Origin of the sequence: Sphingobium sp. AntQ-1 (assembly GCF_028538045.1) — a bacterium.
Lineage (GTDB): Bacteria > Pseudomonadota > Alphaproteobacteria > Sphingomonadales > Sphingomonadaceae > Sphingobium > Sphingobium cupriresistens.
Map to the genome: position 1 here is coordinate 2717815 of NZ_CP117158.1, position 444013 is coordinate 3161827.

The following is a 444013-nucleotide window of genomic DNA, read 5'->3' on the forward strand; positions in this document are numbered from 1 at the left end:
GTCAGCACCAACTGGCGCGCGCCAGCACCCAGCGGGAGAAGTTGCAGGCGGTCGCCTTCCCGGCCGATCAGCCGACCGAACAGGAAACGGCCGGCTGGCCGGGGGAATAATATGTCGCGATTGAGTGCTGCGGAAAACTCTTCTGGCGCGATGCGGCGGCACCAGATCGCGTCCCCGCTGCGATAATCGCCGATGCTGGCGCTGACATGCACCCCAACCATTCCGTCGGAGGCGATTGGGGACGGAAAGGCGAGCGGCCGGGTCGGCGCGCGCGCGCCGTCGGGGCCGAGCAAGGCGGCGACCGCTATGTCGGCCTGTCCCGGCAGCGCCACCAGTTCGGCGATCGTGACGCCCAATGCCAGCGCGATCCGGTTGAGCCATTTGACCGATACGGTGCGCGTGCCTGTTTCCAGTCGTCCGATCGTCTGGGCGGTGGTCGGTGGATCGCACAGCGCGCCAACCTGTTCCAGCGTAAGCGCCTTCGCCTTGCGGACCTCGCGGATGCGGGTAATCATCTGCACCTCGAAATAGAACCTATTTGGTTTTCTCTTTCCTACAAACTATCCCACATGGCAAGGCTTTCCGTATCGATTCCCGTCAGGCAGGAGAGGCAGATGGCCGCCACCCATATCGAGCAGATGATCGAAGACCCCGAAGGACAAACCCAGGCCGTGCTGGTGCATGTCGGCGAATCGCCCCTCGCCTGGCTGCATGCGCGGGGGTTGTTGAGCGAGCGCCACTATTTGGCCGGCGATATGCTGCGCCGTGATTGGGAAAGGGCTGGATTGGGTGCGCGGGTCACCATGCGTTGGGATGCCGCGCCACGCAGCGCAAATAGCGGGGGAGGGGCGGGCGATCCCACTCTGGCGCAATTGTCGGCGCGCGAACGGTTCCACGGTGCGATCGCGGCGGCCGGGCCTGGCCTGGCCGACATATTGTGGCGTGTCGCCTGTGCGGGCGAGGGGCTGGTTGCTGCCGAAAAAGCGCTCGGCTGGCCCAGTCGGGCAGGCAAGCTGGTTCTGACGCTGGCGCTCGACAGGGTGGCCGGATGGTATCGCGTGTCGTGATGCGACGCCGACACTGATCCGCGGCCCATGCGACTCTGTCAGGCGATCATGCCCGCGCCCAATAGCAAAAGCAGTTTCACATCCATCGCATAGCCCTGTTCTCGCCAGAGGGCGATCTGGTCTGGCAGGGTGGCGATCTGCACGCGATGGACGTGGATGTCTTCACCGTCCACCCCGCCGCCTTCGCCGGTCTTCTCCAGGCCGCGCGCGCGGAACAGGGTAAAGCTTTCCGACACCATCCCAGGGGAGCTGTAATATTGCCCAAGCGATTCGAGACGGTCTGGGCGGAAGCCGGTTTCCTCCTCCAATTCGCGCGCCGCCGCGATACTGGCCTCTTCGCCTTCCTCATGATCGCCGACCAGGCCGGCGGGCAATTCGATGCAACGGCGACCCAGAGGCACGCGATATTGATCGACCAGCAGGACATGCGGGCCGTCGTCCGCCTCGTCGATCGCCAGAATGACGGCAGCGTGAATGCCGCGTGCCCGCCCGACATATTCCCACTTGCCGCGCCTCTTAGCAGTGATGAAGCGCCCCGCCCACATCACTTCTTCGGGCGCGCTGTGGTCGGGGTCGGTCATAATTCGATCAGCCTGTCGGGCAATTCGTTGATGTCGTCATCGGCGCGCGGGAAGTGGCCGGCAAGCACGACGCCGACCTGCCGCACCGCCTCGGCCAGACCCTCGCCCGCATGACCGGCGCGGATCGCCTCTATGAGCGCGGCCATCGCATCGCCCCAGGCTTCGCCCGACACCTTTTCGTTGATCGCGCGATCGGCGACGATTTCGGCGCGATGCTCATCGAGCGACAGATATATAAGCACGCCGGTGCGCCCATGCGTGCGCGCTTCGGCGGCGGTGCGGAACAGCAAGATGGCGCGCCGCCGCACCCGCCGCGCCTTGGTCGCGCGCGGGGTCATGACCATGCGGAGCGGCATGATCGCCAACAGATAGCGCACGACCAGGAATTTGAGGGTGAGGATGCCAAGTAACCCCGTCAGCAGCTTCCAGTCGGCCAGTTCATGTTCCCAGTCGAGCAGCAGCGCGGACAGGAAGGCGCGTAGAGGCGCGGGGAAGGCGGCTATCACCGCCAGCGCGATGAATATGGCCGCTGCTGCCCAGCTCAGGCCGACGTCATGATAGCTGTCGGATCGCCGCGCGACGATGGTCATGATTTCGCCCGACGTATGCGCTTCCGCGCTCGCCACGGCGGCCGAAACAAGGTCATGGTCGGCTTTGGTCAAATGAAGCTGCATCACCAGTCCCCCGATGCGCCGCCGCCGCCGAAGCTGCCGCCGCCCGAAAAGCCGCCACCGCCGTCGCCGCCGCTCCAACCGGAGCCACCGCCTGATCCCCAGCCTGAATTGCCCGCACTTGGCCCCCAGAGAATGATGGGCGCGCTTCCGCCGACGCGAGCATAACGCTTCCCGCCGCGAGCGCGCGACAGGAGGGGAAGGGCGACGAAGAAGATGATGAACAATATGATCCAGAAGCCGATGATCGCGCCGCCCTCGTCATCCTGTTTTCGGGCATCCGCCTCGGCGGCGGCGGCGCGCGCCTTGGCCTGATCCGGTGGCAGGGCCAGCAGGCCAGAGATCTGATCGACCCCTGCATCGATACCGCCCGGCATGTCCCCAGCCTTGAAACGCGGGGCGATGGCGTTGCGAACGATCTGCGAGGACAGCGCGTCGGTCAGCACGCCCTCCAGGCCATAGCCGACCTCGATCCGTATCTTGCGCTCGGCCGGCGCGACGATCAGCAGCGCGCCGTTGCTGTCCTTGTCGCCGATGCCCCAGGCGCGACCCAGGCGATAGCCATAGTCGGCTATGTCATAGCCCTGAAGATCGGGAATCGTCGCCACGACGAGCGAGCGGCCGCTCGCCTTTTTCTGCGCGATCAATTTCTGACTGAGCGCCTGTTCCTGCGCCGGGTCGAGCAGGTTCGCGGCATCGACCACGCCCTTGTCATCGAAGGTGGGAAAGCTCTGCGCCCACGCCGCCGGCGCGAGCGCCAGCAGCGTGAGGATCAGGACCAGGCGGCGAAGCATCCGATCAGTTGCCGAAGTCGACCTTCGGCGCCTCCTCCGCGCCCGGCGTAGTGGCCTGGAACGGGGTCATGGGCTTCGCGCCATGGATCAGCTTGGCGCCGATCGCGTCGGGGAAGGTGCGGATGCGGGTATTATAGGCCTGCACCGCGCCATTATAGTCGCGAATGGCTACGGCGATGCGGTTTTCCGTGCCTTCCAACTGGGACTGAAGTTGCAGGAAATTCTCGTTGGTCTTCAACTCAGGATAAGCCTCGACCGTGGCCAGCAGACGTCCCAATCCCTGGCTCAACTGCGCTTGGGCCGCCTGGAATTGCGCGACCTTGGCTGGGTCGGACAGATCGTCGGCGCTCACCTGCACCGACGACGCCTTGGCGCGGGCTTCGGTGACGGCGGTCAGCGTCGCCTGTTCCTGCTTGCCCGCCGCCTTCACCGTCGCGACAAGATTGCCGGTTAGATTGGCGCGGCGCTGATATTGCGCCTGGACGTCGGCCCATTTGGCCTTCGCCTCTTCTTCGGCGGTGGGAACGCTGTTGATGCCGCAGGCGGACAGGGCAAGCGCCCCGAACAGCGGCAGCAGAATTTTAGAGAAGCGGCGCAGGAGCGTCATGGAACATCCTCGGCTTTTTGTTTCGCTTGTGGAAATAGGGCGTTGTCCTTAACGGCGCAACGGGCCATCCTGATATTATCATATATAAGGCAAGGAGTTCCCGATGGGGCTGATTTCCGAATTCAAGACCTTCATCAACCGCGGCAATGTGATGGATCTGGCCGTCGGTGTGATTATCGGCGGCGCCTTCGCCACCATCACCAAGTCGCTGACCGACGATCTCATCATGCCGGTGGTCGGCTATATCTTCGGCGGCGCCGACTTTTCGGGCTATTTCGTGCGGCTGGGCGAATTGCCCGCAGGCTTCAAGGGCAATCCCGAAAGCTATACCGACCTGAAAGCGGCGGGCGTCGCGATGTTCGGCTGGGGGCAGTTCCTGACCGTGCTGGTCAATTTCATCATCCTGGCTTTCATCATTTTCCTGCTGGTCAAGGCGATGAACAAGCTGACGACCAAGCCGGAGCCGGAAGCCGCCGCACCCGCGCCGACGCCGGAGGATGTCCTGTTGCTGCGCGAAATCCGGGATTCGCTTAAAAAATAATCGTTTTTGCGACGAAACGAGGCGTCTATGGGAACCATCGCGTCGGCGGCCGGTTGATCGGCGTCAGGGTTTCAGGTGGCTTCGCACCATCTGTACCTGTGCCGAATGACGTCAGCCCCTGGGGGCGCAAACAGGAGAACACGCCGTGAAAACTTTCGTCACAGTCCTTGGCCTTGCCAGCCTTGTCGCGCTCGCCGCGTGCGATTCCGCGAAGGAAAATAAGGTCGAGAATGCTTACGAGAATCAGGCGGACGCACTCGACAACCAGGCCGACAACATGGAAGCCATGGCCGACAATCTGACCGGCAATGCCGAAAGCGCGGCTGAAAATGCTGCCGACGCGCTGGAGAACAAGGCCGACGCCACCCGCGAAGCGGGCGACAAGGCTGAGGATGCCGTAGAAAAGCAGCAATAAGCAGCAGGTCTAGATTATCGGATTTTTGCGATTTCCGTGTTTTCAGATGGTATCATCCGATTGGAAATCACTCTAGCCGAGCCGACAAGGGCGTCGCGTCTGTGCGCGACGCCCTTTTTGCGCGTAATCCTTGCGCGTTTCGTTGCCCCTTTAACGCCCCTTTAACCACGCCCCGCCATGGTGCCCGTGCGCGCATCCGTGGGGCCGATTGGGAATGGACGAACTACTTCAGGAATTCATATCCGAGACGCAGGAAACGCTGGAGGCTCTCGCAGGCGAAGTGGTCGCCTGGGAAGCCGACCCATCGGACCGGGACCGGCTGGATGCCATTTTCCGCTTTTTCCACACGGTAAAGGGCAGCTGCGGCTTCCTCAATCTGCCGCGTTTCGAGCGATTGAGCCACGCGGCCGAGGATGTGCTGTCCGAAATTCGCGCGGGTAAGCGCGGGGCGGACCCTGCGACTGTCAGCGCCGTGCTGGGCATCATGGACCGGATCGGCGAACTGACCGAGGCGGTGGCCATCGGGGCGGCCCTGCCCAGCGAGAATGACGATTTTCTGATCGGCGCTCTGAGCATTTCGTCCGCCGATGTCGCTGAACCGGCGGTCCAGGCGGTGGCCGCCTCGGTCGCGGTGGCTCGCCAGGGCGGAGTGCAATCGGGGCCGCGGACGATCCGCCTGCCGCTCAGCCTGATCGATCAATTGATGAACGGCGTGTCGGACATGGTGCTGGCGCGCAATGAATTGTCGCGCAAGCTGCGCGAACGATCCGCCGATCCTGAATTGGACAATGTGTTCGAACGCCTGTCGACCTGCGTGGCCGACATGCGCGATGTGATATCCAAAACGCGGATGCAGCGGGTGGATCGCCTGTTCGCCGCCATTCCGCGCATGGTGCGCGATCTTGGCCGCGATCTTGGCAAGCGCATCGACCTGACGTTGGAAGGCGGCGATGTCGAAATGGACCGCGAGATGGTGGAGATGGTCGTCGACCCGCTCACTCATATCGTGCGCAACAGCATCGATCATGGCATCGAGACGCCGGAAAAGCGCCGCGCCGCCGGCAAGCCGGACGCTGGCCGATTGCGGCTGGAGGCGCGCCAGTCGGGCAACCAGATCGTCATCGCGATCGCCGACGACGGGGCGGGCATCGATACGGCGCGTCTGGTGGACAAGGCGATCGCCGCAGGCCGGTTGACCCCGGAGGCGGCCAAGCGTCTGTCCGAAGAGGACAGGCTCGACCTCATTTTCCAGGCTGGCCTGTCGACCGCCAATCAGGTGACTGCGATTTCAGGCCGCGGCGTCGGCATGGATGTGGTGCGCGCCAATGTGGAGCGTATCGGCGGGGTTATCGCGCTCGACAATCATCCGGGGCAGGGGCTGTGCATCACGCTGCGCGTGCCGTTGACCCTGACCATCATTCCGGGGCTCATCGTCCGGGCCGGCGGCCAGCATTTTGCGATTCCGCGTTCGGCCGTGGTCGAAATCCTGCACGACAATAATGAGACGCTGTACATCAGCGAAGTCGGCGGCGCGAAGATCGCGACGATCCGTGCGATCCGTCATTCGATGGTCGATCTGGAGGATGTGCTGGGCATGGAAAAGCCGGTGCAGCAGGGACCGCGCGCCATCATGGTGGTGCGATCGGCAACCGGCGTGCCCTTCGCCATGGGCGTATCGGCGGTCGACAATCATGAGGAACTGGTGATTCGCCCGGCTTCTCCGCTGGTGATGGCTACGGGGGTCTATGCTGGCATGACTCTGCCTGACAATGGCAAGCCGATGCTGTTGCTCGACGCGGCGGGTCTGGCCAATGCGGCGCGCCTGCCCAACATTATCGATGATCGCGCGGCGCGGCAGCAGGGTCAGGAAGCGGACGCACAAGCCGGCGTCGAAATGGTCGCGGCGCTGCGTTTCGAGGAGTTGTCGGGCGAACGCCGCCTATTAAAATTATCGTTGATCGAACGGGTGGAAGATATCGACGCGGGCCTGTTTGGCCGGTCGGGTGGCCGCGCCTTCGTGCGGCTCGACGAGCGATTGGTGCCCGTCGCCAACGGACTGTCGCAGTTCGATCGGGCCAAGGTGTCCGCGCTGCGTTTACGCGACGATCGGCGAGAGGCTTGCTATCCGGTGGCGGCCGTACTGGACATCGTCCAGATGCCGGCCGTCCCCGACATGGTGGCGATGCATGGTATGTTGAGCGGTGTCGCCGTGGTCGATGGCGAGCATCTGGAAGTCATCAATCCGTTCGCGCTTTTCGCCGGACTTCCCGAAGAAGCGCTGGTCGAACGTGCGCGGGGACGGTGCGTGCTGGCCGACAGTGGCGATGGCTGGACGCGCGAGATATTGGCACCCTTGCTGCGCCAGGCGGGGCATGAGGTGGTTTTGGGCCTGCCCGGCGACTGCGCCGTCGATCCTGACGACGTGGTGCTATGTACGGAAGCGGACGCCGCGCAGGCGGCGGAAATCATGGGATGCCGTGTCGTGCATCTGCGCGCCTCGCCTCGTCCGACCGGGCCACAGGACGGCAGTATTTATCGCTATGACCAAGATGCGCTGATGGCGGCGATCGCCGGTCGGCGGGCATAAGGAACGCGGCCATGGATCAGCTCTATCTTCTCGCGACGCTGGCCGACACGCGAATTGCGGTCGAAACCGGCGAGGTCGAGGCGGTCGTTCGCCTGACCGACATATCCCCCGTCCCCGGCATGGGCGCGCATGTGGCCGGCCTGTCCGCGCTGCGGAGCCGGGTGCTCACTATCATCGATGTCGCTGCGCTGATCCATGGTCGGGCGACGCCGGCGGCGCGGCGCGGCCTGGCCATCATCGCCAATATCAGCGGCCACAGCTATGGCCTGATGGTGGATGGCGTGTCCGATATCTGTCGCGTGCCGGAAGGGGAACTGCCGTTGCGCGGTCAACTCGATCCGGCCTGGGCGCCCTATGCCCGCGCTCTGGTTGAACATGATGGCCATCCCTGGCTCCTGGTGTCGCTGGCTGCGTTCATCGAGGGCGGGGCGCTCGCGCAGGCGGCGTAAAATATGCCCGGCTCGTTTACCAAATACTTGGCTTTGCCGGTTAAGCCCGCTGAAACGGGACGCAAAAACCTAAGGGACGCTTCATGAAGAATTGCCTGGTCGTCGACGATTCAAAGGTCATCCGCAAGGTTGCCCGTCATATTCTGGAATCCCTGGACCTGACGGTCAGCGAGGCGGTGGACGGGCAGGACGCGCTCACCCAGTGCGAAGCCTCTCCGCCCGATGTGGTGCTGCTCGACTGGAACATGCCAATCATGAGCGGGATGGAATTCCTGCAGGCGCTTTCCACCGCCAAAATGGCGGCGCGACCCAAGATCATCTTCTGCACCACGGAAAACGGGATCAGCCATATCAAGGCGGCGGTCGAGGCCGGCGCCGACGAATATGTCATGAAGCCGTTCGATCGGGAGACATTGGAAAGCAAGCTGGCGATCGTCGGGGTGATCTAGCGGCGCCTGCCCGCTGACCCATGAGTGCCCGATTTCCATCTGATCCTTCCGCGCAGAAAGCCCATGATGAACGCGATCATGCCGATACCATCCAGCCGCATCAGTGAACAACATGCCGTTCGCACGTTGGTTGTGGATGATTCGGTAGTCGTGCGGACGGTCATCGAACGCATTCTCAATGGCGATTCAAGCTATAGCGTGGTGCACAAGACGAACAGCGCCGAACATGCGCTGGGCTATCTGGCCGAACATGCGGTGGATCTGGTGCTGCTCGACATTGAATTGCCGGGCCAGAGCGGCTTGGCTGCCTTGCCGCAGATACTGCGGGCCAATCCGGCCGTGAAGGTCGCGATCCTGTCAGGCAAATGCGAGGAAGGCAGCGCCGCCGCGATCGAGGCGCTGGCGCTGGGCGCCAGCGACATCGTGTCCAAGCCCGGCAGCGGCAGCTTTGGCGAACAATTCCCCCAGGCATTGATCGACCGGTTGAACCGGTTGTTTGGCGATCGACCGGTGGCTCCGCCCTTGCCGCGTCTCACCAGTTCTCCGCCCATTAACCCGGCCGCCGCGCCGCTTGCCTGTATCGGCATTGGGGCATCGACCGGCGGCATCCATGCCCTGGGCCAGCTGTTTCAGGGATTGGCCGCGCCGCTGGGCGTGCCGTTGCTGTTGACTCAGCATCTCCCCGCCAGCTTCACCGTCTATTTCGCGCAGCAACTGTCGCGCATGACCAGCCTGCGGGTGAAGGTCGCGGAAACCGGCGATCTGCTGATGCCCGATATCGTTTATGTCGCGCCCGGCGACGCGAATATCCAATTGCGGCGCGGCCTACATGGTCGAGCCATGATCATCCTCAATCCTGAACGCACGCCAACCGGCAACCTGCCCGGCGTCGATCCGATGTTCGCCAGCATGGCGGAGGTTTACGGTGCCGGTGCGGCCGGGATCGTTCTGACCGGCATGGGGCGCGATGGTACGCTGGGCGCGCGCGAGATTGTCGCGGCTGGTGGCTGGATCATCGCCCAGGACGAGGCGAGCAGCGTCGTATGGGGTATGCCGGGATCGGTCGCGGGAGCGGGGCTCACCTGCGCAGTCATGGAGCCGCTGGCGATGATGCATTTTGTCGCGCGTCGCGGGAAGGTCACCGCCTGATGCCGTTGCCACCAGCCGGAGCCGCCATTTTCCAGGGCGCCGCGCGGATACTCTCCGGGCTTCTGGAGGCGCGAACAGGCCAGATATTGTCGGAAGGCCGGGCATGGCGGATGGAGACCGCCCTGCGGCCGATTCTGCGCGCGCATGGGTTGCAGGATATCGACGATCTGGCCGCGATGCTGTTGCGCAAGCGCGACCCGCGCCTGGACGAGGATGTGGTCAATGCGCTGCTCAACAATGAAAGCAGCTTCTTCCGCGACCTCCAGATTTTCGACATGATCCATCGCCAGATACTGCCGCGTATCCAGGAGGATCGGCAGGATCGCACATTGCGGATCTGGAGCGCGGGCTGCTCGACCGGACAGGAGGCTTATTCGCTGGCGATCCGCCTGCGTAACGACACGGCGCGCTGGCAGGGGTGGCGCATCGAGATATTGGCGACGGATATTTCCACGGCCGCGATCGAACAGGCGCGCGCCGGCATCTTTTCGCAGATGGACGTGCAACGCGGTCTGGCTGTCGGCGACCTCATCAAATGGTTCGAACCGCATGGCGAGGATTGGCGCGCCAGCCCCGATCTGCGCCGGATGATCGATTTTCGGCATGACAATCTGTTCGATCCGCGCGCGCCATCGGGCGAATATGACTTGCTGCTGTGCCGCAATGTCTTGCTCTACTTCACGCCGGAACGGCGCGGGGACGTGTTGCGCCTGCTGGCCCGACACAGCCATGCCGGGTCGGTCCTGCTGCTGGGCGCGGGGGAGACGGTGATCGGGCAAGGCGACGATTTCCTGTCCCATCCCGAATTTCGCGGCGGCTATGCCCGCAAGGCGCTAACGCCCAATTGCGCCGGTGGGCCGATGCGCCGGACGGGCTGACGCGGCTTCGCTCATATTAACCCTGCTTGATTGCCGGGCCGGTCTAAGTCATTGTCGCGTTCAGGGCGCCAAAGAGGCGCGCCGGAAGGGTGCGATGATCGAGCAGCTGCAAGTGACTGGCCTTTCCCGATGACCGACATGCCGATGATCGAAACGCCGTCGCCCAATTTCGACGAGCGCAGCCTGCCCATCTCCATGTTGGTGCTGCACTATACCGGTATGCCCGATGCGGCGAGCGCCATCAATTGGCTGGCCAATCCCGAATCGAAAGTATCGGCCCATTATGTCGTGACGGAGGACGGGCAGATCATCCGCATGGTTGATGAAGCCAAGCGCGCTTGGCACGCGGGTCGATCGCACTGGCGCGGCGTTGATGACGTCAATTCTGCGAGTATCGGCATAGAGATTGTCAATCCGGGGCATGAATGGGGCTATCGGCCTTTCCCGGAAACGCAGATGGGATCGCTGATCCCGCTGGTCCATCAAATCGTTCAGCGCCATCGCATCACCCGCGGCAACATCGTGGGCCACAGCGACATCGCGCCCGCGCGCAAGCAGGATCCCGGCGAACTTTTTCCTTGGGGGCAACTTGCGCGCCTGCGCCTGGCCCTGCCGCGGCCCACCAAGAATCTGATGGACCCGCACTGGACCGACGGCGGCTTCATGCTGGCGCTTGAGCGCTTCGGTTATGACATTGCCGATCCGCAGGCGGCGGTGGTGGCTTTCCAGCGTCGTTTCCGTCCCGAACTGATCGACGGCGTGGTCGACGGCGAATGTCGCGCCATCCTGCTGGCGCTGCTGCTGCCCAAACCGCGCGGCGATGAATAAGCGGGATGACGAAGCCGGAAAATAGGTCTAAGGCCCGTTTCGCCAGAGGGCCGGGCGGCCGCGGCGTGGCGGGTAACCGCCACGGCGAGGAAAGTCCGGGCTCCACGAAATAACGGTGCCGGTTAACGACCGGCTGGAGTGATCCAAGGGACAGTGCAACAGAAAGCAGGTCGCTACAGCTTCGGCTAAGCGAAATTGAAAGGGTGCGGTAAGAGCGCACCGCGTCTGCGGCAACGCAAGGCGGCACGGTAAACCCCACCGGGAGCAAGACCGAATAGGGGCGGCGCGCGGCTTGACCGCTAGGCCTGTTTCGGCCGAGACCGTCCGGGTTGGTTGCTTGAGGAGCGGAGCAATCCGTTCCCTAGAGGAATGGTCGCCTATCCTTGGAAACAGGGTGGACAGAACCCGGCTTACAGGCCCTCTGGCATTTTCCTGTTCGAAATCCCCAGGCGGGGTAGCGTTTCTCCCGCTTATTCCCTAATTCGGCAATATGGCACGACACAGCCGATCCAATGACTGGGGATTTCCGCGATGGCGCGCCTATGGCGCGGCGCGTGAAGCGCAGCGCGTGCGCATGTGCGATCGCTTCGGTTGCGACAAGCCAGGCGACTGCCCTGCGCCCAAATCGCCCAACAGCCCGGAGCGCTGGTATTTCTGCGCTGACCATGCCGGCGAGTATAATCGTAATTGGGATTATTTTCAGGGGTTGGACGAGGAAGAGCGGGCGGCCCGCGAGAAGACAGAGCGGCGGGCGGCGGGCGGTTACCAGTCAAGCGCCTATCATGGCTGGGGCGGGCCGGGCGATGGGAGCCGATCCCGCGACGAACTTCATGCGCTTAAGGCATTGGAGCTGGAAGACGACGCCGGTTTCGAGGATGTGAAGAAGAACTGGCGGCGGCTCGCCAAAGCCTATCATCCTGATGTGAAGCCTGGAGACAGCGACGCGGCGGTCCGGTTCCAGGCGATCCAAGCCGCTTACGAGGTGCTGCGTGCGGCCGAAGAGCGTCGGACCTGGAAACCGCGCGGAGCGGAGGCTTGAAGGATCAGGTCCGGTCGAATTGGTCCAATGTGGCGCTGGTCTGCCGCAAATGTTCCAAGAAGCTGGACGGTGGCTTCGGTCCGGTGGGGGCGAACGACTGGCCAAGGCGCTACGCAAGCATCTGTCCTTGAAGACGGGGCGCAAGGCGGCGGCAGGCGTGCTTGAGGTGAAATGCCTGGGCATATGTCCCAAGGGCGCCGTGACCGTGGTGGATGGTGCGGCAAGCCGCGAATGGTTGTTGGTCCGGCCGGGCGCCGACCTGGATGAACTGGCGGAAACTCTGGGTTTGAACGCGTCCGAACATCCTTAACATTTTCCTTACCAATATATCCTATTCGGGTGGAATGAAGCTGGTTGCCCCCTATCGCTGCATCCTGCCCTTGGCGGGGCAATGCGGCCTGATCCTGTTTGGTCTTCTGGGGCTATATGCTGTTCCGCCGACGAGCGGCCGGATGGTCCTGCTGCCATTGACCGACGGGGCAAGGCGCGCGCTAGCGTCCATCGCTATCGCCAATGGCGCCAGGCTGGTCGCGAAAGGCCCTTGGACAGGCTCCTTGCTGGTCGAAGGCAGGCGGGGCGAACTGGCCCCTGCGCTGCTGCGCCGCGGAATAGTCGCCTTGTCGACGCAAATGAGCGGTTGCGGAGCACCGGCTCGGTGAGCGCGATGACCAGCCTGGATCGATTGCGACTGCAGGGGCTGCGCATTCTCCTGTTCGCCAACTGGATCTGGACCGTGGCGATCGGCCTCGCGGGCCTGTTGCTAGGGGGGGAACATAGTGGCCGCGCGCTGTTCCTGTCCGCACTGGTCAATGCGCTGCCGACCATCCGCGTGATGCGGGAGCGGCGCGACCTCGAAGCGCGTCTGGCCATGGGTACGCTGGCCGCCGTGCAACCGGCGATCGGGCTGTATCTGCTGTCTGGCTATGGCTGGCAGATGGACGGCCATATGTTCTTCTTCGTGGCGCTGGCGGGGTTGGCGCTGCTCTACGACTGGCAGCCGATCCTGCTGGCGGCTTCGCTTACGGCTGCCCATCATCTGGCGCTCAGCCTGTTCCTGCCGACCTGGGTATTTCCGGACAATGCCAATATCGGTCGCGTCACGATCCACGGCGTGGCGGTCGTGCTGCAAGCGGCCATATTATGCTACCTGACCGTTCGGTTGCGCGCGATGCTGCTGGCTCTAGACGGGCATGTGGCGCAGGCCGGGCAATTGGCCCAGCAAGCCGAAAAGGGGCGTCATGCTGCGGAAGCGGCGATGACGGCGCGCAGCGAGTTGGAGACACGCGCTGCGCATCTGCGCGAACAGCAAGAGGCGGAAAAGGCCCGCATGGCTACGGATCGGCGGGCGGCCACGCTGACGCTGGTCGGAGATTTCCGCCATTCAGTGGCGGAAATCGTGGGCGCGGTTGGTGCTGCTGCCCAAGAACTTGACGATTCGGCCCGGCAACTCAATCAATTGGCCCAGCGTGCGAGCGAGGGCACCGCAGAGACGGTGGCGATCGCCGAACAATCTTCCGCCAATGCGACCATGCTGGCCCGACGGATCGACCAGTTGTCGGAATCGATCACCGCCATCGCATCCGCCTCGCACCAGCAGGCGATGCTGGGCGGCGAAGCGCAGCGCGTATCGACTAAAGGGCATCAGGCCGTGCACGATCTGGAGGATCGCACCACATCGATCACTAGTTTCGCCAATTCCATCACGGATATTGCCGCGCGCACCAATCTTTTGGCGCTCAACGCCACGATCGAAGCCGCGCGTGCCGGGGAGGTCGGCCGCGGTTTCGCCGTAGTGGCCGGAGAAGTGAAGCAATTGGCGGGTCAGGCCGCCAACGCGACCGGCGAAATTCACGCTCTGGCTTGGTCCGCCCGTGAGGGGGCTGGCGTCGCGCGCGAGGCGCTGTCCGACGTCGCCGGCGCCGTCGAACAACTGGCGGACGCGGCGGAGGACATCCAGCGGGCGGTCGTCGATCAGCGCGATGCGACCAGCGCTATCGGTGAATCGGCGCGTGATACGGCGCAGGACGCCGCCATCATGACGCGGCAGATGGAAGGGGTGGCCGATGTCGCGCGCGACACGGAAAGCCTGTCGGGGCGCGTTTCCAGCGCCGCATCGAGTTTGTCGCAAACGGCCAAAGCGTTGCAGCGAGCGGCGGAACAATTTGTCGCGCAGTTGGAAGCGGCCTGACCAGATCGCTCCAGCCACACGCCGCATAAAAAAGGGGGACCGGTCATGCGACCGCCCCCCCTTTTTTTCAATCAGCCTGGCTGGTCGGCGCGGTCGGCGCCTTCGCCGTCCAGGTTCAACGCTGCGAAGTCCCAGTTGATCGCTTCCTTGAGGATGCGATCGGCATAGCTGGGGCGCAGGTTGCGATAGTCGATATAATAGGCATGTTCCCACACATCGACGATCAGCAGCGGCGCATGGCCTTCATGGGCGACAGGGGTGTCGGCGTCATGATAGCTGGTCACTTCCAGTTTGCCGTCCTTGAGGACCAGTGCGGCCCAGCCGCTGGCGAAATGGCCGACGGCCTCCGCCTTCAGCTTTTCGATCAGCGCATCGACCGAGCCGAAGGCGTCTTCGATCTTGGCCAGCAGTTCGCCGGTCGGCGCGGTCTTGGTCGGCGAGAGCGACTGCCAGTAGAATGTGTGGTTCCAGATCTGGCCGACCTGGTTGAACAGGCCGCCCTTGGCCGACTTGATCAGTTCGACCAGCGACTTGCCCTGAAGGCTGGCGTCGGCGGCGACCAGTTCATTGGCCTTTACCACATAGGCGTTGTGATGCTTGCCATGGTGGAAATCGAAGGTTTCGACGGACAGGATGTCGCCAAAAGCATCCTTGGCATAGGGCAGGTCGGGCAGAACAAAAGCCATGGCGGAACTCCTCGGGTTCGTTATGGGGCGGCCGCACGCGGGTCGGAGCGGCCGATTGGTCATATGGTCCATGCGGGGCGTGGACGCCTCCGCCGCTTCCCATATGCTCCCCCAACGCCCAAGAAAACAGATATGTGCCTATTGCGAAACGATCGCAGAAATAAGCGCTTATCCCTGGGGCGGGGTGGTTTCGCCGACCTCGTCGCTGTCGAGGCTGTCGCCCAGCGTCAGGCCGTGGCGCATCAGCATCGGAATGTTGGCGGCGGCGAAGACGATCGACACGATGGTCACGCCCCAGACCTTGACCGCCAGCCAGCTGTCGAAGCTCATTGACCGCCGCATCAGCTCGTTCGCGATGGCCATGGCGACGAAGAAAAGCGCCCAGTTGCGCGACAGCTTCAGCCAGCCGGTTTCGCTCAGGCCGTCATAGGCGGCCTGGAGCAGATATTTGAGTAGCGGCTTGCCACGTAACAGGCCTGCGAACAGCATCAGCGCGAAGAAGCTGTAGATGATCGTGGGCTTTAACTGGATGAAGCTCTGATCATGGAAATAGATGGTGAGGCCGCCGAAAAACAGGATCAGCAGCGCCGACAGCCACAGCATCGGCGACACCCGGCCCAGCTTCACTTTCGAGAGGATCACCGCAATCACGATCGCCGCCATGAAGGCGGCCGTGCCGAAGGTCATAGCGGTGATCGGATTACCCGCCCCCATGAGCCAGCCGGCGCCCTTATAGGTCAGGAAGAACACCAGCAGCGGCCCGAAATCGAGCGCCAGGCTAAGCGTGCCGCCATGGGCAGGCTTTGCGGCGGGCTTGGCGTCAGCGGGCATAGGCCGTCCCTGCAATGGCGCGCGCCATGTCGCCCGCATCGAAGGGGCGCAGATCCTCGATCTTTTCGCCAACGCCGATGGCGTGGATGGGTAGACGAAATTTCTCCGCCGCCGCGACCAGCACGCCGCCGCGCGCCGTGCCGTCGAGCTTGGTCATGACCAACCCCGTCACCTGCGCGGTTTCCTTGAAGACTTCGATCTGGTTCAACGCATTCTGTCCCGTGGTGGCATCCAGAACCAGCACAACGTCGTGCGGGGCGGCCGGGTTCAATCGGCCCAGCACGCGGCGCACCTTGGACAGTTCGTCCATCAATTCGGTCTTGTTCTGAAGGCGCCCGGCCGTGTCCACGATCAGCACGTCGATGCCGGTTTCCGTCGCCTGCTTGACCGCGTCGAATACGATGCCCGCCGCGTCGCCGCCTTCCTTGCCGGCGACGATGGGGATGCCCAGACGCTCGGCCCAGACCTTGAGCTGGCCGATGGCCGCCGCGCGGAAGGTATCGCCTGCGGCCAGCATCACGCCATAATCCTGCTCCAGGAAATTATTGGCGAGCTTGGCTATGGTGGTGGTCTTGCCTGATCCGTTGACGCCGATCACCAAGATGACCTGCGGCCGCGGGAAGGCTTCGATCTCCAACGGGCGGGCGACCGGGGCGAGCACCTTCTCGATCTCTTCCGCGATGATCGCGCGCAGATATTCCTCGGTCAGCTCCTTGTTGAAGCGCCCTTCGGACAGCCGTTCGCGCACGCGGGCGGCCATGGCGGGGCCAAGGTCTGAAACGATCAGGGCTTCTTCGATCTCGTCCAACGTCTGGTCGTCGAGCGCCGCCTTGGAGAAAAGGCCGGTGAGGTTGTCGCCAAGCCTGTCGGATGTGCGCTTCAGCCCGCCGAAGAGGCGGTCGCGCCAGCTGGTGCCGGTGTCTGTCATTGCTGCGCCTCTTGCGCGATCAGCGCGCCATTCTCAAGCGCCGTGATGGTAGCAGGGACGATGGAGGAGGAGGACTGTGCCGTCATGAAGCGGACTGGCGCGAAATTTTCGGCGTGGCCGCTTAACCCGCTGCGCTCGACCAGCACCGATTGGGTGGTGCCGATCAAGCTGCGCAGCCAGGCCTCGCGTCGCGCGGCGCATGCGTCACGCAGGCGGGCAGCGCGCGCCTTGATCGTCGCGCGATCGACCTGTGGCATCCGTGCGGCCGGCGTGCCGGCGCGCGGCGAATAGGGGAAAATATGGCCGTGCACGATGTCGCATTCATCGATGAGGGCCAAGCTGTTTTCGAACATCGCCTCCTCCTCGGTAGGGAAGCCTGCGATGATGTCCGCGCCAATGCTGATGTCGGGGCGGGCGGCGTTGAGCCGTTCCACGATGGCAATGGCGTCGGCGCGGCTATGACGACGCTTCATGCGCTTGAGGATCATGTCGTCGCCCGCCTGTAGCGAGAGATGCAGGTGCGGCATCATACGCGGGTCATGCGCGATGAGATCGAATAGCCGATCGTCTATTTCCACGCTGTCGATCGACGACAGGCGCAAGCGGGGGAGGTCGGGCACGCCCTTCAGCAGGCGTTCGATCAACAGGCCGAGCGAGGGGCTGCCCGGCAGGTCGGAGCCATAGCTGGTGACATCCACGCCGGTCAGCACGATTTCGCTATAGCCGGCATCGACCAGTTGTTTCGCCTTGTCCACCACCGCGCCGGCGGGGACAGAGCGGCTGTTCCCCCGGCCATAGGGAATGATGCAGAAGGTGCAGCGATGATCGCAGCCATTCTGGACCTCCAGAAACGCGCGGGCATGGTCGGCAAAAGCGCTGGCCATATGCGGGGCGGTGTCGCGGACGGCCATGATGTCGGATACGCGGACCTTCTCGGTTATCGCGGCGAAGCTGCTCGCCTCCATCTTCTCCCGATTGCCGATCACGCCATCGACTTCGGCCATGGCGGCGAAGGTCTCCGGCTCGGTCTGGGCGGCGCAGCCGGTGACGAGGATGCGGGCGTCGGGCCGTTCGCGGCGGGCGCGGCGGATCGCCTGGCGGGTCTGGCGCACCGCTTCGGCCGTCACGGCGCAGCTATTGACCACGATCAGATCGTCCTGGCCGGCCGCCATGTCGCGAATCGCCTCGCTCTCCGCGATGTTGAGGCGGCAGCCCATGGTGATGATGTCCGGCGCTTTGGTTGAGGCAGGGGGCATCAGAAGCGGTCCCAGTCAGCCTCACCGTCGAAGACATGGGTGGCGGGTCCGGTCATGCGGATCGTGCCGCCCGGCGCCCAGTCGATCACCAGATCGCCGCCCGGCAGACTGACCGTCACCGGCCCCGTCACCAGCTTGCGGCGGACGGCGGCGACGGCGGTGGCGCAGGCGCCCGTGCCGCAGGCGCGCGTCAGCCCCGCGCCGCGTTCCCATACCACCAGACGGAGATGATCGTCGCCCACGACCTGCGCGAAATTGACGTTCACGCGCGCCGGGAACAACGGATCATGCTCGATCAGCGGGCCGAGACGGTCGAAGTTCACACCGTCCAGATGGTCCACGAAGAAGATGACATGCGGGTTGCCGACATTGACCGCGGCGGGGGCGGGCAGCTCTTCCCAACTCGCGCTCATGGTCAGCGTGTCCATGGGATAGGCGAGCGGGATCGCGTCCCAGTCGAAACGGGGTGCGCCCATATCGACGCTGGCGCCGCCATCCACGCTCTTGGCGTCGAGCAGGCCGGCCTTGGTGCGGATCAGCACGTCGCGGCCGACGAACAGGGGCACGCAGCGGGTCGCGTTGCCGCAAGCTTCCACTTCGCTGCCGTCGGCGTTGAATATCTGCATCGACACGTCCGCGTCGGGGGCGTTGCCGATCAGGATCAATTGATCGCAGCCGATCCCGGCGTGTCGATCGGCGACGGCGCGGGCGCGCGCTTCCGTCATCTCGACCGCGCCATCGCGCGCGTCGATCACAACGAAATCATTGCCCAGGCCGTGCATTTTGGAGAAGCGTCCCATGGGCGGGCATGTAGTGGGGGTGGAGGGAAAAGGCGAGTCCGTGGTTATTCTGCTACCTTGAATAATATGCTCAGGCCTCGCACTACTGAGATGGAATTGCCGTCCTTGTCCTTGGTGATCTCCACAGGCATGGCTTTAGCTTGCTCACAGGCAACTTTGGCGAGTTTTATCTCTTTAGGATTGCTCGGACCTGGTCTCACGCGACCATCTGTCCTGCTGTATCCAATCTGGTGACAAGCCGAACAATTTTTCGCGCGTGCCGTCAGGCAATTTCTGGACTGTCAATTCCATGTCGGGCTGAGGTGGCGCGGGCTTTCTAATTCTGATTGATCCAGAGCGACCGGGTAAAATCCATGTCAAATGCCCGTCATAGACATTATAGCGTCGCTGACCGGCTTCATCGATTGCTGGCGTGAACGTCGAATGTGCAGGAATTATTTCGTTCGATCTCCCTACGCCGCGGTCGCCCGCTTCTGCCCGTACAGAAAATAGACGAGTAAACCGATCGCATTCCACACCAGACAGGCGAGGATCGTCTTCATCGGCAGGCTGACGAACAGATAGGCGCAGCCGCCGATCGCGCCCACGCCGACGAACCAGGCGGCCGGCGTGCGGAAGGGGCGGCGGAGGTCTGGGCTGCGGCGGCGCAGGACGAGCAGGCACCAGCCTACGGCGGTGAAGGCGATCAGCGTGCCGGCATTGGCCAGCGCGGCGATCTCGTCGATCGGCAGCAAACCGGCGATGACGGCGACCAGCGCGGCGGTGACGGCAGTGATGCGCGCGGGCGTACCGCGCTTGGAAATCTTCGCCAGGCTTTGCGGCAGGAATCCGTCGCGCGCCATCACCAGGAAGATGCGGCTCTGGCCGTAGAGGAAACCCAGCAGCACGGTGGGCAGGGCGATGACCGCGGCGATGGCGACGATGCGGGCAATGCCGCCCTGGCCCATTTCGCGCAGGATCAGCGCCAGCGGTTCGGGACTGTCGGCAAAGCGGGTGAAGGGCAGGGCGCCGATCGCGGCGGCGGCCACCAGAACATAGATGAGGGTGCAGATGATGAGCGATCCGACGATGCCGATGGCGAGATCACGGTCCGGGTTCTTGGCTTCCTCCGCTGCGGTCGAAATCGCGTCGAAACCGTAGAAGGCGAAGAAGATAATCGCGGCCGCCGCCATCACCCCGCGTTCGACCCCGTCCGGCCCCATATGCTTGGCGAAGCCGAAGGGCATGAATGGTTCCAGATTTTGGGCGTCGAAGGCGGGCAGGGCATAAGCGACGAACAGGCTGAGCGTCACGATCTTGATGAGTACGAGAATGGTGTTGAGGCGCGCGCTTTCGCGCGTGCCGAGCATCAGCAGTCCGGCGACCACGGCGATGATGAAGATGGCGGGCAGGTTGATAAGGCCGCCCAGTTCCGGTCCCTGCGTCAACATCTTCGGGAAGCCGATCGCAGTGAGCAAAGGCGCGGCATAGCCCGACCAGCCCACCGCCACGGTGGACACGACCAAGCTATATTCCAGGATCAGGCTCCACCCCACGACCCAGGCGATGCCTTCGCCCAGCGCGACATAGCTATAGCTGTAGGCGCTGCCCGCCGCGGGCATCATGGTCGACAATTCGGCATAGGCGAGCGCGGCGCAGGCGCAGATCGCGCCCGCTATGGCGAAGGAGAGCAGGACGGCCGGTCCGGCGCGGTCCGCGCCAACGCCGATCAGAGTCAGGATGCCGGTGCCCACGATCGCGCCGACGCCCAGCGCCAGCAGATGCGGCCAGGACAGGGTGCGCGCCAGTTGATGGCCCGCTTCCTTGGGTGTCATCGCCTCCATGGGCTTGCGGCGTGTCCAGCTCATGATCCTAGGCTCCCCGATATTCAACTTGGGCTGTTGTGCTGGCGTAAAGCAGCGCATTGTGCAAGCTGTGGCCAAATTTGCATCCGGCTGCCGTCCGCGTGCCTCGCCCCGGATCGCTTGCATCATGGACGCCCTTGCGCTAAGGGCGCCGTGCAATCGGGCGGTCTGCCGTCCGGTCCCTGACAAATCCAGGACGCCCATATGGGGCATCGGATGGACGCTGGTTGGCGAGGTTTCGCCCACCGGCGATTTTGTCGTTTGGCAGGGATGCGGGATTTTCCGGGCCTTTGTGGCCCAAATGAGGTGATGATGTTCGATTCGCTAAGCGATCGTCTGAGTGGGGTATTCGACAAACTGCGTGGGCGCGGCGCGCTGACGGAGGACGATGTCCGCGCCGCGATGCGTGAAGTGCGAATCGCGCTGCTGGAGGCCGACGTCGCGTTGCCGGTCGTGCGCCAGTTCGTCGATCAGGCCACCGAACGGGCGGTCGGCAGCGACGTGCTGCGGTCGGTCACGCCGGGGCAGATGGTCGTCAAGATCGTCTCCGACACGCTGACCGAAACGCTGGGTTCCGAAGCGTCCGACCTGCTGATCGACGTGACCCCGCCCGCCGTCATTATGATGGTCGGCTTGCAGGGGTCGGGCAAGACAACCACGACTGCCAAGATCGCCAAGCGCCTCAAGGAAAAAGAGCGCAAGAAGGTACTGATGGCGTCGCTCGACGTCCAGCGTCCGGCCGCGCAGGAACAGTTGGCCGTGCTGGGCACGCAGATCGACGTCGCCACGCTGCCGATCGTGGCGGGCCAGCAGCCGGTGGATATCGCCAAGCGCGCGCTCCAGTCGGCGAAGCTGCAGGGCTTCGACGTGGTGATGCTCGACACCGCCGGTCGGCTGCATGTCGACCAGGCGTTGATGGACGAGATGAAGGCGGTCGCCGACGCCTCCAACCCCGCTGAAATCCTGCTGGTGGTCGATTCGCTGACCGGCCAGGATGCGGTCAATGTCGCGACGAACTTCTCAAGCCAGGTGCCGCTGACCGGCGTGGTGCTGACCCGCATGGACGGCGATGCGCGTGGTGGTGCGGCACTGTCGATGCGGGCCGTCACCGGCCGCCCGATCAAGTTCGCCGGCACCGGCGAAAAGCTCGATGCGCTGGAGCTGTTCCATCCGCAGCGTGTCGCGCAGCGCATATTGGGCATGGGCGACGTCGTCAGCCTGGTCGAGCGCGCCGCCGAGACGATCGATGCGGAGGAAGCCGACAAGCTGGCCAAGAAAATGGCCAAGGGTCAGTTCGACATGAACGACCTGCGCAGCCAGTTGAACCAGATGCGCCGCATGGGCGGTCTGGGCGCGCTGGCGGGCATGTTGCCGGGCTTGAAAAAGGCCCAGGCGGCGATGGCCAATAGCGGCGCGAACGACAAGACGCTGGTGCATCTGGACGCCATGATCGGCTCCATGACGCCCAAGGAGCGGGAGAAGCCCGCCCTGATCAACGCCAAGCGCAAGATTCGCATCGCCAAGGGCGCGGGCCGCACCGTGCAGGACGTCAACCGTCTCCTGAAAATGCATCAGGAAATGGAAGGCGCGATGAAGAAGATCCGCAAGATGGGCGGCCTGAAAGGGCTGGCCAAGATGTTCACCGGCGGCGGTGGCATGGGCGGATTGGGCGGCCTTGGCGGCCCGGACGGCGGCGCAGGCGGGGGTGGACCCGATCTGTCGGGCCTGGGCGGATTGGGCGGCAACATGCCCAAGCTTCCACCCGGTTTTCAAAATTTCATGAAGAAGTAAGCAATTCCCACATTTTTGGTTTGAGTAGAAAGGTCAAATTCCATGGCAACCTCCATTCGTTTGTCGCGCGGCGGCTCCAAGAAGCGTCCCTATTATCGCATCGTCGTGGCCGACAGCCGCGCCCCGCGTGACGGCAAGTTCATTGAGCGCATCGGCAGCTACAATCCCGTCCTGCCCAAGGGCGACGAGAAGCGCGTCGTTCTGGACGTCGAGCGTGCGAAGCATTGGGTTGCCGCCGGCGCCCAGGCGACCGACCGCGTCGCCCGCTTCTTGGACGCCGCCGGCGTGAAGGAGCGCATCGTGCGCAACAACCCCAAGAAGGCGGAGCCGGGCCAGAAGGCCAAGGATCGCGCTGAAGACCGCGCCACCAAGGCCGCCGAAGCGGCTGAAGCCGCCGAAGCCGCCAAGGCGGCCGCTGCCGAGGCCGCCGCTGCTCCGGCTCCGGCTGCTGAAGAAGCGCCGGCTGCAGAAGTCGCTGCCGAACAGGCCGAAGGCTGAGCCTCTTGACCGACAAGCCCGTCACTCTCGCCGCGATCATCGGTGCGCATGGAGTGGCGGGCGATGTCCGTCTGAAGCTCTTTGGCGAAGGGGCCGAAAGCCTCAAAAGCTACAAAAGCTTCAATGCGGCCGGGCGCATATTGACGTTGAAGTCGGTTCGCCCCGGTCCCAATGGCGCGGTCGCCCGTTTCGCCGAGATCGGGACACGCGGTGAAGCCGAAGCCTTGCGCGGCACGGCGCTGACCGTGCCCCGTTCCGCCCTGCCGCCGCTGGGCGAGGGCGAATATTATCATGCCGACATTATCGGCCTGTCCTGCCTGTCTAGTGCGGGCGAGGCGCTGGGCGAGATCATTGCGATCGAGAATTTCGGCGCGGGCGACATCATCGAGGTCGAACGGCCATCGGTGGAAGGCAAGAAGGGCAAGCGTTTCATGGCGCCGATGCATGCGGTGACGCTGGAGGCGGGCCGCGCGATCATTGACGCGATCTTCGTCGAATAAGGGGTAAATGTCCCTTGCGGCCATGATGCAGCGTGGCATGGTTGATCCTCCGTTGCTGGAGGGATGTTTCGATGCGCCTTGCCGCCTGCCTGCTGTTGATGATCGCTGCCGTGTGTCCGGTCCACGCCGCCGACGCGCAGAAGATCGCGCAGGCGATTCCCGCAATTGATCGCCTGTTCGCCGATTTCCAAGTGGATAGCCACGCGCCCGGATTGGTGTACGGCATCGTCGCCGACGGGCGACTGGTCCATGTGAAGGGGTTGGGCGTACAGGATCTGGTCCATAAGCGGCCGGCGACGCCGGACAGCCTGTTCCGCATCGCGTCGATGACCAAGGCCTTCACCGCGCTGTCGATCCTGAAGCTGCGGGAAGAGGGCAAGCTCTCGCTCGATGATCTGGCCGAAACCTATGTGCCGGAGATGCGCGCCTGGACCTATCCGACCAAAGATAGTCCGCGCATCCGCATCCGCGACCTGCTGACCCATAGCGCGGGCCTGGTCGACGACAATCCCTGGGGCGACCGCCAGACGCCGCTGCCGGAAGCGGACTTCACCCGTATGCTGCAACAGGGGGTGCCGTTCAGCAGCGCGCCGGGCAGCCATTATGAATATAGTAATTTCGGCTTCGCGCTGCTGGGCCGGATCATCGCCACTGTCTCCGGTCGGCCCTATCGCCGCTATGTCGAACAGACGTTGCTGATGCCGCTGGGGATGGCGTCGAGCGGCTATGCGGTGGACGAATGGCCGCTCGATCGGCGCGCGATCGGCTATCGCTGGGAAGAAGGGCGATGGAAGGCGGAGCCGACGATGCGCGACGGCGCATTCGGCGCGATGGGCGGGCTACAGACCAGCGCCAATGATTATGCGCGCTGGGTCGCCTTCCTGCTGTCCGCCTGGCCCGCGCGGGACGATCCCGATGCCGGACCGGCGCCGCGATCGGCGGTGCGGATGCTGGCGGAGGGGAGTAATTTCGTTAGCCTCGCCCCGCGATATGGCGCCAGTGGCCCGTCCGCCTGTCGTCAGGCGGCTGCCTATGGTTTTGGTATGCGGGTGGCGCAGGATTGCGACCTGGGCCTGACGCTGGCCCATGGCGGCGGCTATCCCGGCTATGGCAGCCATGTGATGCTGATGCCCGACCATGGCGTTGGCATCTTCGTCTTCACCAACCGCACCTATAATGGCGGCGCTGGCCCCGCCTGGGACGCGGCCATGGCGTTGCAGAAGGCCGGCGTGCTGGTCGAGCGGACGCAGGCGGTGTCGCCCCTGCTGGCGGATGGCTATGCCGCGACCGGGCGCATCTATGCCGCTGGCGGCGTGCAGGGCGCGCAGGATCGGCTGGCGATGAACTTCCTGATGGACAGCGACATGGACAGTTGGCGCAAGAAGCTTGCCGCGTTGAAAAGCGAGGTCGGGGCGTGCCGCACCGACGCGCCGATCAAGGCCGGCGGCAATCTGTCGGGCAGCTTTACCTGGACCTGCGAAAAGGGGCGCGTGGCGGGGTCTATCCTGCTCGCGCCGACGCAGGGTGCGCAGATTCAGGAACTAAAACTGTCCGTAAAGACCCCCTGAGCGACAGGCAGGCGAGGCGAAACTGGACGAGGCGGCGCGCTTATCCTAAGCGCGGGTCATGGCGCAAATACTCACCGCTCTTTATCTTCTGGCAATGCTGGCCGCCGGTTGGCGCCTGTTCAGCGTCGACTGGTCGCGCGGCGTGAAGGTCGTCAGCGCGGTTGCGCTGGTATGCCCGATCCCTCTGCTGGTCCTGATCCCTGGTGTGCTGCACCCCGAACGACCCTTTGCAGGGCTGCTCCAGAGCATCGGTGTCGCGCTGTTGATCTGTGGCCTGTTGTGTATGGGCGGAGGAGCGTCCGCGGCCTGGTTGCGGTCGCGCCGGAAATGAGCTTCGCTGCGCAGATATTGACCCTCTATCCAGAGATGTTTCCGGGGCCGCTGGGCGTTTCGCTGGCGGGGCGAGCGCTGAGCGAGGGGAAGTGGGCGTGCGACCCGATTCACATCCGCGATTTCGCCGCCGACCGGCATCGCACCGTTGACGATACGCCCGCGGGCGGCGGCGCGGGCATGGTGCTGCGTGCGGACATCATGGCCAAGGCGGTGGATCACGCGCTGGAGAAGCGGCCCGACCTGCCCGTGCTGGCGATGACGCCGCGCGGCGCGCCCATCACCCAGGCGCGCGTGCGCAGCCTGGCGGAAGGGCCGGGCGTGACCCTGGTCTGCGGCCGGTTCGAGGGGTTTGACGAGCGTATCTTCGACGCCCGGCCGATCGAGCAGGTCAGCATGGGAGACATCATCCTGTCGGGCGGGGAAATGGCGGCTTTGCTGCTGCTCGATGCTTGTGTTCGGCTGCTTCCCGGTGTAATGGGCGCGGCTTCCAGCGGAGTCGAGGAATCCTTTGAAACGGGATTGCTCGAATATCCGCATTATACCCGCCCGGTAGAATGGGAGGGGCGCGCGATCCCGCAAGTGTTGCGATCGGGGGATCATGCGAAGATCGCCGCCTGGCGGAAACAACAGGCGGAGGATGATACACGGCTAAGGCGGCCGGACCTTTGGGAACGTCACATCGGCGTTCGGGTCCAGTCGCCCTCTGGTGCGCAACGAACGACCAAGGACTGAGTTGACATGAACATCATCCAGCAGATCGAGGCGGAAAACATCGCCGCCCTCGGCAAGGACATCCCCGAATTCCGCCCTGGCGACACGCTGCGCGTCGGCGTGAAGGTCATTGAAGGCGAGCGTAGCCGCGTTCAGAACTATGAAGGCGTGTGCATCGCCCGTTCGAACAAGGGCATGGGTTCGAACTTCACCGTGCGCAAGATTTCGTTCGGCGAAGGCGTGGAGCGCGTATTCCCGCTCTATTCGCCCAACCTCGATTCGATCACCGTCGTCCGCCGTGGCGTCGTGCGTCGTGCGAAGCTTTACTATCTGCGTGGCCGTACCGGCAAGCGCGCTCGCATCGCCGAGCGCCGCGACAACCGCGAAGGCTGATCACGGCAAGATTGAGCGTCTAACAACGCTTCTTGACAGTTGTAAAAAAGATACAGGCGGCGACCCCCAAGGTCGCCGCCTTTTTCGTTATGTTACAAGGATTTGACAAAATTTGACGATCGTCCGGCTTTGTCCCGTGCGAAAGATTTTGCGCTGCGGCAAAAAGGGCCATTTTGTTGATGGTGGATTTATGTCAGCCTTCCGTTTCCAATTGTTACGGATTGTAGTTGCACTGAAACTTTCAGTTTCGGTCGGGGAATTTTGCAACTTCATGACGTTGAAAATAAAATAAGGTGGGGGATGTCGAAAAGGCCTCTGTAAAAGAGAAATAGGGGGCTTTTTTGATGAAGTATAAGGGTCTGATTTCACGCAGCGCAATTGCTGTTTCTCTCTGTTCTTCCATGCCTGTTCTTGCGCAGGATGCGCCGCTGCAGACTGCTGCCGCCGAACCGGGCCAGACCATCATCGTGACCGGCACCCGCCGCACCGATCGCACCGTGGCGGAATCGCCCACGCCGATCGATGTCTATTCCGGCGTTGAACTGCAAAAGCAGGGCACGGCCGACATGAATCAGGTGATCCAGAACCTCGTTCCCTCCTTCTCGGTCGCGCGCTACGCCATTGGCGATGGCTCGTCCTTTGTGCGTCCGCCCAACCTGCGCGGCCTGGCGCCCGACCAGACGCTGGTGATGATCAACGGCAAGCGTATGCACCGTTCCGCGCTGGTCCAGATCGGCGCCAACGCCCAGTCCGCCGGCGCCCATTCCGCCGATTTGGCGCAGGTGCCCGCCATTGCGGTCCGCGCGGTCGAAGTGCTGCGCGACGGCGCATCGGCGCAATACGGATCGGACGCCATCGCCGGGGTCATCAACATGACCCTGCGCGACGATACGGACGGCATTTCGGGCTATGCCCGCTACGGCCAATTTTATCGCGGCGATGGCGAGGATTATCAGCTCGCCTTGAACGGCGGGTTCAAGCTGGGCGACAGCGGCTTCATCAACATCAGCGGCGAATATGTGAATGCGGCCAAGACCAGCCGCGGTGTCACGCGCGCCGGCGCGCATCTACTGGCGCAGGAGCAGCCCACCATCGGCGTGCCGGCTCTGGCGCAGCGCTACGGCAATCCGGCGATGGAATCCTACCGCTTCTTCGTCAATGGCGGGTTTGACCTGGGCGATGACAGCAGCGTCTATTTCTTCGGCAATTATGGTCACAGCTTCCAGGAAGAAAGCTTCAACTATCGCCAGTCGGTCAATACGTCCGGCGTCGATATCGAAGGCAACAGCTTCGGCAAGAACGGCATCTTCAACGATTACTTCACGGACTTCGACAACACGCTGCCGGGCATCCAGACTGGCGCTGCGGGCGGGAATGTCTATGCGCCCAACGATTATGAAGTCACGACGCGCGACTATACCCAGGTCGCGACCTGTTCCGACCCGCTGGTCCAGAATTGGAGCTGCGTCTATCCTGGCGGCTTCACGCCGATCTTCTTTGGCAAGATCGACGATATTTCAGGCACCGTCGGCTATAAGGGCAAATTAGGCTTCGGCCTGAACTATGACATTTCTGGCAGCTATGGCCAGTCGACGCTGCGCTACACGATGAACGGCACGATGAACCCGTCGCTGGGCATCACGTCGCCGAACGAATTCTACCTGGGCAAGCTGGAGCAGCGCGAAACGCTGATCAATGCGGACTTCAGCTATCCCTGGGAAGTCGGCTTCGCCAGCCCCGTCACCATCGCCTTTGGCGGCCAATATTTCCGCGAATCCTATGAATTAGGTCTGGGCGACGCGGCCTCCTACGCGATCGGGCAATATACCGGGAACCTTGTCTTCCATCAGGACGGCACGCCGGTATTGAACGCCGACGGATCGCAACTGTCGGTCACGCTGCCGGTCGGCGCCAATGGCTTCCCCGGTTACGGCCCGGCCATCGCCGGCGAAAGCAGCCGCAATTCCAAGGGGCTGTATATCGACATCGAAGGGGACGTCACCGAACAACTCTCCTTCGGCATCGCTGGCCGCTATGAGCATCTGTCCGACTTCGGCAATTCGACCACCGGCAAATTTTCGGCCCGTTACGCGGTCGTTCCCGATATCGTCGCCCTGCGTGGCACGGTGGCGACGGGCTTCCGCGCGCCGACGCCGGGCCAGGTCAACAGCAGCAGCATCGCAACTGGCTTCAATCCCGGCAATCCCAACGCGATCGAATCGATGACGCTGCCGGTCACCAGCCCGGTCGCGGCCTTCCTGGGGGCAACGCCGCTCAAGCCCGAAGAGTCGGTCAGCTTCTCGCTCGGCAGCGTGTTCACGCCTGCGCCGGGCTTCACGCTCTCGATCGACTATTACAACATCAAGGTGAAGGACCGGATCGGCACATCCGGCACGTTCGAAATCACCAATGACCAGCGGCCCACGCTCCAGTCGCTGGGGCTGGCCAACTATGCGACCGTCAACGAAGTGCAGTTCCTGACCAACGCCTTCGATACCCGCACCCAGGGTGTGGACGTCGTCGGCAGCTATCGCTTTGCGACGGACACCATGGGCAGTTTCAGCACCACGCTGGCGTTCAACTATAACAAGACCAAGGTCATCGCACGCGATCCCGACATCGTATCCGATGTTCGCGTCGCCCAGCTGGAAAAGACCCTGCCCAAGACCCGCGTCATCCTGACCGAGAATTGGAACAGCGGTCCCTTCTCCGTGCTGGCGCGCATGAACTGGTATGGCAAATATACCCAGACGGATGACGGCCCGGTGTCGCAGACGTTCGGCAGCGAGTTCGTGTTCGACTTCGAGAGCAGCTATGAAGTGAACGACAATTTCACCCTGAGCGTGGGTGTGCAGAACCTCTTCAGCAACTATCCCGACAAATATTCCAACACCAAAGGGACGTTGGGTCCGGTCTATGGTTCGACCGGCGGCCGATTCACCGGCGACATCTATCCCGACGTGTCGCCCTTCGGCTTCAATGGCGGCTTCTGGTACGGGAAGGTCGGTTTCAAATTCTGATCCCTGCATAACAGCGACGATTGACGGCCGGTCCCTTGCAGGATCGGCCGTTTTCGTTGCAGGACATAATATGCCGCTGACCCATCGCCTCGCCATCCTGGCCGACGAACCGCGCCTGTCGGCGCTGATGACCCGCGCCATCGAAGATTTGCAATCCGCCTGGCTGACCCCCGGCCAGGTCGCGGCCAGCCACGCCTTCATGGGGCTGGACAGCCGGCTGATCGCGGACGGCACCTATTTCGTCATCGAGGATGCGGGCGCCATCGCCGGATGCGGCGGGTGGAGCCGTCGGGCGACACCCTATGGCGGCAATCATAGCGCGGGGCGGGACGACCGGCTGCTTGACCCGGCGACCGAGCCGGCAAAAGTGCGGGCGATGTACACCCACCCCGATCATGTGCGCAAAGGCGTGGGCACGCTGATCCTGTCGCTGTGCGAGGCGGCGGCGAAGGGGGAGGGCTTTGCCGCGCTGGAACTGACCGGCACGATGGCCGGGGTGCCGCTCTACCGCAGTTTCGGGTTCGAGGGGGTGCGGCCGTTCGAGGATAGCGGCGTGCCGATGCTGCTGATGCGCAAGCCTATCTGATCGCGGACGTCCGGCTGGTGAACCAGAGACCGACGAGGCTGAGGAGCGCGGCCGCCGACATGTAGAGGCCGACCCAAGCGACGCCCTGTGCGCCGATCAGCCAAGTGGCGACGATCGGGGCGAGCGCGCCGCCGACAATGCCGCCCAGGTTGAAGGCAAAGGACGCGCCGGTATAGCGTAGCTGGATCGGGAAGAGGGCCGGCAGATATGCCCCCAGCGGGCCGTAGATGAAGCCCATGACGAACAGCGCCAGGCTGAGCGCCACGAAGATCGGCAGCAGCGCGCCGGTGCCGATCAGCGGGCCGAAGACGAGGCCCATCGCCACCGTGCCCGCGCAGCCCCAGGCCAGTGCGGTTGTGGGGCTGGTGCGATCGGCCCACCAGCCGGCGATGACGATGCTGATCGCCATGAACAGGATCGCGCCTAACTGGATGGCGAGGAAGCTGCTGCGGTCGATCCTGAGCGCGGTGGTGCCGTAGCCGAGCGCGAAGGCGGTCGCGATATAGTAGACGGCGAAACAGGCGGCGCAGGCGAAGGTGCCGGCGATCGCCGCGCCGAGGTGCGAGGAGAGGAGGGTCGCCAGCGGCACGGAGGGCGGTGGGGTTTCCTTTTGCGCGGCGGCGAACTCCGGGGTTTCGGTCAGCTTGAGGCGGACCCAGAGGCCGAGAATCACGAGCACTGCGCTGCCCAGGAAGGGCAGGCGCCAGCCCCAGGCGAAGAAGTCTTCGTCGGTCAGGAAGGCGCCCAGGATCAGGAACAGGCCGTTGGCGGCGATGAAGCCGACCGGGGCGCCCAGTTGCGGGAACATGCCGAAGCGCGCGCGCCAGCCCGGCGGGGCGTTCTCCACCGCCAGCAGCGCCGCGCCGCCCCATTCGCCGCCGAGGCCAAAGCCCTGGCCGAAGCGCAACAGACACAGGATCAGCGGCGCCCAGTAACCGATCATCTGATAGGTGGGCAGGAAGCCGATCAGCAGCGTGCAGCCGCCCATCAGCATCAGCGAGGCGACCAAAGTGGCCTTGCGCCCGATGCGGTCGCCAAAATGGCCGAACACCGCGGCGCCGACGGGCCGGGCGAAGAAGGCGAGGGCGAGGCTGCCATAGGAGGCCATCAACTGCGCCGAGGGCGAGGAGGAGGGGAAGAAGAGCGAGGGGAAGATCAGGCTGGCGGCGGTGGCGTAGATGTAGAAGTCGTAAAATTCGACCGCCGTGCCGATCAGGCTGGCCGCCAGCACGCGCTTGTGCCGCCACATTTCCCCGATGCCGCTTGTGTTGGTCATGCCCGTTCGCCCCCTGTCGCTTCTTTTCTTTGTCATTCCCGCGCAGGCGGGAATCCATCTCCTGCGCTGTCCTTGCCGCAAGGCCGGAGATGGTTTCCGCCTGCGCGGGAACGGCGTGATATTATCGTCGTCGCTTCTGGTTCAACAATTCATAGGCCATGACGGCGGTGGCGACGGCGGCGTTCAGGCTGTCCGCCTTGCCCAGCATCGGCATCTTGACCAGTATGTCGCATTCCGCCTCATAGCTTTCCGGCAGGCCCTGCGCTTCGTTGCCGACCAGCAGGAAGCTGGGGCTTTGATAGGTTGGTTCCTGATAGTCCTGCGTCGCCTTCAGGCTGGTGCCGATCAGTTCGCCCGGTCCCTGCCGCAGCCAGTGCATGAATTCGCCCCAGCGCGCCTGGGTGATCGACTGGGTGAAGAGCGCCCCCATGGAGGCGCGCACCGATTCGACCGAGAAGGGATCGACGCAATCGTCGATCAGGATCAGGCCCCCCGCGCCGACCGCGTCGCCCGTGCGCAATATCGTGCCGAGATTGCCGGGATCGCGCAGCGACTGGGCGACGATCCAGATGTCCGCCTTGGTACGGTCCAGCCTGTCGAGCGGGGTAAGCCGGTCGCGATAGACGCCGACCACCGCCTGTGCATTGTCCTTGCCGCTGATCTTGGACAGGATGTCGGGCGTGGTTTCGATGACGTCGCCGCCGGTCGCCTCCATCGCGTCGATCAGGTCCAGCGCCAGGGGATGGGTGGAGCCGGCGTGGAACAGCATTTCGGGGAGCACGCCTTCCTCGCGCGCTTCGGTCAGGATGCGCAGCCCTTCGGCCAGGAACAGTCCCTCGGCCTTGCGATGCTTTTTTTCCCGCAAGCTGCGGACGCGCTTCACCAGCGGGTTGGAAAATCCGGTGATCTCGCGTGCCACGTCTGTCGCTGGTCCCAAATGAGCGGAAGGAAGCGGCTTCCTTAGCCATGGAAAGGTGAAAAGGACAGGGGGAAGCCGATGCGCATCTTCCACGATGGATTTGAATCGCGAATTTTGCGAAGGGTCGCCGATGGACGCCAAAACACCCCCGCCACCCGTCACGCTTGCCCCGGTGCCGCCGCTGCATGTCTCGCCCCGCATCGAGGACGGATTTTTCCTGGGCGTCGTGCTGGTCGTGTCCATCGCGTTCGCGCTGGTGATCGAGCCTTTCTTCGCCGCCGTGCTGTGGGGCGTGATCGCCGCGATCCTGTTCGCGCCGCTCAACCGGCAGATATTGTCGGCCATTCCCACGCATCGCAATGGCGCGGCGCTCATCACCCTGTTCCTGATCCTGGGGGTGGTGATCGTCCCGGCCTTCGTGCTGGGTGCGGCGCTGTTGCAGGAAGGGGCCTATTTCTATGCCAAGATCCAGTCGGGCGAGATTAATTTCGTGCGCCTGTTCGGGCAGGTGCTGGCGGCGCTGCCCGATTGGGCGACGCCCTATTTGCGGCGATTGGGCCTGACCAATTTCTATGCGGCGCAGGATATGGTGACCAAGGGCGTGACCAGCAGTTTCCGCACGCTGGCGGCGCAGGCGTTCCAGATCGGGCAGAGCGCGTTCAGCTTCTTCGTGGCGCTGGGCGTCATGTTGTACCTGACCTATTTCCTGCTGCGCGACGGGGAAATGCTGTCGCAACGCATCGCGGCGGCGGCGCCGCTGCGCGCCAGCCAGCGCCAGGCGCTGATCGATCAGTTCGTGGTCGTCATCCGCGCCACGATCAAGGGCAGCATTGTCGTCGCCATCGTGCAGGGCTTGATCGGGGGCATCGTCTTTTGGGCGCTCGACATAGAGGGCGCGTTGCTGTGGGGCGTGCTGATGGGCGCGCTGTCTTTGTTGCCCGCGGTCGGCACAGCGATCGTCTGGGTGCCGGTGGCGATCTATCTGTTTGCGACAGGGGCGATCTGGCAGGGGGGCGTGCTGGTGGCGTGCGGCGCATTGGTGATCGGGTCGGTCGACAATGTGCTGCGCCCGATCCTGGTGGGGCGCGAGACGCGGATTCCCGACTATGTCGTACTGATATCGACGCTGGGCGGGCTGGAGATGTTCGGCTTCAACGGCATCGTCATCGGCCCGGTGATCGCGGCCCTGTTCATCGCGACCTGGGATATCTTCACGCGGATGCGGAGCGCGGCGGAGGGGTGACCATTGCGCGTCACGGCGAAGTTCACACCGTTGTCGGGTTAATCGGGCGATAGTGCCGGTAAAACCACGGTAACGTAAGGCTGGGGCCATGGCGACGATGCTGTTGCGTAACGGATGGGTCACGCGGACGCGCCAGTGACGCGACGCCCGCGCGACGGGCGCTGGGGCAGCGCGCGGCGGGGCTGGCCCATCTTTCAGGATAGATCAGATAAAATCCTACATCGGAAGGAGTTTGGCAGGGGCGGCTTTGGCGTGAGGGTTGCAGGCTCGCTGCGCTCGCCACCCATCCTGTAAAGGGAGGAGGATGACAGGAAATCACCCCATCCCCAACAACCGCAGCCTCACTCTTCCCCGAACTTGTCCTCGACCAGGCCGACCAGCTTGCCCAGCGAATCGGCGGCTTCGGGTCCGGTGGCCTTGATCGTGATATGATCGCCCATCGCGGCGCCCAGCATCATCAGGCCCATGATCGACGTGCCGGTGACATGGTTGCCGTCCTTGCTCACCAGGATGTCGGCGGGCAGGCCGCTGGCCAGGGTCACGAATTTGGCGCTGGCGCGGGCGTGGAGGCCGCGCTTGTTGCTGATACGGACTAACTGGCTGACTTCATTCATGTGGTGCTGCCCAACAGTTCCGACGCGACGCTGATATATTTCTGCCCGGCTTCGCGCGCGGCGGCCACCGCGGCGCGCACGTCCATCACCTTCCGCGCGCTTTCCAGGCGGATGAGCATGGGCAGGTTGATGCCCGCGATCACCTCGATCTCGCCGGCTTTCAGCAGCGAGATGGCGAGGTTGGAGGGGGTGCCGCCGAACAGGTCGGTCAGCAGGATCACGCCCGATCCGTCCTGCACGCGGGCGACCGCCGTCGCGATGTCGGCGCGGCGCAGTTCCATGTCGTCTTCCGGCCCGATGCAGATCGTTTCGATCTGCTGCTGGGGGCCGACAACATGTTCCATGGCTACGACAAATTCGGTCGCCAGCGACCCATGGGTGACGAGTACGAGTCCAATCATGTGCTTCTGCGGCCCACCTGCTTCATGATATTGCTTTCGGGCCTCCCGGACGGCGCTTCTCCAGACTATCCTGGGGCGTCGATTCAATATTGCGGTGCAAGACCGTGGGCGAAAAGCCCGCATCTTGCAAGTAGTTCGCGACACGTTCCGCCACATGGACGGAGCGGTGCTTGCCCCCGGTGCAGCCGAAGGCCACGGTGATATAGGCCTTTCCGCCTTCCGAATAGCGCGGCAGCAGGGTGGCGAGCAGGTCCTCGATCTTGCCGACCGCTTCCTCATAGGCGGGATCGGCCTGGATATAGGCGGCGACGTCCGGGTCTTGCCCGGTCTTGGGCCGCAGGTCGGCGTCCCAGTGCGGATTGCGCAGGAAGCGCATGTCGAACATCAGGTCGGCATTGCGGGGCACGCCGCGCGAAAAGCCGAAGGAGAGAATGGTCAGGACCGGGTCCGACAGCCGTTCGCGCGAGAAGCGGCTGCGAATTTCCTGCTGTAGCGAGTTGCTGGTGAAGCCGGTGGTGTCGATCACCTGGGTCGCCCAGCGGCGCAGCGGTTCGGTCAGTTCGCGTTCGCGGGCGATGCCGTCGGCGGCCGGGCGATCGAGCGCGAGGGGATGGCGACGGCGGGTTTCAGCGAAACGGCGTTCCAGTTCGGTGCCGGAGCAGTCGAGGAACAGGGTTTCGATGTCATGGCCATGGCGTTCGCGCATCGCCTTGATCCGCTGGACGATGGCGTTGGCGTCGAAATCGCGGGTGCGGGCATCGATGCCCAGCGCCAGCGGCCGCTCGTCCGCGCCAGCATGGCCCGCGGGCAGGGGGGTGTCGAGCAGCCGGTCGAGCAGGACGAGGGGGAGGTTGTCGACGACTTCCCAGCCCATATCCTCCAGCGTCTTGAGCGCAGTGGTCTTGCCCGCGCCCGACAGACCGGAGAGCAGGAGAATGGTCTTGGGCGGGGTCATGGCGCAAATCCGAGGGATTTCAACGCGAGTTCGACCTTGATCGGGGCGGAGGCTTCGAACGGGGCGATCTTGATGACGGGCACGTCAATGCCCGCGACGGCGCGAAACAGCGGCTCCAGAGGCATACGGTCCACAATGTCGAACAGATCGGCGAGCAGGGCCACCGGCGCATCCTGCGCCACGGGCAGGGCGATAATGCCGAGGCCGCGCACTTCCATCTTGCCCCGGATCGTGTCGGGGGCGGTGGCGACCAGTCGGCCGTCGATGCGTTTGACCAGCGTATAGTCGTCGCTGACGAGGATGCCGCCACGGTCGATCAGGCGCAGGCCGAGGTCGGACTTGCCGCTGCCGCTGGGGCCGCACAGCAGCACGACACGGCCAGCAATGGCCACGCTCGTTGCGTGGAGCGTCTCTGATGAAAGTGCGCGCGCCATATCCCCGACACCCCTCTTAACCTGTGTTGGTCGTGATGGAAATGCCGCTGGGACGGCCTTTCGTCCTATTCCGAAACGATGCCCGGATCGCGCTCCACCGCCATAGGCAGGCGCAGGATGAAACGGGCGCCGCTTTGCGCGTCTTCCCGGTCGCCGATGCCGATCTTGCCCTGATGCCCTTCGATGATCGAGCGGGCGATGGCGAGGCCCAGGCCCGAATGTTTGCCAAACGCTTCTCCTTCCGGGCGGACGCTGTGGAAGCGGCGGAAGATATGCTCGCGTTCGGATGGCGGGACGCCTGGCCCTTCATCCTCGACGCTGACCAGCACTTCATGGTCGGCGACGGTGGCGATGATCTGGACGAGGCCGCCGTCGGGGGAGAAGGAGATGGCGTTGTCGATCAGATTGTCGAGCACGCGGATCAGCCGCCCTTCCTCGCCCAGCACCACCGCGACATCCTTGCGCGGACGGGCGAAGGCGAGGCGGACGCCGCGCGGCACGCCGCGCGCTTCGCGCGCGATCACCATCCGTTCGATGAGGAGACCAAGGTCGATCGGCTCGAATCGGGTGCGGGACAGTTCAGCATCGACGCGCGAGGCTTCGGCGATGTCGGTGACGAGACGGTCGAGGCGGCGGACATCGTCCTGAGCGATGGCCATCAACTGGTCGCGCAGGTCGGGCCGCTCCGCCCCGACCCGGTCGAGCGCGTCGAGGGCGGAGCGCAGCGAGGCGATCGGGTTTTTGAGTTCATGACTGACATCGGCGGCGAAGGCGTCGGTCGCGTCGATCCGCTGGCGCAGGGCGTGGCTCATGTCGGACAGGGCGCGGGCCAACATGCCGATCTCGTCGCGTCGTTCGGGCAGGCGCGGCACGGTGACTTCGCGCGCGCGGCCGAGGCGCACCCGCACGGCGGCGCGGGCGAGGCGCTGGAGCGGGCGGACGATGGTGCGCGCCAGGAACAGCGAGAGCAGCACCGAGGCGAGCGCCGCTACGGCCAGCACCATGCCCAGGCGCAGCCGTTCGGCGCGCACGATGCGGGTGATGTCGCGAGCGTTTTCGGTCGCCAACAACGCCGTGCCGTCGCGCACCTGCGTCGCGGCCGAAATCATGAAGGTGCGGTCGGGGGCGTAGCGGTTCATCGCCTGCGGCTGGCCGGTCTTGCGGGCTAGCAGCAGTTCGGGCCAGGCCTCGGCGCGGTCGACCGTGGGCTCGATGAAGTCGGGCGGGCGGTCGGCCGACACGATCCGGTCCACCGCCTTGTCGAGGAAACGGGCGACATGGCGCTGCCATTCCTCTTCGGATGGCAGGCGCAGGCGGTAGCGCGGCGCATCCATGGTGAAGCTGTCGGCAATCAGGCCACCGCTGGCCGCATAGCGGCGCACCCGGTCGCCGGTCTGGCGCGAATAGGCGGCGATCAGCGCATCGTGCCGGTCGGCAGGCGCATTTTCGAGGCCGATAGCGAGCAGCTTCAATTCGCGCGCGGACTGTTCCAGCCGGGCGTCGACGATGCGCGTGCGATAACTGTCGAGATAGAAGAAGCCCCCCGCCAGCAGCGCCAGCGCGAAGACGTTGACGGCCAGGATGCGCGGGGTGAGGCTGATCCGGCCAGACCAGCGCAACCCGGCATCGCCGCCTTCATTCCTCCGAGAAACGATATCCGGCGCCATAGAGGGTGTCGATTGCATTGAAGTCGGAATCCACCTCGCGGAATTTGCGCCGCAGCCGCTTGATATGGCTGTCGATCGTGCGGTCGTCGACATAGACGTCGTCCTGATAGGCGGCGTCCATCAACTGGTTGCGGTTCTTGACCACGCCGGGCCGCTGCGCAAGGGTTTCCAGGATCAGAAATTCGGTGACCGTCAGGGTGACGTCCTGGCCGTTCCATTTCACCCGGTGGCGCGCCGGGTCCATTTCCAGCCGGCCGCGGATGATCGGGTCGGCGACCGGCTGGTCGGGGGCGTCGGGGATCTTGCTGACCTCGGCGCGGCGCAGGATGGCGCGGATGCGCGCCAGCAGCAGGCGCTGGGAAAAGGGCTTGGCGATATAATCGTCGGCGCCCATGGCGAGGCCCAGCGCTTCGTCCAGCTCATCCGCCTTGGACGTCAGAAAGATGACCGGCATCTGGCTCTTTTCGCGCAGGCGGCGGAGCAGTTCCAGCCCGTCCATGCGCGGCATCTTGATATCGAAGACGGCGAGGTCGGCCGGGTTGTCCAGCAGCGCCTTGAGCGCGCTTTCGGGATCGGAATAGATGCGCGTCAGAAAACCTTCGGTCTGCAGCGCGATCGACACCGATGTCAGGATATTCTTGTCGTCATCCACCAGGGCGATGGTTGCGGTCATGCGGTGTCCCATGGTCGTGAAAGGGGGATGGAAGGAGCGTTAGACCATGGCGGCCGGGCTCGCAAGGAAGGCGGGCGGCGGTTCCACTGACAGAGGTGATGAAATTCGAGACATATCGCTGCGCACGGGGATTTGACGCTTTCGGCGCAAAGCCCTATGCCTTTGATTGTCAGCAGCAAGGGACGCCGTGCGATATAAGCGGCGCCCAAGGGGCGGATCGGTCGCGAACAAGACGAATGACGCGATACGAGCACAACATATTCAGGAGCAAAGGCGTGCAGGCCAAATCCTCAATCACCCTGGCCGACCAGGGCATCAAGACCAATGCCACCCAGTTCTGGAATCTGGGCACGGCGCCGCTGGTCGAAGCGGCGGTTCGTAATGGCGAGGGCATATTGTCCAAGGACGGCCCGCTGGTCGTCAAGACCGGCAAGCATACCGGCCGCAGCGCCAAGGACAAGTTCATCGTCCGGGACGCCGAAACCGAATCGACCGTCTGGTGGGGCGACACCAATCGCGGCATGACGCCCGACCATTTCGCCGCGCTCAAAGAAGATTTCTTCAAGGCGCTGGGCGAGAAGAACACGCTCTATGTCGCTGACCTGTTCGGCGGGTCGCAGCCCGAACATCGCGTCAATGTGCGCGTCATCAACGAGCGCGCCTGGCACAATTTATTTATCCGCACCCTGCTCGTGCGTCCCGGGGCAGAGGAACTGAGCAGCTTTGCGCCCGAATATACGATCATCGACCTGCCGACCTTCAAGGCCGATCCGGCCCGCCATGGTTGCCGCAGCGAAACCGTGGTCGCGGTCAATTTCACCGAGAAGCTGATCCTGATCGGCGGCACCGCCTATGCCGGCGAGATGAAGAAGTCGGTCTTCGGCATCCTCAACTATCTGCTGCCGACCAAGGGCGTGATGCCGATGCATTGTTCCGCCAACATCGGCGCGAACGGCGACACGGCGGTCTTCTTCGGCCTGTCCGGCACCGGCAAGACGACGCTGTCGGCCGACGCCAGCCGCACGCTGATCGGCGATGACGAGCATGGCTGGTCGGACACGGCGGTCTTCAATTTCGAGGGCGGCTGCTATGCCAAGATGATCAACCTGTCGGCCGAAGCCGAGCCTGAGATCTTCGCCACGACCAAGCGGTTCGGCACGGTGCTGGAAAATGTTGTGATCGACGAGGAGACTCGCGAGATCGACCTGGACGACAACAGCCTGGCCGAGAATAGCCGCGGTTCCTATCCGATCGATTTCATCCCGAACACGTCGGAGAAGAATCTGGGTCCGGTGCCCAAGAATATCATCTTCCTGACCGCCGACGCTTATGGCGTTCTGCCGCCTATCGCCCGGCTGACCCCGGAACAGGCGATGTATCACTTCCTGTCTGGCTATACCGCGCGCGTCGCGGGGACAGAAATTGGCGTGACCGAGCCGACCGCGACCTTCTCGACCTGCTTCGGCGCGCCGTTCATGCCGCGTCATCCATCCGTCTATGGCAATCTGCTGAAAGAGCGGATCAACAAGGGCGGCGTCACCTGCTGGCTGGTCAATACCGGTTGGGCGGGCGGCAAGGCGACCATGCCGGGGATCAAGCGGATGCCGATCAAGGTGACGCGCGCGCTGCTGAACGCGGCGCTCGACGGCAGCCTGAACCAGGCCGAATTCCGCACCGATCCGAATTTCGGCTTCGACGTGCCGGTGGCGGTCAATGGCGTGGAGCCGACCATCCTCGACCCGCGCGCGATGTGGGCGGACAAGGGGGCCTATGACGCGACCGCCGCGACGCTGGTGAAGGCGTTCGTGGACAATTTCGCCCAGTTCGTGGACCATGTCGATGACGGCGTGCGCGACGCGGCGCTGGTCGCCGCCTGATCCACGGCGACAGGCTGCGCAAAGAGCCGGGGGAGCGATCCTCCGGCTCTTTTGCTTTGGGTTAAGGGCGCAAGCTGCTATTCTGCACGCCAACCTTCATGCGGGAGTTGCGGGCATGTTCGAGAATCTGATTGGCAAAATGGGCGGGCTGGAAGCCATTGCGGCGCAGATCGGCGTCACGCCTGAGCAGATGCAGGGCCTGATGAGCGAGATCAGCGCCAAGATCGGGTCGGGCGAAACCAGCGTGTCGGCGCTGGCCGAAACCGCGGCCGAACACGGCGTATCGGCGGACAAGTTGCAGGAATTGCTCGGCACGTTCGGCGGGCCGGAAGCGATATTGGGCAAGCTGGGCGGCTTTTTCGACAAGGATGGCGACGGCAATCCGATGAACGAACTGGGCGGCATCGCCAAGGGCCTGTTTGGCTGACCAGGCGGCTGGGGGTGTCTGCGAAAACGCGCGCCCTGCCGGTAGCAGGTTTATGCTCCCCAAGTTTTTTTGGCCTTGCCTTCGCACGGTGGACGGGCCATTCGCAGACTTCAATATTATTGCGAGCGATCCGCAAGAAACATCGCCCAACTGCGGTGCTTTGCGTAGTGCAAGGATAGACTGTTGACCGACGAGACGATCGAAAAGCCGGTTTTGGAACCCACCGGCGCGCTTTCCGTGGAAACCGTGCTGTCTGTGAAGCACTGGAACGAGCATCTGTTCAGCTTCCGTATCACGCGGCCTGCAAGCTTCCGTTTCCGGTCGGGCGAGTTCATCATGATCGGCCTGAAGGGCGACAATGGCAAGCCGCTGCTGCGCGCCTATTCGATCGCCAGCCCCGCCTGGGACGAAGAGATCGAGTTCCTGTCGATCAAGGTGCAGGACGGGCCGCTGACCAGCAAGCTCCAGAAGATCGAGCCGGGCGACCAGATATACCTCGGTCGCAAGCCGACCGGGACTTTGGTGACCGACGCGCTGTTGCCGGGCAAGCGGTTGTTCATGCTGTCGACCGGCACGGGCCTCGCCCCGTTCCTGAGCCTGCCGCGCGACCCGGACGTGTATGAATTTTACGAGCAGGTCGTGGTGGTCCATTCGGTGCGCCGGGTGAGCGACCTGGCCTTCCGCGACGAGATGGAAGGCAAATGGTCGGAAGACCCGCTGGTATCGGAGCAGGCGCCTAACCAGTTCCATTATGTGCCGACCGTGACCCGCGAGCCGTTCGACGGCCATACCGCGCGGATCGACAAGCTGGTCGAGAGCGGCGCGCTGTTCGAGGGGATTCCGGGGGCGGCGAAGTTCGATCCCGAAACCGACCGGATCATGATGTGCGGCAGCATGGAGATGATCAAGCAGTTCGGGGCTTATTTCGAGGAACAGGGCTTTACCGAAGGCTCCAATGCGGCGCCGGGGCAGTTCGTGATCGAGCGGGCGTTCGTCGGGTAAAGGCTGACGCAGCGATAATAGGGAAGGGCCGGGGGAGTGATCCTCCGGCCCTTTTTCATATGGGTAATAGCGTTGCGTGTTTCCGCGCGGGAACATGTAGCGAGGCTGTTGATTGCGCCCTCCTCCGTTCCGCCACCCAGACGTCGATGCTCTGGCCCAGCACGGTCATTGGGACGCCGCCGCTCTTGACCACGGCGTCGTTGAACAGGCGGAAGTCGAACCTGTCGCCCAGCGCCTGTTGCGCTTGTGCCCGCAGGCGGACGATTTCGCCATGGCCGACCTTGTAGCCGCAGGCCTGGCCCGGCCAGGCGCAGTAGCGGTCGACTTCGCCCTGAACATCCTCGACCGTCGAGCCGTTGGTGGTGGCGAACCAGTGAATCGCCTTGTCGCGGGTCCAGCGCTTGGCGTGGAGACCGGTGTCGACCACGAGGCGGCAGCAGCGATAAGCGATCGACTGGAGATAGCCCAGCCGCCCGGCGATATCGCCATCATAGGCGCCCAGTTCGTCGCCCAGTTGCTCGGCATAGAGCGCCCAGCCTTCGCTATAGGCGTTGAAGGCGAGGAGCGAGCGGATCAGCGGCAGTTTATAGCTATATTCGCCCTGCCAGATATGGCCCGGAATCCCTTCATGATAGCAGAGCGTCGGCAGCGCGTAGCGCGGCCAGATGCTGGTGTCGCGCAGGTTGATATAATAGTTGCCGGGCACCGAGCCGTCGATCGACCCGGCCCCGGCATAGGCGCCGGGCGCGCCCGCTTCGATTTCCACCGGCACGCGCTTGACGATCAGTTTTGCGGGCACCAGCGTCGCGAAGGCGCGGGGCAGGCGGGTGCGGATGTCGGCGAGGCGGCCGTCGATGAAGGACAGGATCTGCGCCCGGCCGGCGTCGTCGTTGGGGAAGAGATAGCGCGGGTCTTTGCCCATCGCGGTCATGCGTTCGCCCACCGTGCCTTTGGTCATGCCGAGCTTGCCGAGCAGCCCGTCCATTTCGGACTGGAGCGCGGCGAGCTGGTCGAGGCCGAGCCTATGGACCTCGTCGGGCGCCATGGTCGTGGTGGTCCCGGCCTTGAGCGCCCAAGCATAATAGCCATCCCCCTGCGGCAGTTTCCACACGCCCGCGTCCATCGTCGCGGTGGCGCGCTGGCGGGTGAGTTCGGCAACCTGGGCGGCGAGGGCGGGGGCGACCTGATCATGGACGATGGCCTGCGCCTTCGCGGCATAATCGCCGGGCATGTCCTTCGTGCGGCGGGCGAGCGAGGCGACCGGCACCCACTGGTCGAGGGGGAGCGCTTGCACCGCCTTCATCTGGCCCAGTGTCTTGTCGAGCAGGAAGGCGGGGGCGGTGACGCCGATGCCGGCGTCATGCTTCAACCGCTCGGTTTCGCCGGCCAGGTTCGCGGCATAGGCGGACAGGCGGGCGAGATAGGCGTCGGCGTCGGCTGCGTCCTTGACGCCATGGTTGCTGTCGAGGAAATCGGGGGTTTCCACGAAGCTGCCGGTATTCTGGGCGACCGCATAGGGGCTGTTGCGGTAGGACCAGTTGCTGTTCATGATCGCCATGTCGCCGAAGGGAAAGGCGAAGCCTTCCGCCGCGGTGTTGTGGGCGGTGCGGACCACCTCCACATCGATGCGGGTCGCGGGTGAGAGCGGCGCGAGATCGATGCCGCGCAGCCGGGCGAGGCGGTCCTTTACATGCGCGGCGATCTGCGCCTGGCCGGCGGGCGTCTTGTTGCCGAGGCGGCTTTTGAGCGGGGCGCGTGCGCCGGTGTCGATGCCCAGGCCGCTGGCGGTTTCCGGGGCATCGGCCAGCATCGCTTCGGCCATGTCGGCGAGCAGCGCCTGCGCGGCGGCGTCCGGGCCGGTGGCGGCGCGGGCGGGGAGGGCGGTCAGGCTGAGGGCGGACGCGCCGGCGGCCAGGAAATCGCGGCGATTGGTGCGCATGGAATGTGGGTCTCCGGTAGATCGTGGCGGTCAGCTTGGCATATTTTCGCTGGGCATATGGCAGTTTATTTGCGGCCGTCGTGGCGCGTGCGAAAAGCCTGCGAAGTTCACACCATTCTGGCCGACGCCTTTTTGCGGGTCACGAACCGGCGGCGTCGATGTCGCAAATAGGCGCCGGAAAGAGCGCCTGAACCTGAACGAACGGCCGCCTCCGGAGAATGGAAATAGGACGTCGGATGGCGGCAAATCCGCCTAAACCCCCTCCACCCGTAGCATCGTCCCGTCCGCGCCCACGATCCGCACCCTGGCGCCAGCGTCGGCATCCGCGCCGGTGGCGGTCCAGACGCTGTCGCCGACCCTGACGCGGCCTTCGCCGCCGACGATCGGTTCCACGACCGTCACGATCTGGCCGATCAGGCGGGCGGTGCGGTCGTTGAGGAGGGGATCGGTGGAGGCGACCGGATTGTCGACATACCAGCGGCGGCCGGCATAGACCGCCGCGATGCTGAGCGCTGCGAAGAGCAGGAACTGGAGCGGGAGCGCGATCGGCAGGGCGAGCGCGACGAGGCCGGTGATGGCGGCGGCGATCGCGATCCAGATCAGGAAGACGCCGGGGATCATCACCTCCGCAATGCCCAGCAGGGCCGCGAAGACCAGCCAGCCCCAATGATCCTGGAGCAGGGAGAGAGTGGCAGTCATGGGTGGATGGTCCGATTACGCATTGGGGAGGTTGGTTTAAAGGACGTCGCAGCGATGTGGAGAAGGAAGGGAAGGGGCTTCGACAGGCGCGGGACGAACGGCCGGGCGCTTGTAACCGTCCAGCGTGATGTGGCTGTCACCATGCCCATCACCCCTGGCTCTGGCCGAAGGGGCCGCGGCGGGGCGGTGCCGGCGGGGTGGGCGCGGGGGTGCCGTCGGCGCCCAGCGCTTCCTTCGCCAGCGCGCCGATGCCGCCCAGCGTACCGATCAGCTGGGTCGCTTCGACCGGGAAGAGAATGGTCTTGGCATTGGGGCTGGTCGCGAACTGGCTGACCGCCTCGGTATATTTTTGCGCGATGAAATAGTTGAGCGCCTGCGGATTGCCGGCGGAAATGGCGTCAGAGACCATCTGCGTCGCCTTGGCTTCGGCCTCCGCCTCGCGCTCGCGGGCTTCGGCGTCGCGGAAGGCGGCTTCGCGGCGACCTTCGGCTTGTAATATCTGGCCCTGCTTTTCGCCCTCGGCGCGCAGGATTTCGGCGGCGCGGGCGCCTTCGGCATCCAGGATGTTGGCGCGCTTCTCGCGCTCCGCCTTCATCTGGCGGCCCATGGCGTTGACGATGTCGGCGGGCGGGCGAATGTCCTTCAGCTCGACGCGGGTGATCTTGATCCCCCAGGCGTTGGTGGCGTGATCGACCACGGACAGCAGGCGGGCGTTGATCTCGTCGCGCTTGGAGAGGGTCTCGTCGAGGTCCATCGAGCCCATGACGGTGCGCAGGTTGGTGGTCGCGAGCTGCATGATCGCGACATAGAGTTCGGACACTTCATAGGCGGCCTTGGCGGCGTCGAGCACCTGGAAGAAGACCACGCCGTCGACCGACACCATGGCGTTGTCCTTGGTGATGATCTCCTGCCCCGGAATGTCGACCACCTGCTCCATCATGTTGATGCGGCGACCCACGGCGTAGAAGAAGGCGGGGTAGAAATTGAGGCCGGGCTTGGCGACTTCGGTGAACCGGCCAAAGCGTTCGATCGTATATTGATAGCCCTGCCGCACCACCTTCACGCTGACCGCGAGGTAGAAGAGGACGAGGCCCGTGAGCGTCAGTGCGAAGGTCGTCAGCATATCCATGTCTCTCCCCCGGATGTGGGCTTGGATTATGCGCCCTAATCGTTAACGGGGAAAGGCAAACCGCTACCCAGGAGAATATCATGTTGCTGCGTCACGCCCGTTCGCTGCTGTTCCTGCCCGCGTCCAACGCGCGCGCCATCGCCAAGGCGCGGACATTGCCGTGCGACATGGTCATATTGGACCTGGAAGATGCGGTGGCGGACGACGCCAAGGAAGAGGCGCGGGCCGGCGCGATCGCGGCGCTGGGCGAGGGTTTTGGCGGGCGGATCGGCGCGGTGCGGATCAATGTCGCGGGGACGCCTTGGCACGGGGCGGAGATGGTGGCGGTCAAGGCGTCGGCCGCGGACTATGTCGTGCTGCCCAAGGTGGAGGCGGGGCGGCAGGTGAAAGACGTGTATAGCGTGTGCGGCAAGCCGGTGATCGCGATGATCGAAAGCGCGCGCGGCGTGCTGGCGGCGGTGGAGATCGCCGCGGCGGAGGGCTGCGCCGGGCTGTTCATGGGCAATAACGACCTGCGCCGCGACCTGGGCATACCGGCGGGCGTGGGGCGCGAGGGGCTGAGCCATGCGATGCAGGCGGTGGTGCTGGCGGCGCGGGCGGCGGGCATCGCGGTGTTCGACGGCGTGTATAACCGGCTGGACGATCTGGGCGCGCTGGAGGCGGAATGTGTGGCCGGCCATGCGCTGGGCTTCGATGGCAAGACGCTGATCCATCCGAGCCAGGTGCCGGTGGCGAACCAGGTGTTCGGGCCGGACGCGCAGGCGGTGGCGGACGCGCGGCGGCTCATCGAGGCGGCGACCGGCGGGGCGGAACGCTATGAGGGGCGGATGATCGAGGCGATGCATGTCGGGGAAGCGCGCGCGCTGGTGGCGCGGGCTGAGGCGGTGGGGCAATAGGCCTATGCCGTAGCGGAAGGAGCGGCGACCTGCCGTTTTCCGCAGTCAGATTTTCGCGGGACTGGCCGCGGATGGCGCGCTGGTGTCGCGCGACAATTTCGACATGGGCGTGCGCGGCGAGAAAAATGAGCGCGAGACGATGCGTTTCGTAGGCGGGTTCGAGGGGGAAATTTCCGACCATGCCCGCTATGAACTGTCCTATACGTTCGGCCAGACCAAGTCGAAGGTGCTGCTGACCGATTATCGCATCGGCGATCGTTATTGGGCCGCGATCGACGCGGTGCGCGACCCGGCCACCGGACAGATCGTCTGCCGGTCCGACCTGGACCCCACGGCCAACATCAATCCCGACAATTATGACGCGCCGGCCACGACCTTCACGCCGGGCGCGGGCAGCGGTTGCCGTCCGCTCAACCTGCTGGGCAACGGGTCGCCCAGTCAGGCGGCGCTCGACTGGGTCAATGCCGACATATTGAACCGCGCCAAAATCCAGCAGCATGTCGTGTCAGGTTCGATCTCTGGCGATTTCGGCCAGTTCTTTGAATTGCCGGGCGGTCCCATCGGCTTCGCCATCGGCGGCGAATATCGCAAGGAGAAGAGCAGCTTCGTGCCCGACGACCTGTTGCAGCAGGGCGCGTTGGCGGACTTTTCGCTGCAATTGCCTGAAAAGGGCAGCTTTGACGTGAAGGAAATTTTTGGCGAATTGTCGGTGCCGGTGCTCAAGGAAGTGCCCTTCGCCTATAATCTGAGCTTTGGCGCGGCGATCCGGCTGTCGGATTATTCGACCATCGGCAAGACCACGACCTGGAAGGTGGACGGCACCTATGCGCCGATCCCCGACATCACCTTCCGCGGCACTTGGTCCGAAGCGGTGCGCGCGCCCAACATCACCGAACTGTTCGCGCCGCGCAACGGCGGGTTCGATTTCATCGGTGATCCATGCGACCCGGTCTATATCGGCGAGGGCACGCAATATCGCGTCGCCAATTGCCAGGCGACGCTGGCGGCCGCGGGCCTGACGCCGGAACAGATTGCTGCGTTCAACCCGGAAAACGATCCGACCGCGACTGTCAGCCTGCCGGGCTTTTCCGGCGGCAACCGCAATCTGAAGGAAGAAACGGCGCGGACGTGGACGGCGGGCGTGGTGCTGCGCCCCAGCTTCATTCCGGGCCTGCTGGCGTCGTTCGACTGGTATGACATCAAGCTGAAAAATGCCGTCAACACCGCCACAGCGGAAGAAGTGGCGGAACTGTGCGTCGATCAGCCGACGCTGGACAATGTGTTCTGCCAGAATATCGGCCGCGACACGACGACTGGCTATATCAATAGCTGGTACGTCCAGCCGCAGAATGTGGCCAATTTCCGAACGTCGGGTGCGGACTTCAAGCTGAATTACGGCTTCAACACCGCCAAGACGGGGTCGTTTGCGATCACGCTGGTCGGTGGTTACCTCAACAAGCTGGAATTCATCCCGACGCCGGGCGCAAGCGTCGATGTGGACCGCGAGGAAGCCTATTATCCCAAGTGGAACGCGACCGGGGACATCACCTGGAAGATGGACAAGCTGACGATCAACTATGGCGTGAGCTGGTTCAGCAAGACGCGGCGATACGAGTTGGAGCAGACCAACGCCAACCCGGATATCGCCGAGAGCAAATATCTAAAATACAAGGAAAAGTGGCAGCACGACCTGTATGTCGCCTATGATGTGGACGAACGGTTCCGCTTCTATGTCGGCGCGAACAACCTGTTCGACCAGCAGCCGTCGATCGCGTCGTCCAACTATCCGATCAGCTATGTCGGCCGGTACATGTATGCGGGCGCCAAGATCACGATGTAATTGGTTGGTGTCCGATCACGCGGGAGGAGGGGCGGTTTTCCGCCCCTTTTCTTTTTGGAGAGGCGGGTGAGCCGCGCCTATTTTCCGCTCGCGCTTGCCTTTGATGGGAACGGACGTCCTGCCGGCGCATTGGCCGTGCGACAGGGAGTATGGCATGACCTATGACGACAGGATGACCCTTTTGGCGCGGATCGGTTTTGCCGCGCGGGGGCTTGTCTATATCCTGATCGGCTGGTTCGCGCTCGACGTCGCGGTCAATGGCGGGCAGTTGAAGGATAATCAGGGCGCGCTCGGCACGCTGGCCAGTGCGCCGTTGGGGCATGTGCTGCTGGCGATCTGCGCGATCGGATTCGTCGGCTATGCGATCTGGCGGCTGACGGAGGCGATCACCGACCCGGAAAATCGCAGCCGCGACATTAAGGGGCGGTTTGCGCGCGCGGGATATGCGGTCAGCGGGATCACCCATCTGGCGCTGGCGACGGCGGCGGCGCGTCTGGCCCTTCGCCAGACACCGGCGCAAGGCGGCAGTCCGGGCGACGAGAGTGCGCAAAGCTGGTCGGCCTGGCTGCTGGCGCAGCCGGGAGGGACGTTGATGTTGATAATGGTCGGCATCGGCTTTTTCGCGGTGGCCGCCGCTCAGGCGGTCAAGGCCTATAAGGCAAGGTTCGACGAATTGGACGCCCAGGTTCCGGCCCCGCGCTATGTGCGGTGGGTGGGGCGGTGCGGCTATGCGGCGCGTGCCTTGATTTTCGCCATCATCGGCTGGTTTCTCATCATGGCGGCGACAAACCATGACGCCGACCGCGCCGGTGGCCTGGGCGAGGCGCTCCAACAGTTGCGGTCGCAGTCGGAAGGCGCGGCAATCCTGGGCATCGTTGCGTTCGGGCTGGCTTTGTTCGGCATGTTCAGCCTGATCGAAGCGCGCTATCGCCGGATCAGGGTCAAGAAGCCGGGTTTCCTTTAGGTAATGGCGGCCCACCGACCTCCGGCCTCCTTGCGGACCAGGGTGAGCGAGCGCGGGTTGATTTCCGGTGATTCCTGGCCGAGGTCGAAATGCCAGACATGGCCCTGGCGGATGCGCCAGTAGAGTTGCGACCCCTGGTCCAGGCCGAGCGGGCCGCAGGCGGTGCGGATTTCGTCCTGCCGCATAGCGGCGGCTTCGGCGGCCGGGATATCGACCACCAGCGCGTCGGCGGGCCAGCCGGGGATGTCCGCCTTGCGCACATGGCAACCATGGTCGTCGGCCTGATCGGTGATCGCGGCGCGGGTGAGCGCCAGGATCGTGGATTGGGGATCGTGGTGGTCGGCCGGGGCGAAGGCGACCAGCGTGGCGCCCTTCGCCTGATCGCCGCCCATGGGCGAAAGCGCGTAGACGAGGCGGGCGAGCGGCCGGGCCGGCGCATAGGCGAGGGCTGTGGTTTTTCCGGCGCAGCGGGCGGCGCGATAGAGCAGCCAAATGTCGTCGGGCAGGGCGGCTTCGTTGACCGACCAGGCGCAGCCGTCCGGCAGCGAGGGATGATCGTCGGCGGGGAGCAGCGCGGCGGCGTCCGCCGGGCACAGGCCGGTGCCGGGTAGGCGGGCGGCCTTGTCCGGGCAGGCGGGGGCGCTCGTCATGCTGACGACAGGCGCGGCATTGGATGTCTGGGCGTTATTGGCTGACTGGTCGGCGGGCGGGGGCGCGCAGGCGGTCAGCGATGCGAGCAGCGCGCAGAAGAGCAGGTGTCGCATCATGGGTCTATTCTGATCGGAAGGGCGGTCAGGCCTGTCGGTGCCGCGCGGTCAGCAGATAGTTGATCGCGCTGTTGGCGGACAGGGTGAAGCCGCGGCCGGGATCGAAGCTGAGGCCGCTGCTGTCGATGACAGTCAGGCCCGCCTGTTCCAGCAGCGCGGTGAGTTCTTCGGGCGTGATGAATTTGTGCCAGTCATGCGTGCCCTTTGGGATGCCGCCTATGCTTTCGCCGATGGTGATCATGGCGAGGCGGGAGAGGGGCGTGCGGTTGGGGGTCGAGAGGATCATCAGGCCGTCGGGGGCGAGTTTGCTGGCCAGCGCGGCTATGAAGGCGGCGGGATCGGCGACATGTTCGATCACTTCCATCGAGGTGACGAGGTCGAAGCCGGTGTCGGTCATCGCTTCGACCGGGGTGGCGCGATAGTCGATGGAGAGGTGCTGGCTCGCCGCATGGGCCTGAGCGGCGGCAATATTTTCAGGGGCTGCGTCAAGCCCGGTGACGGTCGCGCCGAGGCGGGCGAGCGGTTCGGCCAGCAGGCCCGCGCCGCAGCCGACGTCGAGCGCGCGCTTGCCGGCGAGCGGGCGGAAGCCGTGCGCATCGCCCGGCCAGCGCTGGTCGATCGCGGCGCGAATATAGGCGAGGCGCACCGGGTTGAGTTTGTGCAGCATCGCGCTGGAGCCGGCAGGGTTCCACCAGTCGGCGGCCATATCACCGAAATGGGCGGCTTCCTTCGGGTCGATCGTGGCAGTGTTTTGGGTCATGATGCGCCTTGGTCTGCAATCCCCGAAAAGAAGAACAGCCCTTCGACAGGCTCAGGGCGAACGAGGAGGGGTGGTTTCGATTATCCTGTATCGGCTTTTAGCAGGCCATGGACGGGAGGCAAATGGACCTATGCCGTTGAACCGAAAAGAGCGGGCCTTTCATACGATAGCGCGAGCGGCAGGATTGCTTGCCATATGCGCCCGCGCTGCTAATAGGAGCGCCGTTTGGCCCTTTTGGGACATTTTCTTTCATAATAGTGGATAAGGTTCGACACACACATGGCGCGCATCGTGATGAAATTCGGCGGCACCTCCATGGCGGGGATGGAGCGAATTCGCAACGTGGCCGCGCGCGTCAAACATGTCGTGAGCCAGGGCCATGAAGTCGCCGTCGTGGTGTCGGCCATGGCGGGCGAAACGGACCGGCTGGTGGGTTTCTGCAAGGAAGCGTCGGCGCTGTACGATCCGGCCGAATATGATGTCGTGGTCGCCGCGGGCGAGCAGATCACCAGCGGGCTGCTGGCGATGACGCTCAAAGCCATGGACGTCGATGCGCGCAGCTGGCTGGGCTGGCAATTGCCGATCCGCACGATCGAAGCCCATGCCAAGGCGCGGGTGAGCGATATCGACACGCTGGACCTGCTGGCGTCGATGCGGTCGGGCACGGTGGCGGTGATCCCCGGTTTCCAGGGCATGATGGCCGATGGCCGGGTGTCGACGCTGGGCCGGGGCGGGTCGGACACGTCGGCCGTCGCAGTGGCCGCAGCGATCAAGGCGGATCGCTGCGACATCTATACCGACGTGGACGGCGTCTATACGACGGACCCGCGGATCGTGGCGCGCGCGCGCAAGCTGGACCTCGTCACCTATGAGGAGATGCTGGAACTGGCCTCGGTCGGGGCCAAGGTGTTGCAGACGCGCTCGGTCGGCCTGGCCATGAAGGAGGGCGTGGTGGTGCAGGTGCTGTCGTCCTTCGACGATCCCACGCAGGATGATTTGCCCGGCACGCTGATCGTCAGCGACGTGGAACTGGAAGCCAAGCTCAAGGAAGACAAGATGGAACGTCAGCTCATCACCGGCATCGCCCATGACAAGAATGAGGCGAAGATCATCGTGACGCGCGTGCCCGACAAGCCGGGCGCGGTCGCCAACATCTTCGTGCCGCTGGCCGATGCGGCGATCAACGTCGACATGATCATCCAGAATGACAGCAAGGACAATGAAGAGACGGACGTCACCTTCACCGTTCCGCGCGCCGACCTGGCCCGCAGCGTCGACATTTTGGAAGCGAACAAGGATGCGATCGGCTTTCGCCGGATCATCACCGACACCGAAGTCGCCAAGATCAGCGTCGTGGGTGTGGGGATGCGCAGCCATGCGGGCGTCGCAGCGACCATGTTCAAGACGCTGGCCGATCGCGGCATCAACATCGAGGCGATATCCACCAGCGAGATCAAGGTTTCGGTGCTGATCGACGAGGATGAGACGGAACTGGCGGTGCGTGTGTTGCACACGGCCTATGGGCTGGACGCGCCGATGGCTTGACCTTTTCTCCCCTCCCCTTCAGGGGAGGGGCCGGGGGTGGGGGATTGCCCCACATGCCGCGTCAAGTGGACAGCCCCCACCCCAACCCCCTCCCCTGAAGGAGAGGGGCTTTTTGTGATTCTAGAGGCTAAGTTCATGACCCACGCAAAGCTGAACTCCCTGATGGCCCGCGGCGCCGCCTTTTTCGGGTGCGAGAGCGCTATCCTGTGCGGGGCGATGAGCTGGGTCAGCGAGCGCAACCTGGTGTCGGCGATTTCCAACGCCGGCGGGTTCGGTGTGATCGCGTGCGGCGCGATGACGCCCGAATTGCTGGACGCGGAGATTGCAGCGACCAAGGCGCTGACGGACAAACCGTTCGGCGTGAACCTGATCACCATGCATCCGATGCTGTTCGACCTGATCGATGTGTGCGCGAAGCATGAGGTCAGCCATATCGTGCTGGCCGGGGGGCTGCCGCCCAAGGGCAGCATCGAGGCGATCAAGTCGAAAGGGGCCAAACTGATCTGCTTTGCGCCGGCGCTGAGCCTGGCCAAGAAGCTGGTGCGGTCGGGCGTGGATGCGCTGGTGGTCGAAGGGATGGAGGCGGGCGGCCATATCGGTCCTGTCGCAACCAGCGTGCTGGCGCAGGAAATCCTGCCGGAAATGGCGGAGCAGGTTCCCGTGTTCGTCGCCGGTGGCATCGGCCGCGGCGAGGCGATCGCCGCCTATCTGGAAATGGGCGCGGCCGGCGTGCAGTTGGGCACGCGCTTTGCGTGCGCGACCGAGAGCATCGCGCATCCCGCTTTCAAGAAGGCGTTCTTCCGTGCGTCGGCGCGCGATGCGATCGCCAGCGTGCAGATCGATCCGCGCCTGCCGGTGATTCCGGTGCGGTCGCTGAAAAATGCCGGGATGGAGAATTTCACCGTCAAGCAGCGCGAGGTCGCCAATTTGCTCGACGAAGGCGCGGTCGACATGATGGAAGCGCAGTTGCAGATCGAACATTATTGGGCGGGCGCGCTGCGCCGCGCGGTGATCGACGGGGATGTTGAGGGCGGGTCGCTGATGGCGGGCCAATCGGTCGGCATGGTGACCAAGGAAGAACCGGTCGCGAACATCATCGCGCAACTGATGGATCAGGCCGCCGCGGCGCTGGAGCGGCGAGCCGCCTAAAGGCTTGCGGCGAACCGAGCGTTAGGCATATTTCCTCCGCACAAAATGCACGGCATGACCGGCGCACAGTCCCATCGGAGAATTTGATGTTGTCATCGCGCCGTCTTGGCCGTCTTTCGCTTGCGTCGCTTGCGTCGCTGGCCGTGTTGGCGGCCTGTTCGACCCCGCCGCCACCGCCGCCGACCCCGCCGCCGCCGGTGGTGCCCACCATCCGCCCGATGCCGCCTGCGAATGCGGTCGAAGGCATGAGCATCCCGACGCAGGGTGCGGACGGCAAATATCTGACCGCCAATCGCGGCGTGACGTCGAATACCGCGTTGTGGCACCTGCGCATGGGACTGAACGTCGCGGCGCTCAATTGCGACAAATATGGGCCGACCGCGCGCAACCAGTATAATCAGTTGCTGGCGGTGCATAAGGCGGCGCTGAACGGGGCCAATGCGGCGGTCGATCGCAACTACAGCGTCGCCTATGGCAGTTCAGGCATGGCGTCGCGCGAACGGTTGAACACGGTGGTCTATAATTTCTTCGCGCTGCCGCCGGTCATCAAGAGTTTCTGCCCGGTCGCGGTGACGGTCGGGGCGAAGATGATCGCGATGCCATCGGACCAGTTGCTGGAAGCCGCGCCGGCCTTGCTGGCCGAACTGGAAAAGCCGTTCCAGGAATTTTACGCCGCCTATGCGGATTATCTGCGTCGTCTGGCCGAATGGCAGTCGCGTTTCGGTGCGACGGTGACGGTCGTCGTGTCGCCCACCCCGCTGCCGCCGCCGCCGATCCCGCCGGGGGAGGCGCCGCCCAAGGGATGGACGCCCAGTTACAAGAGCGCGCTGGAGGCGACCCCGCCGCCGCCATCGGACGGGGGCGTTGCGCCAGCTGTCGCGCCCGCCGCCTCGGTATCTGGTCCGCCGGCCGCTACACGCACTCTGCCGGACAATAGCCAGCCCAAGCTGATCGTGCAGCCGCTGCCGACCACGAGCGAGTAAGGACACGCCGCTCCGCTAGAACGACCGCGCCGTGAATCAGTCGCGCGCGTCAAAGGTGGCGCGGGCGGCTTCGACGATGTCGAGATGGCGTTCGGCCCAGACCCAGACGCCGCAAAAGGCGGCGCTGAGGCTGTTGCCGAGCGGGGTGAGCGCATAGTCGACGCGCGGCGGCACGACCGGATGGACGGTGCGGGTGAGCAGGCCGTCGCGCTCCATCTGGCGCAGCGTTTGCGTCAGCATCTTCTGGCTGATGCCGTCGATCTGTCGGCCGATTGCGGAGAAGCGCAGCACGCCTTTCTCCTCCAGCAGTTCCAGCACCAGCAGCGTCCATTTGTCCGCGATGCGGCCGATCAGGTCGTTGACGAGTCGCTCCACCCGCGGGTCGAGTTCGGCGGGGGGATCGGTCGCAAGATAATGTTCGGCCTGCGCGATATCGTCGGCATGAAAGCGGGTTTGGAGCGGATTCGCCATTTCTTACCTTTGGGTGACTACAGCACTTTTTGGTGCCTACTTTCCAGAAGAGAGCATAAGCCTAAATGGCCTTTCAAGCCAATTGAAAGGAAAGATCCATGCAACCCACAGGCAACAGCATCCTCATCACCGGCGGCGGTTCGGGCCTTGGCGCGGCGCTGGCGCATGAATTTCATGAAGCAGGCAATCAGGTGATCATCGCCGGGCGACGGCAGGCGGCGCTGGACTCGGTCGTGGCGGCGCATCCTGGCATGGCCGCGATGGTGCTGGACATGGCGGATGCGGCGGGGATCGTCGCCTTCGCGGAGAAGCTGATTGCGGACTTCCCGGCTTTGAACGCCGTGCTGCTCAACGCCGGGATCATGGTGGCGGAGGAGAAGATCGACTTGGCCACAGCCGAAGCGACGATCGCAACCAATTTGCTGGGGCCGATCCGGCTGGCCCATGTGCTGCTGCCGCATCTGGAGGCGCAAGCGGCATCGACGATCCTGACCGTGTCGTCGGGCCTGGCCTTCGTGCCGCTGGCGGCGACGCCGACCTATAGCGCGACCAAGGCGGCGATCCATAGCTGGTCGGTCGCGATGCGCGCGCAGTTGAAGGCGACCAGCGTGGAAGTGATCGAGATCGTGCCGCCGGGCGTGCAGACCGACCTGATGCCCGGCCATGCCGAGAATGACCAGATGATGCCGCTCGCCGACTTCATCGCCGAGACGATGACGTTGCTGCGGCAGGAACCGGCGCTGCCGGAAATCCATGTCGCGCGGGTGAAATTGCTGAGCGAAGCCACGCAGCGCGGGGAATTTGCGCAAGTGTTCGGGATGCTCAACCAGCATTGACGGTAGAGGGCGCCCTGGGGGGTAGGGGGAAGAGGGTGGCGAAGCGGTCGGCCAGCGCCTCATCCCCCTCCACGCTCAGGGCGCCTGCCATGTCGGCATAGCGCGCGCCGCCATAAAGGACCGCGACCAGCGCATTCTGGTCGCCGCTGATGATCGCATCCGCGCCCGCCGCCGCGCCGCGATCTATTAGGACATCGCCGTCTTTGAATGTGGCGCGAAATTCCTCTTCGCCGAAGCGGAAGCCGATCGTCGCGTCCATGGCGCCGATGCGGCTGCGGTCGATCATCGTGCGCATCGACAGGATCACCGACACCTGGCTCATCGGCTTGCCCGGCTCCATCGTGGGAGAGCGGCAGGCCCATCGGCCCAGCACCTGAAACAGGATTTCCGATTCGCGGCCCCAGTCGGTCAGTTCGTAAATCTGGCTGGCCGCGGGCGGGGGCAGGCGGCGGCGGCTCAGGATGCTGGCCGCTTCCAGCTCCTCCAGCCTTTGCGTCAGCACATTGGCGCTGATTCCGGGCAGGCCGGCGCGCAGGTCGGTGAAGCGCTTTGGCCCCAGCATCAATTCACGCATGATCGGCATCGCCCAGCGATCGCCGATGATGTCGAGCGCGTGGGCGACGGCGCATCCGTCCTGATAGGCGCGTTTCTGACTCATTGGTTATCTTTTATAACTTAACAGTTGTAATAGATAATGACGAGGCGCAGAAAGTGCAAGCGATGAGTCGCCTTCCGCAGGGAAAGAGCGCCGCGGCGTGGACAGAAGAGGAGAGAGACGATGGCCTATATGGACGGTTTCGTGATCCCGGTGCCCAAGGGCAATAAGGAACGCTATAGGGAGGTGGCGGCCTTTGCCGCGCCGATCTTCATCGAATATGGCGCGCTGCGCGTGGTCGAATGTTGGGGCAATGATATCAAGATCGGCAAGACCAACGACTTTCGTACCGCGGTGATCGCGGAGGAGGACGAGGAGGTCGTCTTTTCCTGGATCGAATGGCCCGACAAGGCGACCCGCGACGCCGGGGCCGAGAAGGTCATGAAAGATGAACGTATGCAGCCCAAGGAGGGCGAGGACATGCCGTTTATCGGCGCGCGGTTGATCTATGGCGGGTTCGAGATGTTGGTGGACGCGAAGGGTTAGGGCGTGCGTGTTCCCGCGCAGGCGGGAACACCCGATGATGCAGGAGGAAGACCATGACCGATCTGACCGGCAAATTCTTCTGGTACGAGTTGATGACCAGCGATCCGCAGGCGGCGCTGGCTTTTTATGGCGATGTGATAGGGTGGACGAACGCGCCCTTTGGCGGCGATCTGGGCGAACCTTATCATGTCGTGTCGGGCAGCGCGGGCGCGGTCGGCGGCGTCATGGCGATCCCGGCCGAGGCCCGGACATGCGGCATGACGCCCTGGTGGGGTGGCTATGTCGGGTCGGCCGATGTGGATGCGGACGCCGCGCGGTTGAGCGCGGCGGGCGGCACGGTGAAGCGCCCGGCCGAGGATATTCCCGGCGTCGGGCGCTTTGCGGTTATGAGCGATCCGGGCGGAGCGATCTTCATGCTGCTCAAGGGGTCCAGTCCAGACGGGATGCAGGCGGCTCCGCCGATGGCGTCCGGCCATGTCGGCTGGCATGAACTGTATAGCGGTGATTTCGACGCGGACATGGCGTTCTACACCGGCGCGCTGGGTTGGACCAAGGGCGAGGCCATGGATATGGGCGAGATGGGGCTGTATCAGTTGGTGTCGCAGACCGGCGGCGCGGACTTCCCCGACATGACCGGCGGGATCATGCCGGCGCCCAAGGAAATGCCGGGTCCGGCATGGCTCTTTTATTTCACCGTCGGCGATATCGACGCGGCGGTGGATCGGGTGAAGGCCGGAGGCGGCGCGGTGCTGAACGGCCCGATGGAGGTGCCGGGCGGTGCTTGGATCCTCCAGGCGGCCGATCCGCAGGGCGCGATGTTCGCGCTGGTCGGCAGCAAGGGAGACGCATGATGAGCAAAATATCGCCCTGCCTCTGGTTCGACGGCCAGGCCGAGGAAGCGGCGCGTTATTATGCGGGCGTGTTCGGCGGTTCGGTCGATCATGTCAGCTATTATCCACAGGAGAATCCCTCGCCGTCACCGATGGCGGGCGGCAGCGTGCTGCTGGTCGAGTTCACCCTGTTCGGGCAAAGCTATCAGGCTTTGAACGGCGGCCCGCAATTCACCTTTGACGAGGCGATATCGCTGTCGGTCGAGTGCGCGGATCAGGCGGAGCTGGATCGATATCATGACGCGCTGATCGCCGATGGCGGATCGCCGGGTCCGTGCGGCTGGGTGAAGGACAAATATGGCCTGTCCTGGCAATTAGTCACCAAGGCGATCATGGCGAACTATCACAGCGACGACAAGGTGGCGATCGCCCGCATGATGGCGGTGATGATGACGATGCAGAAGCTGGATACCGCCGCGATGCAGGCGGCCTTTGACGGAGAGGCGGCATGAGCGAGGCCGAGCATGAACTGTCGGTGAGCTGTCATATCGCCGCGCCGCGCGCGATCTGCTGGAAGGTGTGGACCGACCTGAAGGACGAATGGTTCTGCCCCAAGCCCTGGCGCGCCGACGTGATCGAGGAGGATTTGCGGCCCGGCGGGCGCAGCGCGGTGCAGATGTTCGGACCCGACGGCGAGGAGACGGGGCCGATGGAGGGCGTCTTCCTGGAGGTGGCGCCGGGCGAGCGGGTGGTGACGACCGACGCCTATGCCGCAGGCTGGGCGCCGCAGACGCCGTTCATGTCGGCGATCTGGGACTTTGCCGACGAGGATGTGGACGGCGATGGCGGCACGCGCTTCACCGCGACCGCGCGCCATTGGGATGCCGAGGCGAAGGCGCGGCATGAGGCGATGGGTTTCCATCCCGGCTGGGACCAGATGATGGCCCAGTATAAGGCGCTGTGCGAGACGTCGGCGGCGAGCGCTTAGCGTCGCCTTGCGATCGATGGGGCGGCGCAAGAGACGATCGCGATCGAGCATGAAAGGAGAGGGCGCCCGGTTTCCCGGACGCCCTCTCCTTCGTGACGCTATGTCGGGCGTTTACGCCTTGTAGACCTTGTCCACAGCGGCGCGGAACTTGGCCATGTCGTCTGCGGAACCTACGGTCACGCGCGAGACGTTGGGCCAGATCGCCCAGCTGCGGCCGATCTGCACCTTTTCTGGCGCGGCGATCAGCGCGGCCTGCATCTCCTTGGCCGGCTTCTTCCAGTCGACCATGAACATGTTCGCCTGACTGCCGGGATGGACTTCGATACCCTTCTTGGTCAGCCATGCGATGGTTTCGTCACGGTTGCCGATCATTTCGGCGCGGCGCGCCTTGATGAGGGCGGCTTCCTTGTAGACCGCGTTGCCGCAATGCATGGCGGTGATCGCCAGGCCGCCGGCCGAGGGACCGAAGAGCGAAATGCGCTTTTGCACTTCGGGGTCGGCGAAGGTGAGGCCAAGGCGCACGCCGGCCATGCCGAACAGCTTCGAGAAGGTCCGCATGACAATGATGTCCTTGCGGGCGCCGATCAGCGAGGCGGCGCTGGGGGCTTCGGAGAAGTGGATATAGGCTTCGTCCACCAGCAGCATGGAATCGGCCGGCTTGTTGTCCAGCAGCCACTTGATGTCGGCCAGTGGGGTGATGGTGCCGGTCGGGTTGTTGGGGGTGCAGATATAATAGAGGCCGGCATTGGGGTTGGCGGCGAGCATCGCCTTGACGTCATGGCCCTTGCCGATCGCCTGGGGCGCCTTGGCGATGGGGGCCTTCATGTAATCAGCCGTGCGCCACGCGGATTCGAAGGTCGGGTCGGCGGTGACCAGACCCTTGGTCGGCGAGCAATAGGCCGCCACGATGCTGACCAGCGGGCCGCCTGACCCTGGCCAGGGCATGACCTGCGCTTCGGGGATGCCTTCGACGGTGGCGACGGTCTTGATGAGGTCGCCCTTATAATTGTCGGGGTCGTACCAGTTGCCGAACGAGGCGGCTTCGGCGGCGGCCTGAACGCCCGAAGGGAAGGGGCCGGCCCAGCATTCGTTGGAACCGATGCGCACCGCGCCCTTCACGCCGCGCGCGGCCTGCTGCTGCGCCATGGCACTTCCGCCCAGCAGCGAACTGGCGGCGACGCCCGCGCCGAGCAGCGCGGTGATTTCACCCAGTTGGCGGCGGGAATAGCCGCGCTCGATCATGTCGTCCTTGGCGTCTTTGGTCAGCATCATGGTCATGTCGTCCGTCCCCGTCTGATTTCGGTTTCAAATCTCATGGGGGAAAACGAAAGAGCGGCGCATTTCCACAATGCGCCGCCCCGTATTTTCGCAATTTTTATGCGTTTTTGGCCGATCATATGGCCGTGTCCTACGTGGCGTGTTCCCGCCTGCGCGGGAACACGCTATTCTTGCTCAATCCGTATTTCAGGCCTTCCAGACCGTGTCGACGGCGGCGTTGAACGCTTCCATTTCCTCCATCGAGCCGACCGACACGCGCGAGACGTTGGGCCAGATCGGCCAGCTGCGGCCGATCTGCACATTGGCGGCGAGCAGGGCGGCCTGCATGTCCTTGGCGGGCTTGCCCCAGTCGATCATGAACATGTTCGCCTGGCTGCCGGGAATGACCTTGATCCCCTTGGCCTTCAAATGGCTGACCGACTTTTCGCGGGCGGCGTTCATTTCGGCGCGGCGCGCCTTGATGAGGGCCGCTTCGGTGACGGAGGCGGTGCCGCAGGCGACGGCGGTCATCGGCAACATGCCCGTGACCTGGCCGCCGTCATAGCGCATCATCTTTTCCATCAGCGAAGGCGCGGCGAAGGTGAGGCCGAGCCGCATCCCGGCCATGCCGAACAGCTTCGAGAAGGTGCGCAGGATCAGCACATCGTCGCGGGTGGCGGCGAGCTTGGCGGCGTTGGGGCCATCGACCCAATGAATATAGGCTTCATCCACAACCAGGATCGAATCCTTGGGCTTGTTGTTGGCCAGCCATTCGATGTCGGCGATCGGCGTGACGGTGCCGGTCGGGTTGTTGGGCGAACAGACATAATAGACGCCGGCATTGGGATCGGCCGCCAGCATCGCCTTTACGTCATGGCGGTAGTCGCTGGTCAGCGGCACCTTCGTCACCTTCGCGCCCAGCCAGTCGCCGGTGCGCCAGATCGCTTCATAGGTGGGGTCGGCGGTGACGATGCCGCGCGTGGGCGAGGCATAGGCGACCGCGACGCGGCTAAGCGGGTCGGACGATCCGGGCCAGGCAACGATGCGGTCGGCCGGAATGCCCTCCACCGATGCGACGGCGTCGAACAATTTCTGATGTTCATTGTCCGGTTCGTAGCGATTGCCTTCCTCCACCAGTTTGAACGCCGCCTTGGCCGCGACGGGGAAGGGGCCGGTCCAACATTCGTTGGCGCCGATGCGCACCGCGCCCGCAACCGCCTTTGCCGCCTGCTGCGCGCCCGCACCCGTCACGCGGATGGCGGCGGCGCCCGCGCCGAGCAGGGCGGCGACCTTCGCCAGTTGGCGGCGCGAATAGCCGCGATCGATCAGATCCTGTTCCATTTCTGGTTGAAGTCGCGTCGCCATGATCCCGTTCTCCCTGCGCGCCCGGTGACGGGCTTTCCACTTGATGGACGATTGTACAGAATGTTTCCGCCATGCAAATATGGCCTGTCGAACAATATTGCCGGCGCGGTGAACGGAAACGCCTTGGAAAGCCGGGCTTCAATCTGATAGCGCAATAATATGCCCAGCACACCCGCCGCCGCCGCCCGCCAAATTCTCGTTCGCCTGCAGGAGGTGATGGCCGCGCGCAATAGCGCCCAGGCCAAATTGAACAAGGTGGTAGAGATTATCGGCGAGTCGCTGTCGAGCGAGGTCTGCTCCATCTATCTGGTGCGCGAGGGCGTGCTGGAGCTGTTCGCGACCCGCGGGCTGAAGCAGGAGGCTGTCCATGTCACCCGCATGGCGATGGGGGAGGGGCTGGTCGGCCTGATCGCCACCAATGTCGAGACGCTGAACCTGGACGAGGCCGCGTCGCATCCCGATTTTTCCTATCGCCCCGAAACCGGCGAGGAATTGTTCCACAGCTTCGCCGGCGTGCCGATCGTACGGCGCGAGCGCGCCATCGGCGTTCTGTGCGTGCAACATGCCGATCCGCGCAAATATGAGGAAGTGGAGATCGAGGCGCTCCAGACCGTCGCGATGGTGATGTCCGAGCTGATCGCCAATGCTGAGCTCGCCGATGACGGCCCGGCCGACCAGCGGGTGACCGACACCGGCACGACCATGTTGCACGGGTTGCAGCTGGTGATGGGCATGGCGCGCGGCCATGTCGTGTTCCACCAGCCGCGCGTCCATATCGAACATACCGTCGCGGAGGATACCGAGGCGGAGCGGCAGCGCGTCATTTCCGCCTTCACCAAGATGCGCGAACAGATCGACCGGATGACCGGCGCGGCCGAGTTCGGCATGGAGGGCGAGCATCAGGAGGTGCTCGAAACCTACAAGATGTTCGCCTATGACGAGGGCTGGACGCGGCGCATCAACGAGGCGATCGACAGCGGCCTGACCGCCGAGGCGGCGATCGAGCGGGTGCAGCAGCGCACGCGGATGCGGATGCGGCAGATCGACGATCCGCTGCTTTCCGACCGGATGCACGATCTGGAGGATCTGGCCAACCGCCTGCTGCGGATCGTTTCGGGGCAGTTGGGTACGGCGGCGCAGATGGGGCTGCGGCAGGACGCGATCCTGATCGCGCGCAATCTTGGGCCGGCGGAGCTGCTGGAATATGACCGCCGGCGGCTGAAGGGCGTGATCCTGGAGGAAGGGTCGCTGACCGCGCATGTCACCATCGTCGCGCGCGCCATGGGCGTGCCGGTGCTGGGCCGGGTGCGCGACATTCGCCATCTGGTGAATGAAGGTGACCTTGTGCTGATGGACGTCGGCGCCAATGCGCTGTTGATCCGCCCGACCGCCGACATGGAGGAGGCGTTCGAGAATAAATTGCACGTGACGCAGAAGCGCCGCGCCGAGTTCGTCGCGATGCGCGACCTGCCGTCGGTGACGGCGGACGGGCAGCGGGTCGAGCTGATGGTCAATGCCGGATTGCGCGAGGATGCGCAGGCGCTGGACATGGTGGGCGCAGACGGGATCGGGCTGTTTCGCACCGAGTTTCAGTTCCTGGTGTCGGCCACGTTGCCGCAACGTGAGAAGCAGCAGCGACTTTACAAGGATGTGCTGGATGCGGCGGGCGACCGGCCCGTCATCTTCCGCACCGTCGATATCGGCGGCGACAAGGCGCTGCCCTATATGCAGCGCGACGATGACGAGCATGAGGATAATCCGGCGATGGGCTGGCGCGCGCTGCGGCTGGCGCTGGACCGCGACGCCCTGATGAAGGCGCAGGCGCGGGCGTTGCTGGAGGCGAGCGCGGGCAAAATGTTGCACGTCATGTTTCCGATGGTGTCGGAGCCGTGGGAATATGAGGAAGCGCGCGCGCTGGTCGAGCATCAGCGCGAATGGTTGCAGGCGCGCAAGAAGAAGCTGCCGATCGCGGTGCGTTATGGCGCGATGCTGGAGGTGCCGGCGCTGGCCGAAGTGCTGGATATCCTGCTGCCCAAGCTGGATTTCCTGTCGATCGGGACCAACGACCTGACCCAATTCCTGTTTGCCGCCGATCGCGCCCATCCCAAGCTGGCGGAACGCTACGACTGGCTGAGCATCGCGATCCTGCGCTTCCTGGACCGGGTGGTGCGAACATGCCACGACTATCAGGTGCCGGTCGGCGTGTGCGGCGAAATGGGCGGGCGCACGCTGGAGGCGATGGCGCTGGTCGGGCTGGGCGTGCGCCGGCTGTCGATCACGCCCGCGTCGGTCGGGCCAGTCAAGGCGATGATCCGCGCGATCGATGCGGAAGAGTTGCGCACGCTGATGCGGGAGTTGCTGGACGACGGGGTCATCGACATTCGTGGACGGTTGACCCGATGGGCGATTGAACGGAACATCGAACTGAGCTGAAATGGGCGGACGCGGCGTTGACAACGCCCGTCCCGCAATGAGACAAGGCCGGCCATCACAGGTCGCGGAGCAGCATGGCAGACGAACCAGAACTCGAAACCGGCGCACAGGGCGCGCCGGAAGCGCAGCCGTCAACCCCCGGCGCCAAGCTGCGCGCCGCGCGGGAGGCGCGGGGCCTTTCGATCCAGGATGTCGCGACCCGCACGCGCATCGCCCAGCGTCAGTTGGAAGCGGTCGAGCGCGACGATTATGCGGCCCTGCCGGGCATTCCCTATGCCGTCGGGTTCGCCCGCGCCTATGCCCGCGCGGTCGATCTGGACGAGGTGGCGATCGCGGCGCAGGTGCGCCATGGCGTGCATAATAGCGACATGGGCGCGCGGTACGAGGCGTTCGAGCCGGTCGATCCGGCGCGCGTGCCGCCCCGCCGATTGGCATGGGTCGTGCTGGCGATCGTCGTCGTGCTGATCGCGGGCTACACCATCTGGCGGACCCAGTTGATGACGTTGCCGACCGGCGAAGAAATCGCCCAGGAGCAGGCCCAGCCTGCGGCCGCGCGTCCCGCCGGCGCTGACCCCGTCGCGCCCGCCGCCCAGCCGGTAGTGTTCACCGCTATCGACGACGTCTGGCTGCGCATCTATGACGACGCAGGCGAGCGGTTGAAGGACGGTCTGCTGAAGAAGGGCGAGAGCTTTACCCTGCCGTCGACCGCCAATGGGCCGATGATCCTGACGGGTCGCCCTCAGGCGCTGAGCGTGACAGTGGGCGGCAAAGTGATGCCGCCGCTTGGTGCGGCCGATCGCACCATCGCCGACGTGCCGGTCAGCGCCGAAGCGCTGCTGGCGCGGGGCGAAGCCCCGGCGGAGGCCATGCCAGCGCGGGGAACGCGCCCGTCTGCGGCGCCGTCACGTCCTGCGCAACGGCGCACCGCTCCTGCGCCTGCGTCCAGCGAGATCAGCGCGCCGCCTGCCCCAGCCGCGGTTGCGCCGGCGGGCGACGGCGCCGCTGCGCCGCAGCCCTGACGCGCGCCGCCGGGGGTGACGGGCGACGTCGCGCTTTACCGCGCGAAATATCGCCTTATGGTTAAGCCAGGAATATCAGTCGGGGATCATCATGCGTAACGCCCTTCTTGCGACAACGGCGGCTTTGCTGGCCGTTGCCATGCCTGTCATGACCCTGCCCGCCGCTGCGCAGAACGCGCCGGTGGAGGTGCGGGTCGACCGGCTGGAAAAGGAAATGCGCGCGGTGCAGCGCAAGGTGTTTCCAGCCGGAACCCCGATCGAGGCGGAAATCAGCCGTCCGGCCACGCCGACGATCGCGCCGGGATCGCCCGCCTCCACCCCGATCGCGGACCTGACCGCACGGGTCGGCGCGCTGGAATCGCAACTGGCGTCGGTCACGGGGCAGGTGGAGCAGAATAGCTATAAGCTGCGCCAGTTGGAGGAGGCGTTCAACAAATATAAGGCGGAGACTGACGCGCGTATGGCGCCCGCCGCCGAAGCGCCGCCGGTGCCGGCGCCTGTGGCGGCAGAGGTTGCGCCCGTCACGCCCCGTTCCGCAGCGCCCAAGCCAGCCTCCAAGCCGGCTCCGGTCGCCGCACCGCCGGTCGCGAGCGACGCGCGCAAGACCGCCGTCGCAGCGGTCGAGCACCCCGACACCGGCGATGCGGCGGATGACGCCTATACTTATGGTTTCCGTCTATGGGACGCGAAATTCTATCCTGAGGCGCAAGGCCAGCTAAAGGCGACGGTCGAGAAATATGGCGACAGTTCAATCGCCAGCAAGGCGCAGAACCTGCTGGGCCGGGCCTATCTGGACGATGGCAAGCCGGCGCTGGCGTCGGTCGCCTTCTATGAAAATTACCAGAAGCGTCCGCGCGGCGACCGTGCGCCCGACAGCCTGGCCTATCTGGGCGACGCGCTGATCCAGCTCAAGAAGCCGGCCGATGCGTGCAAGGTCTATCAGGAACTGGAGCAGGTCTATGGCGAGAGCCTGTCTTCCTCCCTGCGCGGCATGATGACCGCGGGTCGCGCCAAGGCGAAGTGCAGCTGACCAACGAAGCGACCGCGCTGGTGGCGCGGCTGGACGCGGTGACGCGGACGCTGGTCGGGGACGACCCGGCGGCGCGTTTCGGCGTCGCGGTGTCGGGCGGGCCGGACAGCATGGCTTTGCTGTGGTTGGCCGTGCGCGCCTTTCCGGATCGCGTGGCGGCGGTGACGGTCGATCATCGGTTGCGCGCAGACTCGGCGGGGGAAGCGGCCATGGTCGCGCGCTGGTGCGCCGATCAGGACATCGCCCATGCCACGCTGACGCCCGACCGGCCGGTGGCGGGCAATGTTCAGGCTTGGGCGCGGGCGCTGCGCTATCGGTTGATCGAGGCGTGGCGGGCGGCGCAGGGGATCGATTGGATCATGACCGCCCACCATGCCGACGACCAACTGGAAACCATGCTGATGCGGCTGAATCGCGGGTCGGGCGTCGGTGGGCTGGCCGGCGTGCGGGCGCGGTCGGAGGCGGGCGCGGGCCGGGTGATCCGTCCGCTGCTGGGCGTGCGCAAGGCGGCGCTGGAGGCGCTGGCGCAGGTCGAGGGGCTGCCCCATGTCCATGATCCGTCCAACGCCGATCCGCGCTTTGACCGGGCGGCGCTGCGGAAGGCGTTGGCCGATGCGTCCTGGCTGGACGTCCAGGCGGCGGCGCGCAGCGCGGCGGCGCTGGCGGAGGCGGACGAGGCGATCGACTGGAGCGTGGCAGCGCTGGCGGCGGCGCATGTGCGGGCCGACGGGGCGGGGTGGCGGCTCGCGCGCACCGATGTTCCGCGCGAATATCTGCGGCGGTTACTGTCGCTTATGCTGGAACGGGCCGGGTGCAGGCCGCAGCGTGGCGATAGCCTGGATCGCGCTATTGGAGCCGCCATGGCGGGCAGGCAGATCAGTTTGGGCGGCTGGCTATTGAAGGGCGGGGCGGTGTGGACGCTGCATCCTGCACCGCCGCGGCGGACGTTCTAGAGATCGTTACGGAAAGGTTCCGCGGATTGTCGCGATCCCCCCACGCTTCGCCGATTTGACGCGGCGCAATGACCTTTCCTTAATCGCTGTCATGGCTATCCTGCGCGCTTTATAGCGGGGAATATGGTGCATGGTGGAGTTTGCGGCACTGACCTATGGCCTGTTGGCCAGTGTCATTCTTTCGGCGGCGCAGCGTAATCGCAAGCGGGGGCGCCCGCATCCGCCGCTGCTGCTCTATGTCGGCTATCTGCTGTGCGGTCTGTCGGGCGGCGTGGCGTTGGCGCTGTCCTATGTTGCGCTGACCTTGCTGGGCGCGGTCTGAACGACGGCTAACGGCGCATGAAATAGCGGGCGGAACGCGGCGGCGCGCGCTTGCGCTTTTGTCGGCGCGCCCTATCTTGGCCGGTGAAAGCGAGTGATGATGAACGACGAAAAAGACCCGCAGGGCAATCCCTGGATCAAGAGCGCCATGATTTGGGCGGGCGTGATCGTCGCCCTGCTGATGTTCGTGTCGCTGTTCGACAGCCGGACCGCGTCCAGCGCGGGATCGGGCATCGCCTATTCCGAATTTCGGTCCAAGGTGCAGGAAGGCCAGGTCAAGGACGTCGCGATCGCGCCGGACAAGATCAGCGGCACCTTGTCGAGCGGGCAGAAGTTCACGACCGTGCCGGTCAATGATCCGGGCCTGACCAGCCTGCTGGACGATAATGGCGTCAAATATTCGGGCCAGGCGCAGGACCAGCCCAGCTTCTGGCAGATTCTCATCTATCAGTCGCTGCCGTTCCTGCTGATCCTGGGCATCGCTTTCTTCGTGCTGCGCCAGATGCAGAAGGGCGGCGGCGCGGGCGGCGCTATGGGCTTTGGCAAGTCCAAGGCCAAGCTGCTGACCGAAAAGCATGGCAAGGTGACGTTCGATGACGTCGCCGGTATCGACGAAGCGCGCGAGGAGTTGCAGGAAATCGTCGAATTCCTGAAAGATCCGACGAAGTTCGCGCGCCTGGGCGGCAAGATCCCCAAGGGCGCTTTGCTGGTCGGTTCGCCCGGCACCGGCAAGACGCTGCTGGCCCGCGCGATCGCGGGCGAGGCGGGTGTTCCCTTCTTCACCATTTCCGGTTCCGACTTTGTCGAAATGTTCGTGGGCGTGGGCGCCAGCCGCGTGCGCGACATGTTCGAACAGGCGAAGAAGAACGCGCCCTGCATCGTCTTCATCGACGAAATCGACGCGGTCGGCCGCCATCGCGGCGCGGGCCTGGGCAATGGCAATGACGAGCGCGAGCAGACGCTGAACCAGTTGCTGGTCGAAATGGACGGCTTCGAGGCCAATGAAGGCATCATCATCGTTGCGGCGACCAACCGCCCCGACGTGCTGGACCCTGCGCTGCTGCGGCCGGGCCGGTTCGACCGTCAGGTCGTCGTGCCTCGTCCCGACATCGACGGGCGCGAGAAGATTTTGGCCGTGCATATGAAGAAGGTGCCGCTGGCCCCTGACGTCGATCCCCGCGTGATCGCGCGCGGCACGCCGGGCTTTTCTGGTGCGGACCTCGCCAACCTTGTCAACGAAGCGGCGCTGACGGCGGCGCGGCGCGGCAAGCGACTGGTGGCGATGGACGAGTTCGAATCGGCCAAGGACAAGGTGATGATGGGCGCGGAACGCCGTTCCATGGTCATGACTGACGACGAGAAGAAGATGACCGCCTATCATGAAGCGGGCCACGCTATCGTGTCGGTCCATGAAGCCGCGTCCGACCCGATCCACAAGGCGACGATCATCCCGCGCGGCCGCGCGCTGGGCATGGTCATGCGCCTGCCGGAACGGGACAGCTACAGCTATCATCGCGACAAGATGCACGCGAACATGGCCGTCGCCATGGGCGGGCGCGTCGCTGAGGAAATCATCTTCGGCTATGACAAAGTGTCGAGCGGCGCGTCTGGCGACATCCAGTACGCGACCAAACTGGCGCGCGACATGGTCACCCAATGGGGCATGTCGGACAAGCTGGGGCCGCTGCAATATGAAGAGCAGCAGGGCGAGACGTTCTTGGGCTATTCGCAGAGCCAGCGGGTCCATATGTCCGACGAGACGGCCAAGCTGATCGATGCGGAAATTCGTGGACTGGTGGAAAAGGGCTATGCCCGTGCGCAGGAATTGCTGACGGGTCACGAGGACCAGTTGCACCTGCTGGCCAACGCGATGCTGGAATATGAGACGCTGAGCGGCGAGGAGATCAAGGCGCTGCTGGAAAAGGGCGAGATCACCCGCGACGACGGCACGACGATCAAGCCTTCGGTGATTCCGGCGGCGGGTTCCTCCATCCCGCGGACACGCAAGCGCAAGGGACCGTTCGGTGAGGCGAGCCCTGCTGGGGCCTGAGGGCTGTCATTGGGTCAGGGAAAGGGGCGTGGCTGAGGCTGCGCCCTTTTTCGTAGTCGGGTGCTGACGGCCAGAAGCGGACCTTGTTCCCCCTTGCGCCGGCAGTAAGGGGTTAGGGGGTGGGCTTGCGCAACGAGCGATTGCTCATCCCGGCGTGACTAACGCGCTCCGCGCAATACTATAATCGCGCGAAGAGGCAGAGGCGCGGAGAAGGTTGGATGGGGGTCTTGCGGCGGCTCTCCTATCGCTGCCAAGATGGCAGACATATCGCCGCTCGCGACTTTCGCCGGTAATGGCGCGGCGGCCTTCGGCCTCCACAATAAATCCCCCAAAGGGTCTGGCCGTGCGCGCCCATAGTGGTTACATGGGCCGCCACAAATCCCCCGGAAGCGCCGTCTTTTTCGGCGTCGGTTCCGCAGCAGAAAGTGGCTTTTTCCATGGATATCCGCCTCGGCCTCACCTTTGACGACGTGCTGTTGCAGCCCGGCGAATCCGATGTGCTGCCCAGCCAGGCGGACACGTCCACTTTCGTCACGCGCGAGATCAAGTTGAACATCCCGATCCTGTCGTCGGCGATGGACACGGTGACCGAGGCCGACATGGCGATAGTCATGGCGCAGTTGGGCGGGATTGGCGTGTTGCACCGGAACATGACCGTCGAGGAGCAGGCGGACGCCGTGCGCGCGGTCAAGCGGTTCGAGAGCGGCATGGTGGTCAACCCGATCACCATCCTGCCCACCGCGACGCTGGCCGACGCGCAGATGCTGATGCAGCGGCACAAGATCAGCGGCATTCCGGTCGTGGAAGCCAATGGCAAGCTGGTCGGCATCCTGACGCATCGCGACACGCGCTTTGCGGAAAATCCCAAGCAACCGGTCAGCGAGCTGATGACCAAAGATAACCTCGCCACGGTCAAGGTCGGCGTGGGCCAGGAAGAGGCGCAGCGGCTGCTGCACCAGCGCCGGATCGAAAAGCTGCTGGTGGTGGACGAGGGCTATCATTGCGTCGGCCTGATCACGGTCAAGGATATCGAGAAGGCCGTTACCTATCCGCAGGCGACCAAGGACGGGACGGGCCGCCTGCGCGTCGCCGCCGCGACGACGGTCGGTGAAACGGGGCTGGAGCGCAGCCGGGCGCTGATCGACGCGGAATGCGACCTGATCGTCATCGATACCGCGCACGGCCATAGTACCCAGGTGTCGGCTGCCGTCGAGGCGGTGAAGAAACTGTCCAACCATGTGCAGGTGGTCGCGGGCAATGTCGCCACCGCCGAAGCGACCAAGGCGCTGATCGGCGCGGGCGCGGATTGCGTGAAGGTGGGTATCGGGCCGGGGTCCATCTGCACCACCCGCGTTGTCGCGGGCGTGGGCGTGCCGCAGCTGACGGCGGTTATGGACTCCGCCGAGGAAGCCGCCAAGCAGGGCGTGCCGGTAATCGCCGATGGTGGACTGCGCACTTCGGGCGATCTGGCCAAGGCGCTGGCGGCCGGCGCGGGTTGCGTCATGGTGGGATCGCTGCTGGCCGGCACCGCCGAAGCGCCGGGCGAGACGTTCCTATACCAGGGCCGCGCGTACAAGAGCTATCGCGGCATGGGCAGCGTAGGCGCGATGGCGCGCGGGTCCGCCGACCGCTATTTCCAGGCGGACATCAAGGACCAGATGAAGCTGGTGCCAGAAGGCATTGAAGGCCAGGTGCCGTTCAAGGGACCGGCCAAGGATGTCATCCACCAGTTGGTCGGCGGCGTAAAGGCGGCGATGGGCTATACCGGCAGCGCCACAATCAAGGATTTGCAGGAGCGCGCGCGCTTCGTGCAGATCACCAATGCCGGGCTTTCGGAAAGCCATGTCCATGACGTGACGATCACGCGGGAAGCGCCCAATTATCCGACGCGGTAAATCCTCCCCGACACGGGGAGGGGGACCGCTGGCGAAGCCAGTGGTGGAGGGGGATAGCCTTTCCTCACGACCTTCGTTGAGTGACTTTTTACGACTTTTCATGCAGCTATTTCCAGAAATGTCGCGTTTGCCGCCCGCCCCCTCCACCAGCCTCTGGCTGGTCCCCCTCCCCGTGTCGGGGAGGATATGACCCCGTCCGCTCGTATTCAGGCTGCGATCGATCTGCTGGACGCCATCATTGCGTCGGCGCGCGATGGCGGGCCGGCGGCTGATACGCTGATCGCGCGCTATTTCAAGGAAAGGCGCTATGCCGGGTCGCGGGATCGGCGGGCGGTGCGCGACCATGTCTATGACGCGATCCGTCGCGCGGCGGAGCGGCCGGAGACAGGGCGCGCGGCGATGATTGGCGTGGCGCTGGAGCGGCCGGACATGGCTGCGCTGTTCGACGGATCGACCCATGCACCCTTGCCGATCGAGCCGGGCGAGACGGGGGCTGAGGCGGGCGCGGTGCCAGAATGGCTGCAAGGCTTGCTGGCGGACAAGGTGGAGCAGGATGCGCTGCTGGGCCGCGCGCCTGTGGATTTGCGCGTCAATCGGCTGAAGGCGACGCCGGAGGCGGTCGCGCCTGCGCTGCCCGATGCGACGTCGATCGCCGGCCTGCCCGACGGGCTGCGCCTGCCCGAAGGCTTTCCCGTCGAGCAGCAGGCGGCGTGGAAGGACGGGCTGGTCGAGGTGCAGGACGCCGGCAGCCAGTGGATCGCGGCGGCGTGCGGGGTGCAGCCGGGCATGACGGTGGTCGATCTGTGCGCCGGGGCGGGTGGCAAGACGCTGGCGCTGGCGGGCGCGATGGCGCGGCGCGGGACTTTGGTCGCCGCTGACACGATCCGGTCGCGGTTGGCGCGGCTTGAACCGCGCGCGGCGCGTGCGGACGCGACCTTCATCGAGACGCTGTTGCTGGACCAGAGTCATGAGGCGCGGGGGCTGGAGAGTTTGAACGGCCAAGTGGACGTGGTGCTGGTCGATGCGCCCTGTTCGGGCACTGGCACCTGGCGGCGCAACCCGGAGGCGCGTTGGCGGCTGACGCAGGCGCGGCTCGACCGGCTGGTCGCGGAACAGGCCCGCATCCTCGATTTTGCGGCGCCCCTGTTGGCGCCGGGCGGGGCGCTGGTCTATGCGACCTGCGCGCTGACCGAGCGCGAAGGGCGCGGGCAGGTCGACGCCTTTCTGGCCCGCCATGCGGGGTGGACGGCGGAGCCGATCGACCTGCCCGTCGGCCGGGCGCATGGCGCGGGGCTGCTGCTGACGCCGGGGCATGACGGCAGCGACGGCTTCTTCTTTGCGCGGCTGCGCCGGGAGGGATGAAACAGGCCATGGACAAGCGCCCGCAAAATCGCGACACTTGGGGCGTGGGCTATGGGCCGAAATCAGCGCCTGAAACATGGCTGGAGATATTAATGCGTTTTACCCCCGCCTCGATTGCGCTCGCTATCGTCCTGACCACCGTGTCGAGCGTAGGCCTGAGCCAGAAGCCGGATAGTCAGATCAGCCCCCAGTCGGTCGAATGGCAGAAGGCGGGCGAGGCCGCGCACAAGGCCGGCAATCTGGAAGGCGCGACGGATGCGCTGGAAAGCGCGCTGGCGATCGATCCGCGCAACCGCGCCGCCTTTGTCGAACTGGCCGAAGTCGCACGCGCGCAGGGGCTGCAGGGCAAGGCGATCCGCCTTTACAAAGAAGCGCTGCTGCTTGACCCCACCGATGTCGCCGCGCTGGCCGGGCAGGGCGAGGCGATGGTCGAAAAGGGCGCGATCGCCAAGGCGAAGGATGTGCTCGCGCAGGCGCAAGCCTTGTGCAAGGGCGACTGCGCGTCGGTCGGCAAGCTGGCCGCGGCGATCCAGAAAGGGCCGCCCGCCGTCGCGATGACGAGCAAGGACGCGGTGACCGTGCCCAAGGCGGCGCCGACGCAAACGCCTTAACGCGCTTTGACTTCGTCGGGTTAGCCCGGCAAGGCCGTTGGGCGGGCGCATGAGGCGCGCCGCTGAACCGCGGGCAGCCCATGCACTTCACAGATTTCGACGTCGACCTGTTCCTGCGCGATTATTGGCAGAAGAAACCGCTGCTGATCCGCAATCCGTGGGCGGCGTGGGTGAACCCGCTGGAACCGGACGAACTGGCGGGTTTGGCATGCGAGGAAGGCGTCGAGTCGCGGCTGATCGGCCAGGGCGACGGGCGCTGGATGGTCGAACATGGGCCGCTGCCCGAAGACCGGTTCGGCGCGATGGGCCGCAGCCCCTGGACATTGCTGGTGCAGGCGGTGGACATGCATGTGCCGGCCGTCGCCGCGCTGGTGGCGCCGTTCCGCTTCATCCCTAACTGGCGGATCGACGACGTGATGGTCAGCTACGCCACCGACGGCGGCGGCGTGGGCGCGCATTACGACCAATATGACGTGTTCCTGATCCAGGGGCTGGGCCGGCGGCGCTGGCAGGTGGGCGGGCGGTGCGACGCCGATACGCCGCTGATGCTGCATGAGGATCTGCGCCTGCTGGCCGATTTCCAGTCCGAAGCCGAATGGGTGCTGGAGCCGGGCGACATCCTCTATGTGCCGCCGGGCGTCGCGCATAATGGCGTGGCCGTAGGCGACGATTGCATGACCTATTCGGTCGGCTTTCGCGCCCCGTCGCGCAGCGAACTGGTCGAGCAATTTTGCGCCCATGTCGTCGGCGGCATGGATGATGACGACCGCTATGCCGACCCGGATCTGATGACGCAGGCCAATCCGGGCGAGATCGGCGCGGCGGCGCTGGCGCGGTTGCAGGCGATGGTCGGCGACGCGCTGAGCGATCGCGCGGCCTTCGCCCGCTGGTTTGGGGAATATAGTAGCGAGCGTAAATATCCCGAACTGGACTTCCGGCCGGAAGAGCCGATCGCGGTCGAGGATGTGCGGGAACTGGTGGAGGAGGGCGTCGCGCTGTGCCGCAATCCGGCGAGTCGCTTCGCCTTCGTGGCGGCGGGGGAGGGCGCGGTGACATTATTCGTCGATGGCGAAAGTCATGATTGCAGCGGCGATGTGGCGGTGCTGGCCCGGCAGATTTGCGCGGCGGACAGCGTCCTGATCGATCCAGTGCTGATGGAGGCCGATGAAGCGATGGCGTTGGTGGTCACGCTCTATAATGAAGGTAGCGTCAGCTTCCTGACCGAGGATTGAGCGATTCGCACGCGACTCAGCATTTGCGCGCGCAAGCGGCGGTTCGGCTCGCAGGAGGCGGCCCTGGCGGCGGCGTTGGAGGGGAGCGTGCCGCTGCGGACCTATCGTTGCGACCGGTGCGACCAATATCATCTGACCAGCCGGACCAAGGGCAAGCGTTTGTTACGCCTGCCCGGTAATGCCGATCAGCCGACCTGAACCTCGCGCCATTCGCCCGGTTGCAAGCCATCGAGCGTCCAGTCACCGATGCGCCAGCGGACGAGGCGCAAGGTGGGATGGCCGACCGCGGCGGTCATGCGGCGGACCTGCCGATTGCGGCCTTCGCGGATAGTGAGGCTGATCCAACTGTCGGGAATCGCCTTGCGCACGCGGATCGGCGGATTACGGGGCCAGAGGTCTGGCGCGTCGATCCGTTCGACATCGGCCGGTCCAGTAAGACCGTCCTTGAGGCCCACGCCGCGGCGGAGCGTGGCGATCGCGGCGTCGGTGACGTCGCCCTCGACCTGCGCCAGATAGGTTTTCGCGGTTTTATATTTGGGATCGGCGATGCGCGATTGCAGCCGGCCGTCGTCGGTCAGCAGCAACAACCCCTCGCTATCGCGGTCCAACCGGCCGGCGGGATAGACGCCCGGCACGGCGATGCAGTCGGACAGGGTCGCGCGCGCCGTGTCGGTGCCGCGATCGGTGAATTGCGACAGCATGTCATAGGGCTTGTTGAACAGGATCAGGCGGGACATGGGGTTTCCAGACAATGCTTCGATACGAGCCTTCGACAGGCTCAGTCTCTACTCAGCACGAACGGATGGGCTGAATATCGGCTTGGGATTTAACGGCTCAATATCCGTGCGATGGCGACAAATTCCTCGACGCTGACGGTTTCGGCGCGGCGTTGCGGGTCGATACCGAGATTGTCCAGTGCGTCGAGTGCGCCGGGCAGGCCTTTCAGGCTCTGGCGCATCATCTTGCGGCGCTGGCCGAAGGCGGCGGCGGTGAGGCGTTCGAGATATTTGAGCTGCACCCCGTCGGGTGCCAGCCTGGGGGTGATGTGGACCACGGCGGACATCACCTTGGGCGGGGGGGTGAAGGCGCTGCGGTGGACCTTCATCGCGATCTTCGCGTCGCTGCGCCATTGGGACAGGACGGCCAGGCGGCCATAATGGTCGGATCCGGCCTTGGCGACGATGCGCTCGGCGACTTCCATCTGGAACATCAGCGTCAGGCTGGACCACCAGGGCAGCGGCCCCCATTCGGCGGATAGCCAGCCGACGAGCAGCGGCGTGCCGACATTATAGGGGAGGTTGGCGATGATATGGGCGCCGTCGCCCGCCTCGGCATGGGCGTCGACCGCCATCGCGTCGCCGGAGATAACGCGGAGCTGGCCGGGGAAGGCCTCCTCCAGTTCGGCGAGCGCGGGCAGGCAGCGGCGATCGCGCTCGACCGCGACCAGCCGCGCCCCGGCGCGCAGGATCGCGCGGGTCAGGCCGCCAGGGCCGGGACCGACTTCGAACGTCGGGGCGTCGGCCAGCGCGCCGGGAATGGCGGCGATCCGGTCGAGCAATTGTTCGTCGAGCAGGAAATTCTGGCCTAGCGCCTTGCTGGCGGCAAGGCCGTGGCGCGCGATCACGTCGCGGAGCGGCGGCAATATGGGGCGGGTGTCAGCCATGGGCGATGCGGGCGCGCGCGGCTTCGGCCGCCATCTTGAGCGCGGCCATCATCGCGCCGGGATTGGCGCTGTCGGTGCCGGCGATGCCGAAGGCTGTGCCATGGTCGGGCGATGTGCGCACGATCGGCAGGCCCAGCGTGATGTTGACGCCTTCGTCGAAATAGAGCGTCTTGATCGGGATCAGCGCCTGATCGTGATACATGCAGAGCGCGGCGTCATAGGCTTCGCGGGCGCGGGCATGGAACATGCCGTCGGCGGCGAGCGGGCCGACGATATCGAGGCCGTCTTCGCGGAGCAGATCGATGGCGGGACGGATCACGTCGATCTCTTCCCGGCCCAGCGCGCCATTTTCGCCGGCATGGGGGTTCAGACCCGCTACGGCGAGGCGCGGGCGGACGATACCGAAATTGCGCTGCAATCCCTTGGCGGTGGTCAGCGCACGCGCGCGGATCAGGTCGATGGTCAGCACCGACGGCACATCGGCCAGCGGGATATGGATGGTGATTGGCACGACTTTCAGCGACGGTCCGGCCAGCATCATCACCGCATTATGGAGCGACACGCCGCAGCGTTCGGCAACGAATTCGGTCTGGCCCGGATGGGTGAAGCCGACGCCATATAGCTGTTCCTTGCCCACCGGCGCGGTCACGATCCCGGCGGCGGACCCTTGCCGCGCGAGGCCGACCGCGACTTCGAGCGCCTGGAACGCGGTGCGCGCGCCGTCGATGCTGGGGCTGCCCGGCACGATTTCGCCCGCGTCGGCGACCTGAAGGCAAGGCAAGGCCGTGCCGAACGCGTCGGCGGCTTCCTCCGGCGCGCCGATGATCGTGATCGGTCCCAGCCATACCGCGCGGAGCGACGCGGCGTCGCCCACCGCGAAGAAGGGCGGCAGGCCGCGCGCTTCGCGCATCACCCAGCTTTTCGCGACGATCTCCGGCCCAATTCCGGCGGGATCGCCGAGCGACACCGCAAAGGGCGCGAGAGGCGCGACGTCAATTATATTCGATGACCGCATCACGACGAAGGTCACGCAGGTAGATGCGCGCGCGCTTGTTGACCCGTTCTTCTTCCAACTGCGCCTGGATTTGTTCGGCGTTGGGGGCGTTGGCTGACACCGGATCGTCGCGACCGCAAACCACCAGCACGCGCACGCCATCGTCGATCGAGCCAAAAGGCGGAGTCGATTCGCCGACCTGCAGATTAATCAATATGTCCTGCAACTGCGGCGGCAGGTCGCGCACCTTGACATTGTCGTTATCGACCACGTCGGCGCCGATCTTCGCCCCGACCTCATTCGCCTGGCCGCACCCCTTGATCTCCTTGATCGCGGCGGCGAAGCTGGCGGCCTTGGCGCTGGCCTGTTCCTTGGTCGTTCCCTTGGGGAAAAGCACGGAAAGCTGTTTCAAGCTGAGCAGCGAATCGCGCGGATCGGCGGTCAGGACCTTCCGTTTGTCCATGACATAGACCAGTGACACGCCGCCCACGGTTTCGATCGGCCCAGCGATCTGGCCGACCTGCATTTCCGCAGCGGCCTGCGCCAGTTCGGGCGGCAACTGCGCGGGGCGGACCCAGCCCAGATCGCCGCCGACCGCTGCGGTCGAGGCTTCGGAAAACTGTCGGGCATAGGCCGGGAAGCTGCCGCCCTTTTGAATCTGCTCGATGATGTTGCGCGCGTTGGCGACGATCTGCGCGCGATTTTCCGGGGTCGCCGACAGATAGATTTCGCCGATCCGATATTCATCGCTGCCCTTGGCGGCGTTCAGGCGGTCGACCACCGACTTCACTTCGTCTTCCGACACGTTGACGAACGGTTGGATGTTGCGGCGTTGCAGACGGCTCCAAGCCAGTTCGCCCTCGATCTGGCGCTTGATGCTGGCGGCGGAGCTGCCCTTTTCGCGCAGATAAGCGTCGAACTGGGTCGGCGACTGGCGGAAATTGGCCGCCACGCGCTCATAGCTTTGCTGGACTTCTGCCGGATCGACCTTGATGTCGTTGGCGGCGGCTTCCTGGATCTGGAGCGTTTCGTCGATCAGGTTGCGCAGAACCTGGACGCGCAGTCGCTCCTTCTCCGCTTCCTCCACCTTGCCGCCATTGGCGGTGATGATGAGCGCGAGGCGCTGGTCAATGTCCGTACCCGTGATGATCCGGCCGTTGACGATCGCCGTCGCCTTGCGGACATTGGGGTCGCTCTTGCCAAAGACGGTCACGTCCTTGGGCAGGTTAAGTTGCTGCGTCGCGACATCGCTGCCGTCATCGACCGTCTGGGCGAGAAGCGGCTGGACGCCGACACTGATCAGCGCCGAAGACAGGAGCAGGGTGCGAAGGCCCGAACGGACGCCATGAAACAGGCTGATGGGCGAGGAAGCGACAGGCAGCATCGTCGGCAAAAATCTCCAATACGAACCGGCGCGTGATGCGCTGGTCCGCCTTAACCAGTCCTGACGGTAGGCGGGAGCCTGTTCCTTATATGCCAATATTGCGGAAAGCTAGACGTAGCTGGAAGCCATTGCCCTTTCGCGCGTCGCCATTGGCCTGATAGTCGCGGCGCCAGGTGAGGCCGAGGGTCAGGCAATCATCCTCATAGGCGACGCCAAGGCGGTGGCGAACGGGTTCGTAGCCGTCGGACGTGCTGTTCGGCGCTTCCTTCGCATCGGTTAGATCGATAACGGTCGAACCGAACACCGACCAGAAGCGGGCGAACTGGATGCGACCGCCCAGGCGCAGTTCCTCGCGGTCCTGCAAATCCTCCAGCCCCGACGCCACATCGCGGTTCAGGCGCAGATAGCCGACCATCGCATAGGTTTTCTTGGTGCCGACGGTCGCGTCGATCTCATTGCGGCGGACGGCCAGATTGTCCTTGTCCACGCGATAGCGGTGAGTGAGGGCAAGGAAATCCTTATAGCGGACGGTGGTGCGGCCGACGATGTCGGACGTGCGGTCGGACAGGCCGGTGCCGTCGGGCAGGATGGCGGGGCGATTGTCGATCCGGTAACTCTGGCCGACATTGGCGTCGAGCGAGAAGTCGGGCAGCGCCAGGCTATATTCCAGCCCATAGGTGATGCGGGTTGAATCCTCGAACCGATCATAGCCCGCGAAACGATTGAGCGCGAAGAGGTTGCTGTCCTCCAGATCGACGGCGCGGGCGTCCTCATTGGGCAGCGACAGGTTGGCCAGATGCGGCGCGGCGACGATCTGCACGCGCGGGGCGATGCGCTGCACGCCGCCAAATGCTTCGCCGACGAAGGGCCAGCGCATGTCGACCGCGGCGGCGGCGATCCCGCGCGCCTGCCAGCCGGGATCGCCGGCATAGCTGACCACTGATGTCAGCGCGTTGTCGCTGCTGTGATAGACGTCGCCGCGCAGATAGCCGGTGAAAGTGACTTCCTGCCCCAGCCCGGTCAGCGTGCGGAGGCTCCATTCCGCCGCGGCGAAGGCGCGCTGCGTATCCTGACCGCTGGTGCGGGTGATGGCCAGCGTATTGGCCTGCAACTGTAGCACGCCGCCCAGCAGCGGGTCCTTGAGCCGCAGGCGATAGTCGATGACCGGCAGCGCGATCGGCGTTTGCCCCTGCGAATCGCCTTGGCGCAGGGTCTGCACCGTCCAGCCGCGAATCGAGAAATAGCTGTCATCGCCAATCCGCTGCGCGCCCAGCGTCGAGCGCAGCCGATCGTCGCGGCTGATGTCGTAGCGGCGCAGGAAGGTGCGGTCTGTGGCGAAGCGGATCGACCCGTCGAGGCTCCATTCGGGCGACAACTGCATCTTGCCGCTGGCGTCTAGATAGCCGCGAATATCCTTTTCGGATGCGGCCGGGGTCGTGCCCGCGCTGCTGTCGCTGGTGGCGACGCGGCTGCCATGGGTGATGAAGCCGGTGACCTGATAGGCGCCGCGATCGTAGAGATGGCGGTAATTGGCCTCCAGCATCGGCAGCGTGTCGGTATAGACATGCGGCGTGACGGTGATGTCGCGATTGGGCGCCAGCTTGAAATAATAGGGCAGCGCGACTTCGAAGCCGTTATTGCGGTCATAGCGCAGATTGGGCACCATCAGGCCGCTGCTGCCGCCATCGCCGACCGGGTGGGACAGGCCGGGCAGCGGGATCAGCGGCAGACCGAACAGTTCGATATTGGCGTTCTTGTACGTCACGCGCTGCCGCACCGGGTCGTAGATCACACGGATGGCGTTGATCTGCCAGGTGGGCTCCTTGGGACAGCCATGGCTGTCCTCCACCGCGCAGCCGGTATAGGTGGCGCGGTTGAGCGTGTAGACGCCGTTGGCGCGCGTGCCCTTGACCGACGCCAGGCGGCCGCCCGACTGAAGCACGAGCAGCATATTGTCGACCGCGCCGTCCTTCAGCGTATCGGTGACGTCGATGCGGTCGCCATAGGCGATATTGCCTTCAGGATCGATGATCGACACATTGCCGATCGCCTCCACCTTGCCGCTGGTGCGGTTCCACACGATCTTGTCGGCGCGCAGGCGGTTGCCGTCGCGCAGCAACTGCACATTGCCGTCGGCGGTCACGATTTCGCTGTTGCTGTCATATTGCAGCGCATCGGCGGCAAAGCCGATCTGGTCGTCATTTTCCGGCATCGGCGCGTCGGGCGCGCTGATCGGGGCGGCAGGCTCGTTCAGCTGCTGCGCCAGCGCTGCGGGGGCCAGCAGGAAGCCGGGCAACGCCGCGCCAGCCAATAAGGCATGGCGGACAGGGAAAGGGAACAGGACGGTTTGCAAGCGGTGGGGCCTCATCAACGGGGCGCATATTGCCGTCCCGCCTATCGCACTGATTGCCGGTCCGCAATCGCCCGTCGCGCATCTTTGGCCGGAAATCGGTCGAACGGCTTTGCCAGACGGGGAAAGGCGCACTATCTGACGGGTAAGAGCGCGGCTTCGCCCGCCCAAGAGACAAGAGGACAAGAACCCCGATGGATATCCAGTTCAGCCCGACCCGCCCCGATGCCGACACGCTGGTCTTCGCCGTGCCCAAGGGCGGGTTCGACACGCTGCCCCTGTCGGCGGCGCCGATCCTGGCGGCGGGCGCCGCCGCGTCGCGCTTCACCGGCGAGACGGGGACGAGCTTTGAAAGCTTCGTGGCCGAAGGCGGCAAGACGCTGCGCGTGCTGTTGCTGGGCATCGGCGCGGGCGGCGAACTGGACGTGGAAAAGGCCGGCGCGGCGCTGACCGCCAAGCTGTCGACCAGCGGCGCAATCCATGCCGCGGTGGAGTTTTTCGGTGGCGCGAGCGGCGAACTGGCGGCGCATCTGGCGTTTGGCGCATTGCTGCGCGGCTGGCGGATCGATACCTATCGCACCCGTCAGCCCGAAAAGGCCAAGCCGACGCTCAAGACGATCACGCTGGTCGCGGCCGGGGCGGACGCGGCCTGGGAGCGGCTGTCCGCGGTCGCCGCCGGTGTCGCCTTCACCCGCGAACTGGTGTCGGAGCCAGCCAACATCCTCTATCCCGAAAGCTTCGTTGAACGCTGCCAGCGTCTGGCCGAACTGGGCGTGAAGATTACCGTCCTCGACAAGGCGGCGATGGAAGAACTGGGCATGGGCGCGCTGCTGGGCGTGGCGCAAGGGTCCGTGCGAGAGGCGCGGTTGCTGGCGCTGGAATGGGACGGCACCAATGGCGCTGTCGAAAAGCCGGTCGTCTTCGTCGGCAAGGGCGTGACCTTCGACACGGGCGGCATCTCCATCAAGCCGGCGGCCGGCATGGAAGACATGAAGTGGGACATGGGCGGCGCGGGCGCGGTCGCCGGCGCGATCAAGGCGCTGGCCGGGCGCAAGGCGAAGGCGCGGGTCGTGGGCATTTGCGGTCTGGTCGAAAATATGCCGGACGCCAATGCGCAGCGCCCCGGCGACATCGTGACGTCGATGTCCGGACAGACGATCGAGGTGCTGAACACCGACGCCGAGGGGCGGCTGGTGCTGTGTGACGCCATCACCTGGGCGCAGAAGACTTACGCGCCCGAAGTCATGATCGACCTGGCCACGCTGACCGGCGCGATGATCGTCGCGCTAGGCGATCAATATGGCGGCCTGTTCGCCAATGACGACGGCCTGGCGGAAGACCTGACCGCAGCGGGCAAGGCGAGCGGCGACCAGTTGTGGCGCTTCCCGTTGTCCGACGCCTATAACAAGATGATCGACAGCCCGATCGCCGACATGAAGAATATCGGCGGGCGCTACGCCGGATCGATCACCGCGGCGCAGTTCATCAAGCGGTTCGTGGACGAGGGCGTGAAATGGGCGCATCTCGACATCGCCGGCATGGTCTGGTCCGACAAGCCGGGCGCGACCTGGGACAAGGGCGCCACCGGCTATGGCGTGCGCCTGATCGACCGGCTGGTCGCGGACAAGTTCGAGTTCTGATGCCAACCCGATAAGGGAGACTGTCGTGCAGGTCGATTTCTACCAGCTCAGCCGCGATCCGGTGGACCAGGTGTTGCCCGCGATCGCGGCGCGCATCCTGGGCCTGGGCGCGCGGCTGCTGGTGGTGGCGCAGGAGCCTGATCGGCTGGAGCGAATTTCGGCGGGGCTTTGGGCCGGGCCTCCCGAAAGCTTCCTGGCGCATGGCCGGGCGGGTGAGGGCGGCGAGGCGCAGCAGCCGATCCTGCTGAGCGAGGCGTGCGAGGCGCTGAACGGCGCGGCGCATATCGCGCTGGCGGACGGTATCTGGCGCGACGCGGCGCTGGGGTTCGAGCGGGCCTTCTACTTCTTCGACGATGATACGGTCGACGGCGCGCGGTCCAGTTGGCGGGTATTGTCGAAGCGCGAGGAGACGGTTTCGCGCTACTTCAAGCAGGACGGCCGCAAATGGGCGCAAATGGCCTGACGCACGGTCAGGGTTAAGCCCCTTGCGGCCTGGCCCGGCCGCGTCTAAAGGCGCGCCCAGCATTTCCAACAATTCGGAGTTTCGAGGGCCATGGCCGTCACGCGCACCTTTTCGATTATCAAGCCCGACGCGACCCGTCGCAACCTGACCGGCGCGGTCGCCAAGATGCTGGAGGAAGCAGGGCTTCGCATCGTCGCTTCCAAGCGCATCCGCATGAGCCGCGAGCAGGCCGAGGGCTTCTATGGCGTTCATAAGGAACGGCCTTTCTTCGCCGACCTGGTCGCCTTCATGATTTCCGGCCCTGTCGTCGTCCAGGTGCTGGAGGGCGAAAATGCCGTGCAGCGCAACCGTGACGTCATGGGCGCGACCAACCCCGCCAACGCCGATGCCGGCACGATCCGCAAGGAACTGGCCGAATCGATCGAAGCCAATTCGGTCCATGGTTCGGACAGCGAAGAAAATGCCGCGATCGAGATCGCCTATTTCTTCAAGCCGGAAGAGATCGTCGGCTAAAGCCAGGATCCTTTCGAGCGGAAAAAGCCCGGTCCTCACACATGAGGGTCGGGCTTCTTCATGTCGGCAGCCTGTCCGCTTCCGTGTTCCTGCGAAGGCGGGAATCCAGTCCTGCCGTTTGCCCTGGTCTCCTGCCTTCGCAGGAGCACGCGGCGCAATGGCTCAATGCTGTGCTTTCGCCATAACCGGCGCTTCGACCTTCACCGGGGCGGGCGTGCGCGCCTTGACGAAGAGTTGCCAGGAAGAGATGGCCAGCACCGCGGCGAGCAGGGGTTGCAGCACCCGGTCTGGGGCATGGGACGACAGATAGCTGCCAACGATCACGCCGGGTATCGACCCGATCAGCAGGGTGATCAGCAGGATGAAGTTGACGTCCCCCATCAGCCAGTGGCCGGTCCCGGCGATCAGCGCCAGAGGCACGGCATGGGCGATGTCAGACCCCACGATGCGCGCCATGGGCAGGCGGGGATAGAGGAACAGCAACACCGTCACCCCGATCGCGCCCGCGCCGACCGAAGAGAGCGAAACGGCCGCGCCGATCAGCGCGCCGAGCGCCGTCGTGCCATAGAAGGTGGTGCCGGCCGAGTGGGTCGCCCCCAGGTCGCCGCGATGACGGAACAGCCATTTGCGGCCGATCACCGCGACCGACGTCAGCGCCAGCAGCGAAGCGAGCGCAATCAGGATGAGATTTTCGGTCGACTGGCCGACATCGCCGATCCAGCCAAGCGCCAGCAGCGTGATGAGCGCGGCCGGCACGCTGCCCGCCGCCATGCGCCGCACGATCGGCCACTCGATTGTGTCGCGCTTGCCATGCACGGCCGATCCGACGATCTTGGTCAGGGCGGCGAAGAGCAGGTCGGTGCCTACCGCGGTCTTCGCGCTGACGCCGAACATCAGCACGAGCAGCGGCGTCATCAGCGAGCCGCCGCCCACGCCAGTCACGCCCACTAGGACGCCGACCAGCAGGCCGGCACTGGCATGGAAAATGTCGATCGATCCCATCAGGCTCATGGCGCCCGCTTGTCCTTATTATGATATGCAACGACCCTGCGCGGGTCTTGCACCCGTTTCATCGCCGCAAGACAAGTGGTTTTGCGGTTTCAGGCGACGAAGCAGGACTTGGGCTATTTACCGCTCAGGCGCGCCCAGCGGGCGTCGACCATGGCCTGGGCGCTGTCCGGCTTGAGCGTTTCGACCCGCGAAAGCCCACGCAACGAAAGGCTGTGGCCGGCGATCCAGCGACCTGCTACGCCATAGCCGATGTCGTAGAGCGCGATATTCTCATGCGTGTCGCCGCCCACCACGAAGCGGGTGGTGATGGCCACTGGCAGCCGTTCGTCGCCCACGCTGTCGTCGGGCAGCTTCGCCTTGGCCCGCGCTGTCTTCAGCGCGTCGCTGAACCAGTCCGCCTCGATCCGCGGATCGCCGGTGGTGTCGACCGGCGCGATGCCGAGCGCGCGGGGGAAGAGGATCGTCTGGCTCTGGACGACCTGGTCGGGGTCGGTGGTCTTCAGCGCGATGCGATCGTCCTTCACCGAATCGGCGTTCAGCACCAATATCGCGGCGCGGCCGGACGCCTTGCGGCTTTCCGCCGCTTTTTCGGCGCGCTGGTCTTTCTTGTCCGCCCAATTGAGATAGAGGGTGAGGGCGGAAATGCCCACCGCCAGAACGGCGAGTATCTCGCCCAAGGTGATCCAGCGACGGCGAATTGCGGCTGCTTCGGCCGCGCGCGCTTCCTTGGGCGTGTCGGTTTCGGGCGTTTCGCTCATGATCGTCAGGCCGTCTGCGGCGGAACTTCGAATCGGTCGATCACCCAGTCTTCCGCTTGCGCGCCGCCGATCCATTCCTGCATCCAGGGATGGGCGATGATCGCGCGCATATAGGCGTTGGCGAAACGGGCGACCGGCAGTTGATAGGTGATGAAGCGAGTGACGACCGGAGCGAACATCAGGTCCACCGCGCCGAACCGTCCGAACAGGAAATCGCCATCGCCGCCATAGCGGGCGCGGGCCTGCGCCCATAGCTGCATGATACGGGCGATGTCGTGGGCGACAGGTTCGGACGGCGGCACCGCGGGGTAGATTTGCCGGATGTTCATGCTGTGTTCGCGGCGTAGCGCAGCGAAGCTGCTATGCATTTCGGCCGCCATCGACCGGGCCATGGCGCGGGCGGCGGAATCGGTCGGCCAGAACAGGTCGCCATCCGTCTTTTCGTTGAGATATTCGACGATGGCCAGGCTGTCCCACACGACGACGTCGTCGCCATCCCACAGGATCGGCACCTTGCCGGAGGATGGCGCGAATTCGTCGCCCTCGCGCCGTTTCTCCCAGGCTTCGTCATAGAGGGGGACGACTACCTCCTCGAACGGGAGAGCGGACAATTTGCACGCCAACCAGCCGCGCAGGGACCAGCTCGAATAGGCTTTGTTGCCAATGAACAGCTTCATCATGCCGCCTTCTTAGACGGTAGCGGCGGAACAAGTCGAGCGGGAAGAAATTGGAGGCCCGAGCCGGAATCGAACCGGCGTGCAAGGATTTGCAGTCCTCTGCGTAACCACTCCGCCATCGGGCCTCGACAAGTGGGTGGCCGCAAATGTGCGGCTTTGGATGCAAAGTCAAGCGGGGGATGGGGCGGGCGCCGCAAGATTCTTATCCACCGTCGCGCAAAGCCGCTTGGCGCGGGCCGCGCGCTGATTTAGAGGTCCGATGATCCCCTTAGTGTATTGCATTGCCAATACAGTTGTGCCAAGCCCACCGGACAAGCGAGGAACTATCGTGACCGAGCAGAACTATTCTTCGATGCGGGCCGCCATGGTCGAAAGCCAGTTGCGCACCAGCGACGTGGGCGACCAGCGTGTCATCGCCGCGATGGCGAAGGTGCCGCGCGAGGATTTCGTGCCTGCGCAGCGCCGCGCCATGACCTATATCGACCGTCCCATTCCGCTGGCGGGGGGGCGTTCGCTCAATCCGCCGCTGGTGACGGGGCGGCTGCTCGATGAAGCGCATGTGGTTCCAGGCGACAAGGTGCTGCTGATTGGCGCAGCGACCGGCTATGCCGCCGCGCTGTTGTCCGAACTGGGCGCGCAGGTGACGGCTGTCGAGGAAGAGGGCGGTGCGGAGATCGCGCTGTCCGGCGTGACGGTCGTTCGCGGCCCGCTTAACGCCGGCGCCGCTGATGGCGCGCCCTATGACCTGCTGTTCATCGACGGCGCGGTGGAGGAAGTGCCAGCGACGCTCGTTCAGCAGCTTGCCGAGGACGCCCGCGTGGTGACGGGGGTCGTCGATCGTGGCGTTACGCGCCTGTGCGGCGGCCGGGTGGTTGCGGGAGTGCTGGGCCTGAGCAGCCTTGCCGATATCGAAATGGTGGCGTTGCCCGGTTTCGGCGCGCCCAAGGGATTTGTGTTCTGAAAATGATGGGCGGGGACAGATGACGGCGAAGCGCACCTCTTATCGGCATCGTGCCGCAGCCGCTTTGCTGTTGCTGTCCTCCGCCCTGACCAGCGGCGCGCAGGCCGAGACGTTGCAGAGTGCGCTGGCCAAGGCCTATGCATCTAACCCGACGCTGACAGGCGCGCGCGCGGGGCAGCGCGCGACCGACGAAAATGTGCCCATTCAGAAGGCTGCGGGCCGGCCCGGCGTGGACGTGACGGGCAGTTTTTCCGAAAGCATCCTCAAGCCCACCATCAGCTTCACGTCGCCGCAAAGGACGGTGAATGCGCAGGCGCAGCTGAACGTGCCCATCTATTCGGGCGGCGCGGTGCGCAACGGGGTGAAGGCGGCCAGGACGCGCGTGGAGGCCGGGCAGGCCAATCTGCGCGGCACCGAAGCCAGCATCTTTTCGCAGACCGTGGGCGCATATATGGATGTGATCCGCGACAGCGCGATCGTGTCTCTGAACCAGTCCAACGTGCGCGCGCTGGAGGTTAATCTCCAGGCGACCAACGACCGGTTCGAAGTCGGCGACCTGACCCGGACCGACGTAGCCCAGTCGCAGTCGCGCCTGGCGCTGGCGCGGTCGGACCTGCAGATAGCGCAAGCCAATCTGATCGCCAGCCGTGAAAATTATATCGCGCTGGTGGGTGACGCACCCGACGTGCTGGAGCCGCCGCCCGCGCTGCCGGGGCTTCCCGCCACACCGACCATCGCGGTGCAGGTCGCTCTGAACGACAATCCAGACATAGTGGCGGCCAAGAAGGATCGGATCGCCGCGGGCTATGATGTGAAGGCGGCGCGCGCCGCGCGTTTGCCGACGCTGTCGGGCTTCACGACGGCAGGCTATACCAATTATCTGCATACGCTGGGCGGTAGCGCGCAGGATGTCGATGGCAATTCGGTGGAGGGGCCGCAGATCAACAAGCAGGCCACCGCCGGCGTCCAGCTGACCATCCCGCTCTATCAGGGTGGTCGCCCCGCCGCGCAGGTCCGCCAGAATCAGGCGCGCGAATCGCAGGCGATCGAGCGCGAGATCGAGGTGGAGCGCAGCGTTATCTCCCAGACGCGCGCCGCCTATGCCAGCTGGAAGGCATCGCTGGAGAGCATCGAATCGAACCAGAAGGCGGTCGAGGCCGCCAATCTGTCGCTGGAAGGCGTGCAGGCGGAAAATTCGGTCGGCAGCCGGACCATTCTGGACATCCTCAACGCCGAACAGGAAGCGTTGAACGCCAAGGTCCAGTTGGTGACGGCGCAGCGCAACGCCTATGTCGCCGGTTTCAGCGTCATCGCCGCCATGGGCCATGCCGAAGCCGACGATCTGGGCCTGGAAAGCGGCACGCTGTACGACCCGATGGTCAATTATGAACGGGTGAAGGGCAAGTGGCTCGACTGGAGCTTCGATTCCAAGCCAACCCCCGTCGCTACGCGGACCGTTGACACGCCCGCGCAAAACGCCAATGTCGGACCCGCTGCGCAGCAGCCTTAACCGCTTGTTAACCCGGCCGGGTAATCTTGGCGTTTAAGGATGCGCAATGGATTTTGGACGGGGACTATCCATGGGTGACATGACCAAGGAACCCTCGATGGAAGAGATACTCTCGTCCATCAAGCGGATCATCGCCGAAGAAGGCGAGGAAGCGGTGCAGGCCGCCCCGCGCCGCACGCGCGCTGAGGCCAAGGCGGTCGCCGCGCCAGCGCCCGTCGCGGTAGAAGAAATATTGGAACTGACCGACGAGGTCGCGGAGGAGATTGCCATGCCTGCTCCCAAAGCCGCCGCCGCAAACGCACCCGCCGACGACTCGATTCTATCGGTCGAGAGTGAAGTCGCCGCGCGTCATTCGCTGTCCGCTTTGTCCTCCATGCTGGTCGCGCCCAAGGATGGGCAGGACAATACGCTCGACGGGTTGGTTCGCGCGATGCTCAAGCCGATGCTGAAGGACTGGCTGGACCAGCGCCTGCCGGCTTTGGTCGAAGAGATGGTCGCCAAGGAAATCGCGCGCATCACTGGCCGCTAATCCAGGTCCGCTCCCTTTTTTGCGTCAGCCCGTCCGATATTCCATGATGGACAGGCGCACCCCTATGCCCGGATAGAATGCCGGGTTTCAAAGGGGTGATGATCGATGTTCAGCAGGCGCGCGGTAATCCATGGCCTGTTGGGCGCCCCTTTGGCCGCCTGGATCAACGCCGCCCCGGCATGGGCAGCGTCTGACGACGTCGCTGGGGCCGACATGGCCCGCTTCATCGCGGCGATGCCCAAGGCGGAATATCATGTCCATCTGGAAGGCACGCTGGAAGCGGAGATGAAGTTCGCGCTCGCGCAGCGCAACGGGCTGGACCTGCCCTTCGCCGATGTCGCCGCGATGAAGGCCAGCTATCGCTATCATGACCTGCCCAGCTTCCTGGCCATCTATTATGACGGCATGAAGGTGTTGCGGACGCAGCAGGATTTCTACGACCTGGCCTATGCCTACCTGGCCAAGGCGGCGTCGCAGAACATTCTCTACGCCGAAATTTTCTTCGACCCGCAGGAACATCTGAAGCGCGGCGTGCCGATGGCCGCGGTGATCGGCGGCATCACCCGCGCGCGCGCGGCGGCCGCGGCGCAATTGGGGATAGTGTCGCAACTCATCCTCTGCTTCGTGCGCGACCTGTCGGCGGAGTCGGCGATGGCGGCTTTGGACGCGGCATTGCCGTTCCGCGATCAACTGGTCGCCGTCGGGCTGGATTCGGATGAGAAGGATCATCCGCCGGTCAAGTTCGCCGCCCATTTCGCCAAGGCGCGCGCCGCGGGGCTGAAGGTCACGGCGCATTGCGACCTTAATCAGAAGGATATTGTCGAGCATCTGCGCCAGGCGATTATCGACCTGCGCGTCGACCGGATCGACCATGGCGGCAATATATTGGAATCGCCCGAACTGATCGCGGCGGCCAAGGCGCGGAACTTGTATTTCACCGTCTGTCCGACCTTTTCCGGCACCGTGCGGGGCGATGCGCCGCCGATCGACGTGGTGCGCGGGATGATCGACGCGGGCCTCAACCTCACCATCAATTCCGACGATCCGGCCTATATGGGCAGCGAATATCTCAATGAAGTGCTGGTCAAGGCGCAGGCGCATAGTGCGTTGACTAGGGCGGAACTGGTGCGGTTGCAGCGCAACGCCTTCAATGCGGGCTGGATGGACGAGGGGCTGCGCGCCGCCTGCCATGCCAAGCTGGACGCCTTTGCCAGGGCGGAGGGTGTCGCCGCTTGACCCTATCACCGCACGCACCATTTGGTCGGGATTGTCGTTGAAAGTGATGGATAGCCCGGTCTGAAGCCTCGCCTCTCTTGCGTGTCGTGCGGCAGGCGTTAAAGCGCGATCATGACCGAATTGCCGAAAATCTTCGACCCCGCCGAGATCGAATCCCGCTGGTACGCCCATTGGGAGAGCAACGGCCTGTTCCGGCCGGAGCGGCCGGATGCGACGCCCTTCACCATCGTGAACCCGCCGCCGAACGTCACAGGCAGCCTGCATATCGGCCATGCGCTCGACAATACGTTGCAGGACATCGTGATCCGATACGAGCGGCTGCGCGGCAAGGACGCCTTGTGGGTGGTCGGCACCGACCATGCGGGCATCGCGACGCAGATGGTGGTCGAGCGCCAGCTCAACGCCAAGCAGCAGAAGCGCACTGATTTCACCCGCGACGAATTCGTTGCCAAGGTGTGGGAATGGAAGGCCGAGAGCGGCGGGACCATCACCAGCCAGTTGCGGCGGCTGGGCTGTTCGATGGACTGGGCGAACGAGCGCTTCACCATGGACGAGGGCTTTTCGAAGGCGGTCGTCAAGACCTTCGTGGAGTTGCACAAGCGCGACCTGCTCTATCGCGACAAGCGGCTGGTGAATTGGGATCCGCATTTCCGTTCCGCCATTTCGGACCTTGAGGTCGAGACGGTCGAGACGAAGGGTGGTTTCTGGCGCTTCCGTTATCCGCTGGCGGACGGCGTGACGCTGGCGGATGGCAGCGACCATATCGTCGTGGCGACCACGCGGCCTGAGACGATGCTGGCCGACATGGCGATCGCCGTGCATCCTGACGATGAGCGCTACAATGCGGTCATCGGTAAGGAAATTCTCCAGCCGATCACCGGTCGCCGGTTCAAGATCGTGGCCGACGAACATGCCGATCCGGCGCTGGGCACTGGCGCGGTGAAGATCACGCCGGGGCATGATTTCAACGACTTCGACGTGGGCAAGCGCGCGGGCTTCAAGGCTGGCGACATGCTCAACATGTTCGATGCCGACGCCAATGTCGTCCAGACCGCAGACGGGCTGATCCCCGATCGCTTCCTGGGCCTGCACCGCTTCAAGCGCGATGGCGTAGACGGCGCGCGCGAAGCGGTGGTCGCGGAGATGAAGGCGCTGGGCCTGCTGGTCCCGCACGTCACGAAGGACAAGGAAGGTGAGCCGGTCGAAGCCGATTTCGAGCCGCGCACGATCCAGACGCCGTTCGGGGATCGCTCCAACGTCGTGATCGAACCCTGGCTGACCGACCAATGGTATGTCGACGCTGAAAAGCTGGCGGTCGCCCCTATGCAGGCCGTGCGCGACGGCGCGATCGAGATTGTGCCCAAGACATGGGAAAAGACCTTCTTCAACTGGATGGAGAATATCCAGCCCTGGTGCGTGTCGCGCCAGCTCTGGTGGGGGCATCAAATCCCGGCATGGTTTGATGAGGATGGCAACAGCTATGTCGCTGAGAGCGAAGCCGAAGCGCAGGCGCTGGCGGGCAACAAGGTGCTGACCCGCGACCCCGACGTTCTCGACACATGGTTCTCGTCCGCCCTCTGGCCCTTCGGCACGCTGGGCTGGCCGGAGCAGAGCGACAAGCTGTCGCGCCATTATCCCAACGACCTGCTGATTTCCGGCTTCGACATCCTGTTCTTCTGGGATGCGCGCATGGCGATGCAGGGGATGGAGTTCATGGGCGAGGCCCCATGGAAGAAACTCTATCTCCACGGGCTGGTCCGCGCGGCCGATGGGCAGAAAATGTCGAAGTCCAAGGGCAATGTGGTCGATCCGCTGGGCCTGATCGACAAGTTCGGCGCGGACGCGCTGCGCTTCTTCATGGCGGCGATGGAAAGCCAGGGCCGCGACGTGAAGATGGATGAAAAGCGGGTCGAGGGCTATCGCAACTTCGCGACCAAGCTGTGGAATGCGGCGCGCTTCCTCCAGTCGAACGGCGTCACAGCCTCGACCAGTCATGAGGCGCCCGCCGCCGCGCTCCCGGTCAACCGCTGGATCATCGCAGAAACGGTCGCGACCGTGCAGGCGATCGACACGGCGATGACCGAACTGCGGTTCGATGCGGCGGCCAACGCCATCTATCATTTCGTCTGGGACCAGTTTTGCGACTGGTATATCGAACTCACCAAGGGCGCGATGGACGACGAGACGCGCGCCGTCGCGGGCTGGGCGTTCGACCAGATATTGGTGATGCTGCATCCCTTCATGCCGTTCATCACCGAAGAATTGTGGCATCTGACCGGTGCGCGTCCCAATGAACTGATCGTCGCGCAATGGCCGCAGGCGTTGGCCGCGGTCGATAGCGAGGCGCAGGCGGAAATCGACTGGCTGATCCGGCTGGTGAGCGCGATGCGCACGGCACGGACCGAACTCAACGTGCCGCCGGGCGCTAAACTTCCGGTGATCGTGCGCGATGCATCCGAAGAAACGCATCGTCGTCTCGATCGTCAGGGCGTGGCGCTGGCGCGGCTTGGCCGGGTCGAAAGCCTGACCTTCGGCGAACCGCCGGCTGGCGGCGCGGCGCAAATCGTGGTGGACGAAGCGACCTTCATCCTGCCGTTAGTAGGCGTGATCGACATTGCGGCGGAAAAGACCCGCCTGGCCAAGGCGCTGGCCGCGGCGGAGAAGGAGCGGGATAGCCTGGGGGGTCGCCTGTCCAACCCCAGCTTCGTCGAGAAGGCCAAGCCCGAAGCGGTCGCCAAGGCGCGTGAGGATCATGCCGAAAAGGCCGCCGAGGCGGAAAGGTTGAAGGCGGCGCTGGAACGATTGGGATAAGTCGATAGATGTGTTCCCGCCTTCGCGGAAACACGGATATATAGGGAGAGGCAGGCGCGTGGCAGCAAGCAGATCGGGCGCAAAAGACCTGACGCAGGGGCCGATCGCCGGCGTGCTGCTGATGTTCGCCATTCCGACGCTGGCGTCCAACATCCTCCAGTCGCTCAACGGGTCGATCAACGCGATCTGGGTCGGCCGCTTTCTGGGCGCGCAGGCGCTGGCGGCAACCGCCAACGCCAACATCATCATGTTCCTGATGTTTTCGGTCGTGTTCGGTTTTGGCATGGCGTCCACCGTGATGATCGCGCAGGCGACGGGCGCGCGCGACCTGGATGCGGCGCGGCGCGCCTTTGGATCGGCGGTCGGCTTTTGTTCGATATTGGGTCTGGCCGTCGCGCTGGCGGGCTGGATCGGCGCACCGGCGCTGCTGCGGTTGCTGGCGACGCCGGCGGAAGCGTTCGACATGGCGCTGATTTACCTGCGGGTCATTTTCTTCGCGATGCCCGCGACCCTGCTGGTCGTCATGATCATGATGGGGCTGCGCGGCGCCGGGGACGCGCGCACCCCGCTGATCTTCATGATCGTCAGTGTGGCCGTGGACCTGATCCTCAATCCGGTGCTGATCCTGGGGCTGGGGCCGATCCCGGCTTATGGCATCGCCGGATCGGCGGCGGCGACCGCGGCGGCGGGCTTTGTCAGCCTGATCGGCGTCGTCGCCTTCATCTATGCCAGGGATTTGCCGCTGCGGCTGCGGGGGCGCGAATTGCGCTATCTGTGGCCCGCCGCCGACCAGATGCGCGTGCTGCTGGCCAAGGGCTTTCCCATGGGTTTGCAGATGATCGTCATGTCCGCTTCCGGGCTGGTGATGATCGGGCTGGTCAATCGCGAAGGCTTGCTGGTGACGGCCGCCTATGGCGCGGCGCAGCAGATATGGACCTATCTCCAGATGCCGGCGATGGCGATGGGCGCGGCGGTCAGCGCCATGGCGGCGCAGAATATGGGCGCGGGCCGATGGGACCGAATTAGCCGCATCACCGGCTATGGCATAGGCTATCTGCTGGCGATCACAGGGGCGATGATCGTCGTCATCCTGCTGTTCCACGGATCGCTGCTGTCGCTGTTTCTGGGTGACAATGCGGTCGCGATCGCGGCGGCGTGGAACATGCAGTTGCTGGCGAGCTGGAGCTTCCTGCTGTTCGGCTGCACCATGATCCTGTTCGGCGTGATGCGCGCCAATGGCGTCGTGGTCGCGCCGTTGCTGATCCTGATTTTTACGCTGTTCGGCGTCCGGCTGGGCTTTTACCACATGGGCTACCCGCTGTGGGGCGCTGACGCGCTCTGGCTCAGCTTCCCGGCGGGGTCGTTCATGTCGCTGCTGCTGGCGTGGATCATCTATGCGCGCGGCGGCTGGCGCAACGCGCGATTGCTGGTCCCGGTGCATGAAGAACAATGCCGCGAAACGGCCAATAGCGACGCTGAACCGGCCGGCCGGATCGCGCCGGCGGGCTGAAGCCGTTTACCGCCCCTGGTTGCGCCAGCGGGTGATGGTGCGTTCCAATATGTCGGCTTCGCTGCCGGACTGACGCCATAGCTCGGTGAAGCTGGGGTCGCCCGATGCGGGGCGGCGATGCTCCTCCAGATTGTCGAGCGCGACGCGGATCGGCACGGCAACGCCTTCGCCGCAGATGATCGCCTCCCGATTGCGTAGGGCGGGGATCGAATCGAGGAAGCCGCGGGCGCCTTCGGGCATGGCGGCCTTCACGAACGCCTGATCGCGGTCGTTGTTGAGGCGCATCGAGATGATCGTGCCGCATTGCGACAGGACGCCTTCGGCAAGGTCAGACGGGCGCTGGGTAATGAGGCCCAGCGAAACGCCGTATTTACGGCCTTCCTTGGCGATCCGCTCCAATATCTTGCGCACGGCCTGACCGTTGCCGGTGGTCGTGTTGGGGATGTAGCGATGCGCCTCTTCGCAGACCAGCAGGATCGGCCGCTGCGGCTCGTCGCGCGCCCAGATGGCATAGTCGAACACCAAACGAGACAGCACCGACACCACGGTCGAGGTGATGTCGGAAGGCATGGCGGACACGTCGATGATAGAGATCGGCTTGCCGTCGGAGGGCAGGCGGAAAATCTTGGCCAAAAACGCCTGCATCGTATCGGCGACCAACATGCCGGAGAACATGAAGCTGTAGCGCGGATCGGCCTTGATCTCGTCGATCTTGGTTTTCAGGCGCATATAGGGCAGCGAATTGGTGCCCTTGTCGAGCTTGCCCATCTCATTTTGCAGGATCGTGGTGAGGTCGGACAAGAGATAGGGGATCGGCGAATCGACGGTCAGCCGCCCGATGCTTTCGGCCAGCCGGTTCTTCGTCCGCGCGGCGAGCAGGCATTTGGCGAGAATATCGCAATCGACCGTGCGTTCGGAACCGGAGGAGGTCACGAACACCTCGCAATGCTCCTCGAAATTCATCAGCCAATAGGGCAGGGCCAGGTTGTTGACGTCGAACACCGCGCCGTTGGTGGCGAAGGCCGCGCCATATTCGCCATGGGGGTCGATCATGACGATATGGCCCTGCGGCGACAGGTCGCAGATGCGGTGCAGGATCAGGGCGGCGCTGGTCGATTTGCCGGTGCCGGTGGAGCCGAGCAGCGCGAAATGCTTGCCCAGCATTGAATCGACATAGAGCGCCGCGCGCGTGTCCGTGGTGGGATAGACGGTGCCGATCTCCACATTCGCGCGGTCGTCCGCGGCGTAGATCTGGCCCATGTCATGCCCGGACACCGGGAAGATGTCGGTGCCTGGCGTGGGATAGCGGGTTACGCCGCGGCGGAAGCGATAGATCCGCCCGGTCAACTTCTCCTCATCGCCTTCGCCCAGGAAATCGATGTCGGCGACGATGCCCTTACTCGCCTGATCCAGCGTCATCGCGCGGACGCTGGCGACCAGCCAACTATTGCCGACGCGCATCTTCACTTGGCTGCCGACCTGGCCGGCCATGGCGGTGCAGGGATCTTCGTCCTGCTCCAGCAGCGCCAGACGCTGGGCATCGATCAGCACTTTGGAACTGGACCCGGCGATCTGGAACACCATGCCCATCGACTGGACTGACGTCAGGTGCACAGGCGCTGATGCAGACGAGAAATGTTGTGCGCCCGGCATATGGGTCATGAGCCTTTTGTCGTCCCTTGGACCGGAACGGCTTCCGGTTAACAGGATGCTTCTAGGCAAAAGAGGTAAAGATTGGCTTAGCTTCTGTCGCCGGCCTGGCCGTAAAGGCCCGCTTCAGGGTGGAGGGTTAAGGTTAAGAGACGCTGAGCCGGGGTCCGATCTGGACCAGTCGTTTGGTTTACAGGAACATGGATCAAGTTCGGGCATTGGGAATAGGCAACAAACAGGATGGCCGCGTGTCCGATATCTCGAAGATTCATGGCCATACAGATGGCGGGCGTCGGTCCGCCGCGATCGCCATCGCGCGCGTGATCTGCATATTGGGCGTCGTCTATGTTCACGCCTGGACCGGCTTGAATGGCGAAGCGCTCAAGGCGCTGCGCGGCAGCGGGCAGGATAATCTGCGCTGGCTGCTGATGGAATTGTTCGGCCGCAGCGCGGTGCCATTGCTGGGCCTCATATCCGGCTGGCTAGTGGCGCAGTCGCAGGCGAGCCGCGACTGGGGCCGCCATGTGCGGCGCAAGGCGCGGACCATTCTTCTGCCCATGCTGTTGTGGAACATCATCGCGATCATCCTGGTGTCGGGCGCCGCCTGGCGGCTGGGCCTGTCCGCGCCGATGCCGCAATCGGGATGGTGGGTGGTCGACGAGATACTGATCCTGACGCGCAACCCCGACATCAATGTGCAGATGCCGTTTCTGCGCGACCTGTTCCTGTGCATGGTCGCCGCGCCCTTGCTGGTGCGGATGCCGGGATGGTTGCTGGCGCTGATCGCGGCCGCGGCGGCGGGATGTCATATCGCCGGTTTCGGGCCTCCCGTGCTGATGCGGGCGTCGATCCTGGTCTTCTTCACGCTGGGGATATTGGCGCAGCGCGGCGGTTGGGCCGAGCGAGTGGCGGGCAAGCCGATGCTTCTGATGGCGATACCCTTCGCCTTGCTGATGGGGGTGCAACTCTATCATGCCGTCACGGTCGGCGACGACGCCTGGCCGGTGGCGCAGCGGGCGCTTGACCTGACGCTGCGGATAGCGGCGGCCGTCGCCTTCTGGCGGATCGCCTGGGCGCTGGCGGACAGTCCCGCGCGGCCGATGCTGCTGCGGATCGAACCTTATATGTTCTTCCTGTTCAGCGCCCACCTGATCCTGATCTGGCTGTTGGGGCCAGTATTGGGCGGACTGTTCGGGAAAATGGGCACGCCCTTCTATCCCTTCTACCTGATCGCGCAGCCACTGATGGTGCTTGGCGCGGTGGCCGCGATCGGCGCGGGATTGCGCCGCGTCGCGCCAGGCGCGGCGGCGCTGCTCAGCGGCGGGCGGTTGAAGCGGCCGGAGCCTCAGGCGGCCTCGCAGGTCGTGACCGTCTGAGCCGCCGCCATGGCGATGGCGAAACTATGCTTGCGCGCGGCGGGATCAAAAATCTGGCCGGTCAGGATCAGTTCGTCGGCCTGGGTGCGGCGCAGGAACGCCGCAATGTCGCTCTCCACATCCGCCTGCGTGCCGATGCTGGAGACGCTCAGCACATCGGACAGCATCGCCTGCGCTTGCGCGGGCAGGGCGTCATAATAGCCCGGCACCGGCGGTTGCAGCTTACCCGGCTGGCCGGTGCGCAGCCGCACGAAGGACTGCTGCATCGAACTGGCGAGCAGATGGGCCTCCTCCGCCGTGTCGGCGGCGAAGACGTTGTAGCCGGCCATCACATAGGGATATTGCAGCTGGGCCGAGGGGCGAAATTCGCGGCGATAGATGGCGATCGCCTCATCCAGCGCGGCGGGCGCGAAGTGCGAGGCAAAGGCGTAAGGCAGGCCGAGCATGGCGGCGAGTTGCGCGCCATAGAGGCTGGAGCCGAGTATCCAGAGCGGCACATCCGCCCCCGCGCCCGGCGTCGCCTGGATGCTCAGCCGTTCGTCCTTGCTGAAATAGGCCTGCAACTCCATCACGTCGCGGGGGAACTGGTCCGCACCGCCGGACAGGGTGCGGCGGATCGCCTGCGCCACCCGCTGATCAGAACCGGGCGCGCGGCCCAGGCCCAGGTCGACGCGACCGGGGAAAAGGGCGTCGAGTGTGCCGAACTGCTCGGCTATCACCAAGGGGGCATGATTGGGCAGCATGATGCCGCCTGCGCCGATGCGGATGGTCGATGTCGCATGACCGATATGCGCCAGCACGACCGCCGTCGCGGCCGACGCGATGCCCGCCATGCCATGATGTTCGGCGACCCAGAAGCGGTGATAGCCCTGCGCTTCGGCATGGGCGGCAAGATCAGCCGCGTGGGCGAGCGCCGTGGCGACAGTGTCGCCTTCACGGACGGGGACGAGGTCGAGCAGGGAGAAACGGGTCATGCCTGCCATATGGGGGCATGGTCGGTTTTACTTCAAGACCTATTAGATGGTCGCGCAGCAGTTTGCGATCGACGACTGCAGATCAGACCGCCCGGCCAAATCCCTGTGCGGGGACTTCGGCGCGGCGGCCGAAGGTGGTGGGCCGGCGGGCGACCAGCGGGTTGGCGTCGCGATCGAGCAGCGCCATCGTCTCAGTGAAACAAGGGCGCAGCGCGACGACCACCTCGATCAATTCGTCGGGCCCTTCATGCGTTTCCACGCAACGGCGGGCGACCATCTCAATTTCTTCGGCCATGGCGCTCAGGCGATAGGCGCCGAACTGCGCCGATTCGCCCTTGAGCGTATGGGCGGGCGTGACCAGCGCGGCGGCGTTGCGCGCGCGAAACGCTTCTTCGACAGCGCCGATGGATTTGGCGCCATCTTCCCGGAAATAGCCCAGGATACGAAGAAAGGCGGTCCCCAGCTCGCTGCGGGTCCGCGTAAATTCGCGCCAACTGACCAGTTCGGTATCGTGATAGGACACCCACGCCGCTCCTTCATTCTAACGAAGCCAAAATAGACGCGGCGCGTAAACAGCAGGTTAAAGCGTGGCGGAAAGCCACCCATTGTGGAGGATAATCACTCGGTCCGGGATAGGACGAAATGGCGATCGCCCAGCGCCGCGAAGGTCCAGCCCTGCGTCTGGGCGAGCGCCTCCAGCTCGGTGGCGGCGATCGGGTCGTCCGCTTCGATGACGATGGCGCCGGCGTCGCGCATCGCCCGCGCCGCACGCAACGCGGGCCAGGGGCATCTCATGCCTCTGGCGTTCACGAAAACGGGATCGGCCGCCATTGCTCTATTTGGTCGCGTAGGGGTTCTTCTGGCTGCGCAGCGTCAGGCGCACCGGCACCGCGCCGAACCCCAATTCGCGGCGGATGCCGTTCACCAGATAGCGGCGATAGCTTTCGGGCAAATCGTCCAGCCGCGTGCCGAACAGAACGAAGGTCGGCGGACGGGTCTTGTTCTGGGTGATGTAGCGCAGCTTGATCCGCTTGCCGCCGGGCGCCGGCGGCGGATTGGCCTCCAGCGCGGTTTCGAACCAGCGGTTGAGCACGCCGGTGGAGACGCGCTGCGACCAGGCGGTGCGGGTTTCGAAGGCGACATGGATCAGGTCGTCCAGACCCTTTCCGGTGGCCCCGGAAATGGTCATGATCGGCACGCCGCGCACCTGCGCCAGGCCCTCGTCCAGCGCCTTCTTTATGCCCTGGTAGAGCGCTGAACCATGTTCGACCGTATCCCATTTGTTGAGTGCGACGACGAGGGCGCGGCCCTCCTCCAGCACCCGGTCGGCGATGCGCAGATCCTGCGCCTCCAGCCCGCGGGTGGAATCGATCATAAGGACGACGACTTCGGCGAAGTTGACCGCGTTGATGCCGTCCGACACGGCCAGCTTTTCCAGCTTTTCCTGTACTTTGGCGCGCTTGCGCATCCCCGCCGTGTCGATCAGGCGGACGGGGCGTTCCAGCCCGTCGCGGCTGGTCCACATCCAGTCGACGGCGATGCTGTCGCGGGTGATGCCCGCTTCCGGCCCGGTCAGCAGGCGGTTTTCGCCCAGCAGCCGGTTGATCAGCGTGGACTTGCCCGCATTGGGACGGCCGACGATGGCGAGCTTGAGCGGGGCGCTCTCGTCATCCTCGTAAAATTCCTTTTCATGCGGCTCTTCGCCCTCGCGCTCCAGATGCGGGAGCAGCGCCTGGAACAGGTCGGCCATGCCCTGGCCATGTTCGGCGGAAAAAGGGACAGGTTCGCCAAGGCCCAGCGAAAAAGATTCCATGACGCCATCGTCGGCCGCTTTGCCCTCCGCCTTGTTGGCGACCAGTATCACCGGCGCGTCGTTGGCGCGCAGCCAGCGGGCGATTTCCTCGTCCAGCGGGGTGATGCCCGCACGCGCGTCGATCATGAACAGGGCGACGTCGCAATTTTCCACCGCCGCCTCGGTCTGCATCCGCATCCGGCCGGGTAGGCTATTGGCGTCCTCATCCTCATAACCGGCGGTGTCGACGATCGTGAAGTCGAGGCCCAGCAGATGCGCCTCGCCCTCGCGCCGGTCGCGCGTCACGCCGGGCTGGTCATCGACCAGCGCCAGCTTCTTGCCGACCAGACGGTTGAAGAGGGTGGACTTGCCCACATTGGGACGCCCGACAATGGCTACGGTGGGCAGCATGGTGGCCCGTTTCCTTCTTAAGATTCAAAATCGATAAACGCCGTGCTCCCGCTCAGGCGGGGGGCCAGTCCAGACGAAGGAACTGGACCCCCGCTTGAGCGGGAGCACACTTAGCATATTCGCGTCGCTTAACGGAACGCCGTCAACTTCCCGTCGTCGGCCAGGACGTAGAGCATGTTGTTGGCGACGATCGGCGAAAGCGACATGGACCGATCCATGTCTACCGTCGATTGGACCGATCCGGTGGCGGGATCGACATAGACCATCTCGCCGCGGGTCGATACGACGATCAGCCGGCCGCCAGCCAACACCGGGCCGGTCCAACGGATCGCCTTGTCCTTCTTCTTTTCCTTCTGCCAGCGGCGCAGCTGGCTGACCCAGCGGATCTTGCCGGTGGCGCGCGCGACGCAGAGCAGTCGGGCGTCGCTGGTCACCGCGAACACCCATTCGCCCACCACCCAGGGGGTCGAAATGCCCGCAATGTTGATTTCCCACAGACGCTGGCCGCTGGTCAGTTCATAGGACGCCATGCGGCCGCCCTGGCCGATCGCAAAGACGCGGCCGCGATCGATCACCGGATCGGCGTCGATATCGGTCAGCGATGCGACGGCGGTCGAAATGCTGGTGCGCGACAGGGCGTCGCCCCACAAGGTACGGCCATTTTCATAGCGATAGGCGTTGATTTCGCCCGAACTATAGCCCGCGATCACGGTGCCCTGCGCGGCGGCCGGCGCGGCGACGCCGAAAATGCCGGTGACCTGCAAGGTGCCGCTGTCGGTCCACTGGGTTTCGCCGTCGGACTGGTTGAGCGCGAACACCTGATTATCCTGGCCCATCACATAGACATGGCCGTTTTCCAGCGTCGGTGCGCCGCGCAGCGGGCCGGACAGATGCTTTTTCCAGAGGATCGCGCCGTCGACGCCATTCAGCGCGAAGACGTCGCCAAAGCCGGTGCTGGCGAACACCCGGTCGCCCAGGACGCTGACGCCGCCGCCAAACAGCACGCGGCCATTGCCCTTGCCTTCGGACGGCAGGTTGGTCTGCCACAATTTTCCGCCGCTGGCGGCGTCGAAGGCGATGACATGCGCGCCCGCGTCGGTCACGAACAGCTTGCCGCCCGCGACGACCGGCGATGCGGCCAGCCGCGCCTGGGGCGAGCTGCCCTCGATCGAGGCGGTCCACACCTGCGAGGGCGATCCGCCCAGCGAGACATGGCCCATCGCCTTGGATGGGTCCCCGCCCGGCTGCGACCAACTGTCGTTGACATAGGGGGCGGGCAGCGTGACCGGCACATCGGCCAGGCTGGGTTCGACCTCGACACCCTGTTCGTTGTTCAGGATCGATGTGCGGTTGCCGACGACCGGCGTCTTGGGGCCACCCTTCTTGCCGCCGATCACGCCGCAGCCAGCGAGCAGGGCGACCATCGCGGCCATCGTTACGACACGGCCTATCGGCGCGAATTTCATGCTGGTCATTCCCATCCGCTCGGTCATCCTTCGCTCGGCTCGGCCGGAATCTCGACCGCGTCGATCCCCATTAATCCTGCCATCTGTCGCGCGCGTGAACGGATCGACTGCGGCACATTGGCGTCCTTCGCGATTCCGGCGAACATAGGCCCGGCCAGGTCGGTCTTGCCCATCTTCATATAGGCGATCGCCACCAGTTCGCCGGCGCTGCCGAACCAGGGCGCGCCCTCGATCGCCAGCGGCTTGAGCCGATCGACCACCTGCTGGGGCTTGAGCGCCTCAAACTCCAGCGCGGTCTGGCGGATCAGCGCCAGGTCGCGATAGGGCTGGTCCAGCTTGGCGTCGGCGACCATGGCGGCATAGAGGGCGATCGCGCCCTTGGCGTCGCCCTTGCGCGACGCCGCGCCGGCCTGAGTCAGCAGGGCGGATGCGCGATAGCCCGGCTGGTCGGCCTTGGTCAGCGCGTCGAGCTGCTTGGCGTCGGGCGTGCCGCCACCAGCCGCCGTCGTCAGCACCGCGTCCATCTGCTCGGACACGATTTCCGACTGGGTCTTGCTGTAATGCTGCCAATAAAGCCAGCCGCCAAAAGCGACCAGGCCCAATACGACGGCGACCAGAATCCAGCGGCCATAACGCTGCCAAAAGCCCAGAAGCTGGTCCTGGCGGACGGCGTCGTCCACCTCGCGCATGAAGGCTTGGCTATTTTGCGGCGTCAGGGCCACGATATTCTCCGAGAAATGGATCAGAAACTAAGCGCAGAAGGCGCGATCAATAGCGGCGCTTATGCCACAGGCAAATCAAATTTTGGCCAATTAGATTTTAGGCCGATACACCTGATCGTCGGTGGGAAAGCTGCGGGCCCGCACTTCCGCGGCGTAGCGGGCGGCCGCGCCGTCGATGGTCTGGGCGATATTCTCATAGCGTTTGACGAAGCGCGGCACCCGATCGAACATGCCCAACATATCTTCGGTCACCAGCACCTGCCCGTCGCAATGGGCCGATGCGCCGATGCCGATCACCGGCACGTCGACGCTGTCGGTGATGGCGACCGCCAGTTCCTCCATCACCCCTTCCAGCACCATGGCGAAGGCGCCGGCCTGCGCCACGGCGCGCGCGTCGGCCATGATCTTGGCATGTTCCTGCTGGCTCTTGCCGCGCGCGCCATAGCCGCCCAGCGCGTTCACCGCCTGCGGCGTCAGGCCGATATGCGCCATCACCGGGATGCCGCGCTGGCTGAGGAAGGAAATCGTGTCCGCCATCGCCTCGCCACCCTCCAGCTTGACGGCGGCACAGCCGGTTTCCGCCATTATCCGGCTGGCGCTGGCGAAGGCCTGTTGGGGTGAGGATTCATAGCTGCCGAACGGCATGTCGACCAGCACGACGCTGTGATAGCTGCCGCGCACGACCGCCGCGCCATGGGCGATCATCATGTCGAGCGTGACGGCGAGGGTGGAGGGCAGGCCGTAAATCACCTGACCCAGCGAATCACCGACCAGCAGCATGTCGCAATGCGGGTCGAGCAACTGCGCCTGGCGCGCGGTATAGGCGGTCAGCATGACCAGCGGTTCGGCGGTCTTCCCCTCGAACTTGCGCCGCTGGATGGCGGGCACGGTCAGGCGCTTCATCGGCGCGGGCGTGGGGTTGGCGCGGCTGGTCGCGGTGTCGATCGTGAAGGTCGTGGACATGGACGCGCTCTACCGCAGCGTGGCGCGGGGCGCAAATGCCAGACGGGCCGGAGCGGTATGACGCGCCGACCCGGCTCGCGCCGTCATGGTCAGAACAAAACTTTGATCGTGCCGCCCCAGGTCTGCGGATCGCCGACCTGGCCGGCGATCAGGCCGGTGTTGCCCGGCGCGACCTGCAGATTTTCGATATAGTCGACGTCGAAGGCGTTGCGGACCCAGCCGAAGATGTCGAACCCTTCGCCGCGGAACCCGGCGCGGAAGTTGGTGAGGGCATAGCCCTTCACGTCGGTATAGATGGACGGCGAGGCGTTGCTGTTCCAATGGGAACGGTAATTGCCGTCCACGCCCAGATAGGCCTGGCCTTCCTTCGCCAGCAGCGTGACCGGAATGTTATATTCTGCGCCGTAGGAGAAGGCCCATTTCGACACGCCGGGCAGGGTCTGGCCGGAAATGTCGCACTGGCGCGGGCTGAGCGCGCCGGGGACGCCCGGCTGCGAATAATCCGCCGGCTGTCCCGGAGGCTGCAACGTGCCGCCCGACAATTCGGGCGGGCAGGGGGCGTTGGTGAACTTCTTATATTGGGCGTCGGTATAGGCGGCATTGGCATAGGCGGTGAAACGGTTGCTGGCGACGATCTTGAAGTCCGCCTCGATCCCCTGCGAGCGCACCCTTTCCGCATTGGCGAGATAGCCGCGCACCGTCCCGAACTGACCGCCATTCACCGTCGCCTGGAAATTCTTGATGTCGGTGCGGAAGGCGGAGAGGTTGAAGGTCGCCCGGCGATCCCAGAACTGCGTCTTCAGGCCAATTTCATAATGGTTGACCGATTCCGGCTTCACCGTGCCGGCGTCGTAATTGACTGTATTGTCGGCGTTGAGCGGCAGGCCGTTCTGGTTGATGCCCAGCGTCTTGAAGCTCTTGGCGTAGGTCGCATAGGCGAGGACGTCGCGGGCGACCTTGTAATTGACGTTGAGATCATAGGTAAAGTTCCACGCGCTGTCTGACGGCGCGCTGACCTGCGGCTGATAGACGCCGCACTGGGCGGCCAGCACCGATCCGGCGGCAGGCGTGGGGGTGCAACTGATGATCGCGCCGGCGCCATTGGTGACGATGCGTTCGTAGAAGCCCGACTTCTTGTCATAGTTGAGGCGCGCGCCCGGCTGGATCGTCAGCGCGTCGGTCGCCTTCCAACTGACCTGCCCGAACAGCGCGACGCTGGTGCTTTTGAGCCATTGGGTGTTGCTGGCGGTCAGCCCTTCCAGAACGCTGGGATCGTTCGCCAGCGCGCCGGTCAGGCTCCATTGGCTGGCGGCGCTGCCCTGCTGTTCGGTGCCCTGGGTGTCGATCCGCTGCTTGAAGCCGAACAGGCCGACGACGAAATCGACCTTCTCGCTTTCGTAATTGTAGCGAAATTCCTGGCTATACTGGTCCTGCTGCGACGGGTTTTGCGATTTGGCGACGATCGACAGGCCGGTGAAGTCGCGGTCATTTTCCGGCTTCCAATCCCAGAAGCGCCAGGCGGTGACGGACGTCAACGTGCCGGGGCCGACATTCCAGACCGCCTTGGCCGACACGCCGCCGATCTTGTTGCCCGCATTCAGGTTGGAATCGAGGTCGCTCAGGCGATCATAGGGGTTGCGGCTGGGCGCGACATAATTTTGCGCGACGGCCAGCGCATCATATTGGCGGGCGAGCGCGCGCTGGGTCTTGCCGACGCGCACGAAGGTCGTGCCGCAACATTCCGGGTCCTGCTTGCTATAGTCGCCCGACAGGGTGATGCTGAAATCGTCATTGGGCTTGAACAGCAATTGGCCGCGAATGCCCAAATTATCCTGTTCGTTGATCCAGCGCTGGCTGGTGACATTGTAGAGCGTGCCGCGGCGGGTGGTCGCGGCGATCGCGATGCGGGCGGCGATCGTGTCGGTCAGCGGACCGGACACGGCGGCCTTGGCCTGCTTGTAATTGAGGTTGCCCACGGTCAGTTCGGCGCGCCCTTCGAAATCGAAGGTCGGCTGGTTGGTCGTGATGTTGATCGCGCCGGCCGTCGTGTTCTTGCCATAGAGCGTGCCCTGCGGCCCGCGCAGCACTTCGACCTGGGCTACATCCAGAAAGTCGAAGGTCGCGGCGGCGACGCGGCTGTTATAGACATCGTCGACATAGATGCCGACGCCCTGTTCGAAGCCGTCGCTGGTCAGGCCGAACGGCACGCCCAGGCCGCGGATGTTGACCGACGTGTTGCGCGGGTTGGTGGTATAGACCTGCAAGGTGGGGGCGAGCTGTTGCAGCTTCACGATGTTGAAATTGCCCGTCGCCTCGATGCTGTCGCCCTTCACGACGGAAATGGCAAGCGGCACTTCCTGCGCGGTTTCCTGTCGGCGACGGGCGGTGACGACGATCACTTCGCCGCGCACATTGGGTTGCTGGACGTCACCGGCGGCCGGCTGAACCGCATCCTGCGCGAAGGCGCCGGGCGTGATGATGGAAACGCCCGCGACGCTCGCGAGCAACAGAAAACGCGCAATCATGATATTCCCCTTTATCCGGCTGTCCGGTGGTTTCTGATCGCGGCGTTTCCGGTCGTCCGGTCAAAGCCGATAATAAGGGATGAAATGGCAATGCGGCTCACCCCCTGCCGCCTGGACCGCTTGTCGCAGCCCGAAATTCCGTTTCGCCCCCGCCTGATCGCTCAGTTGGTCAGGCGGGTCTTTTCCGTCACGTCGATCTGGACCACCCGCGCGTCATGCACGGTCAGCGTGATCGATCCAAAACGCAGCGCCTCCAGCACGCTGCGCACCTTGTCGACGCTGGCGACGACGTCGGGACGCAGCTCCGGGCGAGCGCCGTCGATGCGGGAGTGGCGGAGTTCGATGGGTTTATGTTCGCTCATGGGCACCTCTGGTTCCGTCTAATATCTCAACTGTAAAGATAGACAAAAAAGCAAATATTAGGGGCGCGCAAGTTTGCCTTGTCGCGCCCCTGTGGGGTGAGCTTTAGGGATGCAGCGTCGGGCGCACAGCCTGCGCCATGGGCAGCGCCGGGCGCATCTGGCGCATGGCCGACGCCTGTTCCTGCGCATTGTCGATCAGCCGTTCGAGCAAGCATTGCCCGAACTGCCAGTCGCCCAAACCCGACTGGGCGTTGATGTGGCCGGCATGACCGGCATCGACAAATTGACTGCCCCAATATTTGCCAATGCTATGGGCGCGTTCGAAGAAGATATAGGGATCGTCGCGACTGCCCACCAGGATAGAGGGGAAGGGCAGTTGCGCGCGGGGTGTTGGGCCGAATCCGCCGATCGTCTCTGGCGTTTCCATCCGGTCGCAATCGGGCGGCGCGACCAGCAGCGCGCCGGTCACCGGCCAGCCATAGGCCTGGCTTTGTAAGGCGCCCCACCAGGCGACGGCCAGGCAGCCCAGGCTGTGCGCCGCCAATATGACCGGTCCGTTCGCTTCGCGGATGGCCGCGTCGAGCCGCGTCACCCAGGAATTGCGGTTGGGGCTGGCCCAGCTGCCCAGGTCCACCCGCTCGCAATCGCCGCGCGTGTCTTCCCAGATTGTCTGCCAGTGGCCCGGCCCGCTATTGTTGAGGCCGGGGATGGTCAGCACGACCGGTTGGCGCGTGTCACTCGAAAAACCGAATCGCTCCATGGTCTGATCCTCATCCTTGCTATCGAGGCTCCGACAATAATTCTATTAATCTGGTAGACAATAGGCAAGCGGCGAAATGTGGTGAAATCTAGGCAGCCGGAAAGACGCCATCACAGCGGGATCGTCAACAGCAATGCGGCCGGGCCGGCTGATGCCGGCCCGGCCGATCGGTCACGCCTCAGGACGCCTTACCAGGGGTAGATCAGGCCATAATATTGGTAGACGTTGCGACCATAGCCGTCGTCATAATCGGGACGCTGGTCCGCACCATAACGTGGGGCATTTTCGAGCAGTTGCTTGTCGAGATCGACGACATAGCCATGCTGGCCGGTGTCATAGGCCAGCATCGACCAGGGCAGGGGATAATGGTCGTGCCCCATGCCCAGAAAGCCGCCGAAGGACAGCACAGCGTAACGCACCTGGCCGCTGCGCTTGTCCACCATGAAGTTGGAGATCTTGCCCAGGCGTTCGCCCTGGCGGTTATAGACGGCGGTGCCTTCGACCCGGTCGGAGGCGATAAGGTCGCCATGATTTTCCATAGTCAGGTCAGTCATTGTCATGCTCCTGTGAGAAATGACGCTATGATGATGCAACCATGGGGGACCGCTGGGGTTCCTTTGGCTCATCACAAGGAGCATCGCCCATGAAAATCAATCGCAGCGGTTCGGCAGTCTGGACGGGCGGCCTGAAGGACGGGAAGGGCGCCATCTCTACCCAGAGCGGCGCGCTGGACGCCTATCCCTATGGTTTTGCGACGCGCTTCGAAGGACAGCCGGGCAGCAACCCGGAGGAATTGATCGCCGCCGCCCACGCCTCCTGCTTCACCATGGCGCTGTCGCTGATCCTGGGCGAAGCCGGTTTGACGGCCGAGAAGATGGAGACGACAGCGGTCGTGACGCTGGAGAAGCTGGACGACGGTTTCGCCGTGACCGCGAGCAAGCTGACGCTCAAGGCGACCATCCCCGGCACGGACGATGCGATCTTTCAGGAACTGGCGGGCAAGGCCAAGGCGAATTGCCCGATCTCCAAGTTGCTGAAGGCCGATATCAGCCTTGAGGCGGAACTGCTGAACTGACGACCGGACGCCTGGCGCGGATATGTTCGCGCCAGGCGATATAAAGGCCGCTGACCACGATCAGCGCCGCGCCGGCCCAAGTGGTCGCCATTGGCCAATTCTCGCCGATCGCCACGCCCAGCAGGCTGGTCCAGATGATCGTCGTATAATCCATCGGCAGCACCACCGACACCGGCGCCCAGCGCAGGGCGGCGGTCAGGCACAGTTGCGCGATGCCGCCGAACAGGCCGATCAACATCAGCAATCCCCATGTCAGCGCATCATGCGCCTGCGCGACGAAGGGCATGGCGATGCCCAGCGGGATCATGGACAGGATGGTGAACCAGAACACGACGACGCCCGCCGCTTCGGTCCGGCCCAGTTCACGCAGCACCAGGCTGACGCTGGCGGTCACCAGCGCGGCGGCGATGGCGACCGCGACGCCCTGGATCGGGAAATGGCCTGCGTCGGGTCGAACGATCACCAGCACGCCGAGGAAGCCGACCAGCACCGCGGCCCAGCGATGGATGCCGGTCGCTTCCCGCAAGATCAGCGCCGACAATATCGTGCCGAAGATCGGCATGGTGAAGCCGATCGTTGCGGCTTCGGCGGGTGGCAGCAGGATGTAGGACAGGAAATTGAGCAGCATCCCCGTCAGGCCCAGCATCATGCGGCTGGCATGGACGCCGATCCGCCGGGTGCGCACGGTGCGCAGGCCGCCCGCCAGCGCGACCCACAGGAGGATCATAGGCAGCGCCAGCGCCTGCCGGTAAAAGAGCGATTCGACGACATGGACGCCATGTTCGCTCGCCACCCGCACGGTCACGAACATCACCGACAGGCACAGCACGGCGATCAGGCGCAGCCCGATGGCGAAAAGCGGGCGATGGGGACGGACAGATGCGGTCACGCCGCCGCCTTAGCCCGGTTGCGCCGTGACGCAACCGGGCCTTTGCTTATTTAACCGGCTTGCGGAATTTCAGCGTCATCCGGTCGCTTTCGCCGATGGCCAGATATTTGTCCTTGTCGACATCCTTCTGGCTGAGCACCGGCGGCAAGGTCCATACGCCCTTGGGCCAGTCGGCTGTATCCTTGGGATTGGCGTTCACTTCGGACGCGCCGACATAGTCGAAGCCGGCGGCCTGCGCGATGCGGCGGATGGTGGAGACTTTCAGATAGCCGCTGCTCTTTTCCAGCGCGCTGTCGCGATCTTCGGGCAGACGATGATCGACCACGCCCAGCGTACCGCCGGGCTTGAGCATGTCGAAAAACGCCTTGAAGGTCGCGGCCTCGCTCCCGGCCATGACCATGTTATGGACGTTGCGGAAGGTCAGCACGGTGTCGACGCTGCCGGCCGGAATGCTGGCGGCCGCTTCGGGATGGGCGACCAGCTTCACCTTGTCATAGGCGACCGGATTGGCGGCGAGGAAGCTCTTGTAGCCGTCCAGATAGCGGCCGGTGGGCTGGAGCGCATAGAAAGTGCCATGGTCGCGCAGCAGCGGCGCCAGGACTTCGCTGTACCAGCCGCCGCTTGGGCTATATTCCACAACTGTCTGACTCGGTGTCACACCGAAGAAGGCGAGCGTTTCGGCCGGGTGGCGATATGGGTCGCGGGCGACATTTTTGGGCGTGCGGCTGGGCGCAGCGACGGCGGCGGCGATCGGATCCGCCTGGTGGGCGGCGTGATCGGCATGTTGCGCGGCGAGCGGCGGCAGCGGCATGGCAAGGCCGGTCAGCAACAGGGCAACGCGGGCGAGACGATTCATCGGGGGCATCCTCTCTTTTCAGGGAGAGGGTGATGTGCCGGTCCCTTGCGCCGGGCGCAAGAGGGCGGCGGGGACAAATCCCCGCCAGCCACATAATCTTACAGCCAGCCTGTCAGAGACAGGCTTCCAGGAACGGCTGGTCGAAGCCGAACATGCGCGCCTTGTCGAGCGTATAGGGACGCAGGCCCATCGAACGATATTCGCCGATGATCTTCCCGCTATCATCCTCATCATGATATTCGAATTTGAACAGTTCCTGGGTGACGATGACGTCGCCTTCCATGCCGATCACTTCGGTGACGTTGGTGATGCGGCGCGACCCGTCACGCAGGCGCTTCACCTGGATGATGAGGTCGACCGAATCGGCGATCTGTTTGGAAATGGCTTCCTTGGGGATCTTGATGTCGCCCATCAGGATCATGTTTTCCATACGGCCCAGACATTCGCGTGGGCTATTGGCGTGGAGCGTACACATGGACCCGTCATGGCCGGTGTTCATCGCGGCGAGCAGATCGAAACATTCCGCGCCACGAATTTCGCCCAGGATGATGCGGTCGGGCCGCATACGCAGGGCGTTCTTGACCAGGTCGCCGATGGTGATCGCGCCATGGCCTTCCAGGTTGGGCGGGCGCGTTTCCAGCGGCAGCCAGTGCGGTTGTTGCAGACGCAGCTCCGCCGCGTCCTCGATCGTCAGCACGCGCTCGCCCGGATCGATCATCTTCGACAGGGCATTGAGCATCGTCGTCTTGCCAGACCCCGTACCGCCCGAAATGACCACGTTGAAGCGGCACGCGCCAGCGATCTTCAGCGCCGTCGCCATCTTCGGGCTCATCGCGCCCCATTGGGCGAGCATGTCGATGGTGATCGGCTTGGCGGAGAATTTACGAATCGATATCGCCGTGCCTTTCAGACTGAGCGGCGGCACGATGACGTTGACGCGCGAACCGTCGGGCAGGCGGGCGTCGGCCAGTGGCGTGGTCTGGTCGACGCGGCGGCCGACCTTGTTCACGATCCGCTGCGCGATCTGGAACAGATGCTCCTCGTCGCGGAACTTGATCGGGGCGATGACCAGCTTGCCCTTCTTTTCGATATAGGTCTGTTCCGGCCCGTTCACCATGATGTCGGTGATGTCCGGGTCGTTCAGCAATTCTTCGAGCGGGCCAAGGCCCAGCAATTCGTCGACCAGCACCTTTTCCAGCGCGAACTGTTCGCGGCGGTTGAGCGTCAGCTTAAGTTCCGCCAGCACTTCCATGATGATCGGGCGGAATTCCTCCGCCAGTTCATCCTTGGTCAGTGTCGCCGCAGCTTCCGGGTCGACGCGCTCCAGCAGGCGGGGCAGCACCTGCTCCTTGATCTTGTGGACGCTCGCTTCAAATCCCTGCGGCCCGGCGTCGGGCACATGTTCGGCATTGGCGCGGTGCGACAGGCGGGCCATCGCGTCGGAATTGCGCTGCATCTGGCTGGTTGGGGCCGCCAACGGGTCGAAGGGGACTTCGCCCGGCAGCGACGCGATGTCCAGGGGCGGGAACTGGTCGCCGCCGCGCGGGGCTTCATCTTTCGGGCTGCCGCCCTGCATCGGGCGGGCAACGCCAAAGCCGGGCTTGATGCCGGCGGGTCCATTTTTCCGTCCAAAGGCGCTCATATTTCTCCGCCACTATGTTCGCGACAGGCCCGGTCGAAAGGATGGGGACCGGTCCTTGGGATGATGAAGGTGAATAAGCTGGAAACTTTGATAAATGCCTAATGGCGCGGCGGAGCAGGCTGCGGCGCTGTCACGAAGCGCGGATCGGCCGCAAACCAACTGCCGATCCGCCGTGCGCTCGACAGCAGTCGGCGGCCCTGCGGCGTCAAGGCGATGCGGCCATCGTCATGCTGGACGATATTCCCCGACAGCGTCTGTTCGCTCATCCGCCGATCGATCTGATGCAGATCGCCCAGATATTCGCGCACGAACAGTTTCTCCAGCATGGGCGGCGTCAATTGGCCGTCCTGCCGCTCGATTCGGGCCAGCAGAAACATGGTGATCGATCGGTCGAACGTGACCGGGAAGACGATCAGGAAACTGATGTTAAACGCCAGCGAGAGCGCGACAGCGCCGACCCCGGTGGACAGGTCGAGCGCGGTTATGCGCCGCGCCGCGATCGCCAGCAACAGGCCCAGCAGCAACGCGCCGATGAAGGCGATCAGCACGCCGCGGTAGAAGAGCAGCGGGATCGCGCCTAGCAGCGGCGACGCGATCAGCGCCAGATAGAGGAGGAAACCGCCGATCAGCACCAGCAGATAGATGAGGGCCAAGCCGCCCAGACGACGCAGAGTTTCCGTCATGATCCGATATCCTTGACCGATACGAGACACGCGAGCGGCTCCCTGATCCGGCAGCGCAGGCCAACCGGCGGGCCGCCGTCCGCGCGCCAGATCGGATCGACCGACGCGAAGAGCAGATGGTCGATTCCCTCGGCCTGCGCCCGGCGCCGCATGTCTTGGGGATTGAGCGCCGTTTCGAAAATCGGCCGCAGCCGGGCGATGCGCCGCTGGACGGCATCCTGGGATGCGCCGAACAGATTGGCTTCCCGATCCGCGACGCCGGTGCGCTGCACGCCATAGAGGCCGAAATTAAAGATGCGCCGATGGAGCGCGGGATTATGCTGGATCACGGCGTTGGCGGGGAGCAGGCGGGCGGCCCGTTCATAGACCCGCCGCTGGTCGTCGTCATCGGCGCGCGGGCTGATCAACTCGCTCGACAGCAGTCGGCGGCCCTGCGGCGTCAAGGCGATGCGGCCATCGTCATGCTGGACGATATTCCCCGACAGCGTCTGTTCGCTCATCCGCCGATCGATCTGATGCAGATCGCCCAGATATTCGCGCACGAACAGTTTCTCCAGCATGGGCGGCGTCAATTGGCCGTCCTGCCGCTCGATTCGGGCCAGCAGAAACATGGTGATCGATCGGTCGAACGTGACCGGGAAGACGATCAGGAAACTGATGTTAAACGCCAGCGAGAGCGCGACAGCGCCGACCCCGGTGGACAGGTCGAGCGCGGTTATGCGCCGCGCCGCGATCGCCAGCAACAGGCCCAGCAGCAACGCGCCGATGAAGGCGATCAGCACGCCGCGGTAGAAGAGCAGCGGGATCGCGCCTAGCAGCGGCGACGCGATCAGCGCCAGATAGAGGAGGAAACCGCCGATCAGCACCAGCAGATAGATGAGGGCCAAGCCGCCCAGACGACGCAGAGTTTCCGTCATGATCCGATATCCTTGACCGATACGAGACACGCGAGCGGCTCCCTGATCCGGCAGCGCAGGCCAACCGGCGGGCCGCCGTCCGCGCGCCAGATCGGATCGACCGACGCGAAGAGCAGATGGTCGATTCCCTCGGCCTGCGCCCGGCGCCGCATGTCTTGGGGATTGAGCGCCGTTTCGAAAATCGGCCGCAGCCGGGCGATGCGCCGCTGGACGGCATCCTGGGATGCGCCGAACAGATTGGCTTCCCGATCCGCGACGCCGGTGCGCTGCACGCCATAGAGGCCGAAATTAAAGATGCGCCGATGGAGCGCGGGATTATGCTGGATCACGGCGTTGGCGGGGAGCAGGCGGGCGGCCCGTTCATAGACCCGCCGCTGGTCGTCGTCATCGGCGCGCGGGCTGATCAACTCGCTGAACGAGGTACGGAACCAGGGCGGCCGGATCAGACGCAGGCCGACCACGTCCCAGACGACGGCTGCGATCCCTAGCGCCAGCAGCAGGCGGAAGGTCAACGGCTGGCCGCGCAATGTCGGGGTCGGCCCCTGCAGCCAGGCGGCAGTCCACAGCATCGCGGCGCACTGGGCGAACCAGATCGAGCGCCAGGCCAGATCGTTGTTGATGATCGTGGATTTGAGGAAGCTGGCGATGAGCAGCGAGCAGGCTGCGCTCGCCAGCAGCAGCATCTGCACCGGCTCGCGCCGGTCGAAGCGGCGCGACCGCAACCAGCCGATCGTGCCCCAAAGGAAGATGCCAAACTCCATCGCATAGTTGAACGGCAACAGCGCGAGGTGAAGCCAGATCCAGCCGCCGCCTTCGGGCAGCAGCACGGTGAAGGGGCGGACGGCAAACGCGATCGGCAATCCGCTGTCGTGGCGATAGCTGAGGAGGTCGGACAATTGCACCGACGCGGCGACCAGTGCGACCAGCCCGGCCAGCGGGAGCAGCGGTTCGCGGCGCCGCAGGGCAAGGACGCCCCAGCCGACGAGGATGGGTGCGGCGGTGATCATGATCCAGACCGAGGAGCCGAAGCAGGTGGCGATGCCCAGCCCCGCAGCGCCGGCCAGCACCCAGCGCGCTGACGTCGCGCAATGCTGCGCGCGGGCGAGAAGCAGAAAGGCGCCCCATGCCGCGATCATCGCGGTCATGTGATGGGGCACCCACAGGGTCGATCGCAGCGCGAAGACGATCTCCGTATTCCACCAGTCTGACTGCGCCTCTATCTTGCCGCTGGCTATCAGCCGCACGATCATCATCAGCAGGTCCGCGCCGGAGGTGACGCAGAAGAGCAGGAGGAGGTTGAGAAAGGCGCGTTCTCGTCCGATACGGATCAGCCGGGCATCGACCGCAATCCGCCACAGCAGCGCGACCAGGGCAAGGCCCGCCCAGAAATCCGCCGCAGCGAAGGCCATGCGCGCGTCAATGACGCCGCCGCCGGACCAGAGGAGCGCGGCCGGCCAGAGGTAGAAATAATAATAATAGCCGACAAAGCCGGGGCGGGCGAAGAAGGGATCGGCGAAAGGCAGCCCCTCCCGCGCGATCGCGCCAGTGACGGCGGCATGTTTCACCAGGTCGAGATCAAGCAGCGACTGGTTGAGCGTGCCGCCGACGCTGAAATCGACAAAGACGAAGGCGACGACGATCGCCCAGAGCATGATGAACGGCGCTGCGAGCATCCAACCGGATCGTCCGGCAGGCATGAACTGGCGCGGCTGCATCAGGGCGATGAGGGCGAGCGCGCCATGCAGGCACGCCATCAGCGCCATGCCGCCGACCCGGACCAGCAGAGCATCGATCGCAGGGAGCAGAGTCACCGCCAGCAGCAGCGCCCAACTCAGCCTGTCCCAACCCCGGCCGCAATCGACCCCGAAGCGATCGAACAGGCTGGCGATGCCGACGCCAGGCAGCAATAGCCAGCCGATGCCGAGCAGAAGGCCAAGGGCCAGCCCGATGATGTCCGCCGCGAACAGGCTATCCATGGCGGACGCCATGGTGGCGGGCCGGGCCGAATCGGATCGGGTAAGGGGCTATTATCAAAAGTCGCATCGACCCAATGCCTAGGCGATCGGGGTAAATGGCTGTTTAACCGTTGCGATCGGCGGAAACGAAAAAGGCGGCCCGTATAGACGGGCCGCCCTTTTTGCACATGCGTGGCCAGTTGGCCTGTCAGCCGGCCTTTTCTGCCAGGACCGTCAGGCCCTTTTCATTCACTTCGGCAAAGCCGCCTTCGACCGGGATGATTTCCGGCGCGGCGCCGGCCGACGCAAATATCTGGATGCTGCCGTCGCGGACCGTTGACATGAAGGGCGCATGACCCTCCAGCACGCCGAAGTCGCCATCGGTGCCGGGCACCACGACCTGCCAGACTTCCGCCGAGCGGACGAGCTTTTCCGGGGTTACGAGTTCGAAATGCAGTGCCATTGTCTAGTCCTCAGAACCCCTCTCCCAACGGGAGAGGGAGGGGCCCGCCGCAAAGCGGTGGGAGGGTGAGAGCTATCGCAATGCCTTGCGCGCCCTCATCCAACTTCGACTAGCCGGCAAGCCGGCAAGTCTGCTTGTCCTTCTCCCACAGGGAGAGGATGGTTTTACGCGGCTTCCGCAGCCAGCTTCTTGGCCTTTTCGACCGCTTCGTCGATGCCGCCGACCATATAGAAGGCGTTTTCCGGCAGATGGTCATATTCGCCATCGACCACGGCCTTGAACGACTTCACCGTGTCTTCGATCTGGACGAACTTGCCGCTGATGCCGGTGAAGACTTCGGCGACGTGGAAGGGTTGCGACAGGAACTTCTGGATCTTGCGCGCGCGGGCGACGGTCAGCTTGTCCTCTTCGGACAGCTCGTCCATGCCCAGAATGGCGATGATGTCCTGCAACGACTTGTACTTCTGCAGGATCGACTGGACGGCGCGGGCGGTGTCATAATGTTCCTGGCCCACGGTGCGCGGCTCCAGCACGCGGCTGGTGGAGTCGAGCGGATCGACCGCAGGATAGATGCCCAGCTCCGAAATGGCGCGGTTGAGAACGGTCGTCGCGTCCAAGTGCGCGAAGCTGGTCGCCGGCGCCGGATCGGTCAAATCGTCTGCGGGAACGTAAACGGCCTGCACCGAGGTGATCGACCCCTTGTTGGTGGAGGTGATGCGCTCCTGCAACTGGCCCATGTCGGTCGACAGGGTCGGCTGATAGCCCACGGCCGAAGGAATACGGCCAAGCAGAGCGGACACCTCTGCGCCTGCCTGGGTGAAGCGGAAAATATTGTCGACGAAGAACAGCACGTCCTGATTTTCGACGTCGCGGAAATATTCCGCGATGGTCAGGCCCGACAGGGCGACGCGCGCACGGGCGCCCGGCGGCTCGTTCATCTGACCATAGACGAGAGCAACCTTGGAGCCTTCGGTGATGGCATTGCCATCGGCATCCTTGGCGATGACGCCCGCGTCGAGAAATTCATGGTAGAGATCGTTGCCCTCACGGGTACGTTCACCCACGCCGGCGAACACCGACGTGCCGCCATGGCCCTTGGCGATGTTGTTGATCAGTTCCTGAATAAGAACCGTCTTGCCCACGCCCGCGCCGCCGAACAGGCCGATCTTGCCGCCCTTGGCGTAAGGGGCGAGAAGGTCGATGACCTTGATGCCGGTGACCAGGATCGCGCTTTCGGTCGACTGGTCGACAAATTCCGGCGCCTTGGCATGGATTGGCGAGCGCAGTTCGGTCTGCACCGGGCCACGTTCGTCAATGGGTTCGCCAACGACGTTGAGGATGCGGCCAAGCGTGGCCGGACCGACGGGCACGCTGATCTGCGCGCCGGTGTCGGTCACTTCCTGCCCGCGGGTCAGGCCTTCGGTCGAATCCATCGCGATGGTGCGAACGGTGTTTTCACCCAGATGCTGAGCGACTTCCAGCACCAGGCGCTGGCCGTTGTTGCTGGTTTCCAGAGCCGAGAGGATCGACGGGAGCGCATCGGGGAAGGTCACGTCGACGACGGCGCCGATGACCTGCGAAATGCGGCCTACATTGTTGGTGGTTGCCATGACTGCTTCCTTGCGTGCGTGTGCTTAGAGGGCTTCCGCGCCCGAAATGATTTCGACGAGTTCGGTGGTGATCGCGGCCTGGCGGCTGCGGTTATACTGGATCGTCAGCTTGCTGATCAGGTCGCCGGCGTTGCGCGTTGCGTTGTCCATCGCGGTCATCGACGCGCCCTGTTCTGATGCGTTATTTTCCAGCAGCGCCTTGAACAACTGGATCGAGATGTTGCGCGGCAACAGATCGTCCAGGATCGCTTCCTCGCTTGGCTCATATTCCACCGTGGCGGGAATGGCGTTGCGGTCGGCGTCGGCCGGGATCTTGACCGGGATGATCTGCTGCTCGGTCGGGATCTGCGCCAGCGCGGACTTGAAGCGCGAGTAGAAGAGATGCGCGACGTCGAACTTGCCGTCGAGGAACATCTTGCTGAGTTCCTGTCCGATCGCCTGCGCCTGATCATAGCCGGGCTGCTTGGCGCCGGTGGTGTCATATTGCGCGACGATCTTGCCCGGATAGGCGCGGTTGATGACCGGGCGCCCCTTGCGGCCGATCAGGTAGAATTGCACCTTCTTGCCGTCCAGCCCCAGCGCGCGTGCCTTGGCGAGCGCCGCCTTGACGATATTGGCGTTGAATGCGCCGGCCAGGCCCCGGTCGGAGTTGGCGACGACCAGCAGATGGACTTCGTCCTTGCCAGTGCCGGCGAGCAGCGGGGACGCGCCTTCGCCGGCGCCGCCCGCGATCTTCGACGCCAGGCTGGCGACGACCGCTTCCAGCCGGCTGGAATAGGGGCGGGCGGCCTCGGCCGCGGCCTGCGCCTTGCGCAGTTTCGCGGCGGCGACCATCTGCTTCGCCTTGGTGATCTTCTGGGTCGATTTCACCGACCCGATGCGGATCTTCAATTCTTTGAGGCTAGCCATGACGAACCCTTCAGTTCGTCATCCCAGCCTTTGCTGGGATGACGAAATTTATCTTATGCGAACGTCTTGCCGAAGCTGTCGAGCGCCGCCTTGAGCTTGGCCTTGGCGTCGTCGCCCAGATCCTTGCTGTCGCGGATCGTGGTCAGCACGTCGGCATGGTCGTGGCGCAGATAGGCCAGCATCAGCTCTTCATAGCGCGTCACATCTTTGACCGGGACGCTGTCCAGATAGCCGTTGGTGCCCGCGAAGATCGACGCGGTCTGCTCTTCGAACGGCAGCGGCGAGAACTGGCCCTGCTTGAGCAGCTCGGTCAGGCGCGCGCCGCGGTTCAGCAGCTTCTGGGTCGAGGCGTCGAGGTCCGAACCGAACTGGGCGAAGGCGGCCATTTCGCGATACTGGGCCAGTTCCAGCTTGATCGAGCCGGATACCTTCTTCATCGCCTTGGTCTGCGCGGCGGAACCGACGCGCGACACCGACAGGCCCACGTTGATGGCCGGACGGATGCCCTGGTAGAAGAGGTTGGTTTCCAGGAAGATCTGGCCGTCGGTGATCGAAATCACGTTGGTCGGGATATAGGCCGACACGTCGCCCGCCTGCGTCTCGATGATCGGCAGCGCGGTCAGCGAACCGGAGCCGTTTTCCTTGTTCATCTTGGCCGCGCGCTCCAGCAGGCGGCTGTGCAGATAGAAGACGTCGCCCGGATAGGCTTCGCGGCCCGGAGGACGACGCAGCAGCAGCGACATCTGACGATAGGCCACGGCCTGCTTCGACAGATCGTCATAGACGATGACCGCGTGCATCCCGTTGTCGCGGAAATATTCGCCCATGGTCACGCCGGTATAGGGCGCGAGATACTGGAGGGGTGCGGGTTCCGAAGCGGTCGCGGCGACGACGATCGAATATTCCATCGCGCCATTTTCTTCGAGCTGCTTGACGATCTGTGCGACGGTCGAACGCTTCTGGCCGATCGCGACATAGATGCAGTAGAGCTTCTTGCTCTCGTCATCGCCCGCGTTGGCGGCCTTCTGGTTGATGAAGGTGTCGATGGCGACGGCGGTCTTGCCGGTCTGGCGATCGCCGATGATGAGTTCGCGCTGGCCGCGGCCGACGGGGACGAGCGTGTCGATCGCCTTGAGGCCGGTCTGCACCGGCTCATGGACCGAGGTGCGCGGGATGATGCCGGGCGCCTTGCGCTCGACGCGCATACGCTGGTCGGACACGATCGGGCCCTTGCCGTCGATCGGATTGCCCAGGCCGTCCACGACACGACCCAGCAGACCCTTGCCGACGGGCACGTCGACGATGGTGCCGGTGCGCTTGACGGTGTCGCCTTCCTTGATCTCGGCGTCGGAGCCGAAGATCACGACGCCGACATTGTCGGCTTCCAGGTTGAGCGCCATGCCCTGCACGCCGTTGGCGAACTCGACCATTTCGCCCGCCTGGACGTTGTCGAGGCCATGGACGCGGGCGATGCCGTCACCCACGGTCAGCACGGAACCGACTTCGCTGACCTGCGCTTCGGTGCCGAAATTGGCGATCTGGTCCTTGATGACCTTCGAAATTTCTGCGGCGTTGATATCCATGACTTAGCCTTTCATCGCCTGGGCGAGCGTATTCAAACGTGTGCGGATGGAGCTGTCGATCATCTGGCTGCCGATCTTGACGACCAGCCCGCCCAGGATCGCGGGGTCGACCTTCGCGTCGAGCATGACGTCGCGGCCGACGCGCGCCTTCAGGCTCTTGGTCAGAGCGCCCATCTGGGTCTTGGTCAGGGGGTGGGCGCTCGTTACTTCGGCGCGGACCTCGCCCTTGTGATTCGACAGCAGCGTTTCATAGGCGCGGATGACCGCGGGCAGTTGGCCCAGCCGACGATTCTCAGCAAGGACGCCCAGAAATTTCGTCGTCAGCGGGTCGGTGCCCATGGAGGATGCGACGGCGGCGATCGTTTGGCCACTTACATCCCGGCTGAGTACGGGGCTGTTGATCAGGCCCTTGAAATCGGGGGATTGGGCGACGGCCGCCTTCAACCCGGCCAGGCTGCCTGCCACCGTGTCGAGTGCGTTCGCGTCGCGGGCCAGATCGAACAGCGCCACCGCGTAGCGGCCGCTGAGGCTAGCCTGAATGCCGCTGTTAATCTCCACGCGCTTGCCGTCCTCCGTAATTGCGGGTCATGCAAAAAGAGGGCGCGGTCTGATCCCGTCCCGTGCCCCTGTTGCCCGGCCGGTTAGCAGCGGGATTATGACTATGCAAGTCATGTGACGCGATTCCATCGATAGTGCGAAATCGCATCTATTTGCCTGAGTATTTCAGCCGCGACGAATCGGTTATTCGGCAGGATCGGCCGGGGCAAGCCGTCCCTTTTGGCAATGATAGACAATCCGCTCGTTGGGCTGGGCGGGCAACAATGCGCCAAGGTCGCTCTGGAGCGTGGCGATCCGGGCGAGCAGGGCGGAGTCGGCGCCGCAGCCCTTGATCGTCCCCTTACCCGTCTCGTCCTTCAAAAGCGCGCGCGCCTTGTCCATCGTATCTAGATCGGGCAGCCAGCGCTGCACCCGCAGCGTGCCGGTCGCCGGGTCGAACTGGCTGGTGGACACATAATTGGCCTCGTCGGGCACGCTCGCGCGCTGCCACAGGGTGCCGGACGCGACATATTGGGTGTCGCCGTTGACGCAGCCGCCTTCCGCCCAATTGAGGCCGATATCGTTGGGCTGTGATATCGTCAGCCTGCTGCGCGCCAGGTCGATCTTGCAGACATTCTCGCCGCTCCAGGCGAAGGCGCTGTTGCCCACGATAGACTTGTCCGCAGGCAGCTTCACTCGCTCGTCGATGCTGGCAAAGCTGGGCTTGAGGAAGAAGAGGCCCAGCGCCGCGAACAGCAGCACGCCGCCGCCCGCCAGGAACCAGGTCGACTGTTTTTCCTTGCCCTGTGTGTAGAACAGCCCGCCCGCGCCCAAGCCCAGAACCGCGAGCGCCAGCAGGACGGCGGCGCCCGCCATCGCATTCTCGCGCGCGGTGATGACGTCGCGTTCCGCCGCATCGCGGGCGCGGGTCATGGCCTGTTCGCGCGCATCGGCGCTGGCCCGGCTCTTCTGCTCGGTCGCCTGCGATTCGCGCTGGGTGATGCTGGCCTCCGCCGCATCGGCCTCCGCCATGGAGCGGCAGGGCACGACGGTATGGAGCGACGACACACCGGCTTGGCGCAGGAAGGAGGCGACCTCGCGCCAAGACACGGCGAAGCCGAATTCCGCATCATTGCCGTCCGATACCGACCCGAAGCTGTTGACGCCCAGCACCCGGCCGCAATCGTCGGTCAGCGGCCCGCCGCTGTTGCCGGCCGCGAGCGGGGCGGTGTGCAGCAGCGTGTCGAAACTCTGGCTGGCGCGGCCGGACGAGATATTACCACTGGTCTTCACCGTCGCGAGCGGCTCGACCATCTGCTTGAGACCCAGGCCCTGCGCCCGGTCGACCGTGCCGGGATAGCCGATCGCTGTCACATGCTGCCCGTCGGTCACGGCCCCGGCGTAGAAGGTCGACACCGGCAGGCGGCCTTCCTCCAGCTGGATCAGGGCCAGGTCGTTGCCCGGCGAATAGGCGATGATTCGCCCGCCATAGGTCTTGCGCCCTTCCGACGGTATGACGCCGATGACGAGATTTTTCTCCTCGCGCGCCAGTTCGACGACATGGGCGTTGGTCAGCACCTTGTCCGGTGCGACGGCAAAGCCGCTGCCATGGCCGACGAAATAGGCGTCTGATCCATCTGTCGCGACCAGCGCGACGCGCACGACCCCGCGTGCGGCGGCGGCGATGTCCTGCTGTTCGGCATGGAGCGACGCAGGCGCAAGCAAGGCGATCAGGCAGCCTAGGGCAGGGGCGAAGCGGCGGAATAGGGCGATCATCGTGGCGCATTCATATGCGATGCCGGGCGCGGCGCAATCGGGAAATGCCGCGGCGCCTTTGACAGCAAGGCGCGGGAAGCATGGTCAAGCGCGCCGGGCTATCCCATATGCATGAACCAGATGACTCGCTTTAAACCCGCCCCAAACCGCGTTGACGCCGCGATGCCGGACGATAACGCCTGCTGGGACGCCTTCGTGGCGCGCGACCGGGCGATGGACGGTCGCTTCGTCGGCTGCGTCGCGACGACCGGCATCTATTGCAAGCCCAGTTGTGCCGCGCGGCACCCCAAGCGGGAGAATATGGCCTTCTTGCCCGATCCGGCGGCGGCGCGAGCGGCGGGCTATCGCGCCTGCCTGCGCTGCCGTCCCGATGCGGTCGGGCGCGACCGGCTGGCGGTGGCGGCGGCGATCGCCTTTATCGAGGCGGCGGAGGAAACGCCCCGGCTGGAGGCAATCGCCGTCCATGCCGGCTATGCGCCGCATCATTTCCACCGCCTGTTCAAGCGCGAAACGGGGCTGACCCCCGCCGCCTATGCCCGCGGCGTGCGGGCTGGGCGGCTCAGGGCGGCGCTGGCGCAGCCGGGCAGCGTGACCGCGGCCATCTATGACGCGGGCTATAGCGCGCCGAGCCGGGCCTATGCTGATGCGCGGCAGCATCTGGGCATGACGCCGAGCGCCTGGAAGGATGGCGGGCGTGGCGCGGCGATTCGTTGGCGCGTGGTGGACACTAGTCTGGGGGCGATGCTGGTGGCGGCGACGGACAAAGGGTTGTGCCGGATCAGCTTTGATGAAGGAGAGGCGGACTTGCGCGCGCGCTTCCCCCACGCCACGCTGCTGCCTGCGGACGAGGCGCTCGACGCGATGGCGCAGCGGGTGGCGGCGCTGGTCGATGATCCCGCGTCTGGCGCCGACCTGCCGATCGATGTGCGCGGCACGGCGTTTCAGCAGGCGGTCTGGGCGGCGCTGCGCGCGATCCCGGCTGGCGAGACGCGCAGCTATGGCGCAATCGCCGCGGCGATCGGACGCCCCGGCGCGGTCCGGGCGGCGGGGAAGGCGTGCGGCGGTAATAATCTGGCCGTGCTCGTCCCTTGCCACCGCGTTGTGCGCGGGGACGGCAGTATCGGCGGCTATGCCTGGGGCATTGAAAGGAAGCAGGCGCTGCTGGCGCATGAAAGGCGCAAGTGATGGATTAAATTCATCTTTTCATTTCCGTCGCGCTCCGCCACCTTGGACCGGGACTTTGGGGGAACATGGGCGAATGATGCGAATCTGCGTGAAGGCGCTGGCTGGGTTGGCGCTGGCGCTATGCGGGATGGGAACGGCGCAGGCGGCGTGGTGGCAGGCGCAGGGCCGGCATTTCACGGTCTATAGCGAAGGCAATGACGAGAAATTGCGCGACTTTGCCGAACGACTGGAGAAGTTCGACTTCCTCCTGCGGCGATTGACCGGCGTGGCCAGTCCGGAAGCGGGCAGCCCGGTGAAGGTCTATATGCTGTCCAGCGAGGCCAAGGTGAAGGCGCTGGCGCGCAACCCCAATGTCGCGGGTCATTATACGACCTCGCAACGGACGGCCTATGCGTTTCTGTCGCGCGGCGGCAAGGACAGCAAATTCGACGTGGGCGCGGAAGAAGTCCTCTTCCACGAATATACCCATCATTTCATGCTGCACCATTTTCCCGCCGCTTATCCGACATGGTATGTCGAGGGGTTCGCGGAATTTTTCTCGGTCGTTAAGTTTCCGAAAGATGGCTCGATCCAGTTCGCCCATGTCCCCATGGCGCGGGTGCCGGGGCTGGTGCTGGGCCAGCCCTATCCGCTCAAGCAGCTTTTCGCCCGCGATACCGAGGGGCTGAACCTGCGCGATGGCGATCGCTATTATGGCACGGCATGGCTGCTGACCCATTATTATTTTCAGCAGAAGAATGCGCGCACAGCAGAAATTACCCAGTATCTGCGCGATCTGGCCAGCGGCGCGGGTGACGTTCAGCCGGACCGCTATTTCAATGGTGGACTGGATGCGCTCGAAAAGGATCTTAAGGCCTATATGCGCCATCGGCTGAATATTTCGGTGCTGACCCCCAAGGAGATGGTGATTGGGACGATCGCCGTCAGCCCAATCGATCAGGCCCAAGGCGCTCTGATGGAAGATGAGCTATGGCTCATCCACCGTCCGCCTGAAGATGAACTTCCGGGCATTGCAGCGACGATCCGCACCAAGGCGGCGCAATATCCCGACAGCGCTTATGTGCAGGCGCTGCTCGCCGAAGCGGAATGGGCGGTCGAACAAAAGGACGCTGCGCTAGCCGCTGCCGACCGGGCCATCGCGCTCGACCCTAAATCGGCGCGCGCCTATGCGGTGCGGGCGAATGTGCTGCTGGAGCGGGCGCAGGACAGTGACGAGGAAGGCGACTGGAAGGCCGCGCTCACATCCATCGTGCGCGCTAATCGGGCCGATACCGAAGATCCGGTGCCGTTGGCGCTTTTCTATCGCTATCACGCCATGCGCGGGGGCAAGATGCCGGATTTGGGCTATGACGGCCTCTACAAGGCGTTCACCCTGTTGCCGCAAAATCCCAATTATCGCTTCAACATGGCGCAGGCTATGGCGTTTCGCGGCGAATATAAGGCCGCATCGATCCTGCTCGATCCGATCGCCTTCTCACCTCATGGGTCGGGGATGCGCGACGCGGCGTTGAAGATGAAGGCGCAATATGAGGTGCGAGGTGAGAAAAAGGCCGCTGCTAAGCCCGATGTTCAACCGGCTGGAAATCCCGCACCCGCTTCATGGCGGCGGCGCGCGCCGCACCGCTCATGCTACGCCAATGGACGATCTCCTCTATCGTCCGGCCGCATCCGGTGCAGCTTTTCCGCTCCCGGTCCAGCGCACAGAGGTTTCGGCACGGCGTTTCCATCACATGAAGCTGTAGGGATCGACGTCCACCGCGACGCGCGTCCCCGATTTCCACGCCAGATTGCCCAGCCATTCGCGGATCGCCGTCTGGACATCCACCGATCTCGTCGCATGGATCAGCAGCCGATGGCGATGGCGCCCGCGCAGGACGGACAGCGGCGCAGGCGCAGGGCCATAGACGCGCATCCCCTCGATCACCGGGGCCGACTTGCCGATCAGCCGCGCGGTCTGCGCGGCGTCGTCCGCATTTTCGCTGGAAATGATGATCGCGGCGAAGCGGCCGAACGGGGGCGCGTTGGCGCGCCGCCTGTTCTCCGTCTCGACCGCGTAGAAGCGTTCGGTATCGCCCTCGATCAGCGATTCGATCACCTCGCTGGTAGGCATCCGGGTTTGAATGAAGACCTTGCCCGGCTTCTCGCCGCGCCCGGCGCGCCCCGCGACCTGCACGATCTGCTGGAAGATCCGCTCCGCCGCGCGTAGGTCGCCGCCCTCCAGCCCCAGATCCGCGTCGATCACGCCGACCAGCGTCAGATTGGGGAAATGATAGCCTTTGGTGACGAGTTGCGTGCCGACGATGATGTCGATGTCGCCGGCCTCCACCGACTTGACGAAATCGGCGACGCGGGCTGAGGAGGATAGCGTATCGGACGTGGCGATGGCGGTGCGCGCCTGCGGCCACAGCGCCTTCACCTCGTCGGCGATCCGCTCGACGCCGGGGCCGCAGGCGACCAGGCTATCCTCCTCCTTGCAATCGGGGCAGCGGCGCGGGGCGGGGATCACATGGCCGCAATGATGACAGGCGAGGCGGTGGGTCAGCCGATGTTCGACCATCCAGGCGGTGCAATTGGGGCATTGGAAGCGATAGCCGCAATGACGGCAGAGCGTCAGCGGCGCATAGCCGCGCCGGTTCAGGAAGAGCAGGCTCTGCTCGCCCTTGGCCATCACCTCGTCGATCGCCTTGACCAGAGGCGGGGCGATCCAGCGGCCGCGTTCGGGCGGGTCGGTCAGCAGGTTGATGCCCTCGATCGCGGGCATCACCGCCCCGCCATAGCGCGCAGGCAGCTTGATCTCCGCATAGCGGCCCAGTTCAACCTGGTGGCGCGTCTCGATCGCGGGAGTGGCGGACGCAAGGATGACCGGGAATTTCTCGATCAACCCGCGCATCACCGCCACGTCGCGGGCATGATAATGAACGCCGTCCTCCTGCTTGAAGCTGGCCTCGTGCGCCTCGTCCACGACGATGAGGCCGAGATTGGGATAGGGCAGGAACAGCGCCGATCGCGCGCCCACCACCACCTGCGCCTGTCCGCTGGCGATGGCGCGCCACGCCCGCCGCCGCTCGCTTTGGCGCAGGCCGCTATGCCAGTTGACCGGTATGGTGCCGAACCGCTTCTCGAACCGCTCCAGAAAGGGTTCGGTCAGAGCGATTTCGGGCAGCAGCACCAGCACCTGTCGATTCGCCCTGATGGCCGCCGCGATCGCCTCGAAATAGACCTCGGTCTTGCCGGACCCGGTGACGCCGTCCAGTAGGAAAGGCGCGAAATCTTGGCGCAGCACCGCGTCCGCCATGGTCGTCGCGGCACTGGTCTGCGCTTCCGACAGCACGGGCTGCGCATGGCCGGGGTCGGGCATGGGGAAGGGGGTGTCGATGCTCACCTCCACCGGCTCGAAAATATCCTGCTTGATGAGGCCGCGGATAACCGCGTCGCTCACCCCGCCGATCATCGCCAGTTCGCGGATCAGCCCCTGCCGTTCGCCGATCCGCTCCAGCGCCTGCGCGCGCTGCTCGGTCATCCGTTCGGGCACGGCCCCAGTGGCGCGATATTCGATCACCGTCCGCGTGCCCTCCAGCGCCGCCATGGACGACAGCGCCATGCGCAGCACGGCGGCGGGGGGGCTGAGATAATAGTCCGCGGTCCATTCGATCAGCCGGCGCAGCGTTTCGGGCAGCGGCGGGGCGTCCACCACCTCCAGCAGATTGCGCAGCCGATTGTCGCCGACCGTCTCGATGTCCGGGAAGCTGTCCTCCTCCCACACCACGCCGATCAACTGGCGCGGCCCCAGCGGCGCGATGACGATGCTGCCGGGCGTGACGGTCATGCCATGGGGCACGCGATAGTCGAGCGGCCCCAGGGCGGCGTTGAGAATGAGGACACGGGCGCGCGAAGACATGGGCCATCCTTAGCGCGCCGGGCGCGGCTGGCAAATCGTCACAGCCGCCAACTGAGTGTCAGCCAAGGAATATGGGCGACCGTATCGGGCCGTCCGTCGCGAAAATTCTGCTGGCGCATATAGAGCAGTTGCGCGTCCACCATGCCAGTGATCGGATGGCGCAGGCCGATCTGATTACGCATCGTCGCCAGCCCGGTCTGGTCGCTCGGCCGCGCGCGGTTGAGGTGGAAGAAGATTTCGGTCGCCGCGATCACGGTCCATCGCTTCGCTCGGTCGATCGGCGCCGCCGCCTGCACCCGCTGGCGCAACCGCCAACTGGCTTCATCCGCCGTGCTAAAGAAACGCTGCTCGATCCGGGTGCGGCTTATCCAGATGCCGCTGGTCCACGTCGCCTGTTGGAACAGGCGCATTTCCTGATCCACCTCGCTGCGCAGATAGGCGATGCCGCCGCCCAGCTGCAGCGCGGGGGTAATCCTGTGGTCGATCGCGACGCGGGCGAGAAACTGTTCGCCGCCGCTCTGGCCGTCGGATCGGATACGCTGGCTTGAATCGATGGTGACGATATTTGTGTCGCCGGCGTGCAGGATCGCCTGCTCGGTAATCCATGCCTGTGTTTCTTCGGTCGCGGCCCCCGCCGGCGATGCGCCCCATAGAGCCATCGGAATCGTCAGCAGACGGGCGTCGCGCTTCATATTGGGTCCTTTGAAAAGGTGCGTCGGCCTTAGTCGCGCGGGGCAGGGGATGCAATTCATGCCGTCACCATGGCGAATCCGACCGCCAGCGGTTAAAGGAGCGCGATTCGCCCTATCCCGGAGTGCCCCATGAAATTCTTCGTCGACACCGCCGACACCGCCGAAATCCGCGAACTGGCCGCCACCGGCTTGCTCGACGGCGTCACCACCAACCCCTCGCTGATCCACAAGTCGGGCCGCAAGTTCCTGGAAGTGGTCGAGGAAATCTGCGGCATCGTGGATGGCCCGGTGTCCGCCGAAGTCGTCGCGCTCGACCATGAGACGATGATGAAGGAAGCCACCGTGCTGCGGAAGATCGCCGACAATGTGTGCATCAAGGTGCCGCTGACGATCGACGGCCTCAAAACCTGCAAGGCGCTGACCGACGACGGCGCGCTGGTCAATGTCACGCTCTGCTTCTCGGCCAATCAGGCGCTGCTGGCGGCGAAGGCCGGCGCCAGCTTCATATCGCCCTTCGTCGGCCGTCATGACGATAACGGCTTCGACGGCATGGCGTTGATCCAGGATATCCGCCTGATCTACGACAATTACGGCTTCGACACCGAAATTCTGGTCGCCAGCGTCCGCCACCCGATCCATGTGCTGGAAAGCGCCCGTATCGGCGCCGACGTGATGACCGCGCCGCCCGCCGTCATCAAGCTGCTGTCCAAGCATGTGCTGACCGACAAGGGCCTCGAAGGCTTCGCCGCCGACTGGGCCAAGACCGGCCAGACGATCCTGTGACTTTTCCGGGCCGGGCGCAGGAACCTGCGCTCGACCCGTTTATTCTCCTTGAATAAAAGGAGAAAAGCGATGTTCGTCGCGGTCTATTGGTGGCGGGTCCATCCCGGCAAGGAGGATCAGTTTCGCGCCGCCTGGAGGCGCGGGACCGACCTGATCCGGGAAAAATATGGCAGCTATGGCTCCCGTCTGCATCGGGACGCCGATGGTCGGTTCGTCGGCTATGCCGAATGGCCCGACGAGGCGACGTGGCGGGAGGCGTTCGAACAGAAAATGGTTTATGACGATGCCGCGACGCGCGCTGCCTTCGTCGATGCGATTGCGCAGGTGCCTCCCGATGCCGATCCCATCTTCACCATGACGGTGCTCGATGACCTGCTGGAGCGTTCGCAATGAGGATGGGCGCTATGAAGACGGGCGCAAGCAAGAAGGAGAGGCGCGATGAGAGACCCTGACAAGCCGGATTTCGGATTTCTCGGCTTCGCTTTCATTCTGACGCTGTTGGGTCTGGCGATGCTGATCTTGAACTTCTGACAGCGCTCGTCGTTGGTGACCCCGGCTGGATTCGAACCAGCGACCATTCGCTTAGAAGGCGAATGCTCTATCCAACTGAGCTACGGGGCCGCGCGCGTGTCGCGATAGCGGGCGTTGCGCCAGCTTGCAATCACCTGACCACGCGATATGCAGGTGCGCATGAGCGACGGGGCGGTTCACAAGGTCGATGCAGGGGCGCTAGGTGCGCGGCCGCTGCGCTATTACGACTTCTTCATGGCGGCCTTCGTCGCGATCCTGCTCCTCTCAAACCTGATCGGCGCGGCCAAGCTGTCGACGCTGGGCGGCTTCACCTTTGGCGCCGGCATCCTATTCTTCCCCCTGGGCTATGTCATCGGCGATGTCCTGACGGAAGTCTATGGCTATGCTCGTGCCCGCCGCTGCGTGTGGGCGGGGTTCGGCGCGATGCTGTTCATGGCGCTGATGAGCTGGGTGGTGGTCGCGCTGCCGCCTGCGGACGGCTGGCCCGACCAGAAAGCTTATGAGGCGGTGTTCGGTAGCACTTGGCGCATCGTCTTCGCCTCGCTCATCGCCTTCTGGGCGGGCGAACTGGCCAACAGCTTCGTCCTCGCCCGCATGAAAATACTGACGCAGGGGCGGCATTTGTGGATGCGCACGATCGGCTCCACCGTCATCGGCCAGGGCGCGGACAGCCTGCTCTTCTACCCGCTCGCCTTCTGGGGCGACTGGAGCAATGCCCAGGTGCTGACGGTGATGGTCACCAACTGGGCGATGAAGGTCGGCTGGGAAGCGTTGCTGACGCCGGTCACCTATCTGGCGGTCAACGGCCTCAAGCGCCGCGAAGGGCTGGACGTCTATGACAGCGGCACCGACTTCACGCCGTTCCGCACCCGTCTCTGACAATTTTATGACCGCGCGGTGGCGTAACCACCTGTTTACCATTTTCCGTGCAAGAGCGGACGATGAGCAGGCAGTCGCACCGGCAGTTCACCGGACCATTTTCAGCCAAATCTTCCCCCGCACCGGCTCAGCGCATCGCGCGGGACGGAGCGATCGCCGCAGCCCTCGCGCTGGCGCAGCGTCGTTTCGAGGCGACCTTTCTCCATGCGCCGGTCGGCATCGCCCATGTCGGGCTGGACGGTCGCTTTTTGCTGGTCAATCCGCGCTTTTGCGAGATCAGCGGCCATGACGCGGAAACGCTGATTCGCACCGGATTTCAGCAGATCACCCATCCAGACGATCTGAACGCCGACGAAGCGCTGCTGGCGCGGCTCAATGCGGGCGAATTGCCGCGTTACGCGATGGAAAAACGCTATATCCGCGCCGACGGAACGATCATCTGGATCAACCTGACCGTCGCGATGGTGCGTGACGATGCCGACCAGCCCGAACTTTACGTGGCGGTGATCGAGGATATGTCGGACCTGCGCCAGGCCAGTTTCGAAGCGGTGCATGATCCGCTGACCGGCCTGCTCAACCGCCGCGGCTTCGCCTGTCGGGCCAAGGATGTGCTGGCCCATGCGGCCCATGCACGGCTTGGCGCCAGCCTGCTGTTCCTTGATCTCGATGGCTTCAAGCAGTTGAATGACGGGCAGGGCCATGCCGCGGGCGATGCCTGCCTGGTCGATATCGCCCAATTGCTCAAGGCGCAGGCCGATGCGGGCGATGTCGTCGCGCGCATCGGCGGCGACGAATTTCTGGTCCTTTTGGCCGACCGGGATGCACAGGCGGTCCGGGCTTTTGGCGAAGATGCGCGCCTGGCGCTCGCCGCCTATGGCATGGGCATCAGCGGCAGCTTCGGCCTGGTCACTGCCGACACGCCCGATCCGGCCGATCTCGACCGGCTGATCGCCTGCGCCGACGATGCGATGCGCGCCGCCAAGCGCGCCGGCAAGAATCAGGTTTGCGCCGCCGCCTTCATCTGACGGCGGCGCCGGGGTAGACCGCCTGCACGAAATACAGCCCGTCCGGCGGCGCGTTGAGGCCAAGCGCCGCGCGATCCCTGGCCTCCAGCGCGGCGCGTAGATCGTCCGCACGCCATCGACCCATGCCGACCATCGCCAGACACCCCACCATCGATCGAACCTGATGATGCAGGAAGGAGCGCGCCGCCGCGTGGATCGCGATGCGGTCGCCGTCACGCTCGACATCCAGCCGGTCGAGCGACTTGACCGGGCTTTGCGCCTGGCAATGGGCCGACCGGAAGGTGGTGAAGTCGTGCCGCCCGACCAGCAGCTGCGCCGCATCCTGCATCGCTGGGACATCAAGCGGCTGGATCACCCGCCACGCCAGCCCCCGCTCGAAGGTCAGCGGTGCGCGGCGATTGGCGATGCGATAGATATAGGATCGCCCGATACAGGAAAAACGGGCATGCCAGTCGTCCGCGACCGGCTCACACGCCACGATGGAGACGGGGGCTGGTCGCATCCGGGCGTTGATCGCTTCCATCAGGCGGAAGGGCGCGATGGCCTTGTCGATCTCCGCATGGGCGCGCATGGCCAGGCCGTGGACGCCAGCATCGGTGCGCCCGGCGGCATGGACCACGGCGCGCTCGCGGGTCACGGCGAAGATCGCATCCTCGATCGTCTGCTGCACGCTGGGGCCATGGGCCTGACGCTGCCAGCCCATGAAGGGGCGGCCGTCAAATTCGACGGTGAAGGCGAAACGGGTCATATCCGGGCTGCGTCCCGCCTATCCATCCACCCGGCTCCCGGCCGGCATCTCATAACCGCGCAGCAATTCGCCAGGCGACATCGCCGCCTTGCCAGCGCGCTGGATCAGCGTCGGGCGGATCGCGTCATGGCCGCAACCGATCAGCAGGCTATCGTCCAGCAGTTCGCCTGCCGGTCCGCCATGATGTTCGACATGGGCGGCCAGGATGCGAAAGCGTTCGCCGCGATATTCGAAGAAGGCGCCGGGGAAGGGATTGAAGGCGCGCACCTGCCGTTCGACCTGATGCGCCGAATGGCCGAAATCGATCCGCGCCTCCGCCTTGTCGATCTTCGACGCATAGATGACCCCGTCTTCCGGTTGAGCGAGGGGGGGGTGCTGCGCGATATCGTCCAGCACCTCGACCATCAGCGCCGCACCTGCCTGCGCTAGTTCGGTGGTCAGTTGGCCTGCGGTCTTGTCCTCGATCGGCGTGACATGCTTGGCGCGCATCGGCCCGGTGTCCAGGCCCGCCTTCATGTCCATGATCGTGACGCCGGTGACATTGTCGCCCGACAGGATCGCCCGCTGGATCGGCGCCGCGCCGCGCCAGCGCGGCAGCAGTGAGGCGTGGATGTTCATGCAGCCATGGCGCGGCGCATCCAGCACGGCGCGCGGCAGGATCAGGCCATAGGCCGCGACCACCGCTACATCGGCGTCTAGCGCAGCGAAGGCGGCCTGCACGTCGCCGTCCTTCAGCGAAACCGGCGTGCGCACCTCTATCCCCATGTCCCCGGCGCGGGCGTGGACGGGTGAGGGGCGCAGCGCCTTGCCACGGCCGGCGGGGCGGGGCGGCTGGCTATAGACCGCGACGATGTCATGACCCGCTTTCGCCAGCGCGTCGAGCGCCGGAACGGCGAAATCGGGGGTGCCCATATAGATGATACGCATAGTCTGTGTCCAGTTTCCGCATGGATAGGGCCGGCGCCGCATCCGAAATGCGCGTTAAGGCGCATTTCCAAAGAAGCTGCTCAAACCCCTTGTCTCTCCCGGTTGCAACCCTTTATCTCACGATATGGCTTCACCTGAAATCGAGACGCTGACCCAGGCGCTGTCCCGCCTGCCCGGCCTTGGCCCCCGTTCGGCCCGGCGCGCGGTGCTGCACCTGCTGAAAAAGCGCGAGGGCGCGATGGAGCCGCTGCTGCGCGCGCTGGAGGCGGTGAACGACCGGCTCGTCACCTGCCATGTCTGCGGCAATGTCGATACGATCGATCCCTGCGGCATCTGCGCCGATCCGCGCCGCGACGCCCGCGCCCTGTGCGTGGTGGAGGATGTCTCGGATTTGTGGGCGCTCGACAAATCGCGCCTCTTCCCCGGCCGTTTCCATGTGCTGGGCGGGCGGTTGTCAGCACTGGAAGGGATAAGGCCCGAAGACCTGACTATCGACGCGCTGGTCGCGCGGCTGGAGCCGGGCGGCGTGGACGAAGTCGTGCTGGCGATGAACGCCACGCTGGAGGGGCAGACGACCGCTCATTATCTGGCCGAACGGCTGGAGCGGTTTCCTATCCGCCTGACCCAACTCGCCCATGGCGTGCCGGTCGGCGGCGAACTGGATTATCTGGACGAAGGCACGCTGGCGCAGGCGCTGCGCGCGCGCAGGCCAGTGGGTTAGCGGCTCTGAGTGCGGTGCGATGGCTTGAAATATCGGGCCGTTCCGTCTATGTTCGACACATGGCAATCCTACCGATCCTTGAAGCGCCCGATCCGCGCCTGCGCACCATCTCTACCCCTGTCGATACCATTGACGACGACCTGCAAAGGTTGATCGATGACATGTTCGAGACGATGTATGACGCGCCGGGCATCGGTCTGGCTGCGATTCAGGTCGGCGTGCCCAAGCGGGTGCTGGTGATCGACCTGCAGGAACCAGAATCGGATGCAGAAGACGCCAAGCCGGTCAGGAAGCCGATGGTCTTCATCAATCCGCAGATTCTCAAGGGTTCGGAAGAACTGTCGATTTATCAGGAAGGCTGCCTGTCGGTTCCCGACCAATATGCCGAGGTGGAACGGCCCGCCGTCGTCCGCGCGAGTTGGATGGACCGCGACGGCCGTATCCATGAGGAACAGCTTGAAGGCCTGCTCGCCACATGCCTCCAGCACGAGATGGATCATCTGGAAGGCGTGCTGTTCATCGATCATCTGTCGCGCCTGAAACGCGACATGCTGCTCAAGAAACTGAACAAGGCACGCCGCGCGGCGTAAATCTTTTGACATCGCGATATCGAACCGAATGTCGCTGCGCATATTATTGCTGTATCCAAGGACGTTCTGACTTGGTCAGGGCCGGAGAAAACTATGCGTGCTTGGTTCGAACGCCGCTATCTCGATGTGCTGGGCAGCATATATATCTACAATGAGCATCGCGGATATACCGCCATCGACCGGGTGATCGAATCTGTCGTGAAGCGCTCGCCTGACGATGTTGTCCTCATCGCGCGGCTCCAGGCGCATCGGGCGGACGAGCGCAAACATTATCTCATGTTCCGCCGCTGGTTCGAACGGCGGGGCATCATGCCCTTCGCTGTGGGGCGGACCTTCGGCCATATCGACCGTTTCGTCGAGATCATGTTCGGCACGCCGATAGCCCGGCTCAAGACGCAGGACGTCGTCGAAAGCGACAGGCTGTTCGCGCGCCTGTGCCGGGTCATCGCGCTGACCGAAAGGCGGGGATATGTGCAGGTGGAAACCCTGCTCACCAACCGGATCATCCTGTCGGACCCGATTCTGACGCGCATCTTCAGCATCATTCGCAAGGACGAACCCAGCCATTGGGCGCCCTATGAAGATTGGCTCGATGCCTACGCGCAACGCGGGCCAATATGGTGGGAGCGTATCGTCGACCATGTCGTGCATGCCGAACTTCTATTCTTGAAGCTGCCCTTTTTGTTTCTCAATCCATGGGCCAGACCCCGTGGCCGCTGGCCAGACGAGGCAGACCGGAACGCCATGTCGGGCGATGGCTTGCACAATGCGCCAGTCCCAGGCGGTCCTGCATAAACGTCCGTGCCGGATGACGATCGCAACTGACAAAAACCGCTCCAAATATCGTTGGAGAGGTTTTCGTTTGAACCACGACAGGTGCGTTGCGGGGCCTATCCGATCCCGTCGGTATCCAGCGCATAGCCCGCCGACCGCACCGTGCGGATGATGTCCTGATATTGGCCATCGCCATTGATCGCCTTGCGCAGGCGGCGGATATGGACATCGACCGTGCGTAGCTCGATATCGCTGTCCTGGCCCCACACGCTGTCGAGCAGTCGTTCGCGGGAGAAGACCCAGCCGGGATGCTCCAGGAAATGCTTGAGCAGGCGGAACTCGGTGGGGCCGAGCGGGATCACCTGGCCGCTGCGGCGGACCTTGTGGCCGACCGTGTCCATCTCCACGTCGGAGAAGGTAAGCGTCTCGCCCGCCAGGGCCGGGCGCACGCGGCGCAGCACCGCGCCGACGCGCGCCACCAGTTCGCGGGGGCTGAACGGCTTGGTCACATAATCGTCCGCGCCGGTTTCCAGACCCCGGACCCGATCCTCTTCCTCGCCGCGCGCGGTCAGCATGATGATCGGAATGTTCGCGGTGCCGTTCATGCGGCGCAGGCGGCGGCAGACCTCGATCCCCGACAGGCTTTCGACCATCCAGTCGAGCAGCACGATGTCCGGCACATTTTCCTGCGCCATCAGCAACGCCTCTTCGCCGTCGACCGTATGGGCGACTTCGAAATCCTCACGCTTGAAATGCCATATCAGCAGTTCGGCCAGCGCCGCGTCATCCTCGACCAGCAGCATTTTCGCTCGTGCCATGGTCTAGTCCTCCGGCTGCATGTCGGCGCCGCGCTCGCGCTCTGGCAAGGTCTGGCCGGTGGCAGCATAATAGACCATTTCCGCGACGTTGGTCGCATGGTCGCCGATCCGCTCGATATTCTTGGCGATGAACAGCAGGTGCGCGCACTCGCTGATCGTCTTGGGATTCTCGACCATGAAGGTGACGAGCGTGCGGAACACGCTGTTGTAGAAATCGTCGACCACCGTGTCGCGCTCGACCACCGCCAGCGCCAGGTCGGCGTCGCGCGCGGCGAAGGCGTTCAGCGCATCATGCACCATCTCGCCCGCGACCTGCCCCATGGAGGGCAGCAGGGAAATGGGTTCGAGGATGCGGGTGTTGGTCGCGATGAGCGGCACGCGCTTGGCGATATTCTTGGCATAATCGCCGATGCGCTCCACCACGCTGACGATCTTCAATGCCGCGATCACGTCGCGCAGATCATTGGCCATCGGCGCACGGAGCGCAATCACCTGGATCACCAGCTTTTCGACCTCCGCTTCGATCGCGTCGATGCGCTTGTCGCCTTCGACGACATCGGCGGCCAACACTTTGTCCTGCCGTTGCAGCGCCAGCATCGCATTTTCGATCGCCGCTTCCGCGCGCCCGCCCATTTCGGCGATCAGTCCGCGCAGCCGGTCGATTTCCTCGTCAAATGCCTTGATCGTATGTTCAGCCATGATGTCTCTCCCCCGGCTCAGCCGTAGCGGCCGGTGATATAATCCTTGGTCCGCTCCTGGCGCGGATTGGTGAAGATGTCGCTCGTCACGCCATATTCGACCAGGTCGCCCAGATGGAAGAAGGCGGTGCGCTGCGACACGCGCGCGGCCTGCTGCATGTTGTGCGTGACGATGACGATCGCGTAGCGGCCGCGCAGTTCGTGGATCAGTTCCTCGATCTTGGCGGTCGCGATGGGATCGAGCGCGGAACAAGGCTCGTCCATCAAGATCACTTCGGGTTCGACCGCAATGGCGCGGCCGATGCACAGCCGCTGTTGCTGGCCCCCCGACAAAGCGGTGCCGCTGTCGTGCAACCGATCTTTCACTTCCTCCCACAGGCCCGCGCGGCGCAGCGACTTCTCGACGATAACGTCCATGTCCGCCTTGCCCGCGGCCAGGCCGTGGATGCGCGGCCCGTAGGCGATATTCTCGTAGATCGACTTGGGGAAGGGATTGGGCTTCTGGAACACCATGCCCACCCGCGCGCGCAGCTGCACCACGTCCATCGACGGAGCGTAGATATTCTCTCCGTCCAGCGTGATCTCACCTTCCACCCGTGCCGAGGCGACCGTGTCGTTCATGCGATTGAGCGTCCGCAGGAAGGTCGACTTGCCGCATCCCGACGGGCCGATGAAGGCGGTGACATGGTCCATGCCGACGTCGATCGACACGCCCTTGATGGCCTGCTTTTCGCCATAGAAAACCTTGACGTCGCGAGCTGACATCTTGGGGTTGTCGATGGTCAGGTTGATTTGCTCTTCTGTCATGGGTGTCATTACCACCGTGTTTCAAACTTGTTGCGCAGATAGATGGCGAGGCCGTTCATCGCGAGCAGGAAAGCCAGCAGAACGATGATCGCGGCGGAGGTCTTTTCGACAAAGCCCTTGGAAACTTCGTCGGACCAGAGAAATATCTGCACCGGCAGCACGGTCGCAGGATCAGTGATGCCGCCCGGCGGGGTCGCGATGAAGGCGCGCATGCCGATCATCAGCAGCGGCGCGGTTTCGCCCAGCGCGCGGGCCATGCCGATGATCGTGCCGGTCAGGATGCCGGGCAGGGCGAGCGGCAGCACATGCTGGAACACGACCTGCACCGGGCTGGCCCCGATGCCGAGCGCCGCGTCGCGGATGCTGGGCGGCACCGACTTGATGGCATTGCGGCCGGCGATGACAATGACCGGCATCGTCAACAGCGCCAGCGTCATGCCGCCGACCAATGCGGCGGATCGCGGGAGATGCGCCAGGTTCAGGAAGATCGACAGGCCAAGCAGCCCGAAGATGATCGAAGGCACCGCCGCCAGATTGTTGATCGACACTTCGATGATGTCGGTCCACCAGCTTTTGCGGGCATATTCCTCCAGGTAGAGCGCCGTGGCGACGCCGATCGGGAAGCTGAGCACCAGCGTCACGATCATCGTCAGCAGCGATCCCTTGAACGCGCCCCAGATACCGACCTGGGTCGGATCGGTGCCGTCGCTGGCGGTCAGGAAGCTGGTGTTGAAGCCGGTCGACAACACGTCCTGCTGCTTCAGCCGCGCGACCGCGGCCTCCATTTCAGGCGAACCCTGGCCCTTGGCGGCCAGGTCCAGCCCGGTCGAGGCCGGCACGCTAATCGTTTCGGTCCGGCTCAATATCTTGGGATCGGCCTTGATGGCATCGCGGATGCTGATCCAGGCGGTGGGCGACAGCAGTGTGTCGGCGTCCGCGCCCAGCAGCTTTTTGGCGACCGTGTCGGTCACCATCGGCAGATTGGCCTGGTTCAGCGATTCATCGGTGATCGCGGCGGGATCGAGCAACAGCGGCGAGGCCGGGAAGTCGATTTTGAGCGCGATTTCGGTCCGGGTGAAGCCGCGCAGGCCATTGCCCATCATGGTGACGAGCAGGAAGGCCAGGAAGGAGGCGGACAGCAGCACGGCGAACAGGCCGGCATATTTGAAGCGGCGCTCGGCGGCATAGCGCCCTGCGATCCGCTTGCGCATGGCGTCCGACTTCCAGTCGGTCGGGAGCCTTTGCGGGGGCGTGGGGGGGACGCTCATTCGTAAGCCTCGCGATATTTCTTCACGACCCGCAGGGCCACGATGTTGAGCAGCAGGGTGACGATGAACAGCACCAGGCCCAGCGCGAAGGCGGCGAGCGTCTTGGCGCTGTCGAATTCCTGGTCGCCGGTCAGCAACTGGACGATCTGGGTCGTCACCGTCGTCACGCTGGCGAAGGGATTGACGGTCAGGTTCGCGGCGAGGCCCGCGGCCATGACCACGATCATCGTTTCGCCGATCGCGCGGCTGACGGCCAACAGCACGCCGCCGACGACGCCCGGCAGCGCGGCGGGGATCAGCACCTTGCGAATCGTCTCGCTGGTGGTCGCGCCCATCGCCAGGCTGCCGTCGCGCATCGATTGGGGCACGGCGGCGATGCTGTCGTCGGCCATGGACGAGACGAAGGGAATGATCATCACGCCCATGACGAGGCCGGCGGCCAGCGCGCTTTCGGACGAGGCGCCATGTATGCCGATCGCGACGGCGAAGTCACGAAGAGCCGGAGCGATGGTGAGCGCGGCGAAATAGCCATAGACTACCGTCGGCACGCCCGCGAGCATCTCCAGCGTCGGTTTCATCCACTTGCGGACCGTCGGGCTGGCATATTGGGTCAGGTAGATGGCGCTCATCAGGCCCAACGGAATTGCCACGATCATGGCGATGATCGCGCCGATGAAGATGGTGCCCCAGAAGAGCGGCACCGCGCCGAAGGCGTCGTCATTGCCATAACCCATGGCGGCCGATTGCGGCGACCATTTGGTGCCGAACAGGAAGTCGATGGGATTGACCATCGAGAAGAAGCGGAAACTTTCCCACAGCAGGGAGGCGACGATGCCGACCGTCGTGATGATCGCGATCAGCGACGCGATCAGCAGCGACGCCATCACCAGCCGCTCGACGCGCGTGCGCGCCCGGAAATCGGGGCGAATGCGGGTGAAGGCGTAGGCGCCGCCGGCAAAAGCGAGCACCAGCGCCAGCACACCGCCGGCTACGCCATATTTGTTGAGCGCTTGCGCGTACGGCTCGACCAGACCCTGCGACAGGGGGTTGAATGCGCCTGCCTGATCCCCGCTGGCGATCGCCCGCGCCTCGCCAAGGATGGCGGAGCGGGAGAAGCCGTCGAGGGGCAGGCTTTGGGCCGCCGGATCGGCAAGCACGCTTTGCGTGACGAGGCCCGGCACGACATTGGCCCAGACCGCCAGGAAGATGGCGGCCGGGATCAGAGTCCATAGCGCGACATACCAGCCATGATAGCCGGGTAGCGAGTGGACGGCGTCGCGCCGCCCCGTCGCCCGCGCTACGGTCTGGAGCCGCAGGGCGCGGGCGCGAGCACTGACCCAGGCGATCGCGCCCAGGCCCGCCAGCAGCAGGAGGATGGCTGGTCCGGTCATGTCGCCCTTACTTCAGTTGCGAACCGTCAAGGACGGTCAGCGTCTTGACCGTTTCGGCGTTCGCCTTTCGCACGTCTTCGGGCGCTGCGACCATGCCGCGCTTGGTCAGTGGGCCGTCGGGGCTCCAGTTGGCCGCGAAAGCGTTCAGGAAGCCCTGGAGGCCGGGGATGGCCGTCATGTGCGCCTTCTTCACATAGATGTAGAGCGGACGCGCGCCCGGATATTGGCCGGTGGACACGGTCTCATAGGTCGCCTCGACGCCGTTGATCGGCACGTCCTTCAGGCTGTCCTTATTTTCCTCCAGGAAGCTGAAGCCGAATACGCCGACCGCATTGGGATTGGCGCCCAGCTTCTGCACGATCAGATTGTCGTTCTCGCCCGAATCGACATATTTGCCATCTTCGCGAACGCGGGTGCAGGTCGCCTTATATTCGTCCTCATTCTTTTCCTTCAGCGCCTTCATCGCCTCGTCCGACTGGCAGCCCTTTTCCAGGATCAGTTCAGCGAGCGAATCGCGCGTGCCACTGGTGGACGGCGGACCGAACACGGAGATGGCGATCGCGGGCAGGCTGGGGTCCACATCCTTCCAGGTCTGGGCCTTGTTTGGCCCCTTGCCATAAGGATTGGCGGCCAGCGCCTCATAGACGATCTTGGGGGTCAGCTTCAGGCCCGGACCCTGCTTCGATTCGGCAAAGGCCAGGCCGTCGACGCCGATCTGCACTTCGATGATGTCCTTCACGCCATTGGCGGCGCACATGTCGAATTCGGCCTTCTTCATACGGCGCGATGCGTCGGCGATGTCGGGATGCTGCGCGCCAACGCCAGCGCAGAACAGCTTCATGCCGCCGCCGGTGCCGGTTGATTCGATGATCGGCGACTTCATGCCGGCATTGCTCTGCACGAACAGTTCGGCGACCGCGGTGGCGAAGGGATAGACCGTGGAGGAGCCGACCGCGCGGATCTGGTCGCGCGTCTGGCCTGCGCCGCCGCCGGACTGGTCGCCGCAAGCGGCAAGGCTGAGAACGCTCACGGTCGTCGCGGCGAGCAAGGCGAATGTCTTCACGGGAACCTCCAAACAACAGAGCCGCGATTCGCTTGTCGCCGCCCCCCTGGGAAGCGCCCTAGTCGCGGACCATCGCGCCTTTGTGACAGTCAGGTTTCATTTTCATGACATAGCACCCGAAAGCGCCGAAGGGCGCCTTTTCTCGTCGCTTTTATTTGGCGCATCTTCCATCGGCGGGGGCAACAGGACGGTGATGGTGGTGCCCTTGCCCAATGTGCTGGCGATGTCGAAGCGGCCGCGATGCCGCTCGACAATATGTTTGACGATGGCGAGGCCCAGGCCCGTGCCGCCCATCGCCCGGCTGCGCCCCGAATCGACCCGATAGAAACGCTCGGTCAGGCGGGGCAGGTGGTCCGGGCCGATCCCTTCGCCTTCATCGGCGACCGTCAGGCGCGTCATGCTGCTCGGCCCTTCGTTCAGCGTGACGCGAATCGGCGTGCCGGGCCGGCCATATTTGATCGAATTGCCGATCAGATTGTGCAGCAACTGCGAGAGCTGCGCCCGGTCGCCCTGCACGCTGGGCAATTGCGGCGCGATCTCCATCTCTACCTCGCGGCCGCGCTCGCCATGGCTGGAGCGGAAGACGCCGACCACTTCGGCCGCCAGTTCGGACAGGTCGACCAGCGTGTCGGGCGCGCGATATTTCTCCGCCTCGATCCGGCTCAAGGAGATGAGATCGTCGATCAGCCGCTGCATCCGCCGCGCCTCGCCATCCATGATCTTCAGGAAGCGCTGGCGGGTTTCATCATCCTTGCCCAGTTCGGGATCGGCCAGCGTTTCGATGAAGCCCAATATCCCGGCCAGCGGCGTGCGCAGCTCATGGCTGGCATTGGCGACGAAATCGACGCGCATCCGCTCCGCCGCATGAGTGCCACTATGGTCGACCAAGTGAACCAGACGGCGCATGTCGGCGACCTGACCGACCGGCGCGATCCGCATCTGCCAGCGCTGGTCGCGGCTGCCCAGGCCGACCAATTCGACCATCACCGGCTCGGCCAGCGGGGCGGTGCTGGCCAGCCGTTCTGCGGCGGCGGGGTGGCGGATCGCGATGCGCGCATCCTCACCCTCGATATGCGTGCCCAGCAGGCGTTGCGCGGCGCGATTGGCGCGGGCGATGCGGCTGCGCTCGACCAGCATCAGCGGGTCGGAAATGCCTTCCAGCAGGCTGGCGAAATCGGGATGCCCGATCAGGTCGGGCGCTTCCTGCGGGACGGGGGCGGACTGCCGCGTCGCCACGCCCTGCGCGCAGATGAGCAGGACGAGCAGGCCGCCCAATATCGGCAGGGCGATGGTGATGGGCGACGCGCCCAGCAATAATGCGCCTCCGGCGCCAAGCAACAGCATGGCGAGGGAGGCGGTGATTTGCGAAGTTGTCAGTCGATTCATGGTTACCGCGCTGGATTTGTCGCGCAATTGCTGCGATGGCTTATCCCAATAGCGTGCAATCTTTACGCTTTGGCAAGCGTGACGAGCGGATCATGACGATATGAGCGACCCTAGGCCCGAACAGGATAGCCCCGAAGCCCGCGATGACGCGCCATCGCTGGCCGTCCCGTCGCGTCGCCAGTTGCTGATGGGCGGCGCTGCCGCGGCGTCGGCGATCGTGTCGATCCGCCCTGCGCTGGCCAACACCGCTGCGTCGGTGCTCAACTGCACCATCCCGGTGCCCGACCAGAGCCGGGCGGGCAATTTCGTTGCGCCCAACGGCCAATTGGTCCCGGCCGGCACGCCCGGCGCCTATCCGGGGACCGGCCGCAGCTTCACCGGCGAACAGGTCAAGCAGGCGCTGCGCGGCCGTCCGCTGCCCGGCACCGGCTATGAACAGAACCAGGCCTATCTCAACTATATCCGCCGGCTACAGCGCGGAACGAGCGGCTTTACCTGCTACGCTTCGCTGCAAATGCCGCGCTGAACCGATCGTCGCACCCGTAACGGTTTGAACGGATACGGATCGTCCGCGTTGACGACGTCGAACCTGAAATGGTTCGATGTTTGGCGAGGCACAGTCCATGTTTCAGTTCGGCCGCCCTGCGGAGCGTGCTTTTTCGGTGGCGGTCTATCTGTACCAGCCGGGCGATGGCGGTCTGGATCGCGTCGCCATATTACTAGCCAATCATCTGCTTCAGCGCGGCGTGCCGGTCGAATTGTGGATGGCGCGTACCGATGGTCCTGCCGCGCACCTGATTGATCCCGCATTGACCGTGCGGCGCGTGCCCGCGCCCGGCGGCGTCCGTCGTCTTTCCATGATCGCGCAATTTCCCGCGCTCGCCGCGATGGTCCGGCGGCATCGGCCGGATATCCTCTATTCGGCCGGCAACCAGAGCAACATGCTGGTCGCGCTCGCCGCGCTGGGCACCAATACAAGGGCGGTCGGTCGCATCTCCAACCCCATCGTGCGACCCGGCCAGCGCGGTCCCGGCGCCTGGGCCCGGCTGATGCGTTTCCGCAGTATCGCGCGCCTGAGCGACCTCACCATCGTCATGGGCGAGCATGACCGCACCCTGCTGGCGCAAAGCGGCGACGTTCGCCTGCTGCCCCGCCCGACAGTGACGCCCGCGATGGAGTTGGCCCGCGCTTCCCGGACGCCGCGCGGGTCCGGCGATCCCTGGCGGTTGCTGATGGTCGGGCGACTGACCCGGCAGAAGGATCAGGCGACCGCGCTCGCCGCGCTGGCGCGCCTGCGCCATATCGACTGGCGATTGACCATCGCCGGACAGGGGCCGCTTCGTGCGAATCTGGAGCAGCAATGCGCGGCGCTGGGCATTGCCGATCGCGTGGATTTCGCCGGCTATGTCGGCGATCCCGACGCCCTTGCGGCGTTGATGGCCCGCACCGACCTGCTGCTCCAGCCGTCGCGCTGGGAGGGGTTGTGCGCCACGCTGATCGAGGCGCTGGCCTGCGGCGCGGGCGTGGTGGCGACCGACAGCACGCCCAATATCCGCTCGCTTCTGCTGGAGGCCGGCCAGCATCCGGCGGTGCGCGTAGGCGATGCGGCCGCTTTTGCACGGGCCATCGAACGCGCTTTGGCGCATTCGGCGTCGCCTGCGCTGCTGGCTGCGGCGACGCGCGACCATGGCGTCCAGCGCGCGCTCGATCGCTATCTGCGCACGTTCGAGGGTCTGGTCGGCGCCCCTGCGCCGCAATCCGTCCGGTCGCCAGCGATGTCCTGATGCGTTAGGCACTTGGCTACGTCTTTCGCGCTACAGCGACATGGACAGTAGTTTGGGATGCCGGATTTGGACGGAGCGACAGCCTATCGCCGGGACGAGACGGACGCGGTGGCGACCTGCGTCCTCGACGATCTCGTCCTGCTCTACCATCATCGATCGGGCCAGACGCATATGGTCATCAGCCCCGTGCCGGAGATTTTGGCGCGCATGGCCGACGGCGCGCCGGTGAGCGCGCAGGCGATGCACGACCGACTGGCGCGCGACTATGATCTGGAGCCGGTGGACGACGCCGTGGCGGAGATCGGCGCGCATCTCGACGCGCTCGTCGCGCTGGGACTGGTGCGCCCGGCATGAGACACGCCATTACCTTGCGCATCGGTCCGGCGACCTTCCGCATCGGGTCCGCCTGGCGACAGCCGATCGCGGAACTGGGCCGGCTCTATGCCACCTATCCCGATATGGACGGGGCGATCGCCGACTTCACCGTTCGGCTCCAGCCCACCAGTCTGGCGCGGCGCTGGGTGCGGCCATCCATCTTCATCACCGGCGACCATGGCCTGGCGGACGCCGCGCCGATGAGTCTGGCCCACGGCCTGCTGGCGGCCGAAATGGGCATGAACCTGCAAATGGCGCTGGGCTGGCGCCGTCACCTGCTGCTCCATGCGTCGAGCGTGGAGAAGGACGGGCGCGTGCTGGTGATGACCGGAGAATCGGGGTCGGGCAAATCGACGCTGGCGGCTTTGCTGGGGGAGCGCGGCTGGCGCTTCATGGGCGACGAGTTCGCGCTGCTCGACATGGACAGCGGCGCGATCCTGCCTTTTCCGCGACTCGTCAGCCTCAAGAACCGGGCGATAGACGTGGTGACGCAGGCGGTCGGCTTAGCGCGCATGGGACCGCTGCTGGCCGCAACGGCGAAGGGCGACATCCGTCATATGGTGCCGCGCGGGGACGCGGTGGCGCGCATGGGCGAGGGGGGAATGCCCGCTTTGCTGCTGTTCCCCCGTTTCGGCCATGACGCGGCGGTGCGGCCGGTGGGGCAGGGCGAAATCTTCATGCGACTGACCCAGGCATCCACCAATTATGTCGCGCTGGGCGAGCCGGCCTTCACCGCGCTCACCCGCTTCGTCGCCAATGTCCCGGCGCGGGCGATCGATTTCCCCTCCGGCGACGATGCCATCGCCATGGTCGATCGGCTGTGGGAGCAACTGGCATGAGCGCGGCGCTGCTGGTGCGCACGCTGCGCGATCCGGCGTCGGCCGGGACGCTCGACGCGGACGGCTGGAACCGCCTGCTCGCCGCGGCGCGGGCGGAACGGCTGATCGGGACGCTCGCCTATCGGCTGGAGGGTGTCGCCCTGCCAGACGCGGTGCGGCCGATCCTGGACGACGCCCGGCGCGACAGCGGGCGGGAGGCGCAGCAGGCGCTGTGGGAGGCGGATCGGGCGGGGCAGGCGCTGCGTGGCCTCGACGTCAAACTGGTGCTGCTCAAGGGCGCGGCCTATGTGGCGGCGGACCTTCGCGCCGGGCAGGGGCGGTTCATCGGCGATCTCGACATTCTCGTGCCGCGCGACGCCATGCCTGCGGTCGAGCGCGCGCTGATCGCGGCGGGATGGGAATGGGTCAAGGAAGACCCCTATGACGACGCCTATTATCGCCGGTGGATGCATGAACTGCCGCCGATGATTCATGTCGAGCGCGACCGGATGATCGACGTCCATCATACCATATTGCCGCTGACTGCGCGCCAGACCCCGGATGCGGCGGCGATGATCGCCGATGCGCTTCATATAACCAGTGGATTATATATACTTTCGATTGAGGATCGGATCGTCCATTCGGTCGCGCATATGCTGGCCGATGGGGATATGCAGGGCGGGCTGCGCAACTTGTGGGACATATATTGCCTGCTGCCCGATGCCGATCCTATGGCGCTTGCCGCGCGCGCGACGCGCCACGGTCTTGTTCGCCATGTGCGGCAGGCGCAACGACTGGCGGGCGCGATCTATGGTTCGGGCGCGGGCCTGACCCTGTGGGACAAACTGGTGCGCGCGCGATTGCTGGCGCGCGACGGATGGGGCCGGGAAAGCCGCAAACTGCTGGTCTTCGCCTTCTTCGTGCGGTCGCACTGGCTGCGGATGCCGCCGCTGATGCTGGCGCGGCACCTGCTTATCAAATGGCGCAAGGGGCATCGTCCGCAATAAGAGAATGAGTCAGACGCGCGATCAGCCATCGTCCAACATGGCCGCGATCGCCAGCCCCGCCATGTCCGCGACAGCCACCAGTCGATCCGTGGGCGTCCCCGCGCGCGCGTCCGCCGACAGGCCCGACATCACCGTCACCATATAGTCGGCCACGACCGCCGCCTTGTCTGCATGGGTCGGGATCAGGAAGTCGCGCACCCGCTGCGCGCTTGCGGCCTTCCAGTTGCGGGCGCAGCAGGCCGCTTCGGCATCCGCGCCGCGCGCGCCCTCCAGCACCATGCAGCCAGCCGTCTGCGGATCAGCGGCGTAGATATGCGCGGCTTTGCGCAGCAGCGTGCCCAGCGAGGCGGCGGGCGGCGCGCCGGGCGCCAGCAATGCGTCGATCGGCAGGCCGTTACGCGCATAACGGCCCAGCACCTCATCGAACAAGGCGGCCTTGCTGCCGAAGGCGGCATAGAGGCTGGGCGGATTGACGCCCATCGCCTGCGCCAGCGCGGCCACGCCGACCCCGTCATAGCCCTGCGCATGGAACAGCGCCTGTGCCTGATCCAGCGCCGCTTCCCGGTCGAAGGTGCGTGGGCGGCCGCGGCTTTTCGATTTTTCTTTAACGGTCACTACAAAATTCCTTGACCCAATCGATCAGCAATTTATATAGCGATCATTACAAAAATACAAGGAAGACCGACATGACTGATTTCACCTCGAAGAAGGCCCTCGTTCTCGGCGGCAGCCGCGGCATCGGCGCCGCCATCGTACGGCGTTTCGCGGCCGACGGTGCGCAGGTGGCCTTCACCTATGCCGGGTCGCATGACGCCGCGCAGGCGCTGGCCGCAGACTCCGGGGCCAGCGCGATCCGCTCCGACGCGGCCGATCGCCAGGCGGTGATCGATGTCGTCGCAGCGCAGGGACCGCTCGACATATTGGTGGTCAATGCCGGCGCCGCCATTCTGGGCGACCCGCTGGAACAGGATGCCGACGCGATCGACCGGATGATCGACATCAATGTCCGTGCGCCCTATCATGCCGCGGTCGAGGCGGCGCGGCACATGCCCGACGGCGGCCGCATCATCGTCATCGGATCGGTCAATGGCGACCGGATGCCGTTCGAGGGCGGGGCGGCCTATGCGCTGACCAAGTCTGCGTTGCAGGGCATGGCCCGTGGCCTGGCCCGCGATTTCGGCGCGCGCGGCATTACCGTCAACATCATACAGCCCGGCCCGACCGATACCGACATGAACCCGGCGGATGGCCCGATGAGCGGCCTGATGCACGGCTTCATGGCGATCAAGCGCCATGCGACGGGGGAAGAGATTGCCGGCCTGGCCGCTTATCTGGCGGGACCGGAAGCCGGCATCATCACCGGCGCGATGCACACGATCGACGGCGGTTTCGGCGCCTGAGATTCCGCGATCAGACGGCGACGATGCCCGGCGGCCGCAGGTCGTCGGACATCAGCCGCATTTCCGTGGGCGGTTGCGAGGAGAGGGCCGCGACGATCGCCTGGCCCAGGCGGGCGCGGACATAGAGTTTGTCCGCGACATTGGCGACCAGGATAGCGGCCCGGTCGGTGGGCAGGTCAGTGCGATCCATATGCCACAGGATAGGCGCCTCGATATCGGGCGCCTGCCGCTCCGCTTCGGTGACGTCGGACAATATGCGGATCGGCCACCCGTTACGACGCCGATCATCCGATGTGAGGGTGAGATGGCTATAATGACGATAGATGTCGGCGATCATCCATACGCCGGTGGCGTGCACGAAGATGATTCCGTCCGGATCGTCCAATTCACATGCGATCAAGGCCTTGACATAGGGTGCTTTCACTTTGACTGGCAAATGACTTTCGAGAAAGGATCGCGGAAAAATCTGTTCCGCCATCCTTTCTCTTTGATTTACGGCTTCTTCAATATGTCGAGCGCCAAAACCGTCATCGCCTCGCTCGCGGTGGCGATCACCTTGTCGGCTTCCGGCGCCCAGAAAGGACTGTGCAGCGATGGCAGGCTGGCCTGGCCCGTCTGCGCCGCCGCCATCTTTTCGGCCGGCACGCCGCCGACCCAGAAGATGAAGCTGTTGATGCTCTTGTCGGCGCGATAGAAACGGCTGAAATCCTCGCCGCCCATAACCGCGCTCGTCTTGATCACGCGGCCGTCGGGGAAATGGTTTTTGAGCAAACCCGCCATCTGTTCGGCGAATTCGGGCGGGTTGAAGGTGGAGGGGGTGAATTCGTCCTTCACGCTCACCACCGGCATCTTGTCCTCCGACACGCCAGCCGCGATCGCCTCGCCGCGGCTGATCCGCCGTATGCCCTCGATCAGCTTTTCGCGCGTCTCGTCCGAATAGCTGCGGACGGTCAGCAGCAACTTCGCCTCGTCGGGGATGATGTTGTGCTTGGCTCCGGCCTGGAAGCTGCCGACCGTGACGACGGCGGGGTCTTGCGGGTCTTGCTCGCGGCTGACCAGCGTCTGGAGCGAGGTGACGATCCGCGACGCCAGCACGATCGGGTCGCGGGTCGTCTGCGGATAGGCGCCATGACCGCCAAGGCCTTTCACCAAAATATCGACGCTGTCGACATTGGCCAGCGCATAGCCGGGCGTATAGCCGATCTGTCCCGCCGCCATATTGGCAGCGTCGTGGAAGGCGATGGCGTGGGTGGGCTTGGGGAAACGGGTGTAAAGCCCATCCTCCAGCATCATCCGCGCGCCCTTGCCCACTTCCTCGGCGGGTTGCAGGATCATGACCAGCGTGCCCTTCCACACGTCCTTGCGGGCGGCGAGCAACTTGGCGGTCTCGATAAAGGCGGTCATGTGCGTGTCATGGCCGCAGGCATGCATGACGCCGGTCTCGACCCCTTCGGGTGTCTTGGTGCGGACTTTGGACGCGAAGGCGAGGCCCGTCTGTTCGACCACCGGCAGTCCGTCCATGTCGGCGCGGATCAGCAGCGTCGGGCCGGACCCGTTCTTCATCACTGCGACGACGCCGGTGCCGCCGACCTTCTCGGTCACGTCGAACTTGAGCGCCTTCAGGCGCTTGGCGAGTTTGGTCGCGGTGTTGACTTCCTGCAACGACAGTTCGGGATTGGCGTGCAGATCGCGATAAAGCGTCATCAGACCATCCATGTCCTTTGCGACCGCAGCGCCGATGACGCTCTGCGCGGGCGAGGGGGGCGGCGCGGCCGGTGTTGTCTGGGCGGCGGCGATGGACGAAAGGCTGGCGGCGGCCAGAACGGCCGTGAGCGCGTGGCGCATAGTGATAATCTCCCTTGCTGGGCGGAAGCATAAGGGGATTTTACGACTGTTAAAGGGGGAGTTTCGCCCGCCGCGCGCGCTGCTGCCAGGGCGCTTTCTTGAAATCGCCATGCCGAAGCACCATTTCACAAGCGAAAGGAACGATCCGGCGCGTCATGCGTCTCTATGATGGTTCAACCTGTTGCGGCGCGACCGCGTCTGCGCTGATCTTCACGCACCCCCTGCCGCCGCTTTATTTCAGCCCCATCGCTCGAAAAATAAGGAGCCTGTCCCATGGCCCAGACATCCGCATTCTGCCTTGCGCAGCAATCGTTGCATCAGGCGCGCGCATCGTCCGAAACCCTGCCCAATGCCCGCCAGATCGCGCAACGGGCGGCCAATGCCTGGGGACGGGAAGCGGAACTGGCCGCCGGCGCCGAACGCCGCCGCGCCACCCGCGCAGTCCTGTCGGAGGACGAGGCGATCGTCGCCGAATTCCGCGCCGAAGACGACGCTGCGCGCGCTGCGCTTTGAACGACTGATTTTCAGGAAGGACCGACCATGGCCAAGGGCCAGAAGAAAACGAACCGCGAAGTGCGCAAGCCCAAGGCGGAAAAACCACCCAAGGGCAATGCGTCCAACCCCTCGACCAAACCGGGCGTGGTCGGCATCGTGACGTTGAAGAGTTGAGCATGGCGGACGATATACCTGCCGATCCGACCCAAACTCCCTCCACCGGAGGGCGCAGCATGTCCGGACGGCGCTTCATCCCGCGCAACGCCGTGCGTCTGGCCCCCGATGCCGCCGAACGGCAGGGGCGCATCACTCGCATGGCGATAGAGACGCTGGGCGCCTCGGACGCCATCCTGTTCCTCAACAGCCAGCATGACGGGCTGGCCGATCGCCCGCTGGCGCTGGCGACGACCAGCGAAGACGGGTTGCAGTTGGTTCTGCGCCTGCTGACGCCGGCGGCGACCTGATAGCCATGACGCCCATCGGCCGGTCAACGGCCGATGGGCATTTTTCTCCTACTGCGCGGTCCAGCCGCCATCGATGCTCAGATTCGCGCCGGTGATGTTGGCCGCGGCATCGCTGCACAGGAACAAGGCGGTGGCCGCGACCTGCTCGGCCGTCACGAACGTCTTGGTCGGCTGGCCGGCCAGCAGCACGTCGTTCATCACCTGCTCGCGCGTCATGTTCCGCGCCTTCATCGTGTCGGGAATCTGGTTTTCGACCAGCGGCGTCCAGACATAGCCGGGCGATATGCAGTTGGCGGTGATGCCATCGGTCGCCACTTCCAGCGCCACCGTCTTGGTGAAGCCCGCCAGTCCGTGCTTGGCGGTCACATAGGCGCTTTTGAAGGGCGACGCGACCAGAGAATGGGCCGACGCGGTCTGGATGATGCGCCCCCATTTCTTCGATTTCATATAGGGGATCGCCAGCCGACTGGTGTGGAAGGCCGCGTTCAGATTGAGCGCGATGATGAGATCCCATTTGTCGATCGGAAACTCTTCCACCGGCGCGACATGCTGCATCCCGGCATTGTTGATCAGGATATCCACGCCGCCGAATGTGTCGGCGGCTTGGCTCATCATCGCCTCGATCTGATCGACCCTGGTAAGGTCATGGCCGCAATAAAGCGCCTTGGCGCCGCTCAGCGCCTCCAGCCCGACGCGCTCCTTTTCGATCGCATCGGACTCGCCGAAACCGTTGATGACGATATTGGCGCCTTCGCCGGCCAGAACCTTGGCATAGGCGAGGCCGATGCCGGATGTGGACCCGGTGATAAGGGCCGTCTTGCCCGCCAAGCTCTTGCTCATGCCTTCTTCTCCTTCAGGTGATCCGGTGCGTCGAGGTCGAAGGTCGCGCTCTTGCCGTCGAGGATGTTGCGCGCGATCAGATCGCCCTTGTGCATCACTTCCTCCACCGCATCGCGGCCCTGGCTCCAATGATCCAGCATGGTCGAGCGGGAAAATTCGAAATCCTTCGCTCCGCTTTCCCAGGCGCGCGACCGATAGATCAGGTGGACGATGTTGACTGAACCCTGATCCAGGCACTGGCGCAGCGCCTGCGCCTCGCTTTCGTCCTGCAATTCGGGCGGCAGCTTGTCGAGCAGCGCCTTGATCGCGCCATGCTCGCGGCGCAGACGCAGATATTGGTCCGTCACCTGCCGGGTGCGGCTGCTATACTGGATGTCCTTCATGCGCGAATAGACGTCGGTCATCTGCCGCGGCATTGGCCCTTCGGCGGGGAAGAGGTCGACCTGGAACACCAGCATATCCTCGGTCTGGTGATTGAGGACATGGGCCAGCGGCGTATTGGACACAATGCCGCCGTCCCAATACCAGCGCCCGTCAATCTCGATCGGGGGCAGGCCGGGGGGCAGGGCGCCCGACGCCATGATGTGGCGCGCGTCGATCCGGGTATTGCCGCCGGGACCGCGCGTGTCCCAATAGGCGAAATTGCCCGTTTCCACATCGACCGCGCCCACCGACAGGCGGACGGGGCCGTCGTTCAGCAAATCCCAGTCGACGCAGGCGTCCAGCGTGTCCTTCAATGGCGCGCTGTCGTAGAAACTGATCGCACCCGGCGTGCCTTCCGGCATCAACGGCGCGGGCCACAGGCGCGGACGGAACATGCCCGGCACGCCGAAGGTGGCGACAGCGCTCGCCGCCCCAAGATGCATCGCTTCGCGGATATGGTCGATTTCCGGCAGGATCATGTTGGGCATCCCGCCCGATACGGTATACCAGAATTTCTTCAGCCGGCTGAGTCGCCGATGCGGCAGGTTACCCGCGATGATCGCCGCGTTGATCGCGCCGATTGATATGCCCGCGACCCAGCTGACATCGACGCCCAGTTCGTCCAGTCGTTCATAGGCGCCGGACTGGAAAGATCCCAGCGCCCCGCCGCCCTGCAACAGCAACGCGACCTCGCGGGGGAGGGGAAGGGGTGTGCGCGCGCGGCGAAGCGGTTTCGCTTCCGACGCCTTGGGTTCCATATCAGCCATGTCGCAGTGCAATATAGTCTTTGGCGTCATGATTCCAACTTAATGTCTCGTAACAAATCACTTGTCGCCGCAACCTTCATGTCGGCGGACTGTTCCCCGAAGACATTGAATCGCGTAGGCAACGATCAAGAGAAAAGGAGGGCGCCATGCGGCTCGACGACGAACAGGAAAGCAGCCATTACGAGGTGCAGGACGGCCGTGGCGGCGGCGGTTTGGGCGGAGGCCTAGGCGGCGGGCTTGGCATGTTGCTGCCGTTGGTCGGCAGCCGTTTCGGATGCGGCGGGATCGTCGTGGTCCTGATCATCATGGTCGTCATGGGCATGAACCCATTGAGCCTGATCGGCGGCGGCGGTGGACAGCAGGTGCAAACCGAACGACCCGCGACCGGCGCGCTGAGCGACATACAGCGCACTTCGCTCAAGGTGCTGGGATCGACCGAACGCCGCTGGACCGACATCTTCAAGGCGGAGGGGCAACAATATCCCCCGCCCACCCTGGTCTTCTATAGCCAGAACGGCCAGTCGGGCTGCGGCGCGGCGCAATCGGCGATGGGGCCATTTTACTGCCCGGCCGACCAGCGCATCTATATCGACACCGATTTCTTCAACGAGATGGAAAGCCGCTTCAACGCGCCGGGCGATTTCCCGATCGGCTACATCATCGCGCATGAGGTCGGGCATCATATCCAGACCATCACCGGCGAGTCGGACAAGATTCGCAGGGCTCAGCAGCGCGCCAGCGAGGCGGAAGGCAATGCGCTGCAGGTGAAGATGGAGTTGCAGGCGGACTGCTATGCCGGCGTATGGGCCGCGCGCGACACGAATTTGATGGAGGCGGGCGACCTGGAGGAAGGGATGCGCGCGGCGCAGGCGATCGGCGACGACACGCTCCAGAAATCGGCCGGGCGACGGCCTGTGCCCGAAAGCTTCACCCACGGCACCGGCGCGCAGCGGACGGAATGGCTGCGCAAGGGGCTGTCGACCGGCGATCCTGCCCAGTGCGATACGTTCCAGGGCGCGATCTGACCCTTATTCCGAATTGGGCGATCCGGCGGGGGCGTCCTGCGGCGAAAAGCCGGGTGCCATGCCGCCGGTCATCGGCGGGGCCGATGTGTCTGGCAGGCCGGCGCCCGGCGCCAGCGCGGGCTGATCCGCACCGGCCATGGGCTGGCCGAAGGATGTTGCAGCCTCTACCGAAGGCGCGCCCGGCGTCACGACCGGCGCAGCCGGCACGGGGGGCGGCGGCGGCGGCACGTCGGGCTTGATAGCGGATTGGTCCTGCTGCGGGGCGTTGGGCTGGGGCAGGAAAGCCTGGGTCGCCATGACGATCAGCGGCGCGGCCAGCAGCGTGGCGATGGCGAAATTGCGATAGAGCATGAGCGTGCGACTTTTCTGGAAAGATAAGCGCCGACTTCTATCCGCTATGGGTAAATAAAACCCTGCCATGCCTTCGGCCTGGTCGAACAGGCCGACCTGAGCAGGATCAGTGCCGGTCCAGCTTCGTCAGCAACGCCAACATATCATCTGGCACCGCGTCTCGGCCGGGCGCAAAGGTTGCACGCAATGCGTTGCCGACACCTTCATAAGGCTCCGGCAAGGCGACGGTCACGATGTGACCGGCGCCGCTTTTGCGGTCCGGCGCCGATCGGCCGACAACTTTGTGCTGGATGTCCATGAAGGACTGAACGGCCTTGTAGGCCAAAAGTTTCTGGCATTCGTCGCAAGCCCAAGCGATAGCGCCCGAAGATAAGGGAGAGCAGACGTGACCGACTGGCTGGAAACGCAAGCCCGGATCAGGGGCCATTCGCCTTTTCTGGCGCGCGCGCTGGACCGTTTTCCTAAGGTGACCGAACGGCTGGCGGCGGGCGACCATGACGGCGCGCTGGGCGCGGCGCTGGCGGCGGGCAGCCCGGAGGACGGCGTCGCCCGGTCGCTGCGCCGCCGTCGCGGGGCGATCGCGCTGGCGGTGGCCGCCGCCGATCTGGCGGGCGTCTGGGACATGGATCGCGTCACCCGCACCCTCTCCGACTTTGCCGACCAGGCGCTGGAGGAGGCGCTCGCCGCGGCGATGCAGGAACGCTATCCCGATGCCGAGCATCGCGGTTTCGTCGTCCTTGCGCTGGGCAAGCATGGCAGTCGCGAGCTGAACTACTCGTCGGATATCGACCCGATCCTGCTCTACGATCCCGCCACCCTGCCGCATCGCGAGCGCGAGGATGTGGCCGATGCCGCCGTGCGCATCGGCCGCCGGATGAGCGAATTGCTCACCGCCCGCGATGGCGACGGCTATGTCTTTCGCGTCGACCTGCGCCTGCGGCCCTCGCCCGAAGCGACGCCGATCGCGCTGCCGGTGGAGGCGGCGATCGGCTATTATGAATCGACCGCGATGGGATGGGAACAGGCCGCCTTCATCCGCGCGCGCCCGGCGGCCGGCGATATTGCGCTGGGCGACTATTTCATGCGCCAGATCCGTCCCTTCGTCTGGCGGCGCAGCCTGGATTTCGGCGCGATCGACGCGATTGTCGATATCAGCCGCCGCATCCGCGACCATTATGCGCAGGGGCAGGCGTTCGGGCCAGGCTATGACCTGAAACGCGGCCGCGGCGGCATTCGCGAGGTCGAATTTTTCGCGCAGGTGCATCAACTCATCCATGGCGGCCGCGACCCGTCGCTGCGATCGGGCAACACACGCGAGGCGCTGGCTGCGCTCGCGGCGGCGAACGTGATTGAGGCCGATGTCGCCGCGCGGCTGGACGAGGCCTATATTCTGTTTCGCACCATCGAACATCGGCTCCAGATGGTGGAGGACCATCAGACCCATCAACTGCCCAAATCGCCCGCCAGTCTCGACAATGTCGCCCGCTTGCATGGCCTGCCAGACGCGGCGGCGCTGCTCGACCTGCTGCGCCCGCATGTGGAATGGGTCGGCCGCAACTATGATCGCCTGAGCCCGCAAAAGGACGATGCCGGGCTCTCCCAGGACGAGGAGCGGCTAAAGGCGCAACTCATCGAGATCGGTTTCGTCGACCCCGACACCCCGCTCGCCCGGATCGCCCACTGGCGCGGCGGCACGATCCGGGCGCTGCGCAGCGCGGCGTCGCGCGAGGCGCTGGAGGCGCTGATGCCTGACCTCATGCGCGCGCTGGCCAAAGCGCCCGATCCCAGCCGCGCGCTCAACCGGCTGGACGACATGATCGGCCGACTGCCCAGCGCGATCAACTTCTTCAAACTGCTCGCCGCGCGCCCCGCTTTGGTCGAACTGCTGGCCGAAATATTGAGCCATGCGCCGACGCTCGCCGACGCGCTGGGGCGCCGCGCGGAATTGATCGACGGCCTGATCGACGCCACCGCCTTCGATCCGCCGCCGCCGGTGCCGCAACTGGCGCAGCAACTGGGCGCGCTGGAGCCGGGCGAGGATTATCAGGCGCTGCTCGACCGGGTGCGCCAGCGGGTGGGCGACCGCCGCTTCGCGCTGGGCGCGCAGATCATCCGCGGCGGCGATCCGCTGGAGGCGGGCAGGGGGTATGGCCGCGTCGCGCAGGCCGCGATCGAAGCGCTGGCCACCGCGACCGTGGCCGAATTCGAAATCGCCCATGGCAAGGTGCCGGGCGGCGAAATGGTGATCCTGGCGCTGGGCCGTATGGGCGGCGGCGTGCTGACCCACGCCTCCGACCTCGATCTTGTCTATCTCTTCACCGGCGATTTCTCGACCGAATCGGATGGGCGCAAGCCGCTGGGCGCAACCCAATATTTCAACCGCCTTGCCCAGCGCATCACCAACGCTCTGTCAGTCGCCACCGCTTTCGGCCCGCTCTATGAGGTCGATACGCGATTGCGTCCATCGGGTGCCCAGGGGCTATTGGCGGTCAGCCTCGACAGTTTCGCAAAATATCAGCGGGAGGACGCCTGGACGTGGGAGCATCTGGCGCTCACCCGCGCCCGGCCTGTCTTCGGTTCGCCCGCCGCGCGCGCGGCGACCGACGCTGTCCTGATAGAAACGCTCCGACGTCCGCGCGATTTCGACGAGCTGGCGCGCCAGGCGGTGAAGATGCGCGGCGACATCGCCAAACATAAGCCGCCGGCCAGCGACCTCGACGTCAAACTCGTGCCGGGCGGCCTCGTCGATCTGGAATTTCTAATCCATGTGAACCAGTTCCGCCACGGCATGGCATTTGACCCGGATTTGGGCCAGGCGCTGGCCGAATTGGTCTCGTCCGGCCATCTGCCTGCCGACTTGATCGCCGCGCATGACCTCATCACCCGCTATCTGGTGGTGTCGCGTTTGGTGTCGCCCAAATCGACCGAGCCGGCAGAGGCGACGCGGCCGCTGGTCGCCCGCGCCTGCGGCGTGGCCGATTGGCACGGGCTGCTTGCAAGCTATGCCAAGGCGCGGCAATGCGTGGGCGAGGCCTGGGCCGCGCTCGCCGCGCCCTATCAGGAGGAACTATGATGCTGGAACAGGGTATGTCCGTCCCCGCCGTGACGCTGACCGACGCTGATGGCGTGGATTTCACGCTGGACGCTTATCAGGGCAAGCCGCTGGTCGTCTATTTCTATCCCAAGGCGGACACGCCCGGCTGCACCAACGAGGCGAAGGATTTCACCGCGCTGGCCGATGATTTCGCCGCTGCTGGCGTGCCGATCGTGGGTATTTCTAAGGACAAGCCGGGCAAGCTCAAGAAATTCGCCGACAAATATGGCTTGCGCGTCATTCTCGCCTCCGACGAATCGGGCGCCGCGTGCGAGGCGTTCGGCACCTGGGTCGAAAAGTCGCTCTATGGCCGCAAATATATGGGGATCGAGCGCGCGACCTTCCTGGTCGGCGCGGACGGCGCGATCCTGCGGATCTGGCCCAAGGTGAAGGTCAAGGGCCACGCCGCAGAGGTGCTGGAGGCGGTACAGGCGCTTTGACCCTGCCCATTGTCGTGACGAGCGTGGGCGCGGGGTGCGCCCATGTCCTGCTGACGCCCGATCCGCGCGCCAAGCTGATGGCTGCGCGCGCGGTGGCGCGGGCGTGGCGGCAGGGACGGTTGGCGCACCGGTTCGACGTCGTTTTGCCGGATCGGCCCGCGCGGCCCGCCACGCCGATCCTGTTGCCGCCCGGCCAGATACCCCGGCGCGGCAAGATCGGTTCGGATCGGGCGCGGATCGCCATGCTCCATGCGATCGCCCATATCGAATGCGTTGCAATCGATCTCGCCTTCGACCTGATCGGCCGTTTTGGTGGGCAGTTTCCCGCGGTCTTTACCGACGAATGGATGCAGGTCGGGGCGGAGGAGGCGATGCATTTCGCGCTGCTGGAGCGCCGTCTGCGCCAGATGGGCAGCCATTATGGCGCGCTGCCCGCCCATGATGGCCTGTGGCAGGCGGCGGAGGAAACGGCGGGCGATGCGCTCGCCCGGCTCGCCATCGTGCCCATGGTGCTGGAGGCGCGGGCGCTCGACATCACGCCGGCCACGATCGAACGGTTCGAAATGGTGGGTGACATGGCGTCCGGCCGGATGCTGCGACGCATTATGATGGACGAGATTCGTCACGTCGCGGCCGGGACGAAATGGTTCATCGCGGCGACGAACAGATTGGGCGTGGATGCGGCCAATCATTACCAAATGCTTGTGAAACGCCATTTTCGCGGCAGCGTTAAGCCGCCGTTCAACGACTCGGCGCGTCGACAGGCCGGTCTGACGGAAGAATTCTACGTCGCGCTTGCAACATGACCGGCGATTTGCAGTTTGCATCCGGCGGGGGCGATCCAGGTCGCCAATAAATTAAACACGGGAAGCGCCGAGGGGCATAAGCCTCCGGTGACATAGTCGGGGTCTGCATGTCGGTTCTTCACACTGTAAATGCTCGCGGTTCGCGTTGGTTCCAAACGAGCAAGGTTAAGACAATTTTTGCCAATATCGGGGCCAGCATCGGGATCGTCGGCGCGCTCTGCGCGACCGCCCCGGTCCAAGCTACCGAAAGCGACGACCCCTATGGCGACGCTTCGGAAATCAACACCAGCGCGCTCGGCCCGTCCGACGTCGGCTTCTCCAACCTCTTCTCCAGCCTGCAGCGCCTTGATGGCAATGCCAAGACCGCGGCCTATATCCCGTCGGGTCGCCCCGTCGAAAAGCTGATCCTGACCTCAAATTTCGGCGTGCGGTCCGACCCGTTCAACCGCGCCGCCCGGATGCACAAGGGCATCGATATTCCCGGCCCGATCGGCACGCCGATCCACGCGACGGCCGACGGCATCATCAGCCGCGCCGGCTGGGCCAGCGGCTACGGCAACCTGGTCCAGATTTCGCACGGCAGCGGCATGGAAACGCGCTACGGCCATATGTCGAAGCTGCTGGTCGCCGAAAATAGCTATGTGAAACGCGGCCAGATCATCGGCCTGATGGGTTCGACTGGCCGCTCGACCGGCAGCCACCTCCATTATGAAGTCCGCGTCGATGGTGCCGCGATCAACCCGCTGCCCTTCGTCGCCGGCCCCGACTATCTGGTCGCGATGAACACCAAGCCGCCGCTCGCGATGGGCGGCCCGACCAAGGCGCAGGAACAGGCCGCAGACTAAGGTCCGTTTTGCCGACATTCGTACAAGGCCCGGCGCCCTATGGGTTGCCGGGCCTTTTGCTTGACCCTATCTAGGCAGCATGGCCGACATTGATCTTACCCCTTCCGCTGCCGCGCGTGTCGCTGCGATCGCCGCAAAGCAGGGCAAGCCCGCGATTTTGCGGCTGGCCGTGGAGGGCGGGGGATGTTCCGGCTTCCAATATCGCTTTGGCTTGGCCGAAGGCGTCGAGGTGGACGACCTGTCGGTCGAGCGCGACGGCGTGACGCTGGTGGTCGATGATGTCAGCCTGGACCTGGTCCGCGGCTCGGCCGTCGATTTCGTGTCCGACCTGGGTGGCGCAGCCTTCAAAGTGACCAATCCCAACGCGACCGCCGGCTGCGGTTGCGGGACCAGCTTCTCGGTCTGATTTTCTCATTGACGGGCTCTCGCGAAGGCGGGAGCCCGGTTCGGCGGTTGAGACTGGGCTCCCGCCTTCGCGAGCGCCTATTTCATGCTATGGGCGGGTCAGTGAGATAAGATTCGAAACGGATTGCCAGCCATGCGCATCGCCACCTTCAACATCAACGGCATCAAGGCGCGCCTGCCCCGCCTGCTGGAATGGCTGGACGAAACGCAGCCCGACATCGCCTGTCTTCAGGAAATCAAGACCAGCGACGAAACCTTCCCGGTCAAGGATATCGAGGCGGCCGGCTATGGCGTGATCTGGCACGGGCAGAAGGGCTTCAACGGCGTCGCCATCCTGGCGCGCGGCGAAACCCCGATCGAGGTGCGCCGCGGGCTGGAGGGGGAGCCAGAGGACGAGCATAGCCGCTATCTGGAAGCCGATGTGAAGGGCGTGCGCGTCGCGTCCATCTACCTGCCCAACGGCAATCCGCAGCCCGGTCCCAAATTCGATTACAAGCTGCGCTGGATGAAGCGCCTGCGCGACCGTGCGACCGAAATCTGGGCGGAGGAAATCCCCGCCATCCTGGCTGGCGACTATAATGTCATCCCGCGCGATGTGGACACGTTTTCGGTCAAGGCGATGCAGGACGATGCGCTGATGCAACCTGAAAGCCGCGAGGCCTATCGCCGTCTGCTCGGCGACGGCTGGACCGACGCGCTTCTCGCCCGCCATCCCGCCGGCGGCGTGTGGACCTTCTGGGACTATCAGGCGAACAGCTGGCCGCGCGACGCCGGTTTCCGAATCGACCATCTGCTGCTCAGCCCCACCGCCGCCGACCGCCTGGTCGATGCGCAGGTCGACAAGGAATTTCGCGGCCGGGAAAAGGCCAGCGACCATGCCCCGACCTGGGTGGAACTGCTTCCGGCGTAATTATACCCGGATTATATTGACGCAATTAATGCCGGGTAATAATGATCATGTCGAAGGGGATTCGGCATGGAACGGACATTGACGGCTTTTGCAGGCGATCTGTGGATCGCGACCGGCGACGACGGCGAAGTGCGCGAGGCGCTGCGCGCCATGGGCGACGACCACCAGTCCGTCCTGCTGTTCGACGACGCCACTGGCCGACAGGTCGATATCGACCTGCGTGCTGGACCAACGGTCGCGCCGCGGGGCAGGGGGCGCCCGAAACTGGGGGTGCAACCGCGTGAGATCACATTATTACCGCGCCATTGGGACTGGCTCGCCACCCAGTCAGGCGGCGCATCCGCCACGGTCCGGCGACTGGTGGAAGCGGCGCGCAAGGCCGATGCGGACAAGCCCGGCCCGCGTGCGGCCATGGATGCGGCCTATCATTTCATGACGGCGATGGCGGGCGACCGGCCCGGCTATGAAGCGGCGATCCGGGCGCTCTATGCAAAGGACGAACACCTGTTCAACTCGCTGTCTCAGGACTGGCCATCGGGCATCCGCGACCACGCCCGCGCGCTGGCGGCGCCGGCGTTCCTGTAGGCCTGTCGAACCGTTCGGGCACGGTTGGGCGAACGGATGTGGACTTTATAGAATCTACGCCGCCAGCCGCAAAAACGGCACGGGCTGGGTCGACCGCAGCACGATCGGCTTGCCTTCCGACGCCTCGAACAACTCGCCGTCCAGGATCACGCTGCTGCGATCGCCTTCGATACGGATCGTGTCGCCCTGTTCCAGATGGATGCCCTGCATCTTGTGCTTGCCCACCCGTTTGAACAGGCTGCCCCAGACCAGGCGCAGCAGAGCGGGGAGATTCTGGTCCACCGCCATCAGCTTCATATTGCCGCTTCGGCTGTCGCCGGGGTCCACGCCCAGCAAAAGCCGTTCCAACGTGGTCACGATCAGCACCGCAAAACGGCCGACCAACTGGCCGTCGCGAATCAGCGATATCCGCACCGGATTGCCCGAAGGCGGCAGGAATTTGGCGCGGATGCCGAAAAGCAGCGAAAACACCACCGCAAGGGCGGTGATGACATGGCTTAACCCGTTGGATAGGCCCAGCGGATAGATTTGGTTGCGGCAATAGAGCATGTAATCGGCCAGCCCCGCGCCGCCCAGGAACATGCCCAGCACCGGGCGGCTGCCGACCGCGCCATCGGACAGGGCAATCAGTTCGCGCGCGACGACATGATCGTCCACGCCCGCCTTGGCGATCGCCACGATCCGCTCCAGCGCTTTGATCGGGTCGCCATGGATGCCCAGGTCCAGCGCGATCAGGTTGGTCTTGCCATTGGGCAGCACCGCGATCGGCGGCACCCGGCCTTTGAAATGTTCGCCCTGATAGAGTTCGGTCAGCGAGGCCTGCACCGTCCCGTCGCCGCCATTGATGACGATGACGACCGGATCGACGCGGGCGATCGTCTGGAACGCCCGGCCGATCTGATCGACCTGCTCCACCTCATAATGGAAGATATCGGGGTTGCTGGCGCAATAGCTGCGCACCAGCGGAAGGGTCTGCCGGTTGCCCGTGGACTTGGGATTGGACAGGAGCGCGACGCAGACCATGGCTTTGGATCACATATATTTGAGGTTGATCGTGATTTTCGTCACGCCCGGTCCAACATGGAAGGCCGCCTTCTCCACGCCCGGTTTCCCCAGGTTGAAGATGCTGATCGATGGATTGTTGGAAAATCCACCGCCATCGCGCGAAATGTCCGTCTTGCCATTGCCGTCGCGGTCATGCCGCACGGCGATGCCATATTCGCCCGTCTTGGGCACCGGCACGCAAAAGCGCATCGCGCCATTGGCCGGCCGCACCGCCGTATCGATACGGTTCAGCCACTCGCCCTTCGTCAGCCAAGCGGCTTTGGTGGCGGGATAGGACTGGACGCGCACCTTGCCGGTGGGGGCCGCGAAACCGCGCACATCGACCAGCACGGCCGGTCCCTTGGCGCTGCTCTCGCACCGCCCCAGATCGTTAGCGATTTCCTCGCCATGGGCCATGGCCGGTATCGCCGCGACCAGCGCTGCGACCGACATCAGACCCATTGCAACTTTTACCATGACCATCAGACTCCTGGAAGCTATAGCCGCCGATATCGACCGGCGGACAAACCCCTGTTCGCCCCGCTTTTCTACCTGACTCGCATATGAGATGGGTTTGCGGCCAAAACATGGTGATGGGACGACGACTTAGAGAATGCTGACCGCCACCGACCGTTATCTCGCCCGCCTGATCGCGGTGCCCATGCTGGGCACGCTGGTGATCGCCGCGATGCTGCTGGTGCTCGACAAGATGCTCAGCCTGTTCGATTTCGTCGCGGCGGAAGGGGGCCCGGTCAGCGTCGTGTGGCGGATGCTCGCCAATATGCTGCCCGAATATCTCTCGCTCGGCATCCCGATCGGCCTGATGCTCGGCATCCTGCTCGCCTTCCGCAAGCTCGCTTTGTCATCGGAACTGGACGTGATGCGCGCGGTCGGCCTTTCCTACGGCCGGTTGCTCCGCGTCCCTTATATGTACGCCATTGCGCTGGCCCTGCTTAATTTCGGCATCGTCGGTTTCGTCCAGCCTTTGTCGCGCCACGCCTATGAAGCGCTGCGATTCGAGCTGCGCTCCGGTGCGCTGGGCGCCTCGATCAAAGTCGGCGAATTCACCAATCTGGGCAAGCGCATGACCCTGCGGATCGAGCGCAGCCTGGACGAAGGCCGCAATCTCCAGGGCATCTTCGTCCGCGCAGTCAGTCGCGACGGCCAATCGGTCGCGGTCACTGCGGCGCAGGGCACCTTCCTCGCCACTGACGATCCTGATGTCATCATCTTCCGCCTGCGCAACGGCGTGTTGGTGAACGACGCGCCCAAATATAAGACGCCGCGCATCCTCTCCTTCTCCAGCCATGACCTGCCGATCGACCTGCCGCAGATCGAGAATTTCCGCGGCCGCGATGTCGATCGGGAAAAGACGATTCCAGAACTGATGGTGATCGGAAAAAATCCCGCGACGCCGGAAAAATTAAAGGATGAAGTGCGCGCCAATTTTCATTTCCGCATGGTGGAGGTGGTGTTCATGTTCCTGCTGCCGCTCGCGGCGCTGGCCTTCGCCATCCCGCCCAAGCGATCGACCTCGGCGCTGGGCGTATTCCTCTCGATCGTGTTCATCGTGACCTATCACAAGGTGAACCAATATGGCGAAGGCATCGGCGCGCTGGGGAAGGTCGATCCTATCATCGCGCTATGGGGGCCGTTCCTGCTCGCCTCCGGCCTGGTGTTGTGGATGTATCATGTGATCGCCAATCGACCCGGCGGCCAGCCGATCGGCGCACTCGAAGTCGCCTTCTCCAAGCTTGGCAAGCACATCGTGCGACTGCTGCGCTTCGGGCGGCGACGTCCTGCTGCGCAAGGAGCGGCCTGACCCATGCAGCTAAACTTCTTCCCGTCGCGCCAGATCAGTTGGTATATGGCGCGCCTGTTCCTGACCCGCACCTTCGCCGTGCTGATGTTGCTGGTGGTCGTCCTCCAGACGCTCGACCTGCTCGGCAATTCGGGCGACATATTGTCCTATCCCGGCAATGGCGACCCCGAATTGTGGCATTATGTCGGTCTGCGCGCGCCGCAGATCGTTGCACGCTTCCTGCCGTTTTCGGTTCTGCTCGGCACGCTGGTGATGCTGGCGACGCTCAACCAGAATAGCGAAATCATCTCGATGAAGGCGGCGGGCCTGTCCGCGCATCAGATATTGGCGCCGCTGATCGCGACGGCGCTGGGCGTATCGGTCATCAGCTTCGCCTTCAACGAACGGATCGTCGCCCGCTCGACCGCGGCGCTCAGCGCCTGGCAGGCGGTCGACTATGGCCCGATTCCGCCCGACAGCGGCGTAAAGAGCAATCCCTGGGTGCGCGACGGCAACAACCTGGTCAACGCGGCGATCGTGGCGGGGCGCGGCACCGAAGTCCAGTTGCGCAAGGTCCAGATCTACAATCGCATCAATAATAGTCTGACGACCATCGTCCAGGCGCCCAAAGGCCATTATGACGCCGCCAGCAAGAGCTGGCTGCTGGAAGATGCGCGCCAGTTCGACGTGGCGCGTGGCACGGTCCGCAATGTCGGCACTGTCCGTTTCGGCCGCGACATCCGCCCGGACCAGTTCACCCTGGCGAAGGTCGATCCCGACGCGCTGACCTTCCGCGGACTGGAAGCGGCGATATCGGACTTGCATGACGCCGGCCGGCCGACCGCGGAGCTGGAGGGCAGCCTGTGGCACAAGCTGTCGGGGCCGCTGTCTGCGCTGCTGATGCCGATTCTGGGCTCGGTTGCCGCTTTCGGCCTCGCCCGGTCTGGCCAACTATTCATGCGCGCGGTGCTGGGGATGGCGCTGGGCTTCGCCTATTTCGTCGCCGACAATTTCTCGCTCGCGATGGGGAGCCTGGGCGCCTATCCGCCGGTGCTGGCCGCCTGGGCGCCCTTCTTCCTGTTCCTGCTGGTCGGCGAAACCGTGTTGTTCAGGACTGAAGAGTGATGGCCGCGAGGCGGGAACCGGCGGCCAGATAAAAAGGCCCCGGCGACCAAGGGACGTCGCGCGGGGCCTCCAGAGGGGGCGTTCCGATCCTCATAGGGGGAGGGGAAAGAGACCGGAACGACCCCGATATAGGCCGCGCCAAATCAGGTTTCAACAGGCAACGGAAATTAATCGATCCGCCTCAGCGCGCCGCCATCGTGCTGCGCGCGATCTTGCCGACCAGCGGCAGCATCCCCGGATAATTGCCGCGATGATAGGGCGATTCCCCGTCCAGCGTGGCGATCAGCCGGGCATGCGCCTTGCCCAGCGCATGATAGGGGACGCTGGGCAACAGATGGTGCAGCGCATGATAGCGCAGGCCCACCGGTGCCCAGAGCGCGGGCAGCGTGCCGGGCGGGGGCACGTTGACCGAATCGAGATATTGCGCCGTCACCGTCATCGGCTCGCCCTCATTCTCCCACAGATGCGCGACCAGCGTGCGCAACTGGTTGATGACGGTCATCGCCGAATGGATCGCCATATAGACGAGCAGCGGCTTCCAGCCGAAGGCGAAGACGCTGCCGACCAGCGCCAGCGCGAACAGGGAAGCGCCCGCTTCCTGCCACATCCACATGCGGGCGAAATCGCCTTCGGGCGCGCGGCGGCGATAGGCGGGATTGATCGACAGGGCTGACAATTCCGCCACCACCTTGGCGCGCAGCGGCGGGATCAGCAGCGAGAGCGGCGTGATCAGGCCGAAGCGCAGGATCAGGCCGACCGGCGCCAGCGAGGCGACGAGGATGAACAGTGGCAGCGACCAGGGTTTCATCAGCGCCAGCGGCAGATATTCGGGGTCTTCCGTAGTGCCATAACGGGTACGGGCATGATGCTGGGTATGGACGCCCTCATACATAAAGGACGGGATCATCAGCGGGATGCCGACGATCAGGTTCCAGACGAAGCGGAAGCCGGGGAGCGCGCCCTTGCGGATATGAGTCAGTTCATGGATGAAACTGGCCGCGCGATACAGCGCCAGCATGGCAAAGAACGCGCAGCCGATCGCCACGGCCACATTCTCCGCCAGAATCGCGCCGGCCATCGCGCCCCAGCCCAGCAGCGCGGACGCCAGCAGGTCGGGCCAGTAGATGCGCGGATTGGCGACCGCATAGTCGCGCGTCAATTCGGCCGCGGCGCGGAGCATCGCCGTGTCGTCGGGGATGGCGGCGCGCGCGCGCTGGGCGGCGGCCAATATGGGATCATGCACAGTCATGCGGGCGGTCCTAGCCTCCAAATGCGCTGAGATCATGGCAGCACCATGACATATTCGCTTGCGGTACGCGCCCGTTTCCCCCGCATGATTGACATTGCGCAAACAAGGGGCGAACTGCACCGCACTTCTTTTTTGTTCAAGGCGGCACCCGTGGCGCACACTGATCTGGTTATTACTCCCGTTTCCGGCAAGGCCGACTTTAAGGCCTTTATCGACCTGCCCTGGCGGCTCTATGCCAATGATCCCAACTGGGTGCCGCCATTGAAGGCGGAGGTGAAGGAATTGCTGACGCCGGGGAAGAATCCCTTTTTCGGCCATGCCGAGGCGCAATATTTTCTCGCCCGCCGCGGCGGGACGGTGGTCGGCCGCATTTCCGCCCATATCGATCATCTCGCGCTGGAACAGCCGGTCGCACAGGGGATGGGACCGGGCACCGGCAATTTCGGCCTGTTCGAAGCGGAGGACGCGGGGACCGGCAAGGCATTGATCGCCACGGCGGAGGATTGGCTGCGCGCAAAGGGCATGACCCGCGTACTGGGGCCGATTTCGCTGTCGATCTGGGAAGAGCCGGGCCTGTTGATCGCGGGGCATGACCATCCCCCCACGGTGATGATGGGCCATAACAGCCCGGCCTATCAGGCGATGATCGAGGGGGCGGGCTACGTCCCGGTCAAGCAGCTCAAAACCTATGAACTGGACATCACGCGCGATTTTCCGCCGCTGATCCAGCGTATCATCAAATCGGGCGAAAATAACGACCGCATCCGCATCCGCCGGGTCGACAAGTCGAAATTCGACGCCGAAGCCGCGATCATCCTGGCGATCCTGAACGACGCCTGGGGCAACAACTGGGGCTTCGTGCCGATCACGGACGCGGAAATCGCGCATACCGGCAAGAAATTGAAGCCGATCGTGTTCGAAGACCTGATCATGGTCGCCGAACTGGACGGCGAGCCGGTCGCGTTCATGATGACGCTGCCGGACCTCAACGAAGCGACCAAGTCGCTCAATGGCGCGCTTTTCCCCTTCGGCTGGATCAAGCTGCTGCGCTGGCTGCGCAAGCCTCAGGCGCGCACCATGCGGGTGCCGCTGATGGGCGTGGTGCAGCGGCTGCAAAGCTCGCGCATGGCGGGCCAGCTCGCCTTCATGATGATCGAAACCATCCGTCGTCAGGCGATTGCCGATTATGGATCGACGCGGGGCGAGATCGGCTGGGTGCTGGACGACAATCAGGGCATGAACGGCATCGCCGAGGCGATCAACAGCACCGTCAACAAAATCTATCAGATTTACGAAAAGCCTTTGTAAAAGCTTCGTTTCGCCTGCGTATCGTCGGCAACCCTTTGTGCGGTGCATCGTTGAAACTTGCAACCACCCTGAAGGAGTAACGACATGGGCGAAGCAACCGACAAGCTGAAGGCCGCTGGCAACAAGGCGGCTGGCGCCGTCAAGGAAAGCGTGGGCAAGGCGACGGACAATGAGCGTCTGGAAGCCGAAGGCAAGGCGCAGAAGGCCAAGGGCACGGCTCAGGATGTGGCCGGTTCGGTCAAGGGCGCGCTTGGCGACAAGATCTGATCGCCGGCCGTTGAAAAAAGGCCCCGCTCCGAAAGGCGCGGGGCCTTTTCGTAGATGGGGTCATGTTAGCTATCCGCGTCCCTCGACAGATAGGCTTTCACATCCCGGCGCAATTCCCCGGCGCATAGATAGAGCGCGATGACGTTGGGGATGGCCATCAGGAAAAAGCTGCTGTCGACGATGCCGACCACGCGGCCCAGGTCGATCGCGGCGGCGGGGGGCAGGGCGACGACATAGAGGATCTTGTAGGTCCATTGCGCCCGCGGCCCGTTGCCGAACAGATAGCCCCAGGCCTGCAAACCATAAAAGCCCCAGGCGACCAGTGTCGAATAGGCGAACAGGAACACGACGACCGCCAGCAGCCAGGGGAACCAGGGCGACACCTGGGCGAAGGCGGCCGATGTGATCGCGATCCCTTCCAGCCCCGTATTCCACGTTCCCGCGACCACCAGCGCCAGGCCGCCCAGCGCGCACACGATCATCGTGCCGAGCAGCGGCTCCAGCAGCGCGACCAGCCCTTCCGATACCGGATGCTGGGTCCGCGCCAGGCTGTGCGCCATGACGGCGGACCCCACGCCCGCCTCGCTGGCGAAGACAGCGCGCCGCATCCCGGCGACGAAAGCGCCGACCGCGCCGCCGGTCGCGGCCTGTCCGCTCCATGCGCCTTTCCAGATCAGCGCCAGCGCGCCGGGTATCTCGCCAAGATGCAGGATCAGGATCGCCACGACGCCCAGCAGATAGACGCTGACCTTGAGCGGGGTCAGTCGCTTCGCCACCTCGCCCAGCCAGGCCGCGCCGCCCAGCGTCACCAGCGCCACCGCGCCGGCCAGGAACACGCCATAGGCCCAGCCGTTGGTCAGGCCGGTGACGACCTTCACCTGCGCGAAGCTCTGGTTGACCTGCACCATCGGGATCGCTCCGAACAGCGCGAAAAAGGCGTAGGCGCCGCCCAGCGCCAGCCCGACCTTGGGCCAGCCGCGCGCCGCGCCCACGGCTTTGAGCACATACATCGGCCCGCCATGGACATGGCCCTGCGCGTCGAACACGCGATATTTGAGGCCCAGCGTGACCTCCGCCATTTTCACCGTCATCGCGAACCAGCCGATGATGAACATCCACAAGATCGCGCCCGGCCCGCCCATGGTCAGCGCCACTGCGACGCCGGCGATATTGCCGAGGCCGATCGTACCCGACAGCGCGGTGGAGAGCGCTGCCCACTGGCTGACATCGCCCTTCGCCTCGCCTTCCTGCGGCTGCGTGCGCAGGATATGGATCGCGCGCCCGACCTGCCGGATGTTGGGAAAGCCCAGCCAGAGCGTGAAGAACAGCATCGGCAGCGCCAGATAGAGCACGATCAGTTCGATCTGCGCGCCAAATAGCGGCACCTTGAAAAAGACGGCGGCGGAGAGGCCGTCGATGAAGGCGTTGAAATTTTCCATCGCCCCCGGATGCCGCCGGATCGCGGGAAAGTCGATTAAAGATTGCTCATGCGATCGCGGCGGGTTGATCGGGCGGCCCCGATGGGTGCAAGGAAGGGGCATGAGCAGGCAATATTTCGGCACCGACGGCATCCGCGGCCGCACCAACCAATGGCCGATGACGGCGGAACTGGCGATGAAGGTCGGCATGGCCGCCGGCACCCATTTCCTGCGCGGCAGCCATCGCCATCGCGTAGTGATCGGCAAGGATACCCGCCTGTCGGGTTATATGGTGGAAAATGCGCTGGTCGCGGGCTTTACCGCCGTGGGCATGGACGTGGTCCAGTTCGGGCCGATCCCGACGCCTGCGGTCGCGCTGCTCGCCCATTCGATGCGCGCGGACCTGGGCGTCATGATCTCGGCCAGCCACAATCCCTATTTCGACAATGGGATCAAATTGTTTGGGCCGGACGGCTATAAGTTGTCGGACGAGGATGAGCTGAAGATCGAGGCGCTGATCGGGCAGGACATCCCGCTCGCCGCATCCAAGGATATCGGCCGCGCCCGCCGGGTCGAGGATGCGCGCGGCCGCTACATCCATGCGGTCAAGTCCAGCTTTCCCGCCGACCTGCGCCTCGACGGGCTCAAGATCGTGGTCGATTGCGCCAATGGCGCCGCCTATCAGGTCGCGCCGTCGGCGCTGTGGGAACTGGGCGCGACGGTCGTGGCGATCGGGGTGACGCCCAACGGCACCAACATCAACGACGGCTGCGGATCGACCGCGCCTTTGCTGTTGCAGGAAACCGTGGTGTCGTCCGGTGCCGACGTCGGTATCGCGCTGGACGGCGACGCCGATCGGCTGATCGTCGTGGACGAACAGGGCCAGATCGTCGATGGCGACCAGATCATGGCGCTGATCGCCGCCAATTTCATGGCCGAAGGCACGCTGCGCGGCGGCGGGCTGGTCGCGACCGTTATGTCCAATCTTGGCCTCGAACGCTTCCTGGCGGCCAGGGGTATCGCGCTTGAGCGTACCAAGGTCGGCGACCGCTATGTGCTGGAACGGATGCGCGAGGGCGGCTTCAATCTGGGCGGCGAACAGTCCGGTCACATGATCCTGTCCGATTACGCCACCACCGGCGACGGCACGGTCGCGGCGTTGCAGGTGCTGGCGGCCTTGGTGCGTTCGGGCAAGCCCGCCAGCGAGACGCTGCACCAGTTCGATCCCGTCCCGCAACTGCTCAAGAATGTCCGCTTCTCCGGCGGCAAGCCGCTGGAGCATGACGAGGTCAAGCGCGTGATCGCGCAGGCGGAAGCGGAACTGAACGGCACCGGCCGCCTCGTCATCCGCCCGTCCGGCACCGAGCCGGTGATCCGCGTGATGGCCGAAGGCGACAAGGCGGATCAGGTCAAGGATGTGGTGGAGCGCATCTGCGCGGCGGTCGAGAAGGCGGCGGCGTGATGCTTGCGATGCGCCCAGATTGCGAACGCTGCGGCACGGACCTGCCGGCCGACGAACCTGGCGCGTTCATCTGTTCGTTCGAATGTAGCTTTTGCGCGCCCTGTGCCGAGGCGCTGGACGATCGCTGCCCCAATTGCGGCGGCGAACTGATGGACCGGCCCAGCCGCGTGGGCAAGGCGCTGGCGAACAATCCCGCCTCGACGGAGCGGCACTTCAAGGGATGAAGCCTGCGCGCATCCTCATCATCGCCGGTTCCGACAGCGGGGGCGGCGCGGGTATCCAGGCGGATATCAAGACCGTGACGATGCTGGGCGGCCACGCCATGACCGCCATCACCGCCATCACCGCGCAGAACACGCTGGGCGTGCAAGGCGTCCATCCAGTGCCGACCGCCATGGTGCTGGCGCAGATCGAAAGCTGCCTCAGCGACATCGGCGTGGATGCGGTGAAGATCGGCATGATCGGATCGGCGCAAACTGCCGCAGCGGTCGCGGATCGCCTGGCGCAATTGCAGGATGTCCCTATCGTTTTCGATCCGGTCATGGTCGCGACCAGCGGGTCGCTGCTGGCGGATGCAGCAACCATCGCCGCCTTCGAGAGGCTGATGGCCGTGGCGAGTGTCATCACCCCCAATGTGCCGGAGTTGGAAGCGCTGACCGGCAGGACGATCGGCGATGTCGAGGCGCTGGAGGCGGCCGGACAGGCGCTGCGCGATCGCACCGGCGCGGTCATCTTCGCCAAGGGCGGGCATCTGCCGCAGCAGGCCGACGACGATCGCCCGTTGATCCACGATCTGCTGATCGATGAGGATATGGTCGCGGACTATGCGGTCGCGCGGATCGAAACCCGCAACAGCCATGGCACCGGCTGCACTTTGGCCAGCGCCATCGCGACCGGCTTGGGCGGCGGCCTGTCGCTGGCCGACGCGGCCGACCGGGCGGAAGCCTTCGTTGCGGCGGTTCTGGCCGCGGCGCCGGGGCTGGGGCAGGGCCATGGTCCGATGGGCCATACGCTGGGTCTGACGCCCTTCTACCATCTGTTGGCGGCGGTCGACCCGACCGGCTGGGACGCAGCGGCCTTGGCCGCGCGCTATTCCGACCATGCCTGATTTTTGCCACGAGATGCGCCATCATCCAGGCTTGGTCGCCGGCGTGGACGAAGCGGGGCGTGGTCCGCTGGCGGGACCGGTGGTCGCCGCCGCCGTCATCCTGCGCGCGGAGGATTGCCCCGACGGCCTCAACGATAGCAAGCAATTGACGGCCAAACGCCGGGCAGCGCTGGAGGTGGAGATCAAGGCGCGCGCACTCTGCTGGGGCGTCGGTGTCGCCAGCGTGGAAGAGATCGACCAGATCAACATTCTCTGGGCGACGATGCTGGCCATGACCCGCGCGGTGGAAGCGCTGGGGCACGATTGTGCGCATGTGCTGGTGGACGGCAATCGCTGCCCGACATGGCGCTGGGCCTCGACAGCGATCGTGGAGGGCGACGCCAAATGCCTGTCGATCGCGGCCGCCTCGATCATCGCCAAGGAAAGCCGCGACCGGATGATGGTGGAGGCCGCTGCGCAGCATCCCCATTATGGATGGGACACGAACAAGGGCTATGGCAGCGCCCGCCATCTGGCCGCGTTGCGCGAACATGGCCCGACCCCACTGCACCGCCGCAGCTTCGCGCCGGTCGCGCAATTGATATTGCTTTAAGCCGGCTGCACCGTCGGCGCGCCCATCAGCAGCCGCTGCGCCATCACCATCCCGCCGCCCAGCGCCAGCCAGCCGAGCATCAGCCAGATTTCGACCGGCATCCCGTCGCTGACGCCGAACGGCGTGGCGATGGCGGCGCTCGCCACCACGGCGGCGCCGATGCTGATCGCGACCAGCAGCGGACTGCCCCCTGCCAGCACGAAAGCGGGCGGAGTCGCGCCCTTGTCGCGGCTGCGCAGCCGCATCAGCGCGAGCATCGCGACCGCGGCGATGGCGGTGGTGCACATCGTCCCCATGGAGATGATCGGGCCGATCGCCCCGCGCCCTGCCAGCACGCCAAGGCAGGTCCACAGCCCCACCAGCAGCGCGGCCCGCCGCGGCGCGCCGGTGCGCGCGTCGATAAGGGCGAGGCTGGCGGGCAGGAACCCCGCCCGCGCCTGCGCCAGGATGACGCGCGTCGCGGACAGGTGCATCGCGTTCCACGTCTTGAGCAGGGACGCCATGGCGACCAGGATGATCGCCTTGGTGGCCAGCCCTCCCGCCAGCGCATGGTCGAAGGCGGCAGTGACCGGCAGCGCGCCGGACGTCAGGTCGCGCCATGGCGCCAGCGACGCCGACGCCAGGATGATGAGGCTGTAGAACAAAGCCGCGACCGCCACCGCCGCCATCATGGCGCGGGCGACGGTGTGGAAACTGGTGCCGGGCGCGCGTTCCTCCACCGCCGACGCGGCGGTCTGGAACCCCGACAGCCACATGCCCGCAACGCCCAGCATCACGAACATGCCGCCGGCGAAGCTGCGATCCTGCGCCGATTCGAACAGCGGGTGCCAGTTCCCCGTATCGCCCTGCGCGAAGCCCAGCAGCACCAGCACGGCCGACGCGGCGAGGAAGGCGAAGGTCACGATCTTCTGGAAGCCCACCGCGATCGTCGCGCCCGATGCGTTGAGGATGGTCATCACCACCGCGCCCGCCAGTCCGACGATCAGGTCCATCGCCGTGATCGGCCGGCCGAGCAGCGTATAGAGCGGGGCCTGCCCGCTGAGCGACGGCGCGAGATTTTCCAGGAACCAGGACAGGGCCAGCCCCTCGAACGCAGCGATACCGACGAAATAGAGCGTCAGATACCATCCGGTGACGAAGCCGGACCATGGTCCGAACGCCTTTTCGACGAACACGAACTCCGCCCCTGCGCGCGGCACGCGGGCGACCAGTTCGGCATAGGCGGCCGCGACCGGCACCATCAGCAGGGTCATGCCCAGAAAGGCCAGCACCGCGCCGCCCGGTCCCGCGGGCGCGACCCATTCGCCCATCAGCACCATCCAGGCGGACCCGACGATCGTGCCGAAGGCGAGCGCGAAATAGCCCGGTCCGGTGACGCCGCGCTTCAGCGCTGGCTCCGCCGCAACATTCATCGGCGCAACTGCACCAGGCAGAGCAACTGAAACAGCATCTGGGCAGCGGCCTGCGCCGTCACCGTGGTCGGATCATATTCGGGCGCGACCTCCACGACGTCGCCCCCGATGATGTCGATCCCCGCCAGCCCGCGCAGCAGGTGCAGCGCCTCGCGCGTCGACAACCCGCCGATTTCCGGCGTGCCGGTGCCCGGCGCATAGACCGGGTCCAGCCCGTCGACGTCGAACGTCACATAGGTCGGCCCGTCGCCGACGACCTCCAGCGCTTTCGCGACGACGGCGTCCATGCCCATCGCCGCGCAGTCCTCGGCATGGATCACGGTCATACCGCTGGCGTAGGAAAATTCCCACAGATATTCCGCCCCGCCCCGGATGCCGATCTGGATCGATCGCCTTGGGTCCAGCACGCCTGCCAGCACGGCTTCGCGAAAGGGCGCGCCATGGTGGAATTTGGAACCTTCATAAATGCCGCCGGTGTCGCAATGGGCATCGAAATGGACCATGCCCATAGGGCCTTTGGCAGCGGCCAGTCCCTTCATGATCGATCCGGTGATGCTATGGTCGCCACCGACCGACAGCGGGATCGCGCGAGTGGCGCCGATCATCGCGTAACATTCTTCGATGTCCGCATGGCAGAGCGCCAGGTCGTAGCGGCTCTGCATCGCGACATCGCCCACGTCCGCGACCTTGAGCGCATTCATCGGCGCGACGCGCAACTGATGTTCATAGGGACCGATCCGGTCGATCGCCCGCACCGCCCGCGGGCCATGGCGTGCGCCCGGCCGGTTGGTGACGCCCAGGTCCATCGGCACGCCAACCAGCGCGACGTCCAGCGTATCGAGCGTTTCCGGCGCCAGCCCGCCGGCGATATAGGGCGCGTCCAGCAGCGTGGACGGCTGGGCGAAGGGCCAGCGCCGCTTGTCGCCGCTCTTGAATTGCAGTCCCGCCACCTCGCGGAAATGGGGATCGTGAATGTCGGCCCCGCCACCCCCGGCATAGAGGCGGCGGAGTTCTTCGAGGTCGATCGGATCATGGGCCATGGGCGTCAGTCTGGACGGCGGCCAAGGGGCGGCAATGGGGCGAAGGACGTATGGCCTGTCGCGCGCAGGCCGTTGCGCCGCAGGGCAAAGCGGGGGAGGGTGGTGACCATGACCCATATGGATTTCGACGCGCTGGTGGCGCTGCTGACCCGCATCTTCATCGCCAACGGCGCGTCGCCCGGCGTGGCGGATATACTCGCCCGCAACTGCGCCGGGGCGGAGCGGGACGGGGCGATGAGCCATGGGCTATTCCGGATGCCGGGTTATGTTGCGACGCTGCGCAGCGGCTGGGTCGATGGGCGGGCCGAGCCGGTGGTGGAGGATGGCGGCGCATCCTTTCTGCGGGTCGATGCCGCCAATGGCTTTGCCCAGCCTGCGCTGGCCGTTGCCGCGCCCTTGGCGATGGACAGGGCATGCGCGACTGGCGCCTGCGTCGTCGCGATCCGGCGATCGCATCATTTCGCCGCACTATGGCCCGATGTCGAACCCTTTGCGGAGGCGGGGCTGGTTGCGATCGCGATGGTGGACAGCATGGCCGTCGTGGTCCCGCCCGGCGCGGGAAAGCCCGTTTATGGCACCAATCCGCTGGCCTTCGCCGCGCCGCGTGGCGGGGGCAAGATCATCGTGTTCGACCAGGCGGTGAGCGTGCTGGCCCATGGCGATGTGCAGATCGCCGCGCGCGAGGGGCATGACCTGCCGGAAGGGGCGGGCGTCGATGCGGCGGGGCGGCCGACCCGCGATCCGCGCGCGGTGCTGGATGGCGGCGCGCTGCTGCCCTTTGGCGGGCATAAAGGGGCAGCGATCGCGATGATGATCGAGATCATGGCCGCCGCTCTGACCGGCGGGCTTTATTCGCATGAGGTCGATTGGTCGGGGCATCCCGGCGCGCAGACGCCCTGCACCGGGGAGTGTGTGATATTGATCGACCCGGCGCGAGGCGGATCGGCGGCGGGGTTTGCGGCGCGGGTCGAGCAACTGGTCGAAGCGTTGCGGGCGGCGGGGCAGGAGCGGATGCCCGGCGACCGTCGTTTCGCCGCGCGGGAGAAAGCGTTGCGGGTGGGGGTGGCGGTGCGTGCCGAGATGCTGGCGCGGCTGGAGGGGCTTGTTGCGAACGGAACGTCGCCTTCCCCTCTCCCGACGTCGCCTGACGCGCTGCGCGATTAAGGCTGCATATCCTTCTCTCTCTGGGTGAGAAGGGGGCTCAATGCGCGATAACCCGCACCGCGAAGGCGGCCGCCGCAGCCCGCGTTTCCACGCCCAGTTTCTCGAAAATCTGCTCCAGATGCTTGTTCACCGTGCGCGGGCTGATGACCAATATCTCGCTGATGACGCGGTTGGGCTTGCCGTAGCTGATCCACAGCAGCACTTCGGCCTCGCGCTGGGTCAGGCTGAAATGGCTTTGCAGCCGGCCGATATCGGCCTGCGGGTCGATATGGTTGAGGCGGATCAATATCTCGTCGCGGCGCGGTCGCCCGACGATGATGAGTTCGACCGTATCGCCCTGGCCGCTGTCCGCCTTCGCCGTCGCGCCGGGGGCGAGATCGTCGGCCAGCAGCCGTCCGACGGCGTTGCGCAGCAGCGCAGGCGGCGCGGCGTCGCCGCGCGACCAGCCCGGCGCCAGCGCCTCCATCAATTTCTCCGCACCCGGCGTGCTCCAGCTCAGCCGCCCGTCGGTTGCGACCGCGATCAGGTTCCGCCCGGTGGCGTCGAGCGCGAACTGGCCGCCCTGGGTCTGGCGCGCATTGGCCATATGCACGCGCACGCGGGCCAACAGCTCCTCGACCACGATCGGTTTGCGCACATAATCGACGCCGCCCGCCTCCAGCGCATGGACGACATGCTCGCTTTCGGTGAGGCCGGTCATGAAGATGATCGGAATCGGCGCGCCCGCGGGCATCTGCTTGATCGCGCGCGTCGTCTCGAACCCGTCCAGCCCCGGCATCACCGCGTCCATCAGGATAAGGTCGGGGGCGACATGGTCCAGCAGTTCGATCGCCGCGTCGCCGCTGGTGGCGATCAGCACGGAGATATTGGCCGCCTCCAGCGTGTCGGTCAGGAAGCGCAGCGATTCGGGTGTGTCGTCCACGACGAGGACGGTATCGGTGTGGGAAGGCGTGGTCATCGGGCGGCCCTTATGGTTCTGATCAGCCCCTTGAGGTCGAAACGGTCGAGATGGGCGAGGAGGCGTCGGGTCAGCGGCGCGGCGTCGGGCACGGTTTCCTCCAGCGTGCGGATGCTGGATTCGATGCCGCGGACATGGCCGATGATCGCCTTCTGCTCGATATCGGCCAGGATCGGCGCGGCTTCTTCCGGCAGGGGCGGCATCGCTTCGTCTTCGATGGCGGGAACAGGCGTCGGCAGCAGGTCGCCGGTCCAGCGGATGCGTAGCTGATCGGCGATTGCATCGAGCAGCGCGTCGAGATCGACCGGCTTCATCAGGAACATGTCATGCGCCGCGCGCCCGTCGCCGCCGCGGTGAAATTCATGCGCATTGGCCGACACCATGACGATGCGGACCGCGCCGCCCAGCGTCTCGCGCAGCGCCCGGCACACGTCCCAACCCGATTCGCCGGGCATGGAGATGTCGAGCAGGACGATGTCGGGCTGTTCGCGTGCGGCGATCTCCATGCCGGTGCGTCCGTTCAGCGCCTCGAACACGATGAAGTCGAGCGGCTCCAGCAGCCCGCGCAGCACCGCCACCTGGACGGCGTCATCGTCAATCAGCAATATCTTGCGCCGGTCGCCTTCATAGCCCTTGATCGTTTCGACCGGCTGGCTGTCGGCCACGCCCGCGACATGGCCCAGCATCAGCCGCACGGTGAATTGCGTGCCTTTCTCCGCCGTGCTGACCACGGACAGGTCGCCGCCCAAAATCTGCACCAGCGCCTGGGTGATGGCGAGGCCGAGGCCGATCCCCTTCTGCTTTTGCGCATCGGGATTGGAGCCGCGTTCGAACGGATCGAAAATGCGTTTTAGATCATCGGGCGCGATGCCGATGCCGGTGTCGATGATGTCGAACGTGGCCATCTGGCTGCGATACTGGACGCGGAAGGTGACCGATCCGCTGCGCGTGAACTTGATCGCGTTGGACAGGAGATTGATCAGGATCTGGCGCAGTCGCTTTTGATCCGTGCGGACGAAATCGGGCAGTTTTTCGGGCCGCTCGTAGAGGAAGTCGATTCCCTTGGACTGCGCCTGCGGGCGGAACATATTGGCGATCTGATCGACGAAGGGAGACAGGCGCACCGTTTCGCTGCTGATGCGCAGCACGCCGCTTTCGACCTGGCTGATATCCATCAGCCCTTCGACCAGATTGGTCAGATGCTCGGCGCTGCGGCGAATGACCTTGGCCGCTTCGATCGGGGCGATCTCGTGACCGCGCTCCATAAGCTGGGCATAGCCGTAGATGCTGTTGAGCGGGGATCGGATTTCATGGCTGACGCTGACCAGATAGCGGCTCTTGGCGGCGTTGGCGGCTTCGGCCGCCTCCTTGGCGCGTTGCAGTTCCGCGCCGGTCACGTCATGGGCGATCACCTCTTCCATCAGTTTCTGCACATGATGCTCGCTTTCCTGCATCGCCGACCGGCGGCTCTGGTGTGCCAGCACGATCATCCAGGCGATGACCCCGCCGAACAGCGAAAAGAGCAGGAACAGGCCCAGCATCAGGCTGGATGTCTGCGCGGCGATGGATGGCGCACCCCGCGCCACTTGCCAGCCGATGCCGCCCATCAACGCGCCGTTTGCCAGCGTGATGATGCTCATGACGGCGATGAAATGACCGACGGGCGTATGCACATGTTTGGCGATGGCGCGGGGCAGCAGCCGTTCCAGCCAGCGAGCGGCCTGTTGCGTCGCGCGACTGTCGGTCTTGCACCGGTCGTGGCAGCGCGCCTCCAGCGTGCAGCAGAGCGAGCAGATCGGCGCGGCGTACATCGGGCAATGCGCCATGTCGGCGTGCTGGAAGGCGTTCTCGCAGATGATGCAGGTTTTTATATCGCTGCCTTCGGGCCAGTGCGACCGGCGCGCGATATAATAGCGGCCATGGGTGATAAGCGCGATGATCGGGGCGCTGGTGAAAGCGACCGCCATGCCGATCACCGGGGCGAAGGCGCGGGCGATGTCGCCCATCAGGCCGAAATGGGCGATGGCGGACACCGAAATGGACAGCAGCATCGCGCCGATGCCGACCGGGTTGATGTCGAACAGATGGGCGCGTTTGAACTCGATCCCGGCGGGCGACAGGCGCAGCGGCTTGGAGATCATCAGGTCCGCGGCCAGCGCCCCGATCCAGCCTGCCGCGACTGTGGCGTAGAGGATCAATATCGCTTCGATCGCGTCGAAAATGCCGACCTCCATCAGCAGCAAAGCGAGGAGCACGTTGAAGATCAGCCAGACGACGCGGCCGGGATGGCTGTGCGTCAGCCGGGCGAAGAAATTCGACCAGGCGATCGATCCGGCATAGGCGTTGGTGACGTTGATCTTCAACTGGCAGATGATGACGAACAGGCCGGTCAGGATCAGCGACAGGCCGGCATGGCCCGACATGGCGGTATAGATGCCCTGGAACATCGCGGTGGGGCTGGACGCCTCGCTCTGCAACGCCGCGCTTTTGACCAGGAAATGCGCCAGCCAGGAACCGAGCAGCAGTTTCATGCCGCCGATCAAGGTCCAGCCAGGCCCGCCCGCCAGCATCGCCGCCCACCATTTGCCTTTGCCGATCGTCTTCGCGCTGGGCAGGAAGCGCAGATAATCGGCCTGCTCCCCGATTTGCGGCAGAAGGGAGAGGAGGGTGGACAGCGCGAAGCCGAAATAGAGCAGGCTGACGCTGCCGTCCTTCGCGCCCAATTGGCCGGTGAAGCGGCTCCATTCGGTCAAGGCCACCGGCCCGGACCAGAGGATATAGGCGATCGGCGCGACCTGTAGCATGACCCAGACCCATTGGGTCGCGTTCTGGAAGCGGGTGATGGCGCTCATGCCGTAGAGCGCGATGGGGATGACCACCAGCGCGCTCGCCAGATAGGCGAGGCTCATCGGCATCCCGGTCATGGCTTTCAAGGCGACCGCCATGATCGTCGCTTCGACCGAAAAGAGCAGGAAGGTGAAGCTGGCGTAGATGAGCGAGGTGAGGGTGGAGCCGAGATAGCCAAAGCCCGCGCCGCGCGTCAGCAGGTCGATGTCCAGACCATGCTTGGCGGCGTGATAGGCGATCGGCAGGCCGATAACGAACATCAAAGCGACCGCGGCGGCGATCGCGGCGACGCTGTTGGCGAAGCCGTAGGTCAGGGTGATCGACGCGCCGATCGCTTCGCAGGCGAGGAAGGCGGTCGCGCCGATCGCGGTGCCCGCCACCTGGCCCGCCGACCAGCGCCGTGCGCTGTCGGCGGTGTAGCGCAGGGCATAATCCTCCAATGTCTGGCTAGCGACCCATTTATTGTAGAGCCGTTTTTCGCGCAGGACATAGGCGGCGCGGTCCATCAGAGGCTGGCGGGATAAGGGCGCAGGCCGCCGGTCGCGACGATGAAGTCGATGACGGCGGGCAGGCCGATATTGTCCTTGAGGTTGGTGAAGAGGAAGGGGCGCTGCCCGCGCATCTTCCTGGCGTCCCTGTCCATGACGCCCAAGTCCGCGCCCACCAGCGGGGCGAGGTCGATCTTGTTGATGAGCAGCAGGTCGGACCTCGTGATGCCCGGCCCGCCCTTGCGCGGGATCTTGTCACCGGCCGACACGTCGATGACGTAGATGGTGATGTCGGCCAGTTCGGGGCTGAAGGTGGCGGCCAGATTGTCGCCGCCGCTTTCGATGAAGATGACCTCCAGGCCGGGGAATTTGCGGCTCATCGTATCGACGGCGGCCAGGTTGATGCTGGCGTCCTCGCGGATCGCGGTGTGCGGACAGCCGCCGGTTTCCACGCCCATGATCCGTTCGGGCACCAGCGCTCCGGAGCGGGTGAGAAATTCCGCATCCTCGCGGGTGTAGATGTCGTTGGTGATGGCGGCGATGTTGTAATGGTCGCGCATCGCCTTGCACAGGCGGTCGGTCAGCGCGGTCTTGCCGGAGCCGACCGGGCCGCCGATGCCGACGCGAAGGGGACCGTTGGTGCCAGAAAGAACCGGATTCATGATCGGAACAACCTTGTATAGAGTGTTTCGTGGGAGAGGCTGGCAAGTTCGAGTTCCGGGGCGGCGGTCCCCAGATTGTCGAGCGGGGTGGCGAGGGCTTTTGCGGCAATGGCGGGAATGGCGTGGGATAGCGCGGCCAGCGCCAGTTGGCCATCGGTCTGGCCCAGCGGCACGAGCCGGACGCCCGCCGAGACGAGATTGGCGGCGGTGGCGTGGAGCCAGCCGTGCAGCGCCGGTTCGAGCGGAATTTCGTGGACGGCGCAGGCGAGCGCCATGACCGTTGCGTGGGCGATCGGGTGATCGCCATTGCGCGCGGCGAAGGCGTCGAGCGCGGGGTGGGGCCATGCCTTGCGCGTGACCGAGAGGAAGGAGCCGCCCTGCTGGCGGCTTTCGAGCGCGGTCTCGCTGCTGCCGCGAAAGGCGGTGGCGAGTTCGGAGAGGGCGTCGAAGGCGGCATCGTCCTGCGCGGCGCGGTGGGCGTGGACGAACAGCACCGCGTCGATCCAGCCGCCGCCGCGCGCCAGCACCGCTTCGACATAGGCGGCGACATGAGCGGCCGTCGTGATGCGGCCATCCTCCACCGCTGTTTCAAGACCGTGGCTGTAGGTGAAGCTGCCCACCGGATAGGAAGGCGACGTCCAGGCGAGCAGGCGGTGGAGCGCGGCGTCAGCCAGCATGGTCGTGATGGTGGTGATCGCGGTTGTGGTCGTGGCCGTGATGATGATGATGGCCATGACCGTGGCCGTCGCCGGAATAGGCGCCGCCTTCGGGGGTGAAGGGGGCGTGGATTTTGGTGACGGTCGCGCCCAGCCCCTCCAGCATCGCGTTGATGACATGATCGTCGCGCAGGCGGATCGCGTGGGGGTGCAGTTCGGCGGGCAGATGCCGGTTGCCGATATGCCACGCGAGGCGGATCATCGCGGACGGATCGGAGGCGGTGACTTCGACCAGCGCTTCGGGCGCGGCGAGGATTTCAATGAGCCGACCGTCGGAAAGCTGCACCGCGTCGCCATGGTTGAGGACGGTTGCGCGGGCGAGGTCGAGCAGGAACAGCGTGCCATGATCGGCGGTATAGACCCAGCGGCGGCGGTGGCGCGCGTCATGATCCAGCATGATATGGTCCGCGGCGGGGCCGGACCAGTGGCCGTGGGGGAGGACGGTGTGGGCGGTCAGCATGGTGATGCTCCGAAATTGACTATAATGTGCTCCCGCCTGCGCGGGAGCACATTGCTGTATCGGGTTGGCGCGGCACCCATCAGAACAGGAAATATCTTTGCGCGAACGGCAGGACGCTGGCCGGTTCGCAGGTGAGGAGTTCGCCGTCGGCGCGGACTTCATAGGTTTCGGGGTCGACCTGAATATCGGGCATCGCGTCGTTCAGGATCATCGACGCCTTGCCGATGCCGCTGCGGGTGTTGCGCACGGCTTCCAGCGGGCGGGCGAGGTGGAGCCGTTCGCCAATCCCATCGGCGATTCCCGCCGCCGATACGAAATGCAGCGACGACAGGGCACCAGCCCGGCCCATGGCGCCGAACATCGGGCGGTAATGGACCGGCTGGGGCGTGGGGATGCTGGCGTTCGGGTCGCCCATCGGCGCGGTCGCGATGCTGCCGCCTTTGATGACCATGTCAGGCTTCACCGCGAAGAAGGCGGGGGACCACAGCACGAGATCGGCGAGCTTCCCAACAGCGATTGATCCCACGATATGGCTGATGCCATGGGCGATCGCCGGGTTGATCGTATATTTGGCGATGTAGCGTTTGACGCGGAAATTGTCGCTGTTGGCATCGTCCGATCCCAGCGACCCGCGTTGCTGCTTCATCTTGTCCGCACTCTGCCAGCAGCGGATGATCGTCTCGCCCACGCGCCCCATCGCCTGGCTGTCCGACGACATCATCGAAAAGGCGCCCAGATCGTGGAGAATATCCTCCGCCGCGATCGTCTCCTTGCGGATGCGGCTGTCGGCGAAGGCGACATCCTCGGCGATGCGCGGGTCGAGATGGTGGCAGACCATCAGCATGTCGAGATGTTCCTCGATCGTGTTGACGGTATAGGGCCGGGTCGGGTTGGTGGAGGAAGGCAGGACGTTGGGCAGGCCCGCGACCTTGATGATGTCGGGCGCATGGCCGCCGCCTGCACCCTCGGTATGGAAGGCGTGGATGGTGCGCCCCTTGAACGCGCCGACCGTGCTTTCGACGAAGCCCGCTTCGTTGAGCGTGTCGGTATGGATCGCGACCTGGATGTCATAGTCGTCGGCGACCGACAGGCAGCAATCGATCGCGGCCGGGGTCGTGCCCCAATCCTCGTGCAGCTTGAGGCCGCAGACGCCCGCGCGGATCATCTCCTCCAGCGCTTGGGGCTGGCTGGCATTGCCCTTGCCGAACAGGCCGAAATTCATCGGCATGGTTTCCAATGCCTGCAACATGCGTCCGATATGCCAGCCGCCGGGCGTACAGGTGGTCGCCAGCGTGCCGTGCGCCGGGCCGGTGCCGCCGCCCAGCATGGTGGTGATGCCCGCATTCAGCGCCTCGTCCACCTGCTGGGGGCAGATGAAATGGATATGGGCGTCGATCCCGCCCGCGGTCAGGATGCGGCCTTCGCCCGCGATGATCTCCGTACCCGGCCCGATGGGAATGGTGACGCCGGGCTGGACGTCCGGGTTGCCCGCCTTGCCGATCGCAGCGATCAGGCCGTCGCGGATCGCCACGTCGCCCTTCACGATACCCCAATGATCCAGGATCAGTGCATTGGTGATGACGGTGTCGGGCGCGCCGTCCGCCCGGCTCATCTGGCTTTGCCCCATGCCGTCGCGGATCACCTTGCCGCCGCCGAACTTCACTTCCTCGCCATAGATGGTCCGGTCTTCCTCGACCCGGATGATGAGGGAGGAATCGCCCAAGCGCACGCGGTCGCCGGTCGTGGGGCCGAACATGCCGGCATAGGCGCGGCGGGTCATGGTTACGGGCATGTCAGAGCTTCCCCATCATATCGCCGCGGAAGCCGATGACGATCCGGTCGCCGGCATAGGGAATGAGCTGCACGTCGCGCGTCTGGCCAGGCTCGAAGCGGACGGCAGTGCCCGACGGTATGTCGAGCCGATAGCCGCGCGCCGCTGCCCGATCGAAGACCAGCGCCGGGTTGGTTTCGGCGAAATGATAATGGCTGCCGACCTGGATCGGCCGGTCGCCGCTATTGGCGATAGTGAGGGTGACGGGGACACGCCCCTCGTTGAGCAATATGTCGCCGCTGGCGGGGATGATCTCGCCGGGGATCACCGGATCGGCCTGTGCACGGTGACCAGCTTCGTGCCGTCGGGGAAGGTCGCCTCGACCTGTATGTCGTGGATCATCTCGGCTATGCCCTCCATCACCTGATCACGGGTCAGCACATGGCCGCCGCTCGCCATCAATGCGGCGACCGACTGGCCGTCGCGTGCGCCCTCCACCACATGGTCGGTGATGAGCGCGATCGCTTCGGGATGGTTCAGCTTCACCCCGCGCGCCAGCCGGCCGCGCGCGACCATCGCGGCCATCGCGACCAGCAGCTTGTCCTTTTCCCGCCCCGTGAGATTCATGGCCCTAGCAGTAACAGATGGTTGGCATGGTTGGCGACAGTCCGAATATGGCGGCGCGCAATATGCCCGCCGCGCGCATCACATCCTTGCGCAGCGCCTGCGGATCGGCGGCGGTCAGACGCAGGATCAACAGGCCGTCGAAGCTGGTCGCGCCGCTGCCCGGTCCTTCGAACAGGCTGCGCGCCAGGTCGAGATAGTCGCCTGCGTCCGGGCCGGCATAGACAAGCGTGGCGATCGCGGTGGCGTCGCCGAAGCCGAAGGGCGCGCGGCCCTGGCTTGCGAAATCGCCTTCGACATGGAGCGTGTCGGCCCAGACCAGCCGCCCGTCGCACCGGATGCGCCAGGCGTCGTGGATCAGGCCGCTGGCATAGATTTCCCCCATCGCGCCGCGCCCCAGCACCAGCATCTCCATCGCCAGCATCCGCGCGTCGGGCGCAAGGTCCGCTTCGAGCGTGCGCCGCATCCGGCTGCGGTCGAACAATATCGCCTCCTGCGCCAGCCATTCGCAGGTGGCGCCCGCGCCGATGCTGATGCGGGTGTCGATGCGGGTCGGTTCGTCCTCGTCCAGCGCGCGGTACAGCTTTTCGGCTGCCTGCGGCACGATCGTCGCCGCCGCGCCGGGATCGACGATGATGTCGAGCGCCAGCCGATCGCCGCCGGTCAGGCCGCCGCAGGTGGTGACGGTGACGGCCAGGGGAAAATCACCCTCGCGCCCATCGGGGAACAGCAGCCGCGCCGGCGCCACCTGGATCATGTCGCGGACGCCGCGCGGGGAAAAGGCGACCATGGCGCGCCCGTCCACCCGCTGGTGCCGGGACTTGGGCGGCACGGTGATGGCGCGTTGCACGGTCATGTAAGACATGTGGTTAGCGCAGGCAGGTCGCGACATGGGGCATATGACGTATGTAACGAAAAGGGTGGCCCGCGTCCGCCAGCTACCCCTCCGCATTCATTCGCAATAACCCGATCAGGTCGTCGGCCGACGACCGCCCCGCGCGAAACCGGGATCGACCTTCTCCGCCTTGCCGTCCTTGGCCGCCTTGTCGCCATAAAAGGGTTGGCCATGCTCGGTCGTCAGGTCGGACAGATAGCCCGCCTGCCTGATCCCCTTCTTGCGCATCGCCACCCCGGTCAGGCAGGCGTGCATGATGAAATTGGCGTTCAAGGCGCTGCGATAGGTCGGGTCCAGCACGGGGGCGAGTTCGACGATCTCGAAACCCACCAGGTCATTTTCCGCGCACAAACGGCGCACGATCGGGATCGCCTCCCGCATCGTCAGCCCGCCGGGGACCGGGGTGCCGGTGCCGGGGATGAAGGCGGGATCGAGCACGTCCACGTCGAAGGAGACGTAGAGCTTCTTGCCACTCTCCCGCGCTTCCTTGAGCGCGCGTTCCATCGTCGCGGCCCATCCATTCTTCTCGACCTCCGGCATCGCATGGTAGCGCACGCCATTGTCGCGCATCCATTCGAAGCCTTCCTTCTCCGGCCATGGTCCGCGCAGGCCCACCTGGATATAATTCTTGCCCAGCACATGGCCTTCCTTGACCGCGCGATAGACAGGGGCGCCATGGGTGATGAAATGGACACCGCCCTTGCCCGCATCATAGTGGGAATCGAAATGGACGACGCCGAAACTGCCCTTGCCATGGACGTCGGCTATCCCTGCGACATCGCTATATTCCAGGCTATGGTCGCCGCCGACGATGAAGGGGATCGCGCCTGTGCGGGCGATTTCGGCGACCCGTTCTCGGACATGGGCGACGGTGCGCTCGGTCGACATATTGTCGACGGCGATGTCGCCATAATCGACGATCTTCAATTCCTTGGACGGATCGACCATCGTGTACATGTCGATGCCGCCCGCGCCATATTGGGTGCGCATCGCGGACGGCCCGCCCTTGGCCCCGCGATAGCCGGATCCCATGTCCAGCGGGGCGCCGACGATCGCGACATCGACCTTGCCCGCGACCAGATCTTCCGGGAAGATCGCGACCGGCGCGCCGGCGAAGGTCGCGATGCCGCCGCCATAAACGCCGCCGCCGCGACCATGGGCGTAATAGCTGAGTTCAAACGGCCCCGGTTCGCGCTTGGGGTCAAGTCCAGCGGGACGACGCAGCTTCCAGCCGTTGAAATTTTCATTGTCAGTATCGAGCGGGATCGCCGCCATGTCGGTCTTGGCGTTGAACTTTGATGCTGCCACCGCGTCCATCATCGCCTCGATATAGGCGCTGATTTCTTCCGGTGTCTTGGTCGCCAGCCGCTCGAACAATTTGTCGTAGGAGCCGGCGAACATCTCGGCCGGGTCGGAAGTCAGGAAATCGCGCTTGTCCTTGGACAGTGTCTTGATCTTGGCTTCCAGCGCGGCGGGCACGGTGGGCTTGTCATTCTGGGCGACGACCGCCGCCGACGAAATCACCGTGGCGGCGAGCAACGCGCCCAGCAGCGCATGTTTCAGCCTCATCGCATTACCCCCTTTTAACACCCCTGACCTTTGTCACGGAAGCTAGGGGCGGGCGGCGGAGCGGCAATGGGGTGAACGACGTAGCATTGCGCGCTTACCCCGATATGACGGCCCGGACCCGTAAGGAGTCCGGGCCGGAGCAAGCCGCTATGGGAGAGGCTTTTTGCGTGCTTGCTGCGAGGCGGCCTGCGCCGCCCAAAGGGTTCCTGCGAACGACCCTGCGTCCGGCATAGCGGGATGCCCGGCCGAGGCCCTACGTCAAACGCCCTATCGAGCGGCGCGGATCGCCGGGTTAGCGCCATGCTCCAATGTCTGTGAGCATGACCGCCTGGTGCTGATCGCGTCTCTCTTCCTCCTCTGGATCATCGTCATCCTGCTGGTGGTGGCGGTGGTCGCGCTGGCGCGCCAGGTGCGGCTGTTGCAGGATCGCGCCACGCCGATGGCGCAACGTACGGGCCTGCCCGGTCCCGGCGGCGCGGCCCCGGTGGTCAGCGCGCCGACCCTGGCCGGGGACATGCTGACGATCGGCGGGCCGAGCGCGGACGGGCGCGCGCTGCTGCTGCTGTTCATCCGTCCCGATTGCCCGGCCAGCCGCGCCGCGATCCGTGATGCGCTGGCGCTGACCGATCGCAAGCGGCTGCGGCTGCTGTTCCTGGGGGAAGGACGGGCGGAAGATTATGGCGACATGCTGCGCCAGCATCATATCCGCGACACCGACGTCATCATGAGCGCCGAGGTGATGCGCGATTTCCGGTCCGGCGACCGACCGTCCGCCGCGCTGATCGACGCGCGCGGGCGGCTGCTGGCGCGCGGCGTGGTGGAGGCGCGCGACCAGCTCGACGCGTTGCTGGTCCATGTCCAGCCGCGCCCGGTCGCGCGCGACAGCGGGGATGTCGTATCGCTGCTGTCATGACGACTGGACAGACGCGTGCAGATGCGCCTCTATTGGCGGCAAAAGAGACGGGGTAGACATATGGCGATCAGCTTCACGGTCAATGGTCAGAAACGACAGGTCGATGGCGACGCCGCCAAGCCCCTGCTCTGGGTGCTGCGCGAGGATCTCGACATGGTCGGCACCAAGTTCGGCTGCGGCGCGGGACTGTGCGGCGCCTGCACGGTGCATGTCGGCGGCGACGCGGTGCGATCCTGCCAGACGCCGCTTGGCGATGTGGCCGGCAAGGCGATCACCACGATCGAAGGCGTGCAGACGGGCGATCCCGGCACGCGCATCGCCGCCGCCTGGGTGAAGCATGACGTGCCGCAATGCGGCTATTGCCAGGCCGGGCAGATCATGAGCGCCACCGCTTTGCTCGCGACGACGCCAAAACCCAGCGATGAAGAGATCGATGCGGCGATGATGGGCAACCTCTGCCGCTGCTCCACCTATGTGCGCATCCGCGCCGCGATCAAGGACGCCGCCGGCATTCAGGACGTGCAGGCATGAGCGCCGCTGCTCTTTCGCGCCGGGGCTTCATCTCCGCTTCGCTGCTGGCGGGCGGCGGGTTGTTGTTCGACCTCAACGTGCCGCTGGCGCGGGCGGCCGACGGGACACCGGTGATCCTGACCGCCTTCATCCGCATCCTGCCCGACAACCGCGTCGTCATCGGCGCGAAAAATGCGGAGATCGGGCAGGGCGCCAAGACCATGCTGCCGATGATGATCGCCGAGGAACTGGGCGTCGACTGGAGCCAGGTGACGATCGAGCAGACCCATGCCGACGCCAAGGTCTTCGGCGGCCAGAGCGCGGGTGGGAGCCGCACGACGCCGCGCGAATGGCTGCCTACGCGACAGGCGGGCGCAGCGGCGCGTGCGATGCTGGTCGCGGCGGCGGCGCAGGGCTGGGGTGTCGCGCCTGAAACGCTGAAGACGGCGGGCGGCACAGTCAGTGATCCAAAATCAGGCAAGTCGGCGACTTATGCTTCGCTCGCCACGGCGGCGGCGAAACTGCCCGCGCCTGATCCGGCGACGCTCAAGCTGACGGACCCCGCCGATTTCCGCATCATCGGCCAGTCGGTCGTGGGCGTCGACACCCCCGCCATCGTCGCGGGCAAGCCGCTGTTCGGCATCGATTTCAAGCTGCCGAACATGCTCTACGCCGTTCTGGAAACCTGCCCGGCGTTCGGCGGCACGATCAAGTCCGTCAATCTGGACGAAGTGAAAGCGTTGCCCGGCGTGGCCCATGTGCTGCCGATCAAGGGCGACGGCACGCCGGAATCCGGCTTTGATGGCGTCGCCATCCTCTCGAAAAGCTGGTGGAGCGCCAACCAGGCGCGCGACGCGCTCAAGATCGACTGGGATGTCAGCGCGGTCAGCGGCTTTTCGACCGAAAGCTATGCGAGCCAGGCGGCGGCCAAGCGCAAGGGCAAGGCGGATGCCGACATCGTCCGCACCGGCGACGTCGATGCCGCTTTCGCCAGCGCGGCCAGGACGGTCACGGCCGACTATGACTATCCCTTCCTCGCGCATGGGACGTTAGAGCCACAAAATTGCACCGCTTTGTTCAAGGACGGCGCGGTTGAAATCTGGGCGCCGACGCAAAATCCCGAAAGCGGGCGCGGGCTGGTGGCCAAGGCGCTGAACATGCCGCCCGAAAAGATTCGCATCAACTTCACCCGCATCGGCGGCGGCTTCGGCCGGCGGCTGATGAACGATTATATGGTGCAGGCGGCGTCGATCGCCGCGCAAGTGCCGGGCGTGCCGGTCAAGCTGCTGTGGAACCGGCAGCAGGATATCCAGCGCGATTTCTATCGCCCCGCCGGCTGGCACGGTTTCCGCGCCGCGCTCGACAAGGGCGGCAAGCTGACCGCCTTCCACGATCATTTCGTCACCTTCGGCAAGGATGGCAAGCCGGTGCGATCCGCGGAAATGTCCGCCAGCGAACTGCCCGCCGGTTTGATCGACAATGTCCTGCTGGAACAGAGTTTCCTTTCCACCAACATGCCGACCGGCTGGCTGCGCGCGCCCGGCTCCAACGCGCTGGCCTTCGTCACCCAGGCCTTTCTCGACGAGGTCGCGCAGGCGGCGGGCAAGGATCTGCCGACCCTCATGCTGGAGCTGCTACGCGATCCAAAGGAACTGCCGCGCGGCCCCAACCAGCCGCCCTTCGTTACCGCCCGCGCGCAAGGCGTGATCGAAAAGGCGCTCGCCATGGGCGGCTGGGCGACGCGCAAGGCGCTGCCCAGGGGCACGGGCAAGGGCTTCGCCTTCTATTACAGCCATATGGGCTATTTCGCCGAAGTGCTGGAAGTGGCGATCGTCGATGGGATGCCCAAGGTGAAGACCGTCTGGGTCGCGGGCGATGTCGGCAGCCAGATCATCAACCCGATCAACGCGCTGCATCAGGCGCAAGGGTCTGTGATCGAGGGGCTGGGTCAGGCGCTGGCCGGTCAGCAGATCACCCAGGTCGCCGGCGCGGTGGAGCAGGCCAATTACGATACCCACCCCTATCTGCGCATCGCCGATGCGCCGCGGATCGTGGTGGAGTTCGTGAAGACCGATTATCCGCCCACCGGCCTGGGCGAACCCGCCCTGCCGCCGGTCATCCCCGCCCTGGTCAACGCCATCCACGCCGCGACCGGCAAGCGCATCCGCACCCTGCCGGTTACGGCGGAGATGCTGGTTTAATAGGCCTCGTTGCTATCGCCGGGGGCTGCACCCATGCGTCATTTGACGTAGGTGGACGAGTCCGCAGGATCGTCATAACCTTTGCGAAGAACGCCCGCTCCATCGGGCGGGTGTGAAAGGATGCACGCGCTGATGCGCCGTTTGACTGCCCCGCTGCGCGCTTTGGCGGCGCGCGATCCGTTCCTCGTCTTTGTGGTCGTGTCGGGGGCGATCTTCGTGCTCTATTGGGCGGTGACGGCCAGTCGCGCGACGATCGACGTGCCGCTGTCGGTTCAGAAAAGCCTGTCCGACGATTATGAGATGATGGCGGGCAGGAAGCCCGATGCGCAGGCCAAGGCCAAGCTGATCCACGATTATGTCGCCGACGAACTGCTGTTCCGCGAAGCGGTGGAGCGGGGGATGCACATGACCGACAAGACCACCAAGCAGCGGCTGATCGATCGGGTCCGTTTCATGATCGCGGGCGCGCCTGCCGAACCGAGCGAAGACCAGTTGATGGGCTATTATGCCGGTCATCGCGATCTCTATCGCGCCGAACCGCGCATGTCGCTCGACCATGTCTTTTTCGAGCGGAAGCCGGCGGATGCGCCCGCGATGCTGGCGACGCTGCGCGCGGGCGGCACGGTCAAGGGCGATGATTTCTGGATGGGCCACGACCTGCCCAACTACGGCGAATCCATGGTGCGCGGGATGTTTGGCCAGCCCTTCACCGATGCGCTGAAAAAGGCGCCGGCCGGGGCGTGGATCGGCCCGCTCCAATCGACCCGTGGCTGGCATTTTGCGCGGGTGCGCGATCGCGGCCCGTCCGCGATGCTGCCCTATACCGATGTGCGCGATCAGGTGAGCCAGGACTATCTGGCCGCGGAAACCGGCGCGCTGGTCGAGAAGGAAGTGCGCAAGCTTGAAAGCGCCTACCGCATCCAGGTGGAGCAATGATGGTGCGTCGCCTGCTGCTGATCCTGACGCTGTTCCTGGGCTTGGCCGCCCCGGCGCAGGCGGACGTGTTCCGCGTCGGCGATTTCAATATCCAGCAGGGCGCGGACCCCGGCAGTTTCGAATTGAGCGCGTCGGTCCCGTCGGTCCTCGCCAGCGACAAGCCGCTCGGCCTGCCCGAAGGGTGCCGCGAAACCAGCCGGGAGAGGCTGACCGAAACGGTGATGACCCGCTATGCGATCGGCATCGCCTGCGACCGGGCGCTGGGGGGCGACGATGCGATCGTTACCCCCTGGGCGGTCGATGGCGGCACATTTCTGTCCACCGCCACCGGCGCGCGGGTGCAGCAGGCGCTCCAGCCCGATGGCGACAGCCTGTCGCTGCCGATCGGTGAGACGGCGGCGCGGACGCGCGCCCTGCCCGAAATCGCGGTCGAATATACGGGACAGGGCATCGTCCACATATTGGGCGGCTGGGATCATCTGGCCTTCGTCCTGTGCCTCTGCCTGCTGGCGCGCGGGCACTTCCTGCTGGGGTTGGTGACGACCTTCACCATCGGCCATTCGCTCAGCCTGGCGCTGGCCTTCTTCGACATCGTCACCGTGCCGGTTCCGCCGGTGGAGGCGGTGATCGCGCTGTCCATCGCGTTCATGGCGCGCGAAGCGATCCGCGCGAAAGAGGAGGACAGGGCCGATCCGGCCAAGCGTCGCCGGCAACTGACTGTCGTGGCGGGCTTTGGTTTGCTTCATGGGCTGGGCTTTGCGACGGTGCTACGCGAACTGGGCGTCGCGCCGCAGGAAAGGCTGTCGGGGCTGCTCTTCTTCAACGGGGGCGTCGAGCTGGGGCAGTTGATCTTCGTCGCCTGCGTCCTGGGCGCGCTGAAGCTGGCGGCGATCTTCGATCGCGACCAATGGGTGCGGCAGGCCGCGCTTTATGGCGCCGGGATCGTCGGTTGTTTCTGGGTGATGGAGCGGGTGGCGGGCTTCACCTTGGGAATGGCATGAGCCTGGAGGCGCTGGCTCGCGCGGCGCTGGCGCGGGGCGATTTGACCGCTGCGGCGCAGGCGGCGCAACGCCTGGCGATGGAGCAGCCCGAACGCCCCGCCGGTTTCTTCCTGCTGGGCATGGCGGCGGCCGAAGCGGGGCAGATGGCCAAGGCGCTGCCTATGCTGGAACAGGCGGTGGCGCGGGGCGGGCAGGCCGAGCATCTCGCCCAATATGCGCGCCTGCTCATCCTGCTGCGGCGCGATGGCGAGGCTGGCAGGGCGGCGCGCGATGCGTTGGCGGCAGCCCCGGACGATGCGCTGACGCTCGATACGATCGGCTGCGTGCTGGCGCGGCTGGGCGATCATGCGGCGTCGGTTGCGCCGTTCGAGGGGGCGGTGGCGGCCGAGCCGGATAATCTGAGCTATCGCTACAATCTTGCTGCCGCCTGCGGTTTCACCGGGCGGGTCGATGCGGCGCGGGATCATTATGAGGTGATATTGCGCGCCGATCCGGGGGACGCGCGGGTCCATTATGCGCTGGCCATTCTGTCGCGGCAGAGCGTACAGGCCAATCACGTGCCGCGACTGGAGGGGGCCTTGGCGAAAGCGCAGCGGTCCGAAGACAGGCTGCGCATTCGCTATGCGCTGGCCAAGAGCCATGAGGATATAGGGAACGCCGCCGACGCTTTCGCCCATCTTGCTGCGGCCAATGCTGCGCACAAACAGGCGATCGGCTATGATTTTGCGGCCGATGCGGCGATCTTCGACGCGATCGAACGGTTGTTTGCGGACGGCGCGCCCAAAGGTTGGGGCGCGGGACTGGACGATCCTGCGCCGATCTTCGTCACCGGTATGCCGCGCACTGGCACGACCTTGGTCGATCGCATCCTGTCGTCCCACCGCCAAGTCGGGTCGGCGGGCGAGTTGCAGGCGATGCCGCTGGCGGTGAAGCAATTGTCTGGCACGCGATCCCGGCTGGTGATCGACCCGGATACGATCGCGGCGAGTGGGGGGGCGGACCCGCTGGCGATGGGACAGGCCTATATGACGCGCGCCAGCCATCATCGGCCCGACGGGAAGGCGCGCTTTACCGACAAGCTGCCGGCCAATTTTCTTTATATCGGCCATATCCTGCACGCGCTGCCGCAGGCGAAGATCGTCTGCCTGCGCCGCCATCCGATGGATACGCTGTGGAGCAACTATAAGAATCTCTTCGCCAGCCAGTCGGCTTATTACGCCTATAGCTACGACCTGATGGACATTGCGCGCTATTATGCGCGCTTCGACCGACTGATGGCGCTGTGGGATCGACTGTTTTCCGGCCGGGTGCTCCAGTTTTCCTATGAAGCATTGGTCGCCGATCAGGAGGGCCAGACGCGCCGCCTGCTGGACCATTGCGGGCTGGAATGGGACGCAGCCTGCCTGTCCTTCCATGAAAACAAGGCGGCGGTCGCGACGCCCAGCGCGGCGCAGGTGCGCCGTCCGCTCAATGCCGATGCGGTGGCGCGCTGGAAACGGCATGAAGGGGCGCTGGTCCCGGTCCGCGACTGGCTAGTGGCGCAGGGCATCGCCGTGGCCTGAACGGCGCAGTCTCGGCGATTTTTCCAACATCGTTTTTGTATGTCAGGCACGGCGTGGACGGGACCAAAAAAGGGCGTCTTCCAATCTGGAAGACGCCCTTCTCCTATCCTGTAAACCGCGATCAGAACTTCAGGCGGCTTTCGACGCCGATCACGCGCGGCTGCGCGACCGACTGGGCATAGCCGCGATAGATGACGCCGTCGTTGACCAGGCCATAGCGGGTCAGGTCGTTGCCAATGCCCGTGATCGCATATTTGTCGAAGATGTTGTTGGCGAACACCCCGATTTCATAGGCGTCGGTCTTGTAGCTGATGTTCGCGCGGCTCATTGTGTAGGCCGGGATACGCTCGCCACCGCCACGCAGGCCCGGACGGCTGTAGATGCCGCCGGTGTAGGTGGTGGTCCAGCCCAGCACCAATGCGTTGTCACCCATGGGAATATCGTAGGTGACGCCGATGGCGCCGCTGTTCTTGGTCGAACCCGGCAGGCGGTCGCCAGCGAACACATCGACCAGATCGCCGCCCTGGACTGACAGAAGCTGTGGCACATCCTCGGTCAGCTTCGCGTCGAGATAGCTGTAGTTGCCGCGAATGGAGAGGCCTTGGATCGGCCGCGCATCGAAGGAGAATTCGATGCCCTTCGATTCCGCCGCGCCGCCATTGGTGATGATGCCGATCGCGCCATTGGCGGTCTGGCCATCCAGCTGGATACCGTTCCATTTGATCTTGAACGCCGACAGGCTCATCGACAGCTTGCGATCGAACAACTGGGCGCGAACGCCGATTTCGGCATTCTTGACCGCGTCCGGTCCATAAGACAGTTCGTTTTCAAGTGCGCAGAGATTCTGGCCAGGCGGCAGCGGCAGGACGCAGGGCGCGACGCGATTGACACCCCCGATGCGATAGCCCTTCGAATAGGTGCCCCACACCATCAGGTCCGGTGTGATGTTGTAGGAGCTGTTGAACTTCCAGACCGTGCCGTCCTTGCCGGTCGAACCGGCGCGCGAGCGGAAGTTGATCGCAGGAAAAGTTTGGAACAGTGGCAAGGCGGTGCCGCCCAGCACGTCGGCGGCATATTTGAAATAGCGGATGCCCGCCGTCACCTGCCATTGCGGCGTGATCTTGAAGCTGCCTTCGCCGAAGATCGCTTTCTCGTCGAGCTTGGTCTTTACATAGGACGCATACTCGACTTCGTCGGGCCGATTGATGCCCGCATAAGCCGGGTAACCAGGCACGATCTCACGATAGTCGGAATTGGTGCTCTGCCGATTCCAGAAGCCGCCCAAGACCCAGCTGAACGGGCCGCCATGGGTGGAAACCAGCCGCAATTCCTGATTATATTGCTCGTCCGTGCCACGCGACTGGGTATAGCCGGAGAAGGCCGGGAACAGTTCGTAATCATAGTCGAGGTCGAGCAGCAGATCGGTCACGTCGATCGAGCTGCGGCGTTTCTTGTTGGTGTATGCCGACACGAAGATCGCCTGCGCCACGTCGGCGATATTGCCCTGCACTTCGAGCGAAACGAGCTGCGAGGTGCGCTTGGACGGCTCGGCGGAGCGCCATGGCGCTTCATATCTGCCTTCGCCAATCACATTGCCACCGGTCGCCTGGCGGCCCTGGGTCTTGGTCTGCTGGAAGGCGTAAGTGAAATAGGCCTGGAAATCCGCGCCCGTGAAACCGAGTTGGTTGCGGCTGGTGAAGGTCTTTTCGGAGTTCAGATCCTTGCGGCCCGCGAAGTTCGCCGCCTTGTCGGCATCGGTGCCGGTGGGGTTGGCGACGCTGCCCGGCTGGGGCAGCGACGTGCCGGGCGATTTGAGGATGAACGGATAATCGATGAAGCCGGGATCGTAATAATAGCCGGTGACGGTACGGAAGGCGATCGCGTCCTTGACGATCGGGACGTTGAGCACGCCGTAACCAACATAGCCGATGCCCTTGCTATGGGCGACGTCATAGGCGCGGCCATAGACTTCGCCGCTGAATTGGGTCGGATCGGGGCGGTTGGGGATATAACGGATCGCGCCGGCCAGCGTACCCAGACCGTAAAGCGTGCCCTGTGGGCCGAGCAGCGTTTCGACGCGCTCCAGATCGATCAGCTTGTAATCGACATAGAGCGGCACATCGCCCAGATAGATGCCGATCGCGGTATCGCTGTTGCCGCCGGTGGAGCTGGTGTCGCTGGCCGAAAGACCGCGCATCACGATGTTGGCTGCGCCATAGGGGCCAGTATCGGTGATGGTGATGCCCGGCGTAAAGGCGGCGATGTCGCGGATGTCATCGATCTGCTGGCTGGCCAGCTGCTCGGCGCCCACGGCCGAAATATTGATCGGCGTTTCCATCAGCGTGGTGCTGCGGCGGGTGCCGGTGACGACGATGACGTCGCCGTCCGCTTCGGCCGCTGTAGCGGCGGGCGCGGTCTGGGCCATGGCGGGCATGGCCGCCGCGGCGCTGGATATGATCGTCGCGGACAATAGTCCCAGCTTGAGCTTTGCGCGATACGACATGGTGTTCCCCTTCTTTTTGCAATTCTTCCCCGGTCGTAATCCTCTGCCTGGATCGGCCATGGCGTGCATGTGACGCAGCCATGGCGCGGCGGGCGGCATGGCCTGCCGCCTCTTGGCTTTTGGCATGGCGCAGAGGCTATGGAGCGCGCAGGCACTCAAACATGGGGCATTTGACGTAGCTTGTCCGTCTATCCCGCCATGGCGCGGTCCTACGTCAAACGCCCTATTGGGATCGAGGGGGCGGACCGCCTACCCATCGGGTCGAAGGCGGATTTTCCGCCCCCGTCCTGATGCCTATGCCCGCTTGCGGGGCTGGAGACTATGCATGTCGTCAATGACCGCCATCACGGGATGGAGCATGGCCGGGATCGCGGCGATGGGCGCTGCGATAGCGGGCGTGCCCGATCGCAATGCCGGCACCCCCGCGATGCAGACGCCGCTGGAAGATGATATGGGTCGGCCCAAGCCGCTGGAGCTGCCCAAGGATGTCGAGGCGAAGCTGGCGGGTGTCGATCAGGCGAAGATCGATTTCCTGAAAAGCGGCGTCGCTGGCCGCTATGTGGAAAAGGACGCATTGTTCGACCGCATCCGCAAGGGCACACCGGAAGAGATCAGCGCCTATATCGATGCGATGCAGGCGCTCCACGCGCAGGTGGAATATAAGGCCGGGCGCGATCTGGCCGCCATTCCGCTCGACACCCGCTCGCCCTGGTTCAACGCCTGGAAGGCGAGGCGATCGGGCGCGCTCGATCCCAAGCGGGCGGCCGGCCCGATCGAACTGACCCGCTATGTCGGCGGCTGGGGCGGCGGCTTCGCCACCTTTGCCGGCGCGCCGGCGGCGATGACACCGGACGATCTGGTTGCCGGCAAGGTGGACGTCGCGATCGTCGGCGCGCCGCTCGACATGGGATCGGGCTGGCGCAACGCGATCGACGGGCCGCGTGCGATGCGCATGACCGGCGGCGCGGCCGGCAACGACATGTATTCGATGATCAACCCCAATGCCGCGCTCAAGATCGTGGACTATGGCGACATCGCCATCGACCAGAACAGCACCGAACGCAGCGTCGATCATGTGCGCGACATGGTGGGCGAGATTGCCAAGACCGGAGCGATCCCGATCGTCATTGGCGGCGACCACAGTCTGGAATATCCCAATGTCGCGGCAGCCGCCGACGTGCATGGGAAAGGCAATGTCAGCGTCATCCACTTCGACAGCCATTATGATATCGGGCGCGGGCGCGTGCATCTGCTCGATCATGGCCAGCCGGTCTATCGCGTCATCAGCGAAGGCCATGTTCGCGGCAGCGACTATATCCAGGTCGGCCTGCGCGCCCGTGGTCCCGACCTCGAAACCTTCGGCTGGATGCGCAACAAGGGGATGCGTTATCACACCATGGTCGAGGTCGAGAAATGGGGCTGGGACAAGGTGATGGCCCGCGCGCTCAAGGAAGCGCGGGAAAAGGCCAAGAAGCTGTGGATCAGCTTCGACGTGGACGTGCTGGACCCCGCTTTTATGCCCGGCACCGGCACGCCCGTTCCCGGCGGCCTGACGATGCGCGAAGCGCAGCCGATCATGCGCAACCTGTGCGCCCAGAACGACATCGCGGGTATCGATATCGTTGAAGTCGCGCCCTATCTCGACACCAGCTACAAGACCGCGCTCAACAGCAATTTCCTGCTGAACGCCTGCCTGGCCGGCATCGCCATGCGCAAGAAGGGTCTGAAGCCCGGCTATCTAAACCCTGTTTCGGTCGATCACGGGCTGGACGCTTATTATGGGAAGAAGAACTGATGGCACGCTCCATCCTGCTGGCGCGCAGCGCTGCCGTCTGCCTTGCCTTGGCGACGCTTGCCGCGCCGGCGCTGGCGCAAGGCAGCGACCCGCTCGCCAGCCTTTCGCCGGAAAAGAAAGCGTTCCTGTCCGATCCCGCAACGCTGGAACGGTTCGGCCTGACGCCGGAGAAGTTGCAGATCGCGCTGGCCGGCCGCCCGGCCGCCGACGTCGATGCCTATGCGACCGCGCTGATGGCGGTGGTGGAGGACAGCAAATATAAGGCAGGCCGCGATCCCGCGGAAATCGCGCTCAACCCGCAGGCGCGCGGCTGGAACGCCAGCACCACGGTTCGTCCCAAGATGTTCGACAAGCTGGCGCGTGAAGACGGCCCGTTCAGCCTGAAACGCTATATGTTTCAAAAGGGCGGTATCCCGACCTTTGCTGACGCGCCGGTGGCGATCCGCAAGGAAGATCTGGTCGCGGGCAAGGTGGAGGTCGCCTTCGTCGGCGTGCCGCTCGACTTCTCGTCGGGCTGGCGTGACGCGAAACATGCGCCGATGGCGCTGCGCGGCATGGATGGCCTGGTCGGAGCGGATGCCGATGGCGGGGTCGATCCGGGCCTTGTCCTCTCGATCGCCGATTATGGTGACCTGACCCCCGATTATATGGCGCCCGACCGGGGCCTGGACCATATCCGCGCCATGATCGCGGAAATGGCCAGTGTCGGCGTCGTTCCCTTCATCGTCGGCGGCGACCATACGATCATGTTCCCCGATGTCGCCGCGATGGTGGACGTCTATGGCGCGGGCAAGGTCGCGCTGGTCCAGTTCGACGCCCATGCCGATGCCGAACTGAACGGCGATCATCTGATTTCCGATAACCAGACGCTGACCCGCCTGCTGGAGCAGAATCTGCTCCGCGGGAGCGACGTGACGCTGGTCGGCCTGCATGGCCGCGATGCTGGCCCGGCGACGCAGAAGCGATTGACCGACGCAGGCGCGAAGATCGTGCCGACGGCGGCGATCCAGGAAAAAGGCTGGCAGGCGGTCACGACCGATCTGATCGCGGGCCTGAAGACGGGGCCGGAAAATGTCTTCGTCTCCTTCGACATGAGCGTGCTCGATCCGGGCGATGCGCCCGCATCCGGTCGCCCGGTGCCGGGCGGCATAACGATGCGGGAGGCCATTCCGATGGTCCGCCAGATCTGCGCCCAGACCAAGGTGGTGGGCTTCGACCTGCTCGACGCCGCGCCGATCCTGGACCCGACCTATGTCAGCCGGATGAGCGCCAACTACATCCTGCACGCCTGCCTGAGCGGCATCGCGATACGCAAGACGGGCGCGACGTCGGTCCAGACCGCCAAGCGCTGAACCAGGGAGAACCGCCATGCCGTCGATCAATGCGATAAGCGGATGGGGCATGGCGGCGGCCGCGGCGGCCTCCGCCGTGGTGGCGGGCAATGGCTTCGACACGCCCAACCCGCCGCCGCCTTTGCCGCAGGAAGATATCATGGGAGAACCCAAGCCCATCGAGATTCCCGCCGATGTCATGGCGAAGCTTTCTGGCATTGCACCGGAGAAAGTGGCCCTCATCAAGCAGGGGCGCACCGGCCGCTATGTCGAGAAAGATGCATTGTTCGGCCGCATCCGCACCATGCCGGCGACCGAACTGGCCGCCTATATCGATGCGATTGCGGCGCTCCATGCGCAGGTCGAATTTCAGGAAGGGCGCGACGCCAGGACGATCCCGCTCGACACCCGGTCGGCCTGGTTCAACGCCTGGAAGGCGAAGCGGCCGCTGGTGATGGACCCCAGGCGCGATGCTGGCCCCATGGACCTGGGCCGCTATATCGGTGGGCGGCGCGGCGGTTTTGCAACCTTTGCGGGCGCGCCGGTGGCGATGACGCCGGAAGATTTGAAGGCGGGCAAGGTCGATGTCGCGATCGTGGGCGCGCCGCTGGACATGGGATCGGGCTGGCGCAACGCGATCGACGGGCCGCGCGCGCTGCGCATGACCGGCGGCGCGGGCGGCAACGACATGTATGCGATGATCAACCCCGGCTCCGTGCTGGAGATCGTCGATTATGGCGACATCGCCATCGACCAGAACAGCACCGAACGCTCGGTCGCCCATGTGCGCGAGATGGTGCGCGAAATCGCCCGCACCGGCGCGATCCCGATCGTCATCGGCGGCGATCATAGTCTGGAATATCCCAATGTCGCGGCGGCGGCGGACGTCCATGGCAAGGGCAATGTCAGCGTCGTCCATTTCGACAGCCATTATGATGTCGGGCGCAACGGCGTTCACTGGATCACCCACGGCTCGCCCGTCTATCGCGTTCTGCACGAAGGCCATGTCCGGCCGCAGGATTATATCCAGGTTGGCCTGCGCGCGCGCGGCCCGGATCTCGAAACCTTCGGCTGGATGCGCAACAAGGGGATGCGCTACCACACCATGGTTGAGGTGGAGAAACATGGTTGGGACAAGGTTATGGACCGCGCCATCGCCGAAGCGCGCCAGAATGCCAAGAAACTGTGGATCAGCTTCGACGTCGATGTGCTGGACCCCGCTTTCATGCCCGGCACCGGCACGCCCGTTCCCGGCGGCCTGACGATGCGCGAAGCGCAACCGATCATGCGGCGGCTCTGCGCCGAAAACGACATCGCCGGCATCGATATTGTTGAAGTCGCGCCCTATCTCGACACCAGCTACAAGACGGCGCTCAACAGCAACTATCTGCTGAACGCCTGCTTGACCGGGATCGCCATGCGCAAGAAGGGCCTGCCGCCCCGCTACTGGAATCCGGTGTCGTCCGAACATGGGCAGGATGCCTATTACGGTCCGAAAAAGAAATCCTGACACTCATCAAGATTCTGATGGCGGATTGCGCAGCCGCCATACGTCATTTGGGCAATAGCGCCGTTCGAGCGCCTGCTTAGGCTTCGACATCCGCCCAAGGCAAATGGCTGGGCGCCAAGGGGGACATACAGGGTGAAGCGGCTTCCCGTCACGAAATTTGGCTTGGTTGCGCTCTTTTCCGCGTCGGTCGTGTTCGCCCAGGCGGATGGCGGCCCCGATGGCGCGACGATGAAGGAGACGGAAGCGGGCATCCCCGTCACCGATCCGCTCGTCACCGAAAAATGCAGCGCCTGCCACACCGCGGACGCCAAGGGCAATCTGTCGCGGATCAGTTGGGTCCGCACCACGCCGGAGGGCTGGGCGCAGGCGATCAAACGGATGGTGCGCCTGAACGGTCTGGCGATCACGCCGGAAGAAAGCCGGGCGATCGTGAAGTCGCTCTCCGCCTCGCACGGCCTTGCGCCCGAAGAGGCCCGTCCGGTCATGTATCTGCCCGAAAAGCGGATGCTGGACGAAACGATCATCCCCAACGAAACCATGCGCGGCGCCTGCGCGAGTTGCCACAGCTATGCCCAGCCCCTGTCCTGGCGCCGGTCGAAGCTGGAATGGAAGACGTTGCAGGACTTGCACGTCGCCCTCTATTCGCAGGCCGACGCCCAATATCGTCGCCCGGCCGAAGATGCCGAACAGCCTGTCGGGCGCGATCCCAAGGACAAGCTGACCCGCGGCGACTATGCGCTGACCTATCTGCCCAAGGTGGCGCCGCTGCACACCCCCGAATGGGCCGCCTGGAGCGCGCGCCAGCGCAATCCGCGCCTGGCTGGCGAATGGCTGGTCGTCGCATCGGTGCCGGGCAAGGGCCGCTATGTCGGCGAACTTACCGTGGCGCCGGGCAAGCAAGCCGACGAATTTACCACTAGCGCGACGCTGCGATCCCTGACGGACGGTGGCACGATCGGCCGCACCGGCACTGGCATCGTCTATGCCGGCTATAGCTGGCGCGGCTCCTCCACCGGCGCAGGCGCTGCCAAGCCCGATGACCTTGGCAGCGCGGCGCGCGAAGCGATGTGGTTCGCGCCCGACCAGCAGAGCGCGCAGGGCCGCTGGTTCTGGGGCGACTATCAGGAATTTGGCTATGACGTGAAGCTGGTCCGCGCGACCGCCGCGCCCGCGATCCTGGCGGTGACGCCGGGGCCGGTGAAAGCTGGGAGCAAGGGCATGCAACTGCGCATCCTGGGCCACAACTTGCCCGCTTCGCCCAGCGCCGCCGATATCGATCTGGGCGCAGGCGTGACGGTCGCCAGAATCGTGTCGGCCAGCCCCAAGGAACTGGTCGTCACCGCCGATGTCGCACCCGGCGCATCGTCCGGTCAGCGCGACGTCGCGATCGCCGGCGCGGTGCTGGAGCAGGCCTTCCCGGTCTTCCACAAGATCGACTATATCAAGGCGACGCCTGAAACCGCGCTGTCGCGGCTGGGCGGCATCAAATTCCCCAAAGGCTATCAGCAGTTCGAGGCGATCGGCTACGAAAACGGCCTCGACGGCAAGCCTAACACGCCCGACGACATCGCCGTTGGGCCGGTTGCCGCCGAGTGGGCGATGCAGGAATTCCTGTCGGTCTATTATGACGACGACACCAAATATGTCGGGGCGCTCAGCCCCACCGCCTTCTTCACCCCCGCCGAGGAAGGGCCGAACCCGGCCCGCCGCTTTGGCCGCAACAATTATGGCGAAGTCTGGGTCGTCGCGACCGCCAAGACGGAAAAGGACAAGTTCGGCAAACCGCTGAGCGCCCGATCCTACATGGTGGTGACGGTGCCCGCCTATCAGAAATGGGATCAGCCGGAGGTGTCGCGATGACCGTCATGCAGGCGCCCGCCTATCGCCGGGCCGAATATCACGGCTTCCAGGCGGGCGGCGGCCACTTCGTCTATCTGGTCAGCGCGGGCGCGATCTTCGAGATCGACGCGGATGTCCGCGCGGTGTTGACCCGGTTGGATGGACAGGAACTGTCCCATGCTGCGCTGGTGCGCGAATTGTCGAGCGACGGGACCGATCCGGCCGATGCCGAAGCGCTGGTGCGCGAACTGCGCGCCGCCCGCCTGATCCAGCTTGGCGCAGCCGCCCCGGTTATGCCGCAGGCGCCACCGGCCGATTTTCCGCTCCAGGCGCTAGTGCTGAACGTCACCAACCAGTGCAATCTGGCCTGCACCTATTGCTATGAATTCGGCGCGGACAAGATCGCGACCCCGGCGGGCAAGCCCAAATATATGACGTTGGAAACGGCGCAGGCTTCGGTCGACCTGCTCATCAGAGAAGCGGTTGGGCGCAAAGCGGTGCATATCACCTTCTTCGGCGGCGAAACGCTGATGAACTTCAAGCTGCTGCGCGACGTGGTGGACTATGCGAACGCGGCCACGGCGGCGGCGGGGAAGGCGATCACCTACAGCCTCACCACCAACGCCACGCTGCTGACGCCGGAGATCGTGACATTCCTCTCCGATAATCGCATCGGCGTCACCGTGTCGATGGACGGCCCGCCGGAGATGCAGGACAAGCATCGCGTCTACAAAAATGGCAAGGGCAGCTATGCGGTGATCGAGCCGCGCCTGCGCACGCTGATCGCGCACCACAAGACCCGCGCCATCACCGCGCGCGTGACGCTGACCGAAGGCGTCACCGACGTCGTGCGCATCTTCCGTCATCTGAAGGACGATCTGGGCTTCCACGAAGTCGGCTTCGCGCCAGTGACGACGGGCGAGGAAAGGGCCTATTCGCTGGATGACAATGGCATGGACAGCGTGCTGGCGCAGTTCAGCCTGCTCGCCGACGAATGGCTGGAATATGCGCTGCGCGGAGAATCCCACGGGTTCACCAATGTCAGCGAGACAATCAGCGAGCTGATTTCCGGGGTCAACAAGTCGCATCCCTGTGGCGCGGGTCTGGGTCTGATGGGGGTCAGTCCGTCGGGCGACCTGTCCCCCTGCCATCGCTTCACCGATGCCGACACGCACAGCATGGGTCATGTCTCCAGTGGTATCGACCGGGCCAAGCAGGGCGATTTCCTGGCCAAGGGCCATGTCGAGGCGAAATATGACTGCCAGAGCTGCTGGGCGCGTCCGCTGTGCGCGGGCGGATGCCATCATGAGGCGTTCGTGCGCTATGGCGACACCGGCCACGCCAACCTCCATTATTGCGACTGGATCCGGCAATGGACCGACACCTGCCTGCGCATCTACGGCGTGCTGGCCGTAAAAAATCCCGGCTTCCTCGAACGCTTCGCTGAACGGAAGGGCCTGTCATGAAGCATCTTCGTGCCATCAACAAAAAGGCGCGCGCGATCGGCGAAGCGGTGGCGCAGATCGAGGCGGTGTCCGCCGGAACGCCTGCCGATATGGATGAGGATGTCGTCGCCCTCCAGCAGCAGCCGCGGCCCCATGTGCCGATGGGTTGCACTTTATCCTTTTCGCCCGGCTGGGAAGTCGATGCGGGCGGCGGCACGGCGGGCCTTTGCCAGCCGGTCGAGCGCGACATATACGACTGCTACGTCACTTGCTTCTGGCCCGTCCAGGTGCCCGACCATGTGAATTACTCGCCCGACTGGGCCAGCAACTGCGCCACCGCCACCAAGGATTGGCGCAGTCTCGATCTCGTTTTTCCATGAGGCGCGCCATGTCGATCTATCGCACTATCGTCGCTGCCGGGCTTGCGGTGCTCGCCGCGCTCCCGGCGTCTGCCGCCACCCTGTTCATGGGCAGCTATCCCGACGAATTGCTGGTCTTCGACGAAGGCAAGGCGGCGGTGACGGGCAAGATCAAGCTCGACACCGGCCTGCCGACATCGATGCTGCTGTCGGACGACGGCAAGCGCATCTATGTCACCACCATCACCACCAGCGGGATCGAGGTGATCGACACCGCCACGCGCAAGGTGATCAACAAGTTCAGCCTGAACGACGGCGTCACCCGTTATCGCTTCTGGGGCGGGGCTGCGGACCCGACCGGCCGCTATTTCTACACCGTCATCAGCCGTTTCGACAAGGAAGCGGATCGCTACAAGGTCAGCAAGCCAATGTACGGCGTGATCGACCTGAAGCTGCAAAAGGTCATACGCACGGTCGATATCGACAAGGAAGATGAAAAGGCAGGCGGTGGCTATCGCGCCGCCTATAAAGTGTCGCAGGACGGCAAATATCTCTACATCTTCGGCGACAAGGTGCTGATCCTGACCGTCGCCGACATGAAGGTCATCGACCGCATCGACCTGGCCAAACCCGAAGGGACGGGTCTGGAAAATGTCGGCTTTGGCGGGGCGATCGACACGATCCGCACGCCCGGCCAGTTCGTGTCGCTTTTCAACGCGGCGGACCCCTATATCCACAACAAGATGTTCGGCCTCGCCCGTTTCGACCTGAACAGCCGCCAGTTCGATTTCACGCCGATCGGCCCCGCGCCGGACAATATGGCCGGCCTGCAAATGACGCCCGATGGGAGCCAAGCCTACACCGTCGTGACCAACGGCAAGCTTGGCAACAAGCGCTGCGAATTCTGGCACATGGACATGAAAAGCAATGCGGTCGTCGACAAGGCGGAGTTCCAGTGCCGATCCCGCTTCCGGTTCGGCATGTCGATGGATGGGACCAAGCTTTACATTTACGGCGCCAGCTATGATGTGGAGGTCTATGACGCCAAGACGCTGAAGCTGGAAGCGACCTGGGATCTGGGCAACGACACCACCGGCGCGGGCATGGTCGCGGTGGAATGAGAATAGAGATTATCTGTTCCCCCTTCCTTCGTTCACTTCGAGCGAAGTCGAGAAGCGGCAAGCGCCGTGTTGGCGTTTCTCGAAACGCTCGAAACGAACGAGTGTCGCCACGATGACCATCATCGCCATCCGGGGCAGCGGCATCGCCGCCACGGGATGCGCGCATATATTGGCTGGCGCGGGCTTTCGGGTCGCAATCGAAGAACGCCGCCGCCCGTCCGTGCCGACGATCATGCTGAGCGATCCGGCCCTGCGCCTGATCCGCGGCGTGTTCGATCGGCCGGACCTGTTTGCCGACCAGCCGCGCGTGAAGCGACGGCTGGTCGCCTGGGGCGGGGCGCCGGTCATGCTGCCCCATGACGCGGCGCTGGCATCGGAGGAGCAGGTCCAGGCGGCCTTGCCATCCATCGCGGCATTCGAAGCAGGGCCAATCGATTTCACCATTCATGCCGCGTCGCCCGCGCGGCTGGGGGACATGCACATCTTTGGCGAACGCAACGCGATCGCGGCTAAGGTGACATTGCGCGATCCCGCCTGCATCGAAGAGGCGCGGATCGAGGCCGTTGCGACAGGCTGGCTCTATCTGGTGCCGGCCGAACCGGGCTTTGGCTGGCTGCTGGGCGTGGGTGGCTCGGTAGATGGGTTGCTGGGTAAGAGCGCGCTGATCGCGCCGGTCGTGGACGCGATCGGCGCGACATCCACGCCTTTTCCGGCTGCGCCCCGCCTGCAATTGCCGCTCCATGGCGATGACTGGCTTGCCTGCGGCACGGGGGCGCTGGGCTTCGACCCGATTTGCGGCGACGGCACGGCGCAGTCGGTGCGGGAGGCGATATTGGCGGCAGCGGTCGTGATGGCCATGGCCGATGGCGGCGATCGCGCCGCGCTGCTCACCCATTATCGATCGATGCTGATCGCGGCGATGCGCCGCCACCTGCTGCTGTGCGCGCGATTTTACGCCAATGGCGGGCAGGGTGGCTGGTGGCGCGCGCAGCATGACGCGCTGATGGAGGGGCATCATATATGCACCGGCCTGCTGGCCAGGCTCCCCGAACCGCGCTTCCTGCTCGACGGTTTCCGGCTGGCGCCCCGGCAGGTGGCGGCATGAGCGCCCCGACCGCGCCGCCGATCGCCAATTGGGGCGCCTACAAGCGCCTCACGCCCTTCCTGCGCCCCTATCGCGGCGCGTTGCTGGCCGTGCTGGCGATCAGCCTCGTCTCGACCATGCTCGGCCTCGCCCAGCCCTATCTTTCCAAGCTGATGATCGATCAGGCGCTGCTCAAGCGTGATATGAGCGCATTGGTCGACATTGCGGCGATCATGATCGCCGTCACCATCGCGGGCTTCGCGGTCAACATCCTCGCCAGCTATCGCTATGTCGCGCTGTCGGCGGCGATGCTCTATGATATCCGGGCCGCGTTGCTACGCCATCTCCAGACGCTGTCGCCGCGCTTCTATGGCAGTTTCCGCCTCGGCGATCTCGTCTCCCGCATGAACAGCGACGTCAGCGACGTGCAGCGGATCGCCTCCGACACTTTGCTGTCGGTCGTCAGCAACCTGCTCTTCTTCGTCGGCTGCGTCGCGATGATGCTGTGGCTCGACTGGCGGCTCTTCCTGGTGAGCGTCGTGCTGGTCCCGGCCAGCCTGGCGACCTTCAGCTATTATCAGCGTCGCCTGACGGCCCTCACCCGCGACATGCGCGAGCGGGGGGCGGACCTGGGCAGCCTTCTGGTCGATACGGTGATGGGGATGCGTGTCGTCGCCTCGCTCCGCGCGGGCGAGCATGAAGTGGGGCGTTTCAAGACCAAGAACGACGCCTTCGTCGCGTCGATGCTGCGGATGCAGGTGGCGTCCTTCATGACCGGGGCGCTGCCCGGCACGCTGATGACGGCGGCGACATCCGCGGTGATCCTCTATGGTGGCTGGCGGATCATTCATGACGGAATGAGCATCGGCACACTCGTCGCCTTCATGACCTATCATATGCGGCTGCTCTCGCCGATCCAGACGCTGATGGGGCTAACGTCCGGGCTGGCGTCGGCGCGGGTGTCGCTGGGGCGCATCTTCGAACTGTTCGACACAAAGCCTGATGTCATTGAGCGCAGCGATGCGCTGCCCATGGCGCGGGCGGGTGAGATGCGCTTCCAGCAGGTCGCGATGCGCTATGATCGCGATGCCGTGCTGCGCGATATCGACCTCACGATCCCGGCGGGCAGCCTGTGCGCTATCCTTGGCCCCAGTGGCGTCGGCAAATCGACCATGGCTGACCTGATGGTCCGCTATCTCGATCCCGACAGCGGGCGTATCACGGTCGATGGCCGCGACCTGCGCGACTATCGACTGGACGATCTGCGGCGGGAGATCATCCTGGTCGATCAGGCGCCCTATCTGTTCAACGACACGATCGCGGCCAATATCGGCTTCGCCATGGCCGATGTGTCGCCCGACGCCATCGCGGCGGCGGCCCATGCAGCCGGGCTGGACGGCTTCATCGATAGACTGCCGGAAGGCTATGCCACGCGCGCGGGTGAGCGCGGCATGGCGCTGTCGGCGGGCGAGCGGCAGCGGGTGGTGCTGGCGCGCGCCTTGCTGCGCCAGCCCAGCATCCTGATTCTCGACGAGCCGACATCGGCGCTGGACGGGGACACCGAGCAGCTTGTGGCGGGACGGCTGCGCGATGCGCTGCCCCACGCCACGATCATCGTCATCACGCATAAGCCCGCGCTGGCGCGGATGGCCGACAGCATCATCACGCTGGAGCAGGGACGGGCGCAGATGACGTCGCGCGCAGAGCCTGTCGATGCCTGATCCGATCCGTATCGCCGTCATCGACAGCGGCGCCCATCCCGATCATCCGCATATCGATCCCGCCCGGTTGTTGCCCGGCATTGCGATCGCGGGCGACGGCGCGATCAGCGAGTGCGACACCATCGACGCCCTTGGCCATGGCACCGCCGTCACCGCTGCCATCCAGGGGCAGGCGCCCGATGCGCTGTGCCTGCCGATCCGGGTGTTTCACGATGCGCTGCGCACCACCGCGCGCGCCTTGATGACCGCGACCGATTGGGCCGTGGCGGCGGAGGTGGATATGATCAACCTCAGCCTTGGCACGGTGAACCCGGCGCATCGCGATCTGTTCGCGGCGGTCGCCGATAGGGCATTGGCGGCGGGGGTGCTGATCGTCGCCGCGCGGGAGGTGGAAGGGACGCCCTGTTATCCGGGCAGCCTGGCCCAGGTGCTGGGCGTGTCGCTCGACTGGGACTGTCCGCGCGAGGACTATGTTGCGCGGGACGGGATCATCTTCGCGTCCGGTCATCCCCGGCCGATCCCCGGCGTGCCGCAGCGGCGCAACCTTCATGGTGTCTCGTTCGCTGTCGCGAATATGAGCGGCATCGTGGCGCGGGGCGGGCGACCGGCGATAGCCCGCTATCGCGATCAGGCGATGCCGAACCCCGCGACCCGCTCGACCATCCAGAAGCAGCCGATCGCGCCGACCGCATAGAGCGCGGCGACCCGCACCGGCGTTGCCAGCGACACCGCGCGTAACCCCGCCAGCGTCGCGACGATCGCGCCGACGAAGATCAACTGTCCCGCTTCCACGCCGATGTTGAAAAAGACCAGCGCCGGCAGCTTCTCGCCCGCCTGCACGCCCAGTTCGCCCAGCGCCGTCGCAAAACCCAGACCATGGAGCAGGCCGAACAGCGATACGACGATCGCCTGCCGCCGGAAAGCGAAGGCCTGCTTGCCCTTGCCGATCAGCAGCGCCTCACGCGCCATGAAGGCGATCGACAGGGCGATGGCGGCCTCCACCGGCGGCACGGGCACGCGCACCAGTTCGAAAAAGGCGATGGCGAGCGAGATGGAGTGGCCGGCGGTAAAGGCGCTCACCAGCCAGAGCAGGTCGCGGCCGCGCGCCAGCAGCGCCAGACAGAGGACGAAGGCCAAGTGATCCCAGCCCAGCCAGATATGCCAGACGCCCTGGGCCAGAAATTCCGGCGCGATCCGGGCGATCGGCCGCGCCGTTGCGGCGGTTTCGCCGACCGGCACGGCGATGCCTTGCGCGTCGCCGGTCAGGCTGCGATCGACCTGCGCGCCCATGACATTGGTGACGAAGCGGCCGCCATCGGCCTTCCACGGCGTCTGGATGACGTCGCCAGCGGCAAAAGGCCGGTCGCACGCCAGCTCAAACCCATATTGCGCCCGCCCGCCGCCGGTCTGGCGGCTCATGCCGGTCTGGCGGCAGCCGTCGGGCAGGATGAGCGGTGCTGGCTGTCCCACGGCTTCGGGAACGGCGGCGGTGAAGTCATAGGTGTTCGGGTCTTCGCCGCGCGTCAACGCGAAGTCGGCGGAAAGGAAGATATCGGCCATCGCCGTGCCGGGCGCCAGCGCCGCCAGCGCGAGCAGCAGCAGGGCGAACAGCTTATTCTTCGACATCCAACTTCTCCTTCAGGCCCGCCAGCGCGTGTTGAATGGCGGCGTTGCTATGGGCGATCATATAATCCTGCCGCACCTGATCCCTGATCGCGGGAAAGGGGATCATGGCGGACGCGATGCTCTCGCTCTTTTTCACGAAATGCCAACCGCGCGGGGATGCGATCGGGCCGATCCAGCGGCCTTCGGGCGCGGTCTTGAGCGTGTCGACGAAAGGCTGGCCGAAAATGCCGCGCACCATGGAATCGCCATAGCGGGGGAAGTCGCGGCCCAGCCAGAAATCCTCGCTGCCGATCGTCTCGCCCGCATTGAGCTGGGCCAGCAGGACGTCGGCGTCAGCGGGCTTTTGCTGGCGGAAAATCTGGGTGAAGCTGGTGCGCGGTTCGGCGCGATACAGGTTCAGATGGTTCGAATAATGATCGACCAGTTGTTCTTCGTTCGGTTCGGGCGGGGCGCCGGCGATCAGGTAGCGGACCTTGTCGACCAGTCGCTTGCGGGTTTCCCCGTCGGTCAGGTGCATGTTGCGGTCGATCGCCTCGCGGAACAGCAATTCCTCGGCCAGATATTCGGCCTTCAGCCGGGCGCGATCCTGCGCCGTCGCCTTGCGTCCGGTCAGCGTCTCCAGGTCCGCGACCTGCGCCTGCTCGATCTCCGCCGTGAAGATGACGGGCGGCTTTTCGAAATGCTGGACGACCTGATAACTGCCGAACAGCGCCACGCCGGCCAGCAGAAAAACGAACAGCGGATCGCGCGCCACCCGGCCGATCCCCGACATCGGATTGCGCCATTGCCGCGGCGATGTCGCCGCCTTGCATGTCGCCATAATATCCATGGATTCCGCCCCGTTCGCCATGCCCGCAATATTAGGGGGAAGCGCATCGCCATAGCCTACGTCAAATGACGCATACGGGCGCTAGGCGGCTTTCCATAGCCTTTAAGCACGAGATTGCTGCAGCGCCGCATTCGGTCCTGCCCCAGGGAGACCTTCACATCATGATCCGTTCCAGGCTGCTTTTGCTTGCCACTTCCGCCTGCGCCCTGGCGCTCACCGCATGTTCGGGCGGCAACGGCAACGCCAGCGCGCCTGCGGGCGATACTGTCTCGGTCGGTGTTCTCCAGTCCCTGACCGGCACCATGGCGATCAGCGAGATCACGGTGAAAAATGCCGAGATGCTGGCGATCGAGGAGATCAACGCGGCCGGCGGCGTGATGGGCAAGCAGATCAACGCCCTGGTCGAGGACGGCGCGTCCGATCCTTCCACCTTCGCGCAGAAGGCGTCGAAGCTGATCGAGAGCGACGGCGTTTCGACCGTTTTCGGCGGCTGGACGTCGGCCAGCCGCAAGGCGATGCTGCCGGTGTTTGAACGCACCAAGAACCTGCTCTGGTATCCGGTGCAGTTTGAGGGCAATGAATGTTCGCCCAACATCATGTATTCGGGCGCGCAGCCCAACCAGCAGGCGCTGCCCGCGCTGGAATGGGCGATGGCGCAGGGGCATAAGAGCTTCTTCCTGGTCGGCTCCGACTATGTCTATCCCCGCACCGCCAACCTGATCCTGAAAAAACATATCGAAAAGCAGGGCATGAAGGTGCTGGGCGAAGCCTATGTGCCGCTGGGCGGCACCGATTTCTCCGGTGTCATCGCCAAGATCGCGCAGGCCAAGCCTGCCATGATCATCAACACGCTTAACGGCGACAGCAATGTCGCCTTCTTCAAGCAGTTGCAGGCCGCGGGCATCAACACCAAGACGATGCCGGTCATGTCCTTCTCGATCGGCGAGCAGGAAGCGCAGGCGATGGGCGCCGGCCTGGTTGAGGGCAGCTATGCCGCCTGGAATTATTTCCAGAGCCTGCCCGGCGACGCCAACGCCAGGTTTATCGCCGCCTATAAGGCGAAGTTCGGCAAGGATGCGGCGATCACCGACCCGATGGTCCATGGCTATCTCGACGTCTATGCCTGGAAGGCGGCGGTGGAGAAGGCCAAAAGCTTCGACCCGCAAGCGGTGCGCAAGGCCGCGGCGTCGCTGGGCGGCTTCGACACGCCGATGGGCAAGGTCAGCTTCGCGGCCAACCAGAGCCTGGTGCAGAAGGCCTATATCGGCAAGCTGAAGGGCGACGGGCAGTTCGAGATCATCGCCGACAGCGGCAAGGACATCGCGCCGGAGCCCTATGACGCGCTCGCCTTCCCCGGCAAGACCTGCAAGCTGTAACAATGTCCCACAACCCCGTTCGGGCTGAGCCTGTCGAAGCCCTTCATCGAATGGAGCGAGATACCTTCGCTTCGCTCAGGCAAGTCCTTCGACTTCGTTCAGGACGAACGGATTTTTAAGCGCATGGATGCCCTTTTCCTCAACCAGCTGTTCAACGGCGCCTCGCTGGCTTCGCTGTATCTGCTCGCAGCGCTCGGCCTTGCACTCTCCTTCGGGCTGATGCGCGTCATCAACATGGCGCATGGCGAAATGCTGATGCTGGGCGGCTATCTCGCCTGGATGACGCTGCTCGTGGTGCCGGGCGCGCTTGGGATCATCCTGGCCATTCCGGTCGCTTTCGTTGGCGCGGCGGCGATGGGCGGCTTCATTCAATCCACCCTGATCCGTCGGCTGTCGGCGCGGCCGCTCGATACTTTGCTCGCGACCTGGGGCGTCAGCCTGATCCTGCAACAGGGCGCGCGCGACCTGTTCGGCGCGGTCGGGGTGGAGGTGCGCGCACCCGAATGGCTGACCGGCAGCTTCGTGGCATTCGGCGTCACATTGCCATCGGCGCGCCTGTTCATCATCCTGATTGCGGCGCTTGTGCTGGGCGGCCTGGCGCTGTTGCTGCTCAAGACCCGGATCGGGCTGCTGGTCCGCGCCGTCAATCAGGACCGGATGATGGCCTCCGCGTCCGGCATTGATGTGAAGCGGGTGGACTTCGCTATCTTCTGCTTGGGGTCGGGCGTCGCGGGCCTGGCGGGCGTGATGCTGGCGCTGCTCGGTCCGGTCACGCCCAATGTCGGGCAAAGCTATATCATCCCGGCCTTCCTCGTCGTCGTGATGGGCGGCCTGGGCAGCATAGTCGGCACGACCGCCTCGGCCATCATCCTTGGCCTGTTCGCTGCGCTCGCCCAGATTTTCGTCGATGTCAGCGTCGCGCAGATGCTGCTGCTCGTCTTCGTCATCCTCTTCATCCAGGTCCGCCCGCAAGGGGTGATCGCCGTAAAGACCCGCCAACTCGATGCCTGACCTGTCCCGCCTTGATCCGCTGAAGCCTGTCCTGCCCTGGCTGCTGCTGGCGCTCGGCCTCGTCGCGCCCTTCGCGCTGTCGGCTTATGACCTCAACCTGCTCGCCCGCTTCATGGCGATGGGCATTCTTGCGCTCGGCCTTGTCCTCATCTGGGGCCATGGCGGCATTTTGAGCCTGGGGCAGGGGGTCTTTTTCGGCCTGGGCGGTTACGCCATCGCCCTGCATATGAAGCTGGCGGACCTGCCTTCGGGCGAAATCCCCGACTTCATGGTGTGGAGCGGCCGGGACAGTCTGCCCTTCTGGTGGATACCCTTTTCCAGCCCCGCCTTCACCATCGCCGCGATCCTGATCGTGCCGACCTTGGTAGGCGCGCTCTTCTCCTGGGCGGTGTTCCACCGGCGCGTCGGCGGCACTTATTTCGCGCTCATTACCCAGGCGCTGGCGCTGGCCTTCTCCACCCTCATCATCAGTCGGCAGGATGTGACCGGCGGCTTCAACGGCCTCACAGACTTCTATTCCGTCTTCGGCTTCGGCCTCGCCAGCCCCGGAACCGGATCGGGCCTCTATTGGGTGACGCTGGCGGTCCTGTGCGTCGCCTTCATCGCTCTACGCTGGCTGCTGGCCTCGCGCTTTGGCATATTGCTGCGCGCTGCGCGCGATGGCGAGAATCGCGTGCGCTTCCTCGGCTACAGCCCCACGCCCTTCAAGGTCGTCGCCTTCGCCATCGCCGCGATGCTGGCCGGGATCGGCGGTGCGCTCTTCACTCTCCACGCGGGCGTCGTGTCGCCTGCCTTGATCGGCGTGGTCCCCTCGATCGAGATGGTCGTCTGGGTCGCGATCGGCGGCCGCTACAGCCTGGCGGGGGCGATCGTGGGCGCGCTGCTCGTCAATCTGGCGCGCGATGCCGTGTCGAGCGCCTTCCCTGAATTGTGGCTCTATCTGATGGGTGTGCTCTTCATCTTCGTCGTCACCCTGTTGCCACGCGGCCTTGCCGGTTTGGTCAAGGGGAAGGCGGCATGAGCGGTTCGGCGGTTTCCGACCTGCTGCTCAGCGTCGATGGCGTCACCATCGACTATAGCGGCTTCAAGGCGCTCGATAATTTCAGCATGACGCTCAATCGCGGCGAAACTCGCGTGGTGATCGGTCCCAATGGCGCGGGTAAATCGACGCTGTGCGATACGATCATCGGCCGCGTCCGCCCCAGCCAAGGGCGCGTCCTGTTCAAGGGCGAGGAAATCCAGCGCCTGCCCGAACAACAGATCGTCGCGCGCGGCATCTGCCGCAAGTTTCAGGCGCCCGGCGTGTTGCCGACGCTCAGCGTGCGCGACAATCTGGGGCTCGCCGCGCGGAAGGACCGGCGCTGGTGGAAGAGTTTTGGCGCCGGCATCCCGGCGGACGAAAAGCGGGCGGTGGAAGACGCGCTGGAAAGCGTCGGCCTGACCCATCGCGCCGGGGTGGAGGCCGGCACGCTCGCCCATGGCGAGAAGCAATGGCTGGAGATTGCGATGGTCATGGCGACCGGCGCGGAACTGTTGCTGCTGGATGAGCCGACCGCGGGCATGGGCCCGGCCGAAACCAGCCGCACCGCGCAGTTGATCCTGGGGCTGGGCGACAGCCGCACCGTTCTGGTGATCGATCATGACATGAGCTTTGTCGAACAACTCGCCGCGCCCGTCACCGTCATGCACCAGGGCAAGTTCTTGAAACAGGGTAGCATTGCCGAAGTCCGCGCCGACGCAGAAGTCGCCGCCGTCTATCTGGGCCACACCGCATGAGCGCGCCGCTGATCGAAATCGCCGCCCTGTCCAGCGCCTATGGACAGAGCCAGGTTTTGTGGGACGTCGATCTGACCTTGGAGCGGGGACAGGTGATGGCGTTGATCGGCCGCAACGGCGTCGGCAAGACGACGCTGCTGCACGCGATCATGGGCACGCACCCCACGGTTGGCGGCACGATCCGTTTCGACGGGCAGGAGATTGCGAAGCTGCCCGCCCACAAGCGCTCGCGCGCCGGCATCGGCTTCGTGCCGCAGGGGCGGCATGTCTTCCCGCAGCTGACCGTCATGGAAAATCTGGAGACGGGCCGGTCCGCGCTCGCTGGGAGGGGCAAAGGCGCGGCAAAAGTGCCCCAGCATATCTTCGACTTGTTTCCCAAGCTGTACGATATCCGCGGCCGCGCCGCCGGCTTCCTGTCCGGCGGCGAACAGCAGCAGCTGGCCATCGGTCGCGCGCTGGCCGGGGAGCCCAGCCTGCTGCTGCTCGACGAACCGACCGAGGGCATCCAGCCCAATGTCGTGCAGCAGATCGAGGCGGCGCTCGTCCATGTCCGCGACGAACTGGGCATGACCGTGCTGGTGGTCGAGCAATATCTCGACTTCGTCTGGCGCTTCGCCGACCGATACTGCGCGATGCAGAATGGCCGGATCATCCGCCAGGGCAGCATCGCCGTAGAGAGCGCGAAGGATGTCGCGCATCTGGTCCAGATTTAGCGGACCGGTGTCCAGGTCTGGGTCTTGCAGAAGAAGGCGATGCAGCCCTGCACCTTGAGCGTGCCGTTGCCGTTGCGGGTGAGCTTGGACGTATAGCTTTTACCGCTTTCGGGATCGTAGATCGTACCCTTCCAATGATCGCCGGCATCCTCGAACCCCGACAATAGCGCCAAGCCGACGAGCGGCTTCGATCGTAGCGCGGGATCAGGATTCTTGATGTCAGTGTGCGGCCGACCCGGTGTGGGCTTGACGATTTTTTCGATCCTGCCGCACACATCCCCGCCGCATGGCGCAATCTGGACGATCGCCTTGCCATCCACGGTTGCCCATCGGCCGGTAACCGGCTGGGCCGCCTGCGCGGGCATAGCGGCAAAGGCGGCGGTCAGGGTTGCGGTGGCGAAAATGGCCAGTTTCATGCGATCCACTCCTTGTGTTTGATGCAAGGATAAGCATGAAAAAGCCTGGCCGCCACCGCCTTTTTGAGGCGTGGCGGGCAGGCTTTTCGGGCGACGCTACGGCAGCGCCTGTCCCGCTCTCCAAAGTTTTTAGAATGCGGTGCTGATCGAACAGGCCGCCGGACCCAGGATGACGACGAACAGGGTCGGCAGGATGAAAAGGATCAGCGGCACCGTCATGATCGCGGGCAGGCGCGCGGCCTTTTCTTCGGCGCGCATCATACGTTCATGGCGGAATTCGGCTGACAGCACGCGCAGCGCGGAGGCGAGCGGGGTGCCGTATTTCTCGGTCTGGATCATGGTCGTGACCACGCCCTTGATCGCGTCGAGCTTCACGCGGGTCGCCAGATTTTCGAATGCCATGCGTCGTTCGGTCAGGAAGCTCAGCTCGATCGCCGTCAGCTGAAACTCGTCGCCCAGTTCGGGATAGGCCTTGCCCAGTTCGCGCGACACGCGATTGAAGGCGGCATCGACGGTCAGGCCCGCTTCGGCGCAGATGACCAGCAGGTCAAGTGCGTCGGGCAGCCCTTTGCGGATGGCGGCCGAGCGCTTTTGAACCTTGTTGTTGATATAGAGATCGGGCGCCTTGTAGGCGAGCAGCAGCGCTGCTGCGAAGGCGAAGAAGCGCTTCATCGGACCCCATTCGGGTTCGATGCCGACGCCATAGAGCATGATCGCGGCAAAGCCGCCGATCACGATCGGCAGGATCATCCGGCCGAAGATGACCGCGACGGCCCAGTCCTTGGATCGGATCCCGGCCTGCGCCAGGCGGATCTGCGCGTCTTTCAGTTGGTCGTCCTGGAGAACCTTCAGGCTCGACAGAAAGGACCGCATATTATCGGTCGTCTGATTCTTGCGGACCAGTTTTGCGCGGCGCTTGGCCGTCGATGCGGTGATGCCCGCTTTCAGCTGTTCGCGCCGATCGTTGAGCGCCTTGACGCGCTTGGCCATGGGGTCGCGCACGGTCATGACCGCATAGAGCGCGAACAACACGGCAAGGGTGGCCAGCGCGGCCAGCAGCGTGCCGAAATCGGTTGCCGTCAGGCCAAAGAGCGTGCCGGCTGGGGCAGGGGCGTCCATATTTCTTATCCCTTCCCGATCAGATTTCGAAGTTGACCATCTGCGCCATGATAAAGGCGCCGATGCCCATCCAACACATGCCGCCAATGCCGATCACCTGCATCGTTCCTAGCCCGAAAATGCCCGCCGGATCGGGGGTGAAGAAGGGACTCATATAGTTGAAATTGATGTAGCAAATCATGCCGAACACGAGGAAAGGCAGTACGCCGATGATATAGGCGGACGCCTTCGATTCCGACGACATGGCCCGGATCTTCAGCTTCATCTGCGCACGCTGGCGCAGCACTGTGGCCAGGTTGGAAAGTGTTTCGGCCAGGTTGCCGCCCGTTTCCCGCTGGATCGCCAGGGTGATGACGAAGAACTGGAATTCGGGCGTGCCCAGACGGTCAGCGGTTTCCTGGAGCGCCTGCTCCATGGTCCGGCCGATCTTGATGCGTTCGGTGATCAGCTTGAATTCCTCGCCAACCGGTCCGGGAATTTCGCTTGACACGATGCCCAGTGTTTCGGCGATCGGCAGACCCGACCGCAAGCCGCGGGTCAGCAGTTCCAACGCATCGGGAAATTTGGCATTGAATTTCTGGACGCGCTTGTTGATCAGCCGCCCGACCCACCAGTGCGGCAGGCCAAGCCCGGCGGCGAGGCCGAACATGACGGCGAACAGGAAGGGGAAGCCGCGAATCATCAGCAACGCCGACAGCAGCAGGAATATGCCTGCGCTCGCCGTCATATATTGGCTGAGCGTCCATTTCTTGCCGGTCATCTTCAGACGCTTGGTCAGATTTTCCGGGTTCGGAATCAGCGACACCAGCATCTTGGCTTCGACGCCGGTCGCGCGATTGGAAATGACCTTGCGCATCCGCGCTTCCAGCAGCGCTTCGGCGGATTCGCTGTGACGGCCGCGGATCATCGCGACGCGGCGTTTGCGCGCCTTGTCCGGCGACGGACCGGCGAACGCGACCACGCCCAACCCCAGCAGGGTCGCGATCAGCACCGTTATCAGGATGAAATTACCGTCCATCTCGTCGCCTGTCTTTTAAGAAGCCGCGCCGCCGATGAGCGGCGGCGCACGCGATCAATTGTCCAGCGCAGCTTTTTCCTTGCGGCGCGACGGCATCATCGACCGGAAGTCGCCGATCTTGCCGAGCAGGGAGTCGCCCTTCCTGCGTGCGCCCTTCGGCGCCGCGGCCTCATCCTCGCGGTCGGCAGCGCCGAGCACCTCGTCCAGCAAGCTGGCGCAGGCCGCACCGACCTTGCTGCCCTTGGCAGTTTCGGCCAGCGTCTTGCCCAGCTTCGCCGCCTGCGATGCGATCCGCAGGTCGAACGGCACGATCACGTCCACCTTGCGTTCGATCGATTGCTCGAAATCCTTGCGGCTGATCTCAGGCGCGCCGGGATGGACCCGGTTGGCGACTACCAGCACGCGCGTCTGCGGCGCGTTGGTCTTCAGCCAGGACAGGATGCGAATCGTGTCGCGCGCCGCCGCCAGCGTCAGTTCCGTCACGACCAGCGTCACGTTGACGTCGGCCATCAGGTGCGGATGCTGGATCAGCATGTTGCGCGGCAGGTCCATGACGCTGCATTCGAAGGCGAGGCGGAATTCTTCCAGCAACTGGTAGAAGGCGCCGCCATCGGTCATCATCGGCTGGCTGATCGGCGCTTCGGCCGACAGGATCGCCAGCGTGTCGCTCGCCCGCACCATGGCGCGTTCGATGAACAGGCCGTCGATGCGGCTTGGGTTTTCGATCGCGTCGGTCAGGCCGCGGCCCGGCTCCAGGTCCATGGCCAGCGCATTGGTGCCGAAATGAACGTCGAGGTCGAGCAGCGCGGTCGGGCGCTTCTTCTTTTCCGCCAGCATCCAGGCGAGCGAGGTTGCGATGCTGGACGCGCCCACGCCGCCGCGGGTGCCGATCACGGCCATGGTGGCGTGCGGGCGTTCCGGCGCGGCGTCGCGCGGCGCCATGAACACGGCCTGCGCCTGGGCCAGCGCGTCGCGGAGCTGGTCTGCACCGAAGGGCTTGAGCAGATAGTCCTGAATGCCGCTGGCGACGAGGTCGCGATAGAGGCGCACGTCATTGACCTGCCCCGCCGCGATGACCACCGTGCCGGGCTCGCAGACTTCCGCGAGGCTGTTGATATCGTTCAGCGGATCGCCGCTTTCGGACATGTCGACGAACAGAATCTGTGGGCTGGCGGTGATTGACAGGCTCTGCACCGCGTTGCGCATTCCGCCCTTGTTCACCTTTTCCGGCGCCCAGCCCAGTTCGGCGGCGACGGCGCGCAGCATGTCGAAGCTATGATCGTCGCAGACGAAGGCATGGAAGGGGTCGCGTGGCCCGGTAGCGCCGGGTTTCCAGGGTGCGTTCATCTTATTGCCCTCCCGCCGTCATCTGCTTGAGGTCGCCAGCGCCGGTCGGCGCCTTGTCGCGATAGGTAGAAATGGCGCGGTTCGATGTCGCCGTGCGCAGGTCGCTGTCGGTGCCCTGGCCACGGACCAGATCTTCGGGATTGGCGACCATGGCGGCCAGGTTGCTGTTGACGCCGCAGCCGAAATTGGAGCTGGTGCCGAGACTCGGATCGGTTTCCTGCTTGCCGCTCCAATCGGGGCAACCCGGCACGCTGGCCGTGGCGCGGCGAACGATCAGGCGGACGCTGCCTGCCGGCGCGGCGCCGGCGACGGCCGAACTGTCTTCGGTCACCAGCAGGCCGTGGCGGGCGACGACATCGGCGACCCCATCCCGCATCGTCGGACTGAAATAGGCGCCGTCGGTGACGATCGCCACCTGGTCGCCATAGCCAAGGCCGATCGAGCCGAACCAGTCGTTCAAGCGGCGCGCTTCATAGGCGGTCATGCCGCCGTCCGATCCCGCCTGCACATCGAACGTGTAGGCGGCGTAGCTGACGACCGGCTGATGAAGCGATTCCACGCTGCGGTTCGGCGTGTCAGTGACGCATCCGGCGAGCGGCAAGGCCAGAACGGCCAGGGCGCTCAGCATTTTCATGGATAGACTGGTCTGGAGATGGGAGGTCATGTCGTGTCGTCCTTCCGTCAGAAACTGAAACCGGGGGCCACGGCGCCGGGCTTGCCCGGTTTGGCGGCGACCGGGGGCAGGGCGGCGGCGGCTTGCGGGCCGGGCGTCGGCATCGGCGAACCGGGTGCGCGGGTCGGCATCTTGCCGCGTGCGCCGCTGACGCCATCGCTGCCCTGCTGGATGAACAGGCCTTGCGCTTCGGTGGCGGCGCGGAAGCCGTCTGTCGGCAGGCGCACGTCCGATGCATTCATCGGTTTGACCAGATAGGGGGTGACGACGATGACCAGTTCGGTTTCGGACCGCTGGAAGCTGCGCGATTTGAACAGGCTGCCCAAAATCGGCAGTTCGCCCAATAATGGCACCTTATTGACGGTGTTGCCCGTTTCGTTGTTAAGCAGGCCTGCGATCATGAACGCCTGACCCGAACCCAGCTCGACGGTGGTTTCCGCAGTGCGGCTTTTGAGCGCGGGCACGTCGGTGTTGATCGAAAAGTCCAGGCTCGACACGGTCGGGCGGACCCGCAACGAAATGCGGCCGTCAGCCAGCACCGTCGGCGTAAAGGCCAACTGCACGCCATATTGCTTGAATTCAATGCTGTTGCCGTTGTTGGCGCCATTGTTGATCGTGTAGGGATATTCGCCGCCGGCCAGGAAACTGGCGGTCTCACCCGACAAGGATGTAAGGTTGGGCTGCGCGAGCACCGTTGCAAGGCCGCTCGATTCCGCGAGGTCCAAAGCGCCGGCAATGTCCAAGCCAAACAGCCTCGCCACGCCGCCCAGGCTGTAACCACCGTCGGCCGGCGTCGTGAAGGTTCCGCCGCCATTTTCGTTAAATTCAACGAAATTGCGCGAGCCGCCACCGATAAAGCCAGCGGTACTGCCGCCGCTGCGGTCAATGCTTGAAAAGTTGGTGCCGATCTTGTGGCCGATATCCTTGCTGACTTCGGCGATCTTGACCTGCAGCATCACTTGCAAGGGGGTCGCCATCCGCAGGCGGCTGACCACGGTCACTTCCTTGCCGACGAAGGCCTGCGTCAGACGCTCGGCCTCAGCCGCGTCTTCCGGCGCCTTGATGGTGCCGGTCAGCAGGACCATGCCGTTCATCTTGTTGACCGCGATGTTTGCGTCGGGCATCGCCAGGCGGAGCATATCATCGATGCTGGTCAGGTTATTGCCGACGCGGACCGTCCCCGAAAACAGCACCTTGCCGTTGGGCGCGGTGGCGAAGACGGTGGTTTCTCCGGCTTTCTTCGCGATCAGATAAAGCTGGTTCTGCGAACGGACATGAACGTCGACCACATCGGGGTCGGCGATCACCACGTCCGACATTTTGGACGGCAGGTTGACGACCCGGCTGCCACCGACCGACATCAGGATCGCATTGTCCTGATTGCTGGACGGCGCGGCGTTGAGGGCCGTGGTGGGCGCTGCGATCGTAGCGATCGCAAGGCCAAAGGCGATCGCGGGAGCGGCAAGCCGCGGAGCGCGATTGTGCAGGCTCTTCATCTTACTTCCCCCCGACCGGAACTTCGGTCACGTTAGTGCCGCGGGCCACGCGGATCACCGGCCCCTTGAAGGCGACGGTGCCTATGGGCGCACCATTGGCGGCCACCATCGGCGACATCGGCGCTTCGGCCTTTGCCGGGACCGAGCTGCGCTGGTAGCGCGACACGTCGGCGCCGGTCGAATAGGTGGAGCCGCGATCGACGGGGCGCGAGGCGAGCTTCGCAATGATCGATTTTTCGGCATTGGGATTGGCGCCGTCGGGCAGATCCACGTCGGTTCCCGCAATGGCGGCATCCAGATCCGACGCGGTGTCCGCGATCGACCGGAGCGACATCGACAGCGATCCGATGGTCTGCGAAACCGCGATCTTCTCGGCGATCTTGGGCGTCACTTCGATGGTGACGTTGGAATAGGTGCGCACTTCGGGTTTGCCGTCGGCGCCCATCGCATCCATGCGCTGGTCGGTGGCGAGCACGCGCAGGTTGCGCAGGATGGTTTCGGAAACCCGCAGCGGATCGCCATCGCCGCCGCCATTGACGCTCTGCGTCAGGACAAGGTCGATGCGGTCGCCCGGAAAGACGAAGCCTGCGACCGAGCTTTGCGCCGACACGGGCACCGTCACGGCGCGCATGCCAGGGCCGAGCGCAGCGGCCAGGAAGCCGCGATCGCCGGGCTTGACGATGCCGCCCTGCGTCAGCGGTTGTCCGGCCGTGATGGCGGAGCGCACGACGCTGCCGGCCAGCTTGGCGGGATCTGCCTGACCCTTGAGATAATAGGCCTGTTCGATGAGATCTTTCGGCCAGGGCTGAAAACGGAAGCTTTCCGCGTCCAAAATGGTGCCCACGGGGAGAGCCTTGGTCGCCACCAGCACATGGGGCTGGTCGGCTTCATTCGGCATCGCCGCAGCGTTCACCTGTGGCGCGCTCGACGAACTCAACATGCTGCGCGCAAGCAAGGCTGTAGTGACCGCTATGATAAGCGCCCCCACCAGCAGCACGATCTTCTTAGCATCCATGACGAAATTCGCCTCCCTCAAATGGGTGCACTGCCCCCAGTGCCCCACTCATCACGCAAAATGGTTAAGATATCGTTCGCCAAGCAACCACAGGGCTGCGATCGAGATGGCGACGCCATAAGGAATTTCAGGCTGTCCCAGCCTTTTGGTCATCCGGTGATGGATGACCGTGACGATCGTCACCAGGCCGCCCAGCATCGCCATCAGGACGATCAGGGACAGCACGGCCTGCCATGGGAACCATAGCGCCAAAGCGCCAAGCAGCTTGACGTCGCCGCCACCCATCATGCCGGCTGCGAACAGCGCGGCGAAAAGGGCGAAAACGATCGCGCCGACCACCAGTTGCACGGCGACGCCGGGCCAGAGGTCGAGGCCGCTGGCCAGCCACCACAGGGGCGCCAGCGCCGCGACCGTCAGGTTCAGGCGGTTGGAAATGATGCGGGACCGCAAATCCGTGATCGCCGCCGCGATCAGCAGCGCGCCCAAAGCGCCTATCAGCGCCAATCGGAAAATTTCCCCGTTCATGGGGCTTATCCCCTAGACCATATGGCTTACCAAAGCTTTACCAAGAAGGCAGGTTTTTGGCGCGTCTCCACGGATCGACCCGCAAAACCTCCGCTATTTGAATCAATATCATAGCGGTCGGACGCAAAACCAAAACGGGCCGAACCAGCGCGCCAACGCTGTCCGGCCCTAACCACAATCGCATAGGAGGCGACCATGGCTGAGTTCAGCAAAATAGAATGGACTGACCACACGTTCAACCCATGGATCGGTTGTACGAAGGTCAGCCCGGCGTGTGACAATTGCTATGCCGAAAACCTGATGGACACGCGATACGGCCGGGCCAAATGGGGCGCAGGTGAAGCGCGCGTTCGGACGGCGGCAAGCAACTGGTCGCAGCCAAGAAAATGGGACCGCCAAGCGGCTAAGGCGGGAGAGCGACCGTTCGTGTTCTGCGCTTCTTTGGCCGATGTGTTCGACAATGAGGTTGATGTGGTCTGGCGGCGCGACCTGTTCAAGCTGATCGAGGAGACGCCTAACCTTGTATGGCTGTTGCTGACCAAACGTATCGGCAACGTCATGAAGATGACGGGCGGCGTCTTGCCGATCAATGCGGCGATCGGGGCCACAATGCCCAACCAATTCGAATATGACCGCGACCGCATGAAGCTGGCAGAGGTGAAGCGGGAAGCGCGTCCGCTATTCACGTTCGGCAGCTTTGAGCCGATGCTTGGTCCTATCATTCTCGACTGCAACGCGCCGGACTGGATCATCGTTGGCGGAGAAAGCGGCCAGAAAGCGCGGCCGATGGATCTGGATTGGGCGCGATCGATGAAGCGCCAAAGCGACGATCTGGGCCGCGTGTTCAACTTCAAGCAGGTTGGCGGACGTGGCGGCGACAAGGGCGGCCATGAACTGGACGGTCGGATGTATTTCAACCGGCCCACTGTCGCCCGCCTTACCGGGGAGGCTGGCCGTGGGTGAGCGAACGATAGCCCGATCCGATGCCAAGCTGATAGCTGAGGCTGTTTCCGAGTGCGCCGACAAGGCGCTGGTGTGGAAAGAGCGGGCGCTTTCAGCTGAGGCGATCTTGGCCCACTTTGTCGACTGGATAGATAAGGCGGACGCGCCAGATGATGACGCGCAATATCTCAACGGTGAGCATCCTGAGCAGCGGGCGAAGGGTCGCGATGGATGGGACGACATTCGTGAGATTGCTGAGGATGCACGCACCCACCTCAAAGGAGACACAGCCCATGTCAGGTGAGAAGGGGAGGGATGGCTAATGCAGACATATATCGTCAAACTGAAACCGCCGAGCGTCGAGGAGTGGCGCACATGGGTGCAGATGGGCTATCTCGGCTCATACGATCACTATGCGGCGCAGGCAGCTATCACAGCGGGCGACCGCATGTTCATCCACGGCGACCTTGGCCCGCATTGCACAGAATGTTCAGCGCCGGGCGAAAACCTATGCGACTATCCGGTAGGCGACGGCAAAACCTGCGACCGGCACTTGTGCGACGAGCATAGCAAGGGGGTGGCGGCGGACATCCATTATTGCCGCGACCACTGGCTGATGTGGATGGACTATCTCGGCAGTCAGCGCGGCTATGAAGTGCTGAACAATGTGACCCCGATGCGTGGCCTCCCCTCCGCGCCCACCGTGCGAGAGGGGTGACATGCAACGTCAACGCTTCCGATTAATTCAGGGTGGCATCCCCGTCGCTTGGGCTGAGGGCGGCCAAGCGCTAACGGAGATCCAGCATTATGCTGCCGTCTAACGCACCGTCATCGGACAAATCCGCGCCATAGCCGCCGTAGCGAGCTGGGCCGCAATGCGCGCTGTGTCGCAGGTGGCGTAGGGCTGGAGCGTGGTGCAGCCGGTTAGCAGGAGGAGGATGGGGAGCCATGCGATTATAGCGAGCGGGACGAAGGCCAGGCGGATCATCGCATCCCTTTCCAAAACACATTGGCCACGATCGCAGCGCAACCCACGCCGATCGCCGCCGCCATGAACAGGCCGACGAAGATGCCTTTTGCGAGGTCGGGGGTCATGGCTGCTGGTCCACAGGTACAGGCTTTCCGGGAGGCTGGTCGATCACGACCGGCTGCGGGACATCACCGAGAGGGGACGACTGGCCAAGCTGCGTTCCAAGCCGCTCGACCTGGCGATTGCTGGACAGCGCCACGACGGCAGAAATGACATCGCCGATCTTGAGCAGCGCACCCGTTGCCATCGCGACAAGGACGTTTTCCGCCCAATTGGGGATGCCCTCAGCGCCAGCCGGGACAGGATCGACGTTGAATATGCCGATGACGATGGCGAACAGTACCGCCACAAGGCCAGCGCCAACCGTGAACAGGACTGCGCGATCGGGGAGCCAGTCGCGGCTCATGTCAGCGCCCCCACCCGATTTGCGATCCAGCCATAAGCAAAAGCCTCTTGGCTCTGCGATGCCTCCGCAATCTCGACGTAGCGAGCGCACTGGAGTCCATCAAGCGCCTTCCGCAGCACTTCACCCCCCGCCACCCCGCGCTTGGCCATGTAGGCTTTGAGGGCGGCCAGCGTCATAGGGCCGACATTGCCGTCTACTGTGAGGTCGGGATAATCGACCGCGCCGCGATTCAGCACATTGAGCGCGCGTTGCAGAAACTTGCCCGCCGCCCCGGTCCCCATGTTGATCCCGGTATCGAACAGTTCGTCGCCGATCGCTGGGCATAGCGCGGCCACCTGATCGAACTTCGGGCCGGTCCAGTAACGCGTCTTATAGATGTTGACGGCGGCCGAACGCGGCAGGGCTTGCATATCGCCAGCATAGCCATAGGCGCGGGCAACCTGCTGCGTGATGCCCCAATTGGTCGGGCCGCCGCGATCGTTCGGATGGTTCACATAACCGCCTTCGCGGCGGATCACCTCGTCAATCTGCTTGTCGATGGTCATATCATTCCCCTCCCATCGGCCGCTTGCCGGACGCGACGTCCTGCACGAAGCGTTCCGCGCTCAATTCGGTCTGCATTTCCTCGCGGATGATCGCTTTCCGCCGCGATGCCTCATCGGCAATCAGGGCGTCCACCTGGCGCATGAACCGCTCTGTGTAGAGTTTGACGATACGGTCGGCGCACACGGTCGCCGCAGCGGTTAGGAGCGCCGAACCCTCGCCTTTGACGCCAGCCTGCGTAATCACCCAATAGGCGATCAGGGCGACCATCGGCAGGATCAGAAGATCCGCGAAAACCAGCACCGGCCTGATCCGAACGCCCTGTTTCAGCAGCAGCGCATATTTGGCGGCGAACCCGAACGTGAGGCCAATCCATATCCACCCGTAGCGGTCGATTGCCGCCTCAAACCATGGCGACATTCCAGCGCCTCCCTTTTGTGATGCCATGCTGGCGCTGATCGTCATTGCTCGCCACCTCCCATCAGCCATTGCGCGGCGGTTGGTTCGTCGGTCATGGCTGCGCCTCAAGACCGCCATCGGCGCGGGTGGACACAGCCTCGTCGGCATAGGTCGCGCCGTCTGGAACGGGGTTGTGGATGACCACATCGCCCTCCTCCAGCGTCTCGGCCATCAGATCCCATTCGTCGTGGTTCATTGACGGCCCTTTCGACATGGCTCTGTCATCATCCGGCTTCGGCATGATGTGCCGCCCCATTCATCGCCCCGCCATCCCCGCCTGATACCCAGGCACAGGGGCGGCGGCCCACCTCACGAAGGACTGCTTGGGCTGTCGCAACATCACCGGATCAATCTCGCCGCTCGGAGCGAAACGATCAGTTCATTGAGCTTTGCTCGCGCTTCGGCGTCCACGGTCGCGCCCCCGGTCGGCACGCCCACCGACGCGCCACGGCTAAACGGCAAGATGTTTGACCCGGCACTATCCAATACCGCCCCGGCATAACTTCCCGTCGCACGCGCTGAGACGATGCGGGCCGTGCCATTGACGGTATCAACAATCCGCATAGCTGAGGTTGTCGATGTGTCATGATGCATAACGGCAGACCCAACATAGACGCTATCCGGTGTTCCGGCGAATTGCGCTGCATATGTCGTGCCGCAATTTTTGCTCTCAAAGCTGTCCGCGTGAAATGTATGAGCGGTCGAATAAAGACCGAATTGCTCGGTATCTTCCGTATAAATCCGGCCATAGCGTGCTGAAAGGCGTGCGCCGGATCCCAGCATCGAAACGCCCATCACACCGGCCCGATATACGCTGGCGGACCCAATATCGAGGTCTATCGTCTTGCCCTCTGCGCCTGCTTCGATACCTAATCCCGATATATCGGCAAAATAGCTTGTGCCGATTTTGACGCGACCGCTGTGTTTGATAGACAAGCCGGTCCCGCCGCCGAAATTTGTGACCGTAAGAATCCCAATCTGAAGCAACTCAAAATCGGCGTTCGACCATACGCAAGGCGATCCCGAACTTATCCCAGCGTGATCGTTGTTGGAAACCGCCTGCCCAATGATGATCTTTTGACCCGGCGAACCAGCCACCTTGAACGAACTGATGCCGTTGTCGCGTGTGGAGATGCTGTTGACGGTCGCTGCGCCGGAGGCAAAATCTATCCCGAAGCCGTTGTTGGCCCGACCGTTTTCGTGCGAAATCACGCGGTCCAGAGTGATGACCGTGGGGTCGGTGATAGTCGGGCAGGCGATGCCGATGCCCTGCGCGCTCGTTGTCAATCCCGGACGATTACCGTTATCGAAAGTGACCAACGTACCGCCGTCAAAATCGGTAGGCGCACCCGCGATCAGAACACCATGCTTCGTGAAGCCGTGCGTCCAGATTTTACCGAACCCGCCGCCATTTTGCGAATGTGAGCGGAAGCCGACCGTCGAGGTGGCGTCGTCGCCAGTCGCGGTTCCGCCGTAAAAGCGCATCTGATCTACGAGAAAATTATGCGGCCCCTCGACTGCGCCGCCGCCATATGGATCACCGGGCGCGGCAACACTCAAGACGGCGCGCTGATTGCCGACGCCGCCCGAATAATCGCCCATGAGGCACAGACAGGTTTCGTAGCCTTGTCCGAGGAATGTCACGTTGTCGGCGCGACGATCGGGGAATAGAGGTGTGGTGAAGAAATTGCCCTTGCCTGCCAAAACCGTCTTCGCGCCGCTATGAAGGGCGCGCAGGATCATATCGCGATTGTCAAAAGCAGGATTGTTCGCCTCCGCTCCGAACTGCTCAATCCAAACCGTTCGGCCAAGGATTTTTGCGAGGGTTTCTGGTACAGCGTCCGCATAAGGCGCGCGGTAGGCCATCAACGCTGCGCCCTTGTCCGGGTCGGGGGAGGCGAGGGCGGCGGTGGTGGCCTCTGTATAAAGCAATTCCGACCCACCCGAGGTCCGCTTGCGCACATCGGAAAGACCGTCGTGCACCCACTTGAAGATCGTCCCGACCGAAACCGCAGCCTCGGCATCAGCGAGCGTTCCGGTGGCGAAGATGTTTTGCGGCAGGATGAGGCTTGCGGCTTGGTCCCGCGCGACGGCAGCGGCGAGGGCGTCTGCACTCGCGGATGCGGCGGATGCTTCGGCGTCGTCGGCACTGGCGGATGCGGCGTCAGTCTTGGCGTCGAGTTCAGCTCGGTCATCACTGGTCAACCCCGGCCCGCGCAGCCCGCGCGCGCGATCACGAATAGGCGTTTGCATGCTCATGTGCGGTCCACTCCAGGTTCGAGGTAGAAGCCGCCAGCCCAGAGGAGGTCTTGCGCCTCGTCCGAGTAGGTCAGCTTGATTTCGTATTCATATCGGTCGGCCTCACCGACCTCGGGTTTGTTCAGGCCGGTTGGCAGAGCAGCGAGCGTGGCTTTGACGATCTTTGGCTCAACGGTGAGTGTGCGCAGTGCCGGGTCGGTTTCGTGCGGGGCGTCCGAGAAGGTCACGTCCACGTCTTCCGCGAGGGGCGCATCGGGCGCGCCAGCATAGAGACGAACCTGCATCGAGGCGGTGGCACCTGTCAGCGGCAACTCTGCGCCCGAATAGTCAAGTTCCAGCACCGGCGCGAAGTCGAGGTTTCGCGCCGCGTATAGATCGCGGGTGATTGTCATGATGGCTCCGGGGAATGGAGGGGTCAGGCGATGGCGGTGATGATGCCGCCGACTGTCGTGATCGTGATACCGCCAGCCGTGTGCGGGCCGTCTGCGATCGGCGTCGCTGCTGCTATTGCGGTCAGATTTGCGGAATCGTCTTGCTTGCCGTCCAAAGCGGTTTGCAGGTCTGTTTGATCAGAAAGGGTGCCGTCGATTCCGCCCCAAGATACGGATGAAACCGAATATGACAGACCGGTCCAGGCCGTCGCGCCGTCGCCATATTTGGTTCGGCGCGTGTCCGTTTCTAAGCCCGGTTCGCCCAGCGCAAGCACAGGGTTAACGGTGGTCCAATTAGCCGATGTGTCGCGGCGGATGCGGAATTTAACGAGGGCCATTATTCGACCTCCGTCGTTGCATCGCCGCCATCCATGTCATCCGGCTCTTCGATTCCAGAGATCAGGTCATCCCGATCGGCCGGGTCCACAAGATCAGGCGGCGGCGGCGCGGTGCCGGTCAACGCCAGAACGGTGGCATGTTTGCCCGGCGTCTCCTCCATGAATGTCAGCGTCACCACCATGGTTGCCGGGTCCATGCTGCGATCCACGATCACCGCGTCAACGCCGTCCAGATCATGGTCCGGCAGTTCGAGCGTCAGCATGTCGCCCGGCCCATATTTGCGGAGGCGCGGCTTGCACGGGATAACCAGCGGAAAGCGCTCGCGGCCGTTGACAAGCTCATAGCCCGCAAGCTGTGCTGCATGGTCCTTGTCCTGGACTAGATTATACTGGCGTTCCTCGTTCTTTTCCTCGCCGTCCTCGGTTACATAATCGGCAACCTGCACCATGTCGGACTGCACATAGTCCCACTTGTTGGCTTCGCTGCGATACTTGGGGATGATCCCGTTGCGCCGGTCCCGCCATGACTGCATCGCCGTGACTTCGGCATCGTCATCGGCCAGATCGGCGGGCGTTACCGTGTCCAGCGAGACGCGCGGCGCATTGATTTTCAGGCCCAGCTTGCCGCCGATAAACAGCGGTTCCGCGCCCCCGGCCTGGAGAATGTCTTTCAGGTTTGCCCATCGATCGCCCGGCTCGAATATCACGCCGCCAACCTTCCAGCCGTTGGCATCGCAGACGTTGGCCAGGGCAATGAAATGCTCGACCATGATCCCCGCGACCGGCAGCCCGACGCCGAAAATCTTGATCCCGTTCTGGTAGCTGCCAAGCGCGTATTTCAGCGCGTGCAGGCCGGGACATTCTGACCATTCCCATGTGGCGCGATTGTCGATCCGATGCGCGCCGATCCCGCCGGGATAAGTGTCATCCTTGCGCGGATCGTAGCATTTGACGCCCTTCCAGACCGCGCCCTGGATCGGGACGCCGGACGAAAACCGCTTGGCCTTCTTGTCGAATTTCAGGTTCCACAGGATCGACGCCTTGCCGGACAGCTTATAGTCGGTTCCCCAATTTGGCATTCCAGGCCAGTTGGGCGTCAAGGCGGTGTCGGGCGTCAGGCCGAGTCGGAAGTCGCGATAGAGGAACCCCGCATAATAGCCCGTCGCCGCCGTCCCGCTGAACGGGATCAGCTTGAAATCGAGATACGCCCCCTCCAGCGCTTCGAGCGGGCCGGCGACCGAATAGACGATCGGCATACCGCGGTAGGGGTTCTTGACCTTGCTCAGCGTCGCGCCGTAGCCGACATCGTGACGGAGGACGCCACCCGCGTAAGTCCGGCCGATCAGATATGGGGAAAGCGCATCGGTGTCGATCGTGACGCTGCTGACAGATCCTTTCGCATTCGGTTTTTTCGCGGTCAGTTGCGCGCCGACACTGGCGACAGTTGCGGCAAGGCTCGCGTAGGTGGCAAGGGAGGTGATCGACAGGCCACCGACGCCCGCGCTACCTGCTGCGCCTGCCGCCGCTGGCCCCAACGCCGCGCCGACCCCGCTCGCGACCAATGCCACCGCGCCAGCAATCAACGCGACCTTTCGAAGCGTCCCGCTCATGCGCGCCACGCCCCCTTTATTTCCGTCACGACCAGCGGCTTAAGGCCGCCCAGGTCATCCATGTGATAGCCAAGCCATTTGCCGCCCGCATGGATGACGATGCTGTCAAAGCCTTCTCCGCCCTCCAGCACAGCCAGGTCGCCGACCCATGCCGACGCGGGCGCGATGCTGGGCAGAAGGCTGTCAAGCAAAGCCGCCATATCCGCGAACCCCGTCTTTTCCAGCGCGCGCTTCGCCCCCAAGGCCGACCGAAAGTCAGGGATCGCCGGTGGCCGATGGCCCATGTTGCGCAGATGATAGCGCGCCAGGTGGATACAGGTCGCGCGCTTGGACCAGTCGAAAGGCAGGGTTCGGTATTTCGCCAGCGTCTTGCGGGTGGCCGCTGCCCGCTCAACGCTAGAAAGCATTGATACGCGATCCGTTGACGGCGGCGCGGGCGGCACTCAGTCCGGTCAATGAAGCGGTCCCCTGCGCCTCCACGCCCCAGGCGACCGAGACGCCCAGCCCCGTCGCATTGTCCTCGCCCAGCTCGCCGGGGTTGACCACCTTGTGAAAGCGCGGGTTCAGGCTGTTGCCTTCGTTGATCGAAAACAGGCGTTCGGCGGTGGATACGAAATCAATGTCGAGTTCGCGCTTGCTCTTGCCGATGCGCAGAATCGTTTGATCAATCTGGCCGTCGAACATCAGGTCAGGATCGCCAATGATCAGGCCGGTATCAGCGTCCACCTCTGCGATCCAGAAGCGCGCGATCGAGCCTTGCATCCCCGGCGCGGAAATATCCGAGGCGGCGGCGGTGGAGGCGGGCAGGAACGTCAGCTTGAACGCGGGCACGCTATCCCCGACGCCCTCGCTGAAAGCCTCCATAGAGCCGATCGTGCCAAAATCCGGATCGCTGCTGCGATAGGTGTTGCCGCCAAATTCCAGAAAGCCGCCATCGCACAGGCGGATATTGCGGCCATCGCGAAGCTGCATTTCCATGAGGCCAGACAGGAAGATGCGATCCATCTATTCCGCCTCCTCAACCACGAAACTCAGGCTATCGACCAATTCGCCTATCGCGAGCGACCAACTCACATCGCCATCGACCAAGCCTTCGATCGTGGGCTTTGCCAGTTCGACATGCGCGCCGTTGGGGAACGGGATGCGCAGGTTCGGGGTGACGATCAGTTCCATGTAGCCGCTGCCATCCGCAATCGACTGCGCTTTGACGTTGTGCAGGTAGCCTTGCGTCGTTGCGTCGCCGTCGTGGATAGTCAGCCAAAAGCCTTCCTTCGCCGCATAGTGAGGCGTCCCACCGCGCAGCAGGATCGCGTTGCCGGACTGCCCAGCGCCATCGACCACAAAGCTGCCGGGCGTCCCCTGATAGACGCCTTGCAGCGGGTACTCGACTTTCAACCCTTCGGACTTTGCAGCCAGCAACCGAGACACCACCCGGCGCGCATCCTCGCCCGAACGGATAGGCAGGGTCATCGCGACCCGGTAGCGATTGCCTCCGCGATCGAGACGCAGGATCTTCGCGCCGGTTGATGGCCGGATGATCCCGCCGAAGTCCAGCAGGGTAGGTTGCGCGCTATTGGGAATAGCGCCTTCGGGAAGCGTGATCATGCGAGGCGGCGACTATTCGCGCGGCCGATGGCTTTTTGTGTCCCGCCGCTGATAGAGGGCGCGGCACTGGCCACGGTCTGCGCTGATACGCCGCCGGAGATTTGAGTAACGACAGGCCGGAATAGCGCGCCTTCGACCACTTCGATGCGGACGCTGCCGCCGCGTCCGCTGTTGTCGTTTGCGCCATTCGCATGGACGTAACCCGACCGCGAAGGCGTGAACATTTCCGGCCCGCGCTCGCCAACGACATAGGATTTGCCGCCCGTCACCGGCCCGCCGTTCGCGCGGAAACCAGAGATGGCGGTGAAATTGGCGAACGAACCGGCGAGGCCTTTGCCAAGGATGCCGCTCTGCGCGATCTGGCCAAAAGCGTTGAAGGCGCTGGACAGAATATCCAATATCCCGCCGCTCTTGATCGACTGGGCCAGGTTGGAAAGGGCGTTCAGGGACTTGTTGGCCATGTCCACAAAGGACTGCCCAGCAACCTCATTCGCGGCCTGGATATTCTTCGCCGCCGTCTCGCCAGCGCGGGCAACGGTCGCCCATGCTTCATCCAGCGCGCCAGCGATCGGCACCACATCGGGGATCGCGGTTTCCTGATTGGCTTCGCGCTGGGCATCGGAGACGCGGAAGCGCTGCTTCATCACCGCCGCGTCCCTAACCGCCGGGGCCAGCGTCGTATCAGCCTCGATCAGCGCCAGCTTTTCCAGTTCTTCGCGATAGGCTTTGGTGGCGGGGAACAGTTCTTCCAAGATGCCGCTGATACGGGCCTGCATGGCCTTGAAGTGATCGGCAGCCGTCTGCGTGGCCTTGGTGGTCGGATCGACCATGACGCTATCAAGCCGCGCAAATTCTGTCGCGACACCATCAACGAGGTCAGGGACATAGCTATGTCCGACAACCACGTCCCAAAGCCACTTGAACTTGTCGGCGACCGTCTGGATGCTGCCGGTGATCGACTTCCAGACGCCCGCGAGGGAATCGACCAACCAGTGGCGCACATCAGCCACCATACGCGATGTCCATTCCACCGCAGATTGATGCATTTTGCTGAAACTGTCACCCGCCGACCGGGCCATCCGCAGGAAAGCGGCGTCAAAGTCATCGGCCCATTTCTGGATTGCGGCAAGATTAGCGTCGCCTGTGCGAACGGCATCTTTCAGGGCGTCGCCGATCGACTTCTGAAAATCACTGCGGCTTGGAATGCCAAAGCGCTTGTCATGCGCGTCTGCTGCTGCCTGAATCTCGCGGAGCTTGCCGTCGATGGCGTTGTAGGCGGCGGTGGTGCGCTCTGCCACGCCATCGATCCATGGACCGATCTTGTCCCAATTCTTATAGGCCAGATAGACTGCGCCAACAGCAGCGGCCAGGGGGATGAGAACGCCGGTCATACCAGCACCCGCGCCCAATGCAGTCGTAAGCTGGGGCAGGAGGGGCAGGATATTGGAAACGCCGGACAGGAGCCCGCCGAACGCCAGCGCCACAGGCCCGGCGGCGGCGGCAATGCCGGTGGCAATGATTAGAAACTTCTGCGCTTCCGGCGATAGCCCGGTGAAGGCGTCCAGCAGTTTGCCGATATAGTCCGCCAGCACAGGGATAATCGGGAGCAGCTTTTCGCCGATCGCGTCGCCAGCCTGGCCCAGCTTGACCATCACTTGGCGCATCGGTTCAGCCTTCGCAGCAGCCTCCGCCGCGCCACCGAACTGCTTGTTCAATTCAGCCAGCATGATCGCCTGCGCGCCAGCGGTATCGCCGCCTTCCTGCATGGCCTTGATCTGCTCTTTTTGCTGAGCAGTGAACTGAATACCTGCGCGAGACAGTGCGGTTAGACCCTTGATCGGGTCGTTAAGCGCCTTGCCGACCATCAGGGTAGCGCCCTGCAAATCCCCGCCCATGCGCGTGGCGAGGTCAACCGCCGCCTGCTGTGCCTTTAGGAAATTCTCGCCAGCCACATTGCCGAATGTCAGCAGGTTTGCCGTTGACTTCTGCAGAATCTCGTCTGCATCGATCAGGCTATTCATTTCCAGCTTGTCGGCGAACTTGGCGAGTTTTTCGGACGAAAGCCCGGCGGTGTTGCCCATCGACTTGATCGCAGCGTCAACCTGAGCGACCGCTGCTGCCTGAGACTTCGCCCCCTGCACAGTCTTGGCAGCCAGTGCGATAAGCGGGCCGGTAATGCCAACGGTCATCACGGATCCGATGGTTTTGAAGCGATCAGCCGTCTTCGCCATCGACTTCTGAGCAGACTTGAGCCGCTTTTCAGCATCGCCAACGCCCTCCTGAAAGGCGAGGCTGTCGAATCCGAGGATGTATTTCAAAAAGCCAAGAACGACCCCTTGCCCTTGACCATTTGCCATAGCAGCCTCCTACATCACGTGCTTCCACTTCCGTCCAAGGCGAATTTCGCGAATGGTCGGGGCAGAAACGCCGAATTTTCTTCCTAGAGAAGCGGACGATTCACTCGTAGCTGAGCGAATATACCGGACCTTTTCGTCATCAAGTTTAGCCATGCGAGATCTATCGCCACGGTTCCAAGTGCCGTGACGCTGCATGTCTTTGCTATTCTGTTCTGATGTTACCCATCGCAAATTAGCGGCGGCATTGTTCAATCTGTTGCCGTCACCGTGGGCAACTTCCATGCGCGCATGCTTAGCTGGGCCGTGGAAGGTTTCGCATACGATCCGGTGAACATAAGAGCGGGTTGCTGTGTTTTCCCTGCACAATGAAACCTGATAGTATCCGTAATCTCTAGCTTTCAGGCTTAGTATCTTTGCGCTGTATCGCCGTGGCTTTCGGTCTTTTTGAGCGACAACTCTATCAACCGACCTAATCCGGCCAGCTGAGCTAGCCTCGTAGAAACCTTCAAAGCCCTTGACGGGCAGCCATACCTCGCCATCAAGATTTAGCGGCGGCGCGCGGTCTGGAGCTTTCGACCGGCGGCTTTGGCACTTCTCACAGACGTAAATAATCGTTACTGATTGCTCAGCCATATCGCTCTCCTAGACAGAAGCGGTTGGTTAGGACCGGGTTGGCGTTGGTAGCGCTCGCCCGGTCCGAATTTTTTACATCAGAAAGCGTTAATCCGCAAGGCATTGGCCCTTGTTCGGGCGTTTGAACTTTGTGCAGCGCCAAAGAGCCTGCTCAAATCCTGTAGTCCGGTTAAGTGAGTAATTAAATACTACAGCTTGGGCCTCCCGATCCAGCAACGGCATTGCTGTTCCCGCATTTTCGGCATCGTTCCATGCGATGACTTGGCAAATTTGCTTACCTTCGCATTGTGATCGAGCAGCTTCCAAATATCTTTCTGCATCCATTCCCGGCGCAGAAACCATAGAAAAAACCATGCCGTTATTGATGTCTTTGAAGACGGGAGAATCAATAGTCGGGGCTTCTGAACCACCGTCACGCCCGCACATCGCGAGAAGCACAATTGCCACCCCTAGAACAGCTAAACCGGCAACATTGCTCTTCTTATTTTTCGTCTCCGACATGGCAGACCCTATCCCCCTGATACCGCGCCCACCGGAGCGCCATACCAGACTTCACCATAGCGCAGGATAGGTCAACGCCCTTCGGTGTCCTGCACCATGCCGCTGTTCGCGCGCCCCGTCCGTTGCCTTGAGACAAGCATGTCAGGACGGGGCCGCGCACAATGATATGACCTTCTTTACGCTGCCCGATCTTCTGGCCGACAAGCGCCGCCAGAAAGTCACGAGACTGCGCCGCCCCTGCCTTCGGGCAAGGTTGATTGGCGCGGCATGTTCCGTTCATTTCCCGCGCGGCGATCCCCGCCAGTCTAATCTTCGGGCCTTCCTTGCACCATATCGGACCATCGCCGTCATAGACCGCTACCGGAGTGCAGGCGAACATTGTCCCAGCGGAAACGATTTTGGTCATCAGTGCAAGCATCATTCGGGCTTAGCACGCTTGACCCGCCTGATCACCACATTGCCGCCCTTGGCAGCCAATTCCTCGAACATGGCAATGACCGCGAAATTATCGCCGCCCGCCTGTTTCGGTTTTGCTTGGTCGAGATATTTCGCGAGAGGCTTGAGACGCTTTTCCCGCGCCATGGCTTCGATTTGATGCGCCAGGATTATCGTGCGTTCCCGTTCGCCCCGCGCCCGCCCGCGCATGACGTTGGCGTAGCTGCGGAACGTCTGACGCCAGAAGGATTCAGGCTCTAGGCCTTGGGCTGCCCACGCTTCCTGAGCTTCGTCCCAGTCCCAAGGCTCGGCTGCACCTTTCCCTCCGCACTCGGATCAGCTTTGGGCATGATCGCGCTCATTGCGGCGGCGATGGCTTCCCCGACCACTTCACCCTCACCGAGCAAGCGGATCGCATCGGCGTGCGTCATGTCGGGATGCGCGGTTTTCAGGCCCCCATAGAGCAATCCGCCGATGACCTTGAGCGGCGGCGACTTCACCACCTTACCCTTGGCGTCGAGAACCGGCGTCATGGCAGCCATAAGCTCATTCGGCCCCAACCCGGTCACGTCCTCCGCTTCCGCAAAAGCGTAGAGGTCGAGGATGATCTTATATTCGTCCCCAGCCTCGGTCAGGAAGGAAGATTCCCCGCGCATCCTGGCCATTACGCAGCGGCTTCCTGCGTATCGGCGGAAGCGATGCGAATGGTGACGGTCGCTTCCATCTTGCCATCGGCAGAAACTTCGCCGCGGTCGATCGAGTTGCACTTGCCGGTCGTTTCGATGACCACAGATGCAACGCCGCTTTCAGGGATATGAAATTCCATGGCGCGGATCGCGCGAGAGGTCCGCCAAGCGAGCAGCTTGGTATCGGTGTCGGAGCCCGGCCGATAATTGAGAACGACCTGAACTTCGCCGCCGTTGATCAGGCTGTCGATATATTCGCGATACCGGTTTGCCGACTTGAGGTGCGTCGATTCGACTTCCTCGTGTTCGGGGTTTGGCAGCGTGAAGCTGACCACTTCGACCGCCTCATAGAGCGCGGTGCCGTCGTTGAAATGAAACTCGCCACCCCAGCCGACGCTGGCTTCCTGCGTTTCCGCCATGTTTAATCTCCTACGTGCCAGATGATGAAATCGACGGATTGCCGATGGATGAAAGAACCGTCTGCGATGTTCTCGCCAAGGTCGCGCTGTGCATCGACGCGGGCGTTTCCGAACTTCTTGCCGCTGATCGTCGCGGGCGGCTGCAATGCGGCGATAGCGGCCTGCGCCAGTGCCATCGCGGATGCATAGGTTGCGGCCCAGCAATCGCACTGGACCAGCGTCGCCCGCGCGCCGTCAACGCCTTTCAGATGGTCGGGCCGGGGGTCACTGATCGTTTGCAGGCTGATCGCGGGCAGCGCGGCTTTCTGTGGCCGCGTCATCCAATCAACCCGCGTGCCTACAATCCCCCTGACCGTGTTATTGGCCAGCAGGCGGGCGCGAACGCCGGATTGAAAATCCATGCTACCCCCTGGCCGCTTTCTTTGCGTCGCGCGCTGCCTTGCGGATGATCGCCGCGTCGGCTTCGATCATCAGGGCGTCGGCGAAGGCTTTGAACCGTTGATCCTTGCCACTGTCGATCGCGGGCCGGAAAACCGGGGTCGCAGCCTGATCGCTATTGCCGAACTCAAGCTGCACGCCCGCGATGTCTTGGAGGACAACCTCCAAAGCAACGCCGCCCTTCGCTTTGCCTGGCAGGACATCGACGCTTTCGTATGTGTCGCCGCTCAAATTATGCGGCGCGATATTGGACCGAACGCCGCGCGCCAGCATTTCAGCCGGGACGCCAAGCGACTTGCGCCCAACGCCGCGTGCCGCAGCCTTGCCCATTTCGTTCAATTGCCGGGATGCCTCGCGGAAACCCGTCATGCTTGACGCGCCGCGTGCCATCACCGAGCCGCCCGAACGACATTCATATCAAGTACAGCCGCTTCGCCTGTTTCCGAATGTTTTCTGTCGCCCAAAGCGGTCGCAAGTTTGACAAGGCCCAACATAGTTTAAAATCCTCGTCATGAATGCTTTCATAAGAAAAACTGCTATCTGGCACGATGTGGTCAATGTGCCAAAGGTGTATGTTTTCCCAAGACATTTTTGGTAGAAACTGCCGCTCAAGGTGAATTTTTAGTTCTGCCCATGAGTATCCTAAAGCCGTAGCCCAGTCTTCCTTTGCCGAACCGCGTGACAGCTTTGACTGTAAACGTCTGCGCATTGCGCATTGAAGGCGATGCCTAAGAGGGTTTAGAGTTCTATTCTTTGCCACCGCTTTTCGCTGACGCTGTTTTCGGGCCTCTCTCTGCTCTGGCGTCTCGTTCTCACGGACTCTCTGCCTGTAGGCGCTATCTCGAGACCGTATGTAATCGATGTTTTCAATTCTATATTGGCGAAGGCGCGAAGCCTCTTTTCCCTTGATCCGCGCTTTGCGCGCTCGGCTGATCCGGTCTTGGCGAATTTTACGGCACGGTGCGCAAACCTTTTGCCTGTTGCTCGCCTTGCGCGCGACAACTCTACAGTCTTCGCAAACGAAGCTACCTGTCGCCTTTGGTTTTGACCTTAATTCTCGTTTAGCCTCAACTAAACACATTCTACATCGAGCATTTAGGCCAAGGCTACCGCCACTTTGGCGGTAAAAGTGCTCGGTGGTTGCCGGTTTTGTCGTATTGCACTTGGTGCACGTCTTCTCAGACGCTAAAGCATCCGCAGCCATTCGATCCTCACATGATCGTTTCGGTTAGGGCCGAGAAGTTGTTAGCGCAGCTTCTTGGCCCGTTTGATTGAATCATGTTTGGCTGCGAATTGCAAGCAGACGAACACCGTCATTAAACCCAAGGTCGTTATGCGCGGTGATATCCCAAGCGGGCCAGTTGTCCGGGTTCGCGTCCGTCACCGGATAGCAAACCCGATCGCCGACACTGACAGCCCGCGTTTTGCTGTTGCTCAGCACCTCGAACGTCGCGGCCTGCTGTGCCTGCTCCTGTGCGGCCTGGCGCTGCTCTGTGCCGGTCCCGTAGTAGATCGCCGCATATTCCATGCACCATGTCGCCCATGCGCCGGGGATGGTGGTGTAGGTGTCATCTACCGGGGTGCCGGGGCGTTGGATGGCGATTTTGTGGGGGCGGTTGCGCGACTTCATGCCAGCACCGGATCACGCCAGCGGTGAAGGATATTCTTGACGCCATCGGTCAGCCCGGTTGCTTCTTCGGAGGCGAACAAGTCTTGCAGGGTCAGGATGATCGCCGCCTTGATCAGATAGGGCGCGGTTTGGTCGGTCCATGCAGGGTCCGACTGGTTGGCGTATTGCATCACTATTTCGGAAGCCGCGTGCATCCTAAGCTCAATGTCGGAATCATGGTCGTTATCAAGGACGCGAAGTGCGTCCTTCGCCTCCTCCATGGTGATCAGGGACGCCATCCGCTAACTCCATACCCAGCTATCAGGAAGGGTATTCCGGTATGAACTGCGCCATGCGACGATTCCGTCGATCGTCGGCATACCTTGGCCAGTAAGCAACCAGTCCCAATCGAGCGGAGAATAACCGCCAATGAACTCGCGACTGGCGCGACGCTTGCCAGTTATGACGTTGATCTCATACCGCCACACGCCAGCAAATGAAGCGATGCGCCAAGCGAACAGGGAGCGCAGCCAGGTAATCACAGCTTATCCCTGCCATCACGGCCGCGCTTGGCTGCCAGCGTCCAGTCGCCGCTATCGGGCTTGCCGCTGGTAGCCTTGTCGGCGTGCCATAGGCTGCCGCCCCATGTGATCGTATCGCCCTGCTCATAGGCAGAACCTTCGCGATAGACGCCACGATAGATCATGGTCGGGACGCCGATCTGAAAGGCGTATTCGGTTTCTCCCTTGGCGAAGGCTAGGCGGATTGTCCGGCCGTCCTCCATCAGGCTCATATTGAGGTCATCGACGCCGAATGGGATGCCGTCTTTGCCGTCGATCCCGTCGCGGCCGTCCTTGCCAATGATCTGGCCAAGCGCTTTCAATCGGCCATCGGTGAAGCTGGCGATAAGATTGCCATCGCGATCGATCACAAGATCCGCGATTCCCGCTCCATCCTTGCCATCAGCACCGTCGCGCCCGTCCTTGCCGTTGATGCCAACGCCATCCTTGCCATCCACGCCATCGCGCCCGTTTGAAGGGGCGGGGATAGAGGCCACGGCATCGGCAACCACCTTGGCGATCAATTCCGGGTCGGCATCAGCACCGTCGCGCCCGTCCTTGCCGTCCTGGCCCTTTTCGCCTGCCTGCGGGGTGCGTGCTTCTAGTTCGGCGATGCGATCAGCAAGCGCTTTGTTTTCAGCGATCAGAGGCGCAGTCGCGCGATCGACATAGCCTTTGACGATGCCAACCATCTCTTCGCCGAACGCTTTGCCATCGAACATCACGCCAGCCCCTTCATCATCGTCAGCAGCGCGCGGGCGGCTTCTGCATTGTCGTTAGCAGGCGCTTCTGGCGCAGCAGGGGCGGGGGCAGTCTTATTGAATGGATCAGGCTGAGCATCGCGCTTCGCAAGCGCCGCCAAGCTGTAATTCTGCTGCTGTAGGTAGACTGCATCACCGCCAGGCGTTGGTTTCTTGTCCAGCTTCGCCCGCATTTCATCGACCATCAGTATGCCTGCACCTTCCTTCAGCACCTGCATCTGCGTCACGCTGTCCATGCGGAGCAGGTTTTCGACATCAAATTCAGTGCCAAGGTTTTCGCCAGTCGCAAGGCCTTCATCCAAACACAGTTCGATCGACTCGATCAAAACCTGCAAGCACTGCGAATAATATTCGGTGTTGAGCGCCTGGACATTGTTATAGGTCGGCTGCGCCCCTATCCCGATTTTGTAAGGTGGGACGTGATAGGTGGAACAGACGACTTCCGCAGTCCATTTCAATTGCTCGATAAGCTGCGCATCGACAGCTTTGACCGCCATGGCCTCGTATTTCAGGCCATCGCCAAGGACGGCGACCTTGCCGACATTATCGCCGGTATAGTTTGCTTCCCAATGCGCCTTAAGCCGCTCAGCCGTATCCTTGCCGATCTCTCCGGGCGCTGTAAGGATGCCGCCCGGCTGAGAATTGTTGCCGAAAAACTTGGCCGAATTATTCTGGATCGACAGGCCTTGCGTGGATGCCAGGCCGTTGGCAAAGATCGGAGAAAGCCCGACCAGCGGATGGAAAAAGCAATTGAAACGGTCGTGGATGATCTCGCGAGCTGGCACGATCACCGGGTCTTTGAGTTCAGACAGGTGGTCGGCGTTCAAATCATAAAAGACTTCGCCATTTTCAGCGACAAGGGGCTTCACGCGGTTCGGGTCAAGCACATACATCTTGACCACGACGCCGCGCCCGTCTCGCTGTTTCAGGATATAGACGTTGCCCGACTGGAGCTTGCTCAACACCCACGATTCAAAAAATTGGATGCGGTTCTGGAAGGTGTTGGGCTTGCGCAGGACCGGCGAATATGCGGCGCGCTTGGTTTCGCTCCAGATGCCAGCACTGTCCTGCTCTACCAGCTTGACGCGCAGCTTGGCGACATCACTCGCGATAAGGGTTTGGCAGGCGAATACGGCGTGGAAGGACAGGACGCTATCCAGCTTGATCTCAACATTCTTCTGCCAGGCCCCGGTGAAGCTTTCCTTGATAAGGGGCCACCAGCCACCGCGACCGGAAGGGGCGGACAATTGCCCAGCCGCCTTCTCGCGCGAGATGTTGAGGCCCAGGAAGCGCATCAGTAGATCGCCACAATCCCGGTGGCGGTCGTCCCACTGACGCGAACAGCTTTCGCCTGGATGGGCAGCAGTTCGCCAGCAGATACCGCGAGGGTAACGGGGGCAGCGTCATCGCGAGCGACAATCGAAATATTGCCAGCGCCGCCTATTTTGAGCGCTCGGCAAGGCCCGTCCGGCAATTCGTTTGAGGCGTGTGGAGTGACAGCGCGAAGCGCGCGACCAGGCCCGGCGGATGATGTGGTGCGTATGGCCATATCAGCCATTTCCCCGCTTCTCAGCGATTTTCTCAGCGAGCGTTTCTGCGCTCCAGCCGTTGAAAGGTCGCTTTCCGAGGACTTTCTCGTAGAGATCCCGCAGAGATTCAATATCAGGCGCATCATCGGCCACAAGACTGGTCGTGCGGTAGCCCAACTTTTCAAAGATGCGTGCGTAGCGCGGATCGCTCGCCTTGAGCGCCCGCGTGAAATAGCCTTGGTGCTTCATGGCAAAACTCCGCTGGAGGAATGAGGGCGGACCAGAAGGCCCGCCCATCTATTCTTATTGGTAGGCGGTGCCGGTGATGAACTGGACGGCGCCAGCGCGACGCTTGCCCCAGTTGATATACCGTTCGGCACGGATACCGACCATGTTCATCTGCCAAAGCGAGACGAACACGGTGGCGGCAGCGGGCGGATCGGTCGGGGCGCTGTCCATCTGGAGCGATGCTTCGCTGCTGACATCGAGCATCGTCTGACCATCATCGGCCAGCAGGATTTCGCTCGCCTTGACGAGGATGATCCGCGAACCGGCAGGGATCGCCGGAGGTCCGGTGACCGCCGCCTGCGCAGGGATATTCTCCGAAATGACGACCGGAAGGCCGAGCAAAGTGCCTGTCCCGGTGATCGACATGCCAGGGAACTCCGCCTGTCCGAGCGGATTGAGCATCAGCGCCAGGCCGAGAGCCTGCGTTTCGGTCATGATCCACACCGCGCCTGCGAGCGACATATTCGCCGCCACGAAAGCCGCCATGAGCGCCTGCGCATCAGCGCGGAAAGCGTCCGCGTCGGTGCCGGAAGCGGTGATTGCCGTGACGCCATTAGTGATGGACGCCGGGGACACTCCTGCCGATGCAGCCACGGTCGGGTCCACGAATTGACGATCAAGGAACTGCGCCGTCTGGTCGATCAAGTCCTGGCGAACCACCTCTTCGGCGGAAGGCGAGGACGAACGCGCCAACTCGTCGGTGATGACGACGATCCCGGCCGTCTTGGCCATCCCGAGCGTCACCTGATCGAACGCCAGGGCGCTGACCGGCTTGGGCTTGCCTTCACCAACCCAACCAACAGTCGAGCCGCCGGTTTGGCGCGGGATTTTGATATTGAACGGCACGCGGCGCAGGCCGGGAATGCGTCCGATGATGGTTGCCGGACGCAGCAGTTCGGCGAACTCGCTGGCCATGTTCTGATATTCGACCAGCGGCTTTGCCCAGGTGGTGTCAGTCGTGGTGCCTGCTGCGACGGCGGCCTTCAAGATCGTTTCGACTTCCGGCGTGCTATCGTGCCAGCCCTTGGCGATTTCGGCCGCCTGCATCAGGTTGCCCTTGGAGCGCGCAAGCGCCATGGCATAGCGGGTGAACGAAGTACCCTTCGGCAGGTTGGTGCCCTTCACTTCGATCCGGTGCCCGCCGCGCGCGGCAGAACCTTCCTCCGTGCCCGAACCAACCACTGTGGTCGTTGCGGCGGCCGTGGCGTTCGACTTTTCCATGGAGCGCAGGCGCTTCAAATGGTCATCGATTTCGGTGATGTCCGCTTGATTGCCGTCGAACTGCTCCTTTTCGGAAGCGTCGAGCGTGGCGCCTGCGGTTGCCGCCTTTTCCATGATGGTGCTGTTGGCAGCCACCAGCGAGGCGCGCTTCGTTTCGAAGGCGCTGATCTGTTCAGCAAAATTCATGATAATGTCCTTGAATGGGGGGTCTTTGCTTGCCCCCATCGCGGGGCAGTGTCCGAGCCAATCTAACCCTATTGCCAATCGCGGCGGGTAGATTTGCTTGAATTTAGGCGGCCTTGTTCTTTCGTGGGCCAAATTTCTTACCAGTCAGAGCCGCCGCAATCGCGGCGCTATGCTCCGCAGTGCGCGGCTTATATGGTCCGCGCTTCTTTCCTGCTTGGTTCTCCGAAATCTGTTTGCATCGGGCCTCGCTCAAAGGGCCTTTCTTTTTACCCTTGTGCGCAGCGCTCATCTTGGCGCGCGTTTCGGCTGAATGTTTCGTCCCGGTCTTGGCAGCGCTCATTTTCGCCCGCGCGCAGGAAGTGTGAGTCTTCCCAATATTCGCCGCTCGGATGCGATCTTTCACTTCCTCTTGGAGAGTCACCCCGAGGATAGATCCTGCTAGGGGTGCAATATTATATTCCGGCTTAAGCGCATCGATCGCCGATTGCTCTCGGTCGATGATTTTTTCCCGTTCGCACTCTTCAAGAATTACGAAAGAGAAATTGCTCTCGCCGTATTTCGCGAATGCACTCCGCAAATGCGCGTTGTGGTGTCTTCCGGTCCGCAGTTTGCGCAAATGCACCTTCCATCGCGCCTGCAAATCAACCGAACTCCCGACGTAGCGCTTGCCATTGACTAGATTGACGATCTCGTAGATTCCAGACTGAGCCATTGTCGCATCTCCATTGCGATTTCGGTTAGGCTCGGCGCGGTGTTACCAGCACCCGTCGAGCCGCATTCAGCCTAGAAGAAAACCCCAAAAAATCAAGGTTTGGCGCGCTTGATTTCGCGGATTACGAAGGGAGGAGCCCGATCGCGGGCGGGGTCATCCAACGTCACCACACGGGCGCTTTTGCCGGTCGCGGCGGCACCTTCGGGGTTGGCGGGGATTTCAGGGTCAGGGATACCTTCGGCCGCGCGAAACGCTGCGTCGATGGACTTCACCTGAGAAATGATTGCATCAGCCTGCGCGGGGATGGTCACGGCAGACAATTCGAACACTTCGGTTTCGGTATAGTGGACGCCGCCACTCTCCATGAAACTGTATTCAATCGGCCTGAAACCCACCGATGTCGCAGTAACAAGGCCGTATTTGATCTCACCCCAAGCGGTATTTACCCGGTCCTGAAGCTCGCCCGGCTCTTCGATCTTGGGAATCTCAGCGCGAAAAGCGATCCCGTCCTTCGTCGGCTTTTCAAACCAGACCTTGCCGATTGGCTTGTCATGCTTGTGCTGCGACAGGAGGGGGAGGGGGTTCGTGAATTTGACACCGAGCGGGTCGATAATGTCGCCCACGCGATCGACGGTTGGCGTCGTTGCGATCCCGCTAAAAGTGCGGGCGTCATCGTCCAGAGCTTTGATTGCCAAGACGCTATATGCACGATTCTGCATTCCGATATCCTTTACAGAATGAGCATTTGGAATTTGGCGCGCTCTTGCGTCGGCACCCGCGCAATCACACCCATGGCCATACAAAGTGCAACAGCAGCGTCGATCTTGTTCACAGCGCGCTCCTTTGCCAGCCAGTAATTGCCCCAGCGATCTTCGTCCGTGACCGCGCTCATCATTGCCGAGATCAGCACCGGGTTCCGCTTCAAGCGTATCCGGCCTTCCATCATCGCGCTTTCCAGCTCGCGCACGCTGCCGGGCATCCACAGGCCTTCCGGCTCCGTGCTTTTCGCCTTTGCAGCCTCGATCATCGCCTCAGTGGGCTTACCCTTTTTCGTGCCGCCCTGGGGATGCTCCACGAACTGGATGCTCAGTCCCAATCCGTTGCATTCTTCCTCGAACCGGCGGAAAGCGTAGCGGTCATATCCCACTGCCACGATATCGAAATTGCGATCATCATCGGCCAGCGATTGGGCGACGTGATCGAACCGGATGCTCTGGCCCTTTGGCGCGTGCAGATGGCCGTCACGCACCCAAACATCGTAAGGCGCTTTGTCCCTTAGCGCGCGCTCCGAAAGCGTATCCCCCGGCGTCCAAGCCTCAATCCATGCGTCATAGGTCGGCTTCGACACGATCGCCGGGCGATCATCAATCATCACCTCGACATCGACGCTGCCGGTTTCCACGATGCTCGCCTTGACGGTCAAATCTCGCGATTGGCTAAGGTCGATGCCTTGCGCGATCTTCTTGCCGTGGTGGTCGGCTATATCGAAATCAGCGAGGCATGGCTCCAGCACCGCCCGCGACATCCACGCCGTGTCCGCGTCGGTCCAGACGCAGAAGTGGAGGCGCAGGATGCCGTTCAGCTTACCGGGGATGGCCTTGGCCTGGGCGACAACGCCCGCCAGATAATCCTCCGTCAGAATCGTGCCGAGCAGCGGGTTCGCCTTTGGCCAGCAGCTTGGATCCGTCAGTGGATCATCGCCGGGGTCGAGCGAACACACGAAAGAAAAGGTGCTGTCATCGATCGGGTCGCCCACATAGGCGAAATCTTCGCCCGGCGTCGCGGTCCCTGCGGCAACCTTGACCGCGTGTTCATGCTCCTCATAGCAGATCGAATTGCGGTCAGACCCGCTGTTGGTGATCATCAAAAGCAGCGGTTGCCGCCTAAATTTGAAACCGCGTTCGATCATCTCCACCGCGTCGCGGTTCGGATGCTCGTGCATTTCGTCCGCCAGCCCAATGTGTGGGCGCAGACCAGAGCCAGACTTGCCAGCGCTGCGGCTCAGGGGCCGGAAGAACGACCCCTTGGGCAGCCACGCCAGATTATAGACCCGCCCCGGCCCGCCGCTTTGCGTGATCCGGGCTGCCAGGTCGGGCGATTGATCGACCATCGCGACGGCATCGTTGAACAGAATCTTGGCCTGATCCCGATGCGCCGCGACCGCGTATATCTCAGCGCCAGCCTCATCGTCCGCCATCATGCCGTAAAGGCCGATGCCGCCCGCGAAGGGGCTTTTCCCGTTGCCCTTGCCTTCCTCGATGTAGGCGCGGCGGAAGCGGCGATAACCGTCGGCGCGCAGCCAACCAAAGATATTGGCCAGCTTGAACGCTTGGCTGGGGTGCAGCAGGAATGGCCGCCCCTCGAATTGCCCCCCGTTCAGTCTCAGCTTTTGCTCATAGAAGCGGATGACCCGCTCAGCCTTCTCAACCGAGTAATGCAGGCCGCGTTCGTGTCCCCGCGCCAGGTCGTCCAGATGACGGCGGCAGGCATTGCGAACATGAGGGCCAGCGACGAATTTACCGGCTAGAACGTCGAGCGCGTATTGGGTGCCGCGATCAGGCGTTGCCGAAGAACTCATCCTCTTGCGGTTCCTCGTCTGGCGCACCGACCTTGCTGCGATCGGCGGGGGTGCCGCCCATCTTCGACAGGATCGATTGCAACATGCTCAGCGCCGTCACGCCGACATCCTGCCCGCCCAGCAACCGGCCGCGCACGCTGGACGCGATTTCGACCAGCGAGCGGTCAGCTTCCATCAGCCATGGCAGTTCGGCGCGGTAGCCTTCCCATGCCTGCTTGCCGTGAAGGTCCAGAAACGAGGATGGCTGTCCAAGCGGGGTTGATTTCGGGTCGCTGCGGCCATTGTGGCGCTGCGGATTCTTGGCTGCCGCGCCGGTGACTTTCGCCTTGGCTGTCGGAGTGCGGGGTGCGGGCATAAAACCTCAGTAATTATATTACAAAAGCAAAAGACACTTAGTAACTGTTCCACGCAATAATAATGCTTATCTGCGGCTAAGGTTGAATTTTAATTTGTGGATGTGCGAAGTTCTGGCCGACATCCGGTGTCCTGCTGCTCATTCCTCAACTTTTGGGCACCCCCGCCCTAAATGCTCAGAAATAAGTTACAATTCTCGTATGATAATTGGAATTTAATTACTCGACTATGATTGCTTGTTACTGTTCCACGCAACTATCTTTTATATCGGCCAGCCGTCCGATGACACGCCTTTGTAGTAACCAAATTGCTCTGCGGTAGCAACCTTGTGACACGGATCGCAAAGGTTGCGCGTGTTCTCGTCGGCGTCATCGCCGCCCAATGCCAGCGGCTTGATATGGTCCACGACGGTAGCGAGGGCAGTCTTGCCCTTGGCTTGGCAGATCTCACAAAGACCGGAGGATCGCATAAGGCGGCGCTTGCGCTGCTCCTGCCCAGCTCTACCGCGAAGGCGCTCAGCCACGTCCGCGCACCACGGCGCGCACCTGGGCAGCGATCCGCTCACCCTCATCAATCAGCCGCTCGGCGCGCTTCGTGCAGCGCGACGGCTCGCGCATGTCAAAGGCCAGCATGTGCAGCGCGCTGGCAAGGCTCTCTATCTGATCGGCGGGGGAAGGGCGCTGCTGCATGGGGGCGCTCCGTTCGAACTGGTTGCCCCGGCAGAAGTGCTGTGACACAGGCCGGGCCAGATTTCCGTTTAGGCCTATCCAGTCGGCAATTGAATTTCAGGCATTGCGCCGCAGTCCTACCGACCGCCCATCAGCGTCCGGTAGTTTGGTCGGGGAGCGCAAGGGTCAATGCCCCAGATCGTCTAGCCCCGCCTGCTGCTTAGGCAGCGTCGCTCATGTGCGAACCATCGGTTCTTAGCACAACGGGTAATATGCGCCAAGCCTCGACAGTCATAGAATAAACGCCGCCGAAATCTATTTCGGCCTTGGTTCCGTCGCTCTTCAAGACGATGCCTTCCAATCCTTGGAGCGCATGGGAATCACTCACCGTCACCTGCTCACCCGGCGTGAATGAGCGGCGAACTTGTCGCAGAGCCTTGATGCGTGCTCGCTCACTTCCCAACCGCTCGACGCGCAACCGTCGCGCATCCTCTCTGCTCTCGGCGTCACGCTCCGCTTGGGCCACCGCTTCCGCCGACCTTTCCGCGTCGCGAAGCCCGGCAACACTCGCCTCGCTTACCAACGCTGCATGGCCACATCGCTGCATGACGACGAACGGGAGATGTACGTTCGCGGGGCTTCGCGCGAACCGGACGAGGTCATCCTCTGCGCCCTCCCGCACGAATACAAAGCCGGACATGATCGGCACCGCCACCTCAATCATTCGGCGGCGCTGGCCCAGCACTAGCTCACGGCGCTCGCCCGGTGCAGGGCGGCGGATGGTGCGCTTGGGTGTCCACACGTCGAAGCCGCCGCGCGTCAGCGCCGCCGCCAGATTGATCGTGGTGCGGCCCAACGTCCGCAGTATGCACCACCGCTTGCCCTGTTCACTCATTTGTTCACTCACCCGATCACCCTCCAGTAAGATTGCGCGATGTTGGTCATGCTGAACCGCCCCATGGTGCGCTCTCCGCAGTTCCAGCACTTCCTCGGCCGCTCTTGCCCCTCGTCGCGCTCGCGGGCGGAACACAAACACTCAAGCTCTCGGATTTTCGTCATGCGGCCTCATCCTCAGCATTGCCGTAAAAGCTGTAGCTGTTCTTGGTCGGATCGAATTGCAGGACGACCTTGCCCATCTTGCCGGGCAGGCCCATTCGAACCTTCGTGCAAGCAATCGTGCTGGTCCAAAAATCGCGGTTCTTGGCTTGAACGATCAGTCCATAGTCCGCCTTATTCGCCCAATTCGCCGACCCGCTGATGTCGTAAAGGCCTGGCAGTTTGCCGCTCGATTTGCCGGGGAAAGGCTTGGACGGGTGCGCGATGATCCAGACCGCAACATCGTTCTGCTTGGCGAACCGCTTCATCATGCGAATGGCGCGGCCGGTATAGTCGGTTTCCGTCTCGTCGCCGCGGCGCTTGTGGTCGATCTCGTTCCATGGGTCGATCAGCAGCAACCGCGTGCCATTACGAATGACGCTCGCCCGGCCAAGCTCCAGAACCTCTTCGACACCCAGGCTGTCATCGTCGTCGTAAGGCGAGTGCGCGATGAAGGCGGTGTAGCGATCAATGAGGTTGTCAGCCCATTCCAGATCCTCGACCGTGTGGCGCGAAAACTCGCCCGCCATAATTAGTGCAGCACGCAGCTTGCGGATGAAGATCGGCTTGATGTCCGTCTCGAAACTGGCGATCGTCACATGGACCTGACGCCGGATCAGGTTCGCCAGCAACCACATCAGAAAACTAGTCTTACCCTGGCCGGCATAACCACTGACGACCGTGAAGGTGCGCGGCACGACCTGAAACAGTTCATCGACTTCCGCAACGCCAGTTGGGTAGCAGGTGTAGGCAGGCTGTTCGGGGAAGTCCCGCGCCGCGTAAAGCCCCTTGACCGGGTAGGGGCGGGCGCTGTCCAGCATTTCCAAAAGACGCTGGTGTCCATGGTGGATCGCCACATCGTTGGCGTCCTTGCAATGCTCTGGATACTCCACGAACATGCACCGCTCAGGCCCGAACAGGCGACAAAGATCGGCGGCCAACGCCTTACCGGCTTCGTCATTGTCCACGCACAAGATCACCTGCTTGACCTTCGCAAGCGCGGTTTCATGACGCCAGAACCAGGCATAGCGCGCGCCTTCGGTAAGCTCCTGATCGTCACTGGATTGCTTAGGTGCGCCGTTCGGGACGGAGACGACCCGGCGCTTGCCTGCCGTCATCGCTGCGAGAAAATCCCACTCCCCCTCCGTGATGATTAGCGGCTGGTTGGCGAGTGAGTCGTCCAACAGGCAATCGTGGTTCAACAGGGTGAGGGGTGCGCCCGTATCCATGCGCTGGAGCGACTTGTCCGAGATGACGCGATACTTGTGATTTATCGTCGTCCCGTTCTCGATGTAGGGGACCGCAAGCCAATTCTTGCCCTCTCGGCAAACGGTATGAAGCCCCAATTTTTCGGCCAGTATCGGGTCGATTGCGCGGGCGTCGAGCCATTCTTTGTGCGGCGTCTTCAGTTCCACGGCTTCCGTCCTTCCAATTGCAATGATGGCAAAAACAGCACCAGCCATCCGGGTCGATCAGGACCGACAGACAGCGGACCTTCTTCTTTTTTCGAGTGTGGGAGCATTGCGGGCAGGTGGTGGCGTGTTCGCCATGCCCGTAGCTCGGCAACCGGATTTTCAGGCCGGCGAGGGCGTCCGCGACGTTCAGCATATCGGCATCTCGTCATCCTGTTCGGCCTGCGTTTTGGCCTTTCTCAGGATTTTCTCGATATACTGGACTGGCGACACCGGCCTGGCGACCTGCGCGTCGGTTATGGCCTGCGCAGTCTCAACCTTGCCGAAATCACGCGACCACTTGCCGACAAGGGAACCGGGGTCGGTCTTCACATGAGGCCTGAGATAATCCTTGGCGTTGGTCCAGAACACCGTATCGGAATCGGCGGGACGCCCGTTATCGTTAGATAACGGAATAACTGTCCCTGTCCCTGTCCCTGTCCCTGTCCCTGTCAAAGCAGTCTCACTTTGGTCTACAGTAGACGGCGCTGTAGACGGCGTTGCGTCTACAAGTAGGCGTTCCAATGTAGACAGGGACGCTCCGCTTGGAGGCGTCACGCCAAGGCCGCGTAGTTGCTCTGCAATTTCCTTGAGGCGTATCCGCCACCGTTGCTGGCGCTCGTTCTTGTTGTTCTGTTTCTCTTGCCAGTCGCTCCGACGCTCCCATGCATCGTTTGCCTTTTCGGCAACGACTTTATGATACAGACGCCCGTCTGAGCATTTGACGAACCCACGCAGCGCTATGCTTTTGACCTTCTTCCACTTCGCGCCAGCGCCCGACAGGTGTGCTAGAACGCGATCGTCATCAGGGAGTGAGGCTGCGGGTATTTGCAGCCAGCACTTGCACCAAAGCGCGATTGCAGCCTTGAACTCGTCACCCGACGATAGCGCAAAAAGATCGCTGTCCGCCAAACGGGTTACGTCGAGCGGCATAAATGGCAGGCCGCGCAAATCGCAATCGGCAGGCGTAAGGGGGTCGGTCACGCCGTCTCCAATCCATAGGTTTCGATCAGCATCCGGCATTCGTCGCAGTCGATCAGGCCGCCAATCTTCGCGGTCATGATCATTTCCTTGCGACGTGCAGCGGTGCCACATTCGTTGATGAGCGCCTGAAACGACGCCATGCTTTCGGCCCTGGCGATAATGCGGGGCAGGATGTCGCCAAGGCGTTCAGCCATCAGAGCGCCTCCACCTCGACCGTCAGGCCTGGCGTTTCGCCATAGACCTTGATGATACGCGCCGATGCGACTTGGCTGTCGTCTTTCCAGACGACGCCATTGAGGCCGTCGCCAACAGCCTTGAGCAGGTTGTCGCCGTCCGGCTTACCAACATGCCATTGAGCGGCCCGTTGTCGCTTCTTCGACCAGCTCGGAGGAATGGCGAAGACAGCGGTGACATTGAGGCTCACCGGCCCGGCATATTGCGGGGCGTCGCACATGGCGATTTCCGCCGCCAAAGCGATCAGCCCCTCATAGGCCACCGTCTTCTGCGGCGTGTAGGCGCGCGCGAAGCCGCCCCGCGTTGATATGCGGGGACGGCCTTTCGCTACAGGTGCGCCGGGGACGGTGAACCGCAACATTATGCGGCCTCGTCGTATTCGTCGCCGATGCCAGGGATGCCAGGTTGGTCCGCGTCGATTTCAGCCTCGCCGGCTTCACCCGAAACCTCGTCATAGCCGCTCGTGACGATCAGGACTTCGCGGCCGCAGGCTTCGTGCAATGCCGCCACGTTGGCACCCGTGCTGGCCAGTTTCAGCTTAGCCTCTACGCCTTCCTTCTCCTTGTATTCGACAAGGTTGGCGACGATCACAGGGCGCTCGTTGGCCGCGATGATCTGGCAGGCCTGTTTAACCAGGCTACGGGCCGCACGATCGACAGTATCAGCGAAATCACGCTGCTCGCGTTCGCTCATCTGGCCCCATGGCTTAGGGGTAGCCTTGAACCACGACAGCATCGCGTCGCGGACATCGCCGCGCAACGTATCGGACGCCAGTTCGACCAGCATTTCGCCGCCGTCCAGGGTGGTTGCAGTTTCCTCGTTCTTTGGCATATAAAGCTCCTTGCGGTAGTAGGGTCCGTGTCTCGCGTTCATCGGGGCGCGGACCATCCGCCCCGGCGAATTTCATGCTCTGCTGAACCGTCCAACCCGATCCCGCGCAGCCGGAAACCTCGCATTGGCAGCGGCGCGTAACGGCGCAGCCCAGCGGCTATGCTCAAGGTCGAATTTGTGCGGGTTGATCGCCATGTGGCGGCGAAGGTGGAGTTCGATCACTTGCCCTCCTCCCGCTTGGCCGCCCGGTCGGCGGCCCGGCTGAACTCGCGGTCCCAGAAGGCGTCCTTGCGCGCCTTCCGCGCCGCTTCTGCGACTGCCTGTTCGGTGGTGAGGGGAGCGCGCGTCACGCCACGGACCTCGGACGCCGCAGCGCCTCAATCTGGCCGATCCAATTCCCCGAAGCGCCATGAAGCTGGCGGATCAACGCCTCCATCCCCAGCAATTCCGAATGGGTGACGGATCGACCACCGGGGCTGTCAGGATGCTCGGCCTCTTGAAGCTTGACCAGCAGGCGGGCGATCAGCAGCGAAGCGTCGTCCGTATCGCAGACGGCTTCCTGATCGACCAGACGCAGCCCCTTTTCGCGCAGGTACTCGTCCAACACGGTCGGGCAGACATCAAGCGCTGCATCGATGACATCGAAGCCAGGCATCGATCCGGTGAGCTGCTTGTCCAGCGCAGGCACGCTCACGCCGATCTTGTCGGCGAACGCGCCCTTGCCCAGCTTCACGATCGCGCGGGACCAGCCTTCCATAAGGAGGGCGTGCAACCGTGGTTTGGAGAGAGGGCGCTTTTCGCCCACTACGGTGCGGTGCAACATAGCTAGTCAGGCTCCATGAACAGGCTTGGAAACATTGGCGAGCGAACCACCAGCGACCTTGGCAGGACGCCCGCCTTCACCGGCGCTAGGGGCGGCGGCTATGGGGATAGGGTTGATGTAGAGGCGGCCATCGGGGGCCTCGACCAGGGCGTGGTAGGCCAATGGCTGGGTGATGCGGTGCGCCATGTCCTAAGCCGCCTCCGCAATCGGGTTACCGTCGAGATGCCCGATTACCGCCGTGTAGAACTGCGTGAGCGTTTCGGCATCGATTGCATTGCCGTAACCGCGCAGTCGTCCCACACGGGCGGGAGCCTCATGAGCCAACGGGAATGTGCCGGGTTCAACTGGCCGCCACTTTCCATCCCGGCAGAACAACCAGTCAGCAGCGTCCCGTCCGAGCATAGGCGCGCTGGGCCTGCTGTTGTGTCCCAATTGGCCATGGCGGCGGCTGTCGGCAGGGAATACCCACCGCTGTTCGGGCGATCCATTATCGCGAAGTCCGGCCCCGCTGATGCGTCCGCCGCTCGCGATGTCGGCCAGCCTGCCGTCGCCGCGAAGTCCTGCAACCGCTGCTGGTTCTTGGAACCGTCCTCGCGCTTCATCACCACCAGGCGCGCCGATCTGTCGTTGCTGCACGATGTCGTGGGCCAGCCCGCTACCCCGACCAGCATCGACAACTCGATGCTCTTCCCGATGACCTTGCGACGCTGGATCGCCGGATCGTCCCACTTGCCGCGATCCCGATTGTCCGCCGCCATTGGCGTGACCCAGCCAGAAAGCGCGATCTCGGATATGCGCCCCGCCGAAGCCCGCAGCCGGAAGCGGGACAAGCCCGAAGGCGTAACCCATGGCTTCCAGGTCAGCTTGTACAAGATCGAACCATACGCCAGTGCCGCCGCTCGCAACCTGCTCTCCAGCGACGACTGGAGGCTCGCACTGCTCGATGAGGTGGTAGAAAGCGGGCCACAGATGCCGCTCGTCAGCAAACCCTTTTCCTTGGCCTGCCGCGCTGAAAGGCTGGCACGGGCACGATCCCGTCCAGATCGGACGATCATCGGCCCAACCGGCGCGGCGCAGGGCGTAGCTGTGGACGCCGATGCCGGCGAAGAAGTGGCACTGAGTAAATCCAGCAAGCTCATCTGGGCTGACATCTTCGATGCTCCGTTCGTCAACGACGTCGGGCGCGATGTGGCCGCCAGCGATGAGTTCGCGCAGCCATGCGGCGGCGAACGGGTCGATTTCGTTGTAGTAGGCGCCACCGCATCCACCCGCGTTGTTGAGCGTGTCCATGGTTTACGCGCCCTCCCCCGGAACGAGGCCAGCGGCGACGAGATCGGCAGACAATTGCGAACATCTGCCACCATGGTTTGGATGGTAGCCCGCACGCGCCTCAGCCAGCCGCCTCGCAGCTATCGCGTCATCGAGACACTGATATCCGCCAATGGCGACCTTCTTGCCACCAGCGGCTATTTGCGCGCGCCATTCGCGACCTTTGACGCTCCAATACACACCGGAGCAACCGCTCTTGTTTGCGCGACTAAGACCCATATTTCTGGCGTTTTCGGACCGCGTTACTACTCGCAGATTTGCAATTCGGTTGTCGGCGCGGTTGCCGTTCACATGGTCGATTTCGCCGATAGGCCACGCGCCATTCTCAAGCGCAAACGCAACGCGGTGGGCGAGATACGTGCGCCCGAAAATGCGGCCATTGAAATATCCGTGGTGATCCTTGGAAGTGAAGGCGGGCTTGCCTGCCCACTTTGCGTTCCAAGAATTGAAAATTCTATTGGACTGAAAATAATGCCTGGGCCGGTGAAGCCATTCGAGGCCTCCTGTCGCGGAATCGTAATTTATCAATTTGCGGAGAGCTTGAACCCCGGCGATCGTGTCGCGCAAATCCTCCAGGAACTCGGCGGCCTGCTGCTGGACGGTATCGTAGTAGAATATGACGCTCATCTACCGAACCCCCGCAGCCAAAGCCCAGCCACCAGGGCGACCGGTGGTGAGATAAGCAGGCGCATGACGCTCGCAGTTGATCGAAGCGCACCGGCTACAGATCACGCGGGGCGGGGCAGCGACGGCCTGCGCGGCGTTTACGTTGGTGAGGCGGGCGCTCATACCACCCCTGCCTTCGCGGTCATGCGGCCCGCCCGCTCTGGCGAGCCTGCGCCACGATAGGGGAAAGGAACGATGCGCTCACCGAGCCAGCGGTTTCAGCCTCCGCTTTCATCGCCAATTCTGGCGGCCAATCCGTCGATTCCCTCAGTTGAGAGAGGCGGCTCTTGGAGACGCCCATCTTGGCGGCCAGCGCCGTGAGTGAAAGCGCGCCACCGCGCTTGAGATATGCATCTAGCGTCATGCCTGGAGGTTTAGATGATCTAAACCTAACGGGCAAGCGGAAATGTTTAGATAGGCGAAACGACAGCGGTTTGCCGCGCTGGTATTATGCAGGCATGGCAGAACCCCGTCACGACTGGTATTTCAAGCAATGGCTCGAACACCTCCGCGTGATCCAAGCTGACCTTGTGAAGGCGCTCGACTGGAATAAGTCGAAGGCCAGCCTGATGTTTAACGACAAGCAGCGCTATCACCGCGATGATGTGAATGAGGTGGCCGCCTATCTTAAGATCGAGCCGTTTGAACTCCTGCTGCCTCCAGAGCGCGCAATGGCGTTGAGGCAGTATCGGGCGAGCGCCGAACAGATTGTCACATTGGCGCACGAAAGCGACGGCGCGGGCGGCGTCCATAATGTGTCAACGATCCGACGCACTGGCACATCAGATTGACCGTCCAACTCGTCATTTACCTGTCGATCGCCGGCCAAGAGGAAATCCTTGGCGTGCGCGAGTTCAGCTTTCCGCCACGCGTTGGCGAACTGCTGCAAATCACGCATCAGGGCGAGGTTTTGAAGCTCCAGATCGAGCAAGTCCGCCATCGCGTTGATGAGCAGGGCCATATGGCGCATTTGGTTTGCGCGCGGGCGGATGCTGCCTAGTCCTTGGCTACCCATAGGCATCAGCGGCATCGCAGCGCTAATTAGCTGCGGTGCGATCACCTTATCCATTTTGAGCTACCGTCTGTCCAAGCGAAACGTGACTCTGGCTGAACCTTATGTCTCCGGTCGAATGACCTCGACGGACTTCGGTCCAGAGATCGCGTTCCAGCTAGCAGGGCCGAACCGCGAGGCATGGCGATTGCACAGTGCGAGCGTTGCGCTGTTCTCGGCCAATCGCCTAAGCCGCGCGTTGATCGGTGACGATGGTTACGTCAGCAACGCAATAGTCGGCCGCTCGCCTCACTCAGAACGAAAGATCGTTGACCTCACCTCGACGCTGTTTATCGAGCCGCTGGCCTCACTCCCGGTTTCAGTAAAATTCGAACTCAGGTCACGCAGCAACTCAAACCTTCGCATCTGGCGCACTGTCAAATACACCAAGATGGATTGACCGAGCATCGCGGCGGCTGAGATTGCTAAGGCGATTTCAACAAAGCGTTCTGCGTTCATATCAGCCCTTTCCTACATCCCCACATAGCACGTAGCATCGCGCGTTGCGAGGCTGCGATTCGTAATGCTCGCGAGAAAGTTTCGCTAAACTAAACTTTCTGCTTGCGCTTGGCGTTTAGCCATTCTAAACATCCCTTCATCAGGAGCCACCCGCTCCGCATGATGAGGGATTGAAGATGGAAGCCGTCACCGAACAGTTTGAAGTCGTGAACCGATGGACCAACCGGGTTCAGTTCACGGCCGAAATCACCTGCGCGCCTGACGCTACGATCGGTGTGAAGATTGGGCTGGCAGTGAAGTGGGCGCGCAATAGCGGTGCCGACCTGCGCGGTGCCGTCCTGCGCGGTGCCGTCCTGCGCGGTGCTGACCTGCGCGATGCCAACCTGAGCGGTGCCGACCTGCGCGGTGCCGTCCTGCGCGGTGCCGTCCTGCGCGGTGCTGACCTGCGCGATGCCAACCTGAGCGGTGCCGACCTGAGCGGTGCCGACCTGCGCGGTGCCGTCCTGCGCGGTGCTGACCTGCGCGATGCCAACCTGAGCGGTGCCGACCTGAGCGGTGCCGACCTGCGCGGTGCCGTCCTGCGCGGTGCTGACCTGAGCGGTGCCGACCTGCGCGGTGCTGACCTGCGCGATGCCGTCCTGCGGTCCTTCAAGGCCGATATGTGGATGACCTTGGCGCAGAACATAGCGGAAATCCCAGCGCTTATTCAGGCACTCAATGATGGTCGTGTCGATGGCTCGCAATATGCTGGCGACTGCGCCTGTCTGGTCGGCACGATCGCGAACGCCAAGCAGGTTCATTACGGGTCGCTTGAGCACAATTCGCGCAATCCTGCCGAACAATGGTTCCTGATGATCCGCGAGGGCGACAAGCCCGGCGATGACACTGGCGGCGGATTCGCTGCTGGGAAGGCTCTTGAATGGGCAGAGGAATTTCAGCGCCTCATAATCGATCCGGTGCCCGCATGACCGCCGCCCTCCACACCTTCGCGGCGAGCGGGCCAGCACCCTGGCACCAGCTTCCAGATGCGCGCGCCATCCTGTGCGGCATGGTCGGCAACCTGCCCACCAGCATCCGCCACGAACGCGGCTACGTCACCACCAGCGACGAATGGCTGGCCTATAATCATGAAGACCCGCGCTATGTCCGCCTGAACGAGATCAAGGCCGAATATCTGGCACCCTATCTCGCCAGCGCCGCCGCATGTCGTGACGGTCGCACGGCCGCCGCCATGGATTGCACGACGGACGAGGCGATCGACGCGGTTGCTGACACGCCGATGCTGTTCAACGTCAATGACGAGGACGAGCGCCGGACATGGCTGCATTTGAAGGAGCAGATTGTCGGCTTCGACATGCTCGCCGCCCGTCGTGGTGGATTGGCGGTGGTGTCGTGAAAATCGGCAACTATCCAGCGTTTCCATGCGAGGCGCAAGGTGATCGCTCGGTCCCGCAAGAGCATGATTATATTCAGGTCGGCATCCATGCTGCCAAGTTTCCGGGGCTGACGATCCGGGATTGGTTTGCCTGCCAAGCCCTCGCTGGACTGCTCGCCAGTCCGTTTGATGGACCGGCAGGCGCGTTTGAATCTCAGACCGCGCATTTTGCTGGAGCGGCATATCAGTACGCCGACGCCATGCTGGCCGAACGCGCCAAGGTAGGCCCGGCATGACCGCCACCAACGACAAAATCCCCGCTCGCCACCTCTATGAGGGCGAAACTGGCGGCTGGAAGGATGGCCGCTTTGGTCAGGCATATGACCTGATCGCTGAGGCGCTGAAAGAGTGCGGCGACTGTCTGCTTGAATGGCGTCGGCACCCACTTCTCAGGGCCATCGAAGCTGAGGACGAAAACCATGAGTGACCTTTGGTTCGCATGGCGTCCTGTGCGCCTCGTGTCCGGCAAGTGGGCATGGCTCCGTCACGTTCACCGCATCCGGCGCGGCACTTTCCGCCTCAATCCTGATGACCGCACATGGTGGGAGTATTGGGCATGAATATTCGTGGATCAGGCTGGCAGGCTGATTGCCCGCAATGCGTCGCCAGCAAGTTTACCTGCGATGAGCATTACGCGGCTGCGCAGTGCCCCTCGTCCCCCAACGGCCGCCACCAGGTCGATACGTCGATGGAGAGCGGCCCGAACAATTGCTTCTACTGCGAAAGGCCAATGCCATGACGCACTACCTCAATGGCTTCGTCCCCGACGTGGAATGCAAGCGCTGCGATGGCAACGGCTGGATTGAAGTCCGCCGCCACGGAATTTTGCGCGGCCTGCATCAGGAGGACTGCCCCGACTGCTGCGGCCATGGCTGGCGACCGATGACCGATGGCGAAATGGCTGACGCCGCCGAAGCCCAGCACGAAGCCATGTGCGAGGGCGAGCCGCCTGTTAGCGCGGACGAACATTATCGGATGGCCGCCGAACAGAAGCGCAGGCTCCGGTCATGATGCCCCGCCTCCTCACGATCCCCGAAATGCTGGCCGTCGTGCTGGCGATTATCCTCATCGGCGGGGCGGCTTTGCTGCTGATCCCGAACCCCGGAGCCTACTGATATGGCAACATCGCCGATCATCGAATTGCAGCCGAATTTGGCCGCCATGCTGGTCGCGCTGCATCGCAATCGCGCTGTGCCGATGGCTGACAATGCAGTATCCGATCAAGCGCAACGCAATGTCGTGGCGCTGGAGCAGGCCATTGCTGAGCGCGTCAATGCGCTGATCGCCTGTGATGGCGTGACGCTGGCCGATATTGCGGGGGCGGGGCTGTGAGCCGCGCCGCGAAGTCATACTTCGATGAGAAGTATTCACCCGCCTTGAAGGTGGTCGCTGGGGAAGGTCGCGCAATACGCCAATTCGCCATCCAAAACGACACACCCCGATTTGACGATTTCGACCGGCAATATGTCGAAATTAGCGGGTTCTTTGGCGAGCATTCTCCTCACACTTTCGCGGAGGCTCCGGCCCTTCTTGCGATGTTGCGTCGGTGGGCGGCGCTTGAAGCTGGGGCTTGGCATGTTGACCGCCACGCAGCCGAGAAGACGCGGCTCATGGCCGAAACGCGCGCCCTGATCTCCAAAGCTGAAGGATTGGGAGCATGAACGCCGTCACCAACATCATGGCGGGCGATGGCCGCAGGCGTCGAAAGCCAAGGCCGATCGCGACAGCCGAACTGATCCAGCTTTTTGAGGCCGGCATGCACGAGCCTGATCCATTCTTTGAAAGGAAGACCAATGACCGCAATCGCTGAGCGTCAGGAAGCCGCGTTGGCTCCCGTTACCGACATGGGCGGCGGCATCCTGGCTGTCATCGACCGAGCGGTGCGCGATCCGAGCGTGGACGTGGAAAAGATGGAGCGGCTGCTGGCTATGCACGAGCGCGTGATGGCTGAGAGCGCCCGCAAATCCTTCATGGCCGCCTTCCGCGATGCCAAGCAGGAAATGAAGTCGGTCGTCCGCAACAAATACAATGAGCAGACGAAATCGGGCTATGCCGATCTGGACGCGGTGAGCGCGCAAATTGATCCAATCTGCGAGAAGCACGGCTTCTCCATGTCGTTCGGCAGCTTCCCGGCCACCAAGGAAGGCCATTACGGCGTCTCCTGCGTCCTCATGCACGAGGAAGGCCACGAGAAAGAATATTCTGCGGAAGTTCCCGCCGATATGACCGGCATGAAGGGCAACCAGAACAAGACGGCTACCCACGGCTTCGGCTCAACCATGTCCTATGGTCGCCGCTACCTCAAGTTGATGGTGTGGGATATCGCCACCCGCGACGACGACGGAAACGACGCCAGCGCCATAGAGACGATCAACCCCGAACAGGCTCAGCAGCTGCGCGACATGCTCAACATCAAGGGCAAGTCGGAACCGCGTTTCGTCACCTTCCTCAACGACAAGTGCAGCTACAGCATCGCCAAGATCGAAGACCTTTGGGCTTCCGACTTTGCCGCTGTGCTGACCACTCTCAAGGCCGCCTGACATGCAGATATTCGATTGCACCCAAGGCACCCCGGAATGGTTTGCGTGCCGCATGGGCATCCCAACCGCCAGCCAGTTTTCGACCATCATGGCAAGTGGGCGAGGGGGCGGCGAAAGCAAGACTCGGCGCACCTACATGCTGAAACTGGCTGGGGAAATCCTGACCGGCGATCCCATGGACAATTTCAGCAACTCGCACACCGAGCGGGGGCATGAAATGGAGCCGCAGGCGCGCAGCTTCTACGCGATGCAGCGCGACGTGGATCCGCAGCTGGTCGGCTTCATCCGCAGTGGTGACAAGGGCGCCAGTCCTGACAGCCTCATCGGCAATGACGGGATGCTGGAGATCAAGACCAAGATGCCCCACCTCATGCTTGACGTGCTGCTGCGCGGCGAATTTCCCGCCGACCACAAGGCGCAATGCCAAGGCCAGCTTTGGGTCGCTGAACGCGAGTGGGTGGACCTCATTTGCTACTGGCCCAAGATGCCCAGCTTCATCATCCGGGCGCACCGGGACGAAGAATATATCAAGCAAATTAGCGGCGCGGTGGACCGGTTTAACGATGAACTGGCTGAGATCGTCGCGCGCTTCCAGAAAAACGAAAGGATCGCGGCATAATGGCCGGGTCAAAGTCCTGCGAGGTGTGCGGTGCCTCATTCGCCCGTCGCGCGCGGGACAGCCAATCGCAATGGGAAGCGCGGCAGTTCTGCTCGTGCGCTTGCGCCAATAAAGTCAAAAAGGCGAAACCGATTTCGGCTGCACTTCTCCGCAACTTGGCGGGCGATCGGTGCATAGTCTGGGGCGGAACCTTCAATGGCCACGGCTATGGCGTTGTCCAGCATGATGGCAAGCGGTGGATGGCGCATCGTCTGGCTTATGTGCTGGCTTACGGTGAGATCGATGATGATCAGATTGTCTGTCACCGCTGCGACAATCCCGGCTGCGTAAATCCGAAGCATCTGTTCGCCGGAACGCAAGCTGACAACGCCCAGGACATGGCCCGCAAGGGCCGAATGAATCCGTCATCCATCCTCAATCTTCGCCCCGGCAAGCGCGGCTTCCACGGCGCGGGGCCACTTTCTCGAAAGGAACTCGCATGGCGGGCTCAGTAAATAAGGTCATTTTGGTTGGAAATCTTGGCTCTGATCCAGAAGTGAAATCCTTCACCAACGGCGGGAAGCTGTGCAATCTACGCATTGCCACTTCCGAAAGCTGGAAGGACCGGACCAGCGGTGAGCGAAAGGAGCGAACCGAATGGCACAGTGTGGCTATCATGTCGGATGGGCTGGTCGGCGTCGCTGAGCGTTTCCTGCGCAAAGGATCGAAGGTCTACGTCGAAGGCCAGCTTCGCACCCGCAAATGGCAGGATCAATCGGGCAACGACCGTTACACGACGGAGATCGTGTTGCAGGGGCCGAATAGCGTCCTGACCATGCTCGATGCACCGCAAGGCGGCGGTCAACAGGGCGGACAGCAGCGCCGTGATGCGCCGCGCCATCAGAACCAGAATGGCTTTGGCAGTGATGGCGGCTTCGGATCGGGCGGCGGATTTGGTGGTGGCGGCTACGACCTCGATGATGAGGCGCCATTCTGATGCTTCCCCGTCGCATCCCGAAGCGGCGCAGTGACGCGCAGACCCGCAAGCGGTCGATTGCGCACTGCAACTTCGTCCGCTCTCACGCTTGCTGCTCATGCGGTTCGACTGCGGCGATCGAGGTCGCCCATGTCCGAACCGGAACAGATGGCGGTATGGGCACCAAGCCCTCCGACTGCTGGACGATCAGCCTGTGCCACGACTGCCACGCTCGCCAGCATCAGATGGGAGAGGGGTCATTCGAGAAGTGGGCCGGGATCGACATGAAATATCTGGCGCGGGAATTTGTGAAGGCCAGTCCGCGCCGCCGCGAGCTGGAGGATATGGTCAATGGCTGACACTGCACCGCTGATCTTCGCGCCCCGCCTTGGTGGGCTGTTCCCGGCGTCTCCTGCTGCTGAAAAGGCGATGGCTGATGTGAAGGGCAATGTGCGCGTCAAGATCACGCGGATGCAGGGCAACCATAAGCGGATCGCTCTTTACTGGATCACGCTTGGTATCTGCGCGCCGATGCTTTCCGCCATGTGCGAGGGCGATGCGATTGATGACGCGATGCTCCACCGCATCCTGAAAGATCGGCGCGGCCTCTACACGACGACGACCCTCCCCAGCGGAGAGGTGGTCAAGAATTACGACAGCATCAGCTTTGCCAAGATGAGCGAGCCTGAGCGCAATGAATACATCAGTTGGGCCTTTGAGACGCTGAGCAAATGGCTTGGCGTCCCGGTCGAAGCCCTCACGACAGAAGCCCGCGCGGCTTAACCCAGGGAGACGAGAAATGTCCTTTTTCGGATTGATGACAGTGAAGGCGCATGAGGCGGCGATGGCCGTGTTCATCAGCGATCGGGCGAAGGCGATGGTTGACGCGCAGCAGGAACGCGAAACGGCGGGCCGATTGCTGGGCAAGAACGTGGCCCTGCGGTCCGAGGTTGCTGCGCTGACCGCAGAACTCGCCACCCTCAAAGCCGAGCGCGACCGCCGCCTGGCACCGCTGATCGCTGCCAATGCTGAACGTGCCGCTGCCAGTGCGGCGAAGCGGGCGGGGAAGAAGGAGGCGGTTTGATGGACGGTCCACGCCAGATCACCCTTGAGCAGTTCCATGCCGACATCAAAGCGCAGAACGCAGCCAGCAAAGAGGATATCACTTTCGTTTGCCCCATGTGCGGCACCCACCAGTCGGCCAGAGATCTGATCGATGCGGGCGCTGGCAAGACGTTTGATGAAGTCGAAAAATATCTCGCATTCTCTTGTCTGGGGCGATTCACCGACGCTGGGCCGCCGCGGAATAAACCAGATGGTAAGCCATGCAATTGGACGCTTGGAGGCCTGTTCCGGCTGCACAAACTAGAAGTGATCGCGGACGGGAAGGCTCACCCGCGTTTCGAACTAGCTGACCAGCCGAAGATTGCGCGCCACGCCGCCGCCTAACCAGTCCCCCAGAAGGCGGGGCGCCAGTCTAACAAACGGCCCCGGAAATTTCGATGACCCGCGACCCCGCCCTATCCCAAGCGATCCGCGCGAAGACGCTGGCCCTGATGAGCAACCCTCTACGTCCGATCGATCCGAAACCCCGCGGCCATCGCGAATGGATGGTGCCGCTTGCTGAGAGGAAAAGCCGGTGAGTGATTCCCAAACCCCCGCGCAGGATTTGCGGAGCGCGCTGGAGCCGTTTGCGTCATGGGCGCAACGCAATGTCGATGACAGCGGCTGGAACGATGATGGCGTAACTGGTTGCCGCGAACGGATAGTCGATTGGTTCGGTCCTTCGCAATTTCGCGCTGTGATGGAGGCCTATGCCGCCCTCGCCCAACCCGCAGAAAACGCAAAGGCCGGGGAGGTGGAAGGCCTAGAACGCGCCGTGAAGATGGCGCATGAAACGATGGCGATCGGCGACGATGGTTCTGATGCGCATCTTCATCGCGCCCATGTCCATGCCGCGTGGGTGGTCAAACTCGCATCCCTATCCCCCGCCGCCCATGCCGATGTGCGAGAGGCTTTGGTTCATGATGACGACTGCGAGGCGATGCTTCGGCCGCGTGCTGATTGCACATGCATCCCCCAATTGCGTTCCACCCCGGCCGCCGCTCTGGACGAGGGGGAAGGGTGATGTTTGGCGATCGATGCTTGGGGCTGTCAGGGTGCGGCCATTCGACTAACTGGACATGTGGCCGCACCTGCGACGAGGTAATTGAACGAGACGAACATATTGCCTCGGCCCCGCCTATCAGGGCCGATCCGCCTAGCGATGTTGAGCGGTTACAATCCCAAATCGAAGGCATGGCGCTCTACGTCCAGCATGGGACAGCGTGCGATGCCAACGACTTTGACTATCTCGACAAGACACCATGCACATGTGGCCTGCGAGCGTTTTACAATCCAAAAGGCCAAGCCCTCCAGCAAGGATCGGGACAATGAGCCGTCAAGAAGAATTGAATGAATATAGGCGTCAGCGGATGTGGAAAATCTGCGATTGCAGCGATGAGCTTAAGGCGGATGTTCGTCGTCATGGAACATGCTTATCCGGGTCGTGCCCTCTTGCATGGAAAGCCCTGGGACTTCCTAGACCGAGATCGGGACAATGAGCGCCTGCCAATCCTATCGCGTTGGCGCAATATGCGCAGACGGGTTCGTTCAGAAACCGATTTGCCACGGACACGCAGGATGTCCGCACTGTGGCCATCTGACCGGCGCGGCAACGCCGAATTGTTGCCGGGATGAATTGCCAGCGGTATGGGCCAACGCAGACGGTTCGCCACGGTTTCTTAAGGGACGGTCGCGATGAGCGGAGTAACAGCGCGCGCGGTCCAAGCCGCTGCGGAAAAGCTACGCGACGAACTGACCGAAATGGGCATCGGTCCGCGCATTTTCCCAATGGCGTTTGATGTGATCGCATCCCGTAGCGCCATCTGCAATCGGTTTGCTGCGATCATCAACGAGATTAAGGACACCACCCATGCCGATTGAGCCGAGCGAGAGGGCGCGGAAGGCTGCGGAAGCGCTGTTCTATCTTGCCTGTGACGGTGGCGACAAAGGTCACATTGAAGAATCCTTCGCCCGCTTCGAAGCCGAGACGCGCAAGGATGAGCGGGAGAGGTGCGCGGAGGTGGCCAAAAACACCAACGCGCCACAGCCAGAAAGCCTTGAGCAATGCGCGATTGTCAAATGCATCTATGCGCACGGAGAGAAGATCGCCGCCGCCATACGCAACCGGGAGGGTAAGCCATGAGCGCGACATACTCGCCCGATTCGCGCGGTCATTTCTGCGTCCATTGCGGCAAAACGTCGATCCGGCATTTCATTGTTTCTGGCCAACGGTCTTGCGATTTTGGGACCGCCAACGACAACCGCGCCCCGGTGGCGTTCAGCGACGACATCGATCCTGGCTCGCGTGATCCGGTTTTGGGTGAGAGGGGGTAGGGGTGGGCGCTCACGTTCCGCACTGGCCCAGGATGCTCAAGAGGGCGTCCGTTTGCGCCTATCTGGAAATCTCCGCCGCCGAACTGGAGCGTGAGATTGCAGGCGGTCGCTTGCCGCACCCTGTTAAGCTGGGCAATGGCCTTCATTGGAGCCGGGTCGATATCGACGCGCATCTGGAGCGCCTGACCGGCGAGGCCGCCGCAGACGATTGGCGCAAGAACACAAAGCTGTATGCGAATGGCTAGGATCGTCAAATATGTGAAGCGGACCAAGGCCAAGGGTCGCTATTATTACTATTTCGACACCGGCCAGGATGACGACAACGGCAAGCGCGTGTGGAAGCGGTTGCCTGATCCTGCTGACCGGACCTTCTCCGCGACCTATGCGGCCCTTCTTGGACACCGTTCCCGGCGCGTCAATGCGGCTCAGCAATTGAGCGTCGCCAAGCTGGTCGAACTGTATCAGGCGAGCGCGGAATTTGAGAAGAAGAAGGCTCCATCCACGCAGCGGCTCTACCGCCTCTATCAGGGTGAGTTGGTCGATAAGCTGGGCACCGCGCCGGCGCAGTTGGTCGAGCGCAAGGATATCGTACTGCTTCTCGATCAGATGGCCCACAAGCCCGGCGCGGCGAATATGGTGAAACGAGCTGGCAGCGCGGCCTATGCGTGGGCGCGAGATCGTGGCCATGTGACGAATGATCCATTTTTCGAGATCGAGGAAATGGAAACCGGCGAGCATGACCCATGGCCGGAACAAGCGCTTACAGCGTGCCTCGAATCGGATGACGATCTGGTGCGCCTGTCCGTCCACTTGCTTTATTACACGGCGCAGCGAATCGGTGATGTGTCCGCGCTGAATTGGCGCGATGTTCACGACGATCATATCGCGGTCACTCAGCAGAAGACGGGCAAGCCGCTGGAGATTCCGATCCACGCCGATCTGGCGAAGGAGTTGGCCCGGCACCCACGCAGCCTGGCTACCATCATTCCCGGCAAGCCGACCGAGGGGAAGAAGAACAAGATCAGGCTGGCGATCCAAGCGGCCTGCGCTCCGGTCAAAGTTGTACCACACGGGCTGCGCAAGAACGCGGTGAACACGCTGCTGGAGGCGGGGTGTAGCGCGGCGGAAACGGCATCCATCAGCGGCCAGTCGCTCCAGATGGTGGAGTATTATGCCAAGCTTCGATCGCAGAAGAAATTGAGTCAGGCGGCCATGCTCAAATGGGAAAGAACAAAGCGGTGACTTTCAAACTCCTTCAAACAGGCCCGATTCGCGGCGGAAAAGCGTTGCTATTTTTTACCAAAGCGTAACCATGGAACAGATGGATTCACCCGACTTCCCCGTTGCCGCATTCGACCGGCGGGCCTGGCCGATAGGCGGGCGGCTGGACTATTGGACCGCGCCCGATGGCTGGCCGATCCGTCGCTATCGGCTGGGTTCGGGCGCGCGCGGGCGGATGCTGGTGATGGGCGGCCGCGGCGACATGATCGAAAAATATCTGGAGGTCATCCATCACTGGGCGGCGCGCGGCTGGGCCGTGACCAGCTTCGACTGGCGCGGGCAGGGCGGATCGGGCCGACTGACCGACGATCCCCTATGCGGTCATATCGACGACTTTGCCAACTGGATCGTGGATCTGAACGCCTTGGCGGCCGACTGGCGCGCGGAAGGCGACGGGCCGACCGCGATGGTGGCGCACAGCATGGGCGGCCATATGCTGTTGCGCGCGCTGGCCGAAGGGATGCCGTCGCCCGACGCGGCGGCCGTGGTCGCGCCGATGCTGGGCGTCCATAGCGCGCCTTTGCCGCGCTGGCTGGCGGTGGCGATCGCCCGTTTCATGGTGGGGACGGGTCGGGGAGAATTGCCCGCCTGGACGCAGAAGGAGCAGTCGGAACGCCAGCGGCGAATGCGGCAGAAAAGACTGACGCATGATCCTGACCGCTATGCCGACGAAATCTGGTGGCGCGATCATAGCCGCGACATTGCGCTGGGTCCGCCGAGCTGGAACTGGGTGTTGCAGGCGCTGGAATCGACGAAGGCGCTGGCGCAAGGCGACGCCATCGCCCGCATCACGACGCCGCTGTTGGTGCTGGCGACCAAGGCGGACCAGCTTGTGTCCACGCCCGCCATCGTCAAGGTCGCGAGCCGGATCGCGAGCGCCCGGCTGCATATTTATGGCCGGGAGGCGGCGCACGAGATATTGCGCGAGCTGGACCCGGTGCGCCTTGACGCGCTTCACCGGATCGACGCTTTTCTGGACGAGGCCGCGCGTTGAATAACCCGGATATCGTCATCATCGGCGGCGGCATGGCCGGGGCCAGCCTTGGCGCGCATCTGGCGGCCGACGCCCGCGTGCTGATTCTGGAGATGGAGGATCGGCCGGGTTATCACGCCACCGGCCGTTCGGTCGCCTTCTGGGAGGAGACTTATGGCGGGGCGGAGGTGCAGCCGCTGACCACGGCATCAGGGTCTTTCCTCGCCACGCCCGATGCCGATTTTCACGACGGCGGTTTCCTTTCGCCGCGGCGGACGCTCCATATCGGACGGGCAGGGGATGAAGCGCGGCGCGATGCGCTGCTCGCGCAATTTGCCGGCAAGGTCGATTTGCAGCTTGTCGATCCCGCGGCGCTGGTGCCGGGTTTGCGGCCGGATTGGACGCTGGGTGTGCTGGAGGCGAGTTGCCAGGATATCGACGTGGCGGCGCTCCATGCGGCCTATTTGCGCCGCTTCCGCCGATCGGGCGGCGAGATTCGGCTCGGCACGATGCTGGTTGCGGGTCGGGTCGACGGACATGGCTGGCGGATCGAGACGAGCGAGGGGACGATCCGGTGCCGCCTGCTGATCGATGCGGCGGGGGCATGGGCCGATGCGGTCGCGGTCGCCTGCGGCGTTGCCCCGATCGGCATCCAGCCTTTACGACGAACCGTGGCGCAACTGCGCGTGCCCACGATGCCCTCGGCCGATCTGCCGCTGGTCATGGACCTGTCCGAACGCTTCTACTTCAAGCCGGAAGGGCAGGGGCGGTTGTGGTTGACCCCGCATGACGAATCATGGTCGCCGCCCTGCGATGCCGCGCCGGAGGAACTGGCGGTGGCGGAGGCGATCGCCCGGTTCGAGGAAGCGGTCGATTGGCCGATCGCGGCGGTCGAACGGAAATGGGCGGGGCTGCGCAGCTTCGCGCCCGATCGCGCGCCTGTCTATGGCTTCGACCCCGACGTGCCGGGATTCTTCTGGTTCGCCGGGCAGGGCGGTTTCGGTATCCAGACCGCGCCTGCCGCGGCGTTGCTGGCGAGCGCGTTGATCCGGGGCGAAACGCCGCCTTTCGCCAGCCTTGATCCGGGCGCTTATTCGCCAGCCCGGTTTCGCTAACGCCTTCAACCGCGCATGGCGCGTCGGCTGGCCAGTCCCATCATCGCAAAACCGGCGAGCGCGGCGGCGACATTGGCCATTGCCGCGCCCCGCGTGCCGTAAAGCGGCAACAGCGCCGATTGCAGCCCCAGCAGCAGCAGGGTCGAAACGAAGGTGATGCGCAGCGACAGGCCGGCCCGGTCGGTCGCCATCAGCAACGGGCGATAGCTGACCCCCACCAGGTCGATGCAGGCCGCGATCCCCAGCAATAGCAGCAGCGGATAGGCGGGCACGAAATCCTTGCCCGCGATCAGCCCCAGCAGCGGATGGCCGATCGTCACGATCAGACCGATGATGACCGCGCCCGCCACCAGCGCCAGCCGGTTTGTGCGGCGGAACAGCGCGCCCAGCGCGTCCTTGCCATGCGTGTTGGTGCGGGACAGTTCGACGAAGATGCTGCGCGAGAGCAGGCTGGAAATCTTGGTCAGCGAATTGGCGAGCTGGTTGGCGAGGCGGTAGAGGCCCGCGCCCATCGGGCCGACGAAGCCGCCGACGATCAGCACCGCGACCTGCTGCCCGATGGAGGACAGGCTGGTCTGGAGATTGGTGGCGGTCAGGAAGCCGATGATGCCGGGATTTTCGCGGCGCGCGTCCAGCGCCCGGCCGGTGCGCCAATTACCGATCCGTCCGCGTCCGACCTTCAGCGCAAGATACCAGTAGCTTATGGCGCAGAGCAGTTCGGCAAAGGCCCAGGCGATCAGGAAGCCGCTGATGTCGGGCATGACCGCCAGCGCCACGCCTGCGCCGATCATCCGCCCGACGGGGATCATGGTTTCGGCGAAGGCGGCCGAATCGAACCGGTCGAACAGGCGCAATATGCCGGTCGGGCTGGATCGGATGGTGATCATCATCACCATGCAGAAGGCCCAGACCTGCCATCCCATGTCCGGCCCGCCCATCCCTGAATCCAGGCCCAGCAGATCGCCGAAGAGCAGGATGATGGCCGCGGCGATCAGGCCGCCGGCGACCGCCGAGGCAAGGTCGATCAGAATGCAGAAGCGCAGCACGCGGTTGAGGGCGTCGCCATTCCCGTCCGTCACATGCGGCTGGCCATAGCGCACGACGATCTGCCAGCTGTCGAAGCTCACCAGCGTCTTGATGACGTTGGCGGCGCTCAGCACAAGGGCGAAACGGCCGAAATCCGCGACGCCCAGCGTGCGGGTGACGATGGCGAGATAGGCAAGGCTCAACACCGCGCCCACGCCCTTGCCGCCCAGCAGCCAGCCGGTATTGGCCAGGATGCGGGCGAAACCGTCGCTTGTCTGCCCCGATCCGCGTTTGAACATCACCGGCGACTGGTCCTTCATTTGCGCAGGAGCACGCCGCGCTTTAGGCGAGCGCAGGAACGAGTGCAAATGCCGCCTTTTTTTTGGCAAGATTGCCGACTAATGCCGCCCCCATGACGATCACCAAAGCCATCATCCTGTCCGCCGGCCAGGGTTCGCGCCTGCTTCCACTGACCCGCGACGTGCCCAAATGCATGATCGAGTTCAACGGTCGCACCCTCATCAGTTGGCAGATCGCCGCACTGGTCGCCAATGGCGTGACCGATATCGTCGTCGTCACCGGATTCCGTACCGAGCGGGTCGAGGATCATGCGCTGCAATTGTATCGCGAAACGGGCGCGCGCATCCGTTGCGTGTTCAATCCCTTCTTCCAGGTCGCCGATAATCTGGGCACCTGCTGGATCGTGCGGGAGGAGATGGACTGCGACTTCATCATCCTGAACGGCGACACCATCATATCGGACGAGATCGTCGCACGCCTGATCGCCGGGGCGCAGGACGCCATCACCGTCACCGTCGATATAAAGGCGGACGGTGATTATGACGATGACGACATGAAGGTGAACCGGGACGCAAGCGGCCGGTTGCATCATATCGGCAAGCGGCTGTTGCCGCCCGACACCAATGCCGAATCGATCGGTATGCTGGCCTTCACCGGCGAAGGCCCGGCGATTTTCCGCAACCAGATCGACCAGATGATGCGCACCCCCGAAGGCGTCGAACGCTGGTATCTGCGCGCCATCGACATCATCGCCAAGGGCAACCGCGTCGGCACCGCCTCGATCGAGGGGCTGGAGTGGCAGGAGGTCGATTTCCACCAAGATGTCGAGGCGGCCAAGGCGCTGACGGCGAAGTGGGTAGCGCAGGGGCGGTACGGAAAATAGGCGGCGCACCGGGCGAGAGGCAGAAGTTCACTCCGTTGTCGGGTGAAATCGGCCAATAGTGGCGGTGACGTAGGCGCGGAGCGCGTGTTAAGCCGGCATGGGGCCACGACGCCTGCGCGACTCGCACGCGACGCTGATGCGCCAGCGACGCGCCACCTGCGCAATCTGCGTGCATCCGCATTGGGCAGCCATCGCCCCTTAAGGCCCGCTATCCTCGCCCTCATCCAACTGCGTCGGCGCTATCCTCGGTGGTGGCGTGCCTGAAGGGGCGATCGGCAAACGTATTGGCCCGCCGCCGATATTCACCGTCATGCCGCCTTCGTCCACGCCCAGCCCGACATTGCCGATGCCGGTTTCCACCGTCACATTGGCGATGGCGTTGACCAGGTCGGCGTCCTGCGTCTCCTCCGGCGCGTCCTCGACCGGTTCGTTGATCGCGCCGCTCATGAAATTGCGCCAGATGCGCGCGGGCACGCCGCCGCCGGCCGCGCCGCCGGGCAGGGGGGCATTGTCGTCATTGCCGATCCACACCGCCGTCACGAGGCCCCCGGCATAGCCGACGAAGATGGCGTCGCGGCTGTCCTGCGTCGTACCCGTTTTCCCGAACGTGCTGGTGCGCAGCGCCGCCGCGCTGCCGGTGCCGCGATTGGCGGCGGAGGAGAGGAGGTCGCGGATCATGTCGAGCTGATCCTGGCTGAATTGCCGCTGGCGCTGCATCAGCTTTTCGAACCACCGCTGTTCTTCGGGCGGCAGGCCATGCGCCAGCACCGGATAGGCGCCGGCAGCGACCGCCGCATAGGCTTCGGCCAGTTCGACCAGCGGGATTTCCGATGTGCCGAGCGCGAGGCTGAGATCCTCGGTCAGCGGCGCCGTGACGCCCAGGTCGCGGACGACCTTAATGACGTTGTCGACGCCAACCTTTTGCGTCAGGCGGACGGCCGCGACATTGCTCGATGCTGCGAACGCCTGGCGCAAGGTGATGCGGCCGCGATATTTGCCGCCATGATTGGCGGGGCGATAGGCGCCGGTGGTGATGGGCGTGTCGTCGATCATGTCGTCGGGCGTCATCCCCGCGCGGAAGGCGGCGAGATAGACGAACAGCTTGAATGTCGATCCCGGTTGACGCTTGGCCTGCACCGCGCGGTTGAAGCTGCTCTTGGCGTAATTTTTGCCGCCGACCATGGCGACGACGCTGCCGTCGGGCTTCATCGCCACCAAAGCGGCCTGCGCGCCGCCAAGGGGCGCGCGGCGGATGGCGGCTTCGGCAAGGCGCTGGATGCGCCAGTCGAGCGTGGTCTCGATCTTCTGTTCGCCATAGACGGCCCCAGCGCGGTCGCGCGCGTCAGCAAGCACCCAGTCGGCGAAATAGGTGCCGGTGGTGGCGTCGGGCGTGTCATGGACGTTGAGCCGGGCGGGGGGCAGGGCGTTGCGCTCCGCTTGGGCGAGATAGCCCGCATCGACCATCGCCTGCGTCACCAGCGCGGCGCGCGCGCGCGCGCCTTTCAGGTTGCTGGTAGGGGCGAGGCGGGAGGGCGCCTTCAGCAGCCCCGCCAGCATCGCGGCCTGCGGGATGGTCAGCCGTTCGGGCGCGCGGTTGAAATAGTGGAGCGCCGCGGCGCGCAGGCCGTACACATTGTCGCCGAAATAGACGTTGGAGAGATATCTCTCCATGATCTGGTCCTTGGTCAGCCACGCTTCCAGCCAGAGTGCGATCAGCGCCTCGCGCGCCTTGCGGCCGAAGGTGCGGTCGCTGGACAGGAAGACGCCCTTGGCGAGTTGCTGGGTGATGGTGCTGCCGCCCTGCGACGATCCGTCCGACCAGAGATTATGCCACATCGCGCGGGCGATGCCGCGCGGATCAACGCCCCAATGGGTCATGAAGCGGCGATCCTCGATCGCCATGAACGCCTGCGGCACATGGGCGGGGAGTTCGGCCATCGTCACCGGACGGTCGATCACCGCGCCGCGCCGGGCGATCAGGTGGCCGTCCGCCGACGTCAGGCTGATGCTGGGCGGGGCGATGGGCTTGAGCGAGCGGGAGAGCGGTGCCGTGACCGCGAGCCAGGCGACCAGAATCATCAGCACGGCGAGGCCTGCGGCGATCACCCATCCGGTGATCTGAAGCCGGCGACGCCAGGGCGTGGGCCGTGCGAAGGCGCTGGGCGGACCCGCGCCGAACTCGCGCGGAGGTTGCGCGAAGGGATCGCGTGGGGCGGAATCGGGCATGTCTTGGGTCATACTGTGTTATTCATATCATACAGTCAAGCCTGTCCCGCACCGGGACAGCGCGAAATTAGCCGCGATCGGGACTGGTCCAAATGGTAAATTTCGCGTTAACCAATCATCATGCGAAACCGACCCCTCGTCCTCACCACCGAATCGGCCCGCCATCCCTTCCGCCAGCGGCTGCCCGCCCATGTGCTGCGCGTGGCGGACCATATGTCCGCGCGCAAAAAGCGCGTCAGCGACGACGACAGCGACTGGAAGCTTTTCGGCCTGAGCTTCGCGGCCTTCTTCACGGCCTTCTACAGCTTCATTTTCTGAACGTCCGACCGGGTGTCCGGTCAGTGGCATAGAGGGCCGTCGCAGGCCTTGTGCAGCTTCCACGCCATCGCCGCGCAGGGCAGCGTCAGGAAGGCGACCAGCAGCAACTGCATCACCACCGATACGCCGGCGATGCTCAGGCCGATGGCGCAGAGCGATCCGGCCACCATCGCGCCCGAATTGACGATATTATTGGCCGCCACTGTGCGCGCCGCTTCGCATTTTTCGACCGTCGTGGTCAGGAAGGCGTAGAGCGGAACCACGAACATGCCGCCGAAGGTCGCGACGCCGAGCAGGCAGAACGACAAGGGAATCGCCAGCGGATGGGCCAGGAAGCCGGTCAGCGAGAGCATTTGCCCGTCCGGCGAGGGCGTCCACAGGTCGCACACGATGTGAAAGGCGACGATGCACAGCCCCATGCCGATCACCGACGCGGGCGCATATTTGGCCGAGACATGGCCCTGCAACAGCCGGTTGATCGCCACGGAGCCGATCGCAATGCCGATCGAGAAGATGGCCAGGAACAGGCTGGCGACCGGCTTGTCGGCGGTCAGGACATTCTTCACCAGCGGCGGGAACTGGATGAACAGGATCGATCCGACCGCCCAGAACAGGCTGATCGCCATGATCGCTAGAAACAGGCGGCGGATATGCATCGTGCCACGCACCAGCGCGACGGACGAGCGGATGATGTGGAAGTCGATCGGCTGCTGTTCTAGCAGCGACGGCGCGGAAGGCACTTTGCGACCGGCGACATAGCCGATCAGCGCGGTGATGATAATGCCGATCGCGGCGATCTCCACCGGGATCAGGCCGGCCAGGATCGTGCCGGCCAGGATTGCGATATAGGTGCCCGCTTCGACCAGGCCGGTGCCGCCCAGCACTTCGTCGTCATGCAGATGCTGGGGCAGGATCGCATATTTGATCGGACCGAAGAAGGTCGAATGGATGCCCATGGCGAACAGCGCGATCAGCAGCAGCGGAATCGCCAGCGTGTGGACCGCAATGCCGCTCCAAATGAGGCCAAGGCCGATCGCACCCACGCCCATGATGCCGATTTCGGCCGCCTTTACCCAACGGATGATGACCGCCTTGTCGCGCTGGTCGGCCAATTGGCCCGACAGCGCCGACAGCAGGAAGAAGGGCAGGATGAACAGGCCCGTGGCCAGCGCGCTGAACCAGGTTTCCGACTTCTCGTCATTATACACCTGATACACTACGAACAGGACCATCGCGTTCTTGAACAGATTGTCGTTGAACGCACCGAGCAGTTGAGTGATGAAAAGCGGCAGAAAACGGCGCTTGTTCAAGAGCCTGAGAGAGGCTTGCATGGATAGGGGCGTCTTCTTTTCCGTGAGCGACCGGGGCGGGGTCTAGCGGTTGCCGACGTCTGTGTCCAATGGGTTGGGCATGGGCGTACAGCTTTGCTTGTATGCCGCGCCGGACTGTGGCAGTTCGCGGCGATGCTCACGCTGCCCAATTTGCTGACGCTTTCGCGGATCGTGACGGTGCCGTTGCTGGTCGCTCTGCTGTGGCCGGCCGAACAGGGCGCGCGTTGGACGACCGGCTATGCGCTGGCCTTCGCCCTCTATTGCCTGATGGGCGTGACCGATTATTTCGACGGCTACCTCGCCCGCGCGCAGGGCACGGTGTCGAAGCTGGGCGTGTTTCTGGACCCCATCGCCGACAAGATCATGGTGGGCGCGGTCATCCTGATGCTGGCCGCGACCCGCGATATCGCGGGCATCCATATCGCCGCCGCGATGATCATCCTGCTGCGCGAGATCGCGGTGTCGGGCCTGCGCGAATTTCTGGCCGGGCTGCAGGTGTCGGTGCCGGTGTCGCGCCTGGCGAAGTGGAAGACCACGTTTCAGATCATCGCGCTGGGCGCGCTGATTCTCGCCGGGGCGGTGCCTCATATCCCCTTCGTTCAGACGGTCGGCATATTCACCCTGTGGGCAGCGGCGATGCTGACGCTGGTCACCGGCTGGGACTATCTGCGCGTCGGCATCAAGCATATGGACTGACCGGCGATGGCGGAACTGACCATCGTCTATTTCGCCTGGGTGCGCGAAGTCATCGGCCGCGACGAGGAGCAAGTCGAGCGGCCCGCGCCGGATAGCAGCGTGGCCGATCTGATCGCGACGCTGGCCGCGCGGGGTGGTGGCTATGCGCAGGCTTTGGAAGATCCGACCCGGCTGCGCGCGGCGATCGACCAGCGTTTCGCGCCGCTGGACACGCCAATCGGCGATGCGCGCGAAGTGGCGCTGTTTCCCCCGGTGACGGGCGGATGAAGCGGATCGCCATCCAGACGGCGGATTTCGATGTGGCCGCCGAACTGGCCGCGCTGGAGGCGCTGGGCGGTGGCGGCGTGGCGAGCTTTACCGGAATAGTGCGCGGGGAGGAGGGCGGTCTGATTGCGCTGGAACTGGAACATTATCCGGCGATGACGCAGGCGCAGGTCGACCGGATCGTGGAGGAGGCGCTGGCCCGCTGGCCGCTGCTGGGCGTCAGCGTGATCCATCGTTTCGGGCGGCTGGAACCGGGCGCGCGCATCGTGTTCGTCGGCACAGCGTCGCGCCATCGCGCCGCTGCGCTGGAAAGCTGCGCCTTCCTGATCGATTGGATGAAGTCCGACGCGCCCTTCTGGAAGAAGGAGCATTTTGGCGACGGTGCGACTCAATGGGTCGAGGCGCGGGCCGAGGATGAGGCGAAGGCGCAGGGTTGGCGTAGCTGACAACCTCCGTTCGCTTCGAGCGACGTTGAAAAGGAATAGCCCTGTGCCAGCTTTTCTCAACTTCGCTCGAAACCAACGATTATTTGCAGTTAAGCCGCTTCGGGCAACCGGCAGTTCAGCGCCGCGGCGTCGCGCAAGATGCCGGCCAGCAGGTGAAATTCCTTTTCGCGCGGGCTGTTCTTGCGCCACACCAACGCGATGTCGCGCCAGGCGCGATCCGACTGCAACGGCCGCGCGACGATCCGGGTGTGTTCCAATATGCCGCTCGCGATAGCCATTTCGGGGATCATGGTCATGCCCAGGCCATTGTCGACCATCTGGATCAGAGTGTGCAGCGATGTGCCCATCATGGTCGCGCTGGCGCGCAGGTCCGGGCGGTTGCAGGCGGCCAGCGCATGGTCCTTCAGGCAATGGCCGTCCTCCAGCAGCAACAATTTGCTCTCGTCGATCATGTCGGGGCCGATCCATTCGGGCGGATCGCGTGGTTCGTCATGCGGGAAGGCGACATAGAGCCGGTCCTGGAACAGGATTTCGCTGTCCACCTCGCCCATGGTGAAGGGCAGCGCCATCAGCACGCAATCGACATGGCCGTGGCGTAGCGATTCGATCCCCGCCTGGGTCGTTTCCTCGCGCAGATAGAGTTTGAGGTCGGGCCGGTCGGCGCGCAGCCTGGGCAGCATCCGCGGCAGCAGGAAGGGCGCAATGGTCGGGATCACGCTCATCCGCAACTCGCCGGTCAGCGGCTTGCCCGACGCCTCGGCGATGGCGGCCAGCTCCTCCGCCTCGCGCAGCACGCGATGCGCCTTGACCACGATGCGATCGCCCAGGGCGGTGAAGCGCACCACCCGGCGGGTGCGTTCGACCAAGGTGACGCCGATCAGCGATTCCAGTTCGCGGATGCCCGCCGACAGGGTCGATTGGGTGACGAAGCAACTGTCGGCGGCCTTGCCGAAATGCCCCTGTTCCTTGAGCGCAACCAGATATTGCAGCTGTTTGAGCGTGGGCAGGTAACTGGACATTTATCGGATTCCTCGATCAGAAATCCGAATATAAGCGTTTTAGCCGATATATCCAAGATATTTGGCGACACCGAACAGCGATGTGATGGTCAGGATCACGCCGACGGCGGTGAAAATGATGCGGGGGGCGACCCGGCGCGCCAGCATCGCGCCGAAGGGCGCGGCGATGACGCCGCCGATCAGCAGGCCCAGCGTATAGGTGGTGAAGGCTTCCCAGCCCAGATGGAGGAGGAAGGTCAGGCTGATCGACAGGGTCAGGATGAATTCGACCGTATTGACCGTGCCGATCGTGTGCCGCGGGCTGGATCCCTGGAGCAGCAGGTTCGACGTCACGATCGGTCCCCAGCCGCCGCCGCCGCTGGCGTCCATGAAGCCGCCGATCAGGCCTAGCGGTCCGACCCATTTGGGATCGCGCGGCTTGGGCGGCAGATGGAAGCCGCGCCAGATGAGGTAAAAGCCAATCGCGGCGAGATAGGCCAGAACGAAAGGCTTGATCACCGCGCCGTCGATATTGGACAGAAAATAGGCGCCGCTGACGCCGCCGATCACGCCGGGAATGATGAGCCGGGCGAAGAGTTTCCAGTCGACATTGCGGTGCAGGATATGGCTGATCGCCGATACGCCGGTGGTGAAGGTTTCGGCGACATGGACGCTGGCGGAGGCGCGGCTGGGCGACACGCCCAGGGTCAGCAGCAGGGTGCTGGAAATGACGCCATAAGCCATGCCCAGCGCGCCGTCGATGATCTGCGCGCCGAATCCGACGAGGATGAAAGGCAGGATTTCGCCGAAATGGGCGATAAAAGTGTCGATCATCCGCTACCCCTCACTGGAATTGTCTACTTCCATGATTGGTATATCGCGTGCCGCCAAGCAAGTTTCTATTTGCAGCGAAAAAGCGCGGTTAGCGCGCCATCTGGAAAAGCCGGGCAATCCCTCTTATATAGGGTGTTCACAACAAGTCTAGGAACGGTCAGGGACGTCTGGATGGTGCGCAACCTCATTTCCTATCTGGATTCGATAAAATCCCGCGATCCGGCGCCGCGGTCCCGTGCGGAAATCCTGCTCTACCCCGGCGTCTGGTCGCTGGCCTTTCATCGGGTGGCCCATCGCCTCTATCGCGCGCGGCTCTTCTTCCTTGCGCGGGCGGTAAACCATCTGTCGCGGTTCCTGACCGGCAACGACATCCATCCGGGCGCGAAGATCGGCAAACGCTTCTTCATCGACCATGGCTTTACCGTGATCGGCGAGACGGCCGAGATCGGCGACGATGTGACGCTCTACCAGAATGTCACGCTGGGCGGCACCGATCCCGCAAACGGCATCGCCGGCAAGCGTCACCCTACGCTGAACGACGGCGTGATCGTGGGGTCGGGTGCGCAGGTGCTGGGACCGATCAATGTCGGCGCGCGGGCGCGGGTCGGCGCGAATGCGGTGGTGACCAAGGATGTCGCCGATGGCGCAACCATGGTCGGCATTCCGGCGCGGGCGATGCTGGTCGATGTAACCGCCTATCAGCGTGACTTCATGCCCTATGGCACGCCTTGTTCGGACTGTTTCGACCCGGAAAAGCAGAAGCTGGAAATGCTCCAGTGCGAGGTTGAGCAATTGCAGAAGCGTCTCGCCGAACTGATGGCGGAGCGCCAGAGGCCCGTGCTGGCCGATGATGACGATGCACCGCTGTTCAAGGAGCGCGGCCGGGCCTGATGACCAATGTGACGCCGTTTCCCCATCAAGGAGCGGGGCCGGGGCCGAAGGACGGTCAGGTCGGGTTCGAGCGGCTGGAACTGCAACGGATCATGGATCTGTACGGCCGCATGGTGTCGGCGGGCCATTGGCGCGACTATGCGATGGATATGGGGCAGGAGGCGGCGATCTTCAGCGCCTTCCGCCGTACCGCCGAACGCCCCGAATATCGGATCGAGAAGCGCCCGGCGCTGCGCCATCGGCAGGGCATGTGGGCGCTGGTCGGGGAAAGCGGCCAGATATTGAAGCGCGGCCAGGAGTTGCAAGGCGTGCTGGCGCCGGTCGAACGCAAATTGCTGCGCATTGTCGAGGATTGACCATCACGCTGGCTGTCCCCCGCCGCCAAGCAGGGGACAGCCATCGCCGTCACGCGACGGCGCGATCCAGATAGGGCAGGCGTTCCGAAAGGCGCGGCGGCAGGCCGCCCACAATCAGCGCGCGGGCATGGTGCCATAGCGCCGACAGCAGCAGCAGCGCCGACCCGATCACCAGAGCGGTGAGCGCCCAGGACATCTCCACCGCACCGGCCTGGCGAAACAGGCCGTAGAGGGCGAAGAGGACGTAGGCGAGGCTGGAGACGAGCAGCGCCCGCCGGTCGATCGCCAGCGCGACCAGGCCGAAGGCGACGTAGAGGGCGATCACCAGCGCGGCACGACCGGCGCTGATCTCGTCGCCTTTAAGCACCCCCAGCAGGTAGAAGAGCGAATGGGCGATCATCGGCGCAGCGGCCAGGTGCAGCCAGAAGGCGACATCGGACCGGCGCGTGGTGCGGGCGCGGTCGCTCATGTCCCACCACATGGCGAGCGCGAAGATGGCGAGGCCAGCGACCAGCAGAAGGGTGAAAGGCAGGGTCATGCTGCCGGGCATGGCGGCCATGACCAGGCTGACGCCCACGCCCGCGGCCGCCGCCGCGCCGACCGCCACGGTGATCGGCACCATGAAGCGCCGCCAGTGCGCCCAGGCCGCCAGCACGCCCGCGCCGGCCGCGACGCACACGATCATCGAGGCCAGGCTGTCGCCCGCATGGGGGAATATCTGCGCACCCAGCGCGCCGACCGCAAAGACGATGCCGCCGACGAAACCGCCCAGCAAAAGGATGGAGGGCAGCGCCATGTGGCGGCGCCGGGTGAAATATTCGGCCAGGCCCCAACTGACGGCAGCCACCAGCAGGCCGGCCATGAAGGCAGGATGATGGTCCGGCGCCCCGAATCGCAGGCTGTTGCCGAGCCAGCCAACCGCCACCAGCAGCAGGACGCTGGCGATCGCGACGAAGATGTCGTTGAAGCCCGTCAGCAGCCGGAAATGTTCTTCGTCCACCATCGGCGAGGCGCGCAGTCCCGCCACATGATCGCGCAACGCCTGCGCCGCCTGCGCGGGGATTGCGCCCGCCGCTACGGCATCCTGTAGATCGCTCTCGCTATACATCGTCCTGCTCCCGACACTCTCTGGCAGCGTCGTTATAGCATTGCTGTATTAATACATCAACACAGTTGATTTTGGCCTTTTTCCGAGGGTCGAGCGGTGTTAGCGCGGTGTGATAATAGAGGAGACGCCTGTTCCATGACCCTGCCGACATTGCTGGAAAGCCGCCTTGCGCTGCCGCTGATCGGGTCGCCGATGTTCATCATCTCGCAACCCGCCCTGGTCATGGCGCAATGCCGCGCAGGGATCGTCGGCGCCTTTCCCTCGCTCAATGCGCGGCCGTCGGGCATGTTCGAGGCGTGGTTGCAGCAGTTGCAGGCGGAACTGACCGACGCCGATGCGCCTTTCGCCGTCAACCTGATCGTCCACCGCACCAATGCGCGGCTGGAGGAGGATCTGGCGCTGTGCGTCCGATATAGGGTGCCGATCGTCATCACTTCGCTCGGCGCGCGCGAGGATGTGAATGCGGCGATCCACAGCTATGGCGGCATCGTCCTGCACGATATCATCAACGACATGTTCGCGCGCAAGGCGATCGAGAAGGGCGCCGATGGCCTGATCGCGGTGGCGGCGGGGGCGGGCGGCCATGCCGGCACGCTGTCGCCCTTCGCGCTGATCCAGGAAATCCGCCAATGGTTCGACGGGCCGCTGGCGCTGTCGGGAGCGATCGCAAGCGGCCGCGCCATCGCCGCCGCGCGGATGATGGGCGCGGACCTCGCCTATATGGGGTCGCCCTTCATCGCCACGGCGGAGGCCAATGCCGATCCGGCCTATAAGCAGATGATCGTCGACAGCCATGCAGCCGACATCGTCTATTCCGACGTGTTCACCGGCGTCCATGGCAATTATCTGCGCCCCAGCATCGTTGCTTCAGGGCTGGACCCCGACAGCCTGCCCAAGGCGAAGGACATGGATTTCGCGGCGATGACCGGTGGCGAGAAGAAGGCGTGGCGGGACGTCTGGGGTTGTGGCCAGGGCATCGGCGCAGTCGACAAGGTGCAGCCGACCGCCGATTTCGTCGCGGGGTTAAAGGCGGACTACCGTGCGGCTGTCGCCGGCTTCACCCTCTAGGAAGCCGCGAACCTCGCCGATGAAGCGGTCAAACTGGTCATGGTGCAGCCAGTGGCCGGCATCGGCGAACTCGACCAGCCGGGCGTCGCTGAAATGGCGGATGCGACCGTCCTTTTCCGGGTTGGATGCCCAGCTATCCTTGCCCAGGCACAGCAGGGTGGGACAACTGATCCGCTTCCAGAAGTCGGGCAGTTCCTCATCGGTACCCGCTTGCGGCGCCATGCCCTTGAGATACGGATCGAATTTCCAGCCGTAGCTGCCGTCTTCATTGCGATTGACGCCGTGGCTGGTCAAGTGCAGCGCCTGTTCGACCGTCAGATGTTCGTTGCGTTCGCGCATCCGGCCGATCGCCGCCTCGATCGTGGGATAGCGGCGCGGCGTGCGACGGGCGCCAGCGCGGCGGGTGTCGATCCATTCGCGCCAGGCGTCGGGCGCCGACTCCTCGGCCTTTTCCTTCAGACGTTGCGGCGACAGGCCAAGTCCTTCGATCGCGACGAGCTTGCGTATTTTATATGGGAAAAGACCCGCATAGCGCAGGCTGATCGCGCCGCCGAGCGAATGGCCCACGATCGTCACCGGCGACCGGTCTAGCAGGTCTACCAGTTGCGCCAGATCATAGACGAAATTGGCCATCATATAAGAGCCGTCGGGCGACCAGTCGCTGTCGCCATGGCCGCGCAGATCCGGGGCGATGACATGATAGTCCCGCGCCAGCGCCCGCGCCGTCCAGTCCCAGCTACGCGCATGGTCGAAACCGCCATGCACCAGGATCAGCGTCGGCGCTGACGGATTGCCCCAGTCGAGATAGTGTAGCCGAGTCCGCAAAGACGTGAAGAAATGCGAAGTCGGGGTCGGCGCGGTCAAGATGTCCATGCGATCCTGCGGGCTGGGAACAGATATGGACCCCATCAGGGAACTGCACCGGTGTTGCAAGCAAAGAGCGACGAAAAATGCCGCCTTTCCAATATTTCAGCCGAGCTTTTCGAAAAGTGGATCAGCCGCCGGGAAGGGAAGGATCGGGTCCGTGCTCCACGATCGCCGCCGTCAGCGCAGCGCGCATGGCGGTCGCGACCGTGCGCGCCAGCTCCGCCTGCCTGAAGGGCTTGTCGAGGCGCAGGCGCTGCGTGGCGTGCGGCGGCAGCTCTGCAAAGCCAGTGATAATGACGACCGGCAGGCCGGGCTGCATCTGCTCGATCGCGTCGGCCAGTTGCGCGCCGGTCATGCCCGGCATGGCATGATCGGTGACGACCAGGTCCACGCTGCCGCGCTCCAACAACCGCAGCGCATCGGCGCCGGAAGACGCCTGAAACACGGTATGACCCAGATCCTCCAACATGCCGGCGGTGTTCGTCAGCACCAGATCGTCGTCATCCACCGCCAATATGACCAGAGGCGTATCGGGGTCGTGCATATCCTCCACCACCATGGCGATGTGCCGGGCATTCGCGTCGACCTGCGCCATCGGCAGCCATAACGACACGCTGGTGCCGACGCCGGGTTCGCTGGCGATCGTCAGCGATCCGCCGCATTGCTGGGCGAAGCCATGCACCATCGACAGGCCAAGGCCGGTGCCTTTGCCCACGCCCTTGGTAGTGAAGAAGGGTTCGCGCGCGCGCTCCAACGTCGCAGCGTCCATGCCCTCGCCCTCGTCGATCACGGACAGGCGGATATAGTCGCCAGCGCCCAAATCCGGCCTTTCGTCCTGCGCGACGATCATCTGCGCCGCTTCGACGATGATCCGTCCGCCGTCCGGCATGGCGTCGCGCGCATTGACCGCCAGGTTGAGCAGCGCCAGCTCCAGTTGCGAAGGGTCGGCATGGGCCGCGCCCAGCGCCGGCGGAAAGCGCATCTCTATGGCCACCGCCGCGCCCAGCGTGGTGCGGAATAATTCGGTCATGCCCTGCACCAATGTGATGCAGTCGATGCTCTGCAGCTTCAGTTCCTGCTTGCGCGCAAAGGCCAGCATCCGCTGCGTCAGGGTCGCTCCGCGCTCGGCCGCGGTCATGGCATTGTCAAGATAGCGGGCGATGTCGCCGCCGGTGGCCAGCCGTTGCCGGGCAAGGTCCAGGCTGCCCACGATCACCGCCAGCAAATTGTTGAAATCATGCGCCACGCCACCGGTCAGCTTGCCGATCGCATCCATTTTTTGCGTCTGGATGATGGCGTCGCGCGCTTCGTCGAGCGTGCGCTGCGCCTCGCGCCGTTCGGTCAGGTCGCGGGTGATCTTGGCAAAGCCCAGCAATGTGCCGTCCGGGGTGCGGATCGGGTCGATCACGACATTGGCCCAGAAGCGCGATCCGTCCTTGCGGATGCGCCAGCCTTCCGCTTCGAACCGGCCCACGCTCTGCGCGGTATGGAGCGCGCGGGAGGGGAGGCCCGCCAGCCGATCCTCCTCGCTGTAGAAGCGGGAGAAATTCTGGCCCAATATCTCCTCGGCCCTGTAGCCCTTGAACCGTTCCGCGCCCATGTTCCAACTCGTCACCGTGCCAACGGGGTCCAGCATGTAGATGGCGTAATCGGTCACGCTCTGGACCAGCAGCCGGAAGCGTTCCTCGCTCGCGCGCAAGGCGTCCTGCGCGGCGCGACGCTCAGTCAGGTCGCGCGTCACCTTGGCGAAGCCCAGCAGGCGTCCGTCGGGCGCGCGGATCGGGTCGATCACCACGCTGGCCCAGAAACGTCCCCCATCCTTGCGGACGCGCCAGCCCTCCGACTCGAACCGGCCTTCATGCTCGGCGGCGTAGAGCGCCATGGCGGGCACGCCGCTCGCCAAATCCTCCGGCGTGTAGAAGCGCGAAAAATGCTGGCCGATAATCTCATCCGCCTCATAGCCCTTGAAGCGGCGCGCGCCCGCGTTCCAACTGGCCACGATGCCCGTGGGATCGAGCATGTAGATGGCGTAGTCGGTAACGCTTTGAACCATAAGTTCGAAGCGATTGCCTGTTTCGTCAGTGGAGGCGGTAATCATGATGTCCCCGAATTAAGCGCCGGCGGACGGTGCTCTCTTTGCCATTGGCAAAACGGCGCTGCGACGCAATCGTTCCATGGCCTTGCACGGCCCGCCCCCTTGACTTGAAACGCCGCGCTGCGCACCACGCCGGCTCTATTGCGCAGGGAGCGGGCATGGCGACGAAGGCGACGATCACGGTCATTGGCGAAGCGATGCTGGAACTGAGCCGCGGCGATGGCGACAGCTGGAACCTGCGCTATGGCGGCGACGTCATCAACACGGCGATCCATCTGGCGCGGGCGGGCGACACAGTGCGCCTCGCCAGCGCGCTCGGCGCTGATCCGATGAGCGCGCAGCTGTGCGCCCAGTGGGAAGCGGAGGGCGTGGACACGTCGCTGGTGATCGCGGCGAAGGGCAGGCTGCCCGGTCTCTACGCCATCGAGACGGATGCGGCGGGCGAGCGCAGTTTCCATTATTGGCGCAGCGAGGCGGCGGCGCGGCGGATGTTCGACCTGCCGCAAAGCGCGGCCATGGTGGCGCAGGCGGCGCGATCGGACCTGCTCTATTTTTCGCTCATCACCCTGGCGATCCTGCCCGATGCCGGGCGGGAGGCGCTGCTGGACCTGTGCGCGCAGGTGCGAGCGCAAGGCGGCCGCATCGCCTTCGACGGCAATTATCGCGCCCGGCTGTGGGATGATGCTGCGACCGCGCGCCATTGGCGCGACCGGGCGATCGCGATCAGCGACGTGGGTCTGCCGACCCTGGCGGACGAAGTCGAGATGGGCGAGGCGGACGACGCCCGCGATGCGGCTGCGCGCTGGGGCGTGGGTGAGGGCAAGGACGTGGTCGTCAAGCTGGGCGGCGACGGCTGCCTGGTCGCGGGCGAGGTCGTGCCGATCCCGCGCCAACTGGACGTCATCGATTCGAGCGGAGCGGGGGACGCTTTCAATGGCGGCTATCTCCACGCCTGGCTTGCCGGCGCCAGCCCGCATGAGGCGGCGCTGGCCGGGCATCGCCTTGCCGGCTGGAATATCGGCCACCGCGGCGCGATCCCGGCGCGTGATGCAGAGGCGCCTTACGGCTGATCCCCGTTGACAGCAGGCCATAGCTTGCGCCATGGGCGGGAACCGGCGCGCGGGTGTAGCTCAATGGTAGAGCTTTTGCTTCCCAAGCAAGTGACGAGGGTTCGATTCCCTTCACCCGCTCCAACAGTCTATGGCGATGAACCCTCGTTTTTAGAGCGCTCCGCCGCGATGGGCTGCGCTGGGGGTTGGATTTCCTTCACCCGCTCCATTTTCAGATATGCCGTCAGCCGACCTGACGCTTCGCCAGTTTGCGGGCCAGGGTGCGGCGATGCATACCCAGTCGCCGCGCGGCTTCGGAAATGTTGAACTCGCTGTCCTTAAGCACTTCATGGATATGCTCCCATTCCAGCGTCTTGATCGACGTCGGCCGAGGGGCGAGCGGCGCTGCGGGATCGCCGCCGGAGCGGGCGAAGGCGGCCTCGATATCGTCGGTGTTAGAGGGCTTGGCCAGATAGTTGGTCGCGCCCAGCTTGATCGCCTCTACGGCCGTCGCGATGCTGGCGAAGCCCGTCAGCACCACGATCAGCATGGCCGGATCATGGGCGTGGAGCGCCTGGACACAGGCCAGGCCCGATTGCGGGCCAAGCTTGAGATCGACGACCGCGAAGCCGGGGCGGTTGTCGGCCAGCACGGCCATCACCGATTCCAGGCTGTCGGCCGACAGCACGCTATAACCGCGCCGTTCGAACGAGCGTTTGAGCGTGCGGGCGAAACCTTCGTCATCCTCGACGATCAGCAATTGCCGTTCATCCGTCATCATTCGCCTCCTCCAGCGCCAGCGTTGCAAGCGGCAGGCGCAGCAGGATCATCGCGCCGCCCTCCGCGCCGTTGCTGGCATCGACCCGCCCGCCCAGCTTGCGCACGACATTGACGACGAGAAAGAGGCCAAGACCGCCGCCCTGCTTGCCCTTGCTCGACCGATAGGGTTTGCCGACATCGGCCAGCATCGCCGCGTCGAAGCCGCGGCCATTGTCGCGCACCGCGATGTGCAGCCACTGGCTGTCGCGGCTGACCATCATGTTGATATAGGTCGCGCCCGCCTCGCGCGCATTGTCCAGCAGGTTGGTCACCGCCTGGCGGATCACCGGATCGGCGATGATGCGCGGATATTCATGCGGGCCGAAATCGCAGCGCAGCGGCATACCCGGATTGGCGATCCGCCAGTCGCGCGCGATGTTGTCGATGAAATCGCGGACATTGGTGACTTGGGGCGCTTCGCCGCGCGCTTCGCCGGCGGACATCAGGATGCCGGTCAATATGGTCTTGCAGCGTTTGACCGCCGCTTCCATCTCGCCCACTTCCTCGACCAGCGCGGGGTGCGCCTTGATTTCGGGCATGTGCCGCCAGTCGCCCAGCACCACGGCAAGCTGGGCCAGCGGCGTGCCCAGTTCATGCGCCGCGCCCGACGCCAGCAGGCCCATGCGCACGATATGCTCTTCCTCGACCGCCTGCTGGCGCAATTCCGCCAGATAATGCTCCCGCTGTTGCAGGTTTCGGGTCACGCGAGTCATGAACAGCACCAGCAGCACCGCGATCATCGTGATGCAGATCCAGGTGCCGACGATATGCAGGTCGAACAAATGCCCTTCCAGCGTTTCGCTGAGGTCGAGCGGACGATAGACGAAGGCCAGCATCGCCGTGCATAGCGTCGATACCGCCACGATGCCCCATACGCTCCACCGGTGCAGCAGCACCGCGCCCAGCGCCACCTGCACCAGGTAGAGGGACACGAACGGATTGGTCGCGCCGCCGCTCAGGTAAAGCTGGGTGGTCAGCGCGAACACGTCGAACAGCAGCGCCAGGAACAATTCGGCATGGGTGATGTCGGTGCGCCGGCGCAGCACCATCAGGCTGCCGATGTTCATCGCCGTCGCGATGCAGGGCACGACCAGCATGGATGGCAGCGGCAGGCGGATGTCCATGGCGAAATGGACGAACAGGATCGTCGCGACCTGCCCGGCGATGGCGATCCAGCGCAGCTGCACCAGCAACGCCATGTTGCGACGGCCGGCTGCGTCGGCAGGCCACCGGCCGGGCAGCCAGCGCATACGTCTTGCAGGCGGTGCGGTCATTCCCGGCGATCTTTTCCCGACTGGCGCATGACCAGGCTATAGGCCCCGGCGACCATCGCCGCCAGTATGAACCAGGTGATGGCATATTGCAGATGGCTGTTGGGGAAACGGACGACGGTCAGCCCGCCGACCGGCAGGGCGTCGGGCGAAGGCCCCGCCTGCGCGTCGATGAAATAGTTGGCGATCGGCATGAGCCTGCGCGTGGCGGCGATGGCGGCGACGTCGCGTGAGTACCAGCGGTCGGCGACGGGATCGTTGCTGCGCAGGAAGCCGCCGCCCGGTTCGGTCAGGCGCAGCAGGCCGGTCACGCGCACCACGCCCTGGGGCCGGTCGTAACGGGTCTTGGCTTCGGGCGGCACGAAACCACGGTTGACGAACAGGATCGCACCGTTCGCCTGGCGCAGCGGGGTGAGCACCCAATAGCCCGCGCCGCGGACCGTGGCGGCCTGCACCAGCGCGGCCTTGTCATGCAGGAAGATGCCGGTTGCGGTGACGCGGCGATATTCGTCGGCTTTGTTCGCTCTGGCCGGGGCTGGTCCCGGCGCGGCGTGGATGCGGGCATCAACGCGGGCGATCAGGTCGCGCTTCCATGCCAGCCGTTCCACCTGCCAGACGCCAAGCGCCATGAGGCCGACGAACAGGATCAGCGCGGCCAGCGTCAGGCCGACCGGGAACCCCGCCTTTTGGGGGCGGGGGTCCATGTCTGTCACGGCATCTGGCTCATGTCATGCGACATGGTCGGCATCATATTATGGTTCAAATGATACATGACCCAGGTCGATCCCGACAGGGTGATGACGACCAGCACCAGCGTGAAGATCAGCGCCATCATCGACCAGCCGCCTTCGGAACGGGTGTTCATGTGCAGGAAGTAGATCATATGCACCACGATCTGCACGATCGCGAAGGCCATGATGATGATCGCGGTGGTCTGCGGATTGGCGAAATAGCCGGTCATGACCAGCCAGAAAGGGATGGCCGTCAGCAAAACCGACAGGCCGAACCCGATCATATAGCTGCCCATGCTGCCATGTGCCCCGGCATCATGATGATCGTCATGGCCATGCCCGTGATTGGCGTGCCCATGATCGTTTTGGGCGTGATCGTGCGCGCTCATCGCAGCATTCCCATCAGATAGACAAAGGTGAAGACGCCGATCCAGATGACGTCGAGGAAGTGCCAGAACATGCTGAGGCACATCAGGCGGCGCTGGTTGGCGGGGATCAGGCCCTTTTTCGCAACCTGCACCATCAGCGTCACCAGCCAGATGCAGCCGAAGGTGACGTGCAGCCCGTGGGTGCCGACCAGCGTGAAGAAGGCAGACAGGAAGCCCGACCGCATCGGCGTCGCGCCCTCATGGATGAGGTGCGCGAACTCGTACATTTCGATGCTGAGGAACGCCAGGCCGAACAGGCCGGTGATGGCCAGCCAGCCCTGCGTCGCGCCGACCCTGTTCTTTTCCATCGCCAGCATGGCGAAACCATAGGTGATGGAGGAGAAGAGCAGCATGGCGGTGTTGAGGGCCACCAGCGGCAGGTCGAACAAATCTTTCGGCCCCGGCCCCGCCGCATAATTGCCGCCCAGCACCGCATAGGTGGCGAACAGGCAGGCGAAGATGAGGCAATCGCTCATCAGGTACATCCAGAAGCCCAGCATGGTGCTGGACCCTTCGGGATGATGCGGCTCGTGGGCCAGGTGGAAAAGCGGGTTGCCGTCCTTGTCGAGGAAGGCGGGGTCGATCGGAGATGCGCTTGCCATGACGATTTAACCCTGGCTTGCGAGCAGCGCGGTGCGCTCGCCCTCGGTGCGCTCCACCACATCCTTGGGGATGTAGAAGTCGCGCTTATAGTTGAAAGTATGGCCGATCGCGACGGCCAGGATGCCGACGAAGCTGAGGCCAGCGAGCCACCAGATGTACCAGATCATGCCGACCGAGAAGGCGATGGACAGCCCCGCGATGATGATGCCGGTGCCGGTGTTGGACGGCATGTGGATCGCTTCATAACCCGACAGCGGCCGCTGATAGCCGCGCTTCTTCATGTCGGCCCAGGCGTCATTGTCGTGAATGACGGGCGTGAAGGCGAAATTATAGTCTGGCGGGGGCGAGCTGGTCGCCCATTCCAGCGTGCGGCCGTTCCACGGATCGCCCGTCGTGTCGCGCAGCTTCTCGCGGTTGATGATGCTGACCGCGAACTGGACGAACATGCAGGCGATGCCGGCCGCGATCATCAGCGCGCCGAAGGCGGCGATCTGGAACCAGATCTGTAGCGAAGGGTCGTCGAACACGCGCATCCGGCGGGTCACGCCCATCAGGCCCAATATGTAGAGCGGCATGAAGGCGAACCAGAAGCCCACGACCCACAGCCAGAAGCTGCGCTTGCCCCATGTGGTATCCAGCGTGAAGCCGAACGCCTTGGGCCACCAGTAATTGATCGCCGCGAACAGGCCGAACAATACGCCGCCGATGATGACGTTGTGGAAATGCGCGATCAGGAACAGCGAGTTGTGCAGTACGAAGTCGGCGGGCGGCACGGCGAGCAGCACGCCGGTCATCCCGCCGACGGTGAAGGTCAGCATGAAGGCCACGGTCCACATCATCGGCAGGTCGAACCGGATGCGCCCGCGATACATGGTGAACAGCCAGTTGAACAGCTTGGCGCCAGTCGGGATGGAAATGACCATCGTCGTGATGCCGAAGAAGCTGTTGACGCTGGCGCCCGACCCCATGGTGAAGAAGTGGTGCAGCCACACGAGATAGGACAGGATCGCGATGACGACCGTCGCATAGACCATCGAACTATAGCCGAAGAGCCGCTTGTTCGAAAAAGTCGAGGTGACTTCGGAGAACACGCCGAACAGCGGCAGGATGAGGATATAGACTTCCGGGTGACCCCAGATCCAGATCAGGTTCACATACATCATGGGGTTGCCGCCCATGTCGTTGGTGAAGAAGGCGGTGCCGACATAGCGGTCCAGCGACAGCAGCGCCAGCACGGCGGTCAGCACCGGGAAGGCCGCGACGATCAGTATGTTGGCGCACAGCGAGGTCCAGGTGAAGACCGGCAGCTTCATCATGTTCATGCCCGGCGCGCGCATCTTGACGATGGTCGCGATCAGGTTGACGCCCGACAGCAATGTGCCGATGCCTGCGATCTGCAAGCCCCAGATATAATAATCGACGCCGACCCCTGGCGAATAGGCGATGCCCGACAGCGGCGGATAGGCCAGCCAGCCGGTGCGCGCAAATTCGCCCACGAACAGCGACATCATGACGATCACGGCACCCGCCGTGGTCATCCAGAAACTGAAATTGTTGAGGAAGGGGAAGCTGACGTCGCGCGCGCCGATCTGGAGCGGGACGATGTAGTTCATGATCCCGGTGATCATCGGCATCGCGACGAAGAAGATCATGATGACGCCATGCGCCGTGAAAATCTGGTCATAATGATGGGCGTTCAGATAGCCTTCCGACCCGTTGAACGCCATCGCCTGTTGCAGGCGCATCATCACCGCATCGGCAAAGCCGCGCACGAACATGATGAGGCCCAGGATCATGTACATGATCCCGATGCGCTTATGGTCGACGGTGGTGAACCAGTCGCGCCACAACATGCCCCATAATTTATATTTGGTGATGCCCGCGACGACGACGAGGCCGCCGAGCATGACCATGATGAAGGTGCCGACGACGATCGGCTCGTGCAGGGGCAGCGAACTCCAGTCGAGCCGACCGAATATCAGCTTCCAGATGCCGCTATTTTCAGAGGCGGGGGAGGGGGACATGGCGTCTAGCCTTCAGGCGAGAGAGGAAAGAAAGAACGGGGGCAGGGCATGGGCGATCACATGCCTTCATGACCGGCATGGCCACCGCCATGCCCATCGCCGTCCTGCTGGCCGGGGGCTTGCTTGCCCCGCGCGGCCGGGGTGCGGTCCGCGGCCGGGGTCATGCCCGCGGGCTGGGCGATTTCGCCCTTCTTGCCCGGTTCGACCGGATGATAACCGCCGACGTCGATCGTGCCGTCATGGCGCAGCCCTTCGACGTCATGCGCGGACTCCTTGCCCGCGCCGCCTCGGCTGTCGGTCATCATCACCGCGTCCATGCACTTCTTGCCCGGCTGCACGCACATGTTGAGCGCAGCGTGGAAAAGCCTGGGCTCGACGCCGCTGAAATACATCGGCGGCACCTTTTCGCTGGGCTGCTCCAGCTTGACATAAGTCGCCCGGTCCAGCGTCGCGCTGCTGGCCTTCACCTTGGCGACCCACTGGTCGAAACCGGCCTGGTCCACGGCGTGGAAGCGGAAGCGCATGTTGGAGAAACCGGCGCCCGAATAATTGGCGGAGAAGCCCTCATAATCGCCCGGCTTGTTGGCGACCGCGTGCAGCACCGTCTGCATCCCCGGCATGGCGTAAATCTGACCAGCGAGCGCGGGCACGAAGAAGCTGTTCATGATGGTCGAGGAGGTGATTTTGAACTCGATCGGCCGGTCGACCGGCGCGGCCAGTTCGTTCACCGTCGCGATGCCCAGTTCAGGGTAGATGAACACCCATTTCCAGTCCATCGCCACCACTTCGACCTGCAACCGCTTGGCGGCCGGATCGACCTTGCGCGCATGATCGACGCGATCGAGCGGGCGATAGGGGTCGAGCAGATGGGTGCTGCTCCACGTCACCGCGCCCAGCGCGATGATGATCAACAGCGGCGCCGACCAGATCAGCAGTTCCAGGCTGGTCGAATGATCCCAGTCGGGGTCATAATCCTCCGCTCGTCCCTTTTCCCGATATTTCCAGGCGAACCATATGGTCATCGCCATCACCGGAATGATGATCAGCAGCATCAGCGCGGTGGAAATCAGGATCAGGTCGCGTTGCTGCATTGCAACGTCGCCGGCGGGGGACAGGACCACCCAGTTGCATCCGCCCAGCGGCAGCAGCAGGAGTGGCGCGATTCGGCGCAGGAATGCGCGCTTGGTGGCGGGATGACGGGCTATCATGCGGCCCGCATTATCAGGATGGCCGGCGCGCGACATTGGACCTTTTGTCCTATCCCTGTGCATCTGCAAAATAGAGCATGGGTGAATTCATCACCGGGATGATTCGTCGCGCAACGAAGTGCGGCACGGATCGTTCCCGCAGCATGAAGGTCCGTTTTACCCCATGACTTCCGCGACGACCACGCCCAATTCGACCCAGGCGGAACGCGACGTGCGCCAGCTTCATGCCCATGGGCACAAGAAGATCGCGCCCGGCGAGATCGCGATCGGCGTCATCATCGGGCGGACGTCGGAATTTTTCGACTTCTTCGTCTATGCGATCGCGTCCTGCATCGTCTTCCCGGCGCATATCTTCCCCTATATGTCGCCGCTGATGGGGACGCTCTGGTCCTTCGCCATCTTCGCGCTCGCCTTCATCACGCGCCCGATCGGGTCGTTCATCTTCATGGCGGTCGATCGCGCTTATGGTCGCGGCGTCAAGCTGACCATCGCATTGTTCCTGCTGGGCGGATCGACGGCGGCCATCGCCTTCCTTCCGGGCTATGACACGATCGGCCATGGCGCCGCCTTCCTGCTGGCGCTGTTCCGCGCCGGACAGGGCGTGGCGCTGGGCGGCACTTGGGACGGGCTTGCTTCGTTGCTCTCGCTCAACGCGCCGCAGAACAAGCGCGGCTGGTATGCGATGATGCCGCAACTCGGCGCGCCGCTGGCGCTCATGGTGGCGGCCGGCCTGTTCGCCTTCTTCCTCAACACCCTCTCGACCGCGGACTTCCTCGACTGGGGCTGGCGCTATCCCTTCTTCGTCGCCTTCGCGATCAACGTGGTGGCGCTGTTCGCCCGCCTGCGGATCGTCGTGACGCACGAGTTCGAGCGCCTGTTCGAAAGTCGCGAGTTGCAACCCTCGCCGGTTATCGAAACCGTCCGCAGCGAGGGGCGCAACATCGTCATCGGCGCGTTCGCGCCTATGGCCAGCTTCGCGCTGTTCCACATGGTCACCGTGTTCCCGCTGTCCTGGATCGCGCTCTATACCGACCAGCCGCTGGAACGATTCCTGATGATCGAGGTAATCGGCGCGTTCGTCGGCGTGCTGGCGATCATCGTGTCGGGCTTCGTTGCCGACATGGTGGGCCGCCGGACCCTGATTGGATGGTCGGCGGTGGGGATCGCCATCTTCGCCGTCGCCGCGCCCTTGCTGCTGAACGGCGGCGATCTGGGTGAAGTCGCGTTCATGGTGCTGGGCTTCATCCTGCTGGGCCTCAGCTTCGGCCAGTCGTCGGGCATCGTGGCCTCCAACTTCCGCACCGCGACCCGCTATACCGGGTCGGCCCTGACGTCGGACCTCGCCTGGCTGGTGGGCGCGGGTTTCGCGCCGCTGGTGGCGCTTTTGGTGTCCGCCGAATTCGGCCTGGCCGCGTCGGGCGTCTATCTTTTGTCGGGTGCGGTGGTGACCGGGGTCGCCCTGTTCGTGAACAAGGAACTGGCCGGCCGCGATCGTTAAGAGGCCGCGCGCATCCTTTTGAGCGCCTTGCGGTCGAACCAGGCGGTGAGGCCGGGGCGCGGGCGGAAACGCGGCAGCCATTCGGAATAGAGGCTTGCAAGACGCGCGGGGAGGCCGGCCGGCCCCTCGCGCGTCATGATGTCCGACACGATCCGGTTCTGGTAGAAACGCACCGAATAGTTGACCAGCCGCTTATAATGCATGCGCCAGGTTTGGGGCCGGGCCAGGCTGACCTGTTCGCACAGGAAACCCGCATCGTCGCAGGGCACGACCCCCGCCAGATCCCAGGCGATATCCTTTTGCAGTCCGGTATGCGCCCAGGACGCCACCAGCCCGTCATCGCCGATCAGGTCGTCGGGCAGGCGCAGCCCGCGGGCGCGGATATCCCGCACGAAATTCCCAGACAGTGCATAGAGATCGCCGAACAGCCCGCCTTCGCTGTGGAGCGTGCCGCGATAGGTTACCGCCATCCGCCCGTTCATCGGCATCCCCGATGCGGCATTGGCGCGGGGGTGGGCGGCCAGATCGGCGACCAGCGCGTCGATCGACCCCGCTACGATCTGCGCATCGCCATCCAGGAAGACGACCGCATCCTCGGACCCGGTCAGCAGGCCATGGACCATATGGTTCCAGGTCCGCGATTTGCCGCCTGCCTCAATGTCATGGACGATGACATTGGCCCGGCCGGTCGCCGCTGCCCGCGCCCGCGCGACCGTGGCGTCGGTCGTGCCGTTCACCAGCACATGGAAGATTGTGTCCGCCCGGTCGAGCGGCAGGGACGCCAGGCAGGCGCCGATCCGGCGTTCTTCCTGATGGGCGAAGATGGCGACGGCGACGGAAGAGGGGGGGACCGTCATTGCCTTAACGGAAGTCCCAGCCCTGCTGGCCATGCTGGCTGGCGTCGAGGCCGTCGGCCTCTTCCTGCGCGCTTACCCGCATGGGGATGACGACCGACACGACCAGCGCGGCGATCGCGCTGCCGACCATCGCCCACAGCGCGACCACGACCAGGCCGATGGCCTGAGAGGTCAAGGCTCCGAGCAGGCTGATATTCGCGTCGAAGCCGACCCCGCCCAGCAGCGGCAGGACGAACAGCGGCAGCAGCAGTATGCCGGTCAGGCCGCCCAGCCCATGGATGGCGAAGACGCTCGCGCCGTCGTCGACCCGGCCGGACAGCAGCCCCATGCCGATGCGGGACACGCAGGCGGCGATGACGCCGATCAGCATCGCGCCGCCGGTGCCGACCAGCGCGGCGCTGGCCGATATGGCGGCGATGCCCGCCAGCGCGCCGGACAGGATGCCCGTCGCACTGGTGCGGGCGCTCAGCATCCGGTCGAGTAGCCCCCAGGTCAGCGCTGCGGCGCAGGCGGCGAAGAGGTGATTGAGGATGGCGGTCGCGGCGTCGTCCGTCGCGCCCAGCGCCCAGCCGCCGACCACGCCGGACAGGCCGATCCAGAGCAGCCCGCCGCCGGCCAGGCTGAGCAGCGGCGCATGGCCGGGATCGGACGGCTCGCGTCGTGCGCCTGCGATCAGGGCGAGAGCGAGCGCGGAAAAGCCCGCCACGCCATGCAGCACCAGCCCGCCGGCGAAATCCATGACTCCCAGGTCCGCGAGCCAGCCGCCGCCCCACACCGCATGGGCGACCGGGGCATAGACCAGCAGCAGCCAGAGCGGGGTGAAGGCGATCCACCAGCCGATCCGCGTCCGCTCCGCCACCGCGCCCACCAGCAGGCAGGCGGCGAGCAGCGCAATCGACAACTGGAACAGGACGAATGCCGATTCGGGCACCGTCAGCCCTTCACGCAACTGGGCGAGATTGGCGAGCAGCAAATTCGCGCCGCCGCCCAGCCAGGCGCTGCCCGGCGCATAGGCGATGCTGTAGCCCGCAATGGCCCAGGTCAGCGCGGCGACCGCCGCGACCGAGGCTCCCTGCGCCGTCACCGACACGGCGTTGCGCACATTGACCTGCCCCGCATGGCGCAGCATCAATCCCGGCAACGCGGCCAGCAGCACCAGCAGAGCGCACAGGATCATCCAGCCGGTGTCGCCGCTGTCGGCCACGGCCACCTGCGCCCAGGCAGGTTGCGGCATCGCCAGCATGGTCAGAAGGGGCAGGGCGAAGGAAATGCGCATCATCAAAACCCGGCTATGGACAAGTCCGCTGTGTCTAGCGGCGCTCTGGTAAAGTTTTCGATAAGCAAGGTCGATGGCGGTAGAGGATGGCGCGGGGGTGACGCCCCGGTCGAAGCGACCGCGACGCGCCACATGGGTCACATTCATGCGACAGCGGCGCGACGCCTACGTGACAGTGATGCGCCGATGGCGGAGCGCCAGGGCTGTCGGGGAGAGGCGGGTTCATCCAGAAGGATAGACCAGACAAAATCCTATGTTGAAAGCCTTCCGTGGACGGGCGTCTGGCTCGTCTTTCCGCCGATGGGTGGCGAGAGGCGGTTTACAGGTGCCGCTATGGTAATGGCGCTCCCTTCCCTTTAGAGGGGCGGCGCAGTTCCAAGACATTCATGCAGACGATGGCAGGTAGATGATGGCCCGCAAATATTCGAAACATGGTCGCTACGAAGACGTGGCTGTCGAGGAGGATGCGCCCGCGCCGGTGATAGACTGCTGGCTGTGCGGGCGGCCGACCGGCAAGACAATCGTCTGGCATCATCCTGTTCCCAAAAGCCGGGGCGGGCGCGATGTCGTTCCCATGCATGGCATCTGCCAGCAGACGCTGATCGCCAATTTCACCAATTCCGAATTGCAGCGCCATGGCACGGATGTCGAGGGCCTGCTGGCCCATCCCAATGTGCGCAAATTCGTCGACTGGGTGGCGAACAAAGACCCCGATTTTACCGCGACCACGGCCAAGAAGCAGCGTTAGGGCGCGCGACGATTTGCCTGCTGCGCTCGGATATGAGCAGGATGCCGGGTCAAGCCCGGCATGTGGAAGGGAATGCAGGCGACCGGAAGCGGACTGTCCCGCTTTGCCCTCTTCCGCCTTCGCGGGAGAGGGCTCAGGCAGCAGAACGTCTGCTACCCACCTCACTATCGCCACTAACTTAACGCTCGCCCTGCGCCTGAAACCACGGCGCCATCCGCGTGATCGCGTCCTCCACCCGGTCGGTGGACACCGCGAAGCTGAATCGGATGAAGCGATGGCCGTCCACGGGATCGAAATCGATCCCCGGCGCGGTCGCCACCCCGGTTTCGCGCAACAGCTTCTGGCAGAAGCGCAGGCTGTCTTGGGTCAGGTGGCCGATGTCGGCATAGATGTAGAAGGCGCCGTCGGGCGGCGCGATGCTGGCCAGGCCCATTGCGGGCAGGGCGTTCAGCAGCAATTGCCGGTTGCGGCGATAGCTGGCGACATGCCCCTCCAGTTCGTCGGTGCAATCGAAGGCGGTCAGGCCGGCGCGCTGGGCCAGCACCGGCGGGGTCAGGAACAGATTGCCCATCCGCGCCCGCGCCGCGTCGATCAGGGCGGGCGGCACCACGATCCAGCCCAGCCGCCAGCCGGCCATGCTGTAATATTTGGAAAAGCTGTTCACGATCACCGCGTCGGGCGCATATTCCAGCATGGAGTGAGCCGGTTCGCCAAAACTCAACCCATGATAGATTTCGTCGGAAATGATGCGGATGTCGCGATCGGCGCAGACCGCTGCGATCCGCGCCAGTTCGTCCGACGGGATGATCGTGCCGGTGGGATTGGCCGGGCTGGCGAGGATCAGCCCGTCCGGCGCGGGATCGATCGCCGCCAGCGCATCGGCGCTGATCTGATAGCGTTCGGCCGGGCCGCAGGCGATCTCGACCGGCTCCAGATAGAGCGCCTTTAAATTATTGCGATAGGCGACATAGCCCGGCCGCGCCGTCGCCACCCGCGCGCCCGGCGCGAACAGGCAGGTCAGCGCCAGCACCAGGCCGGGCGACGCGCCGCAGGTCAGCAAAATCTGTTCGGGGTCCACCGCCACGCCATGCCGCTCGCCATAATGGCGGGCGATCCGTTCCTTGAGCGGCATGCTTTCCCAATAGCCCATGGCCTCCGTGTCCAGCACATGATGCGCCGTGGCGATGGCGTCGGCGGGCGCGCCGGTGGAGGGCTGGCCGAATTCCATATGCAGGATGGACCGGCCCGCCGCTTCGAGCGCATGGGCTTCGCGGCTGATGGCGATGGCGTGGAAGGGGGATATGTCGGCGATCATGGCCGCGCTGGGTAGAGGGGCGTCGCAACCATGTCCATGGCCGCTACGTTCTAGCCGGCATGAACCAGACCCTGCTTGCCGCTTTACAATATTATGGTGCGGGCGCGGCGACGATCGCCGCGCTAATCGTATCGCTCAACCTGGGACGACGCATAACCGGATGGGCATTCGTCCTGTTCGTCACCTCCTCGATCGCGCTCACCGCCTGGGGTTTCCTGGACAAGGACAGCGAGGGGATAGGCTGGCAGAATGTCGCCCTGCTGCTCATCAACGCGGTCGGCGTGTGGCGCTATCTGATTTCCAAGCATGAGGTGCGGGATTGAATCCTGTCCTGCAAGGGGAGGGGGACCGTTCGCGAAGCGAATGGTGGAGGGGTGTCACCCTATCGATAGCGCGCTACCCCTCCGTCACGCGCTTCGCGCGCGCCACCCCCCCCTTTGCAGGGGAGGATTTATGCTTCCGCGATCCACACCTCAACCGGCACGACATCCTGCAACAGCGCCAGCCGGATCGGCAATTCCTCGACGACGCCACCCGCCAGCGCGCGATCATAGACCGCTTTCTTGGCCGCGCCGCTGATTTGCAGGAAGATATGGCGGCTCTGCGAAATCCCGTGCGCCGTCAGGGACATACGCTCGTGCGGCGCGACCGGGGGCGTCGCTGCGATGGTCAGCGCTTGGCTCGTCAGCCCTTCGGCCAGTTCCTTGCCTTCCGGGAAAAGCGACGCCGTATGTCCGTCATCGCCCATCCCCAGCAGGATGATGTCCAGCGGCCAGGGCAGGTCGGCGAAGGCCGCCTCGACCGCGGCTTGCCCCGCATAGGCGTTCGCGGCCGGCGTCTTCATCGGCACGAAGCGCGCCTGCGCCGCCGCGCCCCTGAGCAGCGTGTCGCGGACCAGCTTCTCATTGCTGTCGGCGTTGTCGGGCGCGACCCAGCGTTCGTCGACCAGTGTCACCACGACCTTGCCCCAGTCGAGATCGACCTGGCTGAGCGCTTCCAGCACTGGCCGGGGCGAACGGCCACCCGACAATGCGATGCTGGCGACGCCGCGCTGCGCGACCGCATCGGACAGGATCGTGGCGATGCGCGCGGCGATGTCGGCCGCGGCCTGCGCGCCGGTGGCGAAAAGATGTTCAATCGGCATTGGGCTCACTCGGCTGCTTGCGGAATCGTGCAGATGTCGATCCACGTCGCCCCGGTCAAGGCCGCCAGCCGATCGGGCGTCAGTTCGACCGAACTGGTGCGGGATCCGGCCGCGGGAAAGACGGTGGCGAAATCCTTGAGCGACAGATCGCAATAGACGGGCAGGGGAGAGGCGAGGCCGAAGGGGCAGACGCCGCCGACCGGATGGCCAGTGATCGCCTCCACCTCATCCGCGCCCAGCATCCGCGGCTTGGCGCCCAGCGCCGCCTTCGCCTTGCCATTGTTGAGCCGCGCGTCGCCCCGCGCGCAGACCAGCACGACCGTATCGCCCACCCGCAGCGACAGCGTCTTGGCGATCCGCGCCGGTTCGACGCCCAGCGCGGCGGCGGCCTCGATCACCGTTGCGGTGCTGACGCCATGGTCGATGATCGCCACATCGGGCGCGTGGGTCGCGAAAAAGGCGCGGACGCTCGCCTCGCTCATCCGCGCCCGCCTGTTTCACGGTCCTCCAGCTTGCGCTCCCACGCCAAAGCATGGGCGACGATCTGGTCCAGATCGGCATGGCGCGGCGTCCAGGGGAAGGTTTTCAGGATCGCGCCATTGTCGGAAATCAGCTTGCCCGGATCGCCCGCCCGACGGCCAACCATGACGCGCTCGATCGGATTGTTGGTCGCCCGATCGACCGCGTCCAGCACCTCCAGCACGGAAAAGCCCCTGCCATAGCCGCAATTGAGCAGATGGTTGCGATCCGACTCGGCGATCAAGGCCTCCAGCGCCAGCAGATGCGCGGCGGCCAGGTCGGTCACATGGATATAGTCGCGCACGCCCGTCCCGTCCGGCGTATCGAAATCGGTGCCAAATACGGCGACGCTCTCCCGCTTGCCCAGCGCCGCCTCGACCGCGACCTTGATCAGGTGGGTCGCGCCTGCCGTCGATTGGCCCGTCCGTCCCTGCGGGTCCGCGCCCGCGACATTGAAGTAGCGCAGCGCACAAAAGTTCATCGGATGCGCCGCCGCCACGTCACGCAACATATATTCGGTCATCAGCTTCGACATGCCATAGGGATTGATCGGCCGCTGCGGCGTATCCTCCCGCACCGCTTCGACGTCCGGGGTGCCATAGGTGGCGGCGGTGGACGAGAAGATGAAATGCGGCACGCCCACCCGCACCGCGCTTTCGATCAGGTCACGGGTCTTGGCGCTGTTGTTATGGTAATATTTCAATGGGTTATCAACGGACTCCGGCACGACGACCGATCCTGCGAAATGCATGATCGCCTTGATGTCATGCTTGCGCAAGGTCGCTTCCACCAACGGTTGATCGGCAATATCGCCGCGCACCAGCGGCACGCCGTCCGGCACCGCCCAGTCGAAGCCGGTGACCAGATTGTCGATCACGACCACGCCATAACCGGCATCTTTCAGCGCCAGCACGGCATGGCTGCCGATATAGCCCGCGCCGCCCGTGACTAGAACGGTTGGTTTGATGGTCATGCTCTCGCCCCGGTAACGCATGTGTTCCCGCGAAGGCGGGAACCCAGTCCGGCGGCAGGACGGGATTCCCGCCTTCGCGGGAACATGCTGAATGATGTTCGCTCTCAGCCCTATCCGAGAGTCTCGAACATTTACAGGGGGGTCATGCGGCCTGCGCGGTCGCAGGCCGGTAGAAGGTCGCGCCGCTCGCCGCCATCTCGCGCAGTTGCGCCGTCGGCGCAAAGCGCGGGCCATGCGCCGCCGCCAGCCGGTCCAGAACGGCCACGACATGGGCGATGCCGACCGTATCCATATGGCTGAACGGCCCGCCGGTGTAGGGCGCAAAGCCCCAGCCGAAGATCGCGCCGATGTCGCCATCCTCCGGCGTCTCCAGCACGCCTTCCGCGAAGCAACGGGCGCACTCGATCAACTGGCGATAGAGCAGCCGCTCCTTCACCGCCTCGACGCCGGGCTGCTCCGCGGCGCGCGGGAACATCTCGCCCAGCACTGGCGACAGATATTTCTTGCCGCCTGCGGGATAATCGTACCAGCCCTTGCCATTCTTGCGGCCCAGGCGACCGGCCTCGACCATCTGCACCATGATGTCGTCCGAACCCTGCGGCACATAGGCGTCGCCCAGTTCCTTCTTCGCGGCGCTCATGATCTTCCAGCCCAGTTCGATCGACACTTCGTCGCTGACGGCCAGCGGGCCGGTCGGCATCCCCAGTTGCTTGCCGGCATTTTCGATCAGCGCCGGATTGACGCCTTCGCCGACCAGCTCCGCGCCCTCCTGCACATAGGTGCCGAAGCTGCGCGAAGTGTAGAAGCCGCGGCTGTCATGCACGACGATGGGCGTCTTCTTGATCTGGCTGACGAAATCCAGCGCCTTGGCGATGGCGGCGGGGCCGGTCTTCTCGCCCAGGATGATCTCCACCAGCGGCATCTTTTCGACCGGTGAGAAGAAATGGACGCCGATGAAATTCTCCGGCTTCGTCCACGCCTGCGCCAGCTTCGTGATCGGCAGAGTGGAGGTGTTGGACCCGAAGATGGTGTCCGCGCCCAGAACCTCCTCAACCTTTTTGGTGACTTCCGCCTTGATGCTCACATCCTCGAACACCGCTTCGATCACGAAGTCCGCGCCCGCCAGATCGGCATAGTCGGTGGTAGGCGTCACGCGCGCCAGCGTCTGTTCCAGCTTTTCCGGCGTCATGCCCTTGCCCAGGCGCTTCTTCAGCACGTCTTCGACATGCGCCTTGCCCTTCTGCGCATAGGCCAGGTCGCGGTCGAACAGGACGACCTCTATCCCCGCCTGCGCGGCGACGGTGGCGATGCCCGCGCCCATCATGCCCGCGCCCAGCATCGCCAGTTTCTGCGTCGGCGCCTTGGCCTCGCCCTTGGGCCGGCGCGCGCCGCGTTCAGCCGCCTGCTTGTTGACGAACAGGGTACGAATCATGTTGGACGCCTGCGGGTCGGCGGCGACCTTGGCGAAATATTGGCTCTCGATCTGGATCGCCTTGTCCATCGGCAGGGTGATGCCTTCATAGACCGCCGACAGCAAAGCGATCGGCGCGTGCATGTTGCGCTGGGTCTGCTTGAGCGTCATCGGCAGCGCTCCGGCCATGGTCTGGACAAAGGCCGGATTGAAGCCGCCCGCGCCGCCGGGCACCTTATAGCCCTTGACGTCCCACGGCTGGGAGGTGGCGTTGGGGTTAGCCTTCACCCACTCCCGCGCCGCTGTGACCGCCGTTCCTTGCGGCACGACCGCATCGACCACCTTCAGCATCGCCGCTTCGGCCGGACGGAACAGCTTGCCCTGAAGCATATACATCAACGCGGCCTGCACGCCCATGATGCGCGGCAGGCGCTGCGACCCGCCGCCGCCGGGGAAAAGGCCGATCAGGATTTCGGGCAGGCCCAGCTGCGTCTTGGGGCTGTCGCCCACGAAACGGCGATGGCAGGCCAGCGCCAGTTCGAAACCGCCACCGACGCAGGCGCCCTCAATGGCGCAGGCGACCGGCTTGCCGCTGGTTTCCAGGCGACGGAACAGCGCGTTCAGCACGAACAGATCGTCGTACAACGCGGCCGGGGCGGGGGCGTCGCCCGCCTTCGCCAGCATCGCCCCGAAAAATTTCAGGTCCATCCCGGCCATGAAGCCGCTATCCTTGCCAGACGCGATGACCGCGCCCTTGATGCCCTCTTCGGACGCGATGCGCGTGATCGCGGCGTCCAGATCGGCCAGGAAGTCCGGGCCGATGACGTTCATCGACTGGCCGGGAACGTCGATGGTCAGCGTGGCGATGCCGTCGGCGTCGATGTCGAATGCGATGGTGTTCATTGGTATGGCTACCTTTCCCAACATCCGTTCGTCCTGAGTAGCCCCTTCGACTGCCTGCCAAGGCAGGCGCTCAGGACAGGCACTGAGCGAAGTCGAAATGGCGTATCGAAGGATGCTTCGATACGGGACTTCGACAAGCTCAGTCCCTACTCAGCACGAACGGTTTTATTCTTGTTTCAGATACGCTCGATGATGATGCCGGTGCCCATGCCCGCGCCGACGCACAGGTTGACGAGCGCCGTCCCCTTGCCGGTCCGTTCCAGCTCGTCGAGCGCGGTGCCCAGCACCATCGCCCCGGTCGCGCCCAGCGGATGGCCCATGGCGATCGCGCCGCCATTCACGTTGATCTTGTCATGATCGAGGTTCATCGCCTGCATGTAGCGCAGCACGACCGACGCGAAGGCTTCGTTCAATTCCCACAGGTCGATGTCGGCGGTGGACATGCCTGCGCGGGCGAGCAGCTTGCCGGCGACGAATTCCGGCCCGGTCAGCATGATCAGCGGTTCCGACCCGATCGACGCCATGGCGCGGATGCGGGCGCGGGGCTTCAGCCCATATTTGTCGCCCATATCCTTGTTGCCGACCAGCACGGCCGCTGCGCCATCGACGATGCCGCTGCTGTTGCCGGCATGATGGACATGGTTGACCTTCTCCAGTTCGGGATAGCGCAGCAGCGCCACCGTATCGAAACCGGGCATGTCCTCGCCCAGCGCGGCGAAGCTGGGTTTCAGCGCGCCCAGCGACTGCATCGTCGCGTCGGGGCGCATATGTTCGTCATGGTCCAGCGCCACGCGGCCGATCACGTCCTTGACCGGCACGATCGACCTGGCGAAGCGGCCCTCGTCCCACGCCTGCTTGGCGCGCTTCTGGCTCTCGACCGCATAGGCGTCCGCATCTGCCCGGTTGATGCCGAACTTGGTGGCGATCACGTCCGCGCCTATGCCTTGGGGCGCAAAATAGGTTTTGTAGGCGACCGCCGGGTCCATCGCCCAGGCGCCGCCGTCCGACGCCATCGGCACGCGGCTCATCGATTCGACCCCGCCGCCGATCGCGAACATCGCCTCGCCCGAATAGACTTTCGCGGCGGCCATGTTGACCGCTTCAAGACCGGAGGCGCAGAAGCGGTTGATCTGCACGCCCGGCACGGTCTCCGCGTAGCTGGCGTTCAGCACCGCGACGCGGGCGATATCCGCGCCCTGTTCGCCGACCGGGCTGACGCAACCCAGGATCACGTCGTCAACGTCCGCCGTGTCGATCTGGCTGCGATCGCGCACCGCTTCCAGCACCTGCGTCGCCAGTTGGATGGGCGTGATATCGTGCAGCGATCCGTCGGCCTTGCCCCGGCCACGGGGCGTCCTGACGGCGTCGTAAATATAGGCTTCCATGTTTTTCCCTCTCCGTGGGCTGCCCTGCGGGCGCACTGGATGTGGGGGAAATGTATTTACGTTTACGTAAAGTGCAAGTGTAAATGTATGGGCTTGATGCCGTTCCGCCCTGCCGTAGCGGCAGGGCGAGGCTGTTTCGCAAAACATCCGTACAACTGTCCAACTCCCTGTCGCACGCCGCCCTTTCGCCGTGCGAATCCCTGTGCCATTGACGGGCGATGCGGATCGCCATCCTCTCCGACATTCACGGCAATATCGCCGCGCTCGACGCCGTGTTGGACAATGTCGCAGGGCGGGGCGCGGATGCGATTGTAAACCTGGGCGATATAGTGTCCGGCCCGCTTTCTCCCTGTGAAACCGCCGACCGGCTGATGGCGCTGAACCTGCCCACGATCCGCGGCAATCATGAACGGCAATTGCTGACCCGGTATCCGGGCCATATGGGCGCGTCGGACCGCTATGCCGACGCGGTGCTGCAACCGCGTCATCGCGACTGGATCGCGTCTTTGCCCGAAAGTCTGTGGCTGGCCGACGATGTGCTGATGGTCCATGGCGCGCCGGGCGACGATCTTTGCTACTGGCTCGAAACGCTCGATCCTGACGGATTGCGGCCCGCCACAGCCGATGAAGTGGAGGCGCGGGCAGGGGGCGTCGCCGCCCCGCTCATCCTGTGCGGCCACACCCATATCCCGCGCATCCACCATCGGCCGGGCGGCGGGATGATCGTCAATCCCGGCAGCGTCGGCCTGCCCGCTTATGATGACGACCATCCCATTCCGCATAAGGTGGAGACGGGATCGCCCCACGCCCGCTATGCGATCGTCGAGCGGACGGCAGGCGGATGGACGGCCGAACTGATCGCCGTCGGCTATGATTGGGACGCCGCCGCCCGCGCGGCTGAAGCGCACGGCCGGGCCGATTGGGCCGCCGCGCTGCGGACAGGTCGCGCCTAGAAGCGTTGCGCGTCGGCCGTTGCGGCCTATATCCCCCTGCATGGATAGCGTGACGCAAGCCCCGACTCAGCAAACCCCTTCGCCGCTTTCCATCCCCATCTTCCGCGCGATCTGGACCGCCAGCCTCGCGTCGAACTTCGGCGGCCTGATCCAGTCGGTTGGCGCGGCCTGGATGATGACCTCGCTCTCGGCCTCGCCCCAACTGATCGCGCTGGTCCCGGCCGCGACCACCTTGCCGATCATGCTGCTGTCGCTTTGGGCCGGGGCGGTCGCCGACAATCTGGATCGGCGCAAGGTGATGATCGCCTGCCAGGCGTCGATGCTGATCGTGTCCACCGCGCTGGCGCTGACCGCCTGGGCCGGGCTGGTCACGCCCTGGCTGCTGCTGGGTTTCACCTTCCTGATCGGCTGCGCCACCGCGATCAACGGTCCCGCCTGGCAGGCGTCGGTCGGCGACATGGTGCCGCGCGCCATCCTGCCCAGCGCGGTCGCGATGAATTCGATGGGCTTCAACCTGGCGCGCAGCGTCGGCCCGGCGCTGGGCGGCGTGATCGTCGCGGCGGCGGGGGCGGCGGCCGCTTTCCTGACCAACGCGGTCAGCTATATCGCGCTGCTGACGGTCCTGTTCCGCTGGCGGCCGGACCTGCCGCCCAAGCTGCTGCCGCGCGAGCGACTGGGCGTCGCGATGCAGGCGGGCCTCAGCTATGTCGCCATGTCGCCCAATATCCGTCTGGTGCTGTTGCGCGCCGCGGTCTTCGGCGTGGGCGCGAGCGCAGTGTCTGCGCTGATGCCGCTGGTCGCGCGCGACATATTAGGCGGCGGGGCGCTGACCTTCGGCCTGACCAGCGGGGCGTTCGGCATTGGCGCTGTGCTCGCTGCGCTTTCAACCCGTCATCTGCGCGCGCGTTTCTCGGTGGAAACGATGGTGCGGTCGGCCGCGCTGATCCTGGCGCTGGGCACCGCGATCACCGGCGCGAGCGGCTGGCTGGCGCTGGCCTTGTTTGGCTATCTGCTGGCGGGCATGGGCTGGGTGACGGCGCTCGCGACCTTCAACGTGTCGGTGCAGATGTCGGCGCCGCGCTGGGTCGTCGCGCGGGCGGTGTCGCTTTATCAAATGACCGCCTTCGGCGGCATGGCGATCGGCGCATGGATGTTCGGTTGGATCGCCGAGCATCATGGCGTGGTGGAGGCGCTCTATGCCTCCGCCGCCGCGCAATTCGCCGCCGCGACGCTGGGTTTTCTTCGCCCGCTGGCGCAGACTGGAGAGGATAATCTCGACCTCCAGAACAGCTGGCGCGAACCCGATACGGCCGTGCCGGTGGAGCCGCGCAGCGGCCCGGTGGTCGTCACCATCGAATATCGCATCCCGGCCGGTTCGGTCGTGCCCTTCCTGTCCGCGATGAGCGAGCGGCGGCGCATCCGCCGGCGCGATGGCGCCCATGGCTGGACGCTGATGCGCGACCTCGGCGATCCGGCTTTATGGGTGGAGCGCTATCATGTCTCGACCTGGCTCGATTATGTCCGCCACAACCAGCGGCGGACGGTGGCGGACATTGACAATAGCCAGGCCATTCATGCGCTCCATGCCGGGCCGAACCCCCCGGTGGTGCATCGGATGCTGGAGCGCCAGACCGGATCGCTGCCGATCAGTCGCGCGCCCGATCCGCGCGAAATGGGCGATCCGATGACCGATCCGACGCGGTCGAATTGATTATTGCTGTGGCGTTACCGGCCGCCAGCCGGGCAGATCCTCCGGCGTGTCGACGTCGTGCAGGACATTGCCGCTCGTCTCGATCTGGATGCCGTGGCTCAGCAGCGCGCGCGCGCCCTGGTCGCCTTTCAAGGCCAGCAATTCGGGGAAATGCTTGCGCCCGATGAATGCGGGCGGGGAGGAGGAGAAGCCGTCGGTGGAGGCGACCACGGACCTGATATCCTCCGCCGCCAGGCAGATGCGGTTATAATGGGTCTGCGGCACGTCGGGCATGTCGGCCAGGCAGATTAATATGCCGCGTATCTTCATATTGGGCATGACATGTTCGACCGCGCGCACGATGCTGCCCGATATGCCCTCTTCGGGCCGGTCGTTGACGATGATGGTATAGCCGCGCCGGTCCAGCTTGCGGTGGATGACCGGGGCGTCCGCGATCGGGCGCACGACCGCGATCAATTCGGCGAAGGCCATGGACGCGACCGTTTCCAGCACATGGGCGGCGAGCGGCTTGCCGCGCAGGTTGGCCATCAGCTTGTCATCGTCGCCAAAGCGGGAAGATGATCCGGCCGCCAGCAGGACGGCGGCGATCCGTTCAGTGCGCATGATAGGTGAAACGAAAATACATGGTCTTGTGGCGATCCCGATTATCCCTTGATCTGCCACCATGGCGATCTTGTGTCCAGCGGTCCCGAAAGACACTGGCCATTGCAAACCCCAGCCGCCATATGCGACGCCAACAGCATAAGGAGTGGCCCTGTTCATGGCATGTGAACTCGAAACGGAAACCGTCGGCGACGGCAAGGAGCCGGTCCCGGCCGAAGTCAGCGAGGCGATCCGCACCCTGATCCGCTGGTCGGGCGATGCGCCCGAACGCGAAGGGCTGGTGGAAACGCCTGAACGGGTCGCGCGCGCCTGGCGCGAATATTGCCGCGGCTATGGCGACGACCCGGCCTATCATCTCTCGCGCATCTTCCATGAAGTAGGCGGCTATGACGATGTGGTCCTGCTCAAGGGCATTCCGTTTCAGTCGCATTGCGAACATCATATGGCGCCGATCGTGGGCCAGGCGCATATCGCCTATCTGCCCGGCGATTATGTGGTCGGCATTTCCAAGCTGGCCCGCGTCCTCCACGCCTTCGCCAATCGGCTCCAGGTGCAGGAAAGGCTGACGTCCGAAGTCGCCAACTGCATCTGGGATCACCTGAAGCCCCAGGGTGTGGCCGTGGTGATCGAGGCGACCCATGGCTGCATGACCGGGCGCGGCGTGCGCACGCCGGGCGTCATCATGAAGACCAGCCGTATGCTCGGCGTGTTCCGCGACGATGAAAAGTCGCGGGAGGAAGTGCTGAAGCTCATCGCTTCATGAGCGACGACAAGGAACCCGCCTATCGTCCCCTGGGCAAGGCACGCAGCGACGCCGCGCCGGTCGGTGCGCCGCTGGCGCCCAAGCGGCTGGCGCTCGTCACCGGCGGGCATCGGCGGCTGGGCGGCATCATCGCCGCCGCGCTGGCGAAGGCCGGCCATTCGCTCGCCATCCACGGCAGCCACGACACCCGGCTCGATTCCCATCTGGCGCTGACGTTCGAAGCGGAAGGGACGGAATGGGAGGGCTTCGTGGTCGATTTCGCCGATCCCGAAGGGGCGGAGGAACTGGTGGCCAAGGTGGCGGATCGCTTCGGCCGGCCGCCGGACATATTGATCAACAGCGCCGCCCTGTTCGGGCAGGACCGGCTCGACACGGTCACCGCCGACGACCTGATGCGCCATTATGCCGTCAACTGCGCCGCGCCCACTTTGTTGACCAAGGCGTTCGCCACCATTCCGGCGGGCGTTGGCGATCGCTGCATCGTCAACATTCTCGACCAGCGGATCGACCATCCCCATGCCGACCAGCTGGCCTATACATTGTCCAAGCTGGCGCTGGCCGGACTGACCCGCACCAGCGCCAGCAGCCTGGCGCCCAAAGTGCGGGTAAACGCCGTCGCGCCGGGCCTGACGATCGCGACGCCCGATTATGACGAAGCGCAAATGGAGCGGCTGGCGGAGATGATGCCGCTTGCGCGCCTGCCGCAAGCGGAGCAGATCGCGCAGGCGGTGCTCTATCTGGTCGAAGCGACTGCCGTGACCGGGCAGACGCTCTATGTCGATGGCGGGGCGCACCTTAAAAGCTATGATCGCGACTTCATGCATCTGTGCCGATAGGCTCGGCGCAAATGCGTTGCGTTGGGGGCTGGCGAAGCGCCGCCCATGGCAATAGAGCGGTCCCAAAGCTAAAAGGAGACGGCGATGACCTATGAAACCATCCTGGTCGAACAGCGCGACGCGGTGACGCTGATCACGCTTAACCGGCCACAGGCGCTGAACGCGCTCAACAGCCAGGTCTTGAAAGATCTGAGCGCGGCCTTTGGCGCCTTTGACGCCGATCCGACCCAGCGGTGCGCAGTGCTGACCGGCAGCGGCGAAAAGGCGTTTGCGGCAGGCGCCGACATCAAGGAAATGGTCGATAAGGACGCCGCGGACTTCTTCCTGGAGGATTTCTTCTCCGGCTGGCAGACCGGGGTGGTCGGGACCCGCAAGCCGTGGATCGCAGCGGTGCAGGGCTTTGCGCTGGGCGGTGGGTGCGAACTGGCGATGATGGCCGACTTCATCCTGGCCGGCGATACCGCGAAATTCGGCCAGCCCGAAATCAAGCTGGGCGTCGCGCCCGGCATGGGCGGGTCGCAGCGCCTGACCCGCGCGGTGGGCAAGGCCAAGGCTATGGACATGTGCCTGACCGGCCGGATGATGGACGCCGCCGAAGCCGAACGCGCCGGGCTGGTGAGCCGCATCGTCCCGGCCGCCGACCTGCTGGAAGACGCGCTCAAGACCGCCGCGGCGATCGCCGCGATGCCGTCCATGGCGGCGATGGTGAACAAGGAAATGGTCGACATCGCCTTCGAAACCGGCCTGGCCCAGGGCCTGCTGACCGAACGCCGCCTGTTCCAGATATTGACCGCGACGCAGGATAAGAAGGAAGGCATGACCGCCTTCGTCGAAAAGCGGCCAGGCGTCTGGCAGGGGCGCTGAGCGCCTCCATCTGCCCAATATACGGCGTGCTCCCGCGGAGGCGGGAACACGCTGCTCTGTCTCGCCCCGTTGAATATCCCGTCATCCGCTGAGAAATTCTCATTGGTCCATGGCGGGTATTCCCGGCACTTTCGTTTCACAAGGAAACTGAAGAATGATTTGGCGGGCGCAGCGATGCGTCCGTCCTTGTCGTCCGTGGGAGAGGTGCGGCGCCCATGCGCCCCCTGATCGGCTCGTTGTGAAACAGGGAGCCTTTGCATGTCCGTTATCTCGTCCATCCACCTTTCCTCGCGCGCGGCATTGCTGCTCGCCTGCGCCACCGGCGCGCTGAGCGCCGCCCATGCGCAGGAACCGGTCGGGAGCGATGAGGAAACCATCACCGTCACCGGCCGCCGCATCTCCCAGTCGGCCGACGCGATCGGCGAAGACAAGGTGAGCAATGTCGTGGCGGTCACGCGCGAAGCTTTGCTGTCGGCCCCGTCGGGCATTTCGGGCCTCAAGATGCTGGAGCAACTGCCCGGCTTCAACGTGCAGACCGACGGGGCGCTCGGCCTCTATGAATTTGGCAACAGCGTCCAGACTCGCGCCTTCAACCTCGACCAGATCGGCTTCGTGGTCGATGGCATCCCCACCGGCCGCAGCGACGCCTTTGGCGGCAGCCCGGTGTTCCGCTATGTCGACAATGAAAATCTGGGCGTGGTGGAGGCCGCGGTCGGCGCGGGCGACGTCGGCCTGCCCAGTTATTCGACGCTCGGCCCGGTCGTGCAATATAACAGTATCGCGCCGCAGGAAGAGATGGGCCTGTTCGTTTCGCAAAGCTTCGGCGATTTCGACATGAAGCGCACCTTCATCCGCGCCAGCACGGGCCAAGTCGGCCCGTTCCGCGCCTATCTCAGCCGCACCAAGCTGGACACCGACCTGTGGCGCGGCGAGGGCACGGTCGATCGCGAACATTGGGAAGGGATGGTCCACGCCGATCTGGGAGGCGACAGTTGGGCGCGCTTCAAATTCGTGTCGAACAAATTTTACGACTTCGATTCTCCGACGCTCAGCCGCAGCCAATATCTGACCGGGACCGACATCGGCGGCAAGAGCGGCCGGGATCGCGGCTATATCTCGGTCGTTCCCAACACCACGCCGGGCTTCGCGCCTGTCGCGGGCGGTCCCGCCTTCAGCAACGCCAACTATGCCTACACGAACACCCTCGCCATCAACGTGCGCGATGACAAGCTCTATGGCGGCACGGTCCATGCCGGCATCGCCGATGGAGTATGGGCCGAAGCGACCGCCTATTATGAGGATAAGGGCGGCTATGGCGTGTCGCCCGACACTTATGCCAACAGCCTGCTGCAATATCAGCGGCAGACGGCGGCGGGCATAGCGCTCAGCGCGCCCAAGGGCACGCAATATGGCCTGTCGACCGTGGGCGGCGAACGCTATGGCCTGACCACCAAGCTGCATTGGGAACTGGGCGTCCAGACGATCGAGGTCGGGCTTTGGGCCGAAGTCGATACCTATAACCGCACCCAAGCGCGTTACAACACGATCGACGGGTCGCCCGCCAGCGCGCCCAATCTGGACGATCTCGTCTATGTCCGCCGCAATTATCAATCGGAACGCAACACGACCCAGGCCTTCGTCAAGGACCGGATCGCGCTGCTGGACGACAGCCTGATCTTCGACTTGGGCGTCAAGGCGCTGAACATCGACTATCGCTACAGCGGCTATCGCGACTTCAACGATTATTACCGCAATGCCGGCACGACCGCCGCGCCGATTTGGGTCTCCGGCTGGGGTCCGCAGACGCTGCGCACCAGCTATAGCGACGGCTTCCTGCCGATGGCGGGCGTGCTGTACAAATTTGACAACCAGACCCAGATATTCGCCTCCTATGCGGAAAATATGGCGCTGCCCAAGGGGCTGGACGATGTCTTTTCCGTCTCCCTGAACAGCAGCGCGGCCGGCGTGCCTGCGCCTGCGCCGGAACGGTCGCAGAATTTCGAAGCGGGCATCCGCACCAACCAGGGGCAATTCTACGCCTCGCTGGCGGGATATTATACCAAGTTCAAGAACCGCATCCAGTCGATTGGATCGATCCTGCCCGGCACCACCAACGTCATCGAAACCTTCTTCCAGAATGTCGGCCGGGTCAGCGCCTATGGCGCGGAATTCAGCGGCACGTTCAAGCCGTCGGCGCTTAATGGCCTGGCCTATTTCAACCTCAACGCCACGTACAACATTGCGAAGTTCAAGGACGATATCGTCACCGCGACGACCACCTACCAGACCGACGGCAAATATATTCCCGACAGCGCCAAGTGGATCATCAACGGCGGCGTGACCATCGAACCGGCCAGCTGGCTGGTGGGCAACTTCTCCGGCAAATATACCTCGCGTCGCTGGTCGACCTTTGACAATTCGGCCGGGTCCAGCGTCAAGGGCTTCACCGTGTTCAGCGCCTATGTCGATATCGGCGACGGCTTCAGCCTGGGTCCGGTCAAGGGCATGAAGGCGCGGTTCAACGTCGACAATATCTTCGACAAGGATACGCTGTCCTATATCTCGCCATCGGTGACGGGCGACGGCTTCTTCCGCCCGCTGTCCCCGCGCACCTTCCAGTTCACCATTTCGGGCGAAATCTGATGCGGGCAAACTGGATGATGGGGGCGGCGCTTCTGGCGCTGCTCCCCGCCGTCGCACAGGCGCAAGATGTGCCGAAAAAAGTGTATCAGCTTCACCAGAAGCTGATCACCCTCGACAGCCATCTCGACACGCCGGCCTCGCTCGACCTGCCGGGTTGGTCGATCGACGAGGAACATGGCGTCCATAGCGACTATACCCAGGTCGATTTGCCGCGGATGAAGAAGGGCGGCCTGGATGGCGGTTTCTGGGCGATCTATACGGGGCAGGGACCGCTGACGGTCGAGGGGTTCCGCAAGGCGCGCGACTTCGCAATCCTGCGCGGCCTGTCGATCCGTACCATGGTGGCCGCCGACCCCGCCAATTTCCAGCTCGCGCTGGAGGCGAAGGACGCGGCGCCCATCGCGGCGGCGGGCAAGCGCATCGTCTATATGTCGATCGAGAACGCCTATCCGCTGGGCGAGGACCTGTCGTTGATCGACCTGTTCTACGACATGGGCGTGCGTGTGTCGGGCTTCGCCCATTTCGCGCATAACCAGTTCGCAGACAGCTCGACCGACCCGTCGAAAAAGCCGCGCTATGGCGGGCTTAGCCCGCTGGGCAAGGAATTGCTCAAGGAAATGAACCGGCTGGGTATCGTGCCCGACGCCTCGCACTCGTCGGACCAGGTGCTGGATGACCTGCTGGCGCTCTCGACCACGCCGGTCCTGCTGACCCATTCGGGGTGCAAGGCGGTCTATGACCATCCGCGCAATGTCGATGACGATCATCTCAAGGCGCTGGCGGCCAAGGGCGGCGTCATCCAGATGAACGCCTATGGCGCCTATCTGCGCGCGTCCAAGCCAAACCCGGATCGGCAGAAGGCGCTGATGGCGCTCTATGGCCAGATGCGCGAAGACGCCAAGGTCTCACCGGAAAAGCGCGCCGAACTGCTGGCCAAGCGGCAGGAGATCGACAGGCTCTATCCCGACACCGACAAGCCGACCTTTGATGATTTCATGGCGCACATGCTGCACGCGCTCAAGGTCGTGGGGCCGGATCATGTCGGCATCGGCCTGGACTGGGACGGCGGCGGCGGCGTCGTGGGCATGGAGGATGTGGTCGCCCTGCCCAAGATCACCGACGCGCTGCTCAAGGCCGGCTATAGCGAAGCCGACATCCAGAAAATCTGGTCTGGCAATGTCCTGCGCGTGCTCGCGGCGGCGGAAGCGGCGAAAGGGAAATAGAGTTCCGTTCGCCCTGAGCGAAGTCGAAGGGTCAGGCCGAGGGGAGCGAAGCCGCTTCGCTTCGCTCCGCCCGAAAGGGGGCGTTACTTCCCCTCCAGCATTTCAATCATCAGCGAGAAATCGCGCGCGCCTTCGCCCCGGTTTGCAAGCAACTGATAGAGCGCCTCGGCGGCGTTGCCCATCGGCACGCTGGCCCCGACCGAGGCGGCGGCCTCGGTCGCCAGCTTCAAATCCTTGAGCATCAGGCCGACCGCAAAGCCGCCCTGGTAGCCATTGTCGGCCGGGGTTTGCGGGCCGACGCCGGGGACGGGGCAGTAGCTGGTCATCGACCAGCTCTGGCCGGAAGAGACGCTGGAAATATCGTAGAAGGTCTGCGGGTCGAGGCCCAGTTTCTTCGCCATGGCGAAGCTTTCGCATGTGGCGACCATCGTCGCGCCCAGCAGCATATTGTTGCAGATTTTCGCGCCCTGGCCATTGCCTGCGCCGCCGGCATGGATCACCGCCTTGCCCATGGCGGACAGGATCGGCTTGGCCTTGGCGAAGGCCGCATCCGCGCCGCCGACCATGAAGGTCAGCGTGCCGCCATTGGCCGCCGCGATGCCGCCCGAAACAGGCGCGTCGACCATTTCGAATCCCTTGGCGACCGCCGCCTCGATCACCCGCCGCGCGGTGGCGACGTCGATGGTCGAACAGTCGAGGAAGAGCGCGCCGCGCTTGGCCGCGCCGAAAATCTCGCCGGCATAGACGCTCTCGACATGCTTGCCGGCGGGCAGCATGGTGACGACCGCATCGGCGCCGGTCACGGCGTCCGCGGCACTGGTCGCACGGACGGCGCCATGGCCTTCCGCCTTGGCCAATGCCTCTTCGGACAGGTCGAAGGCGCGCACGGCATAGCCGTTTTTCAGCAGGTTGGCGGCCATCCCGCCGCCCATATTGCCAAGGCCGATGAAGGCGATCGTCTGGGTCATGTTCCGGGCTTCCTCTTTCTTAATCTGGTCAGGCGGCGTCCGTGGCCACCGGCAGCGGCGTCCATTGCTTGTCCGCCGGCAGGGGCGCAAAGATCGCGTCGATCATCGCATCGCTCACCCCCTCCAGCGTGGCCGGATTCCATTGCGGCGCATTATCCTTGTCGAAAATCACCGCGCGCACCCCCTCGACGAAATCGGGGCGGCGGATGATCGCGCAGGCGAGGCCATATTCCATCGCCATATTGGCGGCGAAGTCGGTCTTGGCCGCGCCCTCGACCAACTGGCGCAGCGCCACCTTGATCGTCTGGGGCGATTTGGTGGCGAGCACCGTCAGTTGCTTGCCCGACCACTCGCCGCCGTCCGCCTGCAGCGCGGCGACGATCGCCTCCGCCTTGTCGGAGGCGAACAGCCGGTCGATGTCGGCGCGGTGCGCGTCCAGCTTAGATGGCGGCGGGGTTTCGCCATTTTCGTCCAATATCTCGTCCAGCCCCAGAGGGTCGGCCAGGATGCGGGCCTTGATCGCATCCAGCCTGTCCGAGGCGATATAATGGGTGGCGATGCCGACCGCGGCGCAATCCGCCCCGTCGATCCGCGCGCCCGTCGCCGCCAGCCAGGCGCCGACCCGGCCGGGCAGGCGCGGCAGATACCAGCCGCCGCCCACGTCGGGGAACAGGCCGATGCCGGTTTCGGGCATGGCGAAAGTCGTCCGCTCGGTCGCGACGCGATAGCGCGCGGGCAGCGACAGCCCCACGCCCCCGCCCATGACGATGCCATCCATGAACGCGACGATCGGCTTCCCATAGACGAACAGCACATGGTTCATTCGATATTCGACATGGAAGAAACGCTCCGCCTCGACGCAGTCGGCCTTGGCGCTGTTGGCGATAAGCGCGATGTCGCCGCCCGCGCAGAAGCCACGCGACAATTTGGGATCGCCATCGGCGGCGGGCAGATGATCGATCATCACCGCGACGACCGCATCGTCCTGCGCCCAGCCCAGCAGCGCGTCGTTGATCGCTGCGCACATCTCAGGCGTCAGGGCATGGATCGCCCTGGGCCGGTTCAGGCGGATGCGGCCGACGCCGTTTTCGATGATGGTCAGGACTTGGTCGGTCATTCTTATCTCCTTGCTCGCCCCTTGGGGGGAGCTGGAAGAGGGGGATCGCGCACAGGCCCCTCTCCAATTTCGCCTAGGCGCGTGCCGCGCCAAGGCTAAATATCCTCTCTCCCCCCAAGGGGGAGAGGATCGGGTTCAGCGCAACATATCCCGCGCCACGATCATCCGCATGACCTGGTTGGTGCCTTCCAGAATCGAATGGACGCGCAGGTCGCGCCAGATGCGTTCGATCGGATAGTCCATCAGATAGCCATAACCGCCATGCAGTTGCAGCGCGCGATCGACCACCGAGGATCCGGTGTCGGTGGCGAAGCGTTTCGCCATGGCGGCAAAGCGGGTCTTGTCGGGCGCGTTGTCCGTCACCTTCACGGCCGCGGCATAAAGCAGCGTGCGGGCGGCCTCCAATTCGGTCTGCATGTCGGCCAGGGTGAATTGGGTGTTTTGAAAATCCGCGATCGACTGGCCGAACTGCTTGCGATCCTTGGTATAGCGCACGCTCTCATCGATGCAGCGTTGCGCCCCGCCCAGCGAGCAGGCGCCGATATTGAGGCGACCGCCGTCCAGCCCCATCATCGCGATGCGGAAACCTTCGCCCTCCGCGCCGACCCGATTCTCCATCGGCACGCGGACGGCATCAAAATTGACCTGCGCGGTCGGCTGCGAATGCCAGCCGAGCTTGCGTTCCTGCGCGCCGAAGCTGACGCCCTCCATATCCTTTTCGATGACGAGGCAAGAGATGCCCTTCGGCCCGTCCTCACCCGTGCGGACCATGACGACATAGACGTCATTCTCGCCGCCGCCGGAGATGAACTGTTTGGAACCCGTTACGACATAATGATCGCCGTCCCGGACCGCCTTGGTCTTGAGCGCGGCGGCGTCCGATCCTGCGCCTGCTTCGGTCAGGCAATAGCTGGCCATGCGCGCCATGGGTACGAGATCGGGCAGATATTTGTCTTTCACCGCCTGGTTGCCGAACCGGTCGATCATCCAGGCGCCCATATTATGGATCGAGATGAAGGCGCTGGTGGACGGGCAGCCATAGGCCATCGCTTCCATGATCAGGGCGGATTCCAGCCGACCAAGGCCGATGCCGCCTGATTCCTCCGACACATAAATGCCGCCAAAGCCGAGGTCCGCCGCAGCCCGGATCGTGTCGCGGGGGAAGATATGCTTTTCGTCCCATTCCGCCGCATGGGGCGTGATCGCGTCGGCGGTGAAGCGCTGCGCCATCTCCTGAATGGCGCGCTGGTCCTCGGTCAGGTCGAACTGGGTCATGCTCTCCATACTCCGCCATCCTGTCCGGTGCGCCGATGATGGGCGTTGCGCAGCAGGATCGCTTTCTCGAACGCTTCTAGCAATGCCGCGTTATTGCAAGCAATGGCGAAGTTGTGCATGGACAGGCTGCAAATTTGCAGGATAGGCGCGCGCATGTTCGACTGGGACGATCTCAGGGTATTTCTGGCGGTCGCCCGCGCGCGCAAGGTTGCGCCTGCCGCCCGCGCGCTGGGCATCGATGCGACCACCATCGCGCGGCGGCTGGCACGGCTGGAAAAGGCGCTCGACGCCGAATTGTTCGAACTGGCTGCCGGGGAACGGACGCTGACGGCGCGCGGGCAGGCGCTGCTCCACCATGCAGAAGGCGCGGAAAGCGCGGCGCTGGCCGCACTGGAGGATGTGAAGGGGCAGGAGCATCGGCTGGCGGGGCAAGTGCGCCTGTCGGTGGCCGAAGGGTTCGGGACCTGGGTATTGGCGCCCGGCATGGGCGATTTCAACCGGCGGCATCCCGGCATCAGGCTGGATCTGGTGACGGCATCCGGTTTCCTCAACCCATCCAACCGTGAGGCCGACATGGCGGTGATGCTGGCGCGGCCGCAGCGTGGGCGGCTGACCGTGCGGCGGCTGGGCGATTATCGGCTGCATTTGTATGCGTCCCCCGCCTATCTGGCGCGGGCCGGCACGCCGGGCGTCCCGGCGGACCTGCGCGACCATGTGCTGGTCGGCTATGTGCCCGAATTCATCTTCTCGCCCGAATTGGATTATCTGGACGAGGTGGAGGCGGGGCTGGAGGCGGCCTTGCGATCGACCAGCATCATCATGCAGCAGCGGATGATCGCGGACGGCGCGGGGATCGGGGTGTTGCCCGACTTCATTGCGCGGCGCGACCCCGGCCTGACGGCGCTGATGGCCGAACGGGTGGAGATTACCCGCAGCTTCTGGCTGGTTATGCATGGCGACCTGCGCAAGCTGGCGCGGATCGGCGCGGTGGCCGACTGGTTGCAGGAACGGGTGGACATGCTGTCGGGCCAGCGCGATGCTGGATGACCTAAGCGAAAGGCAATCGACGCCGCCCCTTGTCCCCGCTAAGGGAGTCGCGATGGAAATAAAGCGGTCGCATTTCGCTTATGCAGCATAAGCCCAAGCGCAGTAGAGCGATCGCCCTGCCGAGCGGGGAATTTCGCGCCCGCGCCACCGAATATCTCGATTTCCTGACCGCCTGGGTCAAGAAACCGCGCCAGACGGCGTCGGTGGTGCCGTCGAGCCGCTATCTCGCCCGGTTGATGGTGGCGCAGATCGATCCGCTGGATGGTCGCGTGCTGGAACTGGGCGGCGGGACCGGGGTATTCACCCGCGCGATCCTGGAAACCGGCCTGCCGGCAGAAAAGCTGGAGGTGGTGGAGATTAATCCCGCCTTCGCGCGCGGGCTGCGCCGGCATTTTCCCCATGTGTCGATCCTGGAGACGCCCGCGCAGATCGTATCGACCGCGACGGCGGGCCAGGCGGGCGATTATCAGACCGTGGTCAGCGGTCTGCCTCTGCTGGCGATGGACCGTTACATGCACCATGATATCCTGACGGAATCCTTCCGGATGCTGCGGCCCGGCGGCAGCTTCGTTCAGTTCACCTATTCAATGCGCCCGCCGGTGAGCCGCGACGTGATCGACGCGCTGGGGCTGGACGTGGTGCGCGCAGGCCAGACAGTGCGCAATTTCCCGCCCGCGACCGTCTTCCGCTTTTCGAAGCGCGGCGAATAGGTTGCACTAAGCCATTCACCCCCTATCTTTGCCGCAACGCAAAAGGGGCAGAGCCATCCATGGCATCCATCATTGAGATCAAGGGCCTGACGAAACGCTATGCGTCGGGTTTCGAGGCGCTGAAGGGCGTCGATTTGACCATCGAGGAAGGCGAGATTTTCGCGCTACTGGGGCCAAATGGCGCGGGCAAGACGACGATGATATCGATCGTCTGCGGCATTGCGCGCGCCACCGGCGGCAGCGTGACCGTGGCGGGCCACGACATTGTGCGCGACTATCGCGGCGCGCGCACCGCGATCGGGCTTGTGCCGCAGGAATTATCCACCGACCAGTTCGAACGGGTGATCGACACGGTCAATTTCAGCCGCGGCCTGTTCGGCAAGCCCCGCAACGACGCCTATGTCGAGAAGGTGCTGCGCGACCTGTCGCTCTGGGACAAGCGCCACAGCAAGATATTGGAACTGTCCGGCGGCATGAAGCGGCGCGTGATGATCGCCAAGGCGCTGTCTCATGAACCGCGGGTGCTGTTCCTGGACGAGCCGACCGCAGGCGTCGATGTCGAATTGCGCCGGGACATGTGGAAGCTGATCGGCGAACTGCGCCAGACCGGCGTCACCATCATCCTGACGACGCATTATATCGAGGAGGCCGAGGAAATGGCCGACCGGGTGGGCGTCATCAACAAGGGCGAACTGATGCTGGTCGAGGACAAGACCGCGCTGATGAAGAAGCTGGGCAAGAAGACGCTGACGGTCGTGCTGGCCGAACCGATCGACGTGGTGCCCGCGGACCTTGCCGAATGGGGCGTCACGCTGGGCGGGGAAGGCCATGAACTGGACTATATCTTCGACACCCAGGCGGAGCGGACCGGGGTGTCGTCGCTGCTGCGCAAGCTGGGCGACCTGGGCATCGGGTACAAGGATCTGAATACAAGGCAGAGCAGCCTGGAAGACATATTCGTCAGCCTCGTCCATCAGGAGAAGGCCGCATGAGCCTCCAGAATCTGCGCGCCATCGCGTCCATTTATGCGTTCGAGCTGCACCGTTTCCGTCGCACGCTGCTGACCGGTCTGCTGGTCCCGGTCATCACCACCTCGCTCTATTTCGTCGTGTTCGGCGGGGCGATCGGGTCGCGCATGACGGAGGTGGACGGCATCCCCTATGCCGCCTTCATCGTGCCCGGCCTCATCATGATGGCAATGTTCACCGAAAGCATCTTCAACGCCAGTTTCGGCATCTATATGCCAAAATTCACTGGCACCATCTACGAACTTCTGTCCGCGCCGGTGTCCGCGACGGAGACGGTCATCGCCTATGTCGGCGCGGCGGCGACCAAGTCGCTGATCGTGGGGAGCATCATCTTCCTGACCGCACATATGTTCGTGGACGTGCCGGTCGCGCATCCTTTCGCCATGGTTGGCTTCATGCTGCTGATCGCGGTCAGCTTCTGCCTGTTCGGTTTCATCCTGGGGGTCTGGGCGCAGAGTTTCGAACAGTTGCAGGTGATCCCGCTACTGCTCATCATGCCGATGACCTTCCTGGGCGGCGCCTTCTATTCGGTCCATATGCTGGCCGAACCCTGGCGCACGATCACCCTGTTCAACCCGATCGTCTATCTAATCTCCGGCTTCCGCTGGACCTTCTTCGGCAAGGGCGACGTCGCGATCGGGCTGAGCCTGTTGTTCGTCGTGGGGATGCTGGTGGTCTGCATCAGCGTCATCGGATGGATGTTCCGTACCGGATATCGACTGAAGAAATGACGGCGGACGACGGCTTTGTGGCGCCGATCTTCGGCTCGGCGTTCGCCGCGGAACTGGAGACGCTGCTGCATTGGCGCCGCGACGTGCGCCATTTCGAGCGGCGAGCGGTGCGGGAAACCGACATGCGCGACCTGTTGCGCTGCGCCTGCCTGGCGCCGTCGGTCGGCAATGCGCAGCCCTGGCGGTTCATGCGCCTGCGTTCGGCCGCGATTCGCGCCACGTTGGCCGATCATATCGACGACGCCAGCGCCAGCGCTTCCGCCCGCTATGCCGATCCGGCGCAGCGCGACCGGTATCAATCCCTGAAGCTGCACGGGGTACGCGAAGCGCCCGAACTGATGGCGGTGTTCTGCGATGAAGCGCCGTCGGCCGGCCATGGCCTTGGCACCGCCACCATGCCCGAAATGTTGCGCTATTCGACGGTGCTGGCGATCCACAATCTGTGGTTGGCGGCGCGGGTGCGCGGGATCGGCGTGGGTTGGGTGTCGATATTGGAACCGCAGGCTGTCGCCGCCATGCTGGACGTCCCCGTCCACTGGTCGCTGATCGCCCTGCTTTGCATCGGCTATCCGGCCGAACAATGCTCGATACCAGAATTGGAGCGCCGCGGCTGGCAGGCGCGCGAGCCATGGCCGGACCGGCTGTTCGAACGCTAAAACCGACAGTCGCAGCGGCCGGATGCGAGGATCAGGCGGCGGCGCTTTCGGGCGCGACGGCGAACAGGGTCACACCCTTATATTTGTCGTCGCCGTCATTATAAAGGCCATACATCGCCTCGAACGGCTCATCGAGCACCTGTAGATCGGACAGACCGACCAGCTTGAATGTGCCGAGCTTCAACTCGCGCGGCGGGCGGCCGTCGCGGTCTGTCGTCACCGCGTCGATGAACAATTCGTCATGACGGGTGTAAAGGATGTGCGGGGCGAGGGTGACGACCATTTTATTATAGGTCACCTTCAGGCACTTCTGGAGCGCGATGGCTTCAAAAATCTCGGTCGGAGCTTGCATGATGTCGCTTCCCTGACCGATTTTGCCGATTCTTTCAATTGCTTTGTGCGCCGCACCATATCCTTTCCGTGCAATCAATACGATGGATCGTGTCAGGCCGGCGCCAATCTTAGCCGTTCGCGCAGCGTCCAGCGGCTGATGAGCAGTACGGCCACCACGCCCAGGCCGCTGGCGAGGCCCAGCCAGATGCCCAGCCCCTTCATGCCGAACGGGAAGGCGAGCAGAATGCCGACCCCGATGCCTACCACCCAATAGCCGATCAGCGCGAAGATCATCGGCACAGTCGTATCCTGCACCCCGCGCAGCACCCCTGCGCCCACCGCCTGCGCCGCATCGACCAGCTGGAACAGGGCGGCCACGGCCAGGAAACTGATGGCCAATGTCACGGTGCGCGCATTGGCGGGGTTGGACAGGTCGAGGAAAGCCGAAACCAGCGTGCGCGGCATGAAGATCAGCAGCGCGGCGGCGCAGACGGCAAAGCCGGTGCCGATCATCAGCGCCAGCCAGCCCGCCCGGCCGATGCCGGCGCGGTCCTGCCGACCATAGGCGATGCCGACCCGGATCGTCGCCGCCTGGCCGATGCCCATCGGCACCATGAAGACCAGCGCGGCAATCTGGATCGCGACGGCGTGGGCCGCGAGCGAATCGCGGTCGATCAGGCCCATCAGGAAAGCCGAGGCGTTGAACACGCTGGTTTCGAATCCCAGGGTGATCGCGATAGGCAGGCCCAGCGCCCAGACCTGCCGCTGCCGTTCGCGATCGCGGGTCCAGAAACGGCCCATCAGCCGATAGCGGCGGAATCGCCGGTCGATCAGGATGACGGCAAGCAGGCCGAAGAAGAGGAAGCAGGAAGACAGGGTGCTGGCCAGGCCCGCACCGAACAGGCCGAGCGACGGAAAGCCCAAATGGCCGAAAATCAGCGCCCAGCCCATCAAGACGTTGAAGGGAATGGCCCCCAGCATGACGATCAGGCCCCAAATCGGCCGTTCGAGCGCAGCGATGAAATTGCGCAATGTGGTGAAGCCCAAAAAGGGCAGCAGCGCCCATTGCAGGCCATGCATCAAATGCCCGGCCTCACGCGCCAGATCGGCGTCCTGCCCCATCGCCAGCAATATCGTTTCGCATTGCCACAGCAGCAGCCAGGCGGGAGCGACGAAGAAGAGCGCGGCACGCAGGGTCTGATGGACCGTTCGGCGCACGTCGCGCACGCTATGGCGGCGGCGGCCCCGTTCGCTCGCGATCAGGGGCGATGCGGCGGTGACCAGCCCCATGCCGAACAGCAGCAGCGCATGAAACAGGTTGATGGCCAGCGCCCCCGCGGCGACCGCTTCCGCTCCGATCCGGCCGAGCAACAGCAGATCGGTGGCCGCAATCGCCGACCAGGCGATATTGCCAGCGATCATCGGCAGCGCGAGCGCAATCAATGCGCCGGCCTCGATACGCCAGGGGGAGGGGTGGGTCACGTTTGCGGTGGGCTCAATGCTTCTTTGACGGCAACAGATGCAGCGCGCCAACAATGATCCCGCCGATCACCAGCCCGACGATCGCGCCGCCGATGGCGTTGACCAGCCAGTCGAGGAAGCCGCCGATCGCGGGCATGGCATGGGCCGCGCCCTCCGCGACATGATGGATCGCGCCGGGGATGAGGTCGAGGTGAAATTCATGCAGGCCATGGACGATCAATCCGCCGCCGACCCACAGCATCGCCGCGGTGCCGACCACAGACAGGATCGCCATCAGCACTGGCATCGCTTTCACCAGCGCGCGGCCCAGCGCCTGCGTGCCCGCGCCCTTTTTGGTGGCGAGATGCAGCCCGATATCGTCCATCTTCACGATAAGGCCGACGACGCCATAGACGCCTGCGGTGATGAGGATGGCGACGACCACCAGGATCAGCGCCTGTTCCCATACCGGCTCGGTCGCGACGGTGCCCAGCGAAATCGCCATGATTTCGCCGGACAGGATGAAGTCGGTGCGGATCGCGCTCGATACCTTCTGGTTTTCCAATTCGGCGGAACTGTGCGTCTCCACCACTTCCTGCGCAACATCATGGCCGCCCTGGACAGCCTCCAGCAGCTTTTCCACGGCCTCGAAACACAGGAACGCGCCGCCCAGCATCAGCAGCGGGGGCAGCAGCCAGGGCGCGACGGCGCTGATCAACAGCGCGGCAGGTAGCAGGAAGAGCAATTTGTTGCGCAGCGATCCCTTGGCGATCTTCCAAATGATCGGCAATTCGCGGTCGGGAGTCAGGCCCATTACATATTTGGGGGTGACGGCGGCATCGTCGATCACCACCCCCGCAGCCTTCGTTCCGGCGCGACCGGCCGCCGCCGCCACGTCGTCCAGCGACGTCGCCGTCAATTTGGCGATGCCCGCCACGTCATCGAGCAGCGCGATCAGACCCGAAGGCATAGATAATATATCCCCTGTTGCAGGCGGCGATGTCGCCCTTATGCCGCCTCATAAGGGGCGCGCGTCGGGGGAGCAATGGACTGCGTTCATGCTATAGGAGGGGGCCTCAGTAATTGCCGGGCGGGTCGCTGGCCGGGAAGGATTCGTCGGATTGTTCGTCCACCTTGTCCCATTCCCTGGACGATACGCCCTGTTGCGGCCCCGCATCGCGCACTACGCCCGATGAACCTACCGGGCCGCGATCGTCGGGCGCGGCGCCATCACCCATCCAGTCGCGCCATCCCTTGATTGCAAAGGCGCCAAGACCCGTGACGATGGCCAGTTTCAACAGCCCTTTCATATATCTTTCTCCTGCCCATGATGCAGATGAACCCAATCCGCGCGATCATGTCCCACCGCATCGGAAGTCAGCCTGATTTCGCCCTCTTCGTCCGATCCGCCGACTTCGTTCGGTTCGGCGGCAGGTTGCGCAATCGCCCAGCGCTCGCGTAGCGCGGCATCGATCATCGCGCCCCACATGCCCACATCGCCCGCTTCGCGCATCGCGGCATCCGGCTCCTTGAGGATCGCAAGGATGCTGGCGGCGTCCTCTATCCGGGCCTGCCATTCGCCGGGAGCCGCTGCGGCGAGGTGACGCGCCAGACGTTCGATGAGCGTGTGGTTTTCCATATCGATCGAACGCGCATCGGCGGTCGCCGTTCCGCTTGTTCGTGACGGTATCGCATCGATGTGAACCGGCATAGCGATGGCGTGTTGGAAGGGTGCGGGGACGACCAAGGAGATGGGTCATGCCTCAAGGGGACAAGAGCAGCTATACCGACAAGCAAAAGCGCAAGGCGCAACATATCGAGGAAGGTTATGAGGATCGCGGAGTGTCCAAGGACGAGGCCGAGCGCCGGGCCTGGGCCACAGTGAACAAGGAATCGGGCGGCGGCAACAAGTCCGGCTCCGGCCGGGGCAAGCCCGATACTCATGTCGCGTCGCGCAAGGGCGGAGCTGCATCGGCCGGACGACCTGCCACGGATCGTTCCGCTGCCGCAAAGAAAGGCTGGGAAACCCGGCGACGACGCGGCCATGGCTGATCTTTTGTGAGGCAAATGCGACGCTGTCGCAAAAAAGACGCGCAGATTGCTCAATCTGGCTCCAGATAATATTGCGAAACATTATTAATAACATTATTGCAACCCGTCACGGATGCCGTCGCGGCTTTGGAGTCTATCCATCGCTGAGGGCCGGCACCGCAAGATCGGGGGCTTTAGATGATTCGCAGATATTCTCTCTTCCTGACCGCGTCGCTGGCCGGCGTCGCCGTCATGCCGGCCACGGCGCAGGCGCAAGTGGCGGCCGACGCTGCGCCGCCGGAGGAGCAGATCATCGTCACCGGCGCATACACGCTGCCCGACAAGATCGACACCGCCACAGGGCTTGGCCTGACGGTTCGGGAAACGCCGCAGTCTGTAACCATCCTGACCGCTCAACGCATTATCGACCAAAATCTGGTCACCGCCGCCGATGTGTTGCGCAATGGAGTCGGCATATCGGTCAACAATCTCGACGATCTGCGCAACCAGTTTTATGCGCGCGGTTTTGAAATTCGCAATTTCCAATATGACGGCATTCCGCTGGCCTGGACCCTGGCGGGCGGCGCGGGCGAAACCAGCACGGACGTCTCCGTCTATGAACGGGTGGAGATCGTGCGCGGCGCAACCGGCCTGCTGACCGGCGCGGGCGACCCGTCGGCGTCGATCAATTTCGTGCGCAAACACGCCGACGCCACCGACCTGACCGGCTATGTCAACGCCAGCTATGGCAGTTGGGACCGCTGGCGCGTATCGGGCGATGTCAGCACGCCAATCACAGCCGACGGCCGGATCCGCGCGCGCGTGGTCGGCCGCTACGAGCAGGGCGACAGCTATATCGACCGATTCAGCGACAAGCGGATCATTCTCTATGGCGTCGTCGACGCTGATCTGACCGACAATACGCTGGTCCGCGCCGGGATCAGCCATCAGGACACCAATCGCGATTCGCCGTCCTGGGGCAACCTGCCGACCTTCTACGCCGATGGCACGCTCACCGACTGGTCACGTTCGAAGAGCACGACCGGGGACTGGACCTATTGGAACACGATCAACCAGAATATCTTCGCGACGATCCGCCAGGAGATCGGCGAACACTGGACGGTCACCGCCAATTATAATCGCCTGAAAAATGCCGAAAAGGCGCAACTCCTCTATTTGTCGGGGGCCGTCGATAAGGCGACCGGCACCATCCAATACGCCTTCCCCTACAAGGATCATGGCGAAAGCATCCAGAATGCCTATGATGTTCAGGTCAAGGGCAGCGTCAACCTGTTCGGCCGCGACCATGAAGTCGTACTGGGCGGGATGAAGAGCATCCAGAAACGCTTTACCGACAGCTTCAGCGCGCTGGCATTCCCCACCGGGCCGAATTTCGTCGCGGAAACGGGCGCGGCCTATGAGAATCCGGGTTTTTCGACCACGGCGTTTCGCGCGGTCGAGGAAAAGATCACGCAGAGCGGCGTCTATGGCGCGGTCCGCCTGAACCTGGCCGACCAGTTCAAGCTGATCGGCGGCGGCCGCCTGGCGACGTGGAGGCAGAAAGGGCTGAGTTATGGCGTCACCAGCGATTATGGCGACAAGAATGTGTTCATTCCCTATGTCGGCGCGCTCTTCGACGTCACCCCCAGCCATCGCCTCTATGCCAGCTATACCAGGATATTCCAGCCGCAGAGCGCGCTCGACGCCAATCTGCGGCAACTCGATCCGCTGGAGGGCAACGCCTATGAAATCGGCTTGAAAAGCGCCTTTTTCGACGAGAAGCTGCAAACCTCGATCGCCCTGTTCCGTATCGAGCAGGACAATCTGGCCCAGGTCGATCTGACCGCGCCGCCGATCACGCCGCCCGGCGGCCTGCCGCAGCAACCCTCGATCGCGATCGACGGCACGCGGAGCGAGGGTTTCGAATTCGAAGTCAATGGCAGCCCGCTGGAGAACTGGAACCTCAATTTCGGCTATAGTCAGTTCAAGGCGAAGGATTCCGATGGCGATGCCGTATCGGTCAATCAGCCGCGCAAATTGCTCAAGCTGTTCACCACTTACACCTTCCCGGACATCCTGTCGGGCTTCACTTTCGGCGGCGGCGTGAATTATCGCAGCAAGGCCTATTCGGCGGGCCTCAATACGGTCACCGGCGCTCCGTTCAACTTCCAGCAGGATGGCTATGCCCTGGTCAGCCTGATGGCGCGACTGGCCGTGAACGAACAGCTTTCGGTCCAGGCGAATCTGGAGAATCTGACCGACAAGACCTATTTCGCGCAGATCGGTTTCTACGATCAATATCGCTACGGTCCGCCGCGCAATGTCACGATCAGCGCAAATTATCGGTTCTGATCGACCGCGAATGACAGACATGGACGGCCGGGGGAGCGATCCTCCGGCTTTTTTGGTCATCGACCAAAGGTCGGGCGCGCATCCAATGCCGCGCTTGTCGACGGCGAACCCCTGCTAGAAGTTCTCGCCGCCACATCGCACGCGGCCGGTGCCGCGATTATCGACGGTGCAGGCGGCCTTGCCGGTGATGGTGACGTCGCCCGATCCTGACGTCGTCACCTTCGCGGTAACGTCGGCGGTCAGGGTGCTGCTGCCCGGTCCTTCGTTGCTGATGCTGGCCTGGCGCGCGATCAGCGGCTCGGCCGCCAGCGCGCCGGGACCGTTGACGCGGATATTGGCGACGCCGGTGCGCCCGGCCATCGTCACCCGGCCGCCGCCCGACAGCGTTAGGTCGATCCGGTCCAATTCGACTTTCGCGACATTGATATCGCCATTGCCGCCGAGCACGATCTGCCCCAGCAATCCTTTCATGCGATCGATCGATATCGAGCCGCCGCCGGTCAACACGATCCGTTCGACCATGCCGGTGGACAGGCGCAGCGTGGCCGCGCCGCCGCTCTTTTCGCCCGGCCGCGCCCGGTCCATGCCAATGGTGAGCAGCCGGCCCGACACGTCGACCTTCAGCCGGTCGAGCGCGCTCTGGTCGCCCTCCGCCCGCGCCGATGCGCCTGCGCCGGTGGTCAGGATGACGGTGACGGGCGCATCCACGCGGATCGCGTCAAAGCTGGTGATGGTGTAGCCGCGTGTCGCGGCACTAGCGGGCGCGGCGAGGAGCAGCGCGGTCGCCGTCAGGGTGCGCAACGCGCTTCGCCCGGTCCTACGCCGCTTGTCGTACATTGCGCCTTGCCCTTCACCTTCACGTCGCCCGGACCCATGATGCTGATAGCAACCCTGCCGTCGGAGGCAATGTCGATGTCGCCCGCGCCCAGGATCGACAGGTCCGCCGTGCCGACCTTCAGCGCTTCGGCGTTGATGTCACCCGCGCCGGTGATCGACATTTTCGCCGTGTCGGCGGCGCCCGCAATCTTCACCGATCCCGCGCCGGTGATGTCGGCGCTCAGCGTCTTGACCGCCACCGTGCCGATGCGGAAATCGCCCGCGCCGGTCAGGGACAGGTCCAGCCGGTCGCCCTGCGCCTTGTCCAGGTCGAAATCGCCTGCGCCTGTTAACGCGGCGGCGGCGATGGCGGGCATCGTCACATGAACCGTGGCCCCCTTGTCCCCATCCTTGCGGCCCCAGCTCCAGTCGCCCTTGGACTTCCGGCCGATCACCAGCTTGCCATCCTTGACCCGGATATCGAGGTCGGCGACCGCCCTGGCATCGCCGTCCGCCTTCACCGCAAAGCCGCTGCCGATGGTGACGGCGACATTGTCCGGGCCGGTCGCGTCGATTTCCGTGAAATCCCTGAGCGTCGCCCAATCTTGCGTGCTGCGGGCCACTTCGTCGGCAGCGGGCGATTCGTCGGTGCGCGAACAGGCGGTGGTGGACAGCGCAATGGCGGTCAAGGCCATGCCGGTCAGGGCCAGCGTCAACAGGGGCAAGGGGCGGGGCATCACAATCTCCTCATCGTGTGTTGCTTGAGCAATACACGTTGTCCGTGGCGGTTCCAAGCCCCTTGTTCGTCGAACGGGTTCAGGCATGATAGATGACTGAAATTACGGAGTGTCCCGTCCATGCGCCTTTCCCTTCTCGCTCTTCCCCTGCTCGCGATGATCGCCGCAACCCCCGTCAGCGCGGCGCCGGAGGGGGACGCCGGCGCGCGCTGGTGGGCGCATGTCCAGGCGCTGGCCAATGACGGGATGGAAGGGCGCGGCACCGGCACGCCGGGCTATGATCGCGCGGCCGACTATGTGATCGCCCAGTTCAAGGCATTGGGCCTGAAACCCGCGGGGATCGACGGCTACAAGCAGCCGGTCGCCTTTATCGAGCAGGTGATCCTGGCGGACCAGAGCCGCGCGTCGCTGGTCGGGCCGCAGGGCGAAACGGCGCTGGCGGTGCCGGGCGACCTGATCTTTTCCGGGAGCGGCGGCCCGGTGCCCGAAAGCATCGACGCGCCGATGGTGTTCGCCGGCTATGGCCTGCACCTGCCCGAAGCGGGGCATGACGATTTCGCCGGGCTGGACCTCAAGGGCAAGATCGTCGTCGTGCTGTCGGGCGGCCCGTCCACCATTTCCGGCGCGCTCAAGTCCCATGCCCGTTCCGAACGCGCGCATTGGCTGGCCGAGCAGGGCGCGCTGGGCCTCATCACGCTGGTCACGCCCAAACAGGTGGAGATTCCGTGGGTCCGCCGGGTGGCGCTGGCGGGCGCGCCCGCGCTCTATTATGCCGACGCGACCCTGCGCGAAACGCAGACGCCTTTCCTTGGCGCGCAGGTCGATCCCGCCAAGTCGGCGCAATTCTTCGCCGGGACGGACAAGGATTTCGCTGCGATCGCCGCCGCGGCCGACGCCTCCGCCGCGGTCGCCAGCTTCCCGCTCGCGCTGCGTTTCAAGGCGCAGGTGGCCGCCAAGCGCCGCGACCTGTCGTCGCCGAACCTGATCGCCCTGTTGCCGGGCAGCGATCCGAAATTGCGGCCGGAGCATGTCGTGCTGTCGGCGCATCTGGACGGCTATGGCGTGGGCACGCCGATCAAGGGCGACGCCATCTATAATGGCGCGTTCGACAATGCATCGGGCGTCGCCAGCCTGCTGGAGATCGCGAAGGCGCTCAAGGCCAGCAAGGTGAAGCCCAAGCGGTCGATCCTGTTCGCGATCGTCACTGCGGAGGAGAAAGGGCTGCTGGGCGCGCGCTATTTCGCGCGGCGGCCGACCGTGCCGCAGTCCAGCATCGTCGCCGACCTGAATTTCGACATGGCGCTGCCGATCTTCCCGCTGACCAGCGTGACGCCGATCGGCTATGACCAAAGCTCGCTCGGCCAGGATGCGGCGGCGGTGAGCGCGCAGATGAACCTGCCGATCACGCCCGATCCCTTCCCCGATCGCAACGTCTTCATCCGGTCCGACCAATATGCCTTCATCCGCGAAGGCATTCCGGCGCTCTTCTTCAAATATGGGTTCAAGGCCGGCACGCCGGAGGCAAACGCCGAAAAGGCATGGCGGGCGAACCTCTATCATTCGCCGTTCGACGATCTGAACCAGCCAGTCATGCCTGCCGAAAGCGCGAAGCTGAACGCCTATGTGACCGCGGTCACGCTGCGCGTCGCCAATGCGCGTCCGGCGTGGAATGACGACAGTTTCTTCAAGCGGTTCGCGAAATAAGCCACCTGCTCCCTCGAAGGCGGGAGCACGTCAGCTTTTTACCTGCTCATAAAGTTCGAGCGGCAGACCGTCGGGGTCGGCGAAGAAGGTGAAGCGCTGGCCGGTATATTCGTCGATGCGGATCGGTTCGCATCGGACCCCTGCCGCGTCGAGCCGCGCCACCTCCGCGTCGATGTCCGCGACCGTGAAAGCCAGGTGGCGCAGCCCGCAGGCTTCCGGGCGGCTGGGCCGGGCTGGGGGCGCGGGGAAGGAGAAAAGCTCGATCTGCGCATTGCCCGCGTCGAGATCGCATTTCCACGATCGCCGCTCGGCGCGCCACACTTCGCGGATGACGGGCAGGCCCAATATGTCGCGATAGAAGGCGCGCGAACGGTCATAGTCGGAACAGATGAGGGCGATGTGATGGATGGCGCGCATCCATCGCTCATAGGCGATGGCTGTGCGGCGCGCCAGTTTCGATCGGTTCAGGCGACGCGGCGCTGCTGCCCGACGTCGAACAGCCAGGCTTCCGCTTCCTCCACCGAGGCGAATATCTCGGCGTCGTCGCGCACGCTATGGGCAATGTGCCCCGCTTGATCCCTTGGCTCACGCCGCCTACACCCGCGCCATGACCTACGCACCCTATCCGGCGCTGCGCCTGCGCCGCACCCGCGCCTCGGCCTGGAGCCGGGCGATGCACGCTGAAAACCGCCTGTCGCCCAGCGATTTCCTCTGGCCGCTGTTCGTCACCGAAGGGGCCGGGGTGGAAGAGCCAATCGCTGCGCTGCCCGGCGTGTCGCGCTGGTCGGTGGATCGGATGGTGGAACGGGCGAAGGAAGCGCGCGCCGCGGGCATCCCCTGCCTCGCCCTGTTCCCCAACACGCAAGCGCAGCGACGCAGCGACGACGGGGCCGAAGCGCTCAATCCCGACAATCTGATGTGCCGGGCGATCCGCGCGATCAAGGACGCGGTGCCTGATATCGGCGTGCTGACCGATGTGGCGCTAGACCCCTATACCGCCCATGGGCAGGACGGGTTGCTGGACGACACGGGCTATGTCCTGAACGACGCGACGATCGACGTGCTGATCGGCCAGTCGCTCAACCAGGCGGCGGCGGGCGCGGACATCATCGCGCCCAGCGACATGATGGACGGCCGCGTCGGCGCGATCCGCGCGGCGCTGGAACAGGACGGCCACCCCAATGTCCAGATCATGGCCTATGCCGCCAAATATGCGAGCGCCTTTTACGGTCCGTTCCGCGACGCGGTGGGATCGCGCGGGTTGCTGAAGGGCGACAAGAAAAATTACCAGATGGACCCGGCCAATGGCGAGGAAGCGTTGCGCGAAGTTGCGCTCGACCTGGCGGAGGGGGCGGACAGCGTGATGGTGAAGCCAGGCCTGCCCTATCTGGATATCGTCGCGCGGGTGCGCGATCGCTTCGCCGTGCCGGTCTTCGCCTATCAGGTGTCGGGCGAATATGCGATGATCGAACATGCCGCCGCCGCCGGAGCGGGGGACCGCGATGCGCTGATCCTGGAAACGCTGATGGCGTTCAAGCGGGCGGGATGTTCGGGCGTGCTGACCTATCACGCGCTCCACGCGGCCAGGCTGCTGGGGGCCTGATGCGGATCGGAACCCGCCCGCGCTTCGTCGTCACGATCTGCGCGGGCTCGTTTCTGCTCTTCCTGGTCCAGCCGATGATCGCCCGCATGGCGTTGCCGCGCCTGGGCGGCGCGCCGTCGGTGTGGAATTCGGCCATGTTGGTTTATCAGGTGCTGCTGCTGGGCGGCTATGCTTATGCCCATATGCTGGGGCGTTTCCCGGCGCGGCGGCAGGCGCTGATCCACCTTAGCCTTTTCCTGGTCGCCGCCATCTTCCTGCCGATCGGCCTGATGGGCTGGCAACCGCCGCAGGACATGGAGCCGGCGCTGTGGGTGCTGTGGCTGCTGGCCGCGTCGATCGGCCCGCTGTTCTTCGTCGTCGCGGCGCAAGCCCCGCTGCTGCAACGCTGGTTCGCGCTGGCGGACGGGCGCGATCCCTATCCGCTCTATGCCGCGTCCAACCTCGGCAGTTTCGCGGGGCTTATCGCTTATCCCCTGCTGGTCGAGCCGTTGCTGACTTTGAAGGCGCAAAGCCTCCTCTGGTCGCTCTGCTACGGCGCGCTGTTCTTCCTGGTCTATGCCAGCGCCCGCCGCCTGCCGCCTGGCGGCGCGGGCGAAGTCACGGCGCAGGCGAGCGATGCGCCGCGGCCCGACGGGCGCAGGATGCTGCACTGGATGGCGCTGGCGGCCGTGCCGTCTGGCCTGATGATGTCGACCAGCCTCTACCTCACCACCGACATCGTCGCGATGCCGCTGCTCTGGGTGCTGCCGCTCGGCCTTTATCTGCTCAGCTTCACGGTCGCCTTTGCGGCGCGGCGCGGCGCGGCCGACTTCAGCATCCTGATCGCGCCGCTTATACTGCTCATCGGCGCGTGCATCGCCTTTACCGGCGGCATCCATTTCCCGGTTTTCATCGCGCTGGGCATTCTGGCGGTCCTGTTCGTCGTCGCCATCGCGCTCCATGCGCGCCTCTACGACCTGCGGCCCGAACCGGCCCATCTCACCCGCTTCTACCTGCTGATGTCAGTCGGGGGCATGGTCGGCGGGTTGTTCTGCGCGCTGCTGGCCCCGCTGATCTTCGACTGGACCTATGAATATCCGATCCTGCTGATCGCCGCGGCGCTGTTGCTGCCGGCGCGCAAAGCGACGCTGCGCCTGCCTCAGCTGCTGTGGGAAGATGCGCGTCGCCGCGTCTGGCTCGCGCCGCTCATGCTGCTGCTGGGCCTGGCGCTGTCGATGGTGGGCGGCGGGCTGGCCCTGGGCGACGCCACGCCGCCGCTGGTCAAATCGCTCAGCTTCTGCGCGATCATCGTGATGGCGATCCTGACGCTGGGCCAGCGGTTCATGACCGCGGCGATGCTGGTCTATCTGATGCTGTGCCTGAGCGGCTGGGAAAAACTGTCCCAGTCGGCCAGCGGGATGCTGACGCGCAGCTATTTCGGCGTCTATGGCGTCGCCAATAAGAGCGCGACCGAACGTATCCTGTTCCACGGCACGACATTGCACGGCGTCCAGAATCTGGAGCCAGGCCGTGAACGCGACCCGACCAGCTATTATGCGCCCAAGTCCGGTGTCGGGCTGGCGCTGGGCCATGCGCCGGACCTGTTCGGGGGCAAAGCCCGGATCGACGTTGTCGGACTGGGGGCGGGGACGCTTGCCTGCTATGCGCGCCCCGGCCAAACTTGGCGTTTCTACGAAATTGATCCGGCCATTGTCGCGATCGCGCGCGATCCAGCCGATTTCAGCTTTCTGGCGCGGTGCCAGCCGCGCGCCGACATCGTTATCGGCGACGCGCGCATGACGCTGGCGCGTCAGCCGGCGGGCGGTGCGGACATAGTGGTGATCGACGCCTTCTCGTCCGATTCCATCCCGATGCATCTGCTGACGCGCGAAGCGATGGCGATCTATGGCCGCCGCCTCGCGCCGGGCGGGCTGCTGCTGATCCACATTTCCAACCGCTATCTCGACCTGCGGCCGGTTGTGGCGGGCGATGCGATGGCTGGCGGCTGGCACGCGCGTCTGCGCCATTACAAGCCCGCCAAGCGCGACGCCGCGCGTCGCTACGCCGCATCGATTTGGGTCGCCCTGTCGCGCGATCCGTCGCAACTGGACCGGCTGGCGCGTGTGTCGGATGGCGAAACATGGCGATGGCTTAATCCAACGCCCGGTTTTTCCGCCTGGACCGACGATCATGCCAGTATCCTGCCGGTATTGAAGATCAGACCATGAGAGGAGAGCCATAATGGCCGCTACCGAGTATCCAGATGTCAGCATCATCCCCTTCAACGGCAAGGCGCCGGTCATCCACCCCAGCGCATTCGTCGCGCCGGGATGCCGCATCATCGGCGATGTCGAGATCGGCGAGGACGCCAGCATCTGGTATAATTGCGTCATCCGCGGCGACGTGAACCGGGTGCGGATCGGCGCGCGGAGCAACGTCCAGGACGGCACCGTGATCCATTGCGACAACCCCGGCGACCGCGCCGATGGCCGTCCTTCCGACGGTTGGCCCGCGATCATCGGTGACGATGTGCTGATCGGCCATATGGCGATGATCCACGGCTGCGTGTTGCAGGATCGCGCCTTTGTCGGCCTGGGGGCTGTCGTGATGAGCGGCTGCACAGTCGAAAGCGACGCGATGCTGGCGGCGGGCGCCTTGCTGTCGCCTGGCAAGACGGTGCTGCACCGTCAGCTTTGGGCCGGCCGTCCCGCCAAATATATGCGTGACCTGTCCGATGCCGCGCTGATCGACATGCGCGAGGGCGTGGATCATTATGTCCATAGCGCCAAAGCGCATAAGGGCGCGGTCAGGGCGATCGGGAACGCATAGCGGCGGCGGTTACTGGCCCCTAACCGACCGTTGCCGGATGACGGCGCGTCACGCCGCGGGCAGGCGCAGCCGCACCAGCAATCCGCCCAGATCCTCGCTTTCCTCCAGCGCGACGGCGCCGCCATAGATTTCCGCGACGTCGCGGACGATGGCGAGGCCGAGGCCTGTGCCGGGCTTGCCGGAATCAAGGCGCACGCCGCGGTCGAAGATGCGGACCCGTTCGGTTTCGGGGATCCCCATGCCGTCATCCTCGACCAATATTTCCACCATGCCGCCCGCACGCGCGACGACGGTGGCGAAGACGCTGCCGCCGCCATATTTAGCCGCGTTTTCGATGAGGTTGCCGAGCATTTCGTCAAGATCCTGGCGTTCGACGCGGACCGCAGCGTCCTTATAGCCGTCCATGTCGACACGGGCGTCGGGATAGAGACGCTGGACGGCGCGTTCCACGGCCGTCAGGCTGGGCCACACGTCCGCCCGGCTCTGCGCCGCGCCGCGCCGGCCGACGGCGCGGGCGCGGGCGAGATGATGATCGACCTGCCGCCGCATCGTTGTCGCTTCGCGGATCACCGCGTCGCCCAGGTCCGGCGCTTTGGCCGTGGCCGCGTTCATGATGACGGTCAGCGGCGTCTTGAGCGCATGGGCGAGATTGCCGGCATGGGTGCGCGCTTCCTCCGCTTGCCGCTCATTGTGGGCCAGCAGGGCGTTCAATTCCTCGACCATGGGCAACACTTCGGCGGGCATGGGTTCGGTGACGCGGCTTTTGTGGCCGTCGCGCATACGGATGATCTCCAGCCGCACCTTGCGCAGCGGGCGCAAGCCATAAATGGTCTGGAGCGTCGCCAGCATGAACAGGCCGAGCGCCAGCAACGCGAAGCTGTTGAACAGGGTGGAGCGCAACGTCTTGATCTGCGCGTCGAGCCCTTCGCGCGCCTGGCCGACCATGAACAGCCAGCGCGTGTCGGAGCCGGGGAGAACGACGGTGCGCTCCATCACGCGCAGATCCTCGCCGGGGAATTGCTTGCTGTCATAGGTGTGGAGGTGGCGGTCATGATGTTCCGCCGGCACCTTGAGCGCGCGGTCCCACAGCGAGCGAGAGCGCCAATCCTCATGCCCCTTGGCGCTGATCTGGTAATAGAGGCCGCTATTGGGTTCCAGGAAGCGCTGGTCGGCGAGTTCGCGGTTGAACAGGACTTCGCCATCCGGGCCGATTTCCGACGCTGCGATCATCGCGGTCAGGACATAGTTCATGCCGTCGTCGAAATTGCGTGTGATCGCGTCGCTCAGCACCCGGTCCAGCGCCACGCCGCCGCCCAGCAGCAGCACGCTGATCCACAGCGCGGCAATGCCGATCATCCGCCGGCTGATGGAGCCGGTGGAGCGGACGGGGGGCGGGGATGCGGGATCGGTCATATTTTCAGACTGTTCCCATATCCGTTCGCCCTGAGCTTGTCGAAGGGCCGTCCTTCTTAAGAAAGTGCTGGGCTTCGACAGCCTCAGTCCGAACGGAGTAGGGCGGAAGGCTGATTACCGCCCCGGCTCGTCCAGACTGTAGCCAAGACCGCGAATGGTGGTGATGACGTCGGCGCCCAATTTCTTGCGGATACGCGTCACGAACACTTCGATCGTATTGGAATCACGGTCGAAATCCTGATCGTAAATATGTTCGATCAATTCGGTGCGGCTGACCACCTTGCCCTTGTGATGGAGCAGATAGCTGAGCAGCTTATATTCCTGCGCGGTGAGCTTCACCGGGTCGCCCTTAAGCGTCACCTTGCCCGATCGCGTGTCGAGGCGAACGTCGCCGGCGGTGAGTTCGCTAGACGCATTGCCCGATGCGCGGCGGATGAGCGCACGCAGGCGGGCGATCAGTTCCTCGCTCTGAAAAGGCTTGGCGAGATAATCGTCGGCGCCCGCGTCAAGCCCGGCGACCTTGTCCGACCAGCTGTCGCGCGCGGTTAGCACCAGCACCGGGAAGGCGCGGCCTTCCTTGCGCCAGCGGTCCAGCACCGTCAAACCGTCGATGGTCGGCAGGCCAAGGTCGAGCACGACCGCGTCATAGCTTTCGGTCGCGCCGAGGAAATGGCCATCCTCGCCATCGGTGGCGAGGTCCACGGCATAGCCTGCGCCCTCCAGCGTGTTCCTGAGCTGCTGGCCCAGATTTGGTTCATCCTCGACGATCAGCAGACGCATGAAAGGCCCTTTTCTTTTTTAGAGCGATTTCTAATCAGATGGAATCATCTGATGACTCGGAAATCGCGTAAAACCAATAATCTAGAGCGGTTGATCCGATGCAATCGGATCGCAAACCGCTCTGGAATTGCGGCATGGGCGGATGTTAGCGCGCCATGCCGATGATATCGCCCGTCCGGCCATCCGCATCAACCCACATCACCTTGCCGTCCTTCACATATTTCAGGCGGTAGCGGTTGGAGGACGGGTTGAATTCGCTGCCGACATAGGTTGCACCGCCCATGGTGGCGTCGACCCGGCGCTTGATCATGGCGAAGGGCATGACCTGACCGTCGAGCATCGCCCGGCGCGCGGCGTCCTGTTCATCGCGGCGATTGCCCGCATCGGCGGCCGGGATGGCGACGCCAAGAGCAAGCGCGGCGGCGATCGCAACGGTCAGAGAGCGGGGCAGGCTGTTCCACTTCATATTCATGGGCATGGCATAGGCGAAGGGCATTGAACAGGTGGTGAATGGCGCGCAGATGAACAGAAATGGCGGCGATGCCCAGGCGCCGCCGCCTTTTATCCGCGCTATGGGCGCTTATTTGTCCAGCGCATACTGGACCGTCAGCGTGACCGAGGCGCTGACCTGGCCGGGTTCGATCGGGGTCGAAGGGGCCGAATCCGCCTTGAAGCGGGCGCTCTGCATCATCGGCATGGGCGGCTGGCCGCCGCTGTTGCTTTCGCTGATCGACACGAGGCGCGCGTTGCGGAAGCCAGCGGCTTGGGCATAGAAATCGGCTTGGGCCTTGGCGCTTTTGAGCGCGGCGCCGCGGGCCTGCTGGATCAGCGGCGAGGGGTCTTCGATCGAAAAGGTCGGGCCGTTGATGTTGGTGGCGCCGGCCGCGACCATGGCGTCGAGCGAAGCGCCCACTTTCTTGATGTCGCGCAGCTTCACGGTCAACTGGTTGGACGCTTCATAGCCGATGAAGCGCGGGCCTTCGGGCTGGCCGTCGCGGTTGCTATAATCATATTGGGCGGACAGGTTTATGCCGCTGGTCTGGATATCTTTCTTGGCGATCCCGGCCTTGGCCAGCGCGGCGATCAGCTTTTCGGTCTTGGCGGCATTGTCCTGCATCGCGGCCTGCGCGGTCAGCGCACGGGTCTGGACGCCGGTGCCGACGGTCGCGACATTGGGCGCGGCTTCGACGCTTTCGGTGACGTTCAATGTCACGACCGGCGCCGTCTCGGCGATGGTGACGCTGGTCTGGGCAAGCGCCGCCACGGGAAGGGCGGCAACGCCGAGCGCCATCAGGGCGAGAGCGGATTTCATCGAATATTCTCCTCTGCGATTATGCGCCCCTTTTTGGCCGGGGTGCGATGAATGGACGCTGTCGCACGTTGAAAGCCGTCCGACAGCTTTCCGGTTCCGCTCTTGCTACGAGGCATGACAGGCTTTAGCTGCACCGCCATGGCAGCACCTATTCTCTCGTTCGAAAATCTTGGCCTTTCGCAAGGCTCTCACTGGTTGTTCCGCGGCCTCAATATCGCCGTGGGGGCGAAGGACCGGCTGGCGCTGATCGGCCGCAACGGCGTAGGCAAGACGACCCTGCTCAAATTGCTGGGCGGGCAGATCGAGGCGGACGAGGGCGTACGGTCGGTGCAGCCAGGCGCGCGGGTCATCACGCTGGAGCAGGATCCGGACGTCACGCCCTTCGCCACGCTGCATGATTTCGCGCTGGCGGGCGAATTTGCGCCGGCCCCGCATGAGGTGGAGGCGATCGCCGACCAACTGGGCATCGACTTGTCGCGCGAAGCCAGGACGGCAAGCGGGGGCGAGCGCCGACGCGCCGCCATCGCCCGCGCGCTGGCGAGCGAGCCGGACCTGCTGCTGCTGGACGAGCCGACCAACCATCTGGACATCGCCGCAATCGACTGGATCGAAAACTGGATGGCGCGGTACAATGGCGCCTTCATCGTCATCAGCCATGACCGCGCCTTCCTGACGCGGCTGACCCGCCAGACCTTGTGGCTGGATCGTGGGCAGATGCGCCGTAACGAGATCGGCTTTGGCGGGTTCGAACAGTGGATGGAGGCCGTCTATGCCGAAGAGGCGCGGGCGGCCGAGAAGCTGGACGCGAAGCTGAAGATCGAGGCGCACTGGCTGGAGCGCGGCGTCACCGCGCGGCGCAAGCGGAACCAGGGGCGGCTGGCCAAGCTGTGGGAAATGCGCGAGACGCGCGCCGCGATGAACGGGCCGCAGGGGATAGCGAAGATCGCCGTCGCCAGCGACGACAGCAAGACCAAGAGCGTCATCAAGGCCGAGCATGTCACGAAGAGTTTCGGAGAGCGCACGATCATCGACGACCTGTCGATCCGGGTGCAGCGCGGCGACCGGATCGGCATCGTCGGCGGCAATGGCGCGGGCAAATCGACGCTGCTCAAGCTGCTGACTGGCGAACTGGCGCCCGACAGCGGCAGCGTGACGCTGGCCAAGACGCTGGACATGATCTTCATCGACCAGCAGCGCAGCCTGATGCAGGGCGACAAGACCGTGCGCGACGTGTTGGCCGAGGGGGGCGACTGGATCGACGTGCGCGGCGTGCGCAAGCATATCCACGGCTATCTGAAGGATTTTCTGTTCGACCCGTCGCTGGCGGAGGCAAAGGTCGCGACATTGTCGGGCGGGGAGCGGTCGCGCCTGCTGTTCGCGCGGGAATTTGCGCGCGAATCCAACTTGCTGGTGCTGGACGAGCCGACCAACGACCTGGACCTGGAAACGCTCGACCTGTTGCAGGAAGTGATCGCCGACTATGACGGCACGGTCCTGATCGTGAGCCATGATCGCGATTTTCTGGACCGCACCGTTACCGTGACGCTGGGGCTGGACGGGACCGGCGTGGTCGATGTGATCGTCGGCGGCTATGCCGACTGGATCGCCAAGCGTGATCCGCGCAAGGCGGCCAGGATCGAGAAGAAGGCGGTGAGCGCTGCCCCGCCGCCCAAGCCGGTATCGACCAAGCTGACCTATAAGGATCAACGTGATCTGGAATTGCTGCCCAAAACCATCGAGCAGTTGGAAGCGACGATCGCAGGGCATGAGGAGGCGCTGGCCGACCCGGCGCTCTACACGCGCGATCGGAAACGGTTCGATATGTTGACGGGCGCGATCGAGAGGGCGCGGACGGAAAAGGACGCTGCCGAGATGCGCTGGCTGGAATTGGCGGAAAAGGCGGAAGGAATGGCGGGGTAGCATTTCCCGCCTTCCTTTCGACAGGCTCACGGCGCATGGATGCCGGGATAGGGGCCAGGCGAAGGGGTTGATCGATGGACGCGCAGACCGACACCGCAATCGACCAGCCCCATCATGCCGTTCATTATGTGAACCGCGTCGGCTGGTTGCGCGCGACCGTGCTGGGGGCCAATGACGGGATCGTGTCCACCGCCAGCTTGATGACCGGCGTCGCCGCGTCGGGGGCTGACAGCCAGACTATATTGCTGACCGGCATTGCGGCGCTGGTGGCGGGCGCGATGTCGATGGCGGCGGGCGAATATGTGTCCGTCAGCGCGCAATCCGATACTGAACGCGCCGACCTTGCCAAGGAGCGCAAGGCGCTGGCGACCCAGCCCCATGCCGAATGGGTGGAGTTGCGCAATATCTATGTCGAACGCGGCCTGACGCCCGATCTGGCGGGGCAGGTGGCGCAGCAGTTGATGGCGGCCGATGCGCTGGGCGCTCATGCGCGCGACGAATTGGGCATATCCGATCTGGCGACGGCGCGGCCGGTGCAGGCGGCGTTGGCGTCGGCCGGCAGCTTCGCCGCGGGCGCCGCGCCGCCGGTGCTGGCCGCCGCGCTGGCCCCGGCGGGCCATGCGATTGTCGTGATCGTCACCGTCTGTCTGCTCTGTCTTGTCCTGCTGGGGCATGTCGGGGCGCGGCTGGGCGGGGCGAAGCCGTCGCGGTCGATCGCGCGCACGCTGTTCTGGGGCGCATTGGCGATGGCGGTGACGGCGGTTGCAGGGCATCTGTTCGGCGCGGCGATTTAATGGCAGGTTCGCGCTAATTTCATCTAAGGAGACGATATATGACCGATATTCAGCAGATTGCGCTCAAGACCATCAAGGGCGCCGACGCCAGCCTGGCCGATTATGCGGGCAAGGTGGTGCTGGCGGTCAATGTCGCGTCCAAATGCGGACTGACCCCGCAATATGAGGGGCTGGAAAAGCTTTATGCCGATTATAGGGATAAGGGCCTGGTCGTCGCAGGCTTCCCCGCCAATGATTTCGGCGCGCAGGAACCGGGCAGCAATGACGAGATCGCAACCTTTTGCACCACCAATTTCGGCGTCGATTTCCCAATGTTCGAAAAGATCGTCGTTAGCGGGCCGGACAAGCATCCGCTTTATGCCGCGCTGACCAGCGCGCAGCCGGACGCGCAGGGCGAGGGCGACGCCTTCCGCGAAAAGCTCAAGGGCTATGGCATGACCCCCAATCCGGTGCCCGAAGTGCTGTGGAATTTCGAGAAGTTCCTGATCGCCAAGGACGGCAGCGTCGCCGCGCGTTTCGACCCCACGACTGCGCCCAATGACCCGGCGCTGGTCGCGGCGATCGAGGCGGAACTGGCCAAGTGAATCGACAAAAACTGATTCGGGCTTTGGTGACGGGCGCGCTGCTGATGGGCAGCGCGCCTATGGCCCATGCCGCGCTCAGCCCGGCGGAGCAGAAGATGGGCGCGACGGTCGATGCCGGCTATGAACCGTCCGTCGCGTTGCTGGAAAAGCTGGTCAACCAGAATAGCGGGTCGATGAATTTCCCCGGCGTGAAGGCGGTGGCCGACATGCTGCGCTCCGAATATGAGGCGCTGGGCTTTACCGTCACCTGGAAGCCGATGGATGCGGCCAAGCGGGCGGGGCATCTGATCGCGGTGCACAAGGGGAAGGCGGGCGGCGCCAAGATGCTGCTGATCGGCCATCTCGATACGGTGTTCGAGCCGGATTCGCCGTTCCAGACCTTCAAGCGCGATGGCGATTGGGCCACTGGTCCCGGCGTCGCCGACGACAAAGGCGGGGTCGTTACGATGCTGCTGGCGCTCAAGGCGATGCAGGCGGCCGGCACGCTGAAAAACGCGAACATCGAAGTGGTGCTGACCGGGGATGAGGAGGATTCGGGCGATCCGGTTTCGATCGCCCGCGCCGATCTGGTGGCCGCTGGCAAGCGCGCCGATGTCGCATTGGATTTCGAAGGCTTGTCGCAGGAAAATGGCAAGGATATGGGGTCGATCGCGCGGCGATCCTCCAACAGTTGGACGCTGACCGCGACGGGCAAGTCTGGCCATAGTTCGGGCATTTTTTCGGCCAGCGCGGGCGACGGAGCGGTTTATGAACTGGCGCGGATCATAGTCGCGTTTCGCAGGGAACTGCCCGAACCCAATCTGACCTTCAACGTCGGCCTGATCGGCGGCGGGCAGAGCGCGGATGTCGACAAGGACGGCGTGCGCATCGCCGTGACCGGCAAGACCAACATCATCCCGCCGGTCGCGGTGGCTAAGGGCGATTTCCGCACGCTGAGCGAAGAGCAGACGAAGCGGGTTCAGGCGAAGATGCAGGCGATCGTCGAGGCAGGGCATTTGACGGGCACATCGGCCAGCATCGCGTTCGACCTGGGCTATCCATCGATGGCGCCAACGCAGGGGAACAAGGCGCTGCTGGGCAAGCTGAACGGCGTCAATGCGGATCTGGGCCTGCCGGAAATGGCGGCGCTCGATCCGTTGAAGCGCGGGGCGGGCGACATCAGCTTCGTTGCGGCCGACACGGACGGACTGGTGGGCCTTGGCCTGGCGTCCAGCGGCGATCACAGCCCGGCGGAGAAGGCCGACCTTTCGACCATGAAGCGCCAGGCCAAGCGCGCCGCGATATTGATGAGCCGGCTGGCGGTGGAGAAGGGGCGGAAATAGGGGAGACTGCGTAGGATGGGATGGCAGAGGAGCGTATTCCCGCCTGCGCGGGAACACGCATTCTGGGCTTCAATCATGCCAGGAAAGGGGGTAGATCGCGCCATGCTCCCACCCACGCCCCTGCTCGCCACATCGATCGGCCCGGTGCTTGAAACATTGAGTATCGTTGGCACTTTCGTATTTGCCGCGTCCGGCGCGCTGGCGGCGGCGCGGTTGCGGCAGACGCTGGTCACCTTCGCCTTCTTCGCGCTAGTGACCGGGGTCGGCGGCGGCACGGTGCGCGACCTGCTGATCGACGCGCCGGTCTTCTGGGTGGTTGATCCGGTGCCGGCCATCGCCTGCATGGGCGCGGCGTTGCTGGTGTGGTTCACCCCGCGCAAATTCTGGAGCGAACGGGCGCTCGACTGGCTGGACGCGATCGGGCTGGCCGCCTTCGCCGTGTTCGGCGCGGCCAAGGCGATGAGTTTCGGCGTGCCGCCTTTCGTCGCGGGGATGATGGGCGTCGTCACCGGCTGCGTCGGCGGCATCATGCGCGACCTGCTGGCGGGCGAGCCGTCGATCCTGTTGCGGCCCGAACTTTACGTCACGGCGGCGGCCTTCGCATCGGGCCTGTTCGTGGCGTTGCGCTGGATCGGGCTGGACGTGCCGGTCGCCGGCGTCATCGCCGCGCTGCTGGGCTTCCTGCTGCGGGCGATGGCGATCCGGCGCGGGTTGGGCCTGCCGGTCTACCGGGATGAAGAGCGTCAGATTTTGTGACGACGTTATGCCACCGGAGGTCGGACCGATGTCGACCGCCCATAATCAAGGTTGCGGCAGCCGCCCCTTCATAGCGTCGATGCGATCATTCTGCTGGTCCACCAGCGCCAGCGCGGCGCTACGGGCCGCGTCGATATCTTCCAGCCCGCCCGCCGCCTTGCCATCGGCCACGGCGTTGCTGCGCTGGACATAGAGGGTGTCGAGGCTGGCGAGCGCCGACACGCTGTCGTTGCGCGCGGATTCGAGAGCGCTGATCGCGACCTGCGCCGCAACCCAGACATCGCTCGACACGCCTGCGCCCTTCGCCGCGCCCACCGCCCGGTCGGCGCGCGCATAGGCGGCGTCGAAGGCGGCGGCGCCCTTGTCCGCCTGGGCGACATGGCGCGTGATTTCCGCCGACAGCGCCGCATCGGCCGGCACCGACGGGGCGGGCGGCGCGACCTGCGCCATCGGCGCACTTTCGATTGGCCGCTTGGCGAGCGAGGGGTAGCTTTGCGGCGCCCCCGCACAACCAGACAGGAACAGGGCCAGGGCGGTGAAGAGGCGGCGCGGTGTCATGACCTGCATCTAGGGCGGCGCGCGATCCGGCGCAATGGCGCGCGCGCCGTCTTTACCGCGGCAGCGCAGCGGCTTCGCGAGCCAGCGCTTCGATCTTCGCCGCGTCCACCGGCCCCTTGGGCACGACCCAGCTGCCGCCAACGCATTTGATGAAGGGCTGGGCCAGCCATTCGGGTGCGTTTTGCGGTGTGATGCCGCCGGTCGGGCAAAAGCGCGCGGTGTGGAGGGGCGCTGCCAAAGCCTTCAAGGCCGGCAGCCCGCCGGACGTTTCGGCCGGGAAGAATTTGAAATGGGTCAGCCCCATGTCCATGCCGCGCATGATGTCGCCAGCTGTGGCGGTGCCGGGCAGAAAGGGGATTTTCGCAGCGATCGCGGCCTTGCCCAGCGGCTTGGTGAGGCCGGGGCTGACGATGAAGCGGGCGCCCGCCTCCATCGCCGCATCCAGCTGCGCCGGGTTCAGCACCGTGCCCGCGCCGACGACCGCGCCCTCGACCTTCGCCATTTCGCGGATCACGTCCAGCGCGGCGGGGGTGCGCAGCGTCACTTCCAGCGCGGGCAGGCCGCCCGCGACCAGCGCGCGCGCGATCGTCAGCGCGTCTTCGACCCTGTCCACCACCAGCACCGGGATCACCGGGGCCAGTTCCATCACCTGTTCGACGGTCAACTTGCTCATCATCACTTCTCCCGGAATGCGGCGGCGGCCCCGAACAGGCCGATTTCATCATGGATGGCCATGCGGATCGGTACGGTCGCCATCAGGCTTTCGAACCGGCCCTTGGCCTTGAAACGAGTGTGGAAGCCGCTGTACGGAAGGAAATCGCGCATCCGCTGGGTCAGGCCTCCGGCCAGCACGACGCCGTGGGGTCCATGGGCCAGCGCCAGGTCGCCCGCGACCGATCCGTAGCAGAGACAAAAGCGCTCCAGCGCCGCTCGCGCGAAGGGATCGCCATCCTCCAGCGCGGCCTGCCACAATTCAGGGTCTTCCATCAGCACGACCCGGTCATGGCCGATCGTGGCCAAGGCCTTGTAGATATAGTTGAGGCCAGGCCCCGACACGATCCGCTCGGTCGATACGCGCAGGAACTTGTCGCGCAGATAGGAGAGGATTTTCTCCTCGATAGGATCGAGCGGGGCGAAGTCGAGATGGCCGCCCTCCGTCGCGATGACATGGGGATGGCCCTGGTCGTAGGCGATCAACGCGACGCCCAGGCCGGTGCCGGGGCCAAGGATGGTGACTCCGCCATCGGTGGGGAAGGGACGATCCTCGCCGAACAGCAACGGCAGATTCTCGGCCGGCAGGCGCGACACGGCATGAGCCACAGCCTCGAAATCATTGACGAGGCGGACGGTATCGACGCCGATGTCGTCGGCCAGCGTATCGGCGCGGATCACCCAATTGCTGTTGGTCAGCTTGATGACGTCCCGCCCGATGGCGGTGGCGAATGCGATCGAGGCGGCGCGGGGCAGGTCGCCATCGCCTGCCTTCTGCTCGTCTTCGGCGAACGCCGCCCAGCAGCTTTGCAGGCTGGGATAGTCGGCGACCTTATATTTGCGCACGGTGCCAAGCGTCGGCACGCCTTTGGCGTCCAGCGACGCGCGAGCGAAACGGGCGTTGGTTCCGCCGATGTCGGCGGCGATGATGTCGGTCATGTCACTCTCCATCCGTTCGCCCTGAGCTTGTCGAAGGGCAACTCTTCTTTGGAGAAGAGAAGGGCTTCGACAGGCCCTCCCGAATAAGTCGAGGGGCCGAACGGGTCTAAATCAAATCTCGCTTTCCATCGCCGCCAGGATCGGCGACGCGCCCTGTTCGGCGAGGTCGCTGTGATGGCGGAACAGGGCGAACAGTTCGCGGCCGGTGTCGTAGGGCGGGGGCGGGGCGGGAGGAATGTCCCGCGCTTCCCATGTCGCCGCATCGACCAGCGCATCGACCGCGCCGGTCTGCGCGCAGACCCGCACCAGATCGCCGTCGCGCAGCTTGCCGATCGGACCGCCGCCCAGGGCTTCGGGTGACAGGTGGATGGCGGCAGGCACCTTGCCGGAGGCACCGGACATGCGCCCGTCAGTCAGCAATGCGACCTTGAACCCACGATCCTGCAATACGCCCAGCGCCGGGGTCAGCTTGTGCAGTTCGGGCATCCCGTTGGCCTTTGGCCCCTGGAAGCGGACGACGACCACGACGTCGCGCTCCAGTTCGCCCGCCTTGAAGGCGCGCAGCACATCGTCCTGATCCTGGAATATGGCGGCGGGCGCCTCGATCGTCCAGCGTACCGGATCGACCGCGCTGACCTTCATGACGCAACGGCCGAGGTTGCCCTGGAGCAGCTTCATGCCGCCATCCGCGCTGAACGGATTGGCGACCGGGCGCAGCATCGCCTCATCGCGCGATGCCGGCACGTCGCGCCATTGCAGCGCTTCGTCCTCCAGCACCGGCTCCTTGCCATAGTCGGTCAGGTCGGCGCGCGCGACCGTCATGACGTCACGGTGCAGCAGGCCATTATCCAGCAATTCCCGTATGATATAGGCCATGCCGCCCGCGGCGTGGAAATGGTTTACGTCGCCCGACCCGTTAGGATAGACCCGCGCCAGCAGCGGCACCACGTCGGAAATCTCGGCGAAATCGGTCCAGTCGACATGGATGCCCGCCGCCCGCGCGATGGCGGGCACATGGATCGCATGGTTGGTGGAGCCGCCCGTCGCCATCAGGCCGATGATCGCGTTGACGATCGCCTTTTCATCGACGCAGTGGCCCAGCGGGCGATAATCGTCGCCATCCCAGCCGATCGATGCAATGCGATGCGCCGCCGCGCGGGTCAGTTCGCTGCGAAGCTTCGTGCCCGGATTGACGAAGGCGGAGCCGGGCATGTGCAGGCCCATCATCTCCATCATCATCTGGTTGCTGTTGGCCGTGCCGTAAAAGGTGCAGGTGCCCGCGCCATGATAGGAGGCGCTTTCGGATTCGAGCAGTTCGTCCCTGCCGACCTTGCCTTCGGCATAAAGCTGGCGGATGCGCACCTTTTCCTTATTGGCCAGGCCCGACGGCATCGGCCCGGCCGGGATCAGGATCGTGGGCAGATGCCCGAAACGCAGCGCGCCGATCAGCAGTCCCGGCACGATCTTGTCGCAAATGCCCAGCAGCAGCGTGCCTTCGAACATCGCATGGCTCAGCGACACGGCGGTCGACAGCGCGATCGTGTCGCGGCTGAACAGCGACAGGTCCATGCCCGCCTGTCCCTGCGTCACGCCGTCGCACATGGCGGGTACGCCGCCCGCGACCTGCGCCGTGGCGCCGACTTCGCGCGCCGCGATCTTGATCTGCTCAGGATAGCGGCCATAGGGCTGATGCGCCGACAGCATGTCGTTATACGACGTCACGATGCCGATATTCATCGCCCGGCCGGTGCGGATCACCGCCTTGTCCTCGCCGCTCGCGGCAAAGCCATGGGCCAGGTTGCCGCAGGACAGTTGATCGCGATTGGTGCCCGCGTCGCGTCCGCGCTCGATCAGGTCGAGATATTTCAGGCGCGACGCGGCGCTGCGCTGGACGATGCGCTCCGTCACCTTGGCGATTACGGGATGTAGGTCAGTCATGCCAGCTGGCTCCGTCACGTTCGATAAGGGCAATGGCCGAAGACGGACCCCAGTTCCCCGAAGAATAGGCGGCGGGCTTCACATTGGCCTCTCTCCACCCATCGATGATGCTATCGATCCAGGCCCATTGCGCCTCCACCTCGTCACGGCGCACGAACAGGGTCTGATCGCCCGCCAGCAGGTCCAGGATCAGCCGTTCATAGGCGATGCGGCGGCGCTGCCCGGCGAAGGCGGCGGTCAGCGACACGTCCAGCGTCACCTCCTCCAACTGCACTTGCCGCTCCAGCCCCGGCCGCTTGGTCATGATCTGCAGGCGGATATATTCTTCCGGCTGCAACCGGATGACCAATGTGTTCGGCTCCAACCCCGTGCCGCCGGCGCCATGCTGTCCGTCGCGGCCGAAGATGCTGTGCCGCACCGGCTTGAACTGGATGACGATTTCGGACTGGCGCGCGGGCATCCGCTTGCCGGTCCGCAGGTAGAAGGGCACGCCCTGCCAGCGCCAGTTGTCGATATAGGCTTTCAGCGCCACGAAGGTTTCGGTGTCGGACGGCTGGCCCAGTTCGTCGGCATAGCCGGTGACGATCTGGCCACCGACGGCGCCCGGCGTATATTGGCCGCGCACGCTTAGATGCTTGACCGTCTCGGCCGTCATCGGGCGGAGCGACCGCAGCGCCTTCACCTTCTCGTCGCGCACCGCGGTCGGGTCCATCCGCGCGGGCGGCTCCATCGCGATGATCGACAATATCTGGAGCATGTGATTCTGCACCATGTCGCGCAGCGCGCCGACCCCGTCATAGTAAGAGACGCGGCCTTCCAGCCCCACCGTCTCGCCGACCGTGATCTGCACATGGTCGATCGCCGTGGTGTTCCACAAGGGTTCGAACATGACATTGCCAAAGCGCAGCGCGAGCAGGTTCTGGACCGTTTCCTTGCCCAGATAATGGTCGACGCGGAAAATCTGTTCTTCGACGAACAGCGCGCCGATCCCGTCATTGACGATTTTGGAGGAGGCCAGATCCTTGCCGATCGGCTTTTCCATCGCGATCCGGGTGTGCGGCGTGATCAGGCCGGCCTCGCTAAGCCCCTGCGCGGTCGGGGCGAACAGCGATGGCGGTGTGGACAGGTACACGGACAGGCCGCGCTCCAGCCGGCCATCGATCCGTTCGGCCAGTTTTGCGAATTGATCGGCATTGCCGGCATCGACCGGCTGATAACCGATCAGGGCCACGAAGCGCGCTGCGACATCCCCGTCATAGCGGTCGGCAGGCAGGAATTGGCGCAGCGCGGCATCGACTTCCTTGCGGAAGGCCTCGTCGTCCATATCTGACCGGCCCGACGCCACGATCAGGAAGTCGTCGGGCAGCAACCCGTCCGACAGAAGATTATAGAGCGACGGAAATATCATCCGGCGGGCCAGGTCACCCGTGGCGCCAAATAGCAGGAACGTAGCAGACGGCTCGGTCAAAGGATGGTCCTTCTCCGTTTGAAGATTGTCTATGTCTGCACGAAGGCGCCCTTATAACGGCCGCGGATCGTTACGCAAGAAGGCTATCGTGCAAGTCGCCCTGCCGCAACAAGATGGCGCGACAAGGCGGAAAGCGGCGGGAACTTCCAGTGCCGTCATGCGATTGGAACGTGGACATGCCGAACGGGTCGATCACCCGGAAGCATGATCGCTGTATGAAGGGCAGGCTCCACGGTCTGCCTGAAATCCTATCATAATCGACAAAAATCAGGAGAATGTCTGATGGCCCAGGTCGCAACCCGCGATGGCGCGTCGCTGCACGTCAAGGATATGGGCAACGGCCCGCCGGTCGTGCTGATTCACGGCTGGCCGCTAACTGGCGATATGTGGGAATATCAGACGTTGGCGCTCCTGGAGGCTGGCTATCGAGTCATCACCTATGACCGGCGCGGCTTTGGTCATAGCAGCCATCCCGCCACCGGCTATGACTATGACATATTCGCCGACGATCTGGCGGACATACTCGACCATCTCGACCTGCGACAGGCCTCACTGGTCGGCTTCTCGATGGGCGGGGGCGAAATCGCCCGCTACCTTTCGCGCCATGGCGCCGGGCGGATCGCGCGCGTCGCACTGGTCGCATCGGTCGTGCCGTACCTTCTACAGGATGACAGCAACCCCAACGGCGTGGATATCGGCGTGTTGCAGGACATGAAGGACCAGGTTCGCACGGACCGCTTCGCTTTCCTCCAGAGCTTCGCCAAGACCTTTTATGGCGTCGGCTGGGTTAGCCGCCCGGTCAGCCAGGGCCTGCTCGACTGGAGCTTCCAGTTGGGCGTGATGGCCAGTCCCAAGGCGACGATCGATTGTATCGACGCCTTTGGACAGACCGATTTTCGCGGCGACCTTGCCGCCTTCACCGTGCCCACGCTCATCATCCATGGCGCCTCCGACAAGACCGTGCCGATTGATACCAGCGGCCGCGCGGCTGCGGCGGGCATCCCGCACGCCCGCTTCATCGAATATGATGGCGAACCGCATGGCCTGTTCGCCACCGCGCCCGACCGGCTCAACGCCGATCTCCTCGATTTTCTGGGAATCTGAGCCATGGCGATCACGGTGCAACCGCTCAACTGCACGTTGAAGCGCGATACGGGCGAGCCGAGTTCGACCGAAGCGATGATCGCCGTGCTGACGAAGGAATTCGAAGCGCTGGGCGTAGAGGTAGCGGACACGATTCGTGTCGCCTCCCGCAATGTGCTGGCCGGGGTGACATCGGACGAGGGGGAGGGCGATGATTGGCCCGCCATCCGCGCTCAGATTCTCGCCGCCGACATCCTCATCCTGGGTACGCCGATCTGGATGGGGCAGGCGGGCAGCGTCGCCAAGCGCGCGCTGGAGCGGATGGACGCCTTCCTCTCCGAAACGGACGATCAGGGGCGGATGCCCAGCTATGGCAAGGTTGCGGTCGCGGCGATCGTGGGCAATGAGGATGGCGCCCATGCCGCTTCGGCGCAGATATTCCAGGCGCTTAACGATGTCGGCTGGACGATTCCCGCCGTCGCCGCCTGCTATTGGGTGGGAGAGGCGATGGGATCGGTCGATTTCAAAGAGTTGAAGGACACGCCCAAGATGGTCGCCAAGACCGCAAAGATGGTGGCGGGCAATGCGGCGCATCTGGCGGCTTTGCTCAAGGCGAATCCCTTTCCCGGCGAAAAGCGCTAAGCCGGGCGGTATAGGGGAACCGGGGCTTCCAGTATCCGTTTTCCCATCGAAATGAAAATCCTGGCCCTTTGCTGCTTAAGCCTGCTGGTCGCGTGCGACGCCTTGCCGCGCGATCCGGCGGGCAGCAGCGATGCCATCGGCCATAACGGCGTGATGCGCGTCGGGCTGGTGAGGGGCGACGGCGATTTCGGACGGGCAGCCGCCGCGCGCCTGCTCGATCGCCTGTCGCGCCGGACCGGGGCGCACCCCGCAATCCGGCCCGGCGCCACCGAGCCTCTGTTTCAGGCGCTGGAGCGCGGCGACCTCGACCTCGTCCTTACGCCGCTGGATCGCAAGAGCCCTTGGATGACGCGCGTGTCGCTCAGCCCGCCGATCGCGACGCAGAGCTATAAAGACAATCGTCTTGATTATTACGCCGTCATGCGCAACGGCGAAAATCGCTGGATCATGACAGTCGAAAGCGCCGCCCGCGCCGCCGCCGATCCGGGTGCGGGGCGATGACCAGCGCCGACGACCTGCCCGACGATATCGTCAAGACGCTGCGTCAGGCGGAGCGACTGGAATATAGAAATATCTTCTGGACCATCAGCGTCGTCGCCGTGATGGGCCTGACCATGGGACAGAGCCAGACGATGAAGACCGCCTGGATCGAGGATACGCTCGGTCTCGTCCCGCCGATAGCCTTCCTCGTCGCTGCGCGTATGGAACGGCGCGGCCATCGGTCCGCGCGCTTCCCCTTTGGTTTTGAGCGGGTCAACGGCCTAGGCTTTTTCCTCGCCGCGGTGGCGCTGGCGGCGACCGGCGCGCTGCTGCTGTGGGATTCGGTGATGACGCTGGCGCGCGCCGAACACGCCACGGTGGCGTCGGTTCGCCTGTTCGGCCGTGACATATGGCTCGGCTGGCTGATGCTGGGTGCGCAACTCTATTCGCTGATCCCGCCGCTCATCATCGGGCGCAAGGAATTGCCGCTGGCGGAAAAACTGTCCGACAAGCTGCTCCATACCGATGCGCTGATGAACAAGGCGAACTGGCTGACCGGTGCGGCGGGCATTGCGGGGGTGATCGGGCTGGGTCTGGGTTGGTGGTGGGCCGATTCGCTCGCTGCGGCTATCATCTCGCTCGACATCATCAGCGACGGTGTGAAGGCGCTGCGCTCCTCCACCGCCGAACTGATCGACGGCGCGCCGCGCGCCTTGTCCAGTCCCGCCCTGTCCCCGGACGCGCAGGCCTTGGGTCAGCGACTGGAAGCGCGCTATCCCGGCGCGACCGTGCGGCTGCGCGAAACCGGCAGGCTGATTCGCGCCGAAGTCCATGGTCATGCCGTGCCGCAGGAACCACTAGATCATGCCGATCATTGGCCGGCCGAGGAGGAACGGCTGTGGCGGCTGGCGCAACTCAGCTTCGTACCGCCCCGTCGCTAAAGGATCAGGCGTGCAACGGACCGCGTCCGCGCCGCCAATTGAGAATATGAGCGCCTGCCAACAGCGTGCTGCCAGCCACCGTCCAAGCGGCCTCTGCGATCGCACCCTTCGCCGCCAGCGCCCCCATCGCCATGAGCCCAAGTCCGGCGACGCCGAACGGCAGCAGGCTGCGCGCGCGATGTCGGCGCCAGCCTCGCGCCAGCGCGAACAGGCTGGTCGGCGCCGCCAGCGCCAGCATGACGAGGTGGAAGGATTCGCCCGGATCGACGCGGCTGGCGACGGCGGGGAGCAATGCGAACAGCAATGGCAGGGCCAGACAGTGCAAGGTGCAAAGCGACGAGGCGCAGACCGCCAACCCATCGAGCAACGCTATCCGCCGGGGCAGGGATTGACCGATTTTCTGCCGATCTTCGCAAGAAGTCATAGCAATTTCCTAATGATATAACATAACATATATTTGTCGCATGTGCTCATGTCGGTTGGTGCTGTCAACCGGGACTGGAAGACTTTTCCGCCTGTTGCCGATTTTCGGCTGGACGCCCGCGCCGGATTTTGTCATCTGGCCGGAACCAGCCGTGCGGGCGTGGTGAAACTGGTAGACGCGCCGGACTCAAAATCCGGTTCCGCAAGGAGTGTCGGTTCGATTCCGACCGCCCGCACCACTGGCTCTTCCTATCATGGCGACGCGACTATCGCGGGCTGTGCGCGACCATGCTATGGTCGCTGCATGAAGGCTCGCCGCATCCTGCTGCCCTTGCTGTTCGGCGTGGCTGTCCTAATCGTCATCAGCGTGGGCGACGCCCTGTTCTGGAGCGTGTCCCACGCGCTCGAAAAGCTGCCGCCACGTCTGCTGACGGTCGCGGTTTTGACAAGCCTGTGGCTGGTGCATGTGTACAAGCGGACGGCACGCTGATCCTGCGGCACCGGCTAGGGTTGGGGATGGCCGCTAACGATCGGTGGCGGACCTTATTCCCCTCCCGATTACCGGAGGGGACACCCAAATCCGCCATGATTGCGGCCAATAAAAAAGCCGCCCGTTGCGGGGCGGCTTTCTTGTTCTTTCTGTCGGAAGACATCAGGCCTCTTCGGCCGGCTCTTCTTCGTCGTCGCTGGTGACCGAGGCGATTTCGCCCGGTTCCGCGTTGGGATCATAATCTTCGGTGAAGCCGCTCTCGTCCTTTTCGAACAGGTCGGCCATCACATCGACGCCCTGCGACTGAAGCTCTGCTTCTTCAGGCGAACGGGCGACGTTGACGGTGATCGTCACGGCGACTTCGGGGTGCAGCGCGACCTTGACGTCGAACACGCCCAGCGTCTTGATCGGGCGTTCCAGCACGACCATCGCCTTGGTGACGTTGGTCACGCCATCGGCGTGCAGCGCGTCGACGATGTCGCGCACCGCGACCGAACCGTACAGCGCGCCGGCGTTGGACGACTGGCGGATCAGGATGATCTGCTTGCCGTTGACGCCATCGGCGGCGGCTTCGGCGTCCGTGCGACGTGCGGCGTTGTCGGCCTCGATCTTCGCGCGGTTGGCCTCAAAGACCTTCTTGTTGGCGTTATTGGACCGCAGCGCCTTCTTGTTGGGCAGCAGGAAGTTACGTGCGTAACCGTCCTTGACGGTCACGACGTCGCCGATTGCGCCCAGCTTCTCGATGCGTTCGAGCAGGATGATTTCCATGGGTTTCTACTCCCTTACTTCACGATGTAGGGCAGGAGGCCCAGGTGACGGGCGCGCTTGATGGCCTGGGCCAGTTCGCGCTGCTTCTTGGCCGAAACGGCCGTGATGCGGCTGGGGACGATCTTGCCGCGCTCGGACACGAAGCCCTGGAGCAGACGAACGTCCTTATAATCGATCTTCGGCGCATCCTTGGCGGCGAAGGGGCAGCTCTTGCGGCGGCGGAAAAACGGGCGTGCCATGTCTCAGATCTCCTTATTCAGCAGCCGGGGCGTCTTCGCGGTCGCGGCGCGGGCCACGATCTTCGCGGTCGCCACGGGGGCCGCGGTCACCACGATCGCCGCGGGGACCACGGTCACCACGTTCGGGGCGGTCCTGCTTGCGCATCATCACCGACGGGCCGGTTTCCAGCTCGTCGACCTTGACGGTCATGTAGCGGATGATGTCTTCGTTGATCTGGGTCTGGCGCTCCAGTTCCGCGATCACGCCGCCTGGGGCGTCGATGTTCAGCATCACATAGTGCGCTTTGCGGTTCTTGGCGATCTTGTACGCGAGGCTACGCAGGCCCCAGGTCTCGACCTTGGTCACCTTGCCTTCATTTTCCTCGACGATCTTCGTGGCGGTTTCCGCCAGAGCGTCCACCTGCGCTTGTGCCAGATCCTGGCGCGCAAGGAACACATGCTCGTAAAGAGCCATGGGTATTACCTCATCTGTTGGCCGATCGCTGACGCCCACCCCATGTGGAACGCCCCTCCGGCTGTCGTCTTGCATAAGCGCAGTCCCGCCGAGTCACCCCGCCGTTCGTGCGAAGGCGCGCCTATGACGGAAAGGGATATGAAAGGCAAGAGGGCATCGGCGCGCAGCATCCGGGCAAAAAGCCCGTCGGCCTGAGCTTGTCGAAGGCTCTTACTTCTTTCTATTGTCGCAAGAAGAGGTAAGGCGCTTCGACAGGCTCAGTGCGAACGGGTGAGAGGGTTAGCTTATGGCAGTCGCGATCGCAGCATTATCGCTCATCCTGCTGATGATCGCCGCCTATCGGGGCATGAGCGTCATCGTCATGGCGCCGCTGCTGGCGATGCTGGCCGTGTTCCTGACCGATCCCGCCGCCGTCCCGGCCGCCTTTTCCGGCCTGTTCATGGAACGGGTGGCGAGCTTTCTCAAACTCTATTTCCCGGTTTTTCTGCTGGGCGCGCTGTTCGGCAAGCTGGTCGAGATTTCCGGCTTTTCCCGCGCGATCGTGACGGCGGTGATCGGCGTCATCGGCGCGGGCCGCGCGATTCCCGCGATCATGGCGGTGACGGCGCTGCTGACCTATGGCGGGGTGTCGGTGTTCGTCGCGGTCTTCGCCGTCTATCCCTTCGCCGCGGAGATGTTCCGCCGCGCCGACATTCCCAAGCGGTTGGCGCCCGCCACCATCGGGCTGGGCGCGCTGACCTTCACCATGGATGCGCTGCCGGGCACGCCGCAGATCCAGAACATCATCCCCACCAGCTTTTTTGGCACGACGACATGGGCGGCGCCGGTGCTGGGCCTGATTGGATCAGTCTTCATAGCGGCGACCGGCCTTGCTTATCTGGGCTGGCGGCGCCGGGCGATGCTGGCGGCGGGAGAGGGCTATGGCGCGCCCGAAACGCTCGTCAACGAACCGGAAGCGGTCGAGGAGGAAGCGTCTGTCCATCCGCTAATCGCGCTCTTGCCGCTGGTGGTGGTGGGCGTGGGTAATCTGCTGTTGACGCTGGCCATCCCGCGTTGGGTGGCGGGGGAAGAGGTGTCGCTGTCGCTGTCCGGCATGGCGGAACCAGTAACGGTAAAGGTGGCGCAGGTTTCCGCACTTTGGGCGGTCGAGGGCGCGCTGCTGCTGGGGATCGGCACCATCCTGCTGTTCGCATTCCGCACCGTGGCGAAGCGCTTTGCCGACGGGTCAAAGGCGGCGGTCGGCGGCGCGTTGCTGGCGGGCATGAACACGGCGGTCGAATATGGGTTCGGCGCGGTGATCGCCGCGCTGCCGGGCTTCCTGGTGGTCAAGGACGCGCTGCGGGCCATTCCCAATCCGCTGGTCAACGAAGCCATCACCGTGACCTCGCTCGCCGGCATCACCGGGTCGGCGTCGGGCGGGCTGTCGATCGCGCTCGCCGCAATGGCGGAACAGTTCGTAGCGGCGGGCGATGCGGCCGGCATACCGCGCGAAGTGCTGCACCGCGTCGCCTCCATGGCGTCGGGCGGCATGGACAGCCTGCCGCATAATGGCGCGGTCATCACGTTGCTCGCGGTGACCGGCCTCACCCATCGCCAGGCCTATAAGGACATCTTCGCGCTGACACTCATCAAGACGGTGACGGTCTTCATCGTAATCACGGTCTATTATGTGACAGGGCTGGTATGAGGCTCAGGCCGCAGGACGGTGCAGGTCAGCCGATCCAATGAAATGCGCGCGGGTGGAAGGCCCGGCTTGCACCAGCAAGGCGGCGACCTTGTCCTTCAGATCGGCCGAAGGGCGCGCAGGATCATCATAAGCCATCGCCCATTCGCCAAATTCCCGCGCGTCGATCGGTCCCTCGCGCAGCTTGACGACGGCGCGGTGGCGCGGATCGGCGTGGATGCGGGTGAAGATGCGATCGACGGCATCCTTAGGCCCTTCCAGCACCTGCAAAAATCGTCGCGAATTGAACAGCAGCAGGCCCGTGACATCGTTCCGCCGATTGTTGATCGCTGACATTTGGGCCATGGCCGCGCATTGCTGCGACGTGACCGTGCCGACGACGGTGCTGATATACATGATCTGATATAAGGACATGGACATTCCCGACATGGCCCCCCGGCTCAGCCCATATGCGGCGAAATCCCTTAATATCGGGTATTTAACTTCGATCATGAGCGATGACGCGAAAATGCCCCAGGGGGGAGAGAGAACCCCTGGGACATTGCGCGCCTTCCGGGCTGCGAAAGTTACCGGATCGCGCTGCCGACGACCGCGCCGATCAGGCCACTGGTGATCGCGATCAGCACCGCGTCATTGCCCGAACGAACCCAGTGATAGCCGCGCGGCGGGGCCGACAGGCGATAGTCGCGATAATTGTTCACGACGCGATAGTTGGTCGCATAGCGGCGATCGAAACGCTGACCCTTGGCCCAGCGGCGATGATTGTCCTTGCGCACGACGGTCTGTTTCTTGACGACGGTGCGACCATTGGCTTTATGCTTCACGACCTTGCGCGTCACTTCCTGGCGATGTTGCGGCGCAGCCTGCGCTTGGGCGGAGACGATGGGGCTGGCGACCAGGGTGGTGGTGGCCAGAGCCATGAGGATTTTTCTGAACATGATGAACTCCTTTGCCTTGTTACGGGCGCCATTCCGTGGCGTCGAAGACAGAGATAGGGGCCGCCTGTCGCGACGATGTGTCATGGGCAGGGTTAGATCGTCGGAAATTGTAACAATCTCAAATTTAAGCTGAACCGTCGTTCATCTGTGGCTGATTTCGGATGATTTGCGGCTGCGGACCATGCCGGGCCACACCCGCGACCGCTATTCGTGCCGCAGCGCGTCGATCGGGTTGAGCGCCGCCGCCCGCCGCGCCGGGAAATAGCCGAACACCACCCCGATCGCCGCCGAAAAGACGAAAGCGATAAAATTGACCTTGATGTCGAACAGGAAGGGCACCTGCATCAGCGGCGCGATGGCGGCGGTCGCGATCAACGCCAGGAACAAGCCTATCAGGCCGCCCAGGCAGGACAGCACGATCGCCTCCACCAGGAATTGCAGCAGCACTTCGCGGGCGACCGCGCCGATGGCCAAGCGAATGCCGATCTCCCGCGTGCGCTCCGTCACCGACACCAGCATGATGTTCATGATGCCGATGCCGCCCACAAGCAGCGAAATCGCCGCCACCGCGCCGACGATCTGGGTCAGGATCGTGGTGGTGCCGGTCAGCGTGTCGCTGATCTGCTTGGTGTCGAAGACGTTGAAATTATCCTGGTCGCCCGCCTTGACCTTTCGCCGTTCGCGCATGAGTTCCTCCAGGCTCGACTGGACGGTGCTGGTGTCATAGGCGTCGTCCACCGCGACCATGATCTGGCTGATGTCGCGATCGCCGGTGAAGCGACGCTGCACGAACTTGATCGGCATGACGACGACATCGTCCTGGTCGCCGAAACCGCCCTGGCCGCGCGTCGCCAGCACGCCGACGACCTGGCAGGACACGCCCTTGATCCGCATCCGCTTGCCGACCGGCTCCGTCCCCTGGAACAGGTTGGTGCGCACCGTATTGCCGATGATGCAGACGGATTTGCCCGCTTCCTCCTCATCCGGCAGGAACAGGCGGCCGTCGGCCACTTTCCATTGCTGCACCTCCGAATAGGCCGACGTCGTGCCATAGACGGTGGTGGACCAGTTATTGCCTTCATAGATGGCGGTGCCGCTCGACTGCACCACCGGCGCAACCGCGCGCACGCCGGTCAACTGGTTTTCGATCGCGGTGAGATCGCGCTCCTTGAAATCGGGCGGACGCGGACCGCCGCCGCCGCGGCCGAAACCCTGGCCGGGGCGCAACTGGAGCACATTGGCGCCCAGCGAACTAATCTGTTCGCGCACGGCGGCGGTCGCGCCATTGCCCAGCGTCACCATGGTCACGACCGCGGCGACGCCGATGATGATGCCCAACGTGGTCAGGAACGACCGCAGCTTGTGCCGGTTGATCGCGCGAAAGGCGAGCGTGATGGTGGTGCCTAGCATCCCAATGCTCCTCGCCCCCTGGGGGAGAGGATAGCGGAGCTTGCCAGCCTGCTGGCTAGCGTCGCTTGGAGAGGGGGGAGTGACCTGCCGGCCCCCCTCTTCCAACTCCGCCTAAGTCGCTTCGCGCCTAAGGCTGCGTATCTTTCTCCCCGGCGGGGAGAAGGTTTTGCGGTGTAGGTCATCACGCCGCCACCTTCTGTTCCACCCGTTCGACCAGCCCGTCCTTGAAATGGACGATGGTGCGGGCGAAGGCGGCCATGTCGGGCTCGTGCGTCACCATCAGCACGGTAATGCCGCTGTTGCGGTTGAGGTCGGTCAGCAATTCCATGATCTCCACCGACCGTTCCGAATCAAGGTTGCCGGTCGGTTCGTCCGCCAGCAGCACTTCGGGATGGGTCACGATGGCGCGGGCGATGGCCACGCGCTGCTGCTGGCCGCCGGACAGTTCGGCCGGCGTATGGTCCCACCAGTCCTTGAGGCCCACCTTGTCGAGCGCGGCCATGCCCATGTCGTAGCGGGTCTTCTTGTCCTCGCCGCGATAGAGCAGGGGCAGTTCGACATTTTCCAGCGCGGTGGTGCGCGACAGCAGGTTGAAGCCCTGGAACACGAAGCCGAGATAGCGGCGGCGCAGCAGCGCGCGCTGGTCGCGGTCCAGCGTTTCGACATGGCGGCCCTTGAACAGAAACTCCCCGCCTGAGGGCACGTCCAGGCAGCCCAATATGTTCATCGTCGTCGACTTGCCGGACCCCGACGGCCCCATGACCGCGACGAAATCGCCCTGCGTGATGTCGATGTCGATACCCTTGAGCGCCTGGAATGCGGTCGGGCCTTGCCCATAGACCTTGGTCACGCCGCGCATGGAGATGATCGGATCAGCGATCGACATGGCGCGTCAGTTTCCGCTCTGCCGGCCGGCGCCGCGCTCTTGTCGGGATGCGGCCTGGCCGTTGGCGGGCGCGACTGGCGCGGTTTCGGGCGCGGCGTCGCCTGAATTGCCCAGCTTGCCGACGCTGGCAGGGGTGCCGTCGGCCGACGGATTGCTCTGGCGGCGGTCTGGCGCCTTGGTGTCGCCGCCCGTATCGGCCTTCTGGTCCTCCGCCGGCGCTTCCTGCCCGGCTGCCAGTTGGCCGGTGATGACGCGCATCCCTGCCTTCAATGCGCCGCCGGTGACGGCGGTGCGCGACCCGTCGCTGGCGCCCACGGTCACCTGTAGCGCCTTGGGATTGCCGTCCTCGCCGACGATATAGACGGTCTGGCTGCTGCCCGCGCCGAAATTGACCTGGCGCTTGGCCCCGCCGCGGCGCATCCGGCCCGGACCCGGCAGGACGCTGGTGATGCCGCCACCCTGCGCCGTGGCGCTGGGCTTGAAGCGCAGCGCGCTGTTGGGGACGAGCAGGACGTTCTGCAACTCCTGCGTCACGATATCTGCGGTCGCGGTCATGCCGGGGCGCAGCGTCTCGTCGTCATTATCGACCGACAGCACGGCGGTATAGGCGACCACCGTGCCCGTCGTCGACGTGGTGGTGGTCGTGGAGGAGGATGAACTGCTGGCGCTGTTCGACCCGACATTGACCCGCGTGACCTTCGCCGGGAAGGTGCGGCCGGGGAAGGCGTCCACCGCGAAGGTGGCGCTCTGGCCTTCCTTCACCTGGCCGACATCGGCCTCGTCCACAGACACCTCGACCTCCATTTGCGTCAGGTCTTCGGCTAGGGTGAACAGCACCGGCGCGTTCAACGACGCGGCGACGGTCTGCCCCGGTTCGATGTCGCGCGACAGGACGACGCCGTTCACCGGCGACACGATCTGCGCGATCGACAGGTTGGTCTGCGCTGTCGAAAGCTGCGCGCGCGACACGTCCACCTGCGCCTGCTGCGATCGCAGCGTGGCCAGCGCCGACTGATAATCCGCTCGCGCGGCGTCGATTTCGGTCTTGGCCGGCACCTTCCCGCCGGACAGAGTGAAGACGTTCAATTGGCGATCCAGCGTGGCCTTCGTCAAGGCGACCTGCGCCTGCGCCTGCGCGACGCTGGCCTGCGACGACACGAGCTGCGCGCGATTCTGGTTGATCGTATCGACGAGGCGGCGCGTGTCCAGTTCTGCCAGCTTCTGCCCTTTGGTCACGCGATCGTTGACGTCCACATAGACGGCGGTGATCTTGCCCGACTGCTCGGACCCGACATCGACCTGGTTGATGGGCTTGAGGTTGCCGGTGGCCGATACGCTGACGGTCAGGTCGCCGGTGCGCACTTCGCGCGTCGCATAATCGGGCCTGTCGTCGCCGGAGAAACAACGCGCGAGCAGCAGGATAGCGACCAGTAGAACCACACCGATGCCGCCGCGGATCAACCATTTGCGCCACGGCTTTTCCGGCTTCGCGCCCAGAAAATCGTCCAGATCCTGATCCTTGGTCACATCATTGCTCATTTGGGCGGTTGTCCATGCTCTGCCAGCCGCCGCCCAGCGCATTATACAATTGGGCGATGGCCAGAACCTCGTCGGATTGCGCGGAAGCCAGGCTGTTGCGCGCGTTCAATAGGGCGGATTCGCTGGTCAGCAGCGTCTGGAAGTCGGTCAGGCCCGCCTGATACTGGCTGCGCGCCAGGGTTGCGGCGTTGTTCGATGCGTCATAGGCGACGGCGAACTCCGCCTTGCGCGCGCGGGCGCTGGTGAGCTGCGCCATGGCGTTCTCGACATCCTCCAGCGCGGTGAGAACGCTCTGTTTATAGGCGGCGAAGGCGGCGTCGGTCGCGGCCTTCTGCGCCCGCACCTGCGATTGCAGCCGCCCGCCGTCGAAGATCGTCTGCGCCACATTGGCGAACACCCCGCCGGTGATCAGGCTGAACAGGTCGCTGAACGCATTGGAGGTGGTGCCGATATTGCCGCTGATGCCCAGCGAGGGGTAAAGCTGCGCCTGCGCCACGCCGATCCGCGCGGTGGCGGCGGCCAGCGCCCGTTCGGCGCTGCGTACATCGGGCCGCTGGCGCAGCGTGTCGGCCGGGATTCCGATCGCGATCTGCGTCGAGGCGACGGGAATGGGGGCTGGGGTTTCCAGCGCGCGGGTCGCGTCGCCCGGCGCTTGCCCCGTCAGCACCGCGATGCGGTTCAGGCTGCCCCTCAGGCCCGCCTCGATCTGCGGAATGGTCGCCTTGGTCTGGGCGAGTTGCGCCCTGGCCTGCTGCTCGTCCAGCGAGGAGACGAGGCCCGCCTGCAACCGCCAGTTGGCGACATTATAATTATCCTGCTGCACCGCCTGGCTTTCGCGCGCGATCCGCAACTGTTCCTGCGCCAGCCGCGCCTGGACATAGTTGGTGGCCAGTTCGGACAGGATCGTCATGCGGACATTGGCGAGGTCGTATCCCGACGCGGCCAGGTCCGCCCGCGCGGCTTCGGCGGTGCGGGACAGTTCGCCAAACAGGTCGATCTGCCAGCTCGCATTGGCGCCCAGCGAATAGGTGCTCGACCATTTGCTCGCCCCAGTGCTGATGACATTGCCGCTGTCGTCGACGCGGGTGCCGCCCGCCTGGCTGCGGTAATTCTTGCCGCCGCTGCCCGATCCGCTGATCTGCGGCAGGAAGCTGGCATTGGCCTGGCGCAGCGCTTCCCGCGCCTGCCGCAACCGCGCCTGCGCCTGGACGATGTCTAGATTATTGACGATTGCCTGGTCGATCAGGCTGGTGAGCGTCGGATCATTCAGCCGCGTCCACCAACTGGCAAGGTCGGCGTCGCTCGCCGGCGCTCCGCTGCCTTGGCTATAGGCTGCCGGCAGGCCCAGCGTAGCGCCCTGCGGCGCGCGATAGTCCGGCCCCGCCGCGCAGGCGGCCAAAAGCGCAGGTAGGAGCAGCGCCGTACCGCTGATCAAGCTTATGCGATATCGCACCTTTTCCTTGCACTCCGTCGTCGTTAAAGGGGCGGCCACGCTGCCCCGATCGCAAAAGGGGGTGAGACGTCCGGCCCCTGACTGCCGCAGGGGCATGTACGGCTCAATGACATTTATGTCTCAAAGTGTATCGTGGTTGAATTTGGGCGCTTTTTGCGCATTTTGTGGTCAGGGGATAATCGATGCGGGCATTTCTTTTTCCGGGGCAGGGCAGCCAGTCCGTCGGCATGGGCAAGGCGCTGGCCGATGCCAGCCCGGCGGCGCGCGAGTTGTTTCAGGAGGTCGATGACGCGCTGGCGCAGAATCTGTTCCGCATCATGGTGGAGGGGCCGGACAGCGACCTGACCCTGACCGAAAACGCGCAGCCCGCGATCATGGCCAACGCCATCGCCACGCTGCGCGTAATGCAGAAAGAAGGTGGCTTCACCCTAGCCGACAAGGGCGATTATGTCGCCGGCCACAGCCTGGGCGAATATAGTGCGCTCTGCGCGGTCGAAGCGTTCGACATCACCACCACCGCGCGCCTGCTCAAGCTGCGCGGCCAGGCGATGCAGGCGGCCGTGCCAGTGGGCAAGGGCGCGATGGCGGCGTTGCTGGGCGCGGACATCGACAAGGCGCAGGCGCTGGCCGATGCCGCGGCGCAGGGCGAAGTCTGCACCGTCGCCAACGACAATGACCCAAGCCAGGTCGTGATTTCCGGCCACCGCGGCGCGATCGAACGGGCGATCGCCATGGTCAAGGATCATGGCATCAAACGCGGCGTGCTGCTGCCCGTGTCGGCGCCTTTCCACTGTCCGCTGATGCAGCCCGCCGCCGACGCGATGGCGGAAGCCTTGGCCAGTGCGGCGATCAACGCGCCGCTGCTGCCGGTCTACGCCAATGTCCTGGCCGCGCCGATCGCCGACGGCGAAGAGATCAAGGCTCGCCTGGTCGAACAGGTCACCGGCCGCGTCCGCTGGCGCGAATCCATCGCCGCCATGTGGGACGCGGGCGTCACCGACTTCGTGGAAGTGGGTGGCAAGGTGCTCGGCCCCATGGTCAAGCGCATTGCGCCTGACGCGACCGTGCGCAGCATCGTGACGATGGACGATATCGAGGCGGCGCTGGCGGCTTTTTAACAGGACGGGAAATAAAGACATGTTCGACCTAACAGGCATGACCGCGCTGGTGACCGGCGCATCGGGGGGCATCGGCTCCGCCATCGCCAAGGCACTGGCCGCGCAGGGCGCGACCCTCGCGCTTTCGGGCAGCAATGAGGAGAAGCTCAAGGCCTTCGCCGCCGAACTAGGGGGCGATCACAAGACGATCGTCTGCAACCTGTCCGATCCCGCCTCCGTCGACGCGCTCGTGCCGCAGGCGGTCGAAGCGCTGGGCGGCCGGGTCGACATCCTCGTCAACAATGCTGGCATCACCCGCGACAACCTGATCCTGCGGATGAAGGATGAGGAATGGAGCCAGGTGATCCAGGTCAATCTGGAGGCCGCGTTCCGGCTGGTCCGCGCCGCCGCCAAGCCGATGATGAAGGCGCGCTTCGGCCGCATCATCTCCATCACCTCGGTCGTCGGCGTCACCGGCAATCCGGGCCAGTCCAACTATTGCGCGTCTAAGGCGGGCATCATCGGCATGTCCAAGTCGCTGGGCCAGGAACTCGCCAGCCGCGGCATCACCGTCAACTGCGTCGCGCCCGGCTTCATCCGATCGGCCATGACGGACGCGCTGAACGATGCGCAGAAGAGCGCTATCCTGACCAAGATTCCGGTCGGCGATCTGGGGGACGGCGACGATATCGGCGCGGCGGTCGTCTATCTGGCGAGCAAGGAGGCCGGTTATGTCAACGGCCAGACGCTGCATGTGAATGGCGGCATGGCGATGATCTGATCGTCACGCGCTTTGCGCAACGCTCACTTGGACCTTCATATGAATGCGCGGTCGCACGCGAATGTGGATGGTCCGGCTTGCCACGCACAGGCTGAGGCCCGCGATCACGGCGCCGGCGATCACGTCGCTGAAATAATGGGCGCCGTCCACGGGCGTCGCGATCAAGGTAAGCGTGGCGACCATCATGCCGCCATAGCGCGCGGTCATGATGGTCGCACGGGAAAAGCCCCAGCAGAAGATGACGGCGAGCGCGCCATGATAGCTGGGGAAGGTGATGATGCCTTCCATATGATCCAGGGAGAGCAGGCGCAGCGACCCGTCACGAAGTCCCGTGATATCGGCCATGTGGACGAATGCGGCGGCCGGGCGAAGATGGGGATAGTCGGCCGGATGAAGGCCGTAATGGACGTAGGCGGCGACCGCCGGCATCAGGCCTGATAGCAGGATGATCGCCAGTCCAGCTATCATGGCGGCCTGAATGGTCGTCCGTAACGCCGCCAGCCTGCCGCACAGTCCCAGTATGAGAATCAGGACAATCATCTGAGGGATGAGGGTGCGATAGGCAAGGTTGAGCGGCGTGGCGAGCAACGGATGGGAATCGAGCCATCGCATCCAGACCAGCCAGTCCAGTCCCATGGCGCGGTCCCATCCGGCTAGGCGGGCATCCCATAGCGGGCCTGCTCGCGCTGCGATCATATAAGACAGGGACGCGCCTGCCGCACTGAACAACAGCATCAATTGCAGGGCGGTGACCATGGCGAAAATTTTCGCGTTGGTGCGAATCTGGAGGTAAAAAGTCGCTAGAGCGCCCAGCAAGAGGGCAAAGCCGAGCGGCGGAAGAAGGCCGGGAATCGACCAGGTGAACGGGTCGGACAATTGCAGCGGCGCCATGATCATGATCGTCAGGACCAGGCAAAGCCAGGCTGCATCGTCACATCCGTCTGAATGTTGATGGGTGATCACACGCGCCTGATCCATAAGGAGGCTCTAGGCGTTTCTCGCTAAAACAAGGTTAATGCGAGCGTCGCCAGCCTCATATCACCCGCGTTTCTATGGGGCGCCGCGACATCGCGGGGGCCGAGCGAATCCATCGTTCCATGATTGGTGCGCAACAGGTGGAACGGGCCGATCACCTACGCTCCCAGCATCATTATCGCCGTCAGCGGGACGCGCGCGTGACGCAAGGGGCTGGAAAGGAGGGCGCACCCCTTGCATAAGCGGCTGAATCTTGGCGAACAGACGGCAATCGATCGGCAATGAGCCTTTTTTGTTGCCGGATCGTCGTGTCAGGCAATGTGGGGGCTTGGCGACCTAGCCTCTTGCCTCTATCGGAGCTTGGCACTAGGGCTGCCTTAACGGTTGTTCAGACCACCAACGATACCAGTCAAGAAGGACCACTCATGAGTGAGACCGCGGATCGCGTAAAGAAAATCGTCGTCGAGCATCTGGGCGTTGAAGCCGAAAAGGTGACCGAGGATGCCAGCTTCATCGACGATCTGGGCGCGGACAGCCTGGATATCGTGGAACTGGTGATGGCGTTCGAAGAAGAATTCGGCGTCGAAATCCCCGACGATGCGGCTGAGAAGATTGCGACCGTCAAGGACGCGATCGACTATATCGACAGCAAGCAGTAAGGCGTCTTGTGGCCCGCGCCATGCGCGGCGGGCCGCTTTTCGCGCAAGGAAATGGCTCCTCCTGTCCGGCCAAGCCGGGGCGTGGGGAGCTTTTTCGTATCTGGCGCGCCGTTCACAAGTCCGTTGCGACGGGTTAGGGATGGGCGGTGCGGACTAAATTGATATTTCGGAGCTAGGATATGCGTCGTGTCGTCGTAACCGGCCTTGGCATGGTCAGCCCGCTGGGCGGGGATGTCGAAACCACCTGGAAGAACATCATCGCGTCGAAATCCGGCGCGGCGACGATCACGCGGTTCGACCCGACCGACTATAAGTGCCGCATCGCCTGCGAAGTGAAGCCCAAGGACCATGAATATGGTTATGATCCGGGGCTGGACGTCGATCACAAGATCCAGCGACAGGTCGACCTGTTCATCGTGTTCGGCATTTCCGCCGCCAGCCAGGCGCTGCGCGACGCGGGCCTCGACAATATGTCGGAGGAAGAACGGCTGCGCGCCGGTTGCTCCATCGGTTCGGGCATTGGCGGCCTGCCGGGCATCGAAAGCGAATCGCTGGTGCTGGCGAATAAGGGGCCGAGCCGGGTTTCCCCGCACTTCGTCCATGGCCGCCTCATCAACCTGATCTCCGGCCAGGTGTCGATCAAATATGGCCTGATGGGTCCGAACCATGCGGTCGTCACCGCCTGTTCGACCGGCGCCCATTCGATCGGCGACGCTGCGCGCATGATCGCGATGGACGATGCCGACGTGATGCTGGCGGGCGGCGCGGAAAGCGCGATCTGCCCGATCGGCATCGCCGGCTTCGCCCAGGCGCGCGCGCTCAGCACCAATTTCAACGACACGCCCGAAAAGGCCAGCCGCCCCTATGACGTCAACCGCGACGGCTTCGTCATGGGCGAAGGCGCGGGCGTGGTCGTGCTCGAAGAATATGAACATGCCAGGAAGCGCGGCGCGAAAATCTATGCCGAAGTGATCGGCTACGGCCTGTCGGGCGACGCCTATCACGTCACCGCCCCCCACCCGGAAGGCAGCGGCGGCTTCCGCTCGATGCAGATGGCGCTCAAAAAGTCGGGCCTGTCCCTGGATGACATCGACTATGTGAACGCCCACGGCACCTCGACCCCGCTGGGCGACGAGCTGGAACTGGGCGCGGTCAAGCGGCTGTTCGGCGATCACCTCAGCACTATGTCGATGTCGTCCACCAAGTCGGCGATCGGCCATCTGCTGGGCGGCGCGGGTGCGGTGGAGAGCATCTTCTGCATCCTCGCCATGCGCGACGGGATCGTGCCGCCGACGCTCAACCTCGACGAGCCGAGCGAGAGCTGCAAGGGCGTGGACCTGGTCCCGCACGTCGCCAAGGAGCGCAAGGTGCGCGCGGTGCTGAACAACTCCTTTGGTTTCGGCGGCACCAACGCTTCGCTTATCATGAAGGCGATCTGACTTTGATCTCAGGCTGACGGCTATGGCGAAACGATCAGGCAATCCCGCACGCCGCCTCGCCGGCATCGTCCTGCTGATCGGCCTGGCCGTCGCGGCCTTCATCGCCTTTCGCTTCGTCCATGGCTGGAGCGAGCAGGGACCAGCGGTCCAGGATGTCAGCATCACCGTGCCCGAAGGGGCGACCCTGTCCGACGCGGCGGTGCTGCTGAAACGGGCCGGCGCGGTGCGCTCGGCCGACGCTTTCCTGACGCGGGCCAAAGTGTTTGGCGCGGGCAAGTCGATCAAGGCGGGCGAATTCGTCATCCCCGCCGGCGCGAGCAACAGCGACATCCTGTCCATCCTGCAAGGCGGCAAAACGCTGACCCGGCTCATCACCATTCCCGAAGGCATGCCCTCGCTCCTGGTGCATGAACGGCTGATGGCGAACGACCAGTTGACCGGCAGCATCCCGGTGCCGGAGGAGGGCAGCGTGCTGCCCGACAGCTACGCCTTCGACAAGGGCGAGTCGCGCGCCGCCGTGCTCAAGCGGATGCAGGCGGCGATGGACAAGGCGCTGGCCCAGCTCTGGGCCGAGCGCGCACCCGAAACCGTCGCCAAATCGCCCAGGGAAGCGATCATCCTGGCCAGTATCGTCGAAAAGGAAACCGGCGTTCCGTCCGAACGGCCAATGGTCGCGGGCGTCTATGGTAACCGGCTGCGCACCAATATGATGCTACAGGCCGACCCGACGATCATCTACCCCATCACCCGCGGCAAGCCGCTCGGCCGCCGTATCCGCAAGTCGGAAATCGCGGCGGTCAACGATTACAACACCTATGCCATGGTCGGCCTGCCCAAGGGGCCGATCGCCAATCCGGGGCGGCTGTCGATCCTGGCGGTGCTGCACCCGGCGCAGACCAAGGCGCTCTATTTCGTCGCCGACGGCAAGGGCGGCCACATCTTCGCCGACACCTACCAGCAGCATAATGAAAATGTGCGTAAATGGTTCGAGATTCGCAGGGCGCGCGGGGAATTGTGAGAGCGCTATACCAGCATTTATGGCCGCTCGCCGCGGCGTTGCTGCCGTTCAACGCCGACGCCCAAACCCATGATCCGGCGATCCGTCATTCCGCGCGCTGCCTGATCGCGGTGGCCTCGCTGGCGTCGAGCGAGGATGCGACGCTGAAAATGTCCGGCCTGATGGGTTTGCTCTTCTTCGCCGGTCAGATTTTCGGCGCGGAGCCGGATATCGATCTTGCAAGACTGATGAAGCGCGAGGCGATCGATATCGACGAACGCCTGACCAAGGAACTGCTCGTCCAATGTGGCGGCGAACTGCAGCGGCGCGGCGGTCAGATCAGCGCGGCAGGGGAAGCCCTGAAGGCGATGAGCGGCAACGCGCGCTGATCCGGCGGCTTAACTCAGCGCAATATGCCCTTCGCCACCAGCGACCGGGCATAGAGCCATGCGAACAAAGCGACGGCGAAGATCAGGGCGGGGAAGGGGATGGTGACCGCCCAGCCCTTTTCCGCCAGCAGGTTCGTGCCGAGAAACGTATATTCGAACTGCGCAATCACGCAGACCAGCGACATCAGGAACAGAAACGCCGCAATCGCCTTGCGCAGCAGCAGCGCGATCGCGCCCAGCGTGCCGGTCGCCACGGCGATGGCATAGACGATCCAGACCCAGGCAGGCATCAGCGCAAAGGCGCGCGCGCCCGCCGGGTCGGTCCGCGCCAGCGCATCAAGGTCCATTGTATATTGCATGGTGAAGGCGGCTATGCCCATCAGCCCCCATAGCAACAGGATGATGCCGATGATCGTGACGCTGCGCGACGTGGCCATGATGTCCCCCTCCTTGCCTCGCGCCGCTGCGCCGTGCAGGACGCTAGGGGCCAATGATACACCCGATCGCGGCGGACAGGAAGACACATGACGATAGCGGAACATAGCGCCCCGATCATCGTCACCGCGCTGATGGGCGCGGCCGACTTCGCCTGGGCGGACGGGCTGCGCCGCGCCCATTTCCCGCCGCAGCGCAACTTGCTGTCGGCGCATGTCACACTGTTCCACCATCTGCCGCCCTCGTTGCTGCCAGAACTGGCGGATCGGCTGAAAGGGCTGTGCCGCGGTCCGGCCCCCGCCGCGACGCTCGCCGCCGTCATGGCGCTGGGGCAGGGGGTCGCCTATCGCATCGACAGTCCCGGCCTGATGGCGATGCGCGACGAATTGGCCGACGCCTTCACCGGCCTGCTGACGCCGCAGGACCAGGCCCGCCCGCGCCTCCACGTCACGGTCCAGAACAAGGTCAAGCCGGACGTGGCGAAAGCGCTGGCGACGCAGTTGGCGGCGGATTTCCGCCCGCGCCCCTTCACCATCGCCGGCCTCGCAGCCTGGCATTATCGCGGCGGGCCGTGGGATTTGGCGATGAAGGCGATGTTCAGGGGGTAGCGACCCTCGATAGGGCGACATCTCCCGTCAGGCCTTTTGAGGAATTACTATCGACGACCAGGGGAGACATGTTTCCATCCCGCTGGCGGGAGGAGGTTAGGGAGGTGGCAACACATCCCTGTCTCTCAATCCAATACGTTGGGCAGATCCTCGAAGCCCTTGCGCAGCGCGGCGCTCCAGCTTTGGGAGATCATCGCGAACTCCTCATTATCCGCCTCGATGCGGGTGCGGACGCGGAAGTCGAACGCATCCGTCGCAATCACCGTCAGGTCGAGCGGCATCCCGACCGAGAGGTTGGAGCGCAGCGTCGAATCCATCGACACCAGCACCGCCTTGGTCGCATCCTCCAGCGTGGTTTCGCGCTGGATGATGCGATCCAGGATGGGCTTGCCATATTTATGCTCACCGATCTGGAAGAAGGGCGTGTCTTCGGTTGCTTCGATGAAATTGCCGGCGGAATAGATGAGGTAGAGGCGCGGCTTGCCGCCCTTGCGCTGGCCCGCGATCATGATCGATGCGCCCGAACCCGATCCACCCATCTCGATATTCTCGCGATAGCGCTGTTGCATCTTCTGCATCGCGTCGCCCACGATCTGCGCCGCGCGGTGCATGGTGTCGCAATTCAGGATCGTTTCGACGTCGGGGTCGAGCTTCGATTCCTTGATCGCCTTGCTCAGCGTCGCCTTCACCCCCTGGGTAATCGACAGATTGCCCGAACACATCAGCGTGATCGCGCGTTCGCCCGGCACATGATAGGTGAAGCTCTTCCGGAAGCGCGCGATATTGTCCATGCCCGCATTGGTGCGGGTGTCGGACAGCATGACCAGTCCCTGATCGACGCGCACGGCCACACAATAAGTCACGGCCCGCTGGCCCCCTGTGTTCTGTCTGTCGCGATTCGCCCCATCATCGGATGCACCATATGACCTGCGATCGCGTCGATTAACCCGTCTGTTCGGGCGGCGGGACGCTTTGTTGTTGCTGCCGTTGCAGCTGTCGTTCCTCGACGCCGTCCTCCGCCTGCGCGATACGGACGTCCGCGTCAATCCAGATATCGCCCGCGACCGTGACGGAGCCACGGATCGGCGCGGCGTCATCGGCGTCCAGACCGCTGGCGAGGCGGAGATAGCGTTCGGTGACGCACACCCGGTTGGAAGGGTCAAATCCGATCCAGCCCAGGCCCGGCACATGGGCTTCGGCCCAGCCATGGGTTTCGTGCAGCGCGCTGCCGTCGCCGGCGAGCAGATAGCCCGACACATAGCGGGCGGGTCGGCCGATCGCGCGGGCGGCGGCGATGAATATCTGCGCATGGTCCTGGCACACGCCTGCGCCCAGGGCGAAAGCCTGCGCCGCTGTGGTGGCGGAGGTGGTGACGCCGGACCGATACTGCACCGCGTCGCTGACCGCTGCGGAGAGCGCGTGGAGCTGCGCCAGCGGGCTTTCGCCGGTCGGCGCCGCGCGGGCCATGGCGGCGATGCCGTCCGATGCTTGGGTGAGCGGCGTATCGCGCAGGAAATAGCGCAGGTCGACGCGGCTATCGGGAGAACCGACGACGCCATGGCTTTCGCGCGTGTCGACCAGCCCCTCCGCCACGATGACCGCATGGTCGAGCCGATCATGGCGGATCCAGATCGTCTCCATTTCGCCATAGCTGTTGCGCCGGAAGTTGGTGAGCGGCGCGTCATTGATGCTGACCTGCCAGTCGAGCACGGTCTGCGCGGGCGTATCGACCGGCATCAGCTTCAGCCGCATCGCCACACGGCCAGCGGTCGCGGCGTAGCGATAGACGGTCTGGTGGCGAACGAGCAATTTCATGAAGTCCCCCTTACCCAGTATGCGCCCCGGCCGTCCCTTCCCCGATCAGCCGAAATGATAGGCTTGGGCGATTTCTCCGCCCAGCCGGTTCGTCATCGACAGGCCGTGTTGCACCGTTTCGTGCAGGCCGAAGCGGAAGATTTCGCCGCTGTCCAACTTCTCCAGCGCAACGACCATGTCCTGCACCGTATCGTGGCAGGCGGCGCGCGCGTCGTGCCAGCCCGCCAAGCGATTGAGCCGATAGGCCAGTTGGTCGTAGCAATAGGCGACGCTGCGCGGGAACATGCGGTTGAGCATCAGGAAATCGGTGATCTGCCAGGGCGTGTAGGTGCCGCCATAGACATGATGATAGGCGCGGCTGCCCGACAGGGCGTGCAGTACCGAAGTCCATTGATAATGGTCGCGATTGCCGCCGATCACTTCGGTTTCGGGCAGCAGGACATAATATTTGACGTCCAGCAGGCGCAGCGTCATTTGCGCCCGCTCCAGCGCGGAGCCGCAGCGCAGGAAGTCGTGCCCCTCGTTACGCAACTGGCCCGAATGGGCTGCGCCGCGGAAGGTCATGACGCGGGTCTTGACCCAGTCGATCAGCGTGGGCAGTTGCTGCCGCGCTTCGCCGACATCATAGCTGTCCAGCTTGCGCCAGCCATCGTTGAGCGCTTCCCACATATCCTGCGTCAACATGGTTCGGGCTGACTTGGCGTTGGCGCGCGCCTTGAGCAGGCAGGAACGGATCGAACTGGGATTGTCTGCGTCCAGCATCAGGAAGGAGACGGCGTCGCTTTCGGTGACGATCGTGCCTTCGGGGAAGCGATGCTCCGCCCCGGTCGCGCGGACGACCGAGCGCCATTCGTCGCGATGATGCGCGCCGGGGAGGATCGCCATGCGCTGTCCCATGGTCAGCAGCCGCGCGGTGGCCTCCGCCCGCTCCATATAGCGCGCCATCCAGAAGAGATTTTCGGCGGTCCGGCTCAGCATGGGGTGATGCCCTGTCTTTGTGTGGGACTGGTGAAGAATATCGCCATCATCAATCCTGCAACACCCAGGTATCTTTCACCCCGCCGCCCTGGCTGGAATTGACCACCAGCGATCCTTCGGTCAGCGCGACGCGGGTAAGGCCGCCGGGAACAAGGCGAAGCTGCTTGCCGACCAGGCAATAGGGGCGGAAATCGGCGTGGCGGCCGACGACCGCCGCGGGACCGAGCGTCGGCACGGTCGACAGGTCGAGTGTGGGCTGGGCGATGAACTCGCCCGGATTGGCCTTGATCCGCGCAGCATAGGCGGCCACTTCGTCCTTGGTCGATTTGGGGCCGATCAACATGCCATATCCGCCCGATCCATGGACTTCCTTGCCCACCAGTTCGTGCAGATTCTCCAGCACATAGGCCATCTCGTCGGGCTTGCCGCACTGCCAGGTCTGGATATTGTCCAGGATCGGCTTTTCGCCCAGGTAGAAGCGGATCATTTCCGGCACGTAGATATAGACCGCCTTGTCGTCGGCGATCCCCGCGCCCGGCGCCGAGGCCAGCGTGACGCCGCCGTTGCGATAGACGTTGAAGATGCCCGGCACGCCCAGCAGACTGTCGGGGCGGAACACCAAAGGATCGAGATATTCGTCGTCGATGCGGCGATAGATGACGTCTACCGCTTTTGGCCCCAGCGTGGTCTTCATCCACACCCGGTCTTCGTCAACGAACAGGTCGGCCGGCTCCACCAGTTCGACGCCCATCAGGTCGGCCAGGAAGCTATGCTCATAATAAGCGCTGTTGAGCGAACCGGGGGTCAGCACGACGACGACCGGATCGCCCTTGCACGCTGGCGGCGCGACTTCCTTCAGGCTTTTGAGCAATTCGGCGGGATAATCGTCCACCGGCGCGACGATCCCCTGCGCGAACAGTTCGGGGAACATCCGCGTCATGATCTCGCGATTTTCAAGCATGTAGGACACGCCTGATGGGGTGCGGCAATTATCCTCCAGTACTTCGAAACTGCCCGGCCCGGTGCGCACGATGTCGATGCCCACGATATGGCTATAGACCTTCCCCGGCGGGGTGAAGTCGGCCATTTCGGCGAGATAGGCGCTGTTCTTGTAGATGATGTCGGCGGGCATGATGCCGGCCTTCACGATTTCGCCGCGATGATAGACGTCGTGCAGGAAGGCGTTCAGCGCCCGCGCCCGCTGGCGGATGCCCTTGTCCAGCACGCGCCATTCGTTCGCGGTGAAGATGCGCGGCAACAGGTCGAAGGGGATCAGCCGTTCGGGATCGCCGCCCTCGCCATAGACGGCGAAGGTGATGCCGATGCGGCGAAATATCGCCTCGGCCTCATCCATGCGGCGATTGAGTCCGGCAATGCCCGTTCGCTCTACCCATTTCTGCACTTCGTCATAACAGGGGCGTATCGAACCATCCGGCTCAAACATTTCATGGAAGGGCAATTGGACGTTCCTCCCTCGGCCGACAGGGCCGGTTGTGCATTGCAATATTAGTGCGCCGCCCTGTGGCGATTGCAAGGCAAAAATGGCGAGCGAGCAAAAGGTTGCCGGCGCGTTCATGATATATAGTGGAAAACGGGCCGAGTTTCGTTTCTGCGCTCGACCATCCGCGGCTTCGCGCATCCGTTCCCAAAGGGAAGATTAAAGTGGAAGAAAAGCAAGGATGAGCCATTTCAGCCGAACCACGGCATCATGGGCGATTGCTGCGACGCTGATCCTGACCGGCTGCGCCAGCGCGGTGCGTGAACATATCTACAAGGCGGATGAGACGCAGATAGACATCGCGCGATGGACCCATGTCCGGCCCCAGTCGCTGCCGGTGCGGACGGCGGACGGGCTTGCCCTGACCGGCTATTACTGGCCGGGCGACCCGATGGATCGCGACGTCATTCTCTTCTTCCACGGCCGGGGATCGAACCAGGGCGTTGCGGCGCGCTATGCCGAACATCTGATCGGCCGGGGCGACCATGTCATCGTGGTGTCCTATCGCGGCTTTGGCGGCAATCCGGGCAGCCCGACCCAGGCCGGGCTGATGACAGACGGTCGCGCCTATGTCGACCGCGCTCGCCAGTTGGTGGGTTCGAACGCACGCATTTTCCTGGTCGGCCATTCGCTGGGCGGCGCGGTGGCGCTGCATGTGGCGGCGACGGTGCCGGTCGCGGGCGTCGTCACCCTTTCAACCTTCGACAAGCTGACCGAATCCGCGCCGGCGGGCGTGGGCGCGCTGTTGCCCGACAAGTGGAACAATCTGGACGCGGCGACCAAGATCGGCGCGCCGCTGGTGATGATGCACGGCACCGCGGACGACCGGGTGGACATGGGCCAGGCCGCCGCGCTGTTCGCCGCCGCCCGATCCCCCACCGACTGGCTGATCGCGCCGGGCGCGGGCCATAATCCCGACATGACACGCATCGCCCCACTGGTCAGTGAAGCGGTGGAGGCCGTGGATTCGGGCGCTTTGGGCCGCTATCCTGCGGCCTTGCCCGCCGGGTGGGACATCCGGCGGAAATGATCGCACAAGATTTGCGCAAACCCCGTTGACCGACCCGTCCTCGCTGCGTATAGCGCCGCCTCACCGCAGGGCACGGCCCTGACGGAGCCCATTGGGGCGGAGTAGCTCAGCTGGTTAGAGCAGCGGAATCATAATCCGCGTGTCGGGGGTTCAAGTCCCTCCTCCGCTACCAAATATCATCCCATCGACAGACATCGCCCTTGCCTCCCGTCGCAAAGCGCGCCAATCAGCGGCGCAAACAGGGCAAAGAGGATAGTAGGCGGATGAGCTATTATGACGTTCTGATCGTGGGCGCGGGCCATGCGGGCGCGCAGGCGGGAATCGCGTTGCGGCAGGCGGGCTTCGAAGGATCGATCGCGATGATCGGTGATGAGAAATATCCGCCCTATGAACGTCCGCCGCTGTCCAAGGAATATTTTGCCGGCGACAAGACTTTCGACCGCATCCTGATCCGCCCCGCCACCTTCTGGGGCGAACGCAATATCGACATGCTGCTGGGCAAGCGCGTGAAGAATGTCGATCCGGTGGGCAAGTTCGTGACCGCGGGCGACGAGGAGATCGGTTATGGCAAGCTGATCTGGTGCACCGGGGGCAGCCCCCGGATGCTGACCTGCAACGGCGCGGACGCGCGCAATGTCCATGCCGTGCGCCGTCGCGACGATGTCGATGCGATGATGGCCAAGATCGACAGCATCACCCATGTCACCATCATCGGCGGCGGCTATATCGGGTTGGAGGCCGCGGCCGTCCTGTCCAAATTCGGCAAGACAGTGGTGCTGCTGGAAGCGCTGGACCGGGTGCTGGCGCGCGTCGCGGGCGAAGACCTGTCGCGCTTTTACGAAGCCGAGCATCGCGCCCATGGCGTCGACCTGCGCACCGGTGCGCGGATGGATTGTATCGAGGTCACCGACGGGAAGGCGACCGCCGTTCTGATGCAGGATGGCGAGCGGATCGAAACCGACATGGTGATCGTGGGCATCGGCATCATCCCCGAAACCGGCCCGCTTATCGCGGCGGGCGCGGCGGGCGGCAATGGCGTGGACGTCGACGAATTTTGCCGTACCTCACTCGACGACATCTATGCCGTGGGCGATTGCGCCGCCCATGCCAACCGCTTCGCCGGCGGCGCGCAGATGCGTCTGGAATCGGTGCAGAATGCGAACGACCAGGCGAAGGTCGCGGTGGCGCATATCATGGGCAAGGCAGAGGCCTATGACGCCGTGCCCTGGTTCTGGTCGAACCAATATGATCTGAAACTCCAGACGGTGGGGCTGTCGACCGGCTTCGATCAGGCGATCCTGCGCGGCGACCCTGCAACACGCAGCTTCTCCGTCGTGTACCTGAAGGGCGGCAAGGTGATCGCGCTCGATTGCGTCAACATGGTCAAGGATTATGTGCAGGGCCGCGCCCATGTGATCGGGGGCGCGGCGCTGGACGTGGCGCAACTGGCCGATGCCAGCGTGCCGTTGAAGGAAGTCGGTCTGGCTTGAACGGCGGGCGGCATGGGAAAATAGCAAATTGGGTGGTTAGCGGACATAGGAAATCCGTTCGGGCTGAGCGAAGTCGAAACCCTCTGCCGAGCGGAGCGAGGTCAAATGCTTCGCCTCCGCTCAGCAACGCCCTTCGACTTCGCTCAGGGCGAACGGGTTGCCAGGGTCGACCGATGGTCGCGACCGGCCGTTTCGCTTACCGGGCTGCGCCGCTAAGTTCGTCCACTCCTGTCAATTCAGGAGCGGAGGTCATCGCCAGTATTCCGCCAGCATCGCTAGCACGCTGCGCTCTTGCGCTGCGTTGCGGTGTTTTGGCGCGCCATAGCCGCGGCATTCCAGGCAGTCGGCGCGGACGCCGGCGCCCATGACCAGCGCCTTGACGTCCGACACAGCCTGCATCGCCCAGCCGCGCTGGATCAGCGCCTGGCGCGCGAGCATGTCGCGCGGCGGGGCGCTGGCGTCGCCCTGTTCGCGGTCGGCGACCGACTGGACGAAGGCGGTGAAGCTGTCGGGTTGCTTTTCGATATAATAGGCTTTCGCCTTTGCCGGATCGAGTTTCGCGCGGCGGGCGGCTTCGGCGATGGCCTCCTCCAGACCGCCGAAGCGATCCACCAAGCCGATCTGGCGCGCAGTGCCGCCGTCCCAGACGCGGCCCTGCGCGATGGCGTCGATCGCTTCCGGCGACTTCTTGCGCGATTGCGCGACAAGGCCGACGAAGCGGCGATAGATATTCTCGACGCCCAATTGCATGATCTGGTCGAATTCCGGCGTGGTGCCGCCCGCGATATCGGGCTGGCCGGACAGCGGCGTGGTGCGCACGCCGTCGGTGGTGATGCCCATCTTGGCCAGCGTGCCTTCGAAGCTGGGCAATATGCCGAACACGCCGATCGACCCGGTGATCGTGTCCGGTTCGGCGAAGATGATGTCGGCCGGGGTAGACACCCAATAGCCGCCGCTGGCCGCGACATTGGCCATGGAGACGACCACGGGCAGGCCGTCACCCTTGGCCTTCAGGATCGCGCCGCGGATCTTTTCCGACGCCATGACGGAACCGCCAGGCGAATCGACGCGGACGACGAGCGCCTTCAGTTCCTTTTCATCGAGCGCGGTCAGCAGCAGGTCGGAAATGGTGTCGCCCGCCGCGGTGCCGGGGCCGGCTTCGCCATCGACAATGTCGCCCGCGATCGTCAGCACGCCGATCTGGCCGTCATTGGCGGGCTTGCGCGCCTTCACATAAGACGCAAGGTCGATCGTGGCGAAGCTGCCCGCCTTGTCGCTGGCGGCTTCACCCGCGATCTGGGCGACACGCTCGCCGAAGGCCGCTTCGTCGCCCAGCTTATCGACCAGCCCGTTGGCCAGCGCCGCTTTGCCCATGTCGCCCCCGACCGCCTGCGCTGCGGCCAGCGGGTTGGCGGCGTAGGCGGCGATCTTCGCCTTGGGTCGCGCCTTGGCCACGTCGTCCTGCCAGCTTTGCCAGAGCGAACCGGCCAGCGCCTGGTTGGCCTGTTTGGCTTCAGGCGATTGTTCCGCGCGGGTGAAGGGTTCGACGAAGCTCTTATAGGTGCCGACGCGATAGACATGGGTGTTGACGCCCAATTTGTCGATCAGACCTTTATAATAGAGGTTCGATCCGCCCCGTCCCATGATCGCGACGCCGCCCAGCGGGTCGCTCCACACTTCGGTGGCATGAGCGGCAATCTGGTAGCCGTCGTCGCTGTAGAGGGTGGCATAGGCGAGCACCGGCTTCTTCGCGGCGCGCACCGCGTCCAGCGCTTTGCCCACGCGCGCCATGGCGACCTGGCCGCCGCCCAGGAATCCATCGAGGTTCAGCACGACCGCCTTGACCTTGGCATCCGTCTTTGCAGAGTCGAGTGCGGCGACGATGTCGGACAGGCGATACTCCTTGGCGTCCGGGCCGGAGCCGGAGAGCAAGGCCATCGCGCCGATCTCGGCCGGTTGCTCGACGATGCTGCCATTCAGGTCGAGCAGCAGCGCGCCCGACGACACGGTCTTGCCCGGCTTTGGCGAGTAGGAGAGGGCGGCGTAGAGCGCGCCGAAGAAGAGCAGCAGGAAGAGCAGGACGAGGCCGTCCTTGATCGCGACCAATATGCGCCAGGCGCCCTTCACAAATGCCAAGTTTCTGCTTCCTTCCGTTGACCCTGTCTGGCTATCCGATGGATGCGCCGACTGCAATGTGGGGGGCACGGATCGGGCGACAAGCTTGCGCGCGCGATTTAGCGCGTTATGGGGAGCCATCATTCGCCGTTATCGTGCAGGAGACGCGCCCAATGCCCACTCTCGTCCTCATCCGCCATGGCCAGTCGTCATGGAACCTGGAAAACCGCTTCACCGGCTGGTGGGATGTGGACGTGACCGAGAAGGGCGCCGAAGAAGCGCGCGCCGCCGGTCGCCTGATGGCGGAGAAAGGTCTGGATTTCGACCAGTGCTATACCAGTTTCCAGACCCGTGCGATCAAGACGCTCAATCTGGCGCTGGAGGAAATGGGGCGGCTGTGGTTGCCGGTCGAGAAGGACTGGCGGCTGAACGAGCGCCATTATGGCGGGCTGACCGGCCTGAACAAGGCGGAAACGGCCGCCAAGCATGGCGACGATCAGGTCAAGATCTGGCGTCGCAGCTTCGACATTCCGCCGCCGGTGCTGGAAGCGGGCAGCGCATTCGACCTGTCGGCCGACCGCCGCTATGACGGTATCGCCATCCCGTCGACCGAGAGCCTGAAGGACACGATCGCGCGCGTCCTGCCCTATTGGGAGGCGACGATCGCGCCCGACCTGAAGGCCGGCAAGCGCGTGCTGATTTCGGCGCATGGCAATTCGCTGCGCGCGCTGGTGAAGCATCTGTCGAACATTCCCGATGACGAGATCACCCATCTGGAAATTCCGACCGGCCAGCCGATCGTCTATGAACTGGCGGACGATCTGAGCGCGATCGATCGCTATTATCTGTCGGAACGGTAAGGGCCGGTTTACGCAAATCTACATTGCCCCTTGGCGGCCCGACCGCTAAGGGGCTTTGCTTTCCGGGCGACCTGTCGCGTCGCTCGTCCCAGGGGAAGCAGCATATGAGCGGGGCAGTCACGGTCGGCATCATCATGGGGTCGCGGTCCGATTGGGACACGATGCGCCATGCCGCCGAAACGCTCGAAGCGCTGGGCGTTCCCCATGAATGTAAGGTGGTGTCGGCCCACCGCACCCCGCAGCGCCTGTATGATTACGCCACCGGCGCGGTTTCCCGCGGGTTGAAGGTCATCATCGCGGGCGCGGGCGGGGCAGCGCATTTGCCCGGCATGACCGCGTCGATGACCCGCCTGCCGGTGCTGGGCGTGCCGGTCGAATCCAAGGCGTTGAAGGGCATGGATTCGCTGCTGTCCATCGTCCAGATGCCCGGCGGCATTCCCGTCGCCACGCTGGCCATCGGCAAGCCCGGCGCGATCAATGCGGGGCTGCTGGCGGCATCGATCCTGGCCACCACCGACGATGCGCTGGCCGACCGGCTGGACGCCTGGCGCGCACGCCAGACCGAGGCCGTCGCCGAAACCGTCGAGGATTGAAGGCAGGATCATGACGACCATCGCGCCTGGCGCCACCATCGGCATTCTCGGCGGCGGCCAGCTCGGTCGGATGATCGCCACCGCAGCGGCGCAACTGGGCTATCGCACGCATATTTACGCGCCCGAAGAGAGCGGCCCGGCCGCCGACGTGTCGCCCACCTGGACGCGGGGCGCCTATGAGGACCCGCAAGCACTGGGCGATTTTGCCGACAGCGTCGATGTCGTCACCTATGAGTTCGAGAATATCGATCCCGCCGCGGTCGAGATACTGTCCACCCATGGGCTGGTCCGCCCCGGCGCGCAGGCGCTGCGTGTGGCGCAGGACCGGCTGGCGGAGAAGCGCTTCGTTTGCGACCTGGGCGGGCTGACCGCGCCCTTCGCGTCGGTCGAAAGCCTGGACGATCTGGAAAGCGCGATCGAGCAGGTCGGCAGCCGCGCGATCCTGAAGACCAACCGCATGGGCTATGACGGCAAGGGGCAGGCCCGCCTGTCCGAGCCGGGCGATGCGGTGGGCGCGTGGAACGCGATCGGGCGGCAGAGCGCGATTTTGGAAGGGTTCGTGACCTTCGACCAGGAATTTTCCGTGATCCTGGTGCGCGGCCATGACGGCGCGGTGCGATTTTGGGATTCGGCGGCCAATGTGCATGTCGATGGCATATTGGCGACCTCGACCGTGCCCGCGGGCGCGCTGATCGAGGGGCAGATGGCGCAGGCGCGCGGCATGGCGCAGAAGATCGCTGACGCGCTCGATTATGTCGGCGTGCTGACCTGCGAATTTTTCGCCAGCGCCGACGGGCCGGTATTCAACGAAATGGCGCCGCGCGTGCATAATAGTGGCCACTGGACGATCGAGGGCGCGGTGACGAGCCAGTTCGAGAACCATGTCCGCGCGATTTGCGGCCTGCCGCTGGGCGATACTGCGCTGGCAGCGCAGGTCGTGGCGATGCGCAATCTGATCGGTGACGATGCTGACGACTGGCTGGCGATCCTGTCCGACCCGGCGAACCATCTGCACCTCTATGGCAAGCATGAGGCGCGGCCTGGGCGGAAAATGGGGCATGTGACGCGGTTGACGCTGTGAGCGAAATCGTCCTGGTCCTCGCCCGCGCCGACAATGGCGTGATCGGCAAGGATGGCGACCTGCCCTGGCGCCTGCCCGCCGACCTCAGGCATTTCAAGGCGGTGACGCTCGGCCATCCGATGGTGATGGGACGCAAGACGTTCGACAGCCTGCCCGGCCTGCTGCCCGGCCGCCGCCATATCGTGCTGACGCGCGATCGCAACTGGCGCGGGGAGGGGGCGGAGGTCGCCTATGATATAGACGGGGCGATCGCGCTGGCTGATGCGCCGACCGTCATGGTGATCGGGGGCGCGGAAATCTATCGGCTGTTCCTGCCGCGCGCTGACCGGATCGCACTGACCGAGGTGCATCTGGAGGCGGCGGGCGACGCCAGCATCGCCTATCCCGATCCGGCGTACTGGCGGGAAACGGCGCGGGCGGACCATGACGCGCTGGATGGGCGACCGGCCTATAGTTTCGTGACGTTGGTGCGGGGTTAGCCATCATGGCCTGCCGCGCAGGCGGGAGCGCAGTCCTGAGCGTGGAACTGGGGTTCCGCCTGCGCGGGACGCGGGCGCGACGAAGGATGGAACAGCGCATTGCCACGCCCCATCCACCCCCCTATAGGCCGCGGCATGGAGCGGCTTAGCAGCAGCGCCCCGATCCCTGCGCATCTGCGCGGGAGCATCATGGCGCTCGGCAATTTCGACGGGTTTCACGCGGGCCATCAGGCGGTGGTCGCGCGGGCGATTGCGCGCGCGCGGGCGGAGAGGCGTCCGGCGATCGTCGCCACATTCGATCCCCATCCGGTACGGCTGTTCCGGCCCGATACGCCCTGGTTCCGCCTGACGACGCTGGACCAGCGACAGGCGCTGTTCGCGGCGGCGGGGGCGGACGCGATGCTGGTGTTCGCCTTCAACCCCGCGATGGCGGCGATGCGCGCAGAGGAATTCGCCGCGTTTCTGGTGCAGGATATGGGCGCGGCCGGGGTCGTGACGGGGCAGGATTTCACCTTTGGCAAGGCGAAGGGCGGCAATGTCGCCACGCTCGCCGAACTCGGCGCGGCGCTGGACATGGTGGCTGAGGCGGTGCCGGCCGTGACCGACGACAGCGGCGAGATCGTCTCCTCCAGCCGTATCCGCGATGCGCTGAAGGCCGGCGATTGCGCCACCGCCACGCGGCTGCTGACGCGGCCCTTCACCATTCAGGGGGTGGTGCAGCATGGCGACAAGCTGGGCCGTACCATCGGTTTTCCGACCGCCAATATCGACATGGGCCATTATCTGCGGCCGGCCTATGGCATTTATGCGGTGCGCGGGTTGTTGGCTGACGGGCGGGTGCTGGATGGCGCGGCGAACCTAGGTATCCGCCCCAGCTTCGATCCGCCCAAGGAATTGCTGGAGCCGCATTTCTTCGATTTCGCCGAAAGCCTCTACGACCAGATCATTGAGGTGCAGTTGATCCACTATCTGCATCCTGAGTTGAAATATGACGGGCTGGACGCACTGATGGCGGGGATCGCGAAGGACTGCGTGGACGCGCGGCAAATCCTTGCGGGAACGCCTTACGTCGCTTAAGGCACGCTCTCCATTCACCCCGTTCGTCCTGAGTAGCCATTGAGCGAAGTCGAAATGGTGTATCGAAGGACTGGGCCTTGGCGCGGATGCTTCGATACGGGCCTTCGACAAGCTCAGTCCCTACTCAGCACGAACGGTTTTGCGTTCTAGTGCCGGACCCATCATGACCGACCAGCCCGATTATAAGTCCACCGTCTTCCTGCCCGTCACCGACTTTCCGATGAAGGCCGGCTTGGCCCAGAAGGAGCCGGCGATCGCCGCCAAGTGGGAGGCGATGGGTCTGTATGATCGCCTGCGCGAGAAGCGGGCCGGGCGTGAGCGCTTCATCCTGCATGACGGCCCGCCTTACGCCAATGGCGACATCCATATGGGCCATGCGATGAACAAGGTGCTGAAGGACATCATCGTCCGCAGCCAGTCGTTGCTGGGCAAGGATGCGCCCTATGTGCCCGGCTGGGACTGCCATGGCCTGCCGATCGAATGGAAGATCGAGGAGGAATATCGCAAGAAGAAGCTGAACAAGGATGAGGTGCCCGCCGCCGAATTCCGCGCCCAGTGCCGCGCCTATGCCGACAAATGGGTGGGCGTGCAGAAGGAGCAGTTCAAGCGTCTGGGCGTGATGGGCGATTGGGCCGATCCCTATCTGACCATGAAGTTCGACGCCGAAGCCACCATCGTGGGCGAATTGCTGAAGTTCGCGGAAAGCGGGCAACTGTATCGCGGGGCCAAGCCCGTCATGTGGTCGCCGGTGGAGAAGACCGCGCTGGCCGAGGCGGAAGTGGAATATGAGGATGTGACCTCGACCCAGATCGACGTGGCGTTCGAGATTGCCGAAGCGCCGAACGCGCCGGAACTGGTTGGCGCCCATGCGGTGATTTGGACGACGACGCCCTGGACGATCCCGGTTAACCAGGCGATCGCGTTTGGGGAGGCTGTAGATTATTCTATCGTGTCTTGCGTCGACCATGATGGAAAATCGCTTGGGCGTTTTCTCGTCGCAACCGATCTTGTTGCGGCCTTTCAGGCACGAGCAGATGCAGCCCTCCGAGGGACGGAGAGTCCTGAGCTTGTTGGTGTTTGGAGTATCGATGGCTTCGTCCATGGAACCCAACTCGCCGGCGCCATCGCCCGTCACCCGATGCACGCGCTCGGCGGCTTCTTCGCGCGTCCGCGCCCGCTGCTGCCCGCCGACCATGTCACCACCGACGCGGGCACCGGCCTCGTCCATATGGCGCCCGACCATGGCGAGGAGGATTTCCTCGCCTGCAAGAAACTGGGCATCGATCCGGTCTTCGCGGTCAATGATGCGGGCTTCTATCGCGACGACTGGGAGTGGCTGCCGGGGCAGGGCAGCGTCATCAACACCAAGTTTAACGGCGTGGACGGTTCGATCTGCGCCGACCTGCGCGCTGCGGGCGCGCTGCTGAGCGCCAGCGACTTCCGCCATAGCTATCCGCATAGCTGGCGGTCGAAGGCGCGGATCATCTATCGCTGCACCCCGCAATGGTTCATCCCAATGGATAAACCCCAGGACGGCGGGATTGCCGACGTCGATGGCGGCGTGATGCCGACCCCGATCGTCACGGGCAACGGTCCGACGTTGCGTGAAATCGCGGTCGATGCGATCGCACATACCCGCTGGGTGCCCGAGCGCTCGACCAACCGCATCCGTTCGATGGTGGAGGGCCGTCCCGACTGGGTGATCAGCCGCCAGCGTGCCTGGGGCGTGCCGATCGCCCTCTATGTCCATCGCAAGAGCGGGCAATATCTGGTTGATCCGGCGGTCAATGCCCGCATCATCGAGGCGTTCAAGGGCGCCGGTGCGGACGCCTGGTTCGGTGCCGATCATCAGGCGCTGCTCGGCCCCGATTACGACCTCGCCGACTATGAGGTCGTGAACGACATTCTGGACGTCTGGTTCGACAGTGGATCGACCCACAGCTTCGTGGTCGAGGGGCGCTATGGCGAGGGGACACGCGCTGACCTCTATATCGAAGGATCGGACCAGCATCGCGGCTGGTTCCAGTCCTCGCTCCTGGAAAGCTGCGGTACGCGGGGCCAAGCACCCTATAAGGCGGTGCTGACCCATGGCTTCGCGCTTGACGGCACGGGCAAGAAAATGTCCAAGTCGTTGGGCAATGTCGTCGATCCGCTCAAGATCATGGGCGAGAGCGGCGCGGACATTTTGCGCGTCTGGGTCGCCAGCACCGACTATTTCGATGACGTCCGCATCGGCAAGGAAGTGCTGGCCGGATCGTCCGACGCCTATCGCAAGCTGCGCAATACCTTCCGCTATATGCTCGGCGCGCTGGCCGACTATGATGAAGAGAGCGAAGCGGTGTCCTATGCCGAGATGCCGGAGCTGGAGCGCTATATGCTCCATCGGCTGGCGGCGCTGGACGCGGAGCTGCGCGGCGTAGTGGACAAGAGCAAGGGCAGCGAGACATGGCTGGAGTTCAGCCGCTATACTCGCGCGCTGTTCGATTTCGCCAATAGCGACCTGTCGGCCTTCTTCTTCGATATCCGCAAGGATTGCCTCTATTGCGATGCGAAGAGCGACCCCAAGCGTCGCGCCTATCGCACGTTGCTGGATACGCTGTTCCATGCGCTGGTCCGCTATGCCGCGCCGATCATCCCCTTCACGGCGGAAGAAGTGTGGCAGAGCCGCTTCCCGGATGAGGCTGACAGCGTGCATTTCCTGGAATGGCCGGAAGTCGACCATCATTGGATCAACGCGCATCTGGACGACAAGTGGACCGAATTGCGCAGCCAGCGTGAGCAGGTGAACGAGGCGATCGAGCCGCTGCGCCGGGAAAAGATCGTGCGGTCCAGTCTGGACGCCGACGTCACCATGGGCGAATTGGTGCCGGTGGGCGATGTCGACTTTGCCGAAGTGGCGATCGTCGCACGCGTGACCATGGGTGAGGGCGATGGCATCGTCGTGACGCCCAGCGACTGGCATAAATGCGGCCGCTGCTGGCGCAAGCTGCCGGAGGTGACGGAGGACGGGACGCTGTGCGACCGTTGCGACGGGGTGTTGAAGGCATGAGCGCCATCAATCACCGCCCGCTGGGGCTGACCGTCGCGATCGTGACGCTCGCGCTCGACCAGCTCGTCAAATATACGGTCACCTATCCGCTGGCGCTGAAAAGCCGGGTGGAGGGGATCGACATCCTGCCGTTCTTCCGCCTGCGCTGGCTGGAAAATCGCGGCGTATCCATGGGCTTTTTCCATGCCGATACCGACACGGCGCGCTGGGCGCTGGTGGGGATGACGATCCTGATCTCCGCATTTGTCGGCGTGTGGATGTGGCGCGAAAAGGCGCGGCAGGATGTCGCGGCGCTGGGGCTGGTGCTGGGCGGGGCGATCGGCAATATCGTCGATCGTGTGCGGCTGGGCTATGTCATTGATTATGCGGACCTGCATATCGGCGAGTGGCGGCCCTTCCTGATTTTCAACCTGGCCGATGCCGCCATCACCATCGGCGTGTTGATCCTGCTTGCGCGGGCGTTGCTGCTGCGCGACAAGGGCGCAAAGACGGAGACTTTGAAGTAATGCGTAAACTGATCCTCGCTGCCGGCCTTGTGTCCACCCTGTCCGCCTGCGGCGGCGGCGGCGGGCTGTTCAACCGCGAGCGCCCCGATGAATTCGCCGTCTCGCGCCAGGCGCCGCTGGTGATCCCGCCCGACTTCGCGCTGGTGCCGCCCGCGCCGGGCACCCCGGCGGCGGCGGCGGTCGATTCGCGCAGCGAAGCGATGCAGGCGATGTTCGGCGGTCCCGCCGCGCGCAGCGCATCGGAAAGCGCCGCGTTGAACGCGGCGGGCCGCGCCAATGCGGCATCGGGCATCCGATCGTCGGTGGGCGATCCAGACACCCAGGTCGTGGACAAGGGCGCCACCACCCGCGACATCATCGCCGCGCCCGAAGGCGACGGCCAGGAAGCCCGCGCTGCGACGCCCCAGCCCTGATCAATAGGGCTTGATTATCCAGACGGCGCGGTTGGCTTAGCCGCGCCGCCGGATGGCCGATAGCTGATCTGCGCCTGACCCGTCGCACGGACGGGCAGGTGCAATCCCTGGCCATAAGCGTGAATCTGACCTATATCGAACCTGTCGGCATGGGCATGGATGACGAAGGCGCCTTCCCGCCTTTCCGCGATGGCGCGGGCGATCTTGCGCTTGAGTTCCACAATATCCTTCGCGAAATTCTGACCAAGCGCGCTGGCGATCAGGCTGGAGAAGCCGGGGCTTCGCCCGATCGCCAGCAGCATATCGCCACTGACGCCGTCGGTATCGCCAGTAATGACCGGATCGACAAAGCCCACGCGCGGCGAATTGACGGCATTGACCGGACGCGCCGCCAGCCAGATGCGGCCATGGATGTCCTCCGTCGAATCGGCCAATCGCGCGGTGACATCCACGCCCACCGCGACACGTCCGCCCGTCGCCCCATAGCAGGTCACGTTGGAAAAGCGCGCGGACACCGGGCCGATGCCGGGCAGGTCGAACGGACGCGCAGCGCGTTTTGACAGGGCGCGCTGGATGACGGGTTGAAGCTGGCGATAATCCGCCGTCACCGGCAGATGGAAGGACAGGCGGTTGCGCACCGGCGCTCGGTTGAGTGGGGGCAAGGCCGTCGGCCGGGGCGCTGCCGGGGCATCGCCGACAAAGGTTTCCGTGATCGCCTCCATGCCTAGGTCCAGCCGAAGCGAGCGGCCGCGCATCGTGTAACCGTTGTAGAAGATCTTCTGCGGGCTGATGCGCATCCAGACTGGCGGATTTTGCCTGTTCAACTCCAGCGTAGCGAAAGCCTGACGCCAATATTTTTCCGCTTCGCCGCGCAGGTTCATCCGGCTGAGTTCGCGCGGCAAATCCCGTTCCAGCCTGGCGACGACGGGGCGCAGTTTTGCATCGGCTTCGTCGGTGAAGCGAATGCGCTGACCCAGGAAATCGATGCCGGGCGGCGCGGTCCAGTCATAATGGAGCCGCACCGTCCCCTTAGGTGTCCAGTCGCGCGCCAGGTCGATGGTGATGCGCGCCTGCACCATGGCCGATCCGGTGGCGGTTTCGCCTTTCAGCACACCGCCCACGTCGCGCGCGCTGATGCTGGCATGGATGGGCAGGTCGGCGACGATCTCCCGTCCCTCGCCGCGCAGGCTGACCGGGCCGCGGGTGACGGTGCCGACGATGGTGCAGCCGATGGGCGGCGTGACCTTTAACTCGCCGCCGAATATCTTGACCTTTTGCGGCGCGACACAGCGCGGTTCGCGCCGGTTGATGGTCCACAGGATGCGCGGCACCGCCTGTTCAATCGCCGCCCGCAATGCGCTGGCGTCGGCATCGACCGGCACCGCGATCAGGGACTTTTCCTGGGGCGCCGGTACAGGATCCGATGCGCGGGGCGGCGCAATGTCTACGGGCTTTTGCTGGCACGCGGCGCATAAGATTAACGCGAGAAGGGCCGGCGACAGTTTAGGCAAAGCCCGCGAAATCAACTGAAAATGCGCCGGCAACCGTTTCCTCCGCTCCTGATGATCATGCCGTTCAGCGTATTGACGGCACGGTTGATCCATTACGTTTGCGGCGGGAATTTAGTTCCTGTCTTTGGTCAGGCCCGCGCCTCTGCGCCGACGCTATTGTGGCGCAGGGCGGTCAGGACGGTGTCGACGATCGCGTCGGCGTCCAGACGGGCGTCGGCATATTGTTTTTCGGGCTTGTCCTGATCCTGGAAGATGTCGGGCAGGCGCAGGGTGCGCAGCTTGAGGCCGTTGTCGATCAGGCCGAGATCGCTGGCCAGCGTCAGGACATGCGCGCCCAGGCCGCCGATCGCGCCTTCCTCGATGGTCACGGCCACTTCATGACTGGTCAGCAGCTTTCGGATCAGCGCTTCGTCCAGCGGCTTGGCGAAGCGCAGGTCGGCGACGGTGGTGGACAGGCCCTTGGCCTCCAGCGCTTCGGCGGCTTTGAGCGCTTCTTCGAGGCGGGTGCCGAGCGAGAGGATGGCGACCTGCCGCCCTTCGCGCACGATCCGGCCTTTGCCGATTTCCAGCCGTTCGGGGATTTCGGGCATGGCGACGCCTGTGCCGTTGCCGCGCGGGTAGCGCAGCGCGATCGGGCCGCTATCATACATGGCGCAGGTATGGACCATATGAACCAGTTCGGCTTCGTCCGCCGCAGCCATCACCACCATATTGGGCAGGGTCGCAAGATAGGTGACGTCGAAACTGCCCGCATGGGTCGAACCGTCGGCGCCGACCAGGCCGGCGCGGTCGATGGCGAAGCGGACGGGCAGATTCTGGATCGCGACGTCATGCACGACCTGGTCGTAGGCGCGTTGCAGGAAGGTCGAATAGATGGCGCAGAAGGGGCGCATCCCTTCGGCCGCGAGGCCCGCGGCGAAGGTCACGGCATGTTGTTCGGCGATGCCGACGTCGAAGCTGCGGTCGGGGAAGGCCAGTTCGAACTTGTCGAGGCCGGTGCCCGACGGCATGGCCGCGGTGATGGCGCAGACCTTGGGATCGCGTTGCGCTTCGGCGATCAGCGCCTGGGCAAAGACATTGGTGTAGCTGGGCGGTCCCGGCGGAGCTTTCGCCTGGGCGCCGGTGACGATGTCGAATTTCTGGACGCCATGATATTTGTCCGCCGCCGCTTCGGCCGGGCCATAGCCCTTGCCCTTCTGCGTGACGACATGGACCAGGCACGGCCCTTCGGCCGCGTCGCGGACATTTTCCAGCACGGGGATCAACTGGTCGAGATTATGGCCGTCGACCGGACCGACATAATAGAAGCCCAGTTCCTCGAACAGGGTGCCGCCCATCGCCATGCCACGCGCGAACTCGTCCGTCTTGCGCGCGGCATTGTGGAGCGGGCGGGGCAGTTTGCGGGCGAGGCGCTTGGCCAGGTCGCGCAGGCCCAGAAACTCACGGCTGGACACCAGACGGGCGAGATAGGCGGACAGGCCGCCGACCGGCGGAGCGATCGACATGTCATTGTCGTTGAGGATGACGACCAGGCGATTGCCGGCCGCGCGGGCGTTGTTCATCGCCTCATAGGCCATGCCTGCCGACATGGCGCCGTCGCCGATCACGGCGATGCCCTTGCCAGGGCGATCCTGCATCTTGTTGGCGACGGCGAAGCCCAGCGCGGCGCTGATCGAGGTGGAGCTGTGCGCCGCGCCGAAGGGGTCATAATCGGATTCGGCGCGCTTGGTGAAGCCGGACAGGCCGCCGCCCATGCGCAGGGTGCGGATGCGGTCGCGCCGGCCGGTCAGGATCTTGTGCGGATAGCATTGATGACCGACGTCCCACACCAGCTTGTCCTGCGGCGTGTCGAACACATAATGGATCGCGGTCGTCAGTTCGACCACGCCAAGGCCGGACCCCAAATGACCGCCGGTCACGCCGACGGCGGAGATCACCTCCTGCCGCAATTCGTCGGCCAGTTGCCGCAACTGGTCAGGCTTGAGGGCGCGCAGGTCCGACGGCCAGACGACCTGGTCGAGAAGCGGCGTGGAGGGGCGATCGTTCATCGAAGACATAGACTCGTGTAGCGGCTAGGCCGTTCAGTGGGCAAGCGCAACGGCGCTCTTTAGGCCGCGCACCTGGCGCAGGTGCCCAATATCTCGATCACCGGCCGTTCGGCATGGAAGCCTTCATGTGCGGCGATCGCGCGCACATCGCCGGTCACCTTGTCGTCATCGACATGGGTCGCCTGCTTGCAATTGCGGCAGACCAGGAAGATGCAGTCATGGTGGCAGCCGGGATGGGCGTTGGCGATATAGGCGTTGGCGCTTTCCACCCGCATCGCGATATTGTTGGTCACGAACAGGTCGAGGATGCGATAGACGCTGTTGGGCGCGACGCGCTTGCCGCGCGCCTTGGACACGGTATCGGCGATGTCATAAGCCGAGGCCGGTCGTTCCTCCGCCGCGAGCGCGTCGAAAATGGCGGCGCGCATGGGCGTCCATTGTTCTTCCTGCGCCTCCAGCGTCAGGCGCGCGGCGTCGGCGAGCTTCGTGCCGGTCGGTTCATGATGGTGGTGATGGTCGGCCATGGCGTCAATCTAGGCTTGCAGGGGACCGGGGGCAAGGGCGGTGCGTCAGCGCTGCCCGAAGGACCATGCGGCCCATAGCCAGCCCGCGATCATCAACATGCCGCCGATCGGCGTGACCGCGCCCAGCCATTTGGGTCCGCCCAGCGCCATGGCGTAGAGGGTGAGGGCGAAGATCGCCGCGCCGACGAGCATCAGCGCCGCCGCGCCGCGCGCAACGCCGATGAGGGCGACCGCGGCGACGGCGTGGATCAATTGATAGAGGCCGCCGGTGCGCAGCCATTCCGCCGCCTTGGGATCGGCGACGCCATGCGCGCCGAACGCGCCGGCCCCTATCGCCAGCGCCGCGGACAGGCAGGCCAGTATCGCGATCATGCCTTTTCTCCATCCCCTCTGCTGAGCAGCCGCATGGACTTGCCGGGGCGATACATCAAGTCCTTGGCCGCGAGCAGACTGCCATGTTCGGTCTGGAGCGCCATGCGTTGCGCGTCATTCTGGCGATATTGGCGCTCGACTTCCTCGACTTCTTCGTCCGGTACGCCAAGCGACTGCATCGCCTGTACGCCCATGCAGATGGCCGATTCATAGACTTCGCGGACGATGCCGGCGAGGTCCATGTCCTGCAATTCCAGCACCTGTCGCCGGTCGAAGGCGCGGACCATCAAGGCGGCTTGGGGGAAGGCTTCGGCGATCGGCTGGAGCGCGCGCGAATCGAGCGAGGGGTCGTCGATGCAGAAGGCGATGAGGCGCGCTTCGTCCGCGCCGGCGCGGTGGAGCAGGTCCATGCGGGTGCCGTCGCCATAATAGACCTTCATGTCGAACCGGCTCGACACCTCGATCTGGGCGGGCTTCTTGTCGATCAGGGTGACGCCGAAGCCATGGCCCATCAGCATCTGCGCGACGGTCTGGCCGAAGCGGCCATAGCCCACGATGATGGCGGAGCCGCGCGGGGCATCTTCCGGGCCGGGCAGGTCGTGATCCCTGGGCTTGGCGAACTCGAAGCGCCGGGCGAAGAGCATCAGAAAGGGCGTCGTCGCCATGGAGAAGGTGACGATGGCGGCGAACAGGCTGGCCGCCTGCGGCGCGATGAGCAGGGCGTTTTGCGCCTGGGTGAAGAGGACGAAGCCGAATTCGCCACCCTGGCTGAGCAACAGGCCCGCACCCAGCGCCGGGCGCCATTCCATGCCGAACAAGCGGGCGAGGCCGGTGATGATCGCCGCCTTGGTCGCAACCAGAACCACCGCCATGGAGAGCACGAACAACGGATTGGCGGCGACGGCGCGCAGGTCCAGCACCATGCCGACGGCAAGGAAGAAGAGGCCGAGCAGGATCGAGCGGAATGGCTCGACGTCGGATTCGATTTCATGCCGGTAGGGCGAATCGGCGAGCATGACGCCCGCGACGAAGGCGCCCAGCGCGGTCGAGAGGTGCAGGCTGTGCATCAGTGCGGCGGCGGCCAGCACGGTGAAGAGGCCGACGACGACGAACATCTCCCGCTCGCCCATGCGGCCGACCAGCCCCAGTAGCGGGCGCAGGATGAAGCGGCCGGCCAGGACGAGGCCGGCGATGGCGGCGACGGTGTAGCCCGCCATCATCCAGCCCGGCGGGCCGCCGGCATCGGCGGGATTGCGGGACAGGGCGGCGACGATGGTGATGAGCGGGACGATCGAGAGATCCTGGAACAGCAGGATCGAGAAGACCTTCTCACCGAAAGGGGAGTTGATGCGGCCGCTGGACTTCAGGCCCGGCAGCACCTGCGCGGTCGAGGAGAGGGCGAGCGGCAGGCCGAGCGCGATCGCCGCGCCCCAGCTAAAGCCGGTCGAATAGAAGATGATGGCGGTCAGGATGCAACCGCACAGCACGACCTGCGCCAGGCCGAGCGCGAAAATGTCGCGTTTCAGGCGCCAGAGCCGGGCGGGATGAAGTTCGAGGCCGACGAGGAACAGCAGCAGGACGATGCCGATTTCAGCGATGGCGAGTTTCGATTCGCCGCCGCCGACAAGGCCCAGGCCCTGCGGTCCGACCAGTGCGCCCGCGACAAGGTAGCCAAGGACCGCACCGAGGCCGAAGCGGCGGAAGAGCATGACGAACAGCACGGCGGCGCCGAGCAGGATGACGCCTTCGGACAGGAGAATGTCGGTGGCGCTGACGGCCTGATGCGCTTCCATCAGGCGTCTGCTTGTCTGGCGGCTTCGGCGATCGCTTCGAAGCCGAGGCGAATCGAGGCGTGGCGAGCCGGGTAACCGCGCGCGGGGGCGAGGACGGCGAGGCCGGGCCAGAATTCGAGATCATCGCTGTCGCCCGACAGATAGGCGGCCAGCCTGTCGCGGGCGTCGGCCAGTTCGTCAGCCGTGAGGCCGATGGCGTGGCCGGCCATCAGCGCGGCGGAGGCCTGACCCAGCGCGCAGGCCTTTACGTCGAGGCCGAGGTCGGCGAGGCGGCCGTCGGCCATCCGCACGTCGGCGGTCACGCGCGAGCCGCAGGTGGGCGAGCGTCTTTCGACACTGGCCTGCGCGTCCGACAACCGCTGGTGATGCGGGATGCCGGCGGCGAGCCGCAATATGTCCTTGTTATACAGGGGGGCGTTCATGAAGGTCCATGTAGGGCAGGATCGGCGCGGGGTGAAGGCGGGGAATGGTCCCAACCGAAATAAGCCGGCATCCTTGTCTCGACCGGTCCCACCGCCTATCGCCCAGCGCATGAAGATATTGGTCGATGCCGATGCCTGCCCCGTGAAGGAGGAGATCTACAAGGTCGCCTGGCGGCATGAGATTCCCGTGACGATCGTGAGCAACAGCCCGATCCGCATTCCCGCCCATCCGCTGCTGGACCGGGTGGTGGTGAGCGACGGGTTCGATGCGGCGGACGACTGGATCGCCGAGCGGGCCGATGGGGCGTCGGTATGCATTACCGCGGACATATTGCTGGCCGATCGTTGCCTGAAGGCGGGGGCGACCGTGATCGCGCCCAACGGCAAGCCTTTCACCCATAGCTCGATCGGCGCGGCGATAGCGACGCGGGCGATCATGGCGGATTTGCGGGCCGGCGGCGATCAGGTCGGCGGGCCGCCGCCCTTCGGCAAGAATGACCGCTCGCGCTTCCTGCAGGCGCTGGACGAGACCATCGTCCGCCTGAAGCGGGGGCGGTGATGCTCGACGCTGATCCAGGCATTTGGGATGCGATCGTGCTGGGCGCGGGCGCAGCGGGGATGATGTGCGCCGCGACCGCCGGGCAGCGGGGCAAGCGCGTGCTGCTGGTCGACCATGCCGATGCGGTGGGCAAGAAGATCCTGATTTCCGGCGGCGGGCGGTGCAATTTCACCAATATCCATACCGCCGCCGACCGATATCTGTCCGCCAATCCGCATTTCGCCAAGTCGGCGCTGGGGCGTTACACGGCGCAGGATTTCATCGGACTGGTCGATCGTTATGGCATCGCCTGGCATGAAAAGACGCTGGGGCAATTATTCTGCGACGGGTCGGCGAAGCAGATCGTCGCGATGCTGGAGGAGGAATGCGTCAAAGGCGGCGTGACGCTGGCGCTGGGGCAGCCGATCGCGGATGTCGATCATGGCGAGGGCCTGTATCGCGTGACGATCGGCGGGACGGTGCATCGCGCGCCCGCGCTGGTGCTGGCGACCGGGGGACCGTCGATCCCCAAGATGGGCGCGACCGGCTTCGCCTATGATGTGGCGCGCCATTTCGGGTTGAGCATCGTGCAGCCGCGCCCGGCCTTGGTGCCCTTCACCCTGGGGCCGGAGGAGGCGCTGTTCCAGTCGCTGGCGGGGGTGTCGGCCGATGTCGAAGTGCGCTGGAACAAGACGCGCTTTCGCGAGGCCGCGCTGTTCACGCATCGGGGGCTGTCCGGACCGGCGATGTTGCAGATTTCCTCCTATTGGCAGCATCGCACGCCGATCCAGGTGGATTTCCTGCCGGACAAGGCGGCGGACTGGCTGCTGGCGGAGAAGCGGGAGCGGCCGCGCGCGACGCTGCGCCGGGTGGTGGCGCAGGCGCTGACCGAGCGGCTGGCCGACACGCTGCTGGAGCGAATCGGGGTGCAGGGCGAGATGGGCAACCTGTCGGACAAGGCGCTGCGGCAAGTGGCCGCGCGGCTGGGCGACTGGGCGTTCGCGCCGTCGGGGACGGAGGGCTATGCCAAGGCAGAGGTGACGGTGGGCGGCATCGCGACGGCCGGGCTGTCGTCGCGGACGATGGAAGCGGCCAAGGCGCCGGGGCTGTATGCGATCGGCGAGGCGGTGGATGTCACCGGATGGCTGGGGGGATATAATTTCCAATGGGCCTGGGCCAGTGGCGTGGCGGCCGGACAGGCATTGTAGGAAACTCGCCTCCGTTCGGGCTGAACGGTTAAAAGATAAGCCCCTACCGCCCCGTCATCGCCCGTGCGTTCGCCAGGAAGGTGCGACCGATGCGGATTTCGCCGCCGTCGGCGAGCGCCGCGAACCAGACGCCGCTGCCGTCGTGGCGCAGGCGCGCGATATGGTCGCGGCGGACGATGTGGCTGCGATGCAGGCGGACAAATTGTTGGGGGTCGAGCCGTTCCTCCAGGCTGCTGATCGTCTGGTGCAGCAGATAGCTGTGACCGCCGACATGCAGACGCATATAGTCGCGTTCGGCCTCTATCCGATCGATCTGGTCGGTGGCGATGCGGATCAGTTCGGAGCGGTGCGGCACCCAGAATTCCTCGGCCCATTCGGGCTGCGGGGCGCTGGAGATGGCGGGCGCGGTGTCGGGGGACTGATGGCGCAGCGCCAATTCGACCCGATCGATCGCGCGGGTCAGGCGATCATGGGCGACGGGTTTCAGCAGATAATCGACCGCAGCGAGATCGAACGCTTCCACCGCGAACCCTTCGAACGCGGTCACGAAGATCACCGCCGGGCGGATGCCCATGCGGCCGACCGCGCGGGCGACGCCGATGCCGTCCAGCAAGGGCATGGCGATGTCGAGCATGACCAGGTCGGGCTTCAACCCTTCGATCAGGCGCAGCGCGGCTTCGCCATCGGTGGCGGTGCCGACGAGCGCGATGCGCGGTTCGCGCGCGCAGAGCATCTGGAGGCGTTCGACGGCGAGCGGTTCATCGTCGACGATCATGGTGCGGACTGGCATAGCGCGAATGGACATGGGAGTCAGCAACCCCGGCGGATGATGGGCAAGGTGAGAAGGACGGAAAAACCCTTCCCCTCGCGCGGACCATAGACGATCTGGCCCTGATCCCCAAAGCGGGCCGTCAGCCGATCGCGCACATTGGCGAGGCCGATGCCGCTGCCGCTGTCCGACCGGCCCGGCGGATTGTCGCCATCGTCGGTGACGGCGATGTGCATCAGGTCGCCATCCTCGCGCGCGGTGATGCGGATCTCCACCGGGCTGGAGGTGCGCGAGACGCCATATTTGATCGCATTTTCGACCAGTGGCTGGAGGATGAGGCCGGGGACGCAGGCGTTCATCAGCACGGGCGGGATGTCGACCACCGTCTTCAACCGATCGGGGAAGCGGACCGATTCGATATCCAGATAGAGCGTCTGGAGATGGACCTCCTCCTCCAGCGGCACTTCTTCGAGCGGATCGTCGGTCAGGCTGGTGCGGTAGAAGTTGGAGAGCGACATGATCATCCGTTCCGCTTCGTCCGGGCGGTTGCGCATGACCAGGGTGGAGAGCGAGTTCAGCGTATTGAACAGGAAATGCGGGTTCACCTGATAGCGCAGCGAGCGCAGTTCGGCCTGTTGCGCCGCCTTTTCCAGCCGGGCGGCGCGCCGCTCCGTGCGATGGGCTTCGCTGGCGTAGGACAGAGCCAGATACAGGCCCGCCCAGGCGGCGAGAAAGAAATAGCGGCTGAGCGCGTCTTCCACGATCGAGACGAGGAGATAGCCCTCCTCCTTGGTCATCTTCATCATCTCGCCTTCGGAGATGAAGTTGCCCGGATCATAGACGTTGAAGATATAATAGTTGGCCGCCGCCATCGCGAGCGCGAAGGGCGCGGCGAGCGAGAAGGCGGCGACGACCCTGATCGCGAGCGGCCTGGCGTCGAAACGCCGGAGCGCGAGATAGAGTATCCAGGTCACGATGATGCCGATGACGGTGACGATGATGCGGCGGACCGCCATTTCGCCTTGCGATTCGAAGCCTACGATCATGGCCCGCAACGAAACCAGCAAGGCGTAGAAAAACCAGAAGCCCAAGATGGAATAGAGCGCGATCGCCGGCGCCACGCCGCGATCGCCGTCTTCGGGAAGATCAGTCATGGCCTCTGTCTACGCCGGTGCGGGGCGAAAGTCTGTAGGTCGCGCGGTTGCTGGTCGAACGGGCGGCGGCGTTGGTCGAAGCCGGCGAGGGGAACCGGGCCGCCGCGCCGTCCGTTCATCCTTGGTGGATAGAGGAGAGAGACAATGACGGACAACAAGACCGACATACGTCCCAACAGCCGCGAGGAAGCCGGCGACGCGCGCGAAAGCGACGCGCAGGATCATGTTCTGGATAAGGACGAAAAACTGGAAGAAGGCCTGAAGGATTCGATGGACGCATCCGATCCGCCATCGACCACCAAGCCGGGCGACCATGGCGATCCGGTGCCGTCTTCGGGCTATAAGAAAGGCGGGGATAGATAGCTCCGCCGATATGAACATGCTATCATGGCGGCGGCAGAGCGAAAGCGCCGCCCCGCGAGAGAGGAGTTTGCCATCCATGCCGACGTCCACCACCCCCGCCATCGAGCGTATCGCCCGCGTCCTGGCCGGTCGCCAGCTAAGCCTGAATGGCGGCGGTAGCGATCCCCATGCGTCCGGCGCGGTGGATGCGGCATGGCCCGACCATGTCGATGACGCCTACGCCATATTGCACACATTGCGCGAACCCGATGCCCAAATGGCGCAGGCGGGCGATGTCGCGGTGTGGCGGTCCATGATCGGCGCGGTGCTGGAGCGGCGCGCCGGAGCCTGATCCTTTTGCCGGCATTGGCCATCCTCCTGCGTTGTGGCAGGAAGGCGGACCGATGCTGAAGATCAAGATCCAGATTTATTGCGGCGACCAGATCGCCATGGGGCCAGGCAAGGCCGACCTGCTCGACGCGATTGCGGGCGAGGGGTCGATATCGGCCGCCGGACGCAAACTGGGCATGAGCTATCGGCGTTGCTGGCTGCTGGTGGATGTGATGAACCGATGCTGGGCGCAGCCGCTGGTTGCGACGTCGAGCGAGGGCGCGCGGCTGACCGAGATGGGGGCCGCGGTGCTGCGTGACTATCGGGCGTTGCAGCGGGCGGCTTCGGGCGCGGGCGAAGACGCATGGCCGGTGCTGGAGCGGCAGTTGCGGGCTGAGCCATTGGCGGCCCAGGCAGCGGAATAAGATTTCGGTAAGGCGGATCGGGCATGAGGGCCGTGGAGGCTGTCAGCATGTACGACATTAAATTTCGCCACGATATCAATCTGCTCGACATTAGTTGGCATGGCCTGTTCAGCGGCGAAGCCGTGGCCGCCTATGCGCGGGAGGTGAAAGGGCGGTTCGTAACCGAGGGTTTCTCGCCGGGCTATCGGTTGCGGATGGACATGCGCCGTAGCGCGGTGCAGCCGCAGAACGCGGTGGCGGCGTTCCGCGAACATCTGGGCGAAGGGCTGTTCCCGCGCGCGTCGCGCATCGCCATCGTCACGCCAAGCGCCATCGCCAAATTGCAGGTGCGGCGGGAGATGACGCAATCCTATCTGCGCATCTTCGCCGATGCGGACGCGGCGTTCGTCTGGCTGATGGAAGCGCAGGCGGCGGCGGCCTGACAGGCAACGCGACAGACGACACGACGGGCAAAAGCAACAACGAGTGAGACGCTTGTTGCGCGGTTTCATCGCTATATCCGAATATATATAGCGAATCCTTTTCAGCCTGTTTATCGGTCCCGTAAATCATGGGGGACGACAGGGTGACGATGGGGATGAAGATGGCGGCGGCGGTCCTGATGGGATCGGCCGTCTGGACCGGCGGCATGGCGCAGGCGGCGGAGGGCGATGCGGGCGACGGCGCGATCGTCGTGACGGCGCGGTTGCGCGAGGAAGACCCGCAGCAGGTGCCGGCCGCGTTGACACTCGTCAGCGGCCAGGAACTGACGCGGACTTACACGGTCAATGTCAGCCAGTTGAGCCAGTTGGCGCCGGCGCTCAATTATTCGTCCGCCAATCCGCGCAACACCGCCTTCACCATCCGCGGGCTGGGGTCGAGCGTCGTGGCGGTGAGCCAGGCCAATGACGGGCTGGAGCCGGGCATGGGCTTCTACGTCGACGGGGTCTATCATGCCCGGCCGGCGACGGCGGCGTTCGATTTTACCGATATTGAACGGATCGAGGTACTGCGCGGGCCGCAGGGGACGTTGTTCGGCAAGAACACGACCGCCGGCGCGATCAACATCCTGTCGAAAAAGCCGGGCTTCGATTGGGGCGGAGAGGCGGAGCTATCCTATGGCAGCCGCGATTTTCTGCAGGCCAAGGCGGCGGTGACGGGGCCGATCGCCGGGGACGTGCTGGCGTTCCGCCTGTCTGGATCGGTGACGCGGCAGGATGGATATATCCGCAATATCGTGCGGGACGAGGATCAGAACAATATTCATAATGACGCGATCCGCGGACAATTGCTGTTCGCGCCATCGGACGATTTTTCGCTGCGGCTGATCGGCGACTGGTCGAATTTCAAGAATAACTGCTGCGCGCAGGTGCATGTGCGGATCGCGCCGACATTGAAGCCGACGGCCCAGCAATATGCCGCGCTGGCTGCCAATGCGCCTGGCGGCGCCTATGCCCCGCCGAGCGCCAATCCCTATGACCGGGTGACCGATAATGACGCGCCGCTGGGCGTGGACACCAATGAGGGCGGGGTGTCGGGCATCGCCGAGTGGACGTTGGGCGGGGTGACGCTGACGTCGATCAGCGCCTGGCGTTTCTGGAACTGGGATGCGGGGAACGACCGCGACTATACCGGGCTGCATATCCAGACGACCCAGCATATCCCGTCGCGGCAGGACCAGTTTTCGCAGGAATTCCGCATCGGCTCCAACACGCCCGGCAATGTCGATTATGTCGCGGGCCTCTATTATTTCCACCAGAAGATCGTCGGCCATCCGATCAGCATCTATGGGCCGCTGGCGACCTACTGGCTGTTGCCGGGGCGGCCGGCGGACCTGCTGGACGGATACCAGACCGCCGGGCGCACCGATTTCCGGTCGGAAAGCTTCGGCATTTTCGGCGAGGTGACATGGCGGCCGCTGCCCCGGATCGCGATCACCGGCGGCATAAGATATACCTATGAAGAAAAGGACGGCGTCTATGATGTGACTGCCTTTGGCGGGCTGACCACGGGGCTGACGCCGGCCTTGGTCAGCGACAAGAATTCGATCCTGCGTAGCCAGTCCTACAGCGCGCATCTGGGCGATGGCAGCGCATCGGGACGGGTGAACATCGCCTATGACCTGACCGACGGGGTGATGGCCTATGCCAGTTTCGCGCGCGGGCAGAAGTCGGGCGGGATCAACATGTCGGGCCTGCCGGTCTATCCCGCCGGTGTGCCGGGCCATGCGTCGGGCGACCCGATCCTGAGCACGGTGACGGTGCGGCCGGAGAAGAACAGCACATGGGAGGGCGGGGTCAAGACACGGCTGCTGAACGACGCGCTGACCTTCAACATCGACGCCTATTATACCCGCGTCACCGATTTCCAGGCCAATGTGGTGGACAGCGCGGCGGTGATCGCGCTGCGCAGCTATCTGGCCAATATCCCCAAAGTGACGGTCAAGGGGATCGAGTTCGACGCCGCGGCGCGAGTGGGCGCGCGGCTGACGCTGCGCGCGGCGGGGGCCTATTCGGACGGCGTCTATGCCAGCTATCCCAAGGGGCCATGCCCGATCGAGAAGACAGGCAGCGGCACGGCGCAATGCGACCTGTCGGGGCAGGCTATGCCGGGCCTGCCCAAATGGACCGGATCGGCGGGCGGCGAATATCGCCTGCCCGTATCGGTGGCGGGCCGCGACGGAGAATTTGTGCTGCGCGCCGACGCGGTGACGCGGACGAAGATCTTCGGCGATGCGACCGGATCGGCCTATACCGTCATCGAGGGCTATACGCTGGTCAATGGCAGCATCGGTTATCGCACGCCACGTTGGGAGGTGGCGGTGTTCGCACGGAACATCTTCGACAAAAATTATATGCAGAACCTGACCGTGCAGGCCGGCAATAGCGGGCTGATCGTCGGCACACCGAGCGATCCGCGCACCATCGGCGTGACGTTGCGCGCGGCGCTGGGCGGTTGAGGCGCGCCCTGCGCCTGGTCGCGGTCGCGGGAGTTTGGGCTTTGAGATGCTTGCCGAAAATTCCGTTCGCCGCAGTCACAAGATTTTCATGTTGCGCTGCAAAAAGAAATCTGGTCCCTTGTGAATGGCGGTGGAACAGGCCCTTAAGCCTTCAGTAACCATAGAGGGCGCATGTTCCATCCTACGACTTCAAGTCGGAGGGCTTAACATGGGTACGAGTGCAAGACCGGCGGATGGGGCTGTAACCCTGGCGGAACTGCGAGAGTTCGCAAGCTTCTCATCCTCCACGCAACGCTATATTCGCCGATCGCTGGATATCGGGCTGCATCGCCGCGACGCGATGAAGCTATGGTCCCGCGACATGGTCGAGGAAGCCTCCATCCGGGCGCAGGCGCGCATCTATGGGCGGCTGGACGATATCAAGGCGCGCGTACCCGACGACAGCGGTCTGGAACAGGTGGAGCCGTTCATGGCGCCGCTGGTGACCATATCCGCCTTCGACCTGGGTCAGGATCGTCTGGGCAGCTTTTCCTCCTACCGCTTCCTGTATGAGCGACTGCTGGGCGCCGGGGCGCGGCCCTGGTTGCCGGGCGCCTTCTGCGCCGCGGCCAGCCTGCCGCATCTGCACCCCGAAAAGCGGCGCGCGCTGCTCCAGTCGATCAGCGAGGCGGCGGCGACGGCGGTGGGCTGGTCCAATCGCGAACCGACCTTCTACCCCGAATGGGTGGAAAAGGTGGATCTTTCCAAGGCCAACTGAGCGCGACCTTTACGGTCCGGGCTCGTTCGCCTTAACGAAAAGGCCGCGTGGGGTGGGGGCCCTGCGCGGCCTTTTTCATGTCCAAGCGGGCGGGCCTGGGCTATCGGTCCGGCTTTGACGGGAGGGGCGGATGATCGCGACGATGATGGTGGTGGCCGCGCTGGCCGGGGCGAGCGATATCGGCGTCGCCGATCCGCAGCGGCGGGCGCTGCTCGATGCGTTGCGGCCCGCGATCGAGCGCGACCTGATGCAGAAGGTCAAGTTCGTGGTGCGCACGCTGCGGCGGCAGGATCGATGGGCCTTCGCCCATGTCGTGCCGCAGACGCCGGTGGGCGGTTCGATCGATTTCAGCCAGACGCGCCATGCCGAGCGGGTCGAGGCGGGGATATTCGACGGGCCGGACGTCTACGCCCTGCTGGAGCAGAAGGACGGACGGTGGATCGTGCGGGACTTCTTCGTCGGGCCGACCGATGTCGCCTATCTGGCCTGGCCCGACGAATTTGGCGCGCCGATGGGGCTGTTCGAGCGAGCGGAGTGAGGGTGGCGCGGCCGCTCAGGCGCCCAACCCCACCCCTTCATTAAAAGCGAGGGGCTAAAATTTGCGCTTTATCCGTTGACGATCGTGCCTCCATTGGGATGAAGCACCTGGCCCGACATATAGCTGGCGTCATCGCAGGCGAGGAAGAGGAAGGCGGGGGCGACTTCGTTGGGCTGGCCGGGGCGGCCCATGGGGGTCGATTCGCCGAAATGCGCCAGCTTCTCCGGCGAAGCGCCGCCGCTGGGGTTGAGCGGGGTCCAGATCGGGCCGGGGGCGACCGCGTTGACGCGGATGCCGTCCTTTACCAGATTTTCCGACAGGCTGCGGGTGAAAGCGGTGATCGCGCCCTTGGTGCTGCTATAGTCCAGCAGTTCGGACGCGCCCTGATACATGGTGACGCTGGTGCAATTGACGATCGCCGCGCCCTTTTTGAAGTGCGGGCGGGCAGCCTGAGTCAGGAAGAACATGCCGAAGATATTGGTTTGGAAGGTACGGCGAAGCTGGTCTTCGGTGATATCGGTGATATCCTGATCGGGATGTTGTTCGCCGGCATTGTTGACGAGAATGTCGAGCCGGCCGAAGCGATCCATCACCTGCTGGATCGCGGCGTCACAAAAGCTCTTCTCGCCGATATCGCCGGCGATGGTCAGCGCCTCGCGCCCTTCGGCTTCGACGATTTGCGCGGTTTTGCGGGCATCGTCATGTTCGCACAGATACAGGATGGCGACGTCTGCGCCCTCGCGGGCGTAGAGCGCGGCGACGGCGCGGCCGATGCCGCTGTCCGCGCCGGTGACAAGCGCGACTTTGCCGTCGAGGCGCCCGGAGCCGGGATAGCGCGGTTCCCATTCGGGCTTGGGGTCGAGGCGGCTTTCGTGACCGGGCAGACCATCTTCGCGGATCATTTCCTCATGGCTGTTGCTGGACATGGCGTCTCTCCTTTCGCCATGCCCAACGTATGAGCCGCGCGAGGGTTCAGCGCCGCCGGTAGCGGAAGTACCAGACTTCGTGGCCGATGCGGCGGGCTTTGGCCTCATAACGGGTTTCGGGCCAGCCGCCGGGGCGGGTCTGGAAATCCTTCGGTTCGCTGGCCAGCCATTCGAAGTCGGGATGGCCGTTCATCACCATCAGCGCCCAGCGCAGATAGACCGGATGGTCGGTGCCGAAGCGAAATTCGCCGCCGGGCTTGAGTTTGCGGGCGATCATCGCGACCGGGCCGGGGTTCATCATGCGGCGCTTGGCATGACGCGCCTTGGGCCAGGGATCGGGGTGGAGCAGATAGACGAAGCTGAGCGCGCCGTCGGGGATGCGGGAGAGCACCTGAAGCGCATCGCCCATGTGGAGGCGGACATTGCCGAGCGCGCCGTCACGGACATGGCCGAGCGCGGTGACGACGCCGTTGAGGAACGGTTCCGCGCCGATGAAGCCATGGTCGGGCAGCATGTCGGCGCGATGGGCCATATGTTCGCCGCCGCCGAAGCCGATTTCGAAATGGAGCGGGCGATCGTAACCGAACAGGCCCGCGGCGGTGATCTCGCCGTTTTCCGGCACCGATATGGCGGGTAGGAGAGTGTCGACCAGTTCCTGCTGCCCCTGGCGCAGCTTGTGCCCCGACTGGCGGCCATAGAGGCGGTTGAGGGTCGTGGGATCGCCGGATTTATGCGCTGTCATGGGACGACTGACTAGCGGGCGAGGGGAGTGGGGGCAAGGGCCGAGCGCAGAGGCGCTCCGGTCGCGAGGCGATGCCATGGCGCAGCCTGAAACCTGTCCCTCCCCCAACCCCTTCTGTGCAGTTGGGATCGGCGGAAGGGACAGCATGAAAGGCGGTTGTCGGCGCGCGCTGAGGAGGAGCGCCGCCGGTTTCGGCGGATATGGCTGAAAGCCGACCGCCGCCTGGTTTCGTCAGGTTGGGCCTGTTACGAACTTGCCCTTCGCGTCCTTGCAGGGGGCGGCAGATGCAGGAGCAGCATGGCCGACGATCACGGCAAGGTCGACGAGGGCGTGGCAACCATCCTTGTCATCGAAAGCCTCTTTGGCAGAGGTGTCGGGTCCGACAGGGGTGGCGAACCCGACAAGAGCGCTATGGGCCGGGCGCGCGGGCTTTCCTAATGAACTTTTCGTCATCTTATGGACAGGTGGGGAATGCGCGAAAAGGGCGCCGGAGCATGGTGCTGCGGCGCCCTTTTTGGGGATTGGATGATATTTTGGAAGATGCATCCCCTCTCCTTCAAGTGAGGGGCAGCGAGACTTGGTTCGGCGAAGTCGGACCTAGTCGCAGCGGGGTGGGGGGCTTCAATAGTGCGCCTGGACGACAGCCCCCACCCCCTACCCCTCCCCTGAAGGGGAGGGGCTAAACAGGTTAGGCCAGCGCAGCCTTGAGCGCGTCGACCAGGTCGGTCTTTTCCCAGGGGAAATAGTCGCCGTCGGGGGTGCGGCCGAAATGGCCGTAGGCGGCGGTTTTCTGGTAGATCGGCTTGTTAAGGCCGAGATGGGTGCGGATGCCCTTGGGCGTCAGGCGCACGAGCGTCGGCAGGACGGCTTCGATCGCGGACGCCTCGACCGTCCCGGTGCCGTGCAGGTCGACATAGAGCGAGAGCGGCTCGGCGACGCCGATGGCGTAGCTGAGCTGGATCGTGCAGCGGCGGGCGAGGCCGGCGGCGACGATGTTCTTCGCCAGATAGCGGGTGACATAGGCGGCCGAGCGGTCGACCTTCGTGGGGTCTTTGCCGGAGAAAGCGCCGCCGCCATGGGGCGACGCGCCGCCATAGGTGTCAACGATGATCTTGCGGCCGGTGAGGCCGGCGTCGCCGTCAGGGCCGCCGATTTCGAACAGGCCGGTCGGGTTGACGTAGATGCTCTCGTCGCCCGGCAGCCAGCCTTCGGGCAGGATGTCGGCGAAGACGCCCTTGACGTAGGCGCGCAGCTTTGCGCGGCTTTCGTCATTGTCCATGTCCTTGGCGTGCTGGGTGGAGACGACGAGAGCGGTCGCGCGGACCGGCACTTCGTTGACATATTCCAGCGTCACCTGGCTCTTGGCGTCGGGTTCGAGAAAATCGACTACTTTGTTGTGACGGTCGTGGGCCAGGCGTTCCAGGATCTTGTGGCTGTAATAGAGGGTGGCGGGCATCAGGTCGGGGGTTTCGTCCGACGCATAGCCGAACATGATGCCCTGATCGCCGGCGCCTTCATCCTTGTTGCCGCTTTCATCGACGCCCTGCGCGATGTGGGCCGACTGGCCATGGAGGTTGTTTTCGAAGCGGAAGGTCTCCCAGTGGAAGCCGTCCTGCTCATAGCCGATGCGCTTGACGGTAGCGCGGACGGTCGCTTCGATCTCTTCCTTGGCGCCCGGTGCCCATTCGCCATTTTCATAGACGCCCTTGCAGCGGATTTCGCCGGCCAGGACGACGAGCTGGGTCGTCGTCAGGGTTTCGCAGGCGATACGGGCTTCGGGGTCTTTCGACAGGAACAGATCGACGATCGAGTCGGAAATCTGGTCCGCGACCTTGTCGGGATGGCCTTCGGACACGGATTCCGAGGTGAAGAGAAATTGATTGCGCATGAGACTCCCGTAAGACATGGGCGGACGAAAGGACATAAAGAAAACTTTATGTGGCTATTAGCTTTTGCCTCTGCGCAAGGCAAGGGCCGCGCCCAGCAGGATGAGCATCAGCAGGCCGGGCGCCCAGTTGCCAAGCCGGGCGAACAACGTGGGCGGGAGCGCCGGGGGCAGGGCGGCGTCGAGGAACCCGGCGCGGTTGAGGCCGAGCGCGTGGACGACATGGCCGCGCGCATCAATGATCGCCGAGACGCCGGTGGGGGTCGAGCGGATGATGGGGACGGCTTCCTCGATCGCGCGGAGACGCGCCTGGGCCAGATGCTGGACCGGGCCCCAACTGCCGAACCAGGCGTCGTTGGAGGGGTTGAAGAGGAAGGCGGGGCGGTTCGCGGCGTCGATGACATGGCCCGAAAAGATGATCTCGTAGCAAATCTGGACGCCCATTTTCAGCTCCGGGCGGCCGAGCGTTGCGGGCAGGGTCAGGCTTTGCGGGCCGGGGCCGGGCCAGAAATCGGCGTCGCCGGGGACGAGGCGCGACAGGCCGATCGGCTGGAGGATCGAGCGCATCGGCAGATATTCGCCATAGGGGACCAGATGCGCCTTGTCATAGCGGGTGAGCAGGCGCGCGTCGGGGGTGACGATGAACAGGCTGTTGTTCGCGCCGGCCAGTTTCTGCTCTCCCACCGGGCTGTCCGGGTCGGGCTTGAAATAGACTTTGGTCGCGCCGGTCATCAGCAGGTCGCCGGGGCCGAGCAGGCCGGCGAGGCGGGCGCGCCAGTCGGGTTCCATGTCCAGATAGGCGGGGATGGCGGCTTCGGGCCAGAAGATCAGGCGCGGGGCCGGGCGCGGCGTGCCGGACAGGGCGGCGAGGGTGCGGAAATGCGCCTGTTCGAGGGCGGCGGAATATTTTTCGTCCTGGCCGATATTGGGCTGGACCACGCGGACGCGGGGCGCGCCGGGGGGTGTGATCGGGGCGGGGGAGAGGAGGCCCCAGAGCGAGAAGCAGAAGAAGGGCAGGAGCAGCGCGATGGCGGGCCTTGCCTGCCGACGCCAGGCGAGCAGGCATCCGGCCGCCGTCAGGATGGTGACGGCGCCCAGGCCATAGGTGCCGATCACCGTCGCGCCGATCGCGGCGCGGGGCGCCAGCAGGACGGCGCCCAGCGGGTTCCAGGCGAAGCCGGTGAAGAGAGTCGCGCGCAGATATTCGGTGGCGAGCCAGGCGGCGGCGAGGAACAGGGGCGTAGCGTGTTCCCGCCTGCGCGGGAGCGCCGGGTTTTTGGACAGCCACCATGCGCCGAGCGTCGCAAAGCCGGGGAAGGCGGCGAGATAGAGCGACAGGAGGACCACCGCGCCATAGCCGAACCAGTGCGGCATCGAATCCTGGAAGGTGAAGGCGTGGGCGATCCAGTTGAGGCCACAGGTGAAATGGCCGACGCCGAACAGCCAACCGCGGGTGAAGGCGGCGCGGCGGTCGGGCGCGCGTTCGATCAGGACGATCAGCGCCGCTAGGCAGGCGAGGGTGACGGGCCAGAGGTCGAGCGGCGCGAAGCCGGTGGCCGAGGCGAAACCGGCGAGCAGCGCGGCCAGTTTCGGCCGGGCGGCGACCATGGCAAGCAGCGCGCGCATGGGCGTTATCGGGCGCCCGTCGCATTCAGCGTCGCCATGGTGGCGTGGCTGCACTTGTCGTCCTTCTTCACGCCGCCGGTCAGCATCGAGGCGGCGATGAAGCCGCCGACGATCAGGACGAGGAAAAGGGCGGAGAGGAGGGCGAGATATTTTTCGATGAACGCCTTGATCGGGCGGCCGAATTTCCAGAACAGGAAACCCACCAGCATGAACTGGAAAGCGCGGCTGACGATGCTGGCCCAGAGGAAGGTGAAGAGCGACAGGCCGACAAAGCCCGCCGTGATGGTGATGAGCTTGAACGGGATGGGCGTTGCGCCCTTGATCAGGATGATTTCCGCGCCGTAATCGCGCAGATAGCAGGCCGCGACCGGGAATTTGGCGGCGAGGCCCAGCGCAGTCAGGATCTGTTGGCCGAGGGCTTCGTACAGGAAATGGCCGATGCCATAGCCCAGCAGGCCGCCCAGCACCGAGGCCAGGGTGCAGATGAAACCGAAGCGCAGCGCCTTTTCCGGCCGGGCCAGGCACATGAGGCCGAGCAGCGGATGCGGCGGGATCGGGAAGAAGCTCGATTCCATGAAGCTGATGGCGAAAAGCCAGCGTTCGGCGTGGCGATGCGCCGCCTTGGCCAGGGTCCATTGGTAGAGCTTGGTGAGCATCGCGGCCGGGCCTAGCCGAGATCGTTTCGGGTCGCCAGCGCTTTTGCCAGCACCACCATCGCCAGCGGCGGATCGACCGGGATCGGGAAGGGGCGCGTCTCGCCGGTCAAGGCGTAGCCGCGGCGCTGATACCAGGCGATCAGTTCGGCGCGGCTGTCGATGACGGTCATTTCCATGAGGTGGGTGGCGAAGAGGCGGGCGGCGTGATCCTCCGCCGCGGCGATGAGGCGACGGCCAAGGCCGCCGGCCTGGCGCGCGGGATCGATGCAGAGCAGGCCGAGATAGGCGATGCCGCCGCCCCGGTCCGTAATCTGGACGCAGCCGATCGGCATTTCCCCCGCATCCAGCGCGACCACCAGCCGTTCGGCAGGGCTGGCGAGGATCGTGCGGAGTGTATCGAGGCTGGTGCGCGGGCCGCTGAGCAGGTCGGATTCGAAGGTCCAGCCGGCGCGGGCGGAGTCGCCGCGATAGGCGCGCTCTATCACCGGATGGAGCAGGGGCAGGTCGGCGGCGGTGGCGAGGCGGATGTCCATGGGCTTGCCCATAGCGATCCGGTGACGGCTTGGGCAAAGATATTGCGCCGGTTGATCGGGCGGATATTATGGCGGCGAAGGAGAGACGATATGCAGGGCATGGGCGAGGGCGGTTGTCCCTTCACCTTCAATACCGATCCCGCGACCTTCAAGGTCGGCGATCCGGTGAGTTACCGGGTGACGGGCAGCCTGGACGGTTTTCCGTTCGCCGGGGTCTTGCTGGAGGTGCATGACGACTATGTCGTGCTGACCAGCGACGAGGACGACAAGGCGAGCCGGATGCGGGCGACGCGGGAAAGCCGGCCGGTGGTGCGCGAAGAGGATGTGTGCTGATTAAGGGCTAAGGTAGCGCCGGCCGTTCGACCGACGGGGTTGATTGTCCGGCGTCGTCTGGGCATGGACTTACCCCATAGAGTCCTTTTGGTCGGCGCGTTTGACATTGCATTCCATTTTCAAGGTTCCCGCGATTCCGTGGGACAAGGTGCGGCAGCGCGCAGGCGGCATGGCGTTCGCGTTGGTGCTGAACCTGCTGCTGCTGCTCGCGCTGTTCACCTTGTCGCCGAACATGGAGCCGCCCAAGCAGGAGGATCGCCTGCCGGTGACGTTCGACGTAGAGACGGGGCAGAAGACCGAGCAGCAACAGGCCAAGGCCGAAAAGGCGGAAAAGCGCGAGCAGAACAACGCCGCGCCGCAGCAACAGGCCGATCCGGTGGTGCGCCCGCCCATCCCCGTCGAAAAGCCTGCGGAGCAGCCGCCATCGCCCTTCCCCTTCCTGACGCTCAGCCGCGAGCAGATGGCGTCGGCCGATATCGGCAATCTGCCCAAGGGCGCGCAGGGCGCGGGGCAGGGCAAGGGCGACAGCGCGGCGGTGGCCGGGCCGGGCGAAGGGCCGGGCGGGGTGCAGTTGTTCGAGGCCGAATGGTATCGGAGGCCGACCCATGCGGAATTGTCGTCCTACCTGCCCAATAATGCGCCGGCGCGGGGCTATGGCCTGGTGGCGTGCAAGACGATCGACCATTATCATGTCGAAAATTGCCAGACGCTGGGCGAGGCGCCGCTGGGATCGGGCTTTGCCAAGGCGGTCAGGCTGGCGGCCTGGCAATTCCTGGTGCGGCCGCCGCGGGTCAATGGCAAGGCGATGGTAGGCAGTTGGGTGCGTATACGGATCGACTATACGCGGACCATGGCGCCGGGCGGAGCGGAGCCGGACAGCAGCGCCGGGGCTGGGCCTGGATATGACGCCGGCTCTGAATCGCGGCCGGAGCCGAAGAGGCTTGCACCGGGAGTCGCCGGGCCGCAATTCTGAATGGTGCCAATTGCGCGCGAGCGGATCGCGCGGGCGCGTCGCCCTTCCCCTAGACAGAGGGAAAGGAGCCAAGGCGATGCGGGTTGCGGTTTTGACGTTTGACGGGTTCAACGAACTGGACAGTTTCGTGGCGTTGGCGCTGTTGAACCGGGTGCCGGGCTGGCGCGCCGAGATTTGCGGGCCGGGCGAGTCCGTCACGTCGATGAACGGCGTGCGGGTCGATGTGCAGCAGCCGCTGGAATATGCGGGGCAGGCCGATGTCGTGCTGGTCGGCAGCGGGGTCAGGACGCTGGAGATGGCGGCCGATGAGGCGCTGATGGCGCGGATCGCGCTGGACCCCGGCCGGCAGATCATCGGGGCGCAATGTTCGGGCGCGCTGATCCTGGCGCGGCTGGGGCTGATCGGCGACCTGCCTGCCTGCACCGACGTGACGAGCAAGCCCTGGGTGATCGCGGCGGGGGTGCGGGTGATCGATGCGCCGTTCGTGGCGCATGGGTCGGTCGCGACGGCAGGAGGTTGCATGGCGGCATATTATTTGAGCGCCTGGGCGATCGCCCGTCGTCTGGGCCTGGCGGGCGGTGGCGAGGCCGCGGCGCGGGATGTGATCGACTATGTCGCGCCGGTGGGCGAGAAGGCGGAGACGGTGGCGCGGGTGATGGGCGTGATCGCGCCGTTCCTGCCGATCGCGACGGCGGCATAAAATAGTTGCATATTGATACTGAATCGGCAGGATGCGTGACCGACCCGATGACAGGAGGAGAGACGATATGATCATTCATGGCGCGCGGCCGTCGCCCTTTGTGCGCAAGGTGGTCGCCTTCGCCGCGGAGAAGGGCATCGCGGTCGAGGTGCAGACGGCCGGGTTCGGCCGGGGCGCTGAAGGCTTTATGAAGGGGTCGCCCTTTGGCAAGATTCCGGCGTTGGAGGATGGCGATTTCCTGTTGTGCGATTCGACCGCGATCATCACCTATATGGATGCCCTGCACCCCGGCGAGGAGATGATCCCGACTGAGCCGAAGGCGCGGGCGCGCACCATATGGTATGAGGAATTTGGCGATACGGTGGCGCAGGCCATCGGGCAGAAGATCTTCTTCAACCGGGTGGTCGCCAGGGCGTTGAAGCGCGAGCCGGACCTGGACGCGGCGGATGTGGCCGAGGCAGATGAGATGCCAACCATATATGATTATCTGGAGGGCGTTCTGCCGGAAAGCGGCTGGCTGGTGGAGGATCGCTTCACCCTGGCGGACCTGGCGGCGGCGTGTCCGATCATCAATGTGGGCTATTGTTCCGACGGGCTGACGGCGGATCGCTGGCCCAAGGTCGCGGCCTGGCTGGCGCGGGTGAAGGCGCGGCCGAGCGTCGCGGAGGCGATGGCGCTGGAAGCGGATACGGTTCAGGCGATGATCCAAAAATAACCTATATGGAACATTTTGATTGACATCGTCACGCTGATCTGGCAGAGATTGACACAGTGGAAAAATGTGAGTCGCCAAGGCGGCGAGAATGAAGGGGCTGGTCCGAAAGGATCGGCCCCTTTTGCTTGGCGGGCATGGCGACGGGGGAACGGGCATGGGAGCGGAGACGGGCGCGCGGGGCGGACTGGTGGCGCGACGGCAGCGCGTGGGCGGGACGGCGCGGGCGCAGAAGGGCAAGGCGCGCAAGGATGGCTGGACCAAGGTGAAGGAGCGGCGGTTCCTAGAGACGCTGGCCGAGACATGCAATGCCAGCGAGGCGGCGCGGGAAGCGGGCATGTGCCGGGCGAGCGCCTATCGCCGGCGGCAGAGCGACGCAGGGTTCGCCCGCGCATGGGAGGAGGCTTTGGACGTGGGCTATGCCGAGATCGAGGCGCTGCTGATGCGCGAAGTGCTGTTTGGCAGCGAGGTCGAGGAATTGACGCTGGATGGCGAGGGCGTGGTGAAGGGGCGCAAGGTGAAGCGGACGCGCAACCTGACCGTGGCGTTGCGGCTGCTGACGCTGCACCGCGACCGGGTGGACAGGCGGCGGGCCGAGGCGGGACAGGGCGCGGCCGGGCGGCCCGACAGCCCCGACGCGATCGCGCGGGTAGAGGATGTGCTGGGTGCGATCGGACGCAGGCGCGTGGCGGTGGAGATGTGATGGGCGGTGTTCAACCAATGTCTCATCACCGGGACGCGGATAGGTCCGTTATGGAGGAGGGGGCCTGGTCCAGCCGTGCACCACCGCCAGGCCCCCACCGTTCAACCGGCATCTAAGCCCTGGGCCAGAGGGCGAAGTTGGGCTGGTCGGCCTGTTGCGAGTGTTTCTCAACCGGAACAAAGCGTTTCCAGGCCCGTTCGATGGCGCAGAATATGTGCAGGAGAGCAACATGGTTGACGTTCGTAACGATCCCTATGACGACCGCGTTGTCGTGAAGAAAAGCGGCGGCGGTCGCACGATCGCGATCATCCTGATCGTGGCACTGGCCGTGGTCGGCGTGCTGTTCGCCACCGGATTCTGGAAAGCCGATGTGAGCGGCGGCGACATGCCCGAAGTCAGCGTGAAGGGCGGCGACATGCCCAAGGTGGATGTCGATTCCAAGGCTGTCGTGGTCGGCACCAAGAAGGAAACGATCGAGGTTCCGACCGTGGGCGTGAAGGATAATGGGGAAGAATGATCTTCCCCAAAGCGCCGGACTGATAAAGATGCAATGATGAAAAGGCTCTTCCTGCGTGCAGGGGGAGCCTTTTCGCATGGATTGCTTTGCCCGACGCGCGGGCGCAGAGGATGGCGGATGATCGGACGGATGAAGGGAATGGCGATGCGGCGGTTGATAATGGTTGGTCTGTGCTGTGCGCTGGCCGCTTGCGGTGATGGCAGCGGCGACCGGGTGGTCGCCGACAACCGCCAAGAACCGGAAACCGGCGCGACGGCGGCGGTAGCGAAGCTGGACGACGGGCTGCGCAACGGCGTGTTCGAAAAGGCGATCCGGGCGAGCGGGGCGGCCTGCCCCAGCGTGACCGGATCGCAGCGCGCCGAGATCAGCCCCGGCGTGCGCGGATGGAAGGCGCAATGCGACAATGGCAGCGCGCATCTGATCCAGATATTGAGCGACGGCACGGCGAAGGTGACGAGCCGGACGCATTGAGTTGGAATTTTCGGGTGAGGGGTGGAGCGATCCGATGGGACGCTTCCGCCTCACCCGGCTTCGACCAGGCAGCAGACAGCCAAGTCTTCGCAGCCCTCTCCCCCGACGGGGAGAGGTTTTTTTGGTTCAGTTCGTCTTGATTTCGAGCGACGGATCGACCAGCGAGGTCTTGGTCGCTGCCGGGGTTGTCGCGGCCGGGGCGACAGCGGGCGTTGCGACCGGAACAGCAGCGGGCGCGGCGACGGGCGCGACGGCGGCGAAGGCGACGCTGACATCTTCATCGAGGAAGGCGGTGACCGGCGCGCCGAGCGGGATGCGGGCGCTGGTGCCGGTGGTGATGAAGCCGGCGATCGGCACGAAGGCGATGGCGGCGACGACGCCGGCGGTGCCGGTCGTGCCCTTGTCATCGAAGCTGCCGGTCAGGCGGATCTGTTGCCATTGGCGCGGACATAGAGGATGCGGCCGTTGATGCGGCCGGACTTGCCCCACATGCCCTTGTTGCGGACGTCGGTGATTTCGCCGGTGACCGGGCTGCCGGCCGGGATCACGGTCTGGCCGTTCAGCGATACGGTTTCAGCGACTTCGAGCTGAACACGCTGGCCGATGCGCAGCTTCTTGCCCTCTGTCGTGAGCGCTTCGGACATTTTGAGCGGGATTTGCATACCGGCGCGCAGGACGTTGCCGCCGGGCGCGGCGACGATGGTGGCGACCGGCGCGGCGGGCGCCGTCGTGACCTGGGCCAGGACGGATGGCGCGCAGGCGCAGGCGATCACGCCCACAAGGGCGCTGGCAACGAACTTCATGTGTAAAACCCCCACGTATAAAGACTCAGTTCGCCCCCGAACTGAGGATGCACTGGTGCAGTCGGGCGGGGTCTATCGTCAAGGGGATAAATATTTGATCTATAGTGATGTCTATTGTGCGGGTGCGAGAATTTCGCTGAGCGCTTTACAGATGTGCAACAGGCGGTAGACCAGAGCGCATGACAAAGATGCTATTTTTGACCGCCGCCGCCGTGCTGCTTCCGATGCCGATCATGGCCCAGACTGTTGGCCAGACTGTTTCGGGGAGCCGGACGCCCGATCCGGCGCGGATGAAGGCGACGGTGGAAACACTGGTCAGCTTTGGCACGCGGCACACGCTGTCGTCGGCGACCGACCCCAAACGCGGGATCGGCGCGGCGCGGCGGTGGGGCGCAGCGGAATTTGCGAAGATCGCCAAGGGTTGTGGCGGCTGTTTGACGGTGGAGACGATCGCGGATCGCTTTACCGGGCCGCGGGCGCCCGATGGGGTCGAGGTGGTCGACGTGCTGGCGATCCAGAAAGGAACGGGGGATCCGACCCAGGTCGTGATCGTCGCCGGGCATATCGACAGCCGCGTGACCGACGTGATGAACGTGACCAGCGATGCGCCGGGCGCGAACGACAATGCCTCCGGCACGGCGCTGGTGATCGAGGCGGCGCGGGTGCTGGCGGGCGAAAAGTTCGACGGGACGATCGTCTATGCGTTGCTGTCGGGCGAGGAGCAGGGGCTGTGGGGCGGCAAGTTGCTGGCGGCGACGGCCAAGGCGCGCGGCTGGCAGGTGCGGGCTATGCTGAACAACGATATTGTCGGCAATACGATCGGCCAGAACGGCAGGCAAGTGGCCGACCGGGTGCGGGTCTTTTCCGAGGGTATCCGCGCGGGCGACGACGCCAAGGCTAGCGCGACGCGGCGGGCGATCGGCGGCGAGGATGACGGGCCGTCGCGGGCGTTGGCGAAAAAGATCGACGGGATCGCGGAGGCCAATCCGCAGATCGGGCTGGATGTGTTCGCGGTGCGGCGCTTCGATCGCTTTGGGCGGGGCGGGGATCATTCGCCTTTCCTGGACCTGGGCTTTCCCGCGGTGCGATTTTCGGTGGGGATCGAAAATTATGACCGGCAGCATCAGGATCTGCGGACCGAGAATGGCCGCGACTATGGCGACACCGTCGCGGGGATGGATTTTCCCTATCTGGCGAAGGTGACGGCTTTGAACGTCGCGGCGCTGCGGCAACTGGCCGATGCGCCGGCGGCGCCGGCGAGCGTGTCGCTGGACGGGGCGCTGTCGATGGATACGCGGGTGTTTTGGGACGCGGTGCCGGAGGCGGCGGGCTATAGGCTCTATTGGCGGCGGGCCGATGCGCAGGACTGGACCGACAGCCGTGTCGTGACGGGCGCGACCGAGACGGTGCTGAAGGATATCGTCGTGGACGATCATTTCATCGGCGTGGCGGCAGTGGCCAAGGACGGGGCGGAGAGCCTGGTGACCTTTGGCGGGATGGCGCCGCGGAAATAATCGGGTTCGCGAAAATATCTTTGGAAGGCCGCTTTCGGGCGGCCTTTTTTGTGTCTGCGGATTGCATGTTTGTGGACTGGCGGTTGGCAGGGGAGCGCGATGCAGGTTTCGGATCAGGTTTTTCTGGCCGGTGACGATCGGCGGGCCAGGGCGGCGATATTGAAGCGGCTGGACGCGGCGTCGGCCGAGCGGCTGGAGCGGGAATGGCTGTATCTGGCGCGGCCGGCGCAACTGCCGCCGCCGGGTGACTGGCGCATCTGGCTGATGATGGCGGGGCGGGGGTTCGGCAAGACGCGGGCCGGGGCGGAATGGGTGCGCGGGATCGCCGAGGCTGATCCGCAGGCGCGGATCGCGCTGGTCGGCGCGACGCTGGGCGAGGCGCGCAGCGTGATGGTGGAAGGGGCGTCGGGCCTGCTGGCGATCGCGCCCTGGTGGAACCGGCCTGCCTATGCGCCCGCGCTGCGCAAGCTGACCTGGCCCAATGGCGCGGTGGCGAGCCTGTTTGGCGCGGCCGAGCCGGAAGGGTTGCGCGGGCCGCAGTTCAGCCATGGCTGGGCCGACGAGATCGCCAAATGGGCGGGCGGCGAGGCGGCCTGGGATAATCTGATGATGGGATTGCGGCTGGGGACAAGGCCGCGGGTGCTGGCGACGACGACGCCGCGGCCGGTGCCGCTGGTGCGGGCGCTGGTGGCGCGCGATGGCGATGACCTTGTGGTGACGCGGGGGCGGACGGCGGAGAATGCGGCGCATCTGGCCGACGGCTTTGTTGACGCCATGACGGCCAGCTATGGCGGCACGCGGCTGGGGCGGCAGGAACTGGACGGCGAACTGATCGAGGAGGTGGAGGGCGCTTTGTGGTCGCGCGACCTGATCGAGCGGCGCCGGGTGGCGCATGTGCCGGGCGCGCTCAGCCGGGTGGTGGTGGCGGTCGATCCGCCGGCGTCGGCGGGCGGGGACGCCTGCGGCATCGTGGTGGCGGGGGTCGGCGGGGACGGGCGCGCCTATGTGATCGCCGACGCCAGCGTTGCGGGCAAGTCGCCCGAAGGCTGGGCGCGGGCGGTGGCGGCGGCGGCCTTGGTCCATGACGCAGACAAGGTGGTGGCCGAGGCGAATAATGGCGGGGCGATGGTGGAAAGCGTGCTGCGCGCGGCGGAGGCGGCGATGCCGGTGAAGCTGGTCCATGCGAGTCGGGGCAAGGTGGCGCGCGCCGAGCCGGTGGCGGCGCTCTATGAAGCCGGGCGGGTGATGCATCGCGGCGCTTTCCCCGCGCTGGAGGACGAGATGTGCGGGCTGATCGCAGGGGGCGGCTATGTCGGGCCGGGGCGGTCGCCCGATCGCGCCGATGCGCTGGTGTGGGCGCTGAGCGAGTTGATGCTGGGGAAGCGGGGCGAGGCGCGGGTGCGGGGGATTTGAGGGGAACCGGCGCAGGGCCGCCTACGTTTTTCCATCGATCATGATTGCAATGGAGTAAGTGCGATGAAGATGGCCAAGATATTGGCGGCCGTCCTGGGCGTGTCGGTGGCGGCGTCTCCGGTGCTGGCGGCGAGTTTGAACAGCAAGGACCGGGCGCGGGTGGCGCGGGCCGCGCCGCGCGATCGGGATGATGTGCGCTATTGTTTGTTGAAAGGCAAGCAGGGGCGCGACAAGGGTACGGTGATCGGCGCGGCCGGTGGCGCAGGCGTTGGCTTGCTGGCGGGCGGCAGTCTGGGCGAGACGCTGCTGGGTGCGGGCGCGGGTGCGCTGGCGGGGCGCGTGATTGGCAAGAGCGAGGGCACAAACAGCGTTTGCGACCGGGTGCTGGCGCGGAATCCATAGAAGATCGGGCGTTAAAGGGCGGGTTAAGCCCCCTTTCCCAGTTTCGGTAGGCGGCTGAGGCCGCTGACCTTCACTAACCCTCTCCCCTGTTGGGGAGGGGGTTTTTGCGTTTGGGGACATATCCATGAAATGGTTCGGGACGAAAGCTGCGTCTGGCGCGGTGGGGCCGGTGGATGCGCGGCCTGTGCTGGCGCGCGCCTGGGGATCGGGGGCGGTGGCGCTGGGCGAGTGGCCGGCGAGTTACGAGGCGCAGCTGCGGGCCGGGGTGATGGGCAATCCGATCGCGCAGCGGGCGATGCGGCTGGTGTCGGAAGGGGCGGGCGCGTGCGCGTTGAAGGTGCGCGGCGTCGAGGATGGCGCGCGCGTGCTGGCGCTGGTCGGGCGCGCGTCGGCTGGGCAGGGGCTGGTCGAAACGCTGGCCTGTCATTTGTTGCTGCACGGCAATGCCTATGTGCAGGTGATCGCCGGCGCGGAGGGCAAGCCGGCCGAGCTGTTCGCGCTGCGGCCCGAACGGGTGAGCGTGGAGGCTGATGCGCGCGGATGGCCGGCGGCATATCTGTATCGGGTCGGGGAGAGCGTGACCCGGCTGACGCCCGAAGATGGCGCGGGGCGGACCAATATGCTGCATATCAAGGCGCTGCATCCGCTGGACGATCATTATGGGCTGGGATGCGTGGGCGCGGCGGCGGGGGCGGTGGCGATCCATAATGCGGCGAGCGTGTGGAACAAGGCGCTGCTGGACAATGCGGCGCGGCCGAGCGGGGCGATGGTCTATGATCCGGGCGACGGATCGGTGCTGTCGCCCGACCAGTTCGAGCGGGTGAAGCGCGAGATGGAGCTGGCCTTTGCCGGGGCGGCCAATGCGGGACGCCCGATGCTGCTGGAGGGAGGCCTCAGCTGGAAGGCGATGAGCCTGACCCCGGCGGAGATGGATTTTGTGGGGCTGAAAGCGGCGGCGGCGCGGGAAATCGCTTTGGCTTTCGGGGTGCCGCCGATGCTGATGGGGCTGCCCGGCGACAATAGCTACGCCAATTATCGCGAGGCGAACAAGGCGTTGTGGCGGCAGGCGATCCTGCCGCTGGTGGCGAAGATTGGCGGGGCGCTGGCCCAAGGGCTGGGCGATTGGTGGCCGGGGCTGGGGATAGAGGCGGATCTGGACGCGGTGCCGGCTTTGTCCGACGAGCGGGCGGCGCTTTGGGAGCGGGTGGCGGGGGCGGATTTCCTCTCTGCGGACGAGAAGAAGGCGATGCTGGGGATTTGAGCGTCGCGCAGAGGCGCGGAGGGCGCGAGGAAGGAAGAGAGACTGGTCGCCCTTGGCGGCTTTCTCTTTGCTCTGCGGCCTCTGCGCCTCTGCGCGAAAAATCTATTCTGCCGGGCGGGCGAGGCTGTCGAGGCGGCAGAAGCCGGCGTCGCCGTTCCAGCGGCCGTCCTGGATCAGGCAGTCGCCGGCGCGGAAGAGGCCGAAATGCCAGGCGACGGTGCCGAGCGCGAGCAGGACGAGCAGAATCAGGATTTTGCGAGGCGTGCGTTTCATGCGCGCCCCAATAGGCATGGGCGGTCCCCATGGGAAGGCGGGATATATGAAACAGGACATGCTGGCGCGGTTGGTGGCGCAGGCGGAAACCGCGCCGGGCGGGGCGGACATGGTGATGATCCGCGCGCTGATCGAGGAGGCGAGCGAATTGGGCGCGGGGCGCGCCCTGGAGCGGCTGGGGCTGGCCGACCGGCGGGCGGAGGGCGACATGCGCGAACTGCGCGAATTGCTGTCCGCCTGGCGCGACGCGAAGAAGGCGGCGCGCGGGGCGGTGATCGGCTGGGCGGTGCGGATCATGATGGCGCTGGTGGTGCTGGGGATTGCGGTGAAGGTGGGGTTGCTGGGGCTGGTCAAGGCATGAGCGCGGGCGACATACGCTTTGCCGGCTATGCGGCGATTTTCGATCGGGTGGACCGGGGCGGGGATGTGGTGCGGGCGGGCGCTTTCGGGGCGATCGATGCGGCGGGCGTGCCGCTGTTGTGGCAGCATGGGCCGGCCAGCGTGATCGGTGTGGTCGAGACGGCGCGGGAAGATGGGCGCGGGCTGCGGGTGATCGGGCGCGTGTCGCAGCGGACCGCAGCGGGGCGCGAGGCGGCGGCGGCGCTGAAGGCCGGGGCGCTGGACGGGCTGTCGTTCGGATATCGCGTGCGCGAGGCGCGTGGCGCGAGGCCGCGCGAACTGCTGGGGCTGGAACTGGTGGAGGTGAGTTTGGTGACGCATCCGATGCAGGATCTGGCGCGGGTGGTGGCGGTGGAGGGGTAGGGGTAGGGGAAAGCGCGCAGATGAGCGTCGACATCCCTACACTAATGCTCTCAAGCTATTGGCAAATGGCTGCCCACCTGCCTAAATGCGTATTATGAGCGAACTTCACGCACCATATATCGTCCAATGGGTCGCGAAAACGCTGTGGACGATACCTGCGCCGACCAAATCTTGGGCAGATATTGTTGGGCACTTGGTGTGGCCTTGTGTGACATTATTCTTGGTTTTACGATTCCGTATTTCCATAAGAAGGATGTTGAACATCCTCATCGAGCGATTAAAAACGGATCATGTCAAAACGCCTCTGTTCGAATTGACGCCTAACTCGCAGGTTATTGTTCTCGATCCTGAGGATGTCGCGGAGTCCACCGATCACTATGATTCAGATGACGTTCAACGGATTGAAGCCATATTCTCGTTCATCGCAGCCGACGATGGATGGGAAAAAATTTCAGATTGGGTCAACCAAAATTATGGCGAAGCGTTAGATATAGAGGATTTCGTAACCGACCCCGATCATGCTAAAGACCGCGAGCGAGCCTTCAGAGAAATTGAAGGATTAGAGATATGAACAAGAAGTTTTTCACCAAAGTTTCCCCCAAGGCTGTGGGCGGTATTCGCCGCCTATATGAAGCGCAGGGCGGTGAAGTCCACGCCAAGCTACAAGGCGATGGCTTGGCCATTGTGGTTGTGACGTTGGCGGAAAGTAAGGAAAAGCGGCGTAAAGCGCCAATCGCCGCATAATCGACCTAGCACCGACCCCGTGTCGGTATTCTGGCGGTTTATGAGAGGGCCGCGAGCGGTCCAGTAAAAAAAGCACGACTTATTCAAGGGCGGTCCTATCCGGGGCCGCCTTTTTTCGTTTCTGCAAGCGGGAGAATGTACATGACGGATCAGGTGACGGACGCACTGGAAGCGCGGTTCGATGCGGTGGTGCAGGGGGAGCGGATCGATGGACTGGAGGGGGAGATTGCGGCGCTGAAAGGGGCTTTGCTGGCCGCGCAGCGACCGGCGCTCGATGGCGTGAAAGGGGGCGCGGTCGATCCGGCGCGGGCGGCGTTTGTCGATCGCTATCTGCGGCAGGGGCATGAAGCGGGCGTGGAGCTGAAGAGCTTTTCCGGGGCGAGCGGTGGCGCGGGCGGCTATGCGGTGCCGCGGGAGATCGACCAGTTGATCGGATCGACGCTCAAGGCCATTTCGCCGATCCGCGGCATCGCCAATGTGGTGCGCACCGGAACGGCGGGGTATCGCAAGCTGGTGACGTCAGGCGGCATCGTGTCGGGCTGGGCGAGCGAGACGGGCGCGCGGGCCGAGACGGGGACGCCTGTCTTTAACGAGATCGCGCCGCCCAGCGGCGAGCTGTTCGCCAATCCGGCGGCCAGCCAGGCGATGCTGGACGATGCGCAATTCGATGTCGAAGCCTGGCTGGCGAGCGAGATCGCGCGCGAATTTGCGGCAGCGGAGGGCGCGGCCTTCGTCAACGGCAATGGGACGAACAAGCCCAAGGGTTTCCTGACCTATACTACGACCAATGAGGTCGACGGCGTGCGCGCCTTTGGCTCGCTGCAATATCTGGCGTCGGGCGCGGCGGGCGCCTTTGCCGCGTCGAACCCGCAGGACAAGCTGATCGACCTGGTCCAGAGCCTGCGCGCGCCCTATCGCCAGGGGGCGAGCTTCGTGATGAACAGCGCCACGCTGGCGGCGGTGCGCAAGATGAAGACGAGCGACGGCGCGTTCATCTGGCAGCCGGGGCTGAGCGGCGGACAGCCCGCAACCTTGCTGGGCTATCCGGTGGTCGAGGCGGAGGACATGCCCGATATCGCCGCCAACAGCCTGTCGATCGCTTTCGGCAATTTCCAGGCCGGCTATGTCATCGCCGAACGCAGCGAGACGAGCATCCTGCGCGATCCGTTCAGCAACAAGCCGTTCGTGCATTTCTACGCCGTCAAGCGGATCGGCGGCGCGGTGGCCAATAGCGAGGCGATCAAGTTGATGAAGTTCGCCGCTTCGTGATGGGATGGGGGGAGGCTGTGTGTCCTTCCCCCTCTTCCAACTGCGCCTGAGCCCTGCGGGCTAAGGCTTCGTATCTTTCTCCGCTGGGGGAGAAGGTTCTGGGGGAGCGTCCTTGCGCTCCCCCTTTTTTGTGAGGGGGCGGGCGTGGCGATCACGGAACTGGAGATGGCGGACCTGGTGCGCGAGACGTGCCATGCGGGGGGCGCGGGGCCGCTGGCGCTGGGCGGGCCGTTGCCGGGCTATCGCGGCTTTGCCGCGGCGACTGGTCCTGGCGCGACCTTTCCCTATGTCATTCAGGGCGTAGCCGATCCCGGCCAATGGGAGGCGGGGACGGGCGGAATCGATGACGAAGGCCGCCTGGTGCGGGCGCCGCAAGCCTCTTCGGCGGGCGGCGGCGCGGTGGATTTCGTTGTAGGCGAGAAGCATGTCGGGCTGGCGCTGCACGCGGGTTGGGTCGCACAGGTCAACGATCATGGCCATGGGTTGGATGAGATTGCGGGGCTGGATACGGCGCTGGCGGGCAAGCAGGCGGCAAGCGACGAATTGAGCGCGATCGCGGCGCTGGCGACGAGCGGGTTCGGACGGGGATTGTTGACGCAGGCCGACGGCGCGGCGGTGCGATCCTATGTCGGGGCGCTGGGGGGCAGCGGCGAGGCGCAGATATCGGCCGGTACGCTGACGGTCAATGCCAGCGGCGCAGCCTTCACCCCGATCGCGAGCGAGACGATCACCGCCTATCGCAATGAAGGGACCGCCATCATGGCGGTGCGCGGCGATGGGATCGGCGCGTCGATGCGGGCCTATGCCCATGGCGCCAGTTCCGCGTCGATGCGGCTCTATCGGGCGCTGGGATCGCAGGCGTCGCCGGCCAATCTGGAGAGCGGCGCGGTGATCGGCGACGTCGCTTCCTTCGCCTATATCGGCGGCGCGTTCGAGGAAGTGACGCGAATGCGCGCGACGCTGATATCGGCGTCGCCGGGCGCGTCGAACAAGCAGGTCATGTTTTCCTGGCACGCGACCCGCGACGGGACGAGCGGGGGGCCGGCCAGCCTGATGCGGTTGCAATATGGCATGGTCGATTTCGCCGGCCATGTCGCGCCGTTGACCGACAATATTTATGCGCTGGGCGGCGCTACGACGCGCTGGAGCCAGGTATATGCGGCGAGCGGGACGATCAACACGTCCGACGCGCGGACCAAATGCGATGTCGGAACGGTCGACGATGCCCTGATCGACGCCTGGGGCGCGGTCGGCTGGCGCCGCTATCGCTTCGTCGAGGCGGTGGCCGAGAAGGGCGACGCGGCGCGCTGGCATCTGGGGCTGGCGGCGCAGCAGGTGCGCGATGTGATCGATGCGCGATTGGGCGAAGGCGCGGCGATCCGCTGGGGGCTGTTGTGCCACGATAGATGGGACGCGGAGCCGGAATTGCGGAGCGAGGACGGCGCGATCGTGCGGGCGGCGCGGGATGCGGGAGAGCGGTGGGGCCTGCGCTATGACGAATGTTTCGCGCTGGAGGCGCTGTGGCAGCGGCGCGCGATCGCGGCGCTGGCGGCGCGTCTGGATGCGCTGGAAACAGGAGGCGGCGATGCTGGCGGGTGAGGCGATCGGCGCGGGCGCGCTGGGCGCGGTGCGGGTGGCGACGCCGGGGCCGTGGGACTGGGGCGTCCGGCCGGGGCAGGGCGCGCGGGTGGCCGCGCGCGAGGGGGCGATGCGGCCCGATCAACATGAGGGGAGCAAGGTCCGATGAGCCTTTTTGTCAAAGACCCGCAGGCGCGGGTCGATCATGCGATCGACTGGTCCGCCTATCTGGCCGGGCAGAGCCTGGTCGCCAGCCTGTGGACGGTTAGCCCGGTCGAGACGGGCGGGCTGGTGGTGGAAGCGAACGCCTTTGAGGCGCAGCGCAGCAGCGTGCGGCTGAATGGGGGCGTGGCGGGGCGCATCTATCGGCTGACCAACCGCGTCACCCTGTCCGACGGGCAGGTGGACGAGCGGTCGGTGACGATGCGGGTGGAGGAGCGCTGAAGATGGTGGAGCAACCGGAGAGCGGGGCGCTGGCGGCATCGCTGGCGGAGTTGAAGGCCTATTTGCGGATCGAGACGGGGGCGCAGGATGCGGTGCTGGCCGGGTTGCTGCGTAGCGCGGCGGCGCTGTGCGAGCAATTTATCGGCCAGTGGCTGATCGCGCGGGCGGCGCGCGAGACGGTGGCGGGCGACGGCGGCTGGCAAAGGCTGTCGGCGCGGCCGGTGGCGGCGATCGAGACGGTCGAGGCGGTGGATGCCGACGGGGTGGCGGAGATGCTGCCGATCGACGCCTATGCGATCGATATCGATGCGGCGGGCGATGGGTGGGTGCGATCGACCCGCGCGGGCGACGGGCGGCGGCTGGCGGTGCGATACCAGGCGGGGCTGGCGGCGGAGTTGAACGGCCTGCCCGAAGCGCTGCGTCAGGGGATCGTGCGACTGGCGGCGGAGCATTTCGTGGCGCGGGGCGGCGAAAGCGCGCCGCCGGCGGTGGTGAGCGCGCTGTGGCGGCCGTTCCGGCGGATGCGGCTGGCATGAGGGCGCGGCTGGTGGCGCTGGTCGAGGCGCGGGCGGCGCGGCGGCGAGCGCGGATCGTCGCGGCGCTGGAGGCGGCCGGGGTGGCGGCGGTTGTCGAGGGCGCGGCGGTGCGGGCGTCCGCGCCGGGGCTGGCGGCGCGCTGGTGGCGCGATCTGGCGGTGCGGGACGCCGGGAGGAATGGGCTATGAGTGCGGAAGTGGCGGCGCGGGCGGCGGTGATCGCCGCATTGCGGGCGGACGGGGCGCTGATGGACGGGCTGAACGACCTATATGATAGCGAGCCGGGGCGGGCGAGCGCGCCCTATGGCCATGTGGGCGAATGTATCGGCGCGGACTGGGGCGGCAAGGATGTCGAGGGGCGCGAGGTGCGGCTGACCATCGGTCTGCGGAGCGCGGACGAGACGCCGGCGCGGCTGGCGGGGATGATCGCGCGGATCGATCCGGCGATCGGCCAGGCGCAGGCGCGCGATGGATGGCGGATCGTCACCGCGCGGCTGGTGCGGTCGCGGGTGGCGCGGGATGGCGCGGGCGCGGCCTTGGAGTGGCGGGCGGTGATCGACTATCGGTTGCGGGTGGTGCGGGAGGGGTAATGCCCCTCCCGATGGAAGTTAGCCCGACTGGCTGTTTTCCTCATATTCGCTGGTGATCTTGTCGACATATTCCGCGATCTGTTCGTCGGCGTCGCTGTTGGCGGCGGCGTCGGCCATCTTGTCGGCCTTGTTCTGGGCGACGATCGCGGCGCGGAAGGCGGCTTCCTTGTCGGCGCAGGCTTTTTTCATTGCGGACTGGAAATCGCCGACCGGCAATTTCTTTTCCAGCGCGGGCTGAACCTGGGCGCTGAGGCATTTGGAAAATTCCTTGCGCCCGGCGCCGACAGCGTCAGCGGACGGGGCGGCGGCCAGCATCATCACGAGCGAAGCGGCAACAATCATAGAAACCTCTCCATAGCGGCGTCTTCACGTCGATGGCGGCGTGTCCACGCTGCGACCGGATGGTCGAATGCCATCCGAGTCTTTTATTTTTTCGCGATTTTCCGGGCGGCAGCAGGGTGCTTGTCGCGTCGGGGTCGCTTGGCTGGAGAATGCGCCATGGGCGTCGAAAAGGGAAGTGCGTTTCTGCTCAAAGTGAGCGACGGAAACATGCCTGCAACATATGCGACGGTGGCCGGGATGCGGACCACCCAGTTGTCGGTGAATGGCGAGGCGGTGAACATCACCAGCAAGGATTCGGGCGGCTGGCGCGAATTGCTGTCGGGCGCGGGGGTGCGATCGGTCAGCGTGTCGGCGGCGGGGCTGTTCACTGGCTCTGCGGCGGAGGTGCGCATCCGCAACCATGCGCTGTCGGGCACGATCGAGGATTATGAGCTGAGCTTCGAAAGCGGCGAGCGGATGCGTGGGCGCTTTCTGGTGACGCGGCTGGACTATGCCGGGGACTATAATGGCGAGCGCAATTATGCGCTGAGCCTGGAAAGCAGCGGCGCGGTGGTGAGCGAATGAGCGGGGCGGCGAACCGGGAGCGGCCCAATGCAGAAAGGGGCGAGGCGGCGCTGGCGCTGGGCGGGGAGGTGCTGACGCTCCGGCCGAGCTTTGCCGCGCTGGTGGCGGCGGAGGCGGAATTGGGGCCGCTGTTCGATCTGGTCGAGCGGGCGGCGGAGGGCAAGCTGTCGCTGGCCGATCTGGTGGGGCTGTTCTGGCATTGTCTGGTGGATCGCGAGGCGGTGAGCCGCGAGGCGCTGGGCGAGGCGGTGGTGGCGGTCGGGCTGGCGAAGGTGACGCCGGTGCTGAAAGCCGTTTTGCAGCAGATATTGGCGGGGAAGTGACGCGCTTTGCGCAGGCCGCGGGGCGGCTGGCGGGGGTGGCCGGGTGGCTGCTGGGCTGGCGGCCGGACGAGTTCTGGCGCGCGACCCCGGCGGAACTGGCGGCGGTGTTGAAGGCGGCGCGGGGGGACGAGGCGCCGGGGGATGGCGTGGATGGCGGGGAATTGGCGCGGTTGATGGGGGCGATGCCGGATTAAGCATGAAGGTAGGTGTGTGGGGCGCGCCCCCACCCCAACCCCTCCCCTGAAGGGGAGGGGCTTTTTAGGTTGGGAGGCGGGCTGTGGACGAGGAAATCGAGACGCTGGTGGTGCGGGTGCGGGCCGACACGCAGGGGTTGAACCGCGATGTCGAGGCGATGCGGGCGGGGCTGGAAGGGTCGCTGGGCGATGGGGCGGACCGGGCCGGGCGGCGGATCGAGCAGGGTCTGATGCGCGCGGTGCGGACCGGCAAGTTCGGGTTCGAGGATCTGCGCCGGATCGCGGTCAGTGTGCTGGACGAGATTGCAGCGAGCGCTTTGCGGTCGGCCGTGGGCGGCGGGAGCAGCGGGGGCGGGTTGGGGAGCCTGGGCGCGTCGCTGCTGACGTCGGCATTAGGTTTGCCGGGACGGGCGACCGGGGGGCCGGTGACGCCTGGGCGCGCCTATATGGTCGGTGAGCGCGGGCCGGAGATGTTCGTGCCCACGAGCAGCGGGCAGGTGGTCGCGCATGGCGGCGGCGGGGCGCGCGACGTGCGGGTGAGCATCGCGATCAATGGGCGCGGTGGGGAGAGCGAGCCGCGGTTGCTGGCGCGCAGCGCGCGGCAGGTGGCGCGGGCGGTGAAGGGGGCGCTGGGCTGATGGGCAGGATCGAATATTGGCTGGCGGATACGCGGCGGGGACAGGAGACGCGCTGGATCAAGCGCTTCGCCGCGACGCACTGGACCGTCAATTTCCCGCGGCCGATGATGGCGAGCGTGGTGACGAGCGCGCCCGACGCATTGCGGGTGGACACGGTGTTTTACGGGTCGGGCGATCTGGCGGGGCTGATCTGGGACGCGGCGGACCAGTGGAGCCATCCCTTGCTGGCCTATGACACGGATCGGGATTTTAGGGACTGTGTGCTGTCGTTCCGCTGGCGCAGCGGCGGCGTGCGGACATTGGACGAGACGCATGGGCCGACGCTGACGATCGAGGGGCGGGATCAGGACGGCAATCCGCGCGCCTGGTATGTGCGGTTGTGGAACTATGCCAATGGCGTGCCGGAAGATGCTGTCATTAGGCTGGATTTTTCCGTCATTATGGGCGGTTACGACCTGCCGGACGATGATAATCCGGTGTGGGCGGGCGATGTCGATCGGATGTTTATTTCGCTGGTGCCGCCCGGTTATGACGAGGGCGACACGCCCTTTGCCGGGCCGCAGGAGGGATGGGCGGAACTGAGCGAGATCGCCTGTGACGGGGCGGGGTCCATGCTGACGATCGGCGACGCGATGCTGCCCGAACATGGGCTGTCCATGGCGACCGGCTATGACGATTGTTTCAACCAGACGCCGGAGCGGGTGGTGAGCGCGATCCAGGCGCTGGGCTATCGCGGCGCGATCAACCATTATGTCGGGATGAGCCATTATTTCCGGCTCGAACGCTTGGGCGAGGGGCTTTACGTCAGTCTGGCTGGCGGGGTGCTCAATGCGCCCTGCGCGGCCTGGCATCGGGATTTTGCGGCGCGGGCCAGGGCATTGGGGTTCGGCGTCATCTGGTCGCTATCCTATGAACTGTTCGATGCGCATTGCTGGAACGACTGGAAGCAGCGGGCCGAGAATGGCGATCCGGCGCTTACCGGATGGTCGCCGCCATCGACATTGCTGTCGCCGGCCCATGGCGGGGCGATGGGTTATGTGCAGCAGGTAGCCGGGGCCTTTGTTTCCATTGGGTTGGAAGCGGATTTGCCGATTCTGTTTCAGGTCGGTGAACCCTGGTGGTGGGTGATGCCGGGCGACGGGCGGATATGCCTGTATGACGATGCGGCGCGGGCGGCGTTGGGTGGCAGTCCGGTGTCGATCCCGGATGTGCGCGGCGCATTGGACGGGGCGCAATGTGCGCTGCTGGATGCGGCGGGGGCCTTGCTGGCGGCGTCGACGGCGGCCTTGTGCACGGCAGTCAAGACGATCGCGCCGGGGGCGGTGACGCATTTGCTGGCCTATCTGCCGACCATATTGGACGCGCGCGCGCCGGAGGCGAAGCGAGCGAACATGCCGCTGGGGTGGGCGACGCCCGCTTTCGATGTGCTGCAACTGGAAGATTATGACTGGGTGACCGAGGGGCGGCCGGGACTGACCGCGCGGGGCGTGGAGATGGCGACGGCGCGGCTGGGCTATCCGATCGAAGAGCAGCATTATTTGTCGGGCTTCGTGTTGTTGCCGCAGCAGGCGGGGCAATGGCGGGAGATAGCCGCAGCGGCGCAGGCGTCGGTGGCGCGGGGGACGGCGCAGACATTCGTCTGGGCGCTGCCGCAGGTGTGTCGCGACGGCTTTACCTGCTTCAGCATCGATGGGGAGGATGATATGCAAGCCTTTGATGATATTATCTTTCCGATCGCTATCGGGCGGGAGGCGAGCCTCTCGCCGGCCTTTTCCACGCAGATTGTCGAAAGCCCGTCGGGCCATGAGCGGCGCAGCAGCGACTGGGCGGATGCGCGGCTGTCCTTCGACGCCGGGCCGGGGGTGCGGTCCGAAGCGGACATTGCGACGCTGATCGCTTTCTTTCGCGCGCGCAGGGGCGCGGCGCGCGGGTTCCGCTTCACCGACCCCTATGACGACCGCAGCGGCGCGCCGGGCGTGGCGCCTTCGCCGATCGACCAGCGGCTGGGGATTGGTGACGGGGTGCGCGCGACGTTCCAGTTGATGCGCTATTATGGCGTGGGCGAGGAGGCGCAGGGACGGATCATCACCCGGCCTGTGGCGGGGAGCATCCGCGTGGCGGCCGACGGGGTCGAGATGACCGACGGGTGGAGCCATGCCGGGCTGGGCGTGATCGCGTTCGACGAGGCGCCGGATGCGGGCGTGGTGCTGAGCGCCGGTTATCGGTTCGATGTGCCGGTGCGCTTCGCCGAGGACCGGCTGGACATCAACCGGGCGACCTTTGCCGCGGGCGAAGCGCCGTCGGTGCCGTTGGTGGAGATACGGGAATGACCGATGCGGAACGGCTGGGTGCGCCGCTCAATACGCTGGCCTTTTGCTGGCGGATCGAGCGGCGGGACGGGATGACGATCGGGCTGACCAGCCATGATCGGGATCTGGTCATAGGCGGGCTGACCCATCGCGCCGCGCCGGGGATGACGCCGTCGGCGGTGCGCGCAGGCATCGGGCTGGACGGCGAGGATAGCGACGTGGCGGGCGCACTGTCGAGCGATGCGATCCGCGAGGCGGACCTGATGGCAGGGCGGTGGGACGGGGCCGCGCTGGAATTGCGGCTGACTCAGTGGGAAGAACCGGGCGCGCTGTGGCTGTTGCTGGCGCGCGGCGAGATCGGCGCGGTGGCGCGCAAGGGCGGGGCGTTTACGGCGGAATTGCTGGGCGCGGCGGCGGTGCTGAGCGGGCCGGTGGCGCCATCGACATCGCCCGATTGCCGGGCAAGGCTGGGTGACGGGGCGTGCCGGGTCGACATGGCCGCGCGGCGCAAGATCGTGACGGTGAGCGCGGCGGAGGATGGCGATGTGGCGATGGTCGATCAGAGTGGAGGGGGGCTGGTGGCGGGGGATTATGCCTTCGGCACTTTGCGCTGGCTGAGCGGGGCCAATGCGGGGCTGACGCAGGCGGTGGTCGACAATGGCGCGGATGGGGTGGCGCTGGCCGATCCGCCGGCCTTTGCGGTGGCGGCGGGGACGTTGGCGTTGTTGACGCAGGGGTGCGACCGGCAATTGGCGACCTGTGCGGCGCGGTTCGGCAATGCGCGCAATTTTCGTGGGGAGCCTTATCTGCCGGGCATGGACCTGCTCACCCGCTATCCCGGCGCATGAGCGCGGTGGTGGCGCGGGCGCGCGCTTTGGTGGGGGTGCCGTTTCGATTGCATGGGCGCAGCCGCGCGGGGCTGGATTGCGTGGGGCTGGCGGCGCTGGCGATGGGACGGGAGGCGCATGGCGCCTATGGCTTGCGGAGCGGGGATATCGAGCGGGCGGAGCGCTGGCTGGCGGCGGCGGGATTGCGGCCGGTGGCGCAAGGGCAGCCGGGCGACCTGGCGCTGGTGCGGCCGGGGCCGTTGCAACTGCATCTGATGATCGGGACGGGGGCGGGGTTTATTCACGCCCATGCGGGGATCGGGCGGGTGGTGGAGATGCCGGGCGCGTCGCCATGGCCGGTCTTGAGTTGGTGGCGTGCGGCATGAAGTCGCGCGCTCGTTGTTTCTCGACTGCGCTCGAAACGAACGGAGGATAATATTATGGCGACGGTGGTGCTGACGGCGGTGGGGACCGTTCTGGGCGGGCCGATCGGCGCTGCGATCGGCGCGGTGATCGGCAATGTCATCGACAATCAGATATTGTTCAAGCCCAAGGGGCGCGAGGGCGCGCGGCTGTCCGACCTGCAATTGCAGACGTCGAGCTATGGCACGCAGCTTCCCAGGCTGTTCGGGACGATGCGGGTGGCGGGGACGGTGATCTGGGCGACCGACCTGAAGGAGACGAAGAGCAAGAGCGGCGGCGGTAAGGGGCGGCCGAGCGTGACCAGCTATGCCTATTCGGCGAGTTTCGCGGTGGCGCTGTCGGCGCGGGCGATCGGGCAGATCCGGCGCATCTGGGCGGACGGGAACCTGCTGCGCGGGGCGGCGGGGGATTTCAAGACGGAGATTTCCGCCTTTCGCGTCCATGCGGGCGACGAGGACCAGCCGGTCGATCCGCTGATCGCGGCGGCAGAGGGTGTGGGCCTGACCCCGGCGCATCGGGGGATCGCCTATGTCGTGTTCGAGGATCTGGCGCTGGCCGATTATGGCAATCGCATCCCGTCGCTGACGTTCGAGGTGGAGGCCGATGCTGCGCCGGTGCCGATCGGCGCAGTGGCGGCGGCGTTGAGCGCGGGGCGGCTGGAGGGCGACGGGCTGACTGCGGTCGATGGCTTTGCGGCAAGCGGGGCGGACGTCCGGGCCGCGATCGCGCCTTTGGTCGAGGCGCATGGGCTGGCGCTGCGGTCCGGCGCCGATGGTTTGCGATTGACGGCCATAGGCGCTGCGGACGGGGCGATCGGGGCGGACGGGCTGGCGCGGCGGGTAAACGGGCAGGCGATCGATGCGGTCGAGCGATCGGGCGCAGCAGCCGATGGCGTGCCGGTGGCGCTGAGCCTGCGTCATTATGATGCCGCGCGCGATTATCAGACCGGGGTGCAGCGGGTGACGCGGCCGGGGCCGGGGCGGCAGGAGATGGGGATCGAGCTGCCTGCGGTGATGGCGGCGGATGCGGCGCGGGCGGTGGCGGCGCAGCGGCTGGGCGCGGGCTGGACCGGGCGAGCGACGATGACGCTGCGCTGCGACTGGCGGGCGCTGGCGCTGAACCCCGGCGCGGTGGTGACGGTCGCGGACGCGCCGGGGCTGTGGCGGATCGAGGAACGGGAATGGGAGGCGATGGCGGTGCGGCTGGCGCTGCGCCGGGTGCCAGGAGGGGGCGGGATGCTGCCGACCGGGGCGTCTTCGGGTGCGATCGTGCGGCAGGCGGATGCGCCCCACGGCGCGACGACGCTGATGCTGGCCGACCTGCCGCAGATACAGGACGGGGCGGCGAGCGCGCCTTTGCTGGTCGTAGCGGCGAGCGGCGGGGAAGGGTGGCGCAGCGCGGCGCTGTTCGTGATGGGCGAGAGCGGGGAGGCGGTGCCGATCGGGCGCAGCGCGTTGCGGGCGGTGATGGGGACGGCGGACGCCGCGCTGCCCGATGGGAGCGCGACGCTGGTTGATCGGCGGCACGACCTGCTGGTGACGTTGCTGGCGGCGGACATGGACTTGAGCGATGCGGATGAAGCGGGGTTGGCGCAGGGGCGGAACCTGTGCCTGATCGGGCGCGAGCTGGTGCAGTTCGAGACGGCGGTGCGAACCGGACCGGCCAGCTATCGGCTGGGTGGACTGCGCCGGGGGCTGCGCGGCACCGAATGGGCGATGGCCGGGCATGAGGCCGGCGAGCCGTTCCTGCTGATCGAGGAGGAGCGATTGGTTCAGCCGCTGGCGGCGCTGGGCATGGTGGGCGAGGTCGGGGCGACGCTGCGGCTGGCGGCGGTCGGGCTGGGCGATGTCGAGCCGGTGGAGGCGGCGATCGCGATCAGCGGCGAGGCGCTGATGCCGCCATCGCCGGTGCACCTGAGGGTGCGGGGGCTGGATGGCGGGCAGGCGTTCGGCTGGGTCCGGCGCAGTCGCGCCGGGTGGCGATGGAGCAATGGCGGCGACACGCCGCTGGGCGAGGAGACGGAGCGCTATCGCGTCGCGGTGATGGACGGGGCGAGCGTGGTGCGCAGCGCGGAGAGCGGGGCGCCGGGCTGGACCTATTCTGCGGCGATGATCGCGGCGGACGGGACGGCGGGGCAGTCGCTGATGGCGGAGGTGCGCCAGTTGGGGACGCTGGCGCAGGGGCGGGCGGCGATGATCGGCTTTATCGCCTGACGCTTTTCACGGATGATCGAGGAGGAGACGAGCATGGACGAAACGCCGCGTTGGGCGTTGCCGCTGCTATTCGCAGGGCAGGCGCAGAAGGAAATCCAGCATAATGAAGCGCTGGTGGTGGTCGATGCATTGTTGCACGGACGAGTGGAGAGCGCCGACCTGAGCGCCCCGCCGGGTGCGCCGATGGTCGGCCAGTGCTGGATCGTCGCGGCCGGCGCGTCGGGCGACTGGGCGGGGCAGGCGGATACGGTCGCGCTATGGACGGAGGGCGGTTGGCGTTTCGTCGCGCCGCGCGCCGGGCTTCGGGTCGCGGCGGCCGACCGCGATCATGCCCTTTTCTTCGACGGGACACTATGGCGGAGCGATGCGGTGCGTGGCGATGGCGTCTATCTGGACGAAGAACGAGTGGTGGGACCGCGGATGGCGGCTATCGCGGCGCCGAGCGGGGGCGGCGTGATTGACGCTGAGGCGCGCTCTACGCTGATGGACATTCTGGCCGCCTTGCGCACCCACGGCCTGATCGCGACCTAATATTACGGGCCTGCGCATTTCTTGTTGCAGGCCCGCGTCAATAGTCTAGGATTCCTCCACATTAGCTTGGTAAAGCTGTGAAAGCCGGGCTAGTGCGTTATTTTTGCAACGGTTTCACTAATTGTGGACTTGCCATGAAACCTTCTTGCGAATACAGGGTTTCAGCAGTCCTTCGTGACACTCTTGAAAGGGGAATTCAAATGCGGAAGCTTGCCCTCGCGGCTGCGCTTGCGACCACCGTCCTAGCCACCCCGGCCATGGCGCGTGACAATAGCTGGTATGTCGGCGTCGACGCCGGCGTCCTGCTCGTCGAAGACCAGGACCTCACCTTCTCGTCCATTCCTCCCGGCGGTTCGGTCGTTCCTTCGATCGACTACCATAAGGGCTATGATTTCGACGCCAACATCGGCTACGACTTCGGCGGCTTCCGCCTGGAGGCCGAAGCGGCCTACAAGCGCGCCAAGATCGATTTCGACAAGACCGGCGGCGGCTTCGGCGGCGCAGCTTCGGCTTTGTCGTTCATGCTGAACGGTTTGCTGGACTTCGGTCCCGATGACGGCCTGCAGGGCTTCGTCGGCGGCGGTGTCGGCGTATCGCGCGGCAAGCTGGCTTCGGACATCGTGAACGACAGCGACACCGGTTTCGCCTGGCAGGCGATTGCGGGCGTTCGTTACCCCGTCACCAACAATGTCGATGTCTCGCTGAAGTATCGCTTCTTCAACCAGGACGACATCAAGGTCATCCCGGCTTATCAGAGCATCTACGGCGAAGCGGGTTCGACCGGCGACACCAAGCTGCGCACGCACAGCCTGCTGCTCGGCCTGACCTACAACTTCGGTGGCGAAACGGCTCCTCCGCCGCCGCCCCCGCCGCCCCCGCCGCCCCCGCCCCCGCCGCCCCCGCCGCCGCCGCCGGTTGCCGAATGCAACCCTGGCCCGTACATCGTGTTCTTCGAATGGGACAAGTCGGACATCACGCCTGATGCCGCGACCATCCTGGACAACGCGGTCTCGGCCTACAGCAGCTGCGGCAGCGCACAGGTCATGCTGGCCGGTCACGCTGACCGTTCGGGCGCCGCTTCCTACAACGTCGGCCTCTCGCAGCGCCGCGCTGACTCGACCAAGGCCTATCTGGCCTCGAAGGGTATCCCTGATGGTGTCATCACCACCCAGGCCTTCGGTGAATCGAAGCCGCGCGTCGACACCGCAGACGGCGTTCGCGAAGTCCAGAACCGTCGCGTGGAAATCAGCTACGGTCCCGGCGCGGGCATGTAAGCCGATTTCCATTCCTCGGAATGGAAATAGAATGGGGGGCTGGTCGCAGGACCAGCCCCTTTTTCTTTGCGCGGCGCCAAGAGAAGATTGTCTGGCCGGCATCGATTGCTCAGGTGATTGCGAAGCCCCGACGCGCCACGTTCGGTCCGATGTCCGGTCATCAATTATGCAAGGCCGTGGCATGGCCGAACGGCGCGTGGTCTAGGGCCGGCCGGCGAGATGATGGGGCTGTTGCCGAAGCGTCGATCCCGCGCCATGGCGCGGCGAGGGGATGGCGCGACCGATCGGTTCTGTCGCCGTCAAGCCGACGTCGCTCATGACCTTGCGATATTGTCCGCCGGCGGCCAGTTCCCCGACATCGAACAGGTTCCGGCCATCAACGGTCAACCCGACCTATCCGACGTCACCATTTGCCCCGCCAGGATGGGTTCATGGAAGCAGACGACCGCTTCGGCGATGTAAGTGAACCGGGTTGTGATCCTGATCCAGCTTCTTGCGAAAGCTTGTCAGAAGGGCGGTGACAAATTGGTGCGGTTGGGCAACAAAAGCGCTCCAGCGGCGTTAGCGCCTTATCTTGCCCTTTTCTGGGAGCTATCCATGAAAATTATTCCGCTTCTCACCGCCTTGCCGATCGTCCTCGCCGCGTCGGCCTGCGCCACCACGACGGGAACCGCCAGCGCCGCGCCGACGGCTTCGGCCAAGCTGGCGGCCGCCGACGGATCGGCGCGCGGCATGGCGACGGTGACGCAGGCGGCCGACGGGTTGCATGTCGTGGTCAAGGCGATGGGGCTGACGCCCGGCATCCACGCGGTGCATATCCACACCACCGGCCAGTGCGCCGCGCCAGACTTCGCCAGCGCCGGCGGCCACTGGAACCCGACTGCGCGCCAGCATGGCAAGGATAATCCCGCCGGAATGCATATGGGCGACATGCCCAATATGACGGTGGGACCGGATGGCGCCGGCGCGATCGAATATCATATCGCCGACGCGATGATCGGCGAGGGGGTGACGCCTCTGCTCGATGCCGATGGCGCGGCGGTGGTGGTTCATGCGCAGGCCGACGACAATAAGAGCGATCCGGCCGGCAATGCCGGTGGCCGCGTGGCGTGCGGGGTGCTGGCGGCGGGTTGAGCGCGTCAGGGCGTGTTGCTGTAAACTCATGCGCACGCCGGCTGTTGACGCCGCATCGTCAAGCCATGACGACTTCAGGCTCCGCGATACGAGCAAAGGAAGCGCTCTGGACCTTCGGGTTCGGGGCGCTTTTGCGATGGGCGGACCGTCAATCCAGCGGCGGTCGCGCCGCGCCGTTGGCGAGGTAGTCCGCTATCGCGTGATAGATCGCGCCCTGCTGACCCAGCCGGCTTTCGAACAGGGTGAAGCGATCGACCCTGAAGGGCGCGCGGTTGAGGGCGGCGTGGCGGGCCAGGAAGGGGTCGATCAGGCCGCCCGATCGGCCGAAGCGGGCAAGGGTGACATGGGGGAGATAGGCGCGGCTTTCGGGCGACAGGCCGACGGACACGCAGGCGCGGTCGATTTTCCGATGCAGCGCGGCCAACGGATCGCGCGGCTTCACGCCGGCCCAGAGCGTATCGACCACGCCCTTGCGGTCGAACGCGCCGACGCCTGTCAGATGGACGTCGAACGGGGCGAAGCGGATCGCGCCCAGCGCGTCGGCGATGTCGTTGGCGCGGTGGCGGTCGACTGCGCCGATGAAGCGCAGCGTCAGGTGCAGTTGATCGTCGCTTTGCCACCGTGCGCCATCGACCCCGTCCATCAGGGACAGGAGGTGGGCGCGCTGATCGGCGGGCGGGCGGATGGCGACGAACAGGCGGTGCATGGGGCCGATATAGGATGATCGACGCGATCCGTCACCGCTCGTGCCGGTTTGGCTTGAATCATGCGACCAATGCGCCGATAATAGGGATACCGGCAAGACATGCCGGTGAAGGAGACGATTTTCATGGCCAACTGGTCCGACCCCCGTTCCGACATTGCGGGCTTTGGCGGCGCCACCGCTGCGCGCGGCGAGGCGTTCGACGCCGGGCTTCGCAGCTATATGCTGTCGGTCTATTTTTATATGGCGAGCGGCGTGCTGCTGACGGGCGTCGTCGCGCTGCTGTTCGCATCGAGCGGCATGGCGGCGTCCGTGTTCACCGGCCCCGGCATCCTGAAATATATCGTGATGTTCGCGCCTTTGCTGTTCGTTATGGTGCTGAGTTTCGGGATTAATCGCCTGTCCACCGTGGCGGCGCAGGGCCTGTTCTGGGCCTATGCGGCGGTGATGGGCGTATCGTTGTCCTACATCTTCCTGGCCTATACCGGCACGTCGATCGCGCAGACGTTCTTTGCGACGGCAGCCGCCTTTGCGGGGTTGAGCCTGTGGGGCTACACCACCAAGAAGGATCTGTCGGGTTTCGGCACCTTCCTGATCATGGGCGTGGTCGGTCTGCTGGTGGCGAGCCTGATCAACATCTTCATGCAATCGAATGCGATGAGCCTGGTCATCAGCGGCGTCGGCGTGCTGCTGTTCGCGGGTCTGACCGCCTATGACACGCAGAAGATCAAGAGCATTTATGCGCAGGTCGCGGGCACCGACATGATGGGCAAGTCGGTGGTGATGGGAGCGTTGAACCTCTATCTCGACTTCATCAACATGTTCATGTTCCTGCTGCGCCTGTTCGGCGATCGTCGCTGATCCTTGCGGACTTGTGCGTATAAAAGGCCCGGCGGAGCGATCCGCCGGGCCTTTTCGTTGATGAGACAATGGCCGGTCGTTTCGAGCGCAGTCGAACAACGCATGGGAAGCGCCAGCCGCTTCTCGACTGCGCTCGAAGCGAGTGGAGGGGTAGCTCAGCCCTCTTTCTGCATCGCGGCGATCAGGGCGCCGTCTATTTCTTTCTGCCGCTTATAGGCGGGGCGGTCGCGCAGGCGGGCGGCATAGGCTTCGAAAACGGGGCGACTAGGGATGGACTGGAAGCTGATGCCCCAGTCGATCTGCGAGCCGACATAAACGTCGGCGGCGGTGAATTGGTCACCGCAGATCCAGGCGTCACCCGATATCGCGGTTTCCAGCGCATCGATCGTGTCTTCGAACCTGCCATAGCCCGCTGTGCGCTCGCGCCCTTCGGGCAGGGCGAAGCCCATCGCCTTGTTGGTGACGGCGGCTTCGACCGGGCCGGCGGCGAAGAAGAGCCAGCGATAATAGGCATGGCGATCGGCCGGGGGCGGGGCGAGGTTGGCGGCCGGGAAGGCGTCGGCCAGATAGGCGCAGATGGCGGCGCATTCGGTGACGATCCGGCCGCCATGGACGATGGCCGGCACCTTGCCCATCGGGTTGACCGCCAGATAGTCGGGCGCCTTCATCGACGCGGCATAATCGAGGACGACCGTTTCATAGGACGCGCCGACCTCCTCCAGCATCCAGCGGGCGATCTGCCCGCGCGACATGGGGTTGGTGTAGAAAATCAGCTCTTGGGTCATGACGCGCTCCTGAATCGCAAGGCGGCAAGGGTGGCGCACGGACGGGCCGAGCGCCACCCCGTTTCGATCAGCAGCCCACACCCATGGCGCCGCCGAGCATCCCGCCCAAGCCGCCGCGACACTTGTTTTTCTTCGGCTGGGGCGCGGGTTCGTCGCCTTCATCCGCGTCGTCGGCCTGGCTCATCATGTCCCCCATGTCCGGGCCGTTCAGCATCCACATTGTGTTGGCGCGATAGCGGACGCGGGCGATCCATTCCGGCTTCCAGGCGATCTTGGGATCTGCGGGGCGGGGCGGGTAGGCGAAGTTCGCTTCGGGACCATAGGCGTAGAGGCTGCCCATCAGCATCTCTCCGCCCGCCTGGGTGACCGCGGCGGGGACGGTGCAACTGGTCTGGCTGGGCGGCATGACGATTTTCTGCGCGATCATCTTTTGCACGGCGGCGGGCGACATCCAGTCCCAGACCGGGCCGCCGAACGCCTGGGTGGCGGAAGACGCCCACCAGACCATGTCGCCATTGCCCTGCGCGCCGAAGGCCCATGCATAATAGCCGGTCGCCTGGGGCAGGCTGTTCCAGCTAATAATCGTGGCGCCACCGGCGATCTGCCGGGCGGCGCCGGTGATGGCGGGCATGAAATCCTGTCTCAGGGTGAAGGCGATGTCGGGGCTGTAATTGCCGGCGATGCGATGGTCGCCGAGCAGGGAGCTGTTGGCGGGGACGGTCTTACGGGTCTGGCCGTTGGGCCAGTCGCCATAGGTCTTGCTGTTCGAGGCGCGGATTTGCCATTCCTGCGGGATAGATGCGCCGGTCATATAGAGACCGGGGGGTATCTGGCCCTTGGCCACCTTGGCGAAGTCGATCATAACGGGCTGGCCGGGGCCGGGCGTGGCGCCGCAGCCCCAATAGATGAGCAGGCGGCCCTTGGGGCGCTCGCCGGGGATCGGCTGGTCGTCGCTGGGCACGATGCGCGGGGTGACGAGCGGGACGGACGCGCCCAGGCCAGCGGCGGCGGGCAGGAAATGATCGGCGGCGGGTGCGCCGCTGGTGGGCGCGCGGGTGGAGCCGAGGCGCAGGACGAGTTCGTGGAGCGGCTGGTTGCGGCCCCCGCCCATCATCATGCCCATGGCTGCGCCCATGCCGCCTCCACCACCGGCCATGGCGGCCATGCCGGACAGGGTGCCAGCGTCGATCGTGTAGCGGGCGATGGGGCCGGACGCCTGCTGGCTGGAGCCGGGGGCGGCGAGCAGGGTGAAAGATGCAAGCAGAAATGCGCCGCGAGCGGGGCGCGAAGTCAGGAGTTTGCGCACAACATCTGTTCCTTGATCGTTACGGAAGAGATGCGACCTTTTTTCTGGGATGGGCGCTTGTAGCAGAGATTCAGGCGGCCGGGGAGGGGCGTTCGAACTGACCATGGCGCAGGAAATGCGTGATCTGGTCGGTGACCGGACGCGAGCGGTGTTTCCCCCTCATCCAACTTCGCCTAGGCAGCAAGCTGCCAAGGCTGCGTATCCTTCTCCCCCGTGGGGAGAAGGGCAAATAGAAAGGGCGGCCGTTGCGGGCCGCCCTTCTTTATCTTGCTGGAAGGCGCTTATTTCGTGCCTTCGGTCGTCTTGGCCTTCCCGCCCTTCTTGCCCTTTTTGGGCGCCGCAGGGGTGATCTGGAAGGCCAAAGCTTCGTCCTTCATATGGACATGGACCTCGCCGCCATGGACCAGTTTGCCGAACAACAGTTCCTCGGCCAGCGGCTGCTTGATTTTTTCCTGCATCAGGCGGCCCATCGGACGGGCGCCGTACAGCTTGTCATAGCCCTTCTTGGTCAGCCAGTCCTTGGCATCCTGATCCAGGGTGATGTGAACGTCGCGGTCGGCCAGTTGCAGTTCCAGTTGCAGCACGAACTTGTCGATGACGCGGGCCACCACTTCGGTCGGCAGATAGTCGAACGGCACGATCGCATCGAGGCGGTTGCGGAATTCGGGGGTGAAGAGTTTCTTCACCGCATCCTCCTGCACATCTTCGCGGGTAAATTCGCCGAAACCGATGCTTTCCTTCGCCATGTCCGACGCACCGGCATTGGTGGTCATGATGAGGATGGTGTTGCGGAAATCGACGGTCTTGCCGTGATGATCGGTCAGGCGGCCATTATCCATCACCTGCAAGAGGATGTTGAACAGGTCCGGGTGCGCCTTTTCGATCTCGTCCAGCAGCAGCACGCTGTGCGGTTGCTGGTCGACGGCGTCGGTCAGCAGGCCGCCCTGGTCATAGCCGACATAGCCCGGAGGCGCGCCGATCAGACGGCTGACCGAATGGCGTTCCATATATTCCGACATGTCGAAACGCTGGAGCGGGATGCCCATGATCGATGCGAGCTGGCGCGCGACCTCCGTCTTGCCGACGCCGGTGGGACCGGAGAAAAGATAGTTGCCGATCGGCTTGTCGGGATCCCGCAGGCCCGCGCGCGACAGCTTGATCGCGGAGGACAGCACCTCGATCGCCTTGTCCTGACCGAAGACGACGCGCTTCAAGTCCGTAGTCAGGGAACTGAGCACGGTCTTGTCGTCGGACGACACAGTCTTGGGCGGGATGCGGGCCATGGTCGCGATGACCTGCTCGATCTCCTTGGGCGTGATCGTCTTCTTGCGCTTGGACGGCACCACGAGCATCTGCATGGCGCCGACCTCGTCGATTACGTCGATCGCCTTGTCGGGCAATTTCCGGTCGTTGATGTAGCGCGCCGACAACTCCACCGCCGCCTTGATCGCGTCGGGCGTATATTTGACGTGGTGATGCTCCTCGAACGCGGTGCGCAGGCCGGCGAGAATCTTGATCGTATCCTCGATCGTGGGTTCGTTCACGTCGATCTTCTGGAAGCGCCGCAGCAGCGCACGATCCTTTTCGAAATGGTTGCGGAATTCCTTGTAGGTGGTCGATCCGATGCAGCGGATCGTGCCGCCCGACAGAGCGGGTTTCAGCAGGTTCGACGCATCCATCGCGCCGCCACTGGTCGCGCCAGCGCCGATCACGGTGTGAATCTCATCGATGAAGAGGACCGCGTGAGGCATCTTTTCCAATTCGGTGACGACGGCCTTCAATCGTTCCTCGAAATCGCCGCGATAGCGGGTGCCGGCCAGCAGCGCGCCCATGTCGAGCGAGTAGATGACCGCTTCCTTGAGCACGTCGGGCACTTCGCCCTCGACGATCTTGCGCGCCAGACCCTCCGCGATCGCGGTCTTTCCCACGCCCGGATCGCCGACATAGAGCGGGTTGTTCTTGGACCGGCGGCACAGGATCTGGATCGTGCGATCCACTTCGGCAGTGCGGCCGATCAGCGGATCGACCTTGCCCCGGCCCGCTTTCTCGTTGAGGTTGACGGTGAACTGTTCGAGGGCGCTGTCCTTCTTGGCCTTGCCGTCCTGCACCTTCTTTTCCTCCTC

The 444013-nt window shown here is 64.4% G+C and carries 478 protein-coding genes, 5 tRNA genes, 1 other RNA gene and 1 pseudogene (2 of these 485 running past the window's edge); 247 read left to right on the forward strand and 238 right to left on the reverse strand.

Going from position 1 to position 444013, the window contains the following annotated elements; genetic code table 11:
* Positions 1 to 515, reverse strand: the 5' portion of a protein-coding gene (locus sphantq_RS13560) for a helix-turn-helix domain-containing protein (protein WP_272798739.1). 49 nt of this gene lie to the left of the window's left edge; only the first 515 of its 564 coding nucleotides appear in the window; its start codon is at positions 513 to 515; its stop codon lies off the left edge, out of view.
* 99 nt (positions 516 to 614) lie between these two features.
* Between sphantq_RS13560 and sphantq_RS13565 the strand changes: the two genes are divergently transcribed.
* Positions 615 to 1067, forward strand: coding sequence for a DUF6456 domain-containing protein (locus sphantq_RS13565; RefSeq protein ID WP_066600456.1), 453 nt, complete (start codon positions 615 to 617; stop codon positions 1065 to 1067).
* A 38-nt stretch (positions 1068 to 1105) separates the two neighbouring features.
* On the opposite strand, the gene sphantq_RS13570 is transcribed toward sphantq_RS13565, so the two are convergent.
* From sphantq_RS13570 to sphantq_RS13585, 4 genes are read right to left on the reverse strand one after another with little or no spacing between them, the layout of a single operon-like run.
* On the reverse strand, positions 1106 to 1648 hold the full coding sequence (locus sphantq_RS13570) for an NUDIX hydrolase (RefSeq protein ID WP_066600459.1): 543 nt from the start codon (positions 1646 to 1648) through the stop codon (positions 1106 to 1108).
* Positions 1645 to 2322 (reverse strand): TPM domain-containing protein, encoded by a 678-nt coding sequence (locus tag sphantq_RS13575; protein ID WP_272798740.1) that lies wholly within the window; start codon positions 2320 to 2322, stop codon positions 1645 to 1647. Before sphantq_RS13575 ends, sphantq_RS13570 begins: the two co-directional genes overlap by 4 nt.
* The gene (locus sphantq_RS13580; RefSeq protein ID WP_272798741.1) at positions 2322 to 3113 is read right to left on the reverse strand and encodes a TPM domain-containing protein; all 792 of its coding nucleotides are present in this window, start codon (positions 3111 to 3113) and stop codon (positions 2322 to 2324) included. Before sphantq_RS13580 ends, sphantq_RS13575 begins: the two co-directional genes overlap by 1 nt.
* A gap of 4 nt (positions 3114 to 3117) precedes the next feature.
* On the reverse strand, positions 3118 to 3720 hold the full coding sequence (locus sphantq_RS13585) for a LemA family protein (protein ID WP_066600465.1): 603 nt from the start codon (positions 3718 to 3720) through the stop codon (positions 3118 to 3120).
* Between the two features lie 103 nt (positions 3721 to 3823).
* Between sphantq_RS13585 and mscL the strand changes: the two genes are divergently transcribed.
* From mscL to sphantq_RS13645, 12 genes and pseudogenes are all read left to right on the forward strand, one after another.
* Entirely contained in the window at positions 3824 to 4261 is a 438-nt protein-coding gene (gene mscL, locus sphantq_RS13590) for a large conductance mechanosensitive channel protein MscL (RefSeq protein ID WP_066600467.1), read from the forward strand.
* 145 nt (positions 4262 to 4406) lie between these two features.
* Entirely contained in the window at positions 4407 to 4676 is a 270-nt protein-coding gene (locus tag sphantq_RS13595) for a hypothetical protein (RefSeq protein WP_066600470.1), read from the forward strand.
* A 214-nt stretch (positions 4677 to 4890) separates the two neighbouring features.
* Positions 4891 to 7263 carry a chemotaxis protein CheA gene (locus sphantq_RS13600; protein WP_066600472.1) on the forward strand — a complete coding sequence of 791 codons (2373 nt, stop codon included), beginning with the start codon at positions 4891 to 4893 and terminating at the stop codon, positions 7261 to 7263.
* Between the two features lie 11 nt (positions 7264 to 7274).
* Entirely contained in the window at positions 7275 to 7712 is a 438-nt protein-coding gene (locus tag sphantq_RS13605) for a chemotaxis protein CheW (RefSeq protein WP_066600474.1), read from the forward strand.
* 83 nt (positions 7713 to 7795) lie between these two features.
* Positions 7796 to 8161 (forward strand): response regulator, encoded by a 366-nt coding sequence (locus sphantq_RS13610; RefSeq protein ID WP_066600476.1) that lies wholly within the window; start codon positions 7796 to 7798, stop codon positions 8159 to 8161.
* 66 nt (positions 8162 to 8227) lie between these two features.
* Complete coding sequence (locus sphantq_RS13615) at positions 8228 to 9310, forward strand: chemotaxis protein CheB (protein WP_066604921.1); 1083 nt, start codon at positions 8228 to 8230, stop codon at positions 9308 to 9310.
* Positions 9310 to 10188 (forward strand): CheR family methyltransferase, encoded by an 879-nt coding sequence (locus tag sphantq_RS13620; RefSeq protein WP_066600478.1) that lies wholly within the window; start codon positions 9310 to 9312, stop codon positions 10186 to 10188. Before sphantq_RS13615 ends, sphantq_RS13620 begins: the two co-directional genes overlap by 1 nt.
* Positions 10189 to 10317: 129 nt before the next feature.
* Positions 10318 to 11016 carry an N-acetylmuramoyl-L-alanine amidase gene (locus tag sphantq_RS13625; protein WP_066600480.1) on the forward strand — a complete coding sequence of 233 codons (699 nt, stop codon included), beginning with the start codon at positions 10318 to 10320 and terminating at the stop codon, positions 11014 to 11016.
* A 42-nt stretch (positions 11017 to 11058) separates the two neighbouring features.
* An RNA gene (gene rnpB, locus sphantq_RS13630) (RNase P RNA component class A) lies at positions 11059 to 11445 on the forward strand.
* Positions 11446 to 11506: 61 nt separating this feature from the next.
* On the forward strand, positions 11507 to 12055 hold the full coding sequence (locus tag sphantq_RS13635) for a J domain-containing protein (RefSeq protein ID WP_066600483.1): 549 nt from the start codon (positions 11507 to 11509) through the stop codon (positions 12053 to 12055).
* Positions 12028 to 12365 (forward strand): annotated as a pseudogene (locus sphantq_RS13640) ((2Fe-2S) ferredoxin domain-containing protein). Before sphantq_RS13635 ends, sphantq_RS13640 begins: the two are co-directional and overlap by 28 nt.
* Positions 12366 to 12719: 354 nt before the next feature.
* Complete coding sequence (locus sphantq_RS13645; RefSeq protein ID WP_272798742.1) at positions 12720 to 14243, forward strand: methyl-accepting chemotaxis protein; 1524 nt, start codon at positions 12720 to 12722, stop codon at positions 14241 to 14243.
* A gap of 71 nt (positions 14244 to 14314) precedes the next feature.
* Here sphantq_RS13645 and sphantq_RS13650 read toward each other — a convergent pair whose 3' ends face one another.
* The 6 genes from sphantq_RS13650 to sphantq_RS13675 form a co-directional block, all read right to left on the reverse strand.
* Positions 14315 to 14929, reverse strand: coding sequence for a superoxide dismutase (locus sphantq_RS13650; RefSeq protein WP_272798743.1), 615 nt, complete (start codon positions 14927 to 14929; stop codon positions 14315 to 14317).
* Between the two features lie 168 nt (positions 14930 to 15097).
* Positions 15098 to 15760 (reverse strand): septation protein IspZ, encoded by a 663-nt coding sequence (ispZ, locus tag sphantq_RS13655; protein WP_272798744.1) that lies wholly within the window; start codon positions 15758 to 15760, stop codon positions 15098 to 15100.
* Positions 15750 to 16688: a signal recognition particle-docking protein FtsY gene (gene ftsY, locus sphantq_RS13660; protein ID WP_066600500.1), complete on the reverse strand. Its 939-nt coding sequence runs from the start codon at positions 16686 to 16688 to the stop codon at positions 15750 to 15752. The genes ispZ and ftsY overlap by 11 nt, the downstream gene beginning before the upstream one ends.
* Entirely contained in the window at positions 16685 to 17944 is a 1260-nt protein-coding gene (gene mtaB / locus sphantq_RS13665) for a tRNA (N(6)-L-threonylcarbamoyladenosine(37)-C(2))-methylthiotransferase MtaB (protein ID WP_272798745.1), read from the reverse strand. The genes ftsY and mtaB overlap by 4 nt, the downstream gene beginning before the upstream one ends.
* On the reverse strand, positions 17944 to 18744 hold the full coding sequence (gene dapF, locus sphantq_RS13670) for a diaminopimelate epimerase (RefSeq protein WP_066600508.1): 801 nt from the start codon (positions 18742 to 18744) through the stop codon (positions 17944 to 17946). The genes mtaB and dapF overlap by 1 nt, the downstream gene beginning before the upstream one ends.
* A 452-nt stretch (positions 18745 to 19196) precedes the next feature.
* Positions 19197 to 20591, reverse strand: coding sequence for an amino acid permease (locus sphantq_RS13675; RefSeq protein ID WP_272798746.1), 1395 nt, complete (start codon positions 20589 to 20591; stop codon positions 19197 to 19199).
* Between the two features lie 306 nt (positions 20592 to 20897).
* Between sphantq_RS13675 and ffh the strand changes: the two genes are divergently transcribed.
* The 9 genes from ffh (at position 20898) to sphantq_RS13720 (ending at position 29988) form a co-directional block, all read left to right on the forward strand.
* Positions 20898 to 22379 carry a signal recognition particle protein gene (ffh, locus tag sphantq_RS13680; protein ID WP_129926504.1) on the forward strand — a complete coding sequence of 494 codons (1482 nt, stop codon included), beginning with the start codon at positions 20898 to 20900 and terminating at the stop codon, positions 22377 to 22379.
* A 42-nt stretch (positions 22380 to 22421) separates the two neighbouring features.
* Positions 22422 to 22877 (forward strand): 30S ribosomal protein S16, encoded by a 456-nt coding sequence (gene rpsP / locus sphantq_RS13685; RefSeq protein WP_066600513.1) that lies wholly within the window; start codon positions 22422 to 22424, stop codon positions 22875 to 22877.
* A gap of 5 nt (positions 22878 to 22882) precedes the next feature.
* On the forward strand, positions 22883 to 23377 hold the full coding sequence (gene rimM, locus sphantq_RS13690; RefSeq protein ID WP_272798747.1) for a ribosome maturation factor RimM: 495 nt from the start codon (positions 22883 to 22885) through the stop codon (positions 23375 to 23377).
* 71 nt (positions 23378 to 23448) lie between these two features.
* Positions 23449 to 24945, forward strand: coding sequence for a serine hydrolase domain-containing protein (locus sphantq_RS13695; RefSeq protein WP_272798748.1), 1497 nt, complete (start codon positions 23449 to 23451; stop codon positions 24943 to 24945).
* Between the two features lie 58 nt (positions 24946 to 25003).
* Positions 25004 to 25276 (forward strand): hypothetical protein, encoded by a 273-nt coding sequence (locus sphantq_RS13700; RefSeq protein WP_272798749.1) that lies wholly within the window; start codon positions 25004 to 25006, stop codon positions 25274 to 25276.
* Positions 25273 to 26010, forward strand: coding sequence for a tRNA (guanosine(37)-N1)-methyltransferase TrmD (trmD, locus tag sphantq_RS13705; protein ID WP_066600527.1), 738 nt, complete (start codon positions 25273 to 25275; stop codon positions 26008 to 26010). The genes sphantq_RS13700 and trmD overlap by 4 nt, the downstream gene beginning before the upstream one ends.
* A gap of 6 nt (positions 26011 to 26016) precedes the next feature.
* Positions 26017 to 26382, forward strand: coding sequence for a 50S ribosomal protein L19 (rplS, locus tag sphantq_RS13710; protein WP_056686454.1), 366 nt, complete (start codon positions 26017 to 26019; stop codon positions 26380 to 26382).
* Between the two features lie 344 nt (positions 26383 to 26726).
* A complete protein-coding gene (locus sphantq_RS13715) occupies positions 26727 to 29402 on the forward strand; it encodes a TonB-dependent receptor plug domain-containing protein (RefSeq protein WP_336314427.1) in 2676 nt (891 codons plus the stop codon).
* Between the two features lie 70 nt (positions 29403 to 29472).
* On the forward strand, positions 29473 to 29988 hold the full coding sequence (locus tag sphantq_RS13720; RefSeq protein ID WP_272798751.1) for a GNAT family N-acetyltransferase: 516 nt from the start codon (positions 29473 to 29475) through the stop codon (positions 29986 to 29988).
* On the opposite strand, the gene sphantq_RS13725 is transcribed toward sphantq_RS13720, so the two are convergent.
* Both sphantq_RS13725 and sphantq_RS13730 read right to left on the reverse strand, forming a co-directional pair.
* Entirely contained in the window at positions 29981 to 31264 is a 1284-nt protein-coding gene (locus sphantq_RS13725) for an MFS transporter (RefSeq protein WP_272798752.1), read from the reverse strand. The two genes, sphantq_RS13720 and sphantq_RS13725, sit on opposite strands and share 8 nt — an antisense overlap.
* 121 nt (positions 31265 to 31385) lie before the next feature.
* Entirely contained in the window at positions 31386 to 32183 is a 798-nt protein-coding gene (locus sphantq_RS13730; protein ID WP_272798753.1) for a TrmH family RNA methyltransferase, read from the reverse strand.
* A 130-nt stretch (positions 32184 to 32313) separates the two neighbouring features.
* Here sphantq_RS13730 and sphantq_RS13735 point away from each other — a divergent pair, with 130 nt between their 5' ends.
* Positions 32314 to 33426: an AI-2E family transporter gene (locus sphantq_RS13735; RefSeq protein ID WP_272798754.1), complete on the forward strand. Its 1113-nt coding sequence runs from the start codon at positions 32314 to 32316 to the stop codon at positions 33424 to 33426.
* 341 nt (positions 33427 to 33767) lie between these two features.
* Here the strand turns inward: sphantq_RS13735 and sphantq_RS13740 are convergent, their stop codons facing one another.
* The 6 genes from sphantq_RS13740 to sphantq_RS13765 form a co-directional block, all read right to left on the reverse strand.
* Positions 33768 to 34040, reverse strand: coding sequence for an HPr family phosphocarrier protein (locus sphantq_RS13740; RefSeq protein ID WP_066600539.1), 273 nt, complete (start codon positions 34038 to 34040; stop codon positions 33768 to 33770).
* A complete protein-coding gene (locus sphantq_RS13745; RefSeq protein ID WP_066600542.1) occupies positions 34037 to 34441 on the reverse strand; it encodes a PTS sugar transporter subunit IIA in 405 nt (134 codons plus the stop codon). The genes sphantq_RS13740 and sphantq_RS13745 overlap by 4 nt, the downstream gene beginning before the upstream one ends.
* Positions 34442 to 34463: 22 nt before the next feature.
* Positions 34464 to 35396, reverse strand: coding sequence for an RNase adapter RapZ (gene rapZ / locus sphantq_RS13750; RefSeq protein ID WP_129926500.1), 933 nt, complete (start codon positions 35394 to 35396; stop codon positions 34464 to 34466).
* Positions 35393 to 35830, reverse strand: a complete 438-nt coding sequence (locus sphantq_RS13755; RefSeq protein WP_066600547.1) for an HPr kinase/phosphorylase — start codon at positions 35828 to 35830, stop codon at positions 35393 to 35395. The genes rapZ and sphantq_RS13755 overlap by 4 nt, the downstream gene beginning before the upstream one ends.
* 65 nt (positions 35831 to 35895) lie before the next feature.
* Positions 35896 to 37497, reverse strand: coding sequence for a sensor histidine kinase (locus tag sphantq_RS13760; RefSeq protein WP_272798755.1), 1602 nt, complete (start codon positions 37495 to 37497; stop codon positions 35896 to 35898).
* On the reverse strand, positions 37466 to 38170 hold the full coding sequence (locus tag sphantq_RS13765; RefSeq protein ID WP_066600551.1) for a response regulator transcription factor: 705 nt from the start codon (positions 38168 to 38170) through the stop codon (positions 37466 to 37468). The genes sphantq_RS13760 and sphantq_RS13765 overlap by 32 nt, the downstream gene beginning before the upstream one ends.
* A 275-nt stretch (positions 38171 to 38445) precedes the next feature.
* Here sphantq_RS13765 and sphantq_RS13770 point away from each other — a divergent pair, with 275 nt between their 5' ends.
* The 3 genes from sphantq_RS13770 (at position 38446) to sphantq_RS13780 (ending at position 41476) form a co-directional block, all read left to right on the forward strand.
* Entirely contained in the window at positions 38446 to 40047 is a 1602-nt protein-coding gene (locus tag sphantq_RS13770) for a phosphoenolpyruvate carboxykinase (RefSeq protein ID WP_129926498.1), read from the forward strand.
* 115 nt (positions 40048 to 40162) lie between these two features.
* Positions 40163 to 40474, forward strand: a complete 312-nt coding sequence (locus sphantq_RS13775) for a hypothetical protein (RefSeq protein WP_066600552.1) — start codon at positions 40163 to 40165, stop codon at positions 40472 to 40474.
* 183 nt (positions 40475 to 40657) lie between these two features.
* Positions 40658 to 41476: a ferredoxin--NADP reductase gene (locus sphantq_RS13780; protein ID WP_066600555.1), complete on the forward strand. Its 819-nt coding sequence runs from the start codon at positions 40658 to 40660 to the stop codon at positions 41474 to 41476.
* Between the two features lie 55 nt (positions 41477 to 41531).
* Here the strand turns inward: sphantq_RS13780 and sphantq_RS13785 are convergent, their stop codons facing one another.
* The 3 genes from sphantq_RS13785 to sphantq_RS13795 all read right to left on the reverse strand — a co-directional run bounded on the left by sphantq_RS13785 (position 41532) and on the right by sphantq_RS13795 (position 45237).
* The gene (locus sphantq_RS13785; RefSeq protein ID WP_272798756.1) at positions 41532 to 43415 is read right to left on the reverse strand and encodes a DUF885 domain-containing protein; all 1884 of its coding nucleotides are present in this window, start codon (positions 43413 to 43415) and stop codon (positions 41532 to 41534) included.
* A 252-nt stretch (positions 43416 to 43667) separates the two neighbouring features.
* The gene (locus sphantq_RS13790) at positions 43668 to 44114 is read right to left on the reverse strand and encodes an NfeD family protein (RefSeq protein ID WP_066600560.1); all 447 of its coding nucleotides are present in this window, start codon (positions 44112 to 44114) and stop codon (positions 43668 to 43670) included.
* 148 nt (positions 44115 to 44262) lie between these two features.
* A complete protein-coding gene (locus sphantq_RS13795) occupies positions 44263 to 45237 on the reverse strand; it encodes an SPFH domain-containing protein (protein ID WP_066604938.1) in 975 nt (324 codons plus the stop codon).
* A gap of 86 nt (positions 45238 to 45323) precedes the next feature.
* Here sphantq_RS13795 and sphantq_RS13800 point away from each other — a divergent pair, with 86 nt between their 5' ends.
* From sphantq_RS13800 to sphantq_RS13810, 3 genes are all read left to right on the forward strand, one after another.
* Positions 45324 to 46139 carry an HpcH/HpaI aldolase/citrate lyase family protein gene (locus sphantq_RS13800; protein ID WP_066600565.1) on the forward strand — a complete coding sequence of 272 codons (816 nt, stop codon included), beginning with the start codon at positions 45324 to 45326 and terminating at the stop codon, positions 46137 to 46139.
* Positions 46140 to 46221: 82 nt separating this feature from the next.
* A complete protein-coding gene (locus sphantq_RS13805; RefSeq protein ID WP_242496009.1) occupies positions 46222 to 47979 on the forward strand; it encodes a TonB-dependent receptor in 1758 nt (585 codons plus the stop codon).
* Positions 47980 to 48133: 154 nt separating this feature from the next.
* Positions 48134 to 48943, forward strand: a complete 810-nt coding sequence (locus sphantq_RS13810; protein WP_066600570.1) for a DUF1206 domain-containing protein — start codon at positions 48134 to 48136, stop codon at positions 48941 to 48943.
* On the opposite strand, the gene sphantq_RS13815 is transcribed toward sphantq_RS13810, so the two are convergent.
* Entirely contained in the window at positions 48940 to 49710 is a 771-nt protein-coding gene (locus tag sphantq_RS13815) for a hypothetical protein (RefSeq protein WP_272798757.1), read from the reverse strand. The genes sphantq_RS13810 and sphantq_RS13815 overlap by 4 nt on opposite strands.
* Positions 49711 to 49735: 25 nt before the next feature.
* Positions 49736 to 50470, reverse strand: coding sequence for a bifunctional 2-polyprenyl-6-hydroxyphenol methylase/3-demethylubiquinol 3-O-methyltransferase UbiG (ubiG, locus tag sphantq_RS13820; RefSeq protein ID WP_129926492.1), 735 nt, complete (start codon positions 50468 to 50470; stop codon positions 49736 to 49738).
* Positions 50471 to 50749: 279 nt separating this feature from the next.
* On the opposite strand from ubiG, the gene sphantq_RS13825 reads away from it, so the two are divergent.
* The 3 genes from sphantq_RS13825 (at position 50750) to sphantq_RS13835 (ending at position 54147) form a co-directional block, all read left to right on the forward strand.
* Positions 50750 to 52015: an aspartate kinase gene (locus sphantq_RS13825; protein WP_066600577.1), complete on the forward strand. Its 1266-nt coding sequence runs from the start codon at positions 50750 to 50752 to the stop codon at positions 52013 to 52015.
* Positions 52016 to 52150: 135 nt separating this feature from the next.
* Positions 52151 to 53164 carry an NAD(P)H-dependent flavin oxidoreductase gene (locus sphantq_RS13830; RefSeq protein ID WP_129926491.1) on the forward strand — a complete coding sequence of 338 codons (1014 nt, stop codon included), beginning with the start codon at positions 52151 to 52153 and terminating at the stop codon, positions 53162 to 53164.
* A gap of 86 nt (positions 53165 to 53250) precedes the next feature.
* On the forward strand, positions 53251 to 54147 hold the full coding sequence (locus sphantq_RS13835; protein WP_272798758.1) for a hypothetical protein: 897 nt from the start codon (positions 53251 to 53253) through the stop codon (positions 54145 to 54147).
* A 36-nt stretch (positions 54148 to 54183) separates the two neighbouring features.
* Here the strand turns inward: sphantq_RS13835 and sphantq_RS13840 are convergent, their stop codons facing one another.
* Positions 54184 to 54618, reverse strand: a complete 435-nt coding sequence (locus tag sphantq_RS13840; RefSeq protein WP_066600584.1) for a winged helix-turn-helix transcriptional regulator — start codon at positions 54616 to 54618, stop codon at positions 54184 to 54186.
* Between the two features lie 98 nt (positions 54619 to 54716).
* On the opposite strand from sphantq_RS13840, the gene sphantq_RS13845 reads away from it, so the two are divergent.
* On the forward strand, positions 54717 to 55454 hold the full coding sequence (locus tag sphantq_RS13845; RefSeq protein ID WP_066600589.1) for an SDR family oxidoreductase: 738 nt from the start codon (positions 54717 to 54719) through the stop codon (positions 55452 to 55454).
* Here sphantq_RS13845 and sphantq_RS13850 read toward each other — a convergent pair.
* Positions 55441 to 56112 (reverse strand): winged helix-turn-helix transcriptional regulator, encoded by a 672-nt coding sequence (locus sphantq_RS13850; RefSeq protein WP_272798759.1) that lies wholly within the window; start codon positions 56110 to 56112, stop codon positions 55441 to 55443. The two genes, sphantq_RS13845 and sphantq_RS13850, sit on opposite strands and share 14 nt — an antisense overlap.
* Before the next feature lie 120 nt (positions 56113 to 56232).
* Here sphantq_RS13850 and sphantq_RS13855 point away from each other — a divergent pair, with 120 nt between their 5' ends.
* From sphantq_RS13855 to sphantq_RS13870, 4 genes are read left to right on the forward strand one after another with little or no spacing between them, the layout of a single operon-like run.
* A complete protein-coding gene (locus sphantq_RS13855) occupies positions 56233 to 56595 on the forward strand; it encodes a DUF1428 domain-containing protein (protein WP_066600595.1) in 363 nt (120 codons plus the stop codon).
* Positions 56596 to 56648: 53 nt separating this feature from the next.
* Positions 56649 to 57446 carry a VOC family protein gene (locus tag sphantq_RS13860; RefSeq protein WP_066600597.1) on the forward strand — a complete coding sequence of 266 codons (798 nt, stop codon included), beginning with the start codon at positions 56649 to 56651 and terminating at the stop codon, positions 57444 to 57446.
* Positions 57446 to 57937 (forward strand): VOC family protein, encoded by a 492-nt coding sequence (locus sphantq_RS13865; RefSeq protein ID WP_066600604.1) that lies wholly within the window; start codon positions 57446 to 57448, stop codon positions 57935 to 57937. The genes sphantq_RS13860 and sphantq_RS13865 overlap by 1 nt, the downstream gene beginning before the upstream one ends.
* Positions 57934 to 58413, forward strand: a complete 480-nt coding sequence (locus sphantq_RS13870; RefSeq protein WP_272798760.1) for an SRPBCC domain-containing protein — start codon at positions 57934 to 57936, stop codon at positions 58411 to 58413. The genes sphantq_RS13865 and sphantq_RS13870 overlap by 4 nt, the downstream gene beginning before the upstream one ends.
* Positions 58414 to 58524: 111 nt before the next feature.
* Here the strand turns inward: sphantq_RS13870 and sphantq_RS13875 are convergent, their stop codons facing one another.
* Positions 58525 to 59691 carry a pyridoxal phosphate-dependent aminotransferase gene (locus sphantq_RS13875; protein ID WP_129926487.1) on the reverse strand — a complete coding sequence of 389 codons (1167 nt, stop codon included), beginning with the start codon at positions 59689 to 59691 and terminating at the stop codon, positions 58525 to 58527.
* Positions 59692 to 59877: 186 nt separating this feature from the next.
* Complete coding sequence (locus sphantq_RS13880; RefSeq protein WP_272798761.1) at positions 59878 to 61035, reverse strand: pyridoxal phosphate-dependent aminotransferase; 1158 nt, start codon at positions 61033 to 61035, stop codon at positions 59878 to 59880.
* 159 nt (positions 61036 to 61194) lie between these two features.
* On the opposite strand from sphantq_RS13880, the gene ptsP reads away from it, so the two are divergent.
* From ptsP to sphantq_RS13930, 10 genes are all read left to right on the forward strand, one after another.
* A complete protein-coding gene (gene ptsP, locus sphantq_RS13885) occupies positions 61195 to 63468 on the forward strand; it encodes a phosphoenolpyruvate--protein phosphotransferase (protein ID WP_066600613.1) in 2274 nt (757 codons plus the stop codon).
* 74 nt (positions 63469 to 63542) lie between these two features.
* Positions 63543 to 64487 (forward strand): helix-turn-helix domain-containing protein, encoded by a 945-nt coding sequence (locus tag sphantq_RS13890; RefSeq protein ID WP_272798762.1) that lies wholly within the window; start codon positions 63543 to 63545, stop codon positions 64485 to 64487.
* Positions 64488 to 64578: 91 nt separating this feature from the next.
* Complete coding sequence (locus tag sphantq_RS13895) at positions 64579 to 65517, forward strand: hypothetical protein (RefSeq protein WP_272798763.1); 939 nt, start codon at positions 64579 to 64581, stop codon at positions 65515 to 65517.
* Positions 65508 to 66470 carry a tRNA lysidine(34) synthetase TilS gene (gene tilS, locus sphantq_RS13900; protein ID WP_129926485.1) on the forward strand — a complete coding sequence of 321 codons (963 nt, stop codon included), beginning with the start codon at positions 65508 to 65510 and terminating at the stop codon, positions 66468 to 66470. Before sphantq_RS13895 ends, tilS begins: the two co-directional genes overlap by 10 nt.
* Before the next feature lie 130 nt (positions 66471 to 66600).
* Positions 66601 to 66792: a hypothetical protein gene (locus sphantq_RS13905; RefSeq protein WP_066600622.1), complete on the forward strand. Its 192-nt coding sequence runs from the start codon at positions 66601 to 66603 to the stop codon at positions 66790 to 66792.
* 99 nt (positions 66793 to 66891) lie between these two features.
* Entirely contained in the window at positions 66892 to 68841 is a 1950-nt protein-coding gene (gene ftsH / locus sphantq_RS13910; protein WP_272800235.1) for an ATP-dependent zinc metalloprotease FtsH, read from the forward strand.
* A 437-nt stretch (positions 68842 to 69278) separates the two neighbouring features.
* The gene (gene guaB / locus sphantq_RS13915) at positions 69279 to 70736 is read left to right on the forward strand and encodes an IMP dehydrogenase (RefSeq protein ID WP_066600625.1); all 1458 of its coding nucleotides are present in this window, start codon (positions 69279 to 69281) and stop codon (positions 70734 to 70736) included.
* 186 nt (positions 70737 to 70922) lie between these two features.
* Positions 70923 to 72098, forward strand: a complete 1176-nt coding sequence (locus sphantq_RS13920) for an RsmB/NOP family class I SAM-dependent RNA methyltransferase (RefSeq protein WP_272798764.1) — start codon at positions 70923 to 70925, stop codon at positions 72096 to 72098.
* A 92-nt stretch (positions 72099 to 72190) separates the two neighbouring features.
* Positions 72191 to 72709, forward strand: a complete 519-nt coding sequence (locus tag sphantq_RS13925) for a tetratricopeptide repeat protein (RefSeq protein ID WP_066604944.1) — start codon at positions 72191 to 72193, stop codon at positions 72707 to 72709.
* Positions 72710 to 72789: 80 nt separating this feature from the next.
* The gene (locus sphantq_RS13930) at positions 72790 to 73941 is read left to right on the forward strand and encodes a ribosomal protein uL16 3-hydroxylase (protein ID WP_129926482.1); all 1152 of its coding nucleotides are present in this window, start codon (positions 72790 to 72792) and stop codon (positions 73939 to 73941) included.
* Positions 73942 to 74126: 185 nt separating this feature from the next.
* Here sphantq_RS13930 and sphantq_RS13940 read toward each other — a convergent pair whose 3' ends face one another.
* The 5 genes from sphantq_RS13940 to sphantq_RS13960 all read right to left on the reverse strand — a co-directional run bounded on the left by sphantq_RS13940 (position 74127) and on the right by sphantq_RS13960 (position 80335).
* Positions 74127 to 74678, reverse strand: a complete 552-nt coding sequence (locus tag sphantq_RS13940) for a pseudouridine synthase (RefSeq protein WP_066600631.1) — start codon at positions 74676 to 74678, stop codon at positions 74127 to 74129.
* Positions 74679 to 74767: 89 nt separating this feature from the next.
* Complete coding sequence (rsmA, locus tag sphantq_RS13945) at positions 74768 to 75604, reverse strand: 16S rRNA (adenine(1518)-N(6)/adenine(1519)-N(6))-dimethyltransferase RsmA (protein WP_272798765.1); 837 nt, start codon at positions 75602 to 75604, stop codon at positions 74768 to 74770.
* Positions 75597 to 76619, reverse strand: coding sequence for a 4-hydroxythreonine-4-phosphate dehydrogenase PdxA (gene pdxA / locus sphantq_RS13950; protein WP_272800236.1), 1023 nt, complete (start codon positions 76617 to 76619; stop codon positions 75597 to 75599). Before pdxA ends, rsmA begins: the two co-directional genes overlap by 8 nt.
* Entirely contained in the window at positions 76597 to 77982 is a 1386-nt protein-coding gene (locus sphantq_RS13955) for a peptidylprolyl isomerase (protein WP_066600637.1), read from the reverse strand. The genes pdxA and sphantq_RS13955 overlap by 23 nt, the downstream gene beginning before the upstream one ends.
* Positions 77983 to 78067: 85 nt before the next feature.
* Positions 78068 to 80335: an LPS-assembly protein LptD gene (locus tag sphantq_RS13960; protein WP_443021480.1), complete on the reverse strand. Its 2268-nt coding sequence runs from the start codon at positions 80333 to 80335 to the stop codon at positions 78068 to 78070.
* Between the two features lie 191 nt (positions 80336 to 80526).
* Between sphantq_RS13960 and sphantq_RS13965 the strand changes: the two genes are divergently transcribed.
* The 3 genes from sphantq_RS13965 to ndk all read left to right on the forward strand — a co-directional run bounded on the left by sphantq_RS13965 (position 80527) and on the right by ndk (position 82948).
* Entirely contained in the window at positions 80527 to 81972 is a 1446-nt protein-coding gene (locus sphantq_RS13965) for a leucyl aminopeptidase (RefSeq protein ID WP_272798766.1), read from the forward strand.
* 25 nt (positions 81973 to 81997) lie between these two features.
* Complete coding sequence (locus sphantq_RS13970) at positions 81998 to 82435, forward strand: DNA polymerase III subunit chi (protein ID WP_066600645.1); 438 nt, start codon at positions 81998 to 82000, stop codon at positions 82433 to 82435.
* Positions 82436 to 82525: 90 nt separating this feature from the next.
* The gene (gene ndk, locus sphantq_RS13975) at positions 82526 to 82948 is read left to right on the forward strand and encodes a nucleoside-diphosphate kinase (RefSeq protein ID WP_066600648.1); all 423 of its coding nucleotides are present in this window, start codon (positions 82526 to 82528) and stop codon (positions 82946 to 82948) included.
* 162 nt (positions 82949 to 83110) lie between these two features.
* Here the strand turns inward: ndk and sphantq_RS13980 are convergent, their stop codons facing one another.
* The 4 genes from sphantq_RS13980 to sphantq_RS13995 all read right to left on the reverse strand — a co-directional run bounded on the left by sphantq_RS13980 (position 83111) and on the right by sphantq_RS13995 (position 85519).
* The gene (locus sphantq_RS13980; protein WP_066600652.1) at positions 83111 to 83959 is read right to left on the reverse strand and encodes a sulfite exporter TauE/SafE family protein; all 849 of its coding nucleotides are present in this window, start codon (positions 83957 to 83959) and stop codon (positions 83111 to 83113) included.
* Between the two features lie 113 nt (positions 83960 to 84072).
* Positions 84073 to 84717 carry a hypothetical protein gene (locus sphantq_RS13985; protein WP_272798767.1) on the reverse strand — a complete coding sequence of 215 codons (645 nt, stop codon included), beginning with the start codon at positions 84715 to 84717 and terminating at the stop codon, positions 84073 to 84075.
* A 5-nt stretch (positions 84718 to 84722) separates the two neighbouring features.
* The gene (locus sphantq_RS13990) at positions 84723 to 85397 is read right to left on the reverse strand and encodes a glutathione S-transferase family protein (protein ID WP_272798768.1); all 675 of its coding nucleotides are present in this window, start codon (positions 85395 to 85397) and stop codon (positions 84723 to 84725) included.
* Between the two features lie 48 nt (positions 85398 to 85445).
* Positions 85446 to 85519: transfer RNA gene (locus sphantq_RS13995), tRNA-Cys, on the reverse strand.
* 203 nt (positions 85520 to 85722) lie between these two features.
* Here sphantq_RS13995 and sphantq_RS14000 point away from each other — a divergent pair.
* The 6 genes from sphantq_RS14000 to sphantq_RS14025 all read left to right on the forward strand — a co-directional run bounded on the left by sphantq_RS14000 (position 85723) and on the right by sphantq_RS14025 (position 93951).
* Positions 85723 to 86355: a protein-L-isoaspartate O-methyltransferase family protein gene (locus tag sphantq_RS14000; protein WP_129925307.1), complete on the forward strand. Its 633-nt coding sequence runs from the start codon at positions 85723 to 85725 to the stop codon at positions 86353 to 86355.
* Positions 86356 to 86374: 19 nt separating this feature from the next.
* Positions 86375 to 87865 carry a TolC family outer membrane protein gene (locus sphantq_RS14005; protein ID WP_272798769.1) on the forward strand — a complete coding sequence of 497 codons (1491 nt, stop codon included), beginning with the start codon at positions 86375 to 86377 and terminating at the stop codon, positions 87863 to 87865.
* A 70-nt stretch (positions 87866 to 87935) separates the two neighbouring features.
* A complete protein-coding gene (locus tag sphantq_RS14010; RefSeq protein ID WP_066600664.1) occupies positions 87936 to 88394 on the forward strand; it encodes a DUF2497 domain-containing protein in 459 nt (152 codons plus the stop codon).
* 105 nt (positions 88395 to 88499) lie between these two features.
* The gene (add, locus tag sphantq_RS14015) at positions 88500 to 89630 is read left to right on the forward strand and encodes an adenosine deaminase (RefSeq protein WP_272798770.1); all 1131 of its coding nucleotides are present in this window, start codon (positions 88500 to 88502) and stop codon (positions 89628 to 89630) included.
* A 111-nt stretch (positions 89631 to 89741) separates the two neighbouring features.
* Positions 89742 to 92441, forward strand: a complete 2700-nt coding sequence (locus sphantq_RS14020) for a valine--tRNA ligase (RefSeq protein WP_272798771.1) — start codon at positions 89742 to 89744, stop codon at positions 92439 to 92441.
* A gap of 58 nt (positions 92442 to 92499) precedes the next feature.
* The gene (locus sphantq_RS14025; RefSeq protein WP_242495905.1) at positions 92500 to 93951 is read left to right on the forward strand and encodes an MATE family efflux transporter; all 1452 of its coding nucleotides are present in this window, start codon (positions 92500 to 92502) and stop codon (positions 93949 to 93951) included.
* A 6-nt stretch (positions 93952 to 93957) separates the two neighbouring features.
* On the opposite strand, the gene sphantq_RS14030 is transcribed toward sphantq_RS14025, so the two are convergent.
* Positions 93958 to 95613 carry an ATP-binding protein gene (locus sphantq_RS14030; RefSeq protein ID WP_066600670.1) on the reverse strand — a complete coding sequence of 552 codons (1656 nt, stop codon included), beginning with the start codon at positions 95611 to 95613 and terminating at the stop codon, positions 93958 to 93960.
* 236 nt (positions 95614 to 95849) lie between these two features.
* On the opposite strand from sphantq_RS14030, the gene sphantq_RS14035 reads away from it, so the two are divergent.
* The gene (locus tag sphantq_RS14035; RefSeq protein WP_272798772.1) at positions 95850 to 96977 is read left to right on the forward strand and encodes an acyltransferase family protein; all 1128 of its coding nucleotides are present in this window, start codon (positions 95850 to 95852) and stop codon (positions 96975 to 96977) included.
* On the opposite strand, the gene sphantq_RS14040 is transcribed toward sphantq_RS14035, so the two are convergent.
* The 11 genes from sphantq_RS14040 to sphantq_RS14090 form a co-directional block, all read right to left on the reverse strand.
* Positions 96947 to 97951: an LLM class flavin-dependent oxidoreductase gene (locus sphantq_RS14040; RefSeq protein ID WP_129925311.1), complete on the reverse strand. Its 1005-nt coding sequence runs from the start codon at positions 97949 to 97951 to the stop codon at positions 96947 to 96949. The two genes, sphantq_RS14035 and sphantq_RS14040, sit on opposite strands and share 31 nt — an antisense overlap.
* Positions 97952 to 98033: 82 nt before the next feature.
* On the reverse strand, positions 98034 to 98474 hold the full coding sequence (locus tag sphantq_RS14045; RefSeq protein WP_272798773.1) for an Hpt domain-containing protein: 441 nt from the start codon (positions 98472 to 98474) through the stop codon (positions 98034 to 98036).
* Between the two features lie 95 nt (positions 98475 to 98569).
* Entirely contained in the window at positions 98570 to 98782 is a 213-nt protein-coding gene (locus tag sphantq_RS14050; protein WP_272798774.1) for a sulfurtransferase TusA family protein, read from the reverse strand.
* Between the two features lie 4 nt (positions 98783 to 98786).
* Positions 98787 to 100154 (reverse strand): ribosome biogenesis GTPase Der, encoded by a 1368-nt coding sequence (gene der / locus sphantq_RS14055; RefSeq protein ID WP_272798775.1) that lies wholly within the window; start codon positions 100152 to 100154, stop codon positions 98787 to 98789.
* Positions 100155 to 100282: 128 nt separating this feature from the next.
* Positions 100283 to 101629 (reverse strand): outer membrane protein assembly factor BamB family protein, encoded by a 1347-nt coding sequence (locus tag sphantq_RS14060; RefSeq protein ID WP_422917706.1) that lies wholly within the window; start codon positions 101627 to 101629, stop codon positions 100283 to 100285.
* A gap of 14 nt (positions 101630 to 101643) precedes the next feature.
* Positions 101644 to 102342, reverse strand: coding sequence for a tetratricopeptide repeat protein (locus sphantq_RS14065; protein WP_129925314.1), 699 nt, complete (start codon positions 102340 to 102342; stop codon positions 101644 to 101646).
* A 90-nt stretch (positions 102343 to 102432) separates the two neighbouring features.
* Entirely contained in the window at positions 102433 to 103305 is an 873-nt protein-coding gene (gene panB, locus sphantq_RS14070; protein WP_272798776.1) for a 3-methyl-2-oxobutanoate hydroxymethyltransferase, read from the reverse strand.
* An 89-nt stretch (positions 103306 to 103394) separates the two neighbouring features.
* Positions 103395 to 105830 (reverse strand): TonB-dependent receptor, encoded by a 2436-nt coding sequence (locus sphantq_RS14075; protein WP_272798777.1) that lies wholly within the window; start codon positions 105828 to 105830, stop codon positions 103395 to 103397.
* Positions 105831 to 105991: 161 nt separating this feature from the next.
* Positions 105992 to 106192 (reverse strand): YezD family protein, encoded by a 201-nt coding sequence (locus tag sphantq_RS14080; protein WP_272798778.1) that lies wholly within the window; start codon positions 106190 to 106192, stop codon positions 105992 to 105994.
* Positions 106193 to 106295: 103 nt separating this feature from the next.
* Positions 106296 to 106952 carry an RBBP9/YdeN family alpha/beta hydrolase gene (locus sphantq_RS14085; protein WP_272798779.1) on the reverse strand — a complete coding sequence of 219 codons (657 nt, stop codon included), beginning with the start codon at positions 106950 to 106952 and terminating at the stop codon, positions 106296 to 106298.
* Positions 106953 to 107140: 188 nt separating this feature from the next.
* Entirely contained in the window at positions 107141 to 107506 is a 366-nt protein-coding gene (locus sphantq_RS14090) for a PRC-barrel domain-containing protein (protein WP_129925318.1), read from the reverse strand.
* Between the two features lie 89 nt (positions 107507 to 107595).
* Between sphantq_RS14090 and sphantq_RS14095 the strand changes: the two genes are divergently transcribed.
* On the forward strand, positions 107596 to 108027 hold the full coding sequence (locus tag sphantq_RS14095; RefSeq protein WP_272798780.1) for an OsmC family protein: 432 nt from the start codon (positions 107596 to 107598) through the stop codon (positions 108025 to 108027).
* Here sphantq_RS14095 and sphantq_RS14100 read toward each other — a convergent pair.
* From sphantq_RS14100 to sphantq_RS14155, 12 genes are all read right to left on the reverse strand, one after another.
* Complete coding sequence (locus tag sphantq_RS14100) at positions 107999 to 108838, reverse strand: DMT family transporter (RefSeq protein ID WP_066604969.1); 840 nt, start codon at positions 108836 to 108838, stop codon at positions 107999 to 108001. The two genes, sphantq_RS14095 and sphantq_RS14100, sit on opposite strands and share 29 nt — an antisense overlap.
* A 124-nt stretch (positions 108839 to 108962) precedes the next feature.
* Positions 108963 to 109772, reverse strand: coding sequence for a class I SAM-dependent methyltransferase (locus tag sphantq_RS14105; RefSeq protein WP_272798781.1), 810 nt, complete (start codon positions 109770 to 109772; stop codon positions 108963 to 108965).
* A gap of 112 nt (positions 109773 to 109884) precedes the next feature.
* Positions 109885 to 111414: a CpaF family protein gene (locus sphantq_RS14110; protein ID WP_272798782.1), complete on the reverse strand. Its 1530-nt coding sequence runs from the start codon at positions 111412 to 111414 to the stop codon at positions 109885 to 109887.
* Positions 111415 to 111512: 98 nt separating this feature from the next.
* Complete coding sequence (locus sphantq_RS14115; RefSeq protein WP_066600715.1) at positions 111513 to 112097, reverse strand: hypothetical protein; 585 nt, start codon at positions 112095 to 112097, stop codon at positions 111513 to 111515.
* The gene (locus tag sphantq_RS14120; protein WP_272798783.1) at positions 112094 to 113014 is read right to left on the reverse strand and encodes a hypothetical protein; all 921 of its coding nucleotides are present in this window, start codon (positions 113012 to 113014) and stop codon (positions 112094 to 112096) included. The genes sphantq_RS14115 and sphantq_RS14120 overlap by 4 nt, the downstream gene beginning before the upstream one ends.
* The gene (locus sphantq_RS14125; protein WP_272798784.1) at positions 113011 to 114990 is read right to left on the reverse strand and encodes a hypothetical protein; all 1980 of its coding nucleotides are present in this window, start codon (positions 114988 to 114990) and stop codon (positions 113011 to 113013) included. The genes sphantq_RS14120 and sphantq_RS14125 overlap by 4 nt, the downstream gene beginning before the upstream one ends.
* A gap of 187 nt (positions 114991 to 115177) precedes the next feature.
* Positions 115178 to 115432, reverse strand: a complete 255-nt coding sequence (locus sphantq_RS14130; RefSeq protein ID WP_066600717.1) for an ATP synthase F1 subunit epsilon — start codon at positions 115430 to 115432, stop codon at positions 115178 to 115180.
* A gap of 164 nt (positions 115433 to 115596) precedes the next feature.
* A complete protein-coding gene (atpD, locus tag sphantq_RS14135; RefSeq protein ID WP_066600722.1) occupies positions 115597 to 117042 on the reverse strand; it encodes a F0F1 ATP synthase subunit beta in 1446 nt (481 codons plus the stop codon).
* A gap of 24 nt (positions 117043 to 117066) precedes the next feature.
* The gene (locus sphantq_RS14140) at positions 117067 to 117951 is read right to left on the reverse strand and encodes a F0F1 ATP synthase subunit gamma (protein ID WP_272798785.1); all 885 of its coding nucleotides are present in this window, start codon (positions 117949 to 117951) and stop codon (positions 117067 to 117069) included.
* Positions 117952 to 118004: 53 nt separating this feature from the next.
* Positions 118005 to 119534: a F0F1 ATP synthase subunit alpha gene (gene atpA, locus sphantq_RS14145; RefSeq protein WP_066600725.1), complete on the reverse strand. Its 1530-nt coding sequence runs from the start codon at positions 119532 to 119534 to the stop codon at positions 118005 to 118007.
* Between the two features lie 3 nt (positions 119535 to 119537).
* Positions 119538 to 120092, reverse strand: coding sequence for a F0F1 ATP synthase subunit delta (locus tag sphantq_RS14150; protein WP_066600728.1), 555 nt, complete (start codon positions 120090 to 120092; stop codon positions 119538 to 119540).
* Between the two features lie 183 nt (positions 120093 to 120275).
* Positions 120276 to 121847 carry a S1C family serine protease gene (locus sphantq_RS14155; RefSeq protein ID WP_272798786.1) on the reverse strand — a complete coding sequence of 524 codons (1572 nt, stop codon included), beginning with the start codon at positions 121845 to 121847 and terminating at the stop codon, positions 120276 to 120278.
* Positions 121848 to 121958: 111 nt separating this feature from the next.
* On the opposite strand from sphantq_RS14155, the gene ada reads away from it, so the two are divergent.
* Positions 121959 to 123032, forward strand: a complete 1074-nt coding sequence (ada, locus tag sphantq_RS14160; protein WP_272798787.1) for a bifunctional DNA-binding transcriptional regulator/O6-methylguanine-DNA methyltransferase Ada — start codon at positions 121959 to 121961, stop codon at positions 123030 to 123032.
* A 118-nt stretch (positions 123033 to 123150) separates the two neighbouring features.
* On the opposite strand, the gene sphantq_RS24320 is transcribed toward ada, so the two are convergent.
* The 4 genes from sphantq_RS24320 to sphantq_RS14180 all read right to left on the reverse strand — a co-directional run bounded on the left by sphantq_RS24320 (position 123151) and on the right by sphantq_RS14180 (position 127622).
* A complete protein-coding gene (locus sphantq_RS24320) occupies positions 123151 to 123978 on the reverse strand; it encodes a hypothetical protein (RefSeq protein ID WP_336314428.1) in 828 nt (275 codons plus the stop codon).
* A gap of 610 nt (positions 123979 to 124588) precedes the next feature.
* Positions 124589 to 124831 carry a DUF1289 domain-containing protein gene (locus sphantq_RS14170; protein WP_336314429.1) on the reverse strand — a complete coding sequence of 81 codons (243 nt, stop codon included), beginning with the start codon at positions 124829 to 124831 and terminating at the stop codon, positions 124589 to 124591.
* Positions 124759 to 126930, reverse strand: coding sequence for a primosomal protein N' (locus tag sphantq_RS14175; RefSeq protein WP_272798788.1), 2172 nt, complete (start codon positions 126928 to 126930; stop codon positions 124759 to 124761). Before sphantq_RS14175 ends, sphantq_RS14170 begins: the two co-directional genes overlap by 73 nt.
* A 38-nt stretch (positions 126931 to 126968) precedes the next feature.
* Entirely contained in the window at positions 126969 to 127622 is a 654-nt protein-coding gene (locus tag sphantq_RS14180; RefSeq protein ID WP_066600740.1) for a DUF2490 domain-containing protein, read from the reverse strand.
* 129 nt (positions 127623 to 127751) lie between these two features.
* Between sphantq_RS14180 and fsa the strand changes: the two genes are divergently transcribed.
* On the forward strand, positions 127752 to 128405 hold the full coding sequence (fsa, locus tag sphantq_RS14185; RefSeq protein ID WP_066600742.1) for a fructose-6-phosphate aldolase: 654 nt from the start codon (positions 127752 to 127754) through the stop codon (positions 128403 to 128405).
* Between the two features lie 69 nt (positions 128406 to 128474).
* Complete coding sequence (locus tag sphantq_RS14190) at positions 128475 to 128798, forward strand: antibiotic biosynthesis monooxygenase family protein (RefSeq protein WP_066600746.1); 324 nt, start codon at positions 128475 to 128477, stop codon at positions 128796 to 128798.
* 151 nt (positions 128799 to 128949) lie between these two features.
* Here sphantq_RS14190 and sphantq_RS14195 read toward each other — a convergent pair.
* Positions 128950 to 129026, reverse strand: a tRNA-Arg gene (locus tag sphantq_RS14195).
* A 69-nt stretch (positions 129027 to 129095) separates the two neighbouring features.
* Between sphantq_RS14195 and sphantq_RS14200 the strand changes: the two genes are divergently transcribed.
* Both sphantq_RS14200 and sphantq_RS14205 read left to right on the forward strand, forming a co-directional pair.
* The gene (locus sphantq_RS14200) at positions 129096 to 129815 is read left to right on the forward strand and encodes a queuosine precursor transporter (protein ID WP_066604973.1); all 720 of its coding nucleotides are present in this window, start codon (positions 129096 to 129098) and stop codon (positions 129813 to 129815) included.
* A gap of 62 nt (positions 129816 to 129877) precedes the next feature.
* Positions 129878 to 130840, forward strand: a complete 963-nt coding sequence (locus tag sphantq_RS14205; protein WP_066600748.1) for a GGDEF domain-containing protein — start codon at positions 129878 to 129880, stop codon at positions 130838 to 130840.
* Here sphantq_RS14205 and truA read toward each other — a convergent pair.
* Positions 130833 to 131588 carry a tRNA pseudouridine(38-40) synthase TruA gene (truA, locus tag sphantq_RS14210; RefSeq protein ID WP_272798789.1) on the reverse strand — a complete coding sequence of 252 codons (756 nt, stop codon included), beginning with the start codon at positions 131586 to 131588 and terminating at the stop codon, positions 130833 to 130835. The genes sphantq_RS14205 and truA overlap by 8 nt on opposite strands.
* A gap of 18 nt (positions 131589 to 131606) precedes the next feature.
* Positions 131607 to 132515 carry a methionyl-tRNA formyltransferase gene (fmt, locus tag sphantq_RS14215; protein ID WP_129925327.1) on the reverse strand — a complete coding sequence of 303 codons (909 nt, stop codon included), beginning with the start codon at positions 132513 to 132515 and terminating at the stop codon, positions 131607 to 131609.
* Between the two features lie 124 nt (positions 132516 to 132639).
* Here fmt and recR point away from each other — a divergent pair, with 124 nt between their 5' ends.
* From recR to sphantq_RS14230, 3 genes are all read left to right on the forward strand, one after another.
* Positions 132640 to 133236, forward strand: a complete 597-nt coding sequence (recR, locus tag sphantq_RS14220; RefSeq protein WP_066600756.1) for a recombination mediator RecR — start codon at positions 132640 to 132642, stop codon at positions 133234 to 133236.
* 59 nt (positions 133237 to 133295) lie between these two features.
* Positions 133296 to 133826, forward strand: coding sequence for a peptide deformylase (gene def, locus sphantq_RS14225; protein WP_272798790.1), 531 nt, complete (start codon positions 133296 to 133298; stop codon positions 133824 to 133826).
* Positions 133827 to 133919: 93 nt separating this feature from the next.
* On the forward strand, positions 133920 to 134621 hold the full coding sequence (locus tag sphantq_RS14230) for a ferritin-like domain-containing protein (RefSeq protein ID WP_129925329.1): 702 nt from the start codon (positions 133920 to 133922) through the stop codon (positions 134619 to 134621).
* A 95-nt stretch (positions 134622 to 134716) separates the two neighbouring features.
* Here sphantq_RS14230 and phoB read toward each other — a convergent pair whose 3' ends face one another.
* The 7 genes from phoB to sphantq_RS14265 all read right to left on the reverse strand — a co-directional run bounded on the left by phoB (position 134717) and on the right by sphantq_RS14265 (position 142031).
* Positions 134717 to 135418 (reverse strand): phosphate regulon transcriptional regulator PhoB, encoded by a 702-nt coding sequence (gene phoB, locus sphantq_RS14235; protein WP_066600767.1) that lies wholly within the window; start codon positions 135416 to 135418, stop codon positions 134717 to 134719.
* 3 nt (positions 135419 to 135421) lie between these two features.
* Entirely contained in the window at positions 135422 to 136117 is a 696-nt protein-coding gene (gene phoU, locus sphantq_RS14240; protein WP_066600774.1) for a phosphate signaling complex protein PhoU, read from the reverse strand.
* 17 nt (positions 136118 to 136134) lie between these two features.
* Positions 136135 to 136923 carry a phosphate ABC transporter ATP-binding protein PstB gene (gene pstB, locus sphantq_RS14245; RefSeq protein ID WP_066604976.1) on the reverse strand — a complete coding sequence of 263 codons (789 nt, stop codon included), beginning with the start codon at positions 136921 to 136923 and terminating at the stop codon, positions 136135 to 136137.
* 8 nt (positions 136924 to 136931) lie between these two features.
* On the reverse strand, positions 136932 to 138191 hold the full coding sequence (gene pstA, locus sphantq_RS14250) for a phosphate ABC transporter permease PstA (RefSeq protein WP_272798791.1): 1260 nt from the start codon (positions 138189 to 138191) through the stop codon (positions 136932 to 136934).
* Complete coding sequence (pstC, locus tag sphantq_RS14255) at positions 138188 to 139582, reverse strand: phosphate ABC transporter permease subunit PstC (protein ID WP_066600779.1); 1395 nt, start codon at positions 139580 to 139582, stop codon at positions 138188 to 138190. The genes pstA and pstC overlap by 4 nt, the downstream gene beginning before the upstream one ends.
* 7 nt (positions 139583 to 139589) lie before the next feature.
* On the reverse strand, positions 139590 to 140645 hold the full coding sequence (locus sphantq_RS14260; protein ID WP_066600783.1) for a substrate-binding domain-containing protein: 1056 nt from the start codon (positions 140643 to 140645) through the stop codon (positions 139590 to 139592).
* A gap of 102 nt (positions 140646 to 140747) precedes the next feature.
* Entirely contained in the window at positions 140748 to 142031 is a 1284-nt protein-coding gene (locus sphantq_RS14265) for an ATP-binding protein (protein WP_066600785.1), read from the reverse strand.
* Positions 142032 to 142131: 100 nt separating this feature from the next.
* Between sphantq_RS14265 and sphantq_RS14270 the strand changes: the two genes are divergently transcribed.
* From sphantq_RS14270 to sphantq_RS14290, 5 genes are all read left to right on the forward strand, one after another.
* On the forward strand, positions 142132 to 142557 hold the full coding sequence (locus sphantq_RS14270; protein WP_066600793.1) for a hypothetical protein: 426 nt from the start codon (positions 142132 to 142134) through the stop codon (positions 142555 to 142557).
* Positions 142558 to 142654: 97 nt separating this feature from the next.
* Positions 142655 to 143815: a glycosyltransferase gene (locus sphantq_RS14275; RefSeq protein WP_272798792.1), complete on the forward strand. Its 1161-nt coding sequence runs from the start codon at positions 142655 to 142657 to the stop codon at positions 143813 to 143815.
* A 66-nt stretch (positions 143816 to 143881) separates the two neighbouring features.
* Positions 143882 to 144169: an HPr-rel-A system PqqD family peptide chaperone gene (locus sphantq_RS14280; protein WP_272798793.1), complete on the forward strand. Its 288-nt coding sequence runs from the start codon at positions 143882 to 143884 to the stop codon at positions 144167 to 144169.
* Positions 144166 to 145029, forward strand: coding sequence for an HprK-related kinase A (locus sphantq_RS14285; RefSeq protein ID WP_272798794.1), 864 nt, complete (start codon positions 144166 to 144168; stop codon positions 145027 to 145029). Before sphantq_RS14280 ends, sphantq_RS14285 begins: the two co-directional genes overlap by 4 nt.
* Positions 145026 to 146015: a nucleotidyltransferase domain-containing protein gene (locus sphantq_RS14290; RefSeq protein WP_272798795.1), complete on the forward strand. Its 990-nt coding sequence runs from the start codon at positions 145026 to 145028 to the stop codon at positions 146013 to 146015. The genes sphantq_RS14285 and sphantq_RS14290 overlap by 4 nt, the downstream gene beginning before the upstream one ends.
* Before the next feature lie 21 nt (positions 146016 to 146036).
* Here the strand turns inward: sphantq_RS14290 and sphantq_RS14295 are convergent, their stop codons facing one another.
* Positions 146037 to 146630: a TetR/AcrR family transcriptional regulator gene (locus sphantq_RS14295; RefSeq protein WP_272798796.1), complete on the reverse strand. Its 594-nt coding sequence runs from the start codon at positions 146628 to 146630 to the stop codon at positions 146037 to 146039.
* A 71-nt stretch (positions 146631 to 146701) separates the two neighbouring features.
* Here sphantq_RS14295 and bdcA point away from each other — a divergent pair, with 71 nt between their 5' ends.
* Positions 146702 to 147415 carry an SDR family oxidoreductase gene (gene bdcA / locus sphantq_RS14300; protein WP_129925337.1) on the forward strand — a complete coding sequence of 238 codons (714 nt, stop codon included), beginning with the start codon at positions 146702 to 146704 and terminating at the stop codon, positions 147413 to 147415.
* Between the two features lie 10 nt (positions 147416 to 147425).
* On the opposite strand, the gene sphantq_RS14305 is transcribed toward bdcA, so the two are convergent.
* Positions 147426 to 147893, reverse strand: a complete 468-nt coding sequence (locus sphantq_RS14305; protein ID WP_272798797.1) for a hypothetical protein — start codon at positions 147891 to 147893, stop codon at positions 147426 to 147428.
* A gap of 14 nt (positions 147894 to 147907) precedes the next feature.
* The gene (locus sphantq_RS14310; protein ID WP_129925339.1) at positions 147908 to 149260 is read right to left on the reverse strand and encodes an amidohydrolase; all 1353 of its coding nucleotides are present in this window, start codon (positions 149258 to 149260) and stop codon (positions 147908 to 147910) included.
* Between the two features lie 273 nt (positions 149261 to 149533).
* Here sphantq_RS14310 and sphantq_RS14315 point away from each other — a divergent pair, with 273 nt between their 5' ends.
* From sphantq_RS14315 to sphantq_RS14325, 3 genes are read left to right on the forward strand one after another with little or no spacing between them, the layout of a single operon-like run.
* Positions 149534 to 149773, forward strand: coding sequence for a hypothetical protein (locus tag sphantq_RS14315; RefSeq protein WP_244884335.1), 240 nt, complete (start codon positions 149534 to 149536; stop codon positions 149771 to 149773).
* A 27-nt stretch (positions 149774 to 149800) separates the two neighbouring features.
* On the forward strand, positions 149801 to 149929 hold the full coding sequence (locus sphantq_RS14320) for a hypothetical protein (RefSeq protein WP_269076424.1): 129 nt from the start codon (positions 149801 to 149803) through the stop codon (positions 149927 to 149929).
* Between the two features lie 2 nt (positions 149930 to 149931).
* Complete coding sequence (locus tag sphantq_RS14325) at positions 149932 to 150219, forward strand: hypothetical protein (RefSeq protein WP_272798798.1); 288 nt, start codon at positions 149932 to 149934, stop codon at positions 150217 to 150219.
* A gap of 48 nt (positions 150220 to 150267) precedes the next feature.
* On the opposite strand, the gene sphantq_RS14330 is transcribed toward sphantq_RS14325, so the two are convergent.
* Positions 150268 to 151059 carry a 3-hydroxybutyrate dehydrogenase gene (locus tag sphantq_RS14330; RefSeq protein WP_066600810.1) on the reverse strand — a complete coding sequence of 264 codons (792 nt, stop codon included), beginning with the start codon at positions 151057 to 151059 and terminating at the stop codon, positions 150268 to 150270.
* Entirely contained in the window at positions 151056 to 152249 is a 1194-nt protein-coding gene (locus sphantq_RS14335) for a DUF3734 domain-containing protein (protein ID WP_066600812.1), read from the reverse strand. Before sphantq_RS14335 ends, sphantq_RS14330 begins: the two co-directional genes overlap by 4 nt.
* Positions 152250 to 152395: 146 nt before the next feature.
* Between sphantq_RS14335 and ypfJ the strand changes: the two genes are divergently transcribed.
* Positions 152396 to 153274, forward strand: coding sequence for a KPN_02809 family neutral zinc metallopeptidase (gene ypfJ, locus sphantq_RS14340; protein WP_272798799.1), 879 nt, complete (start codon positions 152396 to 152398; stop codon positions 153272 to 153274).
* 3 nt (positions 153275 to 153277) lie between these two features.
* On the opposite strand, the gene sphantq_RS14345 is transcribed toward ypfJ, so the two are convergent.
* Both sphantq_RS14345 and sphantq_RS14350 read right to left on the reverse strand, forming a co-directional pair.
* Positions 153278 to 153625 (reverse strand): hypothetical protein, encoded by a 348-nt coding sequence (locus sphantq_RS14345; RefSeq protein ID WP_066600819.1) that lies wholly within the window; start codon positions 153623 to 153625, stop codon positions 153278 to 153280.
* A 106-nt stretch (positions 153626 to 153731) separates the two neighbouring features.
* Positions 153732 to 153950, reverse strand: a complete 219-nt coding sequence (locus sphantq_RS14350; protein ID WP_330219408.1) for a hypothetical protein — start codon at positions 153948 to 153950, stop codon at positions 153732 to 153734.
* A 60-nt stretch (positions 153951 to 154010) separates the two neighbouring features.
* Between sphantq_RS14350 and sphantq_RS14355 the strand changes: the two genes are divergently transcribed.
* The 7 genes from sphantq_RS14355 (at position 154011) to sphantq_RS14385 (ending at position 160710) form a co-directional block, all read left to right on the forward strand.
* Positions 154011 to 156698 (forward strand): bifunctional [glutamine synthetase] adenylyltransferase/[glutamine synthetase]-adenylyl-L-tyrosine phosphorylase, encoded by a 2688-nt coding sequence (locus sphantq_RS14355; protein WP_272798800.1) that lies wholly within the window; start codon positions 154011 to 154013, stop codon positions 156696 to 156698.
* A complete protein-coding gene (gene bcp / locus sphantq_RS14360) occupies positions 156698 to 157159 on the forward strand; it encodes a thioredoxin-dependent thiol peroxidase (protein ID WP_129925442.1) in 462 nt (153 codons plus the stop codon). The genes sphantq_RS14355 and bcp overlap by 1 nt, the downstream gene beginning before the upstream one ends.
* The gene (locus sphantq_RS14365) at positions 157156 to 157965 is read left to right on the forward strand and encodes a ferritin-like domain-containing protein (protein WP_272798801.1); all 810 of its coding nucleotides are present in this window, start codon (positions 157156 to 157158) and stop codon (positions 157963 to 157965) included. The genes bcp and sphantq_RS14365 overlap by 4 nt, the downstream gene beginning before the upstream one ends.
* Before the next feature lie 107 nt (positions 157966 to 158072).
* Complete coding sequence (locus sphantq_RS14370; RefSeq protein WP_272798802.1) at positions 158073 to 158810, forward strand: M23 family metallopeptidase; 738 nt, start codon at positions 158073 to 158075, stop codon at positions 158808 to 158810.
* Between the two features lie 79 nt (positions 158811 to 158889).
* The gene (gene erpA / locus sphantq_RS14375; RefSeq protein ID WP_066600826.1) at positions 158890 to 159216 is read left to right on the forward strand and encodes an iron-sulfur cluster insertion protein ErpA; all 327 of its coding nucleotides are present in this window, start codon (positions 158890 to 158892) and stop codon (positions 159214 to 159216) included.
* A gap of 132 nt (positions 159217 to 159348) precedes the next feature.
* Positions 159349 to 160125 (forward strand): exodeoxyribonuclease III, encoded by a 777-nt coding sequence (xth, locus tag sphantq_RS14380; protein WP_272798803.1) that lies wholly within the window; start codon positions 159349 to 159351, stop codon positions 160123 to 160125.
* A gap of 66 nt (positions 160126 to 160191) precedes the next feature.
* A complete protein-coding gene (locus sphantq_RS14385) occupies positions 160192 to 160710 on the forward strand; it encodes a DUF2239 family protein (protein WP_129925347.1) in 519 nt (172 codons plus the stop codon).
* A gap of 54 nt (positions 160711 to 160764) precedes the next feature.
* Here the strand turns inward: sphantq_RS14385 and sphantq_RS14390 are convergent, their stop codons facing one another.
* Together sphantq_RS14390 and sphantq_RS14395 are read right to left on the reverse strand one after the other, a co-directional pair.
* The gene (locus tag sphantq_RS14390) at positions 160765 to 161733 is read right to left on the reverse strand and encodes a diacylglycerol/lipid kinase family protein (RefSeq protein WP_066600832.1); all 969 of its coding nucleotides are present in this window, start codon (positions 161731 to 161733) and stop codon (positions 160765 to 160767) included.
* 9 nt (positions 161734 to 161742) lie between these two features.
* Positions 161743 to 162237 (reverse strand): DUF2141 domain-containing protein, encoded by a 495-nt coding sequence (locus tag sphantq_RS14395; protein WP_066600833.1) that lies wholly within the window; start codon positions 162235 to 162237, stop codon positions 161743 to 161745.
* Between the two features lie 130 nt (positions 162238 to 162367).
* Between sphantq_RS14395 and lptF the strand changes: the two genes are divergently transcribed.
* A complete protein-coding gene (lptF, locus tag sphantq_RS14400) occupies positions 162368 to 163576 on the forward strand; it encodes an LPS export ABC transporter permease LptF (protein ID WP_066600835.1) in 1209 nt (402 codons plus the stop codon).
* Positions 163577 to 163579: 3 nt separating this feature from the next.
* Positions 163580 to 164680 (forward strand): LPS export ABC transporter permease LptG, encoded by a 1101-nt coding sequence (gene lptG / locus sphantq_RS14405; protein ID WP_129925348.1) that lies wholly within the window; start codon positions 163580 to 163582, stop codon positions 164678 to 164680.
* Between the two features lie 181 nt (positions 164681 to 164861).
* Here lptG and sphantq_RS14410 read toward each other — a convergent pair whose 3' ends face one another.
* Positions 164862 to 165929, reverse strand: coding sequence for a fatty acid desaturase family protein (locus tag sphantq_RS14410; RefSeq protein WP_129925349.1), 1068 nt, complete (start codon positions 165927 to 165929; stop codon positions 164862 to 164864).
* 150 nt (positions 165930 to 166079) lie between these two features.
* Here sphantq_RS14410 and sphantq_RS14415 point away from each other — a divergent pair, with 150 nt between their 5' ends.
* Together sphantq_RS14415 and sphantq_RS14420 are read left to right on the forward strand one after the other, a co-directional pair.
* Positions 166080 to 167237, forward strand: a complete 1158-nt coding sequence (locus tag sphantq_RS14415; protein ID WP_066604985.1) for a hypothetical protein — start codon at positions 166080 to 166082, stop codon at positions 167235 to 167237.
* Between the two features lie 84 nt (positions 167238 to 167321).
* Entirely contained in the window at positions 167322 to 167504 is a 183-nt protein-coding gene (locus sphantq_RS14420; RefSeq protein WP_066600840.1) for a CsbD family protein, read from the forward strand.
* A gap of 65 nt (positions 167505 to 167569) precedes the next feature.
* On the opposite strand, the gene sphantq_RS14425 is transcribed toward sphantq_RS14420, so the two are convergent.
* Positions 167570 to 168943, reverse strand: coding sequence for an alanine/glycine:cation symporter family protein (locus tag sphantq_RS14425; RefSeq protein ID WP_129925350.1), 1374 nt, complete (start codon positions 168941 to 168943; stop codon positions 167570 to 167572).
* 100 nt (positions 168944 to 169043) lie between these two features.
* On the opposite strand from sphantq_RS14425, the gene glmM reads away from it, so the two are divergent.
* Genes glmM through sphantq_RS14445 form a run of 4 tightly spaced genes read left to right on the forward strand, consistent with a single transcriptional unit; the run spans position 169044 to position 172084 of the window.
* Positions 169044 to 170384: a phosphoglucosamine mutase gene (gene glmM / locus sphantq_RS14430; RefSeq protein WP_129925351.1), complete on the forward strand. Its 1341-nt coding sequence runs from the start codon at positions 169044 to 169046 to the stop codon at positions 170382 to 170384.
* Positions 170384 to 170608 carry a DUF1272 domain-containing protein gene (locus sphantq_RS14435; protein ID WP_129925443.1) on the forward strand — a complete coding sequence of 75 codons (225 nt, stop codon included), beginning with the start codon at positions 170384 to 170386 and terminating at the stop codon, positions 170606 to 170608. Before glmM ends, sphantq_RS14435 begins: the two co-directional genes overlap by 1 nt.
* Positions 170605 to 171492: a bifunctional hydroxymethylpyrimidine kinase/phosphomethylpyrimidine kinase gene (thiD, locus tag sphantq_RS14440; RefSeq protein ID WP_272798804.1), complete on the forward strand. Its 888-nt coding sequence runs from the start codon at positions 170605 to 170607 to the stop codon at positions 171490 to 171492. The genes sphantq_RS14435 and thiD overlap by 4 nt, the downstream gene beginning before the upstream one ends.
* Entirely contained in the window at positions 171485 to 172084 is a 600-nt protein-coding gene (locus sphantq_RS14445) for a ribonuclease HII (RefSeq protein ID WP_066600849.1), read from the forward strand. The genes thiD and sphantq_RS14445 overlap by 8 nt, the downstream gene beginning before the upstream one ends.
* On the opposite strand, the gene sphantq_RS14450 is transcribed toward sphantq_RS14445, so the two are convergent.
* Together sphantq_RS14450 and speB are read right to left on the reverse strand one after the other, a co-directional pair.
* On the reverse strand, positions 172081 to 173496 hold the full coding sequence (locus tag sphantq_RS14450; RefSeq protein ID WP_272798805.1) for an APC family permease: 1416 nt from the start codon (positions 173494 to 173496) through the stop codon (positions 172081 to 172083). The two genes, sphantq_RS14445 and sphantq_RS14450, sit on opposite strands and share 4 nt — an antisense overlap.
* On the reverse strand, positions 173493 to 174536 hold the full coding sequence (gene speB, locus sphantq_RS14455; RefSeq protein WP_272798806.1) for an agmatinase: 1044 nt from the start codon (positions 174534 to 174536) through the stop codon (positions 173493 to 173495). The genes sphantq_RS14450 and speB overlap by 4 nt, the downstream gene beginning before the upstream one ends.
* A gap of 108 nt (positions 174537 to 174644) precedes the next feature.
* Between speB and sphantq_RS14460 the strand changes: the two genes are divergently transcribed.
* Positions 174645 to 175700, forward strand: coding sequence for an Ldh family oxidoreductase (locus sphantq_RS14460; RefSeq protein ID WP_272798807.1), 1056 nt, complete (start codon positions 174645 to 174647; stop codon positions 175698 to 175700).
* Between the two features lie 37 nt (positions 175701 to 175737).
* Here the strand turns inward: sphantq_RS14460 and sphantq_RS14465 are convergent, their stop codons facing one another.
* From sphantq_RS14465 to sphantq_RS14510, 10 genes are all read right to left on the reverse strand, one after another.
* Positions 175738 to 176658, reverse strand: a complete 921-nt coding sequence (locus sphantq_RS14465; RefSeq protein ID WP_129925355.1) for a response regulator transcription factor — start codon at positions 176656 to 176658, stop codon at positions 175738 to 175740.
* Positions 176655 to 180011 carry a hybrid sensor histidine kinase/response regulator gene (locus sphantq_RS14470; RefSeq protein ID WP_272798808.1) on the reverse strand — a complete coding sequence of 1119 codons (3357 nt, stop codon included), beginning with the start codon at positions 180009 to 180011 and terminating at the stop codon, positions 176655 to 176657. The genes sphantq_RS14465 and sphantq_RS14470 overlap by 4 nt, the downstream gene beginning before the upstream one ends.
* Positions 180011 to 180655, reverse strand: coding sequence for an urease accessory protein UreG (ureG, locus tag sphantq_RS14475; protein WP_272798809.1), 645 nt, complete (start codon positions 180653 to 180655; stop codon positions 180011 to 180013). Before ureG ends, sphantq_RS14470 begins: the two co-directional genes overlap by 1 nt.
* Positions 180652 to 181389: an urease accessory protein UreF gene (locus sphantq_RS14480; protein WP_272798810.1), complete on the reverse strand. Its 738-nt coding sequence runs from the start codon at positions 181387 to 181389 to the stop codon at positions 180652 to 180654. Before sphantq_RS14480 ends, ureG begins: the two co-directional genes overlap by 4 nt.
* On the reverse strand, positions 181322 to 181831 hold the full coding sequence (gene ureE / locus sphantq_RS14485) for an urease accessory protein UreE (RefSeq protein WP_066600859.1): 510 nt from the start codon (positions 181829 to 181831) through the stop codon (positions 181322 to 181324). Before ureE ends, sphantq_RS14480 begins: the two co-directional genes overlap by 68 nt.
* A gap of 79 nt (positions 181832 to 181910) precedes the next feature.
* Complete coding sequence (gene ureC, locus sphantq_RS14490; RefSeq protein WP_272798811.1) at positions 181911 to 183623, reverse strand: urease subunit alpha; 1713 nt, start codon at positions 183621 to 183623, stop codon at positions 181911 to 181913.
* Position 183624: 1 nt separating this feature from the next.
* Positions 183625 to 183930 carry an urease subunit beta gene (locus sphantq_RS14495; RefSeq protein WP_066600862.1) on the reverse strand — a complete coding sequence of 102 codons (306 nt, stop codon included), beginning with the start codon at positions 183928 to 183930 and terminating at the stop codon, positions 183625 to 183627.
* Positions 183927 to 184229, reverse strand: coding sequence for an urease subunit gamma (locus tag sphantq_RS14500; RefSeq protein ID WP_066600864.1), 303 nt, complete (start codon positions 184227 to 184229; stop codon positions 183927 to 183929). The genes sphantq_RS14495 and sphantq_RS14500 overlap by 4 nt, the downstream gene beginning before the upstream one ends.
* Before the next feature lie 4 nt (positions 184230 to 184233).
* Entirely contained in the window at positions 184234 to 185091 is an 858-nt protein-coding gene (locus sphantq_RS14505) for an urease accessory protein UreD (RefSeq protein ID WP_272798812.1), read from the reverse strand.
* A 105-nt stretch (positions 185092 to 185196) separates the two neighbouring features.
* Positions 185197 to 186690 carry an agmatinase family protein gene (locus sphantq_RS14510; protein ID WP_066600868.1) on the reverse strand — a complete coding sequence of 498 codons (1494 nt, stop codon included), beginning with the start codon at positions 186688 to 186690 and terminating at the stop codon, positions 185197 to 185199.
* Positions 186691 to 187021: 331 nt separating this feature from the next.
* Here sphantq_RS14510 and sphantq_RS14515 point away from each other — a divergent pair, with 331 nt between their 5' ends.
* From sphantq_RS14515 to sphantq_RS14540, 6 genes are all read left to right on the forward strand, one after another.
* A complete protein-coding gene (locus tag sphantq_RS14515) occupies positions 187022 to 187603 on the forward strand; it encodes a methylamine utilization protein MauD (protein ID WP_129925359.1) in 582 nt (193 codons plus the stop codon).
* A gap of 60 nt (positions 187604 to 187663) precedes the next feature.
* Positions 187664 to 188134: a (2Fe-2S)-binding protein gene (locus tag sphantq_RS14520; protein WP_272798813.1), complete on the forward strand. Its 471-nt coding sequence runs from the start codon at positions 187664 to 187666 to the stop codon at positions 188132 to 188134.
* Positions 188131 to 190314, forward strand: coding sequence for a xanthine dehydrogenase family protein molybdopterin-binding subunit (locus tag sphantq_RS14525; RefSeq protein WP_272798814.1), 2184 nt, complete (start codon positions 188131 to 188133; stop codon positions 190312 to 190314). Before sphantq_RS14520 ends, sphantq_RS14525 begins: the two co-directional genes overlap by 4 nt.
* Before the next feature lie 132 nt (positions 190315 to 190446).
* Positions 190447 to 191250 carry a peptidyl-prolyl cis-trans isomerase gene (locus tag sphantq_RS14530; RefSeq protein ID WP_165363552.1) on the forward strand — a complete coding sequence of 268 codons (804 nt, stop codon included), beginning with the start codon at positions 190447 to 190449 and terminating at the stop codon, positions 191248 to 191250.
* Positions 191247 to 192251, forward strand: a complete 1005-nt coding sequence (locus tag sphantq_RS14535) for a HupE/UreJ family protein (RefSeq protein ID WP_272798815.1) — start codon at positions 191247 to 191249, stop codon at positions 192249 to 192251. Before sphantq_RS14530 ends, sphantq_RS14535 begins: the two co-directional genes overlap by 4 nt.
* Positions 192248 to 193813 (forward strand): tetratricopeptide repeat-containing sulfotransferase family protein, encoded by a 1566-nt coding sequence (locus sphantq_RS14540; protein WP_272798816.1) that lies wholly within the window; start codon positions 192248 to 192250, stop codon positions 193811 to 193813. Before sphantq_RS14535 ends, sphantq_RS14540 begins: the two co-directional genes overlap by 4 nt.
* 121 nt (positions 193814 to 193934) lie before the next feature.
* Here the strand turns inward: sphantq_RS14540 and sphantq_RS14545 are convergent, their stop codons facing one another.
* Positions 193935 to 196316, reverse strand: coding sequence for a TonB-dependent receptor (locus sphantq_RS14545; protein WP_066600882.1), 2382 nt, complete (start codon positions 196314 to 196316; stop codon positions 193935 to 193937).
* Between the two features lie 325 nt (positions 196317 to 196641).
* Between sphantq_RS14545 and sphantq_RS14550 the strand changes: the two genes are divergently transcribed.
* From sphantq_RS14550 to qhpE, 10 genes are all read left to right on the forward strand, one after another.
* Positions 196642 to 198111 carry an agmatinase family protein gene (locus sphantq_RS14550; RefSeq protein ID WP_272798817.1) on the forward strand — a complete coding sequence of 490 codons (1470 nt, stop codon included), beginning with the start codon at positions 196642 to 196644 and terminating at the stop codon, positions 198109 to 198111.
* Positions 198111 to 199463, forward strand: a complete 1353-nt coding sequence (locus tag sphantq_RS14555; protein WP_129925365.1) for an agmatinase family protein — start codon at positions 198111 to 198113, stop codon at positions 199461 to 199463. Before sphantq_RS14550 ends, sphantq_RS14555 begins: the two co-directional genes overlap by 1 nt.
* 16 nt (positions 199464 to 199479) lie before the next feature.
* Positions 199480 to 200952, forward strand: a complete 1473-nt coding sequence (locus tag sphantq_RS14560; protein WP_129925366.1) for an agmatinase family protein — start codon at positions 199480 to 199482, stop codon at positions 200950 to 200952.
* 132 nt (positions 200953 to 201084) lie between these two features.
* Positions 201085 to 202812, forward strand: a complete 1728-nt coding sequence (peaA, locus tag sphantq_RS14565; protein WP_272798818.1) for a quinohemoprotein amine dehydrogenase subunit alpha — start codon at positions 201085 to 201087, stop codon at positions 202810 to 202812.
* Positions 202809 to 204257, forward strand: a complete 1449-nt coding sequence (gene peaB, locus sphantq_RS14570; RefSeq protein ID WP_272798819.1) for a quinohemoprotein amine dehydrogenase maturation protein — start codon at positions 202809 to 202811, stop codon at positions 204255 to 204257. Before peaA ends, peaB begins: the two co-directional genes overlap by 4 nt.
* Positions 204254 to 204616 (forward strand): quinohemoprotein amine dehydrogenase subunit gamma, encoded by a 363-nt coding sequence (qhpC, locus tag sphantq_RS14575; RefSeq protein WP_272798820.1) that lies wholly within the window; start codon positions 204254 to 204256, stop codon positions 204614 to 204616. The genes peaB and qhpC overlap by 4 nt, the downstream gene beginning before the upstream one ends.
* A gap of 8 nt (positions 204617 to 204624) precedes the next feature.
* Complete coding sequence (locus sphantq_RS14580) at positions 204625 to 205716, forward strand: YncE family protein (RefSeq protein ID WP_272798821.1); 1092 nt, start codon at positions 204625 to 204627, stop codon at positions 205714 to 205716.
* A 112-nt stretch (positions 205717 to 205828) separates the two neighbouring features.
* Positions 205829 to 206821: a hypothetical protein gene (locus sphantq_RS14585; protein WP_066600898.1), complete on the forward strand. Its 993-nt coding sequence runs from the start codon at positions 205829 to 205831 to the stop codon at positions 206819 to 206821.
* Positions 206818 to 208521: an ABC transporter ATP-binding protein gene (locus sphantq_RS14590; RefSeq protein WP_272798822.1), complete on the forward strand. Its 1704-nt coding sequence runs from the start codon at positions 206818 to 206820 to the stop codon at positions 208519 to 208521. Before sphantq_RS14585 ends, sphantq_RS14590 begins: the two co-directional genes overlap by 4 nt.
* Positions 208514 to 209215, forward strand: a complete 702-nt coding sequence (gene qhpE, locus sphantq_RS14595; protein ID WP_272798823.1) for a subtilisin-like serine protease QhpE — start codon at positions 208514 to 208516, stop codon at positions 209213 to 209215. The genes sphantq_RS14590 and qhpE overlap by 8 nt, the downstream gene beginning before the upstream one ends.
* Here qhpE and sphantq_RS14600 read toward each other — a convergent pair.
* Positions 209149 to 210147, reverse strand: a complete 999-nt coding sequence (locus sphantq_RS14600) for a HupE/UreJ family protein (protein ID WP_129925374.1) — start codon at positions 210145 to 210147, stop codon at positions 209149 to 209151. The two genes, qhpE and sphantq_RS14600, sit on opposite strands and share 67 nt — an antisense overlap.
* A complete protein-coding gene (locus tag sphantq_RS14605) occupies positions 210134 to 210967 on the reverse strand; it encodes a peptidylprolyl isomerase (protein WP_272798824.1) in 834 nt (277 codons plus the stop codon). Before sphantq_RS14605 ends, sphantq_RS14600 begins: the two co-directional genes overlap by 14 nt.
* Before the next feature lie 170 nt (positions 210968 to 211137).
* On the opposite strand from sphantq_RS14605, the gene urtA reads away from it, so the two are divergent.
* The 5 genes from urtA (at position 211138) to urtE (ending at position 215852) form a co-directional block, all read left to right on the forward strand.
* Entirely contained in the window at positions 211138 to 212352 is a 1215-nt protein-coding gene (gene urtA, locus sphantq_RS14610; protein WP_272798825.1) for an urea ABC transporter substrate-binding protein, read from the forward strand.
* Between the two features lie 123 nt (positions 212353 to 212475).
* Positions 212476 to 213363, forward strand: a complete 888-nt coding sequence (urtB, locus tag sphantq_RS14615) for an urea ABC transporter permease subunit UrtB (protein ID WP_066600906.1) — start codon at positions 212476 to 212478, stop codon at positions 213361 to 213363.
* The gene (gene urtC / locus sphantq_RS14620) at positions 213356 to 214384 is read left to right on the forward strand and encodes an urea ABC transporter permease subunit UrtC (protein WP_272798826.1); all 1029 of its coding nucleotides are present in this window, start codon (positions 213356 to 213358) and stop codon (positions 214382 to 214384) included. The genes urtB and urtC overlap by 8 nt, the downstream gene beginning before the upstream one ends.
* Positions 214381 to 215139, forward strand: coding sequence for an ABC transporter ATP-binding protein (locus sphantq_RS14625; RefSeq protein WP_272798827.1), 759 nt, complete (start codon positions 214381 to 214383; stop codon positions 215137 to 215139). Before urtC ends, sphantq_RS14625 begins: the two co-directional genes overlap by 4 nt.
* Complete coding sequence (gene urtE, locus sphantq_RS14630; RefSeq protein WP_272798828.1) at positions 215136 to 215852, forward strand: urea ABC transporter ATP-binding subunit UrtE; 717 nt, start codon at positions 215136 to 215138, stop codon at positions 215850 to 215852. The genes sphantq_RS14625 and urtE overlap by 4 nt, the downstream gene beginning before the upstream one ends.
* Here urtE and sphantq_RS14635 read toward each other — a convergent pair.
* The 8 genes from sphantq_RS14635 to sphantq_RS14670 form a co-directional block, all read right to left on the reverse strand.
* A complete protein-coding gene (locus tag sphantq_RS14635; protein WP_066600911.1) occupies positions 215849 to 216268 on the reverse strand; it encodes a DUF2147 domain-containing protein in 420 nt (139 codons plus the stop codon). The genes urtE and sphantq_RS14635 overlap by 4 nt on opposite strands.
* Positions 216269 to 216397: 129 nt before the next feature.
* Entirely contained in the window at positions 216398 to 217387 is a 990-nt protein-coding gene (locus sphantq_RS14640; RefSeq protein ID WP_129925378.1) for a type II secretion system F family protein, read from the reverse strand.
* Between the two features lie 19 nt (positions 217388 to 217406).
* A complete protein-coding gene (locus sphantq_RS14645; protein ID WP_066600915.1) occupies positions 217407 to 218405 on the reverse strand; it encodes a type II secretion system F family protein in 999 nt (332 codons plus the stop codon).
* A 54-nt stretch (positions 218406 to 218459) separates the two neighbouring features.
* Positions 218460 to 219752, reverse strand: a complete 1293-nt coding sequence (locus sphantq_RS14650) for a pilus assembly protein CpaE (protein WP_272798829.1) — start codon at positions 219750 to 219752, stop codon at positions 218460 to 218462.
* A gap of 1 nt (position 219753) precedes the next feature.
* Positions 219754 to 220416, reverse strand: coding sequence for a CpaD family pilus assembly protein (locus sphantq_RS14655; RefSeq protein ID WP_272798830.1), 663 nt, complete (start codon positions 220414 to 220416; stop codon positions 219754 to 219756).
* Between the two features lie 17 nt (positions 220417 to 220433).
* Complete coding sequence (locus sphantq_RS14660; protein WP_129925381.1) at positions 220434 to 221921, reverse strand: type II and III secretion system protein family protein; 1488 nt, start codon at positions 221919 to 221921, stop codon at positions 220434 to 220436.
* A 1-nt stretch (position 221922) separates the two neighbouring features.
* The gene (gene cpaB, locus sphantq_RS14665) at positions 221923 to 222936 is read right to left on the reverse strand and encodes a Flp pilus assembly protein CpaB (RefSeq protein WP_129925382.1); all 1014 of its coding nucleotides are present in this window, start codon (positions 222934 to 222936) and stop codon (positions 221923 to 221925) included.
* Positions 222937 to 222987: 51 nt separating this feature from the next.
* Complete coding sequence (locus tag sphantq_RS14670; RefSeq protein WP_066600921.1) at positions 222988 to 223461, reverse strand: A24 family peptidase; 474 nt, start codon at positions 223459 to 223461, stop codon at positions 222988 to 222990.
* Positions 223462 to 223656: 195 nt separating this feature from the next.
* Between sphantq_RS14670 and sphantq_RS14675 the strand changes: the two genes are divergently transcribed.
* The 3 genes from sphantq_RS14675 to sphantq_RS14685 are packed head-to-tail and all read left to right on the forward strand — an operon-like array spanning position 223657 to position 225121.
* Positions 223657 to 224424, forward strand: a complete 768-nt coding sequence (locus sphantq_RS14675) for a DUF5131 family protein (RefSeq protein WP_272798831.1) — start codon at positions 223657 to 223659, stop codon at positions 224422 to 224424.
* The gene (locus sphantq_RS14680; protein ID WP_272798832.1) at positions 224417 to 224707 is read left to right on the forward strand and encodes a hypothetical protein; all 291 of its coding nucleotides are present in this window, start codon (positions 224417 to 224419) and stop codon (positions 224705 to 224707) included. The genes sphantq_RS14675 and sphantq_RS14680 overlap by 8 nt, the downstream gene beginning before the upstream one ends.
* Before the next feature lie 18 nt (positions 224708 to 224725).
* Positions 224726 to 225121: a hypothetical protein gene (locus sphantq_RS14685; RefSeq protein WP_272798833.1), complete on the forward strand. Its 396-nt coding sequence runs from the start codon at positions 224726 to 224728 to the stop codon at positions 225119 to 225121.
* Between the two features lie 373 nt (positions 225122 to 225494).
* Here the strand turns inward: sphantq_RS14685 and sphantq_RS14690 are convergent, their stop codons facing one another.
* From sphantq_RS14690 to sphantq_RS24420, 44 genes are all read right to left on the reverse strand, one after another.
* Positions 225495 to 225839, reverse strand: coding sequence for a hypothetical protein (locus sphantq_RS14690; RefSeq protein ID WP_272798834.1), 345 nt, complete (start codon positions 225837 to 225839; stop codon positions 225495 to 225497).
* The gene (locus sphantq_RS14695) at positions 225836 to 226384 is read right to left on the reverse strand and encodes a glycoside hydrolase family 108 protein (RefSeq protein ID WP_272798835.1); all 549 of its coding nucleotides are present in this window, start codon (positions 226382 to 226384) and stop codon (positions 225836 to 225838) included. Before sphantq_RS14695 ends, sphantq_RS14690 begins: the two co-directional genes overlap by 4 nt.
* A gap of 1 nt (position 226385) precedes the next feature.
* Positions 226386 to 226802, reverse strand: a complete 417-nt coding sequence (locus sphantq_RS14700; protein ID WP_272798836.1) for a hypothetical protein — start codon at positions 226800 to 226802, stop codon at positions 226386 to 226388.
* Between the two features lie 91 nt (positions 226803 to 226893).
* Positions 226894 to 227037 carry a hypothetical protein gene (locus sphantq_RS14705; protein WP_272798837.1) on the reverse strand — a complete coding sequence of 48 codons (144 nt, stop codon included), beginning with the start codon at positions 227035 to 227037 and terminating at the stop codon, positions 226894 to 226896.
* A 143-nt stretch (positions 227038 to 227180) separates the two neighbouring features.
* Positions 227181 to 229100: a hypothetical protein gene (locus sphantq_RS14710; RefSeq protein WP_272798838.1), complete on the reverse strand. Its 1920-nt coding sequence runs from the start codon at positions 229098 to 229100 to the stop codon at positions 227181 to 227183.
* Complete coding sequence (locus sphantq_RS14715) at positions 229097 to 229492, reverse strand: hypothetical protein (RefSeq protein WP_272798839.1); 396 nt, start codon at positions 229490 to 229492, stop codon at positions 229097 to 229099. Before sphantq_RS14715 ends, sphantq_RS14710 begins: the two co-directional genes overlap by 4 nt.
* A gap of 23 nt (positions 229493 to 229515) precedes the next feature.
* Entirely contained in the window at positions 229516 to 229869 is a 354-nt protein-coding gene (locus sphantq_RS14720) for a PE-PGRS family protein (protein ID WP_272798840.1), read from the reverse strand.
* Positions 229869 to 231479 carry a hypothetical protein gene (locus sphantq_RS14725; RefSeq protein WP_272798841.1) on the reverse strand — a complete coding sequence of 537 codons (1611 nt, stop codon included), beginning with the start codon at positions 231477 to 231479 and terminating at the stop codon, positions 229869 to 229871. The genes sphantq_RS14720 and sphantq_RS14725 overlap by 1 nt, the downstream gene beginning before the upstream one ends.
* Positions 231476 to 231886, reverse strand: coding sequence for a DUF6950 family protein (locus tag sphantq_RS14730; RefSeq protein ID WP_272798842.1), 411 nt, complete (start codon positions 231884 to 231886; stop codon positions 231476 to 231478). Before sphantq_RS14730 ends, sphantq_RS14725 begins: the two co-directional genes overlap by 4 nt.
* Positions 231876 to 232484, reverse strand: a complete 609-nt coding sequence (locus tag sphantq_RS14735; RefSeq protein WP_272798843.1) for a hypothetical protein — start codon at positions 232482 to 232484, stop codon at positions 231876 to 231878. The genes sphantq_RS14730 and sphantq_RS14735 overlap by 11 nt, the downstream gene beginning before the upstream one ends.
* On the reverse strand, positions 232485 to 233084 hold the full coding sequence (locus sphantq_RS14740) for a hypothetical protein (RefSeq protein ID WP_272798844.1): 600 nt from the start codon (positions 233082 to 233084) through the stop codon (positions 232485 to 232487).
* Positions 233081 to 235441, reverse strand: a complete 2361-nt coding sequence (locus sphantq_RS14745; protein ID WP_272798845.1) for a phage tail length tape measure family protein — start codon at positions 235439 to 235441, stop codon at positions 233081 to 233083. Before sphantq_RS14745 ends, sphantq_RS14740 begins: the two co-directional genes overlap by 4 nt.
* Before the next feature lie 9 nt (positions 235442 to 235450).
* On the reverse strand, positions 235451 to 236074 hold the full coding sequence (locus sphantq_RS14750) for an NUMOD4 motif-containing HNH endonuclease (RefSeq protein ID WP_272798846.1): 624 nt from the start codon (positions 236072 to 236074) through the stop codon (positions 235451 to 235453).
* 87 nt (positions 236075 to 236161) lie between these two features.
* Positions 236162 to 236575, reverse strand: coding sequence for a hypothetical protein (locus tag sphantq_RS14755; RefSeq protein ID WP_272798847.1), 414 nt, complete (start codon positions 236573 to 236575; stop codon positions 236162 to 236164).
* 417 nt (positions 236576 to 236992) lie between these two features.
* Entirely contained in the window at positions 236993 to 237157 is a 165-nt protein-coding gene (locus tag sphantq_RS14765) for a hypothetical protein (protein WP_272798849.1), read from the reverse strand.
* A gap of 110 nt (positions 237158 to 237267) precedes the next feature.
* Complete coding sequence (locus sphantq_RS14770) at positions 237268 to 237675, reverse strand: hypothetical protein (RefSeq protein ID WP_272798850.1); 408 nt, start codon at positions 237673 to 237675, stop codon at positions 237268 to 237270.
* Positions 237675 to 238115: a phage tail tube protein gene (locus sphantq_RS14775; protein WP_272798851.1), complete on the reverse strand. Its 441-nt coding sequence runs from the start codon at positions 238113 to 238115 to the stop codon at positions 237675 to 237677. Before sphantq_RS14775 ends, sphantq_RS14770 begins: the two co-directional genes overlap by 1 nt.
* A 2-nt stretch (positions 238116 to 238117) precedes the next feature.
* The gene (gene gp17 / locus sphantq_RS14780; protein ID WP_272798852.1) at positions 238118 to 238516 is read right to left on the reverse strand and encodes a tail completion protein gp17; all 399 of its coding nucleotides are present in this window, start codon (positions 238514 to 238516) and stop codon (positions 238118 to 238120) included.
* 1 nt (position 238517) lies between these two features.
* Entirely contained in the window at positions 238518 to 238922 is a 405-nt protein-coding gene (locus sphantq_RS14785; protein ID WP_272798853.1) for a hypothetical protein, read from the reverse strand.
* A gap of 907 nt (positions 238923 to 239829) precedes the next feature.
* Positions 239830 to 240183 carry a phage head completion protein gene (locus tag sphantq_RS14790; RefSeq protein WP_272798854.1) on the reverse strand — a complete coding sequence of 118 codons (354 nt, stop codon included), beginning with the start codon at positions 240181 to 240183 and terminating at the stop codon, positions 239830 to 239832.
* Positions 240180 to 240461: a head-tail connector protein gene (locus tag sphantq_RS14795; RefSeq protein ID WP_272798855.1), complete on the reverse strand. Its 282-nt coding sequence runs from the start codon at positions 240459 to 240461 to the stop codon at positions 240180 to 240182. The genes sphantq_RS14790 and sphantq_RS14795 overlap by 4 nt, the downstream gene beginning before the upstream one ends.
* A 3-nt stretch (positions 240462 to 240464) precedes the next feature.
* The gene (locus sphantq_RS14800; RefSeq protein WP_272798856.1) at positions 240465 to 240704 is read right to left on the reverse strand and encodes a hypothetical protein; all 240 of its coding nucleotides are present in this window, start codon (positions 240702 to 240704) and stop codon (positions 240465 to 240467) included.
* Positions 240701 to 241444 carry a hypothetical protein gene (locus sphantq_RS14805; protein WP_272798857.1) on the reverse strand — a complete coding sequence of 248 codons (744 nt, stop codon included), beginning with the start codon at positions 241442 to 241444 and terminating at the stop codon, positions 240701 to 240703. Before sphantq_RS14805 ends, sphantq_RS14800 begins: the two co-directional genes overlap by 4 nt.
* Positions 241444 to 242778, reverse strand: coding sequence for a phage portal protein (locus sphantq_RS14810; protein WP_272798858.1), 1335 nt, complete (start codon positions 242776 to 242778; stop codon positions 241444 to 241446). Before sphantq_RS14810 ends, sphantq_RS14805 begins: the two co-directional genes overlap by 1 nt.
* Positions 242778 to 243041: a spike base protein, RCAP_Rcc01079 family gene (locus tag sphantq_RS24405; RefSeq protein WP_443021481.1), complete on the reverse strand. Its 264-nt coding sequence runs from the start codon at positions 243039 to 243041 to the stop codon at positions 242778 to 242780. Before sphantq_RS24405 ends, sphantq_RS14810 begins: the two co-directional genes overlap by 1 nt.
* Positions 243034 to 243261, reverse strand: coding sequence for a hypothetical protein (locus tag sphantq_RS14815; RefSeq protein ID WP_272798859.1), 228 nt, complete (start codon positions 243259 to 243261; stop codon positions 243034 to 243036). The genes sphantq_RS24405 and sphantq_RS14815 overlap by 8 nt, the downstream gene beginning before the upstream one ends.
* Before the next feature lie 54 nt (positions 243262 to 243315).
* Positions 243316 to 244707: a phage major capsid protein gene (locus tag sphantq_RS14820; protein ID WP_272798860.1), complete on the reverse strand. Its 1392-nt coding sequence runs from the start codon at positions 244705 to 244707 to the stop codon at positions 243316 to 243318.
* Between the two features lie 103 nt (positions 244708 to 244810).
* The gene (locus sphantq_RS14825; protein ID WP_272798861.1) at positions 244811 to 245419 is read right to left on the reverse strand and encodes a GIY-YIG nuclease family protein; all 609 of its coding nucleotides are present in this window, start codon (positions 245417 to 245419) and stop codon (positions 244811 to 244813) included.
* 92 nt (positions 245420 to 245511) lie between these two features.
* Positions 245512 to 246138 (reverse strand): HK97 family phage prohead protease, encoded by a 627-nt coding sequence (locus tag sphantq_RS14830; protein WP_272798862.1) that lies wholly within the window; start codon positions 246136 to 246138, stop codon positions 245512 to 245514.
* Between the two features lie 11 nt (positions 246139 to 246149).
* On the reverse strand, positions 246150 to 247997 hold the full coding sequence (locus tag sphantq_RS14835) for a terminase large subunit (RefSeq protein WP_272798863.1): 1848 nt from the start codon (positions 247995 to 247997) through the stop codon (positions 246150 to 246152).
* Positions 247975 to 248352 (reverse strand): hypothetical protein, encoded by a 378-nt coding sequence (locus tag sphantq_RS14840; protein ID WP_272798864.1) that lies wholly within the window; start codon positions 248350 to 248352, stop codon positions 247975 to 247977. The genes sphantq_RS14835 and sphantq_RS14840 overlap by 23 nt, the downstream gene beginning before the upstream one ends.
* A gap of 261 nt (positions 248353 to 248613) precedes the next feature.
* A complete protein-coding gene (locus sphantq_RS14845; RefSeq protein WP_336314430.1) occupies positions 248614 to 248922 on the reverse strand; it encodes an HNH endonuclease in 309 nt (102 codons plus the stop codon).
* Positions 248867 to 249040: a hypothetical protein gene (locus sphantq_RS14850; RefSeq protein WP_272798865.1), complete on the reverse strand. Its 174-nt coding sequence runs from the start codon at positions 249038 to 249040 to the stop codon at positions 248867 to 248869. The genes sphantq_RS14845 and sphantq_RS14850 overlap by 56 nt, the downstream gene beginning before the upstream one ends.
* A gap of 199 nt (positions 249041 to 249239) precedes the next feature.
* Complete coding sequence (locus sphantq_RS14855) at positions 249240 to 249914, reverse strand: hypothetical protein (protein ID WP_272798866.1); 675 nt, start codon at positions 249912 to 249914, stop codon at positions 249240 to 249242.
* A gap of 160 nt (positions 249915 to 250074) precedes the next feature.
* The gene (locus tag sphantq_RS14860; RefSeq protein ID WP_272798867.1) at positions 250075 to 251529 is read right to left on the reverse strand and encodes a DnaB-like helicase C-terminal domain-containing protein; all 1455 of its coding nucleotides are present in this window, start codon (positions 251527 to 251529) and stop codon (positions 250075 to 250077) included.
* Between the two features lie 186 nt (positions 251530 to 251715).
* Complete coding sequence (locus tag sphantq_RS14865; RefSeq protein ID WP_272798868.1) at positions 251716 to 252549, reverse strand: DUF1376 domain-containing protein; 834 nt, start codon at positions 252547 to 252549, stop codon at positions 251716 to 251718.
* Positions 252546 to 252743, reverse strand: coding sequence for a hypothetical protein (locus tag sphantq_RS14870; protein ID WP_272798869.1), 198 nt, complete (start codon positions 252741 to 252743; stop codon positions 252546 to 252548). Before sphantq_RS14870 ends, sphantq_RS14865 begins: the two co-directional genes overlap by 4 nt.
* Complete coding sequence (locus tag sphantq_RS14875) at positions 252743 to 253144, reverse strand: RusA family crossover junction endodeoxyribonuclease (protein WP_272798870.1); 402 nt, start codon at positions 253142 to 253144, stop codon at positions 252743 to 252745. Before sphantq_RS14875 ends, sphantq_RS14870 begins: the two co-directional genes overlap by 1 nt.
* Positions 253144 to 253614 (reverse strand): hypothetical protein, encoded by a 471-nt coding sequence (locus sphantq_RS14880; protein WP_272798871.1) that lies wholly within the window; start codon positions 253612 to 253614, stop codon positions 253144 to 253146. Before sphantq_RS14880 ends, sphantq_RS14875 begins: the two co-directional genes overlap by 1 nt.
* Positions 253615 to 253832: 218 nt before the next feature.
* On the reverse strand, positions 253833 to 253964 hold the full coding sequence (locus sphantq_RS14885) for a hypothetical protein (protein ID WP_272798872.1): 132 nt from the start codon (positions 253962 to 253964) through the stop codon (positions 253833 to 253835).
* A complete protein-coding gene (locus sphantq_RS14890; RefSeq protein WP_272798873.1) occupies positions 253961 to 254437 on the reverse strand; it encodes a hypothetical protein in 477 nt (158 codons plus the stop codon). Before sphantq_RS14890 ends, sphantq_RS14885 begins: the two co-directional genes overlap by 4 nt.
* A 6-nt stretch (positions 254438 to 254443) precedes the next feature.
* Complete coding sequence (locus sphantq_RS24410) at positions 254444 to 254623, reverse strand: hypothetical protein (RefSeq protein ID WP_443021482.1); 180 nt, start codon at positions 254621 to 254623, stop codon at positions 254444 to 254446.
* A 3-nt stretch (positions 254624 to 254626) separates the two neighbouring features.
* On the reverse strand, positions 254627 to 255727 hold the full coding sequence (locus sphantq_RS24415; protein ID WP_443021484.1) for a DNA cytosine methyltransferase: 1101 nt from the start codon (positions 255725 to 255727) through the stop codon (positions 254627 to 254629).
* A 3-nt stretch (positions 255728 to 255730) separates the two neighbouring features.
* The gene (locus tag sphantq_RS24420; protein WP_443021485.1) at positions 255731 to 256393 is read right to left on the reverse strand and encodes an HNH endonuclease signature motif containing protein; all 663 of its coding nucleotides are present in this window, start codon (positions 256391 to 256393) and stop codon (positions 255731 to 255733) included.
* A 341-nt stretch (positions 256394 to 256734) separates the two neighbouring features.
* On the opposite strand from sphantq_RS24420, the gene sphantq_RS14900 reads away from it, so the two are divergent.
* The gene (locus sphantq_RS14900; RefSeq protein ID WP_272798875.1) at positions 256735 to 257223 is read left to right on the forward strand and encodes a hypothetical protein; all 489 of its coding nucleotides are present in this window, start codon (positions 256735 to 256737) and stop codon (positions 257221 to 257223) included.
* Positions 257220 to 257432 (forward strand): hypothetical protein, encoded by a 213-nt coding sequence (locus tag sphantq_RS14905; RefSeq protein WP_272798876.1) that lies wholly within the window; start codon positions 257220 to 257222, stop codon positions 257430 to 257432. Before sphantq_RS14900 ends, sphantq_RS14905 begins: the two co-directional genes overlap by 4 nt.
* Positions 257433 to 257732: 300 nt before the next feature.
* On the opposite strand, the gene sphantq_RS14910 is transcribed toward sphantq_RS14905, so the two are convergent.
* On the reverse strand, positions 257733 to 257942 hold the full coding sequence (locus sphantq_RS14910) for a hypothetical protein (RefSeq protein ID WP_272798877.1): 210 nt from the start codon (positions 257940 to 257942) through the stop codon (positions 257733 to 257735).
* A 176-nt stretch (positions 257943 to 258118) separates the two neighbouring features.
* On the opposite strand from sphantq_RS14910, the gene sphantq_RS14915 reads away from it, so the two are divergent.
* The 24 genes from sphantq_RS14915 (at position 258119) to sphantq_RS15030 (ending at position 270298) form a co-directional block, all read left to right on the forward strand.
* The gene (locus sphantq_RS14915; RefSeq protein WP_272798878.1) at positions 258119 to 258910 is read left to right on the forward strand and encodes a pentapeptide repeat-containing protein; all 792 of its coding nucleotides are present in this window, start codon (positions 258119 to 258121) and stop codon (positions 258908 to 258910) included.
* On the forward strand, positions 258907 to 259338 hold the full coding sequence (locus tag sphantq_RS14920; protein ID WP_272798879.1) for a hypothetical protein: 432 nt from the start codon (positions 258907 to 258909) through the stop codon (positions 259336 to 259338). The genes sphantq_RS14915 and sphantq_RS14920 overlap by 4 nt, the downstream gene beginning before the upstream one ends.
* Positions 259335 to 259613: a hypothetical protein gene (locus sphantq_RS14925; RefSeq protein ID WP_272798880.1), complete on the forward strand. Its 279-nt coding sequence runs from the start codon at positions 259335 to 259337 to the stop codon at positions 259611 to 259613. Before sphantq_RS14920 ends, sphantq_RS14925 begins: the two co-directional genes overlap by 4 nt.
* On the forward strand, positions 259610 to 259804 hold the full coding sequence (locus tag sphantq_RS14930; protein WP_272798881.1) for a hypothetical protein: 195 nt from the start codon (positions 259610 to 259612) through the stop codon (positions 259802 to 259804). Before sphantq_RS14925 ends, sphantq_RS14930 begins: the two co-directional genes overlap by 4 nt.
* A 308-nt stretch (positions 259805 to 260112) precedes the next feature.
* Positions 260113 to 260388: a hypothetical protein gene (locus sphantq_RS14935; RefSeq protein ID WP_272798882.1), complete on the forward strand. Its 276-nt coding sequence runs from the start codon at positions 260113 to 260115 to the stop codon at positions 260386 to 260388.
* A 105-nt stretch (positions 260389 to 260493) separates the two neighbouring features.
* The gene (locus sphantq_RS14940; RefSeq protein ID WP_272798883.1) at positions 260494 to 260709 is read left to right on the forward strand and encodes a hypothetical protein; all 216 of its coding nucleotides are present in this window, start codon (positions 260494 to 260496) and stop codon (positions 260707 to 260709) included.
* The gene (locus sphantq_RS14945) at positions 260706 to 261038 is read left to right on the forward strand and encodes a hypothetical protein (RefSeq protein WP_272798884.1); all 333 of its coding nucleotides are present in this window, start codon (positions 260706 to 260708) and stop codon (positions 261036 to 261038) included. The genes sphantq_RS14940 and sphantq_RS14945 overlap by 4 nt, the downstream gene beginning before the upstream one ends.
* On the forward strand, positions 261035 to 261187 hold the full coding sequence (locus sphantq_RS14950; RefSeq protein WP_272798885.1) for a hypothetical protein: 153 nt from the start codon (positions 261035 to 261037) through the stop codon (positions 261185 to 261187). Before sphantq_RS14945 ends, sphantq_RS14950 begins: the two co-directional genes overlap by 4 nt.
* A gap of 34 nt (positions 261188 to 261221) precedes the next feature.
* Positions 261222 to 261917 (forward strand): ERF family protein, encoded by a 696-nt coding sequence (locus sphantq_RS14955; RefSeq protein WP_272798886.1) that lies wholly within the window; start codon positions 261222 to 261224, stop codon positions 261915 to 261917.
* 1 nt (position 261918) lies between these two features.
* Positions 261919 to 262536, forward strand: a complete 618-nt coding sequence (locus sphantq_RS14960; protein ID WP_272798887.1) for a lambda exonuclease family protein — start codon at positions 261919 to 261921, stop codon at positions 262534 to 262536.
* Positions 262536 to 263030 (forward strand): HNH endonuclease signature motif containing protein, encoded by a 495-nt coding sequence (locus sphantq_RS14965; protein ID WP_272798888.1) that lies wholly within the window; start codon positions 262536 to 262538, stop codon positions 263028 to 263030. Before sphantq_RS14960 ends, sphantq_RS14965 begins: the two co-directional genes overlap by 1 nt.
* The gene (ssb, locus tag sphantq_RS14970) at positions 263015 to 263512 is read left to right on the forward strand and encodes a single-stranded DNA-binding protein (RefSeq protein WP_272798889.1); all 498 of its coding nucleotides are present in this window, start codon (positions 263015 to 263017) and stop codon (positions 263510 to 263512) included. The genes sphantq_RS14965 and ssb overlap by 16 nt, the downstream gene beginning before the upstream one ends.
* Positions 263512 to 263850 (forward strand): DUF968 domain-containing protein, encoded by a 339-nt coding sequence (locus tag sphantq_RS14975; protein WP_272798890.1) that lies wholly within the window; start codon positions 263512 to 263514, stop codon positions 263848 to 263850. The genes ssb and sphantq_RS14975 overlap by 1 nt, the downstream gene beginning before the upstream one ends.
* Positions 263843 to 264274 carry a hypothetical protein gene (locus sphantq_RS14980; protein ID WP_272798891.1) on the forward strand — a complete coding sequence of 144 codons (432 nt, stop codon included), beginning with the start codon at positions 263843 to 263845 and terminating at the stop codon, positions 264272 to 264274. The genes sphantq_RS14975 and sphantq_RS14980 overlap by 8 nt, the downstream gene beginning before the upstream one ends.
* 16 nt (positions 264275 to 264290) lie before the next feature.
* Positions 264291 to 264575: a hypothetical protein gene (locus sphantq_RS14985; protein WP_272798892.1), complete on the forward strand. Its 285-nt coding sequence runs from the start codon at positions 264291 to 264293 to the stop codon at positions 264573 to 264575.
* Entirely contained in the window at positions 264575 to 264940 is a 366-nt protein-coding gene (locus sphantq_RS14990) for a VVA0879 family protein (RefSeq protein WP_272798893.1), read from the forward strand. The genes sphantq_RS14985 and sphantq_RS14990 overlap by 1 nt, the downstream gene beginning before the upstream one ends.
* Positions 264941 to 264993: 53 nt before the next feature.
* Positions 264994 to 265134, forward strand: coding sequence for a hypothetical protein (locus tag sphantq_RS14995; RefSeq protein WP_272798894.1), 141 nt, complete (start codon positions 264994 to 264996; stop codon positions 265132 to 265134).
* Positions 265131 to 265619, forward strand: a complete 489-nt coding sequence (locus sphantq_RS15000) for a hypothetical protein (protein WP_272798895.1) — start codon at positions 265131 to 265133, stop codon at positions 265617 to 265619. The genes sphantq_RS14995 and sphantq_RS15000 overlap by 4 nt, the downstream gene beginning before the upstream one ends.
* 671 nt (positions 265620 to 266290) lie before the next feature.
* On the forward strand, positions 266291 to 266476 hold the full coding sequence (locus sphantq_RS15005) for a hypothetical protein (RefSeq protein WP_272798896.1): 186 nt from the start codon (positions 266291 to 266293) through the stop codon (positions 266474 to 266476).
* Positions 266466 to 266738 carry a hypothetical protein gene (locus tag sphantq_RS15010; RefSeq protein ID WP_272798897.1) on the forward strand — a complete coding sequence of 91 codons (273 nt, stop codon included), beginning with the start codon at positions 266466 to 266468 and terminating at the stop codon, positions 266736 to 266738. Before sphantq_RS15005 ends, sphantq_RS15010 begins: the two co-directional genes overlap by 11 nt.
* Positions 266739 to 266961: 223 nt before the next feature.
* A complete protein-coding gene (locus sphantq_RS15015) occupies positions 266962 to 267174 on the forward strand; it encodes a helix-turn-helix transcriptional regulator (RefSeq protein WP_272798898.1) in 213 nt (70 codons plus the stop codon).
* Entirely contained in the window at positions 267167 to 268171 is a 1005-nt protein-coding gene (locus sphantq_RS15020) for a tyrosine-type recombinase/integrase (RefSeq protein ID WP_272798899.1), read from the forward strand. Before sphantq_RS15015 ends, sphantq_RS15020 begins: the two co-directional genes overlap by 8 nt.
* A gap of 70 nt (positions 268172 to 268241) precedes the next feature.
* Complete coding sequence (locus tag sphantq_RS15025) at positions 268242 to 269204, forward strand: alpha/beta fold hydrolase (RefSeq protein WP_272798900.1); 963 nt, start codon at positions 268242 to 268244, stop codon at positions 269202 to 269204.
* Positions 269201 to 270298, forward strand: coding sequence for an NAD(P)/FAD-dependent oxidoreductase (locus sphantq_RS15030; protein WP_066600922.1), 1098 nt, complete (start codon positions 269201 to 269203; stop codon positions 270296 to 270298). Before sphantq_RS15025 ends, sphantq_RS15030 begins: the two co-directional genes overlap by 4 nt.
* A gap of 5 nt (positions 270299 to 270303) precedes the next feature.
* Here sphantq_RS15030 and sphantq_RS15035 read toward each other — a convergent pair whose 3' ends face one another.
* Positions 270304 to 271623, reverse strand: coding sequence for a lipopolysaccharide biosynthesis protein (locus tag sphantq_RS15035; RefSeq protein WP_129925447.1), 1320 nt, complete (start codon positions 271621 to 271623; stop codon positions 270304 to 270306).
* Positions 271624 to 271736: 113 nt separating this feature from the next.
* Here sphantq_RS15035 and sphantq_RS15040 point away from each other — a divergent pair, with 113 nt between their 5' ends.
* Complete coding sequence (locus sphantq_RS15040; RefSeq protein ID WP_066600924.1) at positions 271737 to 272507, forward strand: phosphocholine cytidylyltransferase family protein; 771 nt, start codon at positions 271737 to 271739, stop codon at positions 272505 to 272507.
* A gap of 198 nt (positions 272508 to 272705) precedes the next feature.
* Here sphantq_RS15040 and sphantq_RS15045 read toward each other — a convergent pair whose 3' ends face one another.
* Positions 272706 to 274733: a transglycosylase domain-containing protein gene (locus tag sphantq_RS15045; protein ID WP_443021491.1), complete on the reverse strand. Its 2028-nt coding sequence runs from the start codon at positions 274731 to 274733 to the stop codon at positions 272706 to 272708.
* A gap of 120 nt (positions 274734 to 274853) precedes the next feature.
* On the opposite strand from sphantq_RS15045, the gene sphantq_RS15050 reads away from it, so the two are divergent.
* Positions 274854 to 275051, forward strand: a complete 198-nt coding sequence (locus tag sphantq_RS15050; RefSeq protein ID WP_066600926.1) for a hypothetical protein — start codon at positions 274854 to 274856, stop codon at positions 275049 to 275051.
* Positions 275052 to 275071: 20 nt separating this feature from the next.
* Here the strand turns inward: sphantq_RS15050 and sphantq_RS15055 are convergent, their stop codons facing one another.
* Positions 275072 to 276382, reverse strand: coding sequence for an MFS transporter (locus sphantq_RS15055; RefSeq protein WP_272798902.1), 1311 nt, complete (start codon positions 276380 to 276382; stop codon positions 275072 to 275074).
* A gap of 132 nt (positions 276383 to 276514) precedes the next feature.
* Here sphantq_RS15055 and pgsA point away from each other — a divergent pair, with 132 nt between their 5' ends.
* The 3 genes from pgsA to sphantq_RS15070 are packed head-to-tail and all read left to right on the forward strand — an operon-like array spanning position 276515 to position 277788.
* Positions 276515 to 277078, forward strand: coding sequence for a CDP-diacylglycerol--glycerol-3-phosphate 3-phosphatidyltransferase (gene pgsA, locus sphantq_RS15060; RefSeq protein ID WP_066600929.1), 564 nt, complete (start codon positions 276515 to 276517; stop codon positions 277076 to 277078).
* Between the two features lie 6 nt (positions 277079 to 277084).
* A complete protein-coding gene (locus sphantq_RS15065; protein WP_066600931.1) occupies positions 277085 to 277345 on the forward strand; it encodes a MoaD/ThiS family protein in 261 nt (86 codons plus the stop codon).
* Positions 277342 to 277788 (forward strand): molybdenum cofactor biosynthesis protein MoaE, encoded by a 447-nt coding sequence (locus sphantq_RS15070; RefSeq protein WP_066600933.1) that lies wholly within the window; start codon positions 277342 to 277344, stop codon positions 277786 to 277788. Before sphantq_RS15065 ends, sphantq_RS15070 begins: the two co-directional genes overlap by 4 nt.
* A gap of 89 nt (positions 277789 to 277877) precedes the next feature.
* Here the strand turns inward: sphantq_RS15070 and sphantq_RS15075 are convergent, their stop codons facing one another.
* Both sphantq_RS15075 and sphantq_RS15080 read right to left on the reverse strand, forming a co-directional pair.
* A complete protein-coding gene (locus tag sphantq_RS15075; RefSeq protein ID WP_129925384.1) occupies positions 277878 to 278807 on the reverse strand; it encodes a hydrogen peroxide-inducible genes activator in 930 nt (309 codons plus the stop codon).
* 39 nt (positions 278808 to 278846) lie between these two features.
* The gene (locus sphantq_RS15080) at positions 278847 to 279620 is read right to left on the reverse strand and encodes a sulfite exporter TauE/SafE family protein (protein ID WP_066600937.1); all 774 of its coding nucleotides are present in this window, start codon (positions 279618 to 279620) and stop codon (positions 278847 to 278849) included.
* Between the two features lie 171 nt (positions 279621 to 279791).
* Between sphantq_RS15080 and epsC the strand changes: the two genes are divergently transcribed.
* Together epsC and sphantq_RS15090 are read left to right on the forward strand one after the other, a co-directional pair.
* The gene (gene epsC, locus sphantq_RS15085) at positions 279792 to 280511 is read left to right on the forward strand and encodes a serine O-acetyltransferase EpsC (RefSeq protein WP_129925385.1); all 720 of its coding nucleotides are present in this window, start codon (positions 279792 to 279794) and stop codon (positions 280509 to 280511) included.
* Entirely contained in the window at positions 280511 to 280867 is a 357-nt protein-coding gene (locus tag sphantq_RS15090) for a DUF2794 domain-containing protein (RefSeq protein WP_272798903.1), read from the forward strand. Before epsC ends, sphantq_RS15090 begins: the two co-directional genes overlap by 1 nt.
* A gap of 49 nt (positions 280868 to 280916) precedes the next feature.
* Here the strand turns inward: sphantq_RS15090 and sphantq_RS15095 are convergent, their stop codons facing one another.
* Positions 280917 to 281975: a hypothetical protein gene (locus tag sphantq_RS15095; RefSeq protein WP_272798904.1), complete on the reverse strand. Its 1059-nt coding sequence runs from the start codon at positions 281973 to 281975 to the stop codon at positions 280917 to 280919.
* A gap of 135 nt (positions 281976 to 282110) precedes the next feature.
* Between sphantq_RS15095 and sphantq_RS15100 the strand changes: the two genes are divergently transcribed.
* A complete protein-coding gene (locus sphantq_RS15100; RefSeq protein ID WP_272798905.1) occupies positions 282111 to 283043 on the forward strand; it encodes an NAD(P)H-dependent flavin oxidoreductase in 933 nt (310 codons plus the stop codon).
* Here sphantq_RS15100 and sphantq_RS15105 read toward each other — a convergent pair.
* Positions 282999 to 283916, reverse strand: a complete 918-nt coding sequence (locus sphantq_RS15105) for an alpha/beta fold hydrolase (protein WP_066600947.1) — start codon at positions 283914 to 283916, stop codon at positions 282999 to 283001. The two genes, sphantq_RS15100 and sphantq_RS15105, sit on opposite strands and share 45 nt — an antisense overlap.
* A gap of 121 nt (positions 283917 to 284037) precedes the next feature.
* A complete protein-coding gene (locus sphantq_RS15110) occupies positions 284038 to 286008 on the reverse strand; it encodes a hybrid sensor histidine kinase/response regulator (protein WP_272798906.1) in 1971 nt (656 codons plus the stop codon).
* A 155-nt stretch (positions 286009 to 286163) separates the two neighbouring features.
* Between sphantq_RS15110 and sphantq_RS15115 the strand changes: the two genes are divergently transcribed.
* Entirely contained in the window at positions 286164 to 287075 is a 912-nt protein-coding gene (locus tag sphantq_RS15115) for a sugar kinase (protein WP_129925390.1), read from the forward strand.
* A 49-nt stretch (positions 287076 to 287124) separates the two neighbouring features.
* Positions 287125 to 287198: transfer RNA gene (locus sphantq_RS15120), tRNA-Gly, on the forward strand.
* A gap of 100 nt (positions 287199 to 287298) precedes the next feature.
* On the opposite strand, the gene sphantq_RS15125 is transcribed toward sphantq_RS15120, so the two are convergent.
* Genes sphantq_RS15125 through cyoA form a run of 7 tightly spaced genes read right to left on the reverse strand, consistent with a single transcriptional unit; the run spans position 287299 to position 294138 of the window.
* On the reverse strand, positions 287299 to 287832 hold the full coding sequence (locus sphantq_RS15125) for a response regulator transcription factor (RefSeq protein ID WP_066605003.1): 534 nt from the start codon (positions 287830 to 287832) through the stop codon (positions 287299 to 287301).
* Complete coding sequence (locus sphantq_RS15130) at positions 287822 to 289147, reverse strand: ATP-binding protein (protein ID WP_272798907.1); 1326 nt, start codon at positions 289145 to 289147, stop codon at positions 287822 to 287824. The genes sphantq_RS15125 and sphantq_RS15130 overlap by 11 nt, the downstream gene beginning before the upstream one ends.
* Positions 289144 to 289848: an SURF1 family protein gene (locus sphantq_RS15135; protein ID WP_272800240.1), complete on the reverse strand. Its 705-nt coding sequence runs from the start codon at positions 289846 to 289848 to the stop codon at positions 289144 to 289146. Before sphantq_RS15135 ends, sphantq_RS15130 begins: the two co-directional genes overlap by 4 nt.
* Before the next feature lie 5 nt (positions 289849 to 289853).
* Complete coding sequence (cyoD, locus tag sphantq_RS15140) at positions 289854 to 290264, reverse strand: cytochrome o ubiquinol oxidase subunit IV (RefSeq protein ID WP_129925393.1); 411 nt, start codon at positions 290262 to 290264, stop codon at positions 289854 to 289856.
* Entirely contained in the window at positions 290261 to 290905 is a 645-nt protein-coding gene (cyoC, locus tag sphantq_RS15145) for a cytochrome o ubiquinol oxidase subunit III (protein WP_066600961.1), read from the reverse strand. The genes cyoD and cyoC overlap by 4 nt, the downstream gene beginning before the upstream one ends.
* Before the next feature lie 6 nt (positions 290906 to 290911).
* Entirely contained in the window at positions 290912 to 292930 is a 2019-nt protein-coding gene (cyoB, locus tag sphantq_RS15150) for a cytochrome o ubiquinol oxidase subunit I (RefSeq protein WP_272798908.1), read from the reverse strand.
* Positions 292931 to 292986: 56 nt separating this feature from the next.
* Positions 292987 to 294138, reverse strand: coding sequence for a ubiquinol oxidase subunit II (gene cyoA / locus sphantq_RS15155; protein WP_066605005.1), 1152 nt, complete (start codon positions 294136 to 294138; stop codon positions 292987 to 292989).
* A gap of 163 nt (positions 294139 to 294301) precedes the next feature.
* Between cyoA and sphantq_RS15160 the strand changes: the two genes are divergently transcribed.
* Positions 294302 to 295636 carry an MFS transporter gene (locus tag sphantq_RS15160; RefSeq protein ID WP_272798909.1) on the forward strand — a complete coding sequence of 445 codons (1335 nt, stop codon included), beginning with the start codon at positions 294302 to 294304 and terminating at the stop codon, positions 295634 to 295636.
* Here sphantq_RS15160 and sphantq_RS15165 read toward each other — a convergent pair.
* Together sphantq_RS15165 and sphantq_RS15170 are read right to left on the reverse strand one after the other, a co-directional pair.
* Positions 295633 to 296493, reverse strand: a complete 861-nt coding sequence (locus sphantq_RS15165) for a glycosyltransferase family A protein (protein ID WP_272798910.1) — start codon at positions 296491 to 296493, stop codon at positions 295633 to 295635. The two genes, sphantq_RS15160 and sphantq_RS15165, sit on opposite strands and share 4 nt — an antisense overlap.
* A gap of 4 nt (positions 296494 to 296497) precedes the next feature.
* On the reverse strand, positions 296498 to 297769 hold the full coding sequence (locus sphantq_RS15170; protein WP_272800241.1) for an ammonium transporter: 1272 nt from the start codon (positions 297767 to 297769) through the stop codon (positions 296498 to 296500).
* 409 nt (positions 297770 to 298178) lie between these two features.
* On the opposite strand from sphantq_RS15170, the gene sphantq_RS15175 reads away from it, so the two are divergent.
* On the forward strand, positions 298179 to 298517 hold the full coding sequence (locus sphantq_RS15175; protein ID WP_066605010.1) for a hypothetical protein: 339 nt from the start codon (positions 298179 to 298181) through the stop codon (positions 298515 to 298517).
* 178 nt (positions 298518 to 298695) lie between these two features.
* On the opposite strand, the gene sphantq_RS15180 is transcribed toward sphantq_RS15175, so the two are convergent.
* On the reverse strand, positions 298696 to 299832 hold the full coding sequence (locus sphantq_RS15180) for a pyridoxal phosphate-dependent aminotransferase (RefSeq protein ID WP_272798911.1): 1137 nt from the start codon (positions 299830 to 299832) through the stop codon (positions 298696 to 298698).
* A gap of 59 nt (positions 299833 to 299891) precedes the next feature.
* Here sphantq_RS15180 and sphantq_RS15185 point away from each other — a divergent pair, with 59 nt between their 5' ends.
* A complete protein-coding gene (locus tag sphantq_RS15185; RefSeq protein ID WP_129925399.1) occupies positions 299892 to 300155 on the forward strand; it encodes a hypothetical protein in 264 nt (87 codons plus the stop codon).
* Positions 300156 to 300283: 128 nt separating this feature from the next.
* On the opposite strand, the gene pgl is transcribed toward sphantq_RS15185, so the two are convergent.
* From pgl to sphantq_RS15210, 5 genes are all read right to left on the reverse strand, one after another.
* A complete protein-coding gene (gene pgl / locus sphantq_RS15190; protein ID WP_272798912.1) occupies positions 300284 to 300976 on the reverse strand; it encodes a 6-phosphogluconolactonase in 693 nt (230 codons plus the stop codon).
* Positions 300977 to 300981: 5 nt separating this feature from the next.
* Entirely contained in the window at positions 300982 to 301458 is a 477-nt protein-coding gene (locus tag sphantq_RS15195) for a YbaK/EbsC family protein (protein WP_272798913.1), read from the reverse strand.
* Positions 301455 to 302468, reverse strand: coding sequence for a UDP-glucose 4-epimerase GalE (gene galE, locus sphantq_RS15200; protein ID WP_272798914.1), 1014 nt, complete (start codon positions 302466 to 302468; stop codon positions 301455 to 301457). Before galE ends, sphantq_RS15195 begins: the two co-directional genes overlap by 4 nt.
* A gap of 142 nt (positions 302469 to 302610) precedes the next feature.
* Positions 302611 to 304782, reverse strand: coding sequence for a 3-hydroxyacyl-CoA dehydrogenase NAD-binding domain-containing protein (locus sphantq_RS15205; protein ID WP_272798915.1), 2172 nt, complete (start codon positions 304780 to 304782; stop codon positions 302611 to 302613).
* 176 nt (positions 304783 to 304958) lie between these two features.
* Positions 304959 to 306167: an acetyl-CoA C-acetyltransferase gene (locus sphantq_RS15210; protein WP_129925402.1), complete on the reverse strand. Its 1209-nt coding sequence runs from the start codon at positions 306165 to 306167 to the stop codon at positions 304959 to 304961.
* Positions 306168 to 306385: 218 nt separating this feature from the next.
* Between sphantq_RS15210 and sphantq_RS15215 the strand changes: the two genes are divergently transcribed.
* Both sphantq_RS15215 and sphantq_RS15220 read left to right on the forward strand, forming a co-directional pair.
* Positions 306386 to 307120, forward strand: a complete 735-nt coding sequence (locus tag sphantq_RS15215) for a metallophosphoesterase family protein (protein ID WP_272798916.1) — start codon at positions 306386 to 306388, stop codon at positions 307118 to 307120.
* Positions 307121 to 307169: 49 nt separating this feature from the next.
* Entirely contained in the window at positions 307170 to 308831 is a 1662-nt protein-coding gene (locus sphantq_RS15220) for an MFS transporter (RefSeq protein WP_443021492.1), read from the forward strand.
* On the opposite strand, the gene sphantq_RS15225 is transcribed toward sphantq_RS15220, so the two are convergent.
* Positions 308832 to 309434, reverse strand: coding sequence for a nucleotidyltransferase family protein (locus sphantq_RS15225; RefSeq protein ID WP_066600983.1), 603 nt, complete (start codon positions 309432 to 309434; stop codon positions 308832 to 308834).
* Between the two features lie 157 nt (positions 309435 to 309591).
* On the opposite strand from sphantq_RS15225, the gene folE reads away from it, so the two are divergent.
* From folE to sphantq_RS15250, 5 genes are all read left to right on the forward strand, one after another.
* Positions 309592 to 310197, forward strand: a complete 606-nt coding sequence (gene folE / locus sphantq_RS15230) for a GTP cyclohydrolase I FolE (RefSeq protein ID WP_066605013.1) — start codon at positions 309592 to 309594, stop codon at positions 310195 to 310197.
* Positions 310194 to 311033: an SDR family oxidoreductase gene (locus sphantq_RS15235; RefSeq protein ID WP_129925405.1), complete on the forward strand. Its 840-nt coding sequence runs from the start codon at positions 310194 to 310196 to the stop codon at positions 311031 to 311033. Before folE ends, sphantq_RS15235 begins: the two co-directional genes overlap by 4 nt.
* 84 nt (positions 311034 to 311117) lie before the next feature.
* A complete protein-coding gene (locus tag sphantq_RS15240; RefSeq protein ID WP_272798918.1) occupies positions 311118 to 311897 on the forward strand; it encodes an enoyl-CoA hydratase-related protein in 780 nt (259 codons plus the stop codon).
* Positions 311898 to 312155: 258 nt separating this feature from the next.
* Positions 312156 to 314540: a TonB-dependent receptor gene (locus sphantq_RS15245; protein WP_272798919.1), complete on the forward strand. Its 2385-nt coding sequence runs from the start codon at positions 312156 to 312158 to the stop codon at positions 314538 to 314540.
* The gene (locus sphantq_RS15250; RefSeq protein ID WP_066600991.1) at positions 314540 to 315763 is read left to right on the forward strand and encodes a dipeptidase; all 1224 of its coding nucleotides are present in this window, start codon (positions 314540 to 314542) and stop codon (positions 315761 to 315763) included. The genes sphantq_RS15245 and sphantq_RS15250 overlap by 1 nt, the downstream gene beginning before the upstream one ends.
* A gap of 83 nt (positions 315764 to 315846) precedes the next feature.
* Here sphantq_RS15250 and mmsB read toward each other — a convergent pair whose 3' ends face one another.
* The 3 genes from mmsB to sphantq_RS15265 all read right to left on the reverse strand — a co-directional run bounded on the left by mmsB (position 315847) and on the right by sphantq_RS15265 (position 319123).
* Complete coding sequence (mmsB, locus tag sphantq_RS15255) at positions 315847 to 316731, reverse strand: 3-hydroxyisobutyrate dehydrogenase (protein ID WP_066600993.1); 885 nt, start codon at positions 316729 to 316731, stop codon at positions 315847 to 315849.
* A 28-nt stretch (positions 316732 to 316759) separates the two neighbouring features.
* The gene (locus sphantq_RS15260; protein ID WP_272798920.1) at positions 316760 to 317848 is read right to left on the reverse strand and encodes an enoyl-CoA hydratase/isomerase family protein; all 1089 of its coding nucleotides are present in this window, start codon (positions 317846 to 317848) and stop codon (positions 316760 to 316762) included.
* 135 nt (positions 317849 to 317983) lie between these two features.
* Positions 317984 to 319123 (reverse strand): acyl-CoA dehydrogenase family protein, encoded by a 1140-nt coding sequence (locus tag sphantq_RS15265; protein ID WP_272800242.1) that lies wholly within the window; start codon positions 319121 to 319123, stop codon positions 317984 to 317986.
* Between the two features lie 153 nt (positions 319124 to 319276).
* Between sphantq_RS15265 and sphantq_RS15270 the strand changes: the two genes are divergently transcribed.
* The 5 genes from sphantq_RS15270 (at position 319277) to bluB (ending at position 323295) form a co-directional block, all read left to right on the forward strand.
* Positions 319277 to 320170, forward strand: a complete 894-nt coding sequence (locus sphantq_RS15270) for a LysR family transcriptional regulator (protein ID WP_129925449.1) — start codon at positions 319277 to 319279, stop codon at positions 320168 to 320170.
* 80 nt (positions 320171 to 320250) lie between these two features.
* Positions 320251 to 320880, forward strand: coding sequence for a class I SAM-dependent methyltransferase (locus tag sphantq_RS15275; RefSeq protein ID WP_272798921.1), 630 nt, complete (start codon positions 320251 to 320253; stop codon positions 320878 to 320880).
* Positions 320881 to 320939: 59 nt separating this feature from the next.
* Positions 320940 to 321872 (forward strand): ABC transporter ATP-binding protein, encoded by a 933-nt coding sequence (locus tag sphantq_RS15280; protein WP_066601000.1) that lies wholly within the window; start codon positions 320940 to 320942, stop codon positions 321870 to 321872.
* A complete protein-coding gene (locus tag sphantq_RS15285) occupies positions 321869 to 322639 on the forward strand; it encodes an ABC transporter permease (protein WP_129925410.1) in 771 nt (256 codons plus the stop codon). The genes sphantq_RS15280 and sphantq_RS15285 overlap by 4 nt, the downstream gene beginning before the upstream one ends.
* The gene (gene bluB, locus sphantq_RS15290; protein WP_129925411.1) at positions 322636 to 323295 is read left to right on the forward strand and encodes a 5,6-dimethylbenzimidazole synthase; all 660 of its coding nucleotides are present in this window, start codon (positions 322636 to 322638) and stop codon (positions 323293 to 323295) included. Before sphantq_RS15285 ends, bluB begins: the two co-directional genes overlap by 4 nt.
* Before the next feature lie 31 nt (positions 323296 to 323326).
* Here the strand turns inward: bluB and sphantq_RS15295 are convergent, their stop codons facing one another.
* From sphantq_RS15295 to sphantq_RS15315, 5 genes are all read right to left on the reverse strand, one after another.
* A complete protein-coding gene (locus sphantq_RS15295) occupies positions 323327 to 323647 on the reverse strand; it encodes a hypothetical protein (protein WP_066605019.1) in 321 nt (106 codons plus the stop codon).
* A gap of 92 nt (positions 323648 to 323739) precedes the next feature.
* A complete protein-coding gene (locus tag sphantq_RS15300) occupies positions 323740 to 325050 on the reverse strand; it encodes an MATE family efflux transporter (protein WP_066605032.1) in 1311 nt (436 codons plus the stop codon).
* A 73-nt stretch (positions 325051 to 325123) separates the two neighbouring features.
* Positions 325124 to 326059, reverse strand: coding sequence for a DUF808 domain-containing protein (locus sphantq_RS15305; protein WP_066601005.1), 936 nt, complete (start codon positions 326057 to 326059; stop codon positions 325124 to 325126).
* A 106-nt stretch (positions 326060 to 326165) separates the two neighbouring features.
* Positions 326166 to 326399: a hypothetical protein gene (locus sphantq_RS15310; RefSeq protein ID WP_129925412.1), complete on the reverse strand. Its 234-nt coding sequence runs from the start codon at positions 326397 to 326399 to the stop codon at positions 326166 to 326168.
* Positions 326396 to 326728 carry a hypothetical protein gene (locus tag sphantq_RS15315; RefSeq protein ID WP_272800243.1) on the reverse strand — a complete coding sequence of 111 codons (333 nt, stop codon included), beginning with the start codon at positions 326726 to 326728 and terminating at the stop codon, positions 326396 to 326398. The genes sphantq_RS15310 and sphantq_RS15315 overlap by 4 nt, the downstream gene beginning before the upstream one ends.
* Before the next feature lie 119 nt (positions 326729 to 326847).
* Between sphantq_RS15315 and sphantq_RS15320 the strand changes: the two genes are divergently transcribed.
* Entirely contained in the window at positions 326848 to 327141 is a 294-nt protein-coding gene (locus tag sphantq_RS15320) for a plasmid stabilization protein (RefSeq protein ID WP_272798922.1), read from the forward strand.
* Positions 327142 to 327318: 177 nt separating this feature from the next.
* On the forward strand, positions 327319 to 329472 hold the full coding sequence (locus sphantq_RS15325; protein ID WP_272798923.1) for a TonB-dependent siderophore receptor: 2154 nt from the start codon (positions 327319 to 327321) through the stop codon (positions 329470 to 329472).
* A 114-nt stretch (positions 329473 to 329586) separates the two neighbouring features.
* Here sphantq_RS15325 and sphantq_RS15330 read toward each other — a convergent pair whose 3' ends face one another.
* Both sphantq_RS15330 and sphantq_RS15335 read right to left on the reverse strand, forming a co-directional pair.
* Positions 329587 to 330309, reverse strand: coding sequence for a GIN domain-containing protein (locus tag sphantq_RS15330; protein ID WP_272798924.1), 723 nt, complete (start codon positions 330307 to 330309; stop codon positions 329587 to 329589).
* Positions 330261 to 331025, reverse strand: coding sequence for a head GIN domain-containing protein (locus sphantq_RS15335; protein ID WP_272798925.1), 765 nt, complete (start codon positions 331023 to 331025; stop codon positions 330261 to 330263). The genes sphantq_RS15330 and sphantq_RS15335 overlap by 49 nt, the downstream gene beginning before the upstream one ends.
* 120 nt (positions 331026 to 331145) lie before the next feature.
* Between sphantq_RS15335 and sphantq_RS15340 the strand changes: the two genes are divergently transcribed.
* Positions 331146 to 332729 carry a M28 family metallopeptidase gene (locus sphantq_RS15340; protein WP_272798926.1) on the forward strand — a complete coding sequence of 528 codons (1584 nt, stop codon included), beginning with the start codon at positions 331146 to 331148 and terminating at the stop codon, positions 332727 to 332729.
* 30 nt (positions 332730 to 332759) lie between these two features.
* Here sphantq_RS15340 and gloA2 read toward each other — a convergent pair whose 3' ends face one another.
* Positions 332760 to 333146: an SMU1112c/YaeR family gloxylase I-like metalloprotein gene (gloA2, locus tag sphantq_RS15345; RefSeq protein ID WP_066601020.1), complete on the reverse strand. Its 387-nt coding sequence runs from the start codon at positions 333144 to 333146 to the stop codon at positions 332760 to 332762.
* A gap of 190 nt (positions 333147 to 333336) precedes the next feature.
* Here gloA2 and hemB point away from each other — a divergent pair, with 190 nt between their 5' ends.
* From hemB to sphantq_RS15360, 3 genes are read left to right on the forward strand one after another with little or no spacing between them, the layout of a single operon-like run.
* Positions 333337 to 334332 carry a porphobilinogen synthase gene (gene hemB, locus sphantq_RS15350; RefSeq protein WP_272800244.1) on the forward strand — a complete coding sequence of 332 codons (996 nt, stop codon included), beginning with the start codon at positions 333337 to 333339 and terminating at the stop codon, positions 334330 to 334332.
* The gene (locus sphantq_RS15355) at positions 334332 to 336539 is read left to right on the forward strand and encodes a fused MFS/spermidine synthase (RefSeq protein WP_272798927.1); all 2208 of its coding nucleotides are present in this window, start codon (positions 334332 to 334334) and stop codon (positions 336537 to 336539) included. The genes hemB and sphantq_RS15355 overlap by 1 nt, the downstream gene beginning before the upstream one ends.
* Positions 336540 to 336552: 13 nt before the next feature.
* Positions 336553 to 337140, forward strand: coding sequence for a gamma carbonic anhydrase family protein (locus sphantq_RS15360; protein ID WP_272798928.1), 588 nt, complete (start codon positions 336553 to 336555; stop codon positions 337138 to 337140).
* 48 nt (positions 337141 to 337188) lie between these two features.
* Here the strand turns inward: sphantq_RS15360 and sphantq_RS15365 are convergent, their stop codons facing one another.
* From sphantq_RS15365 to sphantq_RS15380, 4 genes are all read right to left on the reverse strand, one after another.
* Positions 337189 to 338496, reverse strand: coding sequence for a sensor histidine kinase (locus sphantq_RS15365; RefSeq protein ID WP_272800245.1), 1308 nt, complete (start codon positions 338494 to 338496; stop codon positions 337189 to 337191).
* 171 nt (positions 338497 to 338667) lie between these two features.
* Positions 338668 to 339333, reverse strand: a complete 666-nt coding sequence (locus sphantq_RS15370; protein WP_066601032.1) for a response regulator transcription factor — start codon at positions 339331 to 339333, stop codon at positions 338668 to 338670.
* A 145-nt stretch (positions 339334 to 339478) separates the two neighbouring features.
* Positions 339479 to 339829 (reverse strand): hypothetical protein, encoded by a 351-nt coding sequence (locus tag sphantq_RS15375; RefSeq protein ID WP_129925419.1) that lies wholly within the window; start codon positions 339827 to 339829, stop codon positions 339479 to 339481.
* Between the two features lie 84 nt (positions 339830 to 339913).
* Positions 339914 to 340645 (reverse strand): SIMPL domain-containing protein, encoded by a 732-nt coding sequence (locus tag sphantq_RS15380; RefSeq protein ID WP_129925420.1) that lies wholly within the window; start codon positions 340643 to 340645, stop codon positions 339914 to 339916.
* A gap of 138 nt (positions 340646 to 340783) precedes the next feature.
* Between sphantq_RS15380 and sphantq_RS15385 the strand changes: the two genes are divergently transcribed.
* From sphantq_RS15385 to sphantq_RS15405, 5 genes are all read left to right on the forward strand, one after another.
* Positions 340784 to 342565: an ABC-F family ATP-binding cassette domain-containing protein gene (locus sphantq_RS15385; protein WP_129925421.1), complete on the forward strand. Its 1782-nt coding sequence runs from the start codon at positions 340784 to 340786 to the stop codon at positions 342563 to 342565.
* A 74-nt stretch (positions 342566 to 342639) separates the two neighbouring features.
* Complete coding sequence (locus sphantq_RS15390) at positions 342640 to 343359, forward strand: VIT1/CCC1 transporter family protein (RefSeq protein WP_272798929.1); 720 nt, start codon at positions 342640 to 342642, stop codon at positions 343357 to 343359.
* A 38-nt stretch (positions 343360 to 343397) separates the two neighbouring features.
* Positions 343398 to 343943, forward strand: a complete 546-nt coding sequence (locus sphantq_RS15395) for a glutathione peroxidase (RefSeq protein WP_066601041.1) — start codon at positions 343398 to 343400, stop codon at positions 343941 to 343943.
* 59 nt (positions 343944 to 344002) lie between these two features.
* Entirely contained in the window at positions 344003 to 345265 is a 1263-nt protein-coding gene (locus sphantq_RS15400; RefSeq protein WP_408021503.1) for a M20/M25/M40 family metallo-hydrolase, read from the forward strand.
* Positions 345266 to 345367: 102 nt separating this feature from the next.
* A complete protein-coding gene (locus sphantq_RS15405; protein WP_066601044.1) occupies positions 345368 to 346021 on the forward strand; it encodes a trimeric intracellular cation channel family protein in 654 nt (217 codons plus the stop codon).
* Positions 346022 to 346066: 45 nt separating this feature from the next.
* On the opposite strand, the gene sphantq_RS15410 is transcribed toward sphantq_RS15405, so the two are convergent.
* The 5 genes from sphantq_RS15410 to zwf form a co-directional block, all read right to left on the reverse strand.
* Complete coding sequence (locus sphantq_RS15410) at positions 346067 to 346579, reverse strand: hypothetical protein (RefSeq protein ID WP_066605038.1); 513 nt, start codon at positions 346577 to 346579, stop codon at positions 346067 to 346069.
* Between the two features lie 52 nt (positions 346580 to 346631).
* The gene (eda, locus tag sphantq_RS15415) at positions 346632 to 347252 is read right to left on the reverse strand and encodes a bifunctional 4-hydroxy-2-oxoglutarate aldolase/2-dehydro-3-deoxy-phosphogluconate aldolase (protein ID WP_066601046.1); all 621 of its coding nucleotides are present in this window, start codon (positions 347250 to 347252) and stop codon (positions 346632 to 346634) included.
* A 2-nt stretch (positions 347253 to 347254) separates the two neighbouring features.
* Positions 347255 to 348229, reverse strand: coding sequence for a glucokinase (gene glk / locus sphantq_RS15420; RefSeq protein WP_129925422.1), 975 nt, complete (start codon positions 348227 to 348229; stop codon positions 347255 to 347257).
* 111 nt (positions 348230 to 348340) lie between these two features.
* Entirely contained in the window at positions 348341 to 350167 is a 1827-nt protein-coding gene (gene edd, locus sphantq_RS15425; RefSeq protein WP_272798930.1) for a phosphogluconate dehydratase, read from the reverse strand.
* The gene (gene zwf, locus sphantq_RS15430) at positions 350160 to 351635 is read right to left on the reverse strand and encodes a glucose-6-phosphate dehydrogenase (RefSeq protein ID WP_066601050.1); all 1476 of its coding nucleotides are present in this window, start codon (positions 351633 to 351635) and stop codon (positions 350160 to 350162) included. Before zwf ends, edd begins: the two co-directional genes overlap by 8 nt.
* A gap of 282 nt (positions 351636 to 351917) precedes the next feature.
* On the opposite strand from zwf, the gene sphantq_RS15435 reads away from it, so the two are divergent.
* The 4 genes from sphantq_RS15435 to sphantq_RS15450 are packed head-to-tail and all read left to right on the forward strand — an operon-like array spanning position 351918 to position 354781.
* Complete coding sequence (locus sphantq_RS15435; protein ID WP_066601051.1) at positions 351918 to 352739, forward strand: alpha/beta fold hydrolase; 822 nt, start codon at positions 351918 to 351920, stop codon at positions 352737 to 352739.
* A 3-nt stretch (positions 352740 to 352742) separates the two neighbouring features.
* A complete protein-coding gene (locus sphantq_RS15440; protein ID WP_066601053.1) occupies positions 352743 to 353360 on the forward strand; it encodes a flavodoxin family protein in 618 nt (205 codons plus the stop codon).
* Between the two features lie 51 nt (positions 353361 to 353411).
* A complete protein-coding gene (locus tag sphantq_RS15445; RefSeq protein ID WP_272798931.1) occupies positions 353412 to 353861 on the forward strand; it encodes a hypothetical protein in 450 nt (149 codons plus the stop codon).
* A complete protein-coding gene (locus tag sphantq_RS15450) occupies positions 353858 to 354781 on the forward strand; it encodes a cation transporter (RefSeq protein WP_066601055.1) in 924 nt (307 codons plus the stop codon). Before sphantq_RS15445 ends, sphantq_RS15450 begins: the two co-directional genes overlap by 4 nt.
* A gap of 4 nt (positions 354782 to 354785) precedes the next feature.
* On the opposite strand, the gene sphantq_RS15455 is transcribed toward sphantq_RS15450, so the two are convergent.
* Positions 354786 to 355205 carry a MerC domain-containing protein gene (locus tag sphantq_RS15455; protein WP_129925425.1) on the reverse strand — a complete coding sequence of 140 codons (420 nt, stop codon included), beginning with the start codon at positions 355203 to 355205 and terminating at the stop codon, positions 354786 to 354788.
* 153 nt (positions 355206 to 355358) lie between these two features.
* Here sphantq_RS15455 and sphantq_RS15460 point away from each other — a divergent pair.
* Positions 355359 to 355443: transfer RNA gene (locus sphantq_RS15460), tRNA-Leu, on the forward strand.
* A gap of 65 nt (positions 355444 to 355508) precedes the next feature.
* A complete protein-coding gene (locus sphantq_RS15465) occupies positions 355509 to 355694 on the forward strand; it encodes a hypothetical protein (RefSeq protein WP_066601061.1) in 186 nt (61 codons plus the stop codon).
* A gap of 162 nt (positions 355695 to 355856) precedes the next feature.
* Here the strand turns inward: sphantq_RS15465 and rplI are convergent, their stop codons facing one another.
* From rplI to rpsF, 3 genes are read right to left on the reverse strand one after another with little or no spacing between them, the layout of a single operon-like run.
* Positions 355857 to 356462 (reverse strand): 50S ribosomal protein L9, encoded by a 606-nt coding sequence (rplI, locus tag sphantq_RS15470; RefSeq protein ID WP_066601062.1) that lies wholly within the window; start codon positions 356460 to 356462, stop codon positions 355857 to 355859.
* Between the two features lie 14 nt (positions 356463 to 356476).
* Entirely contained in the window at positions 356477 to 356701 is a 225-nt protein-coding gene (rpsR, locus tag sphantq_RS15475; RefSeq protein ID WP_004212076.1) for a 30S ribosomal protein S18, read from the reverse strand.
* A gap of 13 nt (positions 356702 to 356714) precedes the next feature.
* Positions 356715 to 357155: a 30S ribosomal protein S6 gene (gene rpsF / locus sphantq_RS15480; RefSeq protein ID WP_066601064.1), complete on the reverse strand. Its 441-nt coding sequence runs from the start codon at positions 357153 to 357155 to the stop codon at positions 356715 to 356717.
* Between the two features lie 286 nt (positions 357156 to 357441).
* Between rpsF and sphantq_RS15485 the strand changes: the two genes are divergently transcribed.
* Complete coding sequence (locus tag sphantq_RS15485; RefSeq protein WP_272798932.1) at positions 357442 to 358842, forward strand: GntP family permease; 1401 nt, start codon at positions 357442 to 357444, stop codon at positions 358840 to 358842.
* A gap of 3 nt (positions 358843 to 358845) precedes the next feature.
* On the opposite strand, the gene sphantq_RS15490 is transcribed toward sphantq_RS15485, so the two are convergent.
* From sphantq_RS15490 to sphantq_RS15515, 6 genes are all read right to left on the reverse strand, one after another.
* Positions 358846 to 359253 (reverse strand): BLUF domain-containing protein, encoded by a 408-nt coding sequence (locus sphantq_RS15490; protein ID WP_242495914.1) that lies wholly within the window; start codon positions 359251 to 359253, stop codon positions 358846 to 358848.
* Positions 359254 to 359405: 152 nt separating this feature from the next.
* Complete coding sequence (locus sphantq_RS15495; protein ID WP_129925428.1) at positions 359406 to 359777, reverse strand: RcnB family protein; 372 nt, start codon at positions 359775 to 359777, stop codon at positions 359406 to 359408.
* 204 nt (positions 359778 to 359981) lie between these two features.
* The gene (locus sphantq_RS15500) at positions 359982 to 361187 is read right to left on the reverse strand and encodes an ABC transporter permease (RefSeq protein ID WP_066601070.1); all 1206 of its coding nucleotides are present in this window, start codon (positions 361185 to 361187) and stop codon (positions 359982 to 359984) included.
* Positions 361188 to 361368: 181 nt separating this feature from the next.
* Positions 361369 to 362073 carry an ABC transporter ATP-binding protein gene (locus sphantq_RS15505; RefSeq protein WP_272798933.1) on the reverse strand — a complete coding sequence of 235 codons (705 nt, stop codon included), beginning with the start codon at positions 362071 to 362073 and terminating at the stop codon, positions 361369 to 361371.
* A gap of 6 nt (positions 362074 to 362079) precedes the next feature.
* On the reverse strand, positions 362080 to 363612 hold the full coding sequence (locus sphantq_RS15510; protein WP_066601073.1) for an efflux RND transporter periplasmic adaptor subunit: 1533 nt from the start codon (positions 363610 to 363612) through the stop codon (positions 362080 to 362082).
* Positions 363602 to 365065, reverse strand: coding sequence for an efflux transporter outer membrane subunit (locus tag sphantq_RS15515; RefSeq protein WP_272798934.1), 1464 nt, complete (start codon positions 365063 to 365065; stop codon positions 363602 to 363604). Before sphantq_RS15515 ends, sphantq_RS15510 begins: the two co-directional genes overlap by 11 nt.
* Before the next feature lie 182 nt (positions 365066 to 365247).
* Here sphantq_RS15515 and fabD point away from each other — a divergent pair, with 182 nt between their 5' ends.
* On the forward strand, positions 365248 to 366183 hold the full coding sequence (gene fabD, locus sphantq_RS15520; protein WP_129925431.1) for an ACP S-malonyltransferase: 936 nt from the start codon (positions 365248 to 365250) through the stop codon (positions 366181 to 366183).
* A 19-nt stretch (positions 366184 to 366202) separates the two neighbouring features.
* Positions 366203 to 366943, forward strand: a complete 741-nt coding sequence (gene fabG / locus sphantq_RS15525) for a 3-oxoacyl-[acyl-carrier-protein] reductase (protein WP_066601078.1) — start codon at positions 366203 to 366205, stop codon at positions 366941 to 366943.
* A gap of 3 nt (positions 366944 to 366946) precedes the next feature.
* Here the strand turns inward: fabG and sphantq_RS15530 are convergent, their stop codons facing one another.
* The gene (locus sphantq_RS15530; protein ID WP_272798935.1) at positions 366947 to 367921 is read right to left on the reverse strand and encodes a phosphatase PAP2 family protein; all 975 of its coding nucleotides are present in this window, start codon (positions 367919 to 367921) and stop codon (positions 366947 to 366949) included.
* Positions 367922 to 368343: 422 nt separating this feature from the next.
* Here sphantq_RS15530 and sphantq_RS15535 point away from each other — a divergent pair, with 422 nt between their 5' ends.
* From sphantq_RS15535 to sphantq_RS15550, 4 genes are all read left to right on the forward strand, one after another.
* A complete protein-coding gene (locus tag sphantq_RS15535; protein WP_007689016.1) occupies positions 368344 to 368577 on the forward strand; it encodes an acyl carrier protein in 234 nt (77 codons plus the stop codon).
* 179 nt (positions 368578 to 368756) lie between these two features.
* Positions 368757 to 370016 carry a beta-ketoacyl-ACP synthase II gene (fabF, locus tag sphantq_RS15540; protein WP_066601081.1) on the forward strand — a complete coding sequence of 420 codons (1260 nt, stop codon included), beginning with the start codon at positions 368757 to 368759 and terminating at the stop codon, positions 370014 to 370016.
* Between the two features lie 22 nt (positions 370017 to 370038).
* Entirely contained in the window at positions 370039 to 371034 is a 996-nt protein-coding gene (gene mltG, locus sphantq_RS15545) for an endolytic transglycosylase MltG (RefSeq protein WP_066601083.1), read from the forward strand.
* On the forward strand, positions 371031 to 371402 hold the full coding sequence (locus sphantq_RS15550) for a hypothetical protein (RefSeq protein ID WP_272798936.1): 372 nt from the start codon (positions 371031 to 371033) through the stop codon (positions 371400 to 371402). The genes mltG and sphantq_RS15550 overlap by 4 nt, the downstream gene beginning before the upstream one ends.
* 14 nt (positions 371403 to 371416) lie before the next feature.
* Here sphantq_RS15550 and sphantq_RS15555 read toward each other — a convergent pair whose 3' ends face one another.
* On the reverse strand, positions 371417 to 371839 hold the full coding sequence (locus tag sphantq_RS15555; protein WP_272798937.1) for a sugar transporter: 423 nt from the start codon (positions 371837 to 371839) through the stop codon (positions 371417 to 371419).
* Between the two features lie 87 nt (positions 371840 to 371926).
* On the opposite strand from sphantq_RS15555, the gene sphantq_RS15560 reads away from it, so the two are divergent.
* Positions 371927 to 372445 (forward strand): 2'-5' RNA ligase family protein, encoded by a 519-nt coding sequence (locus sphantq_RS15560; protein ID WP_129925434.1) that lies wholly within the window; start codon positions 371927 to 371929, stop codon positions 372443 to 372445.
* Between the two features lie 125 nt (positions 372446 to 372570).
* Here sphantq_RS15560 and sphantq_RS15565 read toward each other — a convergent pair whose 3' ends face one another.
* The 4 genes from sphantq_RS15565 to sphantq_RS15580 form a co-directional block, all read right to left on the reverse strand.
* Positions 372571 to 373308 (reverse strand): peptidase, encoded by a 738-nt coding sequence (locus sphantq_RS15565; protein WP_066601087.1) that lies wholly within the window; start codon positions 373306 to 373308, stop codon positions 372571 to 372573.
* Between the two features lie 79 nt (positions 373309 to 373387).
* Entirely contained in the window at positions 373388 to 374260 is an 873-nt protein-coding gene (locus sphantq_RS15570; protein ID WP_272798938.1) for a transglutaminase family protein, read from the reverse strand.
* 45 nt (positions 374261 to 374305) lie between these two features.
* Positions 374306 to 375238: an alpha-E domain-containing protein gene (locus tag sphantq_RS15575; RefSeq protein WP_272798939.1), complete on the reverse strand. Its 933-nt coding sequence runs from the start codon at positions 375236 to 375238 to the stop codon at positions 374306 to 374308.
* Positions 375239 to 375287: 49 nt separating this feature from the next.
* Positions 375288 to 376697 (reverse strand): circularly permuted type 2 ATP-grasp protein, encoded by a 1410-nt coding sequence (locus tag sphantq_RS15580; RefSeq protein ID WP_066601093.1) that lies wholly within the window; start codon positions 376695 to 376697, stop codon positions 375288 to 375290.
* Positions 376698 to 376917: 220 nt separating this feature from the next.
* Here sphantq_RS15580 and sphantq_RS15585 point away from each other — a divergent pair, with 220 nt between their 5' ends.
* The 3 genes from sphantq_RS15585 (at position 376918) to sphantq_RS15595 (ending at position 379256) form a co-directional block, all read left to right on the forward strand.
* Entirely contained in the window at positions 376918 to 377766 is an 849-nt protein-coding gene (locus sphantq_RS15585; protein WP_272798940.1) for an alpha/beta hydrolase, read from the forward strand.
* Between the two features lie 95 nt (positions 377767 to 377861).
* Positions 377862 to 377938: transfer RNA gene (locus tag sphantq_RS15590), tRNA-Met, on the forward strand.
* 91 nt (positions 377939 to 378029) lie between these two features.
* On the forward strand, positions 378030 to 379256 hold the full coding sequence (locus sphantq_RS15595; RefSeq protein WP_272798941.1) for an NAD(P)/FAD-dependent oxidoreductase: 1227 nt from the start codon (positions 378030 to 378032) through the stop codon (positions 379254 to 379256).
* Positions 379257 to 379505: 249 nt separating this feature from the next.
* On the opposite strand, the gene sppA is transcribed toward sphantq_RS15595, so the two are convergent.
* Positions 379506 to 381392: a signal peptide peptidase SppA gene (gene sppA / locus sphantq_RS15600; RefSeq protein ID WP_066601124.1), complete on the reverse strand. Its 1887-nt coding sequence runs from the start codon at positions 381390 to 381392 to the stop codon at positions 379506 to 379508.
* 152 nt (positions 381393 to 381544) lie between these two features.
* Here sppA and gpmA point away from each other — a divergent pair, with 152 nt between their 5' ends.
* The 8 genes from gpmA (at position 381545) to sphantq_RS15640 (ending at position 389429) form a co-directional block, all read left to right on the forward strand.
* Complete coding sequence (gpmA, locus tag sphantq_RS15605) at positions 381545 to 382231, forward strand: 2,3-diphosphoglycerate-dependent phosphoglycerate mutase (RefSeq protein ID WP_066601126.1); 687 nt, start codon at positions 381545 to 381547, stop codon at positions 382229 to 382231.
* Between the two features lie 104 nt (positions 382232 to 382335).
* Positions 382336 to 382824: a 5-(carboxyamino)imidazole ribonucleotide mutase gene (gene purE / locus sphantq_RS15610; protein WP_066601128.1), complete on the forward strand. Its 489-nt coding sequence runs from the start codon at positions 382336 to 382338 to the stop codon at positions 382822 to 382824.
* 10 nt (positions 382825 to 382834) lie between these two features.
* The gene (locus sphantq_RS15615) at positions 382835 to 383905 is read left to right on the forward strand and encodes a 5-(carboxyamino)imidazole ribonucleotide synthase (RefSeq protein WP_129927300.1); all 1071 of its coding nucleotides are present in this window, start codon (positions 382835 to 382837) and stop codon (positions 383903 to 383905) included.
* Positions 383902 to 384384 (forward strand): dihydrofolate reductase, encoded by a 483-nt coding sequence (locus sphantq_RS15620; protein WP_272798942.1) that lies wholly within the window; start codon positions 383902 to 383904, stop codon positions 384382 to 384384. Before sphantq_RS15615 ends, sphantq_RS15620 begins: the two co-directional genes overlap by 4 nt.
* Before the next feature lie 135 nt (positions 384385 to 384519).
* Complete coding sequence (locus sphantq_RS15625; RefSeq protein WP_129927302.1) at positions 384520 to 385461, forward strand: bifunctional riboflavin kinase/FAD synthetase; 942 nt, start codon at positions 384520 to 384522, stop codon at positions 385459 to 385461.
* A 163-nt stretch (positions 385462 to 385624) separates the two neighbouring features.
* Positions 385625 to 388510 (forward strand): isoleucine--tRNA ligase, encoded by a 2886-nt coding sequence (gene ileS, locus sphantq_RS15630; protein ID WP_272798943.1) that lies wholly within the window; start codon positions 385625 to 385627, stop codon positions 388508 to 388510.
* Positions 388507 to 389016 carry a signal peptidase II gene (gene lspA / locus sphantq_RS15635; protein ID WP_066601136.1) on the forward strand — a complete coding sequence of 170 codons (510 nt, stop codon included), beginning with the start codon at positions 388507 to 388509 and terminating at the stop codon, positions 389014 to 389016. The genes ileS and lspA overlap by 4 nt, the downstream gene beginning before the upstream one ends.
* Positions 389016 to 389429, forward strand: a complete 414-nt coding sequence (locus sphantq_RS15640; protein ID WP_066601137.1) for a DUF3035 domain-containing protein — start codon at positions 389016 to 389018, stop codon at positions 389427 to 389429. The genes lspA and sphantq_RS15640 overlap by 1 nt, the downstream gene beginning before the upstream one ends.
* Positions 389430 to 389443: 14 nt before the next feature.
* Here the strand turns inward: sphantq_RS15640 and sphantq_RS15645 are convergent, their stop codons facing one another.
* From sphantq_RS15645 to sphantq_RS15670, 6 genes are all read right to left on the reverse strand, one after another.
* Positions 389444 to 390811 (reverse strand): DUF4403 family protein, encoded by a 1368-nt coding sequence (locus sphantq_RS15645; protein ID WP_242496104.1) that lies wholly within the window; start codon positions 390809 to 390811, stop codon positions 389444 to 389446.
* Between the two features lie 257 nt (positions 390812 to 391068).
* Positions 391069 to 392997, reverse strand: a complete 1929-nt coding sequence (gene dxs / locus sphantq_RS15650) for a 1-deoxy-D-xylulose-5-phosphate synthase (RefSeq protein ID WP_272798944.1) — start codon at positions 392995 to 392997, stop codon at positions 391069 to 391071.
* 50 nt (positions 392998 to 393047) lie between these two features.
* Complete coding sequence (locus tag sphantq_RS15655; RefSeq protein ID WP_066601140.1) at positions 393048 to 393512, reverse strand: Fur family transcriptional regulator; 465 nt, start codon at positions 393510 to 393512, stop codon at positions 393048 to 393050.
* A gap of 45 nt (positions 393513 to 393557) precedes the next feature.
* Positions 393558 to 393884, reverse strand: a complete 327-nt coding sequence (locus sphantq_RS15660; protein WP_066601141.1) for a DUF423 domain-containing protein — start codon at positions 393882 to 393884, stop codon at positions 393558 to 393560.
* The gene (locus tag sphantq_RS15665; RefSeq protein ID WP_272798945.1) at positions 393881 to 395677 is read right to left on the reverse strand and encodes a cation:proton antiporter domain-containing protein; all 1797 of its coding nucleotides are present in this window, start codon (positions 395675 to 395677) and stop codon (positions 393881 to 393883) included. Before sphantq_RS15665 ends, sphantq_RS15660 begins: the two co-directional genes overlap by 4 nt.
* Complete coding sequence (locus sphantq_RS15670; protein WP_272798946.1) at positions 395677 to 396099, reverse strand: iron-sulfur cluster assembly scaffold protein; 423 nt, start codon at positions 396097 to 396099, stop codon at positions 395677 to 395679. Before sphantq_RS15670 ends, sphantq_RS15665 begins: the two co-directional genes overlap by 1 nt.
* Positions 396100 to 396208: 109 nt before the next feature.
* On the opposite strand from sphantq_RS15670, the gene sphantq_RS15675 reads away from it, so the two are divergent.
* Both sphantq_RS15675 and sphantq_RS15680 read left to right on the forward strand, forming a co-directional pair.
* Entirely contained in the window at positions 396209 to 396658 is a 450-nt protein-coding gene (locus tag sphantq_RS15675; protein ID WP_066601147.1) for a YaiI/YqxD family protein, read from the forward strand.
* Positions 396658 to 397845 (forward strand): NAD(P)/FAD-dependent oxidoreductase, encoded by a 1188-nt coding sequence (locus tag sphantq_RS15680; protein WP_272798947.1) that lies wholly within the window; start codon positions 396658 to 396660, stop codon positions 397843 to 397845. The genes sphantq_RS15675 and sphantq_RS15680 overlap by 1 nt, the downstream gene beginning before the upstream one ends.
* 43 nt (positions 397846 to 397888) lie before the next feature.
* Here sphantq_RS15680 and sphantq_RS15685 read toward each other — a convergent pair whose 3' ends face one another.
* Positions 397889 to 398635, reverse strand: coding sequence for a LytR/AlgR family response regulator transcription factor (locus sphantq_RS15685; protein WP_066601150.1), 747 nt, complete (start codon positions 398633 to 398635; stop codon positions 397889 to 397891).
* Between the two features lie 20 nt (positions 398636 to 398655).
* The gene (locus sphantq_RS15690; RefSeq protein WP_272798948.1) at positions 398656 to 399768 is read right to left on the reverse strand and encodes a sensor histidine kinase; all 1113 of its coding nucleotides are present in this window, start codon (positions 399766 to 399768) and stop codon (positions 398656 to 398658) included.
* 144 nt (positions 399769 to 399912) lie between these two features.
* On the opposite strand from sphantq_RS15690, the gene sphantq_RS15695 reads away from it, so the two are divergent.
* The 7 genes from sphantq_RS15695 (at position 399913) to sphantq_RS15725 (ending at position 405098) form a co-directional block, all read left to right on the forward strand.
* On the forward strand, positions 399913 to 400131 hold the full coding sequence (locus sphantq_RS15695; RefSeq protein ID WP_066601155.1) for a hypothetical protein: 219 nt from the start codon (positions 399913 to 399915) through the stop codon (positions 400129 to 400131).
* A 76-nt stretch (positions 400132 to 400207) separates the two neighbouring features.
* A complete protein-coding gene (locus sphantq_RS15700; RefSeq protein WP_066601157.1) occupies positions 400208 to 400462 on the forward strand; it encodes a hypothetical protein in 255 nt (84 codons plus the stop codon).
* Positions 400463 to 400514: 52 nt separating this feature from the next.
* Positions 400515 to 400865, forward strand: a complete 351-nt coding sequence (locus sphantq_RS15705) for a winged helix-turn-helix domain-containing protein (RefSeq protein ID WP_272798949.1) — start codon at positions 400515 to 400517, stop codon at positions 400863 to 400865.
* Positions 400866 to 400888: 23 nt separating this feature from the next.
* Positions 400889 to 401287 carry an STAS/SEC14 domain-containing protein gene (locus tag sphantq_RS15710; RefSeq protein ID WP_336314431.1) on the forward strand — a complete coding sequence of 133 codons (399 nt, stop codon included), beginning with the start codon at positions 400889 to 400891 and terminating at the stop codon, positions 401285 to 401287.
* A gap of 161 nt (positions 401288 to 401448) precedes the next feature.
* Positions 401449 to 403803 carry a TonB-dependent receptor gene (locus sphantq_RS15715; RefSeq protein ID WP_272798950.1) on the forward strand — a complete coding sequence of 785 codons (2355 nt, stop codon included), beginning with the start codon at positions 401449 to 401451 and terminating at the stop codon, positions 403801 to 403803.
* 208 nt (positions 403804 to 404011) lie between these two features.
* On the forward strand, positions 404012 to 404560 hold the full coding sequence (locus sphantq_RS15720; RefSeq protein WP_066601160.1) for a hypothetical protein: 549 nt from the start codon (positions 404012 to 404014) through the stop codon (positions 404558 to 404560).
* 130 nt (positions 404561 to 404690) lie between these two features.
* Complete coding sequence (locus tag sphantq_RS15725) at positions 404691 to 405098, forward strand: hypothetical protein (protein ID WP_272798951.1); 408 nt, start codon at positions 404691 to 404693, stop codon at positions 405096 to 405098.
* 68 nt (positions 405099 to 405166) lie between these two features.
* On the opposite strand, the gene sphantq_RS15730 is transcribed toward sphantq_RS15725, so the two are convergent.
* The gene (locus sphantq_RS15730) at positions 405167 to 406024 is read right to left on the reverse strand and encodes a glucose 1-dehydrogenase (RefSeq protein ID WP_066601162.1); all 858 of its coding nucleotides are present in this window, start codon (positions 406022 to 406024) and stop codon (positions 405167 to 405169) included.
* Between the two features lie 46 nt (positions 406025 to 406070).
* Positions 406071 to 406766, reverse strand: coding sequence for a tRNA (guanine(46)-N(7))-methyltransferase TrmB (trmB, locus tag sphantq_RS15735; protein WP_272798952.1), 696 nt, complete (start codon positions 406764 to 406766; stop codon positions 406071 to 406073).
* A 297-nt stretch (positions 406767 to 407063) separates the two neighbouring features.
* Here trmB and sphantq_RS15740 point away from each other — a divergent pair, with 297 nt between their 5' ends.
* Positions 407064 to 407204: a hypothetical protein gene (locus sphantq_RS15740; protein ID WP_165363650.1), complete on the forward strand. Its 141-nt coding sequence runs from the start codon at positions 407064 to 407066 to the stop codon at positions 407202 to 407204.
* Between the two features lie 250 nt (positions 407205 to 407454).
* Here the strand turns inward: sphantq_RS15740 and metK are convergent, their stop codons facing one another.
* Genes metK through sphantq_RS15760 form a run of 4 tightly spaced genes read right to left on the reverse strand, consistent with a single transcriptional unit; the run spans position 407455 to position 411466 of the window.
* A complete protein-coding gene (gene metK / locus sphantq_RS15745) occupies positions 407455 to 408654 on the reverse strand; it encodes a methionine adenosyltransferase (protein WP_272798953.1) in 1200 nt (399 codons plus the stop codon).
* Positions 408655 to 408711: 57 nt separating this feature from the next.
* Positions 408712 to 410277, reverse strand: a complete 1566-nt coding sequence (lnt, locus tag sphantq_RS15750) for an apolipoprotein N-acyltransferase (RefSeq protein WP_272798954.1) — start codon at positions 410275 to 410277, stop codon at positions 408712 to 408714.
* Positions 410278 to 410282: 5 nt separating this feature from the next.
* Positions 410283 to 410933, reverse strand: a complete 651-nt coding sequence (locus tag sphantq_RS15755) for a YqaA family protein (protein WP_129927311.1) — start codon at positions 410931 to 410933, stop codon at positions 410283 to 410285.
* Between the two features lie 11 nt (positions 410934 to 410944).
* The gene (locus tag sphantq_RS15760; protein WP_272800247.1) at positions 410945 to 411466 is read right to left on the reverse strand and encodes a GNAT family N-acetyltransferase; all 522 of its coding nucleotides are present in this window, start codon (positions 411464 to 411466) and stop codon (positions 410945 to 410947) included.
* A 90-nt stretch (positions 411467 to 411556) separates the two neighbouring features.
* On the opposite strand from sphantq_RS15760, the gene sphantq_RS15765 reads away from it, so the two are divergent.
* The 7 genes from sphantq_RS15765 (at position 411557) to sphantq_RS15795 (ending at position 415875) form a co-directional block, all read left to right on the forward strand.
* Positions 411557 to 411799, forward strand: a complete 243-nt coding sequence (locus sphantq_RS15765; protein ID WP_066601171.1) for a hypothetical protein — start codon at positions 411557 to 411559, stop codon at positions 411797 to 411799.
* 169 nt (positions 411800 to 411968) lie between these two features.
* Positions 411969 to 412772: a hypothetical protein gene (locus sphantq_RS15770; RefSeq protein WP_272800248.1), complete on the forward strand. Its 804-nt coding sequence runs from the start codon at positions 411969 to 411971 to the stop codon at positions 412770 to 412772.
* A 76-nt stretch (positions 412773 to 412848) separates the two neighbouring features.
* The gene (locus tag sphantq_RS15775; protein ID WP_272798955.1) at positions 412849 to 413472 is read left to right on the forward strand and encodes a DJ-1/PfpI family protein; all 624 of its coding nucleotides are present in this window, start codon (positions 412849 to 412851) and stop codon (positions 413470 to 413472) included.
* A gap of 67 nt (positions 413473 to 413539) precedes the next feature.
* A complete protein-coding gene (locus tag sphantq_RS15780; protein WP_066601175.1) occupies positions 413540 to 414187 on the forward strand; it encodes a glutathione S-transferase family protein in 648 nt (215 codons plus the stop codon).
* A gap of 88 nt (positions 414188 to 414275) precedes the next feature.
* Complete coding sequence (locus tag sphantq_RS15785) at positions 414276 to 414887, forward strand: hypothetical protein (protein WP_272798956.1); 612 nt, start codon at positions 414276 to 414278, stop codon at positions 414885 to 414887.
* Positions 414888 to 415116: 229 nt separating this feature from the next.
* Positions 415117 to 415404, forward strand: coding sequence for a hypothetical protein (locus sphantq_RS15790; RefSeq protein ID WP_066605074.1), 288 nt, complete (start codon positions 415117 to 415119; stop codon positions 415402 to 415404).
* Between the two features lie 159 nt (positions 415405 to 415563).
* On the forward strand, positions 415564 to 415875 hold the full coding sequence (locus sphantq_RS15795) for a hypothetical protein (RefSeq protein WP_408021504.1): 312 nt from the start codon (positions 415564 to 415566) through the stop codon (positions 415873 to 415875).
* A 126-nt stretch (positions 415876 to 416001) separates the two neighbouring features.
* Here the strand turns inward: sphantq_RS15795 and sphantq_RS24325 are convergent, their stop codons facing one another.
* The gene (locus sphantq_RS24325; protein ID WP_336314432.1) at positions 416002 to 416364 is read right to left on the reverse strand and encodes a hypothetical protein; all 363 of its coding nucleotides are present in this window, start codon (positions 416362 to 416364) and stop codon (positions 416002 to 416004) included.
* On the reverse strand, positions 416295 to 416678 hold the full coding sequence (locus sphantq_RS24330) for a hypothetical protein (RefSeq protein WP_336314433.1): 384 nt from the start codon (positions 416676 to 416678) through the stop codon (positions 416295 to 416297). The genes sphantq_RS24325 and sphantq_RS24330 overlap by 70 nt, the downstream gene beginning before the upstream one ends.
* Before the next feature lie 188 nt (positions 416679 to 416866).
* Here sphantq_RS24330 and sphantq_RS15805 point away from each other — a divergent pair, with 188 nt between their 5' ends.
* The 4 genes from sphantq_RS15805 (at position 416867) to sphantq_RS15820 (ending at position 421268) form a co-directional block, all read left to right on the forward strand.
* On the forward strand, positions 416867 to 418192 hold the full coding sequence (locus tag sphantq_RS15805; RefSeq protein WP_443021493.1) for a M28 family peptidase: 1326 nt from the start codon (positions 416867 to 416869) through the stop codon (positions 418190 to 418192).
* Positions 418193 to 418291: 99 nt separating this feature from the next.
* Positions 418292 to 419605 carry a DNA-packaging protein gene (locus sphantq_RS15810; protein ID WP_272798958.1) on the forward strand — a complete coding sequence of 438 codons (1314 nt, stop codon included), beginning with the start codon at positions 418292 to 418294 and terminating at the stop codon, positions 419603 to 419605.
* Positions 419606 to 419668: 63 nt separating this feature from the next.
* Entirely contained in the window at positions 419669 to 420007 is a 339-nt protein-coding gene (locus sphantq_RS15815; RefSeq protein WP_066601183.1) for a hypothetical protein, read from the forward strand.
* Positions 420008 to 420131: 124 nt separating this feature from the next.
* The gene (locus sphantq_RS15820) at positions 420132 to 421268 is read left to right on the forward strand and encodes a phage portal protein (protein ID WP_066601185.1); all 1137 of its coding nucleotides are present in this window, start codon (positions 420132 to 420134) and stop codon (positions 421266 to 421268) included.
* Between the two features lie 102 nt (positions 421269 to 421370).
* Here the strand turns inward: sphantq_RS15820 and sphantq_RS15825 are convergent, their stop codons facing one another.
* Positions 421371 to 421541, reverse strand: a complete 171-nt coding sequence (locus tag sphantq_RS15825; protein WP_272798959.1) for a hypothetical protein — start codon at positions 421539 to 421541, stop codon at positions 421371 to 421373.
* 46 nt (positions 421542 to 421587) lie between these two features.
* Between sphantq_RS15825 and sphantq_RS15830 the strand changes: the two genes are divergently transcribed.
* The 11 genes from sphantq_RS15830 (at position 421588) to gp17 (sphantq_RS15880) (ending at position 427463) form a co-directional block, all read left to right on the forward strand.
* Positions 421588 to 421902 (forward strand): DUF6127 family protein, encoded by a 315-nt coding sequence (locus tag sphantq_RS15830; RefSeq protein ID WP_066605083.1) that lies wholly within the window; start codon positions 421588 to 421590, stop codon positions 421900 to 421902.
* A complete protein-coding gene (locus tag sphantq_RS15835; RefSeq protein ID WP_066601188.1) occupies positions 421899 to 422303 on the forward strand; it encodes an HK97 family phage prohead protease in 405 nt (134 codons plus the stop codon). Before sphantq_RS15830 ends, sphantq_RS15835 begins: the two co-directional genes overlap by 4 nt.
* 94 nt (positions 422304 to 422397) lie before the next feature.
* On the forward strand, positions 422398 to 422874 hold the full coding sequence (locus sphantq_RS15840) for a hypothetical protein (RefSeq protein WP_148648325.1): 477 nt from the start codon (positions 422398 to 422400) through the stop codon (positions 422872 to 422874).
* Positions 422871 to 423047 (forward strand): hypothetical protein, encoded by a 177-nt coding sequence (locus sphantq_RS15845; protein WP_272798960.1) that lies wholly within the window; start codon positions 422871 to 422873, stop codon positions 423045 to 423047. Before sphantq_RS15840 ends, sphantq_RS15845 begins: the two co-directional genes overlap by 4 nt.
* Positions 423048 to 423188: 141 nt before the next feature.
* Positions 423189 to 424316 carry a phage major capsid protein gene (locus tag sphantq_RS15850; protein WP_129927219.1) on the forward strand — a complete coding sequence of 376 codons (1128 nt, stop codon included), beginning with the start codon at positions 423189 to 423191 and terminating at the stop codon, positions 424314 to 424316.
* A 144-nt stretch (positions 424317 to 424460) separates the two neighbouring features.
* A complete protein-coding gene (locus sphantq_RS15855; RefSeq protein WP_066601192.1) occupies positions 424461 to 425915 on the forward strand; it encodes a tail fiber domain-containing protein in 1455 nt (484 codons plus the stop codon).
* Positions 425902 to 426063, forward strand: coding sequence for a hypothetical protein (locus sphantq_RS15860; protein ID WP_165363645.1), 162 nt, complete (start codon positions 425902 to 425904; stop codon positions 426061 to 426063). The genes sphantq_RS15855 and sphantq_RS15860 overlap by 14 nt, the downstream gene beginning before the upstream one ends.
* Entirely contained in the window at positions 426060 to 426338 is a 279-nt protein-coding gene (locus tag sphantq_RS15865; protein ID WP_066601196.1) for a phage fiber-tail adaptor protein, read from the forward strand. The genes sphantq_RS15860 and sphantq_RS15865 overlap by 4 nt, the downstream gene beginning before the upstream one ends.
* A 2-nt stretch (positions 426339 to 426340) precedes the next feature.
* Positions 426341 to 426874, forward strand: a complete 534-nt coding sequence (locus sphantq_RS15870) for a head-tail connector protein (protein ID WP_066601198.1) — start codon at positions 426341 to 426343, stop codon at positions 426872 to 426874.
* A complete protein-coding gene (locus sphantq_RS15875; RefSeq protein ID WP_066601199.1) occupies positions 426871 to 427062 on the forward strand; it encodes a hypothetical protein in 192 nt (63 codons plus the stop codon). The genes sphantq_RS15870 and sphantq_RS15875 overlap by 4 nt, the downstream gene beginning before the upstream one ends.
* The gene (gp17, locus tag sphantq_RS15880; RefSeq protein WP_066601200.1) at positions 427059 to 427463 is read left to right on the forward strand and encodes a tail completion protein gp17; all 405 of its coding nucleotides are present in this window, start codon (positions 427059 to 427061) and stop codon (positions 427461 to 427463) included. The genes sphantq_RS15875 and gp17 (sphantq_RS15880) overlap by 4 nt, the downstream gene beginning before the upstream one ends.
* A gap of 18 nt (positions 427464 to 427481) precedes the next feature.
* Here gp17 (sphantq_RS15880) and sphantq_RS15885 read toward each other — a convergent pair whose 3' ends face one another.
* On the reverse strand, positions 427482 to 427805 hold the full coding sequence (locus tag sphantq_RS15885) for a hypothetical protein (RefSeq protein ID WP_272798961.1): 324 nt from the start codon (positions 427803 to 427805) through the stop codon (positions 427482 to 427484).
* Positions 427806 to 427961: 156 nt separating this feature from the next.
* Here sphantq_RS15885 and sphantq_RS15890 point away from each other — a divergent pair, with 156 nt between their 5' ends.
* The 10 genes from sphantq_RS15890 (at position 427962) to sphantq_RS15935 (ending at position 437101) form a co-directional block, all read left to right on the forward strand.
* Positions 427962 to 428369 carry a phage major tail protein, TP901-1 family gene (locus sphantq_RS15890; RefSeq protein WP_066601203.1) on the forward strand — a complete coding sequence of 136 codons (408 nt, stop codon included), beginning with the start codon at positions 427962 to 427964 and terminating at the stop codon, positions 428367 to 428369.
* Positions 428366 to 428692 carry a GTA-gp10 family protein gene (locus sphantq_RS15895; RefSeq protein WP_272798962.1) on the forward strand — a complete coding sequence of 109 codons (327 nt, stop codon included), beginning with the start codon at positions 428366 to 428368 and terminating at the stop codon, positions 428690 to 428692. The genes sphantq_RS15890 and sphantq_RS15895 overlap by 4 nt, the downstream gene beginning before the upstream one ends.
* On the forward strand, positions 428689 to 428886 hold the full coding sequence (locus sphantq_RS15900) for a phage tail assembly chaperone (RefSeq protein WP_272798963.1): 198 nt from the start codon (positions 428689 to 428691) through the stop codon (positions 428884 to 428886). The genes sphantq_RS15895 and sphantq_RS15900 overlap by 4 nt, the downstream gene beginning before the upstream one ends.
* 83 nt (positions 428887 to 428969) lie before the next feature.
* On the forward strand, positions 428970 to 429524 hold the full coding sequence (locus sphantq_RS15905) for a tail tape measure protein (protein WP_129927222.1): 555 nt from the start codon (positions 428970 to 428972) through the stop codon (positions 429522 to 429524).
* Positions 429524 to 431854: a DUF2460 domain-containing protein gene (locus sphantq_RS15910; protein ID WP_272798964.1), complete on the forward strand. Its 2331-nt coding sequence runs from the start codon at positions 429524 to 429526 to the stop codon at positions 431852 to 431854. Before sphantq_RS15905 ends, sphantq_RS15910 begins: the two co-directional genes overlap by 1 nt.
* Complete coding sequence (locus sphantq_RS15915; RefSeq protein ID WP_272798965.1) at positions 431851 to 432681, forward strand: DUF2163 domain-containing protein; 831 nt, start codon at positions 431851 to 431853, stop codon at positions 432679 to 432681. The genes sphantq_RS15910 and sphantq_RS15915 overlap by 4 nt, the downstream gene beginning before the upstream one ends.
* An 8-nt stretch (positions 432682 to 432689) precedes the next feature.
* Complete coding sequence (locus tag sphantq_RS15920) at positions 432690 to 433046, forward strand: peptidoglycan endopeptidase (RefSeq protein ID WP_129927243.1); 357 nt, start codon at positions 432690 to 432692, stop codon at positions 433044 to 433046.
* Positions 433047 to 433100: 54 nt separating this feature from the next.
* Positions 433101 to 435296 carry a phage tail protein gene (locus tag sphantq_RS15925; RefSeq protein ID WP_272798966.1) on the forward strand — a complete coding sequence of 732 codons (2196 nt, stop codon included), beginning with the start codon at positions 433101 to 433103 and terminating at the stop codon, positions 435294 to 435296.
* 33 nt (positions 435297 to 435329) lie between these two features.
* Complete coding sequence (locus sphantq_RS15930; RefSeq protein ID WP_066605089.1) at positions 435330 to 435827, forward strand: DUF2793 domain-containing protein; 498 nt, start codon at positions 435330 to 435332, stop codon at positions 435825 to 435827.
* Positions 435828 to 436027: 200 nt separating this feature from the next.
* Entirely contained in the window at positions 436028 to 437101 is a 1074-nt protein-coding gene (locus tag sphantq_RS15935) for an OmpA family protein (RefSeq protein WP_272798967.1), read from the forward strand.
* Positions 437102 to 437302: 201 nt separating this feature from the next.
* Here sphantq_RS15935 and sphantq_RS15940 read toward each other — a convergent pair whose 3' ends face one another.
* Positions 437303 to 437488, reverse strand: coding sequence for a hypothetical protein (locus sphantq_RS15940; protein ID WP_129927227.1), 186 nt, complete (start codon positions 437486 to 437488; stop codon positions 437303 to 437305).
* Positions 437489 to 437698: 210 nt separating this feature from the next.
* Here sphantq_RS15940 and sphantq_RS15945 point away from each other — a divergent pair, with 210 nt between their 5' ends.
* The gene (locus sphantq_RS15945; RefSeq protein WP_129927228.1) at positions 437699 to 438235 is read left to right on the forward strand and encodes a superoxide dismutase family protein; all 537 of its coding nucleotides are present in this window, start codon (positions 437699 to 437701) and stop codon (positions 438233 to 438235) included.
* Positions 438236 to 438383: 148 nt separating this feature from the next.
* Here the strand turns inward: sphantq_RS15945 and thpR are convergent, their stop codons facing one another.
* Complete coding sequence (thpR, locus tag sphantq_RS15950) at positions 438384 to 438941, reverse strand: RNA 2',3'-cyclic phosphodiesterase (RefSeq protein WP_272798968.1); 558 nt, start codon at positions 438939 to 438941, stop codon at positions 438384 to 438386.
* A gap of 123 nt (positions 438942 to 439064) precedes the next feature.
* On the opposite strand from thpR, the gene sphantq_RS15955 reads away from it, so the two are divergent.
* Complete coding sequence (locus sphantq_RS15955) at positions 439065 to 439799, forward strand: Bax inhibitor-1/YccA family protein (protein ID WP_272798969.1); 735 nt, start codon at positions 439065 to 439067, stop codon at positions 439797 to 439799.
* A 155-nt stretch (positions 439800 to 439954) separates the two neighbouring features.
* Here the strand turns inward: sphantq_RS15955 and sphantq_RS15960 are convergent, their stop codons facing one another.
* The 3 genes from sphantq_RS15960 to clpA form a co-directional block, all read right to left on the reverse strand.
* Positions 439955 to 440584 (reverse strand): glutathione S-transferase family protein, encoded by a 630-nt coding sequence (locus tag sphantq_RS15960; protein ID WP_272798970.1) that lies wholly within the window; start codon positions 440582 to 440584, stop codon positions 439955 to 439957.
* Positions 440585 to 440651: 67 nt separating this feature from the next.
* Positions 440652 to 441890: a hypothetical protein gene (locus tag sphantq_RS15965; RefSeq protein ID WP_272798971.1), complete on the reverse strand. Its 1239-nt coding sequence runs from the start codon at positions 441888 to 441890 to the stop codon at positions 440652 to 440654.
* 281 nt (positions 441891 to 442171) lie between these two features.
* Positions 442172 to 444013, reverse strand: partial view of an ATP-dependent Clp protease ATP-binding subunit ClpA gene (clpA, locus tag sphantq_RS15970; protein WP_066601228.1) — the 3' portion only. The gene runs 477 nt beyond the window's last position; 1842 of the gene's 2319 nt are visible here — the last part of the coding sequence; the start codon falls outside the window, past its right edge; its stop codon occupies positions 442172 to 442174.

Coding starts and splice junctions, on each gene's coding strand:
- sphantq_RS13565 (WP_066600456.1), top strand. CDS start 615: ATGGCCGCCACCCATATCGAGCAGATGATCGAAGACCCCGAAGGACAA.
- sphantq_RS13570 (WP_066600459.1), bottom strand. CDS start 1,648: ATGACCGACCCCGACCACAGCGCGCCCGAAGAAGTGATGTGGGCGGGG.
- sphantq_RS13575 (WP_272798740.1), bottom strand. CDS start 2,322: ATGCAGCTTCATTTGACCAAAGCCGACCATGACCTTGTTTCGGCCGCC.
- sphantq_RS13580 (WP_272798741.1), bottom strand. CDS start 3,113: ATGCTTCGCCGCCTGGTCCTGATCCTCACGCTGCTGGCGCTCGCGCCG.
- sphantq_RS13585 (WP_066600465.1), bottom strand. CDS start 3,720: ATGACGCTCCTGCGCCGCTTCTCTAAAATTCTGCTGCCGCTGTTCGGG.
- mscL (WP_066600467.1), top strand. CDS start 3,824: ATGGGGCTGATTTCCGAATTCAAGACCTTCATCAACCGCGGCAATGTG.
- sphantq_RS13600 (WP_066600472.1), top strand. CDS start 4,891: ATGGACGAACTACTTCAGGAATTCATATCCGAGACGCAGGAAACGCTG.
- sphantq_RS13605 (WP_066600474.1), top strand. CDS start 7,275: ATGGATCAGCTCTATCTTCTCGCGACGCTGGCCGACACGCGAATTGCG.
- sphantq_RS13610 (WP_066600476.1), top strand. CDS start 7,796: ATGAAGAATTGCCTGGTCGTCGACGATTCAAAGGTCATCCGCAAGGTT.
- sphantq_RS13615 (WP_066604921.1), top strand. CDS start 8,228: ATGAACGCGATCATGCCGATACCATCCAGCCGCATCAGTGAACAACAT.
- sphantq_RS13620 (WP_066600478.1), top strand. CDS start 9,310: ATGCCGTTGCCACCAGCCGGAGCCGCCATTTTCCAGGGCGCCGCGCGG.
- sphantq_RS13625 (WP_066600480.1), top strand. CDS start 10,318: ATGACCGACATGCCGATGATCGAAACGCCGTCGCCCAATTTCGACGAG.
- sphantq_RS13635 (WP_066600483.1), top strand. CDS start 11,507: ATGGCACGACACAGCCGATCCAATGACTGGGGATTTCCGCGATGGCGC.
- sphantq_RS13645 (WP_272798742.1), top strand. CDS start 12,720: ATGACCAGCCTGGATCGATTGCGACTGCAGGGGCTGCGCATTCTCCTG.
- sphantq_RS13650 (WP_272798743.1), bottom strand. CDS start 14,929: ATGGCTTTTGTTCTGCCCGACCTGCCCTATGCCAAGGATGCTTTTGGC.
- ispZ (WP_272798744.1), bottom strand. CDS start 15,760: ATGCCCGCTGACGCCAAGCCCGCCGCAAAGCCTGCCCATGGCGGCACG.
- ftsY (WP_066600500.1), bottom strand. CDS start 16,688: ATGACAGACACCGGCACCAGCTGGCGCGACCGCCTCTTCGGCGGGCTG.
- mtaB (WP_272798745.1), bottom strand. CDS start 17,944: ATGCCCCCTGCCTCAACCAAAGCGCCGGACATCATCACCATGGGCTGC.
- dapF (WP_066600508.1), bottom strand. CDS start 18,744: ATGGGACGCTTCTCCAAAATGCACGGCCTGGGCAATGATTTCGTTGTG.
- sphantq_RS13675 (WP_272798746.1), bottom strand. CDS start 20,591: ATGAGCTGGACACGCCGCAAGCCCATGGAGGCGATGACACCCAAGGAA.
- ffh (WP_129926504.1), top strand. CDS start 20,898: ATGATGTTCGATTCGCTAAGCGATCGTCTGAGTGGGGTATTCGACAAA.
- rpsP (WP_066600513.1), top strand. CDS start 22,422: ATGGCAACCTCCATTCGTTTGTCGCGCGGCGGCTCCAAGAAGCGTCCC.
- sphantq_RS13695 (WP_272798748.1), top strand. CDS start 23,449: ATGCGCCTTGCCGCCTGCCTGCTGTTGATGATCGCTGCCGTGTGTCCG.
- sphantq_RS13700 (WP_272798749.1), top strand. CDS start 25,004: ATGGCGCAAATACTCACCGCTCTTTATCTTCTGGCAATGCTGGCCGCC.
- trmD (WP_066600527.1), top strand. CDS start 25,273: ATGAGCTTCGCTGCGCAGATATTGACCCTCTATCCAGAGATGTTTCCG.
- rplS (WP_056686454.1), top strand. CDS start 26,017: ATGAACATCATCCAGCAGATCGAGGCGGAAAACATCGCCGCCCTCGGC.
- sphantq_RS13715 (WP_336314427.1), top strand. CDS start 26,727: ATGAAGTATAAGGGTCTGATTTCACGCAGCGCAATTGCTGTTTCTCTC.
- sphantq_RS13720 (WP_272798751.1), top strand. CDS start 29,473: ATGCCGCTGACCCATCGCCTCGCCATCCTGGCCGACGAACCGCGCCTG.
- sphantq_RS13725 (WP_272798752.1), bottom strand. CDS start 31,264: ATGACCAACACAAGCGGCATCGGGGAAATGTGGCGGCACAAGCGCGTG.
- sphantq_RS13735 (WP_272798754.1), top strand. CDS start 32,314: ATGGACGCCAAAACACCCCCGCCACCCGTCACGCTTGCCCCGGTGCCG.
- sphantq_RS13740 (WP_066600539.1), bottom strand. CDS start 34,040: ATGAATGAAGTCAGCCAGTTAGTCCGTATCAGCAACAAGCGCGGCCTC.
- sphantq_RS13745 (WP_066600542.1), bottom strand. CDS start 34,441: ATGATTGGACTCGTACTCGTCACCCATGGGTCGCTGGCGACCGAATTT.
- rapZ (WP_129926500.1), bottom strand. CDS start 35,396: ATGACCCCGCCCAAGACCATTCTCCTGCTCTCCGGTCTGTCGGGCGCG.
- sphantq_RS13755 (WP_066600547.1), bottom strand. CDS start 35,830: ATGGCGCGCGCACTTTCATCAGAGACGCTCCACGCAACGAGCGTGGCC.
- sphantq_RS13760 (WP_272798755.1), bottom strand. CDS start 37,497: ATGGCGCCGGATATCGTTTCTCGGAGGAATGAAGGCGGCGATGCCGGG.
- sphantq_RS13765 (WP_066600551.1), bottom strand. CDS start 38,170: ATGACCGCAACCATCGCCCTGGTGGATGACGACAAGAATATCCTGACA.
- sphantq_RS13775 (WP_066600552.1), top strand. CDS start 40,163: ATGTTCGAGAATCTGATTGGCAAAATGGGCGGGCTGGAAGCCATTGCG.
- sphantq_RS13785 (WP_272798756.1), bottom strand. CDS start 43,415: ATGCGCACCAATCGCCGCGATTTCCTGGCCGCCGGCGCGTCCGCCCTC.
- sphantq_RS13790 (WP_066600560.1), bottom strand. CDS start 44,114: ATGACTGCCACTCTCTCCCTGCTCCAGGATCATTGGGGCTGGCTGGTC.
- sphantq_RS13795 (WP_066604938.1), bottom strand. CDS start 45,237: ATGCTGACGACCTTCGCACTGACGCTCACGGGCCTCGTCCTCTTCTAC.
- sphantq_RS13800 (WP_066600565.1), top strand. CDS start 45,324: ATGTTGCTGCGTCACGCCCGTTCGCTGCTGTTCCTGCCCGCGTCCAAC.
- sphantq_RS13810 (WP_066600570.1), top strand. CDS start 48,134: ATGACCTATGACGACAGGATGACCCTTTTGGCGCGGATCGGTTTTGCC.
- sphantq_RS13815 (WP_272798757.1), bottom strand. CDS start 49,710: ATGATGCGACACCTGCTCTTCTGCGCGCTGCTCGCATCGCTGACCGCC.
- ubiG (WP_129926492.1), bottom strand. CDS start 50,470: ATGACCCAAAACACTGCCACGATCGACCCGAAGGAAGCCGCCCATTTC.
- sphantq_RS13825 (WP_066600577.1), top strand. CDS start 50,750: ATGGCGCGCATCGTGATGAAATTCGGCGGCACCTCCATGGCGGGGATG.
- sphantq_RS13830 (WP_129926491.1), top strand. CDS start 52,151: ATGACCCACGCAAAGCTGAACTCCCTGATGGCCCGCGGCGCCGCCTTT.
- sphantq_RS13835 (WP_272798758.1), top strand. CDS start 53,251: ATGTTGTCATCGCGCCGTCTTGGCCGTCTTTCGCTTGCGTCGCTTGCG.
- sphantq_RS13840 (WP_066600584.1), bottom strand. CDS start 54,618: ATGGCGAATCCGCTCCAAACCCGCTTTCATGCCGACGATATCGCGCAG.
- sphantq_RS13845 (WP_066600589.1), top strand. CDS start 54,717: ATGCAACCCACAGGCAACAGCATCCTCATCACCGGCGGCGGTTCGGGC.
- sphantq_RS13850 (WP_272798759.1), bottom strand. CDS start 56,112: ATGAGTCAGAAACGCGCCTATCAGGACGGATGCGCCGTCGCCCACGCG.
- sphantq_RS13855 (WP_066600595.1), top strand. CDS start 56,233: ATGGCCTATATGGACGGTTTCGTGATCCCGGTGCCCAAGGGCAATAAG.
- sphantq_RS13860 (WP_066600597.1), top strand. CDS start 56,649: ATGACCGATCTGACCGGCAAATTCTTCTGGTACGAGTTGATGACCAGC.
- sphantq_RS13865 (WP_066600604.1), top strand. CDS start 57,446: ATGAGCAAAATATCGCCCTGCCTCTGGTTCGACGGCCAGGCCGAGGAA.
- sphantq_RS13870 (WP_272798760.1), top strand. CDS start 57,934: ATGAGCGAGGCCGAGCATGAACTGTCGGTGAGCTGTCATATCGCCGCG.
- sphantq_RS13875 (WP_129926487.1), bottom strand. CDS start 59,691: ATGACCATGATGCTGACCAAAGACGCCAAGGACGACATGATCGAGCGC.
- sphantq_RS13880 (WP_272798761.1), bottom strand. CDS start 61,035: ATGGCGACGCGACTTCAACCAGAAATGGAACAGGATCTGATCGATCGC.
- ptsP (WP_066600613.1), top strand. CDS start 61,195: ATGCCCAGCACACCCGCCGCCGCCGCCCGCCAAATTCTCGTTCGCCTG.
- sphantq_RS13890 (WP_272798762.1), top strand. CDS start 63,543: ATGGCAGACGAACCAGAACTCGAAACCGGCGCACAGGGCGCGCCGGAA.
- sphantq_RS13895 (WP_272798763.1), top strand. CDS start 64,579: ATGCGTAACGCCCTTCTTGCGACAACGGCGGCTTTGCTGGCCGTTGCC.
- sphantq_RS13905 (WP_066600622.1), top strand. CDS start 66,601: ATGGTGGAGTTTGCGGCACTGACCTATGGCCTGTTGGCCAGTGTCATT.
- ftsH (WP_272800235.1), top strand. CDS start 66,892: ATGAACGACGAAAAAGACCCGCAGGGCAATCCCTGGATCAAGAGCGCC.
- guaB (WP_066600625.1), top strand. CDS start 69,279: ATGGATATCCGCCTCGGCCTCACCTTTGACGACGTGCTGTTGCAGCCC.
- sphantq_RS13920 (WP_272798764.1), top strand. CDS start 70,923: ATGACCCCGTCCGCTCGTATTCAGGCTGCGATCGATCTGCTGGACGCC.
- sphantq_RS13925 (WP_066604944.1), top strand. CDS start 72,191: ATGCGTTTTACCCCCGCCTCGATTGCGCTCGCTATCGTCCTGACCACC.
- sphantq_RS13930 (WP_129926482.1), top strand. CDS start 72,790: ATGCACTTCACAGATTTCGACGTCGACCTGTTCCTGCGCGATTATTGG.
- sphantq_RS13940 (WP_066600631.1), bottom strand. CDS start 74,678: ATGTCCCGCCTGATCCTGTTCAACAAGCCCTATGACATGCTGTCGCAA.
- rsmA (WP_272798765.1), bottom strand. CDS start 75,604: ATGGCTGACACCCGCCCCATATTGCCGCCGCTCCGCGACGTGATCGCG.
- pdxA (WP_272800236.1), bottom strand. CDS start 76,619: ATGCGGTCATCGAATATAATTGACGTCGCGCCTCTCGCGCCCTTTGCG.
- sphantq_RS13955 (WP_066600637.1), bottom strand. CDS start 77,982: ATGCTGCCTGTCGCTTCCTCGCCCATCAGCCTGTTTCATGGCGTCCGT.
- sphantq_RS13965 (WP_272798766.1), top strand. CDS start 80,527: ATGGATATCCAGTTCAGCCCGACCCGCCCCGATGCCGACACGCTGGTC.
- ndk (WP_066600648.1), top strand. CDS start 82,526: ATGGCCGTCACGCGCACCTTTTCGATTATCAAGCCCGACGCGACCCGT.
- sphantq_RS13980 (WP_066600652.1), bottom strand. CDS start 83,959: ATGAGCCTGATGGGATCGATCGACATTTTCCATGCCAGTGCCGGCCTG.
- sphantq_RS13985 (WP_272798767.1), bottom strand. CDS start 84,717: ATGAGCGAAACGCCCGAAACCGACACGCCCAAGGAAGCGCGCGCGGCC.
- sphantq_RS13990 (WP_272798768.1), bottom strand. CDS start 85,397: ATGATGAAGCTGTTCATTGGCAACAAAGCCTATTCGAGCTGGTCCCTG.
- sphantq_RS14005 (WP_272798769.1), top strand. CDS start 86,375: ATGACGGCGAAGCGCACCTCTTATCGGCATCGTGCCGCAGCCGCTTTG.
- sphantq_RS14010 (WP_066600664.1), top strand. CDS start 87,936: ATGGGTGACATGACCAAGGAACCCTCGATGGAAGAGATACTCTCGTCC.
- add (WP_272798770.1), top strand. CDS start 88,500: ATGTTCAGCAGGCGCGCGGTAATCCATGGCCTGTTGGGCGCCCCTTTG.
- sphantq_RS14020 (WP_272798771.1), top strand. CDS start 89,742: ATGACCGAATTGCCGAAAATCTTCGACCCCGCCGAGATCGAATCCCGC.
- sphantq_RS14030 (WP_066600670.1), bottom strand. CDS start 95,613: ATGACCCATATGCCGGGCGCACAACATTTCTCGTCTGCATCAGCGCCT.
- sphantq_RS14040 (WP_129925311.1), bottom strand. CDS start 97,951: ATGACCCGTTTCTCCCTGCTCGACCTCGTCCCCGTCCGTGAAGGCGAC.
- sphantq_RS14050 (WP_272798774.1), bottom strand. CDS start 98,782: ATGGCGGCCGATCCCGTTTTCGTGAACGCCAGAGGCATGAGATGCCCC.
- der (WP_272798775.1), bottom strand. CDS start 100,154: ATGCTGCCCACCGTAGCCATTGTCGGGCGTCCCAATGTGGGCAAGTCC.
- sphantq_RS14060 (WP_422917706.1), bottom strand. CDS start 101,629: ATGACCAGCATGAAATTCGCGCCGATAGGCCGTGTCGTAACGATGGCC.
- panB (WP_272798776.1), bottom strand. CDS start 103,305: ATGTCCACGACCTTCACGATCGACACCGCGACCAGCCGCGCCAACCCC.
- sphantq_RS14075 (WP_272798777.1), bottom strand. CDS start 105,830: ATGATTGCGCGTTTTCTGTTGCTCGCGAGCGTCGCGGGCGTTTCCATC.
- sphantq_RS14080 (WP_272798778.1), bottom strand. CDS start 106,192: ATGAGCGAACATAAACCCATCGAACTCCGCCACTCCCGCATCGACGGC.
- sphantq_RS14085 (WP_272798779.1), bottom strand. CDS start 106,952: ATGGAGCGATTCGGTTTTTCGAGTGACACGCGCCAACCGGTCGTGCTG.
- sphantq_RS14090 (WP_129925318.1), bottom strand. CDS start 107,506: ATGACTGACCTGACTATGGAAAATCATGGCGACCTTATCGCCTCCGAC.
- sphantq_RS14095 (WP_272798780.1), top strand. CDS start 107,596: ATGAAAATCAATCGCAGCGGTTCGGCAGTCTGGACGGGCGGCCTGAAG.
- sphantq_RS14100 (WP_066604969.1), bottom strand. CDS start 108,838: ATGTTCGTGACCGTGCGGGTGGCGAGCGAACATGGCGTCCATGTCGTC.
- sphantq_RS14105 (WP_272798781.1), bottom strand. CDS start 109,772: ATGAATCGTCTCGCCCGCGTTGCCCTGTTGCTGACCGGCCTTGCCATG.
- sphantq_RS14110 (WP_272798782.1), bottom strand. CDS start 111,414: ATGAGCGCCTTTGGACGGAAAAATGGACCCGCCGGCATCAAGCCCGGC.
- sphantq_RS14115 (WP_066600715.1), bottom strand. CDS start 112,097: ATGACGGAAACTCTGCGTCGTCTGGGCGGCTTGGCCCTCATCTATCTG.
- sphantq_RS14120 (WP_272798783.1), bottom strand. CDS start 113,014: ATGACGGAAACTCTGCGTCGTCTGGGCGGCTTGGCCCTCATCTATCTG.
- sphantq_RS14125 (WP_272798784.1), bottom strand. CDS start 114,990: ATGGATAGCCTGTTCGCGGCGGACATCATCGGGCTGGCCCTTGGCCTT.
- sphantq_RS14130 (WP_066600717.1), bottom strand. CDS start 115,432: ATGGCACTGCATTTCGAACTCGTAACCCCGGAAAAGCTCGTCCGCTCG.
- atpD (WP_066600722.1), bottom strand. CDS start 117,042: ATGGCAACCACCAACAATGTAGGCCGCATTTCGCAGGTCATCGGCGCC.
- sphantq_RS14140 (WP_272798785.1), bottom strand. CDS start 117,951: ATGGCTAGCCTCAAAGAATTGAAGATCCGCATCGGGTCGGTGAAATCG.
- atpA (WP_066600725.1), bottom strand. CDS start 119,534: ATGGATATCAACGCCGCAGAAATTTCGAAGGTCATCAAGGACCAGATC.
- sphantq_RS14155 (WP_272798786.1), bottom strand. CDS start 121,847: ATGATCGCCCTATTCCGCCGCTTCGCCCCTGCCCTAGGCTGCCTGATC.
- ada (WP_272798787.1), top strand. CDS start 121,959: ATGAACCAGATGACTCGCTTTAAACCCGCCCCAAACCGCGTTGACGCC.
- sphantq_RS14170 (WP_336314429.1), bottom strand. CDS start 124,831: ATGGCTGGGCAATCTGGCGTGGAAATCGGGGACGCGCGTCGCGGTGGA.
- sphantq_RS14175 (WP_272798788.1), bottom strand. CDS start 126,930: ATGTCTTCGCGCGCCCGTGTCCTCATTCTCAACGCCGCCCTGGGGCCG.
- sphantq_RS14180 (WP_066600740.1), bottom strand. CDS start 127,622: ATGAAGCGCGACGCCCGTCTGCTGACGATTCCGATGGCTCTATGGGGC.
- fsa (WP_066600742.1), top strand. CDS start 127,752: ATGAAATTCTTCGTCGACACCGCCGACACCGCCGAAATCCGCGAACTG.
- sphantq_RS14190 (WP_066600746.1), top strand. CDS start 128,475: ATGTTCGTCGCGGTCTATTGGTGGCGGGTCCATCCCGGCAAGGAGGAT.
- sphantq_RS14200 (WP_066604973.1), top strand. CDS start 129,096: ATGAGCGACGGGGCGGTTCACAAGGTCGATGCAGGGGCGCTAGGTGCG.
- sphantq_RS14205 (WP_066600748.1), top strand. CDS start 129,878: ATGAGCAGGCAGTCGCACCGGCAGTTCACCGGACCATTTTCAGCCAAA.
- truA (WP_272798789.1), bottom strand. CDS start 131,588: ATGACCCGTTTCGCCTTCACCGTCGAATTTGACGGCCGCCCCTTCATG.
- fmt (WP_129925327.1), bottom strand. CDS start 132,515: ATGCGTATCATCTATATGGGCACCCCCGATTTCGCCGTTCCGGCGCTC.
- recR (WP_066600756.1), top strand. CDS start 132,640: ATGGCTTCACCTGAAATCGAGACGCTGACCCAGGCGCTGTCCCGCCTG.
- def (WP_272798790.1), top strand. CDS start 133,296: ATGGCAATCCTACCGATCCTTGAAGCGCCCGATCCGCGCCTGCGCACC.
- sphantq_RS14230 (WP_129925329.1), top strand. CDS start 133,920: ATGCGTGCTTGGTTCGAACGCCGCTATCTCGATGTGCTGGGCAGCATA.
- phoB (WP_066600767.1), bottom strand. CDS start 135,418: ATGGCACGAGCGAAAATGCTGCTGGTCGAGGATGACGCGGCGCTGGCC.
- phoU (WP_066600774.1), bottom strand. CDS start 136,117: ATGGCTGAACATACGATCAAGGCATTTGACGAGGAAATCGACCGGCTG.
- pstB (WP_066604976.1), bottom strand. CDS start 136,923: ATGACAGAAGAGCAAATCAACCTGACCATCGACAACCCCAAGATGTCA.
- pstA (WP_272798791.1), bottom strand. CDS start 138,191: ATGAGCGTCCCCCCCACGCCCCCGCAAAGGCTCCCGACCGACTGGAAG.
- pstC (WP_066600779.1), bottom strand. CDS start 139,582: ATGACCGGACCAGCCATCCTCCTGCTGCTGGCGGGCCTGGGCGCGATC.
- sphantq_RS14265 (WP_066600785.1), bottom strand. CDS start 142,031: ATGAATCGACTGACAACTTCGCAAATCACCGCCTCCCTCGCCATGCTG.
- sphantq_RS14270 (WP_066600793.1), top strand. CDS start 142,132: ATGAGCGACCCTAGGCCCGAACAGGATAGCCCCGAAGCCCGCGATGAC.
- sphantq_RS14275 (WP_272798792.1), top strand. CDS start 142,655: ATGTTTCAGTTCGGCCGCCCTGCGGAGCGTGCTTTTTCGGTGGCGGTC.
- sphantq_RS14285 (WP_272798794.1), top strand. CDS start 144,166: ATGAGACACGCCATTACCTTGCGCATCGGTCCGGCGACCTTCCGCATC.
- sphantq_RS14290 (WP_272798795.1), top strand. CDS start 145,026: ATGAGCGCGGCGCTGCTGGTGCGCACGCTGCGCGATCCGGCGTCGGCC.
- bdcA (WP_129925337.1), top strand. CDS start 146,702: ATGACTGATTTCACCTCGAAGAAGGCCCTCGTTCTCGGCGGCAGCCGC.
- sphantq_RS14305 (WP_272798797.1), bottom strand. CDS start 147,893: ATGGCGGAACAGATTTTTCCGCGATCCTTTCTCGAAAGTCATTTGCCA.
- sphantq_RS14310 (WP_129925339.1), bottom strand. CDS start 149,260: ATGCGCCACGCGCTCACGGCCGTTCTGGCCGCCGCCAGCCTTTCGTCC.
- sphantq_RS14315 (WP_244884335.1), top strand. CDS start 149,534: ATGGCCCAGACATCCGCATTCTGCCTTGCGCAGCAATCGTTGCATCAG.
- sphantq_RS14320 (WP_269076424.1), top strand. CDS start 149,801: ATGGCCAAGGGCCAGAAGAAAACGAACCGCGAAGTGCGCAAGCCCAAG.
- sphantq_RS14325 (WP_272798798.1), top strand. CDS start 149,932: ATGGCGGACGATATACCTGCCGATCCGACCCAAACTCCCTCCACCGGA.
- sphantq_RS14330 (WP_066600810.1), bottom strand. CDS start 151,059: ATGAGCAAGAGCTTGGCGGGCAAGACGGCCCTTATCACCGGGTCCACA.
- sphantq_RS14335 (WP_066600812.1), bottom strand. CDS start 152,249: ATGGCTGATATGGAACCCAAGGCGTCGGAAGCGAAACCGCTTCGCCGC.
- ypfJ (WP_272798799.1), top strand. CDS start 152,396: ATGCGGCTCGACGACGAACAGGAAAGCAGCCATTACGAGGTGCAGGAC.
- sphantq_RS14345 (WP_066600819.1), bottom strand. CDS start 153,625: ATGCTCTATCGCAATTTCGCCATCGCCACGCTGCTGGCCGCGCCGCTG.
- bcp (WP_129925442.1), top strand. CDS start 156,698: ATGCTGGAACAGGGTATGTCCGTCCCCGCCGTGACGCTGACCGACGCT.
- sphantq_RS14370 (WP_272798802.1), top strand. CDS start 158,073: ATGTCGGTTCTTCACACTGTAAATGCTCGCGGTTCGCGTTGGTTCCAA.
- erpA (WP_066600826.1), top strand. CDS start 158,890: ATGGCCGACATTGATCTTACCCCTTCCGCTGCCGCGCGTGTCGCTGCG.
- xth (WP_272798803.1), top strand. CDS start 159,349: ATGCGCATCGCCACCTTCAACATCAACGGCATCAAGGCGCGCCTGCCC.
- sphantq_RS14385 (WP_129925347.1), top strand. CDS start 160,192: ATGGAACGGACATTGACGGCTTTTGCAGGCGATCTGTGGATCGCGACC.
- sphantq_RS14390 (WP_066600832.1), bottom strand. CDS start 161,733: ATGGTCTGCGTCGCGCTCCTGTCCAATCCCAAGTCCACGGGCAACCGG.
- sphantq_RS14395 (WP_066600833.1), bottom strand. CDS start 162,237: ATGGTCATGGTAAAAGTTGCAATGGGTCTGATGTCGGTCGCAGCGCTG.
- lptF (WP_066600835.1), top strand. CDS start 162,368: ATGCTGACCGCCACCGACCGTTATCTCGCCCGCCTGATCGCGGTGCCC.
- lptG (WP_129925348.1), top strand. CDS start 163,580: ATGCAGCTAAACTTCTTCCCGTCGCGCCAGATCAGTTGGTATATGGCG.
- sphantq_RS14410 (WP_129925349.1), bottom strand. CDS start 165,929: ATGACTGTGCATGATCCCATATTGGCCGCCGCCCAGCGCGCGCGCGCC.
- sphantq_RS14420 (WP_066600840.1), top strand. CDS start 167,322: ATGGGCGAAGCAACCGACAAGCTGAAGGCCGCTGGCAACAAGGCGGCT.
- sphantq_RS14425 (WP_129925350.1), bottom strand. CDS start 168,943: ATGGAAAATTTCAACGCCTTCATCGACGGCCTCTCCGCCGCCGTCTTT.
- glmM (WP_129925351.1), top strand. CDS start 169,044: ATGAGCAGGCAATATTTCGGCACCGACGGCATCCGCGGCCGCACCAAC.
- sphantq_RS14435 (WP_129925443.1), top strand. CDS start 170,384: ATGCTTGCGATGCGCCCAGATTGCGAACGCTGCGGCACGGACCTGCCG.
- thiD (WP_272798804.1), top strand. CDS start 170,605: ATGAAGCCTGCGCGCATCCTCATCATCGCCGGTTCCGACAGCGGGGGC.
- sphantq_RS14445 (WP_066600849.1), top strand. CDS start 171,485: ATGCCTGATTTTTGCCACGAGATGCGCCATCATCCAGGCTTGGTCGCC.
- sphantq_RS14450 (WP_272798805.1), bottom strand. CDS start 173,496: ATGAATGTTGCGGCGGAGCCAGCGCTGAAGCGCGGCGTCACCGGACCG.
- speB (WP_272798806.1), bottom strand. CDS start 174,536: ATGGCCCATGATCCGATCGACCTCGAAGAACTCCGCCGCCTCTATGCC.
- sphantq_RS14460 (WP_272798807.1), top strand. CDS start 174,645: ATGACCCATATGGATTTCGACGCGCTGGTGGCGCTGCTGACCCGCATC.
- sphantq_RS14465 (WP_129925355.1), bottom strand. CDS start 176,658: ATGACCACGCCTTCCCACACCGATACCGTCCTCGTCGTGGACGACACA.
- sphantq_RS14470 (WP_272798808.1), bottom strand. CDS start 180,011: ATGGACCGCGCCGCCTATGTCCTGCGCGAAAAACGGCTCTACAATAAA.
- ureG (WP_272798809.1), bottom strand. CDS start 180,655: ATGAATCCGGTTCTTTCTGGCACCAACGGTCCCCTTCGCGTCGGCATC.
- sphantq_RS14480 (WP_272798810.1), bottom strand. CDS start 181,389: ATGGCCATCATCATCATCACGGCCACGACCACAACCGCGATCACCACC.
- ureE (WP_066600859.1), bottom strand. CDS start 181,831: ATGCTGACCGCCCACACCGTCCTCCCCCACGGCCACTGGTCCGGCCCC.
- ureC (WP_272798811.1), bottom strand. CDS start 183,623: ATGCCCGTAACCATGACCCGCCGCGCCTATGCCGGCATGTTCGGCCCC.
- sphantq_RS14500 (WP_066600864.1), bottom strand. CDS start 184,229: ATGAATCTCACGGGGCGGGAAAAGGACAAGCTGCTGGTCGCGATGGCC.
- sphantq_RS14505 (WP_272798812.1), bottom strand. CDS start 185,091: ATGTCTTACATGACCGTGCAACGCGCCATCACCGTGCCGCCCAAGTCC.
- sphantq_RS14510 (WP_066600868.1), bottom strand. CDS start 186,690: ATGAGGCTGAAACATGCGCTGCTGGGCGCGTTGCTCGCCGCCACGGTG.
- sphantq_RS14520 (WP_272798813.1), top strand. CDS start 187,664: ATGGCGATCAGCTTCACGGTCAATGGTCAGAAACGACAGGTCGATGGC.
- sphantq_RS14525 (WP_272798814.1), top strand. CDS start 188,131: ATGAGCGCCGCTGCTCTTTCGCGCCGGGGCTTCATCTCCGCTTCGCTG.
- sphantq_RS14530 (WP_165363552.1), top strand. CDS start 190,447: ATGCGCCGTTTGACTGCCCCGCTGCGCGCTTTGGCGGCGCGCGATCCG.
- sphantq_RS14535 (WP_272798815.1), top strand. CDS start 191,247: ATGATGGTGCGTCGCCTGCTGCTGATCCTGACGCTGTTCCTGGGCTTG.
- sphantq_RS14540 (WP_272798816.1), top strand. CDS start 192,248: ATGAGCCTGGAGGCGCTGGCTCGCGCGGCGCTGGCGCGGGGCGATTTG.
- sphantq_RS14545 (WP_066600882.1), bottom strand. CDS start 196,316: ATGTCGTATCGCGCAAAGCTCAAGCTGGGACTATTGTCCGCGACGATC.
- sphantq_RS14550 (WP_272798817.1), top strand. CDS start 196,642: ATGTCGTCAATGACCGCCATCACGGGATGGAGCATGGCCGGGATCGCG.
- sphantq_RS14555 (WP_129925365.1), top strand. CDS start 198,111: ATGGCACGCTCCATCCTGCTGGCGCGCAGCGCTGCCGTCTGCCTTGCC.
- sphantq_RS14560 (WP_129925366.1), top strand. CDS start 199,480: ATGCCGTCGATCAATGCGATAAGCGGATGGGGCATGGCGGCGGCCGCG.
- peaB (WP_272798819.1), top strand. CDS start 202,809: ATGACCGTCATGCAGGCGCCCGCCTATCGCCGGGCCGAATATCACGGC.
- qhpC (WP_272798820.1), top strand. CDS start 204,254: ATGAAGCATCTTCGTGCCATCAACAAAAAGGCGCGCGCGATCGGCGAA.
- sphantq_RS14580 (WP_272798821.1), top strand. CDS start 204,625: ATGTCGATCTATCGCACTATCGTCGCTGCCGGGCTTGCGGTGCTCGCC.
- sphantq_RS14585 (WP_066600898.1), top strand. CDS start 205,829: ATGACCATCATCGCCATCCGGGGCAGCGGCATCGCCGCCACGGGATGC.
- sphantq_RS14590 (WP_272798822.1), top strand. CDS start 206,818: ATGAGCGCCCCGACCGCGCCGCCGATCGCCAATTGGGGCGCCTACAAG.
- qhpE (WP_272798823.1), top strand. CDS start 208,514: ATGCCTGATCCGATCCGTATCGCCGTCATCGACAGCGGCGCCCATCCC.
- sphantq_RS14600 (WP_129925374.1), bottom strand. CDS start 210,147: ATGTCGAAGAATAAGCTGTTCGCCCTGCTGCTGCTCGCGCTGGCGGCG.
- sphantq_RS14605 (WP_272798824.1), bottom strand. CDS start 210,967: ATGGCGACATGCAAGGCGGCGACATCGCCGCGGCAATGGCGCAATCCG.
- urtA (WP_272798825.1), top strand. CDS start 211,138: ATGATCCGTTCCAGGCTGCTTTTGCTTGCCACTTCCGCCTGCGCCCTG.
- urtB (WP_066600906.1), top strand. CDS start 212,476: ATGGATGCCCTTTTCCTCAACCAGCTGTTCAACGGCGCCTCGCTGGCT.
- urtC (WP_272798826.1), top strand. CDS start 213,356: ATGCCTGACCTGTCCCGCCTTGATCCGCTGAAGCCTGTCCTGCCCTGG.
- sphantq_RS14625 (WP_272798827.1), top strand. CDS start 214,381: ATGAGCGGTTCGGCGGTTTCCGACCTGCTGCTCAGCGTCGATGGCGTC.
- urtE (WP_272798828.1), top strand. CDS start 215,136: ATGAGCGCGCCGCTGATCGAAATCGCCGCCCTGTCCAGCGCCTATGGA.
- sphantq_RS14635 (WP_066600911.1), bottom strand. CDS start 216,268: ATGAAACTGGCCATTTTCGCCACCGCAACCCTGACCGCCGCCTTTGCC.
- sphantq_RS14640 (WP_129925378.1), bottom strand. CDS start 217,387: ATGGACGCCCCTGCCCCAGCCGGCACGCTCTTTGGCCTGACGGCAACC.
- sphantq_RS14645 (WP_066600915.1), bottom strand. CDS start 218,405: ATGGACGGTAATTTCATCCTGATAACGGTGCTGATCGCGACCCTGCTG.
- sphantq_RS14650 (WP_272798829.1), bottom strand. CDS start 219,752: ATGAACGCACCCTGGAAACCCGGCGCTACCGGGCCACGCGACCCCTTC.
- sphantq_RS14655 (WP_272798830.1), bottom strand. CDS start 220,416: ATGACCTCCCATCTCCAGACCAGTCTATCCATGAAAATGCTGAGCGCC.
- sphantq_RS14660 (WP_129925381.1), bottom strand. CDS start 221,921: ATGAAGAGCCTGCACAATCGCGCTCCGCGGCTTGCCGCTCCCGCGATC.
- cpaB (WP_129925382.1), bottom strand. CDS start 222,936: ATGGATGCTAAGAAGATCGTGCTGCTGGTGGGGGCGCTTATCATAGCG.
- sphantq_RS14670 (WP_066600921.1), bottom strand. CDS start 223,461: ATGAACGGGGAAATTTTCCGATTGGCGCTGATAGGCGCTTTGGGCGCG.
- sphantq_RS14675 (WP_272798831.1), top strand. CDS start 223,657: ATGGCTGAGTTCAGCAAAATAGAATGGACTGACCACACGTTCAACCCA.
- sphantq_RS14685 (WP_272798833.1), top strand. CDS start 224,726: ATGCAGACATATATCGTCAAACTGAAACCGCCGAGCGTCGAGGAGTGG.
- sphantq_RS14690 (WP_272798834.1), bottom strand. CDS start 225,839: ATGAGCCGCGACTGGCTCCCCGATCGCGCAGTCCTGTTCACGGTTGGC.
- sphantq_RS14695 (WP_272798835.1), bottom strand. CDS start 226,384: ATGACCATCGACAAGCAGATTGACGAGGTGATCCGCCGCGAAGGCGGT.
- sphantq_RS14700 (WP_272798836.1), bottom strand. CDS start 226,802: ATGTCGCCATGGTTTGAGGCGGCAATCGACCGCTACGGGTGGATATGG.
- sphantq_RS14705 (WP_272798837.1), bottom strand. CDS start 227,037: ATGAACCACGACGAATGGGATCTGATGGCCGAGACGCTGGAGGAGGGC.
- sphantq_RS14710 (WP_272798838.1), bottom strand. CDS start 229,100: ATGAGCATGCAAACGCCTATTCGTGATCGCGCGCGCGGGCTGCGCGGG.
- sphantq_RS14715 (WP_272798839.1), bottom strand. CDS start 229,492: ATGACAATCACCCGCGATCTATACGCGGCGCGAAACCTCGACTTCGCG.
- sphantq_RS14720 (WP_272798840.1), bottom strand. CDS start 229,869: ATGGCCCTCGTTAAATTCCGCATCCGCCGCGACACATCGGCTAATTGG.
- sphantq_RS14725 (WP_272798841.1), bottom strand. CDS start 231,479: ATGAGCGGGACGCTTCGAAAGGTCGCGTTGATTGCTGGCGCGGTGGCA.
- sphantq_RS14730 (WP_272798842.1), bottom strand. CDS start 231,886: ATGCTTTCTAGCGTTGAGCGGGCAGCGGCCACCCGCAAGACGCTGGCG.
- sphantq_RS14735 (WP_272798843.1), bottom strand. CDS start 232,484: ATGGATCGCATCTTCCTGTCTGGCCTCATGGAAATGCAGCTTCGCGAT.
- sphantq_RS14740 (WP_272798844.1), bottom strand. CDS start 233,084: ATGATCACGCTTCCCGAAGGCGCTATTCCCAATAGCGCGCAACCTACC.
- sphantq_RS14745 (WP_272798845.1), bottom strand. CDS start 235,441: ATGGCAAATGGTCAAGGGCAAGGGGTCGTTCTTGGCTTTTTGAAATAC.
- sphantq_RS14750 (WP_272798846.1), bottom strand. CDS start 236,074: ATGGCTGAGCAATCAGTAACGATTATTTACGTCTGTGAGAAGTGCCAA.
- sphantq_RS14755 (WP_272798847.1), bottom strand. CDS start 236,575: ATGTCGGAGACGAAAAATAAGAAGAGCAATGTTGCCGGTTTAGCTGTT.
- sphantq_RS14765 (WP_272798849.1), bottom strand. CDS start 237,157: ATGGCGCGGGAAAAGCGTCTCAAGCCTCTCGCGAAATATCTCGACCAA.
- sphantq_RS14770 (WP_272798850.1), bottom strand. CDS start 237,675: ATGGCCAGGATGCGCGGGGAATCTTCCTTCCTGACCGAGGCTGGGGAC.
- sphantq_RS14775 (WP_272798851.1), bottom strand. CDS start 238,115: ATGGCGGAAACGCAGGAAGCCAGCGTCGGCTGGGGTGGCGAGTTTCAT.
- gp17 (WP_272798852.1), bottom strand. CDS start 238,516: ATGGATTTTCAATCCGGCGTTCGCGCCCGCCTGCTGGCCAATAACACG.
- sphantq_RS14785 (WP_272798853.1), bottom strand. CDS start 238,922: ATGACGGGTTTCCGCGAGGCATCCCGGCAATTGAACGAAATGGGCAAG.
- sphantq_RS14790 (WP_272798854.1), bottom strand. CDS start 240,183: ATGAAGTCGCGCAACCGCCCCCACAAAATCGCCATCCAACGCCCCGGC.
- sphantq_RS14795 (WP_272798855.1), bottom strand. CDS start 240,461: ATGGCGTCCCTGATCACCATGGAGGAGGCGAAGGACGCACTTCGCGTC.
- sphantq_RS14805 (WP_272798857.1), bottom strand. CDS start 241,444: ATGTTCGATGGCAAAGCGTTCGGCGAAGAGATGGTTGGCATCGTCAAA.
- sphantq_RS14810 (WP_272798858.1), bottom strand. CDS start 242,778: ATGCGCTTCCTGGGCCTCAACATCTCGCGCGAGAAGGCGGCTGGGCAA.
- sphantq_RS24405 (WP_443021481.1), bottom strand. CDS start 243,041: ATGGCTGATATGGCCATACGCACCACATCATCCGCCGGGCCTGGTCGC.
- sphantq_RS14815 (WP_272798859.1), bottom strand. CDS start 243,261: ATGAAGCACCAAGGCTATTTCACGCGGGCGCTCAAGGCGAGCGATCCG.
- sphantq_RS14820 (WP_272798860.1), bottom strand. CDS start 244,707: ATGAATTTTGCTGAACAGATCAGCGCCTTCGAAACGAAGCGCGCCTCG.
- sphantq_RS14825 (WP_272798861.1), bottom strand. CDS start 245,419: ATGGCTCAGTCTGGAATCTACGAGATCGTCAATCTAGTCAATGGCAAG.
- sphantq_RS14830 (WP_272798862.1), bottom strand. CDS start 246,138: ATGCAGAATCGTGCATATAGCGTCTTGGCAATCAAAGCTCTGGACGAT.
- sphantq_RS14835 (WP_272798863.1), bottom strand. CDS start 247,997: ATGAGTTCTTCGGCAACGCCTGATCGCGGCACCCAATACGCGCTCGAC.
- sphantq_RS14840 (WP_272798864.1), bottom strand. CDS start 248,352: ATGCCCGCACCCCGCACTCCGACAGCCAAGGCGAAAGTCACCGGCGCG.
- sphantq_RS14845 (WP_336314430.1), bottom strand. CDS start 248,922: ATGAGGGTGAGCGGATCGCTGCCCAGGTGCGCGCCGTGGTGCGCGGAC.
- sphantq_RS14850 (WP_272798865.1), bottom strand. CDS start 249,040: ATGCAGCAGCGCCCTTCCCCCGCCGATCAGATAGAGAGCCTTGCCAGC.
- sphantq_RS14855 (WP_272798866.1), bottom strand. CDS start 249,914: ATGAGTGAACAGGGCAAGCGGTGGTGCATACTGCGGACGTTGGGCCGC.
- sphantq_RS14870 (WP_272798869.1), bottom strand. CDS start 252,743: ATGGCTGAACGCCTTGGCGACATCCTGCCCCGCATTATCGCCAGGGCC.
- sphantq_RS14875 (WP_272798870.1), bottom strand. CDS start 253,144: ATGTTGCGGTTCACCGTCCCCGGCGCACCTGTAGCGAAAGGCCGTCCC.
- sphantq_RS14880 (WP_272798871.1), bottom strand. CDS start 253,614: ATGCCAAAGAACGAGGAAACTGCAACCACCCTGGACGGCGGCGAAATG.
- sphantq_RS14890 (WP_272798873.1), bottom strand. CDS start 254,437: ATGTTGCACCGCACCGTAGTGGGCGAAAAGCGCCCTCTCTCCAAACCA.
- sphantq_RS24410 (WP_443021482.1), bottom strand. CDS start 254,623: ATGGCGCACCGCATCACCCAGCCATTGGCCTACCACGCCCTGGTCGAG.
- sphantq_RS24415 (WP_443021484.1), bottom strand. CDS start 255,727: ATGGACACGCTCAACAACGCGGGTGGATGCGGTGGCGCCTACTACAAC.
- sphantq_RS24420 (WP_443021485.1), bottom strand. CDS start 256,393: ATGAGCGTCATATTCTACTACGATACCGTCCAGCAGCAGGCCGCCGAG.
- sphantq_RS14910 (WP_272798877.1), bottom strand. CDS start 257,942: ATGAACGCAGAACGCTTTGTTGAAATCGCCTTAGCAATCTCAGCCGCC.
- sphantq_RS14915 (WP_272798878.1), top strand. CDS start 258,119: ATGGAAGCCGTCACCGAACAGTTTGAAGTCGTGAACCGATGGACCAAC.
- sphantq_RS14920 (WP_272798879.1), top strand. CDS start 258,907: ATGACCGCCGCCCTCCACACCTTCGCGGCGAGCGGGCCAGCACCCTGG.
- sphantq_RS14930 (WP_272798881.1), top strand. CDS start 259,610: ATGACCGCCACCAACGACAAAATCCCCGCTCGCCACCTCTATGAGGGC.
- sphantq_RS14935 (WP_272798882.1), top strand. CDS start 260,113: ATGACGCACTACCTCAATGGCTTCGTCCCCGACGTGGAATGCAAGCGC.
- sphantq_RS14940 (WP_272798883.1), top strand. CDS start 260,494: ATGGCAACATCGCCGATCATCGAATTGCAGCCGAATTTGGCCGCCATG.
- sphantq_RS14950 (WP_272798885.1), top strand. CDS start 261,035: ATGAACGCCGTCACCAACATCATGGCGGGCGATGGCCGCAGGCGTCGA.
- sphantq_RS14955 (WP_272798886.1), top strand. CDS start 261,222: ATGGGCGGCGGCATCCTGGCTGTCATCGACCGAGCGGTGCGCGATCCG.
- sphantq_RS14960 (WP_272798887.1), top strand. CDS start 261,919: ATGCAGATATTCGATTGCACCCAAGGCACCCCGGAATGGTTTGCGTGC.
- sphantq_RS14965 (WP_272798888.1), top strand. CDS start 262,536: ATGGCCGGGTCAAAGTCCTGCGAGGTGTGCGGTGCCTCATTCGCCCGT.
- ssb (WP_272798889.1), top strand. CDS start 263,015: ATGGCGGGCTCAGTAAATAAGGTCATTTTGGTTGGAAATCTTGGCTCT.
- sphantq_RS14975 (WP_272798890.1), top strand. CDS start 263,512: ATGCTTCCCCGTCGCATCCCGAAGCGGCGCAGTGACGCGCAGACCCGC.
- sphantq_RS14980 (WP_272798891.1), top strand. CDS start 263,843: ATGGCTGACACTGCACCGCTGATCTTCGCGCCCCGCCTTGGTGGGCTG.
- sphantq_RS14985 (WP_272798892.1), top strand. CDS start 264,291: ATGTCCTTTTTCGGATTGATGACAGTGAAGGCGCATGAGGCGGCGATG.
- sphantq_RS14990 (WP_272798893.1), top strand. CDS start 264,575: ATGGACGGTCCACGCCAGATCACCCTTGAGCAGTTCCATGCCGACATC.
- sphantq_RS14995 (WP_272798894.1), top strand. CDS start 264,994: ATGACCCGCGACCCCGCCCTATCCCAAGCGATCCGCGCGAAGACGCTG.
- sphantq_RS15005 (WP_272798896.1), top strand. CDS start 266,291: ATGAGCGGAGTAACAGCGCGCGCGGTCCAAGCCGCTGCGGAAAAGCTA.
- sphantq_RS15010 (WP_272798897.1), top strand. CDS start 266,466: ATGCCGATTGAGCCGAGCGAGAGGGCGCGGAAGGCTGCGGAAGCGCTG.
- sphantq_RS15015 (WP_272798898.1), top strand. CDS start 266,962: ATGCTCAAGAGGGCGTCCGTTTGCGCCTATCTGGAAATCTCCGCCGCC.
- sphantq_RS15020 (WP_272798899.1), top strand. CDS start 267,167: ATGGCTAGGATCGTCAAATATGTGAAGCGGACCAAGGCCAAGGGTCGC.
- sphantq_RS15025 (WP_272798900.1), top strand. CDS start 268,242: ATGGAACAGATGGATTCACCCGACTTCCCCGTTGCCGCATTCGACCGG.
- sphantq_RS15035 (WP_129925447.1), bottom strand. CDS start 271,623: ATGTTCAAACGCGGATCGGGGCAGACAAGCGACGGTTTCGCCCGCATC.
- sphantq_RS15040 (WP_066600924.1), top strand. CDS start 271,737: ATGACGATCACCAAAGCCATCATCCTGTCCGCCGGCCAGGGTTCGCGC.
- sphantq_RS15045 (WP_443021491.1), bottom strand. CDS start 274,733: ATGCCCGATTCCGCCCCACGCGATCCCTTCGCGCAACCTCCGCGCGAG.
- sphantq_RS15050 (WP_066600926.1), top strand. CDS start 274,854: ATGCGAAACCGACCCCTCGTCCTCACCACCGAATCGGCCCGCCATCCC.
- sphantq_RS15055 (WP_272798902.1), bottom strand. CDS start 276,382: ATGCAAGCCTCTCTCAGGCTCTTGAACAAGCGCCGTTTTCTGCCGCTT.
- pgsA (WP_066600929.1), top strand. CDS start 276,515: ATGCTCACGCTGCCCAATTTGCTGACGCTTTCGCGGATCGTGACGGTG.
- sphantq_RS15065 (WP_066600931.1), top strand. CDS start 277,085: ATGGCGGAACTGACCATCGTCTATTTCGCCTGGGTGCGCGAAGTCATC.
- sphantq_RS15070 (WP_066600933.1), top strand. CDS start 277,342: ATGAAGCGGATCGCCATCCAGACGGCGGATTTCGATGTGGCCGCCGAA.
- sphantq_RS15075 (WP_129925384.1), bottom strand. CDS start 278,807: ATGTCCAGTTACCTGCCCACGCTCAAACAGCTGCAATATCTGGTTGCG.
- sphantq_RS15080 (WP_066600937.1), bottom strand. CDS start 279,620: ATGATCGACACTTTTATCGCCCATTTCGGCGAAATCCTGCCTTTCATC.
- epsC (WP_129925385.1), top strand. CDS start 279,792: ATGGTGCGCAACCTCATTTCCTATCTGGATTCGATAAAATCCCGCGAT.
- sphantq_RS15090 (WP_272798903.1), top strand. CDS start 280,511: ATGACCAATGTGACGCCGTTTCCCCATCAAGGAGCGGGGCCGGGGCCG.
- sphantq_RS15095 (WP_272798904.1), bottom strand. CDS start 281,975: ATGTATAGCGAGAGCGATCTACAGGATGCCGTAGCGGCGGGCGCAATC.
- sphantq_RS15100 (WP_272798905.1), top strand. CDS start 282,111: ATGACCCTGCCGACATTGCTGGAAAGCCGCCTTGCGCTGCCGCTGATC.
- sphantq_RS15105 (WP_066600947.1), bottom strand. CDS start 283,916: ATGGACATCTTGACCGCGCCGACCCCGACTTCGCATTTCTTCACGTCT.
- sphantq_RS15110 (WP_272798906.1), bottom strand. CDS start 286,008: ATGATTACCGCCTCCACTGACGAAACAGGCAATCGCTTCGAACTTATG.
- sphantq_RS15115 (WP_129925390.1), top strand. CDS start 286,164: ATGGCGACGAAGGCGACGATCACGGTCATTGGCGAAGCGATGCTGGAA.
- sphantq_RS15125 (WP_066605003.1), bottom strand. CDS start 287,832: ATGACGGATGAACGGCAATTGCTGATCGTCGAGGATGACGAAGGTTTC.
- sphantq_RS15130 (WP_272798907.1), bottom strand. CDS start 289,147: ATGACCGCACCGCCTGCAAGACGTATGCGCTGGCTGCCCGGCCGGTGG.
- sphantq_RS15135 (WP_272800240.1), bottom strand. CDS start 289,848: ATGGACCCCCGCCCCCAAAAGGCGGGGTTCCCGGTCGGCCTGACGCTG.
- cyoD (WP_129925393.1), bottom strand. CDS start 290,264: ATGAGCGCGCACGATCACGCCCAAAACGATCATGGGCACGCCAATCAC.
- cyoC (WP_066600961.1), bottom strand. CDS start 290,905: ATGGCAAGCGCATCTCCGATCGACCCCGCCTTCCTCGACAAGGACGGC.
- cyoB (WP_272798908.1), bottom strand. CDS start 292,930: ATGTCCCCCTCCCCCGCCTCTGAAAATAGCGGCATCTGGAAGCTGATA.
- cyoA (WP_066605005.1), bottom strand. CDS start 294,138: ATGATAGCCCGTCATCCCGCCACCAAGCGCGCATTCCTGCGCCGAATC.
- sphantq_RS15160 (WP_272798909.1), top strand. CDS start 294,302: ATGACTTCCGCGACGACCACGCCCAATTCGACCCAGGCGGAACGCGAC.
- sphantq_RS15165 (WP_272798910.1), bottom strand. CDS start 296,493: ATGACGGTCCCCCCCTCTTCCGTCGCCGTCGCCATCTTCGCCCATCAG.
- sphantq_RS15170 (WP_272800241.1), bottom strand. CDS start 297,769: ATGCGCATTTCCTTCGCCCTGCCCCTTCTGACCATGCTGGCGATGCCG.
- sphantq_RS15175 (WP_066605010.1), top strand. CDS start 298,179: ATGGCCCGCAAATATTCGAAACATGGTCGCTACGAAGACGTGGCTGTC.
- sphantq_RS15180 (WP_272798911.1), bottom strand. CDS start 299,832: ATGATCGCCGACATATCCCCCTTCCACGCCATCGCCATCAGCCGCGAA.
- sphantq_RS15185 (WP_129925399.1), top strand. CDS start 299,892: ATGAACCAGACCCTGCTTGCCGCTTTACAATATTATGGTGCGGGCGCG.
- pgl (WP_272798912.1), bottom strand. CDS start 300,976: ATGCCGATTGAACATCTTTTCGCCACCGGCGCGCAGGCCGCGGCCGAC.
- sphantq_RS15195 (WP_272798913.1), bottom strand. CDS start 301,458: ATGAGCGAGGCGAGCGTCCGCGCCTTTTTCGCGACCCACGCGCCCGAT.
- galE (WP_272798914.1), bottom strand. CDS start 302,468: ATGACCATCAAACCAACCGTTCTAGTCACGGGCGGCGCGGGCTATATC.
- sphantq_RS15205 (WP_272798915.1), bottom strand. CDS start 304,782: ATGAACACCATCGCATTCGACATCGACGCCGACGGCATCGCCACGCTG.
- sphantq_RS15210 (WP_129925402.1), bottom strand. CDS start 306,167: ATGGAAGCCTATATTTACGACGCCGTCAGGACGCCCCGTGGCCGGGGC.
- sphantq_RS15215 (WP_272798916.1), top strand. CDS start 306,386: ATGCGGATCGCCATCCTCTCCGACATTCACGGCAATATCGCCGCGCTC.
- sphantq_RS15225 (WP_066600983.1), bottom strand. CDS start 309,434: ATGCGCACTGAACGGATCGCCGCCGTCCTGCTGGCGGCCGGATCATCT.
- folE (WP_066605013.1), top strand. CDS start 309,592: ATGGCATGTGAACTCGAAACGGAAACCGTCGGCGACGGCAAGGAGCCG.
- sphantq_RS15235 (WP_129925405.1), top strand. CDS start 310,194: ATGAGCGACGACAAGGAACCCGCCTATCGTCCCCTGGGCAAGGCACGC.
- sphantq_RS15240 (WP_272798918.1), top strand. CDS start 311,118: ATGACCTATGAAACCATCCTGGTCGAACAGCGCGACGCGGTGACGCTG.
- sphantq_RS15245 (WP_272798919.1), top strand. CDS start 312,156: ATGTCCGTTATCTCGTCCATCCACCTTTCCTCGCGCGCGGCATTGCTG.
- sphantq_RS15250 (WP_066600991.1), top strand. CDS start 314,540: ATGCGGGCAAACTGGATGATGGGGGCGGCGCTTCTGGCGCTGCTCCCC.
- mmsB (WP_066600993.1), bottom strand. CDS start 316,731: ATGACCCAGACGATCGCCTTCATCGGCCTTGGCAATATGGGCGGCGGG.
- sphantq_RS15260 (WP_272798920.1), bottom strand. CDS start 317,848: ATGACCGACCAAGTCCTGACCATCATCGAAAACGGCGTCGGCCGCATC.
- sphantq_RS15265 (WP_272800242.1), bottom strand. CDS start 319,123: ATGACCCAGTTCGACCTGACCGAGGACCAGCGCGCCATTCAGGAGATG.
- sphantq_RS15270 (WP_129925449.1), top strand. CDS start 319,277: ATGTTCGACTGGGACGATCTCAGGGTATTTCTGGCGGTCGCCCGCGCG.
- sphantq_RS15275 (WP_272798921.1), top strand. CDS start 320,251: ATGCAGCATAAGCCCAAGCGCAGTAGAGCGATCGCCCTGCCGAGCGGG.
- sphantq_RS15280 (WP_066601000.1), top strand. CDS start 320,940: ATGGCATCCATCATTGAGATCAAGGGCCTGACGAAACGCTATGCGTCG.
- sphantq_RS15285 (WP_129925410.1), top strand. CDS start 321,869: ATGAGCCTCCAGAATCTGCGCGCCATCGCGTCCATTTATGCGTTCGAG.
- bluB (WP_129925411.1), top strand. CDS start 322,636: ATGACGGCGGACGACGGCTTTGTGGCGCCGATCTTCGGCTCGGCGTTC.
- sphantq_RS15295 (WP_066605019.1), bottom strand. CDS start 323,647: ATGCAAGCTCCGACCGAGATTTTTGAAGCCATCGCGCTCCAGAAGTGC.
- sphantq_RS15300 (WP_066605032.1), bottom strand. CDS start 325,050: ATGATCGCTGGCAATATCGCCTGGTCGGCGATTGCGGCCACCGATCTG.
- sphantq_RS15305 (WP_066601005.1), bottom strand. CDS start 326,059: ATGCCTTCGGGTCTGATCGCGCTGCTCGATGACGTGGCGGGCATCGCC.
- sphantq_RS15310 (WP_129925412.1), bottom strand. CDS start 326,399: ATGAAAGGGCTGTTGAAACTGGCCATCGTCACGGGTCTTGGCGCCTTT.
- sphantq_RS15315 (WP_272800243.1), bottom strand. CDS start 326,728: ATGGAAAACCACACGCTCATCGAACGTCTGGCGCGTCACCTCGCCGCA.
- sphantq_RS15320 (WP_272798922.1), top strand. CDS start 326,848: ATGCCTCAAGGGGACAAGAGCAGCTATACCGACAAGCAAAAGCGCAAG.
- sphantq_RS15325 (WP_272798923.1), top strand. CDS start 327,319: ATGATTCGCAGATATTCTCTCTTCCTGACCGCGTCGCTGGCCGGCGTC.
- sphantq_RS15330 (WP_272798924.1), bottom strand. CDS start 330,309: ATGTACGACAAGCGGCGTAGGACCGGGCGAAGCGCGTTGCGCACCCTG.
- sphantq_RS15335 (WP_272798925.1), bottom strand. CDS start 331,025: ATGCCCCGCCCCTTGCCCCTGTTGACGCTGGCCCTGACCGGCATGGCC.
- sphantq_RS15340 (WP_272798926.1), top strand. CDS start 331,146: ATGCGCCTTTCCCTTCTCGCTCTTCCCCTGCTCGCGATGATCGCCGCA.
- gloA2 (WP_066601020.1), bottom strand. CDS start 333,146: ATGCGCGCCATCCATCACATCGCCCTCATCTGTTCCGACTATGACCGT.
- hemB (WP_272800244.1), top strand. CDS start 333,337: ATGACCTACGCACCCTATCCGGCGCTGCGCCTGCGCCGCACCCGCGCC.
- sphantq_RS15355 (WP_272798927.1), top strand. CDS start 334,332: ATGCGGATCGGAACCCGCCCGCGCTTCGTCGTCACGATCTGCGCGGGC.
- sphantq_RS15360 (WP_272798928.1), top strand. CDS start 336,553: ATGGCCGCTACCGAGTATCCAGATGTCAGCATCATCCCCTTCAACGGC.
- sphantq_RS15365 (WP_272800245.1), bottom strand. CDS start 338,496: ATGATCGGCATTGCCGCGCTGTGGATCAGCGTGCTGCTGCTGGGCGGC.
- sphantq_RS15370 (WP_066601032.1), bottom strand. CDS start 339,333: ATGCGTCTGCTGATCGTCGAGGATGAACCAAATCTGGGCCAGCAGCTC.
- sphantq_RS15375 (WP_129925419.1), bottom strand. CDS start 339,829: ATGCCCTTCGCCTATGCCATGCCCATGAATATGAAGTGGAACAGCCTG.
- sphantq_RS15380 (WP_129925420.1), bottom strand. CDS start 340,645: ATGAAATCCGCTCTCGCCCTGATGGCGCTCGGCGTTGCCGCCCTTCCC.
- sphantq_RS15385 (WP_129925421.1), top strand. CDS start 340,784: ATGGCAGCACCTATTCTCTCGTTCGAAAATCTTGGCCTTTCGCAAGGC.
- sphantq_RS15390 (WP_272798929.1), top strand. CDS start 342,640: ATGGACGCGCAGACCGACACCGCAATCGACCAGCCCCATCATGCCGTT.
- sphantq_RS15395 (WP_066601041.1), top strand. CDS start 343,398: ATGACCGATATTCAGCAGATTGCGCTCAAGACCATCAAGGGCGCCGAC.
- sphantq_RS15400 (WP_408021503.1), top strand. CDS start 344,003: ATGGCCCATGCCGCGCTCAGCCCGGCGGAGCAGAAGATGGGCGCGACG.
- sphantq_RS15405 (WP_066601044.1), top strand. CDS start 345,368: ATGCTCCCACCCACGCCCCTGCTCGCCACATCGATCGGCCCGGTGCTT.
- sphantq_RS15410 (WP_066605038.1), bottom strand. CDS start 346,579: ATGACACCGCGCCGCCTCTTCACCGCCCTGGCCCTGTTCCTGTCTGGT.
- eda (WP_066601046.1), bottom strand. CDS start 347,252: ATGAGCAAGTTGACCGTCGAACAGGTGATGGAACTGGCCCCGGTGATC.
- glk (WP_129925422.1), bottom strand. CDS start 348,229: ATGACCGACATCATCGCCGCCGACATCGGCGGAACCAACGCCCGTTTC.
- edd (WP_272798930.1), bottom strand. CDS start 350,167: ATGACTGACCTACATCCCGTAATCGCCAAGGTGACGGAGCGCATCGTC.
- sphantq_RS15435 (WP_066601051.1), top strand. CDS start 351,918: ATGGCCCAGGTCGCAACCCGCGATGGCGCGTCGCTGCACGTCAAGGAT.
- sphantq_RS15440 (WP_066601053.1), top strand. CDS start 352,743: ATGGCGATCACGGTGCAACCGCTCAACTGCACGTTGAAGCGCGATACG.
- sphantq_RS15445 (WP_272798931.1), top strand. CDS start 353,412: ATGAAAATCCTGGCCCTTTGCTGCTTAAGCCTGCTGGTCGCGTGCGAC.
- sphantq_RS15450 (WP_066601055.1), top strand. CDS start 353,858: ATGACCAGCGCCGACGACCTGCCCGACGATATCGTCAAGACGCTGCGT.
- sphantq_RS15455 (WP_129925425.1), bottom strand. CDS start 355,205: ATGACTTCTTGCGAAGATCGGCAGAAAATCGGTCAATCCCTGCCCCGG.
- sphantq_RS15465 (WP_066601061.1), top strand. CDS start 355,509: ATGAAGGCTCGCCGCATCCTGCTGCCCTTGCTGTTCGGCGTGGCTGTC.
- rplI (WP_066601062.1), bottom strand. CDS start 356,462: ATGGAAATCATCCTGCTCGAACGCATCGAGAAGCTGGGCGCAATCGGC.
- rpsR (WP_004212076.1), bottom strand. CDS start 356,701: ATGGCACGCCCGTTTTTCCGCCGCCGCAAGAGCTGCCCCTTCGCCGCC.
- rpsF (WP_066601064.1), bottom strand. CDS start 357,155: ATGGCTCTTTACGAGCATGTGTTCCTTGCGCGCCAGGATCTGGCACAA.
- sphantq_RS15485 (WP_272798932.1), top strand. CDS start 357,442: ATGGCAGTCGCGATCGCAGCATTATCGCTCATCCTGCTGATGATCGCC.
- sphantq_RS15490 (WP_242495914.1), bottom strand. CDS start 359,253: ATGTCCTTATATCAGATCATGTATATCAGCACCGTCGTCGGCACGGTC.
- sphantq_RS15495 (WP_129925428.1), bottom strand. CDS start 359,777: ATGTTCAGAAAAATCCTCATGGCTCTGGCCACCACCACCCTGGTCGCC.
- sphantq_RS15500 (WP_066601070.1), bottom strand. CDS start 361,187: ATGCTAGGCACCACCATCACGCTCGCCTTTCGCGCGATCAACCGGCAC.
- sphantq_RS15505 (WP_272798933.1), bottom strand. CDS start 362,073: ATGTCGATCGCTGATCCGATCATCTCCATGCGCGGCGTGACCAAGGTC.
- sphantq_RS15510 (WP_066601073.1), bottom strand. CDS start 363,612: ATGAGCAATGATGTGACCAAGGATCAGGATCTGGACGATTTTCTGGGC.
- fabD (WP_129925431.1), top strand. CDS start 365,248: ATGCGGGCATTTCTTTTTCCGGGGCAGGGCAGCCAGTCCGTCGGCATG.
- fabG (WP_066601078.1), top strand. CDS start 366,203: ATGTTCGACCTAACAGGCATGACCGCGCTGGTGACCGGCGCATCGGGG.
- sphantq_RS15530 (WP_272798935.1), bottom strand. CDS start 367,921: ATGGATCAGGCGCGTGTGATCACCCATCAACATTCAGACGGATGTGAC.
- sphantq_RS15535 (WP_007689016.1), top strand. CDS start 368,344: ATGAGTGAGACCGCGGATCGCGTAAAGAAAATCGTCGTCGAGCATCTG.
- fabF (WP_066601081.1), top strand. CDS start 368,757: ATGCGTCGTGTCGTCGTAACCGGCCTTGGCATGGTCAGCCCGCTGGGC.
- mltG (WP_066601083.1), top strand. CDS start 370,039: ATGGCGAAACGATCAGGCAATCCCGCACGCCGCCTCGCCGGCATCGTC.
- sphantq_RS15555 (WP_272798937.1), bottom strand. CDS start 371,839: ATGGCCACGTCGCGCAGCGTCACGATCATCGGCATCATCCTGTTGCTA.
- sphantq_RS15560 (WP_129925434.1), top strand. CDS start 371,927: ATGACGATAGCGGAACATAGCGCCCCGATCATCGTCACCGCGCTGATG.
- sphantq_RS15570 (WP_272798938.1), bottom strand. CDS start 374,260: ATGAAATTGCTCGTTCGCCACCAGACCGTCTATCGCTACGCCGCGACC.
- sphantq_RS15575 (WP_272798939.1), bottom strand. CDS start 375,238: ATGCTGAGCCGGACCGCCGAAAATCTCTTCTGGATGGCGCGCTATATG.
- sphantq_RS15585 (WP_272798940.1), top strand. CDS start 376,918: ATGAGCCATTTCAGCCGAACCACGGCATCATGGGCGATTGCTGCGACG.
- sphantq_RS15595 (WP_272798941.1), top strand. CDS start 378,030: ATGAGCTATTATGACGTTCTGATCGTGGGCGCGGGCCATGCGGGCGCG.
- gpmA (WP_066601126.1), top strand. CDS start 381,545: ATGCCCACTCTCGTCCTCATCCGCCATGGCCAGTCGTCATGGAACCTG.
- purE (WP_066601128.1), top strand. CDS start 382,336: ATGAGCGGGGCAGTCACGGTCGGCATCATCATGGGGTCGCGGTCCGAT.
- sphantq_RS15615 (WP_129927300.1), top strand. CDS start 382,835: ATGACGACCATCGCGCCTGGCGCCACCATCGGCATTCTCGGCGGCGGC.
- sphantq_RS15625 (WP_129927302.1), top strand. CDS start 384,520: ATGGAGCGGCTTAGCAGCAGCGCCCCGATCCCTGCGCATCTGCGCGGG.
- ileS (WP_272798943.1), top strand. CDS start 385,625: ATGACCGACCAGCCCGATTATAAGTCCACCGTCTTCCTGCCCGTCACC.
- lspA (WP_066601136.1), top strand. CDS start 388,507: ATGAGCGCCATCAATCACCGCCCGCTGGGGCTGACCGTCGCGATCGTG.
- sphantq_RS15640 (WP_066601137.1), top strand. CDS start 389,016: ATGCGTAAACTGATCCTCGCTGCCGGCCTTGTGTCCACCCTGTCCGCC.
- dxs (WP_272798944.1), bottom strand. CDS start 392,997: ATGTCTTCGATGAACGATCGCCCCTCCACGCCGCTTCTCGACCAGGTC.
- sphantq_RS15655 (WP_066601140.1), bottom strand. CDS start 393,512: ATGGCCGACCATCACCACCATCATGAACCGACCGGCACGAAGCTCGCC.
- sphantq_RS15660 (WP_066601141.1), bottom strand. CDS start 393,884: ATGATCGCGATACTGGCCTGCCTGTCCGCGGCGCTGGCGATAGGGGCC.
- sphantq_RS15665 (WP_272798945.1), bottom strand. CDS start 395,677: ATGGAAGCGCATCAGGCCGTCAGCGCCACCGACATTCTCCTGTCCGAA.
- sphantq_RS15670 (WP_272798946.1), bottom strand. CDS start 396,099: ATGAACGCCCCCCTGTATAACAAGGACATATTGCGGCTCGCCGCCGGC.
- sphantq_RS15675 (WP_066601147.1), top strand. CDS start 396,209: ATGAAGATATTGGTCGATGCCGATGCCTGCCCCGTGAAGGAGGAGATC.
- sphantq_RS15680 (WP_272798947.1), top strand. CDS start 396,658: ATGCTCGACGCTGATCCAGGCATTTGGGATGCGATCGTGCTGGGCGCG.
- sphantq_RS15685 (WP_066601150.1), bottom strand. CDS start 398,635: ATGCCAGTCCGCACCATGATCGTCGACGATGAACCGCTCGCCGTCGAA.
- sphantq_RS15690 (WP_272798948.1), bottom strand. CDS start 399,768: ATGACTGATCTTCCCGAAGACGGCGATCGCGGCGTGGCGCCGGCGATC.
- sphantq_RS15695 (WP_066601155.1), top strand. CDS start 399,913: ATGACGGACAACAAGACCGACATACGTCCCAACAGCCGCGAGGAAGCC.
- sphantq_RS15700 (WP_066601157.1), top strand. CDS start 400,208: ATGCCGACGTCCACCACCCCCGCCATCGAGCGTATCGCCCGCGTCCTG.
- sphantq_RS15705 (WP_272798949.1), top strand. CDS start 400,515: ATGCTGAAGATCAAGATCCAGATTTATTGCGGCGACCAGATCGCCATG.
- sphantq_RS15710 (WP_336314431.1), top strand. CDS start 400,889: ATGAGGGCCGTGGAGGCTGTCAGCATGTACGACATTAAATTTCGCCAC.
- sphantq_RS15715 (WP_272798950.1), top strand. CDS start 401,449: ATGGCGGCGGCGGTCCTGATGGGATCGGCCGTCTGGACCGGCGGCATG.
- sphantq_RS15720 (WP_066601160.1), top strand. CDS start 404,012: ATGGGTACGAGTGCAAGACCGGCGGATGGGGCTGTAACCCTGGCGGAA.
- sphantq_RS15725 (WP_272798951.1), top strand. CDS start 404,691: ATGATCGCGACGATGATGGTGGTGGCCGCGCTGGCCGGGGCGAGCGAT.
- sphantq_RS15730 (WP_066601162.1), bottom strand. CDS start 406,024: ATGTCCAGCAACAGCCATGAGGAAATGATCCGCGAAGATGGTCTGCCC.
- trmB (WP_272798952.1), bottom strand. CDS start 406,766: ATGACAGCGCATAAATCCGGCGATCCCACGACCCTCAACCGCCTCTAT.
- sphantq_RS15740 (WP_165363650.1), top strand. CDS start 407,064: ATGGCCGACGATCACGGCAAGGTCGACGAGGGCGTGGCAACCATCCTT.
- metK (WP_272798953.1), bottom strand. CDS start 408,654: ATGCGCAATCAATTTCTCTTCACCTCGGAATCCGTGTCCGAAGGCCAT.
- lnt (WP_272798954.1), bottom strand. CDS start 410,277: ATGCGCGCGCTGCTTGCCATGGTCGCCGCCCGGCCGAAACTGGCCGCG.
- sphantq_RS15755 (WP_129927311.1), bottom strand. CDS start 410,933: ATGCTCACCAAGCTCTACCAATGGACCCTGGCCAAGGCGGCGCATCGC.
- sphantq_RS15760 (WP_272800247.1), bottom strand. CDS start 411,466: ATGGACATCCGCCTCGCCACCGCCGCCGACCTGCCCCTGCTCCATCCG.
- sphantq_RS15765 (WP_066601171.1), top strand. CDS start 411,557: ATGCAGGGCATGGGCGAGGGCGGTTGTCCCTTCACCTTCAATACCGAT.
- sphantq_RS15770 (WP_272800248.1), top strand. CDS start 411,969: ATGGCGTTCGCGTTGGTGCTGAACCTGCTGCTGCTGCTCGCGCTGTTC.
- sphantq_RS15775 (WP_272798955.1), top strand. CDS start 412,849: ATGCGGGTTGCGGTTTTGACGTTTGACGGGTTCAACGAACTGGACAGT.
- sphantq_RS15780 (WP_066601175.1), top strand. CDS start 413,540: ATGATCATTCATGGCGCGCGGCCGTCGCCCTTTGTGCGCAAGGTGGTC.
- sphantq_RS15785 (WP_272798956.1), top strand. CDS start 414,276: ATGAAGGGGCTGGTCCGAAAGGATCGGCCCCTTTTGCTTGGCGGGCAT.
- sphantq_RS15790 (WP_066605074.1), top strand. CDS start 415,117: ATGGTTGACGTTCGTAACGATCCCTATGACGACCGCGTTGTCGTGAAG.
- sphantq_RS15795 (WP_408021504.1), top strand. CDS start 415,564: ATGGTTGGTCTGTGCTGTGCGCTGGCCGCTTGCGGTGATGGCAGCGGC.
- sphantq_RS24330 (WP_336314433.1), bottom strand. CDS start 416,678: ATGAAGTTCGTTGCCAGCGCCCTTGTGGGCGTGATCGCCTGCGCCTGC.
- sphantq_RS15805 (WP_443021493.1), top strand. CDS start 416,867: ATGCTATTTTTGACCGCCGCCGCCGTGCTGCTTCCGATGCCGATCATG.
- sphantq_RS15810 (WP_272798958.1), top strand. CDS start 418,292: ATGCAGGTTTCGGATCAGGTTTTTCTGGCCGGTGACGATCGGCGGGCC.
- sphantq_RS15815 (WP_066601183.1), top strand. CDS start 419,669: ATGAAGATGGCCAAGATATTGGCGGCCGTCCTGGGCGTGTCGGTGGCG.
- sphantq_RS15820 (WP_066601185.1), top strand. CDS start 420,132: ATGAAATGGTTCGGGACGAAAGCTGCGTCTGGCGCGGTGGGGCCGGTG.
- sphantq_RS15825 (WP_272798959.1), bottom strand. CDS start 421,541: ATGAAACGCACGCCTCGCAAAATCCTGATTCTGCTCGTCCTGCTCGCG.
- sphantq_RS15830 (WP_066605083.1), top strand. CDS start 421,588: ATGAAACAGGACATGCTGGCGCGGTTGGTGGCGCAGGCGGAAACCGCG.
- sphantq_RS15835 (WP_066601188.1), top strand. CDS start 421,899: ATGAGCGCGGGCGACATACGCTTTGCCGGCTATGCGGCGATTTTCGAT.
- sphantq_RS15840 (WP_148648325.1), top strand. CDS start 422,398: ATGAGCGAACTTCACGCACCATATATCGTCCAATGGGTCGCGAAAACG.
- sphantq_RS15845 (WP_272798960.1), top strand. CDS start 422,871: ATGAACAAGAAGTTTTTCACCAAAGTTTCCCCCAAGGCTGTGGGCGGT.
- sphantq_RS15850 (WP_129927219.1), top strand. CDS start 423,189: ATGACGGATCAGGTGACGGACGCACTGGAAGCGCGGTTCGATGCGGTG.
- sphantq_RS15860 (WP_165363645.1), top strand. CDS start 425,902: ATGCTGGCGGGTGAGGCGATCGGCGCGGGCGCGCTGGGCGCGGTGCGG.
- sphantq_RS15865 (WP_066601196.1), top strand. CDS start 426,060: ATGAGCCTTTTTGTCAAAGACCCGCAGGCGCGGGTCGATCATGCGATC.
- sphantq_RS15870 (WP_066601198.1), top strand. CDS start 426,341: ATGGTGGAGCAACCGGAGAGCGGGGCGCTGGCGGCATCGCTGGCGGAG.
- sphantq_RS15875 (WP_066601199.1), top strand. CDS start 426,871: ATGAGGGCGCGGCTGGTGGCGCTGGTCGAGGCGCGGGCGGCGCGGCGG.
- gp17 (WP_066601200.1), top strand. CDS start 427,059: ATGAGTGCGGAAGTGGCGGCGCGGGCGGCGGTGATCGCCGCATTGCGG.
- sphantq_RS15885 (WP_272798961.1), bottom strand. CDS start 427,805: ATGATTGTTGCCGCTTCGCTCGTGATGATGCTGGCCGCCGCCCCGTCC.
- sphantq_RS15890 (WP_066601203.1), top strand. CDS start 427,962: ATGGGCGTCGAAAAGGGAAGTGCGTTTCTGCTCAAAGTGAGCGACGGA.
- sphantq_RS15895 (WP_272798962.1), top strand. CDS start 428,366: ATGAGCGGGGCGGCGAACCGGGAGCGGCCCAATGCAGAAAGGGGCGAG.
- sphantq_RS15910 (WP_272798964.1), top strand. CDS start 429,524: ATGGGCAGGATCGAATATTGGCTGGCGGATACGCGGCGGGGACAGGAG.
- sphantq_RS15915 (WP_272798965.1), top strand. CDS start 431,851: ATGACCGATGCGGAACGGCTGGGTGCGCCGCTCAATACGCTGGCCTTT.
- sphantq_RS15925 (WP_272798966.1), top strand. CDS start 433,101: ATGGCGACGGTGGTGCTGACGGCGGTGGGGACCGTTCTGGGCGGGCCG.
- sphantq_RS15930 (WP_066605089.1), top strand. CDS start 435,330: ATGGACGAAACGCCGCGTTGGGCGTTGCCGCTGCTATTCGCAGGGCAG.
- sphantq_RS15935 (WP_272798967.1), top strand. CDS start 436,028: ATGCGGAAGCTTGCCCTCGCGGCTGCGCTTGCGACCACCGTCCTAGCC.
- sphantq_RS15945 (WP_129927228.1), top strand. CDS start 437,699: ATGAAAATTATTCCGCTTCTCACCGCCTTGCCGATCGTCCTCGCCGCG.
- thpR (WP_272798968.1), bottom strand. CDS start 438,941: ATGCACCGCCTGTTCGTCGCCATCCGCCCGCCCGCCGATCAGCGCGCC.
- sphantq_RS15955 (WP_272798969.1), top strand. CDS start 439,065: ATGGCCAACTGGTCCGACCCCCGTTCCGACATTGCGGGCTTTGGCGGC.
- sphantq_RS15960 (WP_272798970.1), bottom strand. CDS start 440,584: ATGACCCAAGAGCTGATTTTCTACACCAACCCCATGTCGCGCGGGCAG.